This window comes from Actinoplanes sp. CA-142083 (genome assembly GCF_050942195.1).
In the GTDB taxonomy this organism is placed as follows: Bacteria; Actinomycetota; Actinomycetes; order Mycobacteriales; family Micromonosporaceae; genus Actinoplanes.
Genome location: NZ_CP192076.1, coordinates 9,412,717 through 9,862,757, shown reverse-complemented (window position 1 = coordinate 9,862,757; position 450,041 = coordinate 9,412,717). Strand labels below are relative to the sequence as shown.

The window sequence follows — 450,041 nt, the reverse complement described above, 5'->3', positions numbered from 1 at the left end:
GTGTCCCGCGGGACCAGGATCATGCTCTGTTGCAGGTGCCGTTCGGCCGACGGGTCGGTCTTGCCCATGACGATGAAGACCTTGCAGTTCGGGTTCATCGCGCCGGTGATGAAGAACTTGTGGCCGTTGATGACGTAGTCGTCGCCGTCGCGCGCGATGCGGGTGCCGATGTTCGTGGCATCCGACGAGGCCACGCCCGGCTCGGTCATCGCGAACGCGGAACGGATCTCACCGCTAAGCAGCGGCTCGAGCCACTCCTGCTGCTGGGCGGGCGAGCCGAACTCGGCGAGCACCTCCATGTTGCCCGTGTCGGGGGCGGCGCAGTTGAGCGCGCCCGGCGCGAGCTGCGGGCTGCGGCCGGTGATCTCGGCCAGCGGCGCGTACTGGAGGTTGGTCAGGCCGGCGCCGTGCTCGCCGGGCAGGAAGAGGTTCCACAGGCCCTCACTTTTCGCGCGCGCCTGCAGGTCGGCGAGCACCGGCGGCGGCTCCCAGCCCTCGTGGTGGCCCAGGAGCGCCTCGGCCGGGTAGACGTGCTCGTCCATGAAGGACTGAAGCCGCTTGCGGTAGTCCTCGGTCTTCGCGTCGAAGCCGAACTCCATCAGTTCCCCTCCAGCGCCTCGTGGCCGCGCATCACCAGCGGGCCGACCAGGTTGCCGATCGAATCGAAGCCCTCACCGACCGTCTGGCCCTGAACGTAGCGGTAGTGCACGCCCTCGAGAATCACCGCGAGCTTGAATGCGGCGAAGGCCACGTACCAGTGCAGGTCGCTCACATCACGGCCGCTCCGCCCGGCGTAGCGGTCGCTCATCTCGCGCAGCGACGGATGCCCGGCGACCTTGAGCGGCACGGTCGCGCGGCCCCCGCTGACCTGCAGCGGCAGGCCGGCGTAGACGAGCATGAGCGCCACGTCGCTGAGCGGGTCGCCGAGCGTGGACATCTCCCAGTCCAGCACCGCGTTGATCTCCAGTGCCGGGCCGATCAGCACGTTGTCGAGCCGGTAGTCGCCGTGCACGACGGCGCCGGGGCCGCCGGCCGGGATGTCGACGGCCAGCCGGGCGTGCAGCTCGTCGATGCCGGCCACCTCGCGGCTGCGGGAGGCGTCCAGCTGCTTCTTCCAGCGGCCGACCTGGCGCTGGTTGAAGCCCTCGGGCCGGCCGAAGTCGGCGAGGCCGATCGCGGCCGGGTCGAGCGCGTGCAGGTCGGCGAGTGTGTCCACCAAGCGAAGCACCAGGTCGTGCAGGGGCTCGTCGCCTATACCCGACAAATCAGATTCGTCGCGGTAGATCCGGCCCTCGACATGTTCCATCATGTAGAACGGCGCGCCGATGACCGCCACGTCGGTGCAGAGCAGCACCGGCGTCGGCGCGGGGAAACCGGCCTTGGACAGCGCCTCGAGAACCTTGTGCTCCCGGACCATGTCGTGGGCGGTCGGCAGCACGTGCCCGAGCGGCGGGCGGCGCAACACCCACCGCTGCTCACCGTCGGTCACGGCGTACGTGAGATTGGATCGTCCCCCGGCGAACATCTGACCGCTGAGCGGACGGGACCCGAGAAACGCCTGCAGCTTGTCGAGATCGAGGCCCTTCACGCGCGATCACCCTCGAACGCCCGCTGGATCTTGTTCATCCCGCCGAGCCAGCGGTCGGTGTCGGTGGCCCGCAGCTTGTAGTAGTCGGCCACCTCGGGGTGCGGGAGGACCAGGAAGCTCTCGCCCTCGATCGCCTTGGCGGCGACCTCGGCCACCTCGGCCGGTTCGAGCGCGCCCTCGGCCAGCAGCCGGGCACTCGCGCTGTCGCGCTCGTTGCCGCGGGTGAGCATGTCGGTGCGCACGCCCTGCGGGCAGAGCGCCTGCACGATCAAACCCCGATGGGCGTACGTGGCGCGCAGCCACTCGGCGTACGCCAGCGCCCCGTGCTTGGTCACCGCGTAGGTGGCGCTGCCCAGGATCGAGAGCAGCCCGGCCGCGCTGACCGTGACCAGCAGCCTCTTCGGCTCGCCCTGGTCGAGCCAGCGGGGGAGCAGGTGGCGGGTGACGTAAACATGGGACATCACGTTGACCGAGAAGTCCCGCTGCCACGCCTCGTCGGGCGTGTTCTCGTCGCCGGCGGTCAGCACGCCCGCGTTCGAGCAGAAGAGGTCGACGCCGCCGAGCTCGGCCCAGGCCGTCTCGATCAGGCGCCGGGTGTCGTCCTCGTTCGCCGCGTCGGCGGGCACGGCCAGCCCGCCGATCTCGCTCGCGACCGCTTCCGCCGCCGGGGCGTTGAGGTCGCTGACCATCACCCGGGCGCCGTCGGCGGCGAAGCGGCGGGCCAGCGCCGCGCCGATGCCGCCGCCGGCGCCGGTGACCACGACCCGCCTCACTGCACCGACCCGGTCAGCGTGACGCCGCCGTCGATGACGACGGTCTGGCCGGTGATCCAGGCGGCGTCCGGCCCGCAGAGGAACGCGACGGTGCCGGCCACGTCCTCCGGCACGCCGAGGCGGCCCAGCGGGTACGTCGCCGCGACCTGTTCCTCGCGGCCCTCGTAGAGCGCCGTCGCGAACCTGGTCTTGACCACGGCCGGGGCGACCGCGTTGACCCGCACCTTCGGCGCCAGCTCGACGGCCAGCTCCTCGGTGAGGTGGATCAGCGCGGCCTTGGTCACCCCGTAGAACGCGATCCCCGGCGCCGGGCGCACGCCGGAGACCGAGGAGATGTTGACGATGGCGCCGCCCTCGGACAGACCGCCGCGCAGCGCCTCCTGCACCCAGCCGAGGGTGCCGAGCACGTTCACGTCGATCATCTTGCGGGCGGCGCCCAGGTCGAGCGAGCCGAGCGGGCCGTACGCCGGGTTGATGCCGATGTTGTTCACCAGGGTGGTGATCGGGCCGAACTGGCCGAGCACCGTGTCGATCACGGCGGCCCGGTGGTCGGTGTCATCGCCCTTGCCGGGGATGCCGATCGCCACCTCCGGGCCGCCGAGGTCGAGCGCGGCCTGCGCGAGCGCCTCCGCGTTGCGCCCGGTGATGGCGACCTTGTAACCCTCGGCAACGAAGCGTTGCGCGATGGCGAAGCCGATTCCCCTGCTGGCTCCGGTCACGATCGCCACTTGGTCCGCCATCGCCGCTCCTTCGCTTGAAAAGATTTACCCCGACGCTACTGCGCCGCGGGAATGCCGTTCTGGGGAGGCGTGGATGCCGCCCCGGAGTACGCGGTGACCGCGCCGTCGCCGTCGTCGGTCTGGAACGGCGTGCCGAAGTACACCGCCTTGCCGCCGGTGAGCTTGGTCAGCTGCTCACCCGCGTACCCCGAATGATCTTGCGCCGAGTAGCGCACCGGCACCAGCCCGGGCCCGGTGAATCCGCCCTTCTGCACGGCTTCGGTCAGCTTGTCCCTGGTCAGATCCTTCCCGGCGCCCTGCAGAGCCTGGACGAACAGGTAGCCGACGGACATGCCGTACACGACGTTGTTGTCGAATTCGGCGTTCCCGTTGTATTGGCTGTTGACCTTCTTGTAAAGCTGGATCCACGGGTTGGCATCGTCGGTCGCCAGCGGCAGGTAGTTCGCCGCCACGACGCCCTCGAGCAGCGGCGCCGCGGCGCCCAGCGTCTTGCTGACCGTGGTCGGGTCGGAGCCGACATTGCTGACCACGAACTGCGGCTTGAAGCCGATCTTCGCGGCCGTGCCGATCGAGAGAGCGGTGAAGCCCGGGATCGTGGCGAGCATGACGACGTCGCAGGCCGCGGCCTTGAGCGCGCCCATCTGCGGGCCGACGTTGGGGCTGCTGGTCACGTAGTTCTGCTTGGCCGTGACCGGTCCGAGGATCTTCTCGATGCCGGCCAGGCTGTCGCGGCCGAAGTCGTCGTCCTGGCCGAGGAAGCAGACCTTCTTGCCCGGGTAGGTCTGTTTGACGTACGAGGCCAGGATCTTGCCCTCGACGGTGTAGTCGGGGTTGAAGCCGAACGTGCCCGGATACTTGTCCGGCTGGTTCCAGCTGCGGCTGCCGCTGGCCACGAAGAGATCGGGCACCCGGTTGGTCTTGAGGAAGTCGAGCACGCCGGTGTGCGTCGGCGTGCCCAGCCCGTTGAGGATCGCGAACACCTTGTCCTGCAGCACGAGCTGGCGGACGACGGTCTGGGTGTTGGCCGGGTTGTAGCCGTCGTCCATGATCTTGTAATTGATCTTGCGGCCGTGCACGCCGCCGTTCGCGTTGACGTAGTCGAAGTAGGCCTTGGTGGCCGGGGCGATCGACGAGTAGCCGGCCGCGGCCGGGCCGGTGAGCGGTTGGTGCGTGCCGACCAGGATCTCCGTGTCGGTCACGCCGGGGGTATCGCTGCTGCCACCACTGCTATTGCCGTTTCCGTTGCTGCAGCCTGCGGCCAGCAGCAGCGCGGCGAGGACGGTCGCGGTCGCTGTGCGTTTCATTCTTGGCCTTTCTGCTTACGGTTCATTCGGGGAATTCGAAGGGAAGCCAGACCGCCGGGTGCGGCGAGCATGACGAGGACGAGGACGACGCCGAAGACGGTGAGCGCGAGGTTGCCCTCGAGATGCTGCGAGCCCGCGTCCTCGGCGATCGACTGGGCCGCCGACGGCAGCGCCACCAGCAGGAACGCGCCGATCAGCGCCCCCGAGATCCGGCCCAGCCCGCCGATCACGATCGCCATCACCAGGAACAGCGAGAGCGTGAGCGGAAAGGCGCCGGGAGAAACGCTTTGGGCGAGCACGGCGAAAAGGGCGCCGGCCAGGCCGGCACAGGCCGAGGAGATGACAAAAGCAATGACTTGGGTACGGGCGACGCCGACTCCCGCGAGTTTGGCGGCGGTCTCGTCGTCGCGCACCGCGCGCATGTCACGGCCGAATCGACCCCTGATGACGTACGCGAGAAGCAGCACCGTCAAAAGGGCGGCGGCCCAGCAGATCCAGGCCTGCCACTGCTCCACCGGAATCACGCCGGGTGGCGGATCGAGGGCCACGGAGAGTCCCTGATCGCTGTTGAACGTCTCGTCGAACGTGCTGGTGATGCTCGGGACCACCACGGCCACGGCGAGGGTGAGGCCGGCCAGGTAGGGACCGCGCAGGCGGGCCGCCGCCAGCCCGATCACCGCGCCGACCAGCGTCGTCACCGCGATCGCCACGACGATGCCGGGCAGCAACAGGTTGAACTTGTCCTGCCAGAGCGCCAGCGTGTACGCCCCGGTCGCCATCAGGGCGCCGTGGCCGAGGCTGAGCTGGCCGTTGAGTCCGGTGAGGACGGTCAGGCCCGCGGTCACGCAGAGGTACGCGCCGATCGTCGCCAGCTGGTAGTTCCGGAACGGCGGCAGTACGTAAGTCAGGGCCAGGATCAAGGCGGCGCTCGCTATCACCACCGCCAGCGGAATGAGCTTGTTCCGCTCCGATTTCTGGCTATTTCCCGTCTTCGCCGCGCGCTGCGCCAACGTCGTCATGCGGTCCTCGCCTTCGCCCTCGAGAACAGGCCGTCCGGCCGGCCCAGCAGCACCACCACGAGCAGGATCAGCACGGCCATCGGCGCCACGGTCGCGCCGAGATAACCGCTCACGTACGCGAGCAGCAGGCCCACCACGAGGCCGCCGACCACCGCGCCGACCGGGCTGTCCAGGCCGCCCAGCACCGCCGCGGTGAACGCCGAGATGAACAGGAGGTCCATCGCGTTCGGGTGCAGGCCCAGCTCGGTGGGGATGACGAGCATTCCGGCCAGCGAGCCGACGGCGGCGGCCAGCGCCCATCCGAGCGTCAGCATGCCGCCGACCGGCACACCGAGCAGCCGGGAGACATCCGGGGCGAAGGCCGCTGCCCGCATGCGCAGGCCCGTGGACGTACGCGTGAAAAGAAGCGTGAGAAGGACGACCACCGCGCCCACCGCCGCGAAAACGAACAGGTCGTAGCGCGAGAGGAGCGCGACCCCGCCGACCTGGAAGGCGTCGCGGCTGAACGGAGCCTCGGCCGGGCGGAAGTTGTTGCCGTAGATCATGCCGAGCACGCCCTGGATGATCAGCACCAGGCCGAGCGCCACGACCACGCCGTTGAGCGGCGACGAATGGTCGACGAAGCGCATCACCACCCGCTCGACCACGGCGCCGATGACGAGGCCGCCGACGATCGCGACGGCAAAGCCGATCCAGTACGAGCCGGTCGCGCTCGCCACCGAATAGCCGGCGTAGGCGGTCGCGACGGCCATCGCGCCCTGGGCGAAGTTCACGATCCGGGCGGCCCGCCAGATCAGCACCAGGGCCAGCGCGAACGCCGAGTAGACAGCGCCGCGGCTGAGCCCGTCGAAGGTCAGATAAAGGAATCGATCCATGTCAGAACCCCAGGTAGGCGTGCCGGAGATCGGCGTCGTCGGCGAGGGTGTCGGCCTTCTGCCTGGTCACGACCCGGCCCAGGTTCAGCACCACGCCCTCGTCGGCGACGGAGAGCGCGCTGCGCACGTTCTGCTCGACCAGCAGGACGGCCAGGCCGGTGCGGTCGCGCAGGTCGCGCAGCAGGCCCATGATCTGCGCGGTGATCTTGGGCGCCAGGCCCAGCGACGGCTCGTCGAGCAGCAGCAGGCGCGGCTTCGCGACCAGCGCCCGGCCGATCGCCAGCATCTGCCGCTCCCCGCCGGAAAGCTGATGTCCCAGGTGGTTGCGCCGGTTGGCAATCGCCGGGAACAGGTCGTAGACCTCGTCCAGATCGGGCTTTCCCTTACGCCAGAGGCCGCCCAGCCGGAGGTTCTCCTCGACGGTCAGCTCGGTGACCACGCCGCGGCCCTCGGGGACGTGCGCGATGCCGTGCCGGACCATGCGCTCGACCTTCACGGGTTTCAGGTCGATGCCGTCGAACTTCGCCGTGCCGGCCGTGATGGGCAGCATGTTGGAGATCGCGCGGAGCAGGGTCGTCTTGCCGGCGCCGTTGGCGCCGAGGACGGCCACGATCTGGCCCTCGCCGATGGTCAGGTCGACCTCGTGCAGGACCGGGGCGGCGCCGTAGCCGACGGTCAGCTGCTTGACTTCCAGGAGGGCCGTGCTCATGCGGCCGCCCCCAGATAGGCCTCGGCGACCTTGGGATCGGTGCGGATCTCGCCGGGGGAGCCGAGCGCGATCGGCTTGCCGAAGTCGAGCACCAGGATCTCGTCGCAGACCGACATGACCAGGTCCATGTGGTGCTCGACCAGCAGGACGGTGGTGTCGGCCTCGCGGATCAGGTCGGCCAGCCAGTCGATCTCGTCGGCGTCGAGGCCGCCGGCCGGCTCGTCGAGCATGAGGATCCGGGGCTTGCCGGCCAGGGCGCGGGCCAGCTCGACCCGCTTGCGCTTGGCGTAGGGGAGCATTCCCGGGTACGCCTTCGCGTACTCGGCCACTCCGCAGCGCTCGAGTGCTTCGTACGCGTCCTGCCGGGTTTTGAGGTTTTTGAGACCAACCTGAACGTTCTCCAGGACGGTCATGCCGCCGAACTGGCCGACCCCCTGGAGGGTGCGGGCGATGCCGTGCCGGCGCAGGTGGTGCGGCCGGGGTCGCCAGGGGCGTCCGTCGAGGGTGATCGCCCCCGACTGCGGCGCGACGAACCCCGAGATCACATTGAAGAGCGTCGTCTTGCCGGCGCCGTTGGGGCCTATGACGCCGATCACCTTCTGTGGCGGGACGCGCAGCGAGACATCGTCGAGGGCGAGTAGACCGCCGAAGCGGACGGTTATGTGATGAAGGGAAAGTCCCTGTTCATCGCGTGTTGACATGGTCACCTCGGGCTCGGACCGGCAGATGTCCTGTGTGGAGCGAGAAGGCTGGGGAAGGTCAACTTTTTACACTTGGAGTGTAACTTTCTCGGCCGCCGCGTCAATGGCTCTGTTTGACTGCTGTTCAGCAACGTGTTGGTCTCTTTTTGGCCTGGTGGGAAATCGGCTGCGGTTGCCGGCCCGCCGACGGGATCATCGTGCGATGGGCGCCGACGCCGAGATCCACGTGTTCGACTACGACCGCTACCGCGACGAGGTCGTCCCCGGCCTGGTCGAGCTGCTGCGCACGGGCACGCCGGCCCCGTGGCTCGACGAGGTGCTGAAGGCCCCGTCCGAGTACGGCGACTACTGGCAGGAGCTGGCCGCCGCGTTACGCGAGAGCCCGACCGATCTGGCCCAGCACTGCACGTGGCTGGGCGACGACTTGCGCTACATCGGGGATCGTCCCGTCGACCGTCTGACCGGCAACCAGATGACGTGCAACGAGTTGAGCTGCCCCGAGCGGGAACGGTGCCGCTACTTCCAGGACCAGGACCGGCACGGCGTGGAGACGCTGAACGCCTTGCACGAGGCGGCGGTGGCGACCCGGTGCTTAGGCCCGTCAAGGTTCCTGGGCCGCACAATTACGCCGGATTACTACCGTCCCGTCCTGGAACGCCAGGGCGTCCCCGCGACCGCTCCCGTCCGCGGCCTCCTGGAGGCGCTGGCCACCCGGGGCGCGGCGTGGGGTTACCAGTTCGGAAGGACGGAAGGCATCCACGGCTGGCTGACCGTGCCCGAGACCGCTTTGCTGGCCGCGGCCTTGGACGAGCTGGACTTGCCGCGCTACGAGCCAACCTTCGCCGCGATGTCGACAGTGGCCTCCGACGGCAGACTGGCAGGCGGCGACTGGCACGTGGCAAGCCTGTCCTTCGTGAGAACGATGGCCACCATTGCCGCGGCGTCGGGCCAGGGCGTGCTGTGGGGCAACGACGTCAGCCCCACCCTCTGGACCGAAACCTGGGCCGTCCCTGCAGCCGGCCGTCCCTCGTAGTTCGCGCCGCGCCGCCCCTGCCCGCCGCGCCGCCCCTGCCCGCCGCGCCGCCCCTGCCCGCCGCGCCGCCCCTGCCCGCCGCGCCGCCCCTGCCCGCCGCGCCGCTCCTGCCCGCCGCGCCGCTCCTGCCCGCCGCGCCGCTCCTGCCCGCCGCGCCGCTCCTGCCCGCCGCGCCGCTCCTGCCCGCCGCGCCGCTCCTGCCCGCCGCGCCGCCCCTGCCCGCCGCGCCGCCCGCGCCGCGCACGCTGGCGCCAGCGCCGCGCACTCCTGCGCTGCGCCGCGCGCCCGCGCCGCGCAGCCGTGGTGCGCGCCGCCGCGCGCCCGTGCCGCGCACTCCGGCGCCGCGACGCGCCGCCGAGCCGCGACGCGCCGCCGAGCCGCGACGCGCGCCGCCGCGCGCCCGTGCCGCGCCGCCTCCGTTTCGCGGTGCCTCTCCGCCTTTGTCAGGCCACGTTGATCGGGCGGAACTGGACGCTGATGCGCGGCCCGACCGGCTTGGCCGTCTTGAGAATGGCGTGCTCCCACGTGCGCTGGCACGAGCCGCCCATGACGATCAGGTCGCCGTGGCCTAGCGGGAAGCGCATCGTGTCGTGGCCGCCGGCCCGCGGGCGGAGCGACAGGTAGCGCGGGGCGCCGAGCGACAGGATTGCGACCATGGTGTCGTGGCGGGCCGAGCGGCCGATGGTGTCGCCGTGCCAGGCGACGCTGTCGCGGCCATCGCGATACAGGCACATGCCGGCGGTCACGAACGGCTCGCCAAGCTCGCCCGCATAGTGCTCGGAGAGCGCGGCACGGGCCTCGGTGAGCGCCGGGTGCGGGAGCGGCTCGTCGCCGCCGAACCATCGCAGCAGGCGGGGGACGTCGACGACGTTGTCATACATCTGGCGGCGATCGGCTCGCCAGTCGATGCCGAGCAGGGTGTCGAAGACCTCGTCGGAGCCCTGAAGCCAGCCGGGCAGCACGTCGACCCAGGCGCCGGCGGTGAGCCGGTGGCGGGTCAGGCGGTCGGCGAGCGGCTCGAGCGCGGGCGATGACCCGGCCACGAGGTCGAGCATCGACGGCTGATAGGTGCTGGTCACTCCGCCATATTAGTACATCCTTGCGAACGGTGGCCACCCGGTTCGGATCGCCCGGCCTTGTTGGTCATTCCTACCCGTGAGTTTCGTCAGGCGCGTCCTCTGCATGGATCTAGCTGCAGAAACGCCTCCGCATCGCGTCTCGGCCCGTTGGGGCGGGGTGAGTTTTGTGCTAACGCCGGTGCAGTTTGGACTAGGTGACCGGCTTCCGGCGGACGCATGATCAGGCGAGTTCATCGGTACGAAACAAATCGGTGACACTCGTTTTCTCCGACGAATCTCCTCTCTCGTTCGCACCCCCGCGAACCCCACATCCGCCGATGTCGGGGTCCGATTAGGAGGCCGGAAAGTGAAACGTTCCAACACTCTTACCCGACGGCGGGTCGGTGTCGCCCTGAGCGTCATCGCCACGCTCGGCACGCTGCTGGCGACCGGTGCGGGCGCACCCGCCGCCGGCCTCGCCCACTCCGGCAAGTACCCGGCCGGATGCCCGTGGATGGATACCCGCAAGAGCGCCGACCAGCGCGCCAAGATCCTGCTGGAGCACAGCACCCTCGGCCAGAAGCTGCGCTGGCTCGACGAGCAGTCCGCGAACTCGCCGGCCCAGACGACATTCAGCGGCGTCACCTATCCCGTCCAGGTCGCCTGCACACCCACCGTCGTCTACGCCGACGGCCCTGACTACGTACGCGGACCGGCCGGAGTGACCGTCTTCCCAGCGCAACTCGCGCTGGCCGGCACGTGGAACGACGACCTCGCGTACACGAAGGGCAAAGCCCAGGCCGACGAGGCCTTCCGGGCCGGCAAGAACGTGCTTCTCGCCCCCGGCATCTCCAGCTCGCGTACACCGCTGGCGGGCCGCACCCCCGAATATCTCGGCGAGGACTCCCTGCTCAGCGGCAACCTCGCGGCGGCGTCGATCGACGGCATCCAGCGCGGCAACAAGGATCAGCCGGTGATGGCCGTGGTGAAGCACTACATCGCCAACGAGCAGGAGCTCGACCGGCAGACCAGCTCGTCCAACATCGACGGACGAACCCTGCGCGAGGTGTACGACCTGCCGTTCGCGATCGCCGTGGACAAGAGCGACCCGGGCGGCGTCATGTGCTCGTTCAACCAGGTCAACGGCGTTTACGCCTGCGAGAACCCGATTCAGAACAACCTGCTCAAGGGCGAGGCCGGCTTCGACGGGTACATCGTCTCCGACTTCGGCTCGGTGCACACGACCGCGGCCTCGCTCAACAACGGCCTCGACCAGGAGCTGAACCGGCCGCGCTTCTACACGCCGGCGAACGTCGAAGCGGCGCTCGACGCCGGTCAGATCTCGATGAAGGAGATCGACGGCGCCGCCTTCCGGGTGGTGCGCGCCTACATCAAGTCCGGGCTCTTCGATCACCCGTTGCCGGCCACGCCGTCGACCACCACTTCGACGCCGGCGAACAAGGCGGTGGCGCAGACGGTTGCCGAGCAGGGGTCGGTGCTGCTCAAGAACGAGGGTGCCGTGCTGCCGCTGGCCGGTGGCTCGAAGACGATCGCGGTGATCGGCCAGACCGCCTCGAACACCCCGACGGACGGGGTCAGCGCGGGCACGATCTGTGCCGAGGGCCGGAACAACTCGGCTGCCTGTCCAAACCCGGTCGCGCCGCTCGACGCGATCACCGCGCGGGCCGCGAAGTTGGGCCAGACGGTGACCTACAGCAACGGCGCCGACCCGGCTGCCGCGGCGGCGGTCGCGCAGAGCGCGGATGTCGCGGTGGTTTTCGGGTACGCGAAGCAGGGCGAGTTCGCCGATCGCACGACGCTGGCGCTGGACGGCAACGGTGACGCGCTGATCGACGCGGTGGCCGCCGCGAACCCGAACACGGTGGTGGTGCTCGAGACCGGCACCGCGACGACGATGCCGTGGCTCGCGAACGTCAAGGGCGTCATGGAGGCGTGGTACCCCGGCGACCAGCAGGGCAACGCGATCGCCAGGCTGCTGTACGGCGACGTCGACTTCACCGGCCGCCTGCCGATGACCTTCCCGAAGTCGCTGGCCGACACCCCGACCAACACCCCCGCGCAGTACCCCGGCGTGTTCGCCGACGGCTCGACGACCCGCCCGGCCGGCAGCACCGCGATCCGGCAGGTCAACTACACCGAGGGCCTCAAGGTCGGCTACAAGTGGTACGACTCGCAGAACATCGAGCCGCTCTTCCCGTTCGGCTACGGCCTGTCGTACACGACCTTCGACTACAAGAACGTGAAGGTCACGCCGCGCCTGCACGGCAACAGGGGAACGGTGACGGTCACCGTCGACGTCCGCAACACCGGCATCCGTACGGGAACGGCCACGCCGCAGCTTTACCTGACGCTGCCCAGCTCCACCGGTGAGCCCGGCAAGCGCCTGGTCGGCTACGACAAGGTCACCCTGAAGCCCGGCCAGTCCACGAAGGTCCAGCTGACGATCGACGCCTCGTCGCCCGACCGCCCGCTGAGCTTCTGGAACACCGCGACCCACGCCTGGGACACCGCGCCCGGCACGTACCAGCTCCAGGTGGGCGCCAGCTCCCGCGACCTCCCGCTGGCCTCTTCTTTCACCATCGCATAACCGCTCCCTGAACCCCGTCCGGCCGGGCCTCCTCCCGGCCGGACGGCCATTTCCGCCGGCCCAGCGCATCGGTCAGGCTTGGTGCTCGGGGACCGGAACCTCCGCGGGAGCGGCAGCCGCCTCCGCAGGTGGCTTGGGCTTGGGCCGGAGGACCGCTACCGCGACGGCCGCCGCCGCGATGCCGCCGAACACCCCGATCAGCGAGGTGGTGGCGACGGCGTCGACGAACGAGTCCTTCGCGACCTGAGCCAGTGCCGCATCGCCGGTCTGGGCCGCGATCCGCAGCGCATCGCCGATCGAGTCGCGGGCCTGGGCGACCACGTCAGCAGGCATCGCCGACCGATAGGCCGCGGTCAGCACGCTGCCCAGCACCGCGATGCTCAGCGCCTGCCCAACCTGCTGCACGGTGTCGTTGACCGCCGAACCGACACCCACCCGCTCGGGCGGCAACGCGCTGAGCAGCGTGCCGTAGGCCGCAGGCCCGGCAATGCCGCTACCCATGCCGATCACGACCAGCGCAGCCGCCAGCTTCAGGTAGCCATCGCCGGGATCGAGCGAAGCGAGCACACCGAACCCGCCCGCCATCAGCAGCAGGCCGATCGCCAGCGCGGCACGGGTGCCGAGCCGCTTGTCGACGACCACACCGACACCGTTGAAGACCATCACGGTCAGGATCATCGGAACGAAGGCGAGCCCGGCCTTGATCGGCGAATAGCCCAGCACGAACTGGATGTACTGCGTCAGCGCGAGCACCACGCCGCCGGCCGAGAACGACAGCAGCACGATGGAGAAGCTCGATCCGGCGAAATTGCGATCGCGGAACAACGCCAGCGGCAGCATCGGCTCGGCGACGTGTCGTTCCCAGAAGACGAAGGCGGCTATGCCGACCGCCGCGACGGCAAACCCGCCGATGGTCTGCGCCGAGCCCCAGCCGTCGCGGGCCGTCGAGATGACGGCCCAGACCAGAGCGGTCATGCCGACCATGGAGAACAGCGCGCCGAGCAGATCGGGCTTGGTGGCCGCGCCGCGCGACTCCGGGATGATCAGCAGCGCCGCGATGATGGCGATCGCGGCGACCGGCACATTCACCAGGAAGACCGAGCCCCACCAGAAGTGCTGCAGGAGCAGGCCGCCGATGACCGGGCTGCCGAGCCCGCCCAGCGCCAGCACGGAGCTCCAGATGGCGATCGCCTTCTTGCGCTCCTGCTCGTCGAAGACCGTGGTGAGGATCGACAGGGTGCCCGGCATCAGGAACGCGCCGCCGACGCCCATCAGGCCGCGCGCGGCGATCAGCTGCTCGGGGGTCTGGCAGAGCGTGGCCAGCCCCGACCCGAAGCCGAAGACGACCAGGCCGATGATCAGGCCACGACGCCGGCCGTGCCGGTCGGAGAGGCTGCCCGCGGTCAGCAGCAGGCCGGCGAAGACCAGGATGTACGAGTCGATGATCCACTGGATCTCGGACGTGCTCGCCCCGAGATCGCGGATCAGGGACGGGATCGCGATGTTGAGCACCATGTTGTCGATGACGACCACGAGCAGGCTCAGGCAGAGCACGCCGAGGATCAACCAGCGGCGGGGATTGCGGTCCGGCATGACGGGCTTCTCTCGTACGGTGTGCGAGGACTCGAACAACGTACCATCGAAGCCGTACGCTGTTCGAGCGACTTATAGGATGGGGGTATGCCTTCGAAGCCGGACTTCATCCGCGGCTCGGTGTGGATGCGTCCGCCCCGTAGCCGCGGCGGCGGCCAGCCCACGCTCAGCCGCGAGCAGATCGTCCGCGCCGCGATCGAGTTGCTCGACGCGGAGGGCGCGGCCGGCCTGAGCATGCGCCGCCTCGGTTCCAGCCTGAGCGCCGGCGCCACCTCGCTGTACTGGCACGTGGCGAACAAGGACGAGCTGCTCGAGCTGGCCCTCGACGAAGTGCTCGGCGAGGTCTACGTGCCCGAGCCCCTCGACGCGCCCTGGCGGGTCAGCGTCTCGGTGTTCGCCAACAGCTTGCGCGCCACCCTGCTGCGACATCCGTGGATGATCGGCCTGCTCGGCGACAAACCCACCCTGGGGCCGAGCGCCATGCGCATGGGCGATCGGCTGGTGGCGTTGCTCACCGAGGCCGGCTTCACCGGGTTCGCGATGTCGCACGTCAGCTCGCTGCTCCACGCGCACGCCATCGGCTCGGCGACCATCGAGGCGGCGATCGCCGCGGGCTTCGGCCGGGGCAACGTCACGGCCTCCCAGGTGCTCAAGGAGATCGAGCCCTACCTCGACAAGATCGCCCCGCAGCACCCGCATTACGACCAGTGGCGCCGGGCAAATCCGGTGGGCGAGCTGGACCCGCAGCAGCTGTGGGACGACGGTTTCGCCTTCGGGCTCGAGCGCATCCTCGACGGCCTCGAGCACTGGCTGACCGCCGGCCGTCCGGCCACCCCCTCTCCGCAGCCGGCGGCAGATCCGACTTGACTCTCCCCTTAGGGGAGGGGTTTAGCTTTCGAAGCATGACGCAGACGCTCGCCGGAGACTTCGACTACGACACCCACGGCCAGGGTTATGCACGGCGCCGCCGGCCAGACCCGCGGATCGCCGCTCTGATCCACACCGCGCTCGGCGATGCCCGCACGGTGCTCAATGTCGGCGCCGGCGCCGGTTCCTACGAGCCCGACGACCGATATGTGCTGGCCGTCGAGCCTTCTGCAGCGATGCGCGCGCAGCGACCACCGGGCGCGCCGCCGGCCCTCGATGCGACGGCCGAGCGGTTGCCGTTCGACGACGACGCCTTCGACGCGGTGATGGCGACCGTGACCGTGCACCAGTGGCGCGACACGGCGGGTGGCCTGGCCGAGATGCGGCGGGTGGCGCGCGGCCCGGTCGTCGTGCTGACGTTCGACGGCGACGAGCTCGAGCGGCTGTGGCTCGCGGCCTACGTTCCGGAGCTGGTCGCCGCCGAGCGCCGTCGCTACCCGGCCATCTCCACCATCGCGGCCGCGATCGGCCGCTCCACCGAGGTGATCGAGGTGCCCATTCCCATTGACTGTGTCGACGGTTTCACCGAGGCCTACTACGCACGTCCCGACGCGTTCCTCGACCCGCGCGTGCGAGCGGCCCAGTCGGCGTGGGGCTTCGTCACGCCGGAGGCGACCCACCGCGCCGTCGAAAACTTGCGCGCCGACTTGGCTTCCGGCGCATGGGAGCACGCGTACGGCCATTTGCGCGCCCAACCACAGTTCCTGGGCTCCCTGCGCCTGCTGATCGGCCGGCCGTGAGCCGCGTCCCGACGGCAGTTGCTCGGCTTCCTGCGCCTGCTGGCCGGCCGTGAGCCGTGTCGCGACGGCAGTTGCTCGGCTTCCTGCGCCTGCTGGCCGGCCGGCCGTGAGCCGTGTCGCGACGGCAGTTGCTCGGCTCCCTGCGCCTGCTGGCCGGCCGGCCGTGAGCCGCGTCGCGACGGCAGTTCGTCGGCCTCCTGCTCCTGCTGGTCGGCCGGCCGTGAGCCGCGTCGCGGTTTGACCTGGACCTGAGGGTTCGGGTTTAGGGTCCTCGGCATGCAGGTCGGAGAGCTGGCGCGGCAGACCGGGACGACGGTGCGGGCGCTGCGGTATTACGAGGCCGCCGGCCTGGTTGTGCCGCGGAGGCTGGGGAACGGGTATCGGGAGTACGAGCCGATTGCCGTGCGGCTCGTGCAGCAGATCCGGGAGCTGATCGCGCTCGGGCTCAGCGTCGAGGAGACCCGGCCGTTCGTGGAGAGCCTGGCCGACGGGCGGGAGGCGGACGTGTGCGCCGCCGCGGTCGCCACCTATCGGAGTGCGATCGACGGGCTCCAGGAGCGGATCGGCCGGCTCACCGCCCAGCGCGACGGGCTGCACGAGCGGCTCGACGCGGCGGCCGGCCGGGTGCGGCCGGCAGCGCCGGGGCGAGGCAGCGCCGACCCGAGCGACCTGGTGGGGATGCGGGTGCCGAGCCTGCCCTTCTACGCCACCGACGGCCGGCCGGTGGATCTCGCCGAGCTCGGGCCGGGGCGCAGCATCGTCTTCGTCTACCCGCTGACCGGCCGGCCGGGCGTCGACCTTACCGACAGCCTGCTCGAGATCCCCGGCGCACGTGGGTCGACCGAGCAGGCGTCCTGGTTCCGCGACCACCACGCCGAGCTGCTCGCGGCCGGGGCGGCGCGGGTGTTCGGGCTGTCTGCCCAGTCGACCGGCTACCAGCGGGAGCTCGTGCACCGGCTGCGACTGCCGTATCCGTTGTTGCCCGACCCGCGCATGACGCTTGCCGCCGCGCTCGGCCTGCCCACGTTCGGGGCCGGTGACATGGTTCTCTATCGCCGCCTGACGCTGGTGATCCGGGACGACGTGATCGAGCATGTGTTCCATCCGATCGCCGCGCCCGCGATGCACGCGTTGGAGGTTCTGGGATGGTTGAGCAAGCATCGGCGGAGCTGACGATCCGCGACGCGAGCGAGTCCGACGCTCCGGCCTGCGCGGCCATCTACCGGCCGTTCGTCCTGGAGACGGCGGTGAGCTTCGAGACCAGCCCACCCACCGACGACGAGATGGCCGCCCGCATCCGCGAGACGTCGAGCTCGCACGCCTGGCTGGTCGCCGAGAGCGGCGGCGAGGTGATCGGCTATGCCTACGCCCGCCCGTTCGCCGCCCGCGAGGCCTACCGCTGGTCCTGCGAGACGAGCATCTATCTATCCGCGACGCACCGCCGCGCCGGCCTGGGCCGAGCCCTGTACCGGGCGTTGCTGTCGCGCCTGACCGAGCGCGGCTTCCGGGTGGCCGTGGCCAAGATGACCTTGCCCAACCCGGCGAGCGAGGCCCTGCACGCCGCCCTCGGCTTCCGTCCGATCGGCGTCCACCCACGGATCGGCTTCAAGAACGGCGCCTGGCACGACATCGCCATCACCCAGCTGGCCCTCGCCACCGGCGAAGACCCACCCACCGAGCCCACCTGAAGCGACCCCGCCCACCCGAGGCGGCCCGCCCACCCGAGGCGGCCTTCCCACCCGAGGCGGCCTTCCCACCCGAGGCGGCCTTCCCACCCGAGGCGGCCTTCCCACCCGAGGCGGCCTTCCCACCGAGCCAATCTGTGCCGCGCGACCTGCCCGGCTGAGCTGAGCCGCCCGGCGCGCCCCCGCTTACCGGCCCCGAGCTCCGCGACGCGACACCGCCCACCCGCCGAGGCGCGACGCGACCCTGCCCAGCAACCGAGCCGCCGATGCGCGACCCGCCGTCGGCCCGTCGCGCCGGGGACGACCTTGTTTGCGGGTGGGGGCGGCCCTCCGCCCGTACAGATGAAAGGAAGGCTGCCGGCCGCGAAGCCGACAGCCTCCTCCTGGGGCGCGTTGCAGTGTGCTGGGGTCAGTGGATCTCGTCGTCGGAGGCCGGCTTGTCGACCACCGGCGCCTCGGACGCCGGCGGGGTGTAGGTGATGTCCTTGAGCGGGAACTCCTGGTCGTCACCGAACGGGGACGGGCCTCCCTGGTGCGGGAGGGCCAGCTCGGCGACGTCCATGCGGCCGTCGTCGCGGATCGGCGGGGCCTCGGCGGGGCGGGCGGTCGTGAACGGGGTGCCCGGGGTGTGGACGTCGGGCACGGCGGAACCGACCGTCGCGGGGGTGCGGGCCGGCTCGTCCAGCTGGTCACGGCGGAAGATCTTGCGACCGAGCCAGACCAGCGGGTCGTAGCGGCGGTCGACGACGCGCTCCTTCATCGGGATGATCGCGTTGTCAGTGATCTTGATGTGCTCGGGGCAGACCTCGGTGCAGCATTTGGTGATGTTGCAGTAGCCGAGACCCTGGTTGGCCTGGGCGTACTCCTTGCGGTCTTCCTTCGCGTCGAGTGGGTGCATGTCGAGCTCGGCCGCGCGGATGAAGTAGCGCGGGCCCGAGAAGGCCGGCTTGTTCTCGTCATGGTCGCGGACGACGTGGCAGGTGTTCTGACACAGGAAGCACTCGATGCACTTGCGGAACTCCTGCGAGCGCTCGACATCCACCTGCTGCATGCGGTACTCGCCGGGCGCCACCCCCTCGGGCGGTGCGAACGCGGGGGTCTCGCGCGCCTTCTCGTAGTTGAAGGAGACGTCGGTGACCAGGTCGCGGATGACCGGGAAGGTCCGCAGCGGCGTGATCGTGACGGTCTCGGTCTCCTCGAAGGTGGACATCCGCGTCATGCAGCCGAGGCGCGGCATGCCGTTGATCTCCATCGAGCAGGAGCCGCACTTGCCGGCCTTGCAGTTCCACCGGCAGGCCAGATCGGGCGTCTGGGTCGCCTGCAGGCGGTGGATGATGTCGAGCACGACCTCGCCGTCGTTGACCTCGACGTCGAAGTCCTGGATCTCGCCGCCGGACGAGTCCCCGCGCCAGACGCGGAAGTGGCGCTTGGTGCCCATTACTTCGCCTCCGTCTTGCCCGCGCCGGCCAGCGCATCGAACTCGGTCAGCTCTTCGTCGGTGAGGTATTTCGACAGCTCGGCGCGGTCGAACAGGGTGATCAGCTCCTCGCGCATCTTGGGCAGAGGCTTGCGCTCGAGATGCACGTCGCCGGTCTTGTCGATCGAGCAGACCAGGTTGACCCGGCGCCACTCGGGGCTCATCGCCGGGAAGTCCTCGCGGGTGTGACCGCCGCGCGACTCCTCCCGCTCGAGCGCCGCCTTGGCCGTGCACTCCGAGACGACCATCATGTTGCGCAGGTCGAGCGCGAGGTGCCAGCCGGGGTTGTACTGCCGGCCGCCGGTGGCGCCGACGTTGGCGACCCGCTGCTTGAGCTCCTGGAGCCGCTTGAGCGCGTCGGACAGCTCGCCCGCCCGGCGGATGATGCCGACCAGGTCGCCCATCACCGCCTGCAGATCCTGCTGCAGCGTGTACGGGTTCTCGCCGCTCTGCCTGTTCAGCGGGGCGAGCGCCACGTCGACCGCGGCCTCGACGTCGGAGGTCGCGACCTTGGGCCGCTTGGTGAGCGCGTCGACGTACGCCGTGGCGTGCTCGCCGGCTCGCTTGCCGAAGACCAGCAGGTCGGACAGCGAGTTGCCGCCGAGCCGGTTGGAGCCGTGCATGCCGCCGGACACCTCACCGGCCGCGAACAGGCCCGTCACCGTGCCGAACGCCGCCGCGGTGTCGGGGTCGACCTCCACGCCACCCATCACGTAGTGGCAGGTCGGTCCGACCTCCATCGGCTCCTTGGTGATGTCGACGTCGGCCAGCTCCTTGAACTGGTGGTGCATCGACGGCAGCCGCTTGATGATGGTCTCGGCCGGCATCCGGGTGGAGACGTCGAGGTAGACGCCGCCGGCCGGGGTGCCACGACCCGCCTTGACCTCGTTGTTGATCGCCCGGGCCACCTCGTCGCGGGGCAGCAGCTCCGGTGGGCGGCGGTTGTTGTCGGGGTCGGTGTACCAGCGGTCGGCCTCCTCCTCGGTGTCCGCGTACTGCTTGCGGAACACGTCGGGGACGTAGTCGAACATGAACCGCTTGCCCTCGGAGTTGCGCAGCACGCCGCCGTCGCCCCGGACCGACTCGGTGACCAGGATGCCCTTGACGCTGGGCGGCCAGACCATGCCGGTCGGGTGGAACTGGAGGAACTCCATGTTGATCAGCGTCGCGCCGGCGCGCAGGGCCAGCGCGTGGCCGTCGCCGGTGTACTCCCACGAATTCGACGTGACCTTGTAGCTGCGGCCGACGCCGCCGGTCGCGAGGACCACGGCCGGCGCCTCGAGCAGCAGGAACTCGCCGGTCTCGCGGTAGTAGCCGAAGGCGCCGGCGACCTTGTCACCGTCGAGCATCAGCTCGGTGATCGTGGTCTCGGCGAAGACACGGATCTTGGACTCGTAGTTGCCGGTGGCCGCGAAGTCCTCCTGCTGGAGGGACACGATCTTCTGCTGCAGCGTGCGGATCAGCTCGAGGCCGGTGCGGTCGCCGACGTGGGCGAGGCGCGGGTACTCGTGGCCGCCGAAGTTGCGCTGCGAGATCTTGCCGTCCTTGGTGCGGTCGAAGAGCGCGCCGTACGTCTCCAGCTCCCAGATCCGCTCCGGCGCCTCCTTGGCGTGCAGCTCGGCCATCCGGAAGTTGTTCAGGAACTTGCCGCCGCGCATGGTGTCGCGGTAGTGCACCATCCAGTTGTCGCGCGAATTCACGTTGCCCATGGCGGCGGCCGCGCCGCCCTCGGCCATGACCGTGTGCGCCTTGCCGAACAGTGACTTCGAGATGATCGCGGTCTTCTTCCCGGCGAGCCGGGCCTCGATCGCCGCGCGCAGTCCGGCGCCGCCGGCGCCGATCACGACGACGTCGTAGTGGTGCCGTTCGATTCGGGTGGTCATCGTCGTCGCTCCTCTCAGCCGATGAATCGCAGGTCGGAGAACCAGCCGGCGGAGACGGCCATGACGTAGAAGTCGGTCAGTGCCAGCGTGCCCAGGGTGATCCACGCGAGCTGCATGTGCTGGGTGTTCAGCTTGGACACGAAAGTCCAGAAGCGATATCGCATTGGATGCTTCGAGAAGTGTTTGAGGCGGCCGCCCGCGATGTGCCGGCAGGAATGGCAGGAAAGCGTGTAGAGCCAGAGCATCACCACGTTGCCCACCAGGATGATGTTGCCCAGGCCGAAGCCGAACCCGCTGGGGCTCTGGAAGGCGCGGATCGCATCCCACGTGTTGATGAGCGAGATGATCCCGGCGGCGTAGAACGCGTACCGGTGGATGTTCTGGAAGATCAGCGGGAACCGCGTCTCACCGGTGTATTTCGCGTGGGCGTCGGGCACCGCGCAGGCCGGTGGGGAAAGCCAGAACGCGCGATAGTACGCCTTGCGGTAGTAGTAGCACGTCAGGCGGAACAGCAGCAGGAACGGCAGAGTGAAGGCCGCCTCGGGGATGAGCCAGAAGCTGGGCAGCGGCGTGCCGAATTCTGCTGAACCCTCGACGCACCGGTCGGTGAGACATGGTGAGTAGAACGGCGTGAGGTAGTGGTAGTCCTCGACGTAATACCACTTGTGCATGAAGACGCGGACGGTCGCGTAGAGGACCCATGCCGCTAGACCCACGAAGGTGACGAGTGGGGGGAACCACCATCGGTCAGTACGCAACGTCTTCGCCGCGATCGCGGCGCGTGTGCGACCGCCACGATTGTCGGCTGGCCCGCTCGGCCTCGTTGCCGTCGTCGTCATTCGTTCTCCCTGACGTGCCTGTCATATGACCCGGCTGTTAACGGGCGGGGAAGCCCCACAGCCGCCATGCGTCCGTGATGTGTGGCACACGTTACGCCGGGGCTCAGACAGTTTGCGGCTCAGGGATGATGTCTATGTCACAAAATCAGAGCCCTGCTCACATTGACATGGGCAAACGAGGTAGTCGATCTTGGTGGGCGGCCCGCTCTCAGAGCTCCGGCGCCGCCAGCCGCCGGATCGATCCGGCGCATTGCGCCGGCGACCATTGGTTCAGCTCGTCGGTGACGGCAAGGCCGTCGGTGGTCCGGGGAGCGACATAAAACGCTGGCGTACGGGATTTCGCCTGCCGATCCAAGGCGTCGGCGTAGACGGTGCGCGCGTCGAGCAGTTGCCGCCAGGCGTCCTCGTCCCGCTGCGAGTCCAACTGGTCGACGTAGATGCGGACCGCCGAGTTCTCGTCGCGGATCGCGGTCGCCCGCGCGGCCGGCCCGGCGGTGGCGCCCGGCGGGATCAGGCTGTTGAGCCGGCGCTCGAGGTCGAGGCAGTCGGTCTCGCGCACGGCCCGCGCCTCCCGGGCTTCGGCGGCCCGGTCGCGCACGCCGTCGATCGCCGAGATGACCGAGAGCGCACCCGCGCAGATGGCAAGCACGACGACCGCCGCCGCAACCGAGATCCCCACCACGAACCAGCGCCGTCGGCGCCGCTGCCGCTCATCACCGGGATCGCCCGCCGCGGGCCCGAACCCCAGCATCCGCCGCCGCGAAGGCCGACTCCCCGCCGCCCCGGCGCCACCACCCGGCGACGAGCCATCAGCCCGGCCGCCGGTGCCGGCCCGGGAGCTCGAGCCCGCGCTTGAGCCCGCGCCAGTGCCTGAGCCCGCACGTGCGCCGACGGCTGAGCCCGCGCCCGCGCTTGTGCCTTCGCCTGCGTCGGAGGCTGAGCCCGCGCCTGACGCCGAACCCGTGCCTCGGCCCGCGCTTGAGCCCTGGTCAGAGGTCGAGTCGTAGCCGGAGGTCGAGTCTTCGCCCGAGTCCGGCTCGTCGTGCCCGGAATCCGATCCCGCGCCGGACGTCGACCCCCAACCGAAGCCGCCCGAAGCCGAGCCCGTGTCGAGCGGCCCCGAAGTCGACCTAGTGCCGAAGTCACCGGAGCCCGACCCGGTGCCGCCCGCCCCCGGCGCCCCGCCGAACGTCCAAGCGGACTGCGCGCCGAGATCGGAGGCCTCCGAGGCGCCGGCCGGCGGCCCGGTCACCGGTTCGTCGGCGTGCTCGTGGCGCTCCCGGCCGAGTGAGAAGCGGCTGGTCGGGGCGTCGTCCTGGCTCGGTTCGCGCGGCGTTTCGCTCACCGGCCCAGTCAAACACGCCGGTCAATGCCCGCCGACCAAGTCAACACGCCGTCGATGCCCGCCGGAAGCGATGAGCCACGCGCCGTCGATGAGCCGCGCGTCCGCGATGAGGCGCGCCCGCGAGGAGTCACGGACCCGGCGATGAGCCGGGCGCCGGCCATAAGACGCGAGCCGGTGATGAGATGCGCGGCTGCGGTAAGGCGGGGCTGCGGTAAGGCGGGGCTGCGGTGAGGCGCGGGACCCGCGATCAGCGGCCGGCCCCGAGCGGGCCGCGGTCACCCCGAAGCGTTGCCGGTGAGGTTCCAGCTGGACAAGTGCAGGGCGGGCGCCGCGAAGCGGACACCCGACCAGCGGTCGGGCAGCAGGATCGACTCGGCGCCTATGCCGCGAACCATGCCGATGCCGAGCGCCTGCGGGTAGGACTGGGTGAATCGCATGTTGCCCACCGCCGCGGTGACCTCGCCGTCCTCCACCAGCCACACGCCGTTGCGGGTCAGGCCGGTGATGACCAGGCTTTTCGGGTCGAGGACCCGGGTGTACCAGAAGTCGGTGATCAGCAGGCCTCGCTCCATGTGCGCGACCAGCGGCCGGGCCGACTCGGCCGTCGGGCCCGGGTCGGCCGGCGGCATGACCGGCTCGGTCGCGGGCGCGGCCGCCTCGAGCCGCATGCTCGTCGGCATCGGGCCCCACGTCCGCGAAGCGGGTGAGGCGTGCCCGGTCGACTCGGCGTCCACCTCGGCCGCCGAGTGGCGGTCGTGCGCCACCGCCTTGGTCACCCCGTCGCGCACCAGCACCAGCGTCGCGCGCGGCGTGCCCTCGGTGTCGAACGGCAGGCCCGGCGCGGGCTCGCCGCGGCTGCCCAGCGGATCGTCCACAATGGTCACCGACGGGTCGAACTGCTCGGCGCCGAGCTCGGCGAACGATTGTCGCTGCGCGAACGCCTTGCCGTTGAACCCGAACATCGCCAGGTTGCCCAGCACGTCGGCGACCGCCTCGGGCTCGAGCACCACCTCGTAGCGCCCGGGCGGCAGCTCGACCGGCCTCTCCGCGGCCCGCGCCTTGGCCGCCGCCCGCGCGCCCAGCACCGCGCCGTCGATGTCGGCGAGGCGGCCGCTGGCGAGACGGGCCACGCCGTCGGAGCCGTTGACGCGGGCGATGCCGTCCAGGGCGGCCTCGGCCGCGCGGCCCTCGACAGCCTGGCCCGCGCTGTTGGCGAAAGCGGCGGACGTGTAGATCGTGCGGCAGAACCCGGCCGTCTCGAGGCCGTCCGCGGCCCGGACGAAGTCGCGCACCCGCGCGGCCCGCTCGGCCGGGTCGGCTCGCGCGGTCGCCTCGTCGAAGCCGAAGTCGAGCCCCGAATGCTCGCCCGAGCCGGGATGACCGGCCGAGACGTGCAGCGGCGTGGGCGCCGTCAGGCCGGGCCACGTCGGGTCGGCCGGGCTGAGCCGGACCGCGTCGACCGTGCGCTCGACCAGCGCCCGCAGCCCGTCGGCGGAGGTGATCGTGGTGGAGCCGCCGGCCGTGCGGCCGTCGAGGTGCATCCGCAGGCGGACCGTGGTGGTCGCATCCGCGACGTTCTGATGGATGGCCGAATTCGCGAAGCGGGTCAGCGCCTCGGCGTTGTGCCACACCACGACCTCGGTCTGCGCGGCCGGGCCGACGACGGCGCGAACCAGCTCCACCACGCGGGCGGCCAGCTCCAGCTCGGCGCCGGCGCGGCTGAGGTCGGCGGTCATCCGTGCACTCCCACCCGCACGTTGGTGAACCGGGCCGGCGCCGCCGGATGACCGGTGTGCCCGACCTGGCCGGGCTGGCCCTTGCCGCAGTTGGGTGTGCCCCAGGGGATGATCTCGGAGGAGAGCATGTCCATCGACTGCCAGAACTTGGGGCCGATGCCGGTGTAGGTCGGGTTGCGCAGCATGCGGCCGCGTTTACCGTTCTTCACCTCGTACCCGATCTCGCATCCGAATTGGAAGTTGAGCCGCCGGTCGTCGATCGACCAGGACCGGTTGGTCTCCATGTAGACGCCGTCGTCGGTGGCCTCGATGATCTCGTCGAGGGTGTGCGGCCCCGGCTCGAGGCCCACGTTGGTCATGCGGACCATCGGCAGCCGCGCCCAGCCGTCGGAGCGGACGCTGCCCGCGTAGTCGAGCCCGGCCACCGCGGCCGAGTCGCGCCCGGCGAGCACTCCCACCCAGATGCCGTCGCGGACCGCGTCGCGCTTGGTGGCGGGGGTGCCCTCGTCGTCGTAGCCGAAGCTGCCGAGCGCGCCGGGGATGCGCGGGTCGATCGTGATGTTCATCAGGTCGGAGCCGTAGCGCAGCGAGCCCAGCTTTTCCAGGTCGAGCCAGCTCGTGCCGGCGAACGCCGCCTCCCACCCGAGGATGCGGTCGAGCTCGATGGCGTGCCCGACCGACTCGTGGATCTGCAGGGCCAGCTGCTCGCCGCCGAGGATCAGGGTGGTCTCGCCGGCCGGGCAGAGCGGCGCGGTGATCAGGGCGCGCGCCTCCTCGGCCATGCGCGGCGCGTGGCCGATCAGGTCGAGCTCGTCGACCAGCTCCCAGCCGCGGGTGCCGTGCTGGCCGCCCCACGAGGGCCAGGAGCGGCGCTGGATCTCGCCGTCACCGATGACGCTGGCGGACACGCCCGCGCCGCACTCGCGGATGTGCTGGTCGATGCGGTGACCGTCGCTGGAGACGAACCACTTGCGCGTGTCCCAGATCTGGTAGAGGCCCTCGGCGATGTCGGCGCCCGCCTCGCGCGCCGCGGCGGTCGCCCGGACCAGCAGGTCGCCCTTGGCGGACAGCGGCACGCCGAGCGGGTCGACCACGCAGTCGCTGGCCCAGCTGGCCTCGCCGGCGCCGGCGGGCACGAGATCGATCGGCGGGCCCGGCACGGTCGCGCTGGCCGCGGCGATCTGCGCGGCCCGGCGCCCGGCCGCGCGGGCGGCCGCGTCGGAGAGATCGGGAACGGCATAGAAACCCCAGCTGGAACCCACCAGGGCACGCACGCCGAGACCGGCGCTCTCGTCGGAGCTCAGATCCTCGACGTCCCCGTCGCGGGCGGTCATCGCCTCCGTGCGGCGCACCATGATCCGTGCGTCCGCGTAACGCGCCCCGGCGTCCAAGGCGGCCTGAACCGCCGAATACGCCTCATCGAAGTGGCTCATGCACCGACCCTAGGCGACCGGTACGACAAAACTCAGAGCGCCGGAAACAACTCCGTGAGGTCGATGGTGGCGACCACGGGATCGGTCAGCCTGAGGGATCCGCCGTTCTCGCAGGCGGCCTGCTCCAGGTACCTGTTGCCGTCGAGGCGGTAAAGGCGAAGGGCGCGGGCCTTGGTGTCAACCACGAGGTACCAAGGGATCCCGGCCTCCGCGTAGTAGTGCATCTTGAGCACTTTGTCGGTGGACGCATTGGACGGTGAGGTGATCTCGCAGACGAATCGGACGTCGGAGGCGTCGACGACCAGCTCGTCCAAGTCGATATCGGTCGAGATGACCAGGTCGGGAATGGGAATTCTGGCCGTCCCGACCCGGAGGTTGATGGCCTCGAGGACCTGCAAGCCGGCGGCATCCGCGCCGGGGATCAACGTCGTGGCCAGGAGAAGAGAGATTCGTTGACGGCTAGTCTCATGACAACTCTCCCAGCGACTACTGGTCGGGGTGGCCTCGCAGGAAGGCTAACTCCTCGTCGAGGGTGGCGGCCGGGACGGACTCGAGCCCGGGCAGGTCGGCGCCGACGAGCAGCAGGGGCCGGGAGCGGTCCGACTGCGCCGCCGCCTCGGCCAGGCTGTGGTGGGCATAGACGTCGGCCGCGTCCGAGCGGTCGCCCAGATAGCGCTCGGCGAACGGCGCCGGCAGCCGGTACCAGTCGGTCACCGGATCGCGGGCCACCGCCCGGTGGAAGACGTCCGGACGCCGCAGCACCGCCATCGCCGCCAGCCAGCCGCCGAGGCCGGTTCCGCGCACCGACACCGCGGTCAGGTCGAGGTCGGGATGCTTGCCGACCAGCGCGTGCAGCGCGTCGACCTGGTCGGAGAGGGCCACGTCGCCGAGGCGCCGGTGCACCACCTTCTCGAAGCTGGGCGCCACCCCCGGCGTACCGCGGCTGTCGACACTGACCACCGCGAAGCCGGCGTCGGCCCACCACTGCCGCTCCTGCCAGGCCGCCGGGTCGGTCACGACCTGCTGGTGGCCGGTGCCGTCGCCCAGCGTGACCAGCACCGGGATCTTCCCGCCGCCGACGAAGCCGGCGGGGTACAGGACGGCGGCCGGCAGGCGCCGGTCGGTGACGCGCTCGAGGATCGGGCGGGGGTGGTAGGGGAGCGGCGCCGCGAAGTTGCGCAGGGTGGCGACGCGGGCCTCGCCGCGCCACACGGTGTCGTCGAGGACGAGGACGTCGCCGTTGGCCTCGGCGCGATGCCAGCCGGGGGTCATGCTGATCTTGCGCGCTTCCGCGCCGCCTCCCCCCAATGACGTACGGACGCGGAACACCGACTGCGCCGACGGGTCGCCGTCGGTCCCCTCCACCACGAGGTCGGGCGCGCCGCTCGGGGCGCCGGCCCGGGGCAGCGTGCCGACCACCCGCCGGACGTAGAGGCCGGGCGGGGTGAGCAGGCTGCCGTCGGCGAACAGGCAGCGCGCGTCGAAGCCGTCGTGCGCCAGCTCGCCGCCGACCAGCACCCGCCCGTCGGGCAGGTGCCGCGGCGTGCCGGCCACCGGCTCCACCCAGCGGGCGTCGGCCAGCTCGGCGTGCACCTGCGTCTCCCCGGTCCGCGGGTCGATCGCCAGCACCAGCCCGTGCTGCTGCATCCGGCGCAGGACGGTCATCAGCGGGCCGCCGCCGTCGGCCCAGCGCACGTTCACCACGTACGGATAAGTCTCTCGATCCCAATGCACGTCGACCCAGCCCTCGTCGAGGTCGAGCAGGTGCAGGCTGGTCGCGCCGGCCGTGCGGGTGGCCAGGATCTGGCCGCCGTCGGGCGACCACCACCAGCCGCGTTGCCGGCCGAACTGCACGGCGGCCGGATCGGGCACGCCCCACGAGATCAATCCGCCGTGTTCGCGCCACGCGTTGCCGGGCTCGCCGGCCAGCAGCCGGTCGCCGCTCGGCCCGACGACCCGCAGCGACGCCGAGCCGCCGCCGGACGTCACATACCCGATGAAGCGGCCGGTCGGGTCGGGCCGTGGGTCCTCGGCGGCGCCGTCGGTCGGCACCTCGGCGACATCGCCTCCGACCAGGTCGGCGCGGTAAAGCCGGCCGTCGCGGGCGAACGCCGCCGTGCGGGCGTCGCGGTCCACCGCGTACGCGTCAATATGCCCTTGCGCGACCATGGTCTCCACGCCGGTTGCCACGGTCAGCGTCCAGAGCGCCGCGGCCGGGTCCTCGGGCCCGGCCGAGCGCAGGAAGGCCACCCGGCCGCCGTCGGCCCCGATCGTCACCGCGCGCGGGGCGCCGTAGCTGAAGTGACCGGTGCGACCGGCGAGTCCGGGGTAGTCCACGCCGTCCAGCATCGCTGATCAAGCCCCCCTTCCGCCGTGCAAACCCGCAGCCGGCTCCGCGTAAAGTTGCGCGCGTGACTGACGCCCTGCCCGCGCGCCGCCTCCTGCTCGTGCACGCCCATCCCGACGACGAGGTCACCGGCACCGGCGCCACCATGGCCCACTACGTCGCCGCCGGCGCCCACGTGACGCTCGTGACCTGCACACTCGGCGAGGAGGGCGAGATCCACGTCCCCGAGCTGGCGCAGCTCGAGGCCAAGCAGGCCGACCAGCTCGGCGGTTACCGCCTGACCGAGCTGAGCCGGGCGTGCGCCGCGCTCGGCGTGACCGATCACCGCGTCCTGGGCGGCCCGGGTCACTACCGCGACTCCGGCATGATGGGCCTGCCGACCAACGATCATCCCCGCGCGTTCTGGGGCGCCGACCTCGACGAGGCCGCCGGACTCCTTTTGGAGATCATCAAGGAGATCCGGCCGCAGGTCATGATCACGTACGACGAGAACGGCTTCTACGGTCATCCCGACCACATCCAGGCGCACCGGGTGGCGATGCGCGCGGCCGAGCTGGCCGGTCCCGACGGCCCGCAGAAGATCTACTGGACGGCGATGCCGCTGAGCGTGCTCCGCGAGGGCATGGAGGCGTTCCGCGAGCTCGACGACAACCCGTTCGCCGAGGTGGAAAAGGTGGAGGACCTGCCGTTCGGCCACACCGACGACGAGATCGCGGCCCGGATGGACGGCACCGACCACTACCAGCAGAAGGTCGCGGCGATGCGGGCGCACGCCACCCAGATCCCCGACAACTCCTGGCTGTACGGCATCGCCGGCGACTTCGGCGGCGAGTTCATGGGCGTGGAGTACTTCCTGCTCGCCAAGGGCAGCCGCGGTCCCGGCGAGGGTCCGAACAACTGGGAGAGCGACCTGTTCAGCGGCCTCAAGATAGAGCAGCCGGCGACGGCGTCACGATGATCCAGCCGGAGCCGCCCGCCGCCCCCAGCAAATGGGAGCCCGTCATCCGGGTCAGCGGCCTTCTCGTCGCGATCGTCGCGGCCCTCGTCACCGGCGTGCTCGAGTTGCTGCTCACCACGCTGCGCTGGGGTGACCTGGCCACGATCTGGCGGGGCGATCCGATCGGCTCGGGCAGCGGCCCGGTGCTCGGCGTGTCGATCTTGTTCGCGGTGGTGGCCAACTGGGCGATCGCCTGGTTCGCGGTCTCCACCACCGGCCGCCGCTGGGCGCTCGGCCCGCCCTGGGCGCTCTGGACGCTGATGATGCTGTTCGCGGCCGGTGTGCGCACCCACGAGGGCGACTATCTGCTCGGCGGCGAGGACTGGATAGCGCTCGTGATGATCCTGGCCGGCAGCCTGACCTTCGCCGTCTTCACCTACCGCCAGATCCTCAAGGGCATCCCGCGCCGATAACTCGCAGCGGACTCCCAGCTTTCCCCAAGCGCTCGTGCGCGCGTCATCCGCAAAGATGACCGGCGGGTCGAGCGCCGGAAGTTCACCTGGCGTTACGATCCCGTGCCACAGACAGGGGTTTCCCGGGGGAGGACGCATGAGGCAGCAGCGCTGGTTTCCGCCCGTGGCGCTGGCGGTCGGGTTGTTCGCGATCAACGTGGCGGCCCGCCTGATCATCCGCCTCGGTTTCGACGGCGATGACTCGGCCACGAGCAGCGCCACGCTGATCATGTTCGGTGTGCTGGGCCTGACCCTCGCGGTCTGGACCTTCCTCGCCTGCCAGCGCAAGCGCCCGAGCGACTGGCTGCTGCCCGACCTGGTGTTCGGCGCGGTCGGTGGCATGCTGCTGACCGTCCTCGTCGGACCGTTCATCAGCGGCGGCCAGCCGTTCGCCGGTGGCGCCGGCGACTTCTTCTCGCAGATCTGGCTCTACGCCGGCTTCGCGATCGTGGGCACGCTGCTCGGCTACTGGCTCGCCGTGATGCTCGGCCGCGACTACCGGTCGCGCTCGCTCAAGGCGTTCACCGCGACCCGCGCCGCCAAGCCGCGCAAGGCCGTCCGCCGCTAAGGCCGGGGCGCTTCCCTGGTCAGATAGGTGTGGTGGGTGCTGAAACCCACCCGGCCGTACAGCGTGACCGCCGCCGTGTTGCGCTCCTCCACCTGCAGGTAGGCGCGGGTGCTGCCGCGCTGCGTCGCCCATTGCGCCAGGCCGCCCAGCACCTGCTGGGCGATGCCGCGGCGTCGCGTCGGGGCCGCGGTCTGCAGCAGCGAGATGCCGAGCCATCGGTCCGGGCCCGTGACGGTGCCGCGGGCCACGGCGATCAGGTCACCGTCCGCGTCGTGGACGCGAGCAAAGACCACGTCGCGTACGCCGGTGAGAATGCGCTCCGCGGCCGGTGGCAACGTGCCCTTGTGCTCGGCGACCATGGCGAACCAGTCGTCGCCGGGGGAATCAGCCAGCTCGACCGGAGGCAGATCGCCCCGCGCCGGGATCGCCGCGAGCAGCGCTGGGATCGGAGCGGTCTGCACCAGGGTGAGCGGGCGTGCCGTCCACCCGCGCGCGTCCAATGCCGCGTTGACCGGGGCGGCCAGCGGCATCGGCGCGTTGATCAGCGGCTGCTGCCCGTGTGCTTCGTACCACTCCTCGACCGCGTCGATCGCGGCCTCCAGCGTGCGGTCGGGGTCGCCGGCGGCCAACGCCGAGTTCGCCCGGCCGGTCCAGTTGCCGGCGGCCCGCAGGATCCAGCCGCCCAGCCGGGACTGGATCGGCGCCGGCCACGCGTCGTTGGCCGCCAGCTCGAGAGCGATCACATCGGCCGCTGGTGGGCGGCGTGCGGCCGGGACCCGTTTGGCCCGGTGCACCTCGTGCAGGGGGACCCGCAGAGTGCCCTTCTCGGTGGCGATTGTGAGATCGGTCTCGGTGAGGTCGACCAGCTCTCCGAGAGCATCGGAATACAGTGTTCGCTCCTGCGATACGCCTACAATCCGGCGTACCACCACCCGGTGTCCCACATCCTGCCGACGGAGCACGTGTCACCTCCTCCGGCGGAGATACTAGGCTCTGCATCTGTCGCCGTTCGTTCCGCGGCGTGGCAATGGAGGAGAAAGACCCGTGACCTACATCATCGCTGAGCCGTGCGTCGATGTGCTCGACAAGGCATGCATCGAGGAATGCCCGGTCGACTGCATCTACGAGGGCAACCGGATGCTCTACATCCACCCCGATGAGTGTGTGGACTGCGGGGCGTGTGAGCCGGTGTGCCCGGTCGAGGCGATCTTCTACGAGGATGACGTCCCCGACCAGTGGAAGGACTACACGAACGCGAACTACGAGTTCTTCGAGGACCTCGGTTCGCCCGGCGGCGCCGCCAAGAAGGGCAAGATCGACAAGGACACGCCGTTCGTGGCCGCGCAGCCGCCCCGGGGCGACAACTGAGCGCTCTCGCGTCGGCCCTGCCGGACTTCCCCTGGGACCTGCTGGAGCCGGCGAAGGCCAAGGCCGCCGCGCATCCCGGCGGCATCGTCGACCTGTCGGTCGGCACCCCCGTCGACCCGGTTCCGGCGCTCATCCGCCGTGCTCTCGCCGACGCCTCGGACGCGCCGGGATACCCGCTGACCGCGGGCACCCCGGCGCTCCGGGCGGCGATCGCGAGTTGGATCGCACGGGCCTGCGGCGCCTCGGGTGAGCTCGGCGTGCTGCCCACGATCGGCTCGAAGGAGCTGGTCGCCTGGCTGCCCACGCTGCTCGGCGTACGCCCCGGCGACGTCGTCGCCATCCCGTCGGTGTGCTACCCGACGTACGAGGTGGGCGCCCTGCTCGCCGGCGCGACGGTGGTCCGCAGCGACTCGCTCACCGCGCTCGGCCCCGACCGCCGCATCAAGCTGCTCTGGATCAACTCGCCGTCCAACCCGACCGGCAAGGTGCTCCCCGTCGAGCACCTGCGCAAGGTCGTGTCCTGGGCCCGCGAGCGCGGCGTCACGGTCGTCAGCGACGAGTGCTACCTGGCGCTGGGTTGGGAGACCCGCCCGGTCTCCGTGCTCGACGACCGGGTGACCGAGGGCGACTACACCGGCGTCATCGCCGTGCACTCGCTCTCCAAGCGGTCCAACCTGGCGGGTTATCGCGCCGGCTTCCTCGGCGGCGACCCGGCGCTGATCGCGGGCCTGCTCGAGGTCCGCAAGCACGCCGGCATGATCGTGCCCGCGCCCGTGCAGGCCGCGATGATCGCCGCCCTCGGCGACGAGGAGCACGTCGACCAGCAGCGGGAGCGGTATTCCGCCCGCCGTGACGCGCTGCGCACGGCCCTGGCCAAGGCGGGCTTCGAGATCAGCCACTCCGAGGCCGGCCTCTACCTGTGGGCGACCCGGGGAGAGGACTGCTGGAAGACCGTGGGAGACCTCGCCGAGCGGGGCATCCTCGCAGCGCCCGGCGCTTTCTACGGCCCGGCCGCCGCCCAGCACGTACGCGTCGCGTTGACCGCCACCGATGAACGGGTGGCCGCGGCGGTGGCCCGCCTCACCTGACGCAACGTGATCTGCTCGTAGCAGATGAACTTTCCTGACGTCGACAACCGTCGCTACTCTCGGGGCGTAATCAGACGACGACGCTGCGGGGAGGCGATCGTGGCTGACGGGGTGCGCGTCGAGACCGACGGGCTGACCAAGTTCTCCAACCAGGTCCAGAACGACACCACCGAGACACTGGGGTCGGGGTATTCACGCGCCAGCGTGGACCTGTCCTCCGGGGTCGAGTTCGGGGCGAACAGCGCCAGTGGCGGCGTGCACGCGGCCAAGGAGCGCTACACACAGAGCCTGAAGGCGTCGACCGACAACGTCGTGGCCTACATGGAGGCCGCCCAGGTGCTGGCCGCCGCCGCCGGCAAGGTCGCCGCGGCCCTCGACGCCACCGACGGCCGGGCCGCCCGGCGCGCCTCGGATGTGCGCGGCCTCATGGCCGAGGCGGTGCTCGAGTCCCAGCAGCGCCGGGCCGAGGTCGACGGCCATCCCACGACCCGCCGAGCGGGAGGGGCCGAGCCGATATGAGCGACCCGGTGCTGACCAGCAGCTGGTGCACGAATTGGGGGGCCTACAACACGCCCCGCCTCTGGTCGATGGTGATGAACGAGGACGACGCCCCCGGCCGCCAGCAGGTGAGCGCGTGGCGCACCCTGGCCGGCTCGGTACGCAGCCAGCGCACGGCGCTGCTGACCGCCCGAGCCGAGCTGGTCGCGGCCTGGCCCCCAGAGGAGAACGAGTCGTCGGCCGCCTTCGTGGCCGAACTCGACATCCTGATCGCACGGTTGGATTCGGCCTCGGCGGATGCCGACTCCACTGCTAGCGGTCTCGACAACATCCTCACCGCGATCCAGACGGCAAAAACGACAATCCAGCCGCTCTGGGAGAAATACAAGGACAAGAGCACCGACCTCGTGCCGCACTGGTGGGACAAGGCGGAAGACGAGATCGACGACCAGGCCCGCCAGGCGATGATCAGTGCCGAGCGCGCAGTCGAGGACTCGGTCGCCTTGCTTAAGGTCCCCGACGCCTACAAGCCGTTCGCGGACCGAATCGACGAGCCGGGTTCCGGCGAGGACAACGGGAGTCTGTCACAGACGACCTCAACCTCAAGTTCCAGAGGGATCAGTGCCTCGGTGAGGCACGACCCGGTCCCGCCCCTACCCGGGCAGAATCCCACGATTCCTGACGGCGGCGGTCAAGCGAGCAGTGACATTGGTGGATCGGGCGGCGTCGGTGGTGTTGGCGGCGGTGCCGCCGGCGCCGGCACGGTAGTCGGTGGTGGTGGACCCGACTTAGCCGGTGTGATTACCCCTCCCGGCGGCACACCGATCGTGCCGGGTGGCGATGCGACAGGCATTCCGGGCGGCGGTGGCGTCGGCACGCCTTTGCCGCCGGTCGGCGGCGTTGGTGGTGGCGGTGCCGTCGGCCCGGCAGTGCCCGGCTTGCTCCCCACCGGCGGAGGCGTCCCGATCGGGCAGACGGGCCGCGCCCCTCGCGGTAGTAGCGGACGGTTGACCCGGCCAGCCAAATCGGGCGGTGTCATCGGTGAGCCGCCGGCGGGAGGTGCCGGTCGCTCAGGTGCCGGCCCGATCGGCGCAGCCGGCGGGATCGGCGCAGTCGGCGGCCGTGGCGGTGCCGGGAGCCGGGCAGGCCGGACGGGCCGCGTCGGAGCTGGCGGCAGCAGCCTGGAGGAGCCCGGCCGCGGTGTCCGCGGCGGCGTAGGCATATCGTCCGAAGGCTTGGGCGGTGTCAGAGGCGGCCGGGGTAGCGCGGCCGGTAGAGGCGCGAATCGCCAGCCGCGCCCGTCGTGGCTTCCTGACGACCCGGTCGGCCCGAACCGCAACACCGGTGTCGTGGCAGGCGCCCCGGGTCGTGCGGGTCGACACCGTTCCGGTGAGGACGACGGCTACGGCTTCGACCCTGACAATCCGTGGGAGGTGGCGGAGGGCGTCGACCCGGTGATCGCCCCGTCTACCGATAACCCGCGGCACGACCCTGGTCCCAACGTGATCGGCTGGCGCTAGTGACCCGTTTTCTCCGCAACGGCGGTGCCGCCGTTGGCGCTGCCCTCCTCACTGTCCTGCTTACCAGCGCTCCCGCGCGCGCAGACGCCATGCGGGATAGCCAGTGGTACTTCGCCCCCATGCGGCTGGCCGAGGCTCAGAAGCTGGGTAAGGGCGGCGAGGGCGTGACCGTCGCTGTGGTCGACTCCGGCGTCGACGGCACTCACCAAGATCTGCGTGGCGCGATGATCTCCGGCCGCAACATCGCCCGCGACGTTGAGGACGACAATCTCGACAGTGGCCCGCACGGCACCGGCATGGCCGTGCTGATCGCCGGCCGAGGCCACGGCGACGGCGACGGCTTGCTCGGTGTGGCACCCCGTAGCAAGGTCATGTCGGTGACACCGACCCAGGACCAGCCTCTGATCGCCGAGGGCATCCGCTGGGCCGTCGAGCACGGCGCCAAGGTGATCAACATGTCGTTCGCGCAGTACGAGGCCGGCGACGCGATGCGGGAGGCGATCGAGGAGGCCGTGGCCGCCGACGTGGTCCTTGTCGCCGGGTCGGGTAACGACCACAAGCAGGTCGCGTTCCCGGCCGCTCTGCCGGGTGTGATCGCTGTTGGCTCCGTGGATCGGAAGAACAAGGCGGCGTCGTTCTCCAACTACGGCGACCAACTCGACATCGTCGCCTACGGGACCGCGATGACTGTGGCCCGGCCGCATGACCGCTACGAGGTCGTGCACGGCACCAGTGACTCGACCGCTCTGGTCTCCGGCATCGCAGCCCTGATGCGGGCCCGCTATCCCGAGATGTCCGCCGCCGAGGTCGCGGACCGTCTGACGAGCACGGCGATCGACCGCGGGGCCAAAGGGCGAGACGACTATTACGGGTACGGGCAAGTGGATGCGGTCGCAGCGTTGACCGCGCCGCGCGGCGCAACCGCAACCGTCTCACGGGCGCCTGCGCTCGACGACAATCCGGTTGCCTATGTGCCGGTCGAAAAGAGCAAAGGGCTTCCTCCGTTGCTTTTCGTGGCGATTGGTGTGCTTCTGCTGGTGGTCTGCGGTGCCCTGTTCATGATCGTGCGGGCTCGTCGAAATAGCTGATCAATAGCGCGATTGGCACGAACGCACGCATTCGGGGGGTCGAATGCGTGTCCCCCTGTGCGTTACTCTCGGTGCGCTCAGATCTGGGGGGATCTACGTTGTTTCCATCCGTTCAAGCGGAACGGGACGACGACGCGCGCGTGGGGGACGCACGCCGGTTCGTGACCGAAGTAGAGAATATGGCGATTCGTGCGCGTGCCGGTGGTGCGCCGCCTCGGCTTGATCGGATCGGGGGGCCGGACCGCACCGGGTCGGCGTTTGCCGTGGTCGACGCGTTGGGGCGGTTCGTCGACATCGGACTGCGCCCGTCCTGGTGGTCGGCGCTGGGGCCTGAGGGGGTTGCGGCGGGGCTGCTCGAGGCGCTCGCTAGCGCGCGGATGAAGGCCGCGCTCGTTCCGATGATTCTGCGGCGTAGCGGTTACGCTCCGTTACCCGTACGGGAGCCTGCCCATGCGCGACCGGAAGGGGAGAGTGACCTTCGCGCCCAGATCGCCGACGCCGACCGCCTGATCGACGACGGCGGTAAGGGTGAGCGCGAGACGACCCGGATCATCGACGGGCCTCGCGGCCTCTTCCGCCTGCACGTGCGCGGCGGCCGGGTCGAGCGGGCCGAGCTCCTCGCCCGGCCGGTCCCCGGCGACACCGACCGCCTGCTGGCCGACGCTCGCGAGGCGCTCGCCAAAGTGGGTAGGCAGTAAGAATGACCAGCATGCAGCCGACGATTGTGGTGCGTGGCGAGGCCCTTCGCGAGGTCCCGCCCGAGATTGCCGTCTTCAACGTCTCCGTGACCGCCCGCGGCAAGAACAAGGACGCCGTGCTGGCCCGCCTCACCGAGCAGTCCGCGGTCCTCCGCGCCGAGCTTGACGCGTACGGCGAGGCGATCGAGCGCCGCGAGACCGGCGGCGTGCAGGTGTACCCGGATCTCAAGAAAGGCGCGTTCACCGGCAACCTCGACACGACGGTGACCGTGGCCGACTTCGGCGCCCTCGGCGAGATGCTGCCGCGCCTGGCCGGCATGGAGCTGGTCTCGATCTTCGGGCCGTGGTGGCAGCTGCGGCGCGGCAGCAAGGCCGGCGCCGACGTCCGCGCCGCCGCGATCACCGCCGCCCTCGACCGGGCCCGGGAGTACGCCGCGGCGGTCGGCGCCCAGATCGACAAGCTGGTGGAGATCTCGGACGAGATCGCCGGCGGCGGCGGGATCATGCCGATCGCCGCCCGCGGCATGGCCTTCGACGCCCAGCGCGAGGCGGCCCCGGCCCTGGAGCTCGATCCGCAGCGGCAGACGGTCCAGGCCTCGGTGCTCGTCCGGGTCACGATCACCGAACCAGATCTTTCCCGAGAAACGAGGATAAACCGGGAATGATCGGTAAGACTCGGCATCATGCCCAAGGGTCGCCGAGACGCCCTGCTGAGGGTGGCGAACGTCAACCCGGACAGCGTGATGACCCACACCGACCGGGTGCTCTACTCCGCGATCGGTGTCTTCATCCTGCTGTACTTCGTGTACGCCACGGTCGGCGGCGCGGCCTTCATCGACGCCAGCTCCAACTACCAGCAGCCGTGGTACCGCTGGCTGGTCGGCCCGCTGGTCGCCGCGGGCGTGGTGGCCTTCGACCGCGCCGTCGTGGGCCGGGTCTCGATCAGCTACGACAAGCTGGAGTCCACCGACCCGCGCGAGTTCCTGCGTAAGCCCACTTTCGGCCTGTACGCCGGACGCCTCGGCCTGGCGGTCCTCTTCGCGGTGATCATCACCGAGCCGCTGATGCTCGCCCGCTACCAGGGCGAGATCGACGCCCGGCTCAACGAGGTGCACAACCAGCAGCTCAGCCGGATCGACACGAGCGGCGCGATCGGCACCTGGACGGCCCGGCTCGACCGGCTCAAGCGGGAGTCCGCGGCCGACGACGCGATGGTGCGCGGCCTCACCGACCGGGCCGCCCAGAAGCGGCAGGACGCGCGCCTTCTCTATCAGCAGGCGGTCAACGACGCGGCCGGCGAGGGCGTGACACGTTCGACCGGCTGCCCGAGCGGGGGTTACTGCGACCAGCTCGTGCGCCGCTCCCGCGGGCTCGACGCCGAGGCCGCCCAGCTCGACCGGCAGGCCGGTGATCTGCTCGCCACGCAGCGGGCCGCCCGCGATGCCCGGGGCACCGAGCAGGCCCAGCTCACCCGGCAGATCGGCGAGCAGCGGCTGGCGAACAGCCGGGCGGTGAAGGACGACTCCGGCTTCGGGGCGCGCACCGCCGCCATGTGGCACCTGGTGACCGGCGACTTCTGGGGCGTCGGCGTCTTCTACCTGGGCATCACGCTGCTGCTGGTCTCGCTGGACTGCGCGGCGGTCGGCCTCAAGTTCGTCTCCCGCGGCAACGCCTACGAGCGCAACGAGGCCCGCATCGCCCGGCGCCGCGAGCACGAGGCGGCGCTGCTGCACGAGCGCGAGATCCACGACGCGCGCAGCTACGGCGCGGCGATGGCCAAGGTGGTGTCCGACGGCATCGAGGCCGCGGTCAACGACGAGCGGGTGGCCCAGGAATCGGCCGAGCGGGCCAGCGCGGTGCTGCGCAACTCGGTGGTCGTGCCCGAAGAGGTGCGCAAGCTGACCCACCACGGCCGGCACCACCGCCCGCTGCGAGGCGAGCTGGTGACCGGCGGCCGCCACCGCCGCCCACCGGTGGTCTTCACCGGAGACGAGATCAGGGCACTGCCGTCAAAAAACGAGGACTAGCTGCGACCGTACGCCTGAATGGGCACCGTGAAGACGGCGCCGTGACAGACGGCGGGGGAGTCCGCCGGCATCGACAACGCACCGGGGATGGTGAAGGCGCCGATCGTGTTCCGCGGCACCTCCCAGGACACGGCGAAGTGATCCCTGGTCAGCCGCACACCGGGGTCCGTGCACCCGCGTTCGCGGTGCTCCGCGTCCGACAGGACCTTGCCGACGCCCGGGGAGACCGAGGTGATCTTGATGGGGACGTCGTCGTCGTTGGTCACCGTCACGGTGAGGTTGCCGGTCTGCCCCGCCAGTAACGGACGGTTGAGGTCGGAGCGAGCACGCAGCGCGAGCTCCACGGTGGCCGCGGCGCCCCAGTGACCGGTCTCCGAGCCGGTGATCCGCCAGTACAGCCAGGCCGCGCCGGCGTTCACCACCACCGCGGCCGCCGCCGCCACCGCGAGGATCGTCCGGGTGCGGCCGTCCAGCCGGCGCCGGCGCTGGTCACCGGGCTGGCGGACCTCCCACGTCGGCTCCTCGTGATCGGACGGTCGCAGCTCGATGTGACCGGTCCGCTCGCCGCCGGACGCGGCGCGCCGCCGGCTCAGCGCGTCGAGCCGGATCACGAGAATGCCTGCTTTCGCATGAGGCGAGTTCCTCCTCAGGGACCCGATAGAACTGCCTGTTCAACGGTCCCCGAAGAGCCAAGGTCATGTGATCGGTTTTTGGTCCGCCGTTGCACGCGGATATATCGCACAGGTGGGCCTGTCCGGCTTAACCCCAACGGGGGACGGCAGATCGCAGCGGCAGCGGCGAATCCCGAATGGTCAGACCGGGCGCGCGGGCCGCGGGAAGGACAACGCGCGACGCGGCGCGGCCCGGGCGGAAGGTGCACCCGGTCGGCCTAATCCGTACGCGCCTAAGGAATTGACCGAATCGCCGCGATTGCCTCGATCTCGACCCGGAAGGCGGGGTGGACCAGCCCGCTGACCTGCACGAGCGAGCTCGCCGGCGGCCGCTGCGTGTCCACGAACTCGTCCCGCACCTCGCGGAACGCCGCCAGGTCGGACATGTTGGTGAGGAAGACGGTCAGCTTTACCACGTCGCCCATCGTGGACCCGACCGCTTCGAGCGCGACCTCGATGTTCCGGAACACCTGGCGCGTCTGCTCGGCCGCGTCGTCGTACCCGACGAGCCGCCCCTCGGCGTCGAGCGGCACCTGCCCGGAGATCATCAGCATCGGCCCGGCGAACGAGACGGCATGGCTGTATCCGTTGGCCGGCGGCGACCCCTCGGGCCGGATGTGGTGCTGCATGCGGGGCACCCTACCGCTACGTTGAGGCCCGTGACGCGGGTGTTCGGCGAAGTGGCATCGATGTATGACGACGCCCGGCCGGGCTATCCCGACGACGTACGCGAATCGATCCTCGATCGTCTCGGCGGCCCGCCCGCCGAGGTCGTGGAGCTCGGCGCCGGCACCGGCAAGGCCACCGGCCTGCTGCTGGGCCTCGGCGCGCCGCTCACCGCGATCGAGCCCGACCCGCGGATGGCGGCCGTTCTCCGGGCCAACTTCCCGGGCGCGCGGGTGGAGAACACGACCTTCGAGGAGTGGGCCGCCCCGCCCGGCGGCGTCGGCCTGATCGCGTGCGCGACCGCCTGGCACTGGATGGACCCGGCGACCCGCCACCAGCGCGCCCGCGACGCCCTGCGGCCGGGCGGAGTCTTGGCGATCTTCTATCACCGGTACAACTACGCGGTCCCCGCCCAGTCGGCCGCGATCGACGAGCTCCTGATGCGGATCGACCCGAGCGTGCCCGAGAAGGACGAGCACTGGGCGCTCGACGACGCGGTCACCTCCGGCGTCTGGCGGGACGTCGCCGAGCACCGCTTCCACGACCACCCGGTCTTCGGCAAGGCGCAATACCTGGCGCTGATGCAGACCTTCTCGCCGTTCCGCCGCCACGCCCCCGAGATCCGGAAGGAGATCCTCGACGGCCTGAGCGCCATCCTCGACGACTTCGGCGGCTCGGTGGCCCTCGACCTCCGCACCTCCCTGGTACTCGCGACGCTGTAAGCCCGCGGCGGGCCTACGATGAGGCCCGTGGACCGCGAAGACAAGCTCGCCGGCCGCGAACGTCGCGCCGAGGATCGGGAGAAGCTCCTGGGCGAACGCGAGCTGTCCGCCGACGACCGGGACGCGACGGCCGACCAGCGGGACGTCGACCTGGAGCAGCGGTGCAGCGAGGCCGACATCCGCGACATCCGGGCGGGCGATCGCGAGCGGATCGTCGAGCTGCGTCATCGCGCGGCCGATGCCCGGGATCGGCGAGTCGCCGTCCGGGAGGTCGCGGCCGCGGAACGTGACGCGGTCGCCGACGAGCGGGACCGTCTCGCCGACCTGCGTGACTCGGCGGCCGACCGGCGGGACCGCACCGCCGATCAGCGTGAGATCGATCTGGAGCTGCGCGGCTGGGAAGAGCCGAGCTCCTAGAGACGGGCCGCCCGCCTAGAGGCGGGCCAGGGACGAGGCCACCATCGTGGCCCGCGCGATCTCGCCCGGCGACCGGCCGGCCCGCGCCTCCACCCGGCCGTCCGGCGCCCAGATGCCCGACCGCCCGGCCGTCTCGGCGTACCCGCCGCCGGTCGGCCCGGCGAACGAGGACACCGCCACCCACACGCCGTACTCCTGGTTGACCCGCCGCGCCCGCTCGGCGGCGACGGCCTCCCCGGCCGGCGGGTCGACGACGCCGGCCACGTACGCGTCGATGCCCAGCGCCGCCGTCTCGGCCACGTGCTCGGCGATCCCCGTGTCGCGGCAGATCGCCAGGCCCAGCCGCCAGCCGTCCACCTCGAGCACCTCCGGCGAGGGGCCGGGCAGGAACCGCTCCTCGCTCGAGTGCGGATGCTGCTTGCGGTAGGCCACCCGGGCGCCGTCGCCGTCGATCGCCAGCATCCCGATGTACGGCCCCTCGACCGGCGCGCCCACCAGCGCCACCGTGTCGGTCGCCGCGCACGCCTCGACCAGCGGCGCGAGCCGCGGATCGTCGGGCGCGACCGTCGGCGCCTCCAGCTCATAGCCGGTCAGCGACATCTCGGGGAAGACCACGACCCGGGCCGAGGCCGCGCGCACCGAGGCGGCGTGCCGGGTGGCGTTGGTGGCGACGTCGAGGGCGGTTACTCGGGGCTGACAGACGGCGATGATCAGGGAGCGCATGGGCCGATCATTCCTTCGGGGGGTAGGGGCGGACCGCTTGGACGAGGAAGCGATGGGCGGTCACGACGAGCCCGCCGTGCAACCGGATGAACGAGTCGACGCGGCCGAGCGCGTCCGCGTACTTCTCGGGGCTGAAATCGCGGATCTGCCACGGCAGGTCGCGCAGCCGGCGCACGACCGACTCGACGTCGTCGAAGTGGAGCGTGGGGTGCTCCTCGCGCACGTCGGTCACCTCGAGGCCGGCCGCCTCGAGCCGGGCGGCCGCGATCTCGGCGTTCCACGTCCGCGGGTAGGGCGCGGGCGCGCCGAGCGCGGTGTTGAGCTCGGCGAGATCGTCGCTGCCGACCTGCTGGCTGAGCAGCGACCCCCCAGGGCGCAGCAGCCGGTAGATGTCGGCGGCGGGCAGCCGGCCGTGCCGGCTGAGCACCACGTCGAACTCGTCCTCGCCGCCCGGCAACTCGGTGAGCACCGGCACGCCGAAGGGGCCGAGCCGGTCGCGGGCGACGGGGGTGTTGCGGGCCCAGCTCTCGACGGCGACGGTGTGCGACGGCAGCGGGGCGAGCTCGGCGAGGAGCTCGCCGCTGCCGGTGTCGAGGTCGAGCAGGGAGCCGGTGTGGCGGAGCAGGGCGCGGGCGAGGTCCGGGTACGACCACGACGGCTCCCCGGGACGGCCGTCCAGCCAGGCGAATTCGAGGCCGGTGGCACGCTCGCCGAGGGCGGTCATGGCCGAGTCGACCGGCTCGCCGTACTGCTGCCCGCTGCGCACATGCCGACGTTAGCCACGGCACCTAGGTGTCGGCCTCGGTTGTGACGCGACTCAAGCTCGAAACATGGTTACGGTATGACAACGGCCAGGTGAGCGAGGATGCCCGGCCATCCGTTGCCCATCCCCTCGAGCGCCTGCGAGCCCGGCGCGAAGCCGTCGTGCACCAGGAAGAGCCGGGTGCCGGCGCCCTCCGGCTCGAGCCGCCAGGTGATCGTCGTGTTCAGCACGCCCTCGGCGAAGGTGTAGCTGAGCAGCCGCTCGGGCTCGACCTCGAGCACCTCGCAGGACTGCCGGCCCCACTCGCCCATGTCCATGGTGAAGCGGTGCCCGACGATCGGCTTGATGTCGCCGGGCGCCCACCAGGAGGCGAGCAGGTCGGGCTCGGTGAGCGCCCGCCACACCGCGGCCGGCGGACGGGCGATGAACTGATCGCACTCGATCTTGGTAGAAGCGAAGCTCACGGAGTATCTCCCTCGACGAGGTCGCGCAGCGCGGTGAGGCGCTGCCGCCAGTAGCGCTCGAACGGATGCAGCCAGTCCTGCACGTCGGCCAGCGGCTCGGCGGCCAGGTGGTAGTACCGGTGGCGGCCGCGAGGCTCCTCGGTGACGAGCCGCGCCTGGCGTAGGACGGCCAGATGCTCGGAGATCGAGGGCCGGCTCAGCGAGAAGCGCGCGGCGAGCTCACCCGCGGGGAGCGGCCCGCCGCGCAGGGCCTCGAGCAGTTGACGGCGCACCGGGTTGGCCAGCGCGCCGAAGACGTCCATCTCCGGCATGCCGTCGATAATGCGTCGGAAATCTCCGACACGTCAAGGGCGAACCGGCATCAGGATCGAGAAGCGGGACTCGCCGGGCACGCGCATCGCGAGCGGGTGGATCGGGCCGTCGAGCTCCAGCACGAGCTGCCCGGCCGCGCCCGCGTCCAGCGCCTCCAGCAGGAACTCCCGGTTCACCGCCACGTGCTCCTCCGACCACTCGCTCTCGGTGGCGAGCCGCACGCTTCCATCAAGATCAAGACCAAGGATCACGATCTCGTACGGCGTACCGTCGTGTTCCCGCGGCGTCCCCGGGGCGGCCGCCACCAGTTCGCGAAGGGCCGCGGTGTCGACCGTGGCCCGGACGGTCGGCTCGCGTCCGTGATCCATCAGGCGTCGATAGTCGGGGAAGTCGACCGGCAACGGCTTGCACCCGATCACCGTTCCGCCGGCCTCGGCTCGCACGTCCTGAGCCAGGTCGAGAGTGACGACCCCGTCGAGCGCCAGCAGCTCCTCGACGAACTCCAGCGGCAGCGACAACCGGGCCGGCGGCCCCTCGACGACGGCGGCCACGTCGGCCAGCGCCATCCGGTACCGATCGGTCGCCACCAGCGTGAGCAGGCCGTCGCCGGTCTCGAACAGCACGCCGGGCAGCAGCCCGGCCGGGTCGGCGGCGGCGAAGCGCACCGCGTCGAGGCTCGCGGCGAGAGCAGCGGCGGGCAGCGTGATCCGGGTCATGAGACTTTCCTCCAGGTCGAGCAGGGCGTGGATGCGGAGGAGCTCACGCTTGGCGTCGGCCAGACCGTCCTCGAGTCGTCGGCGATGGCGGTCGAGCCGGTCGCGCACCAGGCCGGGGTCGCCCAGCTCACGGACGGCCGCCGCGATCTCGGCGACCGGCAGGCCGACCCGGCGCAGCCCGGCGATCAGCCGCGCGGCGCGCACCTGCTCGTCGGAATATCGCCGGTAGCCGTTGGCCGGATCCACCTCGGCCGGGACCAGCACGCCCTGGTTGTCGTAGAACCGCAGCGCGCTGACCGCCAGGCCACTGGCCCGGGCCACCTCGCCGATGCCGCGCATTTCTCCTCGCACCCCACTGACCCTGGTGTCTCCACTTGCTGGAGAGTCAAGAGCCGGAACCTAACTCGTCACAAGATTTACTGCCACACCCAGCATGACCAGGGCGATCAGGCCGTCGAGGACGCGCCAGGCGGCGGGCCGGGCCAGCAGCGGGCCGAGCTTGTGCGCGCCGGCGCCGAGCGCGGTGAACCAGACCAGGCTGGCCGCCGCCGCTCCGATGCCGAACAGCCAGCGGTGCGGGTGCTGCTGGGCGATCGAGCCGAGCAGCAGCACGGTGTCGAGGTAGACGTGCGGGTTCAGGTAGGTGAGGGCCAGGCAGGTGAGCAGGGTCGCGCCGAGCGTCGCGGGCGCGCGCTCGGCGGGGTTCAGCTTCGAGGGGCGCATCGCGCGCCGGGCCGCCATGATCGCGTACGCCACCAGGAAGGCCGCCCCGATCCAGCGGATCGCCGTCACCGCGTCGGGACGGGCCGAGACCACCGCGCCCAGGCCGCCGATCCCGGCCAGGATCAACGCCAGGTCGGAGACCGCGCAGACCGCGACGACCGCGAGCACGTGCTCCCGGCGCAGCCCCTGGCGCAGGACGAAGGCGTTCTGCGCCCCGATGGCGACGATCAGGACGGCGGACGCGGCGAAACCGGCGAGCACGGAGGTGAGCACATCATCGAAGCTAAGCGGTGCTCAACCCGTACTCAAACTAAAGATTTTGACGTTGGTTTAGATTCTCTTACGTGGACATGGTGCAGTTGGCGACGTTCCAGGCGGTCGTGGACACCGGAAGCTTCGAGGCGGCGGCGCGGCAGCTGCACGTGACGCCCTCGGCGGTGAGCCAGCGGATCAAGGCGCTGGAGAGCGCGGTCGGGCAGGTGCTGGTGCGCCGGGCGAAACCGTGCGTGGCCACCCCCGCCGGCGAGGCCCTGGTCCGCTTCGCCGGGCAGGTCGAGCTGCTGGAGCGCGAGGCCCTCGCCCAGGCCCGCGACGGCACCCGCGTGTCGATCGTGGTGAACGCGGACTCGCTGGACACGTGGTTCCTGCCGGCGCTGGCGGCCGTGCCCGGGCCCACTTACGAGCTGCACACCGACGACCAGGACTACACGGCCGACCTGCTGCGCTCGGGGACGGCGATGGCCGCGGTGACCGCCGAGCACGTGGCGGTCCAGGGCTGCCGGCTGGAGCGGCTCGGGTCGATGCGCTACCTGCCGGTCGGCCGCGGCGACCTGGACTCGCCGATGATCGTCTACAACCGCAAGGACCGGCTGCAGCACCGATTTCTGGCCTCGCTGCGGCGCCGGACCGAGCCGCCGATCCACTACGTGCCGGCCGCGGCCGCCTTCGTCGAGGCGATCCGGCTGGGCTTGGGCTGGGGGATGGTGCCCTCGCAAACGGCGCTGCCGGGCATCGCCGCCGGGCATTACCGCCAGCTGATTCCGGACAAATACCTCGACGTGCCGCTGTACTGGCAGTACTGGAAGATCGAGTCGACGGTGCTGAAGGACATCACGGCGGCGGTCAAAGCGGCCGCCGCCGCGAATCTCACCTAGTCGTTGGCGTGCAGGGCCGAGTTCAGCTCGATGCCCGTGCCGGTGCGCGGGCGCGCCTCGAGCGTGCCGGTCACCGAGTTCTGCCAGTACAGCAAGTTGTCCTGCCCGCTGAGCTCGCGGGCCTTGACCACGCGGCCGTCCGGCAGGGTGAGCTTCGACCCGGCGGTGATGTAGACGCCGGCCGCGACCACGCAGTCGTCGCCGAGCGAGATGCCGATGCCCGAGTTGGCCCCGATCAGGCTGCGCTCGCCGACGCTGACCCGGTCTTTTCCGCCACCGGAGAGCGTGCCCATGATGGACGAGCCGCCGCCGATGTCCGAGCCGTCGCCCACCACGACACCCTGCGTGATGCGGCCCTCGACCATCGAGACGCCCAGCGTGCCGGCGTTGAAGTTGACGAAGCCCTCGTGCATGACCGTCGTGCCGGTGGCCAGGTGGGCGCCGAGGCGCACCCGGTCGGCGTCGGCGATCCGCACTCCCGCGGGGGTGACGTAGTCGGTCATCCGCGGGAACTTGTCGAGGCCATAGACCTGCAGGTGACGGCCGGCGGCCCGCTCCACCAGGCGAAGCTCGTCGACCTGGTCGGGCAGGCAGGGGCCGGCCGAGGTCCAGGCGACGTTGGCCAGCGCGCCGAAGATGCCGTCGAGGTTGAGGGTGTTGGGTCGCGCCAGGCGGTGGGAGAGCAGGTGGAGCCGCAGGTACGCGTCGGAGGCGTCCTTGATCGGGTCAGCCAGCGACTCGATGACGACGCTCACCTCGACCACCGACAGCCCGGACAGCACGCGCGGACCGGTCAGCCCGGCCGGCAGCACCGGGGGCTCGGCCGGCGCGTCGCCGAGCCCGAGGAAGCCGGTCGGATACCAGGTGTCGAGGACCTGTCCGTCGGCTGTGACGGTGGCGAGGCCGATGCCCCAGGCAGCGGAGGTCAAGAGCGCGGTTTCCACGGCTCGACCCTACTAAACGTGATGAGGATCTTAAGTCCGAGGGTGATTCACCCTAGGCCGGTATGGTGCGGCTTATGGCCAACCCGCTTACCCCGGACGTGCTGGTCGACCCCGTCGTGCTGACCCGCGCTCTGGTCGACATCGAGTCCGTCTCCCGCAACGAGAAGGTGATCGCCGACTGTGTCGAGGAGGTCCTGCGGAAGGCGCCGCATCTGAGTGTGGACCGGCTCGGCAACACGGTGATGGCCCGCACGGATCTGGGACGGGAACAGCGGGTGGTGCTGGCCGGTCACCTCGACACGGTGCCGATCAACAACAACTTCCCCTCGACAGTCGTCGATGACCTCATCTACGGCTGCGGAACGTCCGACATGAAGTCCGGCACCGCGCTCGCCCTGCACCTGGCGGCGACGCTGCCCGACCCGGGCTACGACATCACCTACCTCTTCTATGAGGCGGAGGAGATCGAGTCGCAGTACAACGGGCTCGCGCTGGTCGCCGAGGCGCACCCCGAGTGGCTGCTCGCCGACTTCGCGGTGCTGCTCGAGCCGACGTACGGCGTCGTGGAGGCCGGCTGTCAGGGCACGTTGCGCGCGCTGGTGCGCACCCATGGCCGGCGGGCGCACACCGCCCGCGCCTGGCGCGGGGTCAACGCGATCCACGCGGCCGGCGAGGTGCTGCGGCGACTTCAGGATTATCGTCCCCGCACGGTCACGATCGACGGGTGTACGTATCGGGAAGGGCTCAACGCCGTACGCATCGCCGGTGGTGTCGCCGGCAACGTGGTGCCGGACGAGTGCGTGGTCGAGGTCAACATGCGCTTCGCCCCCGACCGCACCGAGAAGCAGGCGCTGGAGCACGTGCACGAGGTGTTCGAGGGCTTCGAGATCGAGCTCACCGACTCGGCGCCGGGCGCGCTGCCCGGGCTCACCGCGGCGCCGGCCCGCGAGTTCCTGGCCGCGGTCGGCTCGGAGCCGGCGGCCAAGCTGGGCTGGACCGACGTGGCGCGCTTCGCGGCGCTGGGCATCCCGGCGCTCAACTACGGTCCCGGCGATCCCCTGCTCGCCCACGCCCCGGACGAGCACGTCGAGATCGGCAAGATCAGGGACGGTGCGGCGACGCTGCATCGCTGGCTGGCGGCGCCTTCTTTCTAGCCTTGCAAAGCGTGGACCGGGAACCGGCCGATCGCGCGTAGCGCCTGCGGCGGGATCTCCACCGTCTGTTCGGGGTCGCTCGGTGGCCTGGGGGTCTCGGCGCGGGCGATCCGCCGCTCCTCGACCACCAGCCGGATGCGCCGCTGCATGCGGCGCTGTGCCTTCAAACGCTCGTACCTGTTCGTCACGGTGGCTCCCTAAGCCAGGAGCCCGGCCGGGGCCGGGCGCCGTGCTGCCGTGGATTCGTAACTGTACAGACGCTTCAGAGCTACCGTCCGTTGCTTCAACCTGCCAAAAAGGTTCGCCGGTCGCAATCCTCTTACCGAAACCCAACCGGTTATTCACCGGCTACTGACCGTCCGCACTACCTTTGTGGCATGACGGACAGCACCAACGGGCGACGGCGCACGGAGCCGGAGCGTCATCGCGGAGCGGTCACGCTGCGCCGCGAATCCCTCCCCACGAGCACCGCCGACGAGAAACTGCTCGACTCGAGCAACCGGCGGGAGTGGAAGACCAAGGACGCCTGGCGATCGCTGCGCATCCTGTCCGAGTTCGTCGAGGGCTTCGACACGCTCGCCGACCTGCCACCCGCCGTGAGCGTCTTCGGCTCGGCGCGCAGCAAGCCCGACAGCGTCGAGTGCGAGATGGCCGCCGACCTCGGCGCCGCGCTGGCCGAGGCCGGCTACGCGGTGATCACCGGGGGCGGGCCGGGCGTGATGGAGGCGGCCAACCGCGGCGCCACCGAGGCCGGCGGCATGTCCGTCGGGCTCGGCATCGAGCTCCCGTTCGAGCAGGGCCTCAACGACTGGGTCGACGTCGGCATCGACTTCCGCTACTTCTTCGTCCGCAAGACCATGTTCGTCAAGTACGCGCAGGCCTTCGTGGTGCTGCCCGGCGGGTTCGGCACGCTCGACGAGCTGTTTGAGGCGATCACGCTGGTGCAGACGAAGAAGGTCACCCGCTTCCCGGTGATCCTGATGGGCGCGGACTACTGGTCGGGCCTGCTCGACTGGATCAAGCAGACGCTGCTCAAGGACGGCAAGGTGAGCGAGTCCGACCTCGATCTCATCCAGGTCACCGACGACGTGGAAGAGGCCGTGCAGATCATCGTGGACGCCGACGCGGCCCTCGCCGCCACCGACGGGAAGCGGTGACGTGGCGGCCATCTGCGTCTTCTGCGCCTCCTCCAGCACCCTCGAACAGAAGTGGCTCGACCTCGCCACCCACACGGGCGCCGAGCTCGCCGCCCGTGGCCACACGCTCGTCTCCGGCGGCGGCTGCGTCGGCATGATGGGGGCGGTGGCCGCCGGCGCCCGCGCCGGCGGGGCGCACACCCTCGGCGTCATCCCGCAGTCCCTGGTGGACCTCGAGGTCGCCGACCTCAACTCGGACGAGCTGATCGTCACCGACGACATGGGCGCCCGGAAGAACATCATGATCGAGCGATCGGACGCGTTCATCACGCTGCCCGGCGGCCTCGGCACCCTCGACGAGCTCTTCGAGGTGTGGACGACCGCGACGCTCGACCTGCACGCCAAGCCGATCGTGCTGCTCGACCCGGAAGGCTTCTACGACGGGCTGCTGGCCTGGCTCGACCGGCTCGCCGGCACGGCCTTCGTGCGCCCGGCGGCGCTGGCCCGGGTCTCGGTGGCCAAGTCGATCGGCGAGGCCCTCGACCAGATCGAGTCCGCGTCCTGAGGTTCCTGAAGGTGCCACGCCGGGATGAGTGTCACCACACCCATCCCGGCGTGGCCTCGGCCCCGGTAAGCCCGCGGGGTGAAGCCGGGGGCGCGCCAGCAGCACGCTCTCACCGGACGCGCTCGGTGCGCTCGCGCCGGATTCACCCGACGGGGTCGCAACTCGCCGGGGCACGTTTGGTGTCGTTCGGCTGCTCAATCGGTCTAAATCGACCCTGGCCCCCGTTCGGGTGACCGTCAAGACATGTCGATCGGTAATCGCCTGATTACTCGCGCGACTCGATATGGGACACTGCGTCTCATGCCGCCGCAACGGGCGACCCTTCTTCAGGTCGCACAGCGGGCCGGCGTGTCCCGCAGCACGGCTTCCTTCGTCCTGGCCGGACGCCACCAGGACATGAGGATCTCCGAAGACGCGCGCCTTCGGGTCCTCCGGGCGGCCCAGGAGCTGGACTACCGGCCCAACCTGATGGCGCGCAGCCTGCGGACGAAGGTCACCAGGACGATCGCGCTGGTCTCCGACACGATCGCGTCCGACCCGTACGCGGGCCGCGCCATCCACGGGAGCCTGGCCGCCGCCGTCGCCCGGGGGAACCTGCTGTTCATCGGCGAGACCGAGGGCGACCCGGTCGTCGAGGAGAAGCTGATCGCCGACTTCCTCGACCGCCAGGTCGACGCGTTCATCTACGCCAGCATGTTCACCCGGTACGTGACGGTGCCCAAGCAGCTGCGCGGCCGCCCGGTCGTCCTGCTCAACTGCCTGACCCGGGCCGCGCGGCCGGTCCACCACTCGGTCATTCCCGACGAGCTGACCGCCGGTCTGGCCGCGGCCCAGGTGCTGCTCGAGGCCGGCCATCAGCGGGGCATCTACGTGGTCGGCCACCCCGGCCGGGGCGTCTTCGCCTCGCGCGAGCGGCTGGCCGGCATCAAGGAGGGGCTCGGCGAGGCCGGGGCGCGCCTCGCCGGCACGATCGACTGCAGCTGGTGGCCCGACTCGGCGTACGAGGCGGTCAGCCGCGCCCTCGCCGACGGCCTCGACCCGCGGGCGCTGATCTGCCTCAACGACCGGGTGGCGCTGGGGGCGTACCAGGCGCTGCGCGAGGCCGGCGCGGGGATCCCCGACGACGTCTCGGTCATCTCCTTCGACGACTCCGAGCTCGCGGCCTGGCTGCGGCCCCAGCTGACCAGCATCGCGCTGCCGCACTACGAGCTCGGCTGGCAGGCGGTCGAGACGCTGCTCGGCCCGCAGGCGCCGCCCGGCGTGACGCGCCTGCCGATGCCGATCCGCCGCCGGCGCTCGGTCGGCAAGCCGCCCGTCGAATAACGTCGTACCTCCATGGTTTCCTTTATGCCGTGAGCACGCCGGCCTCATCCGCCTCGGTGCGCCGGCCCGTCTACCGTCTGGTCCGGCGCCGCCCCGCCGTGCTGCCCGTCCTGCGCGACGACGAGGTCCAGCGTTACGTGGCCGATCACGTCGACGGCCCGCTGCTGGTGGTCGGCGGCCCCGGCACCGGCAAGACGACGATGCTGGTCGAGTCGGTCGCGGTCCGCATCGCCGAGGGCGTCGACCCCGAGCGCGTCCTGGTCCTGACCTTCGGCCGCCGCGGCGCCGCGGCCCTGCGCGACCGCATCGAGGCGAGGATCGCCGGCGATCGCGGCCGCATCATGCACGAGCCCCTGGTGCGCACCTTCCATGCGTATTCGTATGCGTTGCTGCGCCGCTCGGCCGCCGAGCGCGGCGAGCCGTCCCCGCGCCTGCTCACCGGCCCCGAGCAAGACCTGATCATCCGAGAGCTCCTCGCGGTGGTCAGCGACCCCGACGAGCCCGACGAGATCGGCTGGCCCGAGGCGCTGCGCTCGGCCATCCCCACGAGGGCCTTCGCCCAGCAGCTGCGCGACCTGATGCAGCGGGCCGCCGAGCGCGGCGTCGGCCCCGCCGAGCTGGCCCGCCTGGGCGAGCGCCTGGGCCGCGACGACTGGCCGGCCGCCGCCCGCTTCCTCCGGGAGTACGTCGCGGTCCTGGCCCTCCGCGACGTGACCACCCGCGGCTCCACCGCCTACGACCCCGCCGAGCTGGTCCGCGCCGCGTCCGGCCTGCTGGCCGACGATCCGGCGTTGCTGGCCACCGAGCGCGACCGTTTGGCGTTCGTCTACGTCGACGAGCTGGCCGACACCGACCCCGCCCAGATAGACCTGCTCCACCAGGTCGCCGGCGGCGGCAAGCCGTTGGTCGCCTTCGCCGACCCCGACTCGTCCATCTACGGCTTCCGCGGCGCCGACCCCGGCGCGGTGCCCGCTTTCACGTCGAAGTTCCGCACCGCCTCGGGCGCGGTAGCCGAGACGATCACCCTCCACACCAACTACCGCGCCGCGTCACCCCTGCTGACGGCGACCTCGCGGGTGGCTCGGCACATGCGAGGCCCGATCACGCACCGCCCGATGCACCCACCACCCGACCCGCCCAGCGCCCTTGAGCCGTCACCTCCCGCCGCGCCGACCTCTCGGCCCGACACCGCTGCGAGCGCGCCTGGCCCCGCCGTGCCTGGCCCCGCCGTGCCTGGCGCTGCCGAGCCCGGACCTCCGCCAAGCGCGAGTGGCCCCGCTCAGCCCAGCCCCGCGCCTGTCTCGGCCGGGCTCCCCGAGGGTGCGGTGGTGCGCACCTTCCGGGCATCGACCGCCGAGAGTGCATATGTCGCCCATGCGCTGCGTGAGGCTCATCTGCTGCACGGCGTTCCGTGGTCGCGAATGGCGGTCCTGCTTCGCTCGACGTCGCTGCAACTGCCCTCCTACCAGCGGGCCCTCGCGGCTGCCGGCGTTCCGACCGTGACCCACGCCGAGGACATGCCGCTGCACCTGCAGCCGGCCGTGGCGCCCTTCCTGCTGTTGCTGCGCTGCGCCCTCGACCCGGATTCGCTCAACGAGGAAGCGGCCGTCGCCCTCCTGCACTCCCCGCTCGGCGGGGCCGACCCGCTGGCCGAGCGGCGACTCCGTCAAGGGCTGCGCGCCCTGGCTCTGGCCGCCGGCGACCGCCGGCCCTCCGGCGAGTTGCTGGTCGACGCCGTCCGGGACCCGGCCGGCCTCGATATGGTCGAGCGCCGCTGGGCGGCTCCCGCGCAGCAGGTCGCGCGCCTGATCGCCACCGCCCGTGAGGCCGCCGCCGAGCCCGGTGCGAACGCCGAGCAGGTCCTGTGGACCGTCTGGCGAGCGAGTGGTCTCTCCGACCGTTGGTATGGGATGAGCACCCGCGTCGGGCTCGCCGACGACGCCGACGTGGCCCGGGCCCGGCAGTGGCGCGCCGAGGCTGCCGACCGCGACCTCGACTCGATGGTGGTTCTCTTCGACGCGGCCGCCCGCTTCGTCGACCGGCTGCCTGGCGCCCGCACCGAAGTCTTCCTCGACCACGTCCTGGGCCAGGACCTCCCGGCCGACTCGATCGCGCCCAGCGCCGATCGCGGCGAGGCCGTTCGCCTGCTCACCGCGCACGCCGCCAAGGGCCTGGAGTGGGACGTCGTGGTGCTGGCCGGCGTCCAGGAGGGCATCTGGCCCGACCTGCGCCTGCGCGGCAGCCTCCTCGGCTCCGAACGTCTGGTCGACATCCTGGCCGGCCGCGCCGCCACCGGCGTGGCCGCGGTCGTCGGCGAGACCTCGGCTCTGCTCGACGAGGAGCGCCGCCTCTTCTACGTGGCCGCCACCCGCGCCCGCCGTAAGCTGATCGTCACCGCCGTGGCCTCGGCCGGCGTGGGCGGCGCCGAGGGTGAGGAGCAGCCCAGCCGCTTCCTCACCGAGCTTTCGTTCCCGCTGCCCGGCGACCCCGGCTCCCCGCCGCCACCTCCAGATGTGCCGCCCGACCCCGACGTCCCGCCCGAACCAGACCCATGGGATACCGGCCCGCCCGGCCCAGACGCGGGCACGTCAGACCCGGACAGCGGCGCGGTCGATCGCGATGCCTCGGCCGCGCCGGATAAGTCGAATATGTCCGCTGGTTCGGATGGGTCCGGTTTGTCGGCGGTGCCAGCTGGGGGTGAGCGGGCCGACGAGGGTGGGCCTGACGAGGTCAGACCCGACGCGCTGGTCAGGCGCGATCCGGCCGGACCCGACGGCGGCGTGGCGGCCGGCGGTGCGGAGCCGCGGGCGTTCCCCGAGACGGAGATTCCGGTCGGGCGGGCACCGCGCGCCTTGACGCTGGCGGGCCTGGTGGCCGAGTTGCGTACCGTCGTCGTTGGGCGTGACCAGACGCCGGCCCGGCGGTTTGCCGCCGCCAAGGAGTTGGCCCGGCTTGCCGCCGCGGGGGTTCCGGGGGCTCACCCGGACGAGTGGTGGGGGCTGCGTCCGCTTTCCGACGACCGGCCGCTGGTCGACGAAGGGCAGCCGGTCAAGGTCACCCCGTCCTCGATGGAGAGCGCCCTCCGCTGCAGCCTTCGCTGGCTTCTCGAGCGCCACGGCGGCGCCGCGCCGCCGGGGCCCGCCCAGGGTGTCGGCAACCTTGTGCACGCCGCGGCCATGCTCGCCGAGGACGCCAACGCCGACCGGGAGAAGCTGGTCGAGTATGTGTCGGCCCGGTTCGATGCGATCGAGCTGGCCGCCCGCTGGCTGGCCGGCCCGGAGCAGGAGCGCGCCGAAGGCATGGTCGACAAGCTGTTGCGCTGGCTCGCCGCCAACCCGCGGCGGCTGCTGGCGATCGAGCACGAGTTCACCGTGCGGCTCGAGGACGAGCGGCGGCCCATCCAGCTCACCGGGCGTGTCGACCGGCTCGAGGTGGATGAGGAGGGGCGGCTTGTCGTGATCGATCTGAAGACCGGTAAGACGACTGCCGTCTCCAATGCCGATCTCGAAGAGCATGCGCAGCTGGCCGGCTATCAGGCCGCCGTCGAGGCCGGCGCCTTTGCCGATCACGGCATCGAGAGTGGCGGCGCCGCCCTGGTGCAGCTCGGTCCGGGCAAGGACGCCCGCGAGCAGATGCAGGTTCCGCTGACCGACGCGACCGACCCGCGATGGGCGTACGAGATGGTCCGCCGCACCGCCGAGACCATGGCCGCTGCTACCTTCTCCGCCATTGCCAACAGCCGGTGCCGGGTCTGCCCGGTCCGCACCAGCTGCCCGATCTCCGGCAAGGGACGTCAGGTAGTAGAAGATACGCAGTGACCCAGCCCAGCCTCTTCGCCGACGAACCGGCGGCGCCGCGCCGCCGTGCCGACTCGGGACCGCGCTACACGCCGTCCGAGCTGGCCAGATTGTTGCGCCTGCCGCGGCCGACCGACGAGCAGGAAACGATCATCTCGGCGCCGGTGCAGCCGCTGCTCGTGGTGGCGGGGGCCGGCTCGGGCAAGACCGAGACGATGGCTTCGCGGGTGGTGTGGCTGGTCGCCAACGGGTATGCGCATCCCGACCAGATCCTCGGCCTCACCTTCACCCGGAAGGCGGCCGGCGAGCTCGCCCATCGGGTCCGCACCCGGCTCGGCCAGTTGGTGCGCCGGCTGGGCCGCGACGACGCGCTGGTCGGCGAGGCAACGATTTCGACCTATCACTCGTACGCCGCCCGCGTCGTCACCGAGCACGGCCTGCGCGCCGGCTTCGAGCCGTCCGCCCGTCTGCTCACCGAGGCGGCCCGCTGGCAGATCGTCGATTCGCTCGTCCGGGCGTACACGGGAGAAATGACCGGCCTGAACCGCGCCCCCGGCACGGTGACCGACGATGTGCTCGCGCTCGCCGCCGAGCTGGCCGAGCATCTAGTGACGCCGGACGACCTGGCCGCCTGGACCGGGCGCTTCTTCGCCGAGGTGCAGGAGATGCCGGGCCGGGTCTACAAGGATGTGGCCGACGTGCTGCAGCGGCAGCGGCACCGGCTCACCCTGCTGCCCCTGGTGCGGCTCTACGAGCAGCGCAAGCTCGACCTGGAGGCGATGGACTTCGGGGACCAGATGGCCCGCGCGGCGCTGGTGGCCCGCGACCATCCGGAGGTCGGCGAGATCGAGCGCGGGCGGTTCCGGATCGTCCTGCTCGACGAGTACCAGGACACCAGCCACGCCCAGGTGACGATGCTGAACGCGCTGTTCGGCGGCGGTCACCCGGTGACCGCGGTCGGCGACCCGTGCCAGTCGATCTACGGCTGGCGTGGCGCCTCGGCCGGCACGCTCGACCGCTTCCCGCGCGAGTTCGTCACCCCCGAGGGCGCCGACGCCCCGGTCCGGAGCCTCACCAAGAGCTGGCGCAACCGCCCCGAGATCCTCGAGGTCGCCAACGAGCTGTCCCGCCCGTTGCGCGACTTCGGCGCCCAGGTCGCCACGTTGCAGGCGGCGCCGCGGGTGGCGGCGAGCGTCGGCGGCCGCACGGTTGCTTGTGCGCTGCTCGACACGTACGCGGAAGAGGCCGATTGGATCGCCGACCAGATGCTCGCCGCCTGGCGGATCACGGCCGGCATGCTCGACGCGGCGCCCGAGCAGATCCCGGTGGAGAAGCGCCCGACCAGCGCCGTGCTGGTGCGGGTGCGCAGCCAGATCGCGGTGATCGAGCAGGCGTTGCGCGCCCGGGGGCTGCCGGTCGAGGTGGTCGGCCTGGGCGGCCTGCTGGACACCCCCGAGGTGCGCGACGTGGTGTCGACGCTGCGGGTGCTGGCCGACCCGACCGACGGTGCTTCGCTGCTGCGGCTGCTGACCGGCGCCCGCTGGCGGATCGGCCCGCGTGACCTGGTGGCGCTGCACCGCCGCGCCCGCGGGCTGGCCGCCGCCCGGGCCGAGGTGGTCAGCCGGGCCGACCCGGAGGAGTTCCTGAGCGACCGGCTCGACGACGCCACGCTGATCGAGGCGATGGCCGACCTGGGCGCCCCGCAGCAGTATTCGGCCGAGGGTTACGCCCGGCTACGCGCGTACAGCCGGGAGCTGAGCGCCCTGCGGCAGCGCCTGGACCAGCCGTTGCCCGATCTGGTCGCCGACATCGAGCGCACCACCGGCCTGGATGTCGAGGTCGCCGTGCGCGGCTGGCGGGCCGGGGACGCGGGCCTGGCGCGCGGCCACCTGGACGCGCTGGGCGACGTGGCGGCCCGCTATGCGGCCGAGACCGACGGCGGCACGCTGGCCGGCTTCCTGGCTTTCCTGGCCGCTGCCGAGGAGGAGGAACGGGGGCTCGAGCCGGGCCAGGTCGACGTCGTGGAGGGCGCGGTGCAGATCCTGACCGCGCACGCCGCCAAGGGCCTGGAGTGGGACGTCGTGTCGGTGGCCGGGCTGAGCCGGGGCGTCTGGCCGGGCCAGGTGCGCGCCACCGACCACTATCTGATGGGCATCGGCGTGCTGCCGTTCCCGCTGCGTGGCGACGCCGAGGGGCTGCCCCGGCTCGACCTTTCCGAGGCGGTCGACCAGAAGGGCGTGCTGGCGGCGGTCACCGCCTTCGGCCGGGCCTGGCGGGAGCATGACGAGAGAGAAGAGCGGCGTCTCGCGTACGTGGCGGTGACGCGTCCCCGCCGCTTGCTGCTGTGTTCCGGTTACTGGTGGGGCGACGGCGTGAAGCGGCCGCGGGGCCCGTCGGTCTTCCTCGACGAGATCCGCGCGACCTGTGCGACCGGCTCGGGCGTGGTGGACCGCTGGGCGCCGGAGCCGGCCGCCGACGCGTCCAACCCGTCCGGCGAGGAAGTGCAGTCGCTGGAGTGGCCGCTCGACCCGCTGGGCCGCCGCCGCCCGGCGATGACCGCCGCGGCCGACCTGATCCGCCGCATGATCGCCCGTCCGGAGGCGTCGGCCGCCGAGGCGTTCGCCGAGCTGGCGGCCCACGAGCCGGAGATCGCCGCGCGGGCGGGCTTCGCGGCCGACCTGGTCGGCCTGCCGACCCTGGACGAGGCGGCGGTGGCCGAGGCGGCCGGCGTCGAGGCGGCGGCCGCCTCCGACGCCGACATCGCCCGGTGGCGGCGCGAGGCCGATCTGCTGCTGGCCGAGCGCGAGGAGCGCTCCCGCCGGGACGGCCCGATCGAGGTGGCGCTGCCCGGCCACCTCTCCGTATCGCAGCTGGTCGTGTTGCGCCGCGACCCGCAGGGGCTGGCCCGCTCGCTGCGCCGGCCGCTGCCGCAGCGCCCCGCGCCGTACGCCCGTCGCGGCACCGCCTTCCACGCCTGGCTGGAGCAGCGCTTCGGCTCGGCGCGCCTGATCGACATCGACGAGCTGCCGGGCGCGGCCGACGACGACGCGGCCGCCGACGAGGAGCTGGCGGCCCTGCAGGAGGCGTTCCTGACCGGCGAGTGGGCCGAGCGCACCCCGATCGAGGTGGAGGTGCCGTTCGCGACCCCCGTGGCCGGTGTGGTGGTGCGGGGCCGGATGGACGCCGTCTTCGCCGAGTCGGGCAACCGCTACGACGTGATCGACTGGAAGACCGGCCGCCGCCCGTCCGGCCCCGAGGCGGAGGCGGCGGCGGTCCAGCTGGCCGCCTACCGGGTCGCCTGGGCCTCGCTGGCGGGTGTGCCGGTGAACCGGGTGCGCGCCGGCTTCCACTACGTGCGGGAGCAGGTCACGGTCCGGCCCGCCGACCTGCTGGACGCCGACGCTCTCGCGGCTCTCGTGGCCGAGGTGCCCGAATCGGGGGATTAGGCCGTGGCCGCCGCCAGCAGGTGGAGCAGCGCGGAGGCGTACGCGTGCTCGGCGCTCTGTCCCTCGAACTGCCGTTCCTCGCCCAGCAGAGCGATGGTCACCTCGAAGCCCGCGGTATCGCGGCGAAGGCCGCGGAAGGTTCCGCCGAGCAGTTCCCGCAGCTGGTCCTCGCGGGGCAGCCAGACGGTCTCCTCGATCTCCACGTCGTCCAGTGCCCACTCGGTGGTGCCGTTGAAGCCGATCACGCGCCCCTCGGGCACCGTGTGCACCTCGATGGTCATGTTGCTGAGGACGAACACTTCATCGTCGAGATCGCGGTCGGGAATGGCGAATCGATCGCCGAGCGCGGGCTTCCATACCAGCCCCGCCTCCCTGAGCTGCCGTGCCAGTTGTACGCCGATCACCGCTGAGCCTCCATACCCGTGCTACGCTCCGACCGTTGTTCGTTTGGTTCCCAAGTACTTAGGAGCGCCTGTGGGGAAGTCTGCCCCAGGCGCTCTTTGTCGTAACCCGGGTTTCTCCGGTTCGGGCGATCAGTACGGCGACACGAGACTCGGGGAATCCGGGTCTTACCACCTCGTTCCCGTCCATAATGGTCGGGAGCGATCGACCGTCGAGGAGACGATCATGGTTACCGGCGTTGTGAAGTGGTTCAACGCGGACAAGGGCTTCGGGTTCATCACCCCCGACGACGGCGGTGCCGACGTCTTCGCCCACTTCTCCGCGATCCAGATGTCGGGCTACCGCAGCCTGGAAGAGAACCAGCGGGTCGAGTTCGAGGTCACGCAGGGCCAGAAGGGCCCGCAGGCCGCGAACATCCGCGCTGTCTGATCTTCCAGTAGTCAGCGGTTTCAACAAAGGCGGCGCCGCACTCCTCGCCCGAGGGGTGCGGCGCCGTTCGCCTTCGTTTCGAAGATCAGACGGCTGCTGCCTCCGGCAGCGGCGCCGTGCCGCCGAGGTGAGCGGGAAGCCACCAGCGGTCGGCGTCGCCTGCGGGCTTTTCCGGGTACGCCTTCTGCACGGCGTCCAGCAGGCCGCTGAGCCGCTCCTTCAGCAGTGTGGTCAGCGCGTCCGGTGAGACGCCCTTGGGCATCTCGATCGCCTCGCCCACCTTGATCAGCACCGGCACGTGCCGCTTGGTCAGCTCTTTCTTGTGACCCTTGGTCCACAGCCGGTGCGGGCCCCAGACGACCATCGGGATCAGCGGCACCTTGGCCGTGCGGGCCAGCCGGACCGCGCCCGATTTCAGCTCCTTCACCGTGAACGACTCGCTGATCGTCGCCTCCGGGAACACGCCGACCACCTCGCCGCCCTTGAGCGCGTTGGTGGCCTCGCGGAACGACGCGGCGCCCGCGTCCCGATCGACCGGAATGTGCCGCATGCCGCGCATCAGCGGGCCGCTGACCTTGTGGTCGAAGACCGACTTTTTCGCCATGAACCGGACCAGCCGCTTGGCCGGCTGGGCGGCCAGGCCGCAGAAGATGAAGTCGAGATAGCTCACATGGTTGCTCGCGAGGACCGCACCGCCCTCGGCGGGGATGTGCTCGGCGCCGTCGACCTGGATCTTCAGGTCGAGCGCGCGGAACATCGTCTTGGCGAAGGCGATGACCGGGGGATACACGAGTTCCATGGAGAGACGGTAGCCGACCTTTCTGAAGATCGGCTGGATCGGGGTGCAACCGTTGGGCCTCCGGCTGCGTCTTACCCTGTGACGCTTCTGTTCGCCGGCCCGGGAGGAATCGCATGCGCAGCACGCCCGCCCGCCGTGAGCTGGCGTTCGTGCTCGCCGTGGCCGGCGCCGGCCTGGCCCTCGTGCTGGTGGTCGTGTTCGCGCCGTGGTACCCGGCCGCCCCACCCGTCGGCACCGCCGAGGTCACGTCGGTCGGCGATCACATCGCACGCCTGGTCGGCGCCGAGCGGGACGGTGGCGCCGCCCTGACGCCGTGACGCGCTCTCAGGTGCGTGGTGTTCACTGGGATTCATGTCTGAGCCGACCCCGGAGACGTTCGCCTGGCAGCGCCCGGGCGACCGGTTCGCGTCGGGCATGGTGACCGCGCCGGGAGCGCCCCCGGTCGCGCCGCCACCCGCCCCGCCTCCGCGGCCCGACGGCCCGCAGCGCCGCCGCCGGCAGCTTCAGATCTTCGGTGGCATCGCCGGCGGGATCGTCGCGATCGGCCTGGTGATCATCCTGGCGCTGGCCTTCTCGGGCGAGTCCAACCCCTTTCGCGACAAAGCCTCCGCGCCGACCGACGTCCGGCCCCCTTTGGCCCAGGCCTGTCCCGCCCCGACCGAGTCGCCGAGCGCCGCGCCCACCCAGAAGCCGAGCGCCCCGCCACCGGCCACCGGCGCCCGCACGACCGACGAGGAGGCCGGCATCTCGTACAAGGCGTACGGCGCTCCGTGGGTGCCGTGGGGGGAGGTGTGGCGGGCCGGGACGCTCGAGGTGCCGTACAAGGTAGGCCAGCACTTCGTCACCGAGAACTACAACGGCGGCCAGTACCACGCCTCGATCCTGTCGGCCGCCGTCCCCGCCGCCGACAACGACGCCGTGTCCCTCAACCTCGAGTGCGTCGGCCGCCAGGTGGCCGCCGACGTCCGAGCCGAGTACTACCCGCAGCCCAACACGCTGGAGACCATCAGCGACGGCCTCACGACCTTGGGCGGCCGTCCCGCCTACCTGAGCGAGTTCCGCCTCCACTTCAAGGCCCAGGGCCTGACCGCCACCGAGGAGCTCTCCGCCGTCGCAGTAATCGACGTCGGCAAACCCACGGCAGCGGTCCTGTACGTATCCATCCCAGGAACCCACAAACAGTGGGACTACGTAGTAGAGGACGTCATGAAGTCGGTCCGCGTCCTCTGACCCGACCCCCGCCCTTCTGGGGCCGCCCCCGCATCGGTAACGGTCCGCGATCGCCCCGCAAATGAGGAGGCAGCCGGCTTTTCGTCGCCGCGGGGTTTGCGGCGCCGGAAAGTCGCCTGCCTCCTCATTTGCCCCGAAGGGGCGATCGCCCGCGGAGCGAAGCGGAGCCAGCCAGCTCAGGAGTTTGCCCTGAGTGGGGACAACCCAACCTTGCGCTGATCAGCTACCCGTCAAGCCCCAGCGCTTGCGCAGCGCGTTGTCTGCCGCGTTGAAGAGCACGTCGATCAGGATGCCGATCACCAGGACGACGATGATGTAGCAGATCACCAGGCTGGAGTCGGACAAATCACGAGCCTGCTGCATCCGTACGCCGATGGAAAGCGCACCCGGCACGATCACCAGCAACTCGCCCGCCATCAGGCTGCGCCACGAGAACGCCCAGCCCTGCTTGAGCCCGGAGATGAACGACGGCAGCGACGCCGGCAGGATCAGGTGCCGGTATTTCGCCAGGCCCTTCATGCCCAGCACCTGACCCACCCGCAGCCAGGTGCGCGGCACGTAGTCGATGCCGCTGATCAGGCCGTTCGCCACCGAGGGCGCGGCGCCGATGATGACCACGAACATGATCGCGCTCTCGCTGATCTGGAAGAGCAGGATGGCCAGCGGGAACCACATGATCGACGGCATCGTCTGGAGGCCGGTGATCAGCGAGCCGATCGCGGCCCGCAGCGGTGCGAAGCGGGAGACCGCCGCGCCGACGATCGTGCCGATCAGCACGGCCAGGGCGAATCCGGTCAGCGCCCGGGTCAGCGTGAGGCGCACGCCGTCCCAGAAGTCGCCGGTGGTGATCACGTCTTTCAGGTCGGTGAAGACCGTCTGCGGGCCCGGCAGCACGTACTCGGGCTTCCACCCGGACCAGACCACGACCTGCCAGATGAGCAGCACGATCGCGATGGCCAGCAGCTTGGGCCAGGCGCTCTTCCAGACCCGTACGCCGATCGTGCCTTTGTCGCTCTTGGCCGCGAGCTCGAGGTTGTCGAGGCCGCTGACCTCGGCGGACTCGGCGGTACCGGTCTCGACAGGGGCAGTGTCAGTTGGCATGGCGGGCCACCTCCGCGCGGAGCCGGTCGGTGATCTCGGCGGCCTGGCCGGACACCTCGGGGGAGTCGATGCGCCGGGGCCGGGGGTGGGTGACCGGGAAGTCCTCGATCACCCGGCCGGGCCGGCTGCTGAGCAGGACCACGCGGTCGCCGAGTCGTACCGCCTCGCGCACGTTGTGGGTCACGAACAGGACAGTGAGCTCCTGCTCGCGCCAGATACGTTCGAGCTCGTCGTGCAGGATGTCGCGGGTCATCGCGTCGAGCGCGCCGAACGGCTCGTCCATCAGCAGGATGTCGGCGTTCTGCGCCAGCGCGCGGGCGAGTGCCACCCGCTGGCGCATGCCGCCGGAGAGCTCGTGCGGCCGCTTGGCGCCGAAGCCGCGGAGCCGCACGATCTCGAGCAGCTCCTCGGCGCGCTTGCGGCGCTCGGCCCGGCCCACGCCCTGCAGTCGCAGCGCCAGCTCGACGTTGCCGGCGACCGAGAGCCAGGGGAAGAGGGCGGCCTCCTGGAACATCAGCGACACTTTCCGCCCGCCGATGTCCAGGGTGCCGCCGCTGATCTTGTCGAGGCCGGCGACCAGCGAGAGCAGCGTGCTCTTGCCGCAGCCGGAGGCGCCCAGCAGGCAGACGAACTCGCCCTGCCGGACCGTCAGCGAGACGCGGTCGAGCGCCAGCAGCGCGTTGGCGCCCGACCCGTACTGCTTGGAGACGTTCTCGAGCTGGACGACCGCATCGGTACGGACGTCAGTGTGTTCCAGGAGGCTCATCTTCTCGCCTTTCAGGCAGCCGCGGCGTCGCTTACCTCGGGCTGACCGGCCGCCTTGAGCAGCTCGTTCAGCGGGCCGAGGTCGTAGATGCCCTTGAGGTCGACCGGCTTGAGCAGGCCGACGTCCTGGGCGTGCTGAGCGCTGGTGAACAGGGAGGAGGCGATCGGGTCGGCGGTGAAGCTGAGGTTCTTGAAGGCCGCGGCGAGGATGTTGTCCTTGAGCGGCTTGCCGGAGAGCGCCTCGAGCTGGGCGTTGGCCGCCTTCTCGGCGCCGGGCTCGTCGGTCTTGATGTAGTCGAGCGCCTTGAGGTGGCCCTGGATCAGCTTCTTGAGCGTGCCCGGGTACTTCTTCAGGAACTCCTGCGAGACGATCAGGTGGGTGGTGACGAACTGGCCGCCCGGCCACAGGTCCTTCTCGTTGACCAGCACCTTGCCGCCCGACTCGAGCTGCAGCCGGCTGTAGTAGGGCTCGGGCACCCAGGCGCCGTCGATCGCGCCCTGGGTGAAGGCCTGCAGCGCGGTGGCGTTGTCCTGCGGGAGGATCGACACGTCGCCGCCGCCCTGGGCGTCGGCGTTGAGGCCGTTCTGCTTGAGGTACGCGCGTAGCGCGACGTCCTGCGTGTTGCCCAGCTGCGGGGTGGCGATCTTCTTGCCCTTGAGGTCGGCCGCGGTGTTGATGCCGGGCTTGACCACCAGGCCGGCGCCGGCCGAGGTGCTGCCCGCGACGATCTTCAGGGCGCTGCCCTTGGACTGCGACCAGCCGTTGATCGCCGGGTTCGGGCCGATGTAGGTGGCGTCGATCGCGCCGGAGAGCAGCGCCTCGATCGCGGCCGGGCCGGCGTTGAAGGTCTTGGAGTCGAGCTTGGTGCTGCCCAGGGATTCCTGGAAGAAGCCCTTGTTCACCCCGATCAACGCGGGCGCGTGGGTGATGTTGGGGAAGTACCCGAGCCGGATCGCCGACGCCTCGGCGGTGCCGCCGGAGGCCGAGGCGGCGTCCTTGTCGTCGTCACCGCAGGCGGTGAGGGCGGTCGCGGTGAGAAGGGCGGTGGCGGCGAGGGCAAGCGCACGTACGGTGCGGGAGCTCATGCTCACTCCTAGTTCTTGGTGATCGGGGAGAGTTCGGCAAGGGTCTTGTGGTCGACGACGCCCTCGATGGCCTCCTCGACGGCGACCCACACGTCGCGCAGCCCGGTGGCGGCGCCGTGGTAGGTCGTGGTGGCGGTGGGGAGTCCCCGGACCGTGGTCAGCGCGCCGCCGACGGCCCGCACGACGTCGCCCACGGTGATCTCCCCGGCGGGGCGGGCGAGGGCGTACCCGCCGTCGACGCCGCGGTGGCTGTGCAGGAGCCCGGCGCGGCGCAGGTCGAGCAGGATGCCCTGCAGAAAGCTGAGCGGGATGTCCTGGGCCGCCGCCAATCCGGCTGCCTTGACCAGGCGAGGGTGCTCCGCCGTGATGGCGAGCATGGCTCGTACGGCGTAGTCGGTGCGCGCCGAGACGTACACGATCCGGCCCTCCTCCCGATCCCAAACTCTGCTTTCCCTATCTGATGCATGGGAATAATGGACGAGGTGGGAAAGGTACGTCAAGTGGTGACCTGCCGTGGGGACGGCGAACACGGAGCGCGCTAATGTCAAGCCGTGGCGCGCAGAGGCAAGATTCCGGCAACGAAGTACCCGGTGGAGCGGTTCACGCTGGACAACGGTCTGCGGGTGGTCCTCACGCCCGACCGCAGCGCTCCGGTGGTGGGCGTGGCCGTCGTGTACGACGTGGGCATCCGCTCCGAGCCGGAGGGGCGCACGGGCTTCGCCCACCTCTTCGAGCACCTGATGTTCCAGGGCTCGGAAAACCTGGAGAAGCTCGCCCACTTCCGGCACGTGCAGGGCGCCGGCGGCACCTTCAACGGCTCCACCCACCTGGACTACACCGATTACTTCGAGGTGCTGCCGTCCGGCGCCCTCGAGCGGGCGCTGTTCCTCGAGGCCGACCGCATGCGCGGTCCCCGCCTGACCGAGGAAAATCTGCTCAACCAGATCGACGTGGTCAAGGAGGAGATCCGCGTCAACGTGCTGAACCGGCCGTACGGCGGCTTTCCCTGGCTCAAGCTGCCGCCGGTCATGTTCTCCACGTTCGCCAACAGCCACGATGGGTACGGCTCGTTCGGCGACCTCGACAGCGCCACGGTCGAGGACGCGAAGGCGTTCTTCGACCGCTACTACGCGAGCGGCAACGCGACCCTCGCGGTGGCCGGCGACTTCGACGTGGCCGAGGCCACCGTCATGATCGAGCGGCACTTCGGCGACGTGCCGGCCCGCCCGGCGCCCGCGCTGCCCGACTTCGACGAGCCCGGCCTCACCGCCGAGCGGCGCGACGTCTACACCGACCGGCTCGCCCCGCTGCCCGGCGTGGCCGCCGCCTGGCGGGTGCCCGACCCGATCGCCGGCTTCGCCGACTACCTGCCGTTCGTCGTGCTCGCCGAGGTGCTCACCGATGGCGAGGCCTCCCGGCTGGTCGACCGGCTCGTCCAGCGCGACCGCTCGGTCACCAGCATCGGCGGCTACATCGGCTTCATGGGCGACGAGTTCCAGGTGCGCAACCCGACCGCGCTGCTCCTGCAGGCGCACATGCCGCCCGGCGGCGACGCCGAAAAGGTGCTGCGCACGGTCGACGAGGAGCTCGACCGCCTGGTGCACGACGGCCTCGCCGCCGGCGAGCTCGAGCGCACCCAGGCCCGCATCGCCACCCACCTGCTGCGCGACACCGACGCCGTGCTCGGCCGGGCGCTGCCGATGGCCGTGCTGGAGCTCCAGCGCGGCCGCCCCGAACTGCTCAACGATCTGCCCAAGCTCGTGGGCGAGGTCACCGAGGCTCAGATCGTCGCCGCCGCGAGCGCCCTGCGCCCCGATTCCCGCGCCGTCGTCGAGGTCCTTCCGGGAGCCGTCCAATGACCAGCAAGACCCTGCCCGACCTCGTGCCCGACGCCAAGCTCAAGCTGCCCAAGCAGGCCGAGCGCACGCTCCCCGGCGGCCTCACCGTGATCGCCATCCGCCGCCCCGCGGTGCCGCTCGTCGAGCTGCGGCTGCGCGTCCCGTTCGGCCGGGCGCCGCTGCCCCGGGCCACCCTGCTCTCCCAGACGCTGTTCACCGGCACGGGCGCGATGTCGAGCGTCGACATCGCGGCCGAGCTGCAGGCGGTCGGTGGCGGCCTCTCGGCCGGGCTCGACCCCGACCGGCTGCTGGTCACCGGCAACGCGCTGGCGAGCGGGCTCGACCGCATGCTCGAGATCCTGGCGGCGGTCCTGACCGACCCGGCGTACCCGAACGCCGAGGTGGCCACCGAGCGCGACCGCCTGGTCGACCACATCAACGTGGCGCTGAGCCAGCCCGCCCACCTGGCCCGCACGGCGTTGCTGAAGCGGATCTACGGCAAGCACCACTACGCGATCCAGACGCCCGAGCCCGAGCAGGTGCGCGCCGTCCGCCCGGCCCAGCTGCGCACCCTGCACGCCGAGCGGCTCCGGCCGGAGGGCGCGGTGCTGGTGCTGGTCGGCGACATCAACCCCGACCGGGCCATCGACGCCGCCGAGAAGGCGCTGGGCAGCTGGACCGGCCCCGGCAAGGACGAGACGACGCCCGCCACGCCGCCGCTCGAGCCCGGTCCGCTGACGCTGGTCGACCGGCCCGGCTCGGTGCAGTCCTCGCTGCGGATGGCGCTGCCCGCGGTGCCTCGCACCGACCCGCGGTACGCGTCCCTTCAGTTGGCCAACATGGTCTTCGGCGGGTACTTCTCGTCGCGCTGGGTGGAGAACATCCGCGAGGACAAGGGCTACACGTACGGCCCGCACACCGCGATCGAGCACTACCTGGCCGGCTCGGCGCTGATGGTCGCGGCCGAGGTCGCCACCGAGGTGACCGGCCCGTCGCTGCTGGAGACCCTCTACGAGCTGGGCCGCATCGCGAGCCTGCCACCCGGCGAGGAGGAGCTCGAGCAGGCCCGGCGCTATTCCCTCGGCACGCTGCGGCTCGGCATGTCGACCCAGGCGGGCCTGGCCGGCCTGGCCAGCATGTACGCGAGCTTCGGCCTGCGCCTCGAGCACCTGCAGACCCACTCGGCCGCCCTGGCCACCGCGACCCGGGAGGATGTGGCCGCGGCGGCCGCCGAGTTCCTGGCGCCCTCGCGGGCGGTGACCGTGGTGCTGGGCGACGCGGCGAAGGTCGAGGCTCCGCTGGCCGCGCTCACCCAGGTAGTGCGCGGCACCGCGTGAGCACCCCCGAGTTCCCGGCGACCCCGCCGGCCCGCGGCGTCCCCGAGTTCCCCGGGACCCCGCCGCTGGCCCGCAGCACGCTCGACCGCTCGGGGCTGCGCCGACGGGACGAGACCTGGCTCGCCGAGGCCTGGTCCCGCGGCCTGGTGCTGGTGGTCGACCCGCGCGGCGGCCGCGCCCTCGCCGAGGACCGGCCGGACGGCGGCGTCGGGCTGGTGCTGCTGCCCGCGGCCGACGCGCCGGAGGCCGAGCGCCGGTTCCTCGGCGTCGACACCGACGGCACCGCGCTCTGGAGCGTCAGCGCGCCCCTGCCCGAGATCGAGGGCACGCGGGCGGTGACCCTGCGCGACGTCGGTCACCTGCTCGACGCCCGCGACGCCGGGCTGCTCACCACCGCCGTCGCGCTGAGCAACTGGCACGCGAGCCACGGCTTCTCACCGCGTACCGGCCTGGCCACCACGGCGGTGGAGGCCGGCTGGGTGCGGCGCGACGCCGACGGCAACGACATGTGGCCGCGCACCGACCCGGCGATGATCGTGCTGGTGCACGACGGCGTGGCCGGGCCGGACGGCCGCTGCCTGCTCGGGCACAACGCCACCTGGCCGGTCGGCCCGGACGGCGTGACCCGCTTCTCGTGCCTGGCTGGGTACGTCGAGCCCGGCGAGTCCGCCGAGGCCGCGGTGCTGCGCGAGGTGGGCGAGGAGGTGGGCATCCCGCTGACCGGCCTCACCTACGCGGGCAGTCAGTCGTGGCCGTTCCCGGGCTCGCTGATGCTCGGCTTCCACGCCACCGCCGACCCGGCCGAGCCGATCCGCCTCGACCCGGAGGAGATCGACGAGGCGCACTGGTTCACCCGCGAGGACATCGCCAAGATGATCGCCGGCGACTACGTGCACCCCGATTCCGGTGTCCGGATGAGCCTCCCGATGCGGTCCTCCATCGCGTTCTACCTCATCGAGACCTGGTTGGGCGGTTTCACCCGATAACGTATTGATGTTCCTCTAAACAGAAAAGTTTTCTTCTTCCCGAGTAACCAAAACGAGCCTCTGCTGCGTCTCGAAGTACAAAGACCGAGAGGCGGATTCTTCGATGACGCAGGTGGAAGCGCCCGCATGGGTGCCCATGACGGACGACGAGCGGGCCCAGTTCGACCGGGACGGGATCCTCGTGGTGCCCGGGGTGCTCAGCGCGAGTGAGATCGAGGTCGGGCGCAACGCGATCCAGACCGCGTACGAGCGGGCCCAGCAGCCCGGCGGCCACGGGCTGAACGCGACCGGCGCCCTGCACCAGCTGTCCGCGGTGACGTCCGTCCCCGAGCTGGCATACCTGATCGACCACCCGGTGGCGTTCAAGTACATCTGGTCGCTGCTGGGGTGGAACATCCACATCTACCACTCCCACGTGGACGTGCACCCGCAGATCCACGAGCAGCAGAAGGAATGGTGGCACTGGCATCAGGACGGCGGCCGCCAGAACCGGGAGATCGAGACCGACCCCCGGCCGATGTTCTCGGTGAAGCTCGCGTACTGGTTCTCCGACGTGAGCGAGACGGGCCGCGGCAACTTTACCGTGATCCCCGGCAGCCACAAGACCAACTGGCTGCCCGGCCCGCCGAGCCGCGGCGTTCCGTGGCCGCAGCCCGAGGGCGCGACCCAGATCACCGCGAACCCGGGTGACCTGGTCGTCTTCGACCGGCGTATCTGGCACGCGCGCAGCGACAACTACTCGACGTTCACCCGCATGGGCGCGTTCTTCGGGTACACGTACCGCTGGATCGCGGGCCGTGACGACGTCGCCGGCCTGCCGCAGCAGCCGTGGTTCGACGACCTCAACCCGGTGCAGAAGCAGCTGCTCGGCCACGCCGGCGACGGCTCGGGCGACCACGCCTGGGGCCACTTCCCCGAGTCCACGCCGCTCTACGGCGCGCTCAAGGAGCGGGGCCTGCTCGACTCCAGCATTCCGGCTCTGATCCCGTAAGACCCCCGTTAGAGTCCCCTATGTGGGGCAAACCGGGACATTAGACAAAGCGGCGACCGCGGCGGGCCGGCTCATCCTCGAGGCCATGGGGGAGGAGCGCCCGGCGCGGTCGCTGTCGCGTCTCAGCGACTCGCCGCGGGCCGTACGCCTGCTGCGCGAGCTGTTCATCGTGGCGGTTCGCCGCAGCTTCGTCGGGCGCGACCCGCGCGACATCACCCGCTACGTGCGCGACCTGCTCGAGTACCAGTCGCTGCCGGCGAGCGGCGAGCTCGCCCGCGAGACCGAGGCGATGATCCGGGCGGCGATCGGCGAGCCGGAGCTCGCGCACGGCGTGGCGGAGCTGCGTCGCTTCGAGCTGATCTGCCACGTGGTCGGCGACCTGAACCGCCCGCCGGGCGTGGCGGAGTCGGAGCTGTCGGCGCTGGTCGATCAGGCCGAGAAGCGGGTGGCGCGCTTCGACCGGCCGCGCAACCGGGTCGTCGGCCGGAGGACGATGTGAAGAAGAACAGGCGCCGGTCCCTGCGGGGGGCCGCGCCGGAGTCGGCCGCGCCCGTTTCGACCCCGCCGGCTTCGGCCGACGGCCGGGAGCGTCCCGCCCACGCCAAGAGTCGCCGGCGCTCGCTCCGCCTCGGCGAGGGAGACGCCCCACGAGCCGGCGAGGCGAACGAGCCCAGGCCCGGCGAGGCGAACGGGTCCCGGCCCGGCGAGCCGGACGCGGCGGACGAAAAGGCCGGTGCGAGCCGGCGCCGATCGCGTCGCTCCGGCACGACGGACGCGCGGGCGGAAGACACGGCGCAGTCCCCGGCTCAGCCGGCTGTCGGCGCGCTCTCCGGGCAGCTGCCGCCGGGCACGCTTCGGGAGATCGGGGTGATCGGGACCGAGGCCGGGCGCTATCTGCGGCAGGCCGCGCGGGACGAGGCGCCGTCGCGGTTCGGCTCGCCGGCCGGGGAGATCGACGACTCGGCGCGCCGGGTGTGGGAGATCGCATTCGGTCTCGTGGTGCGGCGGCGGTTCGAGCCCGGCACCGCGCTCGCCGAGATCAGCCGCACGGTCGCGACGGCCGTGCACGATCACGCGGCCGCGGGGTTGCCGATCTTGGACGCCGAGATGCTGGTGCGCGCGGCGCTGGACGAGATCGTCCCGGTCGGCGACATCGACGGGGGCGTGCTCGTCGCCGTACACCTGCTGCTGTTTGCTTCTCTCGCCGACGAGCTGGCGCTCGGCGATGCTGAGTTGGATCAGATCATCGCCGAGGCCGAGGAGAAAGCAGCTGCTCTGGTCGGTGTCTGACCTCAGGCGGCGATGGCCGCGAGGTGGTCCTTGACCTGGATGATCGACGGGTTGGTCAGCGCGGACCCGTCGTCGAAGCGGAGGGTCGGCACGGTGCGGTTGCCACCGTTGACGCTCTGCACGAACTCGGCGGCCGCCTCGTCCTGCTCGATGTCGACGACGTCGTAGGCGATTCCCTCGCGGTCGAGCTGCGACTTGAGTCGGTGGCAATAGCCGCACCAGGACGTCGAATACATGGTCAACATCGGTCAAGGATCCCTTCGGCTGGGTCACATGGCACTCCGCCTTGCCGCATAACGTCAGACCGGGGTGCCATGATTCCCAGGGTGCGTACTGATGCGGTGCTGGCCGGTCTCGACCCCGAGCAACGGACGGCGGTGACCGCGCCCGCCGGCCCGGTCTGCATCCTGGCCGGCGCCGGCACCGGCAAGACCCGCGCGATCACCCACCGCATCGCCTATCGCACGCTCACCGGCGAGGTCAGCCCCCGGCACGTGCTCGCGGTCACCTTCACCGCCCGCGCCGCCGCCGAGATGCGCGCCCGGCTCGGCGCGCTGGGCGCCACCGGCGTGCAGGCCCGCACGTTCCACGCCGCCGCCCTGCGCCAGGTGCGCTATTTCGCGCCCCGCCTGCTCGAGGGCCGGCAGATGCCCGAGCTGCTCGAGTCGAAAGCACGCATGGTCGGCCTCGCGGCCGCCCGGGCCGGGGTGCGCTCCGACCGCACCGGCGCCCGCGACCTGGCCTCCGAGATCGAGTGGGCGAAATCATCGCTGGTCGAGCCGAGTGAGTACGCGGTGGCCGCCACCAAGGCCCTGCGCGAGCCGCCGCACGAGCCGGCCAAGGTCGCCGAGGTCTTCGCGGCCTACGAGACGCTCAAGCGCCGCCAGGGCGTGATCGACTTCGAGGACATGTTGCGCGCCGCGGTGTGGGGCATCGAGGAGCACGCCGACGTCGCCGAGGAGATCCGCAACCAGTACCGGCACTTCGTGGTGGACGAGTATCAGGACGTCAACCCGCTGCAGCAGCGCCTGCTCGACGCCTGGCTGGGCGGCCGCGACGACCTGACCGTGGTGGGCGACGCCAGCCAGACCATCTACTCGTTCACCGGCGCGACCTCGGCGTACCTGATCGATTTCCCGCGGCTGCGGCGTGACGCGGTCGTCGTCCGGCTGGTCCGCGACTACCGCTCGACCCCGCAGGTGGTCGGTCTGGCCAACGCGGTGATCCGGCAGGCCCGGGGCAGCGAGGCCCGGCTGCGGCTCGAGCTGATCGGCCAGCGTCCGCCCGGCGCCGAGCCCGAGCTCAAGATCTTTCCGGACGAGGCGGGCGAGGCGACCGCGGTGGCCCGGCGCTGCCGCGAGCTGATCGCCACCGGCATCCCGGCCAGCGAGATCGCCATCCTGTTCCGCACCAACGCCCAATCGGAGACCTACGAAGAGGCCCTCGCCGAGGCCGAGGTGCCGTACGTGGTGCGGGGCGCGGAGCGGTTCTTCGAGCGGCCCGAGATCCGGCAGGCGATGATCGCGCTGCGGGCCGCCGTGCGCTCGACGCCCGGCGAGACGCCGCTCGTGCAGGCGGTCGTCGATGGGCTGGCGGCCACCGGCTGGTCGCGCGAGCAGCCCCCGGCCGGCGGCGCCGCCCGCGAGCAGTGGGAGGCGCTGGCCGCGCTGGTCGCTCTCGCCGAGGAGTACGCGAAGACGCCCGCCCTCGTCCCGATCGGGGTGGCCGGGGCCGTGCAGCGCGACGTCTCGCTCACGGCGTTCAACGACGAGCTGGCTCGCCGGGCCGAGCAGCAGCACGCGCCGACCGTCGAGGGTGTGACGCTCGCCTCACTGCATTCGGCCAAGGGCCTCGAGTGGGACGCGGTGTTCCTCGTGGGCCTCTCCGACGGGACGCTGCCGACGACGTACGCGAAGACCCCCGACCAGCTCGAGGAGGAGCGCCGCCTGCTCTACGTCGGGGTGACCCGCGCCCGGCAGTGGCTGTGGCTTTCCTATGGTCAGGCCCGTTCGGCGGGCGGCCGGCCGCGGCGGCCGTGCCGCTTCCTGCCGCAGCTCGAGCGCAACTCGCCGACCGAGCGGGCGAGCGACCGGAGTCGGAAACCCGACCGACGGCGCCCGCAGGTCTCCTCGTGCCGCATCTGCGGCGCCACGCTGCTGGCCGGCGCCGACCGGAAACTGGGCCGCTGCCCCACCTGTCCGTCCGATTTGGACGAAAACCTTCTGGAACGCTTCCAGACTTGGCGCAAGACCACCGCCGAGGGGCTCAAAGTCCCTGCGTACGTGGTGTTCACCGACGCCACGCTGGTGGCCATCGCCGAGCGGCGCCCGAGCACGCCCGCGGAGCTGCTGGCGATCGCCGGGATCGGGCCGCGCAAGCTGAGCCAGTACGGGCAACAGGTATTCGCTCTGGTGGGCGGCGCGAGCCCCGACGCGGCCTCGGCCGAGACCTCGTCAAAAAACTTTGGAAACTAGTCCGTTAATTCGTTTGCCCTCGCCTCTACGTGAGGCATAGCCTCAGAGCACACCTCGGCGAGCAAGCCTGCTTGCCAGGGCAAACCGGGGATTCCGATCCCCACCGAGCGCAACGTTTATGGAGGAGGTGGCAACGATGGAGATCTACACGATGACGCAGCGACCGTCGATGCCGCTGACCCGTGCCTGCGCTCCGTCGGCCATCCCGGCTGTCCGGGTGGCCGAGTGGAAGACCGCTCTCCTGACCGCACCAGTGCCCACTCCGGTGGCTGTGCTGGCGGCCGAGCGGGCTCCGGTTTCGCGGGTGCACCAGGTCCAGGTCCAGGCCGAGCTGGCCCAGGCTCTGACGCTTACCAGCGGGATCAATGGCTCCACTGGCACCACCAGCACCACTGGGTTCAAGGGCATCGATGGCTCCAAGAAGCGCTACACGGATGGCGCCAACGGTGTCCCGCCTCGAGGAAGGCCGGTCTGATAGACCAGACCTCCGGCTCACCTCGAGGCCGCGGAACCCGTACAGGGTCCGCGGCCTAATTTTTTGCCGGCCAACCGGCCGGTGCACCAGCACTGCGATCCAGAAGATCGAAGAAGAAGAGAGAGGTGACCGGGCTTTATGAGTCTGGCGCTGGCCCCGATCGACGTGAGCGTCGACATCGAGGCAAACCTGCCCTGTCGGAAGTTCGACCCGGACCTTTGGTTCTCGGACTCCCCGGCCCAGCTGGAGCTGGCCAAGTCGCTCTGCGGGGACTGCCCGCTGCGCGTCGAGTGCCTCGCCGGCGCGGTCGAGCGGAACGAGCCCTGGGGTGTCTGGGGCGGCGAGATCTTCGAGCGTGGCGCCGTCGTTCCGCGCAAGCGGCCCCGTGGCCGTCCGCGTAAGGCGGATGTGGCGCGCGACGCCGAGCTGGCAGTCGAGGTCGAGGAGCGGCTCGCCGCTAACGGTCTCGAGTCCCGCAACCAGGTCCGCCTCGCGGCCTGACCCCGATTCCCCCAACACGACACCGAAAGCAGAGACCGAAGATGAGCACGAATGGAGCTTCCAAGATGAGACTTCTCCACGAAGCGTTGTCCCGGGCCCGAATGCCAAGGCCTCAGCGTGAATACACACCTGAGGCTCACCGTCCCGCTCGCCTTGTAGCCATGCAGGCCCACCACCGGGCCTCGCGCGAACTCGGCGGTGGGCGTTACTGAGACCCGCTGACGCGATGAGATGAAGTGATGGGCCCGTCCGCGATCGCGGACGGGCCCTTCGTCATGCCGAGAAGAACGTGGCGGCGGCCGCGGCGAGGTACGCCGGGTCGTCGACGTGACAAAGCTCACGGGCCGAGTGCATCGAGAGCAGCGGCGTGCCGACGTCCAGCGTCGGGATGCCGATCCGGGTCGCGGTGAGCGGACCGATCGTCGAGCCGCACGGCACCGCGTTGTTGGACACGAACGGCTGCCACGGCACGCCGGCCGCCTCACAGACACGGGCCCAGAGCGCCGACCCGAGCGCGTCGGTCGTGTACCGCTGGTTGGCGTTGATCTTCAGGAGCGGGCCGCCGCCGGCGATCGGCCGGTGCGTCGGGTCGTGCTTCTCGGGCCGGTTCGGGTGTACGGCGTGACCGGCGTCGGCCGAGAGGCACCACGACGCCGGGATCGACCGGTGCAGGTCGACGCCGAGCGCCGAGGCGACTCGCTCGAGCACGTCGGCGAGCATCGGGCCGGACGCGCCCGAGCGGCTCTCCGAACCCAGCTCCTCGTGATCGAAGGCGGCGAGCACGGCGATGGCGTCGCCACCCTCGAAGCCCAGCAACGCGGTCAGTCCGGCGTGCACCGAGGAGAGGTTGTCGAGGCGGGGCGCGGCGAACAGCGAGCCGTCGGCGCCGAAGCGGGCCGGCGCGGCCGTGTCCATCGCCACCACGTCATGCCCGGTGATCTCGGCGGCCTCGATCCCGGCGGCCCGGGCCAGATGGGCGAGCACCTCCGGGCCGTCGACGGCGAAGACCGGCTGCACGTCGCGCTGGCGGTCGGGGGCGAACGACGTGTTCACCTCCCGGTCCAGGTGGATGGCGAGGTGCGGGATGCGGGCGAACGGGCCGGTGCGGACCAGGTGGGTCGTGCCGTCGCGGGTCACGAGCCGGCCGGCCAGCTCCAGCTCGCGGTCGAACCAGGAGGCGATGATCGGTCCGCCGTACACCTCGACGGCGACCTGGAGCCAGCCGTTCGAGGCGAGCGCCGGCCGCGGCTTGAGCTTGAACGTCGGCGAGTCGGTGTGCGCGCCGAGGATGCGGAACGGGGTGGCCGGCGCCACCCGCTCGGGCAGGGCCAGGGCGATCACCGCGCCGTCGCGGACGATCACGAGCCGGGCGCCGGGGCGGACCGTCTCCCGCCAGTCGGCGGTCTCGTCGAGCGCCGCGTAGCCGGCCCCGGTCAGACGCCGGGCCACCTCGGCCGCCGCATGATATGAGCTGGGCGAGGCCGTGATGAAGCTGCCGAGATCGTCAATGTGGGCCGATGTGTCCATGCCCACATCCCATCAGATCATGGGACCGGCGCGAATCCGGGCAGCCACTTCTCGACGATCGACCGGTACGGCGCCTCGGCCTCCAGCTGGCACAGCACGCCGATCGAGCCCAGCGTCACGCGGTGGATCAGAAGGTAGGACGGTGGCAGGTTGAGCTTGCGGCTCAGCTGGTAGGCCGGGCTGCGCGGGCTGCCCAGCCGGGCCGCCTCGCCGCGCAGCCAGGAGCGGGTGAACCGGAACTCGTCGACCGCGAGCGGCTCGATCATCGGCCGCAGGAACTTGAGCACCGCGTCGGCGTCGAGCTCGTCGTCGGGCTTGATGAACCCCTCGTCGCGGAGTCCTTCGGCGACCGCCTCGGCGTCGCCGTCGAGCGCGAACCGCACGAGCCGCCCGATCGGCTCGGGGTGGCCGCCGGGCAGCCGGGCCACCGCCCCGAAGTCGATCACGCCGAGCCGGCCGTCCGGCAGGATGCGGAAGTTGCCGGGGTGCGGGTCGGCGTGCAGCAGCCCGGCCCGGGCCGGGGCCGAGAAGTGCAGGGTGGCCATGAGCCGGCCGGCCTCGTCGCGCTCCTCGGGCGTGCCGTCGCTGATCACCTTGGACAGCGGGGTGCCCTCGACCCACTCGGTGACCAGCACCCGCGGCGCGGCAGCGATCACCCGGGGGACGTAGATCTCCTCGTCGCCCTCGAAGGCCGTCGCGAAGGCCGTCTGGGTCTCGGCCTCCATCGCGTAGTCGAGCTCCTCGGTGATCCGGGCGCGGAGCTCGGCGAGCAGCGGCTTGATGTCCATCCCGGGCTGGATGATCTTGAACATGCCGGCCAGCAGGGACAGCTGCTTGAGGTCGGCGAGCAGCGCCTCGCCGGCCCCGGGGTACTGCACCTTGACGGCGACCTCGACGGTCTTCTGCCGCGCGTTCTTGCGAGCCTTGGGCAGCTTCCACTGCGCGCGGTGCACCTGACCGATGCTGGCCGCGGCGGCCGGGCTGTCGTCGAACTCGGTGAACTTCTCGCGCCAGTCCTCGCCCAGCTGCTCGGCGAGCGCCTTGTGCAGGCTGGCGACCGGCATCGGGGGCGCGGCCTCCTGGAGCTTGGTCAGCGCCTGTCTGTACGGCCCCGCCATCTCCTCGGGCAGCGCGGCCTCGAACACCGAGAGCGCCTGTCCGAACTTCATGGCGCCGCCCTTGAGCTGTCCCAGAACACTAAACAGCTGCTCGGCGGTGCGCTGCTGGATGTCGGCCGAGATGACGTCGGTCGCTATCCCGACGGCGCGCTTGCCGAGGCCGAGCGCGGTGCGCCCGGCGAAGCCCAACGGCAGCGCGGCCAGTCTCGCGGTACGGGACGCGGCACGACGCGGTATGTCGCTCACCAGATCATTGTGACCGACGGATCGCCGAGCATCCGCCCGGCCGATTCCGCTTCGCCCTTTATTGGCGGAAAGTTCGGTCAACGAGCACACGGGCACTCCGGATGCGGCAGCCAGCTGCGGCGCCGGACCCGCCCGGGCGCGGTGATCTCGGCGGTCGCGCCGGCCGTTTCCGGGGTGCCGCCGTCGAGGAAGGTCAGCGCCTCGGCGACCGCGTACGCCGTCGTGGCCAGCAGTGTGCTGACCGCGCACGGCTCGGCGGCGGCCGGGACCGGGCCGGGCCAGGTCGCGTCCCGCTCGCGGCGGTGGAGGTCGAGGCAGTGCAGGCAGGGCCGGCCGCGGGCGTCGACGAGCGGGCCGACGACCGCGGACCCCTCCCGGATCGTCACGGCCAGGTGCGGCTGCCGCCTGATCGCCAGCGCATGCGCGAGCACGGCGACCGGCTCGTCGTGGTCCAGCTGAATCCGCAGGGACGGCGCCATGCGGCGTACCCCCTGGGTTGTCCCTGGCACCAGGAGCGACAAGACCTCGTTGATCGCGTCGCGCCGCCGCCGGCCTATGTCGGCGGCGCGCAGCGGCCCGCCCGGCAGATCGCCCGGCCGCACCTCGCCGGTGACCTCGGGCCGCACATGCCCCACGCCGGCCTGGGCGAGCGCCACCGCGATCGGAGCGGCGAGCCGGCCGCGACCGGCGAGCACCACGTGCGCCGCGAACCGGCGCCGCAACGCCTGAGCGGGCAGGGGCACGCCGCGCAGGGCCAGCGCCGCGGCCTCGCCGGTGAGCCGGCGCTGGGCGGTGGCCCCGAAACTGGGCGGGACCAGCGACGACGCCGGAAGTGTGAGACCGGCCGTGCGCAGGGTGTCGAGGAGGGCGCGGCAGTCCGGCTCGGGGATGCCGAGCTCGGCGGCGCCCTGCAGGACGACCTGCTCGGAACGGCTGCCGTCGAGCAGGTCGAGAACGCGTTCGCAGCGTTCGTCAGGGAGGTGTAGCAGCAGCGCACGGGCCGGATCGGAGCCGATCTGGAGCTCGCCGGGGCCGCGCCAGACGCGGGGGAGGCCGGGAATCAGGGTGGGGCGGTTCACCGTGACAGGTTGTCACTCCGGCAGTGCGGAGCGAGTTGGTTGTCCACAGGTCCGTCTACCGCTTGAGGCTTGTTATCCACAGCTGAACGCGAGTTATCCACAGGCGTTCGCCGTTATCCACAACTCACTCAACGTGTCTGTTTCGACACGGTTATGGGTAGAGCGACGCGGTGTGCGCCGCTCTACCCGCAAGCGTGAATCAGGCCTTGGCCTTGCCGAGGATCCGGTTCACGGTGGTGCCACAGACCGGGCACTTGCCCTTCGCCATGTTCATGCCGGTCTTCGAGACCTCCACGGTTCCCTGGAAGTCGCGCTTCTCCTTGCACTTCACGCAGTAGCCGTTGTACGTGTTGTCGGCCACGGTTCCTCCTCGTCATGTTCGTCGGCCGGGTCGGCCCGATGCCCTTGGTTCGCAGGTGGCGCTGAGCCGCTCCGCGGCCACGTGGATGTGGCCTCCCGCAAGGGCGGTCACTACCCAGGTCCGGCCATTTCCATGTCACTTCAGCGCCGCCGTCGTGAGTGTGCCGGGAGAAATGCCCCTTTTCGCGAAGTTGCGCCCGAACACGCCGGAAATACACGCCAAAAAGGACGATTTGAGGGCTGGAGGCATCTTCATGGCGTGCGCTAGGTTGGCCGGTCTGCACAGATGTTGCGACTGTGGAAAATTTTTTCGGTTATACGGGGAGGAAGCGCGCATATCCGGCGGGTGTCATCGGCCGTACTCTTGCGGTGACATGGGTCTCACGGATTAGCGTCTCAACGTGAACCCGAATCTGGGCCGCGCGAGCCGGTAATGGCCCGGACGCGTAAGCCTGTCGTCGAAGTGCGGCGCAGCCAGCGCCGGCGCCGGACGGTGTCCGCGTACCGCGACGGTGAGCGCGTGGTCGTGCTCATCCCGGACCGTTTCTCCCGCGCCGAGGAAACCGAGTGGGTCGAGCGCATGCTGGCCCGGCTGGCGGCCCGCGAGGAACGGATCAGGCGCACCGACGACGAGCTGCTGGCCCGGGCGCACCGCTTGACCACGCGCTACCTGCCCGATCACGCCCACCAGGTGACCCCGGCGAGCGTGCGCTGGGTGACCAACCAGAACGGCCGCTGGGGCTCCTGCACTCCCGACGACGGCACGATCCGCATCTCCCACCGGATCCAGGAGATGCCCGACTGGGTGATCGACTACGTGCTGCTGCACGAGCTCGCCCACCTCGTGGTCCCGTCGCACAGCACCCGGTTCTGGGATCTGGTGGCCCGCTACCCCAAGTCGGAGCGCGCCCGCGGCTACCTCGAGGGCATCTCCGCGGCCACCGGGCTGGTCCTCGGCGACGACTAGAGTTGCCACGTGACGCGACGGGTGGTGGCTGCTCTGCTGGTGCCGGTGCAGTGGAGTCCGCCCGGCGTCGATCTCGAGGCCTGGCGCACGGCCCTGGCCGAGGACGTGGTCGACCTGCTCGCCCGGCTCGCCCAGGCCGAGGCGGCCATCGCCGCCACGCCCGGCGACCGCAAGCTGGCCGAGGAGATCGCCTGGCCCGGCATGCGCGTCTACGAGATCCCGACCGCGACCTATTTGCCGGTTCTTGCGGCCGCGGCGGCCGACGGCTTCGACCAAGCGGCTGTCATCGCGGCCGACGCGCCCGACGTCCCCGGCATGATCCTCGGCAAGCTGCTCCAACCCCTGGACAACAAGGCCGTGGCCGTCGCCTCCGGGGGATCCGGCCTTCTGGGCGTGGCCACCAGCCTGCCGGTGCCCGACTGGCTGGCCGACCACGACCTCGACAGCGCGTCGGCTCAGCTGTTGCGCAAAAAGGCGCCGCGCCCCGGGGATGTGACTTCCACCCCCGAGTGGCGGCGCCTGCGCGGGCCGGCCGAGCTTGCCTCGCTCGATCCGGCCCTGGAGGGCTGGGAGAACACCCGGGCCCTCCTCGGCGGCTAGGACTCCTCCTCGGGGCCTTTGCCCAGGTCGTCCAGCTCGCTGAGGTCCCAGTCCAGCGAGGTCTGGGCGAACGCCTGCGGGTTGGCGAAGTCGTCGTCGGTGGGCAGCAGGTCGGGGTGACCCCACAGCGCGTCGCGGCCCTGGATGCCGCGGTGCTCGGTGACGGCCGTCCACAGCGCGCCGGCCTCGCGCAACCGGCGCGGACGCAGCTCGAGACCGACCAGCGCGGCGAAGGTCTGCTCGGCCGGCCCGCCCGCGGCCCGGCGGCGGCGGAACGCCTCACCGAGGGCCGCCACGCTGGGCAGGCGATCCCCGGCGGCGGTGTCGACCACGTGGCCGACCCAGCCCTCGATCAGCGCGAGCGCCGTCTCGAGACGAGCCAGCGAAGCCTTCTGCTGCGGGGTGTCCTCGGGCGTGAAGATGCCCTCGAGCGCCATGGCCTGCATCGACTCGGGGTCGCTGGGGTCGACGCGGCTCATCGCCTCCTCGATCGCCTCGCGATTCACGGTGATGCCGTTCGCGTACGTCTCGACGGCGCTCAGCACGTGGGCGCGCAGCCACGGGACGTGCCCGAAGAGGCGCTGGTGCGCCGCCTCGCGCAGGGCCACGTACAGCCGGACCTGGTCCTCCGGGAGCTCGAGGCCCTCGCCGTACGCCTTGATGTTGGCCGGCACCAGCGCGGCCGTGCCGGTCGGACCGAGCGGAAGGCCGATGTCGCCGGCCGAGAGCACCTCGGCCGCGAGCTGGCCGAGCGCCTGCCCGAGCTGGCCGCCGAAGAGCGCGCCGCCAAGGGTGGCGACCATCGACTGCATGGGGCCGAGCTGGGCCTTGGCCTCGTCGGGGACGAGATCGCCCATGGCGCCGACCATGCGGCCCGCGATCGGGTCGCACAGTTTCTTCCACACCTCGAGGGTGTTGTAGATCCACTCGTTGCGGTTCCACGCGGCGGCCACGCGGATGCCGCTGGGCAGCGCCGAGACGGGGTCGAGCCACAGGTCGGCGAGGCGGAGGCTCTCCTCGACCTGGTGGCGCTCGAACATGTTGACCGCGGGGTCGCCGGACGCGGCGAGCTGGCTGGCCGCGACCTGCCGGGCCAGGTCCCAGTTCACCGGGCCGCTGCCGGGGCCGCCGGCGAACATCTGCTGCAGCTGCGCCATGAACTGCTGCATCTGCTGCGGGTCGGAGGGGTCGGGCGGCTGGGCGCCCGGCAGGGAGAAGCCGAACGGGATATCAGGCACGTAGTCAACCGTACGCGCGAAACGCACCCCGCGGACCGATGGCCGTGTCAGCTCAGAGAGAACGCGCTGCCAGCTCAGAGTTCGCTCAGGTGGGGACGATAGTCTCACGCGCATGAGACGTCGCGGTGTCACAGTCATCCTCGGCGCCCTGCTCACCGCGCTCTTCGCCGTCGGTGTCATGGCGGCGCCGCTGCCGTACGTCGTGCTGAAGCCGGGCCCGACGGTGAACACACTCGGTACCAGCAACGGCACCGAGGTGATCCAGGTGACGAACGGGAAGACGACGGAGTCGGCCGGGCAGCTTCGCCTGACCACCGTGAACGTGCAGTCCCAGGTCGAGCTGGTGTGGGCGATCAGCAGCTGGTTCAGCAAGAAGGACGCGGTCGTGCCGCGCGCGCTGATCTATCCGCCCGGCCAGACCGAGAAGCAGGTCGAGCAGCAGAACGCGCAGGAGTGGACCAAGTCGCAGGACAGCGCGGTCACGGTCGCGCTGTCCAAGCTGGGGTACCCCGTCCAGACGTACGTGAAGGACGTGACCGCGGGCGGCGCCGCGACCGGCCTGCTGCAGGCCAACGACGTGATCACCGCTGTGGACGGCACCAAGGTCGTCAGCCCGGCGACGCTCACCGACGTCGTCCGGGCCAAGCCGGCCGGCACGACCTTCACGATCGCCTACACGCGGGCCGGCAAGGCGGGCACTGCCAAGATCACGACGAAGGCCGACCCCGAGGACGGCAAGACGCCGCGCCTGGGTATCGGGATCGACACCAAGCAGGACTCGCCGTACAAGGTCGAGATCGATCTCGACAAGATCGGCGGCCCGAGCGCCGGACTCATGTTCACGCTCGGGATCATGGACAAACTCGAGCCGGAGGACCTCACCGGCGGCAAGATCATTGCGGGAACCGGCACGATCGACGACGACGGCAACGTCGGACCGATCGGCGGCATCCCCCAGAAGCTGGTCGGCGCCAAGGGCGCCGGCGCTCAAATCTTCCTGGTGCCCAAGGACAACTGCGCCGAAGCGCTCAAGAACGCCGTGGACGGACTTCCGATGGCCGAGGTGGCCACGGTGGACGACGCCCTGACGGCGCTCAAGACCTTCACCAGCGGTGGCACCCCGAAGCCGTGCTCGGCGTCGTGACAGATGTCGTAATGTGAGACACCGGTTGCCCCAAATGATGTGTGGAGCCCACGTTGGTCATGCGTAACAGCCCTCTACCGAGGATGAGCCGGCGCGGTCGCGTCACGGTCGGCGTCCTGGTCGGGGTCTTCCTCTTATTCACGCTGCTCGGCTGGGGCATCGACGCGTACACCGACTACCTCTGGTTCCACGAGGTCGACTTCGTCAACGTCTTCTCCGGCGTGCTGCTGACCCGGCTGCTTCTTTTCGTGATCATCGGCCTCGCGGTCGCGTTGATCATCGGCGCAAACCTCTACCTCGCCTACCGGCTGCGTCCGCTCCTGCGCCCGCACTCGGCCGAGCAGGCCACGCTCGAGCGTTACCGGATGGTGATCGCCCCGCGCCTGGGCACCTGGATCGCCGTACTCTGCGTGATCATCGGCTTCTTCGCCGGCCTGTCCGCCCAAGGCCAGTGGAAGGAGTGGATGCTCTTCCGCAACTCGCAGCCGTTCAACGTCGACGACCCGCAGTTCAAGGTGGACATCGGGTTCTACATCTTCGAGTACCCGTTCTGGCGCTACCTTCTCGGCGTCGCGTTCACCGCGGTGGTCCTCTCGGTGCTCGGCGCGCTCGCCGTCCACTACGTCTTCGGCGGCGTGCGCCTGCAGGGGGTCGGCGACCGCATGACAACCGCCGCGCGGGCGCACCTGACCACGCTGGTCGCCGTCTTCGTGCTGCTCAAGGCCGTCGCGTACGTGTTGGACAGGCGTGCCCTGCTGCTCGAGCAGCACGTGTCGCCGGGCCTCTACGGCGCCGGCTACACCGACGTCAACGCGCTGTTGCCGGCCAAGGAGATCCTCGCCTACATCTCCATCGTGGTGGCGATCGCGATCATCGTGTTCTCCAACGCGGGCATGCGCAACCTCGTCTGGCCGGGCGTATCGCTGGCGCTGCTGGCCATCTCGGCGGTCGCGATCGGCGGCATCTACCCGCTCGCCGTGCAGAATTTCTCGGTGAAGCCCAGCCTCGCCGACAAGGAAGCGCCGTACATCCAACGGTCGATCAACGCGACCCGGGCCGCCTTCGGCCTGGAAACCACCGAACAAGATCGATATCAGGCCAACAACGTGGTGCCACCGGCCACCCTGGCCAGCGACACCAGCGCGCAGAACGCCCGGCTGGTCGACCCGCAGTTGGTCTCCCAGGCGTTCACGCAGTCGCAGCAGTCCCGCGGCTTCTACGATTTCGGCAAGAAGCTCGACGTCGACCGGTACACGATCAACAGCAAGACCGCCGACTACGTCGTGGGCGCCCGCGAGATCAACGACGACAAGCTGACCCCGCAGCAGCGCAACTGGCTCAACCGGCACACCGTCTACACCCACGGCTACGGCCTGGTGGCGGCGCCGGCCAACGAGGTCGTCTGTGGTGGCCTGCCGTTCTTCGTCTCCGGCTTCCTCGGCGACGACCGCCCGCCCGGCTGCTCGGCGAAAACCGACGAGATCAAGGTCCAGCAGCCGCGCATCTACTACGGCGAGCAGTCCACCGAGTACGCCATCGTCGGTCAGGCCGACAAGAACAAGAACGTCGAGTTCGACCGGCCGCAGGAAGAGAACAACAACGCCGAAGAGCTTTACACGTACGACGGGAAGGGCGGCGTGCCGATCGGCTCGTTCTTCCGCAAGCTGGTCTTCTCGATCAAGCTGACCGAGAGCAACTTCCTGCTCTCCGACGCGGTCAACGACAACTCGAAGCTCATGTACATCCGCGACCCGCGCTCCCGCGTGGAAAAGGTCGCGCCGTTCCTGACCATCGACGGCGACCCGTACCCGGCGGCGGTCGACGGCCGGATCGTCTGGATCCTCGACGGGTACACGACGTCCAACAGCTACCCGTACTCGCAGAAGATCAACCTGGCGAACGAGACGCGCGACGAGCTCACCGGCCAGGGGCAGTTCGCCCTCGCCCGCGACGACGTCAACTACATGCGCAACTCGGTCAAGGCCACGGTCGACGCGTACGACGGCACGGTGAAGCTGTACCAGTTCGACGACAAGGACCCGATCCTCAAGGCGTGGAACAAGGCCTTCGGGGGGCACCTGATCGTCCCCAAGGCGGACACGCCGGCCTCCCTCGAGGCCCACTTCCGCTACCCGCAGGACCTGTTCAAGGTGCAGCGCAACCTGCTCACCAAGTTCCACGTCACCGACCCGCGGGCGTTCTTCAGCGGCCAGGACTTCTGGCAGGTCCCGAACGCGCCCGACGCGCCGTCGAGCAACGTGAAACAGCCGCCGTTCTACCTCAACGTGCAGCTGCCCGAACAAAAAGAGACCAGGTTCCAGCTCACCGCCGGCGTCACACCCGCCAACCGGGAAAACCTCGCGGCGTTGATAAGCGGTTCGTACGTCGACAACCAACCCAAACTCGAGGTCCTCGAGCTACCCGACCAGACGGTCATCCCCGGACCGGTACAGGTCCATCAGAAGATGACCAACAACGCCGCGGTCAGACAGCAGCTCAGCCTGCTCTCCACCAACAACAACCAGGCACAGGTCCTCTACGGAAACCTGATCTCGCTGCCGGTGGAGAGCGGCATCCTGTACGTCGAGCCCGTCTACGTGAAAACCGGCAACCAGGAAAGCGCGGCCCCGCTGCTGCAGAAAGTCCTGATGTCGTACGGCGACGGCGGCACCTACGTGGTCCTGGCCAACAACCTCAAGGAAGGCCTCGACGCCCTGGTAACCCAGGGTAAACAGGCCAACGCCGGCCAGCCGCCGCAGAGCGGCAACCAGGGCCAGACCGGCAATAACAACAACAGTGGCAACGCGCCGCCCGCCAACCTGAACTCGGAACTGGCCGCGGCCGCGGCCGAGGTCGACCAGGCCATCGACAACGTGCGGACGGCCCAGCAGTCCGGCGACTTCGCGAAGTACGGCGAGGCGCTCCAGCAGCTCGAAACCGCCATGGCCAAGTTCCAGGCCGCCCAGCAGGCCGCCGCGTCCGGGACGGCGACACCGACACCATCGGGCTCGGCCAGCCCATCCGGATCCGCCAGCCCGTCGGCGACGCCGGGCGGCTGAGGTGACGAGCGCAACCCGGGGGCCGTTTTGCAGGCGGCCTCCGGGTTGCGCTAGTGTTAACAAGCCGACGCGGGGTGGAGCAGCTCGGTAGCTCGCTGGGCTCATAACCCAGAGGTCGCAGGTTCAAATCCTGTCCCCGCTACGAGTCCTAGGGGCCCTCTGTCCGCGGAAAGCGCGGGCCGGGGGCCTCTTCGCATGTCTGCCGGGGGGCCGAGCCCCCCGAACCCCCCACGGTGCGGAAGGTTGCGCTTGGTGGGGGCTGGGCCTAGGCGCCCCGAACCCCCCACGGTGCGGAAGGTTGCGCTTGGTGGGGGCTGGGCCTAGGCGGCCCGAACCCCCCACGGTGCGGAAGGTTGCGCTGGGTGGGGGGCTGCGCTGGGGTGGGGGGCCTGCCTCGCTTCGCGTCGTTAGCGGGCTGCGAGGATTTTTCTGGCCTCTTCGGCGTCTTGGGTGGCTACCAGGACCTGTACGCCCTGTAGTTGTAGGGCCGGTTCCTGGGCTCCGGCGTCGTCTGCGTTTACCCCTGTTTTGATGCCGTTGCTTCTTAAGAGGCCGGCTATCAGCTCTGCCTCTATTCGGCTGTCTACTACTGCCACTGTTACCAGCTCTGTGAAGTCCATGGGGTCAGCTTTCCGTGTTTGGGGATGTCTGACACCAGGGAGCGACCCTGGCCACATACCGGGGGTGTCGATCGAGCGGACTGGGTGTGTAGCGGACTGGGTGTGCGGCGCGGGTGGGGTGGGGTGCCTGACGTTGCAGGTGGGGCGTTTCGAACGGGCTGCTGGTGTCGTCGTGCGGTGGAGGCGTTCTGGGGTTGGGGGTGCTTGTCGGTTGTAGGTGGGGGAGGGGTGTTAAGCGGGGGTTTGGGTGGTCGAAAGGGGGCGGTGCCAGTGGTGGGTTACTGAGGGGGCATCGGGTGGTCGGGTGGGGTCGGGGCAAGCGCGCCTGGGGAGTGGTGGCTGCTGTGCTGGCGGGAGGGCTTGTTGCTTCCTGTGGTGTTCCGGAGAGTGGGCAGGCGGCTGCGGCTGTTGGTCGGCAGAGCTCGGGGGCAGCCTGGGTTGGTGGCGGGCAAGCTGCGGCGTTGACTGACTACAGCGGTATCGGTCCCGTGTCGCGCTTGGTGCGTCGGGAAGAAGCTGTGGCCAGCGTGAGCGGCGACGAGGAATGTGCGGCTGGGCGCAGCATGAATGTTGTTGCGCATCAGGATGATGACTTGTTGTTTATCAATCCTGTGGTCAGCGCGGATCTGGCTGCCGGCAAGTGTGTGGTGACCGTTTACGTGACTGCGGGGGACGCTGGGCGGGCGCGTAGCTACTGGCTGGGGCGGGAGAAAGGCGCCCGGCGGGCCTACTCGGCCATGACGGGGTCCTCGGAGTGGTGGGCTGAGGACAAAGTCGTGATCGGCGGGCGGTCTGCGGCTCGGTTCACGCTGGGTGGGGGGCGCGTGTCGCTGGTGTTCTTGCGACTGCCTGATGCCAGCACGTCGCCGGGGCGGCCGGTGGATGGGCTGCGGCGGCTGTGGCGGGGGGAACTGTTCAATCTGCGGACTGTGGACGACGGGGATCGGTACACCCGGTCGGCGCTGCTGGGGACGTTGACGGCGTTGATGAACAAGTACCAGCCCGACGAGATCCGGACGCTTGACTACGAAGGGCGCTACGGGGACGGGGACCACGCCGATCACCACACGGTTGGCTACTTCACGTTCGCGGCGCAGCGTAACTACTCGTGGCCGCACGAGATCAGCGGGTTCATGGGATATCCGGTGGAGAACGCGCCGGCCAACCTGGGCGATGACGCGCGGGACGCGAAGCTGGGGTACTTCCTCGCGTATGCGCCGTTCGATTCGAAGGTCTGCCAGACGGCGCGGGCCTGTCTGGGGAACTTCTACGCGCCTCGGTTCTCGCGGAGCATCCGTACCGGTGACTAAGGCCGGCGCAACAGGAAGTTGATGGCCGTGAGGGTCAGGACCGGCTGGTCGTGCTGATTGAGTAACGCCACGCTGGTGGTCACCACCCCGCGGTCGGGCTTGGAGCGGGACGGGCGCGCATCGTCGATGGGGGTGCGGAATGGCGCCATGCTCGGAAGCCTCGCATGAGGATCGGCGGCGGGCACTGCCCAACAGGCAGTGACCTGTGTCAATATGGCGGGGAATATGGAGGTGATCACTGTGCGCAGTCTTCGTCGCCGGTCGATCGTCGGCCTGATCCTCGGGTTGTGCGCCGCCGCGCTGTTCGGCTATTCCGGTCCGTCCGCGAGCGCGGGCGGGTCGCCGCCGGTCCTCGGTGCCGCGGGCATCTGGTCGGCTTCCCTGGAAGGTGTGCACGGCGTCGCGCCGGATGCGACCGTGCGCCAGATCGCTCGCGTCTCGGTCTCCGGCAGCGGGATCCGGGTGCGCTTCGGAAACCCGTTCGGCGCGTCTCCGGTGGTCATCAAGGAGGCCTGGGCGGGGCGGACGGTGGCGCCGGGTTCGGCACGGCTGGTGCCGGGGTCCAACAAGCGCATCACGTTCCGTGGCGGGCGGTCGGTCACGATCCCGCCGGGGCAGGAAGTGGTCAGCGACGCGGTGTCGATGACCGTGGCCGCGCAGCAGGACGTGGCGGTCAGTGTCTACGCGCCGGGCGGCCCGGTCAACGACCACACGTTCCCGCCGTTCGCATACGACCCGCCGGCGTCCTACATCGGAACGGGTGGCAACACGGCGTCGGCGGTGTCCGATGACGCTTTCCCCGGCTACCCGGTCATTCCCGGCAACACCGGCAGCACCGCGACGGGGTACCACCCGGGCCAGACATGGTGGATGGATCTAGTCACCGCCGATCGACCGGCGGCGCGTGGGACTCTGGTCACCCTGGGCGATTCGATCACCGACGGCTACAACGCGTACGGGCCTCCGGGCCAACGGTGGACCGACGTGCTCGCCGAGCGGCTCGACGCGCTGCCCGCCGAGTCCCGGCTCGCCGTGGCGAACGCCGGCATCTCCGGCAACACGGTCAGCGTGCAGCCCAACCCGTACGATCCCACCAATCAGTGCTGTGGCCCGCCGGCGCCGCAGCGCCTCGACCGCGACGTGCTCTCGGTCCCCGGCCTGCGCTCGGTGCTGCTGCTCGAGGGCACCAACGACATCGGCGGCGGCGACTACGCGCCCCCGGCCTCGGCGGCGCAGGTGATCGACGCGATGCGCTCGATCGCGGCGCGGGTGCACGCCCGGGGGGTTCGCATCGTGGCGTCCACGATCCTGCCGATGTGCAACGCCGCGGGCAGCGCCAAGGAGAACACCCGCCTCGAGGTCAACCAGTGGATCCGCACGTCGAACGTCTTCGACGACGTCCTCGACTTCGACGCGGTGCTGCGCGACCCCGCCGATCCGACGGTGATGATCGCCGACCTGCGCAACGACTGCTACCACCCCAACGCGGCCGGCGATCAGCTGATCGGCCGCTACATCCCGCTGCACTCGATCCTCGGCTGACTCCGGCGCCGGGCCGCTCACGGGCGGCCCGGCCGTCGGCAATGCGGACAGAAAGTGGCCTGAACGCGACCTACCTTGGGCGCAAGCCGTTCCGAGCCAAGGAGATTCGCGTGGAAAGCACCGCACCCGCCGGGTACACGACCGTCGCGCCGTGGATCGTCACGCCGGACACCGGGAAGCTGCTGGACTTCGTCACCGCCGTGTTCGAGGGGGTGGAACTGGCCCGGGTGCCGTTGCAGGACGGCAGCATCGGCCACGCCGAGATCCGAGTGGGTGACACGATCCTGCTCGCGTTCGATCGGCGGGCGGACTGGCCGGCCATGCCGTCGCTGCTGCGAGTCTTCGTCGCCGATGCCGACGCCGCGATCGAGCGCGCGGTCGCCGCCGGGGCGCGGGTGGTGACCGCGTCGGCCACCCACGCGTTCGGGCAGCGGGGCGGCCGCGTACGGGACCCGTTCGGCAACATCTGGTGGATCAGCGCGGTGGTCGAGGAGGTCGCGCCCGAGGAGGGCATGCGCCGCCTGAGCGAGGCGCCGTACGCCGCGGCCATGCGGGACGCGCAGGAGACGCTCGACAAAGAGCTGAGCGGCCGCGACCACAGCGACGTCAGTCGAGTCGTGACGGGCGAAAATCGTTCTTGAAGTGTGTCGAGTGACGCGGGCGCCGTTCGTCAGGTGGGGTGAGAACGGACGACGAGAGGAGCGGGTGTGCGTTACGTGATGATCCTGACCGGGGACGAGTCGCATTGGTTCGACTCGGCCGAGGCCGCGGGGCTGATGGATGAGGTCAATGCCTGGTGGGAGAAGTGGCATAAGGCCGGCAAAATCGAGCAGGGCGGGGCCGAGCTGCAGCATTCGAGCACGGCCAAGACGGTCGGCCCGGGCCCGGACGGGCAGCCCACGGTGACCGACGGGCCCTATCTGGAAATCAAGGAAGTGGTCGGCGGATTCATCATGCTCGTGGCCGACGACATAGACGAGGCGATCGCGGTGGCGGCGGGCTGGCCGGGCATTCGGCTGGGCGACCGGGTCGAGGTGCGGCCCGTCATGGAGCGCTGAGCTTCGCCAATCGACGGGTGAGAAGCTCGCGTTCGGCATCGTTGGTGGCGAGCGCGAGCGCCCGGCGAAGGGCGTCAATGCCTTCTTCGCGGCGGCCGAGGCGGGAAAGCAGATCCGCCCTCGTCGCGTGGAAGAGGCGGTAGTTCTCCAGGCGCTCGGCGAGAGCATCCACTTCGGACAATGCGACTGCCGGGCCGTCGACGAAGCTGGTCGCGACGGCCCGGCTCAGCCGCACGATCGGGGACGGGCGCAGAATCGCCAGATCGTCATAGCGACGGCGGACCGATCGCCAATCCGTTTCGGCATAGGAAGGCGCCAGCGCGTGCAGCGCGGCAATCGCGGCTTCCAGTTGATAGGGGCCGGGGCTGTCCTGCGCGGCCGCCTTGGCCAGGCGATTCAGCGCGCTGCGGATGAGCGGGCGATCCCACCGGCGACGGTCCTGATCCTCGAGCAGAATCAGGCGTCCGTGCGAATCCACGCGGGCGGCGGCGCGTGACTCGTGCAATTCCAGCAGGGCGGCCAGGCCCGCGGCCTCGGCGGAATCCGGCAGCAGGGCGGCCAATTGCCGGGCCAGATCGAGCGCCTCCCGCGCCAGCGAGCGCTCGCCGAGATGGCCCTCGTTATAAATCAGATAAACGATCCCGAGTACGGCGGGCAGGCGCGCCGCCGGATCGTCGATCTCGAAGCTCACGCCGCGCAGCCGTCGCTTGGCCCGGACAAGGCGCTGCGCCATGGTCGCGGGTGGCAGCAGGAACGCGGCGGCGATGGTCTCGGCGGGCAGGCCGGCGACCGCGTTGAGGGTCAGCGCCATCTGAGCCGGCTCGGCCAACGACGGATGACAGCACGCGAAGATCAGCGTCAGCCGGTCGTCGCCGGTGGGCGCGGGCGGCGGCGAGGCGGCCAGAAGCGCCAGCTTCTCGCGCCCGGCGGCCTCCCGGCGCAGGCGGTCGACGGCCCGGTGCCACGCGGTCGTGACCAGCCAACCGGCCACATTGTCCGGAACGCCCTCGCCGGGCCAGCGGCGCAGCGCCTCGGCGACCGCGTCCTGCAGCGACTCCTCGGCGCGGTCGAGATCGCCCAGCCGGCGGGCCAGCACCCCCAGCATGCCGGGCGAATCGGACCGCCACGCCTCGTCGAGGACCGCGCGGACATCGATCATGCTGGGAGTTTGCCAGACTGGACCCCATGCCGCTGTTGGAGCGCGACGCCGCGCTGGCCTCCCTCGCCGAGTACGCGGCGCAGGCCCGGGCCGGCGACGGCCGTCTCGTGCTGGTGCCGGGCGAGGCCGGGATCGGCAAGTCGAGCCTGGTCGAGGCGCTCGCCGAGCGGGTGCCGGAGGCCCGCTGGTCGTGGGGGCTGTGCGACGGGCTGTTCACGCCCCGGCCACTGGGACCGCTCTTCGACATCGCCGCGTCGCTGGGCCTGGAGGTGGCGGGCATGGCCCGCGACGACCTCTTCGACGCGCTGCTGCGGGCGGTCGGTGGGGCGGGCCTCGACGTGCTGGTGATCGAGGATCTGCACTGGGCCGACGAGGCGACCATCGACCTGGTCCGGTTCCTGGCGCGGCGGCTGCGCAACCTCGCGGTGCTACTCATCGTGACCTACCGGGACGACGGGCTCGCGCCGGGTGACCCCGTGCGGGTTGCGGTGGGTGAGCTCGGCACATTGCGCTCGACGCGCCGGGTCGGGCTCGATCCACTCTCGCCGGAGGCGGTCCGCGCGCTCGCCGGCGATCTGGCGGCCGCGGGGCTCTACGAGCTGACCGGCGGCAACCCGTTCTTCGTGACCGAGGTGGTGCGGTCGGGCTCGTCGTCGGTGCCGGTCTCGGCGCGCGACGCGGTGCTGGCCCGGGTGGCGGGCCTCTCCGAGGCGGCGCGCGGGGTGCTCGAGACGAGCGCGCTGATCGGCGGCCGGATCGATCCGAGACTGCTCGACGCGGGAGTCCCCGCGCCGGGTGCCGCCGTGCCGGGTGCCGCCGCGCTGGGGGCCGCCGTGCCGGGGCTTGCCGTGCCGGGTGCCACTGTGCCGGGTGCCGCCGTGCCGGGTGCCGCCGCGCTGGGGGCCGCCGTGCCGGGGCTCGCCGTGCCGGGTGCCGCCGCGCTGGGGGCCGCCGTGCCGGGGCTCGCCGTGCCGGGTGCCGCCGCGCCGAGGGCCGCCTTGTCGGGCGACGCTGCGCCGGTCGACGAGGTGGTGACGTCGGGGCTGCTGGTCGGGGACGGGCCGTGGCTGCGGTTCCGGCACGAGCTGGCGCGGCTCGCGGTCGAACAGTCGATCCCGGCGCATCGCACCGGCCGCATCCACGCGTCGATCCTGGCCGGGCTACGCGCGCTGGGCAGCGACGACGACGCGGGGATGGCCTTCCACGCCGAGGGCGCGCGGGACACCGCGGCGGTGCTGCACTACGCGGTCCGGGCCGCGCGCCGGGCCTCCGAGCTGGCGTCGCGCCGGGAGGCGGCGGCGCAGTACGAGCGGGCGCTGCGCTTCGCCGGGGCGCTGCCGCCGGCGGAACAGGCGGAGCTCCACGACCGGCTGGGCGACGAGCTTTCACTCGTCGACCGGGGCGAGGACATGGTCACGGCGGCCGAGCGGGCGCGAGCTCTGTGGCGTGCGGCAGATCATCCCGTACGGGAAGGGGACGCGCTCCGCCGTTTGTCGGTGGCCATGGTCAGTCTGTGCCGGGGCGTCGAGGGCATGGCATCCGCGGAGGAGGCCGTGGCACTGCTGTCCCCGCTGGGTGACACGCCCGAGCTGGCCCGGGCCTATGCGCGCCTCGCCAGCCAGATGGCCCTGGTGAACCGGCTGGGCGACGCGGCGCGGCTGGCCACCCGGGCCCGCGAGGTGGCGTCGTCGCTGGGGATGCACGAGGTCGTGAGCGACGCGCTGAACACCCGGGCCTGCGCCTCGGCGACGGCCGGGGAGCCCTGGGTCGACGGGATGCGCGAGGCGCTGGAGGTGGCGCTGTCGCACCGGCTCGACTCGCAGGTGGGGCGGGCCTACCACAACCTGTACGGGCTGCTGGTCTGCGAGCGGCGATACGCGGAGGCCGAGCCGTTCTACCGCGACGGGCTGGCCTACTGCGACGAGCGCGACGTGTCGGCCTTCGGCACGAGCATGCGCGGCGAGCACTCGGTGACGCTGGCCCGCACCGATCGGTGGGACGAGTCGGCGGCGCTGGCGAGCCGGCTGCTGACCCGGTACGACGCGTCGCCGATCAACCGGATCAGCCCGCTGCTGGCGCTGGCGACCGTGCGCGGGCGGCGCGGCGACGACGGGGTCTGGGAGCTGCTCGACGAGGCCACGGCGGCGGCCGACGGGTCGGGGGAGCCACAGTGGATCGTCTGCGCGCGGCAGAGCCGGGCCGAGATGTACTGGCTGTCCGGGGACACCGTCGCGGCGCAGAGGGAGGCGCTGCTGTCGGCCGATGCGGCTGTCGAGGGCAACGGGTGGTTGCGTGGCTCGGTGGCGTCGTGGCTCCGGAGGCTCTCGCTGGTGACGGTGCCCGGGTCGTACGCGAAGCCGCATGAATTGTTCTTGAAGGACGATCTCGTCGGGGCCGCGGCGGAGTGGGAGCGGATCGGCTGCCGGTACGAGGCGGGGCTGGTGCTGTTGTCCGGGAACGAGCCGGAACTCCGTACGGCATTGGGGATTTTCAATGATCTTGGGGCTTTGCCGGCGGCACGGATGGCGCGATTGCGGTTGCGGGCGCTGGGCGTGCGATCGATCCCGGCCGGGCCACGTGGCGCGACCCGGGCGCATCCGATCGGGTTGACGCGGCGGGAGCACGAGGTGCTGGACCTGCTGGTCGCCGGGCGGACGAACGCCGAGATAGCGGCGCAACTCGTCATCGCGCGGAAGACGGTCGATCATCACGTTTCGGCGGTGCTGGCCAAGCTCGGAGCTTCGAATCGGTCGGCTGCGGCGTCGCAGGCTAGGTCGTTGGGCCTGGTCTCGCCGATAGATGGGTAGCCCGCGGCGCGAAGGTGGGTAGTCGATCCCGATCCCCTCGCTGTCGCCCGGCCGTACGTTCTTCTCGTAGCCAGCGACAAGGAGCGAGAAATGCCGATTTATCTGGATGTTCACTCCGTGAGCGGCGGGGTGACGATCGACGACGTGGCGAAGGCGCACCTGGCCGATCTGCAGACTCAGGGGCGGCACGACGTGACCTACCTGCGGTACTGGGTGGACGAGGCGCAGGGCAAGATCTTCTGCCTGGTGGAGGCGCCGTCGGCGGACGCCGCGGAGGCGGTGCACCGGGAGGCGCACGGGCTGGTCGCGGACGAGATCTACCAGGTGCAGGAAGGGTCGTAAACCCTTCTAGCTCACCGCCGCCGTCAGGTGCTCGTTGAGGACGGCCAGCTGGGTCTTGCGGGCCTCGGCGTGCCGGTCGAAGCCGGCGGCGGTGAGCTCGACGAAGACGCCGCGCCGATCGTCCACGCAGTGGGTGCGCTCGACCAGCCCGCTCTTCTCCAGGCGCGCGACCGTGCGGGACAGGGCGCTCTGGCTGAGGTACATGGCGGCGGCGAGATCTTGCATGCGTCGCTTGTCACAGTCTCTGGTGGTGAGACGGTCGAGGGTCTCGAAGTCGCTCAGGGTGAGGCCGTGCGCCTCCTGCAGGGCGCGCTCGAGCTGCGCGGCGACCATGTTGTAGCTGGACAGCAGCGACCGCCACCGGTCGACAAGCTCGGTTTCGGCCTCCATGCCGCGCATCCTACTCGCGCTAGCCCTTCGATGCACCAGCATTTGTTGCGCAGGACTCTAATGCGTTGTCATTCTATGCGTACGCATATAACGTCGCCGCCGTGACTATCACGGAACCCCTGCCAGTCGTCGCGGAGCCGGTCTCGCTCCGCTGGACACCTCGGCTCTGGGGAGTGCTCGCAGTCCTCTGCGCCGTCCTCTTCCTGGACGGACTCGACGTCTCCATGGTCGGCGTGGCCCTGCCGTCCATCGGCTCCGAACTGGGCCTGTCCACCACCTCGTTGCAGTGGATCGTCAACGGCTACGTGCTCGGCTACGGCGGCCTGCTGCTGCTCGGCGGCCGCACCGCCGACCTGCTCGGCCGGCGCCGCGTCTTCCTGATCGCGCTCGCCGTCTTCACCGTCGCGTCCCTGGTCGGCGGCCTCGTCGACGACGGCGGCCTGCTCATCGCCACCCGGTTCGTCAAGGGCCTCGCCGCCGCGTTCACCGCGCCGACCGCCATGTCGATCCTCACCACGACGTTCCCCGAGGGCCCCGCTCGCAACCGGGCGCTGTCGATCTTCACCGTCTTCGGCGCGAGCGGCTACTCGTCCGGCCTGATCCTCGGCGGCCTGCTCACCAGCCTCGGCTGGCGGTGGAACTTCCTGGTGCCGGTCCCGCTGGCCCTGGCCGCGCTGGTCGCCGGCATGGCGCTGATCCCCCGCGACAAGCCCGCCGCGCACGGCGGACACGACCTCGTGGGCGCGGCGACGCTCATCTCGGGCATGCTGCTGGCCGTCTACACGGTGGTCTCGGCGCCCACCCGCGGCTGGCTCGACCCGCTGACCATCGGCATGTTCGTGCTGGCGGTCGTCCTGCTGGCCGGCTTCGTGGTCACCGAGAACCGGGTGCGCCACCCGCTCGTGCGCCTGGGCATCCTGCGCATCGGCTCGATCGTCCGGGCCAACGCCAGCATGATCGCGCTGATGGGCTCGTACGTGAGCTTCCAGTTCATGATGACCCTGTACCTGCAGGACGTCCTCGGATGGCCGCCGCTGCGGATGGCGTTCGCGCTGCTGCCCGCCGGCCTGATCGTGGCCTTCGGCTCCCCGTTCGTCGGCAAGCTCATCGATCGCTACGGCACCGGGCCGCTGATCGTGACCGCGATGGTGTCGCTCAGCCTCGGCTACATCTGGTTCCTGGCCACCGCCGGTAACCAGCCGCACTACCTGGTCACGGTCCTGCCCACGATGATCCTGCTGGGCGGCGGCTTCGGCTTCGGCTTCAGCTCGATCATGGCCCAGGCCACCGACGGCATCGCCGACTCGGAGCAGGGGCTGGCGTCCGGGCTGGTGCAGTCTTCGGGTCAGGTGGGCACCGCGCTGGTGCTGGCCGTGGTCACGGCGCTGGTGTCGTCCGGGGCGGGGGCCGCGACTGACTTCGGGGAGTTCCACCCGGGGCTCAACCTGGTGACGGGTGTGGCCGTGGCCGGGCTGCTGCTGAACGTGATTCCGCTGGTGGGGCGGGTGATGCGGACCCGGGCGGCATAGCGATTGCCCCGCGAGGTAGGCTTGTCCTACCGACGCGGGGTGGAGCAGCTCGGTAGCTCGCTGGGCTCATAACCCAGAGGTCGCAGGTTCAAATCCTGTCCCCGCTACGAGTCCTAGGGGCCCTCTGTCCGCGGAAAGCGCGGGCCGGGGGCCTCTTCGCATATCTGCCGGGGGGCCGAGCCCCCCGAACCCCCACGGTGCGGAGGGTTGCGCTGGGTGGGGGGTGCGCTGGGTGGGGGGTGCGCTGGGTGGGGGGTGCGCTGGGTGGGGGGTGCGGTGTCGGGGCGGTGCTAGTTGCTTACGTGGCGTAGGACGGCCAGGACTCGGCGGTTGTCGGTGTCTGAGGGTGGCAGGCCTAGTTTCGCGAAGATGTTGGCCACGTGCTTCTCCACGACACCGGGGGTGATGACCAGGGCCGCTGCGATACCGGCGTTGGATCGGCCCTCGGCCATCAGCTCGAGGACCTCACGCTCTCTCGGGGTCAGCGAAGTCAGGCCGGTGGTGTTCTGGCCGGCTCGCATCAGGTGGCCTACTACCTCCGGGTCGAGGGCGGTGCCGCCGTTGGCCACGCGGGTCAGGGCGTCCACGAAGTCGGCTACGTCGGCTACCCGGTCCTTCAGGAGGTAGCCGACTCCGGTGGGGCGATCGGCCAGGAGGCGGGTCGCGTAGCGGGTCTCTACGTATTGGGAGAACACCAGCACGCCTACGCCGGGGTGGTCGCGGCGGATGTCGATCGCGGCGCGCAGGCCCTCGTCGGTGTGGGTCGGTGGCATTCGGATGTCGATGATGGCCACGTCCGGTGTGTCGGCGGCGATCGCAGACCGCAGCGCATCGGCGTCGGCTACCGCGGCGCACACCTCGAAACCGCGGTCGGTCAGCAGGCGGACCAGACCCTCGCGCATCATCGCGGCGTCCTCCGCGATCACCACCCGCATGCTCTCGTCTCCGTTCACACGTGTGTGGGCAGTTCGATCTCGACCCGGGTCGGGCCGCCGGCCGGACTGTGCACGCGCATCTTGCCGTCCACCACGGCGATGCGGCGGGACAGGCCGAACAGGCCCGGGCCGTCCGGGTTGGCTCCGCCGGCGCCGTCGTCCTCGACGGTGAGGGTCAGAAGGTCGCCGGAACGGACCACGCCGAGGCCGATGCGGGTCGCCCGGCTGTGCTTGGCCGCGTTCGCGAGCAGCTCGGAGGCGCAGAAGTAGGCGATGGTCTCGATCGCGGGCACCGGGCGGTCGGGCAGCTCGACGCTCACCGTGACCGGGATGGCGCTGCCCGTCGCGAGCGTCGCCAGCGCGTCGCCGAGACCGTTGTCGAGAACCGGCGGGTGGATGCCGCGCACCAGGTCGCGCAGGTCGGCGAGGGCGTCCTTCGCGCCGCGGTGGGCGAGCGCGACCAGCTCGCGGGCCTGCGCGAGGTCGGGTGGCGGGCCGTCGGCGCCGAGCTTCTCGGTCGCCATGCCGAGGTTCATCGCCAGCGTGGCCAGCCGGATCTGGGCGCCGTCGTGCAGATCGCGTTCCAGCCGGCGCATCATCGCGGCCGCGTCGTCGATCGCCTGGGCCCGGCTGACCTGCAGTTCGCGGACGCGCTCGGCGAGCCCGCGCGGACCGAGCAGCCGCCGCATCGCGGCCACATCCGGTGCCGTGCCGGCCCGCATCAGCCACGGTGCGACGAACAGCATGGCGAGGCCGGCCGCGGCGATGAGGAACGTTCCGGCGAACGTCCGGGTGCCGATGGTGCCGAACGGGGTCAGCGCCCACACCGGCCCGAGCGTCGTTCCGGGCGGGTGGTTGCGAAACAGCGGCCACCACACCGGGTAGCTGAGGTTGACCAGGCCGAAGACGTAGCAGAACGCGCCGTAGCCCTGTGGGATGGCCAGCGGGACCTTGAGCAGGCAGTACCCGACGGCGCGCCAGCCCGGCCGGGTCGGCGAGGCTTCCACGCGCTCGCCGAGCAGGCGCTCCGCGAGGTGGCGCTGCAGGGCGCCCATCGCGCGGGCGAGCGGGGCGGCCAACACGACGACGAGCACGACGGTGAGCGGAATCAGGACCAGAAACACCGGTGCGACGACGGGCGCGGGCTCCTGGGACATGGCGCCGGTCGCCCAGAGGACGAGGCCGCCCAGGGCGGGGAGGATCATCGGTACGGCCAGGATCGCGGCCGCGCTGACCACGCCGGCGACGCAGAACACCGTCTGGCGCAGGGCCGGCATGGTGAACGGGGCGCGCAGCGCGGTCATCAGCCCATTGTCGCCGGTCATGCGTTGCTTCTCTTCACGCGTCGCGGTGTTTGAGCAGCACACCGCCGCCGAGGATCACTATCGCGGCGTAGCCGCACATCAGCAGCACGCTGACCCAGCCGGCGAACAGCCCGGGAATCGGCGAGGTCACCGCGACCGAGTTGAGCAGCATCAGCACCGGGATGAAGCGGCCGACCGCGATGCCGCTCTCGCCGAACAGGCCGGCCACGATCATCGGGACGAACATCAGGCCGAACAGCGTGCCGATCGCGGCGCCCGAATGCCGCACGATCGTCCCGATGCCGACCCCGATCAGCGCGGTGGCGCCCAGATACGCGCCGGTCAGCAGGACCGCGCGCAGGATCGGCGGATCCGCGAGGGAAGCGGCCGGGATGGCGGTGCCGCGGATCGCGAGCTGTCCGCTCAGATAACCGGCGAAGCTCGCGAACAGGCCGACGGCGAGCGCCGCGCCGCCGCACACGGCGGCCTTCGCGGCCAGGACGATCCGGCGCCGCGGTACGGCCGCGAACGTCGAGCGAATCGTCCCGGTGCCGTACTCGCCGGTCACCACCAGGACGCCGAGCGCTCCGAGGAGCAACTGAGCCATGATGGCGCCGCCGAGGCTGTTGTTCAGGATCTGGGCGGCGGTGGCGACGGGGGTGTGCGACCGGTACCCGAGTCCCACCCCGGCCCCGGTCGCGGCCATCGAGACCACGGCGGCGATCGCCAGCCACCATGTCGACCGGACGCTGCGCAGCTTGATCCACTCCATGCGGGCTACGTTTTTCATGGCGCTCCTACTCCGCGATAGTCGGTGACCTGGGAGGTGAGCCGGAAGAAGGCGTCCTCCAGGCTTTCGTCGCCGGCGGTGAGCTCGTCGACGGTCATCTCGGCCAGCAGCCGGCCACGGCCGATGACCACGAGACGGTCGGCGGTCAGCGCCATCTCGGCGATCAGGTGGCTGGACACGAACACCGTCCGCCCCTCGGCGGCGAGCCCGCGCAGCAGGCCCCGGATCCAGCGGATGCCCTCCGGGTCCAGCCCGTTGACCGGCTCGTCGAGAAGAAGGACGCCCGGATCGCCGAGCAACGCCACCGCGACGCCGAGCCGCTGGCGCATGCCGAGCGAGTACGTGCCGGCGCGCCGCGTCGCCGCGTCGGTCAGACCCACGATGCGCAGCACCTGCTCGACCCGGGAACCGGGGATGTCGTTGCTCGCCGCCAGGGCGGCCAGGTGCGCTCGGCCGCTGCGGCCGGGATGGAAAGCGCCGGCATCGAGGAGCGCGCCGACCGCCTTCAACGGCCAATGCAGGTCCGCGTACGGGACACCGTCGATCAGGGCCTCGCCCCGGTCCGGGGCGTCCAGGCCGAGAATCATCCGCATCGTCGTCGACTTGCCGGACCCGTTCGGGCCGAGGAAGCCGGTCACCACACCCGGCTGGACTTGGACGCTGAGCCCGTCGACGGCGACCCGGTCGCCGTAGCGTTTGGTCAACTCGCGTAGTTCAATCACACGATCGACGCTAGGCAGCGCCACCGGCCGCGAGAAGCCGGAAACCATCCGACTCCGCCTGGGGGTTTTCCCACCCCACTGGTGGTCGGCGAGCTGTTGCGGCGAAGCGACAAGGCGGTGACGGTCGCCGGATGGTGGCACGGTCACGAGGTGGTCGCCAAGCGGCTCACCACCAACCGGCCGTATTGGCGCAAACGGTTCGCGCACGAGGTTTCGGCGTATCGCGTTTTCGCTTCCTGCCCGCCGACCTGGCGCGTGCCTGAGCCGTATCACGCCGGGGAGACGGTTCTGGTGGTCGAGCGCCTTCCGGGTGCGACGCCGCACGCCGAGCGCTATCCGCCGCTGCTGCCCGCGGCAACTGTGGCCGGCATGATCGAGGCTCTCACGTTGTTCGCTGCCTGGCGGCCGCCTCCCGGGCCGTTGGGCCTTCCGGCCACCGACTGGGCGGCCCGGGCGCGTCGCTATGTCGCGAGCGGCGACCTGCCCGCCGAAGACCGGGACGGCTTGCTGGCGGCGATCGCGGCCGCGCCCGCGGAGTTCGGCCATGGCGATCCGCTGCCGAGCAACGCCCTGTGCGCGGCGGGGCGGCCCGTGACGTTCATCGATTACGAGTTCGCCGGCCTCTACCCGGCCGGCGCCGATCTGGCGCTGCTTGGGGTCTGGCTGGGCCGCCACGACCCGGCCGCCGAGCAGCGGTGCGCCGAAGCCGCGACGGCGGCGGGCCACCGGCCCGCCTACCGGGCGATGCGGGTGCTGTGGCTGGCCCGCGAACAGCGCCTCCACCCCGACGTGTTCACCGGCGCCGGCGCCGATGACGTCCGTGGGTGGCTCTCCGCCCAGGTCACCGTGGCGATGTCGAGGGGCCGCGGGCGACAAAAGGGGAGGGGTAGCGGGGGTGGGGGCGCCACAGGAGGGGAGGGGTCCGGGCAGGTTCGGTGAGATCGGCAAAAGTGTCGTGGGGTGTTGTTAGGGTCTCGGCCGTGACGATCAACTCGAACCTGACTACGTTCGCAGGCCTGCCGATCGTGGCGTGGAACGACGAGGACAACGCGCCCGACGATCCGGGCGCGGTGGCGTGGCGGCTTGAGGTCGAGGACTTCGACGCGGATGCGGCGGAGATCGAGCGGGCCTTCGAAGAGCTGCTGAAACGCGTGGGGGACGGCGGTCCGGTCGCGCTGGTCGTCGGGGAGTGGGGCGGGGCGTACGAGCGGGAGTTCCCGATCGATCTGCTGGTGCGCAACGCGTCGCGGCTGAGCCGGCTTCGGGCGCTGTTCGTGGCCGAGCTGACCTACGAGCAGTGTGAGATCTCCTGGCTCAAGCTCGGCGACATCACCCCGCTGCTCGAGGCCTTCCCACGGCTTGAGCGGCTCTGGGTGCGCGGCGCCGACGGGCTGGCGCTGACGCCGGTGCGCCACGAGGGGCTGCGCGAGCTGGTTCTGCAGTCGGGTGGCCTGCCGGTCGAGGTGGTGCGCGCGGTCGCCGCCTGCGATTTTCCGAGTCTCACGCATCTGGAGCTGTGGCTCGGCGTGTCCAACTACGGCGGTGACGCCCGCGCCGACGACCTCGCGCCGATCCTGGCCGGCCAGCGGCTGCCCGCGCTGACCTCGCTGGGCGTGCGCAACGCCGAGATCGCCGACGAGGTGGCCGCGGCCGTCGCCGCCGCGCCGGTGGTCGCGCGGCTCACCGAGCTCGACCTGTCGATGGGCGCGATGAGCGACGCGGGTGGCGAGGCGCTGCTCACCGGGCAGCCACTCACCCACCTGACCTCGCTCAGCCTGAGCCACCACTTCATGACCGAGGAGCTGGCGCAGCGGCTGGTCGAGGAGCTTCCGGGAGTGCGGGTCGACGTCTCCGACCGGCAGCAGGAAGAGGAGTGGGGCCGGTACACCGCGGTGGCGGAATGATGCGTCTGGCCGTCGTGGGCAATCCGGCCAACCGGCGGGTCAAGCTCTTCACGGCGGCTGCCGGCCGGGCGGGATTCAAAGAGCCTGACGTGTACGCCTGGCGCGACGTGCTCACCGGTGGGCCCGTGCCCGGTCCGGGTGCGACCGTGCGGATCGACTCGCCGGGTGAGGATGCCGAGGTCGAGCGGCTGCTGCGGGGCGCCGGCGAAACCGCGTTGCCGGGCGAGATCGTGGGCGGCGCGGACGCGTACGATGGCCTGGAAAAGATCTTGGATCGCATCGCCGCAGGCGGCGGTCGTCTGCTGAACCCACCCGCCGATGTTCTGGTCATGAATGACAAGCGCCGGTGTCACGCGCGGCTGGCCGATGCGGGGATTCCGGTGCCGGCGGCGCTGCCCCCGGTCGGCGATTACGCCGGGCTGCGCGCGGCGATGCGCGCGGCGGGATGGCAGCGGGTGTTCGTGAAGCCGGCGCACGGCTCGTCGGCCTCAGGTGTGCTGGCGCTCGCCGTCGCGAGGTCGCGGATCATGGCGATGACCTCGGTCGAGATCGGTGACGACGGGCGGCTTTACAACAACTTGCGGGTACGGCGTTACGAAGGCGAGCGGCAGATCGCGGAGATCGTCGATCGGCTCGGGCCGGACGGTCTCCACGTCGAGCGGTGGTTTCCCAAGGCCGGGCTCGGCGATCGCGCGCTCGACCTGCGCGTGGTGGTGATCGCGGGCGAGCCTAGGCATGTCGTCGTGCGGACGAGCCGGACGCCGCTGACCAATCTGCATCTTGGTAACGCTCGCGGCGACGTGGCGACGGTCCGCGCGGCGGCCGGCGAGAAGGCGTGGGAGGCGGCGATGCGCACCTGCTCCGATGTGGCCCGATGCTTCCCGCGCAGCCTGCACGTCGGCGTCGACCTGATGTTCCGGGCCGGGTGGCGGGCGCACGCGGTGGCCGAGGTGAACGCGTTCGGCGACCTGCTGACCGGCATCGACACCTACGGCGACGAGATCGCGGCGCTGGCCGACGGGCGGTACGACGCGTGCGCGCGATGATCGGCAGCCACGACCTGCTCTTCGTCACGCTCGATACGCTGCGCTACGACGTGGCGGCGACGGCGCTCGCGGAGGGGCGCACGCCGACGCTGGCCGCGGTCCTGCCGGGCGGGGTGTGGGAGCGGCGGCACACGCCGGCGAGCTTCACGTACGCGGCTCATCAGGCGTTCTTCGCCGGGTTCCTGCCGACGCCGACGACGCCGGGGCCACACGAGCGGCTCTTCGCGGCCCGCTTCGCCGGGAGCGAGTCGAGCGGGGAGTCGACGTACGTCTTCGACGCGGCCGATCTGCCGGGAGCCTTGGCGGCGGAGGGCTATCACACGGTGTGCCTGGGTGGGGTCGGGTTCTTCAATCCAGGGGCGCCGCTGGGGCGGGTTCTGCCGGGGCTGTTCGCCGAGGCGCATTGGGAGCCGGCTTTCGGGGTGACCGCGCCCGACTGTTTCGGCGCGCAGATCGATCGCCTGGCGACCGTCATCTCGTCGCTGGAGAAAGACCAGCCGCTCTTCTCCTTCGTCAATGTCGCGGCTCTGCACCAGCCGAACAAGCACTATCTGCCGGGGGCCGACGTCGATTCGCCGGCGAGCCACGCGGCCGCGCTGGCCTATGTGGACGGTCGGCTCGGGCGGCTGTTCGAGCTGGTAACCGGTCGTGGACGGCCGTGCCAGGTGATCATTTGCTCGGATCACGGGACGCTCTACGGGGAGGACGGGCACGTGGGACATCGGGTGGCGCATCCGGCGGTGTGGACGGTGCCGTACGCGGAATTCGTCCTGCGATGAAGGTCGACGACTCGCCCTATCAGGGCTACCTCTACGCCTATCCGCACAAGACCGCCTATCGGCGGCTGGAACCGCGCCGCGCATTGAGCGAGGTGTGGCGCGACGAGCCCCGGGACGCGCTTTTCGGGTACGTGCACGTGCCGTTCTGCGAGATGCGATGCGGCTTCTGCAATCTCTTCACCCGGGCCAACCCGGCCGCCGATCAGGTGACCGCGTATCTCGCGCAGTTGCGGCGGCAGGCGGCGGCGGTGCGCGAGAGCCTCGGCGAGGATGTCACCTTCGCGCAGTTGGCCATCGGTGGCGGGACGCCGACCTATCTGACGGCGAGCGAGCTGTCGTCGCTGTTCGAGATTTTGTCGGCGGGGTTCGGGGCGGGCTCGCTGCCGCTTTCCGTCGAGACGTCGCCGGCCACCGCGACTCCGGATCGGCTGGCCGTGCTGGCCGCCTTCGGCGCGACGCGGGTCAGCATGGGCGTGCAGAGCTTCATCGACGCGGAGGCGCGTGCGGCCGGGCGACCGCAGCGGATCGGGGAGGTGATGCGGGCGCTGGAGGTCATTCGAGCGGCTGCGATACCCGTACTCAATGTGGATTTGATTTATGGAATTGACGGGCAGACCCCGGCGAGCTGGCAGAGGTCGTTGGAGGCGGCGCTGGAATGGCGGCCCGAGGAGCTCTATCTCTATCCGCTCTATGTGCGGCCGCTGACCGGGCTGGGACGGCGGGAGCACGGGCGGGACGGCTGGGATCGGCAGCGGCAGGAGCTTTATTGGCAAGCGGTTTCGGTGCTGTCGGGGGCCGGATATTCGCAGTTGTCCATGCGGCAGTTCCGGCGCCTTGCTCCGGACAAATCGGACTACTGCTGCCAAGACGACGGCATGGTCGGGCTCGGGTGCGGAGCACGGTCCTATACGTCCGCCTTGCACTACTCGTTCGACTACGCGGTCGGCATATCCGAGGTGCGGGCGGTGATCGACGACTATCTGGCTCGGCCCGCCGACGACTTCCGCTATGCCGAGATCGGCTTCGAGTTGTCTGCCGCGGAACAGCGGCGGCGATGGCTGCTCAAATCGCTCCTGCGGGCGGAGGGCGTCGATGCTTTCGCCTATCGTGATCGCTTCGGCAGCGCGCACGTCGACGACTTTCCGCAGCTCGGCGAGCTGGTCTCGCGCGGCTGGCTGAGCGATGACCGGTGCGTGCTGACCGCGGCCGGGCTGGCGCGCTCGGACGCGATCGGGCCGTGGCTGGTCTCCGGGCCGGTCCGCGAGGCGATGGGCGCGTACGTGCCGCGATGAACGACGACCTCTATGTCCTCTATCGGGGGCCGCTCGCGAGCTGCAACTACGACTGTCCCTACTGCCCGTTCGCGAAGCGGGTCGATCCGCCCGCGCTGCTCCGCGCTGACAAGGCCGATCTGCTGCGCTTCTCGTCGTGGGTCGCGGGCACCGACGACCGGCGGCTCTCGGTGCTGTTCACGCCGTGGGGCGAAGGGCTGACCCGCAGCTGGTACCGCGAGACGATCGTGCGCCTCTCCCACCTGCCGCACGTGGCGCGGGTGGCGATCCAGACAAATCTCGCGGCTCGGGTCGACTGGCTCTCGTCGGCCAACCCCGAGGTGGCCGCGCTCTGGGCCACCTATCACCCCGGACAGGTGTCGCTGTCGCGCTTCCTCGCCCGGTGCCGGCAGCTCGATGCGCTGGGCGTGCGCTACTCGGTCGGGGTGGTCGGGCTCCCGGAGCACTACGACGCGGCGGTCGAGCTGCGATCGGCGCTGCCGCCGTCGGTCTACCTGTGGGTCAACGCCGCCGAGGGCCACCTTTACACCGCGGCCGAGGAGAGTCGTTGGACCGGGCTCGATCCGCGCTTCGGCGATAGCGTCCGTCCACATCGCTCGCTGGGGCTGCCCTGCCACGCCGGGGAGACCGCGATCTCGGTCCTCGGCGACGGCACGGTGCGCCGCTGCCACTTCATCCCGGCGCCGATCGGCAACCTCTACGACGGATCCTGGCGCGCGGCCTTACGGCCACGACCCTGCGGCAACGACATCTGCGACTGCCACATCGGCTACGTGCATCTCAAGCATTTACAACTGCGTGACGTGTACGCCGACGGCCTGCTCGAACGGATCCCGGCGCTCTGGCCGCCCCCGGAAAATGTCGTACCCCGACGATACGGTTCTGCCTAAGTCGTCGACCTCCTGGAGGCTTGATGTATCGGCAGGGTGATGTGCTGATCGTCCCGGTGGCGCCCACCGAGGTGCCCGGGTGCGCGCCGGTCCCGCGCGACCGCCGCGGCCGCATGGTCCTGGCCCGCGGCGAGGCCACCGGTCACGCCCACGTGATCGGCGGCCCGGGTCTGCAGCTGCTGGCCGACCTCGACGATCCCGAGCGCATGTTCGTCGACATCCCGAGCTATGGCCGGGTGACCCACGAGGAGCACGGCCCGATCTCGCTGCCGGCCGGGCGCTATCGCGTGGTGCGCCAGCGGGAGTATGTGCCTGGTTCCTTCCGCCCGGTCGCGGATTGAGGGGCGGCGCGATGCGACTCAGTTCCTTTGCCCGGTTGCGGATTGAGGGCGGGCTCGATGCGACTCAGTTCCTTTTGCCCGGTAGCGGATTGAAGGGCGACGCGATGCGACTCACCGACGAGCAGGAGACGATGGCCGCTGCCATCGAGGATCAGTGGCTGGCCGCGGCGCTGGAGGCGGCGCCCGCCGATCGGGGCGCCGCCGAGGCGGGCGTGCGCGAGGCGTATCGCGTGGCGGGTCTGCCCGAGCCCGAGCGCGTGTTCTGGGTGGGGTCGCCACGAGCGGGGGCGGTGGCGGCCGCTCTGCTGTCGCCGGGCGCCTCGCGCGATTCGGTGCCGTGGGTCGCCGGCGTCTGGTCGGCGCTGGTCTGCCAGGGGTGGCAGCCCGGCGAGACCGATGGCGGGCCGGTTCGGCGCCGGGTCCGCACCGAGCCGTGGGCGGCCGCCCGTGACCGGGCGTCCCGCGTGCTCGGCACCGAGGGCTGGGCACAGCTGAGCGTCGCCGCCGGCCGCCGCGGCTGGGGCCTCGCGATGGACAGGGTCGCCGCCCGCCTGCGCCAGCGCCTCGGCGACGACCTCACCGCCGATCTCCCCGGCGACCTGGGCCGGGCCGCGCGCTCCCGGCTGCTCGACGCCATCTACGGCCAGCACGACGGCGCGTGGCTGGCAACCTTCGACGCCGCCGACCGCGTGCGCCCCGGCGCCGGCCTGATGGAGGGCCTCACCGGTCTCGCCGCCGTGGCCCGCAGCGCCGGCTGGTGGTGGGCGGGTTCCCGGTTCGCCGTCCTCACCGAGCGCCCCACCCTGCTGGCCCGCGACAACGTCGGCCGTCTGCATCGGGGCGAGGGTCCCGCGCTGGAGTTCCCCGACGGCTACGCCCTGTGGGCGTGGCGCGGCATGCCGATCCCCGCCGCCCTGGCAGCCCAGCTGCCCACGCTGACCGCCGACCGGATAGGCGCCGAGACCAACGCCGAGTTGCGCCGCGTCATGCTGGAGCACTACGGCTACGACCGCTATCTGCGCGAGTCCGGCGCCCGCTCCCTGCACACCGACGAGACCGGCACGTTGTGGTACCTGGATCTTCCCGGCGACGAGCCCTTGGTGATGGTCGAGGTGGTCAACGCGACTCCCGAGCCCGACGGCACCAGCCGCATCTACTGGTTGCGCGTCCCGCCGACCACTCGCACCGCCCGCGAGGGCGTGGCATGGACGTTCGGCCTCACCGTCGACGAGTACCAGCCCCTGCTCCAGACGTAACCCGCACAGGCCCGCCGACACCCACGGACCGCGCCGGCCCGGCTGGCGCACGGCGCTCCGGGCTGGGCTCCCGGGCCGCGCGCCGCCACCTCGGGCCCGCGCGCCGCCACCTCGGGCCCGCGCGCCGCCACCTCGGGCCCGCGCGCCGCCACCTCGGGCCCGCGCGCCGCCACCTCGGGCCCGCGCGCCAGCCACGCCAGGCCGGGAGCCATCCCTGGCCCGCGCGCCGCCACCCCGGCCACGCGGCAGGCGCTGCCGCCCGGGCGCGCTGCCGCCGTCCAGCCGGGCTGGATGTGGCCGGCCGGCCGGGCTGCCTTGGCCGTCAGCGCCGGGCGGCCGGGCGGAGTATCGCTTCGGTTTCGGGGTCGGGGAGGAGCTCGCGCACCTCCTGCGCGCAGCGGCAACCGACGGCAATCTTGGCGGCCCACGCCACCGCCTCGTCGCGCGAGGGCACGTCGACGACCACGAAGCCGCCGATGACCTCCTTGGTCTCGGGATACGGGCCGTCGGTGACCAGCCCGTCCGTGGCCACAACGCTCGCCTGCTGGCGCTCCAGCCCGGCGCCGAAGACGAACACGCCGGCGTTCACGGCCTCCCAGATCACCGCGTGCGAAGCCTTGCCCACGTCGGCCATGTCCTCGGCGGGGATGTGATCCATCGCGCCGTCGTTGAACGAGATCAAGTACCGGGGCATCCGATGACTCCCTTGTTCCGGCGGCCTCCGACGGCCGCCTGTCACCTTGTTCTACGAACGACTCGACCCGGATCCGACGCTATTACAAAGATTCGAACGAGGCGCTCACACCGAGCGCCAGCAACACCCGGCAAAGCACCGCATATCCGGACCCATCTCGGTAGTTCTCGTACTTGCGGGCCTTGCCGCCGATCGGCCGCACCTTCACCCGGCCGGGCGTGAGCTCGACCCGCTCGATCGCGCCCCACGGCGTGACGGCCGCGTCCTTGGGGCCCGCAATCCCGTCGCGATTCACCCGGATGTCGCCGCGCACGATGGTGGCGCCGTCGCGGATGGCCGACGCCAGCCGGGCCACCACGAGGGCGGCAGCCTGGCCGGTGATCAGGTCGGCGATCGACGGGAAGCGGGGAATCGCGTCGCCGACCCGGGCCGGCGCCAGCGCGCGGATCATGCCGCCGACCGGGCCGTACGGGTCGAGCGCGTTCGCGTACTTCGCCGTGATCGGGACGGTCCGGCCGTCGGCGGTGGTGAGGCGGAAGCCTTCGTAGTCCCACGCGGACTGCGACTCCGAGCCGGCCGAGCTCCACTCGTCGACCACGTCGGTGACCTCGTCCCACCGGACCACGCGCGGCGGCCCGCCGGGGTCGATCTCGGCCAGGCCGCCCGCGTAGCCGTACAGCCATCGGGTGAAGCGGCCGCGCCGCGAGATCACGAAGAAGACCAGGACGTAGCCGCCGGCGAGGAAAGGCGAGACGCCGAGGATCGGCACCGCCGCCTCCGGCGCCCACACCAGGAGCAGAACGACGACGAGCAGGAAGACGGGGATCGGCGCGAGCAGGCGCATCACCCGGCGCGCGCCCAGCGGAGGGGTTATCTCGGTGTGGTAGATGCCCAGCGGCTCGCCCAGGCCGAGCGAGCCGCCGATCTGGACAGCGTGCTGCCAGGTGGCGGCGTTTGGCGCCGGCCGGTCGGTCATACGTCACTGGGTAGCACCGCGCGGCAAGTGCGCGGATCAGCCGGGCAGGGCCGTTCTCAGGTCCCGTCGGCTGGTGATGCCGAGCTTGCCGAAGACCTTGCGCAGGTGCCATTCGACCGTGCGGGCGCTGAGGAACAGCTCGGCGGCGATCTCGGGGTTGGACTGGCCGTCGCGGGCCCGGCGGGCGATCTGGCGTTCCTGCGGGGTCAGGTCCACGGCCGCGGGCGCCTCGCTGCGGACGATCTCGCCGCAGGCGGCCAGCTCCCGGCGGGCGCGGTCGGCGAAGGCATCGGTGCCGAACGAAACAAACATCTCGTACGCGGTGCGAAGCTGCGAACGCGCGTCGACGCGCCGATTCTCGCGACGCAGCCACTCGCCGTACACGAGATGTGCCCTCGCCAAGGGAAAGGCGCCGCGGCACTTGCTCAATCGATCGATGGCCTCGCGATAGAGCGGCTCCGCCGCTCCGCCCTCGACCAGCAGCGCTCGCGATCGCGCCTCCACGCCCAGCGCCCAATCCGTGCCGCAGGCGGTGGTGCGCTCGGCGAGCCGCGCAAGTCCACGAGAAGCGCCGTCCAGGTCTCCGGCGCGGGCCGCGGCCTCGACCAGCTCGACCAGCGCCCAGTTGGCGAAACCGGTCTCCAGCTCGTAGGAAGCCGCCTGCGACGCCGCCGCGTAAGCCTCGGCGTAACGGCCCAGCCCGTTGTAGAGCACGGCCAGCACCACCTGCACGATGGTGAAGACCGTCCCTTCTCGACGGTCGGTCGCGCCGTCCGCCGTCGCCTGCCGCAGCCGCAGCACCTCCTGCTCGTCGCCGCGCCAGCCGGCCACCACCAGCGGCGCGAAGCCGTGCGACGGCCGGCCGGTGGCCGCGATCACCGCGTCGATCTCGTCGGCGAGCACGGCCGCCTGGGCGACCTCGCCCTGGTGCAGGTGCAGGCCGATCCGCATGTGCAGGATGTACGACAGGCCGGTCAGCTCGCCGTTGCCCCGGGCCAGCCGCAGGTACGCCGAGGTGATCGCGTGCCAGGCCGCGTCGTCGAAGACCGAGTTGGCCGCGGCGCAGACCGTGTGCGGCCAGTGGATCGACTCCTCGACGGCCAGATCGTCCACATCGAACTGTGCCAGCGCGCGGCGCACCGGCGGCGCCCCGGCCGGGAAGCCGTCGGTGAACAGCGTCGCCAGCCCGTCCAGCAGCAGGTCGGGCAGGCGCGGCTCGCGGGCGGCCGGCGGCGCGGCCCGCACGGCGGCGGCGACCTCGGGAAGGCCGGCGTCCTCGGCGAAACGGCCCACGAAGTTCGCCGCGGCGAACGCCTCGAGGTAGATGTCCCGCGCCCGGCCCGGATCCAGCCGTTCGAACCGCCGCGCGGCGTCGACCAGGAGCCCGGGCGCCCGCACGCTGTCGGCCGACGCGAAGGCCATCTGCCCGCGCAGCAGGTCGATCCGAGCGTCCCGCACCTCGTCGTCCGGCCCGGCCGAGGCCCGCGCGAGCAGCCGGGTCGCCACCTCCGGCGAGCCGGCCCTGTACGTCTCGCGGGCCGCCGCCAGCTCCCGCTCGGCGCGCCGGCCGGGGTCCTCGGTCAGGTCGGCCGCCCGTTCCAGGAAAGCCGCCGCTGCCGCGAGCCCGCCGCGCGCGCGAGCCCGGTCGGCCGACGCCTCCAGCTCGGTGGCGACCGCCTCATCGGGGCCGGAGGTGGCCTGCGCCCGGTGCCACGCGCGCCGGTCGGGGTCGGCGACCGGATCGGTCGCCTCGGCGAGGGCCGCGTGCGCCCGCCGCCGCTCCTCCGGCTCGGCCGTGCGATAGGCCGCCGACCGCACCAGCGGATGCCGGAAGGCTGCCCGCAACCCCAGGTGCAGCAGCCCGGCCTCCTCGAGCTCGTCACCGGCGTCGCGAGAGACCCCCAGCCGCTCGGCGGCCTGCCACAGGATGGCCGGGTCGCCGACCGGGTCGGCCGCGGCGAGCAGCAGCAACAACCGGGCCGGGGCGGTCAGGTCGCCGATGCGGCGGCGGAAGCTCTCCTCGATCCGGACCGGCAGCGGCAGCGCCTCGGGCAGCGCGAACCCGCCGGCCAGGTCGACCGGCGACACCCGGGCCGGCAGCTCCAGCAGCGCCAGCGGGTTGCCGCGGGCCTCGGCCAGGATCGCGTCGCGGACGTCCGAGTCCAGCGGCCAGGGCGCCACCGACGCGAGCAGGGCGCGCGCGTCCCTCTCGCCCAGGCCCTCGACCGGCAGCGCCGGCAGGTCGCCCAGCACCGGGGCGGCCGGGCCGGGCTGCTCGCGGACCGCGAAGACCATCAGCACCGACTCGGTGACCAGCCGCCGGGCCACGAAGCCGAGGGTCTGCGCCGACGCCCGGTCCAGCCACTGGGCGTCGTCGACCACGCACAGCAGCGGCCGGTCGGCGGCGACCTCGGACACCAGGGTCAGCACGGCGAGGCCGACGAAGAGCGGGTTGGGGGCGGCGCCGGCGCGCAGGCCGAAGGTGGTGCCGAGCGCCTCCTGCTGGGGTTCCGGCAACCGGTCGAGCCGGTCCAGCAGCGGGCCGCAGAGCTGGTGCAACGCGGCGAAGGGCAGCTCACGCTCGGATTCGACACCGGCGACGCGTACGACCCGGATGTCGCTCGCCGCGGCGACCAGATCGTCCAGCAGCGCGGTCTTGCCGACGCCGGCCTCGCCGCGCAACACGGTGGCGCCGCTGCGGCCCTGACGGGCGGCGTCGAGCAGGTTTGCCAGAGCCGCCTGCTGCTGGGCGCGGCCGAGCAACATCGTCACGTCACAGGAGTTTAGGCCGTTCTCGCGATGTGGTTCTGAGCAGGGCTTACATTGATCGATTCCGGCTGGCGGGGGATGATTCGCGGCGGGGGTTCGACAGCCGGGGGGCGTGGCGGTGTTGCGGGGGCGCGATGACGAGCGCGCGGAGTTGCAGCAGCTGGTGCGGGCGGCACGGGACGGGCGCAGCGGCGTCCTGGTCGTGCTGGGCGAGGCCGGCGTGGGCAAGACGGCGCTGCTCGACGACGTGGTGTCGGGCGCGAGCGACCTGCGGGTCGTACGCGTCGCTGCCGTGGAATCGGAGATGGAGCTGCCCTTCGCGGCGTTGCACCAGCTCTGCGGCCCGCTGCTGGACCGGCTCGACCGGTTGCCGGCGCCGCAGCGCGACGCCCTCGCGACCGTGTTCGGGCTGGCCGCCGGGCCGCCGCCCACCCCGTTCCTGGTCGGGCTGGCGGTGCTGACGCTGCTCTCCGAGGTCGCCGCGGCACGCCCGCTGGCCTGCGTGGTCGACGACGCGCAATGGCTGGACGGCGCGTCCGCGCAGGCGCTCGCGTTCGTGGCCCGGCGGCTGGGCGCCGAGTCGGTGCTGATGCTGTTCGCGGCGCGCGAGCCGATGCCGATGCTGAGCGGCCTGCCCGAACTTGTGCTGCGCGGGTTGCCCGACCACAGCGCGCGGGAGCTGCTCGCCTCGGTGGTGCGCTGGCCGCTCGACGAACGGGTCCGGGCCGCGGTGCTGGCCGAGGCGCGCGGCAACCCGCTCGCGCTGCTGGAGCTCCCGCTCGCGCCGGACGACATGGCCGGCGGGTACCGGCTGCCGCTGGCCGGGCGGATCGAGACGAGCTTTCTGCGCCGCCTGGACGGCCTGTCCGAGCGGACCCGGCTGCTGATGCTGGTCGCGGCGGCCGACCCGGTGGGCGACTCGGCGCTGCTGTGGCGGGCCGCCGGCCGGCTCGGGCTGGGCCGGGAGCTGGCCGACGAGGCCGAGGCCGCGGGCCTGCTGCGAATCGGGGTGCGGGTGGTGTTCCGGCATCCGCTGGTGCGCTCGGCGATCTACCGGGCCGCGACCGCGGCCGACCGGCGGCGGGCGCATCGGGCCTTGGCCGAGGCGACGTCCGCCCGCTCCGACCCGGACCGGCACGCCTGGCACCGCGCCTACGCGACTGCCGACCCGGACGAGTCGGTGGCGGCCGAGCTGGAGGCGGCCGCGGGCCGGGCGCAGTCGTTCGGCGGCTCGGCGGCGGCCGCGGCGTTCCTGGAACGCGCGGCCGAGCTCACTCCCGACCCGGCGGCCCGGGCCGACCGCCAGCTCGCGGCGGCGTGGGCGAAGTCGCAGGCGGGCGCGAACGACGCGGCGCGGCTTCTGCTTGCTCGCGCAGGCACGGGTCCGCCGGACGCGCTGCGCGGCGCCCGGATCGCGGCGCTGCGCGGTCAGCTCACCGTTCTCTCCGACGACAAGGCCGAGGGACCCGCCCTTCAGGTCGAGACGGCCCGCAAGTTCGAGCACCTCGACGCGCGCCAGTCCCGGGCCGCCTACCTGGACGCGTTCGCCGGCTCGTTCTACGTAGGACGGTTCGCGGGCTCGGTGGGCGTGCGCGAGGTGGCCGCGGCGGCGCGTCAGGCGCCGCCGGCGTCGGCTCCGCCGACAACCGCCGACCTTCTCCTCGACGGTTTGGCCCTGCTGCTGACCGACGGCTATGCGGTGGGTGTTTTTCCCGTACGGCGAGCGCTGGTCGCTTTTCTCGAGGACGAGCCGCCTCTGGGGGATGCCCTGCGGTTCTTCTTCGTCGTCTGCGAAGCAGCCCAGAACGTCTGGGACGACCACCTGCTGTTCCGCCTGACCGCCCGGTACCTGCAGCTGGCGCGCGAGGCCGGGGCGCTGACCGTGCTGCCGATCGCGCTGCACCTGCGGATCAGCGTGCTGCTGCACAACGGCGAGATCGCCGGGGCGGCCACGCTGGTGGAAGAGCTCGACGCCATCTCCCGGGCCGCCGGCTACGGAGTGACGAGCTACGCCGCGGCCACGGTGGCCGCATGGCGCGGCGACGAAGCGACGGCGGTCCCGCTGGTCGCCGAGTTCGCCGGCACGCTGGCCGCGCGCGGCGAAGGCCTGGGGCTGAGCCGGCTCCAGCACGCCAACGCGATGATGCTCAACGGACTCGGCCGCCACCGGGAGGCGCTCGAGGCCGCCGAGCTGGCGACTTTCGCGCCGCGCGTGACCGACGCCGCGAACCGCGGACTGGTCGAGCTGGTCGAGGCGGCGGTGCACTGCGGCGAACGGGAGATCGCCCTGCGGGCGCTGGAGCGACTGACGCGGACGGCCGAGCCGAGCGGCACGCCGTGGGCGCTGGGCGCGTGCGCGTACACCCGGGCCTTGATCTTCGAAGACGAGGACCAGTACCGCGAGGCGATCGAACGGTTGGGGGAGAGCCGCGGCGTCGTCGCTCTGGGGCGCGCGCATCTCGCGTACGGTGAATGGCTGCGCCGCAAGGATCGCCGGGCCGACGCCCTCCCGCACGTGCGCAAAGCCCACGAGATCTTCACCAGCACCGGCGCGGAAGCTTTCGCCGACCGCACCCGCCGCGAACTGACCGCCGCCGGCGAGCGGATCGCCCGGCCGGCGCCCGCGCAGGCGGTCGAGCTGACCGACCAGGAGCGGCAGATAGCCCGCCGCGCCCGCGACGGCCAGTCCAACCCCGAGATCGGCGCCGAGCTGTTCCTCAGCACCCGCACGGTGGAGTGGCACTTGCGCAAGGTCTTCGCCAAGCTGGGCATCTCCAGCCGCCGCGAACTGCGCGACGCCCTGACCGACATACGATGACCGGTTCAACGCTTCCGTCGGGCAGCCGAAGCCTTCTTCGAATGTCGGCCGACCGTCCAGTCGGCAGCCGGGCCGTGCACGTCCAATTCGTATCGGTCGCCACTGTCACCGGAATCGGTGTCCGGTCCTCGGCCCACCACCCAGTTCTCCGATCGACCGTGGACGCGTATCACATACTCGTCACCCCGAGGTGGAGCCGGTGGCGCGGAGCGGAACCGCCAACCGGTGACGGCAAGAATCAGCCCGAGGATGGCGATGAACAACTGCATGACACTGGACCATTTGTCGGCCCTGTCGAGTCCTTGAGTCACCAGAAAGGCCACGGCCGCCGCGGAGATCAGAACGGCGCCCGTGCCGACAGTCAACCGGTAGAGATGGCGTCGATTCATGTGTCGCCCCTAAAGTCCGAAACTGTGATCGGCAACGCTCGTACTTGTGTGCGGCGTGCCGTTCCGGTCGGCAACAAATGGACCGGGGAGCCTGATTTCGTCGAACCCGGAAAACTCGGCCTTACTGGCTTCCACCTGCACCAGGGCCGACACGCTCACGCGGCTACCCACCACTGAGCCGTCGGCGTCGGCCACCTCTATCGCGCCGCGCCGCACGGACGTCATGGATGGCGTGACGCCTTGTGCTTCCACGTCGCCCAGAGATTCGGTGCCGAGGTTTTCGGTAACATGCCGCGCGAGTTCGCGTGTCGCCAGTGAATAGCGAAGGAAAAGGGCCATCTGCCGCACGGCTTCTTTGTTGTCGCGAAGTACCTCTCTGACATCCAAGCTATGATCCCGTACGCGGTAGTTGTGCCGCACCACGACGCGATGACCCGGTCCGACCCTTGCATTCGAGCAATCTCGCGTGCTGATCTGCACGCGACGCTCGGTCGGGAATCGAATCAGGCAGTCTTTCCTGGGGATGCGCTTCCGCTGGGGCAGGGCCCGGCGGAAACGCGCGTTCGCCGCCGCGTTGTTCGGGTCGCGCAGTACGTCGAGAAACGCGCGTCGGGCGGAGCGGGCAAGCCTGCTGAGTGGCTTGGCCGAAAGTCTCAGCCGCTTGAAGCGATAGGACACCCGGTGTTCAACGTGGCTGCGTGGGCCGATGACCAGACGATTCGACTTCACGAAAGTGACATCGCCGATCACACCGACCACGCGACGGCGGAGCGTGCCGGCGGCATGTGGCGGCACGAAGACCACGACCGTCATCCGGTCGCTGGGGCTTGCCGGATCCGGGGCGGGAGGTGCGGATCTCTGTTTCGGAGGGCGCACGGCTTTGCTGGCCGGCCGCCCGGCTGCCGGTGTCCGCGGGCGTGGGCTTGTGTCAGGGGCCGTATCGATGCGAATCCTTGCGACAGGCGCTGGATCGATGGCGGTGGACTCTGGTCGTTCGCCTTGCCTCGTCGTTGTTTCGATGACGACTTGAGTCGGCGGCACCCGGTCCACCGGCTCGAGACCGGATCGTCCTGCCGGCGCGGCTCGCCGGGATGGGGCGATCCGCACGATCCGCAACACCAGACGGCGGGCGGAGTCGTCGCTGCGATTCGCCAGCAGCAGGGGGACACTCGCGGCGACGACAACAATGAGGAGCGAGACGGCCAGTGCCACGGCTGTGCCCTCCTTCTTGGACCCCAAGCGATGTGACTAGATGCTATCCCGCGACTTCGTACAGTATTCAAATCATCGCGGGGGATGAGTAACCGGTCTGGACTCGTACGCCATCCAGCCACGCGGTGAGCTTGACGGCCTCGCTCTCCAAGGCCCGGCGCTCGGCCGGCGTGATGTCTTCGAGCAGGCGGACCTCGACCGCGCCGGTCTCGTCCTGCACCCAGCAGCCGACCACCCGGCCGTTCACCCAGGCGGTGGTGCCGGCGTTGCCGGTGCGGTCGAAGAGATGTTGGCGGTGCGGGCCCAGGTAGAAGTCGCGGCCCTTCCAGCCCATCACGGTGGGGTCCAGCACCGGCAGCAACGCCACCCACGGGCCGGGGTCGGGGACCTCGTCCAGGTCGTCGGGCAGGAGCCAGCCCGTCTCGCCGTGGTCCAGGGTGACCGCGACGGCGTCGAGCTCGGCCAGCGCCGAGCGCACGACCGCCTTGGTCGAGCCGAGCCACCAGACCAGGTCGTCCTCGGTGCCGGGGCCGAACGAGCGCAGCCAGCGGGCGATCAGCTCGCGGTAGCCGGCGGCGGGATCCCACGGCGGCGGCGCCTCGCCCAGCCAGTCGGCCATCCGGGTCCAGCGCGGGCGGGAGGTCGGCCACCGGCCGGTGTTGACGCCGCGGACGACGTCGGCGGTCAGCCCCAGGTGGTTGAGAACCCGGTACGCCGACCACAGCTCGCCGGGCGCGGCGCGGCGGATTTCTCCGGCGGGGAGGCCGCCAGGCTCGCCGGACAGGACCGCCAGCACCTCGGCGCGGGCATTGTCGAGCCAGGCGTCGCCGTCCGTCGTGAGGCCGGCCCTGACCACGTCGCGGGCTATGTGGGCGCGCTCGGTGGCGGCGACCCGGGCGGAGGCGCTGGGCCAGACGGCGGGCAGCAGATCGCGCGGGAAGACGAACAGCGTGCGCCGCATGGCCAGCTGCTTCACCAGAGTGCGGTCGGTATAGAGCGCCCGGTCGACGTCCGCGATCGCGAGCGACTCGGCGCGGGCGCGGCAGGTGAGATAGACGGTGGCGGGCTCGGTGGCGTGCAGGACGGTCAGGGCCCGCGTCACGGCCTCGGGGGTGGGCGCGCGGAAGGCGGGCGCCAGCGCGTGCCGCACGGCCAGGCGGGCGCGCCGCTCGTCGTCGGTCACGTGCCGCATCGCGCCATCCTGACACGGCACGTCCTACCCTGGGGCCGTGCCCGTCGAGCCTGCCGAACGCCTGAACCGCGTCGCCGTGCTCGTGCTCGAAGGGGCCAAACCGCTCGACGTCGGCATCCCGGCGCAGGTCTTCACAACCAGGGCGAGCATGCCGTACGAGGTGCGGGTGTGCGGCCCGGCGCCCGGCCTGGTCACCGGCGGCGACGGGTTGTCCTACCACGTGGCGGACGGGCTCGACGCGCTGAGCTGGGCCGACATCGTGTTCATCCCGGGGTACCGCTTCCCGGACCGGGAGGACCCGCCGCCGGTGGTCGTCGACAGGCTGCTGCGGGAGCACGCCCGGGGTGCCCGGCTCGCGGCGATCTCCACCGGCGCGTTCGCGCTGGCCGCCACCGGGTTGCTTGACGGCAAGCGGGCCACGACGCACTGGCACTACACGCGGGCGCTCGCCGCGAAGCATCCGCGCATCCGGGTGGACGAGAACGTGCTCTTCGTCGACGAGGGCAGCGTGCTCACCTCGGCGGGCGCGGCGTCGGGCATCGACCTGTGTCTGCACATCCTGCGCGGCGACCTCGGGGTGGCCGCGTCCAACCACGCGGCCCGGCGCCTGGTCGCGGCGCCGTATCGCAGCGGTGGCCAGGCCCAGTACGTGCCGCGCAGCGTCCCGGAGCCGCTCGGCGAACGGTTCGCCGCCACCCGGGAGTGGGCGCTGCGCCGGCTCGACAAGCCGCTCACGCTCGACGTGCTGGCCCGGCACGCCGCGGTGTCGCCGCGCACGTTCTCGCGCCGTTTCCTCGAGGACACCGGTTACACGCCGATGCAGTGGGTGCTGCGCGCCCGCATCGACCTGGCCCGCGAACTGCTGGAGCTCTCCGAGCGCGGCGTCGAGCAGATCGCCGGCGACGTGGGCCTGGGTACCGGATCCAACCTGCGGCTGCACTTCCAGCGCGTCCTGGGCACGACGCCGAGCCAGTACCGCCGCACCTTCGCGAGCGGTGGCTAGATCCTTGCGAACCGTGGCGTGCGTGCCGCTTTTTTGAAGAAAGGCGACAAGCGAGGCTGATGCCATGACTCGCATCGCCATCAACGGATTCGGTCGCATCGGGCGCAACGTCCTGCGCGCGCTGCTCGAACGCGACAGCAAACTCGACGTCGTCGCGGTCAACGATCTCACCGAGCCCGCCGCCTTGGCGCGGCTGCTCGCCTTCGACTCCACCGCGGGGCGGCTCGGCCGTCCGGTCACGGTCGACGGCGACACCATCGTCGTCGACGGCCGGCGCATCAAGGTGCTCGCCGAGCGCGATCCGGCAAACCTGCCGTGGGCTTCGCTCGAGGTGGACGTGGCGCTGGAGGCCACCGGCAAGTTCACCTCGGCCAAGGCGGCGCGCGCCCACCTCGACGCGGGCGCGAAGAAAGTCCTGGTGGGCGCGCCATCGGATGGCGCGGACGTCACCGTCGCCTACGGCGTCAACACCGGCGCGTACGACGCGAGCCGGCACACGATCATTTCCAACGCATCGTGTACGACCAACGCGCTCGCGCCGCTGGCCGCCGTCCTGGACGAGCTGGCCGGGATCGAGCACGGATTCATGACCACGGTGCACGCGTACACGCAGGAGCAGAACCTGCAGGACGGCCCGCACCGTGACGCCCGGCGCGCCCGCGCCGCGGCCGTGAACATCGTGCCCACCACGACCGGCGCGGCCAAGGCGATCGGCAAGGTGCTGCCCGGCCTCGACGGCAAGCTCGCCGGCGACTCGATCCGGGTGCCGGTGCCGGTCGGCTCGATCGTCGAGCTCAACACCACGGTGAGCCGCGAGGTCACCCGCGACGAGGTGCTGACCGCGTACCGGGTCGCGGCGGACGGGCCGCTGCGCGGCATCCTCGAATACTCGGAGGACGCGCTCGTGTCGTCGGACATCGTCGGCAACCCGGCGTCGTCCATCTTCGACTCGGCCCTCACCCGCGTCGACGGCCGGCACGTGAAGGTGGTCGCCTGGTACGACAACGAGTGGGGCTTCTCGCACCGCGTGATCGACACCCTGGAGCTGCTCGCCGGCCTGCGCTAGCCGCTCGTCACCGCGAAGACGTCCTTCCCGGGGATTCCGCATTCCCGCTGGGCCGTACGGCCGTGGTCGTTGATCGACGCGACCACGGCCAGCATGTCGGTGACCTCGGAGCCCGAACTGAGGCGCCCCAGTGCGGCGATGTCGGCGGCCAAGCCGCGCCCGGCATCCTTCAGGCCGGCATGGAACAGCAGCCGGCCGGTCCGGTTGTTCAACGCCGATGCCGCCTTCTTCAGGTCGGCGGAGGCCGGTCCACCACTCTCCGTGGAGGTGGAGACCAGCGCCTGCACGACACCGCAGGTCTGGCTCTTGGCCTGGTGGTCGATGGCCCACACGCCCGCGCCGGCGACCCCGGCCAGCGACGTTGCCGCGAGGAGGGCGACCCACAGGCCGGACCGCCGTTTCGGCGCCACCGGAGCCGGCTCGGGCTCCGTTGTCGGGGGCGGGGGCGGAGGCGCGGTCCGCCGGGCCCGCGCGGGCGGGCTCGCCCGGTGGGCCGGCCGTCGAGCGGGCGCGACCGGGTGCGGCGGGGCCGGCTCATCGCGGCCTGCCCTGGCGGGCTCCTGTCCGGGTGCCGGTGCGGGCGCCTGTTCGTAGACATGGGCGACGACTTTCACCGGGGCCGGCGGCGGGGGTGGCGGCTTGAGCCCGTACGTCTGCGTCAGGTCTTGCCTTCGGTTGTAGGCCGGAACGACCGCCTGCCCCATCGGGTGGCTCGGCGATGACGCGATGGCCTGCTGGCCGTTCTCGTACGCGGGCATCGGTCGTTGCGCTCCTGCGGGTCGATCGTCCGGGCCCACATCATCGGCAATCGCGGCCCCGGCGTGACAAGAATCAGGCAGCGGGTTCGGCCTGCACCTTGTCCCGGCGCCGGCGGCCCCAGGTGCGGGTCTCGTCGAGCACCAGCGCGTCGATGGCCGTGACCAGCGCGCGCTGACGTTCCGGGGTTCGCTCGGTCACCGGCAGCAGCCGGTATTGCGCCACCTCGGCGGAGGCCTTGGCCCGCGCTTCGGAGGCGGCCACCCAGTCGTCGTGCCAGGAGACGATCCGCCGCAGGCCCGCGAGAAAGGCGACCAGCGCCGCGGTGGTCGCGGTGATCCAGGCCGGCGCGCTCAGGGCGGCGAGCACGGTAGCGGCTCCGGCGAGGAACAGCGCCGCCGATTCGGACAGGACATATTTCGTACGGGTAGCGCGCATCTGCGACCGGTACCACTCCAGTTGCACCATGGCGTGCACGAGGGCCCGATCCGCGAGATCCTCCTCGGAGAGCCGGCTGTCAATCTCGATGAGCTGCTTGCGCTGCGCCTGCGTCACCGCCACAGTCTGCCGGGACGGTCAAGAAACCTGCGACGAGGACGACGCTTTCCGCCGATGCGAGCCGGCCCCGTTGGGCCGATTGATCAGCTCAACGTTCTGCAGGGTGGGCTCGTCCAACGGCACCCGGTAGCGATACGTGATCCCTTCGTCCCGCACCACGAAGTCGTCGGCGTCCGGCCGCCGCCACGTGAGGATCATTTGCCCGTACTTCTCGGCCAGCTTGACCAGCGCCGGAAAGTTGTCGACGTTCACCACCGGCTTCCCGGGCGGGCTCGGCATCGGCTCGACGTGCACGAGAAGCTGCGGATAGCGGTTCTCGATCTCGGCCCGGGTCCGCATCGGCATGCGCCGGCGGGCGGCCAGCAGCACCACGACCGCGATCGCGACCGCCCCGATCAGGGCAAGGATCGCGTTGGAGCGAGCCTGCGACGCGCTCATCAGCGAGACGCCGAAGATTCGCAGCTCACGTGGGACGACGGTTTGCGACACAGTGCCGCCGGCCTTGGTCTCCAGCTGAGTGTTTCCGGTCAGGGCCATCTGGAAGGGTGTGATGGCGATCTGCAGGGGAGCGCTCAAGCTCGACAGGCCTTTGGACTCCACCGTTGCGCCCAACGCGATGTTCACCGAGCCGTTCGGCGCTACACCGATGGCACGCGCCGCGTCGTCGGCCCGCCGCGCCAGGGCGGCGAAATCGAGGGTGATCGTCGAGTCGTAGGTGGGACCGGGAAAGGACTTCTTCTGCACCCACGTCTGGGTGGTGTGCCAGCCGGTCCCGTTGGTCAGCGTCGCCTGGAGGTTGAGAGTGCCGGCCGGGCCCTTGTACCGGGTGTGCAGGACCGCGCTGCTCGCGAGTTTCCGGAAGATCGGTTCGGGCGCGGTCACCGTGGTGCTGTCATAGGCCGCGGACTTCGGGACCTTCGTGGTGTAGGAGAAGGCGAGGGACTGCTCGGGCGTCGTCTCGCCGGCCTGCTTCTCGACGATCGGCTTCATCCACCCGAGGATTCCCAGGACCAGCGCGCAGACGGTCAGGGCGGTGGCGACCGCCGCGGCCACGCGGAGCACGGGCGGCAGACGTTCTACCGCCTTCAGAACCGCCGCGGCGGCTGCCCATGGACCTCCCTGGCGCGACATGGCCTTCACCTTTTTCTTGCGGCGGCCCCGGGGGATGTCCCGGCGCGTCCGCGCCGTGACTTCACCGCCGACGACGAGAAAGCTGAGCATTCCCAGCCCGCTCGGACCCAGCAGGGGCTTCAGCCAGATGCCGCCGTGGGGAACATGCAGAACGGCACGACCGATCATCTCCTCGGTCGTGGGGGTCAGCGGGTCGATCGACTCGTTGTTGTCCCCCTTGATGACGAATCCCGCGGCGCCGTCCCCGCTGATGATGCGATGCAGGACCCGCTGCCCGGGAACGTCTCCATGGTAGGCGACAATCTGTCCGACATGGTACGAATCGGCCTTCACGACGAAGACCAGGTCGCCCTCGTAGTAGACCGGGTTCATGCTGGTGCCGTGGGTCGCTACGTAGCTGATCCGCTCGGTCATGATCGCCCAAGCACCGATGGCCGCCATCCCGAGGATGGCGGCCACGATGTAGGTACGGATGGATCTCTGGATCGGTTCCCCCGGATACGCGCTGCTCTCTCGCTAGCGTCGCATTCCGAGTCGCCGGACGGAGCTGATTAGCTGTTGGTGACGTTCAGCTGGACGCCGGTGAGCCCGGTGTAGTAACCGATCGTCGAGTGCGGGCCGCTGGCCAGCGAGGGGACACAGTTGATCGTGGCCGGGTCGGCGTTCAGGAGGATCTTCGGCGCGGTAGCGCTGTAGGCCGGGGCGGCGCCGCCGGTGCACTTCCACTCGTCCGCGGTGCCCTGAAGGCCGCCACCGGACTGGCTCGGCGTCACCGTCAGGTAGGCCCCGTTGGCGTTGGCCACGACGACCTGGATCTGGGTCACCTGGTCGCCGGCGGTGTTGGTCGTGTAGTTGACGCCGGTGATGCTCGCGCCACCCGACACCGTCTGGGTCACCTGGCCGCCGACGTACTGGGCGGACGTGCCCGTGCCGCTGCCGGCGAACGAGACACCGGTACCGGTGAGGGCGGTCGTGCCGGCGGCGACGACGCCGGCGGCGGCGACGCCGCCGAGGAGCTGAAGCATGCTCATGCTGCGCATAGGATCTTTCCCCCTGTTTCCGTAGCCATCGGCCGGTCGGCCTGCGGCTGAGACCCGGCTCCGCCGGGCTCTTGCACTTGTTTCGGCGGGCTTCCCTGCCCGCCGCGGACAACTGATGAATCGGCCGTGGGGGTGGAACCGGTGAAGGTTTCCGGCGGCTTTTCTGGCAAATTCCTGTGGAGTCGCCACATGGGTTGCCCGGGGAGTGCTAGGGCACCGCGAGTCCCGGGTGGCCCACCCCGGACATCGGTGTACAGGGCGTCTGAGAGAGTTGCTCGGGTGGGCGAACGGGTACTCGAAGCGGACTGCGCGAGCTGTGTGGGGCTCTGTTGCGTGGCTCCGGCGTTCTCCAAATCGTCAGACTTTGCCATTGATAAAGCCGCGGGGAAGCCGTGTCCGAATTTGGGCGGTGACTTTCGTTGCACCATCCACCAGAAGCTCGAGGAGAAGGGCTTCCACGGGTGCGTGGTCTTCGACTGCTTCGGGGCGGGGCAGCGGATCACGCAGGAGACGTACGGCGGGAGCAAGGACTGGCACAGCGCGCCGGAGATGATGGGGCTGCTGCCGGTCGTGCGGCAACTGCACGAACTGATGTGGCTGGTCACCGAGGCGCTCAAGCTCGACCGTGCGCAACGCGTACGGGAAAAGCTGCTGGAGGCTCTCGCGGAGCTGGACCACCTCGCGGGCGGAACGCCCGATGAGTTGCGAGGCCTGGACGTGGACGCGGTGCGGAGGCGGGTCAACCCGCAGCTGCAGAAGGCCAGCCAGCTGGCGCGGGCGGGCACGAAAAGAGCCGACTACCGGGGTGCGAACCTGATCGGGCGGAAGATGCGCGGGGCCGACCTGCGTGGGGCGAGCTTTCGCGGTGCGCTGCTGATCGGGGCGGACCTGCGGGAGGCGGATCTCCGGCTGGCGGATCTCACCGGGGCGGACCTGCGCGGGACGGACCTGCGTGGGGCGAAGCTCACGGGTGTCCTCTTCCTCACCGCTTCACAACTGCGCGCAGCCGTCACCGATCTCTAGGATGTGGGCCATGCAGAGCGTGTCCGGCTGGGTGTGGCTGCTGACCGTGCTCGGGATCGTCGGTCTGCTGCTGTTCGACTTCTTCTTCCACGTCCGCAAGGCGCACATCCCGACCCTCGGCGAGGCCGCCCGGTGGACGGCGATCTACGTGTCGATCGCGCTGCTCTTCGGGCTGGGCGTGACGATCTTCGCGGGCGGGCAGACCGGGGCGGAGTTCTTCGCCGGCTACGTCACCGAGGAGGCGTTGTCGGTCGACAACCTCTTCGTGTTCCTCCTGCTGCTCGGCAGCTTCAAGGTGCCCCGCGCCGACCAGCAGAAGGTGCTGCTCGTGGGCATCGCCGTGTCGCTGGTGGCGCGGACGGCGTTCATCTTCCTCGGCGCCGCGCTGATCAACTCGTTCGCCTGGGTGTTCTACATCTTCGGGCTGATCCTGCTGGTCACGGCGGGGAACCTGCTCCGGCAGGAGGGCAACGACGAAGAGGCGCCCGACAACATCATCATCCGGCTGGCCCGGCGCGTGCTGAGGACATCTGACACGTACGACGGGGACAAGCTGGTCACCTACCAGAACGGCAAACGGGTCCTGACTCCGATGCTGCTGGTCATGGTGGCGATCGGCGGCACCGACATCCTGTTCGCGCTGGACAGCATCCCGGCCATCTTCGGACTCACCCAGAACGTGTACATCGTGTTCACGGCGACCGCGTTCTCGCTGCTGGGGCTGCGCCAGCTGTACTTCCTCATCGACGGGCTGCTGGACCGGCTGGTGTACCTGTCGTACGGGCTGGCGGCGATCCTCGCGCTGATCGGCGTGAAGCTGATCCTGCACGCCATGCACGAGAACAACGTGCCGTTCATCAACGACGGCGAGCCGATCCACGCCGCCGAGATCTCCACCGGGCTGTCGCTCGCGATCATCGTGAGCATCCTGCTGATCACGGTGGTGGTGTCGCTGCTGAGCCCGAAGGGGCGGGCGCAGACGTACGTGGCGACGGCGCGGCGGCACGCGACGGAGTTCCTCGACATCGAGACCGACCCCGCCTACTGCGACGAGATCTTCCACAAGCTGCTGGTCGAGGAGGCGCGGCTCAAGGGCTTGCCGGAGAAGTACCGGGCGCGGATCCGGGCCGAGGAGGAGCTGATGGGGCTGCTCCGGCGGGCGCACGAGCTGCATGACGAGCGGGTGGCGCTGGGGCGGTGCTACCAGCCGGCGGGCGCGGGCGCGTCGCCGTCGGGGGCCCCTGGGGAGTAAGGCCGCCGGCCTTGCGGTGCGGCGGGCGGCCGGGGCTGCCAGGCCGAGGCCGGCACACGGGGTCAGAGCTGGCGGGTTGCCGAGCCCATCTCGTCGTCGGCGGGGCGGCGTGGGGCCACGCCATGGGATCGGCCCGAGTTGCCGCTGAAGCGGGCCGCGCGGCGGGACTGCTCGGCGCGGTCGGCCGGGTTGTCGGGGCCGCCCAGCAGGGACGAGAGGTTGGTCATCTCGGTGTGCTGGGGGTCGAAGCTGGTTCCGCCGGCCATCAGGCTGGCTACCCGGGCGGCCAGGTCGGCGGCGCGGGCCTCCAGGTCGGGGGTGCCGCGCAGGGTGGCCTCGTCGGCGGGGCGGGCCGGGCGGGAGCGGGCGAGCTCGTCGAAGCCGGGGCGCAGCACCTGCGGCGGAGTGACCCCGAACTCGGCGCGACCGGCCATCGGCCAGCTCGGCGAGGGCGACTGGTCGGCGGCTTGGTGCTGCGGTCCCTGAGGCGGAGCCGACTGGTGCAGGCCGGGCTGGTGCTGCGCTGACTGGTGCTGGGCCTGCTGATGCTGGCCAGGCTCCTGGTGCTGGCTGGATGGGTGCTGACGCTGCGATTCGGCCGGCTGGGGTGCGGCGTAGGCGGTGCTCGACGGCCACTCCTGCTGCGGGGCGTAGCCGTAGGCGGGTGCGCCGGACTGTGGCGCGTAGGCGGCCAGGTCGGGCTGCGCCATGTAGGCGGGCGGGCCGGACTGCGGTGCGTAAGCGGGTGCGCCCGACTGCGGGGCGTAGGCCGATGCCTCAGGCTGCGGGGCGTAGGCCGACCCCTCGGGCTGCGGCGAATAGGCCGACGCGCCCGACGGCGGGGCGTACCCCGACACCGCCGAAGCGGGGACCGAGCCCGACGCGGGCGCGGACGGGAAGTAGGGCTGCAGGAAAGGCTCTTCCTCGTACGGCTGCGGCTCGACGACCGGGGCCGCGCCGAGCAGGGAGACGGTCTGGCCCTCGCCGCCCTGGTAGTTGTTGAACTCGGGGCCGATCACCAGGCGGGACAGCATGCGGGCCTGAGGCGCGGGGATGCCGAGGCCGGCGGCGTGCTCGACGCGGTAGCGCGCGATCGCCTGCCGTAACACGTTGGCCATGCGGTCGGCGTCACCGACGGTGGCCAGGTCGCCACCGGCGAAGACCAGCGCGGGAAACGTGCCGCCGGGGCCGGCGCAGACCAGCTGGATCTGCGTGACCGTGGCCGAGCGGCCGGTGTCGCGGTTGCCGGGCTGCACGCGCAGGTGCTGCGGGAACGGCCAGAGCAGCTCGCCGGTGGCGCCGGTGGTGACGTCGCGGTAGACGACCCGGTCCTCGGTGACGACGACCTCGGTCTCCTCGGGCAGGGTCCAGCGGGGGAGGGAGCTGGGCTCCTCGAACGCGTACTCGGCGACGGCGCAGCGGCCCGTCCAGAGCACACGCGAACCGGCCGCGTCGCCGGCGGATGCGCCGGGCGCGGCCAGGAAGTACTTCTCGGTCATGCGCCTTCCCCCCAGTCGGCGGCCACGCGTCGGACGCGGCTGACACTGATTACAACCGGGCGACATGGGGCCGGACAAGTCACCGGCCATGAATCACACCGGATTTCCTGACGGCAACACGACAGGGCCGGTTCAGGTCAACCTTTGGCTGATCCGTCGATACTTACGGTTACCAAACAGGCCGGCCGGGGGAGGTGGTGACGCCACGGCAACACTGTCCGTGACGGGCGCTACGCCGCCGGAAAAGCGGTCGAGGTCGGTCTCGACCCGGCCGGGGAACCAGTCGCCGGCCGCCCGCCGGGTCAGCTCGGCCACCGGCGGCGGGGTGCGGCCGGCGATCACGACGAGGTTGCCGAAGCGGCGGCCGCGCAGCACGGCGGCGTCGGCCACGAGGCAGGCCTCGGGCAGCGCGGCCCGGATCGTGGCGACCTGGGCGCGGGCGAAGCGCAGCGGCGGGCCGTCCGCGACGTTGGCGATCAGCCATCCGGCGGGGGCGAGGACCCGGGCCGCCTCCCGGGCGAACTCGACCGAGGCGAGGTGGGCGGGGGTGCGGGCGCCGGCGAAGACGTCGAGGATCACCACGTCGTACCCGCCGTCGCGCATGCCCTCCAGCGCGGCGCGCGCATCCGCCACCCGTACGCGGACATTGGCCTTGGACCCTAATGGCAGCTCGCGGCGAACCATCTCGACGAGGAGACCGTCGATCTCCACCACGCGCTGCGGCGACTCGGGGCGGGTCGCGGCGATGTAGCGCGGCAGAGTGAGCCCGCCGCCGCCCAGGTGCAGCACGCGCAACGGCGCGCCGGCCGGCGCGATCAGGTCGATCGCCGCGGCCATCCGCCGGATGTACTCGAACTCGAGGTGGGTGGGGTCGTCGAGATCGACGTAGGACTGCGGCGCGCCGTCGAGCATCAGGCTGTACGCGGCGGACCGGTCGGGATCGGGGATGAGCTCGGCGACCCCGGAGGCGACCGTCTCGACCAGTCGTCCCTGCCCTCTGCGCTGTGCCACCCGACAACTATCCCAGGTCGGGTACAAAGTCCCTGTCTCGGACGTCCGTTGGCCCGGGATGCTGGCGACATGGAGACGACGAGGGCGGAAGGACACCGCGGCGCCGGGCTGATGCTCGCCCTGGCGACCGCGGGCTTCGCTGTCAACTTCTGGGCGTGGGCGCTGCTCAGCCCGCTTGCGGCCCGGTTCGCCACCGCGCTGCACCTGAGCTCGTTCCAGCAGGCGCTGCTGGTGGCGGTCCCGGTGGTGGTGGGCTCGGTGGGCCGCATCCCGGTGGGTGCGCTGACCGACAAGTACGGCGGCCGCATCATGTTCCCGCTGGTCTCGCTGGTGACCATCATCCCGGTGCTCTACCTGGGACTGTTCGGTCACGACTCGCTCACCGGCCTGCTGATCGGCGGCTTCTTCCTGGGCATCGGCGGCACCACCTTCGCGATCGGCGTGCCGTACGTGAACGCCTGGTTCCCGCCCGAGCGCCGGGGCACCGCGGTCGGCCTGTTCGGCGCCGGCATGGGCGGCACGGCGATCAGCGCCCTCACCACGGTGAGGCTGGTCGACGCGGGCAGCCTCGCGACCCCGTTCGTGATCACGGCGATCGTCCTGGCCGTCTACGCCGTCGTCTCATACCTGGTGATGCGGGACGCGCCGAACCGCCCGGTCCCGACCGCCCCGCTCGCCTCCCGGCTGGCCGCCACGCTCAAGCTGCGGATCACCTGGCAGGCGTCGGCCCTGTACGCGGTCGCGTTCGGCGGCTACGTGGCGTTCTCGGTCTACCTGCCGTCCTACCTCAAGACCGCGTACGGGCTGACCCAGGCCGACGCCGCGAACCGGATGGCCGGCTTCGTGCTGCTCGCCGTCGTGATGCGCCCGGTCGGCGGCTGGCTGTCCGACAAGGTCGCCCCGGCCCGGGTGCTCGCCGTCGCGCTGTCGGTGGTGATCGCCGGCGCGCTGGTGCAGGCGTTCACCCCGCCGCTGGCCCCGCTCGGCACGATCGCGTTCCTCGCCATGGCGGCCGCTCTGGGCGCCGGAAGCGGCGCCACCTTCGCCCTGGTGGCGACCCTCGCTCCGGCCAACCAGGTGGGGTCGGTGACCGGCGTGGTCGGCGCCGCCGGCGGCCTCGGGGGCTTTGTGCCGCCCTTGGTGATGGGCGTGATCTACGGCCAATTCGCCAACTATGCACTGGGACTGGTCCTGCTGGCCGTCGTCGCTCTCGCGGCGCTGCTGCTGGACGTCTTCTCCGTGTCCCGATCCAGAGTCGCTGCTGTCTGAGGAGGACCCCTGGTGGCCGAACTCGATGATCCATTGACCCAGGCGCTCGTGGGGACGCGGCGCTTCCTCACCCGGGGAGAAGTCTCGCCCGACCGGCGGACGCTGTACGAGATCGGTGGGCGTCAGGCCGACGCGTTCTACCGCGATCGCTGGTCGCACGACAAGGTGGTGCGCTCGACCCACGGCGTGAACTGCACCGGGTCCTGCTCCTGGAAGGTCTACGTCAAGGACGGGATCATCACCTGGGAGGCGCAGCAGACCGACTACCCGACTGTGGGGCCGGACCGGCCGGAGTACGAGCCGCGCGGCTGCCCGCGCGGGGCGGCGTTCTCCTGGTACACGTACTCGCCGACCCGGGTGCGGTACCCGTACATCCGGGGCGTGCTGCTGGAGATGTACCGGGAGGCGCGGGCCCGGCTGGGCGACCCGGTGGCGGCCTGGGCCGAGATCACCGGCGATCCGGAGAAGGCCCGGCGCTACAAGTCCGTGCGCGGCAAGGGCGGTCTGGTGCGGGCGACCTGGGACGAGGCGGTCGAGCTCGTCGCGGCCGCGCATGTGCACACCATCAAGACGTACGGGCCGGACCGGCTTGCCGGATTCTCCCCGATTCCGGCGATGTCGATGGTGTCGCACGCGGCCGGCGCCCGGTTCTACAACCTGGTCGGCGGGGCGATGCTGTCGTTCTACGACTGGTATGCCGACCTGCCGGTGGCCTCACCGCAGATGTTCGGCGACCAGACCGATGTGCCGGAGTCGGGGGACTGGTGGGACGCCGGCTATCTGATCATGTGGGGCTCCAACCTCCCGGTGACCCGCACGCCGGACGCGCACTGGATGGCGGAGGCGCGGTACCGCGGGCAGAAGGTGATCGCGGTGTCGCCGGACTACGCGGACAACGTGAAGTTCGCCGACGAATGGCTTGCGCCCGCGCCCGGCACCGATGGGGCCCTCGCGATGGCGATGGGCCACGTCGTGCTCAGGGAGTTCTTCGTCGACCGGCCTCGGCAGTACTTCACCGACTACGTCGCGAAATACACGGACTTGCCGTTCCTGGTCCGGCTGGAGGACGCGGGCGACGGCGCCTATCGGCCGGGCAAGATGCTGACCGCCGCGCAATTGCCGGGCGCCCTGGCCGGCGCCGAGAACGCGGCCTTCAAGACGGTGCTGCTCGACAGCGACGGCATGCCCGTGGTGCCCAACGGCTCGCTCGGCCATCGCTACGGCGCGCCCGGCTCCTGGAACCTGGACCTGGGCCAGACAAAGCCGCTGCTCTCGGCGGAGGGCGCGCAGGAGCCGGCGGTAACGGTTCTTCTTCCACGCTTCGACAACGCCGAACCGAGCTTGATGCGACGCGGCGTCCCGGTCAGGCGCATCGGCGACCACCTCGTCACCACCGTCTACGACCTGCTGCTCGCTCAATACGGGGTGCAGAGGCCGGGCCTGCCCGGCGCCTGGCCCTGCGGATACGACGACGCGGCCGAGCCGTACACCCCGGCCTGGCAGGAGACGATCACCGGCGTGCCGGGGCCGGTGGCCGCGCGCATAGCCCGCGAGTTCGCGGCCAATGCCGAGGAGTCCCGCGGCCGTTCGATGATCATCATGGGGGCCGGGACCAACCACTGGTTCCACTCCGACACGATCTACCGGGCGTTCCTCACGCTGACCACGCTCACCGGCTGCCAGGGGGTTAACGGCGGCGGCTGGGCGCACTACGTCGGCCAGGAGAAGGTCCGCCCGATCACCGGCTACAGCGTGCTCGGCACCGCCTCGGACTGGTCGCGCCCGGGCCGGCAGATGATCCAGACCGCGTACTGGTATCTCCACACCGACCAGTACCGCTACGACCCGTTCTCGGCGGCGACCCTCAGCACCACCGCGCAAAAGGGACAATTTGCGGGCCGGACCACCGCCGACCTCATCGCCTCCTCGGCCCGGATGGGCTGGATGCCGTCGGTCCCGCACTTCAACCGCAACCCGCTCGACCTGGCCGACGAGGCGGCCGCCGCCGGCGTACCCGTAGGTGATCATGTTGTAGAAAACCTGAAAAATGGCGATTTGCGGTTCGCGTGCGAGGACCCGGACGCCCCCGAGAACTTCCCGAGGGTGCTGACCATCTGGCGCGCCAACCTCCTGGGCTCGTCGGCCAAGGGCAACGAGTACTTCCTCCGTCACCTCCTGGGCACCGACCACGCCGTGCGGGCGACCGAGGCGCCGACCGGCAAGAGGCCGACCGACCTGGTCTGGCACGACACCGCGCCCACCGGAAAGCTGGATCTGCTGCTCACGCTGGACTTCCGGATGACCTCCACGACGATCTACTCGGACGTCGTGCTGCCGGCCGCCACCTGGTACGAGAAGCACGACCTGAACACCACGGACATGCACCCGTTCGTGCACTCGTTCAACCCGGCGATCGCGCCGCCCTGGCAGACCCGCACCGACTGGGACGCGTTCATGACGATCGCCCAGGTGTTCAGCCGGCTCGCCGAGAAGCACCTCGGCACCCGCACCGACGTGGTGGCCGCGCCCCTGCTGCACGACACGCCCGACGAGATGGCCAACCCGTACGGCCAGGTCAAGGACTGGAAGCGCGGCGAATGCGAGCCGATCCCCGGCCGGACCATGCCGAAGCTGGTGCCGGTCGAGCGGGACTACACCGCGATCGCCGACAAGATGGCCTCGCTGGGCCCGCTGCTCGACACGCTCGGCGCCACCACCAAGGGCGTCACGTTCCAGGTCGGCAAGGAGCTCGACTATCTCAGGCAGAAGAACGGCGTGGCCCGCAACGGCCGCCCCTCGATCGCCCGCGACGTGCACGCCTGCGAGGCGATCCTCGCGCTCTCCGGCACCACCAACGGCCACCTCGCCACCCAGGGCTTCCACACCCTCGAAGCGCTCACCGGGGTGAAGCTCGCGGATCTCGCCGCCGAGCGGGAGGGCGACCGGATCACGTTCGCCGACACCCAGGCCCGGCCGATGCCGGTGATCACCTCGCCCGAGTGGTCGGGCTCCGAGGCCGGTGGCCGCCGGTACTCGGCGTTCGTGATCAATGTGGAGCGGCTCAAGCCGTGGCACACGCTGAGCGGCCGGCAGACCTTCTACCTCGACCACGACTGGATGGCCGAGCTGGGCGAGTGGATGCCGACGTACCGGCCACCGCTCAACATGCACGAATTGTTCAATGAGCCGAAAAATCCGGAGGTCGGGGTATCTGTTCGTTACCTCACTCCGCACAACAAGTGGTCGATCCACTCCGAGTACCAAGACAACCTTTTCATGCTCTCGCTCTCCCGCGGCGGCCAACTGATCTGGATGTCCAAGGAGGACGCCGCCAAGATCGGCGTGCACGACAACGACTGGATCGAGGCGGTCAACCGCAACGGCGTGGTGGTGGCCCGGGCGGTCGTCTCGCACCGGATGCCCGAGGGCACGGTCTACATGCACCACGCCCAGGACCGGCTGATCGACGTGCCGCGCACCGAGACCAACGGGCGGCGCGGCGGCATCCACAACTCGCTGACCCGGCTGCTGATCAAGCCCACGCACCTGATCGGCGGCTACGCCCAGCTGTCGTTCGCGTTCAACTACCTCGGACCCACCGGCAACCAGCGCGACGAAGTGACCGTCATCCGCCGCCGCTCCCAGGAGGTCGAGTACTGATGCGCGTCATGGCCCAGATGGCGATGGTGATGAACCTCGACAAGTGCATCGGCTGCCACACCTGCTCGGTCACGTGCAAGCAGGCGTGGACCAACCGGGCCGGCACTGAGTACGTCTGGTTCAACAATGTCGAGACCCGGCCCGGTCAGGGCTATCCGCGACGCTACGAGGACCAGGAGGAGTGGCGCGGCGGCTGGACGCTCAACCGGCGCGGCCGGCTCACGCTCAAGGGCGGCGGCCGCTTCAAGAAGCTGCTCAACATCTTCTCCAACCCCAAGCTGCCGTCGATCCAGGACTATTACGAGCCTTGGACGTACGACTATGAGACGCTCACCAACGCGCCGCTGCAGGAGCATACTCCCGTCGCCCGGCCCAAGTCGCTGCTCACCGGCAAGGACATGAAGATCTCCTGGTCGGCGAACTGGGACGACGACCTCGGCGGGCCGCCCGACCGCGACGTTCTCCTGGCCGCGGTCGGGGACAAGGTGAAGTTCGAGTTCAAGCAGACCTTCATGTTCTACCTGCCGCGCATCTGCGAGCACTGCCTCAACCCGTCCTGCGCCGCCTCCTGCCCGTCGGGAGCGATCTACAAGCGGGTCGAGGACGGCATCGTGCTGGTCGACCAGGACAAATGCCGCGGATGGCGGATGTGCGTCTCGGGTTGCCCGTACAAGAAGATCTACTTCAACCACCGCACCGGCAAGGCCGAGAAATGCACGTTCTGCTTCCCGCGGATCGAGGTGGGCATCCCGACCGTGTGCAGTGAGACGTGCGTGGGTCGCTTGCGCTATATAGGCCTGCTTCTGTACGACGCCGACAGAGTGCTCGAGGCGGCTTCCGTTCCTTCCGCGGATGATCTTTATGAGGCCCAGCGCAACGTCTTCCTCGATCCCCACGACCCTGGTGTGGTGGCCGAGGCGGAACGAGCCGGGATCCCGCGCGACTGGATCGAGGGCGCCCAGCGCTCGCCGGTCTACGCGCTGATCAACAAGTACAAGGTGGCGCTGCCCCTGCATCCGGAGTACCGGACCATGCCGATGGTCTGGTACATCCCGCCGCTGTCACCGGTCGTCGACGCGGTCCGCGACACCGGCTACGACGCCGAGGACCGGGCCAACCTGTTCGCCGCGATCGAGGCGCTGCGCATCCCGGTCGACTACCTGGCCCAGCTGTTCACCGCCGGCGATCCGGCGCCGGTCGACGCGGTGCTGCGCCGGCTGGCCGCGATGCGCTCGTACATGCGCGACATCAACATGGGCCGCGACCCGGACGAGTCGATCCCGGCCGCCGTCGGGATGAGCGGCGAGCAGACGTACGAGATGTACCGGCTGCTCGCCCTGGCCAAGTACGACGAGCGCTACGTCATCCCGCCCGCGCACGCCGAGCAGGCCCACGGCCTCGAGGAGCTGGCCACCGAGTGCAGCCTGAACTACGAGGGCGGGCCGGGGATGGGCGGCGGCTCCGGGCCGTTCGGCGAGTCGTCGGGCGGGCCGCTGCCGATCGCGGTGGAGAACTTCCACATGCTCGTCGAGCGGCAGACCAGCGACACCCTGGTCGATCCCGGCGACAAGGAGCTGCGGGTCAACCTGCTCAACTGGGACGGCAAGGGCCGGCCCGAGGGCCTCTTCCCACCCAAGCGGGATTCATGAACACCCGCGCCTGGCAATGCCAGTCCCTGATGATCGGATATCCCGACGAGGCCCTGCTCGACCGCCTGGACCTCCTGGCCCGGGCCGCGTCGTCCTTGGCCACACCCGTCGGCGAGCCGCTGCTGCGCTTCCTCGACCACGTGCGGGCCACGCCGCCCGGCAAGCTCGCCGAGGACTACGTCGCCACCTTCGACCACCGCAAGCGGTGCTGCCTGTTCCTGACGTACTACACGCACGGCGACACCCGCAATCGCGGGATGGCGCTGCTGGAGCTCAAGCAGACGTACGCGGCGGCCGGCCTGACCCTCAGCTCCTCGGAACTCCCGGATCACCTCTGTGTCGTGCTCGAGTTCGCGTCGGCCATGGATGATCCCGGCCTTCTCGTCCAGCACCACTCGGGCCTGGAACTGCTGCGCCTCGCCCTGCACGACGCCGGCTCGCCGTGGGCCGGGGTTCTCGACTCGGTGGCCGCGACGCTGCCGCCGCTCGCCGGTCACCAGCGCACGGCCGTGACCCGGCTGGCCGCGGGCGGGCCACCCGCCGAACGCGTCGGACTCGAGCCCTTCGGAGTGAAGCGATGACCGCCACCCTGCTGTTCGTCGTCCTCCCGTACGTGTCGCTTGCGATCTTCATCGGCGGCCACATCTGGCGGTACCGCTACGACAAGTTCGGCTGGACGACCCGCTCCTCCCAGCTGTACGAGCGCAAGCTGCTGCGGATCGGCAGCCCGCTGTTCCACTTCGGCATCCTGCTGGTCGCCGTCGGCCACATCGGCGGCCTGCTGATCCCGGAGTCGTGGACAGACGCGGTCGGGATCAGCGAGACGGCCTATCACGCGGTCGCGGTGGCGCTGGGTGGCGTGGCCGGCTTCATGACGCTGGGCGGCGCGGCGATCCTCATCTACCGGCGGCGGACGGTCGGGCCGGTCTTCTCGGCGACGACCCGCAACGACAAGATCATGTACGTGCTGTTGATCGGCACGATCCTGCTCGGCCTCGGCACCACCGTGCTGGGCAACCTCACCGGGCATCCGCACGACTACCGGCTGACTGTGTCGCCGTGGTTCCGGTCGATCTTCTACTTCCAGCCGGACAGCGATCTGATCATGGCGGCGCCGCTCGGGTTCCGGCTGCACGTGATCGCGGCGTGGGTGCTCTTCGCGTTCTGGCCGTTCAGTCGGCTCGTGCACGTGTTCTCGGCGCCGATCGGGTACCTCACCCGGCCGTACATCGTCTATCGCAGCCGCGACGAGATCACCGGCAGCCGAGCGCCGCGCCGCGGGTGGGAAATTCCCGCAAAAGCCCCAATCGACCGATAAATCCGGTTTTACTGGCCTCCGGCTCAACCGAGTACGGAGGTGCACCGTGTCGACCAGTAACGTGCTCGCGCAGATCATCGGCGGGCCGCCGTCCGCCGGCCAGATGCCCGCGATCCTGGCCGCGGCCCAGCAGGAGGCGGGCCCGCCGCTGCGGATCCGCCGGCACTTCTCCGAGGAGGGCTTGCCCTTCTGGCGCTGGGACTGCGAGACGTGCGGCGAGTACGGCGGCGGCCGGCACCACGAGGACGCGGTGTCCCGGGCGATGCGCCACTGCGCCGAACACCCGGAACACCGCTCTTCTCTGCTACCGCCGGCCTTGTGCCGCCAGCGCGACGCTTATCTGCCGCTCCACCCCATGCTGTTCGCCGTCGACGACGACCCGCCCCCAGTCCCGTTGTAGGACGAACGTTCGCGATCGCCCCGCAGATGAGGAGGCAGTCGGGTTTTCGCCGCCGCGGGGTTTGCGGCGCCGGAAACCCGCCTGCCTCCTCATCTGCCCCGAAGGGGCGATCGCCCGCGGAGCGAAGCGGAGCCAGCTACACAGTGTCGCCCTCGCCGGTGCGCTTCTGGGCCTCGTCCACGCCCTTGTCGATCTGGGACGTGTACTTGTGGTCGGTGCGCTTGTCGACCTCGTCGCCGATCTTCTCCAGGGCCTGGTCGACCTGCTCGTCGTGCTTGTCCAGGAAGTCCTTGGCCTTGTCCAGGAAGCCCATCGGCGTGCCCCTCTCACTCAGGATCCCGGCGATCCGCGCGATGCGGGGGTCGCCGGCGATTTGCTCAAGGCTAAGGCCGAGCCGCATCCGCCAGTTCGGGTACTCGTCGACCGTACCCGGCAGGTTGGGCTGGTCGAGCTCGCCCAGCACGTCGTAGAGCGACGCCGTCACGAACCGGCACGGCGTGCGCGCCAGGAACTCGTGCATCGCCACCACGACCTCGTCGTCGGTGCTCGCCTCGGTGATCAGCCCCTCCGCGCGGAGCAGCTTCTTGAGCTCCTCGCGGTCCTTCTCGGCCGCCTTGCGCTCGTCCTCGACCGTGCCGGCCAGCTGGCCCAGCTCGGCCCGCACCTTGACCTGCTCGCCGGCGAGGAAGCCGGCCGCCGTCGGCAGGTCGTGGGTGGAGATCGACGCGAGCGCGTTGCGCGGGTACTTCGCGGCCGGGTAGAAGACGCCGTCCGGGTCCTCCCAGTCGCGGGTGAACCACAGCACCGCCGAGCCCAGCATGTTCATCCGCTCGAGGCCGGCGGTGACCGCCTTCTGCACCGTGCCCAGGTCCTCGCCGATCACCACGGCGCCGGCCCGGGTGGCCTCCAGCGCCAGGATGCCGAGCATCGCCTCCGGGTCGTAGTGCACGTACGTCCCGCCGGCCGCGCCCATGCCCGGCGGCACCCACCAGAGGCGCCACAGCCCGGCCACGTGGTCGACCCGCAGGCCGCCCGCGCTCGCGAAGATCCGCCGCAGCATGTCGCGGTACGCCGCATACCCGGTCTCGATCAGCCGGTCGGGCCGCCACGCCGCCGCGCCCCAGTCCTGCCCGAGCTGGTTGAACGCGTCCGGCGGCGCGCCGATGTGCACGCCCTTGGCCAGCACGTCCTGCAGCAGCCAGCCGTCGGCGCCGCTCGGGTCGGTGCCGACCGCGAGGTCGAGCACGATGCCCACGGACATGTCGCCGGCCGCCTGTTTCACGGCGTCCAGCTGCTCCCTGACCAGCCGCTGGAGCCAGGCGTGGAAGGCGATCCGGTCGCTGTGGAACGCCTGGACGGCGGGGGAGTCGGGGCGGCGGAACTCCGCCGGCCACTCCTGCCAGTTCGCGCCGTGCAGCTCGGCGAGCGCGCAGAACCGGGCGAAGTCCAGCAGGCCCGGGTCGGCGGTCAGGTCGACCTCGCCGGCCAGCGGCCAGAGCAGCTCCAGCGCGGCCCGCTTGGCCTGCCAGACCGCGGTGTAATCGATCAGCTCGCCGGTGGCCGGCTTGAGGGCGTCGACCTGGGCGCGCAGCGGCGGGTCGGCCCGGCGGTACTCGGCCGTGTCGGCGACCCGCAGGTAGAGCGGGTTGGCGAAGCGGCGGCTGGACGGCGCGTACGGCGACGGCGGCACCGGCAGCGTCGGCGTGATCGCGTGCAGCGGGTTGAGCAGGATCAACCCGGGCGAGCCGGCCTGCCCCACGAACGTGCGGAGGTCGCCGAGGTCGCCCATGCCCCAGGACTGCGCCGAGTGCAGGGCGTAGAGCTGCAGCATCCAGCCCCAGGTCTGCGGCGGCTCGGGCAACGCTTCCGGCACCACGACCACCGTGATCTCCTGCTCGCCGACGACCAGCCGATGCCAGCCCAGCGGCAGATCTGCCGATATTTCGGATAAATCGGTCAGGACTCGGCCGTCCTCGAGCGTGATTTGCGCCATCGCCGGCAGCTTCCGGCGCAGGCCCCGGCGCACCACGATCGTGCCGGGCAGACGTCCCAAGCCGTCCCGCTCGCGCACCTCGACCAGGGCAGAGGCGATGGCAGAGGGAGTCGAGGCGTCGACCCCGAGCAGCCCGAGCACCCCGACGACCGACTCGGCGGAGACGTCCTTCCGCTTGCGGTGCCAGTCCTCGTACCAGGTGGCCACCCCGTGAGCCTCGGCCAATGCCACCAGATCGGCGTCCATCCGCTCCCCTTCCCCTGATTCTTCCCCCATTTAACCTGCCTGCTTTCGCCGTCACTTGCGGAGATCGGTCAGGATGGGACGCATGTCTGCAGTGGTGAAGTGGTGGTCGCGGGCGGCCGCGGCGGTGACCGGCGTGGTGCTCACGCTGGTCGTGCCGGTGCACGCCTGGGCCGCCGGCAATGGTGTGGCCGATGTCGCGATCGAGGCGGCGAAATATCGCCGGCGTCGCTCCGGCTTCGGTTTCTTCGGATTTCTCGGCGGCCTCTGCTGCCTGATCGTGGTCGCCGGGATCGTGCTGGCCATCGTCTTGATCAGCCGCGGCCGGCGCAAGAAGCAGCCCTAGCCCGGCGGCCCGGCCCGGGGTGGTTTTCCGGCAATCGGCAGCGGGTCCCGCGCGAGCCGACCTAGCGTTGAAGGATGCGGATACGCACGATCGCGCTCGGCGCCGGCATCACCGTGGTGCTCTGTGTGCCGCTGGCCATCTCGGTCGCCGCGAGCGCGAACTCCGACGTGCTGATCTCCCGGGGCCGCCCGGCCATCGCCTCCTCGGAGCGCGGCGGCTCGTGGCGGGCCGGGGAGGCGACCGACTCCAACCCGTCGAGCCGGTGGGAGAGCGCCGCCGGCCCGGGCACGCAATGGGTGCGCATCGACCTCGGCGCGGTCCGTGACGTCGACCGGGTGCTGCTGCGCTGGGACAAGGCCTACGCGCGGGCGTACCGCGTGCAGACCTCGGTGGACGGTGCCAACTGGACAAGCGTCTACGCGACGAGGACAGGCAACGGTGGCGCCGACGACCTCAAGCGGCTCGGCGGCCGCGGGCGTTTTATCCGGGTCCTGGCCACTGTGCCGGCCAGGGACTCGGGCGGTTACGCGTTGGCGGAGGTCAAGGCCTATGGGCCGGCCGCCGCACCGCTCCGCGCATCAAAAACGGCCGTCGGGTCGCTCGCCGCCGGGCTGGACGACGGGCGCAAGAAGGAGACCGCGTTGGAGCTGGTCTCCAGCGCCGAGAACTCCACGCTGTCCTGGCGGCACAGCTTCGGCTACATCGAGGACCTCGGCGACGGCCGCGGCTACACGGCCGGAATAGTCGGCTTCTGCTCAGGCACCTCGGACATGCTCGAGGTGGTCACCGAGTACGTCCGCCGCAAGCCGGTCAACGTGCTCACGCCGTACGTGATGGCCTTGAAGACCGTCGACGGCTCGGACTCGCACGCCGGCCTCGACCCCGGCTTCGTCGCGGCCTGGAAGGCCGCCGCCCGCGACCCCGTCTTCCAGAAGGTGCAGGAGGACCAGCGCGACCGGATGTACTTCCAGCCGGCCCTGCGCCTGGCCCGGGACGACGGCCTGCGCGCGCTCGGACAGTTCGCCTATTTCGACGCCGCGGTGATGCACGGCGTATCGGGTCTCAAGGGGATCCGCCGGCAGGCGCTGGCGGCGGCGAGATCACCGGCGCAGGGTGGCGACGAGATCGCCTATCTGGACGCCTTCCTCGACGCGCGGGTCAGGGAGATGCGCACCGAGGAGGCGCACAGCGACACCACGCGGGTCGACACGGCGCAGCGCCAATTCCTGCGGCGCAGCAACCTCGACCTGACCGGGCCCCTGACCTGGCAGGTCTACGGGGATCGCTACCGGATCGGCTGAACGCTCACACCTTGGCGAAGAGATTGGGCAGCTTGGTGGGCTCCCAGCCGGGCAGCGAGGTGTGGGCCTCGAGCACGCGGTAGGTCGCACCCCCGAAGGTGACCAGATCGCCGGCCTGGTATTTGGTGAACGCCGCCCAGGCCGCGGGGGCCGGGGCCTCCGACTCGGAAGGAGTGGGCTCAGGAGAATCAGACGGACTGGGCTCAGGAGAAGCGGACGGCTCTTCCGAGGGCTCCCCGGACGGGGGCTCCGACGAGTTCGTGAACACCTGGACGAAGTCGACCAGCATCCGCGACGCCGACCGCCCGTCCGTGGCCAGGTTGAGCACCAGGCTGAGCGACCCGCCCTCGTCCTCGCGGACCAGCCGCAGGCTCGGCTTGCCGTCGACCGACCAGGTCACGGTCTCCGGCGACCAGTCGATCGCGTACGTGTGGAAGTTGCGCCCCGAGGTCGGGTCGATGCCGCCGTCGATGGTCTCGAGCGTGCCCTTCGGCACCCGCCCGTTCTCGTCGAGCACGGCGAACGCCCGCCACACGCCGTTCTCCCGCCGGACCTTGATGCGGGCCTCGGCGTGCCCGAACGCGTCGGTGAACCGCTGCTTGCTGCGCAGCAGCCGGTCGACCTGGAGCTCGCCGTCCTCGACCCGGGCGCCGCCGTCGGTCGGAGCGCCGTCGTCGCGCAGCAGCGTCCACTTCGAGAAGTCGAGCGGGGCGTCGGCGAAGTTGTCCTCGAAGACGCTGCGGCCGAACTGGGCAGGCCGGCCACGCTGCACGTCGGCCGACGCCACATCGCCGCGGCCCGGCAGCCAGATCGCCACCGAGAGCCCGGCCGTGGCCACCGCGAGGGCCGCCACGGCCCGCGGACGAACCCGCCACGTCGACGTGCCGCTGCGATGACGTGCCACCACGACCCCCTCAGATAACAGCAGGCACGACTTTCTCGATCGGGCACGCCAAAGGCAAGATCGGGCAGCCGGACTTAAGGCTCACTTAAGGAAACGTGGCTGGAGACCCGAACCGTCGTTCCCCCATTGCCGGTGAAGAGCTCGAACGAGTCGGTCAACTCCTCGGCGAGCCACAGCCCCCAGCCGCCCGGCTGATCGGTCGCCGGACGCACCTGCGGGGCCGGCCGCGGCACGGCGAGCCCCGCCCCCGAGTCGCTCACCTCGCACACCACGTCGCCGTCCTGCCGCCACAGCGCCACCCGGCCCAGGCCCCCGCCGTGCCGCACCGCGTTGGTCAGCAACTCGTTGACCGCGACCACGAAGTCGTCGAGGCGATCCCCGGCCAGCCCGGCGTCGCGCGACCGGGACGCGACGGCGTGCCGCAGCGCGGTGATCGAGCTGTGGTCGAACGTCTCGGTGAGCAGAACTTCGGTGCCGATGACTCCGACGGTAGGCGACGTCTGATCTTCCCGCAGGGCGGGCACCGCGCTGTCGCTGTGATGTGGGATGGTCGGCGCATGCGTCAGGGGCGGGACACCGGGTTCCAGGCGCCGCTGTGGCGGGCGATCGCGCTGTACCGGATCGCCGCGCTGACGTACGCCACGATCCTGGTGATCCGGAACTTCGCGCACTACGAGCGGCCCATGCTGGCCTGGCCCGTGCTGGCGGTCATGGCGGGCTGGACGTTCTACACGACGTACGCGTATGCGAATCCCGCCCGCCGCTTGCGCCCGCTGCTCGTCGCCGATCTCGTGCTCACCGCGGCGGTCCTGGCCGCCAGCGTGCCGATCGTCGGCCGCGCCGCCCTCGAGAAGGGCACGCCCACCCTCGCCGTCGCCTGGCACGTCGCGCCCGTGCTCGCCTGGGCCGTCGCCGGTGGACGCCGGGGCGGCATCGCGGCCGCGCTCATCATGGGCGCCACCGACCTGATCGTCCGCGCGCACTACGACCAGGCCGCCTTCACCGGCTCGGTGCTCATGCTGCTCGCCGCGATCGCCGTCGGCTATCTGGTGCGGGTCGTCGAGGTCTCCCAGGAACGACTTCAGCGGGCCGTCGAGATCGAGGCCGCCGCCCGGGAGCGGGAGCGGCTGGCCCGCGACATCCACGACTCGGTGCTGCAGGTGCTGGCCCTGGTCAAGCGGCGCGGGGAGGGGCTCGACGGGGAGGCGGGCGAGCTGGCCCGGCTGGCCGGCGAGCAGGAGGCGGCGCTGCGCAACCTCGTGGCCGGGCACGCGGCGCGGGCCGTGGACGACGGGTCCGAGCTCGACCTGAGGATGCTGCTGGGGCCGTACGCGTCATCCGTCGTGACCATCTCGGCGCCCGCCGGACCGGTCCGCCTGCCCGCCGCGACCGCAAGGGAGCTGGCGGCGGCCGTCGTCGCCGCCCTCGACAACGTCGACCGGCACTGCCCGGCCGGCACCAAGACCTACATCCTTCTCGAGGACGATCCCGATGAGGTGATCGTGACCGTGCGGGACGACGGCACCGGCTTCGCGGCCGACCGGCTCGCCGAGGCCGAGGCGCAGGGCCGGCTCGGTGTCGCCCAGTCGATCCGCGGGCGCATCGCCGAGCTGGGCGGCGACACCGCCATCGTGTCGGCACCGGGAGAGGGCACCGAGGTGGAGATTAGGCTGGCCAAATGGTCCGGGTGATGGTGGTCGACGACCACCCGATGTGGCGCGAGGGAGTGAGCCGCGATCTCGCCGCGGCGGGGTACGAGGTGGTCGCCACCACCGGTGAGGGCCGCCAGGCGGTGCGCATCGCCTCGGCCGCGCACCCCGATGTGGTCGTCCTCGACCTGCAACTACCCGACGTGTCCGGGGTCGAGGTGATCAACGGGCTGCGCGCCGAGCTGCCGGAGGTGCGCATCCTCATGCTGTCGGCCAGCGGCGAGCAGCAGGACGTGCTGGACGCCGTGAAGGCGGGCGCGGCCGGCTATCTGCTCAAGTCGGCCGGCCTGCCGGAGTTCCTGGACGCGGTGAGCCGCACCGCGGCCGGCGACACGGTGTTCACCCCCGGGCTGGCCGGGCTGGTGCTCGGCGAGTTCCGCCGGCTGGCGGTCTCGCCCTCTTCCGAAATACCCGCGCCGAAGCTCACCGAACGGGAGACCGAGGTGCTGCGGCTGGTGGCGAAGGGCCTGTCCTACCGGCAGATCGCCGAGCGGCTCGTGCTGAGCCACCGCACGGTGCAGAACCACGTCCAGAACACGCTCGGCAAGCTTCAGCTGCACAACCGGGTCGAGCTCACCAGGTATGCGATAGAGCAGGGCCTCGACTAGGCCTCAGTCGTAGTCGGGGGCGTTGGTCTCGTGCATGGCCAGCTCCTCCGCGCTCGCGCCGCCGCCGGCCGCGCCCGCGTCGTACGCCACGCTGTCGGCCTCGTCGTCGAAGCCGTAGCCCTCGTCGGGCGCGACCAGCCGGCCCACCGGCTCGGGGTCGTCGTCGTCCAGCTGGCCGTCGTCGTAGAGGGAGATCTGCGATTTCGGGTCGGACGTCGGGCTCGCGCCCCACACGTCGGCGTCGAAGTCGCGCTGCTCGGAGCTGTCGACCGTCTCGTCGATCGGGTCGCGCCGCTGCGGGATCGGGTCTTCCGCCCCGACATCCGGGCTCTCCTGACGCAGCCGGTAGTCGAGGGACTCGCCCTCCCGCGCCTCCTCGGCGGTGTCGCCGAAGCGGTTGGAGCCCCCCGGCCCGGTGCCGGCCAGCGCGGCCGGGTCGGCGCCGTCGGCCCAGCGGGTGCTCTCCACCGAGTCGTAGGCGTTGGAATCGTCATCCGCGGTGCCGGGCAGCCCGGACGACTCCGGGTCGGACACCTCGGTCGGGTAGTCGTTGTCTCGCATGCGTCGCAATCTACCCGCGCAGTCAGCTCAGTAACGCCCACACCACTTTGCCGTCTGCCAGCAGCAGACTTCCCCACCGAGACGCCACCGAGTCGATCAGCAGCATGCCCCGCCCGCCATAGGCCGTGGGCGAGACCGGCGCCCCCGCATATGCGGGCAAATGCGCCGACCCGTCACGCACCGCAACGCTAAGCCCGTCACTGCGTGTGGCGATCAACACGATCATCGGCGTCCGCGCGTGCGCCACCACGTTGTTGACCAATTCGGTCGCCACGATGCAGGCGCTGCCCGCCAGATCAGCCCGTTCCCACCGCTCGCAGGTCTCCGTGATCACCTCACGGCAGTGCCGCGCCACGCTGACATGCGGTTCCAGCTCCAGACTCAGCCGCTTGTCGTCGTCCGGCTCTTTCGGCGGATCCTTCTGAAGCTCCCAGCCCAGCCCTTGCCAGACGTCCGCTCGCGAGTTACAGAGCGTGAGATGCGCCCCCGGCCACCACTGCGTCGCCTCGGCCACCTCACGCAGCACGCCGACCGCTTGCGCTTCCCCGATCGCCAGCTCACCGACGTCGACCACGACGGACGGAGGCTGCCCCGCGAGCACGTCGAGCAGCACGTCACGCACCGTCCCGGTGGTCGTCCCATCGAGCACCCCGCTCAGCCGAACCACCGGAAACGGCCGCGCGCTGTCTACCAGGTGTCGCACCTCGCTCGACATGATCGCTCCATTGTGCATAACGCGTCCCCTCTTCGCATTTCGGAGGACCGTCATTCGGTACATAACCGCCTGTACCCTCACGCACCGAACCCATGCCTAACCCCGCGTCGCTAACTCTGCGTGAGATCGTCACGCTCCTTTTCCGATACGCGGTCAGTAAGGAACCCGCCGCTCCGACGCGACATGGCTGCCGTCCCGACGTCCCTCCCGCGACAACCGGGCAGTGCTGCGGCGAGACCTTTCTCCTACGCCCGTTCCCGGATCCGCCCCACTCACACCCGCCCGCCCGCGCCTTCGTGCCTCAGGGGCGGAAGCCGGTCTTGTCGGCGTCGGTGATCTCGCGCAGCACCCGAGCCGGATTCCCCACCGCGATCACCCCCGCCGGCACCGACCGCGTGACCACGCTCCCCGACCCGATGATCGAGTCGTCCCCGACGGTCACCCCTTGGTTGATCGTGACCCCGCCCCCGACCCACACGCGGCTCCCGATGGTCACCGGCTTGGCGTAGCACCCACCCGCGACCCGCTCCCCGGCGTCGATCGCATGGTTGGACGTGTAGATCCCCACCCGGGGCCCGAACAGCACGTGATCCCCGATCGTGATCTCCGCGCCGTCCAGCATCACGCAGTCGAAGTTCGCGTAGAACTGGTCCCCGATCCGGATGTTGAACCCGAACTCACACCGGAACGTCGGCTCGAAGTAGCACCCGTCGCCGACGCTCCCCAGCAGCCGCCGGAGAACCTCGTCGCGCACCCCCTGGGCCTGCCCGAACGTCGCGTTGTACTCCCCGCTGAGCAGGACGGCCCGCTCCCGGGCCCCGATCAGCTCCGCCGTGAGGTCGTTGTACATCCGCCCCGACAAGATGAGTGCCCGTTGCTCCTCGAGATTCACTCGCCCATCCTCGCAGCGAACGCTCAGTGACCCGTGGTGGCCGCTCGCAATCCCGCGGGGGCGTCCGGGCGCCGGGCCGGTGTGGTGGCGTGGTGATGCTGGGGTTCCGCGTAGCGGGTCAGGCCTATCACCGCCGCCAGCGTGGCCACGAAGCCGAGCACGCACAGCCACTCGCGGCCCTCGTGGATGCGGTCGCCCAGCAGCAACAGGCCCACGATCGCGGCCGGCACGGCGCCGGCGGCGTCCATCGCGGCGACCGCGGCCGTGGTGGAGCCGCGCTGCATCGCGAGGCCGAGCAGCAGCTGGCCGACCAGGGAGTGGATGACGAGGAGGTAGAGCAGGGGGTTGGTGAAGAAACCGCTCACCGAGTGTTCGTTGGCGAGCGGCCGGGCGGCGATCGCGGCGGCCGAGAAGTCCACCCCGGCCAGCGAGCCGAGGACCACCGATCCGACGGCGCCGTGCAGGCGTACGGCGAAAAAGCCCAGCACTCCCATCACCAGGACCGACACGGCCAGCAGCGCCACGACGACCGGCCCCAGCCGGCGCGAATGCGCCGGTTCCGCCGCCAGGACCAGGGCGGTGATCCCGGCCAGGAGCAGCGTGAGCAGGAAGATCTCGGCGGGTGGCAGGCTCCACTTGAGGATCAGCACCCCGAGCAGCGCGGTCACGCCCAGGCCGGCGGCGACGCTCGCCTGGACCAGGAAGAGCGGCAGGTCGCGCCGGGCCAGGAAGGCCAGGATGAAGCCGAGCGTCTGGCAGCCGATGCCGAGCAGGTAGGTGCGCTGGCCGGCCAGCCGCACCAGCAGCCCGGGGTCGAAGGTGTGGTGCACCGTCGTGCGGGCCGCGGCCGCGGACTGCAGCAGGTTGGCGACCCCGTACGCCAGGATCATGGCGGCGAGGAAGAACCAGCCGGGTGTCACCACTTGACGCACGATAGACCAGGATCCTTGGCGTCAAGACCGTTTCAGCGCTTGGGGCCGGCCAGAGCGGTGAGGATCGTCTCGTGCAGCGCGCCGTTCGTGGCGATCGCGGCCGTTTTGTCGCCCGGCGAGCGGCCGGTCAGGTCGCTGATCGTGCCGCCGGCCTCGGTGACGATGGGTATCAGCGCGGCCACGTCCCAGAGCGAGAGCTCGGGCTCGACCATGATGTCCAGCGCGCCCTCCGCCAGCAGCATGTACCCGTAGAAGTCGCCGTAGGCCCGGCTCCGCCAGGCGCTCAGGCTCAGGTCGACGATCGCCTCGAGGCGCCCGGTCTCGGCCCATCCGTCGAGGCTGGCGAAGCAGAAGCTGGCATCCGCCAGCCGCTGCACCCCGGAGACCTTGATGCGGGTCGCGGCGTGCTGATGTTTTCCCGCGTACGCCCCGTGGCCGCGCGCCGCCCACCAGCGGCGACCCAGCGCGGGGGCGGAGACGAGCCCCGCCACCGGCGTGTCCCCCTCGAGGAGCGCGATCAGCGTGCCCCAGATGGGCACGCCGCGGACGAAGTTCTTGGTGCCGTCGATCGGGTCGATCACCCAGCGGCGGCTCCCGGGGCCGGCGGCCGCCGCGGTGTGCCCGAACTCCTCGCCGAGCACCCCGTCGCGCGGCCGGGCGCGCTGGAGCGTGGACCGGATGGCCTGCTCGACGGCGGTGTCGGCGTCCGACACCGGGGTCAGGTCGGGCTTCGACTCCACCCGCAGGTCCAGCGCGCGGAACCGGCCCATCGAGATCGAGTCGGCGGTGTCGGCGAGCAAATGAGCGAGCGAGAGGTCATCCGCGTATCCGGCCATGCGTGGCACGCTAGCCGATCCGCACCCGGCCGCCCACCGCCCCGAGGGCTGTCAGGCGGCGGGGTCGGACTCGGGGTGGTCGCGCGGGTCGAGGTCGCCGGCACGGGAGGCCAGCAGCCGGCGGTACGAGGCCAGGCGGCGCGGGTCGGCCTTGCCCTCGGCGACCCAGGCGTCGAGGCGGCACTCGGCGTCCTGCGGTGTGTGACCGCAGTTCGGCTGGTCCTCGAGGGTGCCCTCGACCAGGTCGGGGAAGCCGTGCAGCAGGCTCTCGGCGCTGACGTGGGCGAGCCCGAAGCTGCGGATGCCGGGGGTGTCGATGATCCAGCCGGGATCTTTGCGGGAGCGCCCGACCGGGGGTAGCCGGAGGGCGACGGCGCTGGTCGACGTGTGCCGGCCCTTGCCGATCGCGCTCACCGCGCCAACCGCCCGCAGCGCGTCCGGTACCAGGCGGTTGACCAGGGTGGACTTGCCGACCCCGGAGTGGCCGACCATGACCGAGATCTGTCCGCCGAGGCGCTTGCGCAACTCGGCCAGGTCGCTGTCGGGCTGCACCAGCACGTACGGGAGGTCGAGCTCGGCGTAATAGTCGAGCACCTCCGCCGGGCCGGCCAGGTCGGCCTTGGTCAGGCACAGCAGCGGCTCGATGTCGGCGTCGTACGCCGCGACCAGGCAACGGTCGATGAAGCCCGTGCGCGGCGGCGGATCGGCGAGCGCGCTCACGATCACCAGCTGGTCGGCGTTCGCCACCACCACCCGTTCGAGCCGGCCCTCGGGGGTGGTGTCGTCGTCGTCAGCGGTGCGGCGCAGCACGGACGTGCGCTCGGCGATGCGCACGATGCGGGCCAGCGCGCCGGGCGCCCCGGACACGTCGCCGACCAGCGCCACCCGGTCGCCCACCACCACCGATTTGCGGCCCAGCTCGCGGGCGCGCATCGCGGTGATCACCGGGCTGTCGGCGGAACCGTCCTCGACGACGCAGCCGTAGCGGCCACGGTCGACAGTGATCACCAGCGCGTCGACGGCGTCGTCGTGCTTGGGCCGGGTGCGGGTGCGCGGGCGCGACGATCGGGCCGGCCGGATCCGGACGTCGTCCTCGTCGTACTCCCGCTTGCGTGCTGGCAGACCTAGCTCCTCGCCACGAGTCCCGCCCAGAGTTCGGGGAACTCGGGCAACGTCTTCGACGTACACGCTACGTCGGTCAGCGTTATGCCCGGGACGGCGAGGCCGATAACCGCGGCGGCGTGCGCCATCCGGTGATCCGCGTACGTCTCGAAGGCCGACTCGTGCAGCGGCCGCGGCTCGATGCGCAGGCCGTCGGGGAACTCCGTGACCCCGGCGCCCACCTTGCCCAGCTCGGTGGCCAGCGCCGCGAGCCGGTCGGTCTCGTGGCCGCGGATGTGCGCCACTCCGCGCAGCTCGCTCGGCCCGTCGGCCAGCGCGGCCAGCGCCGAGATCACCGGGGTCAGCTCGCTCACCTCGGACAGGTCGGCGGTGATGCCGTGCAGCGTGCCGGTGCCCCGCACGGTCAGCCCGGCGTCGTCCACCTCGACCGCGGCGCCGAGCGCGCGCAGCAGCTCGATCACCTGGCCGACCGGCTGCCAGCTCTCGGTCGGCCACCCGGCGAGCGTGACCGTGCCGCCGGTGACCATGGCCGCCGCGAAGAACGGCGCGGCCCCCGAGAGGTCGGGCTCGATCACCCAGGTGCGGCCGCGCAGCGCGCCCGGCTCGACGACCCAGACGTCGGGCACGCTCTCGTCGACCGTGGCGCCGGCGGCGCGCAGCATGTGGGTGGTCATGCGCAGGTGGGGCGCGGACGGCACCGGCGGCCCCTCGTGGCGCAGCGTCAGCCCCTTGGTGAAGCGCGGCGCGGACAGCAGCAGCCCGGAGACGAACTGGCTGGACGCCGACGCGTCGATCACCGTCTCGCCGCCCTCGACCAGGCCCGACCCGCGCACGGTCAGCGGCAGGCCGCCGGTCGCGGAGGCGTCGATCGCGACCCCGAGCGAGCGCAGCGCCGCGACGATCGGGCCCATCGGCCGCTTGCGCGCGTGGGGGTCGCCGTCGAACTCGACGGTGCCCTCGGCCAGCGCCGCGACCGGCGGCAGGAACCGCATGATCGTGCCGGCCAGCCCGACGTCGACCCGGGCGGGACCGCGCAGCGCGCCCGGCTCGACCCGCCACCGCTGTTCGTCGCTCGTGTCGACCGCGACGCCGATCGCGCGCAGGCCGGCCGACATCAGCTCGGTATCTCGGGCGCGCAGCGGCCGCTCGATGACCGAGGGGCCGTCGGCGAGAGCGGAGAGGATCAGCGCGCGGGCGCTCATCGACTTGGAGCCGGGCAGCCGCACGGAGGCGGTGACGGGCGCGGACGCGGTGGGAGCGAGCCAGGGGCGAGGTTCAGCGGTCACGGTGGCCATTCTGCCTTCGGAGTACGACATTTCCCCGGAGGATTCCCGCCCGGCGGGACAGCGCCGCGAACGGCGGGAGGCGTACCGTTGCGCACCATGTGCGGGCGGTACGCGACGACGCGGAGCGAGGCCGACCTCAGCGATCTCTTCGAGGCGGTCGACGTCACCGAGGGCCTGGGGCCGAGCTGGAACGTCGCGCCCACCGACCCGGTGCCGGTCGTGCGGTTGTCGCTGAGCCACGACGCCCGCGTGCTCGACAAGGCCCGCTGGGGCCTGGTGCCGCCGTGGGCGAAGGACACCCGCGGCGCGGCCCGCATGATCAACGCCCGTTCCGAGACCGTCGCCACGTCCCCGGCGTTCGCCCCCTCGTTCGCCCGGCGCCGCTGCCTGGTGCCGGCCGACGGCTGGTTCGAGTGGCTCCGCGACGGCAAGCAGAAGCAGGCGTACTACATGACTCCGGCCGACGGCTCGCCGCTCGCGTTCGCCGGCATCTGGGCGCCGTGGGGTCCCGAGTCGCTGCTCACCTGCAGCGTGCTGACCACCGCCGCGACCGGCCACCTCAAGCGCGTGCACGACCGCATGCCGCTGATCCTCCCGCGCGACCGCTGGTCCGCCTGGCTGGGCGGCGACAACGACGGCGACGGCGGCGACGCGGAGGGGTTGCTACGCCCGATGACCGAGCGTGAGTTGGAGGCCATCGAGCTGCGCCCGGTGGGCCCCGCGGTGGGCAACGTGCGCAACAACGGCCCCCACCTGCTGGAGCCGCCCGCGGAGGCAAAGCTTTTCTGAGAGTTGTATGAAAAGCGGGGGTTTTTGTCAGCATATGTAGGCTTTTTCAAAGGCGAACTTTGTTTCGAGATAGATAAGCCCCTTGTTCTGATCTTCTACCGTGCGATACAAACCAGCGCCGGAGTGGTGCCGGTTCGCACGGTGCGGACGGGTTACCACGCGCAACACCGGTCCCACGGGGGAGGTGGGCTGATGACACGGGCACGTATGCCGCGTCCGCACGAGGTAGCCATCGCACGACGCGACCCACGACTGCTCGCAGCAATCCAGGAACGACGCTCGGACGAAGCCTGGCGCACACGAGGCGCCTGCAACAGCGTCGACCCGGAAACGTTCTTCCCGGCTCCGAACGAGCCGTCGGAGAGCGCGGTCGCTCTATGCGGGACCTGCGCGGTGCAAGGGCCCTGTTTGGCCTGGGCACTGCAGGTCGGCGACTGTCACGGGGTCTGGGGCGGCACCACGCCGCGCGAGAGGCGGGCGATGTTGGTCGCCTGGCGGGAGCGGGTCCGGCCCGACGGCGAAGCCGTCGACGACGGCCCCGACGAGGAAGACCGTCGTTTGCTCACCCTTATTCCTATCTCACGCTGACCTTCGGGTACGCCGCTCTGCTTGTATAGGGCGGTGACCAGCACCGAGATCGACACGCCGCGCGGCCCGGCCGGGATTCGCATCGTGGATCCCGACGGGCCGCCCGTCAGCATGCTCTTTCTCGGGCACGGCGCCGGCGGTGGCGTCGACGCGCCCGATCTCGCCGCGGTGCGCGATGCCGCCTGCGCCGCGGGCGTGCGCGTCGTGCTCGTCACCCAGCCGTACCGGATGGCCGGGAGGCGGGCGCCGGCTCCGGCCGGGCAACTGGACGAGGCGTGGACCGCGGTGATCGAGCGCATCGCCGTACGCGAAATGCCCTTGATCTTCGGCGGGCGGTCGAGCGGTGCGCGAGTCGCCTGCCGCACCTCGACCACCCTCGGCGCCGCGGGTGTTCTCGCGCTGGCGTTCCCGCTGCATCCGCCGGGCAAGCCGGACAAGAGCCGGGCCGGCGAGCTGCCCGCGAGCCTGCCCACGCTGGTGCTCAACGGCGACCGGGACCCGTTCGGCGTGCCCGAGCCGGCCGGCGAGGTCGAGGTGATCGTGCGCCCCGGCGCCACCCACGACCTCAGGAAGGACGTCAGGACCACGGCGACGCTCGCGGTCGACTGGCTCCGCGCCCACGGCTGGGCAAGGTAACGGGAATGCAACTTGCGCGTCCGCGGTTGTACAGCCCGCGAGCTTGTACGTCGAAAGGGGTTTCCAGAGGTGCGAGCCGGAACCGAGTTTGTCGAGCGTGGCACTGGTGAGGTTGCCCGGGTGCGTGGGCTTTTGTCCGCCCCGGAGTGGCCCGCGGCCGAGCGTTCGCCCTCCAGCCCATCGGTGAGTGTCAGCACACCGCCGGTTTTTGAAGCTTCCAGTGGGGCACTACCCGTATCCTCGACCCGGTCGAGGGGGGAGATGCGGGTGGCCCAGACAGAACGGACGGAGGAGCGCCGGGCGCGCTTCGAGCGTGACGCGCTGCCGTTCGTGGACCAGCTGTACGCGGCGGGTCTGCGGATGACGCGCAATCCGGCGGACGCCGAAGACCTGGTGCAGGAGACGTTCTTGAAGGCGTTCTCCGCGTTCCACCAGTTCGAAGAGGGTACGAACCTCAAGGCGTGGCTCTACCGGATCCTCACGAACACGTACATCAACTCCTATCGGCGCAAGCAGCGTCAGCCCGTGCAGGCGCCGACCGAGGAGATCACCGACTGGCAGCTCGCCTCGTCGGAGTCGCACACGTCGGTGGGTCTGCGCTCGGCCGAGACCGAGGCGCTGGACCGCCTGCCCGACAGCGACATCAAGGACGCGCTGCAGGCGCTGCCGGAGGATTTCCGGCTCGCCGTGTACCTCGCCGATGTCGAGGGCTTCTCGTACAAGGAGATCGCCGACATCATGGGTACTCCCATCGGCACCGTCATGTCCCGGTTGCACCGCGGTCGGCGCAACCTGCGCAAGCTGCTCGAGCAGTACGCCGCAGACCGGGGCATCACCCGGACCGCTTCGGAACCGCAGGAGGCGTGACGCGAGATGAGCGGCGTGAACGGCGAGGAGCACGAGCCCGATTGCGGTGAGGTACTCGAAGAGGTGTACCTCTACCTCGATCTGGAGTGCAGCGAGGATCGGCGCACGCTGATCCAGAAGCACCTGGACGACTGCACTCATTGCCTGCGCGAGTACGGCATCGAGCACGAGGTGAAGGCGCTGGTCGCCCGCTGCTGCGGCGACGAGACGGCGCCCAAGGAGCTGCGCGAGCGCCTGCGCGTCAAGCTCGACCAGCTCGAGGTCCAGGTCGAGACCCGGGAGTACCTCCCATAAGTCAGACATAGAGAAAGCCCCGGCGGCGCCGGGGCTTTCTCGCGTCCAAGGCCCAACCTCAGCTGTTGGGGCGCTTGCCGTGGTTCGCGGCGCTCTTCTTCCGAGCCTTCTTCTTGCGCGACTTCTTAGCCATGGTTGGACTCCTGTTCGTGGCTTGTTTCCCGCGCCGATGGTAATCGGCGCGTCCCGTGGCCCGGGACTCGCCCGGCACAGATCCGTGATTTGATGACGCTGTTGACCGCTCGACGAAGAGGAGCTCCCCGATGGCCGACGAGATCCGCGCCGAGATGGTGGCCAATGTCTGGAAGGTCGTCGCGCACCAGGGCGACACCGTCGCCGAGGGCGACACGCTGGTGATCCTCGAGTCGATGAAGATGGAGATCCCGGTGGTGGCCGAGACCGACGGCACCCTCGCCGAGCTCGCCGTCAACGAGGGCGACGTCGTGCAGGAGGGCGACCTGATCGCCGTGATCGGTTAGTCCCGTCTCCACCTGAGCAGGAGGCGGCTGCGGGCGCGTGAGCGCTGCCGTGGGATGACGGCCGTGCGTGCCATGCCGGTGGCGGTCTCGCGTGCGGATTGCGGCAGGTCGGGAGTGGCGAGCGCGAGCTCGGCCACCGAGCGCGCGCCCGGACGACCCGCGACCTCGGCGAGCCGGCCGGCCACGATCGCGGCCACGTCGGCGCGCGCCGACGGGTCGATCCAGGCCGAGACGATCAGGGCGAACAGCGCGGCCTCGGTGACCCGGTCGAGCCCGCCGTCGAGCAGCTCGAGCAGCCGCCGGCGGCGCTCCGAGTCGAGCCAGGGCTCGTCGGTGCCGTGGTGCAGCAGGCCGAGGCAGGCCCAGATCTCCGGGGCGGCCACGTCGGCCGGCGGGCGGGTGAGCAGCGCCAGCAGGTCCGCCGGGCGCACCATGATCAGCTGGACGGCGGCGTCGTAGGCGGCCGGAGGATGGGCCCAGGAGAGCGAGGCGACCTGGCGCAGCCGGCGGACGGCCTCGGCCGACGGCGAAGGCGTCGGCGAGGGCGAAGGCGCGGGCTTGGCCGCGGGGCCGGGCCGGCTGTGCGACCAGATGCCGGTGGCGGCCGATCCCCGGGGCAGCGGCGCCGCCGCGGGCACACCGCTCAGCCACGGGACCTCGCGGCAGCAGTCGGCGAGGTCGGTGTGCTCGTGCGACTCGTCGGGGTGGTCGCGGATGAAGTCGGCGAGCCGGACCAGATGGGCGAGGTCGCCGTCGGCGCGGTGACGCAGCCGGTGCGCGGTGTGCACGGCGCAGTCGTACTCGGGGTCGCGCTCGAGGGCGCGGTCGACCCAGTTCAGCGCGTCCTCGAGGCGGCCGTGGTCGGCCAGCGTGCCGGCGATGTCGGCGTAGACGGAGAGGTCATCGGGGTCGTGGGCGACGGCCCGGCGCAGGGCGGCGAGGGCCTCGGGGACCCGGCCGGCGCTGCGGTACGCGTACCCCAGCCAGATCTCGGCGAGCTTGGACGGGCGGGACCGGGCGCCGCGCGCGGCCCAGTCGACGGCCAGCGTCGTCTCGCCGATGCGGCGGGCGAGCGCGGACCCGGCGCCGAGCAGCATGGCGTGCTCGGGGTGGGCGGCGATCGCGTGCCGGGCGACGGCCAGATAGGGCTTCAGGGTGGTGCGGGTGGGCGCCGGGGCCGGATCGCCCACCGCGGTGCACAGCCGCATGAGAAGTTGGACGAGCAGGCCGGGCTCGATGCGCACGCCGAGGGCGGGGTCGCCGACCCAGGGCACGCCGGCCCAGTCGGCGGCGGGGGCGCGCCCGCTCGCGGCGGCCAGCAGCGGCAGGCCGTCCTCGGGGCGGCCGGCGGCGGCGAGCAGGTGGGCGCGGGCGGCCAGGCCACCGGCCGACACGTGCGGCGCCAGGGGGAAGAGATCGAGGCCTCCGCCGGGCTGCGCGGCGAGGCGTCCGAGCAGCTCATGCGCCTCGGGCAGGGTGGGCGCGTGGGTCAGCGCTCCGGCGAGGTGGTCGGCAGCCCGTTCCGGCTCGTCGCTCGCCAAAGCGGATCTTGCCTGCTCAAGAGCGCGGTCGGCGGCACGGCGAACATCCACGAACGAGAACAGTAAGGGAAGACAGCCCTGAATGTCAGTACCGGGGCATGCTCATTGGTGCGCGAAACATTGACTCTATAAGCTCTTTCTTGCAAGACTGCGCAGGATCTGCGCGAGAAGCGCTCAACAGGGGAGGAACACGTGGTGCAGCGGGGCCAGGGAATGGCGGCGGACATCGCGGAACAACCGGGTGGATTCGCCCGTCTGCTCGACGGTCCGCACTCCGGCGCGATCGCCGGGATCGCGGCCGAGGTGGCCCGGCGCAAGCCGCGCAGTGTGATGTTCGTGGCCCGGGGGACCTCCGACCACGCGGCCCTCTACGGGGCGTACCTCACCGAGATCCGGCTCGGCCTGCCGGTCGCCAGCGCCTCGCCGAGCGCGATCACGCTGTACGGCGCCCGGCCCGACTTCCGCGACACGCTCGTGATCGGGGTCAGCCAGAGCGGCGGCTCGCCCGACCTCACCGGCGTGCTCAGCGCGGCCCGGGAGACCGGTGGCCTGACCCTCGCGGTCACCAACAACCCCGAGTCGCCGCTCGCCCGGGCGGCCGAGCTCTCCATCGACGTGGCCGCCGGGCACGAGCGGGCGGTCGCGGCGACCAAGACCTACACGGCCGAGCTGCTGGCCCTCCTGCTCCTGATCGAGGGGATCCGGGCCGGCGACGGCCGGCTGCCCGACGACGAGCGGGCGGCGCTGGACAAGCTGCCGCAGCTCGCCGAGGACGCGCTGAGCGACCCGGCCGCCGACGCGCTGGCCCAGCGCTATCGGTTCGCCTCCCGCATGGTGACCACCGGCCGGGGGTACGCCTACCCGACCGCTCGCGAGGCAGCGCTGAAGCTCATGGAGACCTCCTATCTGCCGGCGCTCGCCTTCTCGGGCGCCGACCTGCTGCACGGCCCGCTCGCGATGACCGACCCGGACGTGCCGGTGCTGGCCGTGGTCGGCGACGGCCCGGGCGGGAAGTCGATGCGGGACGTGGTGGGCCGCCTGGCCGAGCGCCGCGCGGACGTCGTGACGATCGGCGCCGAGGATGTCGAGGGCGCCTCCGGCCGGCTGGCGGTGCCCGCGGTCGCCGACGAGCGGTACAGCGCCCTGCTCGACATCCTGCCGCTGCAGAAGCTGGCCCTGGCGCTCGCGCTGGCCCGGGGCGAGGACCCCGACTCGCCGCGCGGACTCAAGAAGGTAACGACAACCCTGTAGAACTGAAGGCGTGTCCACCCTGCGTGATCTGGCCGAGGAGCACACCGGCCTCGGCCCGGCCGACATCGACCACCTGCACCGGCTCGCCGGCGATTGGCAGCTGCTGTCCGACCTCTCCTTCGCCGACCTGTTGATGTGGGTGCCGGTCAAGGCCGAGCCGGGCCGGCCGCGCGACTTCCTCTGCGTGGCCCAGGTGCGGCCGACGACGGCCCCGACGGCGTACCAGGACGACCAGGTCGGCAAGATCGTCGGCGGGCCCGAGGTGGCGCATCTCGACATCGCCTTCACGCAGGAGCGCATCTGGCGGGAGGGCGACCCGGTCTGGTACGGCGACACCCCCGCCCGGCACGAGGCGATCCCGGTGCGGCTGCGCGGCCAGCACGACCGGGAGGAGGGCTGGAGCGAGGTCATCGCGGTGATCGGCCGGGACACCAACCTGTCCACCGCCCGCACCCCGAGCCAGCTCGAGCTCAACTACCTGACCACCGCCGACGACCTGGCCCAGATGGTCGCCGACGGGACGTTCCCGCCGCCGCGGCACCCGGGCGAGACGACTTCGGCGCCGCGGGTGGGCGACGGGCTGATCCGGCTCGACGCGAGCGGCAAGGTGACCTACGCGAGTCCGAACGCGCAGTCCGCCTACCGCCGCCTCGGCTTCAACGCGCACCTGGTCGGCGAGGAGCTGTCGACGCTGACCAGCCGGCTGGCCGCCGACCCGCTGGAGGGTAACGACACCGCGGAGAAGATCCTCGCCGCGCTGCGCGGCGAGTTCCCGCCCCGGCAGGAGGTCGAGGCCCGCGGCGCGACGGTGCTCACCCGGGCGCTGCCGCTGCTGCCGGCCGGGGTGCCGATCGGCGCGCTGGTGCTGGTCCGCGACGTCACCGAGGTACGCCGCCGGGACCGCGCGCTGATGACCAAGGACGCCACCATCCGTGAGATCCACCACCGGGTGAAGAACAACCTGCAGACCGTGGCCGCGCTGCTGCGCCTGCAGGCCCGCCGGGTGGACGCGCCCGAGGCCCGGATGGCGCTGCAGGAGTCGGTGCGCCGGGTCGCTTCGATCGCGCTGGTGCACGAGACGCTGTCGATGTCGAGCGACGAGGCGGTCGAGTTCGACGGCATCGTCGACCGGGTGGCCAGCGCCGCCACCGAGGTCGCGGCGACCAGCACCGCGGTCAAGATGCGGCGCGAGGGCACCTTCGGGGTGCTGCCCGCCGAGATCGCCACCTCGCTGGTGATGGTGCTCAACGAGCTGCTGATCAACGCGGTCGAGCACGGCTTCCCGGCGTCCGAGGACGACGACATCGAGGAGCCCGATCCCCAGCGGGAGGCCGCCGAGGTGATCGTCTCGGCGCACCGCTTCCGCAAGCAGCTGCACGTCACGGTCGCCGACAACGGCCAGGGCCTGCCGAACGAGTTCCAGGCCGACTCGAGCGGCCGGCTGGGGCTGCAGATCGTGCGCGCGCTGGCCACCGGCGAGCTGCGCGGCAGCATCGAGCTGCGCAACCGGTCCGGCGGCGGCACCGAGGCGGTCCTGGTCGTGCCCCTCGGAAAGCGCTAGACCACCGGCGGCCGGACGAAGAGCGCGATCGTGAAGCCGCCCACGCGGTAGGTCACGATCGGGACGAAGTACGCCTTGAGCAGCGCCTTCGTCGCGTAGCCGAGCTGGTTCGTCGGGGTCGCGCGGAAGGGCGGGTCGAGGTTGTCGGCCGCCACCACCCAGATCCGGTTCGTGTTCCCGATGCACTTGATCTCGTCTTGGCACTCGGTCGCCCACAGCGACGCGTTGTCCACCTCGTCCGAGGCGAGCAGCAGGTCGCGCGGCGCCCGGTCGCGCAGGTAGTAGCCGAGCCCGAGGTCGACCGACTGCCAGTCGTCGCGGGGCTCGTAGATGGCCCCGTCGCCGGGCCGCTGCGCGTCGAGGATCACCTGCGCGGCGGCCGGGTAGTCGTAGCTCGAGTGGTCCCGGCGGATGGCGGCCTGCGTCGGCAGGCCGATGGCGGCGAGCGCCACCACGGCCACCGCCGCGACCGGCAGGCGGAGGATAGAGAGCGCGGCGCCGGCCAGGGCACACAGCAGCGGTACGCAGAACAGCAGGTATCGCCCGACGAAGATGGGCGCCACCAGTTGGTCGTACGCGTAAAGCAGCCCCACCGGAATCAGCACCGACATCCAGAGCAGCACCGCCGCCGCGGCCCTCTCCCGCCACAGCGCCGCCACCGCGAGCCCGGCCACCATCCCGCCGGTCAGCGGCGCGATGAAGACCGCCGTGCCGAGGTTGGCGAGCGATTCCGGCGTGGCCGCGTCGAGCCAGCTGAGCTGTTCGGCCTGCTGACCGAGCCCGCGAAAGGTCAGCGGCAGCACCGTGGCCACCCCGGCCGCCGCCGCGATCAGCCACCACAGCAGCCGCCACCGGCCGAACCACCAGGCCAGCACGATCGCCATGACCAGATGCCCGCCGAGGATCAGCACGGCGACGAGGTGGGACAGGCCGATCAGCGCGACGCACACGCCGTACAGCACCCAGCGCCACCACCGGGACTTCTCCAGCGCCGAGGCGAGGGCGAGGGTGGCGAGGGTGGCGAAGAGGGCGGCGAACGCGTACCCCCGAATCTCCTGGCCGTAGCGGGTGACCACCGGCAGCACCGCGAACACCAGCCCGGCGAGCAGGCCCGCCTGGTTGCCCCAGAACCGGCGGGCGAGCAGCGCCACCGCGGCCGCCGTGGCGACCATCGCGAGCAGCGACGGGATCCGCATCGCCGCCACCGCGTCGCCGTGCCGGCCGATCCACCAGTGCAGGAACAGGTAGTACGGCACCAGGACGCCGTCGATGTGGCGGCCGAGCGCGAAGATCTCCGGCACGGTCCGGGTGGCGGCGCTCCAGCTGGCGATCTCGTCCCGCCACGGCTGCGGCCGGCCCAGCTCGTAGCCCACCACCAGCCAGGTCACCACGGCCGGGACGAGCCAGCAGACCTGGGCCCGCACCCACGCCGGGACGAGCTTCGCTGTTGCCACGGGGATAGAGGGTGACAGGTGCGCTCCAGCGAGCGGCGACCAGGACCCGATGTGCTGCTGCGCACACTCCCGGAATCTGGACCGCACTGGCCGAGAATGCCCGCGCGTGAGAGGCTGTTCGACATGACCGCTGCAGTTGACCGCCGCTTCGTGGCCCGCCGCCACGTGGACTACGGCCGTGTCCGCAGCGCGATGTGTCCGGCTTACTGACGCCGCCCGATCTGAGTTCGGGCGCGAGACGCGGCCGGCACTCTCCTGACACAGATGTCACGAGCCTCCACAGGTGCCGTGAGCGTCCAACGCGCCCACTAATCCCGGAGGACCGCCGACATGGCGCCCAGCAGCACCCCAGGTACGCCGACCGCCCGCCCCCGTAAGGCGCGCGGCGAGGGCCAGTGGGCGCTCGGACACCGCGAGCCGCTCAACCCCAATGAGCGCAGCAAGAAGGACGACAACCCGCTCAACGTCCGCGCGCGTATCGAGAACATCTACGCGCATGGGGGCTTCGACTCGATCGACCCGGCCGACCTGCGTGGCCGCTTCCGCTGGTGGGGTCTCTACACCCAGCGCAAGGAAGGCATCGACGGCGGTCGCACCGCCGTTCTCGAGCCCGAGGAGCTCGAGGACAAGTTCTTCATGCTCCGGGTCCGTATCGACGGCGGGGCGCTGAGCCTCGATCAGCTTCGCACCATCGCCGGGATCTCGCAGGAGTTCGCCCGCGATTCCGCCGACATCACCGACCGGCAGAACATCCAGCTGCATTGGGTACGCGTCGAGGACGTCCCGGAGATCTGGCGGCGGCTCGAGGCGGTCGGCCTGCAGACCACCGAGGCCTGCGGCGACTGCCCCCGTGTGGTGCTCGGCAGCCCGGTCGCCGGCATCTCGGTCGACGAGGTGGTCGACGCCACCCCGGCCATCGACGAGATCCTGAAGCGCTACATCGGCGACCCGAAGTACTCGAACCTGCCGCGCAAGTTCAAGACGACGATCGGCTGGCTGGTCGACACGCCGTACCAGGCCAACGACGTCTCCTTCGTCGGCGTCGAGCACCCCGAGTACGGCCCCGGCTTCGACCTCTGGGTCGGCGGCGGCCTCTCCACCAACCCGCGCCTGGCCGAGCGGCTCGGCGCCTGGGTGCCGCTCGAGGAGATCCCGGACGTCTGGGAGGGCGTCGTCAGCATCTTCCGCGACTACGGCTACCGCCGGCTGCGGCACCGCGCCCGCCTGAAGTTCCTGCTCGCCGACTGGGGTGTCACGAAGTTCCGCGAGGTGCTGGAAAAGGAGTACCTCGGTCGCGCCCTCATCGACGGCCCCTCGCCCGACCTGCCCGAGAAGCCGATCGACCACATCGGCGTGTACAAGCAGCGCGACGGGCTCAACTACGTCGGGGCGACCCCGGTCGTGGGCCGTTCCTCGGGCACCCAGCTGGCTCGGCTCGCCGACATCGCGGAACAACACGGCTCGGCGCGGGTGCGGCTCACCCCGTACCAGAAACTCCTGGTCCTGGATGTCGCCGACGATCGGGTGGAGTCGCTGATCGGTGGACTGCGCGAGATCGGTCTCGAGGCGCGGCCCTCGGCCTGGCGGCGCGGCACGATGGCCTGCACCGGCATCGAGTACTGCAAGCTCGCGATCGTCGAGACCAAGGCCCGCGGCGAGGAGCTGGTGTCGCGGCTCGAGCAGCGGCTGGGCGACTTCGACGCCGACATCTCGATCAACATCAACGGCTGCCCCAATGCCTGCGCACGCACGCAGGTCGCCGACATCGGCCTCAAGGGCCAGCTGGTGATGGACGCCGACGGGCAGCAGGTCGAGGGCTTCCAGGTGCACCTGGGCGGCGCGCTCGGCATGGCCAAGGGCGAGACCGCCGGATTCGGGCGCAAGGTCCGGGGTCTCAAGACCACGGCCGAGGAGCTTCCCGGGTACGTGGAGCGCCTGGCCACCAATTACCTCGCCGACCGGTCGTCGGCTCAGGAGACGTTCGCCAACTGGGTGGTCCGCGCCGACGAGGAGCTCGTCAAATGAGCGACGCCCGGTCGACACCCCTGTACTGCCCCTACTGCGGGGAGGAGAACCTCTTCCCCAACGAGGCATCGCACGGCGCGTGGGAGTGCCATTCCTGCGCGCGGGTTTTCACGGTCAAGTTCAACGGGTTGCTGTCCAAGGGAGCTAACCGATGACCATCGTGGCCGCCACCTCTCTCAACCTCGTCTCTCTCGGTTTTCAAAGTTCGGAGCCGGGCCGCCATACGCGGGACGAGCTGGAAGCCCTCGCCCGCGACGCCGCTGTCGCGCTCGAGGGCGCCCCCGCCGAGCAGATCGCCAAGTGGGCGACCGACACGTTCGGCGCGCGTTTCTGCGTGACGAGCTCGATGGCCGACGCCGTTGTCGCCCACCTGTTCTCCCGCGTCTCGCCGGGCGTCGACGTGGTGTTCCTCGACACCGGCCTGCACTTCCCCGAGACGCTCAAGGTGCGCGACATCGTCGCCGCCACCATGGACGTCAACGTCCGCTCGATCCGGCCGCGGATGACGGTGGGCCAGCAGGACGGCGAGTTCGGGCCCCGGCTGTTCGCCCGCAACCCCGACGAGTGCTGCTTCCTGCGCAAGGTCGAGCCGCTCGAGCGCGCCCTGGCCGATTACGACTCGTGGGCCACCGGCCTGCGCCGCGACGAGTCGCCGACCCGCGCCAACACGCCGGTCGTCGCCTTCGACGCCAAGAAGGGCAAGGTCAAGGTCAACCCGATCGCGGCGTGGACCCAGGCCGACGTCGACCGCTACATCAGCCGGTGGAACGTGCCGGTCAACGAGCTGTTCAAGAAGGGGTACGGCTCGATCGGCTGCTGGCCGTGCACCCGGCGCACGAAGGCCGGCGAGGACCCGCGCGCGGGCCGCTGGGCGATGTTCGAGAAGACCGAATGCGGCCTCCACGTCTGAGCGTCGTACTGGTCGCGCACGGCAGCCGTGACCCGCGGGCCGCGGCTGCCACCGCGGCGCTGGCGCGGGCCGTCCGCCGGTTGCGGCCGGACTGGGACGTCCACGCGGCCTATCTCGACCACGCCGGGCCGCGCCCGCTGGAGGTGCTGGCCTCGTTGCGCGGGCGGGCCGTCGTGGTCCCCCTGCTGCTGACCAAGGCGTTTCACGGCCGGGTCGACATTCCCGCCGTGCTCTCCTCGGCTGTGGACCTTCCGGTGAGCGTGACGCTGGCCGAGGTCCTCGGCCCGGCCGCGTCCTTCCCCGCACCCGCGTTCCCGTCGCTGCTTCTCGACGGTCTGGTGCGGCGGCTGCCTTCTGATCATCTTGACGCCGTGGTGCTCGCCGCTGCCGGTACCCGGGACGCCGCCGCGCGGGCGACCATCGAGTGGGCCGCGGACGCTCTCAGCGCCCGTCTGAGCCTTCCGTGCGCCGTCGCCTACGCCTCGGCCGCCCCGCCGCTCCCCGGCGCCGCTGTGGATCTCCTGAGGGCCTCCGGCGCCCGCCGGATCGGCGTCGCGTCCTACTTCCTGGCGCCCGGCTATCTCTACGACCTCGCGGCGCGGTCGGCGCTCGAGGCCGGCGCGGTCGCGGTGGCCGAGCCACTGTCCGATGCGCCGGAATTGGCGCGTCTGGTGGCCGCCCGCGTCGAGGACAGCCTCCTCGACGTCCCCGCCGCCGCCTGACCGTCCACTTGCGTAGCGGAGCGTGACCGCCCGATGTCCACAGCGGAGGGTAAGGCCGTGGAGACTATTCGTTTGCGGTCGAACGCAATTTCGAGATCATTTCGCCAATCTCGATGAAACCCACGGTGATCGAATTCGCGCTCTCCGGAACCTCTCAGCTTTCTGCGCTCTCCGTAATCGCGTCAGAACAGCAAGACGCCCCGGTGCCGATCGGCCCGGGGCGCAAATGCTTCGAGGGGATTGTGTCAGGCGGTAGGAGCGCCGACCCGCAGGCCGCCACGACGCTTGACGGCGCGTCGCTCGTCTTCGCTCATCCCACCCCAGACGCCGGCGTCCTGACCCGACTCGAGTGCCCACTGGAGGCAATCGGAGGTCACGGGGCACCGCCGGCACACGGCCTTGGCCTGCTCGACCTGCAGGAGCGCGGGGCCGGACGTCCCGATCGGGAAGAACAGCTCCGGGTCCTCGTCGCGGCAGATCGCATCGTGACGCCAGTCCATGGCGGCAACACTCCTTGTTTCGGATTGGGGTTGATAAAACGCGTACTGGGTTTACCTATGCGTGCGCGGTGGCGACCGTCGGGCACAGGGCCCGTCTGATCGCCGTGGCGTCAGCAAGCTTTTGGTGTTACTGGGAGCCGTTCGGCGCTTCTGGATTAGGAACGCGCGCAAGCAGCAACCGGTTACTTCTTATCGCTTGTGAATGCTTTCACGAACTCTCGCGATGTCAAGGGTAGCGGCGGAATTTTCTCCCCGCGGGTGAGCTGGCTCACGACCCCTTTGTCCGGTTCTGAGCGTACTGCCAGAGCCGGATGACCTCCGCTCCCATCAATGTAGTACGGTCCAGGCCCTCTTGCCGACCTTTTGCCCGTCTTTCTGTAACGGATCGTGATGGGGATACCCATCCAACCGCCCCACCCGCCGCCCACGACCGGACTGAAGACCAATCTGGCTAGCAGATCACACGCAAAGCCTCGGGGACGGACACGAAGTGCACCTTCTGCCGTTCCCCTAAGTAATCGCCGTCGAGCTGGAAGGCCTGCGGCCGGTTGGCCACCACAGTGAACTCGTCCTGGTCATGCAGCTGCAGCACCTGCTTGCCGTGCGGATCGCCCTTGCGGGTGGCGAGCTGCGCGAGGGTGCGTGTGGTGGAGGTCACGGCCAGACGCCGCAAAGCGAGCACGTCGAGGCCGCGGTCGAAGGAGGCGCCCGGGTTCGGGTTGATCGGACGGTCGCCCAGATAGGTCCACGGTGCCGTGTTCTGCACGATGACCGTGCCGAGGTCGGTCTCGCCCGGCTCGCCGGGGCGCTCGATGGACAGTGGCGGGGACTTGCGGTCGTCCCCGACGACGAACTGCCCGACGATCGAGCGGAAGTAGAGCGAGGGCGTCGACTTGCGACCGCGCAGGCGGGCCTGCTCGACCCGGCGCACCACGGCGGCGTCCAGCCCGACCCCGGCGGCGAAGGTGAAGTAGCGGTCGTCGGCGCGGCCCAGCCCGATCACCCGGTGCCGGCCGTCGCGCAACGCCTCGAGGATCACACTGGTGCCGTCGACCCAGTCGCGGGGCAGGCCGAGCGCGCGGGCGAAGACGTTCGTCGATCCGCCCGGGACCACGGCCAGGGCGGGCAGGGCGTTGGCCATCGGACCCGAGATGCCCTCGAGCGCGACCCGGGCGGTCATCAGGCCGTTGACCGCCTCGTTGATCGTGCCGTCGCCGCCCAGGGTCACGACCACATCGACGCCGCTCTCCGCGGCGGCGCGCGCCAGCGTCGCCGCGTGGCCGCGGCGGGTGGTGTACTCCACGGTCAGATTGACCGCGCTGCGCAGGGCCCGGACCAGCACGTCGCGGCTGCGCTCGCTCGTGGTGGTGGCTTTGGGATTAACCACCAGTAACGCTCGCATGCGCGGCACTGTACCTGCTGGGAGGCCTGCGGACTGTCGGTATGGTGCTCGAGTGACCGGTGAGAATGCAGTCGTTGACAAACCCGCCAGCCTGGTGTGGGCGGTGAGGCTGCTCTATCTCCAGGCCGCCGGGCTGGCCGCGCTCACCGTCTGGCTGGTCGTCCTCGACATCACCCGCAACGTTCCCGAGATCGCGGTGGCCATCGCGCTGACCGTGCTGGCCGCGCTCGGCGCCGCCGGCGTCTTCTTCGTGGGCCGGGCGCTCGACCGCCGCTCGCTGCACGCCCGCGGGCCGGCGATCGTCGTGCAGCTGTTCGTCATCGCCGCCGGGGGCTTCCTGATCCAGGTGCATCCGGTCTGGCTCGGCGTGGTGCTGATGGCGCTGGGCGTACTCGTCGGGGTCCTGATCGTTCTTCCGTCGACAACGCGAGCGCTCGGCGTCGATTAATCACCCTCGCGCGGCGACCTAGGGCCTACCCTGTGTAGGTGACCGGATCAACGGTGCGACCGCCCGCCTATCAAGTACTGGCGGACGAGCTACGCGCGGACATCACGTCGGGACGGCTTCAGCCGGGCGAACGGCTCCCACCCGAGCCCGAGCTGTGTGTGAAGACCGGGGTGAGCCGCAGCACGGTGCGGGAGGCGCTGCGGTTGCTGGCCAGCCAGCACCTCATCGTGACCACGCGTGGCGTGACCGGCGGCAGCTTCGTCTCCCACCCCGACGCCGAGCAGCTCGCCGACGGCCTGGCCGCCGGCTTCACGCTGCTCTCCAACTCGGCCGACGTGGGCCTCGCCGACATGCTCGAGCTGCGGCGGGCCCTCGAGATCCCGGCGGCTGAGCTCGCCGCGGCGCGGCGCACCGACGACCACCTCATCGAGATCCGCAGCGCGCTGTTCGACCCGGCGGTCGACGACTTCGACACGATGCTGGCCGCGCACGCGGCGTTCCACATGGCGGTGGCCAAGGCGACCGGCAACCCGCTGTTCGAGCTGGTGGTGCGCCCGCTGTACCACGCCTCGTTCGGCGAGGACGTCACCGGCGTGCTGCCGGCCGATTACTGGACGCACATCGACGCCGACCATCGGGAGCTGCTCGACGCGCTGGCGGCGGGCGATCCGATCGGGGCGGCGCGGGCCGCCAACAGGCACCTCGACTACATCTCGTCGAGCACTGAGCCGGCTGGCCTCGCTCCGCTCGGCGGGCGATCGCCCCTTCGGGGCTTGTGAGGAGGCAGGCGATTTTCCGCCGCAGCACACCCCGCTGCGTCGAAAAACCGACTGCCTCCTCACAAGCGGGGCGATCGCGGGGTGGCAGTTACCGCGCGGTGTGGGCGCACTCAGTTTTCTGTTCGCCGGGTGAGCAGGCGGATCGTCGCGCGCTGGCCGCTCGCCTCGGCGGACGCCGAGGTGGTCAGCGCGGTCAGCACCTTCCACGCGAAGGACGACTCGGCGGGCAGCCGTGCGCCTCGCACGGTGGTCACGCTCACCTCGACGGTCAGCGCGTCATCGGTCACCGCGAAGCGGCACTCGAGCTCGGCGCCGCGGGTCGCGATCGCGAGCAGCATCGCGCACGCCTCGTCGACGGCGATGCGCAGATCCTCGATCTCGTCGAGCGCGAAGTGCAGCCGGGCCGCGAGACCGGCCGTGGCGGTGCGGAGCACGCCGAGATAACCGCCGTCGGCGGGCACGGTCAGCAGGACGACGTCGTCGCCGAGCACCGGCTCGGGGTGTGTCAGAGTCACCTTGGCCATCCTCCCCACGTGAGGAGAGCCTAGCGGTTGACCGGGGTGGCGCGCTCGGCCAGTCGGCGCAGCGCGTCGCCGGTGAGCCGGTAGGGCAGCCAGTCGTCGGTGACCGTCGCCCCGATCGCGGCGTAGAACTGGGCGGCCGGGTTCCAGTCCAGCATCACCCATTCGAGGCGCTGGTATCCGCGGCGGACGCAGATCTCGGCCAGCGCGGCCAGCAGGGCGCCCCCGGCGCCGGTGCCGCGCGCTCCCGGCCGTACGTACAGGTCCTCGAGGTGGATGCCGGAGGTGCCGGTCCACGTCGAGAAGTTCAGGAACCACAGAGCGAAGCCGACCGGCACGTCGTCCTCGTCGACGGCGACGTGGCCGAAGACGGTGGGCTCGTCGAAGAGGACACCGGAAAGCTGCCCGGCCGTCAGGTGGCACTGGTCGGCGGCGCGCTCGTAGTCGGCCAGCTCGTGGACCATCGCGACAACGGCCGGCACGTCGATGGGACGCACCGGCCGTACGGTGGCGGCGAAGCTCACGCCTGCTTGGTCTCCCAGAAGATCTTGGAGATCTCCTCGATCTTGGCCAGCAGCTGGTCGCCGACGGCCGGGTCGAGCGAGCCCTTGGCGCCCGCGGCGCCGGCCAGCTTGGTGGCCTCGTTGAACAGCTGGTGCAGGTTCGGGTACTTCTCGAAGTGCGGCGGCTTGAAGTAGTCCGTCCACAGCACCCAGAGGTGGTGCTTGACGAGCTCGGCGCGCTGCTCCTTGATGAGGATGGCGCGGGTGCGGAACTCCGGGTCGGTGTTCGCCTGGTACTTCTCCTGGATGGCCTTCACCGACTCGGCCTCGATCCGGGCCTGCGCGGGGTCGTAGACGCCACAGGGCAGGTCGCAGTGGGCGCTGACCACGGTTCGCGGCGTGAGGAAACGCGGAAGTCGCATCAGGACTCCTCCGTATGAGTTTGCGATGATCCGCGGTTGACACTACCCCTTACATCTCGGCCGTAACGTGACGGAGGACTGATGCCTTGAGGTGGCAATTACCACTGTTCGCCGTCTTGGTGAACGGGCCCTCGATGGCGCCTCTTCTCAAGAGCGGAGACGCCCTTCTGGTACGCCGTGGCGGGCGCGTACGGGCCGGCGACGTCGTGGTGGCGCGCTTCCGTGCCCGTCCTGACCTGCTGGTTGTCAAACGGGCCGTACGCCGGCAGGACGGTGGCTGGTGGATTCAGGGCGACAACCAGCTGATCGAGGACGACTCCCGCCGATACGGGGTGGCGGATGTCATTGGCCGGGTGTTAATTCGGTACTATCCGCGCCCTGGTCGGCTAGGTTAGGGTCCTACAACCGCAGCGCGTACCCGTGCAGCGGTTCGCTACCCGGGTGATCCCCGCATCGCACCGCCGCTCGGCGCTCATTCGCGACCGAGGACCGCGCCGGTGCACCGTGTCAACGTCGATGCCGTGTGGAGTCACCGTGTCTTTCTTCAGTTTCGAGCTCGATCCCGCCCTCGCCGCCGATCCGGTCTTCGACCTGCACAAGCAGGGGAAGATGTCGATCAGTCCGACCGTTTCGCTGTCCAGTCGCGACGACCTCTCCCTCGCGTACACCCCCGGCGTCGCCCGGGTCTGCGAGGCCATCGCCGAGGACCCCGACCTCTACCCCGACTACACCTGGACGGCCAACACGGTCGCCGTCGTCACCGACGGATCCGCGGTGCTCGGGCTCGGCAACATCGGCCCCAAGGCCGCGATGCCGGTCATGGAGGGCAAGGCCATCCTCTTCAAGCAGTTCGGCGGGGTCGACTCGATCCCGATCTGCCTGGACACCCAGGAGGTCGAGGGCATCATCGCCGCGGTGAAGGCGATGGCGCCGTCGTTCGGCGGGATCAACCTCGAGGACATCAGCGCCCCCCGCTGCTTCGAGATCGAGCGCCGGCTCGACGCCGAGCTGGACATCCCCGTCTTCCACGACGACCAGCACGGCACCGCGGTCGTCACGCTCGCCGCGCTGACCAACGCGGCCAAGCTGCTCGGCCGCCGCTTCGCCGACCTGCGCGTGGTGATCAGCGGGGCCGGCGCGGCCGGGGTCGCCATCACGCAGACCCTGATCGCCGCGGGCGTCGAGGGCGCCAACGTGATCATCTGCGACTCGCGCGGCATCATCCACGCCGAGCGGAGCGACCTCACGCCGATCAAGGCGGAACTGGCCGCCACCACCAACATGTCCGGCCGTACCGGCGGGATCGGCGAGGCCCTGATCGGCGCCGACGTGCTGATCGGCGTCTCGGGCGGCGCGATCGAGGAGACGGCGCTGGCCGGCATGGCGCCGGGCGCCATCATCTTCGCGCTGGCCAACCCGACGCCCGAGGTGCCGCCGCACATCGCCCACAAGTACGCGGCGATCGTGGCCACCGGGCGCAGCGACTTCCCGAACCAGATCAACAACGTGCTGGCCTTCCCGGGGATCTTCCGCGGCGCGCTCGACTCCCGGGCCACCACGATCACCGACGCGATGAAGGTGGCGGCGGCCGCGGCGATCGCCGACGTGGTCTCCGACGACCTGCGCGCCGAGGCGATCGTGCCCTCGCCGCTCGACCCGCGGGTCGCGCCCGCGGTCGCCGAGGCGGTGGCCGAGGCGGCGGCCCGCGACGGGGTGGCGCGGCGGCAGGTCCCGGCCAAGCCGGCGCCGGCGCGGCCGTCGACGCTCTCGCTGCTGACCGAGTCCGACATCAACTGACCTGGTGATTTCCGGCGGAGCCCGGTGGCCTCGGCCGCCGGGCTCCGCGTTATCCACAGGCGCGATTTTGCCCCGCTAAAAGATCTTGTCCCTTCGATAAGGTCTTCGCATGCGAGCCGCCACAGCCACCACCGCCGACCCCGACCAGCCGCTGCGCGCTCTGACCGTGGGCGACGCGCCCGAGCCGGCCGCGCCGGATGGGTGGGTCGTCGTCGAGGTCCGCGCGGCATCGCTCAACCACCACGACATCTGGTCGCTGCGCGGCGTCGGCCTGCCGCCCGACCGGCTGCCGATGATCCTCGGGTGCGACGCGGCCGGCGTCGACCCCGACGGCAACGAGGTCGTGATCTACCCGGTCGTGCCCGACAAGGGCGACCCGAGGGGCTATTCGCTGCTCTCCGAGCGCTTCCCCGGCACGCTCGCCGAGCGCGTCGCCGTCCCGCGGGAAAACCTGATCCCCAAGCCGGCCGGGGTGTCCTTCCTGGAGGCGGCGTGCCTGCCGACGGCCTGGCTCACGGCGTTCCACATGCTGACCACGCGCGGGCGGGTCGCCGAGGGCTCGTCGGTCCTGGTGCAGGGCGCCGGCGGCGGGGTGGCCACCGCGGCCGTCGCGCTCGCGCTGGCGTTGGGCAAGAGGGTGTATGCGACGAGTCGCGACCCCGGCAAGCGCGAGCGGATCGCCGCGCTGGGCGCCACGGCGGTCGAGCCCGGCGCCCGCCTCCCCGAGCGGGTCGACGTGGTGATCGAGTCGGTCGGCGCACCCACCTTCGACCACTCGATGAAGTGCGCGGCCCCCGGCGCCCGCATCGTGGTGTGCGGCGCGACCGGCGGCCATCTGGCCACGGTCGACTTGCGGCGCCTCTTCGCGATGCAGCTGGAGCTGCTCGGCAGCACCATGGGCACCCGCGACGAGCTCGCGGCCCTGCTCGACCTCTGCGTCGAGCGCGACGTGCGCCCGGCGATCGACTCGACCTACGGATTCTCGGCGGTGGCCGACGCCTTCGCCCACCTGGAGTCGGGGGAGGTGTTCGGCAAGGTAGCGCTCGACTTCCTGCACTAGGGGCGCCGCGCAGGGCACATGGCACGCACGGCGCACGCGGCGCGCGGCCCGTACGGCACGCACGGCGCGCGCCCGTACGGCACGCACGGCGCGCGCCCGTACGGCACGCACGGCGCGCGGCCCGTACGGCACGCACGGCGCGCGGCCCGTACGGCGGGCGGCACGCACGGGGGGCGGCACGCACGGCGGGCGGCACGCACGGCGCGCGGCACGCACGGCACGCACGGCGCGCGGCACGGTGGCGCGTCGGGCTGGGCGTGGCCAGGGCGGGTGCCTCAGAGGTGGTTGGCCAGGGTGCCCAGGCTGCCGCGGGTGGCGTCTTTCGGGATGCGGGACTTGGCGGCTTCGTCGCCGTAGAGGGTCCAGCGCCAGAAGTCGGTGCTTGCCTCGGTGATGACGTCGAGTTCGGCGCCTACGGCTACGTGGCCGCCGTCGGGGAAGGTCAGGAACGCCTTGGGCCAGGTCACCGCGTCGTAGACGGTGTGGCCGTCGGCGTAGGCCACCGTTCGGTCGCGTTTGCCGTGCACGAAGAGCAGCGGGGCGGCCGGGCCGGTCAAGGGCGTCTTGATGAGCTGGCGGCCGGCCAGGATGACGCCCGCTTTGAGCCGGGTGTCCCGCCGGCCGGAGAACATGCCCAGCGTTGTCACTCCGCCCGCCGAGTGGCCGGCGGCGGCGATCCGCTGGGTGTCGATGCCGCCGCGCCCGACCAGCTCGGTGATCACGTGACTGGCGTCGAGGGGCTGATTGAGCACGTCGATCGGGTTGTAGTTGCTCGCTGTGCCGGCCGTGAAGGGATAGGCGGGGGCGGCGACCACGAAACCCGCGCCGGCCCAGGCGGTGAGCAGGGATGCGTAGTTCTTGGGGGCGGCCTGGAGCCCGTGGCTGAAAAGGATCAGCGGGTAAGGACCGCCGGTGGTCGGCCGCCAGACCGTCGTAGGCAGGGGGCGGTTGGTGCCGCGGGCGAGGGAGAGCTCCTGCGTCCGCACGGAGAAGGGACGGGTCGGGGCCTTACCCGAGTGGCCCGTGTCGGGCTGAGCCGCGCCCGAAGGGCCGGGGGTCGCGCCCGAGGCGGCAGGTCCCGCGCCCGAGGCGGCAGGTCCCGCGCCCGAGGCGGCAGGCCCCGCGCCCGAGGCGACAGGCCCCGCGCCCGAGGCGGCAGGTCCCGCGCCCGAGGCGCCGGTAGCCCGCGGCGAAGGCGTAGGTGCACGCGTGCCGCTGCAACCACCAACCGCCGCCGTCGCGGCCGTTGCCAGCAGACCCTTGATCACCGTACGCCGATGCACCCGCCCCATTGTGCCGCCGGCCGCGGGGGAGGCCCAACGGCTCAGTTCACGGTGGCGGCGGGAAGCACGGCGCTGGGAAGGCGGTGGCGGCCGGATTCGTCGCCCTCGAGGGTCCAGCGCAGGAAGGCGATCACCGTGGAGTCCATCAGGGAGTAGCCGCTGTCGCCGGGGCGCAGGTAGGTGGAGTGCGAGTTGTGCTGCATCAGCAGGTACGACTTGGGCCACGGCACCCGGGCGAACAACCGGCGACTGGCCGCGACCCGTACGATCGGGTCGGAGGTCCCCTGCAGGAACAGCATGGTCGCGGGCGGCCCGGCGAAGGCGCCCTTAGCCGCCCAGCCGGCCATGATGACGGCGGCCCGCAGGCGCGGGTCGTGCCCGGCGGTGAGCAGGCCGGTGGTCGTGTATCCGCCGGCCGAGTGCCCGATCACGGCCATGTGGTCGGTGTCGATGCGATGCCACAGCGGATCGCCGGGTGTGAGGTTGAGCGCCTGCACCCGGGCGAGCACGTAGCGCGCGTCGGCGGGCTGGTTGACGATGTCGGGCCGGCGGAAGTCGTCGGTGAACTCGCTCGTGTGCGGGAACGTCGGCGCCGCCACCACGAACCCGGCGGCCGCCCACGAGGCCAGCGCGTCGGCGTAGCGCTCGGGAGAGCCGCTCAGCCCGTGGCAGAAGAGCACCAGCGGGAACTTTCCGGCGGCCGGCGGCCGGGCCTTCCACGCCAGCTTCCCCTGTACGACCTTCACGCGCTTCTTCCCGGCGGGCTTCGGACGCTCGCGGGAAACGGACGCCCCGACGTCCAGAACGCGCCCCACCGGATAGAAGACCAGCGTCGGAAGGGGCCGGTCACCACCACGTTCCAGGTGCAGGATCCGGGCACCCACCGCATAGGCCGCGTGCTTCACCGGCGGGGGCGGCGGGGCCTCCAGCAAAGGCGACGAGGACGGCGAAGAGATGGGTGGTGGGGAAGCCGGACCGAAGCAACCGGCCGCCGTGAGCGTGATGGCGAGAGCAACCGCCAGACCGCCCGCCCGCCCCCGCATCCCCATGATCCGAAGTTACGGCCCAACGCGCCCACGAAGGGGTGAAATCCCCAGACCGGGCGTATTCGTCCTGGTAGGCGAAATGACAGGGCGGTGCGGTGCTCAACGGACGGGCGTGTTTTCGCTATGGTCTTGCCCATGTCTGACAACAGCGTCGATCCGAGCGGCAACACCGAGGCCTTCCGCGCCTTTCAGAGCACCCCGCCGGAGCCCGCACCCACCGCCTCCAAGACCCCGCTGATCGTCACCGGCGTGGTCGTCGCCCTGGTCCTCATCGGCGTCATCGTGTGGCTGGCGTCCTGAACGCGACGCCCTGAACGCGACCGCTCAGAGATCCAGCGCGGCCCGCGACTGGTTAGCTATCTCCAACTCCTCATCGGTCGGCACGACGCAGACCGCCACCGGCGAGCCCTCGGGCGAGATGAAGGTGTCGCCCGAGGCGTTGCGCGCCGGGTCGACCGCGATCCCCAGCGCCTCCAGACCCGACAGCGATTCGCCGCGGACGTCGGGGGAGTTCTCCCCTACGCCCGCGGTGAAGGTGATCGCGTCCACCCGCCCGAGGACGGCCAGGTAGGCGCCCACGTACTCGCGGATGCGCCGGGTGTAGACGTCGAAGGCCAGCTCCGCCACCGGGTCGCCGTGGCCGCGTCGCCGCAGCACCGCCCGCAGGTCGTTCTCGCCGGTCAGCCCGAGCAGCCCGGCCTGGCGGGTGAGCGACCGCTCGATCTCCTCGATCGGCATGCCGGCCACCCGGTGCAGGTGGAACACGACCGTCGGATCGATCTCGCCGCTGCGGGTGCCCATCACCAGGCCGCCCTGCGGCGACATCCCCATCGACGTGGCCACGCTCCGGCCGCCCTGGACCGCGCAGGCGCTGGCGCCGTTGCCCAGGTGCAAAGTGATCACGTTGGTCTCGGCCACCGGGCGCCCCAGCAGCGATGCGGTGCGCCGCGCCACGTACGCGTGCGACGTGCCGTGGAACCCGTATCGCCGGATCTGCCAGCGTGCGGCCAGCTCGGCGTCGATCGCCCAGGTCACGCCGGCCGGCGGGATCGTCGCGTGGAACGCCGTGTCGAAGACGGCGACCTGCGGCACGTCGGGCAGCAGCTTGCGGGCCACCTCGATGCCACTGACCGCGGCCGGGTTGTGCAGCGGCGCGAGCGGGACCAGCGCCTCGATCCGGGCGAGCACCGCGTCGTCGATCACCGTCGGCTCGGTGAAGTCGGGACCGCCGTGCACGACCCGGTGGCCCACCGCGGCGATGCCGTCCGAGGGGATGGACTCCAGGATGTGCTGCAGCGCGGCCCGATGGTCGGCCGCGTCGCCGCCGGCCTCGCCGATCCGCTCGACCAGCCCTTTCGCCACCGTCTCGGCGCCGTCGAAGAGCCGGTACTTCACCGACGAGGATCCGCTGTTGAGCACCAGCACCCGGGTCATCGCACCGCCGCCTGAATCGCCGTGATCGCCACCGTGTTGACGATGTCCTTGACCGTCGCGCCGCGGGACAGGTCGTTGACCGGCCGCCGCAGCCCCTGCATGACCGGCCCGACCGCGACCGCCCCGGCCGAGCGCTGGACCGCCTTGTACGTGTTGTTCCCCGTGTTCAGGTCGGGGAACACGAACACCGTCGCCTTGCCCGCCACCTCGCTCGACGGCAGCTTCGTCGCCGCCACCGCGGGATCGACCGCCGCGTCGTACTGGATGGGCCCCTCCACCGGCAGGTCGGGCCGCCGCGAGCGCACCAGCGCGGTGGCCGCCGCGACCTTCTCCACGTCCGCGCCCGCGCCGGAGCTGCCGGTCGAATACGACAGCATGGCCACCCGCGGCTCCACGCCGAAGGCCGCCGCCGTATGCGCCGAGGAGAGCGCGATGTCGGCGAGCTGTTCGGCGTCCGGGTCAGGGTTGACCGCGCAGTCGCCGTAGACCAGCACCCGGTCGGCGAGCAGCATGAAGAACACGCTGGACGCCACCGACACCTCGGGCACCGTCTTGATGATCTCGAAGGCCGGCCGGATCGTGGCCGCGGTCGTGTGGTTGGCCCCCGAGACCATCCCGTCGGCGAGCCCCTCGGCCACCATCATCGTGCCGAAGTAGTTCACGTCCCGGACCACGTCGTACGCGAGATCGAGGGTGACGCCCCGCTTCTTGCGCAGCTCGGCGTATCGTGCGGCGAACCGGTCACGCCACTCGGATGACGAGGGGTCGACCAGCCGCGCGTCGCCGATCGAGACGCCGAGCTCGCGGGCCCGGCGGGTGATCTCGGCCGGGTCGCCGAGCAGGGTGAGGTCGGCGACGCCGCGGCGCAGCAGTGTCTCGGTGGCTCGCAGGATGCGCTCGTCGGCGCCCTCGGGCAGCACGAGGTGGCGCCGCTCGGCGCGGGCGCGATCGATCAGGTCGTTCTCGAACATCAGCGGGGTGACCCGGGCCGAGCGGGCGACGTCGAGCAGGCGGGCCAACTCGGCGGTGTCCACGCTCTCCTCGAACGCGCCGATCGCGGCCTCGACCTTGCGCGGGGTACGCGTGCTCAGCCGGGCCTCGATGCGGTCGGCCGAGGCGATCGTGTGGTAGCTGTCGGTCGGCACGACCAGCATCGCCAGGCCCGTGTTGAGCTTCTCGATCACCGCGACCGCGCGCGGGTCGGGGAACTCGCCGAGGGTCAGCACCAGCCCGGACAGCGTGACGTTGCCGGCGGCGTGCGCGGCACTGGCCGCCACCAGCAGGTCGGCCCGGTCGCCGGGGGTGATCAGGAGCGCGCCGTCGGTCAGGTGCTCGAGCAGCGTCGGCACGTGCGCGGCGCCGACCACGTAGTCGAGCACGTCGCGGTCGAGCGCGCTGTCGCCGCCCGTGACCACGGTGCCGCCGAGCGCGGCGGCCACCTCGGCCACGGTCGGCGCGGCCACCGCCGCGACCTCGGGAATCGACCACGTCGGCACCGGCATGCCGGGAGAAAGGAAGGAAACCTCATCGGGTACGCGGTTGGCGATCACGGCGAGCACGGTGGCCCCGAGGTCGGTGAGCGAGTGGTACGCGCTGCGGGCGGCGGCGCCCAGAGTCTCGTCGGTCCGCCCCTCGCCGCTGATCACCGGGATGACGACGCTGCCGAACTCGGTCGCGAGCCGCGTGTTGAAGGCGAGCTCGCGCGGCATGGTGTCGTCGGAGGAGGAAGGCCCGCCCGCGAAGTCGCTCCCGATCACCACGACCGAGGCGCAGCGCCGCTCCACCTCGCGGTAGCGCTCGACGATCCGCCCGATCAGCTCCTCCCACTTGCCGTCGGCGATCAGCGAGCCGGCCTCGGCCGCGGTCACGCCGTAGGAGTCGGCGTACGGCGCCATCACCGGATATCGCTCGGTCAGGAGCGTGAGCAGCGGGTCCTCAGCGGGGCCGGACAGCAGCGGCCGGAACACGCCGATGCGCGCCACCTGCCGGGAGAGGAGCTCGACCAGACCGAGCGCGACGGTGCCCTTGCCGACACCCGGGCCCAGCCCGGCCACATAGACGCTTCGTGCCACGCCTTCAACCTACCGGCCGCACGGTGAACGTCGCCGGGTACAAAGTCCCTACAGCATGTGTCTCAGATAGCTTTCCGGCGCCGTGAGGAAGAGCCGCCACCGAGCCGTCAATTCAAGATCATCCCATTCCGTACGCCTGATGCCGTGCTCCCCGAGCTCCAGGATCGTCGCCCCCGGTAGGGCGGTGAGCAGCGGCGAATGCGTCGCGACCACGACCTGGGCCCCCGCGAGGCGCAGCGTGTCCAGATGGGCCACCAGCCGCAGCGTCGACGTGAACGACAGCGGCGCTTCCGGCTCGTCCATGAGGTAGAACCCGTACCCCCGGAACTTGCGCTCCAGCAGGGTGAGGAAGCCCTCGCCGTGGCTGCGCTCGTGCAGGTCGCCGTCGGGGGAGTCGGGCAGGCTCTCGAGGTACGTGTACAGCCCGTGCATGGTCTCGGCCCGCAGGAAGTACGAGTTGACCCGCTTCCCCGGCGTCCGGACCACCCGCAGGACCTCGGCAAGGGAGGCCTCGGTGACCCGGGTGGAGTGCATCGCGCCCCGCGAGCCGCCCTCGGCATTGAGCCCGACGACGCCCGCCAGCGCCTCGATCAGCGTCGACTTGCCGGAGCCGTTCTCACCGACCAGGAACGTCACCCCGGCCGGGATGTTCAGGCCATGGTCCAGGAGCGCTCGGACCGCGGGAATGCGGGCCCACCAGGCCGAAGAGGGGACCGAAGCGCCCGGCGCCCGCTCTATCCGGCGGAGGGGGCGCGGCGAGTCACTCCTCGTCATCCTCGTCGGCACGGGCCAGCCAGGTGGCGAACCGCTCGATCGGGGTCTCGAACTCCGGGTTGAGGTCGACGAACGTGCGTAGCTGCTCGCCCAGCCACTCGAGCGTCACGGACTCCTCGCCGCGCCGCTCGACCAGCTCCTCGATGCCCCGATCGGTGAAGTACATGCCCGGATAGTAAAAGGGGGCGCCTCGACAAGCCGAAGCGCCCCCCCGTCACGTCACGTCACGGGCGCGGAAGAGCGGCCTCGATCAGCGCCGACTGCTCGGCGTCGTGCATCTTGGCCGACCCGACCGCCGGAGCGGCCGCCGCCGGGCGCGAGATGCGCCGCAGCCGCACGCCCTCCAGGTGCTCGAGCAGGTTGAGCGCCACGAACGACCAGGCGCCCTGGTTGGCCGGTTCCTCCTGGACCCAGGCGAAGTCCTCGGCGTTCGGGAACTGCGCCAGGATCGCCTTGAGCTCGGCCACCGGCAGCGGGTAGATCTGCTCCATCCGGATGATCGCCGTGTCGGTGATGCCGCGCTCGGCCCGGGCCTGGAACAGGTCGTAGTAGACCTTGCCGGAGCAGAGCAGCACCCGCTTGACCGCCTTCGCGTCGAGCGGCGTGCCGTTGACCCCGGCGTCGCCCATCACCGGCTGGAAGGTGCCCTCGGTGAAGTCGGCCACCGAGGAGGTCGCCAGCTTGTGCCGCAGCAGCGACTTGGGCGAGAACACCACGAGCGGCTTGCGCTTGGTCGACAGGGCCTGACGGCGCAGCAGATGGAAGTAGTTGCCCGGGGTGGTCACGTTCGCCACCCGCATATTGTCCTGCGCGCAGAGCTGCAGGAACCGCTCGGGCCGGCCGGACGAGTGGTCGGGGCCCTGGCCCTCCTGGCCGTGCGGGAGCAGCAGCACCAGCGACGACTGCTGGCCCCACTTCACCTCGCCGGAGGAGATGAACTCGTCCACGATCGACTGGGCGCCGTTGGCGAAGTCGCCGAACTGGGCCTCCCAGAGGACCAGCGCGTCCGGGTTCTCCACCGAGTAGCCGTACTCGAAGCCCATCGCCGCGTACTCGGAGAGCAGCGAGTCGTGGATGAAGAACCGGGCGTTGCCGGTGGCCAGCGAGGTGAGCGGCAGGAAGTCCTTGCCGGTCTGCGAGTCGACGATCGACGCGTGCCGGGAGACGAACGTGCCGCGGCGCGAGTCCTGCCCGGCCAGCCGGACGGTGGTGCCCTGGGCCAGCAGCGAGCCGAAGGCGATCAGCTCGCCGAACGCCCAGTCGATGCCGCCTTCGTTGGCCATCTTGGCCCGCCGCTCGAGCAGCTGCTGGACCCGCTTGTGCGGGGTGAAGCCCTCGGGCAGCTCGACGTGCGCCTGGCCGACCGAGCCCAGGACCGTGGCGTCGATCGCGGTGTCGACCTGCGGCTCGGGCTCCTCGGAGATGACCCGCGGCCGCGGCGGGGTGCCGGCCGCGTCGCGGGTGGCCTTGAAGACCTGCTCGAGCTGGGACTGGTAGTCGCGCAGCTGCTCCTGGGCGTCGTCCACGGTGATGTCGCCGCGGCCGATCAGCTCCTCGGTGTACAGCTTCCGCACCGAGCGCTTGGTGTCGATGATCTGGTACATCCGCGGGTTGGTCATCGACGGGTCGTCGCCCTCGTTGTGGCCGCGGCGGCGGTAGCAGACCATGTCGATGACGACGTCCTTGTTGAACGCCTGGCGGTACTCGAAGGCCAGCTTGGCGACCCGCACGACGGCCTCGGGGTCGTCGCCGTTCACGTGGAAGATCGGTGCCTGGATCATCCGGGCCACGTCGGTCGAGTACATCGACGAGCGGCTGTACTCCGGCGCGGTGGTGAAGCCCACCTGGTTGTTGACGATCACGTGGACCGTGCCGCCGGTGCGGTACCCGCGCAGCTGGGAGAGGTTGAGCGTCTCGGCGACCACGCCCTGGCCGGCGAACGCGGCGTCGCCGTGCACCAGCAGCGGCAGCACCGTGTAGCCGTGCAGGCCCAGGTCGAGGCGGTCCTGCTTGGCCCGGACGATGCCTTCCAGCACCGGGTCGACGGCCTCGAGGTGCGACGGGTTGGCCACCACGCTGATCGTGGTCGCGTGCTCGCCGTCGGGCGTCGTGTACTTGCCGGTCTGTCCGAGGTGGTACTTGACGTCGCCGGAGCCGTGGGCCGACTTCGGGTCCATCTGACCCTCGAACTCGTTGAAGATCTTCTCGTACGGCTTGCCGACGATGTTGGCCAGCACGTTCAGCCGGCCGCGGTGGGCCATGCCGATGACCATCTCGTCGAGCCCGGCCTCGGCCGAGGACTGCAGCACCGCGTCGAGCAGCGGGATCAGCGACTCGCCGCCCTCCAGCGAGAACCGCTTCTGCCCGACGAACTTGGTCTGCAGGAAGGTCTCGAAGGCCTCGGCGGCGTTGAGCCGGTTGAGGATGTGCTTCTGCTCGTCCTGGTCGGGCTTCGCGTACTTGATCTCGATGCGGTCCTGGATCCAGCGCCGCTCCTCGGGGCCCTGGATGTGCATGTACTCGATGCCGACCCGGCGGCAGTAGGTGTCGCGCAGGACGCCCAGCACGTCGCGCAGCTTCATCCGCTGCTTGCCGGCGAAGCCGCCGACCGGGAACGTGCGGTCGAGGTCCCACAGCGTCAGGCCGTGCTGGAGCACGTCGAGGTCGGGGTGGCGGCGGATCTCGAACTCGAGCGGGTCGGTGTCGGCCATCAGGTGGCCGCGCACCCGGTACGCGTGGATCAGCTCGACGACCCGCGCGGCCTTGTCGATCTGGCCCTCGGAGGTGCGGGCGACGTCGCGCACCCAGCGAACGGGCTCGTACGGGATCCGCAACGAGGTGAAGATGTCGTCGTAGAAGCCGTGCTCGCCGAGCAGCAGCTCGTTCATCACCTTGAGGAACTCGCCGGACTGCGCGCCCTGGATCACCCGGTGGTCGTAGGTGCTGGTCAGCGTGGTGACCTTGCTGACGCCGATCTCGGCGAGGGTGTCGTCGCTCATCCCGGCGTTCTGCGCGGGGTACTCCATCGCGCCGACGCCGATGATCGCGCTCTGCCCGGTCATCAGGCGCGGGATGGAGTGGACCGTGCCGATGCCGCCGGGGTTCGTCAGCGAGATCGTGGTGCCGGCGTAGTCGTCCATGGTCAGCTCGTTGCGGCGGGCGCGCCGGACGACGTCCTCGTACGCCTGCCAGAACTTGCGGAAGTCCATCGTCTCGCAGTTCTTGATGGACGGGACCACCAGCGTGCGGGAGCCGTCCTTCTTGGCCAGGTCGATGGCGATGCCGAGGTTGACGTGCTCGGGCGCGACCAGCGTGGGCTTGCCGTCGACCTCGGCGAACGAGTTGTTCATCTCGGGGTGGGCGACCACGGCGCGGACCAGGGCCCAGCCGATGAGGTGGGTGAAGCTGACCTTCCCGCCGCGCCCGCGGGCGAGGTGGTTGTTGATCACGATGCGGTTGTCGACCATCAGCTTGGCCGGGACGGCGCGCACCGAGGTCGCGGTGGGCACCTCGAGCGAGGCGTCCATGTTCTGCACGATCTTGGCGGCGACGCCGCGCAGCGTGGTGACCTTGGCGCCCTCGGGGGCCTTGCCGTTGGCGGCGACCGGGGCCGGGGCCGGCTTGGTGGCCGGCGCGGGCTTCGGAGCAGGCTTCGCAGTTTCCGGAACGGTCGGCTTCACCGGCGCCACCGTCGTGGCGGCCGGGGCATCCGTGCCGGCGCGGGCCGCGGAGGCGGTCGCGTTGGCGGCCTTGGCCTCGTCGGGTGTGACGATCGAACCCGTGGCCATCGCCGGCTTGTAGTCGGCGAAGAAATCGTGCCAGGCGGGGTCGACGCTGGAGGGGTCGGCCAGGTAGCGCTGGTACATCTCGTCGACGATCCACTCGTTGGGACCGAAGTCCGCGAGTGGGTTGTCATGCGAAGTCTGCTGCTGGGTCGACACTTTCGTGTTCGCCTCTTTCACCGTGTTTGTCAGCACGCGACTGTTTCGTCACATGGGACGGGAAGAATTCGGTGTCCAGGCTACGCCGTCCCGGGGCATGGTTCGTCGCCGCGTCGGGTGGTCCAACGCGGAAAGATAGGTTGAGCCTTCAGTCATCTCGTGGGGTGGCGGGTGGGGGTGGTTGGACGGGGTTAGGAGATGTCGCGACGCTTTGTGATCAGCGTACCGACCACTCCGGCGACCGCCGCGTAACCGATCAACACGACGGCGCCGACCCAGCGCGGAGGGTTACCGGGGAGGTCGGTGCCGGAGAGCATCAGCTGGGAGGCGGTGGTCGGCACCAGGACCTGAAGCTTCCCGATCCACTCGGCCACCTGGCTGGCGAGCAGCTCGAAGATCCCGCCGATCACCGCGGCGCCGACCGTGTAGACGATCGCGAGGGTCAGCGTCGCCGCCAGCTGACTGCGAATGAGCACACCGAGGCCGACGCCGAGCACCGCCCACAGCCCGAAGGCCAGCGCGTTCAGCCCGATGGCCCGCCAGACCGCCGGCTCGCCGAGCTGGACCGGAAGGTTCAGCGCGTCCAGGATGATCGGGACCAGGATCAGGTCGAGCAGCGTGGTGACGGCCCAGACCACCAGCCCCACGATGACCCCGGCGCCGAGCTTGGCCAGGATGACCGCCTCCCGCCGCGGCGTCACCAGGAACGTGGTGGTCGCGGTGAGGTGGAAGAACTCGCTGGTCACGATGATCGCGCAGAGCAGTAGGACGATGAGCACGCCCATGTACTGCCCGGTGGTGTACAGGTTGGTGGCGATGTTGATCGGCTGCGCGGCCGCGTCGACCTGCGCCTGCGCGTCCGCGCTGCCGCCGTCGGCCTGGCCGCTGACGTACGCGTACGAGGTCAGCCAGTTGAGGCCGAGGCTGGCCGCGTAGAGCGGGATCAGGATGATCCCCATGATCCACCAGATGGCGGTGGTGCGGAGCTTGAAGAGCTCGGCGTTGAGCAGTCTCATCGGATGCCCGCCATTCCGGCCGTGAGCTGAAGGAAGACCTGTTCGAGATCGCCGCGCTCGGGGGTGAGCTCGTGCAGCTCGACGGAGGCGGTGAAGGCGGCGTGCCCGATCGCGGCCGCCTCGACGCCGCTGACCAGCAGCACGCCGTCGGGCTGGGGCGAGACCGTCGCGCCCAGCGCGGTCAGCGCGTCGCCCAGCTCGGCCGCCTGCGGCGTGCGCACCCGCACCTGGGCCGCGCCCATCGAGCCGAGCACGTCGTCGACCGGGCCCTGCCGGATCAGCTTGCCGGCCGCCACGATCACCACGTCGTCGGCGAGCAGCTGCATCTCGCCGAGCAGGTGGCTGGAGACCAGCACCGTGCGGCCCTCGGCAGCGAGCGCCTTGAGCAGGTCGCGCATCCAGCGGATGCCCTCGGGGTCGAGACCGTTGGCCGGCTCGTCCAGCACCAGCACCCGCGGGTCGCCGAGCATGGCTGCGGCGATGCCCAGCCGCTGCTTCATGCCGAGCGAGTACCCCTTGAACTTGCGCTTGGCGGCCGGGGTGAGCCCGGTCAGCTCGAGCACCTCGTCGGCGCGCGTGTCGGGCAGGCCGGCGGCCTTGCAGATCATCCGCAGGTGGTTGCGGCCGGTGCGGCCGCGGTGCGCGCTGGACGCCTCGAGGACGGCGCCCACGTGCCTGATCGGGTCGTGCAGCTCGGTGTACCGCCGGCCGCCGATGGTGGCCGTGCCGGCGGTCGGCGTGACCAGGCCGAGCAGCATGCGCAGCGTGGTGGTCTTGCCGGCCCCGTTGGGCCCGAGGAACCCGGTGACCCGGCCGGCGCGGACGGTGAAGCTGAGGTCGTCCACCGCGCGCAGCTTCTTGTACTGCTTGCTGAGGTGATCGACGACGATGTCGTCGGTCGCTGGCCCGCTCATCGCGGCTGCTCCCTTCCGCCCAGGCTGGAAGGATCAACGTACTAGGCCACCGCTATCCATGTGGCCCGTGCCGCCGCAAAGGGGACACCGGTCTCGTCGTACAGGATGGAATCGACCATGGCCTTGCGGCCGGAACTCGCGGTCGGCCGCCCGGCCACGACGCACCTCGCGCCGGGTTTGGGCAGCTCATCGACGGTGACCGCGATGCGGCCGAGCACGTAGGTGCGCCCGCCGGCCATCGCCGACCAGCCGCCGGGGCAGTCGAGGGCCGCCCAGATCGTCGCCAACTCGACATCCGCCGGCACCGTCCAGGGCGCCGCCATCCGCCCGTCGCCGAGCGGTCCGGGAAAGATCCGCAGGCCGTCCGGGTGCTCGGGCCCGCAGACGTAACAGGTGGGAAAGGGGTGCTCGGCGAAGCCTGGGTAGCCGCGCGAGGCCTCGACGGCCTCGTCAAACGGCACAAATGCGGGAAATTCCGAGAATTCAGCACGATCGGTAGGCGCAAGCTCCGCGACCAGAGTTCCCGACCCATCCCGTACGTCTTCGTGAGTGACCGAAAGCTCGGTGTCCAGCGGCGGCGGGAGCCGCAGCGTCACCTGCAGCGAGGACTCGCCGACCTCGGTGGCGAACGCGCCGGCCGACCATCCGCCGTTACCGCTCCCGGGTGGGCCGTTGAAGCGTGCCGGAATTCTCATGCATCGAAGGCTCGCACAAGGCGTTCATTTTTCGGCCACTAATACCCACCAAGGCCGACATTCCATCGGCAGGTGTCGCCCTTACACAGATCACATGGCCGTTCTCTTGACCGCCCCCGCATCCACCGGGACCAGCGGCTACACCCTGCTGATCGCCGACGACTCCAGCCAGGTAGCCGCCGCGCAGCGGCTGCGCCACGACGTGTTCGCCGGCGAGCTCGGCGCCCGCCTCCCCGCTACCGCGGACGGACGGGACGTCGACGAGTTCGACGAGTACTGCGACCACCTGATCGTCCGGGACGACGAGACGGGCCAGGTGGTCGGCACCTACCGGATGCTTCCCCCCAAGGCAGCCGAGCGGGCTGGACGTCGCTATGGCGACGGCGAGTTCGACCTGAGCGGGCTGCGTCCGCTGCGCGACCAGCTGGTCGAGACCGGGCGCTCCTGCGTGCACCCCGACCACCGCACCGGCGCCGTGGTCAACCTGATGTGGGCCGGCATCGCCCGCTACCTGCACCTGAAGAACCTGCGCTGGCTCGGCGGCTGCGCCTCGGTGCCGCTGGCCGACGGCGGCGCGACGGCCGCCGGCGTGTGGGCCCGCGTGCAGTCCAAGCACCTCTCGCCGCCGGCGCTGAGGGTCACCCCCCGCCGCAACTGGCTGGCCGAGAACGAGAACCTGGTCGGCGACCCCAAGATCCAGCCGCCTGCGCTGCTCAAGGGCTATTTGCGGATCGGCAGCTGGGTCTGCGGCCAGCCCGCTTTCGATGCCGACTTCAACGTTGCCGACTTCTACGTGCTGTTCTCCATGGACCGGCTGGACCCGCGGTACCGGCGGCACTTCCTGGGGGCGGCGCGATGATGTGGCAGCCCGTCTCCGGTTGCGGCGACCAGTGCCGCGACGGCGCCGACCCGCACGCCGCCCGCGGCGTCGCCCTGCTGCGGATGGTGACGCTCGGCGCCGTACTCATCGGCGGTTTTCTGCTCGTGCCGCTCCTGCGCGGCACCGCGCTGCGGACCCTGGCCCGCACGATGCTCGCGGTCCTCGGCATCAAGCTGATCCGGCAGGGACCGGCGCTGCGCCCGGGCAGCCTGCTCGCCGCCAACCACGTCTCCTGGCTGGACATCCTGGTCCTGCTCGCGGTGGCGCCGGTCAAGCTGGTGGCGAAGGGCGAGGTCGGCGCCTGGCCGGGCATCGGCGCCCTGGCCGGTCTCTCCGGCGCGATCTTCATCGACCGGTCGCGGCCGAAGGCGCTGCCGACGACGGTGGCCGAGGTGACCGCCGCGCTGCGGGCCGGGCGTTCGGTCGCGGCGTTTCCCGAGGGTACGACGTTCTGCGGCGCCAACCAGGGCCGGTTCCGCCCGGCGCTGTTCCAGGCGGCGATCGACGCCAAGGCCCCGGTCGTGCCCGCCTCGATCCGGTACGACACCAGCGCGGCGGCGTTCATCGGCGACGACACCCTGCTCGACTCGATCCGCCGGGTGGCCGCGCTACGGTCGCTCACGGTGACCCTGGTGACCGCCCCGGCCCTGCGTCCCACCCCCGACGCCGACCGCCGCACCCTCGCCCGCGCCGTACAGTCCTCGCTCGGCCCCTCGGGCTACCGCTTGGCAGCGTAGCTGAATACTTTCACAGACAACTTTCAGCCGCTGTGCAGCGGGAGTGCAGCGGATTGATAAACAATGGGTGACATGGCAGCTCAGACCCAGCCCAAGCAGAGTGAGGCGAAGCTCCTCGTCGTCGAGGACGACGCCAACATCCTGGAGCTCCTTTCCGCCAGCCTGCGCTTCGCCGGGTTCGACGTCAGCACCGCCACCAGCGGCAGCGCTGCCGTCAGCGCGGCGAAGAACGCGACCCCCGACCTGGTCGTCCTCGACGTCATGCTGCCCGACCTCGACGGTTTCGAGGTCATCCGGCTCATGCGCGAGGGCGGGCAGCGCACGCCCGTGGTCTTCCTGACCGCCCGCGACGGCACCGACGACAAGATCCGCGGCCTCACGCTGGGCGGCGACGACTACGTGACCAAGCCGTTCAGCCTGGAGGAGCTCACCGCCCGCATCCGGGCCGTGCTCCGCCGCACCACGGCGGGCGACGAGGAGCCGTCCCGCCTGGTCTTCGCCGACCTCGAGCTCGACGAGGAGACGCACGAGGTCTACCGGGCCGGCAACCGCGTGCAGCTCTCGCCGACCGAGTTCAAGCTCCTGCGCTACCTGATGCTCAACGCCAACCGCGTGCTGTCGAAGGCGCAGATCCTGGACCACGTGTGGAAGTACGACTTCCGCGGTGACGACAACATCGTCGAGTCGTACATCTCCTACCTCCGGCGCAAGGTCGACAACGTTCAGCCGCGCCTGATCCACACCCTGCGCGGCGTCGGATACGTGCTGCGCAAACCCGCCGTCTGAGCCTGCGGTGACGTTGACCGAGCGGGTGCGCACCTCCCTCCCGCCGCAGCCCAACCTGCGCCGCGTGTCGCTGCGCACCAAGCTCGTCGCGTCCGTGCTGATCCTGGTCTTCGCGGCGCTCACGCTGATCAGCCTGGCCAGCACGTACGCGCTGCACAGCTATCTGATCTCGCGGATGGACGCGCAGCTGCACTCGTTCGCGAACACCTCGGTGGTGGCCCAGCGCGCCCAAGAGCTGACGATGACCGAGAAGATCACGGTGGTGGGCCCGCCCGACTTCCTGGCCGCGGTGAAGTCGACGAGCGGCGTCGGCCCGGTCTATCCGGTGAGCCTCGCCAACTCCCCGGCGGACCAGCCGCCGTTCCTGACCGACGTCGCCGCGATCAACGCGCACGTGGACACGCCGTACACGGTTCGCTCGACCAACGGCAAGTCCCTGTGGCGGGTCCTGGTCGTCCCGTTCGACAACGGCACCTGGCTCTACGTCGGGCAGCGGATGACCGGCATCGACGAGGCGATCGCCCGGCTGGTCCGCGCCGACGTGCTGGTCGGCGTCGGCGTGCTGATCGCGCTGGCCTCGGTCGGCGCGGCGCTGGTGCGGCAGAGCCTGATCCCGCTGCTGCAGATCGAGCGCACCGCCGCCGCCATCGGCGCCGGCGACCTCACCCAGCGCGTGCCCGACCCCGAGGACCACGACGGCGTCGAGCCCACCACCGAGCTGGGCCGGCTCTCCCGGGCGCTGAACGCGATGCTCGCCCAGATCGAGGCGGCGTTCATCGCGCGGGCCGAGTCCGAGCAGGCGGCCCGGCACGCGGCCGAGGCCGCCCAGCTCTCCGAGTCGCGGGCACTGGCCTCCGAGGCCAAGATGCGGCAGTTCGTGGCGGACGCGTCGCACGAGCTGCGCACCCCGCTCACCACCATCCGCGGCTTCGCCGAGCTTTACCGCCAGGGCGCCGTCACCGACGCCGAGGACGTGGCCAAGCTGGTCCGCCGGATCGAGGACGAGGCCGCCCGGATGGGCCTGCTCGTGGAGGACCTGCTGCTGCTCGCCCGGCTCGACCGCGAGCGGCCGCTCAACCTCGGCCCGGTCGAGCTGCCCGTGCTCGCGCTCGACGCGGTGCAGGCCGCCGAGGCGATGGCGCCCGACCGCAAGATCGCTCTCGAGGTGCGCGACGAGCCGGACAAGCTCGTGGCGTACGGGGACGACGCGCGCCTGCGGCAGGTGATCGGCAACCTGATGACCAACGCCCTGGTGCACACCCCGCCGGACGCCAAGGTGACGCTGCGGCTGTTCGCCGAGCCGGGCAACCGGGCGATCGTGGAGATCAGCGACACCGGTCCGGGCCTTTCCGAGGAGCAGAAGGCGCACGTCTTCGAGCGGTTCTATCGCGTGGACGAGGCGCGCACCCGGCGCACCGACCGGGCGAAGACCGGCACCGGCCTGGGGCTGGCCATCGTCGCGGCGATCGTGCGCGCCCACCAGGGCACCGTCGAGGTGGTCAGTGAGCGCGGCAAGGGTGCCACGTTCCGGGTCACTCTGCCCACCGTAGGGCCTGTGTCGAAGTAGGAGACGGGCTGCGGCTGGACCTCGCCTCGCTCCGGCCCCTACTTCGACACAGGCCCTAAATCCCGATAAAAGCTTCACAGAAAACATCCAGGCGTAACACAGTCTGATACGAGCACGGCGGGGCAAGGTGGGTGTCATGAACGAGAACGAGACCGACCCGCGCACCGCGGACGCCTCCTCCGCTGAGAGCAGCAGCGTCTCCTCGGAGAGCAGCAGCCCGGAGCGGGGCGCGTCTGAGCACCCGACCGTCGCCGTGCAGCCGCACGCCGGCCAGCCCGGCGGCGCCACGCAGTCGCAGTGGAGCGCCCCGGTTTCGGGTGCACCTCAGTCCGGCACGCCGTGGCAGCAGCCGCCGGCGCCCCAGCCGCCGCAGGCACCGCCGTCGCCGTGGCAGCAGCCGGGCTATCAGCAGCAGCCGTACGGGCAGCAGCACGCCTACCCGCAGCAGGGCGGCTACCCGCAGTACGGTCAGCAGTCCCCCTACGCGGCCGGGTGGAACAACGGCGCCCAGACCCAGACCCAGACCCAGGCGCAGCCGGCGATCGAGGGCCAGCCGATCTGGCAGCCCACCGAGGGCCAGCCGGCCTGGCAGCCCACCGAGGGCCAGCCGGCCTGGCAGCCCACCGAGGGCCAGCCGGCCTGGGCCGCCCCGGTCGGCGGCGACCAGCAGCCGGCGCGCCCCGGCCGAGGCCGCAAGATCTTCGTGGCCGGCGCCGCGGCCGTGCTGATCGCGCTCGCCGCCGGCGGCGTGGGCGCCGCCACCGCCCTGGCCTTCGACGACGACGGGTCCAACCCGACGGCGCAGACCAGCAACTCCTCGGTCACCCGCGTGGTCGACCGCTCGTCGCTCTCCCAGATCGCCTCGTCGGTCCAGGACAGCGTCGTGTCGATCACCACCGGGACGGGCGAGGGCTCCGGCGTGATCCTCACCGCCGACGGCTACATCGTCACCAACAACCACGTGGTCGCGACAGCTCAGGGCGACACCGTGACGGTGATCTTCGCCGACGGTAAGAAGGTGCAGGCCAGCATCGTCGGCACCGACCCGCGCACCGACCTGGCCGTGGTCAAGGCCAGCGGCGTCTCGGGCCTGCACGCGGCGAAATTCGGCAGCAGCGCCAGCATGCAGGTGGGCGACACCGTGCTGGCGATCGGCAGCCCGCTCGGCCTCGAGGGCTCGGTCACGGCCGGCATCATCAGCGCCAAGGACCGCACCATCCAGTCCTCCAGCGAGGACGACCAGCAGCAGAGCCCGTTCGGGGGCAACCAGCAGCAACAGCAGCAGCAGTCGGGCAGCACCACGATGTCCGGGCTCCTGCAGACCGACGCGCCGATCAACCCCGGCAACTCCGGCGGCGCCCTGGTCAACGTCAACGGCGAGGTCATCGGCATCAACTCGGCGATCGCCACCCAGGGCCAGAGCTCCGGCAACATCGGCCTCGGCTTCGCGATCCCCAGCGACAAGGCCAGCAAGGTGGCCAACGACCTGATGGCCGGTAAGAAGGTGAGCCACCCGGCGCTCGGCGTCAGCGTCGCCGACGCGGAGAACGGCGGCGCCCTGGTCTCCAACGTCACGGCCAACAGCGCGGCCGCCAAGGCCGGTCTCCAGCAGGGCGACGTGGTCACCGCGGTCGACGGCAAGGCGATCGACGACTCCAACGACCTGGTCGCCGCGGTGCAGGCCGGCACCGTCGGTCAGAAGATGACCATCGACTTCACCCGGGACGGGGCGAAGAAGCAGGTCACGGTCACCCTGGCCGAGGCCGAGTAGGACCATTCCCTCCCCGCTGCGGCGGGCGGTGTGACAAGGGGGTTGTCACGCCGCCCGCCGCACGCATGTGTATGCCGTTATTCAGGGACTTTTTGGTCTGAACGACGCGATTCGCCGCCGGGGACTCGCCTTCGGGATAGCCGACCGCCTACTCTCCATTCCGCATCGGCGGCGACCAGTGAGAGGCCCTTTCAGGTGACCTACGTCGAGACCCGGATGAACGTCTGGGAAGCCCTGGCCGGCAGGGCTCCCGGCGAGCCCGGCGGGCCGGTTGACCCCGGGCTGTGGGGCGCCGTCGTCGATCGGCTCAACCCGGCCCGGGCCCGGCCCGTGCTGCGGGCCGGCATCGAGGCGGTCCAGCTGACCTCCGCGCGCGGCGACGAGTACATCATGCTGCGCTCGCCCGACGACGGCGCCCGCGCCGGATACCTGCGGCTCACCCCCGAGGAGTGGCAGCTCGCCCTGCTGATGGACGGGCAGAGCACGGTGGCCCGGCTGGTCGCCGAGTTCGCCCGCATCGCCGGACGGCTCGCCCCCGACGAGGTCCGCCGGGTCGTGGCCGACCTGGCCGGCAACCGCATGCTCGACGAGCTGCCCACCGACGCGTTCCGCCCGGTGCAGGAGACGCGCCGCAAGGCGCTGCCCGAGCGGGTCGGCAACTCGATGGTCGCCGCCGCGCGCGGCCGCCGGATGCTCGTTTTCGATGTCGACGCCCTGATGACCGGGCTCTACCGGGCCGGCGGCCGGTTCTTCTTCGGCACCGGCGCGTTCGTTGCCACCGCCGTGCTGGCCGTGCTCGGGATCGGCCTGTTCGTCGCGACCTGGGTCCGCGGCAGCCGCTCGCTGTTCCTGACCGGCGACTCCTACCTGCTGGGCGCGATCGTGCTGGTCGTGCTCAACGCGATCGTGCTGGTCACCCACGAGCTCGCCCGCGGGCTCGCCACCAAGGCGGCCGGGCGCGAGGTGCCCGCCGCCGGACTGCTCGTCTACTTCGGCATCCCGTCGTTCTTCGTCGACACCACCGACGTCTGGATGGCCGGCCGCCGCGCCCGCATCCTGGTGGCCGCCGCCGGCCCCGGCAGCGCGCTGTTCCTGGCCGGGCTGGCGCAGCTCGGCGGCCTGGCGATCCCGGCCCTGTCCGGGCTCGCGTTCAAGATCGCCTTCCTCTGGTACCTGAACGCCTTCTTCCAGCTCAGCCCGTTCCTCCCGCTCGACGGGCACTACCTGCTGATGGACTGGCTGGAGATCCCGCAGCTGCGCGCACGCGCCCTCGCCTGGGTCGGCGGCCGGCTGCGCGGGCGCCCGCCGCGCTGGTCGGCGCTCGACCGCGAGGGCCGCCTCATCGCCATGTACGGCGTGCTCTCGATGGCCTGGCTCGCGCTCGCCGCGGTGCTCACCTACCGGGTCTTCGCCGACCGCGTCTCGGGCCTGGCCACCGGTCTCACGGGGCTGCTCGGCTTCCTGCTGCTGATTCTGATCGTCCTCGGGCTCGGCGCGCCCGCGGTCTTCTTCGTGCTGGCCCGCCTCACCCGCTGGTGGCGCCGCTCCCGCCGGCAGCGCGCCGAGAACGACCGCGAGGCCGACAGCCCGCACCGGATCGCCGCGCTGCGCGCCTCCGACCTGGGTGGCCTGCCCGAGCCGGCGCTGGCCGGCCTCGCCGCCCGGGCCCGCTGGGTGCACCCGCCGACCGGCCGCCAGGTGGTGCAGGCCGGCGGCCCGCAGTCGGCCGTCTACGTGGTCGTCGAGGGCGCGCTGCAGGGCCGCAAGCCCGGCGACCCGCCCGGCACGGTCCGCCACCACGTCGGCCCCGGCGGCGTGGTCGGGCTGGTCAACGCGATCACCGGCCGCTCCACCCAGCTCGACTGGCACACGGCCGGCACCGCCCTGCTCTACATCCCGAGCGCCACGGTGGCGAGCGTGGTCGGGCCGCTGCCCGGGCCGCCCCCGCAGGACCGGGCCGAGGCCGAGGCGCTGTTCGCGGACACCCCGGCGCTGGCCGGGCTCGCCGTCGACCAGCGGATGGCGCTGATCGCCTCGGCGCACGCCGTCGACCTCGAGCCGGGCGCGCCGGTGGTCCTGCCCGGGCCCACCCACGCGGTCGTCGTCGAGTCCGGCGTGATCGCCATGCCCGACGGCGTCGAGCTGCGGCGCGGCACGCTGGTCGGCCCGGTCGGCGACGGCGAGCCGGGCATGGTGGCGCAGAGCCTCACACCCGTACGCCTCTGGGTCCTGCCCGACGCCTCCGACCTCCCGCCACTGGTCGGGGCCGCCCACCGCCCCGGATCCCCGATGCCGGTGGGCGCCCTGCGCCCCGGCTCGCCGGCGCCGGACGCCTACCCGCCGCTCAAGGTGCCGCCCGGCCCGCCCGAGGGCATCGACAATCAGTCGATCGACCGCCGGTTCGAGAGCCGGCTCTGGTGGCTCACGGTGATCCTGCTGGTGGTGGCGCTGGTGCTGGTCGGGCTGAGCTTCCGGCCCGGGCCGGCGTGGGCCGAGATGCCCCGCGACCAGGTCCTGCTCGCCGTCGACCGGGGGCGGGCCAACGCGACCGTCGACGGGTCGGCGGACACCTTCGAGTCCGGCTCGTCGCGCTATGTCGGGCAGGGCGCGACGGTCGAGGTGCCCACCGAGTCGAAGGCCCGGCTGACCTTCCCGGGCGGCGGGGTGGCCGTGCTCTGCGCGGGGTCGCGACTGCAGCTCGGCAGCCTCGCCGTCGGGGGCGGACGGCACCAGTCGCCCACCGGCACGCTGAAGCTGCAGGCCGGGCGGGTGCTCGCCGACACGACCGGCACCAGCGGGGCCTTCAACCCGCTGCGGCTCACGGTCGACCGCGCGCAGGGCGCCGTGGTCAACTCCGGCGCCGCCTGGTATTCGATCGAGGCGGACACGGTGACCGTGTCGACCGGCAACGTCTCGGTGGGCGGCGCCGCGAGCAAGGCCACCGGGGGCGACCTGAGCTGCGGTGACGGGGTGGCGGTGACGCCGCCGTCCGAGGAGGCCACGCCGTCCGAGGAGCCGACGCCGTCGGAGGAGGCCACCGAGGAGCCGAGCGTCGAGCCCTCGGTGAGCGCGACCAGCGATCCGGCGGCGACCACCGAGCCGGCCGAGACGACCGAACCGACCGACGAGCCGACCACGACGGAGCCGACCCAGGAGGCCACCACCACGCGGCCGCCCACGACCCGGCCGACGACGACCCGGCCGCCGGCGCCCACGACCACCCCAGCGACCACCCCGCCGACCACCCCAGCGACCACGCCGCCGACGACCCCGGCGACGACCCCGGCCACGACGCCGGAGAGTTCGTCTATAGAGGGGAGTCCTTCGGCCTAGGTAACGTCGGGGCGTGCTCTGCTGGTTCTGTACCGAGTCCGCCCGGGCCACCTGCCGCTTCTGCGGGCGGGCGGTCTGCCCCGATCACGCCCGGTTCGGGCCCTACATCCTCCAGGTGAGCCGCTCCGACTCGCGACGGCGGGTCGAGGCGCTCGTCGTCGAGGACGCCGTGCAATGTGGCACGTGCCGGCCACGTCCATCCCCCGTGGCGATGCCGGAACTGGACTGACGGCCCTATCGTCTAGGGATGACCCAACAGGACGGCGACGACCTCGGTGTCTGGTCGGAATTCGGCACCGCGGCGGGCATGACGATGCGCGGGCTGGCCGGTGGCGGCGACGCGCCCGGCGAGCCGCATGTGGGCCTGGGCGATCGGCCCGATCTGGACGGTTTGCCGCCCGTGTCCGGTCTGGGCGACGCGCCGTCGAGCCTGCATGACTCGAGTCTGGGCGAGGCGGTCCGCGAGGTCGGCGAGCGCCTGCACGCGACGGCCCCGCCCAAGGGCTATCACAACCGGGTGGACGCCGACGGCGACGGCCACCTCGACAAGGCGACCTACCGGGGCGACGGCCACGGTGGCGCCGAGATCGTGGTCGATCTCGACAACGACGGTCGCGCCGACTTCATCGGGCACGACACCGACCTCGACAACCGGGTCGACTTCGCCGACTACGACAAGGACCACGACGGCTTCTTCGAGAAGCGCATGTACGACGACAGCGGCGACGGCATCCTCGACCGCACCGAGTGGACACACGACAGCTGATCAGGCTTCATCTATTTACATTTACAGTTAACAGTCCTAATAATTGGCCATGCCCATCCAACCGCCCCACCCGCCACCCCTGACCGGACTGAAGGCCATCCGGGCTATGATCTTCGCCACGGTCGTATCCCTCGCTGTCGCCGGAGGCATGGTCTACCTAGCCTCCTCCGCCAGCGCCGCGACCGCCTGCGCCCCCGCGTGGAGCGCCACCGCCGTCTACGTCGGTGGCAACTCCGCTTCGCAGAACGGCCACAACTACACCGCCAAGTGGTGGACCCAGAACGAATCCCCCGCCACCCACTCCGGCCAGTGGGACGTCTGGGCCGACAACGGCGTCTGCGGCGGCACCACGCCACCCACGACGCCGCCCACCACGCCCCCGACGACGCCGCCCACCACGCCGCCGACCACCCCACCGACGACCGCGCCGACTACGCCGCCCACCTCGCAGCCGCCGGTCACCGGGCTTCCCAAGCACGCCCTGATCGGCTACCTGCACGCGAGCTTCGCCAACGGCTCCGGCTACCTGCGCATGGCCGACGTCCCCAGCAACTGGGACATCATCAATCTGGCGTTCGGCGAGCCCACGTCGGCCACCTCGGGCGACATCCGGTTCAGCCTGTGCCCCGCCACCGAGTGCCCCGGCGTCGAGTCGGAGGCCGACTTCACCGCCGCCATCCGGGCCAAGCGGGCCGCGGGCAAGAAGGTCCTGCTGTCGATCGGCGGCGCGAACGGCCAGGTGCAGCTCACCACCACGGCGGCTCGCGACAAGTTCGTGAGCTCGGTGAGCGCGATCATCGACAAGTACGGCCTCGACGGCGTGGACGTCGACTTCGAGGGCCACTCGCTGTCGCTGAACACCGGCGACACCGACTTCAAGAACCCCACCACGCCGGTGATCGTCAACCTGATCAGCGCCCTCAAGACCCTGAAGGCCCGCTACGGCGCCGGCTTCGTCCTGACGATGGCGCCGGAGACCTTCTTCGTCCAGCTCGGCTACCAGTACTACGGCTCGGGCCCGTGGGGCGGCCAGGATCCGCGCGCCGGGTCGTACCTGCCGGTCATCTACGCCGTGCGGGACTTCCTGACCATCCTGCACGTCCAGGACTACAACTCCGGCTCGATCATGGGCCTGGACAACCAGTACCACTCGATGGGCGGCGCGGACTTCCACATCGCCATGACCGACATGCTGATGGCCGGCTTCCCGGTCGCCGGCAACACCGCGAACGTCTTCCCGGCCCTGCGCGAGGACCAGGTGGCCTTCGGCGCACCCAGCTCGGTCAGCGCCGGCAATGGATACGTGGCCCCGGCGGCCGTACAGCAGGCGGTCGGCTGCCTTGTCAACGGCTCCAACTGCGGCGGCTACTCGCTGCGCAGCGGCGCCAACCCCAACTTCCGGGGCCTGATGACGTGGAGCATCAACTGGGACAAGTTCTACGGCTGGGAGTTCCAGAACCAGAACGGCAAGTACGTGAAGTCGCTGCCCTGATCTAACCCGCGATCGCGTTGTGCACGGCCACCCGATGCACATCCGGATTGGACCACGACCAGTTCGGATGTGCTCGGTTGGTCAGCAGCACGATCACCTGCCGGCGGGCCGGGACCACCAGCAACGACGTACCCGTGAAGCCGGTGTGGCCGAAGGCCGTCGCCGAGGCCAGCTTGCCCATGAACCACGGCTGGTTCATCTCGACGCCGAGCCCGTGATCCGCCGACCGGCCCGGCCGCTCGGCGTCGATGGCCGGCTTGCCCTTGTTGACGTTGGTCAGCATCTTCTTGACGGTCGCCGCCGACAGGATGCGCTTGCCGTTGTAGGCGCCGCCGTCGAGCAGCATCTGCCCGATCACCGCCACGTCCCGCGCGGTGCCGAACACGCCCGCGTGGCCCGCGACCCCGCCCAGGATGTTGCAGACGTCGTCGTGGACCGTGCCGCGCAGCAGCCCGCGCGACGTCCGGGCGTCGGTGGCCACCAGGCGCTGCTTGTCCGACACCCACTTCAGCGGCTGGAACCCGGTGTCCTTCAGCCCGAGCGGCGTCGTGAGGTTGTCCCGCAGGGCCTTGTCCAGCGACTTGCCGGTGAGCTTCTCCACGAGCCGGCCCAGCACCATGAGCCCCACGCTCGAGTAGCGGAACGTCGTGCCGGGGACGCCGCCGCTGACCAGGGGAGTCCGCATGACCGCCGGCCACTGCGAGGATCGGGTCACCTTGGCGCCCACCGGCAGCGCGCTGGTGTGCGCGAGCAGCATGGCGACGGTGATCTTTTCCTTGCCCGCCCCGGTGAAGTCGGGCAGATACCGCTGCACGGGCGCGTCCAGCGCGACCTTGCCCTGGTCGACCAGCTGCAGGACGAGGATCGCGGTGTAGACCTTCGTGAGCGAAGCCAGGTCGAAGATCGAGTCCGGGCGCATGGCCACCCGCTTCGACGCCGGAAGCTCGACCGGGCCGGCGCCGTAGCGGAGCGCGTGTCCCACTGCCTTGGTGAGCTGCGTCTTTCCGTCCTGTGACAGGAGAGCGACTGCTCCGGCGTACCCCGGATGCTTTGGATTGTCTTTTGTGGGTTTGAGGTATTTAGTCAAGATCGGCTGCACCTTGCCCGCGTAGGGCGGCGGCTCAGCGGCTTTCGGTGTCAGAACTGAGGGCGTGGGCAGCGGCTCGGACCACGCCGCGCGGGAAGCGGATGACCGCCCGCAGCCCGTGAGCGCGGCGGCGGTGGCGGCGAGCCCGGCGCCCAGCACGGCGCGGCGCGGAAGAGTCACGGCGCCGATGATGACATGCCGGGGTGCTTCTGTCGTCCCGTGCCAGGATGACTGCATGGTCAACAGTCCGGTGGCGTTCGTGCTGGGAGGCGGCGGTGTCCTCGGCGCCGTCGAGGTGGGCATGCTGCGCGCCCTGTTCCGGGCCGGCTTCCGCCCCGACGTCGTCGTCGGCACCTCGATCGGCGCGGTGAACGGCGCCCTGGTCGCCGCCGACCCCAGCGAGGCCGTCACCGACCGCCTGGTCCGCCTCTGGACCTCGCCGGAGGCCGCCGCCGTCTACGGCGACTCGATCGGCCGCCAGATGCGCCGCTTCGCCGCCCGCACCCACCTGCATTCCCCGCGCCCGCTACGCCGCCTGCTCGAGGGCGAGCTGGGCGAGCACACCACCTTCGCCGACCTGAAGATCCCGTTCCGCTGCTGCGCGGCCAGCATCGAGCGCGCCGCCGAGCACTGGTTCGACAGCGGCCCGCTGGTGGATGCGGTGGTGGCCTCCTCGGCGGTGCCCGGCCTGCTGCCGCCGATGGAGATCGGGGGAGAGCACTATGTGGACGGTGGCATCGTCAATTCGATCCCGATCGGCGAGGCCGTGCGGGTCGGTGCGAAACTGATCTTCGTGCTCCAGGTGGGGCGGGTCGAGCGCCCGCTCAGCGTGCCCCGCCGGCCGTGGGAGGTGGCTCAGGTGGCGTTCGAGATCGCCCGCCGGCACCGCTTCGCCCGCGAGCTTGCATCGCTGCCCGACGATGTACGTGTGCACGTCCTTCCCAGTGGCGGCGGCGAGGGTCGCGACGACAGCCCGTGGGCGTACCGGGACATGGCCGCCGTGGGTCGGCGGATCAGCCGCGCCTACACCGCCTCCCGCCGATATCTGCACGCGAACGTGCTCCCGCTGCCGGGCGGGCACTGATGCCGCTGCCGCCGGTCTGGGTCCGCCGGCTGCTGATCGCGCCGGCGGTCGTGCTGCTCGCGTTCGGCCTGCTTTCCACCCTCCCGGTCTGGCTGCTGCTGGCCCTGGCGGCGTCGCCGCTGGTCCCCGGGCATCTGCGGGTGCCCCGCCTGGTCTTTCTGGCGGTCGTGTACGTGGTCTGGGACGCCGCCGCCCTCGTCGCGCTGGCCGCCCTCTGGGTCGCCTCCGGCTGTGGCTGGAAGATCCGCTCCCCGGCCTTCCAGCGCGCGCACTACGTGCTGACCGGCAAGTTCCTGGGCGTCCTGTTCTGGCTGGCCCGCTGGTCGCTGCACCTGACCGTGGAGGTGGTCGGCACCGACCCCGACACGGCGATCCCCGGCCGCCCCGAGATCGTGGTGAGCCGGCACGCCGGGCCGGGCGACTCGTTCATCCTGATCCACGGGCTGGTCAACTGGTTCGACCGCGAGCCGCGGATCGTGCTGAAGGCGACCCTGCAGTGGGATCCGGCCATCGACGTGCTGCTCAACCGCCTGCCGAGCCGGTTCATCTCGCCGGGCCGGTCACAGGCGAAAAACCTGGAGCAGGAGGTCGGCGAGCTGGCCGACGGCCTGGACGACAACGACGCTTTCGTGATTTTTCCGGAAGGCGGCAACTTCACGCCGCGTCGCCGGGTCAAGGCGATCGCCTGGCTGCGCGCCCGCGGCCTGGCCGACATGGCCGAGCGCGCCGAGAACCTGCGCAACCTGCTGCCGCCCAAGCCGGGCGGCCTCTCGGCGGCGATCGACGCCGCGCCCGACGCCGGGGTGATCTTCGTGGCGCACACCGGGCTCGACCGGCTGCTGACGGTCGCCGACGTGTGGCGCGAGCTGCCGATGGACAAGCAGCTGATCATGCGGTTCTGGAGCGTGCCGCCCGAGGAGGTGCCGGTCGGCGAGGAAGAACGCGTGGTCTGGCTCTACGACTGGTGGGCCCGGATCGACGCGTGGATCGAGGAGAACCGGCCGGCGGCCCGCCCGCTGAGCACGGACTGGACCGCCCGCCGCCGTTCTCAGGAGCCGAGCGAGCTGTAGAAGCTGTCCGGGGCCTCGGTGACCTCGGACGCGGCCGGGGCGGTCACATTGACCGGCTGGCCGTAGTTCTCGTACTTCACCTGCAGCGGATCCGCCTGGGGCAGATCGACGGTGAGCGTGGAGAGCCGCCCCTGCGCGTCGAGCGTGGCGGTGAACGGCACGTTCTGCACGGGCGCGCCCGACGCCGCGACGGTGACCTGACCCAGCCCGGCGACCCCGGCCGCCTTCGACAGGTCCAGCGAGCCGGTGTAGCTGTTGTCGCTGGTCGCCTTCACGTCGGTGGTGGCCTTGAGCAGGTTCGCCGTGTTCACCGGGTCGATCTGGCCGGGACGCAGGCCGATGTTGGCGCCGGCGGGCAGCCGCGAGCCGTCCACGTGGGTCCACGTGCCGGCCTTGGTGATCCCGGGCACCTGGGCGTACAGATCCTGCCCGATCAGCAGGGTCTTGACGTTGATCTCGGCGTTCGGGCCGCTCGCCGTGAGCTGCGCGGTCGCCTTGCCGCCGGGCGCGTCGATCTCGGCGGTCGTCTTGAAACCGGACCCCGACGTCGCGGTGAGCGTGAAGCTGGTGCTGTCGAGCTGATCGACCGCCGCGGAGAGCTTCGAGACCGCCGCGGGGTCGGCGGAGCTCGTCGCGGCGGGCGTGCCGGCCGGGGCGCTCGGTGAGGTGGTCGTGGGGGTGTTATCTCCGCAGCCGGCCATCGCGAAGGCAACCGTGGCCATGGTCGCGAGACCCAGCCCGGCGAGCCGTGGTGTCCGCATGTCCGTCCTTCCTGTCCTTTTTCAGGTGACAGACATCAATTCCCGACGGCCCCGGTGGGCAAACGGTTCCGGGCGACGCGGCATTATGGCGGGAGGCAAACACCTGGAGGACTCGTGAGATTCGAGGTCAGCAAGGTCCTCGACGCCATCGAGGCGCGGCTGTCCACCGACCCCGCGCTGGCCCGTGCGGTGGTCGACCTGTCCGAGATCGTGCGCTACGCCGACCTCGACGGTGGCCGGCCGGCCAGCTCGGTGCGCCTCGGCCTGGTCGTCGACGCCCTGAGCCGCTACCTGGCCGAGGAGAACGTGCCGGTCTACGTGATCTCGCCGCGCGGCCTGCTCTCCGACACCGACCTGACCTCCAACGAGCGGATGGTGATCCGCCGCTGGGCCGACGACGGCAAGGTCGAGGTCGTGCCGGTGCTCGAGGACCGCGTCTTCGAGGTGGCCGAGCTGCTGGGCCTGCCGGTGCTCACCCGCACCCGGGGCGAGCAGTTCCGCGGCCGGCGGCAGTGGATCGACGAGCCGGGCCGGCTGCTCGCCGCCGTCGCCGGCGAGGGCGGCACGCCGGTGCTGGTGTCCCGGGTCGGGCGCGGTGACCCGGCGCGGCAGCCGGAGCGCTCGCCGATGGGCGAGCGGCTGCTGGCACGCGTGTGGAGCTGCCCCGAGTCCAACTGCACGACCTTCGGGACGGGCGCCGACGCGGACAGCCCGTTCGCCGACATGCGCACGTTCACCAGCCCGGTGGCGCAGCCGCCGCCGGCGATCCGCGCCGGGGCGCCGAGCTGCCCGCGGCACGGCGGGAAGCTCAAGGACGCGGGTCCTCGCCCCGCCGTCGAGGTTCTTTCCGTACGCATCGACGGGGTCGTCCGGCAGCGCTTCGTGGTCTCCACCGAGGCGCCGGTGGTGGTCGGGCGGGCCCCCGAGGGCGGCAAGGGCGTGATGCTCGGCCAGTGGCTCACCGAGGACGCCCGGAAGTGGATCAGCCGCGGGCACGTCCAGTTCACGCTGCGCACCGACGGCACGCTGCTGGCCCAGGACGTGAGCACCAACGGCACCGGCATCCGCCCCGGCGGCTCGGTCGACGACGACCGGCTCACGCTGAACCGCAACGAGTCCCGGCCGCTGGCCGCGACCGACGTGGTCGAGCTCTACGCCGGCGTCAACGTGGGCCGGTCGAAGCTGTGGGCCACCGGCGGCGTCGTCCAACCCCAGTCGGTGATGGGCGAGGCGCCGACGATGGCCCTCAGGAAGTTCGAGCGCTAGCTCTTCTCGTGCAAGATCGCGGCCAGCTGGGCCACCGCGTGGTCCAGCTCCTCGGCCGTCACCACCAGCGGCGGCGCGAGGCGGATCGTCGACCCGTGCGTGTCCTTGGCCAGCACGCCCTTCTCGGCCAGGCGCTCGCACGCCTCGCGGCCGGTCATCAGCGCCGGGTCGATGTCGACGCCGGCCCACAGGCCGCGCCCGCGCACCGCGACCAGGCCCTTGCCGATCAGCGCGTTCAGCCCCGCGTGCAGCCGCTCGCCCAGCTCCGCCGAGCGCCGCTGGAACTCGCCGGTCTCCAGCAGGCGGACCACCTCGACGCCGACCGCGCAGGCCAGCGGGTTGCCGCCGAAGGTCGAGCCGTGCTCGCCGGGCTTGAGCACACCGAGCACGTCCCGGTTGGCCGCGACCGCCGAGACCGGCACGATGCCGCCGCCGAGGGCCTTGCCCAGCACGTACATGTCGGGCACGACCTCTTCGTGCTCGATCGCGAACGTCTTGCCGGTGCGGCCGAGACCCGACTGGATCTCGTCGGCCACGAACAGCACGTTGTGGTCGTCGCAGAGCGCCCGCACGCCGGCGAAGTAGCCCTCCGACGGCACCAGCACGCCCGCCTCGCCCTGGATCGGCTCCATCAGCACGGCCACCGTGTTCGGCGTGATCGCGTCGGCCAGCGCCGCCAGGTTGCCGTAAGGGACGATCACAAAGCCCGGGGTGTACGGGCCGAAGTCGTCCCGCGCGTCCGGATCGGTGGAGAAGCTCACGATCGTCGTCGTGCGGCCGTGGAAGTTGTCGGCGGCCACGATGATCTCGGCCCGCTCGGCCTCGACGCCCTTGACCCGGTAGCCCCACTTGCGGGCCACCTTGATCGCCGTTTCGACCGCCTCGGCGCCGGTGTTCATCGGCAGCACCAGGTCTTTGCCGCACAGGGCGGCCAGCGAGTGGCAGAAGTCGGCGAACTGGTCGTGCACGAACGCCCGGCTGGTCAGCGTGACCCGGTCGAGCTGGGCGTGCGCCGCCGCGATCAGCCCCGGGTGCCGGTGGCCGAAGTTCAGCGCCGAGTACCCGGCCAGGAAGTCCAGGTAGCGGCGGCCGTCGACGTCGGTGACCCAGGCGCCCTCGGCCTCGGCGATGACCACCGGCAGCGGGTGGTAGTTGTGCGCGGTCCAGCGCTCGGCGTCGGCCAGCGCCTCCGGCGTACGCATGTCAACACTGGTCATACTGTGCCTCCTTAGGCATGCCCTTCTGGCCCTCGCCTGCAGCCTGGGAGGGCAACTCACCCCAGTGCCGCTCGGTGCAGGCGGTCATGCGGCCCGCACCTCCAACGTGCAGCACTTCGGTCCGCCGCCGGCCTTACGGAGCTCGGAGACGTCGACCGTGACGGTCTGGTAGCCGGCCGCGCGCAGCTCGGCCCCCAGGTGAGCGGCCTGCACCGGCAGCACCACGGTACGGCCGTCGCTGACCGCGTTGAGGCCCAATACCGCGGCATCCTCCGCATTCGCGATGATCGCGTGCGGGTACAGCTGGCGGAGAACGGCCTGGGAGCCGGGGGAGAAGGCCGGCGGGTAGTACGCGACGTTGGTGTCGTCGAGCACGCACAGCGCCGTGTCGAGGTGGTAGTAGGCCGGGTCGACCAGCTGCAGCGTGATCACCGGCCGCTGCAGGACCTCCTGCGTCTCCGCGTGCGACGCGTGCGAGGTGCGGAAGCCGGTGCCGGCGAGCAGGACGTCCCCGGCGAGCAGGATGTCGCCCTCGCCCTCGTTGGTGTGCTTGGGCTCGGTCACCGCGAAGCCGCGCTCGCGGAACCAGGCGGCGTACGCCGGGGCCTCGTCGGCCCGCTCGGCGTCGCGGAACTGCACGGCGAGCACCCGGCCGTCGACCACGGTGGCGCCGTTGGCGGCGAAGACCATGTCGGGCAGGCCGGGCAGCGGGTCGATCAGCTCGACGGTGTGGCCGAGCTCGAGATATGTCTGCCGGAGCGCTTCCCACTGCGCGACGGCGAGCGCGTTGTCGTAGGGCGCCGTGGGGTCCATCCACGGGTTGATCCGGTACGTGACCGCGAAGTGAGTAGGGCGGCACATGAGGTATCGGCGCATGACTGCAACGCTAGGTCGCGCCCGTGGTAGCAACCCAGGGCTCAACCGTGCGTGCCGCGTTCGATTCTTGCGTGCTCAAGCTGTCTGACGGCGAAACGTTAATGGGCGGCCCGAACCGGACCGCCCATTCGCTCAACGAAGATCAGAAGCGGTTGACGGTGTGCGTGTCGAGCCAGTCGCGCAGCGACGGGACCGAGTTGGTGTCGGTGCCCAGCCAGGTGAGCGAGCCGGTCATCGCCAGCACGCCGAGCACGATCGCCGCCAGCGCGAGGACCATGCCGATCAGCGCGTCGGTCTTGCCGGCGACGTGCCGCTTGCCGGTGGCGTGGATGCCGCTCAGCGACAGGACCAGCGCCACGCCGGCCACGCCGATGCCCCAGCCGAGCAGCGGCCCGGACAGGACCAGCAGCACCGAGGCCACACCGAGGATCAGGCCGAGCGTGGCGAGCAGGCTCGCGCGGGGCTTCGGCCCGGACACCACTGGGGTCTTCTCGGTTTCCGCGTCGTCCTTCGGGAAGACCGGCCGCGAGACGGTCGACGGCGGGGGAGGCGGCGGCATCGTGCGACCGTGGGCGGGCGCGGGCGGCAGCTCCGCCGTCTTGGGCTCGTCCTCGTGCCGCTCGTCGCGACGCGGCTGGACGGGCGTGGTGCGGGTGTCGGTTGCGGTGGTGCCCGACGGGATCGGGCGCTCCGCCTCGGGGGTCTCGTTCTCGGTCTGGCGGGAGAACGTCGGGATCCTCACGTCAGCACCTCCTTGGACGATTTCGGGGATGAAACGTCCTTACCCCGATCGCCCGCCCGGCACACCAAAGGGCGCGGACCCGCAGGTCACGCGCCCTTCAGAGGGTTTGGATCAGGCCGGCAACGACACGACGTCGCTGGCCTTGCTGATCACGTGGTCGACGATGCCGTAGTCCTTGGCCTCGCGGGCGGTGAACCAGCGGTCGCGGTCGGCGTCGCGCTCGATCTCCTCCGCGCTGTGCCCGGTGTGGAAGGCGATCCGCTCGTTCATCACGTTCTTGATGTGCAGCATGCTCTCGGCCTGGATGGCGATGTCGGCCGCGGTGCCGCCGATGCCGCCGGACAGCTGGTGCATCATGATCCGTGCGTGGGGCAACGCGTACCGCTTGCCGGGCGTGCCCGCGCAGAGCAGGAACTGGCCCATCGAGGCGGCCATGCCCATCGCGATCGTGGCCACGTCGTTCTTGATGTACTGCATCGTGTCGTACACCGCCATGCCGGCGCTGATCGAGCCGCCGGGCGAGTTGATGTACAGCGCGATGTCCTTCTCGCTGTCGTTCGACGCGAGCAGCAGCATCTGGGCACAGATGCGGTTGGTGACCTCATCGTTCACCTCGCTGCCCAGGAAGATGATGCGCTCCCGCAGGAGCCGCTCGAAGACCTGGTCATCGAAGGATGCGCCCCCGCGCATCGTCAGCTCGTCAACACTCATGGACACCAGCTTTCCGCAGCACAGCCGTCAACACCCAGCAATTCCCCTGTGGGCATAACCGCGATTCGCCCAACCGGATACCGTTGCTCCCCGTGCCAGAGGGACACACCATTCATCGGCTCGCCGTGCGGCATCGGGAGCTCTTCGCCGGGCAGGCGCCGGCGGTCAGCAGCCCGCAGGGACGCTTCGCGGCCGGGGCCAAGCTGGTCGGCGGGCGCACGCTGCGCGACACCGAGGCGTACGGGAAGCATCTGCTGCACCACTACGACGGCGACCTGACCGTGCACGTCCACCTGGGACTCTACGGAAAGTTCAGCGACGGCGAGCTGCCCGTGCCGTCGCCGGTCGGGCAGATCCGCATGCGGGTGATCGGCGACACGCACTGGCTCGACCTGCGCGGGCCGACCGCGTGCGAGGTGCTCGACCCGGTGCAGGCGCAGGCGCTGCGCGACCGGCTGGGCGCCGACCCGCTGCGCGACGACGCCGACCCGGTCCCGGCCGGCCGGAAGGTGCGCGCCAGCACGAAGCCGGTATTCGCGCTGCTGCTGGACCAGTCGATCGTGGCCGGGTGCGGGCTGATCTACGCGAACGAGGTGCTGTTCCGGGCCGGGCTCGCGCCGACCACGCCGGGGCGGTTGATCGGCGCCGAGCAGTGGGACGAGATCTGGACCGACTTGCGGGCACTCATGAAAGAAGGTGTGGCCCGCGGGCGCATCGACACGGTGCACACTCAGCACACGCCCGAGGCCATGCAGCGGGCGCCGCGCGTCGACCGGCACGGCGGCGAGGTGTACGTCTACCGCCGTCCCGGCCAGCCGTGCCTGGTGTGCGGCACGGCGGTGGCCCGGGGACCCCTGGCCGGCCGCAACCTGTACTGGTGCCCGAAATGCCAGCCGGCCGCCTGAGCCGGGGCCGACCGCCTGAGGCCGGGCGCCTGAGGCCGGCGCCCACGTTGTCGGGCGAGCGCCCGACGCCGGCGCTCGATCCGTCAGCCGTCTCCTTGCGCGTCCTCAGCGGCGCCGCCCGCGCCGGCTGCCCCGACGGCTGCGTCGGGCGGGGTGGCCGGCGAGGCCGGGGCCGAGGGGTCCGGCGTCGCCGGGGTCTCGGTGGGCGTCGGTGAAGCGGTCGGCGGGGTCGTCGCGGCCGGGGCCGGGCCGCCCGGGATGCCGAGGGTGAAGTTCGCCTTCAGCCAGGGCAGCAGCTTCTGGTAGGCCGCGATCGTGTCCGGCTGGTTGAAGTCGTGCGAGAGCACGATCGACCCGGGCCGGACATGCTTCTTGATCTCGGCGACCACCCGGTCGGTGTGCGCGGCGTCGGTCTCGCCGGCCTTGTGGTCCCAGTCGGCCGGGTCGACCTGCCAGTAGAGCGACGTCATCCCCGCCTCCCCGGCCACGCCGACGAGCCGGTCGGTGAAGTTGCCGCCGGGGGCCCGGAAGAACGGGATCTTCGCGTCCGGCACGGCCGCCCGGATCGCGGCGTTGGTCTGCGCGAGGTCGGCCTGGATCTGCTCGGGCTTGTCCTTACCGATAGTGAGGCTGTGACTCCAGGTGTGGTTGCAGAGCGTGTGTCCCGCCGCCACGATCTGTCGCACGATCTCGGGGTGTTTCTCGGCCTGCTTGCCGACCAGGCAGAAGGTCGCCTTCACGTCGTACTGGGCCAGCAACGCCAGGATCCGCGGGGTCTGCGCCGGGTCGGGACCGTCGTCGAAGGTCAGCGCCACCAGGCTCGAGCCGGTGGTGCGCAGCGAGTTGCCCGGCCCGGTGTTCTTGGCGCCGGGGCGGGCGGTGCTGGTCGCCTCGGGGGTGTGCCCGTCGCCGGCCGGCGCGGTGGCGGCCGGGACGACCTTCGACGCGTCGGCGTCGTCGCCCTGCTTGTCGCTGCTGCCGTTCGAGCTGTTGCCCTTGGCCTTCTGCGCCGCGTGGTTACCGGCGCCGCGAGCCGCCGCCGCGGCGTTGACCGCGTCGATGCTGCTGTTGCCGCCGCCGCGGGCGCCGGGGACGGCGATCAGCAGCAGGCCGACCGCGACCAGCGAGGCGAGCAGTAGCTGCTGCCGCGTCTTACCCATGAGCAGCCAGGACTCGATCGGCAGGGTGCCGGGCGCACGGTGGCTGCCGGTGACCGGCGGTCGCACGGGAGCGGCCCGATGCGAAGCCGACCGGTGAGCGGCCGCTCGCCGCGCCTCCGAGCGCGTGAGCCCGCCGCTGAGGGTGTCGGCCGCCGACCGGGTGGAACTGCCGCTGGAAGAGCCGGCCGCCCGCCGCGCCTCCGAACGGGTGAGCCCGCCGCGGGAAGAGCGAGTCGAGGCGCCACCGGAAGAACGAGCCGAAGAGTCAGCCGAGGAATGAGCCGCCGAGTGCGCGGAGGGCCGCTGGTGGCGTGCCGAACGCGGCCCCGGAACCCAGGTGTCGTCCTCGAGAAGCGTGCTCACCCGGAACGGCGCCGCGGAGGTCTCCGCCAGCGACTCGGGGCGCCGATGCCGGCCGCCCGCCTCGGCGACGTCGCCTGACGCCGGGCTCGGGTAACGGAGGGATTGCGGCGACATGCTGCATCTCTACCGTGCGGCATGATCTGACGCGATACCGATTCGGTGATCTCCTCCTTACGAGGAGTAGTAACGGCTGCTGGCGCTCCGTGACCACCGATTCACAAATTCGGCCGGATCCTCCAAACCGTCCCCATCACATAGCATTGTGGACAGCATCGGTCGCTTTGCGCGCCGCGATCAGCACCGGATCCCACACGGGGGCGAACGGCGGGGCATAGCTGAGGTCGAGCGCCGTCATCTCCTCGACCGTCATCCGGTTCCACACCGCCACGGCCAGCGCGTCGATCCGTTTCGCCGCCTCGGTGCGGCCCACGATCTGCGCCCCGAGCAGCGTTCCCGTGCGCTTCTCGGCGATCAGCTTGATCGTCATCAGCTCGGCGCCCGGGTAGTAGCCGGCCCGGCTGGTCGACTCGACGGTGGCGGTCACGAAGGCGAACCCGGCCTTGCGCGCCTCCTTTTCGGTGAGGCCGGTGCGGGCCACCTCGAGGTTGCAGACCTTCGTCACCGCGGTGCCGATCACCCCGGGGAAGGTCGCGTAGCCGCCGCCGATGTTGATGCCCGCGACCCGGCCCTGCTTGTTGGCGTGGGTGCCGAGCGGGATGTGCACGGGATCGCCGGTCAGCAGGTGCCGCGTCTCGACGCAGTCACCGGCCGCCCACACGCCCTCGATCCCCTCGACTCGCATCCGCCGGTCGGTGCGCACGCCGCCGGTGACGCCGACCGGGATCCCCGCCTCTTCGGCGAGCGCGCTGTTCGCCCGTACGCCCAAACCCAGGACCACGATGTCGGCCGCGAGCGCGCCGGTCGGGGTGACCACTTCCCGGACCCGGCCGCCGCTCGTCTCGATGCCCGAGACATGCGCGTTGGTGACGACCTCGATGCCCTCCTCGCCGATCGCCTTGCGCACCAGCGCGCCCACGTCGGGGTCGACGGTCTTGCCCATCGGCTCCGGCGACTTCTCCAGCAGCGTCACGTCGAGCCCGCGTTTCACCATCGCCTCGGCCATCTCGACCCCGATGTAGCCACCGCCGATCACGACGGCCTTGCGGGGCTGCTCGCGGTCGAGCCAGTCGTGGATCGCCGAGCCGTCGTCGAGGGTCTGCACACCGAAGATGCCGGCCGCCGGGGTCCGGGCCCATTCCGGCGTCACTGGGGACGCTCCCGTCGCGTACATGAGGTGGTCGAAGCTCTCGCGCACCTCGCCGCCGCCGAGCAGATCGTGGGCGACCACCTCGCGCCTGTTCAGGTCTATCGCCACCACCTCGTGCCGCAGCCGCACGTCGATCCCGGCCTTGCGGTGCTGCTCGGGCGTGCGCGCGACGAGCGCTTCGCGCTCACCGACAGACCCGCCGATCCAGTACGGGATGCCGCAGGCCGAATACGACGTGAAGTGCCCACGCTCGAACGCCACGATCTCGAGCCGATCCGGTCCGAGCCTCTTACGCGCCTGCGAGGCGGCCGACATGCCGGCCGCGTCCCCGCCGATCACTACCAGCTTCACAAGCCCAGATTAGTCACGCGGGACGTCGCCCCGGGTGGCCTTCGCGAGCCAGTCGACCACGTCGGCGACCGAGCCGCGCTGGGACAGGATGGCGCGCTGGCGTGCGGCGCCCGTGCCGTGCGAGCGCAGGCGTCCCATCAGGACGGTGGCGGTCTCCAGGTCGCCGTGGCGCTCCAGCTCCGGGCGTACGTGATCGAAGAGCTGCCGCATCAGCCGCCACGCGGGCCGCGGCTCGCGGGTGGCCAGGTCGACCGCCACGCCCTCCAGCCCGTCGTGGGCGGCCCGCCAGTGCGCCGCCATCAGCAGCGGGTGTGGGACCCGCGGCGCCGGGATGCCCTCGCGCACGTCCCGCAGCAGGGTCGCGACCAGCGCGCGGGCCAGGGCGGCCAGCAGCATCGCGTCGTCGAGCGTGGGGGTGACGTCGCCCATCCGGATCTCGACGGTCGGGTAGTTCGCCGACAGCCGGGCATACCAGTAGAGCATCCCCTCGTCGAGCATCGCCCCGGTCTGCTCGAGGTCGGCGACCAGCGTCTCGTACTCGTCGGCCGACTCCAGGTAGGGCGTCGGCCCGACACTGGGCCAGCGCTCCCACATCATCGAGCGCCAGCTCGCATAGCCGGTGTCGCGGCCGCCGAACAGCGGCGAGTTGGTGGTCGCGGCGTGCAGGACCGGAAGCCAGGGCCGCAGGTGGTTCAGCACGGCGACGCCGGTTTCGGCATCGGGGATGCTGACGTGTACGTGTGTGCCGCACATCCCCTGCCCGGGGGAGAGGTCGCCGTAGTGCTCGCGCATGCGGTGATAGCGCGGATCGTCGACGATCCGGGTCACCGGCCCGGCGCCCGGCCCGGCGCCCACGGCCAGCAGCCGCGCGCCGGCCCGCTCGGCCGCGGCGGCCAGTTCGCGGCGCAGCCGGCCCATCGCCTCGTAGAGTCCGCCGAGCTCGAGCTGCGGCGGGCTGGCCACCTCGATCTGGCTGCGCAGGTACTCGCGCTGCACCGAGCCCCGCAGCTCCTCGGGCACCAGAGCGACGACTTCGTCGACCGCCTCCACGCCGCGCGTCTCAGCCGCGTCGACCAGGATGTACTCCTCCTCGATCCCGAGCGTGAGGAGATCCTGTGACTCGGCCTCCTCGGCCATCTCTTCGGAGATCGTGGTCCCACTGGAAGCCGCGTCCATGCGTCCGGATTACCCGTTTGGCGGACGGCGCTAACGTTGACCCATGCTGCTTGAGGGTTTCTGGGCGCTCGCCGCCCTCCTCGACCCGACCCGCGCTGGTGCGCCGGGGCAGCTCGTGCTCGGCTTGGCCCTCGTCGCCGCGGCCGTTCTCCTGATCGCCGCGGCCACCGCTCTGCCGCTGCCCTCCCTGCTCGCCGCGCCCGCGGTGCGCGCGTTCGCCCGCCGGGCCCGCGTCGCCACCCGCTCCCGCCTGGCCGACCCCGATGCGGCCGGCCGCCCCCGCTCCCGAGCACCGGCGCTCGCCCCCGCGGCGGTCTGACGCGGCGTCGGCCGGGGTTCTGGGGTAGCCGCAACCACTCACGCACGTCGCCCGGGTGGGTCGAGCGTTCTTGGCGCGCCAGCGCCTGCTCGGCCCGGCCGGGTCCCGGCGGGAGCGACGGTCTGTACCCACCACCCACGCACGACCTGGTGAATTGCGTCAAGAACCGCCTCGCGTCCTTTTCCCACGGATCGCAAGGGGTGCTTCGCCATGTCCATCTTCGAAATTCCCGGCGCCATTGTCGGGGTCGCTCACGCTGCCATCGAATCGCTCGCCGACCTCTTCAGCCCGCTCGCCGGAACGGCCGCGGCGGCGCTGGCCATCGTCGTCTTCACCGTGCTCATCCGGCTGTTGATCAGTCCGCTCACCTATCAGCAGATTCGCGCTCAGCGCCGCCAGGCCGCGCTCGCGCCCGAAATCGCCAAACTGCGCGAGAAACACGGCAAGGATCAGATGGTCCTGGCCACCAAGACGCTGGAACTGCAACGCGCCAACGGGATCAGCCCGTTCGCGGCCTTTCTGCCGGCGCTGGCTCAGGCGCCGTTCTTCATGGTGATGTATCACGTCGCGCTGCGGGCGCCGGAAGGTGCGCTGATGGGGGTGCCGCTGACCGCGCATCTGGCCGCCGGCCTGCCGGTCTTCGCCGTGCTGCTGGTGCTGGCCGGCGCCCTGGCCTGGTGGTCGTCGCGCCGGATGAGCGTCTCGATGCAGCCGGTCATGCCGGCCGCGCCCGGGACGCCGTCGCTCGGCTTCCTGCGCTACCTGCCCTATCTCTCCGTTCTGGCGGTGGCGTGGATGCCGCTCGCGGGCGGCATCTATCTCGTCACCTCGACCGCCTGGACGGCGCTGGAGCAGGCTTTCCTGCGCCGGCCGGTAACAACGGGCAATCGTTGACCGCCAATATTGACACGCTTCCGTAACGGGCCTGCAATGAGGCGTGAGAGCGCTCTCACGCCTCCTCACCCCCCTACGGAAAGGCGTTCCTCCGATGGCATCTCGTCCGAGAAGACGGCTTCGAACCCTCCTCGCGGTATCGACCGCGGCCATTGCGGTCGCGGCCACCGCGGTCTTCACGATGGACGCGAACGCGGCCGTCCCGTCGGCCCCGGCCGGCATGACGACCGTGTTCAGCGACGACTTCACCGGCGCGGCCGGCACCGGCCTCAACCGCAGCAACTGGCTCTACGACATCGGCACCGGTTATCCGGGCGGGGCGGCCAACTGGGGCACCGGCGAGGTCGAGACGATGACCGACTCGACGGCCAACGTGTACCAGGACGGCGGCGGCAACCTGGTGATCAAGCCGATCCGCAGTTCGTCCGGGCAGTGGACGAGTGGCCGGGTCGAGACGCAGCGCACCGACTTCGCGGCGCCGGCCGGCGGCAAGGTGCGCATCGAGGCGCGCCTGCAGCAGCCCAACGTGAGCGGCGCGGCGGCGGCCGGCTACTGGCCCGCCTTCTGGGCGCTCGGCGCGGCGGCCCGCCCGGTCGGCGCGACGAACTGGCCGAGCATCGGCGAGTGGGACATCATGGAGGACATCAACGGCCGGTCCTCGGTCTTCGGGGCGCTGCACTGCGGCTCCAACCCGGGCGGCCCGTGCAACGAGACGACCGGCCTCGGCAGCGGCGAGCGGACCTGCTCCGGCTGCCAGACCGGCTTCCACACGTACGCGATCGAGTACGACCGCAGCACCTCGCCCGAGCAACTGCGGTGGTATCTGGACGGCAACAACTACTTCACGCTGAACTCGAACGTGGTCGACGCGACCACCTGGAACAACGCGACCCACCACGGCATGTTCGTGATCCTCAACGTGGCGATCGGCGGCGGCTTCCCGGCCGCGTTCGGCGGCGGCCCCACCTCGGCGACCCAGTCTGGCGTGCCGATGCTGGTCGACTACGTGGCGGTCTACCAGTCGTCGGGCGGCACCACCACGACGCCGCCCACCACCACGCCGACGACCCCGCCGACCACCCCGCCGACCGGCGGCACCCGCGACGCGTTCTCGCGGATCGAGGCGGAGTCGGCCAACTCGCAGTCCGGCACCCAGACCGAGACGTGCTCCGAGGGCGGCCAGGACGTCGGCTACATCGCCAACGGTGACTGGCTGCAGTTCAACAACGTCAACTTCGGTACGGGCGGCGTGCGCGACTTCGTGGCGCGGGTGGCCTCGGGAGCCGGCGGCGGAGTGAGCGGCCTGATCGAGGTGCGGGTCGACAGCCGGAGCAACGCGCCGATCGGCAGCTTCGCGCTCGCGAACACCGGCGGCTGGCAGACCTGGACGTCGATCCCGGGCAATGTGTCGAACGTGTCCGGCACGCACACGGTGTACCTGACCTTCAGCAGCGGCCAGCCCGCCGACTTCGTGAACGTCAACTGGATCCAGTTCCGGCGGTAATAAGTTTTATCGATGCCCCGAAGGCCTGACCTGCGCCTTCGGGGCATCGCATCATCCGAAAGATTTAAGGATGTTTAAGTTCCGCCCCTCTGGACTTTTATTGTTAACAGTCCTAAAGATTGATGCATCTCAACGTGATGCATGGAGGGACGGCGATGCGGCGCACCAGATCCGTGATCCTCGCGACCGTGACGGCGCTCGTCGCCGGCGGCGCGGCGGTGTATTTCGGCGGCAACGCGAGCGCGGCGGCGGCGTGCGCCCCGGGCTGGAGTGCGAGCGCCGTCTACGTGGGTGGCAACTCGGCCTCGCAGAACGGCCACAACTACACCGCGAAGTGGTGGACCCAGAACGAGTCGCCGGCCACCCACTCCGGTCAGTGGGACGTCTGGGCTGACAACGGCGCATGCGGCGGCACCACGCCGACCACACCGCCGACCACGCAGCCGACGACCCCGCCGACCACTCAGCCGACGACCCCGCCGACCACGGTGCCGCCCTCCAACGGGACGCTGCCCAAGCACTTCCTGACCGGCTACTGGCAGAACTTCTACAACGGCGCCGCGGCCCTCAAGCTGGCGGCGGTCCCGAACAACTACGACCTGATCGCGGTCGCCTTCGCCGACGCGACCTCGACGCCCGGCGCGGTGAGCTTCACCCTCGACTCCGGCCTCGCGGCCCAGGTCGGCGGCTACACCGATGCCCAGTTCAAGGCCGACATCGCCACCCTGCACTCGCGCGGCAAGAAGGTCATCATCTCGGTCGGCGGCGAGAAGGGCACGGTCAGCGTCGCGAACGCCACGGCGGCCACCAACTTCGCCAGCACCGTCTACTCGCTGATGACGACGTACGGCTTCGACGGCGTCGACATCGACCTCGAGAACGGCCTGAACGCGACCTACATGGCGCAGGCGCTGCGCAGCCTCCGCACCAAGGCCGGCGCCAACCTGATCATCACGATGGCCCCGCAGACCATCGACATGCAGAGCACCGGCTCCTCGTACTTCGCGCTGGCGCTGTCCATCAAGGACATCCTCACCGTCGTGCACACCCAGTACTACAACTCCGGCTCGATGCTCGGCTGCGACCAGATGCAGGCGTACTCGCAGGGCACGGTGAACTTCCTGACCGCGCTGGCCTGCATCCAGACCCAGAACGGCCTGCGGCCCGACCAGGTCGCGCTCGGCCTGCCGGCCAGCGGCAGCGCGGCCGGCGGCGGCTACCAGGCGCCGGCGAACGTCAACGCCGCGCTCGACTGCCTGGCCCGCGGCACCAACTGCGGGTCCTTCAAGCCCCCGGCGACGTACCCGGGCATCCGCGGCGCGATGACCTGGTCCATCAACTGGGACGTCACCAACGGCAACTCCTTCGGCAACACCGTCAAGCCCCACCTCGCCACGCTCCCCTAAATCCCCAGGAGTCCCCGTGAAACTCGGCAGGAAACTGCTCATCGTCGGCGCCGTGGCGGCCGCCGGCCTGGGCACCGCGATCATCCCCATGACCAGCTCGAACGCGGCGGTCGCCTGTGTGGCCGCCTGGTCCTCGAGCGCCGTCTACGTCGGTGGCAACCAGGCCTCCCAGAACGGCCACAACTACACCGCGAAATGGTGGACCCAGAACGAGTCCCCGGCCACCCACTCCGGCCAGTGGGACGTGTGGGCCGACAACGGCGCCTGCGGCGGCGGCACCACCCCGACCACGCCGCCCACCACCGGCCCGACCACGAACCCGCCGACCTCCGGCACCAAGATGGCGTCGTCGCCGTACGTCTACCCGGGCTGGGGCAACCCGCCGGCGCCGTCGACGGTGATGAACGCGACCGGCATCAAGGCCTTCACGATGGCGTTCGTGCTCGCCAGTAACGGCTGCAACCCGGCGTGGGACGGCGAGAGCGGCCTGACCGGCGGCGTGCACGCCAGCTACATCCAGCAGATCAAGGCGGCCGGTGGCGACATCGTCCCGTCGGTCGGCGGCTACAGCGGCAACAAGCTGGGCCCGAACTGCTCGACCACGGCCGCGCTGGCCGGGGCGTACCAGAAGATCATTGACGCTTTTGGTCTCAAGGCCATCGACATCGACATCGAGAACACCGATGAGTTCGAGAACACGGCCGTGCAGGACCGGGTGCTCGGCGCGCTGAAGATCATCAAGCAGAACAACCCGTCGGTGAAGACGATCCTGACCTTCGGCACCGCGACCACCGGCCCGACCTACTACGGCACCCGGCTGGTGCAGCAGGCCAAGGCGCTGGGCGCGAACATCGACATCTTCACCCAGATGCCGTTCGACTTCGGCGGCGGCAACGACATGTACGGCAACACGGTGAACGCGTCCGAGGCGCTCAAGAACCTGCTCAAGACCACGTTCGGCTACACCGACGCGCAGGCGTACTCGCACATGGGCATCTCCGGCATGAACGGTCTCTCCGACCAGCAGGAGCTGACCTCGACCGACACCTGGACCCGGATCCGCGACTACGCCAAGAGCAAGGGCCTCTCGCGGTTCACCTTCTGGGCGGTCAACCGGGACCGCGGCTGCGCCGGCGGCGGCGTGGTCTCCAACTGCTCCGGCATCGCGCAGGCCGACTGGGCCTTCACGAAGATCAGCGCCGGCTTCTAGTAGAGCCTTCTTCCCCAACGGGAGACGCGCGGTTGCCTCGGCGGCCGCGCGTCTTCTTTATCACCCACCACGCGACAGCCACGACGAAGAACGCTCCCACCGCGTAGTCGAACCAGTGGCTGTACTTCTCGACGTCGCGCCAGCGCTCGCCGAGCAGGTAGCCGCCCATCACGAACAACGCGTTCCAGACGCCGCTGCCGATCGTCGTGAAGGCCACGAATTGGCCGAGCGGCATGCGATTGGCTCCGGCCGGGATCGAGATCAGAGATCGTACGACCGGAGCACAGCGCCCGAAGAGCACGGCGCTTTTCTCGTGCTTCTCGAACCACCGGTCGGCCTTGTCCAGGTCGGTCGCGTCGACCAGCGGGATCCGGTCGAGCCAGCGCCGCAGCCGCTCCTCGCCCAGCGCGTAGCCGAGCCAGTACAGCGCCAGCGCGCCGACGACGGACCCGGCCGTGGCCGCGATCAGCACCAGCACCAGCCCCACCTGGCCCTGGGCGGCCAGGTAGCCGGCCAGCGACAGGACGATCTCGCTGGGGATCGGGGGAACCAGATTTTCCAGCGCGACGAGCAGACCCACGCCCACCTCGCCCAGCGCCTCGATGACGGACGCCACCCATCCGGCCAGTCCCTGCAGCTCGCCCATCGTCAACACTTACCCGGAAGAATCGCGGTTTCACGTGCCGCCGTCGGTGGCAATTACCTGAGACATGAGTGACCGGTGGTACAAGAAAGCCGTCGTCTACTGCCTCGACATCGATACCTTCGCCGACAGCAACGGCGACGGGGTCGGCGACATCCGTGGCCTCATCGGCCGGCTGGACTACCTGGCCCGGCTCGGGGTCACCTGCCTGTGGCTGAACCCGATCCACCCCTCGCCGGACCGGGACGACGGCTACGACGTGGCCGACTTCTACAACGTCGATCCCCGCTTCGGGAACCTGGGCGACTTCGCCGAGCTGTTGCACCAGGCGGGCAACCTCGGGATCAAGGTGATCATCGACCTGGTCGTGAACCACACCTCGGACCAGCACCCGTGGTTCCAGTCGGCTCGTTCGTCGCCTGATTCGCCGTACCGGGACTGGTATGTCTGGAGCGAAAGCGCGCCGGACGACCGTCACCAAGGCATGGTCTTCCCCGGCGAACAGGGTGAGACCTGGAGCTACGACCGCACCGCGAAATCCTGGTACTACCACCGGTTCTACAAGTTCCAGCCGGACCTCAACATCAAGAACCCCGAGGTCCGGGAGGAGATCAAGAAGATCTGCGCCTTCTGGATCGAGCTGGGCGTCGCCGGGTTCCGGATGGACGCGGTGCCGTTCATCATCGAGGAGACCGAGCCGGGCAATCCGGACTCACCCAAGGATCTGGATTTCCTCACCGAGCTGCGGCAGTACCTGCAGTGGCGGCGCGGCGACGTGGTGCTGCTGGCCGAGGCCAACGTCGAGCCCGACCAGTTGGTGAAGTTCTTCGGAGACTCCGGCGGCTCGAACAACCGGATCCACATGCTGTTCGACTTCATGCTCAACGGCCAGCTGATCCTTGCGCTGGCCCGGCAGGATCCGGAGCCGGTGATCCAGGCGCTGCGTGAGACGCCGAAGCTGCCGGCGGGCGGCCAGTGGGCCACGTTCCTGCGCAACCACGACGAGATCGACCTCTCCCGGCTCACCGCCGACCAGCGCGACCAGGTCTTCGCCGAGTTCGGCCCGGATCCGGAGATGCAGCTGTACGGGCGCGGCATCCGTCGCCGGCTCGCGCCGATGCTGGGCGGCAACCGGCGGCGGCTGGAGCTCGCCTACTCGCTGCAGTTCACACTGCGCGGCACCCCGGTGTTGCGCTACGGCGAGGAGATCGGCATGGGCGACGATCTTGCGCTCGAGGGCCGCGATGCCATCCGTACGCCGATGCAGTGGTCCGACCTTCCGTACGGCGGCTTCACGTCGGGAGACCCGGTGCGCCCGGTGATCTCCGAGGGGGAGTTCGGCTACGACAAGGTCAACGTCACCCTGCAGCGGCACGACCCGACCTCGCTGCTGTCCTGGTTCGAGCGCATGATCCGCACGCTGCGCGAGGCTCCCGAGATCGGCGCCGGCTCGTGCACCCACGTCGATGTCCCGGCGCCCGAGGGCGTGCTCGTCCATCGCGCCGACGACCACACCGGTACTATGCTGTTTTTGCACAACCTGTGCACAAAGGATGCGGTCGTCGATCTCAGCTCCGTCTATCCCGACGCCGAGTTCCCGAACGACGTGCTTGCCGACCGGGAGTACCCCGACCTGGGCAAATTCGCCGAGGTCCCGGTCGCCGGCCATGGCTATCGGTGGATCCGGCTGCGGCGTTGCTCGTGAGCCGGGTTACAGTCGGCCGTCGGTGTTGAGATCAACCGGAGGTCTTCGATGTCGCAGTCCGTTCCCACCCGCGTCGCCATCGTCACCGGTGCCGCCCGCGGCATCGGGGAAGCCACCGCCCGCAAGCTCGCCGCGGACGGCATGGCCGTCGCCGTGGTCGACCTCGACGAGGGAGCGTGCGCCAGCACCGTCACCGCGATCCACGACGCCGGCGGCACCGCGCTGGCCGTCGGCGCCGACGTCTCCGACCCGGCCCAGGTCACGGCGGCCACCGAGCGGATCGTCGCCGAGCTGGGCGCGCCCACCGTCCTGGTCAACAACGCCGGCGTGCTGCGCGACAACCTGCTGTTCAAGATGACCGACGACGACTGGGAGACCGTGATGGCGGTCCACCTGCGCGGCTCGTTCCTGTTCAGCCGGGCCGTGCAGAAGCACATGGTCGACGCGGGCTGGGGCCGGATCGTCAGCCTCTCCAGCACCTCGGCGCTCGGCAACCGCGGCCAGGCCAACTACGCGGCGGCCAAGGCGGGCCTGCAGGGCTTCACCAAGACCCTCGCGATCGAGCTCGGCCGCTTCGGCATCACCGCCAACGCGGTCGCCCCCGGATTCATCGTCACCGACATGACCGCCGCCACCGCCGCCCGAGTCGGTATGGAATTTGCCGATTTCGAGAAGGCCGCGGTGAGTCAGATTCCCGTCGGGCGCGCGGGACGTCCCGAAGACGTCGCGAACACCGTATCCTTCCTCGTCAGCGAGGGTGCGGGCTTCGTGTCCGGCCAGGTCATCTATGTGGCGGGCGGCCCTCGCGACTAGGGTTGACCTTGTCGAGAGGCGCTACAAAGAAATGATGAACAGACGCATGAGCTCGCGTAGCGTCTCGCTCACCGGCACCTTCCTGTTGCTGGCCGCCGGTGGCGCGGCGGCCTGCGACAGCGGCAATCAATATCAGGACGAGGGCTTCTACTGCGCCGACGCCAACGGCGTCATCGTCGACGAGGACTTCTGCGACGACGACCGCCACTACTCGTCGGGTATCATCCCCTACTACATCTGGCACTCCTCGGGGTACGGCCGGGGCTACGCGGTCGGCAGCAAACTTCCGGCCGGGGGCAGCAAGTTCGCGTACAACGACGCGAAGTCGCGCTCCTCCTTCGGCCTGCCCACCACCGGCAAGATCGGCAACGGCACGGTCAAGACCAGCGTGGTCGGCAAGGGCGGCGGCGGCTCTTCATCGGGCAAATCCGGCAAATCCGGGGGAAGCTGATCCCGTGCGCCGAGTTCCGTACGGTCCGGTCCGCGACGGGTGGAAGCTCACCAACTTCAGTCTCGGGCTGACCTACAACGACACCGAGCTGCCCGACGGGACGATGATCTCGTACTGGCAGGAGGGTCCGTACTACGACTTCACGGCGGCCGAGATCGAGGAGCTCGAGGCGGCCACCGCGACGCTGCACGCGATGTGCCTCGAGGCCGGCGACTGGATGGTCAGGAACTGCCCGAGGCACACCGTCGAGGGCCGCAAGCAGGGCTACTTCGGGTCGATCTGCAACCCGCAGTCCTGCTTCCTAGCCAAGATCGGCATCCCCGAGTTCGCGCACGAGCAGATCATCCGCACCTGGTTCGACGGCGACGCCGAGACCTGGACGCACTACGACAAAGACCCCGACATGCGGCTGCCGATGCAGACGCCGGACTACTCGCCGAGCGTCTACGGCCGCTTCGACCTGTGGTACAACGGCGCCGGCACCACGCCCAAGCTGCTCGAGTTCAACGCGCAGACGCCCACGGCGCTGGTGGAGAGCGCGGTCATCCAGTGGCACTGGGTCGACCAGACCGGCGTGACCCAGCACCCGTGGCGCCAGTGGAACTCGATCCACGACCGCCTGGTCGGCTGGGAGGCCGCCGACGGCGAGCCCGCCAACCCCGGCGCCTGGCGGCGCAACATCGACAAGCTGCGCGAGGCCCGCACCTGGCTCCCGTCCAAACCAAAGATCTTTTTCGCGTACGAGACGAGCGAGCGCTCCGGCGAGGACCGGATGAACGTGGCCTACCTGATGTCCACCGCCGAGGAGGCGGGGTACCCGGTAGAGCTGATCGCGATGAGCCAGATCGGCTGGGACGTGGCCGGCGACCGCGTCGTCTTCGTGCCTTCACCGGGCGAGGAGCACAAGGCCGAGCCGATCGACATCATCTTCATGCTCTACCCCTGGGAGTGGTTCTGGCACGAGGAGGGCGGCAAGGCCTTCTTCCGCAACATGGCCGACCCTTCCAAGCACGGAACGGTCTGGATGGAGCCGCCCTACAAGGCCGCCTTGCTGGGCAACAAGGCCCTGCTGCCGGTCCTGTGGAAGCTCTTCGGCGACGACCCCGAGCGCTCCCGCTACCTCCTGCCGGCCCACTTCGCCGGCTCCTCCGGCGCCGCGTCGATGAAAAGCTACGCGAAGAAGCCGGTCTGGGGCCGGGAGGGCGGTTCGGTCACGCTGGTGCGAGACGGCGAGACCATCACCGACAACCCCACGGAGTACGGGTCGGACGGGCTCTTCATCGTGCAGGAGCTGTGCGAGCTGCCGTCCTTCGACGGCCTCGAGGGAACCGTGCATCCGGTCCTGGGCGCCTGGCTCATCGACGGCGAGCCGGCCGGCATGGGCATCCGCGAGGGCGTGGGAGTCGACGGGCTGGTCACCAAGGACCGCTGCAACTTCGTCCCCCACGCGGTCGAGTCCAACGCCTGACCGTCTTCCCCCTGTGGACAGACCCCCCAATTTTGTCGTACCCACCTGCTCTACTCGGCCCCACCCAGTGCCGGGGCGGGGGAGGTTCGTGGGCCGCCGCGGAGATCAACAAGCTTGTCGGCGCGTTGCCCTTGCCGGTCGCTGACCTGGGGTTTTCCGTCCCGGGGCTTGCTTGGCCGCGGTGAGTGCGGCCGGTCGTGCCGGCGGCGTTGGGGTGATGTCTGTTATACCGGTTACGTCAGGATTTCGAGAGGTGGAGGCGCTGCGGTCGGCGAGATCTTGAGGAAATGCGGTTCGGCGCGCGCAGGAACTCATCAACCTTCGTCGAGCAGCACGAGCCATGACCTGAAGAATGCGGATATTTCCGGCGCGGCGGCGAACTGTGTCGCGCGGGCGAACCGCACGCCTAGCGACCGCGGCGGGCCGCACGCCTAGCGACCGCGGCGGGCCGCACGCCTAGCGACCGCGGCGGGCCGCACGCCTAGCGACCGCGGCGGACCGCGCGCCTTGTGACCGGGGCGGCGGGCTGGCATACGGTCCCGCAGGCTGGCGGCGGCCGCCGCATTTGGTGGCGGCCACCCGCAGTGTGGGCCTCCGGCGACGGAACTGCCGGCGCGCCTGCTGCGGGTCGCCGCGGCGCAGCGCTTCGCCCCGGTGCGGGACCGGGGCGAAGCCTCCCCCTAGTGGGTGGCGCGGCGGCGGGCTCGGATGGCGAGCACCAAACCGACGATGGAGATCAGGGCGGCGATGGTCTCGGCCACGGCGGAGAAGGGCTTGCCGGGCTGGTGCCAAGTGTTCTCGTACAGGTTGGGGATCGGGCCGAGCTGGCCCACGTTCACGTATGTGTACAGGGTCACCGCCACGGCCGCGCTGCCGGAGACCAGCAGCGAGATGATCCAGGTGATCACGCCGGGCCAGATGAGGACCGCGAGCGCCACGACGATGGCGACGATGCCCTGGATTCGGAAGAGCGTTCCCTCGCTCATGACGGAGGAGCGGAACTGGTCGTACTGCGCGGCGTCGTGCAGGTGGACGTAGGCGTCCACGCCGAGCAGCACCGCCGTCACCACCGCGAGCACACGCTGCACCATGGTGGTTTCGCGCAGGGCCACTCGGGAGCCCGCGTGCATCACATGATCGGTCATCGGTCCGGTTCCTTTCGGAGCAGTTCTCAGCTCGATGCTCATCCGAAAGGGCCCGGCCGGCATTGATGCCAACGGGAGAAACGCTTTACCGGCCAGCAGGTATGGGACGGTGGCGCCACAGCCACCACAGGCCGATGAAGGGCAGGAGCAGCGGGACGTAGCCGTAGCCGCTGCCGTAGTGGGACCAGACGGTGTCGTCGGGGAAGGCGACCGCGTCGGTGATGCTCAGGGTGCCGACCACCAGGACGCCGACCAGCTCGATGGTGCAGCTGACCAGCGCGATGCGGCGGCCGCGCTCGCCGCCGATGGCCAGGCCGACCGTGGCGACCAGGTAGACCAGGCCGGCGAAGGCCGACAACAGGTACGCCAGCGGGGCCTCGTCGAAGTGGGTGAAGACCTGCACCAGGCCGCGGGCGCTGGCGGAGAGGGCGCCCAGCGCGTAGATGAACAGCAGCACACGGCCGAAGCCGGTGTTCAGCGCGGAGTCGGCGGGACGGGTGCGCGCGGGGGTCGGGGAATCAGGCAACGGTCACCGACGCAATCTGCTGCAGGCGCAGCACGAGGACCGGCAGCACCAGGCAGGCGACGCCGAGGATCAGGTTGCCCCAGCGGGTCGGCTCCATCTTGGCGAGGTAGAGCGCGACGGGGGCGAACGCGATCGTGGTGATCAGGTAGCCGGCGAAGGTGGCCGTCTCCGAGGGGCGGGAGCCGTCGAAGAGGCCGATGACCGCGACGATGACGAGCACGGCGACCAGCACGCTCAGCACGGCGGTGGCGATGAGCTCGGCGCGGCCGGGGGCGCGGTTGAGCGCGGCGCGCAGCAGGAACCACGCGGCCAGGACGAGGGCGACGACGATCGTCGCGACCGACAGGGGACCGTTCACCCGGCACAGCGTACTGATCGCCTTGTGCCTGATAGCTTGCGGACCATGCGCTTCGGATTGTTCGGCACGGGACCATGGGCTCATCTGGCGCACGCGCCGGCACTGACCGACCACAAGGACGTCGAGTTCGTGGGGGTCTGGGGGCGCGATCCGGAGAAGGCGGCCGCTCTCGCGACCGAGCACGGCGCGAAGCCGTACGGGAAGATCGAGGACCTCATCGGGGACGTCGATGCCGTCGCGATCGCCCTCCCGCCGGACGTGCAGGCGCCGATCGCCCTGCGGGCGGCGCGGGCCGGCCGGCATCTGCTGCTCGACAAGCCGGTCGCGTTCGAGCCCGCGGTGGCCGAGGAGATCGCCGCGGCGGTCGAGGAGCGCGGGCTGGCGTCGGTGGTCTTCTTCACCCGCCGGCTGGTGCCGGTGACCGGCGAGTTCCTCGCCGAGACCGTCGAGCTCGGCGGCTGGCGGGAGGCACGTGTCGAGCATCTCGGCTCGATCTTCACGACCGGCAGCCCGTTCGGCGAGTCACCGTGGCGCAAGGAGAAGGGCGGCCTCTGGGACGTCGGCCCGCACGCGCTCGCGCTGGTGCTGCCGGTGCTCGGCCCCGTCACCGAGGTGACCGCGATGGCCGGGCCGCACGACATGGTCCACGCGCTGCTGCGTCACGCGAGCGGCGCGATCACCACGCTCACCCTGAGCGTGGACGGCGCTTCCGGATCCGTACGGCAGGAGGCGATGTTCTTCGGTGAGGCGGAGCCTCGGCGGGTTCCGGAGGCGCAGTGGCGGGCCGATCAGGCCCTCGGGCGGGCCATCGACCAGCTGATCGCGGCCGCGTCGGGCGGGCCGGGATCCGACGTCGACGTGCGGTTCGGCGCGGCGGTGACCACCGTCCTGGCGGCCTGCCAGGAGGCGATCACCACCGGCCGCGTCGTCGCTATCGGCAGCGGTAGATGACCGGAGCGAAGGGCTTGCTCGTGTCCGCGATCGGGCTGATCGCGGTGCCGCCGATCACGTGCGCGTCGTCGCTGACCGCGTTGATGCTCACCGAGCCCAGCCCGGCCTTGCCGAGCTCGGCGTCGGTCGGCAGCTTGAGCACCGCGCGGCCCACGTAGACGGTGGGTTCGTCCTGGGCGATGGACATGATTCCGGTACGCCCGCCCGGGTCGAGCTGCGCATGGAAGTTGTCCCTCGTCACCAGCTGCCACGTGTCGCTCATCGGCTCGTACCGGTAGGTGCCGCCCGGGCTCGCGTTGACCACGGTGCCGTACACCCAGCCGAAAGCGAACCCGTTCGGCATGAAGAACGCCGGCATGGGGGCCCGCGACGCCGACTTCCCGCTCGAGCCGGCGGGCGGAGTGATCGGGCGGCCGCTGCCGTCGGGGAACCAGAGGTACCCGCCGTAGCCGAGCTCGCCCACGATCGTGCCGTCCTGGCTGATGCCCCAGATCCGCATGGAGTCCTGGCCGGCCGGCGCGGGCAGTATCTCGGGCTCGGCGTCGATCGACCGCCAGCGGACGGCGACCGCCCGGTTGCCGACCTTGATCGTGCCGGCGATGACCCCGTCGTCGTTGATGCCGACCGCTTCGGCGCCGTTCCCGCCTTTGAGCGAGACAAGCTTTCCGTCCGCGTACGCGTACGCGGGGTCCCGCGCCGAGTTGGCCGCTCCCACCGCGACGCCGGACGCGTTGACGTCGACCAACGCGAACTCGCGTGCCGTCTTCGAAGGCGCCGCGATCTCGTCGACCAGCTTGCCGTCGTGCCAGACGAGGACCCCGTTGGCTTTGTCGGGCCCCGGGTCCGAGGTGCCGACGTGCCAATGACCGGTGTGGTCGCCGGCCATCATCTCGCCGCTGCGGTGGCCGCCCAGGTCGAGCCGGGAGACCGTGCAGGCGGCCGGCACCGGCGGGTCGGGGGGCAGCACCACCGGCGGCTTGCCCTTGTCCTGCGCCGGGGCCAGCAGCAGGCCGCCGGTGAGCAGGGCCGCGCCGGCCGCGGCGAAGAAACCGCCGCCGAGCCACCAGCGGCGCCGGCGCATCCGTCCGCCCTTGATCATGGCGCGGCCCACGTCGATCGCGGGCGGGCCCGAGGGCTCGAACCGGAGCGGCTCCAGCAGGAGCGCGCCGTACTCGTCGTTCATGGCCGCCTCCCTGCCGTCCTGGTTGTCGTTCATCGCGCACCTCCTTGGCGGGGTGCGGGAACCCGCTCGCCGAGGATCTTGCGCAGCGCGGTCAGGCCGTGCGAGGTCTGGCTCTTGACCGTGCCCTCGGAGCAGCCGAGGATCTCGGCCACCTCGGACACCGCGAGGTCGCAGAGGAAGCGCAGCACCAGGACGGCCTGCTGGCGTGGGGGCACTTTGGCGAGGGCGGCGCGCAGGACCGTGCGGTCCTCGGCGGCGCCGGCGACGGGCGCCGCGCGGTCGGGTGGCGAGCCGAGCAACACTCGCCACCAGCCGCGGCGTTTCTCGTCCAGGAAGGCGCGCACCATCATGGTGTGCACGTACGCGTCGACGTTCTCCACCGCCGAGATGCGCGGCCACCGCGCGTACAGCTTGGTGATCGTTTCTTGCACGAGGTCGTCGGCCTGATGCTCGTCGCCGCTCAGCAGGAAAGCCATCCGCCGCAGCGCCGGTATCCGGCCGTTCACGTACGCGAGGTACGCCTCATCGGTTCCGCTCTCCATCCCCCGCCTCCGTCAGTGGTCTTCCCAGTAGACGGCGTCCGGGCGGAACGGGTTGTAGACGAATTTCTACGGAACGATCCGCTCGATGGTCGCGGCGCCGTCGCGCTCGATCTCCTTGCGGGCACGCTCGATGTTTTCCGGGGTCGGGTCGCGGCCCTCGGCGACGGCCACGTCCTCGGGGTCCCACTGCTGGTCGGCCCCGGTACGCCAAGTGGGCTCCTCGCCCGGCTGCAGGAACTCGGGGTTGTCCCGGTCGGCGCCGCCCCCGGTGATGAAGGCGTCCACGGCCACGTCGTCCTCGATCGCGTCCGCCACCTCCTCGGTCTCCTCGAGCGGGGGGCGAATCTCGTCGGTCATCTCATCCTCCACGGTAGGCCTCATACATCTCATACCCCGTCGTGTCCGCCGTGACCATGGGACGGAATCGGACGATCAAGTAGTCGCCGGGTCAAACTGAGCGCTAACTGGACAGGACTCGCGCGTTACGGATGGACGCTTAGTAGTGGGACGAATACATTTTCGCTGGCACGTTTGAGGACGGTCCGGCGGGGTACCCGCCCCGGCCGCGGTCGCCCGGGTCGTGTTGGTGAGGGGGAGACGCGTGACGAGCCTGTCCGACGCGGAACGGGACGCATGTGACGTGATGCAGGCGCTGGCCGGGCTGGCCGCGCTGCTGCGCCGGCCGGCCGGCGAGGTGCCCGGCCTGGATCCGTGCGATCCGGCGGCCGAGGAGGCGCGCCGGCTGCTGATGGCCATCGCCGAGGACGCGGGTCTCGCGTCCTCCCGGGTGCTGGCCTATCTGCGCGAGCAGCGCGGCGCCGGGGACGGCGAGCTGGTCGCGGTGCCGCGCCGGCTCGGGCCGTGGCGCGAGTGGGCGCCGCCGCGGGGTCACCTGTTCGGGGTGACGCCCAGCGCGCCGCGGGCGAACGGCGTGCCCCAGCCGCGCCGCAGCGACCCCGGCGAGTAAAGCCCCTGGCCGGCGCTGGCGGGCTCAGCCGCAGCGTCGCAGGGTGTCCGACGGTGGCTCGCCGAAGCGGGTGCGGTAGGCGGAGGCGAAGCGGCCGAGGTGCGCGAAGCCCCAGCGGTGCGCCACCGCGGCCACCGTCATGCGCAGCGGGTCGGCGCGGCGCAGCGTCTCGTGCGCCCGCAACAGCCGTTCCCGCTGGAGGTACGCCATCGGCGTGCACCCGATGTGCCGCCGGAAGCCCTCCTGCAGCGACCGCACGCTCATCCCGGCGATGGCGGCCAGGTCGGCCACCGTGAACGGCCGCTCGGGCTCGTCGTGGATGGCGTCCACCACCCGCCGGATGGCCCGTGGCGGCCCCGCGGTGGCCGGGCCGGTCAGCTCGTCGTGGTACCGGTGCGGGATGCTCAGCAGCAGGCCGCTCAGCACGCTGCTGCGCAGCTGTTCGGCGATCAACGGCTGGTAGATCAGGCTTTCCGGGTACTCGAGCTCGTCGCGCAGCAGCCGGACGAGCCGGCTCCAGCTGTGCCCGGGCCCGCCGGACAGGTCGATGGCCGGTGGCAGGTCGATGGGTCCCTGCACCGGCCGGCCCAGCAGGCCGGCCAGCTCCTGCTCGAGCGCGTCCCGTTCGATCTTCACGGCGAGCTCGGCCGAGTTGGCGTCGTGCATGGTGTAGACCGGGTTGCCCGGCCCGAAGACGACGCCGGTGGACGGGCCCGCCACCACCTCGTGCCCGGCGTGCCGGGCCTGCATGCGCCCGGTGGTGGGCATGCTGACGTGGTAGGCGTCCAGCTCGGCCACGACCAGGCTGACCGGGCCCGCGAAGCTGATTTGTCCGACCGTCAATGGTCCGAGTTGGATCACTTCGACGCCCAGCCCGAAACCGTCGGCGCCTTCCGGCGTGCTGACTGCCACCGGATAGTAGAAACGATTTAGCACAGACCGGGCTTGATCGATGTCTGCGCTGCTGAAGTGGACGATGTCAGGCACTTCGGAGTACGCCGGGCCGGACCTCGCGTAGAAGTCACCCATGCCGAAGCGGGCTCCATCGCATACCGTGAGTATTCGGCCCCGATACGCGGAACGTCAACGTTCCCGCCACGCGCTGACCGTTCCAGCACATTCAGGCCATATGAACTACTCTGGCGTTCCGCGCCTACGTGGCGTAACTTGCAGACCAGCGGATTGTTGTAGGGACGCGGTGGAAGAAGCGGCGCCCGGGCGGTGGCTCCGGCGTCCGGCCAAGGCATTTCAGGCCGGTGCGCGCCTCCACACGCGGTAGGGTTCGGCGTCGGCCCGCTCGACGCCAGGAAGAGGGCAGCCGTGTATCTGCCGATCACCACCCGCCAGTTGGCCGATGGCACCGTCGAGATCGCGCCCAGCGGAGAGATCGACTTGGACAATGCTCACGTGATGCGGGACGCGGTGAACGACGTCCTGACCAGCAGCACACCGGGCAAGATCTGCCTCGACCTGCAACGGGTGATGCTGATCGACAGCATCGGGATCGGCATACTCGTCGCCTGCTTCCACACCGCGGCCGCCAGCGGCGTCAAGCTGGTGGTCAGCCACCCCAGCCCGACGGTCTACCGCCAGCTGTGGGTCTCCGGCCTGGTCGGCCTTCTCGGCTGCGCCGAGCCCCCGCAGCCGCGCACGTCGGTGGGCCTGCGCCCCTCCTGACCCGGCTTGGTGCTTGAATGCGGCACGTGACCGTGCTGCGTTCCATCGGGCTGTTCGTGCTGGCCGCGCTTGCCGAGATCGGCGGGGCCTGGCTGGTCTGGCAGGGTGTCCGGGAGCATCGTGGGCTGCTGTTCGTGGGCGCGGGGGTGCTCGCGCTCGGTGCTTACGGCTTCGTCGCGACGCTGCAGCCCGACCCGCACTTCGGCCGGATCCTTGCCGCGTACGGCGGGATCTTCGTGGCGGGTTCACTCGTCTGGGGGATGGTCGTCGACCGATTCCGGCCGGACCGCTATGACCTGATCGGGGCGGTTCTGTGCCTCGTCGGGGTGGCCGTCATCATGTACGCGCCGCGAGGCGCGTGACCAGGTCTCCCCGCGCCGACTTCAGCGGCGGGGAGGACCTGGACGCCCGCAGGGCCCGGAGGACCGGCGCGCGGCCCGGTCCCCGTACCCCCTAATGCATTGCTTCCTGAGCGCGACGTTCCTCGCCGGAGAGGGTCGACAGCGGCTTTTCCCTGATGAACAGCACCGCGATGATCGCCAGGAACGCGATGGGCGCGCCGACCAGGAAAAGGTCCGACGTGGCCTCGCCGTAGATGTCCTTGATCACAGACAGGACCTGGGGCGGCAACGTGGACAGATCGGGCACCTTGCCGTCTCCGGCCGAGGCCGCCGCGGCGCCGAACTTCTCGGCGAACAGCGAGGTCACCCGGTTGGAGAGGACCGCGCCGAGGGCGCTGACGCCGATCGCGCCGCCCATGCTGCGGAAGAACGTCAGGGCCGAGGTGGCCGCGCCGAGCTCGGCCGCCGGCACGTCGTTCTGGGCGGCGAGCACGAGGTTCTGCATCAGCATGCCGACGCCGATGCCGAGCACCAGCATGTACGCCGAGAGGGTCAGCACGCTGGTGTGCGCGTCGATCATGCTCAGCAGCAGCATGCCGCCGGTCATCACGATCGCGCCCGCGACCAGGTACATCTTCCACTTGCCGAATTTCGTGATGAGTTGGCCGGCAATTGTCGAGGACAGCAGCAGACCGAAAATCATCGGCAGGCTCATGAGGCCCGCGACCGTCGGAGACTTACCGAGAGCGACCTGGAAGTACTGCGACAGGAACACCGTGCCGCCGAACAGCGCCACGCCGACGAGCACGCTGGCCACGATCGTGAGGGTCACCGTGCGGCTGCGGAAGATCCGCAGCGGGATGATCGGCTCGGTGGCCCTGGACTCGGCCCAGACCGCCAGACCGAGCAGCGCCAGGCCGCCGATCACGAACGCCGCGCTCTGCCAGCTCGCCCAGGCGAAGTGCTGGCCGGCCAGCGTCGACCAGATCAGCAGCGCGCAGACGCCCGCGGTGATCAGCCCGGCGCCCAGCCAGTCGATCTTCACCGCGCGGCGGACGGTCGGCAGGTGCAGCGTCTTCTGCAGCAGGGCGATCGCGGCCACCGAGAACGGCACGCCGATGAAGAAGCACCAGCGCCAGCCGAGCCAGTCGGTGTCCACCAGGACGCCGCCGATCAGCGGGCCGGCGATCGTCGCCACGCCGAAGACCGCGCCGAACATGCCGGAGTAGCGGCCCAGCTCACGCGGCGGGATCATCGCGGCCATCACGATCATGGCGAGGGCGCTCATGCCGCCCGCGCCGATGCCCTGCGCGACCCGGCTGACGATAAGGATCTCCACGTTCGGGGCGAAGCCGGCGATCAGCGAGCCGGCCACGAACAGCAGCAGCGAGAGCTGGATGAGCAGCTTCTTGCTGTAGAGGTCGGCGAGCTTGCCCCAGAGCGGGACGGTCGCGGTCATCGCGAGCAACTCGGTCGTGACGATCCACGTGTAGACGGACTGGCTGCCGCCGAGGTCGGCGATGATCCGGGGCAGGGCGTTGGAGACGATGGTGGAGGCGAGGATCGACACGAACATGCCGAGCATCAGGCCGGAGAGGGCCTGGATGACCTCGCGGTGGGTCATCCGTACGGGTTCTTTTTGGACCAGGGTGGCGGTCAACTCTTCAGTCCGTTTCGCAGTAGATCAAACGACTCACGCACATACTTGGATAAATGCTCATTTGTTCCGACAGTTGCCCAGCGCATCATCGCCGTCCGGAACGCGGCGCCGGTGAGGGCGGCGGTCAGCAGCGGGAGCGCGTGATCTTTCGGGACGCCGGCCCGCTCGGCCACCGCGGCCACGAAGCGCTCCTCCTCGACCGCGCCCCGGGTGAACAGCACCGGCAGCAGCGCCGGATTGTTCTTGATCACGCGCATCCGGAGCAGCCAGAGCTCGCGGTCGGCCTGGATCTGCTCGATCGCCGGGTCGAAGACGTGCAGCACGGCATCCACGATCGGCACCCCGGGCGGCTGCTCGAGGAGCCGCGCGCAGACCACGTCGCCCTCCATCACGGGATCGCCGAGGATCGCGTCGTCCTTGGTCGCGAAGTAGTTGAAGAACGTCCGCGACGAGACGTCCACCTCGGCGCTGATCTCCTCGACCGTGACCCGGTCGAGGCCGCGCTCGTCCACCAGACGCAACGCGGCGCTCATCAGCGCGGAACGGGTCTGTTGTTTCTTGCGGTCCCGGCGTCCGGGCTCCGGCTGGGTCTCGATACCCACGGCCGCGAGGCTACGTGCGATCTTGCAGACACTGCAAACTTTTATTGTGTGCAGTGACCCGCGTTACTGCGGCCCTCGTTAAGTTGGAGGTCGTGCGGCGCTTCGCGACACCCCTGTTCCTGGTGTACGTCCTGGGTGTCCTCGCCCTGACGATCGCGCCCGATTTCAAGCCCGATCCCACGGATTACTGGGGCCACGAGATCTGGGTGCCGCTGCAGCTGACCCCGTTCGCGGTGGACGCGCCGAGCTTCCTGCTCAACGTGGTCATGTTCGTGCCGTTCGGGATGCTGCTGCCGCTCTGCCTGCCACGGGTCGGCTCGTTCTGGCGGATTCTGGCCTGCTCGTTCGCCGCCAGCCTCGGCATCGAGGTCGCCCAGCTGACCATCGACCTCATGGTCCACGGCCACCGCACCGCCGACGTCAACGACCTGGTCGCCAACGTCGTGGGCGGGGTGCTCGGGCTCGGGCTGCTGCGGCTGGTGCGGCCGGGCCGCCCGCACAGCCGGCCCTGATCAGTCGTTGGAGCTGATCAGTCGTTGAGCTGGGCCCGCTGGATTTCGGTGAAGGTGGCGGTGAGTAGCGGCGGGACCGGACGCGGGCCGAGCAGGTCGGCGGCCACCAGCGCGGCGTGGCGCGCCAGCACTTCGGGCTTGGGCGTCTCAGCCTCGTCCTCGTCGGCGACGCCGAGCGCGCCCGCCAGCAGCAGCAACATCACGTGCGGATCGACCTCGGGCTGCCACTGCGCGGCCTCCCGGACGGCATGCTCGAGCACGCCGCGGACGGCCTCGCCGTCGAGGCCGTCGGGATGGGTCTGCTCGAGCAGCAGCCGGATCAGCGTGCCCAGCACCAGCCCGGTCTGCGCCGGATCGAGCCCGGCGAGGTCGCCGGCGGCGGCGGTCAGTGCCTCGTCGTCGCGGCGCTGGGCCGCCTCGACGGCGGCGGTCGCGGCGGACGCGATGGGCCGGGCCGGGGGCGGGAGATGCCGCCAGTTCTGATCCATGCCGGTGACCCTAGGCCCCGCCCTCGCCGGCGGAAAATGTCGGAGGGTGCTGGCAGGCTGTCCCCATGAGCTCACCTCTCCGCGATGCCATCGCCGCCCGGGTCGACCGCGGCGAGTTCCCCGGCGTGGTCGCGCTGGTCGCCCGCGACGACGACGTCACCGTCCACACCGTCGGCGTCACCCGGTTCGGCGGCGACGTGCCGATGCGGCGCGACACGCCGTTCCGCATCACGTCGATGACCAAGCCGGTGATGGCGGCCGCCGCGCTCATGCTCGCCGAGGACGACCGGCTCGACCTCGAGGAGCCGGTCGCCAAGCTGCTGCCCGAGCTCGCCGGCCAGCGCGTGCTGCGCCGCCCCGACGGCCCGCTCGACGACACGGTCGAGCTCGCTCGCCCGGTCACCGTGGAAGATCTGCTCACCTTCACGCTCGGCTTCGGCTTCATCCTCGACGGCGACGCCATCGACCCGCCCGTTCCGATCGTCGAGGCGGCGCGCGAGCTCGGCCTGGCGCTCGCCGAGCCCGAGCCGCGCACCCCGCACGACGCCGACGAGTGGGTCCGCCGCTTCGGCTCGCTCCCGCTGATCCACCAGCCAGGCGAGAAATGGATGTACAACGTCGGCACCCTCGTCCTCGGCGCGTTGCTGGCCCGGGCCGACGACCGGCCGCTCGCCGAGATCCTGCACGACCGGGTGTTCGCGCCGCTCGGCATGACGCAGACCGGCTTCTGGTTGCCGGCCGACCGCGCGGCTGCGCTCCCGGCTCAGTACATGACCGACCCGGCGACCGGCGTGCTGACCGAGCGCACCAACACCGGCCCCGAGGTCTGGAGCCGGCCGCCGGCGTTCCCGTCCGGGTCGGGCGGGCTGGTGTCGACCGCCGACGACTTCCTGGCCTTCGCCCGCATGCTGCTCGACGGCGGGGTGCACGGCGGCACCCGGCTGCTGTCCGCGCAGTCGGTGGCGTCGATGACCCGCAACCATCTGACGCCCGCCCAGATCGAGAGCGCCGGCTTCATGCTCAGTGGCAGCGGCTGGGGGTACGGCTTGGCGGTCACGGTCGCCGACGACGAGGTGTCCGCGGCCGGGCGGTACGGGTGGTCCGGCGGCTACGGGACGAGCTGGTTCAACGACCCGCAGGAGCGGATCGTCTCGATTGTCATGAGCCAGGTGAGCGATCTGCTGTGGAGCGGGGCGCTGACGGAATTCAACCGCCTGGCATATTCGTGATCCAGACCCTGGGGAGGGCGCGCGATGAGCAGTCTCGACGCGGTGACGGCGTGGATGGACAACTATCGCAAGGCGTGGGAGTCAAATGATCCGCACGACATAGCCGACCTTTTCGCCGAGGACGCCGCGTATTTCACCGAGCCGTTCGCGAAACCGTGGATGGGGCGCGACGCGATTGTCGAGGGTTGGCGGGCGCACGGCGACAAACCGGGCAGCACGACCTTCGAGTGGCATCCGCTGATCATCACCGAGGACCTGGCGATCATCGAGGCAACGACGAAATATCCGAAAAAGACGTTCAGCAACCTGTGGGTGCTGCGGTTGGACAATCTCGGCCAGGCCCGGCAATTCACGGAATGGTGGATGCAGCACCCCTAGGCGGGCTGCGGCGTTGGTGGGGCTGCGGCGTTGGTGGGGCTGCGGCGTTGGTGGGGCTGCGGCGTTGGTCGGGCTGCGGCTTTGGTCGGGCGCGGCGATCGGCCGGCCGGGTGGTGGCTCCTAGTCGGCCGCGGCGATCGGCAGGGTCAGGGTGGTCGCCGGGCAGTGGATGACATGGTTTGACGGGCGCAGGACGTGGCCCTCGCCGGGGGCGCCGGGTATGCCGAGGTTGCGGGCGAAACGGGGGAAGGCGCCGCCCGAGACCTGCAGGCGCAGGCGGTGGCCGGCCCGGAGGCGGTGGAAGCACGGGTCGAGCGTGAGGGTGAGGTGCTGGAGCTCGCCGGCGGGGACCTCGGGGTCGAGGCGGCGCATGGCGTCGGCGAAGTTGTGGGAGCGGCCGCGGTCGTCCACGTCGCAGAGGCGGACGAAGACGTCGGCGTGGGCTGGGTCGACGGCGATGGCCAGGGAGAGGGCCGGGCGGCCGGCTACGTCTACCGCGGTGGGCAGCGGGTCGGTCGTGAAGGTGACCACGTCGGGGCGGGCCTCGAGCGGGCGGTTGTCCTTGACGCCCATGGTGCCGGTCAGGGTGCGGCCGCCGAGCGCCGGCGTGGGATCGGCCGGGTTGTAACGGAAGCTGACGGTGTCGCTGGTCTGCGCCTTGGCGGGGGCGGCGTCGGGGGCGGAGGCGGCGCCGGGGGCGGAGGCGGCGCCGGGAGCGGAGACGGCGCCAGGAGCGGAGACGGCGCCGGGAGCGGAGACGGCGCCGGGAGCGGAGACGGCGCCGGGAGTGGAGGCGGCGGCGCTCTGGGCGGGTTCAGCGGGGGCGGGATCAGCAGCGGCGCTCTGGGCGGCAGGGCCGGCGACCGCGGCCGTGGTCAGCGTTCGGTTGGCGTGGGGCTGGAAAGCCACCGGCGTCGTGGTGGGTGGCCAGGACGCGAGGCTGTGCCACCTCGACTCGCCCGTCCGGTGCAGTCGCACGGGCGACTTGCGGGCGGCCGCCCCGCCGGCCATGTGCTCGTCCAGCCAGGCCAGGGTCTCGCGGACCACGATGCCAGTGCCGCGCGTGCCCACGTCCAGGTGGGTCCACGGGCCGACCGTCAGACCGACCTCGACACCGCGGCGCTGCAAGGCCTCGTACTGCTGGAGGGTCTGATCGAGGAACAGGTCCTGCCAGCCGCTGATCAGCAGGACCGGCGCGGTGACCTGTTCCAGCGCCTCGCCGGCCCGGTACGGCTCCCACCACGGATCGTCCTCCCGCGGATGCGACAGCCACTCCCGATACCAGGGCGCCCGGCCGCGCAGCACCGGATCGGCGGCCGCGGGCAGGGGCAGGCCGTCCAGGGCGGGCCGCAGCCGGCGCGGGGCGGTGGCCGCGTTCAGCACCCGGCGCAGGTAGCCGCCGTCCTCCTGATGGGCGACCTGGTCGCTCCAGCCGAGGAAGTCGCCGAGCGTGAACGAACCGGTTCCGTACACGGCCGTCCGGAAGTCGTGCGGGCCGACGATCACGACGGCGGCGCGCAGCTCCGGGGGTGGGGAGGTCAGCGCGCTCCACTGTGTCCAGCCGACGTACGACGCGCCCAGGGTGGCCAGGCGACCGTCGAACCAGGGCTGCTCGCGCAGCCAGGCGACGGTGTCGGGGCCGTCGAGAGTCTCCTGCGCCATGGGGCGGAAGGTCCCGCCCGACCCGAACGTCCCCCGAACGCTCTGGATCACCACGTGGTAGCCGCGCGCCGCGAAGACCCGGCCGTTGAGCAACGACATCGGCAGGCCGCGGCCGTAGGGCGTGCGGACGAGGATCGTGCCCCGAGGCGTACGCGTCATGGGCTGGAAGTGATCGCCTTGCAGGACCACACCGTCGCGCATCGGGGTGCGCACCGGCGTGACGGTGTAATCGTTGCGCTCCCGTGGCAGGCCCAGCAACCGACTGAGGAAAGCCATACTCACCCCTTGATCAATTCCGGGAAGCGCCGGAAACGGTAAGTGGATCACGTCCGGAAATGAATGTGAATGGCATTCGAGTGGTGTGGATGTGCGATTTCGCGGCCGGACGGGCACACTGCCACGGTGGAGGTTCGGCAGACGCTCGGCGGCCGCTACAAATTGCTCGATGAACTCGGCAGTGGTGGCATGGCGGTGGTGTGGCGCGCCCGGGACGAAGTGCTCGGGCGGCCGGTTGCTGTCAAACTTCTCGCCGGACGCTACTCCGACGATCCGCAGTCGCGTGCCCGCATCCGCGACGAGGCCCGCGCGGCCGCGACGCTGTCGCATCCGAACATCGCGCAGGTCTACGACTACGGCGAGGCCACCGGCACGGGCACGCCCTATGTGGTCATGGAGCTGGTCAACGGCCCGACCCTCCAGCAGCGCGTCGCGGCCGGCAAGCTGCCGCCGCGCACGGTCTTCCGCATCTGTGGCGAGGTGGCTGCCGCGCTGGCCGCCGCGCACGCGCACGGCCTGGTGCATCGCGACATCAAGATGGCCAACATCATGGTCACGCCGGCCGGGGCAAAGGTGGTGGACTTCGGCATCGCGGCCGCGGCGGGCCCGGCGTCCCCCGAGGAGATGCTGGTCGGAACCCCGGCGTACCTGGCCCCCGAGCGCCTGACCGGCGATCTGATCGTGCCGGCGTCCGACGTGTACGCGCTTGGCGTGCTGCTCTACCGCCTGCTCGCCGACGAGTCGCCGTGGTCGGTGGAGAGCACGACGCAGATGCTGCGCGCCCACGTCTATCAGGATCCGGCGCCGTTGCCGCCGGTGCCGGGCGTGCCGCAGTCGGTGCGCGATCTGATCGACCGCTGTCTCGGCAAGGATCCCGATTCCCGCCCGAGCGCGACCGAGGTTTCGTCGACGCTGGCAGACGCGGCCGAGGCCGCGATTTTTTCCGATCCCGTACGAGGGGGAGCAGGCACTCCGCCGCCGCGAATCCCTTCCCCCGCCGATCGCCGAGCGGAGGACCTCGACGCCGAGACGTCGGTGCGGTCCCGCCAGGGCAAGAGCACCGACGCCGGGGCTGCGGGCGGCCCAGCTGCGGGCGGCCCAGCTGCGGGCGGCCCAGCTGCGGGCGGCCCAGCTGCGGGCGGCCCAGCTGCGGGCGGCGCGGCGGCGGGCGGCGCGGCGGCGGGCGGCCTTGGGAGGGCGGCCTCGGGTCGGCGGGGTGTCAACGCCGGGCCGGAGCACTCGGAGGCTGCGGGGAGCGCCCGCGAGATCGAGCGCGGCGCCAACGAGGGCCCGGGTGCCCGAGGTGGCGCGGGATCGGTGGGTCCCGCCGGCGGTGCGGGGTCGGCGGTGGCCGGCGGTTCGGGTGAGCTCGGCGGGCGGCGGAATGCCGGGCAACAGGTCGGGCCGGCGCGTGCCACCGGGAACCTGCGAGTTGGGGCGCTCGGCGAGACGGTGCCGGGGGCGCACTGGGATTCCCCGGGGAAGTGGGGACGCGGGGGCGATGCTCTCGGCGTACCGGATGAGACGTCTGACGATCCCGGGTTTTTCGAGGATCGGAGGCGGGTGCTGCTGATCGCGGCGATCCTGGCGATCGTGATCGCGGCGTTGGTCGGGATGGCGCTGGGGGGACCGTCCAACCGGGACGGTTCGACGCCTACGGCGGCCGAGACCGCGTCGGCGGCACCCAGCGTGAGCAGTGGTCTGGGGGCGCCTGCGGTGAGTGACGGCAGCGGCGTCACCAAGCCGGCCGCCACCGGGGTGCCCGCGCACCCGTCGGTGGCCTCCGAGCCGAGCGCGTCGGTGAGCCCGGGCGGCTCGCCGGCCGGAACGGCGCCGGGCGCGGGCGGCAACCCGAGCGCGGAGCCCAGCCCGTCCCTCGCCGGCTCGGCCGCTCCCGCGGGCAAGCGGCTCGACTCGCCGGGCGGCTTCGCGCTGGCGACCTGCGGCGGGGGCAAGGCGACGCTGACCCATTGGGAGGCGAAGCCGGGCTTCACGGCCGAGAACGTCGAGCCGGGGCCGGCGCTCACCGCCTCGGTCGCCTTCCAGGGCACGCCGACCCGGTACCGCATGACCGTCACCTGCGTGGCCGGCACGCCCACGCCGGTGGTCCTGCCCCTATGAGGCTGCCGACAGGAGGGCCTCGGCGACCGCGGTGCGTGTGTTCAGCAGCGAGCGGCCCTGACGGTGGGTCACCACCAGGCCGGCCGCTCGCAGCGTCGTCAGATGCTGCGAGACACCACCCGGAGTGATGCCGGTGCGGCGCGACAGCTCCGTTGTGGACAATGGCGTCGTCAGCTCGGCCAGCAGGCGGGCCCGGCCCCGGCCCAGCAACGCGGTCAGCGCGTCCGACTCGCGGGACGAGCGCTCCCACAACGTGGCCACGCCGCGCGCGGGATAGGCGAGCTGCGGGATCTCGCCGGCCGTGACGGTGAGCACCGAGGGCCAGACGAAGACCGACGGGATCAGGATCAGGCCGGCGCCGTCGGGGACGTCGGCGGCCGTGCAGTGCGGCTGGTCGATGGTCAGCTCGCCGTTGCGCCACGTCACGCAGGGATGCAGGTCGTCGAGGATCGCTGCGCTGCCGGTCTCGGCCAGGCGGCGCGCCCGGCGCTGGACCTCGGCGTCCAGCAGGGCGCGCATGCGGGACCAGTCGGGCGCGATCGCCACCTGCCAGTAGGCGGCGATCTCGTCGCACAGGCGGGACAGGCCCGACGCGGGATCGTCGCGCAGCGGGCTCCTGATCCCGGCCGCCTCGAGCTGGCCCCGGACCACGGACGGCGGCGTGGCGCGCAGGCCCGCCAGCTCACGCTCGAGGTCGCCGGCCAGCCCGCTCGGCGGCGGGGTCAGGAAGTCGGGCGTGTAGCCGCCGCTCGGCGCCACCAGGCTCCACAGCAGGCCGCCCTCGTCGACGCCGCCGCGGGCCCGCGCGGCCCAGCGCCGATGCACCTCGGGCACGCCCGGGTCGCGCAGGATGCGGACGCTGGCCAGCACCTCCCACAGGCAGCTCACGGCGAAGCGGATGCGCGTCGCGGCCGTCGCCGACAGGCCGATCGTGGCCAATTGCGCCTCCGCGGATTTAGCCGGAGCTGAAACCTTACGCTTCCGGGCGCCGATCGCGAAGACTGGTGCCGTGACCGAACAAGCTGCACTTCTCCGTTCCCTGCACGTCCCGGGCTCGCCGCTGGTGCTCGTCAACGCCTGGGATGTGGCCAGCGCCCGCGTCGCCGAGGCGGCCGGCGCCCCGGTCGTCGCCACCACCAGCGCCGGCGTCGCGTGGAGCCTGGGCGCTCCCGACGGCGACGCCCTCGACCGCGACGCGGCGGTCGACGCCGTCCGGCGCGTGGTCGCCGCCGTGTCGGTGCCGGTGACCGCCGACATCGAGTCGGGCTTCGGCGACGACCCGGCAGCCGTAGCCGACACGATCCGCGGCGTGGTCGCCGCCGGCGCCGCCGGCGTCAACCTCGAGGACTCCGTGCGCCCCGTAGACGAGATGGTCGCGCGCCTGACTGCGGCCCGCGAGGCGGCGCCGCGCGAAGACCTCTTCATCAACGCCCGTATTGACAACTACCTCCGAGGCAACCCCGACTTCGCCGACACGGTGTCCCGCGCCGAGGCCTACTTGGCAGCAGGCGCCGACGGCATCTTCGTCCCAGGCGCGGTAGACCCCGAGGTAATAGGAGCCTTGGTTGCCAAGATCCCCGCCCCGGTGAACATCCTCGTCTGGCCCGGCGCCCCCACCGTCCCAGAGCTGGCAGCACTGGGCGTGGCCCGCGTAAGCCTGGGCTCAGGCGTAGCCGAGGCCGCCTACGCCGTGATGCAGCGAGCCGTGCAGGAAACGCTGGCCTCCGGCACCTACACCTCAATCGCCGACTCAATCGACTACGGCAGCCTCAACAAACTGCTCGGCGCCTGACCCCCCGCGCGCCACCACCAAGACTCCCGGGCCTCAGGTGCGCCCCAAAGCAGGGGACTCCCGCGATCGCCCCGCAAGTGAGGAGGCAGTCGGCCTTTCGTCGCCGCGGGGTTTGCGGCGCCGGAAGGTCGCCTGCCTCCTCACTTGCCCCGAAGGGGCGATCGCCCGCGGCGCCGGAGGCGACGCCAGCCAGCTCAGGAGCTTGCGCTCCGCGGGTTCATCCCGGAGCTTGCGCTCCGCGGGGACACCCCGGAGCTTGCGCTCCGCGGGCACGCCCGAGAGTTTGCGCTACTCCGCGTACCGCGTAGGCGGGAACGGATTGTCGGGAGTCAAAGGCGTCGTCTCGCCCTCCGCCTCCTGACGCGCCGCCACGCTCTCGATGTCCTGCTCGACCGAGTCATAGGCGGGGTCGAACGGCACCGGGTCGTCGGTGGCGGGCGGCACCTCGTTGGGGTCGTAGTCGGCGGCGCCGGTGTCGGCGCGCTCGGCGTCGGTGCGGCGGGCCAGCTCGTCGTCGTCCAAGTGGGCGGGCGAGCCGCCGTGGAAGCGGCGGTCGCGGCTGCCCTCGGCCGCTTCGGTGGTGAGATCGTCTCTAGCCATGTCGCTGTCCTTTCGCGTCGGACGCTGCGATACCCCGCCCGTCCCGGTCTACCACGATGACGTCGATCACGCCTCGACCGGAAAGTGTGAGGAGAGGAACCTCAGCAGGGCCTCGTTGACCTCGGCGGGGGATTCCAGGCCGGGCAGGTGGCCGGCGTCCTTGACGATCAGGAGCTCGCTGCCGGGCACGAGGTCCCGGATCAGCTCGGCGTCGGCGATCGGCGTGTAGGCGTCGGAGGCGCCGACCAGGATCAGCGTCGGTACCCGTACGCGAGAAAGGTCATTTTGATAATCGGGACGCTCGGCCCGGCCGCGCAACGCCGCCGCGGCACCACGGGGCGAGGTGGCGAGCATCATCCGGCGGACGTGGGCGGCGACTTCCGGCAGCTCCGACACGTGGGCCGGCGTGATCATCTTGTCGAGCACCTCGTCGGCGTAGCCCGTCATGCCCTCGGCCAGGAGCCGGTCGGCGAGGTCGTTGCGGTATTTGCGGCCTTCTTCGGTCTCGCCGACCGGTGACGTGTCGGAGAGGATCAGGGCGGCGACGCGGTCGGGGTATTGGCGGTAGAACTCCATGGCGATCTGCCCGCCCATCGAGACGCCCCCGACCACCAGTTTCGGCGCGTCCGTCGCCGCCGCGAGGTCGGCGGCGAAATCCGACAAGTACGTTATTTCGCCGAGTGGCGGAGCGCCAAGACCGTAGCCGCGCAGGTCGGGCGCGATCACATGGTGGCCGGCCGCGCGAAGGGCCGCTGCCTGCGGATCCCACAGGGTGTGGTCGAACGGGTGGCCGTGGATGAGCAGGATCTCCATGCCCTCGACGCTGCCCGACGGCGGCGCGCCGGGCAAAGGCCAGTTGCGACCTCATGGCCCGCGCGGCGCGGCCACCCACTGCCGCGCCGCCCGGGCGAATCCCATTGTTGGTACAGGCCGTGAACGAAGTCAACGGTAAGTTCCGACGAGTCTCCGATAGTTTCGGAATCAGACCTCGTCGAGCCAGATCACGATCCCGGTCAGGTTGTGCAGCACGGCCGCAACCCCCGCCCGGATCGCCGCGGCACATCTTTCCTCGGTGAACGACGCCGCGTCATAGGTGGACGCCGCGCCCAGCCCCTCTCCCCGGAACGAAGCGCCCGACCAGTCGGCGGCCGTGACGTTGCCGGTGGGCTCGGCGACTTCCGCGCCCACCACCAGGAACTGCTGCGCCAGGTGGCTCGCGGTGACCACGGCGAGCGGGTCGACCAGGTCGTTGCCGGCGCTGACGATGAGGTCGGGCTTCAGGTCGATCGCCCGCGTGATGCCCGCGACGTGGTCCTGGTCGGCCGTGACCGTCCGGAGGCTGACGTCCTCCGCCTTCGCCCAGTCCTTGACTGCTTTGACCAGCGCGTTCGTCGGCGCGTCGTGCCCCGCCGTGAGCAGCACGACCCGGTAGCCCTTCGATGGGTGGACGTCGTTCCACGAGCCGGGCTTCGGCGTGACCGTGCTCTCCGGCGTCGGTGCGGCTGAGGGGTCGACGAACCCCGCGCCGAGCGCGCCGACGGCGGTCGGCATCGGGTGCGGCTGGGTCCAGTCGTCCGATGGGGAGCCGCAGCCGGCGGTCACCGCGGCGACGGCGGCGAGGGTGGCGGCGAGCCGCGTCAGCGAGCGCAAGGCGAACGTCCTCCGGGATGGCGGGGTGGTGCGCGCTCCTTCTTATCCCAGTTCAGGCCCGCGAAGAGCCGTCCTTTCCTGATCTTGGCCGCCAGTTTTCAGCGGTTCGCTCGCGAGCCGACTTCCGTTAACCCGGGGCGTGCAGCGTGCACTGGCTTACGTAAGGAGCTCCATGTCACGCCCTGTTCGCACGGCCGTCCTGCTCGCGTCCTTCCTGGGGATGGTTCTTCTCGGCGCGGCGCCGGCCTCCGCGCACGGCTTCAGTTCGGTTGTCTACGCGGATGTCACCAGCGGTGACGACGGGCACGTGACGACCAAGCTGGAGCTCGAGTACGACCTGTACATCGTCTCCACCGCCGACGCGTTGAAGGACGACCCGCTCTTCCGCGCCGGCACCGCGGCCTTCGACGACCGCGACGACCAGGAGATGGCCGCGGCGCTGAATTCGCATGCCGGCAACGCGGTCAAATACGTCACCGATCGGTTCACGGTCTCCGTGGACGGCCAGGCCTGCACGGCCACGCGGACCGGCGACTTCACGATGGGTGTGCGCGAGGGCGTCCCGTACACGACGCTTCTCCTGGATTGGGCGTGTCCCCGCGCCGACGCGCACGAGGCGAGCGCCCGCCTTTTCCCCGATTCCGAGGGCTACGTCAAAGGCACCAAAACCATTGTCACGTACGAGATGGACGCCCATTCCGGGAGCGCCGCGCTCGACGCCGGCACGCCGTCCTTCTCCACCGCGCAGACCTGGTACGAGCGCTTCTGGGAGTTTTTCAGACTCGGCGCCGAGCACCTGCTGACCGGGATCGATCACATCCTGTTCCTGCTCGCGCTGATCGCGGGCTCCCGGCGGCCGCGCGAGATCGTGCTCGCCGCCACCAGCTTCACGCTCGCCCACTCGATCACGTTCATGCTGGCCGCGCTGGGCCTGGTCGACGTGCCGGCCCGGGTCGTCGAGCCGGTCATCGCGCTCTCCATCGCGGTGGTCGCGGGCTGGTACCTGTTCCGCCTCTGGCGGCGCGGCGACCACGTGACCGACCTGGAAACCGCCGGTCACAGCCATTTCAGCCTCGACCGCGCCGGGTGGTCGCGGCTCGGCGTGGTGTTCCTGTTCGGACTCGTGCACGGCCTCGGCTTCGCCGGCGCGCTCGGCATCGACGCGGCGTGGTCGTGGACGCTGCTCTGGTCGCTGCTCGTCTTCAACGTCGGCATCGAGGTCGTTCAGCTGGCCATCATCGCGGCCGTCTTCCCGCTCCTGCTCGTGCTGCGGCGGCGCTCGCCCCGGGCGGGACTCTGGGCCACCGGCGTGATTTCCGCGGGCGTGTCCGTTATGGGTCTCATCTGGTTCGTGCAGCGCGTCTTCGGCCTGTGAGCTTCCTGGAAGAGCCATTCATAAGCACATGATCATTCACGTTCGGTTCACCGGGCGCCGACAGCTTGATCATGCTTCATCCCTCATCTCATCTGGAAAAGAGGAACTGAAACCGATGAGAACGAGCCTTGTACGTCGTCGGATGGTCGCCACGGCCACCGCGGCGTTCCTGGGCCTGGGCGTCGCGCTCGGTAGTGGACTGGCCTCCCCGGCCAGCGCCGCCGACACGGCCGCCCTGTCCGGCATCATCCTCGGCGTCGGCGCCAACGAGTCCCAGCGGATCGTGACCTGGTACTCCTCGGCGGACAACGCCCAGCAGGTCCAGGTCGCCCCGACCGCGGAGATCGCGAACGGCGAGTTCCCGGCCACGGCGGTCACCTTCGCCGCGACCGGCGCCGCCAACATCGCCACGAGCGGTGGCTTCAACCGGCACGCCACCGTCACCGGCCTGAAGGAGCACACGGCGTACTCGTACCGTGTCGGCTCCGAGGGCAACTGGTCGCCGGCGTACGCCTTCAAGACGCAGGACTTCGAGGGCGACTACGACTTCCTGTTCTACGGCGACCCGCAAATCGGCTCCTCCGGCAACGTGGCCAAGGACCAGGCCGGCTGGCAGGACACCATGAACGTCTCGCTCGCCGCCAACCCGGACGCCGAGCTCCTGGTCTCCGGTGGCGACCAGGTCGAGACCGCCAACACCGAGTCGCAGTGGGACGCGTTCCTCGCGCCCGACCAGCTGCGCCAGACCCCGTGGGTCGCCACCATCGGCAACCACGACGTCGGCGGCAAGGCGTACGAGCAGCACCTGTACACGCCGAACACGGACCGGTCGAACGCGTACTACTCGAACGGCAACGCGGCCGGCGCCCAGTCCGGCGGCGACTACTGGTTCATCTACAAGGACACGCTGTTCATCGACCTGAACAGCAACAGCTACACGACCACCAGCGGTGGCGGCGGCGACGCGGCCCACGTCGCGTACGTCACCGACGTGGTCAAGCAGCACGGCGGCGAGGCGAAGTGGACGGTGCTCGTCTACCACCACTCGATCTACTCGGCGGCCGCGCACGCCAAGGACAGCGACAACAAGGTCCGTCGTACCGACTTCCCGACCGCGTTCTCGAACCTCGGCGTCGACCTGGTCCTGCAGGGCCACGACCACGTCTACACCCGTAGCTACGAGATCAAGAACGGCGTGAAGGCCAACTCGGACGAGAAGCCGGGCCAGGACGAGGTCTTCGCGGGCCCCGGCGGCGTGATCTACGTGACCGCCAACTCGGCGTCGGGCTCGAAGTACTACGACATCACCACCCCGGACGCCAGCGGCACCAACGGCCCGGACCCGCTCAACCCGGGCAGCTACTGGTACAACTCGGTCCAGAACCAGGAGCACGTCCGCTCCTACGTGAAGGTCCAGGTTCGCAACGACAAGCTGGTCATCCAGAACCTCCGCAGCGGCACCTGCGCGGCGCCGAACGCGGCGGTCGAGGTCGGCAACGTCGGCTGCACCAACACCGCGGACGGCCAGCCGGTCGGCTCGGTCGTCGACAAGGTGACGGTGCACCCGTACCACGCCGACGGCCAGGACATCCAGGTGAACGTCCCGACCGCCGCGCCGGGTGAGTTCGGCTGGACGATCGACGGCAACAACGGCCTCGTGGACCTCGGCACCGCCGCGGAGCACAACGGCGACTACTTCGCCGCAACCGGCAAGATCAACCCGATCGCGGTGTCGGACAGCCGGCGCTCCCTCGCGCCGTGGTCGATCTCGGCCAGCGTGGGCGACTTCAAGGACGCGAGCAAGACGTTCTCCGGCGCCTACCTCGGCTGGAGCCCGTACGTGCTCACGGCCGGCGCCGGCGCGCAGGCCAGCGGCGCGGTTCCGTCCGCGTACGACGACCACGGCCAGGGCCTCTCGGTCTCCCGTGGTCTCGCCTGGGCCAACCAGGGCCACGCCCGCGGCACGGCCAAGCTCGGCGCCGACCTGGATCTGAAGATCCCGGGCGAGGTCGACAAGGGCTCGTACCGGGCCACCCTCACGATCACTGCGCTGAGCAGCTGATCTCGGATTTGTAAGTCGGGGCAGGCGCTTTCCCGGGCGCCTGCCCCACACCTCTTGAGGACTCCCATGAAGATCGCCCTCGTCTCCGCCCTGCTCGCCGCCGTGGCGGCCTTCTCCTCGGCTCCGCCGGCCCTCGCCGACGAGGGCGACGTCACCTGGACGGTCCGCACCGCGTCCAACAGCTACGGCAACGACCGCTCCAGCTACAGCTACTCGGTGAACCCCGGTGGCACGCTGCGCGACGAGCTGGTCGTGGCCAACCGCGGCAAGACCCCGCTGAACCTCAACGTCTACACCGCCGACGGCTTCACCACCGGCGCCGGCCGGCTCGACCTGCGCAACCGCGACGACAAGCAGCTCGGCGTCGGCGCGTGGGTGCGCGGCGGGCAGGCGACCGTCGCCGTGCCGCCCGGCAAGACCGCCCAGGTGCCGTTCACCGTGTCCATCCCGCCGAACGCCACCCCCGGCGACTACGTCGGCGGCATCGTCACCACCCTGACCCAGCCCGACGCCACCGCTCAGATCAACGTCGAGCGCCGCCTCGGCATCCGCATCAAGCTGCGGGTGAGCGGCGAGCTCAAGCCCCTGCTCTCGGTGGAGAACCTGCACGTCGACTACCAGGGCACGCTCAACCCGTTCGGCCAGGGGCACGCCACGGTGTCGTACACGATCCACAACACCGGCAACGCCACCCTCTCGGCGCAGCAGGCGGTCTCGGCCGAGGGCGTCTTCGGCTGGTTCCGCACCGGCGCGGCGTCGATCGCCGCCCCGCCGGAGCTCCTCCCGGGCGAGTCGTGGAAGGTCTCGGTTCCGCTGAAGAACGTGACGCCCGCCTTCGACCTGGCGGTGACGGCGTCGCTGACGCCGCTGCTGACCGACGCCTCCGGGTCCACATCGTCGCTCCCGCCGGTGACCGCGTCGGTGCACGCCATGACCGTCCCGTGGACCCTGGTCGTCCTGCTCGTGATCGTGATCGCCCTGGTCGTGGGTGCGGTGTTCCTGTCGCGGCGTAACCGGGCCCGCCGCAGGACGCGCGAGGACGCCCGCGTGAAGGAAGCCGTCGAGCAGGCCCTTCGCGAGAAGGAGACGCAGGCGAGCTGACCGGCCGGGCGTCACCCGCCGGACGCATGACCCGGACCCGTCGCGGCCGCCAGGCGGGCCGCGAGCGCCCGCATGTGCTCGACGAGCTCCGGCGGCTCGTGGACCTGGAAGTCGAACCCCTTGCCCGCCACGTAGATGGCCAGCTCGTCCAGCGAGTTGGACCCGGCCCGCAGGGTGCAGCTGTGCTCGTCGATCGGCTCCAGGGCCGCGGTCGTGGGGGCGATCCGCTCGGCCGCGGTCGCCATGCTGACGTGCAGGGTGAAGCGGGCCTGGTAGCGGTAGGCCGAGGTGGAGACCGCGCGCGAGGTGTAGCCGCTGAGATCGGGGTCCGGGGGAGTGCGCGGGGCGAACCGGGGGCCGGTGGGCGTGCGCGGCTCCAGGCGGTCCACGCGGTAGGTGCGCCAGTCCTGGCGATCGACGTCCCAGCCGATGAGGTACCAGCGGCGGCCGGTGTGCACGAGGCGGTGCGGCTCGGTCGTACGGATGCTGCTGGCGCCGTCGTGGGTGCGGTAGTCGAAGCGTAAGCGCAACGAGTCGCGGCAGGCGGCGGCGATGGCGGTGAGGGTGCTCGGGTCGACCGTCGGGCCCGCCCCCAGCATGGGAACCGTCACCGATCGCAGGGCGTTGATCCGATGGCGCAGCCGGGACGGCAGCACCTGTTCGAGCTTGGCCAGGGCCCGCACCGAGGTCTCCTCGATGCCGGTGATCGAACCGCCGGCGGCCGTGCGCAGGCCCATCGCGACCGCGACCGCTTCGTCGTCGTCGAGCAGCAGCGGCGGCACGTCGGCGCCGGCGCCCAGCCGGTAGCCCGCGGTGCCGGCCGTGGCCAGCACCGGATAGCCGAGAGCGCGCAGCCGGTCGATGTCGCGGCGGACGGTGCGCGGCGTGATCTCCAGCCGCTCCGCCAGCTCGGCGCCGGACCAGTCCCGCCGGGTTTGCAGAAGCGAGAGCAGTCGCAGCAGCCGCGCCGAGGTTTCCCACATGCGCCGAAGTCTGCCAGGCAGCTAGGACCGAACCTGACCTAACCGGCGCCTAGCGTTGTCGGCATGCGGAACAACAGCGAGATTCGGCCCTTCACCATCGACATTCCCCAGGCCGACCTGGACGATCTGCGCGACCGTCTGGGCCGGACCCGCTGGACCACCGACCTGCCCGGCGTCGGCTGGAGCCGCGGGGTGCCGGCGAGCTACCTCAAGGGCCTGGCCGAGTACTGGCGCGACGGCTACGACTGGCGGGCCCAGGAGCGGGAGCTCAACAAGTACCCGCAGTTCACCACCGAGATCGACGGGCAGAACATCCACTTCATGCACGTGCGCTCGCCGGAACCGGAGGCACTCCCGCTGATCCTGACCCACGGCTGGCCCGGCTCGATCGTCGAGTTCCTCGACGTCATCGGCCCGCTGACCGACCCCAGGGCCCACGGCGGCGATCCGGCGGACGCGTTCCACCTGGTGATCCCATCGATCCCCGGCAGCGGTTTCTCTGGCCCGACCCGCGAGGCCGGCTGGGACACCACCAGGGTGACCAGGGCGTTCGCCGAACTGATGAGCCGCCTCGGCTACGAGCGCTACGGCGCGCAGGGCGGCGACACCGGCGCGGTCGTCTCCCCGGGCCTCGGCCGGCTCAACCCCGGCAAGGTCGTCGGCGTGCACGTCAACGGCGTCTCCGCGTTCGCCGAGGTCAGCCCCGAAGGAGCGGGCGAGTTGACCGAGGCCGAGCAGGAGCGGCTGAGGCACCTGGCGTACATGAAGTTCGAGCAGTCCGGCTACGCCATGATCCAGGTCACCCGCCCGCAGACACTCGCGCACGGCCTGCACGACTCCCCGGCCGGCCAGCTGGCCTGGATCGTCGAGAAGTTCAAGGAGTGGACCGACCCGGCCGCCGAGCTGCCCGAGGACGCGGTCGACCGCGACCGGCTGCTGACCAACGTGATGCTGTACTGGCTGACCGGAACGGCGGGCTCCTCGGCCAACTGCTACTACGAGACCGCGCACGCCGGCGCGTGGGGCGCGAGCCCGCGTTCCACCGTGCCGACCGGCGTGGCCGTGTTCCCGCTCGACGTGTCGATCCGGCGGACGCTCGAGCTCGAACACACCATCGTGCACTGGTCCGAGTTCCCGCGGGGCGGCCACTTCGCCGCGATGGAGGCGCCCGACCTGCTGGTCGGCGACATCCGGGAGTTCTTCGCCAAGCTCCGCCTCACAGTCGCGCGGCACGGCGGGTGAGGTAGCGCTGCTCGGGGAGGCTGGCGGTCATCCGGGCGGCGCGCAGATACGACTCGCGGGCGGCGTCGCGGTCACCGGCCCGTTCGAGGAGGTGGGCGCGGACCGCCTCGAGGCGGTGACCGTGGGCCGGGCGGTCCCCGCGGCCGAGGGTGCCGAGCGCGGCGAGGGCGGCCGTGGGGCCGTGGACCATGGCGATGGCGACGGCACGGCTCAGCGTGACGGCCGGACCCGGCGCGATCTGGGCGAGCACGTCGTAGAGGGCGAGGATCTGTGGCCAGTCCGTGCCGGCGTCGGAGGGCGCCTCGTCGTGCAGCGCGGCGATGGCCGCCTGGACCTGGTACGGCCCGACCGGACCGGCGCCCAGGACCCCGGCCAGCAGCCGCTGTCCCTCGGCGACGGCGGCCCGGTCCCAGAGCTCGCGGTTCTGAGCGTCCAGCGGAACGAGGTATCCGTCCTGGCCGATGCGCGCGGCGCGGCGGGCGTCGGTGAGCAGCATCAGGGCGAGCAGGCCGGCGACCTCGCCCTCGCGGGGGAGAAGCCCGTGCAGGAGGCGGGCGAGCCGGATCGCCTCGCCGGTGAGGTCCACCCGGGTCAGATCCGTGTAGCCCTCGTTGAAGATCAGGTATAGGACGTGCAGCACCACACCGAGCCGGTCGGCCTGCTCGCCGGGGGTGGGCAGCTTGAATCGGCTGCCGGACTCGCGGATGCGTTGTTTGGCGCGGCCGATGCGCCGCTCCATCGTCTCCGCCGGCACCTGGAACGCCGCGGCGATCTGCGCGGTGGTCAGGCCGCCGACCGCGCGCAGGGTGAGGGCGAGCTGCGACGGCGGAGACAGATCCGGATGGCAGCACAGGAACATCAGGACGAGCGTGTCGTCTCCGCCGTCGTCCGCGGCCGGACGCTGGGTCGGGTCGAGCGCTGCCGCGGACTCCCGGCGGCGCCGGGCATGGTCGCTTCGCCAATGGTCGGCGAGCGTACGGGCGGCGACGGTGGCCAGCCAGGCCCGGGGCCGGTCGGGGACGCCGTCGACGGGCCATCGCACGGCGGCGGCGAGCAGGGCCTCCTGGACAGCGTCCTCGCAGGCGTCGAACTGGCCGTGGCGCCGAACGAGGGTGCCGAGGACCTGCGGCGCCAGCTCGCGCAGCAGGTCCTCGATCGGCTCGGCCACTCCGTCGCCCGCCCTACTCCTGCGGGGGTGTCTCGTCCATGACCCGCCGCACCTCCATCGGGTATCTGGTGACCGCGACGACCTGCGACACGATCTCGACCGCCCGCTCGTGACTGCCTTCGATGACCCAGTATCCGGCGAGAGACTCCTTGATCTCGGCGAACGGCCCGTCGGTCGGGATCGGCACGCCGCCGGTGAACCGCACGGTGGTCGCCCGGGCCGGATCGGTCAGGTGCCGGCTTTCGATCACCTCGCCGGATTCGTGCAGCTCGCGGTCCATGCGCATCATCGTCGCCTGCATCTCGGCGATCCACTCCGGACTGCGGTCCGCGAGCGAGGCCCCGAGGCCCCCGAACATCATGATCATGTACTTCATCGGCGCCCTTCCCTTCCTGAAAACACATGGTCGGAGCCGGCTACCCGGATCCGGACATCGCGCACTCGGCAAAGTTTGGGGTGCAGGATGTGGACATGGCCGTCGACGTGCTCACCGAGATCGTGATCGACCGTCCGTGCGCGCAGGTAGCGGCGTACGCGGGCGACCCGTCGCACGCTCCGCGGTGGTACGTGAACATCGAGTCGGTCGAGTGGCGCACCCCCGAACCGGTGACGGTCGGCTCGCGGATGGACTTCGTGGCACGGTTTCTCGGCCGCCGGCTCGCCTACACGTACGAGGTTGTCGAGCTCGTGCCGGGCGAGCGGCTGGTGATGCGGACGGCGCAGGGGCCGTTTCCGATGGAGACCACGTACACCTGGCAGCCCGTCGATCCGGCGCGCACCCGGATGACCTTGCGAAACCGGGGCGAGCCGGCCGGGTTCGCCAAGATGACGGCGCCGATCATGGCCGGGTCGATCCGCCGCGCCAACCAGAAGGACCTCGCGAACCTCAAACGCCTCCTCGAAAGCCAGGGCTGAGCGGCGCTCAGCGGGCGAGGGGCAGGCCGAAGACCGGGAACAGGCCGGCGTCGGGGAAGCCGGTGATCGCGGCGATCCGGTCGCCGTCGAGGGCGAGGACCATGATGCCGTAACCGCGGCAGTCGCCCTGCTCGCCGGGCAGGTAGGCGGCCACCGCGGGCAGGCCGTTGGCCCGGATCTCGACCAGGCGGATCAGGTCGAGCCGGCCGCCGGCCGGGACGGTGGCGAAGAACTCGACGACCGCGTCGCGGCCGGCGATCTCGATGGCCTGCGGCGGCATGGTCAGAATGGCGTCGTCGCGCAGCAGGGCGGCCAGGGCGGGGAGATCGCGGTCGTGCCAGGCCCGGACGAACTCGGCGACGACCCGGCGTTCCCGCTCGCTGCCGGCGCGGGGCGGCGCCGGTGCGCCCTGCGCCTGGGCGGTGGTGGCGCGGGCACGCTGCAGCGCGCTGTTGACCGCGGCCACACTGGTGTCCAGCAGGTCGGCGACCTGCTGAGCGGGCCAGCCGAGCACCTCGCGCAGGATGAGCACCGCCCGCTGGGTGCCGGGCAGCAGCTGCATCGCGGCGATGAACGCCAGGGCCACCGTCTCCCGCCGGTCGACGATCGCGGCGGGGTCGGCGTCGGCGTCGCCGAGCCGGTCGAGCAGCACGTCCGGGTACGGCTGCAGCCAGGCCGCGTCGAGCGTGTTCGTGATCGGGTCGCGGGCCCTCCTGTTGATCATCTTGAGGCAGGTCGTGGTGGTGATCCGGTACAGCCAGTGCCGCAGCGGCGCCCGGGTCTCGTACCGTGCCAGGCCCTGCCAGGCGCGCAGCAGCGTTTCCTGAAGCGCCTCCTCGGCGTCGTGATAGGAGCCGAGCATGCGGTAGCTGTGCAGGTGAAGCGCGCGCAGATGCGGGGCGACCAGCTCGCGGAACGCGATCTCGTCACCGCCACGGGCCGCCTCCAGCAGCGTCTCGGTGCTCGTCTGCGCTGTCACCGGGCCACCGTAACGCCCGGGTACGACAACACCGATGAGTTCTGCTCGCCCACGGGATTGAACAGGGTGGCGGCCGATCCCGGCCGCCGGCTTCGAGGCGAAAGAGGACGCTGATGAACGCACCATTCGTGTGGTTCGACCTGACCGGCGGCGAGGGTGGGACGGCCGCCGAGTTCTACCAGGGCCTGTTCGGCTGGCAGACGGCGCCGGGCGCCGGTGGGTACGCCGCCTGGTTCGCCGATGAAGGGCAGCCGTGGGGCGGCGTGATTTCCGGCGGCGGGCTACCGCCCGGCCGGTGGCTGCCGTACGTGCTGGTCCCGGACCTGGACACCGCGACGAAGCAGGCGGTCGAGCTGGGCGGCCGGGTCGTGCGGGACAAGACGACCGGCCCGGCGGGCACCTCGGTGGTGATCGCCGATCCCGGTGACGGGCTGGTCGCGCTCTTCGTTCCCGCCGGCTGACGACGGTCCGGGGCCGCGCCGGCGGGCCCGGCCCCGGACCCCGCACCGCGGGCTCAGCCGGTGCGGGCGTCGATGTTCGCGAAGGAGACCTCGGCGCCGGCGGCCGCGCCGGTGTTGGTGACGCCGAGCTGGATGCGGCCGCTGGTGAGGTCGGGGTCGGTCACGGCGCCCTCCACGACGCCGTTGCCGTCGATGGTGACGACGGCGTGCTGGTTGGAGATCACGATGTCGAGCTCGTGCGCGGTGCCCGGCGCCAGGACGCTCGACGAGGTCCGGCCCAGCGAGTTCAGCAGGGCCCCGTTCAGCTCCTCCAGCTCCACGTGGTCGGCGCAGGCGGTCAGCTGATACCCGCGGTCCCCGTGATAGCGGAACCAGACCATCCCGCAGGCGTCGGCGGTGGCCAGCTCCATGCGTACGGAGATCGACTGGTTCCCGCTGAACGCGTCCTCCGGCCCCGGGCACTGGAACGTCGACTTGCCCTTGACCTGGGCCCGCAGCTGACCGTCGCGATAGGTGCAGCTGCCGGACTCGGCGACGCTCTCCCGGAACCGGCCGGGCCCGCTCAGCGGGTCGGCGAAGGACGGCCCGCGCAGGGTCGAGGTCGTCGCCGTGGCGATCTTCGTCTCCGGGCCGGGATCCTCGACCTTCGGGTCGCCGGTCGTCCGGGCGTAGGCGACGGTCGCGGCGGCCACCGAGGCCAGCATCAGGGCGCCTACCGCGTACGTCAGTCGCCGGCCCACCACGCGGGAGGGGGACGGCGCACGCCGGCGGTCTGCCCGGCGGCGGCCGGGCCCGGCGTCGCTGACCGGCGCGCGGCCGTTGACGGGCGGCGAGCTGTCGACCGGGAGGTCGACCCAGCGCGGGCTGTCGACCCGTGGGCTGTCGACCGGGCGCGGGTTGGTTGCCGGCGCCGGTCGCGGGCCCTCGGCGATCACCTGCTCGAGCAGGTCGCGCGAGTCGAACCGGCCGCCCGTCCGCCTCGGCCTCGCCTCGCCGTGCGGCACGTTCACCGCGAGCAGTTGCTGCAGCAACTCGTTGGCGGTCGGCCGGTCGCCCGGGTCTTTCGCGAACGCGCGACTGACCAGCTCGACCAGGGACTGGGGCACGCCGCGCAGCTCGGGCGCCTTGGTGAGGATCTGGGCGGCGGTCGCGACCGGCGTGTCGCCGTAGAACGGGTTCCGCCCGGTGCCGGCGAAGACGATCACGCCGCCCCAGGCGAAGATGTCGGCCGCGGGCGTGATGGGGCCGACGTCGGGATCGAGCCGCTCGGGCGCCATGTAGTCGACGGTGCCCACCCAGCGGCCGGGCCGGGTGTGCTTGGTGGTCGCCTCCAGCGCCCGGGCGATGCCGAAGTCGATCACCTTGGGCAGGCCCAGCGACAGCAGCACGTTGCTCGGCTTCAGGTCGCGGTGGATGACACCGGCGCCGTGGATGGCGGTCAACGCCGCCGCCACGCCGACCGCGATGCTGTGCAGGTCGCCGGGCGACATCGGGCCGCGCTCCTCGACGACCTCCTGCAGGCTGGGGCCTTCCACGTACTCCACGACCAGGTACGGCGTGTCGTCGTCGGGGTCGGCGTCCAGGACCGCGGCGGTGCAGAACGACGGCACCTGGCGGGCCCGCTGCACCTCGCTGCGGAACCGGGCCCGGAACTCGTCGCTGTTCGCGTGCTCCGGCCGGATCGCCTTCACCGCGACGGGCCGGCCCTCCCGGTCACGCCCGAGGAACACGGTGCCCATCCCGCCCTCGCCGAGGCGGCCGAGCAGGCGGTAGTCGCCGAGCCGTCGTGGGTCGCCCGGCCGCAGGGGCCTAGTCGTCATGGGATGCGCGCTCTCGGGACGTTTGGGTCATGGTGGACAGTCACTCAATGTGACGGCTTCTGATCGGGACGGTCCCCGATCTTACGACCGGAAATCACGCATGAGCCCACGTGACAGCCACCATTTTGCACACTCTTCTTGTTACTGATGGGTTTTGGCATGTTCCCGACCGAGGCCACAGAGCGTAATCGCGGGGTTCGGTGGGGTATGGGGCATTTGACGGCTTGTGACAAGCCGCTCGTCTCCGGGAGCGGCCCTACGGCCGGCAGACGCGCTCGACGAGGTTCTGCCAGGCGGCGCCGAGCTCGCGCTCGGCGTCGTCGCGGCCGGCGGTCAGGGTGCCGGCGGAGAGGTAGAGCAGGAGCGGGCCGTCCAGGGCCGCGGTCAGCTGAACGGCGAGCAGGCCGAGGTTCACGCCGGGGAGGCTCATCTCGCGGAGCAGCACCTGGATGTGGATCTGCGAGGCCGGCGCCTGGGCGGGACCGGGAATCGGCTGGCGCCCATCGAGCGTGAAGCGAGCGACGTCGCGGTTCCGGAACAGCCAGGCGACTCTGGCCCGCCCGTACGCGATCAAACGCTCGATGGGCGGCGCGCCAGGACCCAGTGGGGGAGGCCCGGAAAGCACATGTTGTTGGAGTTCGCGCTCGCTGTCGTCGAGCAGGGCCTGAAAGATGCCGGCCCGGGTACGGAATCGGCGGAACACCGTGCCCTTGCCGAGGCCGGAGCGTTCGGCGAGGGCGTCCATCGTCAGGTTGTCCGGACCCGCCTCCGCCAGCATCAGGCGTGCTGTGTCGAGCAGTTGCCGCCGGTTGCGCGCGGCGTCGGCCCTCTCCGGCCGCGGTGGCTCCCAGCTCAGCGGCACCTCGGTCACCCGGTGATCCTAACCACGTCTTGGCTAAGCGGGGTAAAGTCCGCTTATGCTTGCGACGCGAAGCAACATCACATGGTGAGGAGACTCCGATGACGCAGTTCACGACGCTGCCCGACGAAGACCTGCTGGCGACGACGGTCGTCGCGCTCGAGGAGCACGGCTTCAGCGTGGAGGTGGTCGACGACTTCGAGGCCGCGCGCAAGGCCGTGCTGACGCGCATCCCGCACGGTTCGTCGGTGATGACCAACACCTCGGTCACGCTGCAGGAGACCGGCATCCAGGACGCCGTCAACGACACCGACGGACCGTACGAGTCGGCGCGCAACCGCATGCTCGCGCTGGATTTCCAGACCCAGATGGCGGAGATGAAGGCCATCGCCGGCGGCGCCGACTACGCGCTGGGCAGCGTGCATGCGATCACCGCCGGCGGGGCCGTGGTCATCGCCTCGGCGTCCGGCAGCCAGCTGGCCGCGTACGCGTGGGGCGCCCCCAACGTGATCTTCGTGGCCGGCGCCCAGAAGATCGTCCCCGACCTCGAAGTGGCCCACGACCGGGTGGTCAACCACAGCCTCAAGCTCGAGGACGTCCGGGCGCAGGCCACGTACGGGCAGGGCAGTTACATCGGCAAGGTGCTCGAGATCCGCCAGGAGATGCCCGGCCGCATCCACCTGGTGCTCATCCGCCAGAACGTCGGCTTCTGATCTCGGCCGCGAATCCGCGCAGCCGCAGGCTGTTGCCGACGACGAAGACGCTGGAGAACGCCATCGTCGCGCCGGCGAGCATGGGGTTGAGCAGGCCGAGCGCCGCGATCGGGACCGCCGCGATGTTGTAGGCGAAGGCCCAGAACAGGTTCGTCCTGATCGTGGCGAGGGTCCGGCGGGACAGCCGGATCGCGTCGACCGCGCCGCGCAAGTCGCCGCGGATGAGAGTGATGTCCGCGGCCTCGATCGCGACGTCGGAGCCGGTGCCCATGGCCAGGCCGAGGTCGGCCTGGGCGAGCGCGGGCGCGTCGTTGACACCGTCGCCGACCATCGCGACGGTCCGGCCCTCGGCCTGCAGCCGGCGGATCACGTCGGCCTTGTCGCGGGGCAGGACCTCGGCGATCACCTGCTCGATGCCGACCTCGGCGGCGATCCGCTTCGCCACGGCTTCGTTGTCGCCGGTGAGCAGGATCGGGGTCAGCCCGAGGCGTTTGAGGCCGGCGACCGCCCCGGCGCTGGTCGGCTTGACCGTGTCGGCTACGACCAGCAGCCCGCGGACTTCGCCGTCCCAGCCGGCCACGACGACCGTCCGGCCCTCGCTCTCGGCGCGGGCCTTGGCGGCGGACAGCCCGGCCGGCAGCGGCTGGTCCAGCAACGACTCCCGTCCGACCAGCACCTCGTGCCCGTCGACGGTGCCGCGCACGCCCCTGCCCTCGAGGTTGGTGAAGTCGTGCACGGCCGGGAGAGCGCCGGTGACGGCCTTCGCGATGGCCTGGGCGATCGGGTGCTCGGAGGCGTCCTCCACGGCGCCGGCCAGGCGCAGCAGGTCGTCGCGGCTCGTGCCGGGCGCCGGGATCGCCTCGGTGAGGGCCATCCGGCCGGTGGTGACGGTGCCGGTCTTGTCGAGCACGACCGTGCCGACCTTGCGAGTGGACTCGAGCACCTCCGGTCCCTTGATCAGAATGCCCAGCTGCGCGCCGCGACCGGTGCCGACCAGCAGCGCGGTCGGCGTGGCCAGACCAAGAGCACAAGGGCAGGCGATGACGAGTACGGCCACCGCAGCCGTGAACGCGGCGCTGACCGGGAATCCGGCTCCCAGCCAGGCGCCGAGCGCCGCGAACGCGACCGCGATCACGACCGGGACGAACACGCCGGAGATGCGATCCGCGAGGCGCTGCACCTCGGCCTTGCCGGTCTGGGCATCCTCGACCAGCTTGGCCATCTGCGCGAGCTGGGTGCCTTCGCCGACCCGGGTCGCTTCGACGGTCAGGCGGCCCCCGGCGTTGATGGTCGCGCCGGTGACCGGATCGCCGGGGCCGACCTCGACCGGCACCGACTCGCCGGTCAGCATCGACGCGTCCACCGCCGAGGTGCCGACGACGACGGTCCCGTCGGTGGCGACCTTCTCGCCCGGCCGCACCACGAACCGGTCGCCGACCGCCAGGTCCTCGATCGCGATCTTCGTCTCGGCGCCGTCGCGCAGCACCGACACCTCCTTCGCGCCGAGCTCCAGCAGCGCTCGCAACGCCGCGCCGGCCTGCCGCTTCGACCGCTTCTCGAAGTAGCGCCCGGCGAGGATGAACATCGTCACTCCCGTCGCGACCTCCAGGTAGAGGTTCCCGGCGCCGTCGCTGGGCGCGAGCGTCAGCTCGAACGGGTGCTTCATGCCCGGCTCACCGGCGGTGCCGAGGAACAGCGCGTACACCGACCAGGCGAACGCGCTCAGCGTGCCCATCGAGATCAGCGTGTCCATCGTGGCCGCGCCGTGCCGCAGGTTGGTCCACGCGGCTTTGTGGAACGGCCAGGCCGCCCACACGATCACCGGCGCGGCCAGGGTCAGGGACGCCCACTGCCAGTAGGTGAACTGCAGCGCCGGGATCATGGCCATCGCGATCACCGGAATGCTCAGCACCACCGCCGCGATCAGCCGCTCCCGCAACTCCTTCAGCTCATCGCCCGGCTCGGGGTCCCTTTTCGCCGGCAGCGCGGCGGTGTAGCCGGTCTTCTCCACCGTGGCGATCAGCGCCGCCGGGTCGAAACCGTCCGGCACCGTCACCTTCGCCTTCTCGGTGGCGTAGTTGACCGTCGCGGTGACCCCGTCGAGCCGGTTCAGCTTTTTCTCGATCCGCGCCGCGCACGACGCGCAGGTCATCCCGCCGATCTCCAACTCGACGAACTGAGCCGTTCTCATCGGAAAGTCCCTCCGGCGTCGAGGACGAACTCGGCGGTGCGTACCTGCCCGCCGACCTTGAAGTCCAGATAGAGCAGGTACCGCCCGGCGGTCGGTACCTCCGCGCCGAACCCGAGAGCCGGTCCCGGCGTCGCACCGTCCTGCGCGTGGACGTGCAGGTAGCCCAGGTCGCCCTCGCGCAGCGCGACGAGGTGCCCGAACGAGCCCAGATACGGTTCCAGCGTCGTCACCGGCTTGCCGTCCCGGCTGATCGTCACGGTCAGCTCGCTGGTCGCGCCCGCGGTCAGTTCACCTTCGATCGCCAGGTGGAACCCGTCGACGTCGTCGGTAGCGTGCGGCCGTGGACTGATCGGAGCGTAGGAGCCGGCGACCTGCAGGCTCCGGGTCAGCGTGATGCTGCCGGCGTCTTCCCGTCCCGCCGGCACGAAGTCCGCGAACACCCGGTACGACCCCGCCGCCGTCCACCGCCAAGGCGCCGTCCACGTACCCGATGGGTCCATCTGCGGATGCACGTGCCGGAACTCGGCCCCGTCCGCCCTGACCACGATCAGATGCAGCTGCTTCTCATGCGACGTCGCAAACCCGGTCACCGGCGCGCCGTTCCCATCCACGATCCGGAACGCCAGCCTGCCGTCCACCCCGGTCGCCTGCGGCCCCTCGACCGGCGACAACTCCAGCCCTTCGGCCGCAACCCCGAGCCCACGTACGTCAGATGCCGCCATCGCCATCTCTCCGTGCCCCGCGCCTTCGGTCTTCGCCTGCCGCGACGCGACAGCCCCGTCCGGCACCACCACGGCCCCCACCGCGAACGCCGCCCCGAACACCACCGCGACCCCCGCCCCGAACAGCCCCAGCTTCCCCGCCGCGTTCATGAGACCCGCTCCGCCGAGTACCCCGCCTCGTCCACCGCCGCGAGCACCAGCGCGTCTTCCACCGCGCCGCCTCCCGTAACCACAAGCCGCCCGGTCGCAGCGCTGACCTGAACCGCCTCCACCCCGGGCACCCGCCCCACCTCGTCGCGCACCGAAACCTCACAGTGCGAGCAGCTCATCCCGGCTACCTGAAACTCGACCACGCTCATCCCAGCCTCCTCGTAAATACCCCAACGGGGTACCAGTACCAAGGAAGCTATACCCCCTAGGGGTATAAAGCAATGAAGCGTCGGTCACTGCACGGAGTCCGGCAAATTGGCGTGCGCAAGAGCCCTCGGTTGGGCAGTCTTCATCGCGACACGAGGGAGCGTGCCGGAATGCCCATGCATGACGACCAGATCGACGTGACCGCCGAGACGGTCGCCGCCCTGGTACGCGAGCAGTTCCCTCAGTGGGCCGGCCAAGAGGTCCGGGCCTTGCCGTCAGCCGGGACGGTGAACGCCATCTTCCGCATAGGCGACGGCCTGGCGGCCCGCTTCCCCTTACGCCGAGCCGACCCGGCCGCCGCGCGATCAGACCTGGAGCGGGAGTCGCGCGCCAGCGCAGAACTGGCCCAAATCTCCCCTTTCCCCGTCCCCGAGCCTGTGGCCCTGGGCGAGCCCGGCCCCGGATACCCCCTACCGTGGCTCGTGCAGACGTGGCTCCCAGGAACCATCGCCACCGATGCGGACCCGTCCAGTTCGGAGGCGTTCGCCGATGACCTGGCCACCTTCATTCACGCCTTACGCCAGGCCGACACCGCCGGCCGCCACTTCAACGGCAGTGGCCGAGGCGGCATCCTCACCGACCACGACGAGTGGATGGAAACCTGCTTCCAACGCAGCGAGCCGTTCCTTGACGTGCCCCCGCTCCGCCGCCTCTGGTCCCGCCTGCGCGCCCTCCCGCGCACTTCCCCCGACGTGATGACCCACGGCGACTTGATCCCCGGCAACGTCCTAGTAAGCCAAAACCGCCTGGTAGGCGTCCTGGACACCGGCGGCTTCGCCCCCGCCGACCCAGCCCTCGACCTGGTAGCAGCTTGGCACCTGCTGGAGAGAACCCCACGCCAGCTCCTACGCAAAGCCCTGAACTCCGACGACCTGGAGTGGGAGCGAGGCAGGGCGTGGGCCTTCGAACAGGCCATGGGCCTGGTCTGGTACTACGGCGAGACCAACCCGCCAATGGCCCGACTAGGTCGCCAAACCCTGGCCCGACTGCTGGCCCCAGACGCTTGAGATCCGCTAGCGGGTCGGTGTCAGGAGGCGGGGTGTGGTGTTGCCGTGGTGGGCCAGATAGTCCTGGAACTCGCGATGCCTGAACTGGTAGGCGTTGCCGGCGATGCGCAAGAGTCCGGCCTGGTAACAAGCGTCGAGAAACCGGCCCAGCCGCCAGGGCAGCCAAGTCCCCGGACGCCAACGGGTACAAAGCAGTAACCCCAAGTACCGCAGTCCCGCACGTCCGCCGACGAGCCCCGACGTGAGCCCGAACGTGAGCCCCACCGTGAGCCCGAACGCGAGCCCGAAGGCAAGGCCGACCGCGAGCCCGACCGCGACTCCGACCGCGAGCCCGAAGGCGAGCCCGAACGCGAGCCCGAACGCGAGGTCGTTGCGAATGACTGATCGTGGATCCAGACTCCCGGCGCTAGCTGACTCCGCAAGCCCGACCGCGAGCCCGGACAAGAGCCCGAACGTGAGCATGATCGCGAGCCAAAACGCGAGCCCCAACTCGAACCAGGCCGCGAGCCCGACCGCGAGCCCGACCGCGAGCCCGAAGGCGAGCCCGACCGCGAGGTCGATCGCGAGCGTGCGGCGGCCGCGCTGGGTACGGAACAGGTTGAGATTCATTCGCGATGGTTCAGGCCAGAAAGTGGCCCACGACAGGCAAACCAGGGTCGCGATTCCCGCTGCTACTCCCACGCCCGCGAGCAGTTGAGGTACGGAGAAACCGGTGGATACCGGGCTCAGGATGATCGGTAGCGCTACCAGCCACATGGGCGCAAAGAGTGCGACAGCGGCGACGCGGGGGCGGCGGGATCCCGCCAGGGGCCAGAGTTCGTGCAGCACGATGTCGGTGCCGGAGAGTGGCCGGCCGCCGAGGCTGCGCCCGGTGGCCGTGTTGTGGTGCAGGTAGCGGGCCAAAACCGACAGCCAGCGGTGTGCTCGTACCGGGTCGTACGGCTGGTCAGCGTTGCTGGACAGGGCGGCGGGCAGGAACTGGGCGAGCAGGTGGTCGCGAATCGCGTCAGGCGTACTTAGAGCCGGGCTCGTCAGCTCGTGTGGTTCCCGCTCGTACTCGCCGGCCGGGCGGCGTTGTTCGTAGACGACGGTGGCCAACGTCAGCCGCCACGGAGTCGACAGGGCAACGGCGAGCGGGCCTCCTTCGTCATCGCCGATGCGGTCCAGGACGCTTCGCCACCGGTCGATGCCGGTGACCCGGGCGGTGATGAACGCGTGAGCTTGCGCGACGGTCACCGGGCGCAGCTCCACCCGAGCGGCGTCCTCGATCCACAGGTCATCGTCGACCAGCGCCTGAAAGTGGCCGGTCCGGCAGGTCACGATCAGCGGTGCTCTGTCCCGATACCGCTGGTAGGCGTTGAAGACCCGTAACGCCTGTCCAGCCCGTGACGCGTAGCCCGGCTCGTCGGTGGCGTCCAACTCGTCCAACCCATCGACGACCGGCAGAATCAGACCCGCGACTACCAGCGCCTGAGCAGCCCGCTGCGGCAATTGATAGACGTCGACCAGGTGAGCGATCAGCCACTGCTGCATCCGCTGGGGTGCGTCGGGGGGCTCATGCGGCTGGTCGGCGCCGATGTCCCAGGAGGATGTGGACACACGCACTGGCACAGGGTCGCCCTTGTCCCGGTCTTGCAGCAGCATCATCATCAGCTCCACTGCCAGCACGGTCTTGCCGGCGCCGGCCGGACCGGTGATCACCATGCGGGACGGCTGCAATTTCCGGTAATAGCCGGCGACATCTGTCAGCCGCCCTCGGCGGGCTGCGTTGCCGGCGTTGTGCGCCGGCGCCGGCCGGAAGTCGAAACGTACGTCGATGGTCCGGCCGGGCTCGCCCAGCAGCTGCCGCCGCGCCTGCTGTTCCTTGTCCCGCACCGTGGCGGCGAGCTGTTCGACGACCTGAGCGGTCTCGGCCTGTTGGCTGCGCCAGGCCCGCACCGCGACAACAAGCGCAGCGATTCCCGCCAGCAGCGACAGGAACCCGATGGCAGCACTGAGCGGATCGACGTCGCCGAACTTGAGCCGACGCAGGACCCACACCGATACGCCGAACGCGGCCGCAGCCAGCCCGGCGTAGCCCAGGCCTCTCGCTCGATGACCCGTCATGGCCACCCATCCTGGACCAATCAAGACGCAAAACAGCATCCCCAGTTCGGGCGAGCGTGACAGTGAGGTGGCGGAACCCTTCGGCACTGCGAGGCCCCGTCAGCCACACAGAGCACCCCCGCACGGTCTTACGTGGGGTCTGGGGGCTCGGCCCCCAGGTCGGCATGCACCACGACTAGGCGAAGCCGCGAAGCGGCGAGCAGGAAGTGCCCGAGTGGCGCCTGCGCCTGCATCGCGGCCGGCCGACGACCATCGTCGCCGTGGGCGACGCGGATGTCGTGGATGACCGTCGTGGGCTTCGGCACGCTTGCCAGCGTTCCATTGCCGGTTGGGAGTGGCGAGCACCCATTCGAGTGGCGTCAGCTACGGCAATGAGTCTGGCTCCAGTCCCCATCGCAGCGCCGCCCACGACGGGGTGAAGCTGTCTCACTCGTTGGGTTGCTTCTCGTCGGCGAACACCCGCTTCGCCACGGCGATCGCGGACATCGCTCGCGGCCAGCCCGCGTAGAAGGCCAGGTGCACGATCGCCTCGACCAACTCGGCCTCGGTGAGGCCGTTCTGCTTCGCGAGGCGCAGGTGGCCGACGAGTTGTTCGGTGCTGCCGTTGGTCACCAGGGAGGCGACGGTGATCAACGAACGGTCTCGGCGGGCGAGTTCGGGGCGATCCCAGACGTCACCGAACAGCACGTCGTCGGTCAGCTCGGCGAGCTTGGGTGCGATGTCGCCAACGAGACGTTGTGCGGTCGAGGGTTCTCCGGTCGTGCTCACTGTCTCTCCTCCAAGGAATCCGAACTACTGGGCTGGAATCGGCGCGTGCCGCCGCCCGCGAACGCGGACGGCGACTTCGTGCGTTGTGGCGATGTCAGCGTTCGATGAGTTTCATCTGGTCGTCGGTGTGGTGGCCGCCTTCGGCGGGTGGTAGGGAGGTGAGCGCGGTGACCTGCTCGGTGGTGAGCTCGATGTCGTCGGCGGCGGTGTTCTCCTCGACGCGGCTCACCCGCTTGGTGCCGGGGATCGGCACGACGTCGTTGCCTTGGGCGAGCACCCAGGCCAGGGCGACCTGGGCCGAGGTGGCGCCGATCTGGTCGGCGATCTGCTGCACCTGGTCGGCGATGCGCAGGTTGCGCTGGAAGTTCTCGCCGGTGAAGCGCGGGTGGTTCTTGCGGAAGTCCCTGTCGTCGAGCTTTTCCAGATCTGCGGGCGTACGCAGCGTGCCGGTGAGGAATCCCCGGCCGAGCGGGGAGTAGGCGACCAGGCCGATGCCCAGCTCGCGCAGCACGGGCAGGAGTTCGTCCTGGTCCCGCGTCCAGATCGAGTATTCCGACTGCAGTGCGGTGACCGGGTGCACGGCGTGGGCGCGCCGGATGGTGTCGGCCCAGGCCTCGGACAGTCCGATGTAGCGGATCTTGCCGTCCCGTACGAGGTCGGCGAGGGTGCCCATGGTGTCTTCGATCGGGGTGTCCGGGTCGACGCGGTGCTGGTAGTAGAGGTCGATGTGGTCGGTGCCGAGCCGTTTGAGGGAGCCGTCGACGGCGGTGCGGATGCTGTCGGGGCTGCTGTCGGCTCTGCCCGGCCCCCGGCCGGTGTGCGAGATCAGGCCGAACTTGGTGGCCAGCACCACCTGGTCGCGGCGGCCTTGCAGGGCCCGGCCGACCAGTTCCTCGTTGACGTACGGGCCGTAGACCTCGGCAGTGTCGATGAGTGTGACGCCCAGGTCGATCGCGCGGTGGATGGTGCGGATCGACTCGGTGTCGTCGCTGCCGGCGCCGCTGTAGCCGTGGGACATGCCCATCGCGCCGAGGCCGATCCGGCCGACTTCGAGCTTGCCGAGTTTCGCAGTACGCATGATGGTTCTCCGGGTTTGATCAGGCTTCGGGGATCGGGCGGCCGAAGGTTTCCGGGGTGATGTCGGCGGGTTCGGGGCCGCCGCGCTTGCCGGTGTCCAGGGCGTCGATCGCGGCGAGTTGCTCGCCGGTGAGTTCGAAGTCGAACACGTCGATGTTCTCGGCGATCCGTGCCGGCTTGGTCGACTTCGGGATGGCCGATCGGCCCTGCTGCACATGCCAGCGCAGCATCACCTGCGCCGGGGACTTGCCGTGCGCCTCGGCGATTTCGCCGATGGTCGGGTCCTGCAGGGTGCTGGTGTGCTCGCCGTCGCGGTAGAAGGTGATCCCGCCGATCGGCGACCACGCCTGGGTGAGGATCCCGTGCTCGCCGCCGAACGCCTGCACCGCGCGCTGCTGGAAGTACGGGTGCACCTCGATCTGGTTGACCGCCGGCACGACCGTCGCGGTGTCGAGCAGCCGGGTGAGGTGCTCGACCATGAAGTTGCTGACCCCGATGGCGCGGACCTTGCCGTCCGCCAGCAGCTTCTCCAGGGCCCGGTAGGCGTCCAGGGTCTTGTCGAACTCCGAGGGCAGCGCCTGGTGCAGGATCAGCAGGTCGATCTGCTCGACGCCCAGCTTGCCGGCGCTCTTGTCGAAGCCGTGCAGGGTCTGGTCGTAGCCGAAGTCGCTGATCCAGATCTTGGTCTCGACGAACACCTCGGAACGCGGGACGCCCGACTTGGCGATAGCCTCGCCGACTTCACGTTCGTTGCCGTACGCGGCGGCGGTGTCGATGTGCCGGTAGCCGGCCGACAGGGCGGCCTCGACGGCCGAGCGGGTCTCATCGGGCGGGGTCTGGAAGACGCCGAAGCCGATAGCCGGGATGTCGACGCCGTTGGTCAATGTGAAGGTTGGGACGGTGGTCATGAAGCGTTCCTTTCAGTTGCGCGGGAGCAGGCGGAGGGTGACCTCGCTCGCCTTGTCCCCGACGACGGGTCCCACGATGGCGGGCCCGTACCGGTCGTATTTGGCGTGGTAGGCCGCGTCGATGCCGGCGTGGACGTCAGGATGAGCGGGCTCGGTGAAAGTCACGTCGCGTTCCAGGCCACCGGCGCGGATGCGGCCGATCCGGCTGGTCACGGCGTGCCGGTACCAGCCGCCGGCCGGGCCGCGCGCCGAGCGGACATACAGCTCGTCGCCGGCGCGGACGACCCAGATCGTCACGTAAGGCCGCAGGGTGCCGTCACCGCGCGGCGACGCGATTCCGATCTCCTCGGCGCCGCTGATCGCGGTCAGTTCGTCGGCCGTCCACGGCGTTGTCCTGGCTTCGTTCGTCACAGCGTCTCCTCCTCCACCTCGGTATGCCCTGACCCGCCCGGGTCATGTTCTCGGGCCCGGGTGGCCCGCATCATCAGTGTTCGTCGTGCGATGTGGATGGTGCTTACGGCGCAGCGTGAGGCTTGCCAATGCGGTGCACAACAGCAGAACGGCGGTGACGGCGAGGCTGATGTGCAGGCCGTTGAGGAACGCGGCAGAGGAGGCGACGACCGCGCCGTAGGCGGCGACGCCGAGGGCGCCACCGAGTTGCCGGGACATGTTGAACACGGCACTGGCCGTGCCGGCCTGGTGCGACGGCACGCTGTCGAGCAGCAGCGCGGCGATCGACGGGACGGTGAACGAGCCACCGACCCCGACCGGGATCATCACCGCGGCGACCAGCAGCAACGGAGCGTCCGCCGGCAGCAGCACCAGCCCGGCCAGCCCGGCCGCCATCAGCAGTTGCCCGAAGATGATCGGCACGCCCGGCCCGAACCGGTTGGCCATCCGGGCCGCGACGGGAGCCAGGATCGGCACCAGGGCGGTCATCGGCAGAAACAGCAGCCCGGTGGTGAAGGCGGATGCACCGCGCACTTGCTGGAAGTAGAGGCCCTGGAGGAACACGACGCCGTAGAAGCCGGCCATGCCCAGGAACGCGACGGTCAGGGCCGTGCCGACGGCGCGGCTGCGGAACAGGTCCAGCGGCAGCATCGGGTGCCTGGCGAGGGCCTGCGCGGTCAGGAACACCGCGAAGGCGAGCCCGGCCACCACGAACGCGACGAGGATTCGCGCACTGCCGTACCCGAGGTGGGCGCCCTCGATGACCCCGTAGGTGAGAGCCGCGAGGGCGAGCACTGCGGTGAGTTGCCCGATCCAGTCGAACGGCGTTGCTGTGCGCGGCGAGTCGGCGGCGCGGCGCAGCGCCAGCCCGGCGACGATCCCGACGGGCACGTTCAGGAAGAAGATCAACCGCCAGTCCAGCTCGGTCAGCGCACCACCGAGCACCGGCCCTGCCGCCGCGGCGATCGAGCCACCCATTCCCCAGTACGCGATGGCCCGGACCCGGGCGCCGCTGTCGTGGTAGGCGGCCCGGATCAGCGCCAGCGAGGTCGGGGTGACCAGCGCCGCGCCGACGCCCTGCACGATGCGCGCGGCGATCAGCCAGCCCAGGCCCGGGGCGAGCCCGCAGGCCACGGACGCCACCACAAAGATCAACATTCCGGTTCCGTACGCCCGGCGTGCGCCGATCCGGTCGGCGAACGTCCCCGCGAACAGCAGCAGCGAGGAGAACATCAGGGTGTAGCCGGTGACGACCCACTGCAGCCCGGACAGGCTCCCGCCGAGGTCGCGGCTGATGTCGGGCAAAGCGACGTTGACGACCTGGGTGTCGAGGGTGACGACGGCGAAGCCGAGCATCGCCACGATCAGCGACGGACCCGCCGACGGCGCCGCACCGGCAACAGCGGATCGAGTGGGGGCGGTGGAGACGCTCGACATGTTCTCAGGTAACCCGGCACGCCCGCCGCGAGGGAGGCACTGCGCTGAGGGGTACCGCCAGGGACCCCCTCAGCCCAGGCCGGATGCCTACCGTGGGGGCATGGACAACCGCAGTGAGGTCCGCGCGTTCCTCAGCTCCCGCCGGGCCAAAGTCAGCCCGGAACAGGCGGGAATCCCCGCCTACGGCAGCCGCCGCGTCGCCGGACTGCGTCGCGGCGAGGTCGCCGCCCTGGCCGGGGTCAGCGTCGAGTACTACACCCGCCTGGAACGCGGAAACCTCGCCGGGGCCTCCGACAGCGTCCTCGAGGCGCTCGCCCGGGCCCTGCAACTGGACGACACCGAGACCGCGCACCTGCACCACCTGGCCCGCGCGGCCGGCTCGGCTCCGGCCCGCACCCGTAAGCCCCGGACCGGCGCCCCGGTGATCCGCCCCGCGATCCGCCAGGTGCTGGACTCCATGGTCGGCGTGCCCGCGATCCTTCGTACCCACCGCTTCGACGTTCTCGCCGCCAACCCGCTGGGCCAGGCCTTGTACTCGCCCATGTTCAGCACCGCGACGCGGCCGGTGAACTCAATGCGCTTCGCGTTTCTCGACCCGCACGCTCCGGCTTTCTACCCGGATTGGCAGACCGTCGCCCGGCAATCCGTCGGTGCCCTGCGGCTGGTCGCCGCCGCGAACCCGTACGACCAGCAACTGATGAATCTCATCGGGGAACTGTCCATGCACAGCGAGCCGTTCCGCAGTTGGTGGGCCGCCCAAGACGTGTTCGTGCACCGCCACGGCGTCAAACGCTTCCACCACCCGGCCATCGGCGAGCTGGAACTGGCTCACGAAGCCCTCGAACTGCCCGGCGACGACGCGCCCCTGACCATCGTCACCTACACCGCCGTGCCCGGCACCCCGTCGGGCGACGGCCTGGAGTTGCTGGCGTCCTGGGCCGCCACCGAGGAAAGCCCCATCCGCACGCCGCACGAGCGGTAACGCTGCGCTCCCGGCCGTCGGCCACCCGCCTATCTCGGCGCGTCCGCCTTGGCCAACGCACGCGGGCTAGCTGGCCGCTGCCGCCCTTCACCTCGAAGCCCGCGAAGGAGGAACCCTGTCATGACCACCTCGAACGCCCGTCGCACCGCCGCCATCACCGGCGCGTCGTCCGGTATCGGCGAAGCCACCGCCCGCGCCCTGCACGCCGTCGGCTACCAGGTCGTGCTGCTCGCCCGCCGTACCGACCGGATCGAAGCCCTCGCCAAGGAACTGGGCGACGGCGCGCTCGCCATCGCCGCCGACGTCACCGACCGCGACGCCTTGACCGCTGCGGCGGCACGCGTGCAGGAGGAACTCGGTGGCGCGGACGTGCTGGTGAACAACGCCGGTGTCATGCTGCTCGGCCCGTTCTCCGCCGAGCAGCGCGACGACTACCGGCAGATGATCGAGGTGAACCTGCTGGGTGCGATCACCACCACCGAGGTGTTCCTCGACCAGATCCGCGATGGTGGCGGCGACATCGTCAACATCTCCTCGGTCGCCGGGCGCACCGCGCGGGCCGGTAACGGCGTCTACGCCGCCACCAAGTGGGGCCTCAACGGCTGGTCCGAGTCGCTGCGCCAGGAGGTGCTGCCCGACGTGCGGGTCCTGGTCATCGAGCCCGGCGTGGTCGCCACGGAGCTGCCCGGCCACATCACCCACGGCCAGACCAAGGCCGCCGTGCAACAGCTCTACAGCCAGGCGCAGGTCACCGCCGGCGACATCGCCGACGTCATCGTCTTCGCCTTGCAGCGGCCCCGGCACCTCGCCATGAACGAGATCCTGCTGCGCCCCGCCAACCAGGCCTGATGCCCGCTCTCACCTTCGATGCCATCGGCACCGGATGGACCATCACCACCGGCTCGGCGTTGAGCGGCCCGGTCCGGGCCGCTATCGACGAACGCATCCAGCTCTTCGACGCGACGTACTCCCGATTCCGCCCGGACTCGTTGGTCACGAAGATCGCCACAGCCGGCGGCGGGAGCACCTTCTCGTTCCCGCCGGACTGCCTGGCCCTGTTCAGCCTGTATGACGACCTGTACGCCGCGACCGGCGGCGCCGTCGACCCGCTGGTCGGCCGCGGCCTGGAGCTGCTCGGCTACGACGCGACCTACACCCTTGTGCCACACGCCGCCGGGCCCATGCCGCACCGTGCACGCTGGCCGGTAGACGTTCTCCGCGAGGGTGTCACGGTCACCACTCGGCAGCCGGTGGTGATCGACGTGGGCGCCGCCGGCAAGGGCTACCTCGTCGACCTGATCACCGCGATCCTGCACGACGCGGCGATCACCGAGCACGTTATCGACGCCGGCGGCGACCTGCGCCACCACGGCGACCAACCGGTCCGCGTAGGACTCGAACACCCGTTCCAGCCCGGCCAGGTGATCGGCGTCGCGAGCCTGCACAACGGCGCGCTGTGCGCCTCGGCCGTCAACCGGCGCGCCTGGGGCGACGGCCTGCACCACATCATCGACGCCCGTACCGGCGTTCCGACTCGGGACGTGGCCGCGACCTGGGTTGTTGCTGACAACGCGGCTCTGGCCGATGGCCTGGCCACCGCGCTGTTCTTCACCGATGCCCGCGGGTTGAGCCAGCGGTTCCGCTTCACCTACGTCCGCATGCTCAGCGACGGCCGAGCCGAAATCTCACCCGACTTCCCCGGCCAGCTGTTCACCTGAGCCCGACACCCGAGGATCAACCATGCCCCCGAAGAAGGTCACCACCCTTGTCCTGACCGGAATCGCCGCTTGCGCCGCGGCAGCCGGATGCTCTGGCGCCTCGTCACCGCCGAGCGGCCTGCCGCCTGCCACCAGCGCCCCCACCGGCACCAGCCGTCCGTCTTCACCCACCGGCACCCGCTACACCGACGGCACCTACAGCGCCACCGGCCAATACGGCAGCGGACCGTCCTTCATCGACGTCACCGTCACGCTCACCGACGGTGTCATCACCGCCGTGACCGTCGGACCGCAGGCGACGAACCCCACCTCGCTGGACTACCAGAACCGCTTCGCCGCAGCCGTCCCCGCCGTCGTCGTCGGCCGACCGATCGACGAGGTGAACGTCTCCCATCTGGCCGGCTCCAGCGGCACCCCCGACGGGTTCAACGCCGCGATCGAGCAGATCAAGACCAAAGCTGCCGCCTGAGACGGGACGGCCGAGGTTCACCAGTCGCGGCCGGCAACGACCGATGATCTTGCTTTCGATGGTTACGGACGCCCGGGGTCAGTTCGGGGGTCAGCGGTGGTCGAGGTGTCCGCCCTGGTGGCGGCGAGGCTGCCGAGCAGCTTGAGGCGTTCCTCGCTGGGCGAGCCGGCCAGCGTGGTGTACGCGTACAGCACATTGCCGGACTCGTCGGGCAGATCCAACCCCTCGATCGACGTGACCGCCGAGACGGTCGCCACCCTGGTCCGCGAGCAGTTCCCTCAGTGGGGCAGCCTCGAGGTCCGGGCCTTGCGGTCGGCCGGGACAGTGAAAGCCATCTTCCGGCTCGGCGACAGCTTCGCGGCCCGTTTCCCGCTGCGCCTCACCGATCCGGCGGCGGCGCGATCAGATCTGGAGCGGGAGTCGAGCGCCGGCGCGGAACTGGCGCGGATCCCCCCTTCCCGGTCCCCGAGCCCGTGGCGCTGGGCGAGCCCGGCGCCGGATACCCCGTACCGTGGCTCGTGCAGACGTGGCTAGCAGGAACGATCGCCACCGACGCGGACCCCGCCAGTTCGGAGTCTTTCGCCCAGGATCTGGCCACCTTCATCCACGCCCTACGCCAGGCCGACACCGCCGGCCGCCAATTCAACGGCAGAGGCCGAGGCGGCATCCTCACCGACCACGACGAGTGGATGGAAACCTGCTTCCACCGCAGCGAGCCCTTCCTTGACGTGCCCCCGCTCCGCCGCCTCTGGGCCCACCTCCGCACCCTCCCGCGCACGTCTCCCGACGTCATGACCCACGGCGACCTGATCCCCGGCAACGTCCTGGTCAGCGACAACCGCCTGGCCGGAATCCTCGACACCGGCGGATTCGCCCCGGCCGACCCCGCCCTGGACCTGGTAGCCGCCTGGCACCTACTGCGGAAGCCCACCCGACAGCTCCTGCGGTCGGCCCTGAACCGCGACGACCTCGAGTGGGAGCGAGGCAGGGCCTGGGCCTTCGAACAGGCCATGGGCCTGCCCTGGTACTACGCCGATTCCAACCCGCCGATGGCCCTCTTGGGACGCCGGACTCTGGCTCGCCTGCTGGACCCGGACGGATAACCTCCGCACGGTGGTCGATCACAGGACGAAGTCGCTGTGCCCGGCCGCGGCGGAGGTCTCCTCGCCGCTCGACGACACGAACCGCACCGGGACGGGGCTGTCGACCCCGACCCGGCCGTTCGCCACCTCGACCCGGACCAGCCCGTGCGGGGTCGGGACGGCGCCCGCCATGCGTTCGATGCCTCCGGGCCGGGGCGCGACCCGGACAGCGGCGTATCCCGGCTCGTCGGGGGTGACGCCCAGCACGTACCAGATGAGGTCTTTGGTTGGGGTGGAGCTCCAGGCGTGGACCGGGGTGCCCCAGCCCCAGCACTCGCCGAAGGTGTCGAAGCCGTCCTGCAGGAAAACACTCCAGCGCCGCAGCAGACCCGGAAGGCGATCCGCTCGGCCGGCGGCGGCAACCGCGTCGTGCACGACGTAGCTGAAGAACGGTTCGGCCAGCACGATCTCGTGGTCGACGTCCCAGTCGATCCGGTAGATGCCTAGCGTCTGCTCGACGATCTTGGTCATGTCGTAGCCGCCGTCCTCGCCGCCGATCCAGGATCGGACGACGAGCCGGGAAGCCTCGGTGATCACGTCAACGATGCCGGCCCGCCGCTCGGGTGGGGCGAGCCCGGACACGATCGCGACAGCTCCGGCGGCTTGGGACAGCGCCGGCATCTGCTTGCCGCCGACGATGTGGTCGACATAGCTGCCGCGGCCGGGGCTCCAGAAGTCCTCGTACCCGACACGCGCGTTCTCCCACAGTGTGCGGGCCCAAGCGGCCGACCCGGTGTTTCCCAGCCAGTCGGCCATTTCGGCGTACTCGGCCAGGCCTCGCGCCCACAAGCCGGTGATCAGCGATGAGCGGCCGCTGGAGAACACGCTCGACCAGTCGATCAGGTTCCATTCCGGCAGGTCGCTGAGCGTGCCGCGGTCGTCGATGTAGGGCTCGTACCAGCGCAGCACCCGCTCGGCCACCGGCAGCAGCTCAAGCGTCGCCGACCGGTCGCCGTCATGACGGAACTGGTTCCACACTCCGTGGATCCAGTGCAGCGCCCAGTCCGGGATGGTGTACCCGCCGCGGTACTCGATCTCCCCGGCGACGCTCATCGGCAACATGCCGTCCGCGCGCGGCGAGGCACCGAGGGTGACGTAGTTGCGGGCCAGCCGCCAGTCCTCGTTGGCGACCAGGTGCACCATCTGATGCACCACCCCATCACCCACCCAGGCCCGCTGTTCCCTCGTCGGACAGTCGGTGAAAGCGTCGAACGAGTTCAGCTCGGTGGTCCGGATCCCGGCCCGATAGAGCCGGTCCAGCTCCGGGTCGCTGGAATGGAACGTGGCCCCACGGGTGAACGGGTAGTGCTGCTCGCTCACGGCGATGTCCCGTACGGTGACCGCGCCCTCGCCCGGGGGGATCATCAGGAAGATCTGCCGTAGCCCGTTGATGTCGACGGCCCGGTAGTGGTCGGCGAACCCGCGGGTGACGTAGCTGGCGCTGCTGCGGGGCGCGGAGTCGACCGGGCCACGGGCGGCGTCGTAGCGCGCGGACTCCTGGTAGAACAGGTCGAGCCGGACGCCGGGCGGGGCGTCGACCTCAAGTTCGACGTGGCCGGCGACGATCCGGCCGAAGTCGACGGTGATCAGGGTTGCCGCATCGGGGCCGCGATCGACGGTGAGCGGCAGCCGGCCGACTTGCTTGGGGCCGCCTTCCCGGAGTTGGCGGATCAGCCGCTCGGCCGGGTGGTCGGGCAGGTCCGCGAGGGCCGGTGCGCCTTGCACGACGATCGACGGCGCGACGACCCGAGGGCCGTCGAGCATCCCGATGCCCCGGGCCAGCATCGCGCCGTACGGGTCGACCGGCGGGCGGGATTCGGCGAGCGCCCCGTCGTGGCCGGCCTTGAGCACCGTGGCCGGCACCCAGGAGGAATCGTCGAAGTCCGGCTGTACCCACGCGGGGTCGAGCTCGCGCGCGTCGAGCAACTCGATCGGCACACCGTCCAGCGCCTTCCCGGCCTCCAGAGCGCGCCATGCCCGGGACCGAAGTGCCCGCCATCGCTCGTCGGTGACCAGCCACTCGTCGCCGAGCCGGGCTTCCAGAACCAGTTGCGCGTCGCGGCCCATCACCGAGCTGGAGGCGGCCGGCTGCCAGAACGAGTTCGGGTGACCGTAGTAGGTCACCAGCACCGCCACGACGTTGCGGCCCGGCCGCAGACGGGCTGCGATGTCGTACTCGTCGTAGCGCAGCCGCCGGGGCTGTGACCGGATCGGGCCCTGCCCGATCTCGGCGCCGTTGATCCACAACACGTACCGGGAGTCGGCCGAGATGCGCAGCGGGACTCGTGCGGGCACGTCAGGGAGATCGAAGATCCGCCGGAAGAGAACCCGCGAGAAACCGGCAGGCGCAAGATCCGAACCCACACTGGTCGGGTCGATCGTGAACGACGGAACGTCCGGGGCCACCCAGTGGCCGTGCCACCGCACGCCGGGAAAATCCGTGGAGGACATGGCGACGATTCTCCTGTCCTATGGCCGGCGTGCCGGATCGGCGAGCTCGATGCGAACCGCGGCCCGTCGGCCGCTGTTGCCAAGGTCGTCCAGGCCGGTGTCGAGAGCGCCTAGGCGAACGAGACCTGGGTCGGGCACGGCCTGGCCCAGGTCGGCGTAGTAGATCGCGAGCACGTCAGTCGTCGGCCAGAAGTAGATGTCGCCCGGAACGGGGTCGTGCACGGGCGTGCTTCCCTCGATGGTGATCGAGCGAGGCAGCCGGCCCGACTTGGCCTGAGCCCACACATCGCGCAGATCCACCGTTGCCGGCAGCATGGCCGCGAACTGCCGGGACTCCGGCGTATCGGTCAGGGTCGCCGTGGCGACGTGGTCACCGAACCGCAGCAGCACGCCGGTCCCGGTGTCCGGCCCGGCCGCCGATGGGTCGAGCCGCGCGATACCGGAGGCTGACGCGGTGCCGCATCCGGCCAGGACAGCGACGAGGGCGACGGTCATGAGGGCGGCTCTCCCGCGGGCCAGAACGGTCATACCCGCAGCACACTCGCCTGATCGCGGCCGAGGAAGTCACTGTCGATGGGTGTACCGACAGTGCATCGCAGGAGGACGGCCCGCGCCGTACCGTCGAGGTCATGGACAACCATGTCGAGGTGCGTGAGTTCCTGACCTCGCGCCGCGCCCGGATCAGCCCGGAGCAGGCCGGTCTGCCCACGACCGGCCAGCGCCGCGTCCCGGGGCTTCGGCGCGCCGAGGTGGCCGGGCTGGCCGGCATGAGCGTGGAGTACTACGCCAAGCTGGAGCGTGGCTCGCTGGCCGGCGTCTCCGCGGGCGTGCTCGACGCGATCGCCCGCGCCCTCCGGCTCGACGACGCCGAACGGGCGCATCTGCTGCGGCTCGCCCACGAGGCGGACGGCAGTAACGCGATCCTGCGCCGCCGGCGCCCGAGGCAATGGACGGTGCGCCCGAGCCTGCAGTGGTCGCTCGACGCGATCGCGGCCCCGGCGATCCTCGGCAACGATCGCAGCGACCTGCTGGCCGCGAACCACCTCGGCCGGGCCATGTACAGCGACATGTACGGCGGTGACTCAGCCGGTCCGCCGAACTTTGCCCGGTTCGCCTTCCTGGACAGCGGCGCGCACCGTTTCTATCCCGACTGGGAGCTCGCCGCGGACATGACGGTCGCGAACCTGCGCACCGCGGCGGGCAAAGATCCGCACGACAAGGACCTGCACGATCTGGTAGGTGAGCTGAGCACCCGTAGCGACGAGTTCCGCCGGCGGTGGGGTGCCCACAACGTGCGCACCCACGGCACCGGTGTAAAGCAGTTCCGCCACCACATCGTCGGCGACCTCACCCTCGCGTACGAGAGCATGGATCTGCGGGCCGACCCGGGGCTGACCATGACGATCTACACCGCCGAACCAGGCTCGTCCACCGCGGACGCCGTGCGGCTGCTCGCCTCGTGGGCCGCCACGCAGCAGCCGGACGCCGCGGCCCGGTAGGGCATCGGCGACCGGGCGATCACAGGCCGACGGTCTGGCCGCCGTCAATGACCATCGCGTGCCCCACGACAAAGCCGGCCGCGTCCGAACAGAGCCAGGTCACGGCCGCGGCGATCTCCTCCGCCGTGCCCATCCGGCCGACCGGCTCCTGCGCGATCACCCGGTCCCGGCCCTCGGCGGTGCCGCCGGTGAACCCGGTCCATCATCGCGGTGGCGATGATCCCCGGGCAGACCGCGTTGATGCGGATTCCCATCGGGGCGTAGTCGAGGGCGGCAGACTTGGTCAAACCGATCACGCCATGCTTGGCGGCGACATAGGCGGCCTGCCCGGCGATCCCGACCACGCCGGCGCCGGACGAGGTGTTCACGATCGCGCCGCCGCCGTGGGCCACCATGAGCGGTATCTCCTGCTGAAGGCAGAGGAAGACGCTCCGCAGGTTCACCGCGATGATGCGGTCCCAGTCATTCTCGGTCAGCTCCGCGGTCGCGGTGACCGGTTGCTCGATGCCGGCGTTGTTGAAAGCGATGTCGAGCCGCCCGAAAGCGTCGACGGTGCGGCCGAGGGCGGCCGCGACGTCCTCGCCGCGGGTAACGTCGCATCGGACCGCGAGAGCCCGCCCGCCGCTGGCCTCGATCATCCGGGCCGTCTCCTGATTACCGGCCTCGGCCACATCAGCGACCGTCACGAGGGCGCCCTCACGCGCAAAAGCCAGCGCGGCGGCGCGCCCGATCCCACTAGCCGCCCCGGTAACAAAGGCAACCTTCCCGCCGAAGCGATCGTGACCGGCGCCCATTCCGCCGCCGTCGATGCCGATCGTGGTCATGACACTCCTTGCTGTGGCAACGGGCGCAGCAGCCCCCAGAAATGCTCAGCCCCAGCAAACCGCTCCGGCGCCCTTCCAGGAAGTTCCCGCTGATACGTGTACCAACAGCCCACCCCAGAAGCAGCCCCGCACGCCGCGAGCAGGAAACCCGAGCTACCGCAACTACGCCAGCTGTCTCGACGGGGGAGAGGCGGGCCTTCGCCGACGGCTGGAGGCGGGCTACCGCCCCACGGCGGGCAGCCACGGCTTCGGCACGTATTCGGCACAGTTCACCGCCACGGACCGGTGACCGCCGGGCGCACCCAGACAACTGTCCGATTGCGGCGAGACTGTTCGCGCAGAGCGCTCCCGCACGGTGTTACGTGGGGGTCTGGGGGCTCGGCCCCCAGGTCAACATGCACCACGACTCGGCGAAGCCAGCGAAGCGGCGAGCAGGGAAACCCCGAGTGGTGCCCCCGGCAGGATTCGAACCTGCGCTTTCGCCTCCGGAGGGCGACGCTCTATCCCCTGAGCTACGGGGGCTCAGTGGTTCCAGAGCCTAGCAGGCTTGCCGGAACCACCGCCAACGGGGTTATGGCGTGGCCTGGAGCTTCTTGAGGAGATCGTCGATCAGGGTGATCTCGCTCTGCTGGGAGGCCACCATCGTGCCGGCCAGCCAGGTCACGTCTTTGTTCTTCGAGAGCTTCACGGCCTCCTGGGCCATGTGGATGCCGCCCAGGTGGTGCTGGCGCATCAGGGTCAGGTACTGGATTTCCAGGTCCTTGCCCGTCGCCTTGCGTAGGGCGGCCATCTGCTCGGGGGTGGCCATGCCGGGCATGAGGCCGTTGACTACCGAGCCGGCGGAGTCGGGCATCCATGCCATGGCGGGCTCGGAGCCGGTGGGGCTCAGGTTCCAGTCGCGTAGCCAGGCCTGCATGTAGCCGATCTGGCCGTGCTGGGTGAGGGCGATGTCGGACGCCAGGTAGACGATCGTGGGGTCGTCCGCTTTTTCGTGGACGATCATCGACATTTCGACGGCCTGGGCGTGGTGGGTCGACATGTCGCGCAGGAAGCCTGCTTCCACCGAAGTGTCGCCGGGGGTTCGCAGGTGCGGGACCAGGATGCCGATGCCGAGGCCGAGGAGGGCGCCGACCAGCAGCGCCGAGATCACCAGGATCCAGGTGCGGCGGTCGCGGCCGGCGGCCGGGACGTCCTCGGGGGCGGCGGGCTCCGCCGCCGCCTCCGAGTCGGTCGAGACTGTCATCAGCTACCCGTCATGCTGGCGCCGTTGGCGGCCGCGGTGACCGGGCCGGTGGTGGTGTTGCCGCCGGAGCAGGAGATGCCGGGCTCGAGGGCGGCGACGCGGCGCGTGTCCTTGATGAACTCGTCGATGCGCGCGTCGTTGACGTCGTCGGTCTTGAGCTGGTAGCCCCAGACCTGCACCGACACGTTCTTGTCCAGCCCAGCGTACGGCGACATGAACGTGTAGTCCTGGCCCTGGACCTTCTTGGTCAGCGCGGCGACCTGGTCGGCGGCGAGACCCTGCTTGTACGTGATCCAGACGGCGCCGTGCTCGAGGCTGTGCACGGCGTGCTCGTTGGCGATCGGCGCGTCGTACACGTCACCCGAGCAGTTCTGCGGGGTCGCGTTGTGCGCGCCGCCGACGGGCGGGCTCGTCGCGTACGTCAGCGTGCCGTCCTTGTGGTCGCGCGCGTCGATCTGCGGGTTCTTCTGGGAGCGGTAGTCGACCACACCCTTGATGTCGGCGACCTTGTCCTCCCAGCTGCGGGAGCCCTTGACGACGCTGTACACGCCGAAGCCGATGATGCCCAGGGCAATGACCGCGACCAGGCCGATCACCATGATCGGGCCCCAGCTGCGACCGCCGGAGACCTTGACCGGGGTGACGGGCTTGCGGCCCTTGCCCCCGCCGGTCTTCTTCGCCGGGCCGGACCCCGCCTTCTTCGGCGAGGACTTGCTCGGTGGCTTGCCCTGGCCGGTGGTCTTGCCGACCTTGACGGTGGACGGAACCCGCTCGGGTCCCGGCGTACTCATGCTCATCGTGCCTCGTCGATTCGTAAGAAGCGGAAGGGCGGGGCTCGGGTGGCCGCCGAGTGCGAAAGTCTACCCCCGATAGCATGGTTGAGTGACTCCCGCCAACCTTGCTGCCACCGTTCTCTCAGCTGCTCGTGCCGTCTTCGAGACCCGCGGTCTCGACGTCACGGCGCTGCCGGAGACGACTTCCATGGAGCGACCCCGCAATCCCGAGCACGGCGACTACGCCTCGACGCTGGCTCTCCAGCTGGGTAAGAAGGCGGGCGTGGCGCCGCGTGAGCTGGCCGCGGCCCTCGCCGAGGAGCTGGGCCGGCAGCCGGGGATCAAGTCGGTGGAGGTGGCCGGCCCCGGCTTCCTGAACATCCGGGTGGACGCCGCGTCGGTGGGCGTGCTGGCCCGGGACATCGTGCTCGCCGGTGCTGATTACGGACATACGGACACGTTGAGCGGCGAGCGGATCAACCTGGAGTTCGTCTCGGCCAACCCGACCGGCCCGGTGCACATCGGCGGCGTGCGCTGGGCCGCGGTGGGCGACGCCCTGTCGCGGCTGCTGCGCGCGGCCGGCGCCACGGTCGGCACGGAGTACTACTTCAACGACGCCGGGTCGCAGATCGACAGGTTCGCCAAGTCGCTGCTGGCGAGCGCCAAGGGCGAGCCGGCCCCCGAGGACGGCTACGGCGGCGCCTACATCGCGGAGATCGCCACGGCGGTGCGCGCGGAGGCCCCTGACGTGCTGGCGCTGGGCGAGCCGGCGGCGCTCGAGGTGTTCCGCCGGGTGGGCGTCCAGCTGATGTTCGCCGAGATCAAGCAGTCGCTGACCGAGTTCGGCGTGCACTTCGACACGTACTTCAACGAGAAGGACCTGCACAACCGGGGCGAGCTGCAGGAGGCGCTGGACCGGCTGCGCGAGCAGGGCCACATCTTCGAGGCCGACGGCGCGACCTGGCTGCGGACGACCGAGTTCGGCGACGACAAGGACCGGGTGCTGCGCAAGTCGGACGGCGACTGGACGTATTTCGCCGCCGACTGCGCCTATTACCTGGACAAGCGCAAGCGGGGCTTCGACCGGGTCGTGATCATGCTGGGCGCCGACCACCACGGCTACATCGGCCGGATGAAGGCGATGGCCGCGTGCTTCGGCGACGACCCGGCGCGCAATCTCGAGATCCTCATCGGCCAGCTGGTCAATCTCGTACGCGACGGCGAGCCGGTCCGGATGAGCAAGCGCGCCGGCACCGTCATCACGCTGGAAGACTTCGTGGACGCGCTGGGTGTCGACGCCACCCGGTACGCGCTGGCCCGCTACTCCTCCGACTCGCCGATCAACCTCGACATCGCGGTCTGGACCAGGGCGAGCAACGACAACCCGGTCTACTACGTGCAGTACGTGGCGGCCCGCACGGCGAGCGTGGCCCGCAACGCGGCCGAGGTCGGCCTGACCCGGGGCGAGGCGGCCGGCTTCCACCCCGAGCTGCTCAAGCATGAGAAGGAAAATGAGCTGCTCAAGGCCCTGGGGGAGTATCCGGAGACGGTCGCCCGGGCCGCGGGGTTGCGCGAGCCGCACCACGTCGCGCGATACCTGGAGGAGGTCGCGGGGGCGTACCACCGCTTCTACGACAAGTGCCGGGTGCTGCCGCTGAGCGACGAGGAGATCACGGATCTGCACCGGGCGCGGCTCTGGCTCAACGACGCCACCCGTACGGTGATCGCTAACGGTTTGGGCCTGCTCGGGGTCTCGGCCCCCGAAAGGATGTAGGGCATGCGAGCTCATGAGGCCGGGGCGCTGCACGGCGACCTGGGACAGCGGGGGCCCGCCTGGCTGCGTACGCCCGAGGATGTCAACGCCCTCGTGCCGCAACTCTGGCCACGGACAGTGAGTCGCGCCGCGGCCGGGGTCTTGGAGATCGGCGGCGTGAGCGTCGCCGACCTGGCGGCCGAGCACGGCACGCCGGCCTATCTGCTCGACGAGGTCGACCTGCGCGCCCGGTGCCGGGAGTTCGCGTCGGCCTTCGGCGACGCCGACGTCTATTACGCGGGCAAGTCGTTCCTGTGCAAGGCGGTCGTCAAGATCATCAACGAGGAGGGCCTCTTCCTCGACGTCTGCTCGGGCGGCGAGCTGGCGGTGGCGCTCGCAGCCGGCTTCCCCGCGGAGCGCATCGGCTTCCACGGCAACAACAAGTCGATGTCGGAATTGTCCCGCGCGCTGGAAGCAGGTGTCGGACGCATCGTCGTCGACTCATTCGACGAAATAACCCGCCTAACCGATTTGTCCGAAAAATCGAGCAAAAGGCCAAGCGTTCTCGTACGCGTCACCGTAGGTGTCGAGGCTCACACTCACGAGTTCATCGCCACCGCCCATGAAGACCAGAAATTCGGCTTCTCGCTGGCCGGGGGCGCGGCGTTCGCGGCGGCCGTCCGGATCCTCGACGAGGGCGTCCTGAACCTGAAGGGCCTGCACTCCCACATCGGCTCGCAGATCTTCGACACCAGCGGCTTCGAGGTGGCGGCCCGCCGGGTGCTCGAGCTGCAGGCCCAGATCCGCGACGCCCGCGGCGTGGAGCTCGAGGAGCTCGACCTCGGCGGCGGCTTCGGCATCGCGTACACCACCCAGGACGACCCCTCCACCGCCGGTGACCTGGCCAAACGGATCAACAAGATCGTCGAGGGCGAGTGCGACCTGGCCAACCTGCGCAAGCCGCGGCTCTCGATCGAGCCCGGCCGCGCGATCGTCGGGCCGGCCGTGCTCACGCTCTACGAGGTCGGCACGGTCAAGGACGTCGACGGCATCCGCACGTACGTGAGCGTCGACGGCGGCATGAGCGACAACATCCGCACCGCGCTCTACGACGCCTCCTACTCCGCCACGGTGGCGAGCCGCGAGAGCGCCGCCGAGCCGATGCTGGCCCGCGTCGTGGGAAAGCATTGTGAAAGCGGGGACATCGTCGTGAAGGATGAATTCCTGCCCGCGGACGTGCGGCCCGGAGATCTTCTTGCCGTGCCGGGCACCGGCGCGTATTGCCGGAGCATGGCCAGCAACTACAACCACGTGCCTCGGCCGCCGGTGGTGGCGGTGCGCGACGGCGCTTCGCGCGTGATCGTGCGCCGCGAGACCGAGGACGACCTGCTCGCATTGGATGTTGGATGAGCGTGAGTAAACCGATCCGCCTGGCCCTCCTCGGCTGCGGCACCGTCGGCTCGGAAGTGGTCCGCCTGCTGCACGACCAGGCCGACGACCTGACGGCCCGCATCGGCGCCCCCCTGGAGATCGTCGGGATCGCGGTTCGGCGGCTCGGCCGCGAGCGCGGTGATCTCCCGGTTGACGAGAAGTTGTTCACCGCCGACGCGCTCGGCCTGGTCAAGCGCGACGACGTCGACGTGGTCATCGAGGTGGTCGGCGGCATCGAGCCGGCCCGCAGCTGGCTGGTCGAGGCGCTGCGCGGCGGCAAGAGCGTCGTCACGGCCAACAAGGCGCTGCTCGCCGAGGACGGCCCGTCGCTGCACGACGCGGCCGCCGAGGGCAACGCCGACCTTTACTACGAGGCGTCGGTGGCCGGCGCGATCCCGTTGCTGCGCCCGCTGCGGGAGTCGCTGCACGGCGACCGCGTCACCCGGGTCACCGGCATCGTCAACGGCACCACCAACTTCATCCTCTCGTCGATGGACGCGACCGGGGCCGGCTTCAGCGAGGCCCTCGACGAGGCCACCGAGCTGGGGTATGCGGAGGCCGACCCCACCGCCGACGTGGAGGGCTTCGACGCCGCGGCCAAGGCGGCCATCCTCGCCTCGCTGGCGTTCCACACCCGGGTCACCGCCGCCGACGTGTTCCGCGAGGGCATGACGGGGGTGACCGCGGCCGACATGGCCAGCGCCCGCGAGATGGGCTGCACGATCAAGCTGCTCTGCATCGCGGAAAGAAACGAAGAGTCCGTCAGCGTGCGCGTGCACCCGGCGATGATCCCGCGGACGCACCCGCTGGCCAGCGTCGGCGACGCGTTCAACGCGGTGTTCGTCGAGGCCGTGGCGGCCGGGCAGCTCATGTTCTACGGCCGGGGCGCGGGTGGCACGCCGACCGCGAGCGCGGTGCTCGGCGACATCGTGGCGGCCGCCCGCAACCGGCTCTCCGGCACCCGGGCGCCGAGCGAGAGCAACTACGCCCACTTGCCGGTCCGCCCGATCGGCGCGGCCGTCACGCGCTATCACATCAATCTCGACGTCGACGACAAGCCGGGCGTGCTGGCCGCGGTGGCCGGCGTCTTCGCCCGGCACGAGGTGTCGATCGCGACGGTCCGCCAGTCCGGCCGTGAGGAGGACGCCAAGCTGGTCATCGTGACCCACGGCGCCCCCGACGCCAATCTCGCGGCGACCGTCGACTCACTGTCGCAACTGGACATCGTCCGATCCATCGCCAGCGTGCTGCGCGTCGAGGGAGGGGTCTGAGCCGTGCTCGACCACGTGGGGTTCCAATGCGCCGATCTCGCCGCCAGCGCCACGTTCTACGACGCCGTCCTCGCGCCGCTGGGCGGCAGCCGGATGATGGACGTCAAGGTCGCGATCGGGTACGGCACGGGCGGCCACGCCAACTTCTGGATCAGTGAGCTGAGTGAGGGCGACGGCTTCCGCGAGTCGCACATCGCGTTCGTGGCCCGATCCCGCGCCGAGGTCGACGCCTTCTTCGAGGCGGCCGTGGCCGGCGGCGCCGAGGTGCTGCACGAGCCGCGGATCCACGAGGAGTACCACGAGAACTACTACGGAGCCTTCGTCCGCGATCCGGACGGCAACAACGTCGAAGCCGTAAGCCACCGACCTGAGTAAGGGAGAACGACCAATGTATCGGGGACTGATCGAGCGCTATCGGGACCGCCTTCCGGTCACCGACGCCACCCCGGTGGTCACGCTGCACGAGGGCAACACGCCGCTCGTGCCGGCGCCGGTGCTGTCCCAGCGGGTCGGCGCCGACGTCTACCTCAAGGTCGAGGGCGCCAACCCGACCGGCTCGTTCAAGGACCGCGGCATGACCATGGCCGTGTCCAAGGCGGTCGAGGACGGCTCGAAGGCGATCATCTGCGCCTCCACCGGCAACACCAGCGCGTCGGCCGCGGCGTACGCGGCCCGTGCCGGCCTCACCTGCGCGGTGCTCGTGCCGCAGGGCAAGATCGCGCTGGGCAAGCTGGCCCAGGCGCTCGTGCACGGCGCTAAGCTGCTGCAGGTCAACGGCAACTTCGACGACTGTCTCGCGCTGGCCGCGAAGCTGTCGCAGGACTTCCGGGTCTCGCTGGTCAACTCGGTCAACATCTTCCGCCTGCACGGGCAGAAGACGGCCTCCTTCGAGATCGTCGAGGCGCTCGGCGACGCCCCCGACATCCACTGCCTCCCGGTCGGCAACGCCGGCAACATCTCGGCGTACTGGATGGGCTACCTCGAGGACAACGAGGCGGGCAACGCGAGCAAGCTGCCCCGGATGTACGGCTTCCAGGCCTCCGGCGCCGCCCCGATCGTGAACGGCAAGGTCGTCCCCGAGCCGTCGACGATCGCCACCGCCATCCGGATCGGCAACCCGGCCAGCTGGACCAAGGCGCTCGACGCCCGGGACGCGTCCGGCGGCCTGATCGAGGCGGTGACCGACCGCGAGATCCTCTCGGCGTACCGCCTGCTCGCCCGCGAGGTCGGCGTGTTCGTCGAGCTGGCCAGCGCGGCCAGCGTGGCGGGCCTGTTGCAGCAGGCGCAGGCGGGCAAGGTGCCGGCCGGCTCGACCATCGTCTGCACGGTGACCGGTCACGGCCTCAAGGACCCGGAATGGGCGATCTCGACCGCGCCGTCCCCGACGACCATCCAGAACGATGTGCTGATCGCCGCCCGCGAGCTAGGCCTCGCCTGACGAGGATTCCTCCGCCGCCTTCGCCAGCAGCAGGGATGCCCGTGCCACCAGGTCGAGCTCCTCATCTGAGAGGTGGCTGAGGAGCGTACGCATCTTCGCCTCCCCGGCGTTGAAGATGCTCCCGATGAGCTCGGCGCCCTTTCTCGAGAGCCCGATCCGGCGTACCCGCCGGTCGTGCAGGTCCTCGCTGCGTACGACCAGGTCCTGCTGCACGAGCCGGTCGACCATGCCGCTGAGCGCGGCCAGGCCGACGCCGAGCAGCCGGGCCAGCTCGCCGCCCGATACATTGCCGTTCCGGGAGAGCAGCATGAGGATCTTGAATTGCGACAGCGTCAGGTGCGAGGAGAAGAGTGGGTCCGACCGGTCGTACCCGAACACCTGCTGGAGCCGTTCCTGGGCGCCCATAATGTCCGCGATGAGCTGTTCGTTCCCGGCCAACGCCAACCCTTCTTCGTAACGCGCTGATGGCCGGACGGTATCAAAACACCCCGGCGGAAAACCATTTGTTCGCGTCAGGCAAACTATTCATGCAGGCCGAACTTTTACGGGGGGAGCGCCCATGTCATTCCTGACCCGGCTCAGTCTTGCCAACCGCGGGCTCGTGGCCCTGATCGCGATCGTGATCACCGGCTTCGGGCTGTTCGCCATCCCATCGCTGAAACAACAGCTGTTCCCGTCGATCGAGTTCCCCGCCGCCTTCGTCGGCGCGTCGCTCCCCGGGGCCGGCCCCGAGATCATCCAGGACCAGGTCACCGAGCCGATCGAGAACGCGGTCAAGGGCGTCGACGGGATCGAGAGCGTCACCTCGACCACGTCCGAGGGCTCGGCCACGGTCACCGTGCTGTTCGTCTACGGCACCGACCTCGACCAGGCGGTCAACCAGCTGACCACCGCGGTCAACCGGATCCAGCCGACCCTGCCCGACAACGTCGAGCCGCAGATCTTCGCCGGCAGCACCGACGACATCCCGGCGATCGTGCTGGCGGCGTCCGGTGGCTCCGACGAGAGCGACCTGCTCGCCAAGCTCAACCAGACCGTGGTGCCCGAGCTCAACTCGATCGAGGGGGTCCGCGACACCACGGTCACCGGCGCCCGGTCGAAGCAGGTCGTGGTCACGCCCGACTTCGCGAAGCTGACCGCCGCCGGGGTCAACCCGCAGTCGATCAGCACGGTGCTGCAGGCCAACGGCGCATCGATCCCGGCCGGCTCGGTCATCGAGGGCGACAAGTCGCTCAACGTGCAGGTCGGCAACCCGATCACGTCGGTCGACGACCTCAAGGGCCTCTACCTCAGCGGCAGCCGTGGCCCGGTCAAGCTCGGCGACGTCGCGTCGGTCGAGAGCAAGCTGCCGGCCGCGACGTCGTACACCCGCACCGACGGCGTCGACAGCCTCGGCGTGCAGGTCACGGCGAAGCCGAACGGCAACCCCGTGCAGATCTCCACGGAGGTCCGCGCCAAGCTCGACCAGCTGCAGAAGGACACCGGCGCCAAGCTGACCGTCGTGGTCGACCAGGCGCCCTACGTCCAGAGCTCGATCAAGAGCCTGACCACCGAGGGCCTGCTCGGCCTCGTGATGGCCGTGATCGTCATCCTGATCTTCCTGATGTCGGTGCGCTCGACGCTGGTCACCGCTGTGTCCATCCCGCTGTCGGTGCTGATCGCGCTGATCGCCCTGTGGACCGGCGACTACACGCTCAACCTGCTCACCCTCGGGGCTCTGACGATCGCGGTCGGCCGTGTGGTCGACGACTCGATCGTGGTCCTGGAAAACATCAAGAGACATCTCGAGTACGGCGAGGAGAAGAGTCACGCGATCATCGGGGCCGTCCGGGAGGTCGCCGGCGCGGTGACCGCCTCGACGCTCACGACGGTCGCCGTGTTCCTCCCGATCGCCCTGGTCGGCGGCCTCGTCGGCCAGATCTTCTCGTCGTTCGCCATCACCGTCACGGTCGCCCTGCTGGCGTCGCTGTTCGTGGCGCTGACGGTCGTCCCGGTGCTGGCGTACTGGTTCCTCAAGCCGCCGCCGGCCGGCTCCGACACCGAGGCGGTCCGCCGCGCGGCGGAGGAGAAGGAGCTGCGCAACCCGCTGCAGCGCGCCTACCTTCCGGTGATCCGGTTTGCCACCAAGCGGCGCTGGACGACGCTGGCCATCGGCGTCCTCGTGCTGATCTTCACGCTGGGTCTGGGCAGCCAGCTCAAGACCAACTTCCTGGACCAGTCCGGGCAGGACTCGCTGAGCATCACCCAGGAGCTGCCGGTCGGCACCAGCCTCGCGGCCACCAACGACGCGGCCAAGCAGGTCGAGACCGTGCTCTCCGGCAACAAGGACGTAAAGACGTACCAGGTCACGGTCGGCAACGGCGAGTTCAATCCGTTCGCCGGCTCGTCCGGGGCCAGCACGGCCAGCTTCCAGGTCGGCCTCAACGACGACGCGGACGCCGAAGTGGTCACCGACGACCTGCGCGCCCAGCTCGACAAGATGAGCGGCATCGGCGACATCACGGTCGGCGCCGACAGCTCCGGCCTCGGCGGCAGCGAGCTCTCGGTGCAGGTGCAGGCGGCCGACCAGGACGTGCTGGAGTCGGCCACCAAGCAGGTGCAGGAGGCGATGACGGCGACCAAGGGCGTCACCGACGTGACGACCACGCTCGCCGCCAGCGTCCCGCGCCTCGACGTCTCGGTGAAGCGCGACGTCGCCGCCCAGTACGGCCTCACCGAGGCCCAGATCGGGCAGACCGTGGCCGCCGCCTTCCGGGACGCCCCGGCCGGGCAGATCACGGTCGACGGCGCCACGGAGAGCGTGGTGGTGTCGTACGGCGACGCCCCCGCCGACCCGAACGCGCTCAAGGCCCTGCCGGTCACCACGCCGAAGGGTGTGGTCCGGCTCGACCAGGTCGCCGACGTCAACCAGGTGGCCGGCCCCGAGCAGGTCACCCGGGTCGACGGCAACCGCAGCGCCTCGGTCAAGGGCACCGCCACCGGCTCCGACGTCGGCGCCGCGACCACCGAGCTGACGAAGAAGCTGGACGCGCTCACGCTGCCGGCCGGCGCGTCGTACTCGCTCGGCGGCGTCAGCCAGGACCAGGCGGACGCGTTCAAGCAGCTCGGCCTGGCCGTGCTGGCCGCGATCGCGATCGTCTTCATCATCATGGTGGCGACGTTCCGCAGCCTGATCCAGCCGGTGATCCTGCTGGTCTCGATCCCGTTCGCGGCGACCGGCGCGATCGTGCTGCTGCTGGTCACCGGTACCGCGCTGGGCGTGCCCGCGCTGATCGGCGTGCTGATGCTCGTCGGCATCGTGGTCACCAACGCGATCGTGCTGATGGATCTGATCAACCACTACCGGGCGCAGGGCATGGGCGTGCAGGAGGCGGTGATCGAGGGTGGCCGGCACCGGCTGCGGCCGATCCTGATGACCGCGATCGCGACCATCTTCGCGCTGCTGCCGATGGCGCTCGGCCTCACCGGCGAGGGCGGCTTCATCTCGCAGCCACTGGCCATTGTGGTCATCGGCGGTCTGGTGAGCTCGACGCTGCTCACCCTGGTGCTGGTGCCGACGCTCTACACCATGGTGGAGAACCGCAAGGAGAAGCGGCGGGCCAAGCGGGCCGCGAAGCGGGCCGCCAAGGGCCTGCCGGAAGACATGCCCAAGCACGCCGCCGACGAGCCGGCCGCCGATGAGGTCCCGGCCGGGGTGGCGCCCGACTCCAGCGGCGGCGCGCACGAGGCGCCCAGCGGGGCGCTGCGCGGCTACACCGACCAGTTCGAGGTGCTGAAGGTGCCGCGGCGCCCGGGCGAAGCGAAGTGATGTGAGACGAGGCCGGTCCGGCGACGGGCCGGCCTCGCCCGTCCGGCGGCCGGGCTAGATTCCTTACGTGCCATCGTTCTCGGTCATCACCCGTAACCGGGACTTCCGCCGCCTCCTCGGGGCCGAGCTCGTGGTCTTCGGGGCCGACTGGTTCGTCATGGTGCCGTTGCTGGTGCTGCTGCCCAAGCTCACCGGCAGCGGCGTCTGGGGCGGCCTGGTGCTGGCCGCCGACACCGGCATCAACGCGCTGCTGCTGCCGTTCACCGGCACGATCGCCGACCGCTTCGACCGGCGCCGGATCCTGGTGATCGCCAACGTCTGCGCGTTCCTGGCCGCCCTGCTGCTGTTCGCCGTCCGCTCGGCGGCGACCGCGCCGCTGGCCCTGGTCGCGATCGGCGCCATGTCGGTGGCCAAGGCCTTCTACACCCCGGCCGCCTCGGCCGCCCTGCCCAACGTCGTCGACGCCGATGACCTGCCCGCGGCCAACGCGATCTCGGGCTCGGCGTGGGGCACGATGACGATCGTCGGCGCGTCGCTCGGCGGCGTGGTGGGCGCGGTCGCCGGGGCGTACTGGAGCTTCGCGGTCACCGCCGCCCTGCTGCTGGTCGCGGCCGTGCTGAACTTCTCGGTGCGCCGCCCGCTGCAGGCCGCCCGAGCCGACGGCGAGAGCCCACCCACCTGGCATGCGCTGGTCGAGGCGCTGCGCTACATCGGCGCCCGCCCGCGCATCCGGGCGCTGGTCACCGTCAAGTCGGCGGCCGGGCTCGGCAACGGCGTGCTGATCGTCTTTCCGCTCATCGCCACGCTGCACGGCGTGGGGACGCTCGGCGCCGGCCTTCTCTTCGCGGTGCGCGGCTTCGGCGCGCTGGTCGGCCCGTTCGCGCTCAGCCCGGTGCTGCACCGCCGCGGCTGGCTGCTGCCATGCCTGGCGTTGTCGATGGCGCTCTACGGCGCCGGCTATCTCGCCGTGTCGGTGACACCCTGGTTTCCCCTGGTGCTGGTGTTCGTCTTCGTGGCGCATTTCGCCGGCGGCGCCAACTGGACCCTGTCGAACTACGCGCTGCAGGGCGAGGTGCCCGACCAGCTTCGCGGCCGTGTCTTCGCCACCGACCTGATGCTGGCGACGCTGGCCATCACCGTGAGCCAGCTGATCGCCACCTCTGTCGTCGACCGGGTGGACGAGCGCTGGATCCTGGCCGGTTGCGGGGCGCTGACCCTCACCTACGCGATCGGCTGGCGCATCGCCACCCGCAAGCTGACCCTGACCGAGGAGCCGTCAACGCTCGGGCGGCGCGAATGACGGCTGCCGCGCCGCCAGCAGCGCCGCGATCAGCAGCGCGATCCCGGCCGCGAACAACAGCGCCAGCACCAGGCCCACGCCCGCGTTGATCAGGCCGTAGGTGCGCGTCCACCCGACCTCGAAGTCCAGCGACGAGATGATCTGGGGCAGCAGGGCCGACCAGACCATCGAGGCGAGGCCCTCGGCGAGCATCACCGCGAGCCCGGCCCGGCCCAGCTGCAGGGTGCGCCGCGGCAGCCGGGCGCCCTGGGCGGTGAGCAGGATGAGCCCCACCACGAGCACCGCGAACACCGGCAGCTGCACCACGAAGCTCCCGAGAAACACCCCTAGCGAGATCACGCCGCCGACCGTACAAGCCGGGTGCGACATTCTCGTGAATCTTGAGCGCTTAGCATGTGCCGATGGGCCTCACCTTCGCGACCGACCCGGTCACCGTGCGCACGCCGGCCACCAGCGCCAACCTCGGTCCCGGATTCGACGCCCTGGGTCTCGCGCTGACCCTGTACGACGACCTGGAGGCCCGCGTCACCGACGGCGGCTTCACCGTGACCGTCGAGGGCAAGGGCGCCGGCGAGCTGCCCGGCGACGAGGAGCACCTGGTGGTGCGCGCGATGCTGGCGACCTTCGACGCGATGGGCGAGCGGCCGGACGGACTGGCCGTGACCTGCGTGAACCAGATCCCGCAGGCGCGCGGCCTCGGCTCCTCGTCGGCGGCCATCGTCGGCGGCGTGCAGCTGGCGCGCGGGCTGGTGAAGGACGGGATGAACCTGATCGGCGACGAGGACGCCCTGCGGATCGCGGCGCGGCTCGAGGGGCATCCCGACAACGTCGCGCCGTGCCTGTTCGGCGGCTTCACGATCGCCTGGACCGAGGGCGCGGGGGCGCGCGCCGTGCGGTTGGGTGCTCACGAAGGCGTACGTCCGAAGGTTTTCGTTCCCGCGGAGCGCGGGTATACCGCCTCGGCTCGCGCCGCGCTGCCTCCGGATGTTCCGCATGCGGACGCGTCCTTCAACGCCGGACGGGCGGCGCTGCTGACCCACGCGATCACCGCGGATCCCCGTCTGCTGTTCGCGGCCACCGAGGATCGGCTGCATCAGGGGTACCGCGCCGAGGCGATGCCCGGCACCGCGTCGCTCGTGGCGTCGCTGCGGTCCGTCGGCGTGGCGGCCGTGGTGAGTGGCGCGGGTCCGACAGTTCTCGCGTTGTCCGAGGTCCCGGCCGACTTCCATCCGGGAACAGAATGGCGCGCGCAGACGTTGGGCGTGGATGCGCACGGTGCTCTTGTCAAAGGGAGTATGGTGGAACTCGCCTAGCGGGGCCCTGTTGCCGCAGGTCGTGCGAGTTGACTACGCTCAAGACCAAGCACAGCCGCGAAGCAAGCGATCACTGCGGTTCGGCGCGCACCCCCAGAGATTTTCAGGCCGCTCAGGCCGACTCATTCTCAGCAAGGCACACGCCGAGCAGCAGATCTCCCAAATCGCTGCACTCGCCGAGACCTACTCGTCAACGTAGGACGGGCAGGGACACCGTCGAGCTGCCGTGCTGCACAAACTCCCGCGTCGCCATGGCGAAGCGGGTTCCGAGCCACCCGGCCACCAGGCTGCAGATCGGGCGTCTCGGGCTTTTTCCGACGGAAGGAATCCATTGAGCGACACCACCGACGTGACGTCGGGTGTTTCTGACGTCGCTGACGGCGCCGGCACCACCGCGACCGCCACGAAGCGCCGCCGAGGCGGCACCGGGCTGTCCGCGATGCTGCTGCCCGAGCTGCAGAGCCTCGCCGCATCCCTGGGCATCTCGGGCACGGCCCGGATGCGCAAGGGTGAGCTGATCACCGCGATCTCTGAGCGGCAGAGCGGTGGCGCGCCCGCCGCGGAGTCGACGCCGCGCCCGCGTGCCAGTGAGGTAAAGGCCGCCGCGTCGAAGCCGGCGCCGGTCGAGACCGTCGCCGCTCCGCTCGAGGCCCCGCAGACCGCACCGGCCCAGCCGCAGACCGCGCAGGTCACCGTGCAGCCGGAGGCCGCACCGGCCACCGAGGGTGGCAGCCGGCCGCGCCGCGAGCGCGCGCCGCGCGAGCGTGACCGCGACCGTGACCGCGAGCGCGACGCCGCCCCGGTCGCCGAGCAGACGCCCGCCCCGGCCCAGGTCGCCCAGCCCGATACGGCCGAGCGCACCGACCGGCCCGAGCGCGGCGACCGCAACCGCGACCGCGGCGACCGCCAGCGCAACAACCAGCGCGACGACCGTGGCCCGCGCGACGACCGTGGCCCGCGCGACGACCGTGGCCCGCGCGACGACCGTGGCCCGCGCGACGACCGTGGCCCCCGCGAGGACCGTCAGCGCGACGACCGCGGCCCGCGCAACAGCGGTGATCAAGGTCACGATGACGACGACAACGACTCGGGCGATGGCGGCCGGCGTAGCCGCCGCAGCCGCTTCCGTGACCGCCGTCGCGGCCGCGACCGCGACGGCGACCAGCGTGACGGCGGTCAGCGTGACGGCGGCCGCGAGCCGCACGTCACCGAGGACGACGTGCTGGTCCCGGTGGCCGGCATCCTCGACGTGCTGGACAACTACGCCTTCGTGCGCACGACCGGCTACCTCTCCGGGCCCAACGACGTGTACGTGTCGATGTCCCAGGTGAAGAAGTACGGCCTGCGCCGCGGCGACGCGGTGACCGGCGCCGTGCGGGCGACCCCGCGCGACAGCAACAGCGACAACCGGCGCGACAAGTACAACCCGCTGGTCCGGCTGGACACCATCAACGGGATGGAGCCCGAGGAGGCCCGGCGCCGCCCCGAGTTCTACAAGCTCACCCCGCTCTACCCGCAGGAGCGCCTGCGGCTGGAGACCGAGCCGCACATCCTCACCACCCGGGTCATCGACCTGGTCATGCCGATCGGCAAGGGCCAGCGCGCGCTGATCGTCTCGCCGCCGAAGGCCGGTAAGACGATGGTGTTGCAGGCGATCGCCAACGCGATCACCCACAACAACCCCGAGTGCCACCTGATGGTCGTGCTGGTCGACGAGCGGCCCGAAGAGGTCACCGACATGCAGCGCTCGGTCAAGGGCGAGGTCGTCGCGGCCACGTTCGACCGCCCGCCGCAGGACCACACCACGGTCGCCGAGCTCGCCATCGAGCGGGCCAAGCGGCTGGTCGAGCTGGGCCACGACGTGGTCGTGCTGCTCGACTCGGTGACCCGTCTCGGCCGGTCCTACAACCTGGCCGCGCCGGCCTCCGGCCGGATCATGTCGGGTGGTATCGACTCGACCGCGCTCTACCCGCCCAAGCGGTTCCTGGGCGCGGCGCGCAACATCGAGAACGGTGGCTCGCTCACCATTCTCGCGACCGCGCTGGTCGAGACCGGCTCGATGATGGACACGGTCATCTTCGAGGAGTTCAAGGGCACGGGTAACGCCGAGCTCAAGCTCGACCGCAAGATCGCGGACAAGCGCGTCTTCCCGGCGATCGACATCGACCCGTCCGGCACGCGTAAGGAAGAGATCCTGCTCGGCAAGGAAGAGCTGGCGATCATCCACAAGCTCCGCAAGGTGCTGCACTCGCTGGACTCGTCGGCCGCGCTCGACCTGCTGCTCGACCGGCTCAAGCAGACCCGCACGAACGTCGAGTTCCTGATGCAGATCGCGAAGTCGACTCCGGGCGAATAATTCATTTCGGACGCAGCCCCGCCGGACCGGCGGGGCTGCGTCCTTTTTGTCGCACACGGTGTGTGATCTTTTTTCCGCCGGGTCGGGCAACCTCCGAGGACACGTCAGCTCTCCGTGGAGGCGTCCATGATCGTGCCTGGGTATCGGGACAATCCGACCGAGCGATGGGATCCGGTCGCGCCGGTCGACCCTGCCGAGGCCGAGGATTTCCTCCGTCGCTGCTATGTCGAGAACCCGCGCCTGGGCCCGGTCGAGCCCCGCCTGGCCATCGTGCGCGCGCAGATCGCCGCGACCGGCACCTACGTGCACACCACCGAGGAGCTCGGCCACGGCGCGAAGATGGCCTGGCGCAACTCCTCGCGCTGCATCGGCCGCCTCTACTGGAAGAGCCTGCTGGTCCTCGACCGCCGGCGAGCCCGCACCGCCGACGAGATCTTCTCGCTGCTCGTCCACCACCTGCAGGCCGCCGGCGACGGCCAGCTCCGCCCGGTGATCAGCATCTTCGCCGCCGCGCAACCCGGCCAGCCCTTCGCCCGGGTCTGGAACGAGCAGCTCATCCGCTACGCCGGTTACCGCGACGAGCAGGGCCGCACGGTCGGCGACACCCGGCAGGCCGACTTCACCGCGGCGATGCGCGGCTTCGGATGGCGGGGCAAGGGCGAGCACTTCGACGTGCTGCCCTTGGCCATCGAGACACCGTCCGAGGGGGTGCGGCTCTACGAGCTGCCCGAGCGGGCCGTCCGCGAGGTGCCGATCACCCATCCCGAGTTCGACTGGTTCACCGAGCTGGGACTGCGCTGGCACGCGGTGCCCGCCATCTCCAACATGCGCCTGACCATCGGCGGCGTGCACTACCCCCTGGCGCCCTTCAACGGCTGGTACATGGGCACCGAGATCGGCGCCCGCAACTTCGCCGACGCCGACCGCTACAACATGCTGCCCACCGTCGCCGCCCGCATGGGCCTCGACACCAGCCGCGAGTCCACTTTGTGGCGCGACCGGGCGCTGCTGGAGCTCAACCGCGCGGTGCTGTGGAGCTTCGAACAGGCCGGCGTGAAGATGAGCGACCACCACACCGAGTCGGCGCGCTTCATGGCCCACCTGCGCAACGAGGAGAAGGCCGGCCGCCCCGTCCCCGCCGACTGGAGCTGGATCGTCCCTCCGATGTCCGGCTCCCTGACGCCGGTCTTCCACCGCTACTACGAGGAGCTCGACCAGCGCCCCGCCTTCTACCTCGACGACGAGGCCGCCGCGATCGCCCGCACCGGCACGAAGTGCCCGTTTCCCCACTGACGGAAGATAAAGATCAAGTTCATGTCGTATCTGGGTGGTGGGTACGGACCGTCGCTCCCGCCGAGGCCGCGCCGGGGCCCAGCTGCGCCGGCCCTGGCGCTTCATTCTGCGTGAGTGGTCACCCAAACCCGCACCCCTGATGACTTCCCGCGCGCACCAAGATGTTGTGATGACTTGCCGCGCGCTCCGAACCCGTACTCATCAAGATCTCGAACCGAGCGGGCGGGCGCGACACCCCGCGCAAAATGCGTGGCCTCCGCGTGGGTGGCTTGGGAGCATGCGCGCATGACTTCGTATATCTCGCACACCACGGTGGACTGTGCTGACGCCTATGCGCTCTCCAAGTGGTGGGAGGGCGTGCTCGACTACACCGAGCTGCCCGAGGATCCCAACCTTCCCGGGCACGAGGAATGCATGATCATGTCGCGGGACCGGACGCACAAGGTGCTGTTCATCGAGGTGCCCGACGCCAAGCAGGGGAAGAACCGGATCCACTTCGACCTGCGGCCCGCCGCGGGGACCCGGGACGAGGAGCTGGCGCGGCTGGTCGACCACGGCGCCAAGCCGATCGACGACCTGCGCCGGCCCGACGGCACCGGCTGGGTGGTGCTCGCCGATCCCGAGGGCAACGAGTTCTGCATGCTGCGCAGCGAGGCCGAGGTGGCCGTTACGGCCTGACGGCGGTCACCAGCGCGGTGGGGAGCCACGGGCCGCCCCACCACATGCGCCAGCCGAGCGGGCGGACGGTGGCGGAGATGCCGACGCTGTCCAGATGCGCCGCGTACGCCTTCGTCGCGCTGATGTCGGCGATCACCAGCCGGCCGCCGGGCCGCAGCACGCGCAGCGCCTCGTCGATCGCGGTGAGGCGGCCCGCCGCGGGGTGGATGTTGTGGATCGCCATGCTGCTGACGACCAGGTCGAAAGACTCGTCGGGGTAGGGGAGCGACGTCATGTCCCCGGTGTCGAGCGATACGCGTACGCCCTCGGCGGTCGCGTTTGCCTCCGTCACCGCGGGGGAGTTACCCGACTGGTCGACCGAGCGCCAAAGGTCGACGCCGGTCGCGTGCCCGGCGGGGAGGCGGCGGGCCACGGCGATCAGCACCGCGCCGCGGCCGCAACCCAGGTCGAGGGCCCGCTCGTCGCCGCGCAGGGACAGGCCGTCGAGGACCTCGCGCCACACCGCGAACTTCCCGCGCGTGGTGGTGTGCAGGTAGAGCGACGCGCTCGCCGCGAAGTAGAGGCCGATCAGGGCGGGCCAGATCGCGGCCCAGCCGGCCAGCGCGGCCGTGACGATGGTGGCGGCGAGCAGGAAGACGACCGCCGACGTCAGGCCGAACAGCACCGGCGGCGCGTCGATGCCGTACCGGGCACGGGCGGTCATCAGGCGAACTCGTTCACGGCGAAGTCGTCGCGGTGGCGCCACGCGGCATCGGTGCGCACGTGCTCCGCTCGTACCCACTTGAGGACCTTGTGGGAGAACTCGGCCGCGGGAATCCGCCCGGCCGCACGCACCACGAAGCCCTCGGAATCTTCCGGCGTGCGCCGCGCCGCCCAGGCGGTGCGCGCCTCGGAGAGACTGCCGCCCCGATAGAGCACCGGCACCACCGGCAGCTCGAGCCGCCGCGCCCAGTCGACCGTGTCGTCCCACCCGAGCAGCGTGTCGGTCTCGTCCCAGATGCCGAAGACGATGAAGACGCCGGGCAGGTCCGAGTACGCGATGCTGCGCCGCGCCCACATCGACTCGCCGCACACCCGCCAGTCGTCGGGGATCCGGTACGCCGTCATCGCCCACAACGCCTTGGCCGGCCGGTCCCACGGCTGCGTGCCGGAGTCGACCGACCGGCCGAACATCGTGTCGCGCGTGAAGGTGAGGTTGCCGCCGTCGAGCTTCTCGGTCACCACCAGCTCACCGTCCAACCAGGACAGATCGTGCTGAACCTTGTCGTCGGCGGTCGCTCCGGGCGAGTCCGGCAGGTGGAAGGTGCGCGGGTACTTCAACGTCAGAAGTCTCCCTCCGCGACCTGGAAAACAGTGAGGCCGAGTGCCCGCCACATACGTACCACCTGTTGGCGGTCGTCGAAAACCCCGACGATCCGCCAGGTGTACCGGATTTCGGAATCGAAGATCTCGCGCTTGACCACGGCGTCCTTGCGGCCGTCGTCCTCGGGCCGCATGAAGAGCGCCTCGTACGGGACGCCGACGAACAAATCGAGCCACGCCTCCGTCTCGGGGCGGCACACGGCGTCCCGGCCCGAGCAGAAGATGATGGCGTTGCCGGCCGCGTGCATGGCCTGGACGGCCGTGATGACGGCCTGGTTCGGCAGGTCCTCGCCGACCCGGTGCCAGTCGTAGGGGCTGCGGTCGCCCATCAGTGCCACGGTCCCGTCGATGTCGACGAGCATCGCGGGCGGCAGGTCGGGGTCCGGCTCGTAAACCTTTACCGAAATATCCGAAATGTACGGTACGGGCAGCGGGAGGTTGCGGCCCGCCAGGTAGCGCGAGTGCATCCGGCGGATTGCTTCCTCGCCTACCTGATCGGGGGCGCCGCGTTCAAGATCGCGCCGGATGCACTCTTCCAGCGGCACGTCGGTGAAATCGTGCACCTCGAAGGAAGCCCCGAGCCGCGCGGCCATCTCGGCCCACTCCCGCACCGTCTTGTTCCGCAGGTTCGTGTCGTCGACGATCACGTCGGCGTGCGCCCGCAGCAAGGCCTCGACCGCGGCCCGCTGCGCGTGCGTCACCTGCGACTCGGACCACTGGGTGTAGAGCCGCTCACCGTGCAGCATGCGCCGCAGGTCGTCGCGGTTGACCCGGACCACCCGCGGCTGCAGCTTCCGCGCGAACGTCGTCTTGCCGGACGCCGGCAGCCCACGGGTGATCAGCAGTCTCGTCATTCCTCGGCCACCTTGGTCATCGCCGCGTCCGCCGCCGGCCGGGCGTGCTGCCACAGCACCGGACGGTAGTCCTTGCTGTCGAGCCGTAGGAACAGCGCGAACTTGTGCTCGCTCCGCACCGCCCGGGCCGCGAACTCCTTGCGCCCCCAGCCGTCCGGCAGCTCCGCGACGATCGTCGCGTAGGCCGTCTCGATCGCGGCGGCCTGGGCCTCGACGGTCGCGGTGAGCTCCGCGGCGACGCCGCGGACCCACGGGTGGAACTCGTCGGGGAGGGGCGCGGTGAGCGCGTCCAGGTCGCCGCCGTTGGCCATGACGTCCCATACCGTACGCGCCGTGAGCCCCGTGACCAGCCGATGCAGCCGTACGTAATCGGCGTACTTGATCTTCACCCGCTGGTCGGCCGCGGTGAAGTGGACGACCAGCCCTTCCCGGCCGTCGCGCGGCGGCGCGGCGAGGGCCTCGGCGAACGTCGCGTACCCGAACGTCTCCACCACCGGCCCCGGCCAGTTCGGCACCGCCTCGGGCCCATAGGTGCGCCCGGTTGCGATGTCCACCGCCCCGAGCAGGACGAGATCGTCGAACCCCTGGTAGTCCACGACGATCCGGTTCCCGGGGTAGATGATCTCGACCAGCACGGTGAGACCTTCCGGCAGGATAAATCCGGCATATCGGGTACGAAGCAGCGCCGTCGCGTGCAACGCCTGGCCGGACGCGAAGGAACCCCGGGTAGCGACCGCGAGGCCATCGCCATCGTGGAAGATGATCCCGAGCGATCCGTCCGCTTTGTCCGTTACGACCACTGCCGCATCGGGCTCGAGGCGCGGGGCGTGCGCCTCCGAGTGGTTGAAGAATTTGGCGAGCGGCCGCGCGACGATCCGGCCGGCGGCGTCGGTAATGAGGCCGCGGCAGGCGAGCGTCACCGGCGTCCAGGCGCCGGAGTACTGGCATACCTCGGTGTAGTTGTAGATCGTCAGCGGACGCGACGGATGACGCTGCAGCCGGACATGTCCGGTTTCGACCGCGGCGGCCAGTTCGGCCGTGTCGAAAACGTCGGTGAGCAGCGTCATGGCACGTTCCTTTCCTGATCCGGGGGAATGCCGCGAGGGCGGCTCACGTTATCGACACCGGACCAGCAAAGTCGCCTCGATTTCTCGCGAGGCCATGTCGCATGGCAGACTGGTCCATCGGCCAGCAAAAGGTTCCGGTTCACGCCCGAGCCCACCGCCCTGGCGGGGCGGCGCGGTGCTGACAGCGACCCGGCGACCACGTGATCGAGAGGGACCGAGAGACATGAAGAGCGGCATCCACCCGGAGTACAAGACCACCGAGGTCATCTGCTCCTGCGGCAGCACCTTCACCACCCGGAGCACCGCCAAGGGCGGCGAGATCCGCGTCGAGACCTGCAGCGCCTGCCACCCGTTCTACACCGGCAAGCAGCGCGTTCTGGACACCGCCGGCCGGGTTGCGAAGTTCCAGGCCAAGTACGCGAAGGTGAACGCGGCCAAGAAGAAGTAACTGCTTCAACGGCGCCCGCACCCGGAAACGGGGGCGGGCGCCGTTCGCGTGTGGGGAGACCACTGTGAGTAACGACAGGTTGACCACGCTTCTCGAGGAGTACGCGGAACTGGAGAAGCGCATGGAGGACCCCTCCATCCATGCCGACCAGGCTCTCGTACGCCGGGTCGGCCGTCGCTTCGCCGAGCTGGCCCCGATCTACGCGGCTCACGCCGAGCTGGAGGCCGCCCGCGCCGACCTGGTCGCGGCGAAGGAGCTCGCGGCCGAGGACCCGGCGTTCGGCGCCGAGGCCGAGGCGGTCGCCGCCACGCTGCCGCCGCTCGAGGAGAAGCTCGGCGAGATGCTGATCCCCCGCGACCCGAACGACGCCAAGGACGTGATCGTCGAGATCAAGGCGGGCGAGGGCGGCCAGGAGTCGGCCCTGTTCGCCGGGGATCTGCTGCGCATGTACACGCGGTACGCGGAGCGCCACGGCTGGATCGTCGAGGTGATCGACTCACAGGAGTCGGACCTGGGCGGCGTCAAGGACATCTCGGTCGCGGTGAAGACGAAGGGCGTGCCCGAGGGCGGCCACGGCGTCTGGTCGCGGCTGAAGTGGGAGGGCGGCGTGCACCGGGTGCAGCGCGTGCCGGTGACCGAGTCGCAGGGCCGTATCCACACCTCGGCGGCGGGCGTGCTGGTGCTCGCCGAGGCCGAGGAGGTCGACGTGCAGATCGACCCGAACGACCTGCGGATCGACGTGTTCCGCTCGTCGGGCCCGGGCGGCCAGTCGGTCAACACCACCGACTCGGCCGTGCGGATCACGCACCTGCCCACCGGCACCGTGGTGAGCTGCCAGAACGAGAAGAGCCAGCTGCAGAACAAGGAGTCGGCGCTGCGCATCCTGCGGTCCCGGCTGCTGGCGATCGCGCAGGAGGAGGCGGACGCCGCGGCGGCCGACTCCCGCAAGGCGCAGGTGCGCACGGTGGACCGCTCGGAGCGGATCCGCACGTACAACTTCCCGCAGAACCGGATCACCGACCACCGGATCGGCTACACCGCGTACAACCTCGACCTGGTGCTCGGCGGCGAGCTGGACGCGGTGCTGGACGCGCTGGCCGAGGCGGACCGGCAGGCCCGCCTTTCCGGCGAGACCGAGCTGAGCCGGCGAGTTTAGGGCCCGCATCAAGGTGGGGGCCCTAAGGGTCGACGCCCATGACGTGCAGCCCGTCGTAGCGGGGGCATGCCAGGTAACCCGGTGAGCTGAGGCAGACGGTCTGGTCGCCGCTCGGCCCGAACCGGCCCAGCGGCGTCTGCCGGCCGTCGGCGAGGTCGACCCGGGTGACGACGAGCTGGCCGACCGGGTCGAGGCTGGGCCGGGTGACCAGCACGCTGTCCGCCTCGCCCGAGCCGGGCGCGGCCATGCCGGTGACGGGCCGGCCGAGCAGCTTGCCGGTGCGGCTGTCGACCAGCTGGAGCTGGTTGTTGTTCCGATCGGCGCCGACCAGCGTGCGGTCGGCGCCGACCTGCCAGCCGTCGTGGGTGGCAGGCAGGTTCCAGACCACCCGGCCGGTGGCCGGGTCGCGCGCGGACAGGCCGTCGAAGTAGCTCGAGCAGGCCAGGGCGCCGCAGGGAGCCACGTAGTCGGCGAACCAGAGCGCCTTGAACGTGCCGGAGTCGTAGACGGTGGTCATCGTCCCGCTCGCGATCTGGTCGTGGCTCACCGCGAAGTTGGGGCCGGTCGGCGCGATGCTGGTCACGACGCCCTCGCCGTCCCAGGGCAGCCGGCCGGTCTTGCGGAGCTTGCCGTCGGCGAATCCGTAGACGGAGGCCGTGCCGTTCTGGGTGACCGTGGCGATCGCCTCGGGATGGTCGAAGTCGGGCAGCGGAGTCCAGTCGGCCAGCGGAGGCAGCGCCAGGTGCCAGAGCTCGGCGCCGTCGCGGAGCTTGACCGCGCGCAAGCCGACGACGCGGTTCTGCCTGTCGTGCTCGGCGACCAGCGCCGTCCCGGTGGGCACCGACGGGTGGGCGTCGCCGTTGACGCGCCACAGCTCGTCGCCGGTGGCCGCGTCCAGGGCGATCGTGGTCCGTACGGTGATGTAGAAGTACCGGTCGCCGTTCTCCTCGTTGTGGCTGACCGTGACCGGGTCGACGGGCGCGAGCACGACGTCGCCGGCCGGTCGGGGCGAATATCCGGCCAGCTGGTCGCCGGTCGGCGTGGACCAGCGCATCTCGCCGGTCGCCAGGTTGTACGCGGCGAGGGTGGGCGTGTCGCCGACCCCGACGCCGGTTCGAGCCAGGTACGCGGTGTCGCCGTCGAGCGCGACCGCGTCGTTCTCCATGTTGAGCGGCGTGATCCACAGCGGGCGCAGTCCGGGCGGGGTGCCGTGCGCCGAGCCCGCGACCGCGAGCACGCCGGCGACGGTGAGGACCGCGAGCAGCACCCGGAGCAGGCGCCGGTGGTTGAGCGGAACGGCCGGTCCCGCGTCCTCGTGGGTGACCTCGCCGAGGTCGATCACCGTCATCGGCCGACCGCCGTGACCGAGTACGCGTCGTTCTGGTAGCACCCGAGATAGTGCGCGACGGCCTGGCAGCGGTTGACCGTGATCCGGTCGATCGAGCCGAGCACCTCGCGCCGGCCGGTGACCAGGTCCCACCGGGCGATCGAGGTGCGCCCGCTCGGCGTCTCGGTCGGCTTGAGCACGAGCAGCGCCTCGTCGGGCTCGGTGTTCCAGACCGTCTCGCCGGGGCTGTTCTCGCCGACCCGCGCGCCCGTGCCGGCATCGATCAGGTACTGCTCGCCCACCTCGCCGGGCTCGTCGACCACCACCCGGTCGTCGCCGGCGGCCCAGCCGTTGCCGCTGCCGGGGACGTGCCAGCGCTGTCGGCCGGTGTCGGCGTCGTACGCGGTCAGGCCCTGCTGGTTGTTGAGGCAGATCCCGCTGCCACAGGGAAACGCGTACCCGTCGGTGCCGTCGGCCCGCCACAGGAAGGCCAGCGTGTCGAGGCGGTACACGCTGAGCTCGGCGTGGCCCTGTTCGTTGCGGTTCACCACCAGATGGTTGCCGCTCGCCGCAAGGTCGTTGTACTGGCCCTGTTCCGGTTTGGCCCGGGCCCAGGGGAGTCGGGCGCGGGCGAGCCGGCCGCCGTCGGCGAAGCGCAGCACCTCGGCGAGCCCGTCGTCGGTGACCGTGACGACCCGGGTCGGCCCGTCGGGGCCGATGGCGAACGCGAAGCTGATGACCCCGGTGGCGTCGTGCTGCCAGACCGTGCCGCGGTCGCCGAGCCGGATCAGCCGGAGCCGGGCGAACGCTCCCGTCCCGGTGTAGTCGGCCATCAGCACCGTGTCGTCGGAGAGGGCCATCGGCTCGCCCGGCGCGGTCCACAGCCATTCGCCGGTCGCGGCCGAGAGCGCGACCGTCGAGCGGATGAACTGGCCGTACAGGCCGTCCTGGCGTCCCATCTGCGGATCGGCGGGCAGCAGCAGGAGAGAGCCGGCCAGCTGGGCGTACCCGAGCGTGTCCTTGGCTTCGGTCCGCCATCGCACCGCGCCGGTGGCCAGGTCGTACGCGGTCAGCTCGCCGCCGTGGTGCAGGTAGAGCGTCTCCGGGCCGAGCGTGGTGCTGTCGGCGTCGGAGGTCGGGACGCTCCACAGCGGACGGACCGCGTTCGGCATCGGCCGCGTCGAGGCGGCGCAGATCAGGCAGAACAGCAGCGACGCGGCCAGCCCGAGCCGGCGCCAGGGAACGTGGTCGAGCTCGCCGCCGGGCTCCGGGGAGATCTCGCCGAGCTCGATCGTGCTCATCTCGTGGGCGAGCGATTGGCGGCCGCTGCCGCGAGGGCGGCGCTGAGCGTACGCCCGTTGGTGCCCACTTCGGACCAGCCCGCCGCCAGGCCGATCGGCGTGCCCGGCACCAGAACCTGCCAATTCTCCGAATTCGTCGCCGCGGTGATGCGGCGGGACACCTCGGCCGCCTGGGCCTGCCCGGCGCCGGGCAGCACCACGACGAACTCGTCGCCGGCGAACCGGGCCACGAAGTCGCCGCGCCGCATCACCCGGTTGAGCACGCCGGCTATCCGCTGGAGCACGAGGTCGCCGCAGTGCCGGCCGTGCCGCACGTTGACCGCGGTGAACCCGATCAGGTCGCAGACGCCGATCGCGGCGCGCTCGCCGCGCTCCAGCATCGAGTGCACGTAACGCTCGAGCTGGCGGCGGTTGGGCAGCCCGGTCAGCGGGTCGGTGAGCGTCTCGTCGCCGTACCGGTCGGCGTCGCGCTGGGTCTCCTGCGCGTCCAGCCGGGCCGCCACGCCGTCGAGGTAGCCGTCCCGCAGGCGGTCGATGCGCTGGGCGGCGAGGCGGAACGCGTACCGGTCGGCGGTGTGCGCGGCCGCGTGGTCGCCGGCCGCGGCGCAGGCGATGCTGCGCAGCCGGGCCGGCTCGGCCGCGCCGAGGATCTCGGGGGAGACCGGCACGGAGTCCAGCATGGTCAGTGCCCGTTCCGGCTTGCCGGCCGCGATGGTCAGGCAGACGTGGCCGAGGTGGTGCAGGTCGCGGGTGCGCACGCTGTCGCCGCCGCCGGTCAGCCACTCGGCCGCGTTCGCCTCGGTCTCCTCGCCCAGCGCGGCCCGGCGGGCCAGGGCGTAGCCGTACGCGGCGCGGCTGCCGGGCCGCATCTGGTCGGCGCCGATCGCGATGTAGCGGGTTAGCTCGGCGTCGATGTCGCGCAGCACCCGCAGGCAGCCGTCGGTGTCGCCCTGGTGGTCGAGGGAGACCGCGTTGCGCAGCCGGATGCCGGGGGCCGCGAAGATCTCGGGGGCGAGCCCGACCGCGGCGCCGACCTGCCGGGCCTGCTCGATCGAGGTCAGCGCGTGGCCGTGAAAACCGAGATATGAATACGCCATCGCGAGGTCGTGCCAGCCCCACGCGGTCTCGTAGTCGTTCTCCTGCACGGCGGCCAGCGCCCGGGAGGCCTGCACCAGGTGCGTCACGCCGCGGTCGATGTTGCTCTGCAGATGCGAGCCGAGCGCCGCGAACGCGTGCATCTGGCCGCGCAGATAGGGGTCCGGGATCTCGCGTACGGCGTTCGCGGTCGCCGTCATCGCGGTGGACAACTCGGCGATGCGACCGAGGTTGATCAGCGCGCCGAAGCGCTGGACCAGCGCGTACGCCCGGGTTGTCGGGTCGGTCGCGGTCGCGAGCACCGCGTCGAGGATGGGCAGCGCCTCCGCGGAGCGGCCGTTCTGCTGCAGCCGCCCGGCCCGCTTCAGCTCCTCGATGTTTTCAGGGAGCTGGTCCAACCAACTCACCGGGCGCCTCCCACGCGTGCCACGCATCGATCCGCCGACCCGGCCGGCCGGCGACGCACGTGACGTTTGATGATTATGCCGTGGACCCGGACGACGAACACCCCTCCCGACCTTTGGTACGGACGCCCATCTCTCCGGCGCTGGCCACGGCGGTCGCCGAGCTCGCCGCCGCGGGCGTGGCGTCGCCCCGGGTCGACGCCGAGTTGCTCGCCGCGCACGTTCTTCAGATCCCGCGAGGACGGCTGCTGCTGGTCGACTCGATGCGCGAGGACGAGCTGCGCCGCTTCCGGGTCCTGGTGGCCGAGCGGGCCCGCCGGATCCCGTTGCAGCACCTGCTGGGCACGGCCGCGTTCCGCCATCTGGAGCTTTCGGTCGGCGACGGTGTCTTCGTCCCCCGTCCCGAGACCGAGCTGTTGGCCGGTTGGGGCATCGCTCATGCGCGAAGGGGCGACATCGCGGTGGATCTCTGCAGCGGCACCGGCGCGATAGCCCTGTCGCTGGCCGACGAGATCAAGGACATCGACGTGTACGCCGTGGAGCGGTCCCCGGTCGCGTTGTCCTTTTTGCGCCGTAACGCCGCCGCGTTCGACATCCACGTCGTCGAGGGCGACGTCACTGACCCCGGTTTGCTTCCCGAGCTGACCGGACGGGTCGCCGTCGTGCTGTGCAACCCGCCCTACGTCCCCGACGGCACCGCCGTTCCGCCCGAGGTCGCCGACCACGACCCGGCCGAGGCGGTCTTCGGCGGCGCCGACGGCCTCGACGTGATCCGCCCGGTGATCGCCCTGGCCGCGCGGCTGCTGCGCCCCGGGGGATATATCGGAATTGAGCATGATGACGTGCACGGCGAGGCCGTGCCCGCGCTGCTCCGGGCGGACGGCCGGTTCACCGAGGTGACGGCCCATGACGACCTGACCGGCCGGCCGCGGTTCGCGACGGGACGCCGCACCTGATCGGTGTGCCGCGCCACATGGCAGACTGCACGGTGTGATGCTCTACGACTGCCGTACCACCGCGGACCGGGATCGCGGCATCGCCGCCGCCGTCGAGGCGGTCAAGAGCGGCGAGCTGGCCGTGATGCCCACCGACACCGTGTACGGCATCGGCGCGGACGCGTTCACCCCGCACGCCATCACGGCGCTGCACCACGCCCGCAGCGTCACCAACCAGGTGCCGCCGCCGGTGCTGATCGGCTCGCGGCACACGCTCGACGGGCTGACCTACTCGCTGTCCAAGGCGACCCGCGAGCTGGCCGACGCGTTCTGGCCGGGCGCCCTGACGCTCTACGTCGAGCACACCCCCAGCCTGCAGTGGGACCTCGGCGAGACCGGGGGCAAGGTGGCCGTGCGGATGCCGCTGCATCCCGTGGCGCTCGAGGTGCTGCGCGAGGTCGGCCCGATGGCGGTCACCACGGCCAACAAGGTCGGGCAGCCCGCGCCGACCACCGCCGAGGAGGCCCGCGACCAGCTGGAGTACTCGGTGCGCGTCTACCTCGAGGCGGGCCCCGCCCACGATCCCGCGCCCAGCACGATCGTCGACGTCTCCGGCGAGGTGCCGCGGGTGCTGCGAGCCGGGGCCATCCCGTTGGAGAAGCTGCGCGACGTCGTACCCGAAATCCTGGGCCCGGAGGCCTGAGGTGGCGCCGTTCACGATTCTGCACGTCTGCATGGGCAACATCTGCCGCTCGCCGATGGCCGAGCGGTTGCTCGCCCGGGCCGTCCGCGATCGGGTCGGCGACGCCGGCGACCAGCTGATCCGCAGCGTCAGCGCCGGCACCGGCGGCTGGCACGAGGGCGAACAGATGAACCCGCCCGCCGCCCGCCAGGTCCGCTCCCGCGGCGGCTCCACCACCGGCTTCGAGGCCCGCAAGCTGCGCGGCGACTTCATCGACGAGGCCGACCTGATCTTCACGGCGACCGCCGACCAGTACGACTACGTCGTCGCCCTGCGCCCCGACGCCGCCGACCGCACCTTCGTGATGGGTGAGTTCGGCCGGCTCCTCGGCGCCGTCGACACCTCCGAGTTGCCACCCGCCGCCGGCAACGCCGACGAGGTGCACGCCCGCGGCGCCGCCATCGTCGAGGCGGTGCACCGGTTGCGCGGGCCCGAGGGCCCGATGCCCGGCGACGACCTCGACGACCCGTGGGGCCGCGGCGACCAGACGTTCCAGCGCATCGGCGACGAGATCGAGGACACCACGGTCCCGTTCGCCAAGCTCCTCCTCTCGTGACCGGCCGCATCGTCCGGCCCGACGACGCGGGCATCGCCGAGGCCGTCGCGCTGCTGCGCGCCGAGTCGGTGGTCGCCTTCCCCACCGAGACCGTCTACGGCCTGGGCGCCGACGCGTTCTCCCCGAAGGCGATCGGCGAGGTCTACCGCCTCAAGAACCGCCCGTCCTGGAACCCGCTGATCGTGCACGTGGCCGACGTGGCTGCCGCCCGATCGCTGGCCGCCGAGTGGCCGGTCACCGCCGACCGCCTCGCCGCGGCTTTCTGGCCCGGCCCGCTCACGATGGTCGTGCGCCGAGCCGCCCATCTGAGTGGGGTGGGCGCCGACAACGACACGATCGCCATCCGGATCCCGGCCCACGACGTGGCCCTGCGCCTGCTCGCCGCGTGCGGATTGCCGTTGGCCGCACCCAGCGCGAACCGTTCGGAGAGCATCTCGCCCACCACCGCCGAGCACGTGCTGCGCAGCCTTCCCGACGTGCCCCTGGTCCTGGACGGCGGCCCCAGCTCATGGGGCATCGAGTCCACCGTCCTCGACCTGACCACGCCGGCGCCGACGCTGCTGCGCCCCGGCGCCCTGGGTTTGCGTGCCCTGCGCGACGTGACCGGCGCGATCGCCGTGCGCGACACCGAGACCACCGATGGCGTCGCGCGCCCGTCCCCCGGGATGAGCCGCCGCCACTACGCCCCGAGGGCCACCCTGCACCTGGTCCCCGACGTGCGCTCGGCCGAGATTCCCGAGAAGACCGGCATTCTCACGTACGAGGGCGCCGAGGTCCCGGACGCCGAGGTCCTTTCCGCCGACCCGCGTGAGTACGCCGCGGACCTCTACGCCGCCCTGCACCGCCTCGACGACTCCGGCGTCGAGACGATCCTGGTCCAGGCCCCGCCGGACGCCGAGGACTGGCTGGCCATCCGCGACCGCCTGGGCCGCGCCGCCGCTAAGTAGCCGACGCCCGGTCGGCGATGTTGCGGGCCATCCCACTGAAGACGATGCCGTGGAACGGCAGCACCGACGCCCAGTACGCGTGCCCCGCCAGCCCCCGCGGCAGGAACACCGCCCGCTGCCGATAGACACTGCGCCCGTCCCCATCGGGGGAAGGGGACGCGCTCATCTCCAGCCAGGCCCGGCCCGGCACCCGCATCTCGGCCCGCAGCCGCAGCAGCGATCCCGGCACGATCTCCTCGACCCGCCACCAGTCGAGGGCCTCGCCCACCCGCAACCGGTCGCGATCGCGTCTTCCCCGGCGCAGCCCGACACCGCCCGCCAGCCGGTCCAGCCAGCCGCGCACCGACCAGGCCAGCGGGAACGAGTACCAGCCGTTCTCGCCGCCCACTCCCTCGATCACCCGCCACAGAGCGTCGACCGGCGCGTTCACCGGACGGCTGCGCTCGTCCACGTAGACGCTGCCGCCCGACCAGTCGGGGTCGCTGGGTAGCGGCTCGGCGGCAGCATCCCGGCCGGCGGCTCCGGACCAGCGGGTTTCCACGTCGGCGTTGCGGATCCTGCCGAGTGCCAGCCGGGCGGCGTTGTCGAAGCCGATCGGCTCCACCTCGGGCACGAGCCGGCGGATGTCGCGCTCGCGGGCCACCGCCTCGTGCACGAGGCTGGCCACCAGCGGCCGGGCGATCGCGTTCGGCACGGGCGTGACAAGCCCGACCCAGAACGCGGACAGCCACGGGCTGAGCACCCGCGTCGGGACGATCACCCGGCGGCGCAGGCCGGCCGCCCGCGCGTACCGCTGCATCATCTCGGCGTAGGTGAGGACGTCCGCGCCACCGATGTCGAAGCCCCGGCTCTCGGCCAGCGGCATGGTGGCGGCGGCGATCAGATATGACAGCACATCCCGTACGGCGATCGGCTGGATCCGGTTGCTCACCCATCGCGGCGTGACCATGGCCGGCAGGCGCTCGGTGAGATAGCGCAGCATCTCGAAGGACGCCGAGCCGGAGCCGATGATCACCGGCGCGCGCAGCACGACGGTCGGGACCCCGCTGTCGAGCAGGATGCGAGCGACCTCGGCGCGGGAGCGCAGGTGGGCGGAGGCCCGCTCGGACGGGGGCGGCTCGGGCCCGCCCAGGTAGATGATGCGTTCGACCCCGGCGGAACGGCACGCGGCGGCGAAGTTGGCCGCGGCCCGGCGGTCGACCTCCTCGAAGTCGCGCCGGCCCAGCGAGTGGACCAGGAAGTACGCGACGTCGACGCCGTCCAGCGCCGCCTCGAGCGACGAGAGGTCGGTCAGATCCCCCTCGGCGATCTCGACCCGGCCGTGCCAGGGCACGTCCCGCAGCCGGGCCGCACTGCGCGACAGGCAGCGCACCTGATGGCCGGCCGCGAGCAGCCGGGGCGCGAGCCGGCCGCCGATGTATCCGGTCGCGCCGGTCACCAGAAACCGCATAACCGCAGAGTGTTCCCTTTCGCGAGCCTTTCAAGCCATATGCTGGATTTTGGCGGCGCCTATGCGGGGAGGGCACGTGGAGAGCTTCTGGGGGCCGGACTTCGCGTATCTCCAGCGCGACGATCCGGAGATCGCCGATGTCCTCCTCGACGAGCTCGCCCGGCAGCGCGGCGGGCTGCAGCTCATCGCGAGCGAGAACTTCACCTCCCCGGCCGTGCTCGCCGCGCTCGGGTCCACGCTGCACGACAAGTACGCCGAGGGATACCCGGGCGCGCGCTACTACGGCGGGTGCGCCGAGGCCGACCGGGCCGAGACGCTGGCGATCGAGCGGGCGCGGACGCTGTTCGGGGCCGAGCACGCCAACGTGCAGCCGCATTCGGGGGCGTCGGCCAACCTGGCGGCGTACGCGGCCCTGGCCGAGCCGGGCGACACCGTGCTGGCCATGGAGCTGCCGCACGGCGGGCACCTCACGCACGGCAGCCGGGTCAACTTCTCCGGGAAGTGGTTCCATCCGATCGGCTACCGGGTCACCCCGAACACCGAGGAGATCGACTACGACGAGGTGCGCGACCTGGCGCTCGCCCACCAGCCCAAGCTGATCATCTGTGGCGCGACCGCCTACCCGCGCCAGATCGACTTCGCGCTGTTCCGCGAGATCGCCGACGAGGTGGGCGCGTACCTGCTGGTCGACGCCGCGCATTTCATCGGGCTGGTGGCCGGCCGGGCCATCTCGTCGCCGGTGCCGTACGCCGACGTGGTCACCTGCACCACCCACAAGGTGCTGCGCGGGCCGCGCGGCGGGATGATCCTGTGCCGGGCCGAGCTGGCCCAGCGCGTCGACAAGGCCGTCTTCCCGTTCAGCCAGGGCGGTCCGATGATGCACGCGATCGCGGCCAAGGCGGTGGCGTTGCGCGAGGCGTCGGGCGAGGCTTTCCAGTCGTACGCCCGGCAGGTCGTCGACAATGCCCGGGCGCTGGCCGTGGCGCTGGCCACCGAGGGGATGCGGCCGGTGAGCGGCGGGACCGACACCCATCTGGTGCTGGCCGACCTGCGCGATCTCGGGGTCAGCGGGCGCGACGCCGAGGCCCGCTGCGAGCTCGCCCGGATCACGCTGAACAAGAACGCGATACCGTTCGACCCGCGGCGGCCGTCGGTGGCGTCCGGCATCCGGGTGGGCACGCCGGGCGTGACCACGCAGGGCATGCGCGAGGGCGAGATGCGGCGGATCGGCGCGCTGGTCGGGACCGCGGTGCGCTGCGACCCGGGCACATCGGCGGGAGCCGCCCGCCTGGCCGAGGTCGCAGACGAAGTGCTGGCGCTGGTGGGACAATTTCCCGCCTACGCCCAGCAGGAAGTGATGGCATGACCGAAGTAGAAGTGAAAGACGCTCCTGCCAACCCTGGATGGCGGGTGGCGCATCTGCCGTTCCTGACGGCGGTCTCGTTCGCGCTGCTGCTCTGCGCCGCCTCGGCCGGGTTCCTCTCCGGCGGCGCGCCCTCCGCGCTCGGCGCGGCGCTCGGCGTGCTGATCGTGACCATCAGCTACACGATGTCCACGCTGGTCGTCGCGTGGGCCGACACCGTGCGGCCGGCCCTGCTCATGCCGCTGGCGCTGTTTACATACGTGTTGAAGTACAGCGTTCTCGGCCTGGTCCTCGCCTACGGTGTGTCCACAAGCTGGGCCGGCAAGAACGCACTGGGCTGGGGCATCGTCGCCGGGGTCGTGGTGTGGACCGGCGTGCAGGCCTGGTGGTTCACCGTGGTGCGTCGCCCAAAGTGATCTTCTGCACCCCGTTTTGCCACCTCAGGCGTCCCTTTCGTGGTTTGTTGACCACGAAACGGTGATGTGAACGCAGGTGGCGCGTCAGGTTATGGCAAAGGGGGAGTACCGTGTCGTTCCAGTTGCGAGACCCCTGACGCCTGGACAACTGCGGTTGTGCGGGGGGTCCCGCTTAGCCTCGTGTTTCCTGCTGATATCGTTCGGGCCGTCATGACCGGTCAGGAACCTCCCAAGAATCCCCATGGGGATGACGGTCAACAGCCGCCCGACACGGGCATGGGCATGACGGCCGTCTCCTACCTCATTGCGGGCATGTTGGTGTGGGGCGGGATCGGTTGGCTGGTCGACCACTGGGTCGGGACCAGGGGCATCTTCGCCGGTCTCGGCGCGGTCGTTGGCATGGCCGGCGGTGTCTACCTCATCGTGCGCCGTCTGGGCGCCTGACAGGAAAGGGCTACGGTGACCGGTCAGTCGATCGTCCTCGCAGCGGATATTCCGTTCCCGCCGAGTGTCGAGGACTTCTACCTGCCCAGCATCCTGCCGTGGGGCGAGCACGACAACTACTGGTTCACGAAGATCACCGCGCTCGTCTGGCTGAGCGCTGCTTTGATCATCATTTTCTTCCTGGTGTCCTACCGGAAGCCGCAGCTGGTACCGACCAAGCGGCAGTGGCTCGCCGAGAGCGTCTACGGCTTCGTGCGCAACAACATCGCCGTCGAGATGATCGGCCCCGCCGGTGTGAAGTTCGCTCCCTACCTCACGGTGCTGTTCAGCTTCATCCTGCTGAACAACTTCTGGGGCATCGTGCCGCTCGTGCAGATCTCTCCGAACTCGCACATCGCCTTCCCGGCGTTCCTGGCGATCATCAGCTACCTGCTGTTCATCATCGTGGGCATCCGGCACCACGGCTTCGTGAAGTACTTCAAGACGGCGCTCATCCCGCCGGCGCCGTGGTTCATCCTGCCGCTGCTGATCCCGATCGAGTTCTTCTCGAACTTCCTGGTCCGGCCGTTCTCGCTCGCCGTCCGACTCTTTGCCAACATGTTCGCCGGCCACATGCTGCTGCTGGTGTTCACGCTCGGCGGCTTCGCGATGCTGAACGCCAATGCCTGGTTCCTGCCGTTCTCGCTGTTGTCGTGGGCGCTGACGATCGCGCTGACCTTCCTCGAGTTCCTGGTGATCTGCCTCCAGGCCTACGTCTTCACGGTGCTTACCGCGAGCTACGTCCAGGGCGCGCTCGCCGACGAGCACTGAGCACCACCCTAGAACCGCCAGTTACACCCCGTTGTCGTCCCGCGTGAAACCGATTCACGCGAGATACCTGGAGGAACTGAAAAAATGGACATCGCTGCTTTCACCGGTAGCACCGCCGCCATCGGCTACGGCCTCGCCGCGATCGGCCCCGGCATCGGCGTCGGCCTGGTCTTCTCGGCCTACATCCAGTCGACCGCGCGTCAGCCCGAGTCCTCGCGCCTGACCCTGCCGTACGTCTGGATCGGCTTCGCCGTCATCGAGGCGCTCGCGCTCCTCGGCATCGCCTTCGGCTTCATCTGGCAGGGCCAGGGCCTCTGAGCCTCCGCCTCGACAGGAGGTAAGTAATGATCAAATCTCTCGTGGTTCTGGCCGCGGAGGAAACTGCCGAGACTTCGAAGCACAACCCGATCTTCCCGATCTGGCAAGAGGTCCTTCTCGGCGCCATCGCCTTCGGGCTGCTCTGCTGGGTGCTGATGAAGTACGTCTTCCCGCAGATGGAGAAGACGTTCGCGGCCCGGGTGGACGCGATCGAGGGCGGCATCAAGCGTGCCGAGGCCGCGCAGGCCGAGGCCAACCAGCTGCTCGAGCAGTACCGCACGCAGCTCGCCGAGGCCCGGACCGAGGCCGCGCGCATCCGCGACGAGGCCCGCGCCGACGCCGAGGGCATCCGGCAGGACGTGCTGGCGAAGGCTCGCGAGGAGTCCGACCGGATCATCTCGGCCGGACGCGAGCAGCTCGCCGCGCAGCGCGAGAGCATCGTGCGTGACCTGCGTGCCGAGGTCGGCACGCTGGCGGTCGACCTGGCCGGCAAGATCGTCGGAGAGTCCCTCGCCGACGAGGCGCGCAGCCGCGGCACGGTCGAGCGGTTCATCGCGGAGCTCGACGCGGCCGGATCGACGGGCGGGCGGCGCTGATGGCGTCGAGCGTCAGTCAGCAGGCCTACAACTCGGCGGTGGAGAAGCTCGCCGCCGAGACCGGCTCGGCCACGGCCGCGCAGCTGGCCACGATCGCCGACGAGGTTCTGTCGGTGGCCGGCCTGCTGCGGGCCCAGCCCGGACTGCGCCGGGCGCTGACCGACCCGTCGCGGCCGGGGGCCGAGCGGGCCGGGCTGCTCCGCTCGCTGCTGGCCGGCAAGCTGGCCGAGGTCACCGTCGACACGCTGACCACGCTGGTGGACGGCCGGTTCTCGAAGCCGACCGAGCTGCTGGATGTCACCGAGCGTCTCGGCGCCGACATCCTGCTCCGCTCGGCGGAGAAGGCCGGCACCCTGGCGGACGTCGAGGACGAGCTGTTCCGGTTCGCACAGATCGTCTCGGGCAACGCCCGGCTGGCGGTCACGCTGGGTGACCCGAGTGCGCCGACGCCGCTGCGGGTTAAGCTGGTGGAGGACTTGCTCAAGGGCAAGGCCCAGCCGGCCACGGTTCGCCTCGTCGAGGTGGGGCTCGAGGGCTTCGGGGGCCGCAGTTTCGAGTCCTCGCTGACCAGGCTGGTCGAGCTGACCGCCGCGAAACGCGATCGCGAGGTCGCGTACGTGACGGTGGCCCGGCCGCTCAGCGACGACGACGAGCAGGCGCTGGCTGCCAAGTTGTCCGACATCTACGACCGCCCGGTCTCGCTGAAGGTCGTTGTCGACCCCGCGATCATCGGCGGGGTGAGCGTCCGAGTCGGCGCCGACCTCTACGACGGCACGATCCTGCGGCGGCTCAACACGGCCAGGCAGGCGTTCGCTAAATAGGTTTCTTCCCCTTGGTCCGCGGCGACGCAGGATCGAGCAGGCCCCTCGGCGGCGGCGACGTCCCGAGCTAGACAGAGAAGGCAGAGGATGGCCGAGCTGACCATCTCCTCGGACGAGATCCGGGGGGCGCTAGAGCGCTACGTCTCGTCCTACGACAATACGGTCTCCCGCGAGGAGGTCGGTGTGGTCTCCGATGCGGGCGACGGCATCGCGCACGTCGAGGGCCTGCCCTCGACGATGGCGAACGAACTGCTCGAGTTCGAGGACGGCACCCTGGGTGTCGCCCTGAACCTGGACGTCCGCGAGATCGGCGTCGTGGTCCTGGGCGAGTTCGAAGGCATCGATGAAGGCCAGCAGGTCAAGCGCACCGGCCGGGTCCTCTCGGTGCCGGTCGGCGACGGCTTCCTCGGTCGCGTGGTCGACCCGCTGGGCCGGGCGATCGACGACCGCGGCGACATCGAGAACGAGGGCTTCCGCGAGCTCGAGCTGCAGGCGCCCAACGTCATGGCCCGCCAGCCGGTGAAGCAGCCGTTGCAGACCGGCATCAAGGCGATCGACGCCATGACGCCGATCGGCCGCGGCCAGCGCCAGCTGATCATCGGCGACCGCAAGACCGGCAAGACCACGGTCGCGATCGACACGATCATCAACCAGAAGGCCAACTGGGAGTCCGGCGACCCGGACAAGCAGGTCCGCTGCATCTACGTGGCGATCGGCCAGAAGGCGACCACCATCGCGTCCATCAAGGGCACGCTGGAGGAGCAGGGCGCGATGGCGTACACGACCATCGTGGCCGCCCCCGCCTCCGACCCGGCCGGCTTCAAGTACATCGCGCCGTACACCGGCTCGGCCATCGGCCAGCACTGGATGTACGCCGGCAAGCACGTCCTGATCGTCTTCGACGACCTGACCAAGCAGGCCGAGGCGTACCGCGCGGTGTCGCTGCTGCTGCGCCGCCCGCCGGGTCGCGAGGCCTACCCGGGCGACGTCTTCTACCTGCACTCCCGGCTGCTCGAGCGCTGCGCCAAGCTCTCCGACGAGCTGGGCGGCGGCTCGATGACCGGCCTGCCGATCGTCGAGACCAAGGCCAACGACATCTCGGCCTACATCCCGACCAACGTCATCTCGATCACCGACGGCCAGATCTTCCTGGAGACCGACCTGTTCGCCTCGGGTGTCCGCCCGGCGATCAACGTCGGCACCTCGGTGTCGCGGGTCGGCGGTTCGGCGCAGGTCAAGGCGATGCGCTCGGTCTCCGGCCGGCTGCGCCTCGACCTGGCCCAGTTCCGTGAGCTGGAGGCGTTCTCGGCGTTCGCGTCCGACCTGGACCGCGCCTCCCGCGCCCAGCTGGACAAGGGCGTACGCCTGGTCGAGCTGCTCAAGCAGCCGCAGTACTCGCCGTACTCGGTGGTCGACGAGGTCATCGTGATCTGGGCCGGCACCACCGGCCAGCTCGACGACATCGCGGTCGGCGACGTGCGCCGCTTCGAGGGCGAGATGCTGCAGTGGCTGCACCGCCACCGCGGCGACCTGCTCACCTCGATCGAGTCGACCGGCCAGCTGTCCGACGACAACATCGAGAGCCTGAAGTCCGGCCTGGACGAGTTCAAGGAGCTCTTCAAGCAGGGCGACACCGGCATCAAGCTCAACGAGGCCGACGCCGAGGCGCTCGGTGAGGGCCGCGAGACCCGGGAGACGGTGACCCGCGAGGTTCCCCGTCCCGCGGCGAACGAGAGTTAGTCATGGCCGGTCAGGTACAGGCCCTCCGGCGGCGCATCCGCACCGTCCGGTCGACCAAGAAGATCGCCAAGGCGCAGGAGCTGGTCGCCACCAGCCGGATCGCCAAGGCCCAGGAGCGGGTGGCCGCCTCCAAGCCGTACGCGGAGGCGATCACCCAGGTCCTGACCGCCCTGGCGTCCAACGCGACGATCGACAACCCGCTGCTGGTCCCGCGTGAGCGGGTCCGGCGCGCGGGCGTCCTGCTGATCACCAGTGACCGTGGTCTGGCCGGCGCCTACAACGCCAACGCCCTCCGCACCGCCGAGCAGCTGATCCAGCGGCTCAAGGCGGACGGCAAGGACACGGTGCTGTACGTGGTCGGCCGCAAGGGCGTCGGCTACTACCGGTTCCGCAACCGGCCGATCGAGGCCAGCTGGACCGGGTTCTCCGAGCGTCCGTCCTTCTCGGACGCGAAGACGATCGGCGACGCCCTGCTGGAGGCCTTCGTGGCCGGCGCGGACGACACGGACGCGCACTACGGTCCCGACGGCATCCAGGGCGTCGACGAGCTGCACATCGTCAGCACCCAGTTCAAGTCGCTCATGACCCAGAGCGCCGAGGCGCACTTCCTGGCCCCGATGCAGGTCGAGGAGCGCGAGGTCGAGCCGGGTCTGCGGCCGGCGTACGAGTTCGAGCCGGACGCCGACGAGCTGCTGGACGCGCTGCTGCCGAAGTACCTCAACACGCGGATCTACGCGGCGTTGCTGGACTCGGCGGCCAGCGAGTCGGCCTCCCGGCGGCGGGCGATGAAGAGCGCGTCGGACAACGCGGACGACCTGCTCAAGCGGTACACGCGCGAGATGAACTCCGCGCGGCAGGCTGCGATCACCCAGGAAATCAGTGAGATTGTCGGCGGCGCCAACGCGCTGGCCGCGGCGGGAAGTGATGTGTGATGACTGCTGTTGCTGAGCCCACCAAGGCGGAGACCGGCACCGGCCGCGTCGTCCGGGTCATCGGCCCGGTCGTCGACGCCGAGTTCCCGCGTGACGCCATGCCCGGCATCTTCAACGCGCTGCACGTGGAGGTGACCCTCTCCGAGGGCACCAAGAAGCTGACCCTGGAGGTCGCCCAGCACCTGGGTGACAACCTGGTCCGCGCGATCTCCATGCAGCCGACCGACGGCCTGGTCCGGGGCGCCGAGGTCATCGACACCGGCGCGGGCATCTCGGTGCCGGTCGGCGACGTGACCAAGGGCCACGTGTTCAACGCCCTCGGCGACGTGCTCAACGCCGACCCGGCCAGCCTGGACATCCAGGAGCGCTGGGAGATCCACCGTCAGCCGCCGGCGTTCGCCGACCTCGAGCCCAAGACCGAGATGCTGGAGACCGGCATCAAGGTGCTCGACCTGCTCGCGCCGTACGTGCGCGGCGGAAAGATCGGCCTGTTCGGCGGCGCGGGCGTGGGCAAGACGGTGCTCATCCAGGAGATGATCATCCGGGTCGCCCGCAACTTCGGTGGCACCTCGGTGTTCGCCGGCGTCGGCGAGCGCACCCGTGAGGGCAACGACCTCATCCTGGAGATGGAGGAGGGTGGCGTTCTCGACAAGACCGCCCTCGTCTTCGGCCAGATGGACGAGCCGCCGGGCACCCGCCTGCGGGTCGCCCTGACCGCCCTGACCATGGCGGAGTACTTCCGGGACGTCCAGAACCAGGAGGTGCTGCTCTTCATCGACAACATCTTCCGGTTCACCCAGGCCGGCTCCGAGGTTTCCACCCTGCTCGGCCGCATGCCGTCGGCCGTGGGTTACCAGCCCACGCTGGCCGACGAGATGGGCCAGCTCCAGGAGCGGATCACCTCGGTCCGGGGCAAGGCGATCACCTCGATGCAGGCGATCTACGTGCCCGCCGACGACTACACCGACCCGGCGCCGGCCACCACGTTCGCCCACCTGGACGCGACGACCAACCTCGAGCGGTCGATCTCGGACAAGGGCATCTACCCCGCCGTGGACCCGCTGGCCTCCAGCTCGCGGATCCTCGCGCCGGAATTCGTGGGCGCCGAGCACTACACGGTCGCCCGCGAGGTGCAGCGGATCCTGCAGAAGTACAAGGACCTGCAGGACATCATCGCCATCCTCGGCATGGACGAGCTCTCCGAGGAGGACAAGGTCACGGTGCAGCGGGCTCGCCGCATCGAGCGTTTCCTCTCGCAGAACACGTACGCGGCCGAGCAGTTCACCGGCGTTCCCGGCTCGACGGTCCCGCTGAAGGAGACCATCGAGGCGTTCAAGAAGATCAGCGAGGGCGAGTACGACCAGTTCCCCGAGCAGGCCTTCTTCATGTGCGGCGGCCTGGAGGACCTCGAGCGCAACGCGCACGAGCTCATGAAGGGCTGACGTCCGGCGTTTTCGGGGCCGCGCTCACCGCATCGGTGGGCGCGGCTTCCGCGTTTTCTCCTTCAGGTTGGTCTTTGCCCGGCTGGGTAACCTGTGTAACGGCTATGACGATGGGAGCGGATGTGGCCAAGGAAGGCAAACGCCGGGCGCCGCTGTGGGCCCGGCTCTGTGCGATCTTCGGCTGCGTCCTCATGGTCCTCAGCGGCGGCGCGCTCATCACCGGCCAGGTCGTCATGGCGCGTTACGCCGGCGCCGTGGAGAACAAGGACCTGTTCGGCAACGAGGCGGGCGAAACCAAGGTCTCCGACATCAAGGGGCCGCTCAACATCCTGCTCGCCGGCATCGACCCGCGCACCGACGAGCAGACCCCGCTGTCCGACTCGATCATCGTGGCGCACGTCCCGGCGAGCATGGACCAGGTGTACCTGTTCTCCATCCCGCGCGACCTGGTGGTGGACATCCCGCCGTTCGACAAGACCGGCTTCCGCGGCGGCCGCTCCAAGATCAACGCGGCCATGGGCTTCGGCAGCGCGCTCGGCAACGGCAAGCACGACCCGGCCCAGGGCTTCGACCTGCTCGCCAAGACCGTGCAGCGGCTCACCGGCATCGCCGACTTCGACGCCGGCGCGATCATCAACTTCGGCGGCTTCAAGCAGATCGTCGACGCCATGGGCGGCGTCACCATGAAGGTCGACCAGAACGTGAAGTCGGAGCACCTGCAGCCGAACGGCAAGCCCCGCCCGCGGTACGCCCGGTGCGCCGACAACACCTGCGCCCACCCGTACTACGGGCCGCAGGCGGAGTACAAGGTCGGCACGTACCACCTCAAGGGCTGGCAGGCGCTCGACTACGTCCGCCAGCGGTACGGCCTGCCCAAGGGCGACTACGACCGCCAGCGCCACCAGCAGCAGTTCATCAAGGCCATGGCCGAGCAGGCGCTCAGCAAGGACGTCGTCACCAACCCGGTCAAGCTCGACCGCGTGCTCAAGGCGGCCGGCAAGGCGCTGATCTTCGACGGCAACGGCCACAACGTGGTCGACTGGGGCTTCGCCCTCAAGAACATCCGGGCCAACAGCATGACCTCGATCAAGCTGCCCGGAAAGTCGCTTTTCGACGGCGGCAAGTACGTGGGCGAGGGCCTCGACCCGAGCGCCGCCGACTTCTTCTCCGCCGTGAGCCAGGACCGGCTGCCCGCCTTCCTGCTCCAGCACCCTGAGTACATCAACAAAAACTCGTAGCGAAGGCCTGTGTCGTGGTGGGGGCCGGAGCGAGGCGAGGTCCAGGTGTCGTCTGGGCGTGCGACGCGGGCGCCCGAATACCGGGGTTGTATTCGGGTGTTCGCGGCGTGCGGTCAGACGGCGGCTGGACCACGCCGCAGCCCGTCTCCCACCACGACACAGGCCTTACAGTGTGGCGGTCACCACCCCCTGCCACGGGGCGCAAGTAGGCCGTTTAGACTTCACCCCATCGGTAACGAGCCTGAACAGGAGACTCCGTGGCCAACCAACTGCCCGTCAAGGTTGTCGCCGTCGAGCAGCGAGTGTGGTCCGGCGAGGCCGAGATGCTCGTCGCACGCACCACTGAGGGTGAGATCGGCGTGCTGCCCGGTCACTCCCCGTTGCTCGGGCTGCTGAAGGAGCCGTCCCAGGTGCGGGTCAAGCTCGCCGGCGGCGAGCAGCTGACGTACGACGTGGCCGGCGGCTTCCTCTCCATCGACGAGGACGGCGTGACCGTTCTCGCCGAGAGCGCGACGCCCGCCACTCCCGAGTCGCACTGACGCCCGGCGATGCGGATTCTCGAATTCCTCGGGATCTGCGTCGTCGCGCTGCTCGCGCTCCTCTTTGTGATCTTCTTCCGCCGCCGGCTGCTCATGGCCGGCGGCGGAACCATTCGCCTGCAGGTGCGGGTCAGCACGATCGTCCCCGGCCGGGGCTGGTCCACCGGCATCGGCCAGTTCGTGGGCGACGAGTTGCGGTTCCACCGCATGTTCAGCCTCGCGTTCCGGCCCAAGCGGGTGCTCGACCGCATGGTCCTCGTGGTCGAGGAGCGGCGGGCGCCGGACGGTCCGGAGCGGCTGACCATGCCGTCGCACTGGTCGGTCCTGCGATGTAGCAACGGGGACGCCGGCGAGATCGAGATAGCGATGGCCGAGTCCACCGTGACCGGCTTCCTCTCCTGGCTCGAGGCGGGCCCGCCCGGCCAGCCCGGCAGCATCGCCCCGCGCCCCACGATCCGCCCCCGCCCCGCCGACCACTGACCGGACCGGACCGGATCGGATCGGCCGGGATTTGGCGGGAATCCGCTCGTCTCCGCGTCGCCCGGCGTTCTAGCTTCGGTGCATGCGCATCCAGATCGTCGACGCCTTCACCGCCAAGCCGTTCAGCGGCAACCCCGCCGGCGTGGTCGTGCTCTCCGAGTTTCCCGACGCCGAGTGGATGCAGCGGGTCGCCGCCGAGGTCAACCTCTCCGAGACGGCCTTCCTCCATCCGCTGGCGGAAGAGGCCGATTTCGCGCTCCGCTGGTTCACCCCGGCCGTCGAGGTCGCGCTCTGCGGGCACGCCACCCTCGCCACCGCGCACGTCCTGGGCCGCGACAAGACCAGCTTCGCCACCCGCAGCGGCATCCTCACCGCCACGTCGGCCGGGGAAGGGTGGTACACGCTCGACTTCCCGACCGCCCCGCTCACCCCGGTCGAGGCCCCGCCCTGGCTGGCCGGCGTCCTCGGCGCCGAGATCGTCTCGGTGCACCACACCGGCCCCGACACCGACGACCTGCTGGTCGAGCTGCGCGACGAGGCCACCGTGCGCGGCCTGCGCCCCGACCTCGGCGCGCTCGCGAAGAAGGAGAATCGCGGCGTCGTGGTGACCGCCCAGGCGGCCGGCGGCGAGGGCGGCTACGACTTCGTCTCGCGCTTCTTCGGCGCGGCGGCCGGGGTCGGGGAGGACCCGGTCACCGGCAGCGCCCACACCGCCCTCACGCCGTTCTGGTCGGCCCGCCTCGGCGGCCGCACCGAGCTGACCGGCTACCAGGCGTCCCCGCGCGGCGGCTACGTCCGCGTCACGCTGGCCGGCGACCGCACGCTGTTGACCGGCCAGGCCGTCACGGTGATCGACGGCGAGCTGACCGCCTAGCCGGTTTGGAGCTCGACCTCGTAGCCCCAGTTGTCCTCGAGGTAGGCCGCGTAGGACTCCGGGCCGCCCGCGTTGGGGTGCCTGTCCGGGAACAGCAGCGACCAGCCGTTCTGCTGCGCCGCGAGGGTCAGCCGGTCGACGTCGTCGCGCCCGCCGACCGTGAAGGCCAGATGGTTGAGCCCGGGCGCCAGGCGGTCGTGCACGCCGCCGGAGAGGGCCGGCGACTGCTCCAGCACGATGTACACGTCGCCGAGCCGCCACGAACGGCCGGCCGGCCACTCCTGGAACGGCTCCCAGCCGAGCGCGCCCAGCAGCCAGCCCCAAGGCCCGCACGACCCGGCCAGATCGGGGACCCAGAGCTCGACGTGATGCAGCCCGCCTATCGCGCCCCGCCCGGGACCCACTTGACGTCACCGCCCGGGTTCGCCACACGGCACAGGATGAACAGCAGGTCGGAGAGCCGGTTCAGGTATTTCGCCGGCAGCTCGCCCGTACGATCGGGATCGTCCTGCAAAAGAGCCCAAGCCGCACGCTCCGCACGTCGCGCCACGGTGCGTGCCACATGCAGCAAGGCCGCGCCCGGGGTCCCACCCGGCAGGATGAAGCTGTCGAGCGGCTTCAGCCGCTCGTTGAACTCGTCACACCAGCCCTCGAGACGGGTGACGTAGTCGTCGGTGATCCGCAGCGGCGGATAGGGCGGATCCTCCGCGATCGGATTGCAGAGATCAGCACCAAGATCAAAGAGATCATTCTGTACGGCGGTGAGCACCGCGCGCACGTCCTCGGGCAGGTTGCCCAGCGCCAACGCGACGCCCAGCGCGGCGTTGCACTCATCGGTGTCCGCGTACGCGGCCAGGCGTGGATCCGTTTTCGCCACGACCTCGTTGTTGCCCAGACGGGTCTCGCCGGCGTCGCCGGTACGGGTGTAGATGCGGGTGAGGTGAACGGCCATAGGGACACCCTACGGAGGCGCGGTTGGGCGGCGGCCCATACCATGGCCCGCGTGGATGTGATCAGGGTGCAGGGCGGGGCGCAACTCGCCGGTGACGTCACCGTCGGTGGCGCCAAGAATTCCGCGCTCAAGCTCATGGCGGTGTCGCTGCTCGCCGAGGGCCGCAGCGTCGTGGAGAACGTCCCCCGGATCACCGACATCGCGATCATGGCCGAGGTGCTGCGCCGGCTGGGCTGCCAGGTGACCCTCGAGGGTGGCCAGGCGACCATCGACGTGCCCGCCGAGCCCGGCAGCGAGGCCGACTACGACCTGGTCCGCCGCCTGCGCGCGTCGATCTGCGTGCTCGGGCCGCTGCTGGCCCGCCGCGGCTACGTGCGGGTCGCCCTCCCCGGCGGCGACATGATCGGGTCGCGCGGCCTCGACATGCACTTCTCCGGCCTGACCCGGATGGGCGCCGAGATCTCCGGCGAGCACGGCTTCGTGATCGCCTCGGCGCCGCACGGCCTGCGCGGCGCCAAGATCTGGCTGGACTTCCCGAGCGTCGGCGCCACGGAGAACATCCTGATGGCCGCCGTCATGGCCAAGGGCGTCACCGAGATCGACAACGTGGCCCGCGAGCCCGAGATCGTCGACATCTGCGAGATGCTGGTCGCGATGGGCGCCCGCATCGACGGCGCCGGCACGTCGACGCTGACCATCGAGGGCGTCAGCGAGCTCTCCCCGGTCGTCCACCGCACGGTCGGCGACCGCATCGTGGGCGGCACCTGGGCGTTCGCCACCGCGATGACCCGCGGCGACGTGACGGTCCACGGCGTCCGGCCGGAGTTCCTGGACATCGCGCTGGACAAGTTGGTCACGGCGGGTGCGCAGGTCACGCCGGGCGACAACCAGTTCCGCGTACGGATGGAGGACCGTCCCCGCGCGGTCGACATCGTCACCCTGCCGTACCCCGGTTTCGCCACCGACCTGCTGCCGATGGCGATCGGGCTGGCGGCGGTGGCCGAGGGCTCGTCGCTGATCACCGAGAACATCTTCGACGGCCGCTTCATGTTCGTGAACGAGATGGTTCGCCTCGGCGCCGACATCCGAACGGACGGCCACCACGCGGTGGTGAACGGCCGGGAGAGGCTCTCGGGCGCGCCGGTGCGGGCGACCGACATCCGGGCGGGCGCGGGGTTGGTGATCGGCGGTCTCTGTGCCGACGGCATCACCGAGGTCGGCGAGGTGCACCACATCGACCGCGGCTACCCCGACTTTGTAACCGATTTGGCCAAGCTGGGCGTCGAAGTCGAGCGGGCGGACGTGCCCGAGCCGACTTTCGACTTCTAGAGCGCGGGGCTGCCGCCGACCAGGCGGCGGGCCTCCTCGACCTCCTCGGCGAAGACCAGCACCGCCGTCCGGCCATCGCGGTCGACGGCCTGGGTGGTCCGGATGCCGGCGTCGCCGAGAAGCCGCCTGATCTCGTCGGCCACCTCCGCATCGTCGGTGACCGCGGCCGGGCAGAGCAGGCCGTAGTCGTCCGGCTCGCCGAAGATCGCGAGTCCGGCGGCATACCGGTCGCCACCGTCCTCGCGGGCGAACGTCCAATGCAGTCCCATGCGCCAGAAGATGGCGCCGAGCAAGCCGACCAGACCGACGGCAACCAGCGGGCCGATGAGGTACCAGCCGTTGCCTGAGGCCATGGGCATAGTCTGGCACCGCCGCGCGGCCGTTTCGCGGGAATTGCCCCGATCGGGAAGACCACCTGAATCCCCGTTAAGTAGCCCCGGTAATGTGACCCCGAGGCTCACGTATCGGCAGAAGGGGAACGCACATGGCGGGTCGACTCGCGGTCATCGGCTCCGGGTTGATGGGTTCCGGCATCGCGCAGGTCTCGGCGCAGGCCGGCTGGCAGGTCACCATGCGGGACGTCGACGACGCCGCGACCAACCGGGGCATGGCGGCGATCCGGAGCTCCCTGGACCGCTTCGTGAACAAGGAGAAGATCACCGCCGAGGAGGCGGAGGCCACCCTCGCCCGGATCACTCCCACCACCGACCTCGACGCCGCCGCCGACGCGGACGTGGTGGTCGAGGCGATCTACGAGAAGGTCGAAGCCAAGCACGAGGTGTTCCGCGCGCTCGACAAGATCTGCAAGTCCGGCGCGGTCCTCGGCACCAACACGTCGGCCATCCCGATCACCCAGATCGCCACGGTGACCGAGCGCCCCGAGTCGGTGGTGGGCATCCACTTCTTCTCGCCGGTGCCGATGATGAAGCTGGTGGAGCTGGTCCGGGGCTACCAGACCTCGGACGACACGCTGGCCGCGGCCCGCAACTTCGCCGAGGAGGTCGGCAAGACCTGCGTCGAGGTCAAGCGCGACGTGGCCGGCTTCGTCTCGAACCGGCTGTTCTCCGCCCTGCTGGTGGAGGCGATCAAGCTGGTCGAGTCGGGCGTGGTCAGCCCGGCCGACCTCGACACGGTCATGAAGCTCGGCTTCGGCCACGCGATGGGCCCGCTGGCCACGGTGGACCTCACCGGCCTGGACGTGATGCTGAACGCCGCCGGCAACATCTACCGCGACACCGCCGACGAGAAGTTCTTCCCGCCCGAGCTCCTGCAGCGCATGGTCACCGCCGGCGACCTGGGCCGCAAGACCGGTAAGGGCTTCTACACCTACTGACCGGTGACGCCGGGCCCGGATTCGGCTGTTCGGCCACGGGCCCGGCGCTTCCCCCTTTAGGGTCTTCTCGAAATGGGGGAGGGGACGACATGCGAGTGGCACCGTCTCCGGAGGAGACGCAATGGGCCCTCGCCGAGGCGAGCGCCCAGGCGCTGACGGTGGCGCCGGGCTGGTTCCGCGCTTGGCAGAGCGGCAGCGAGAAGTGGTCGGCGGTGAACATCCGCTCGGCCACCCAGGTGATCGTCAAACAGAGCCGCGAGGACGACCGGCACCCCGACAGCTGGGCGGTGCGGGCCCTGTTCGGCGCCCACTCGGTCGAGCTGCACGTCGGCCCGTACGAGAACAAGGCGGACGCGATCCTGGTCGCCCACGCGGTGCTGACCCTCGCCTACCGCGACACCCTGCACTAACCGTCGCGCTTGGTGGTCCACCGGAACGTCGTCAGGCACAGCGCGAGCGCCAGCACGCACCACAAACCCAGCACCAGGGCCACCATCGGCAGGTTGAACGAGCCGCCCGGCTCGCGCGCGCCGAACGACGCCGGCAGGAACACCGAGCGCAGGCCCTGGCACATCCACTTCAGCGGGAACAGCGACGCGACGTTCTGCATCCACGTCGGCAGGCTGGTGAAGACGAAGAACACGCCCGAGATGAACTGGAGGATCAACGCCACCGGGGTCACCACCGCGGGCGCGCTGCGTCCGGTGCGGGCGACCGACGAGAACGCTATCCCGCACAGCGTGCACGCGGTGATGCCGAGCAGCGAGACCCACAGGAACGTCAGCCACTTCTGCGGGGTGTCGGGCAGGTGCAGGTCGAACAGCAGCGACGCCACCGCCAGCAGGATCACCGTCTCCAGCAGCGCGATGACGCCGACCATCAGCACCTTGCCGGCGAAGTAGACCCATTTCGGCATCGGCGTGCCGAGGAAGCGTTTCAGCACCCCACGGTCGCGTTCCATCGGGATCTGGATGGCCAGCGCCTGGAAGCCGGCCGTCATCAGGCCGGTGGCGATCATGCCGGTCACGAAATACTGCGTGAACTTCACGCCCTCGCCGATCTCGCCCTTGAAGATCGACCCGAACACCAGGATCAGGATCGCCGGGAAGGCCAGCGTGAACATGACCTGCTCCCGGCTGCGCAGGAACTGCCGGACCTCCAGCCCGCCCTGCGCGGCCGCCAACTCGAGCGCGCCGGCCCGTTGCGAAGCCTCAGTGGTCACCGATCATCTCCAGGTAGACGTCTTCGAGGGTCGGGCGTGTAACGGTCAGGCCGGGCACCTCGCCCGAGAAACGCGCGGCCAGGTCGGTGACTACGGCCGTCGGCGTCGCGCTGTGCGTGCGTTCCCAGCCACCATCCGGCGTACGCCAGGAGACCGTCGCCAGGGCCGAGTCGCGCCGCCCGAGCGACCGCGGCGTGTCGACCGCGATGAGCCGCCCGCGGGCGATCACCCCGACCCGGTCGGCCAGCGCCTCGGCCTCCTCCAGGTAGTGCGTGGTCAGCACGATCGTCGTGCCGCCCGCCTGCAGGTCGCGGATCAACTGCCAGAACTCCCGGCGCGCCTCCGGGTCGAAGCCGGTGGTCGGCTCGTCGAGGAACAGCAGCTCGGGACGCCCGACGATGCCGAGCGCCACGTCGAGCCGCCGCTTCTGCCCGCCGGAGAGGGTGTGGGTGCGGGCCCGCACCTTGTCGGCCAGCCCGACCCGCTCGATCACCTCGCCGGGATCGTCCGGCGCCGGGTAGAAGCGCGCGAAATGCCGCACGACCTCGCCCACGGTCAGCTCGTCGAACTCTCCGGTGCCCTGCAGGACGATGCCGACCCGCTCCCGCAGGCCGCCGGCGCCCGGCTCGGCGCCGAGCACGCTGACCTCGCCGGCGTCGCGCCGCCGATAGCCCTCGAGAATCTCCACTGTGGTCGTCTTGCCGGCCCCATTGGGCCCGAGCAGCGCGAAGACCTCGCCGTGCGCCACGTCGAGGTCGACGCCGTCCACCGCGACGTTGTCCCCGTAGGCCTTACGCAGTCCCCGCACCCGGATCGCGTCCATGCGAAGACACACTAGGGCCTCAGTGGGTGGCGGCGAAGGCCAGAGACATCAGGGTCGCGGCGACCATCCCGCCCAGCAGGGTCAGGCCGATCCCGCCGATGTCCAGCTTGGCCTGCAGCCATCGGTGCGCCGACATGGCCGCCACCGGTACCCCGGCCGACGGCGCCACCAGGAATGCGAGCCACCCGAGGACCCGCAGCACCGGGCCGCCCCAGATACCCGTACTCCCGAATGTCACCAGGCCGGAGGCGACCAGACCCGCCAGCGCCGCGACCAGCGCGCCCACCATCGGAAGCAGCGGCAGCGCCCAGCGCGGCATCGCCCGCCGCCCGGCGGGCGAGACGGTCACGTCGATCCGCGACGCCGCCCGGGCCAGCAGCACCCGCGGCGAATCCGACGCCGGCGTCGAAACCGTGGCATCGGCCGGCGTGGGGGTGCGGGGCAACGCCACCCGGGGCAGGGCGTCCACCGGCACCGGCTCCGGCACCTCGCCCAGCGACCGCATCCGGATCCCGCGCGCCCTGCGCAGCTGGTCCCAGAGCCGGGCGGCTTCCCGGTCCACGTCGAGCACCTGCGCCGCCGCCGCGCCCGCCCACCGATCGGCCGACAGCGCGTCCCCCTCGGCGCGGGCCAGCTCGCCCGCGGCCTGCGACGCGTTGTCCTGATAGGCCTGCTCGGCGCCGCTCAGCTCGGCCTCCCGCCGCCGGGACGCCTCGGCGAGGGCACCGACCATCAGCTGGTAGTCGCGGCCGATGGGCTGGCGGTCACGTGTGGTCACTGTTCACCTCGTACGGGATGATCACTTCGGGCGTGCGGTGCACCGACCGGTCGAAGAACAGCGCCCGGCGGCTGCGGGGATACCAGGCCGGCCCGCCGGGCTGGGGGTACAGCGGCGCCAGGTCGGCGCCCTGCACGTCGAGCGCCACCCACGCGCCGATCGGGTCGAGCCGGCTGGCCGGCCCGCCGAGGCTGTCGCGCAGCCGCGACACCGACCGCCACCAGCCGAGAACGTGCGTGCGCTGCTCCGGACCGTCGGCGAGCAGCCGCCGCAGGGTTCCCGCGTCTACCCCGGCGTCCAGCGCGTAGCCGATCACGTAGTGCGGGATCCCGAGGTCGGGCATGTCCGGAAGGGAGTCGAACCAGTCGGCCGACGGCAGCTCCGCGATCAGCCGGGCGGCCGGCCCGGTCGCGTCCGGATCCAGGCAGACGATGCTGAAATGGGCCGGCCCCTGCGCCGCCAGCGACAGCGCCGCCGCCGCGAGCACGTCGCATGCCTCGTCGGTACGGGTGCCGAGCACTGCCAGGTTCCGTCCCGGCATCCGGCCGAGGCGCAGCCGCGCGGGCCGGGCCGCCACGTCGATCCGCTCGCCCAGCACCGCGCCCGGCGAGGAGCCCACCGGCGTCGCGGCGTCCGGCACCAGCCCGGCCGGGCGGCAGGACGCCGGCAAGCGCGGCACGGCGTCGCCGTCGAAGAGGCGTGGCTCCTCGCACCCGTCCGGGCGCAGGCGCCATAGCCGGCGCTGAAGAGTCCGCCAGATCAGCCGGTCGCCGGCGTCCGGCAGCCGGACGACGACGTTGGCCCCGGCCGTGCCCGACTCGCTGTTGACCACCGCGTGGTGCCGCGGGATGACCGCCGCCGCCAGGTTGTTGTCGGCGAGGATGCGGCGGGCCTTGGGCAGGGCGATCCGCAGGGTGAACTGGCCGACCAGACCGGAGCGGCCCCACAGCGCCTCGATGCCGGAGACGTCCTGCGAGGCGAGGATCAGGTGGATGCCCTGCGAGCGGCCGCGCCGGGCCAGGTCCTCGAGCAGGGTGACGGCCTCGTCGGCGACCGCGTCCCGGCCGCCGAGCAGCACCTGGAACTCGTCGATGACGGCGACGATGCGCGGCCACACGCCGGTGGGGTCCTCGGCGCGCAGCTCGGCGAGCTTGGTGGCGTCGTGCCGCTTGGCGGCCTGGGCCCGGGTGCGCAGCTCCTCGCCGAGGTGGCGGAGCATGGCGAGGCCGAACTCGCGGTCGCCGTTGACGTTGATCCCGGCCAGCCGCACCTGCGGCAGCCAGCTCGGATCGCGGGGCCCCTGCACGAACCGGGCGAACGACACACCCTCCTTGAAGTCGAGCAGGTAGAGGGCGAGCTCGGAGGGGCCGTACCGGGTGGCAAGCGACGCCAGCCAGGCGTAGATGAGGTTGGTCTTGCCGGAGCCGGACGGGCCGCCGATCAGCGCGTGCGGCGGGTCGTCGCCGAGCGGCACGTCGATGAGGGAACCGTCGGTGCTGTCGCCGATCGGGGCGGTCAGGCCGTGCGCCGACGACTCGGCCCAGAACGTCGCCGGGGAGAGATCGGCGAGCTGGGCCGGTGGCGGTCCGGCCCGCATCCGCTCGGCGGTCTCCTTGCAGTACGAGACAACCCGGTCGGTGGGCGGCGGCGGGTCGAAAGAGATCTCCAATTCGCCCGTGACATCGCATTTTCTCGCGTCGTAGTCGATCCGGACGACGGTCTCGTGGTCGGTCAGTCGCACCCCGCGCGCGATCAGATGCACCCCGCAGGCCACGCCGGTCCGGGTGATCCGATCGAGTTGGGCCCGGTGATCCGCGGACAGCTCGGGCGTGTCGCACAGCAGCACGATCACCCGCCAGGGCTGCGCCAGAACGCTGCCGGCCAGCACGGTCTCGTTCACCCGGCAGATGTGCTCGACGAGCTCGTCGAGCATCGCCCCGAGCCCGCCCGGCCCGACGAAGCTGATCCCGAGCGGCGCGAACGCGGCGAGCGTCCCGCCGAGGTGCTCGGGGTCGTAGACGGTGAGTTGCACGTCGCCCGGCCGGGTCGTGCCCAGCGCCCGCAGCAACAGCCCGGTGATGATGCCGTCGGCCACCGCGGCCGGCCCGGCGAGGTCGAGGTGGGCCGCGTCGAGCAGGGGGATCAGCGCGGGCAGCGGCGAGGCGTCGTCGAGGGCGAGCGTGCCGATCCGCAGCAGGCCGGGGCGTCCGCCGCGCTCGGGCTCGCTGGGCGCCCAGAGCCGCCACGGCGCCGCGGCCGCGCCGGTGGCGCTGAGCGCGGCCACCCGGCGGACGTTCCCGGCCAGCTTGGCGGTCTCGTACTGGAAGCGGCGCTGGATGTCGCGGCGCGCGGTGTCGCGCGCCTCGGCGAGCTGGTTCAGGCAGGTGCCGTACGCGTCGCGCACCAGCTGCCGCCGCGTCTGCGCCTCGCCGCGCGCCGTCTCGGCCGCGGCCAGCACCGCCCGGGCAGCACCGCGCGCTTCGGCCAGCTCCTGCCGGACGGCGGCGACCAGCGCGTTGCGGTGACTCACGATGGGGGATTTTACCTATTTTGCCCCGAGCGTGGCGATTATGTGCTGCGTGTCGTGACCCGGGTCAGCCAACGCGGATCCGTGTGGGTCAGCTCGTCCCACAGCCGGCGGGCCACGATCGCGGCGGCCTCCTCCTGCCAGCGCCGCAGCGAACTGCGCGGCACATAGCGGCGCATCCAGTCCAGCGCCCTGCGCGACTCCCGGTCGAGGCCGTCGGTGCGCTGCCGCCGCGCGTACGGGTCGAGCCCCAGCACTACGCAGAAATGCAGCGCGTTGTAGTGCCGCCACTCGTCGGTGGTCGCGAAATCCCCGGCCGGCCGCAGCCGGTCCACGCTCTCCTGCAGAACCGCCCGCAGCTCCATCGCCCGCGCCAGCGGTTGCTCGATGGTCAGGCCGGACAGCCGCCGCTCAACCGCCGGGAGGCTGGTCAGCGGGCTGCGCATGAGCCGGCCCAGCCGCCCGTAGTTGTCCAGCGCCTGCCGGGTGAAGCGGAGGAAATCGGGCCGCCGGGTGTCGACCAGCCGATGCCGGGACCGCCGCCGCGGCAGCGCCTCGGTGAGCGACAGCAGCGCCGCCCGGTCCTGCCGCAGCCGCTTGTCGTGCCGGAACGCCACCGAGTCCAGCCACCAGCGCAGCTGCCCGATCAGCCCGATCCCGGTCATCACGGCGGCGACCAGCACGAACTGCAAGACCGTCACGGTCCGGCCGGGAGAGGACAGCATGGTGAGCGCGGCCGGCGCGCCGACCGCCACCAGCCCGAGCAGCGCCGCGGCCAGCGAACGGATCAGGTCGGGCCGCAGCCGCTCGCCCACGTCCAGCGCGTCGGCGATCGCGACCAGGAAAGCGAGCATCAGCAGGTCGAGCCCGATCGCCGCGATCACCAGCTCGGGCGCGCCCACATCGAGCAGCAGCAGCGCCGCCAGCCCCGCCGAGTACAGGGCCGCCACCACCGCGAGCGCCGACGGCAGGATGGTCGGCTGCACCTGGTCGCGGAACCGCCAGAGCAGCACCACGCCGCCGGCCAGCGGCGCGATCACCACCAGCCGCCCGGCCGGCGGCAGCACCACCAGCATCAGCAGGAACGGCACCGTCAGGATCAGCCAGCCCAGGTCGATCTGGCGGCGCTCCGGCACCAGCTTCGGCAGCAGCGCGACCGCCGTGCCCGCCCAGAACAGCGCCGGCACGCAGAGCAGAATCTCGGCGACGGCCGAGCCGGGAGCGAGGGTCCAGGTCAAGACCCCGATCGCGTACGCCAGGAGCGCCGCGGCCGCGCGGGAGGACGGACCGCGCGCCGGATCGCGGCCGATCAGGTAGCAGGCCGCCCACCACGAGAGGGCGAACGCGGGCACGGCGACGGCGGGCACCGGAGAAGTCAACCAAACAGTCGGGCAGTGCCGGAAGCCGCGATCTCCCGCTTACGTCGCCGCCGGCGCATGATCAGGACCACCGCCCAGACCAGCAATCCGAGTCCTACCAGGACCAATATCGGCATCAGGATCGCCAGAACCGACATCAGAACACTGCCGATATCTTCCACGGTCGACGCGACCGGCGCCCCGAATCCGGCCGTGCTCACGTTGACCACCGGCCGGGCCGCGGCCTTGACCCCGTGCACGCCGAGCGCGATCAGCACGCCCGCCACCACCGGCACCCACTGATGCGAGGTGAAGAACGAGCCCGGGTCGCTCACCGTCACCGTCTGCGCCCCCGACCCGGCCCCGAAGGCGAGCCCGCCCGCCGTCGGCCGGACCACGGTCTGCACCACGTCGTTGACGTGGTCGACCACCGGCACCTTGTCGGCCACGACCTCGACGGCCAGCAGCAGCCCGAGGATCGTCAGGACCCAGCCGTTGCCCAGCCACGCCCAGCCGCTCGGCAGGTCGATGAGCTCGGTGTAGCGGGCCAGCAGGCCCATGACCATGAGGGGGATGTAGGCATTGAGTCCCGCCGATGCGGCCAGACCGGTGCCGGTCAATGCTTCGAGCACAAACCCAGCATGTCATCCCCGGGCGAGTGCTCCGGTACTGTCTCCGGGTGCGTCTGGTTATCGCGAAGTGCTCCGTCGACTACGTCGGCAAGCTGTCCGCCCACCTGCCTCCCGCCACCCGCCTGCTGATGGTCAAGGCCGACGGCTCGGTCTCGATCCACGCCGACGACCGCGCCTACAAGCCGCTGAACTGGATGAGTCCCCCCTGCAAGCTGCAGGAGGCCCCCGGCGTCTGGAAGGTCGTCAACAAGGCCGGCGAGGAGCTCCGGATCACCCTCGAGGAGATCCTCCACGACACCTCACACGACCTGGGCGTCGACCCCGGCCTGGTGAAGGACGGTGTGGAAGCCCACCTCCAGGAGCTGCTGGCCGCACACCCGGAGACCTTCGGCGAGGGCTGGACCCTGGTGCGCCGCGAGTTCATGACCGCCATCGGCCCGGTCGACCTGCTCTGCAAGGACGCCAACGGCGGCTCGGTAGCGGTAGAGATCAAGCGCAGAGGCGAAATCGACGGCGTCGAGCAGCTGACGCGATACCTCGAGCTGATGAACCGGGACCCGCTGCTCGCCCCGGTCCAGGGGATCTTCGCGGCCCAGGAGATCAAACCTCAGGCCCGCGTCCTCGCCACCGACCGGGGCATCCGCTGCGTTGTCGTCGACTACGACAAGCTGCGGGGTATGGCCAAGGACGAGCTCACGCTCTTCTGAGCTTTCCTTCCACCCTCTGTGGACAACGCCGTCGAATTTGTCGTACCCACCTGCTTCAGTTGGGCCCCACCCAGTGCCCCGGATTCCAGGGGTCGTCGCAGCACCTCGTTCTGAGGGGTTTGTGTGATGGAGCAGGTGGTCCGGGATGGGTCGGTCGACTACGCCGGTCGGTCGTTGTTGCGGCGGGAGGCCTACCTTGCTCTGGTGGATCAAGGCATGGGGTTCCGGCGGGCGGCTCGGATTGTCGGGGTTTCCTATCGGCTGACTAAACGCTGGCGTAACGGGCCGAAGCCGATCAGGTCGGCCGCTGAGCGTTCGGTGCGGGGCCGGTATCTGAACGCTGACGAGCGTATCCATATCGCTGACCGCCGCCGGGAGCAGGCGTCGGTCCGGCAGATCGCCGCGGAGCTCGGCCGGGATCCGTCCACGGTCAGCCGGGAACTGCGCCGCAACGCCCATCCGGACAGCGGGAGCTACCGGCCGTATGCGGCGCAGCGGCGGGCCGAGGCCCGCCGACCCCGCCCGAAACCCCGCAAGATCGACGCTAGCCCGCAACTGCGGGCGCTGATTCAGGACGGCCTGGACCTGCGGTGGAGTCCGGAGCAGATCGTGCGACGCTTGCGCCGCGACCATCCTGACCGGCCGGAGCTGTCCGTGTGTCCTGAGACGATCTACCAGGCCCTCTACCTGCAAGGCCGCGGCGGTTTACGCCGCGAGGTCGCGGCCGCGCTGCGCACCGGGCGGGTGATGCGCCGCCCCCACCGCAGCGCAGGGCAGCGCACCCCGCGGATGGCCACCGACATGATCATGATCAGTGAGCGGCCGGCCGAGATCGAGGATCGGGCGGTGCCCGGGCACTGGGAAGGTGATCTGATCATCGGCAAGGGCAACAAGTCCGCGATCGGCACCCTGGTCGAACGGCACACCCGCTACCTCATGCTGGTGCACCTGCCGGACGGGCGACGGACCCCGGACGTGTTCCGCGACGCCTTGATCACCACGATCACCACTCTGCCCGCGCATCTGCGCCGGTCGTTGACCTGGGACCAGGGCAGCGAGATGCACCTGCACCACCAGTTCAGCCTGGCCACCGACATGAGCGTCTACTTCTGCGACCCGCATTCACCCTGGCAACGCGGCACCAACGAGAACACCAACGGCCTGCTGCGGCAGTACTTCCCGAAATCCACCGACCTAGCCGTGCACAGCCGTGAACACCTCGACGCGGTCGCGGTCCAACTCAACGGCCGGCCCCGCAAAACCCTCGGCTGGGACACCCCCGCCGAACGCTTCGCTAAACTCCTCACCCAAGCCAACTGACCAGCAGTGTTGCAACGACCCCCAGAAACCGCCTGCCGGGGCGGGGGAGGCGTGTGGGCGCCGCGGAGATCAAAAACTTGGGGTTCTGTGGCGCATCGAGGTGGGTGCGCAGGGTTGCGGAAGTCGGTGGCTGGGCGGGGCTTGCCATGGCCCGGGGGGTGCGTGGGTGTGGTGAGCGCGGCCGGTTGCGGCGCGTCGTTGGATCTGGTCATGCCGGTGAAGTTCCGTTATGTGGGTCATGTCGGGCGCTTCGGCTGCGGCGCAGGCGGCGGCCAGTGCGATCTTGAGGAAATGCGGTTCGAGGGGCGCAGCAACTCATCATCCTTGGCCGCGCGGCCAGACCCGCGCCCGAAATACCGCGATATTTCCGCCAAGGGTCGGCGCCGTGTCCCGTGATGTGGGCGCAAAGAACCGGCTAGCGGGACTAGGGGCCAGCATGCGGGACGCGGTCCCGTCATTCGGTGGCTTCCGCCACATAGCGGGACAGCGTCAGCGGGCGCTCAGCTCGACGCGGTCGGGTGACGTGGTGCCGGAAATGTAGGCGCGGGCGCCGATCCCGCCCACCACGGCCTGGACCAGGACCGTTGTCCAGGACAGGGGGTGGCCCTGGGCGATCTCCACCAGCGCCGGCAGGCCGAGCAGCAGGGCGTCGGGGCCGATCGCCGCGTTCACCAGCGGGCCCGTCGAGACCGTCCCCATCGGGGTGTCGAGGGGGAGCAGCTCGTTGCGGACGAAGCCGACACGTGCCCGGCGGACCGCGGCGACCGCGCCGACCGGGCCGAGTGTCAGGCCCAGCGCCCACCACGGGCCGGACGGCAGGTCGCCCAGGGCGGTGAGCAGGCCCAGCGCCAAGGCCGACCACAGCGCGGCCAGCACGCCGGGGACCCACATGCGCTGGAGGATCGCCTGGCGGGAGTTCAGGCCGAGCAGGCGCAGGAGGACGGGGTTGCCGGCGTCGGTCTTGACGTTGCCGCCGGCGGTGGAGGCGGACAGCAGGGCGCCGATCAGGACGGCCACGCCGATCAGCCAGTGCGGGGCGTGGCCCAGCAGCACCGGCAGCGCGGCCAGGAGCGCCAGCCAGAGCAGGCGCTTGCGACGGCGCACCACCAGCAGCAGGTCCTGGGTGACCAGCACGGGCAGGCGGGTGGGGAAGCGTACCGAGCGCAGGTGGCGGTGGGCCCAGTAGCGGCGCTCGATCATGTCGGTGAGGAACGACGGCTCCATGCCGAAGGCCGTGTCGAAGAGGGTGCCCGCGGTCTTGGCCGCCTCGAGGATGCGCTCGTTGGGGGTGCGTGCGAGTCCCCGTACGGAATGGGCGAAAAGCAACCCGACGACCAGCGCAAGCGCGCCCACCAGCGGAAGCAGAGTCGACGCGGACGGCCACCCGGCGGCCGTGACGGAATCGCCGGAGGTCGAGTCGGCGATCAGGCCGGCGAGGCCGGCGGCCAGCAGCAGCGAGACGAGCGCGTCGACGCGGTCGCCCCAGCGGCCGCCGGCCTGCGCGGCCAGCGCGACCAGCAGCAACGCTATGCCGATCAGGGCGGCGCCGGAGGCCAGCAGCGCGACCGACTGGCCGGCCAGCGTGCGCGGCGCGGCGTGACCGACGATCGCGGTGCCGGCCAGGGCGCCCACGATGGCCGCGACGATCGCGGTGAGTCGCAGCGACGGCAGTAACAGGCGGCGACGGCTGACCGGCGCCGGCAGCAGCCAAGATGCCGCGGGACGGCTCAGCGCCAGCGGGCCGAAGCGGCGAAGGGCCAGGTAGAGCAGGCCGAACAGGACCGGAACCAGGGATGCGGCGGCCAGGCGCGAGGCGTTGGGCGCGGTCGGCCAGAAGACCACGGCGAGTTGCTTGTGCACCATGCCGCCGACCACGGCCACGAACAGCAACGCGAAGTAGATGTTACCGGCGGTCGCGCCGCGCTCGCGGTGGGCGGACTGGCGGCGGCTGATCCAGCGGCGGACCGGAGCCAGCGGAACGGTTGCCGAGGTCATGCGCTCAGCGACTCCATGGTGGTGACCTCGGCGCCCGACGCCGCCGCGAACTCCTCGTCGTGGCTGGCCATCAGCAGCGAGCCGCCGTCGGCCACGTACTCGGTCAGGAGGGCGGCCACCTCCTTGCGGCCGTCGGGGTCGAGGCGCTGCTCGGGCTCGTCGAGGATCAGCAGCGAGCTGGGGCGGATCAGCGCGACCGCCAGCGTGAGTCGCTGCTTCTGACCTGAGGAGAGCGAGGGCGGGATCGCGTCGGCGTGGCCGGCCAGGCCGAAGCGCTCGAGCGCCTCATCGATGCCGGCCTCGTCGGGGTCCTGGCCGTTGGCGCGGCAGACCAGCTCGGCGTGCTCGCGGACGGTGAGACCGGGATACCAGGTCGGGGGCTCGACGGTGGTGACCACGGCCCGCCAGAACTCGGGGGTCGCGCCGGGCGGCGCGCCGAAGACCCGGATCTCGCCGGAGTCGGGCTGCTGGAGGCTGCTGACGCAGCGCAGCAGCGTGGACTTGCCGATGCCGTTCTCGCCGGTCACGCAAACGCCGCCGCCGGCCGGGACGATGAGCGCGACGCCGGTCAGCACCGGCGTGGAGCCGTAGCTGACGTGCAGGTCCTCGACCTCGACCGCGGGGTGATCTACCACCCCGTCAGCTTAGGACCGGCGACCGTAGAGCAGTTTCACGGCCTTGACGATTTGGCGGATCTGGCCGGGCGTGCGGTCGAACGTCGTCGACGGGAGCAGCGACTTGGCCCGCCGGACGGTGATGGACTTGGGGCGGGCGAACTCGCGCAGGCCGTCCTCACCGTGGATGCGGCCGAAGCCGGAGTCGCCGACGCCGCCGAACGGCAGGTTGCCCATGCCGACGAAGGTGAGCGTCGAGTTGACCGAGACCATGCCGGAGCGCAGCCGGCGGGCGATGCGGATCGCGTTGCGCTTGCCGAAGACGGCGCCGCCGAGACCGTACGCGGTGTCGTTGGCCAGCCGGATCGCCTCGTCGGCGTCGGCGACCTTGGTGATCGTCAGCGTCGGGCCGAACGTCTCGTCGCGGATCTCGGAGGAGTCGGCGGGCACGTCGACCAGCACGGTCGGCGCCACGAACGGGGGTTGCACGGCCCCGGCGCCGCCGAGCACCGCCGTGCCGCCCTTGGCCAGGGCGTCGTCGATGTGCTCGCGAATGATGTCGATCTGCTTGGGCATGGTGATCGGGCCGATCTCCTCGCCCGTGCGCAACTTGCCGGCCCGGGCGACGATCTCCTTGACCAGGCTGTCGTAGACCGGCGCGACCGCGTACACCCGCTCGATGCCGATGCAGGTCTGCCCGGCGTTGGTCATGCCGCCCCAGACGGCGGCGTCGGCGGCCGCCGGGATGTCGGCGTCGGCGTCGACGATCAGCGCGTCCTTGCCGCCGGCCTCGATCACCACCGGGACCAGGTTTTTGGCGCAGGCGGCCATGACCTTCTTGCCGGTGGCGGTCGAGCCGGTGAAGGCGACCTTGCCGACGCCGGAGCGGCACAGCGCGGCGCCGACGTCGCCCAGGCCGTGCACCGCCTGCAGCACCGGCTGCTCGGGCACCACCTCGGCGAACGTGTCGACCAGCCATTGGCCCACGATCGGGGTGTACTCGCTGGGCTTGAAGACGACCGCGTTGCCGGCCGCGAGCGCGCCGCTGATCGGCCCGATCGGGGTGACGATGGGGTAGTTCCACGGGCCGATCACGCCGACCACGCCGTACGGCTGGTACTCCAGGTGGCCGGTGTGCTCGGCGAGCAGCACCCGGGTGCGGGTGCGCCGGGGGCCGAGCACCTTCTTGGCGTGGCGGGGCGCCCAGTCGAGGTGCTCCACCGCGGCGACGATCTCCATGATCGCGTCGGCGTTCGGCTTGCCGGTCTCGAGGCTGGTGAGCTGGGCCAGCTCGTCGATCCGCTGGACGAGCAGCGAGCGCCAGCGCAGCATGCGGTCCTTGCGCCCGTCGTACCCGAGGGCCTGCCACCAGGCGCCGGCCTCCCGTGCTTTCCGCACGGCCGCGACGGTGGCCTCCGCGGAAGCGACCGGCACGCGGCCGGCTTCCTCGCCGGTGGCGGGGTTCGTGGAGATGAGCACGCCGTCTTCGATCGCCGGCACGCCGGGAACGCGAGTAGCCGTCATGGCCGGAGTCTACGGCGCTTGTTACTGCCCAGTCACTACGTACTCTTGAACCGTGCCGCGCCGAAACCATCCCCGCCGCCGAGACATGCCGACGCCTGTTGAGGAGGAGCACGTCCGCAGGGGCATCGGCGGTGTCCAGCAGTGGCAGGACGGCGACTGGATGGTCCGGTCGATCTTCGGCGGGGCCGCCGTGAAGGCGTACCGATGCCCGGGTTGCATGCAGGAGATCCGGCCCGGTGTGGCGCACGTGGTGGCCTGGCCGGCCGACGAGCAGGGTGACCTCACCGACCGGCGGCACTGGCACACGGGTTGCTGGAAGGCGCGTGACCGGCGCAGCCCCGGGGTGGAGCGCTCGCGCAACGCTCCACGCTATGGGTAAGCCCTCCGACCGCCCCGCCCACCGCCCAAAACCGGACTAAGGCTTTCCATGACGACCAATCAGATCCGTGCGAACTCGATCCTGCCCGCCCATCGGGAGGACATCGAGCTGCACACCGCCGACGGCCTCACGCTGGTCGGTGAGCTGGCGCGCCCGGTCGACCGCGATCCGGTCGCCACGCTGGTGTGCCTGCATCCGCTGCCCACGCACGGCGGCATGATGGACAGTCACGTCTTCCGCAAGGCGGCGTGGCGGCTGCCGGCGCTCGCCGGCGTCGCGGTGCTGCGTTTCAACACGCGCGGGACGAGCAGCGTGCGCGGGACTTCGGAGGGCTCGTTCGACGGCGCGGTCGGCGAGAAGTACGACGTCGCCGCCGCCATCGAGTTCGCCGAGTTCGAGGAGCTGCCCGACATCTGGCTGCTCGGCTGGTCGTTCGGGACCGATCTGACCCTCATGCACGGCCTCGACCCCGCCGTCGTCGGCGCGATCCTGCTGTCGCCGCCGCTACGCTTTTCCGACAAATCGGATTTGTCGGCCTGGCAGGCGAGCGGCAAGCCGCTGACCGCCCTGATCCCCGAGTTCGACGACTACTTGCGCCCGGCCGAGGCTGCTGAGCGTTTCACCTACGGCGAGGTGGTGCCGATGCCGGGCGCCAAGCATCTCTGGGTCGGGGACGCCGAGACCGTCCTCGACGAGATCGTGCGCCGGGTCGCGCCGGGCGTCCAGGTCCCGCTGCCGCGGACCTGGGACGGGCCGATCAAGAGCGGAGACATGCACGCGTACGCCGACCGCACGGTCGCCGCGTTCGCCGACGTCCCGGTCCCCGGCCCGCTCAGCGGCTCTCCTGACTCGGCACCACGACCTCGCGAATGATCAGCTGAATGCCGGCCACCATCGGGATCGCCACCAGCGCCCCGATCACACCGAACAGCGCCACCCCGAGCAGGGCCGCCACCACCGCCGCCACATCGCTCACCTTCACCGACCGGCGCATCACGTTCGGATAGATCAGGTAGTTCTCCACCTGCTGGTAGATGATGAAGAAGATGACGCAGACGATGCCGGCGGTCAGCGAGGACGCGAAGCCCACCAGGCTCACGATGATCGCGCCGAGGGTGGCGCCGATCTGCGGGATCAGGTCGCAGACGGCGACCACCACGGCCAGCGCGAACGGGTACGCCAGGCCGAGGATCATCGCGAGCACGAACGAGCTGGCGCCGGCCACCACGGCGATCGCGAGCGCGCCCACCATGTAGGCGCCGACCTTGGTGAGGATCTCGTCGGTCAGCAGCCGCACGCGGGTCCGCCGCGAGGCCGGCACCAGCGAGTACGCCCCCTCGCGCATCCGGTCGAAGGCCGCCATGAAGTAGATCGTCAGCACCAGCACGGTGAGCGTGTTGAAGATCGTGCCGAACAGCAGCTTGGCGCCGCCGACCACGCCGCCCACCGCGCCGCCGACCGTGCCCGGGTTGACCGCGCTGGTGACCTTCTCCATGATGTCGTAGCGCTCGACCAGGTCGTTGACCGTCTCGTTGCGCTGCAGCTGCTGGAGGTAGTCGGGCACGTTCTTGATCAACTCGTTGGTCTGGGTGACCAGCGGCGGTATCAGCGCGATCAGGCCGCCGACCAGCAGGCCCAGCACGGCCAGCGCCACGATCGCGACCGCGACGCCGCGCGGGATGCCCCGGCGCCGCAGCCAGCTCACCGCCGGGTTGAGCCCGATGGCGAGGAAGGCCGCGATGAAGATCAGCACGAGGATCGACGCCGCGTTGCGGACGCCCAGGAAGATCGCGTACGCGACGATGATGCCGAGCCCGCCCAGCAGGCCGATCATGAACGGGTTGCGCCGGTCGACCGGCGGCCCGGGGCGCCCGAAGCGGCCCTCGTCCTCAGCCTGCTCGACGGCGTCCTCGGCGGGCGGCTCTATCTCGGTCTGGTCGTCTGCGGACACCGGGTGCATTCCTCCCCGCCGATCTGGTCGGCGGGAGATTAACGCCGTCGGCGCCGCACATATTAATCGGCGTCCGCACCCACCCGGGTCGCGGGCGGCACCGTGACCTTGGCCGATGCGGTGACCTTGGCCGCGTGCTGGCCGGTGGGCTCGGCGGCCGCGTGCGCGCCGACCGGTCCGCCCGCCTCCGGCTTCTCCGCCGGCTCGGGGGTGTCGTCGGCGTCGTCCTTGTCGTCGGGGGAGGCGGCGGCCGCGAGCACCGCGGCGGCGGCCAGCTCGGCCACCCGCTTCGCCTCCTTTTGCACCTGGCGGCGCACGTCGGTGGCGTGCCGCTCGGCGGCCTCGCCGGCCCGCTTGGCCTCGGACACCCGCTCGAGCTCGGACTCCAGCTCCTTGCGCACCTCGGCGAGGCGCTTGGCGACCTGCGTGGCCTCCTCCTCGCCGGTGCGCGCGCGGTCCTGCGCCACCGCGAGCTGACGCTCGGCGTCGGCGACCTTGGCCTGAGCGGCCTCGAGGTCGGTGGCGGCCTGAGCGATCTTCTCCTGCTGGGAGGCGATTTCCTTCCGTACGGCGGTGGCCTGCTCGTCGGAGCGGCGCAGCACGTCCTCGGCGTACTTGTCGGCCTCGCTGCGCAGGTCGGCGCACTGCTTCTCGACGGCGGCCCGCTGCTGGGCGAGCTCCTGCGCGGCGGCCTGGCGGCGCTGCCCGAGCTCCTGCTCCACGCCGGCCCGCAGCTCGGTGTGCTCCCGTTCGGCCGCGGCCCGCTGGGCGTTGATCTCCTGCTGGTTGCGGTCGCGGAGCGCCTTGATCTCCTGGTCGGCCTGCATCCGGGTGGACTGGGCGTAACCGTCGGCCTCCGCGCGCACCCGCTGCGCGTCGCGGGCTGTCCGCTCGGTGAGCTGCTGGGCCTCGGCGCGGGCCCGGCCCAGCGTGTTTTCCGCCTCGGAGCGCATCTGGTCGACCGACTGGCGGGTGGCGGCCAGCGCCTTTTCCGCGGCGGCGCGCTTGACGGCGTCGGCGCGCTCCTCGTCGGCGCGGCGGGCGGCCAGGGCGATCTCGAAGTCGCGGATGCCCTCGTGGGCGTGCTTCTCGGACTCGGCGCGGATCCGCTCGGCCTCGCCCAGGCGGGCGGCGATGTCGTCGGTGGCGGAGGACTTGATCGCCTCGGCCTGCTCCTCGGCCAGCGTGAGGATCTGCTCGACCCGCGAGCCCAGGTGGCGGAAGGAGACCTCGGGGCCGATGCCACCGTTGCGGCGGGCCTGGGTGATCTCCTGCTGCAGGCGCTCGATCTGCGTGGCCATGCCCTGGATCTGGGCGTACGCCTGTTCTCGCTCGGCGGCCAGCGCGGCTATCTCGTTCTCGGCCCGCGCCACGTACCGCTCGACCTGCTTCCTCTCGTAACCCCGCAGGGCGGTCTCGAAGCTGGGCTCGGTGGCCGCGTCCCCGCCGAGACCGAAGATTTCACCGCCGTGCGACATGCTGTCCATCCTCACATACGCATAGTCCCGTCACGGACCGATACACACCGTCCTGGGCGGAGTATGCGTCTAGTTGTGATTTGTCTGAGCCGGCCTTCGCCAGAGCAACGCTACGCGCGCAGAACGAGCCAGGCCGCACCGGAGAAACTCCGATACGGCCCTGATCGATATGTAGCGGCCGACCAATCAACCGTGGCGTACCCGCGAGAAGTACGCAACCGCAGAGGTCAGTGGCGAAGGACTCAGGAGTTGGTCTTGGCTGCTACCGGCTTGTCCGCTGCGCCGTTCTTGTCGGCGTCGGGGGTGCGCTGGGCCGGCGTCTCGGCCGCCTTGGCCGCCTCGGCCGGTTTCGCCGGGGCGCCGGGCACCAGACCCGACAGGCCGGACAACATCTGCCCGAGCTGGTTGGTGACGGCGTCCTTCTGCCGAGTGAGATCTTCCACCTCGCGGCGGGCGGCCTGGGTGGTGAGCTCGGCCTCGGAACGGGCGTCGCTCACCAGGCGCTGCGCCTCCGCGCGGGCCTCGGACACCGTCTTCTCCGCGAGGGCGCGGGACTTCTCGGTGGTCTCGGCCGCGTTGCGCTCGGACTCGACGCGGCGCTGCTCGGCGCGCTGCTCGATCTCCTTGGACCGGTCCTCGGCGGCGCTGGCGCGCTGCTCGGCCTCGGCCACCATCTTCTGCGTGGCGCTCACCTGGGCGGCGTGCCGCTGGGACTCCTCGCGCTCGGCCTTCTCCCGCCGCTCGGCGATCTCGAGGGCCAGCGCCTGCAGGTCCTTGTCGCGCTTGTCCCGCGCGTCGGTCAGCAGCTTGGTCGCCTCGGCCCGCTTCTCCTCGGCCTCGCGGGAGGCCTTGGCCCGCAGCTGGGTGATCTCCCGCTCGGCGGTGGCCCGCAGCGACGCGACCTCACGCTCCACGGTCGACTTGAGCTCGGCGACCTCGTGCGCGGTGACGGTGCGCAGCTGCTTGGTCTCGCGGTCGGCGTCGGACCGGAGGGTGTCGGCCTCGCGCCGGGCCTGAACGCGGGCCTCGGCCGCCTCCCGCTCGGCGTGCGTGCGCACCTGGCCGGCCTCGCGCTCGGCGGTCGCCTTCATGGCGGCGGCCTCGGCGCGCGCCTTGTCGGTGATCTCGCGTGCCTCGAGCCGGGCCGCCGAGAGGATGCCCTCGGACTCCCGCTTCGCCTCGCTGCGGTGATCGTTCGCCTGTTCCTCGGCCAGCCGCAGGATCTGCTCGACCCGGGTGCCCAGCCCGGAGAGCGTCGGCCGGTTGTTCTCCTCCAGCAGCTTGTTGCTGTCGGCGAGCTTCTGTTCGACGGCGTTGAGCCGCTGCTCGGCCTGGCGCAGACGGCGCTGCGCGTCGTTCATCCGCTGCTCGGCCTCGCCCTGGGCCTGCTGCGCCTGGTTGAGCGCGGCGATGAGCCGGCCCAGGTGTGCGTCAACCTGCCCGCGGTCGTAACCGCGGAGGACGACGGTGAAGTCGGTCTGGGAGTTCGCACCGTCGAAAAATGCCAAGTTCTGATCCTGCTGCTGAGGCATTGGGCCATCCTGGCGAAGACGCACCAGCCACGCAAGAGCGGACCGGCATCAGAAAGGACACGTAGATCAGCTTTGAGCTGCCTCTTAACGGCGGCGTCCGCCGTTCGGGCAGTGCGGGCAAGCCGCCCGTCACCTGCTGTATCCGGGGTTCGGGCAGCCCGCCGGGCTCGATGTCACTGATCCTGCCAGGCCACCGGGCCGTCCGTCAGGATGATTCACCCGGAAGGCGGACCAATCACGCAGGCTCCACCAATTCCACCAGAACCCCTCCGGCGTCCTTGGGATGCACGAAGTTGATCCGCGAGCCGGCCGTGCCCCGCCGCGGGGTGTCGTAGAGCAGTCGCAGCCCGCGCGCCCGCAGAGCCGCGGCGGCCGCCTCGACGTCCGCCACCGTGTAGGCCAGTTGCTGAAGGCCCGGCCCGCTCCGGTCGAGGAACTTGGCGATCGCCGAGTCGGGCCGGGCCGGGGCGAGCAGCTGGATGCGCGGGCCGGCGTCGTCGCCGACCGCGAGCATGGCCTCGCGGACGCCTTGCTCCTCGTTCGTCTCTTCGTGCACCACCCGCATCCCGAAGGTGGCGGCGTAGAACCTCTTCGCCTCGTCGAGATCGGCGACCGCGATCCCGACGTGGTCGACGCGCAACAGCTCGACGTCAGCCGATGTGACATTTGTGGGGGCGCTGGATGGTGCCTCAGTCATGCCACTAGTCTTACTTGAACCACCGTTCAGGACGAAAGCGATCAGCCGTGACCTCCTCGGTAATCGTCAGCGGCGCCCGCACTCCCATGGGCCGCCTGCTCGGCAACCTGAAGTCCCTCACCGGCACCGCCCTCGGCGGCCACGCGATCCAGGCCGCGCTCGAGCGCGGCGGCGTGCGCCCCGACCAGGTGGACTACGTCATCATGGGCCAGGTCCTGCAGGCCGGGGCCGGCCAGATCACCGCCCGCCAGGCCGCGGTCGCCGCCGGCATCCCGATGACCACGCCGGCCCTCACGGTCAACAAGGTGTGCCTCTCCGGCCTCGACGCCATCGCCCTGGCCGACCAGCTGATCCGGGCGGGCGAGTTCGAGATCGTCGTGGCCGGCGGCATGGAGTCGATGACCAACGCGCCGCACCTGATCAACCAGCGCCAGGGCACCAAGTTCGGCGACGTGACGGTGCGCGACCACATGGCGCTCGACGGGCTCACCGACCCGTGGGAGGGCATCGCGATGGGCGAGGCCACCGAGCGCAGCGGCGCCAAGCTCGGCATCACCCGCGAGGAGCAGGACGAGTTCGCGGCGCTGAGCCACCAGCGCGCCGCCGCCGCGCAGAAGAACGGCCACTTCGCCGAGGAGATCGCGCCGATCACCATCGCGCAGCGCGGCGGTGACGTGGTCGTCGACACCGACGAGGGCGTGCGTCCCGACACGACCGCCGCCTCGCTGGCCAAGCTGCGCCCGGCCTTCGCCAAGGACGGGACGATCACCGCCGGCAGCGCCTCCCCGATCTCCGACGGCGCCGCCGCGGTCGTCGTGATGAGCCGGGCGAAAGCCGAGGAGCTGGGCCTGACCTGGCTCGCCGAGATCGTCTCGCACGGCAACGTGGCCGGCCCGGACAGCTCGCTGCAGTCCCAGCCGTCCAACGCGATCAAGCACGCGCTGCGCAAGGCCGGCAAGGCCGTGACCGATCTCGACCTGATCGAGATCAACGAGGCGTTCGCCCAGGTGGGCATCCAGTCGATGCGCGAGCTCGGAGTCTCGTCCGACGTCGTCAACGTGAACGGCGGGGCGATCGCCCTCGGCCACCCGATCGGCATGTCCGGGGCCCGGCTGGTGCTGACCCTGGCGCTCGAGCTGCAGCGCCGCGGCGGCGGCCTCGGCGCGGCCGGCCTGTGCGGGGGCGGCGGTCAGGGCGACGCGCTGATCATCGAGGTGCCCACCGCGATCACCGAGGTGCCCACCGCGATCACCGAGGCGCCTGCCGCGATCACCGAGGCGCCTGCCGCGATCAGCGAGGTGCCCACCGCGTGAGGCCCGGGCGCGATGTGCCCACCCTGGTCGCGCGGGCGCGCGAGGGCGACGCCCGCTCGGTGGCCCGGCTGATCAGCCTGGTCGAGAACGGCGATCCGGCGCTGCCCGAGGTCGCCGCGGCCCTCGCGCCGTACGCCGGGCACGCCCAGGTGGTCGGCCTCACCGGCTCGCCCGGGGTGGGCAAGTCCACCACGACCAACGAGCTGGTGCGTGCGCTGCGGGCCGAGGGCCGCCGGGTCGGGGTGCTCGCCGTCGACCCGTCCAGCCCGTTCACCGGCGGCGCGATCCTCGGCGACCGGGTGCGCATGCAGGAGCACACCGTCGACCGCGGCGTCTACATCCGGTCGATGTCCAGCCGGGGCCAGCTCGGCGGCCTCTCCGCCGCCACGCCCCAGGCGGTCCGCGTGCTCGAGGGCGCGGGCTGCGAGGTAATCCTGGTCGAGACGGTCGGCGTCGGCCAGGCCGAGGTCGAGATCGCCTCGCTCGCCGACACGACGCTGGTCCTGCTCGCGCCCGGGATGGGCGACGCGATCCAGGCGGTCAAGGCGGGCGTCCTCGAGATCGCCGACGTCTTCGTCATCAACAAGGCCGACCGCCCCGGCGCGGACGCGACCTACCGCGACATCCAGGGCATGCTCGGCCTGGCCGAGCGGGCGGCCGGCGAGTGGCGGCCCCAGGTGGTGCGGGCGACGGCGGTGCGCGGCGAGGGCATCGACGACGTGGTGACGGCGATCGGGAAACACCGCGCGTGGCTGGAGTCGAGCGGCAATCTCACGGCCCGTCGCGAGCGACGGGCGGCGGTGGAGGTCGAGGCCATCGCCTTGGGCACGCTGCGTGCACGCATAGGCAACCTCCGCGAGGGTACGGCGCTGAGCACGCTCGCCGCGGCGGTAGCGGCCGGCGAGCTGGACCCCTACGCGGCCGCCGAAGAACTGATCAAGGGCCTTTAGCCGTACGCCTCCAAGGTCTTCTGAATCATCTCGCGGTCCCAGGTGAAGGTGCCGTTCTCCAGGTCGGCCACGACCGACCGCAGCCAGGCGATCTCGGCGGTCAGCACGGCCGCGCGGTACTCGTCCTCGATCAGGAAGAGTCGCGGTAGGCCCGGTGGCGCCTGCTCGTGGATCGTGGCCAGCTTTTCCTCCTGCGTCTCGATCCGGATGACCAGCAGGTCGCGCACCAGCGCCGGCGCCAGTACCGGCAGGAACGCCAGCGCCGCCGGGAACTCGGGGAACTCGCGCGCCGGGACCGGGAGCATCTCGGTGAGCCAGCGGCGCATGGTCGCGTCGCCGTCCTCGGTGATCTCGTAGACGGTGCGCTCGGGCCGGCCCGCCTCCCGGCTGACGCTCGCCGGGCGGGCCAGGCCGTCCCGCACCAGCCGCTCCAGCGCCTGGTAGACGCTGTTGCGCTGGGCCACGTTGACCAGTTGGTCCTGCCCGCGCTCCTTGAGCACCTGCTGCATCCGGTACGGGTGCATGGGCGCCTCGATCAGCAGCGCCAGCAGCACCAATCCCAGCGTCGAACGACGCGGCTCCGGCCGGGGTGGGTCTCCCTGCATTTGATCAGTTTAAAGGCCTTGCGATTCATAGTCATAGTATGCATAGTCAGAGTATGACTAAACAAGCCCTCGTGGCCGGCGGCGGGGTCGCCGGCACCGTCGCCGCCATCGCCCTGCACCGCGCCGGCTGGCAGCCCCGCCTGCTCGAGTCCCGTCCCGAGGGGGTCGCCGACGAGCGTGGCGCCTTCCTCACCGTCGCGGTCAACGGCCTGACCGCCCTGCGCGCCCTCGACCTCGACCCGGTTCGCCTGCTCGCGGCCGGCTTCGCCACCCCGACCTTGGCGATGGTCAACGGCGCCGGCCGCCGCCTCGCTCTACTCCCGCTGGGCGGCCCGACTCCCGACGGCACGGTCACCACGACCATCCGCCGTGCCGACCTCTATGCGGCGCTGCGCGCCGAGGCCGCCGCCCGGGGCATCCCGATCGAGTACGACCGCAGGCTCACCCGGCTACACCGAGCGCCCCGACGGCGTCACCGCGACCTTCGCCGACGGCTCGACCGCGTCGGGCGACCTGCTGGTCGGCGCGGACGGCCTGCGATCGCGTACTCGCGAGGTCCTGAATCCGGACGGCCCGGCGCCGACCTACCTGGGTCTGCTCAACGCCGGCGGCTTCACCGACCGCCCGGTCGAGGCCGACCTCGACCGCACCCCCGGCCTCACCCAGATGGCGTTCGGCCGCCGCGCGTTCTTCGGCTGGTCCGTGGCTCCCGACGGCCGGGTGTGGTGGTTCGCCAACCCGCCGAGCAAGCGCCCGGTGAGCCCCGGCGACTACACCCCCGAGTCCTGGCGCGCCCATCTGATCGACCTGTTCGCCGGCGAGGAGTTCCCCGCGGCCGCCATCATCCGCGCGACCGACGTGGCGATCGGCCCGTGGAACACCGACGATCTGCGCCGCGTCCCGGTGTGGCACTCCGGCCGCGTGGTCCTGGCCGGCGACGCCGCCCACGCCGTGGCGCCCTCTTCCGGCCAGGGCGCCTCCATGGCCATCGAGGACGCCGTGGTCCTGGGCCGCTGCCTGGCCGACCGTCCCGGCGACCTGCGCGCCGCGCTGGCCGCCTACGAGCAGACCCGCCGCACCCGGGTGGAAAGGGTGGTCGCCGTCGGCCGCCGCAACGGCAGCGGCAAGACCGCCGGCCCGGTCGGCGCCGCCATCCGCGACGCGATGCTTCCCCTGGTCATGAAGATGCTGTACCGCCGCGGCAACCCCCAGGCATGGATCCTCGACCACCGCGTGTGACAAGCCGGGCGCGGTTCGCCTTAGGGATCGTTCAGGTTTGCCTCTACGATGGCTGCATGGATGCTGCCGACATCGCCGCCGGCCGGGAGCGCTGGCAACGCCGCTATGACGCCTCCCGCAAGCGGGACGCCGATTTCACCACGCTTTCGGGGTCGCCGGTCGACCCCGTCTACGGGCCGCCCGAGGGTGCGGGTTACCCGGGTTTCGAGCGCATCGGGTGGCCGGGCGAGTTCCCGTACACCAGGGGTCTTTATCCGACCGGATATCGCGGACGCACCTGGACCATCCGCCAGTTCGCGGGTTTCGGCAACGCGCAGCAGACCAACGAGCGCTACAAGATGATCCTCGCGGCCGGCGGCGGCGGCCTCAGCGTCGCCTTCGACATGCCCACGCTGATGGGTCGCGACTCCGACGACCCGCAGTCGCTCGGCGAGGTGGGGCACTGCGGCGTGGCGATCGACTCGGCCGCCGACATGGACGTGCTCTTCGACGGCATCAACCTGCAGGACGTCACCACCAGCATGACCATCTCGGGGCCGGCCGTCCCGATCTTCGTGATGTACCTGGTGGCCGCCGAGCGGCAGGGCGCCGACCTCGGCAAGCTCGACGGCACGCTGCAGACCGACATCTTCAAGGAGTACATCGCGCAGAAGGAGTGGCTGTTCGAGCCCGAGCCGCACCTGCGCCTGATCGGCGACCTCATGGAGTACTGCGCCCGCGAGATCCCGCGGTACAAGCCGCTGTCGGTGAGCGGCTACCACATCCGCGAGGCCGGCTCGACCGCCGCGCAGGAGCTGGCCTACACGCTGGCCGACGGCTTCGGCTACGTCGAGCTCGGACTGTCCCGCGGTCTCGACGTCAACCAGTTCGCGCCCGGCCTCAGTTTCTTCTTCGACGCGCACATCGACTTCTTCGAGGAGATCGCCAAGTTCCGCGCGGCCCGCCGCATCTGGGCCCGGCACCTGCGCGACGACTACGGCGCCACCAGCGAAAAGGCGCTGTGGCTCAAGTTCCACACGCAGACCGCGGGGGTCAGCCTCACCGCGCAGCAGCCGGTCAACAACGTGGTGCGCACCGCCGTCGAGGCGCTGGCCGCGGTCCTCGGCGGGACAAACTCGCTCCACACCAACGCCCTCGACGAGACGCTCGCGCTGCCCACCGACGAGTCCGCCGAGATCGCCCTGCGCACCCAGCAGGTGCTGATGGAGGAGACCGGCGTGGTCAACGTGGCCGACCCGCTCGGCGGCTCGTGGTACCTCGAGGCGCTCACCGACCGGATCGAGGCCGAGGCGGAGGAGATCTTCGCCCGCATCCGCGAGCTGGGCACCGACGGCAGCGTCACCGAGGGCATCCTGCGCGGCATCGAGGACGGCTGGTTCACCGCCAACATCGCCGAGGCGGCGTTCGTCTACCAGCAGGCGTTGGAAAAGAACGACAAGCGCATCGTCGGTGTCAACGCGCACACCGGCACGGTGGCGAAGGATCTGGAGATCCTCCGCGTCTCGCACGAGGTCGAGGTGGTGCAGCGGCGCGAGCTGGGTGAGCGCCGGGCCTCCCGCGATTCCGTACGGGTGAAGGCGGCGCTCGACCACCTCGTGGCCGTCGCGCGCACCTCGGAGAACATGATTCCCGCCATGCTCGAGGCGGCGCGGGCGGAGGCGACCCTCGGCGAGATCTGCGGGGCGCTCAAGGGGGAGTGGGGCATCTATCGGGAGCCGGCCCGCTTCTAGAGGCTTTTGGATCGGCATAAAACGGACGACGGGGTGCCAGTTGACGATCTGGCACTCCCGTGGTTGTCGTGGGATCTTGCGCAAGCGCGCGGCGGCGTCAAGTATCTGGGTGACGTGCGGTTGTGACGTCCGATATCGGCCGCCCCGCGGCACGGCGAACCGCCTTGTCAGCGTGCGAGACTAGGTAACCATGAGCGACCCACGGACCACTCCGTCGATCTTCACCCGCGGCGCGGTCGATCTCAGCGCGCTGCGCACCCCGGCCTCCACCCCGGCGGCGGCTCCGAGCCGCCCGGCCGCGCCCGCCGGCGACACGCCGGCCGCGCCCGCGGCCCCCGCCGGCCCGGCCGCGGGTTTCCCGGGCGGAAGCCCCGAGACGATCATCGACGTCACCGAGGCCAACTTCCAGACCACCGTCCTCGAGCGTTCCCTGAGCACCCCGGTCATCCTCGACTTCTGGGCCGACTGGTGCGAGCCGTGCAAGCAGCTCTCGCCGGTGCTCGAGCGGCTCGCCCAGGCCGGCGGCGGCTCCTGGGTGCTCGGCAAGGTCGATGTGGACGCCAATCCGCGGCTCGCTCAGGCGCTGCGCGTGCAGGGCATCCCGATGGTGGTCGCGGTCGTGGGCGGCCAGCTCGTCGAGGGCTTCACCGGCGTCCTCCCCGAGCACCAGGTCAAGCAGTACGTCGACGCCGTCCTCAAGGCCGGCGGCGTGTCGGTCGAGCCGGCCGCCGACCCCCGGCTCGACGCGGCCGACGACGCCCTGATGGTCGGCGACCTCGAGGCGGCCGAGGCGGCGTACAAGAAGATCCTCGCCGAGTCGCCGGCCGACGCGGCGGCCGAGTCCGGGCTCGCCCAGGTCGCCCTCTACCGGCGGGTCGGCACCAACGACCCGGCGGCCGCGCTGACCGCCGCGCAGGCCGACCCCGACAACATCGACGCCCAGCTGCTCGCGGCCGACGTCGAGGTGCTCTCGGGCCAGGCCGACAAGGCGTACGAGCGGCTGGTCGCGCTGATCAAGCGCACCTCCGGGGACGACCGGGACGCCGTACGCAAGCACCTGCTCTCGCTGTTCAGCGTGGCCGGACCGGACGACCCAGCGGTCGCCGGCGCCCGGCGGGCGCTGGCCAGCGCGCTCTTCTAGGCGGGAGGCTCCGTGCGCCGGATCGCAGTCCTCGACGCACCGTCCAATCTCGGTCTGCGACCGCCGACCGCGACCTCGGTGCCGGGCTGCGCCAAGGCGCCCGGAGCCCTCCGCGACCACGGACTGCTCACCAAGCTCGGCGCCCGCGACGCCGGCTGCCTGACCCCGCCGAGGTACGACCCGGGCGACTGGCGCCCCGGCGACGGCGTGGCCCAGGCCGCGCAGATCGCGGAGTACTCACGTCGCCTGGCCGACCGGATCGGCGGCATCCTCGACGCCGGCGAGTTCCCGGTGATCCTCGGCGGCGACTGCTCGATCCTGCTCGGCTCCGGCCTGGCCATGCACCGTCTGGGCGAGGCGGTCGGCGGCCGCATCGGCCTGGTCTTCGTGGACGGTCACTCCGACTTCCGCCACCCCGGCAACGCGTCCTATGTGGGCGCCGCCGCCGGGGAAGATCTGGCGCTGGTCACCGGCCGCGGCCAGGCCGACCTGGCGTCGATCGAGGGCAGGAGGCCATACTTCCGCGACGTCGACGTGGTGGTCATGGGTCTGCGAGCCCAGGACGAGTACCGCCTGGACCTGCAGGCCGCCGGCATCGTGACCCGTCCCGTTCCCGCCCTGCGCGCCGAGGGCGCCGCCCGCAGCGCCCAGTGGGCCCGAGAGCAGCTGGTCGACTGCGCCGGTTACTGGCTGCACGTCGACGTCGACGTCCTCGACCCCGCCGTGATGCCCGCGGTCGACGCCCCTTCGCCGGGTGGCATCGCCTTCCCCGAGCTCGAGATCCTGCTGGCCGGCCTGGTGGAGTCCCCACACTGCCTGGGCGTCGAGATCACCGTCTTCGACCCCGACTACGACCCCGACGGCCTCTACGCCGCCGAGATAGCCGGCACGGTCGCGGCGGGTTTGGCGGCCGCCCGCACGGTGACCCCACGCCCCGACCTGATAGCGGCCCGAGCCGATTTGGCACGGCCCGCTTCTCTCCGCCCCGCTTCTCTCCGCCCCGAAGCCACCCCGGCCGAGGACACCAACCTCCAGGCCGAAGCCGCCCCGGCAGCGTCCCGGCCCGAAGCCGCCCCGGCAGCGCTCCGAGCCGTGATTGCGCCGGCGGCGCCGCAGGCTGAAGCTGTCGCGGACACCGCGCCCCAGGCCGAAGCCGCAGCAGTGCCCGTGGCCGAAGCTACCGCGGCACTGCCCTTGGCCGAAGCTGTCACGGACGCGGGCACAATGCCCCTGGCGCGTCCCGCCGCCGATGCCGCGCCGACGGCCGATCTGGCCGATGCCCCGCCGGCCGGCGACGTCGCGCCGCCGGAGCGGGCGGCCGCAGAGGCGTCCAGCGACACCGCTTCCCCTCAGGCGACGGACCTAACCGAAATTTCGGATTTGTCCGGAGTAGACACGGCGGCTGGCGACGGCGTGGATGGCGACGGCGCGCCAAGCCCCGAGGCGGCAGGCGACGATGCGCCGAGCCTGGGCGCGGCGGGCGACGATGCGTCGAGCCTCAGCGCGGTGGGTGACGATGCGCCGAGCCTTGACGCAGCGGGTGACGATGCGCCGAGCCTTGACGCGGTGCGCGATGACGGGCTGAGCCTTGACGCAGCGGGTGACGATGCGCCGAGCACTGAGGCGGCGGGTGACGATGCGTCGAGCCTTGGCGCGGTGGGCGACGTCGCCGTGGGGGATGCCGACGGCGAGTTGCGGGCGGGCGCTGATGCCGGTGACAACCACGCGGGCGACAACGGCGTGGTGGCCCCGGAACGCTTGGAGGCCGAGGCGGACGGCGAGCCGGTCCCGTTCGTCACTCGGCCGCTCGGCCAGGCTCCGTTGCTCGACTCCAAGCCCCTGCCGGCCACCCGGCCCGGCATGCTCCGGCCCCGCGCGGCTGACGACCACCCGGCCGACGACGGCTTTTCGCTGCCGGCTCAGCGCCCGGCCTTCGACCTGGGCTCCGGCTCCCCGGCGGACATCGCCTGAGCCTGGCCGCCGCCGTCGCGCAAGGCGGCAACCGGGCTGGGCCTGGCCGTCGTCGCGGAAGGCGGCAACCGGACTGAGCCTCTGGCCGCCGTCGGGCATGGCGGCAACCGGGCTGAGTATGGTCGCCGCCGCGCATGGCGGCCGCCGAAGTAGCGTGGCGGCCGCCGCGGTGGGGCTAGCGGTTCAGGGTGTTCAGGAAGCTCTCGACGATCGGGACTGCGGCCTCGGAACCTGCGCCGCCCTTCTGCACCATCACCGCGAAGGCTACGTCGCCCTGGTAGCCGATGAACCAGGAGTGCGTGTCCTTCGACTTGTCGTCGAACTCGGCGGTGCCCGTCTTGCCGAAGACCGGCTTGCCCTTGACGTCCTTCAGCGCGGTACCCGTACCCCCGGTGACGACCTCTCGCATCATCGACCGCAACGAGCTCACCGCGCCTTCGTCCAACGGCGGCCCGTCTTCCGCCGGCTTGGCCGGCGCCGGGTCCAGCAGGAGCTTCGGCTGCTTGAACTGGCCTCGCGCCACCGACGCCGCCACCGAGGCCATCGCGAGCGGGCTCACCGCCGTCGCGCCCTGGCCGAACGTCGCCGCGGCCAGTTCGGTCGGGCTTCCGGCGGCCGAGACCTTGCCGCTGAACGCCTCGACGCCCAGGTCCCACTGCTGGCCCAGGCCCAGGGCCGTGGACGCCTCCTGGAGGCCCTCGGCGCCCAGCTTCGGGGCCAGGCCGACGAACGCCGTGTTGCACGACTTCGCGTAGTCGACGTGGAACTGGACGTTGCCCAGCACCTCGCCGCCCGAGTTCTTGAACTCCCGGCCGTCGACCGTCGCGTTCTTGGGGCAGGCGACGACCGACGTGGCCGTGACCGCCTTCTTCGACAGCAGGCCGTACGCCGAGACGGTCTTGAACGTCGAGCCGGGCGGGACCTGGCCGGTGAGCGCGGTGTCGACCGTGCCGCCGTCGGGGCCGTTGGCGACCGCCAGCACCGAGCCGTCGCTGACCTTGATGGCGACCAGGGAGCTGGGCTGCTTCTGGGTGGCGAGCGCCGCGTCGGCCGCGTTCTGCGTCTTCTCGTCGATCGTGACCTTGACCGGTTTGCCGTCGACGGGCTTGGTGCTGAACAGCTGGGTGTCGCTGACCGTGCCGTCCGCCGCCTCGCGGGCGATCACCACGGACACCCCGGGCGTGCCGCGCAGCGCCGTGTCGTACCGCTGCTGCAGCCCACCGTGACCCACCACGTCGCCCTGCGCGACCGCCTGGGGGTTGGCGTCGATGTCCTCGCGGGTCGCCTGGTCGGCCGTGCCGAGCAGCGCCCGCGCGAAGGCCCGGGTCGGCGCGAGGTCGCGGGTCTCCTCCCGGAAGACCGTCCCGGGCAGCGGGCGCACCGCTTCCCGGATCTTGTTGTAGTCGGGCCGGCGGAGCGTGACCAGCTCGATGAAGGCGCCCTCGTCGGCGTTCTTGACCCGATCGGCAAGGTTGGACATGTCGACCGCGACGTTGATCTTCTTGAAGGCCGCGCCCAGGTCCTTCTGCAACTGTGCCAAGTTTGTGATCTTCTGCGGGCTGACCCCGACGGTGACCACCTCGCGGGGCGTCACGATCGGCTTGCCGGCCGCGTCCTGGATGGCGGCCCGCTTCGACTTCACCCGGCGGACGCCCAGCTTGTCGCCGCTCTGCAGCTCGCTCTGCACGATCGCCGGCTCCCAGACCACCCGCCAGCCGTCGCTGTTCTGCTTGGTCAGGCGGACCGTGCTGTTGTACGACCACGGCGCGCCGCCGGGCAGCGTCCAGTCCAGCTTGATCGTGCTGGAGGAGATGTCCCCGGTGGTCTTGGGATCGCCGACGGGGGTCAGCACCAGCGACTGTTTGACCAGGTCGCCCGCGAGGGCGTGCAGCTGGTCGACCACGTCGTTGGCGCTGATCTTGCTGCCGTCGGCGGACACGAAGCCCACCGAGCTGAGGTTGCCGCTGCGCCAGCCCTCGAGGAAGTCCTTGACCGTGCTGTCGGGGCCGTCCTTGGAACAGGCCGCCAACCCGCCCGTGAGCAGGGTGAGCGAGGCCGCGAGGGCCACCACGCGGCGGCGGCTCGGGTCACGGCGGTCGGGCATGAGGTCCCCTTTCCTGGGTAACGCCGGGAGCGATGCTACGGAACGGTAATAAAGATGCGCTCGTCCTGCCGACCCGGAATGAGTGACCTACGGCAAATTTAAGAGATCTCGGCGCGCCGTTCTAGGCTGTTGTTCGACACGTTCGAACCCACAGAGTCGTGGGTGAGGGGAGCACCAAGCCATGGCTGTCGCCGACGAGGCAGCGCCGGATTCCGACCCGACAACCGACCCTGAGCTGGACCTTTCCGCAGGTCCCGGGCTTGCCCTCACGGGGCGCCTCGACACCTCCGCGGACGACGGTGAGCTCGACGAGCCGCTGCCCAACGGCGAGCGCCTGGTGGCGCAGGCGGTCGAAGTGGCCGGCGACGACCACGCGACGGCGTCGCTGGTCGGCCGGTACTGGCGATTCGCGCCGGACGAGGAATTGGTCGGTTTCACCGCGCAGGAGATGTACGACGCGGCGGTCGCGCACCGCGAGCTGGCCGCGGTCCGGCTCCCCGGCGAGCTGAAGCTGGCGATCACGGAGCCGAGCGGCTCCCAGTGCCACACCGTCCTGCAGATCGTCACCGACGACATGCCGTTCCTGGTCGACTCGGTGATCGCCCTGCTCACCGCCCACCAGCTGCAGGTGCACCTGCTGGTTCACCCGCTGATCGTGGTGCGGCGCGAGCCGCTGGGCGCGATGGCCGAGCTCGCCGCCGACGTCGAGCCCGACGACGCGATCGACGGCGACCTGGTGGAGAGCTGGATCCGGATCGAGATCGACCCGATCCGCCGTGAGGAGGCCCGCGACCAGCTGCACAACGAGGTGCGCCGGGTGCTCACCGACGTGCGCGACGCGGTCGAGGACTGGCCGCGGATGCGGCAGCGGGCCCTGGTGATCGCCGACGAGCTGGCCGCCGCGCGCGGCTCCGACGCCAAGCTGCCGGTGCCCGACAAGGACGTCACCGACTCGATCGAGCTGCTCAAGTGGCTCGCCCACGATCACTTCACGTTCCTCGGGTACCGCGAGTACCGCCTGCACGGCGACGTGCTGAAGGCGATGGAGGGCACCGGCCTGGGCATCCTCCGCGGCGACTCGACCCCGCGCCAGCTCTCCTCGATGACGACGGAGGCCTATCAGCGCGCCCTCGAGAAGCGCCTGCTGGTGATCACCAAGGCCAACTCGCGGGCGACCGTGCACCGATCGGCGTATTTGGACTACATCGGCGTCAAGGTCTTCGACGACCGCGGCGAGGTGATCGGCGAGCGCCGCTTCCTGGGCCTGTTCTCGTCGTCGGCCTATCGCACAAGCGTGCGCGAGCTGCCGGTGGTCAAGCGCAAGGTCATGGAGGTGCTCGACCGCTCGGGCCTGTCCCCGCGGGGCCACTCCGGCAAGGACCTGCTCCAGATCCTCGAGACCTACCCGCGCGACGAGCTTTTCCAGATCAAGACCGATGATCTGTACGAGGCGGTGATCGGTGTCCTCCGCATGGCGGGCCGCCGGCAGCTCCGCCTGTTCCTGCGGCGCGACGGGTACGGCCGTTTCATCTCGTGCCTCATCTACATGCCACGCGACCGCTTCACCACCGGCAACCGCCTGCGCATGCAGGAGATCCTGCTCCGCGAGCTGAACGGCATCGGTGTCGACTACACGACCCGGGTCACCGAGCGGATGCTGGCCCGCATCCACTTCATCGTGCGCACCGACCCGACCGACCCGCCCGGCGCGGTCGACCCCAACGCGCTGGCCGAGCTGCTGGCCGACGCGACCCGCATGTGGGACGACGACTTCTCGCTGGTGCTCGAGCGCAAGCTGGGCGAGGAGCCGGCCCGCGAGCTGTTCAACCGCTATGCGAACGCGTACCCGGACAGCTACAAGGACGGCCACACGCCGTACGAGGGGATGCAGGACCTGGCGAAACTCGAGCTCCTCGAGGAGGAGGGCCAGCTCGAGATGCACCTGTACCGCAAGCGGCGGCCGGGCAAGGGCGGCGAGCCCGAGCCCGACGACCACGACGTGCGGTTCAAGGTCTACCGGTACGGCGAGCCGATGATGCTCTCCGCGGTGCTGCCCGTGCTGCACTCGCTCGGCGTGCAGGTCGTCGACGAGCGGCCGTACGAGATCCGCCGCGACGACGGCACGATCTACCTGTACGACTTCGGCCTGCGCCCGCCGACCGAGCACCGCGAGCTGTCCGAGGTCCGGCCGCAGGTGGAGAACGCGTTCGCGGCCGCCTGGCGGGGCGAGGCCGAGGTCGACGGGTTCAACGAGCTGGTGCTGCGGGCCGGGCTGACGTGGCGTCAGGTGGTGGTGCTCCGGGCGTACGCGAAATATCAGCGACAGGCCGGAAGCGTCTTCTCCCAGCGCTACATCGAATCGACCTTCATCGCCTATCCGGAGCTCGCCCGCCTGCTGGTCACGCTCTTCGAGACCCGTTTCTCGCCGGCCCTCGAGGTCGGCGGCGACGAGCGCTCGCGGATGGCCGACGAGATCGTCGAGCGGGTCACCGAGCTGCTCGACGGCGTCGAGAGCCTCGACCAGGACCGGATCCTGCGCTCCTACCTGAGGCTCGTGCAGGCCACGCTGCGCACCAGCTTCTTCCAGCGCGGCCCCGACGGCCGCCCGAAGAACTATGTCGCGTTCAAGCTCGACCCCAAGGCGATCCCCGACCTGCCCGAGCCCCGGCCGAAGTACGAGATCTTCGTGTACTCGCCGCGGTTCGAGGGCGTGCACCTGCGCTTCGGCGCGGTCGCCCGGGGCGGCCTGCGCTGGTCCGACCGCCGCGAGGACTTCCGCACCGAGGTGCTGGGCCTGGTCAAGGCGCAGATGGTGAAGAACGCGGTGATCGTCCCGGTGGGCGCGAAGGGCGGGTTCGTCCTCAAGCAGAAGCCGGGCGACCGCGACGAGGCGGTCGAGTGCTACAAGCGCTTCATCACGGCGCTGCTCGACGTCACCGACAACATCCACGCCGGCAAGATCATCCCGCCGCGCGACGTGGTGCGGCACGACGGCGACGACCCGTACCTGGTGGTCGCGGCCGACAAGGGCACCGCCACGTTCTCCGACATCGCCAACGAGATCTCGGTGGGCAAGGACTTCTGGCTGGGCGACGCGTTCGCCAGCGGCGGCTCCGCCGGGTACGACCACAAGAAGATGGGCATCACCGCGCGCGGCGCCTGGGAATCGGTGAAGAAGCATTTCCGCGATCTGGGCGTCGACACCCAGACCGAGGACTTCACGGTGGTCGGCGTCGGCGACATGTCCGGCGACGTCTTCGGCAACGGGATGCTGCTCTCGGAGCACATCCGGCTGGTGGCGGCGTTCGACCACCGGCACATCTTCCTCGACCCCAGCCCCGACGCCGCGACCTCGTTCGCCGAGCGCCGGCGGCTGTTCGATCTGCCGCGCTCGTCGTGGGCCGACTACTCCCGGGAGCTGATCAGCCAGGGCGGCGGCATCTACCCGCGGACGGCCAAGTCGATCCCGGTGACCCCCGAGGTGCGCGCCGCCCTCGACCTCGGCGACGAGACCGCGATCAGCCCGGTCGAGCTGATGCGGGCGATCCTGCGGGCGCCGGTCGACCTGCTGTTCAACGGCGGCATCGGCACGTACGTGAAGTCGGCGTCGGAGACCCACCTCGACGTCGGCGACAAGGCCAACGACGCGATCCGGATCAACGGGTCGCAGCTGCGGGTCAAGGTGGTCGGCGAGGGCGGCAACCTCGGCCTCACCCAGCGCGGGCGTATCGAGTTCGCCCGTTCCGGCGGCCGGATCTACACCGACTTCATCGACAACACGGCCGGCGTCGACTGCTCCGACCACGAGGTCAACATCAAGATCCTGCTGGGCGGGGCGGTCACCGAGGGGGAGCTCAGCGTCCCCGACCGCGACGCGCTGCTGGCCCAGATGACCGACGAGGTCGCGGCCCTGGTGCTGCGCGACAACTACGAGCAGGCGTTCGCGCTCGGCAACGCCCGGGCGCAGGCCCACTCGCTGCTCCCGGTGCACCGGCGGATGCTGACCTCGCTGGAGGAGAGCGGGCAGCTCAACCGGGAGCTCGAGGCGCTGCCCTCGGACGCCGAGCTGGCCGCGCGCTCGGAGGCGGGCGAGGGCTTGACCGCGCCCGAGTTCGCCGTGCTCCTGGCGTACGTGAAGATCTCGCTCGAGCGGGAGGTGCTCGCCGACGAGCTGGTCGACGAGGCCTGGACCAACGACGTGCTCGCGCGCTATTTCCCGACGCCGTTGCGCGAGCGCTTCGCCGGCCGGATGGCCGGCCACCGCCTGCGCCGCGAGATCATCTCGACCGCGCTGGTCAACGAGGTGGTCAACCGCGGCGGCACGTCGTTCGTCTTCCGCGCCATGGAGGAGAGCGGCGCGTCGGCGGCGGACGTGATGCGCGCCTGCATCGTCGTGAGCCAGGCGTACGGGCTGGCCGACATCTGGAAGGCGGCCGAGGCGCTCGACAACAAGGTGCCCACCTCGGCGCAGACGCTGGTCTTCCTGGAGTCGCGGCGGCTGCTCGACCGGGCCGTGCGCTGGCTGGTCAGCACCCGGCGCTCGCCGATCGACGTGACCGGCGAGATCACCAGGCTCGGCACCGGGGTCCGCGACCTGTTGCCGCAGCTGCCGTCGGTGCTGGTCGGCATCGAACGGCGGTCGATGGACGAGCACGTGGCCACGCTGGTCGACAAGGGCGTGCCGATCGACCTGGCCGAGCGGGTGACCTGGGCCAACTACGGTTTCGGGCTGCTCGACGTGCTCACCGCGAGCGCGGCGACCGGGCGCGACGCGACCGAGGTGGCGCGGGTCTACTTCGTGCTGTCCGAGCGGTTCCAGATCGATCAGCTGCTCTCGCACATCTCGAAGCTGCCGCGCGGCGACCGGTGGCAGACGCTGGCCCGGATGGCGCTGCGCTACGACCTGTACGCGGCGCTGGCCGCGCTCACCGTCGAGGTCCTGGAGTCGACGCCGGCCACCGAGACGGCCGAGGAGCGGGTGTCGCAGTGGGAGAGGGTCAACGCGGCGTCGATCGCCCGCGCGTCCAACGCGATGGGCAAGGTCGACGACACGCCCGCCGAGCTGGCCGCTTTGTCCGTTTTGCTGAGGCAGATCCGTACCCTGGTCAAAACCTCCTCCGCCAACTCCTGAAAAGTTGGGGTACCCCAAGGGGGTATAGGGTAGGAACGTGGAACGCGTCATCGAGCTGGAGATCGGCGGCATGACCTGTGCGTCATGCGCCGGCCGTATCGAGAAGAAGCTGAACCGGCTCGATGGCGTGACCGCGACGGTCAACTACGCCACCGAGAAGGCCCGCGCGACGGTGCCTTCCTCGCTGAGCGCGCAAGACCTGATCGCCGTGGTGCAGAAAACCGGCTACACGGCCGCCGAGAAGATCGCCCCGGTCGCGCAGACGTCGGATCCGCTGCGTGACCGGCTGCTGATCTCCGTCGCGCTCAGTGTTCCCGTCATCGTGCTCGCCATGGTGCCCGCCCTGCAGTTCGACTACTGGCAGTGGCTGTCGCTCGTGCTGGCCGCGCCGGTGGTCGTCTACGGCGGCTGGCCGTTCCACCGGGCCGCCTTCGTCAACCTGCGGCACGGCGCGGCCAGCATGGACACGCTGGTCTCGGTCGGCACCCTCGCCGCCTTCGGCTGGTCGGTGTGGGCGCTGTTCCTCGGCGACGCCGGCATGCCCGGCATGACCCACCCGTTCTCGCTCACCGCCCGCGACGGCGACGCCATCTACCTCGAGGCCGCGGCCGGCGTGACCACGTTCCTGCTCGCGGGCCGTTACCTCGAGGCGCGGGCGAAGCGGCGAGCCGGTGACGCGCTGCGCTCACTGCTCGAGCTGGGCGCCAAGACGGTCACCGTGCTGCGGGAGGGCCACGAGCAGCAGATCTCCGCGTCCGGCCTGCGGGTGGGCGATCTTTTCCTGGTACGCCCCGGCGAGAAGGTCGCCACCGACGGCGTGGTGGTCGACGGCGTCTCGGCGCTGGACCTGAGCCTGCTTACCGGCGAGTCCGTCCCCGCCGAGGTGCGGCCCGGCGACCCGGTGACCGGCGCGACCGTGAACACCGGCGGCCGTCTCACGGTCCGTGCCACCAAGGTCGGGGCCGATACCCAGCTCGCCCAGATGGCCAAGCTGGTCGAGGAGGCGCAGACCGGCAAGGCCGCCGTCCAGCGCCTGGCCGACCGCATCTCCGCCGTCTTCGTCCCGGTCGTGATCGCGCTCGCGATCGGCACGCTCGGCTTCTGGCTGGGCACCGGCCACGACACGACCGAGGCCTTCACCGCCGCGGTGGCCGTCCTGATCATCGCCTGTCCCTGTGCGCTCGGCCTGGCCACGCCCACGGCCCTGCTGGTCGGCACCGGCCGCGGCGCCCAGCTCGGCATCCTGATCCGCGGCGTCGAGGCCCTTGAGTCCACCCGCCGGGCCGACACGATCGTCCTCGACAAGACCGGCACCGTGACCACCGGCCGCATGTCCGTGATCGCCGCCGTGGCCCGCGACCCCGATGCCGTCCTCCGGCTGGCGGGCGCGGTCGAGGCCGCCTCCGAGCACCCGCTGGGCCGCGCGATCACCGAGGCGGCCCGTGCCAACGGGGCCGTGCCGCCGGTGACCGACTTCCACGCGACGGCGGGCGTCGGCGTCCGGGGCCGGGTCGAGGGCGTTCTCGTTGAGATCGCGGGCGGCACTCCCGCCGAGCTGTCGCCGCTCTTCCACGTCGGCGACACCGACATCTCGGTCGAGGCAGCGACGTGGGTCGAGGTCCGTGTCGACGGCACGGCATCGGGGTGGCTTGCGCTGGCCGATGCCGTACGTCCGACGAGCGCTGCCGCGATAGCCGCGCTGCGGCGTCTGGGTCTCGAGCCGATGCTGGTGACCGGGGATGCCCCCGAGGTGGCGTCGGCGGTCGCGTCCGAGGTGGGCATCTCGTCGGTCTTCGCGGGGGTCCTGCCGGCCGGCAAGGTGGATGTCGTCAAGCGCCTCCAGTCGGAGGGGCGCGCGGTGGCGATGGTCGGCGACGGGGTGAACGACGCCGCCGCCCTGGTCCAGTCCGACCTGGGGCTGGCGATGGGGGCCGGCACCGACGTGGCGATCCAGGCGTCCGACCTGACCCTGATCCGCAACGACCTGACCGCGGCGGTGGACGCGGTGCGGTTGTCACGCCGCACTCTGGCGATCATCAGGGGAAATCTGTTCTGGGCCTTCGCCTACAACCTGGCCGCCCTGCCGCTGGCCGCGGCCGGCCTGCTGAACCCGATGATCGCGGGAGCGGCGATGGCGTTGAGCTCGATCTTCGTGGTTCTCAACAGCCTGCGGTTGCGCAACTTCCGTCCTGCGGCGGCGTGAGCCGGGCGGCGGGGGAATGCTCCCGTAGACCCGCGTCACCCGGCTCACCGATCTTGTTGCGAGGGCTCGGACCGGTCCCGAAGTCCGAGACCCCGCAACATCCCCAGACCCACCTTCGGGCATAACGCTACGTGCCGGCTTGCTCGGCCCGGAAGCTCCGCGTGAGCAAATTGGCCGTTCGGTCAGGCCAATTTAAACGACAGATACCGAAATTTCCGGGCACTGTGGTATTTGGAGCGCCATATGACGCTCACTCAGGGTGATCAGTCGTCCCGGCGGACGCTGTCGATCAGCGCCAGGATCTGCCGCAGGGCGGGCCGCAGCACGCGCAGCCGCGACAGCGACACCAGCCGGTCGATCAGCGGCACAGCCCCGTCGATCAGGCGCCGGGTGCGCCGCTGATCGGGTGACTTGTCGTAGACCCAGAACAGGATGACGCCCATCCAGCCGAGCCACAGCAGCTCGGGCAGCTCCTTGCGCAGCTCCGGGTCGATCTTGGCGGACGACCCCTCGACGACATCGCGGAAGATCTCGATCGACGCGTCCCGGGCCGGCGACGACTCCCGCGAGAACGGGCTCAACGGCGACGACGGCTCGGCCGCGCTCTTGAAGAACGTCGCCGCGAACGAGTGGTACGGCGCGTTCACGTCGATCCCCGCGTGCAGCACCCCGCGCAGGCGCTCCGCGAAGTCCTGCGATCCGGTCAGCACCGACTCGGAGGCGGCCCGGTGCGCGGCCTGGTTCCGGTCGTAGAACCCCTGGATCAGGTGTTCCTTGGAGTCGAAGTAGTAATACGCGTTTCCGACCGCGACCCCCGCCTCCTTGGCGATCGCCCGCATGGTCGTCTCCGCATATCCCCTCTCCCGGAACAGCCGGAGCGCCGTCTCGAGGATCAGCTGCCGCGTCTGCTCGCCGCGGGCCCGCCGCGCGGGCGGCGTCGGCTCGTCGCCGGATTCAGTGGCAGCGGTCGTCACATTGGTCACCGTAGTCGCCGTCCATCGGTTCGGGGACGCGCACTGCCTCCCGCACCGCCGATGCCGCTGCGATGAATGTCCGCGCCGCCGGCAGCATCCGTGGCGTCGACAACCGGAGTGCCGCCGCCCGATAGTCCACGAGCGCCCACAGGCACGCCAGCCAGGCCCCGTCGCCCATGTAGTAGGCGCCGTCGTCCGCGATCACGGTGAGGTCCTTCAAGGTGGCCGCGTGGTCGAGCCCGGGAAACAGCGACCGCGCCTCGGCCGACCCCGCCGGCACGAAGGCCAGCGGCACCAGTTGCGCCCGCCCGGCCAGCCACTTCCGCGCGGCGCGGCACACCGGGCACCGCGCGTCGAACAGAACCGTGAAGGACCCGACTCGGCCGCCCTCGTGAGCGGCCGAGCCGGCGTACTCCCTCATGCCTGCGCCGGCGGCGGCATCGGCGGCCGCTGCGGGTGCATCGGCAGCCGCCCGGTCGGCGGCAGCGGCGGCTGTCCCTGCTGGCCGCGGATCCGGGTCCGGCGGTAGCGGCCGAGGAAGTAGACGTTGCAGAAGTGCAGGACGCCCAGCACCAGCAGCACCAGCCCGATCTTCATGGAGAAGACCTCGAGCGCCTCGCCGGTGTCGGCCACCGTCGCGCTCGATCGCATGGCGAACGCCACGTAACCGAGGTTCAGCAGGTAGAAGCCCATCACCAGCAGCTGGTTGACGGCGCGGGCGAGCCGCTCGTCCTCGAAGACGTCGGCGAGGAAGACCAGGCCGTTGCGGGCGAGCGTGGTCGCCACCCACACGGTCAGTCCCACGCTGACGGCCAGGTAGAGCAGGTACATCCAGACCTTCGGGTCCATGAGGACCGCCCTTCTCGAACATGTTCAACTTGTGGCCCCAGCCTAGGGCACAAGTTTGAACACGTTCAAGTAGAACGGAGAGTGACTCAGGACGCAGTCAGCCCGAGCGCCTCGGCCGCCGCCCGCCCGTTGGCCAGACTCGCGCCGTGCGTGGTGACGAAGGCCCGGGACCCGGCCGGCCGCCACGACGACGGCCAGCCCATCTCCACCACCCCGACGGTGTGCGCCGCGGCCAGCTTCTCCACCAGCGAGCGCGTCTCCGGCGCCCGGTGCAGGTGCCGGCCCACCACCACGATCGGGCGCCCGGCGGCCTGTTCGATCAGCGCCGACGCCGAGGTCGAGAAGGCCGCCACTTCGACCTGCTCGGTCCCGTTCAGGTGTGGCCGCAGGCCCCAAGGCACCCGGCCCTCGGCGATCGAGTACCCCGAGCTCACCTGCACCACCAGCGGCGATTCGAGGCCGGCCAGCGACCCTTCCACCCGCACCGCGCGCCGGGCGGCCGCTACTCCCAGGCCCGCGTCGTGGTCACCCCGGGCGTGGGGCGTCGCGCTCCACCGAGCCATTTCCGCCGTACGGGACACCGCGGCCTCCAACCTGCTCGGGGCCAGCCGCCCGTCCCCGACCGCGGCGATGATCTCGTCGACGATCGCCGACACCAGCTCCGCGTCCACCTGCGCGCCGACGCACAGCAGATCGGCTCCCGCCGCGAGTGCCCGCACCGCCGCCTGCGGAATCCCGCCGGCCGCCAGCGCCGCGCCCTTCATCTCCAGCGCGTCCGTGACGATCACGCCCCGGAAGCCGTACTCGCCGCGCAGCACGTCGGTGAGCGCGAACCGGCTGAACGTCGCCGGATCGTCCCCGGTCAGCGCCGGCACCCGGATGTGGGCCGTCATGATCGCCCGCGCCGACAAAGCGGCGGCGAACGGCGGCAGGTCCCGCTCGCGCAGCACCGACAGCGGCGCGTCCACGGTCGGGAGCTCGAGATGCGAGTCGGCGAGCGTCGCGCCGTGCCCGGGGAAGTGCTTCGCGCAGGCCGCCACCCCGGCCGACTGCAGGCCCTCGACCGCGGCCCGCGCGTGCCGGGCCACCAGCAGCGGCGACGCCCCGAACGACCGGGTTCCGATGATCGGGTTGTCGTCCGCCGTGTTCACGTCGACGGTCGGCGCCAGGTCGAGGTTGACGCCCGCGTCGGCGAGGTCGGCCCCGATCGCCGCGTACACCCGGGCGGTCAGCTCGACGTCGTCCACCACGCCGAGGGCCGCGTTGCCGGGGTACGGGCTGCCGGTCCGATGCCCGAGCCGGGTGACGTCCCCGCCTTCCTCGTCGATGGCGATCAGCGCGTCAGCCCGTGCGGACCGCAGCGCGGCGGTGAGCGCTGCCACCTGCGTACGGGAATCGATGTTGTATCCGAAGAGCGTGTGTCCCGCGAGCCCGTCGCCCAGCAGGTCGAGGGCCCAGCCGGGCGCCTCGAAGCCGGGAAACGCGGCCAGCAGGGTGCCGAGGGCGAGACGGCGCAGGCCCTGGTCGATCGCCATGGTTGTCCTTCCGATGACGCAACTCTGGCTCAGCGTGCCCGCGAGCTGCCATGATCGCTCCGAGTCGATGGCGTGTGCTGCGGACGGCGACGATGCCGACCGTTACGCTGCGGTCACGACTTCGGGGGCTCGGTAACCTAACTGGAAACAATCCTAAATACTAGGGGTAGTAGACATGGCCGCCACCCGCCTTCCGGGCACACCTCGGCTGCTGCGCGCACTCAACGACCGCGCGGCCCTCGAGCTGCTGCTCGCGCGAGGTCCGCTGACCCGCGCGCAGCTCGGCGAGATGACCGGCCTCAGCAAGGTCACCGCGTCCCAGCTCGTCGAGCGCCTCGAGCAGCGCGGCCTCGTGCGCCGCGTCGGCGAGCAGGCCGGCGGCCGCGGGCCCAACGCCCAGCTCTACGCCGTCACTCCGGGTAGCGCGCACGTGATCGGCGTCGACGTCGGGCCCGAGCGGGTCGTCGCCGCCTGCGCCGACATCACCGGCGCGATCGTCAGCCGAGTCGAGCAGTCCACCAAGGACACCGACGACCCGGTCGGCGTCGTGCACAACGCGGTGGTCCAGGCCGCCGCCGAGGCCGGCACCGACATGAGCTCGGTGCGCCGGGTCGTGCTCGGCACCCCCGGCCTGGTCGACCCGGAGAGCGGCGAGATCTCCTTCGCGTGGGACCTGCCCCGCTGGCACCGCGGCCTGCTCGACGACCTGCGCCGCGACCTGAGCACCCCGGTCGTCTTCGGCAACGACGTCAACCTGGCCGCGCTCGCCGAGCAGAGCACCGGCGCGGCCAAGGGCGCCACCGACTTCGTACTGATCTGGATCGGCCGCGGCGTCGGCCTGGCCAGCGTCATCGGCGGCAAGCTCCACCAGGGTGCGACCGGCGCGGCCGGCGAGATCGGCTACCTGCCGGTGTCCGGCGCCGAGGTGCCCCGCCACCAGGGCAAGCGCTCGCAGAAGGGCGGCGTGCGCGGCGGCTTCCAGACGGTGGCCGGCGCCGACGCGGTCAAGGCGATCGGCAAGAAGTACGGCTTCCGCGGCAACGAGGCGTCCGACGTGATCCGGTCGGCGGTCGCCGCCGGGGCGGCCGGCGACCAGGTCCTCGACGAGCTGGCCGAGCGGCTGGCCGTCGGCGTGGCCGCGACCTGCGTGGTCCTCGACCCGCCGCTGGTGGTGCTGGCCGGCGAGGTGAGCCAGGCCGGCGGCCCCGGTCTGGCCGAGCGTGTCGAGCGCGAGGTGGCGGCCATCACCCTGGTGTCCCCCAAGGTGGTGATCACCGGAGTCGAGTCCGAGCCGGTGCTGCACGGCGCCCTGCACACGGCCCTCGACGCGGTACGCGACGAGGTGTTCGGGTCGACCACCGGGTGACCCCGTCCGAGCGCCCCGCCCGCCACCCAAAGCCGGACTGAAGGCCATCCCAGCCGCGTGATTTGATGGTCCCGTGCTGGAACCTGCCGTGCGAATCCCGCCCCACGACGACACCGTCATCGCCTTCGACCGCGTCAGCGTGATCCGGAGTGGCAACTTTCTGGTCCGCGGCCTCTCCTGGCAGGTGGAGCTGGACGAGCGGTGGGTGGTCCTCGGCCCCAACGGCGCCGGCAAGACGACCTTGCTCAACCTGGCCGCGGGCCGGTTGCACCCGTCCCGCGGCACGGCCTACGTGCTCGGCGAGCGCTTGGGCCGCACCGATGTCAACGAGCTGCGCACCCGCATCGGCCTGTCCACCGGCCAGTTCGGCGAGCGGGTGCCGCCCACCGAGCGCGTGATCGACGTGGTGGTCACGGCGGCCTGGTCGGTGGTGGGCCGCTGGCGCGAGTCGTACGACCCGATGGACGAGGCCCGGGCCCGGCAGCTGCTCACGCAGCTCGGCATGGGCGCGCTGCTCGAGCGCGAGTTCGGCACGCTCTCCGAGGGCGAGCGCAAGCGGACGCTGATCGCCCGCGCGCTGATGACCGACCCCGAGCTGATGCTGCTCGACGAGCCCAGCGCCGGCCTCGACCTCGGCGGCCGGGAGGACCTGATCGGCCGCCTCACCGAGCTGGCGCTCGACCCCGACTCGCCGGCCATGGTGCTGGTCACCCACCACGTCGAGGAGATCCCGCCCGGCTTCACCCACGGCATGCTGCTGCGCGAGGGCACGATCGTCGCCGCCGGCCCGCTCGGCGAGGTGATGACCGCCGGCAACCTCACCAAGACCTTCGGCATGCCGCTGACCGTCGACCGCTTCGGCGACCGCTACACCGCCCGGGCCGCGTGATGGCGCCGCGCATCGTGGTGGCCGGCAGCGCCAACATGGATCTGGTCGGCATCGCCGAGCGGCTGCCGCTGCCCGGCGAGACCGTGCTCGGCGACGACTTCGTGATGATGCCCGGCGGCAAGGGCGCCAACCAGGCGATCGCCGCCTCCCGGGCCGGCGGCCACGCGGTCTTCCTCGGCGCGATCGGCTCCGACTCGTTCGGCGTCACGCTCAACGCGCGCCTCAACGCGGCCGGCGTCGACACCGGCCACCTCCGCACCGCCTACGGCGCCTCCGGCGTGGCCGTGATCATGGTGGATCGGGCGGCGGAGAATTCGATCCTCGTCGCCCCCGGCGCCAACAGCATGTTCACCGACCTGACCGGCGACGAGGAGCGGGTCATCGCCGGCGGCGACGTGCTGCTCTGCCAGCTCGAGATCCCGATCGACACGGTCGCCGCCGCCTGCAAGGCCGCCCGCGCCGGCGGCACCCGCACGATCCTCAACGCCGCGCCGGCCCGCGAGCTGCCGTCCGACCTGCTCGCCGACGTCGACCTGCTGGTGGTCAACGAGGTCGAGGCCCAAACCATCACCGGCTCGGAACGCCCCGACATGGCCGCCCTGCTGGCCCTCGTGCCGCGGGTCGTGCTCACCCTGGGCGGCGCCGGATCCCGCTACGCCGAGCGCGACGGCCGCGACGAGACCGTGCCCGCGTTCCCGGTCGAGGCGACCGACACCACTGCGGCCGGCGACGCCTTCACCGCCGCGCTCGCGGTGGCCTGGGGCGAGGGCCGCGACCTGATGGAGGCGGTGCGCTGGGCGAACGCGGCGGGCGCCGCCTGCGTCCGCAAGCTCGGCGCCTCGAACGCCCTGCCCACCCGCGACGAGATCGACGAGCTCTACACGAGCTAGTCAGTTCTGCCGGGCGGTCTCCACGAATCGGCTGACCTCGCCGCGCAGCACCTCGGCCAGCTGGGACAGGCCGTCCATGCCGTGCCCGCCGTCGACCGCGGCGGCGATGCCGTTGGTCAGCCCGCTCATCTCCCGGATGCTCTCGGTGACCTTCTCCAGCACCGCGATCGCGTCGGCGGCCACCTCCTGCACCTTGTTGACGTGTCCCATGATCTCGCCGCTCGAGCCGCTGGTCTCGTCGGCCAGCGACTTGACCTCGCCGGCCACCACCCCGAAGCCGAGCCCGGCCTCGCCGGCCCGGGCCGCCTCGATGGTCGCGTTCAGCGCCAGCAGCCGGGTCTGCTTGGCCACCTGGTTGATCAGGTCGACCGCGCTGAGGATCTGGTCGGCCGCCGTGCGCAGCGAGGTCACGGTCTCGAGCCCGCGCTCGGCCTCGGTGACCGCGGCCCGGGCGAAGTCGGCGAGCCCGTTGGCCGAGGCGCCCATCTCGGTGGCGGCCGTGGCCACCTGCTCCGAAACGTGCAGCACCGCGTTCTCCAGCTCGTCGGCGAGCCGCAACCGGGCCGCGTTGGCCTCGTCGAGGCGGTCGGCGCTGGCGCTCATCGCCGCGATCGAGGCGGAGATCTGCTCGGCCGCGCCGCGGTAGGCGCCGTGCAGGCCGCGCGTGAGGATGCGCCGGTGGAACCGTCCCTCGGCGGCCGCGGACGAGGCGGCGCCGGCCTCCCGGACGAACGCGTCGGCGATGTCGAGCACACCGTTCAGCGCGGTGCGGCACTCGGCCGCGGCGGCCGTGTCGCCCAGCGGTGGCAGCCGGGCCTCCAGGTCGCCGGCCGCCGCCCGCTTGCACACCTCGGCGATGACCAGCAGCGTCGGCTCATCCATTGGTGACCGCCCAGACGAACTCGTCGTAGGTGCGCCCGTCCAGCTCGTCCTGCAGCGCCTGCCAGCCCGCCTCGACCGCGGCCGGCGTGGATGCCTGCCGGCCCTCGACCGCGCGCACCCGGTCGTAGACCTGCTTGACCGCCGTGACCGACGACGGGTCCGGCCGCCGCCGGTTGGAGTGGTAGCCGACGTGCCGGCCGTTCGCGTCGTGCGAGGGCGTGACGTGCGCGAACACCCAGTAGTGCGCGCCGTCGGCGGCGAGGTTCAGCACGTACGCGAAGATCTCCTGCCCCTGGCCGACGGTGTCCCAGAGCAGCTTGAACACGGCGCGCGGCATCTCCGGATGCCGGATGATGTTGTGCGGCTGCCCGAGCGCCTGCTCCTCGGTCAGCGCCGAGACACGCAGAAAGACCTCGTTCGCGTACGTGAGGATGCCGCGGGGGTCGGTCTTGGTCACGATGATCTCGTCCAGGCCGAACGTGCGCTCTACCCCGGTCGGCCGGATGTGGGTCGCTCGCATGATGGATAGATCGTCCCGAACCGGCCGACTCCGCGCGGCCGGAACGGCGGAAATCAGCGGGCGACGCGGCGCGCCCAGAGCACGAGCGGCACCTGCAGCGGCAGCCGGCCGAAGGCGATGGCCCGCTTGACCGGCGAAGCGTGCCGCCAGTCCGCCGCCATCTTGACGTTGGCCGGGAAGACCGCGACGAACAGCGCCGCGGCGGCCGTGGCGCCGAGCTTGCGGGTGCGCGGGCAGGCGACCGCCGCGGCCACGGCGAGCTCGGCCGCGCCACTCAGATAGGTCCACGTGCGCGGCGACCCCGGCAGCGAGCGCGGCACGATCGAGTCGTACGGCTTGGGCGTCAGGAAGTGCAGCGTTCCCGAGGCGGCCAGCAGCCCCGCGAGCCCGGCGGCGTCCTTCTTCATGGGCCGTGATGCTACTAGCGGGTAACCCGGCTTGGCTCCAGGGCTCGCTGAAGCGCCCGGTAGATGCGGCCGAAGCGGGCGGCGTCCGCCGTGCTCAGCAGCAGCACGTCGCCCTGCCGGGTGCGGACCCAGATCTCCCGCCGCCGGCTGCCCCGGTCGTAGGACCGGTCCACGTGCTCGAGCAGCACGTCGGCCAGCGGCGCGGCGGCCAGCCCGATCAGGATCCCGCCGCCGATCAGCCCGGCCGTGACCGCGACCGACGCGTGCGCCACCAGGGCGATCCCCACGCCGAGCGCGCCGACCATCAACGGCAGCAGCATCGCCACGCCGAGAGCGCCTCGCCCGGCAATCGTTCCCCATGACCTGCGCCCGCGTGTGTGCCACACCTGGCGCAGCTCGACCAGGGCGTATTCACGGCCGTTCATCCGGACCCCGGCGGAGGTGACCTCGACGTCACTATCCCGGTAGTAGGTGGTCATTTACTCTCCGTACCCGTCGTAGGCTTCCGCTTAACCAACACTCAGGGAGGCGTGTTTCGTGGGCGAGTTCGTGACGCTGGAGACCACCGACGGCATCGGCACCATCCGGATCGATCGGCCCCCGATGAACCCTCTCAACACCCTGGTACAGGAAGAGCTTAGAGAGGCCGCGCATTCCGCCGCCGGATCCGCCGAGGTCAAGGCGGTCATCGTGTACGGCGGGGAGAAGGTCTTCGCGGCCGGCGCCGACATCACCGAGTTCACCGAGCTCAGCTACCAGGACATGGCCCTTCGGGCGGGCGCGCTCTCCGGCGCCTTCGACTCGATCGCCAAGATCCCCAAGCCGACTGTGGCGGCAATCACCGGTTACGCCCTCGGTGGTGGCTGCGAGCTGGCGCTGGCCTGCGACTGGCGGGTGGTGGCCGACGACGCCAAGCTCGGCCAGCCCGAGATCCGGCTGGGCCTGATCCCCGGCGCCGGCGGCACCCAGCGGCTGGCCCGGCTGGTCGGCCCGGCCCGCGCCAAGGATCTGATCTTCTCGGGCCGCATGGTCGACGCCGAGGAGGCGCTGCGCATCGGCCTGGCCGACCGGGTCGCCCCCGCCGCCGAGGTCTACGCCACCGCCCAGGCTCTGGTCCGCCCGTTCGTGACCGGCCCGTCGATGGCTCTGCGCGCCGCCAAGCAGGCGATCGACGCCGGCCTGAGCATGGATCTCGCCGCCGGGCTGGCGCTGGAGTCGCAGTTGTTCGCGTCGCTGTTCGCCACCGACGACCGGGTCGAGGGCACCACCGCCTTCGTCGCGAAGCGTAAACCCACGTTTACGGGCCGCTGATCTCGCTTCCATCGATCACGTGCCATAAAGTCCGTCGTTGTGGAGTCGTTACCCGCTGCGGGCACGATGCGCCGCACCGTGCGCGTGGCGGTCGCTCTCGTCGTCGGCCAGGCGCTGCTCTGCGCGCTGATCGGCTGGCTCACCCTCGGTCGCGGTGACGGCTCGCCGGCCACGGTCGACCAGATGGCCGCGCCGCCGGTCGCGCCGCCCACCGCCACCAGTCGCTACGCCGTGCCCACCGGGGTGGCGACCACGTCCGCGTCCCCGCCGGCGACGCCCGGCCGCAAGACCGCGGATCGCAAGGCCGCCGCGACGCCCGCCCGCACCGCCGCGCCCGCCCCGGAGCCACCGCCCGCCCGCGGCACCGGGACCGGCACGGGGACCGGGGTCGCCGTGCCGCCCGGCGCGAGCAGCAGCGTGGTCCCGCCGGCGCCCGCCGAGCCGGACCCGACGATCGTGGTCACCACGACCACTCCTCCCGGCCGGGCGCTCTTCCCGCCGATGCCGTCGCCGACCGTCACCGTGGTGCCCGGCCCGGTCACCGTCGGCGACCGCTGCCTGCCCGAAGGGGCGTTCGCCCGCACCGCCGACGGTGACCTGGTTCGCTGTGTGCGCACGTGGCGTCACCGCCCGCGCTGGAAGATCGTCTAGGCGACGGCACCCCCTAGACTCTCCGTCATGGCCACTGACCCTGGGGGCCCGAAGCGGCACGCCCTCGGCGTGGACTTCGGGACGTCCAACACCGTCGCGGTGGCGCGCTGGCCCGACGGCCGCGCGCGCCCGATCCTGGTCGACGGCTCGCCCCTGCTGCCCTCGGCCGTGTTCGCCGAGGCCGGCGGCACTTTGGCGGTCGGCCGCGACGCCGTGCACAGCGCCCGCCTCGACCCGGCCCGCTTCGAGCCCAACCCCAAGCGGCGCATCGACGACGGCCTGGTTCTGCTGGGCGAGCAGGAATTCCCGATCGTCGATCTGATCGCGGCCGTCCTGGCCCGGGTCGCCGAGGAGTGGCACCGCGCGGTCGGCCCGGTGCGCCCCGAAGTCACCCTCACCTGCCCGGCCACCTGGGGCGCGGCCCGCCGCACGCTTCTCGCCGAGGCGGCGGCCCGGGCCGGGCTCGAGGGCGCCCGCCTGGTCGCCGAGCCGGTCGCCGCCGCCACCTACTTCGCTGAGATCCTCGGCCGCGACGTGCCGATCGGCTCGGTCGTCGTCGTGCACGACTTCGGCGCCGGCACGTTCGACGCCAGCGTGGTCGCCCGCAACGCCGGCGGCTTCGAGGTGATGGCGGTCGACGGCCGCGACGACATCGGCGGCCTCGACGTGGACGCGGCGATCGTCGAGCACCTGCGCACCGACGAGTGGCAGCGCATCCTCGAGCCCACCACGGTCGAGGAGAGGCGCGCCCGCCGCCAGCTCTGGGACGACGTGCGCATCGCCAAGGAGCGGCTGTCACGCGCCCAGTCCGCCGACTTCGTGGTGCCGCTGCTCGACACCGAGGTCCACCTGACCCGCGACGAGCTGGAGAAGCTGGCCCGGCCGGTGCTCGACCAGACCGTGCGGGTCACGAAGAAGCTGATCGAGTGGGCCGATCTGCCCGAGGGCCGGCTGGCCGGGGTTTTCCTGGTCGGCGGCGCGAGCCGGATCCCGCTGGTCGCGACCCTGCTGCACCGTGAGCTCGGCGAGGCGCCGGTGGCGATCGAGCAGCCCGAGCTGGTGGTCGCCGAGGGCAGCATCCTGGCCGACGCCGCCCTGCTGACCACCGGCGCGGCCGCGCCCGGCCCCACGGCCGAGCTGAGGCTGGTGTCGCACGGCCGTCCCGAGGCGGAGACCGTGCGGGTGGCGAAGGCGACGCTCCAGGTGCCGGGCACGACCGGGTTGCAGCCTGCCGTCGACCCGTGGCCGGATGCCGATCACGGGCACTGGGTGCCGGACCCGCAGGCCACGGTCGCGACCGCAAAACCGCGTTTCGACGGTGCTCCGCCCGTACGGAATAAGCCGGAGAAACCACCGCTGAGCGACACCCGGGCGATGTCGCCGGTGAAGGCAGTGAGCCGGCCCGTCTCCCCGCCGCCGCAAGTGACGCCGCTGCCTCGCACCCGTCAGGTCACGCAGCGGCCGCCGGCGCCCCCGAAGCGCAAGCCACGACGGCGTCGCGGAGGTTTCCTGCGCTTCCTTCAGATCATGCTGAGCGTCGTCGTGATGATCGTGGTGCCGCTGATCGCGCTGGTGGTGGCGTATGGGTACGGCAACGCGGATCCGCTGACGACCGACGCGGAAAACCTCGTGAAGGACATCGCCCACCTCCTCGGGATCCGAGACTGATTCACCTTTCTTGTACTGGCCGGTAACGTGCAGGCCGACGGCACGGCGACGGAGGCGGGCGGCATGGCAGAAGTGATCGAAGGGCACGGCGGAGACCTGGCTTTGGCCGCGCTGCGGTCGTTCGGGGTGCGTGAGATGTTCACGCTGTCCGGGGGCCACGTGTTCCCGCTCTACGACGCCGCCCACAAGGAAAACTTCCCGATCTTCGACGTACGCCACGAGCAGAGCGCCGTGTTCGCGGCCGAGGCCGTGGCCAAGCTCCAGCGTCGGCCCGGCCTCGCCGTCCTCACCGCCGGCCCCGGGGTGACGAACGGCATCTCCGGCTTGACCAGCGCGTTCTTCAACGCCTCGCCGGTGCTCGTGCTCGGCGGGCGGGCGCCGCAGTTCCGCTGGGGCTCGGGCAGCCTGCAGGAGTTCGACCACGTGCCGCTGGTCGCCCCGATCACGAAGTACGCCGGCACGGTCACCGACACCAACGCGATCGCCGGCGAGATCCGGGCGGCGCTCACCTCTGCCCTGACGCCGCACCGCGGGCCGGCCTTCCTCGACCTGCCGCTCGAGGTCGTCTTCTCCAGCGGCGAGGCTTCCGCTCCGGGGGAGCCGTCGGTGCCGGTGCTCGAGGCGGACCCCGACGAGGTCGCCCGGGCCGCCGCGCTGCTGGCGGGCGCGGCCCGGCCGGTGATCATCGCGGGGTCGGACGTGTGGGGCGGTTCTGCGGTTGACGCGCTGCGTGCGGTGGCCGAGGCGCTTCAGGTTCCGGTCTTCACCAACGGGATGGGGCGGGGGGCGTTGCCGCCTTCGCATCCGCTGGCCTTTGCCAAGGCTCGGCGGCCCGCTCTCAACGAGGCCGATGTGGTGTGCGTGATCGGGACGCCGCTCGACTTCCGCTTGGGGTTCGGGGATTTCGGCGAGGCTTCGGTGGTGCACATTGTGGACGCCCCTTCGCAGCGGGCTTCGCACGTGTCGGCGGCGGTTTCACCGGCCGGGGATTTGCAGCGTATTTTGACCGAAATTTCGGGATATCGTGGCTCGGTTGCCTCCCATGCTGAGTGGATCTCGGGGTTGCGGTCGGCAGAGGACGCCGGCAAGGCCCGCGACGCCGAGGCGATGGCCGCCGACACCGACCCGATCAAGCCGGCCCGCATCTACGGCGAGCTGCGCAAGGTCCTGGCCGCCGACGCGGTGACCATCGGCGACGGCGGCGACTTCGTCTCGTACGCCGGTCGCTATCTGGAGCCCAGTCAGCCCGGCACCTGGCTCGACCCCGGCCCGTACGGCTGCCTCGGCACCGGCATGGGCTACGCCATGGGGGCCCGGGTCACCTATCCCGACCGGCAGATCTGTGTGCTGCTCGGCGACGGGGCGGCCGGCTTCTCGCTGATGGACGTGGAGTCGCTGGTCCGGCAGAAGCTGCCGGTCGTCATGGTGGTCGGCAACAACGGCATCTGGGGCCTCGAGAAGCACCCGATGAACGCCATGTACGGCTACGACGTGGCCGCCGACCTGCAGCCCGGCCTGCGCTACGACGACGTGGTGCGCGCGCTCGGCGGCGCCGGCGAAACTGTCGAGAAGGCGTCGGAGATCGGCCCGGCCCTGGCACGCGCCTTCGACTCGGGCGTCCCGTACCTGGTCAACGTGCTGACCGACCCGGCCGACGCCTACCCCCGGAGCTCGAACCTGGCTTAGCTCTCCTCTTCCCGCTTCTTGAACTCCTTTTCCCACTGGGCGAGCGTCTCGCGGTCCTTGCGGGACTGCTCGGTGTCCATCGAGCGCAGGAAGTCGGGATCGTCGTCCGGTGAGGAGGGGCGCGCCTTGGTCCGGCGGATCGGCGAGCCCTCCCTCGGCGCGGCCAGGGGCCGGCCCCACAGGAAGTAGGCCAGGGGCCCGAGCAGCGGGATCAGAAGGATCACCAGAACCCAGACGAAACGGGGCGCGTTGCGGACCCGCTCGGCCGACAACACGCTGATCAAAGCCAGCACGAAGAGGACCAGCTGCACGGCAGCCAGAAAGATGAACAACCGGACCATAGGGCAATGATGACTCGGTCCGGCCGTCCCGGCGACGATCAGAGCATGACAACCAGCCCGCCGAGGGTCGCAAGAGCGAATGTGAGCACCGCGTAGGCGGGAATCGCGCGGCGGGCGGGCTCGGGCGGGAGGTGGCGTAGGCCCCGGGAGCGGCGGTAGGCGAGGGCGATCAGGGCGACCCAGCCGGCCATGGCGGCCGAGGCGGCCAGCCAGGCGAGGACGCCGGCGTCGGGGTGGAAGGCGGGTCGTGCGGCGAGCAGGGCGACGGCGGTGGCTGACAATCCCGTACGCCGCCAGGCGAGCCTCGTCCGCTCGGCGGACGCCCCGGGGTCGCTCATCGGATGGCTTTTACGATCACGGCGATGGCCAGTAGTAGGGCGCCGGCCGCGACCGCCAGCGCCAGGATCGCCGGGAACTTCGAGCCCGGCAGCTCCTGGCCCAGCCGCATGGCCCGCTCGGTGCGCGCCCAGTGGTCGACCGCGCGCAGCGCCACGACGCCGCCGAGCAGGATCAGCGCGATCGCGATGACCTCGCGCAGGTGCGCGACCCCCAGCGGCGGCAGGAACTGCGCGCAGGCCAGGCCGCCGGCCACCAGCGCGAGGCCGGTGCGGATCCAGGCGAGAAAGGTGCGCTCGTTGGCGAGCGAGAAGCGATAGTCGGGCGTACGGCCGACGGTCGGCTGCTTCTCGGGGTCGAACCACTGCCGCAGCGCACCGAACACCGGTTGATTATCGACCTGATGGGTCAAGAAGGCGTGCCCAGATCATGCGGACTTCGTCACTGACGCACGCCTCCCGAAGGTGACCGCATGTGCACCACGGCGAGTCCCGATCCCGGCGGCGATGGGACTCCGGCGCGGGCGCGGACATTCGTGGTGGAGTATGGGTGACGGGCAGCTTGAGCCCGTCGAGCAGCGTGGTTGATTGGCCGGACATATGCGACACCTCCTCAGCCCATCATGGTGAGGTGTGTCACTCTGGGTGGCTGTCCCGCCTAAGCTACTGACGGGTAACCTTCGGGGTGGCGGTCCGACCGCAACGGTGCGTTCACAACAGGAGGGTCGAAGTAGCGCGATGAACATCGTCGTTTTGGTGAAGCAGGTGCCCGACTCCGGTGCGTCGCGTTCGCTCGGCGCCGACTTTTCGGTGGACCGCGCGTCGGCGAGCAATGTGATCAATGAGATGGATGAGTACGCCATCGAGGAGGCCTTGAAGATCAAGGAGGCTCATGGTGGTGAGGTGACGGTGCTGACGATGGGCCCGGCGTCGGCGACCGAGTCGATCCGTAAGGCGCTGTCGATGGGTCCGGACAAGGCGGTCCATGTGCAGGATGACGCGTTGCACGGCTCGTGCGCTGTTGCTACTTCGAAGGTGTTGGCCGAGGCGCTGAAGACGCTGAACGCGGATCTGATTCTGGCGGGTTCGGAGTCCACGGATGGCCGGGTGCAGGTGATGCCGCACATGCTGGCCGAGCGGCTCGGGATCGCGGCTTTGACCGGTGCTCGCAAGCTGACGGTGGATGGTTCGCAGTTGACCGTGGAGCGGCAGACTGATGAGGGGTATGAGGTGGTTACCGCGGCCACGCCGGCGGTGGTGAGTGTGTGGGACACGATCAACGAGCCGCGGTATCCGTCGTTCAAGGGGATCATGGCGGCGAAGAAGAAGCCGGTGCAGACCCTCTCGCTGGCCGATCTGGGCGTGGCCGCCGACGAGGTGGGTGCGGCGGGCGCGACCAGCGAGGTGCTCTCGTTCACGCCGCGTCCTTCACGGTCCGCCGGCACGAAGATCACTGATGAGGGCGACGGCGGCACGCAGCTGGTCGCTTACTTGGCCACCGAGAAGTTCGTCTGAGGGGGAGGCTGTCATGGCAGAAGTTCTGGTTGTGGTGGAGGCCTCCGCGTCGGCTGGGGTCAAGAAGGTCACGCTCGAGATGCTGACGATCGCCCGCACCCTGGGGACGGTTTCGGCGGTGGCGTTCGGTGAGGTCGATACCGCGAAGCTCGGCGAGTACGGCGCTGAGAAGGTCTACGTGGCCGCTGGTGACGATATCGACGGCTATCTGGTGGCGCCGAAGGCGAGCGTGGTGGCCGAGCTGGTCAAGCGGGTGCAGCCGGCGGCGGTGCTGCTGGCCTCGACGCAGGAGGGTAAGGAGATCGCCGGTCGGCTGGCGGTGAAGCTGGACAACGGCCTGCTCACCGACGCCGTCGCGGTCGACGCCGACGGCACCGCGACCCAGGGCATCTTCGCCGGTTCGGCCACGGTGAAGGCGAAGGTCACCAAGGGTCTGCCGATCATCACGATTCGCCCCAACTCGATCACGCCCGAGGCCGCTTCCGGGTCGGCTGCGGTGGAGCAGCTCACGGTGGCGGTCTCCGACGCCGACAAGCTGACCAAGGTTGTCGAGCGGGTGGCCGAGAAGAAGGGCTCGCGCCCGGAGCTGACCGAGGCCTCGATCGTGGTCTCCGGCGGCCGCGGGGTGGGCAACGCCGACAACTTCAAGCTGGTCGAGGAGCTCGCCGACCTACTCGGCGGCGCGGTCGGTGCATCTCGCGCGGCGGTCGACTCCGGGTTCTACCCGCACCAGTTCCAGGTCGGTCAGACCGGCAAGACCGTCTCCCCGCAGCTCTATGTCGCGCTCGGCATCTCCGGCGCGATCCAGCACCGCGCGGGCATGCAAACGAGCAAGACGATCGTGGCGGTGAACAAGGACCCCGAGGCCCCGATCTTCGAGCTCGCCGACTACGGCGTGGTGGGCGACCTGTTCAAGGTCGTACCCCAGGCCGCCGACGAGATCCGCAAGCGCAAGTAACCGAACCTCGCCGGCTCGGGTGGTCTCCTCGCCAGGAGACCACCCGAGCGCATAGGCATAAGCTTGTCGACTGATGGCCTACCTGGATCACGCGGCAACCACGCCGATGCTTGCGGAAGCGCTGGATGCCTACATCTCCGCCGCCCGCGATGTCGGCAACCCCTCCTCGCTCCATGCCGCCGGCCGCTGCGCTCGCCGCATCGTCGAGGAGTCCCGCGAGCGCATCGCCGCCGCTCTGAACGCCCGCCCGTCGGAAGTCGTCTTCACGAGCGGCGGCACCGAAAGCGACAACCTCGCCACGAAGGGCATCTTCTGGGCGCGGCGCTCGCTGTCGCTGAACCGCACCCGGGTGATCGCCTCCGCGGTCGAGCACCACGCCGTCCTGGACGCGGTCGACTGGCTGGCCACCCACGAGGGCGCGACGGTCGACCTGCTGCCGGTGGATTCGCGCGGCCGGGTCGACCCGGCGAGTCTCCATGACCTCCTCGATCGCTACCGCGACGAGATCGCCGTGGTGAGCGTCCAGTGGGCCAACAACGAGGTCGGCACCATCCAGCCGGTCCAGGAGCTGGCCCGGCTGTCCGCCGCGGCGGGCATCCCGTTCCACACCGACGCGGTCCAGGCCGTCGGCGCCATCCCCGTCGACTTCGCCGCCAGCGGCGCCGCCGCGATGACCGTCGCCGGTCACAAGGTCGGCGGCCCGGTCGGCGTGGGCGCGCTTCTCCTCGGCCGCGACGTACCCTGCATGCCGCTGCTGCACGGCGGCGGCCAGGAGCGCGACGTCCGCTCGGGCACCCTCGACACCCCCGGCGTGGCGGCCTTCGCGGTCGCCGTCGAGATGTCGGTCAAGGCCCAGCAGGACCACGCGACCCGCGTCGGCGCCCTCCGCGACGACCTGATCGCCCGGGTCCTCGAGATCGTCCCCGACGCCGTGTACAACGGCGCCACCGACGAGCGGCTCCCCGGCAACGCGCACTTCAGCTTCCCCGGCTGCGAGGGCGACGCCCTCCTGCTGCTCCTCGACGCCCAGGGGATCGCCTGCTCCACCGGCTCGGCCTGCTCGGCCGGCGTGGCCCAGCCCAGCCACGTTCTGCTGGCCATGGGCGCCGACGACGACCGGGCCCGCTCGTCGCTGCGCTTCACGCTCGGCCACACCAGCACAGCCGAAGACGTCGACGCCCTGCTGGCCGCACTGCCCGCCGCGGTCGAAAGGGCCCGCCGGGCAACGGCCTGGAAGACGCCCCGTTAGGCGCCGGATAGGCTTGCCGGCATGCGAGTTCTAGCGGCCATGTCAGGCGGGGTCGATTCCGCCGTTGCCGCCGCGCGCGCCCACGACGCCGGCCACGACGTCACCGGGGTGCATCTGGCGCTGGCGCGCAACCCCCAGACGTACCGGACGGGTGCCCGAGGCTGCTGCACGCTGGAAGACTCCCGCGACGCCCGGCGCGCCGCCGACGTGATCGGCATCCCCTTCTACGTGTGGGACATGGCCGACCAGTTCCACGAGAGCGTCGTCGACGACTTCGTCGCGGAGTACGCGGCCGGCCGCACGCCCAACCCCTGCCTGCGCTGCAACGAGAAGATCAAGTTCGCGGCCGTGCTCGACCGGGCGGTCGCCCTCGGCTTCGACGCGGTCGTCACCGGCCATCACGCCCGCCTCGGCGACGACGGCCAGTTGCGCCGCAGCGTCGACGACGGCAAGGACCAGTCCTATGTGCTGGCCGTGCTGACCCGCGCCCAGCTCGACCGGGCCGTCTTCCCGCTGGGCGACTCGACCAAGGCGCAGGTGCGGGCCGAGGCCGCCGAGCGCGGCCTGGCCGTCGCCGACAAGCCCGACTCGCACGACATCTGCTTCATCGCCGACGGCGACACCAAGGGCTTCCTCGAGCGCAGCCTGGGCTCGGCGCCGGGCGACATCGTCGATTCGCGTACGGGCGAGGCGATCGGCACCCACAACGGGGCGTACGCGTACACGATCGGCCAGCGCAAGGGCCTCGACCTGCGCGTGCCGGCCCCCGACGGCCGCCCGCGCTACGTCCTGTCCATCACCCCCAAGACCAACACGGTCACCGTCGGCCCGCGCGAGGCCCTGTCGGTCGACGTGGTCACCGCCCGCAAGGTGATCTGGCACGGCACCCCCACGCCGGTCGAGTGCGACGTGCAGCTGCGCGCCCACGGCGAGGTAGTGCCAGCCGAGGTCACGGTCGAGGGCGACACCTTGACCGCCCGCCTGCGCGAGCCCGCCCGGGGAGTGGCAGCCGGCCAGGCAATCGTGGCATACCAGCGCTCCGAGGCCGGCGACATCGTCCTCGGCTCCGCGACCATCACCGCCGGCGTGTCCTCGGCGTCCACGACGGCGGCGCCCAGCTCTGCGGGGGCCGCCGGCGAGTCTGGCGGGCCGGCTGACGGTTCCGCGTTGCCCGAGCCGGTGGGTGGGGTGGCGCGTGCCTGAGTTTCCCTGGCCGGCCGGCGCGGCCACCGGGATCGGTTCGCTGCCCGGCACCGAGGTGGCCGAGGCGCAGCGCATCGTCTTCGGCGAGCTGCCCGACCTGCCGCATCTGCCGGAGCTGCCCGCCCGCGGCCCCGGCGCCGACATCATCGGCCGCAGCGCCGGTTTTCTGGTCGAGCTGCCCGTGCAGCTCTACGCCGGTCGCTGGCAGATGGCCCCGCGCCCCGGCAAAGACCTGCGCCGCACCGCCGACCTGCTGGAGCGCGACCTCGACCAGATGACCGAGCAGGGCGACGGGTTCGCCGGCACGTTCAAGGTGCAGGCGGCCGGCCCGTGGACCCTGGCCGCCTCGCTCGACCTGCAGATCGGCGGCCGGGTGCTGCGCGATCCCGGCGCCGTGCGCGACCTCACCGACTCGCTGGCCGAGGGCCTGCGCCGGCACGTCGACGACGTGCGCAAGCGGCTGCCGCGGGCCACCATCCTGCTCCAGCTCGACGAGCCGTCGCTGCCCGCCGTGCTGGCCGGCGAGGTGCCCACCGAGAGCGGCCTGAGCGCCCACCGCGCCGTCGACGCGCCCGACGCCGCTACCGCGCTGCGCACGATCGTCGAGGTCGTCGGGGTGCCCGTGGTCGCGCATTGCTGTGCACCGGCCGTGCCCCTGCAGGTTTTCCGCGACTCGCAGGCCGCGGCCGTCGCTCTCGACCTCTCGCTGCTGAAAGATCTCGACCCCGTGGGCGAGGCCATCGAGGCCGGCATCGGCCTCTTCGCCGGCGCCGCCCCCACCCGCGCACCCGCCGGCGGCCAGGCCCTCACCGGCAAGCAGGTGGCCGAGCGCGTGACCAAGCTGTGGACGAGATTGGGCTTCCCCGCCGCACGCCTCCCCGAGCAGGTAGTCGTGACGCCCGCTTGCGGCCTGGCCGGCGCGACCGAGCCCTACGCCCGAGCCGTGCTCGCCGCCTGCCGCGAAGCCGGCCAACGCCTCGCCGAGGCCTGACCCCCGCCGACGCCGGGACGCCGCCTGCCGCGTGGCCCACGCCAGGGCGCCGCCTGCCGCGTGGCCCACGCTGGGACGCCGCCCGCCGCGTGGCCCAAGCCGGGACGCATCCGGCCCACGGCCGCAGCGGCTCGCCCTGGTGCTCACGGCTAGGGCTCGCCCGTCACGCCTGGCCGCAACCCGCCGACGCTCGGCTGCGGCTCACGCCCGCCCACGCCCCGCTGCGGCTCACGGCCACCCACGCGCGGGCGCGGCCTTACCCGGCCGTGGCGTGATGGCCGGCCCACGCGGCTGCGGCTTCGAGGGTGCGGCGGCTTTCCGGCCGCCTCGGCGTGCCGTCTTGCGGCGCGGAGCGGGTGGTGCGGGACGGCGAGCGGTGTCCGTGCCTGGTCGGTGTTTGGCGGCCGCGTAGCGGGCGCTCTCGTGGCAGCACCGCCCGGCGGCTGAGCGAGGGACGGTGAGTGGCTACGGCCCGAGTCTCCCGCGGCGGGTTCGGGCGTTGTGCGGTTGTGGGAGTCGCTGCCGCGTACCCGTCAAATTTTGATTTTGAGGGCCGGTGAGCGCGACGAAAATGTCAGGGGTCCGGACTAGCGTGCCTCTTAGCTCAAGCGAGACGGAAGGCGGATGCGATGCGTGACGGGGAGATCGCCGAGGAGATCGCCGAGGGCCGGCCGACCGCCGCGCAGGAGGCGGCCGCCGGCAAGGATCCGACGTCCGAGGTGAGCGCGCGGCATGCGGAGCTGAGCGACGAGATCCGTGGCCATCAGTATCGGTATTACGTGCTCGACTCGCCGACGATCGCCGACGCCGACTTCGATCGGCTGTTGCGTGAGCTCGAGGCGATCGAGGAGGAGTTTCCGGCGCTCCGCACGCCCGACTCGCCCACGCAAAATGTGGGGGGCACGTTCTCCACCACCTTCACGCCGGTGGAGCACGCCGAGCGCATGCTCTCGCTCGACAACGTCTTCGACGAGGACGAGCTGGCCGGCTGGGCCGAGCGCACGATCCGCGACGCGGGCGGGCCGACCCAGTTCATTTGCGAGCTCAAGGTGGACGGGCTCGCCATCAACCTCACGTATGAGAAGGGCCGCCTGGTCCGGGGCGCCACCCGCGGCGACGGCCGCACCGGCGAGGACGTGACGTCCAACGTGCGGACGATCCGTGAGATCCCCGAGCGGCTGGCCGGCGACAATCCGCCCGACCTGCTCGAGGTGCGTGGCGAGATCTACTTCCCGGTCTCGGCCTTCGCCGACCTCAACGCGTCGCTGGTCGAGCAGGGCAAGGCGCCGTTCGCCAATCCGCGTAACGCCGCGGCCGGCAGCCTCCGGCAGAAGGATCCGCGCATCACCGCCTCGCGCGGCCTGCGCATGGTGGTGCACGGCATCGGCGCCCGGGTCGGCTTCACGCCGACGTCGCAGTCCCACGCGTACGAGGCTTTGCAGGCGTGGGGCCTGCCCACGAGCGAGCGGTGGAAACTCGTGGACGACCTGGCCGGCGTCCGGGAGTACATCGCGTATTACGGCGAGCACCGGCACGACGTCGAGCACGAGATCGACGGGGTCGTGGTCAAGGTCGACTCGGTGTCGATCCAGGGGCGGCTCGGCTCGACCAGCCGGGCGCCGCGCTGGGCGATCGCGTTCAAGTATCCGCCCGAGGAGGTCACCACCAAGCTGCTCGACATCGCGGTGAATGTGGGTCGCACCGGCCGCGTGACGCCGTACGCGATTCTCGAGCCGGTCAAGGTGGCGGGCTCCACGGTCGCGCAGGCGACGCTGCACAACGCGCGCGAGGTCGAGCGCAAGGGCGTGCTCATCGGCGACACCATCGTGCTGCGCAAGGCCGGCGACGTGATCCCCGAGGTGCTCGGCCCCGTCGTCGACCTGCGGCCGGAGGACGCGCGGGCGTTCGTGATGCCGACCGAGTGCCCGGCCTGCGGCACCAAGCTGGCGCCGGCCAAGGAGAGCGACATCGACATCCGCTGTCCCAACACGCGTTCCTGCCCCGCGCAGTTGCGCGAGCGGGTGTTCCACCTGGCCGGGCGGGGCGCGTTCGACATCGAGGTGCTGGGCTACAAGGCGGGTCAGGCCCTGCTCGACTCGGGTGTGATCAGCGACGAAGGCGAGCTGTTCGCGCTCACCGCCGACCAGCTGCGGGAGTCGCCGTTCTTCGTCAACCAGGACGGCAGCCTCGGGAGCAACGCGGTGCGCCTGCTCGACAACCTTGAGAAGGCCAAGGAGCAGCCGCTGTGGCGGGTGCTGGTGGCGCTCTCGATCCGGCACGTGGGCCCGACCGCCGCGCAGGCGCTGGCCCGGGAGTTCGGCTCGATGGAGGCGATCGAAGAGGTGGTGGCCACGCCGCCGCCGCTCCCCGAGCCGGTCGAGGAGGAGGGCGAGGGCGCGGCCAAGCGCAAACCCAAGGCCGAGCCCGACCCGCTGTCGTCGGTGGAGGGCGTCGGGCCGACGATCGCCGAGAGCCTGCGCGAGTGGTTCACGGTCGACTGGCACCGCGAGATCGTGCGCAAGTGGCGCGAGGCCGGCGTGCGCATGGCCGACGAGCGGGTCGATGAGGGACCGCGTCCGCTGGAGGGCATGACGTTGGTGGTCACCGGCACCCTTTCCACCCATTCGCGCGATCAGGCCACCGAGGCGGTCACGTCGCGGGGCGGCAAGGTCAGCGGCTCGGTTTCGAAGAAGACGTCCTTCGTGGTGGTCGGCGACAATCCGGGCAGCAAATACGACAAGGCGTTGTCGCTCAAGGTGCCGGTTCTGGATGAGGCGGGCTTCGCCGTTCTGCTCGCCGATGGCCCCGATGCGGCACGTGCCGTTGCCGAGATGGCGCCGGAGGCCCCGGCCGAGAGCTGAGGAACGCGAGGAAAGCCACGCTCGATTCACGTGGCGTGGCCGCCTCGCCGTCACCCTAAAGAAGTAATTTGTGGATAACGAGCGTTTGGGGGCTTATGCCGATTTGATAACGCCGAAGCTGTTTCGCGGCCAACGGACAATGCGGATCTATGGTGAAAACCATTGGTAGATCCCCGCCGTTGTGGAGGTCGCATGGATGCCGCACGCCCTCGCAAACGCGTGGTGAATACGCACGCGACCAGCGACGGCGCGGCCTCGAGCCACGCGGGCATTCAGTGGCGGCGGGCCCTGGTGGTCACCGCGGGGGTCGCTCTTCTGGCCGACGGGCTGTTGTGGGCGCTGGGATGGCGGACGTTCGCGGTGCTGCCTGGGGCCTACTGGCTGATGGCGGTCCTCGCCGTCGTGGTGGACGCGCGGCCCTACGTGCTTGCCGATCGGCGGGCCAGCTCGGTGATCCTGCCGTCGATCTGCTTCACCTTCGCGATCGCGCTGGCGTGGGGAGTGGTGCCGGCGCTGGCGGTGCAGGTGGCCGCGGTGGCGGTCGCCGGGGTGCGGATGCGGCAGGCGGTGCGGCGCACGTTCCACCTTGCCGTGCAGCACGCGGTGGCGATCGGCGCGGCGGCGGCAGTGGCGGCGGTCGTCTCGTTGCGGATCGGGCCGCAGCCCGACTGGGATGACGCGGCGCTGACCGTGGCGGCGGCCGCGGCCTGGATTCTTGCCCGCTACGGGCTGGCCGCGGGCGTCGCCCGGGTGGGCTCGCCCCGGCGGCGCCGGCCACGAGGGCGGCGGCGCGGGGTGGAGGTGCTGGCCACGGCGGCGCTGCTGCTTCTCGGGCCGGTCGTGCTGGCCACCGCGCAGGTGGGGCTGGCGTTCGTGCCGCTGGTGCTGCTCGCCCTGCACGCGGTGCACCGGATGGTGCGGTCGGCGGGGGAGTCCGAGCGGGCGGAGCGGGTCGACGCGCTGACCGGGCTGCCCAACCGGCGGGCGCTGCAGGCGTCGGTGGCCGACAAGACAGGGCGGCAGCGGGCGTTGCTGCTTCTGGACCTCGACCGATTCCGTACGGTGAACGACGCTCTCGGGCATCGGGTGGGGGACCGGCTGCTCGTGGAGGTGGCACGGCGGCTCGCGGATGTGGTTCCGGCCCACGACCTCGTGGTGCGGCTGGGCGGCGACGAGTTCGCGGTGCTCGCCAACCGGGTCGAGGGTGCGCCCGAGGCCCGGCGGATCGCGTACCACCTGGCCGAGGCGCTGAACCGGCCGTTCGCGCTGGACGGGCTGCCGGTGGACGTCAGCGCGTCGATCGGGATCGCGTTGCAGGGCGACTCGGCCGACGACTGCGCGACCCTGCTGCGCGAGGCCGAGGCCGCGATGTACGACGCGAAGCAGCGCGGCGACCAGGTCGCGGTCTACGGCCCGGATGCGGCCCACCACTCGCCGGACCGGCTGACGCTGCTGGCGGACCTGCGGCGGGCGCTGCGGGAAGACGCGCCCGACGACGGGATCGTGCTGTTCTACCAACCGCAGATCGCCATCGCGACCGGCGAGGTGGTGGGAGTCGAGGCGCTGCTGCGGTGGCAGCACCCGGAACGAGGGCTGGTCGGGCCCGAGGAGCTGATCCGGGTGGCCGAGCCGACGCCGGTGATGCGGCTGCTCACCCAGCGGGTGCTGCACGACGTGGTGGCGCAGGTGGCGGCCTGGCGGGACGCGGGACGGCCGCTGCGGGCGGCGGTCAACGTGAGCGCCCGCGACCTGCACGCGGGAGGCATCGCCGATCGGGTCGAAGAGCTACTTGACGAGTACGGCGTGCCGGCCGACCTGATTCAGCTGGAGATCACCGAGAGCGCGCTGATGGCCGATCCGCACCGGGTGCTCAACACGATCACCCGGCTCGACCGGATGGGCGTGGCGATCTCGCTCGACGACTTCGGCACCGGTTACTCGTCGCTGCAGCACCTGCGCCGGCTGCCGCTGGCCGAGGTGAAGATCGACCGCTCGTTCGTGCTGGGCATGGCCGCCGACCGGGGCGACGCCGCGATCGTCCGTTCGGTGATCGACCTGGCCGAGGCGCTGGGCCTGCGCGCGGTGGCCGAGGGCGTCGAGGACGAGCGCACATGGCGCCTGCTCGCCGCGGCCGGCTGCCACGCGGCCCAGGGCTGGTTCCACGCCCGGCCGATGCCCGCGGAGGAGCTGGCCACGTGGCTGTCCCGCTACCGCCCGCTGCGGCCGGGCCCCACGCCGCTCGCCACCACGAGGCAATCGATATAGTTGGATATACGGGGCTTGGCATTATTCCCCACCTGCGGAAACGGCTGCCTCGGGCCGGTCCCGCCTGCGGTTGGAGACACCCGCGGGGGGCCTTGAGCGCAACCACTTACGCAGGTCGCCCGGGTGGGTCGAGTGCGTTGGGCGCGTCAGCGCCCTGCTCGGCCCGCCCGGGTCCCGCCGCGAGGGCGTGTCCCGCCGGGAAAGCCGTCGGGGGGTCGAAATAGACTCGTCCCGTCAGCGTCGGATTCGAGAAAGTAGGGGCTATGGCCATCTCCCGCGAAGAGGTCGCGCATCTGGCGCGCCTGTCGCGGCTCGCCGTGACCGAACAGGAACTGGATCAGTTCGCGGGGCAGCTCGACGTGATCCTCCAGTCGGTCGCGCGGGTCGGCGAGGTGGCCGCGGACGACATTCCGCCCACTTCGCACTCCGTGCCGCTGACGAATGTCTACCGCGACGACGTCCCGCAGCCGTGCCTCACGCAGGAGGAGGCGCTCTCCGGCGCCCCCGACGCGTTCGAGGGCCGGTTCCGGGTGCCGCGGATCCTGGACGAGGAGGCCTGAGATGACCGACCTGATCAAGATGTCGGCGGCCGAGCTCGCCAGCAAGATCAAGAGCAAGGAGGTCTCGGCCGTCGAGGTGGCGCAGGCGCATCTCGACCGGATCGAGGCCGTCGATGCTCGCGTCCACGCCTTCCTGCACGTCGACCGGGCCGGGGCCCTGGCGGCGGCGGAGCGCGTCGACAAGGGCGAGGTCACCGGCCCGCTCGCGGGCGTGCCGGTCGCGGTCAAGGACGTGATCGCCACCAAGGGCGTGCCCACCACCGCGGCGTCGAAGATCCTCGAGGGCTGGCGCCCGCCCTACAACGCGACGATCGTGGAGCGGCTGCAGGCGGCCGGCACGGTCATGCTCGGCAAGACCAACATGGACGAGTTCGCGATGGGCTCCTCCACGGAGTACAGCGCTTACGGCCCCACCAACAACCCGTGGGACCTCGGGCGCATCCCCGGCGGCTCGGGTGGCGGGTCGGCGGCGGCGATCGCGGCCTACGAGGCGCCGCTGGCCATCGGTACCGACACGGGCGGCTCGATCCGGCAGCCCGGCGCGGTGACCGGGACCGTGGGCGCCAAGCCGACCTACGGCGGCACCTCCCGCTACGGCCTGATCGCGTTCTCGTCTTCCCTGGACACTCCGGGCCCGTGCGCGCGAAACGTGGAAGACGCGGCGCTGCTGCACGCGGTGATCGCCGGCCACGACGTGCGTGACTCCACCTCGATCCCGCAGCCGGTGCCCGACGTGGTCGGCGCGGCCCGGCTGGGCGCGAGCGGCGACCTGAGCGGCGTCAAGCTCGGCCTGGTCAAGGAGTTCGCCGGCGACGGCTCCGAGCCGGGTGTGTCAGCGGCCTTCCGGGAGTCGCTGGAGGCGCTGGTCAAGCTGGGCGCCGAGGTGGTCGAGGTGTCCTGCCCGCACTTCCAGTACGCGTTGCCCGCCTACTACCTGATCGCGCCGAGCGAGTGCTCCTCCAACCTGGCCCGCTTCGACGGCGTCCGCTACGGCCTGCGGGTCGGCGACGACGGCAACCGGTCGCTGGAGGAGGTCATGTCGCTGACCCGCGACGCCGGCTTCGGCCCCGAGGTCAAACGGCGGATCATCCTGGGGACGTACGCGTTGTCCAGCGGCTACTACGACGCCTACTACGGCCAGGCGCAAAAGGTCCGCACGCTGATCACGCGCGACTTCGAGAAGGCGTTCGAGCAGGTCGACGTGCTGGTCTCGCCGACCACGCCGTTCGTGGCCTTCCCGTTCGGGTCGCGCACGTCGGATCCGTACCAGATGTATCTGGCCGACCTGTTCACCATCCCGACGAACCTGTACGGCGGACCGGCCATCTCGGTGCCGTGCGGGCTCTCCGAGGGGCTGCCGGTCGGCTTCCAGATCATGGCGCCGACCATGGCCGACGACCGGATGTACCGGGTGGCGGCGGCGCTCGAGTCCGCGGTGGGGACCCTGACGCCGCCGGCACTCTGAGACACAGCGGGAATCAGCGGGGCGTCGTCTTCGAGTCGAGCCACGAGTTGATCAGCTTGGTGAAGTCCTTGCCGGTCTGCTTGTTGACGAACGCGATGAACGACGCCCTGTCCTGCTGACTGCCCTTCTGCGTCTGCACCCAGGCCTTGGCCAGCGCGAAGAACTTCGCGTCGCCCAGCGCGTCGTTGAGCTCCTTGAGCATCGCCGCCGGGCAGATGTAGACGTTGTCCTCGGCGAAGTTGGCCGGGTTGGGGTGCCCGGGCGGCCCGATCTTCTTGCGGTCGAGGGCGTCGTACTTGCGCAGGTAGTCCTCGAGCTCCTTGTCGCTGAACTTGTAGAGCTCCTGCTCCCAGAGGAACTGCGCGTACATCGCCCAGCCCTCGTTGAGCCACAAGTCGTTCCAGTTCGACGTGGTCACGGCGTCGCCGAACCACTGGTGCGCGTACTCGTGGAGCAGGTCCTCCTCGAAGGCCGCGGCGTCGAACTTCTTGACCTCGCGGCCCATGGTGATCATCTGCTGGGTCTCCATGCCCGAGGGCGAGTCGACCAGCACGATGCCGCCGCTGGCGAACGGGTACGGCCCGAAGCGCTTCTCCAGGAACGTCAGGAACGTCGGCGACTTCTTGAGCGAGGGCAGCATCCGGTCGTCGGCGCCGGCGCGATACCAGTACGTCAGCGGGATGCCACGCGGGCCCTTGCCGGTGGCCTTCTTGTACTTGCCGACCGCCAGCGTCTGCAGGTAGGTCGCCATCGGCTGGTCGCTCTTGTAGGTGAACGTGGTGCCCTCGATCCCGGCCGGCGTGCCCGCCGCGATCGCCGAGTAACCCGGCGGCACGGTCACCGCGATGTCGTAGAGCGCCTTGTCCGAGGGCTGGTCGTTGGCCGGATACCAGGTGTACGCCCCGAACGGCTCCTGCATCGTGTAGAGGCCGCCCTCCTTGGTGACGGTCAGGCCGAGCGGCTCGGCGTCGCCGCGGTGCGACGGCATCGGGGTGGTGGCGGGCGTGCCGTGGTACGCGACGGCCAGCGTGACCGGCTTGTCCTTGGTGACCGCGACCGGCACCGTCAGCCGCTCGGCGGCCACCTTGGCGCCGTCCACCGCCTGGTCGTCGACGGTCACCTTGTCCAGCTTGTACGGCTTGAAGTCGAGCTCGATGGAGGCGGCGTCGGCGGCCGGGCGGATCTGCAGGGTGGCCAGGCCGGTGAGCGTCTTGCTCGGGGGCGCCCAGTTCAGGTCGAGGCCGTAGTGCAGGACGTCGAGGCTCGCGTTGCCGTGCTTGGGGTAGACCGGATCGGCGACCGGGACGGATTTGCCCCTTTCCCAGGCCGAATAGTCTCTTTCTTCCACGGCGGGCGCGGCCGACGCGCCGGCAGCGGGCTTCTCGGCCGCCGGCTTGTCGTCGCAGCCGGCGATCAGGACGGTCGCGGCCAGGGCCACGGCCAGGAGCGGGGAGCGGTGCATGGCCGGGACGCTACCGAATTGATCACTCCCGGTGGGGGCACCGCGAGGTCGGCGAAAATTCTGTCGGCGGGGGCCACTAGGCTGGAGGCCGAAAGTCACCGGATCCAGTCTGGGAGCTCACCGCATGACCACCATCGCCCTGCCGACGTACGAGGACGCCGTCGCCCGCTACGAGCCGGTCATCGGCCTCGAGACGCACGTCGAGCTGGGCACGCAGACCAAGATGTTCTGCGGCTGCCGCACCGAGTTCGGCGCGGAGCCCAACACCCAGGTCTGCCCGGTCTGCCTGGGCCTGCCCGGCGCCCTCCCGGTGGCCAACCGGGCCGGCATCGAGGCGACGATCCGCATCGGCCTCGCGCTGAATTGCGACATCGCCACCTGGTGCCGCATGGCCCGGAAGAACTACTTCTACCCCGACATGCCCAAAAACTTCCAGACCTCGCAGTACGACGAGCCTTTGTGCGTCGACGGCTTCGTCGACGTCGAGGTGGACGGCAAGGCGTACCGGATCGGCATCGAGCGGGTGCACCTCGAGGAGGACACCGGCAAGACGCTGCACGTGGGCGGCGCCACCGGGCGCATCCACGGCGCGACCGAGTCCCTGGTCGACTACAACCGGGCCGGCATCCCGCTGGTCGAGATCGTGACCAAGCCGGTGCCGGGCCTCGGCGAGCTCGCCCCCGAGGTGGCGCGGGCCTACGTGACCGAGCTGCGCGACATCATCCGGTCGCTCGGCGTCTCCGACGTGCGCATGGAGCAGGGCTCGTTGCGCTGCGACGTCAACACCTCTCTCAACAAGCCCGGCGCCGAGTGGGGCACCCGCACCGAGACGAAGAACGTGAACTCGTTGCGTTCGGTCGAGCGGGCCGTCCGCTCCGAGATCATCCGGCAGGCCGGGGTGCTCGACGACGGCGGCCGCATCATCCAGGAGACCCGCCACTTCCACGAGGACCGCGGCGACACCAGCTCCGGCCGGTCCAAGGAGGAGGCGACCGACTACCGGTACTTCCCCGAGCCCGACCTGGTGCCGATCGCGCCCGACCCGGCGTGGGTGGCTTCGCTGAAGGCGGCGCTGCCCGAGAAGCCGAGCGTGAAGCGGGCACGGCTGCGCGAGGAGTGGGGCATCAGCGCGCTCGACATGCAGTCGGTGGCCAACGCGGGCGCGGTCGAGCTGATCGAGGAGACGATCGCGGCCGGCGCGTCGCCCGCCGGCGCCCGCAAGTGGTGGATGGGCGAGCTGGCCCGCCGCGCCAACGAGGCGGGCATCGAGCTGTCGGCGGTGGGCGCGACCCCCGCGCAGGTCGCCGCCCTGCAAAAGCTGGTGGACGAGGGCAAGCTCAACGACAAGCTCGCCCGCACCGTGCTCGAGGGCGTCGTGGCCGGCGAGGGCGACCCGGCGGCGGTCATGGCCGCGCGTGGCCTCGAGGTGGTCAACGACGAGGGCGCGCTGACGGCGGCGGTCGACGAGGCGATCGCGGCCAACCCCGACATCGCGGCGAAGATCCGCGACGGCAAGGTGGCGGCGGCGGGCGCGCTGGTGGGCGCGGTCATGAAGACCACGCGCGGCCAGGCGGACGCCAAGACGGTGCGCGAGCTGATCCTGGCCCGCCTGTCCTGAGCCGCGCCGGGCGTGGCTGACGCGCGGCCGGGTTGACCGCGCGGCCGGGTTGACCGCGCGGCCGGGTTGACCGCGCGGCACCCGGCGGGGCCGACGAGCGCGCGGATCAGGCTTGGGTCAGCTCGGCCAAGCGGGTCCAGGCGGGGGAGAAGGCGCTGACCGACGCCGCCGCCAGGCGGGTGATGGTGGCGTCCGGTGGCGGTGCGGCGACGGCCTCGGGGCCGCGAGCGGCGAACCACTCGCGGGTGCGGGCGGCCAGGTCGTGCAGGCGCGGGTCGTCGGGCTGCCAGTCGAAGGCGGCGTCGTAGTCCCGGTAGAGGGACTGGAACGCGGGGTCGTCGATCGCGGCCAGCTTGTCGGCGGCCCACTCCGCGGCCCGGTCCGGCGAGACCGCCTGGAGCAGGATCCAGATCTCCCGCTCCAGGCCGACGGTGCGGTCGCTGATGCCCAGCTCGCGCAGCCGCGCGAGGTAGTCGGCCACCTCCGGCGACACGAACAGGCGGTCGCCGGCCCGGAGCTGGGCGATCCGTCGCCGGGTGCGGCGGATCTCCTCGGCCCGCCGGCGCAGGGCGTCGTCGATCTCGGTGATCGCCGCCGCGAACTCGTCGTCGCCCGCCGCCAGCAGCTCCCGGATGCGGGCGAGTGGCACCCCGGCGTCGGCCAGCGTCTTCACCTTGACCAGCTGGATCGCGTGGCCGGCGTCGTAGCGGCGATACCCCGACTCGTCCCGCGGCGGCTCCGGCAGCAGGCCACGGTCGTGGTAGACCCGGACCGCCTTGATCGTCACGCCGGCGTAGGCGGCGAGCTGACCGATCGTGATCAGCCGGCGGGGCGAGTCGCTCATGGCGTCCATCGTGTCATCCGGCCACCGGCGCAGCGGTGCGTCGGGTGGCCGTCCTCGCCGCCCAGGTAGGAGATGAGGTACTCCCGGGCATGCCCGTCGAGGGTCATGCCGGCCGGGGCGAAGAGGTTCTCGCCGACCGGGATGTAGCGCATCGGTGGCGCGCTGATCGGCCCGCCCGCGAACCGGGTGAAGATCTGCTCCTGCGAGGGGTCGGCCGGCTCGTACGTCACCTGCTCCTCCAGCCCGTCGTCCACCACTCGGACGTCGACCCGGAGCTGATTCGAGCGGTACGTGCCGGCGTACCTGTCGAGGTCGGTCTCTTTGAAAACAAGAGGCGGGAATGAAACCGGGACGTGCGAGCGGATCAAGGACAGCAGCAGCTCGTCGTGCAGGGCTAGGGACTGCGGCGCGTTGCCGAAAGCCGCGAAGACCATGTCGAGCGCGGGGACGACCGCCAGCACGGCCACCCCGCCGGGCGACGCGCCCGACATCGACAGCACCGTCGTCTCGCCGAACGGGACCAGCAGCAGCCCCAGGCCGACGGGCGGCACGTTCGCCACGCCCATGTCGTGCGAGACCGTGTGCATCAACTCGATCAGCTCTTTCGGCAGCACCCCGCCCTCGGCCGACGGCAGATGCAGCCGGCCCAGCGTGATCAGGTCGCGGACGGTGCCGATCGGCGTTCCCCCGGCCGGTCCCCACGAGTCGGGCAGCATGAACATCTCGGTGGGCCGCGGGCCGTCGGCCGACGGGAAGTGGCCGATGGCGGTGCTCCGCAGCATGGCCTCCTTCGCCGAAACCGATGAGTCCGTCATTCCCGCCGGGCCGTACAGATCCCGTTGGAGAAGGTCGGGAAAGGAAAGCCCGGTCACCACTTCGAGCAGCCGGCCCGCGACGATCATGCCGCCGTTGGAGTAGCTGATGTACTCGCCGGGCTCGAAGAGGGTGTCGGAGCCCAGCCCGTCCAGGTAGAACTCGAGCGCGTCCGGTCCGTCGGCGGCCGGGAAATACAGGTCGGCGTCGATCCCATTGGTGTGCGAGAGCAGATGCCGGACCAGAATCTTCGAGCCGGCGCGGAATTCAGGGAGATATCGGACGACCGGCGCGTCCAGCGAGATCGTGCCGAGCGAGACCTGCCGCAGCACCAGCATCGCCGTCATGACCTTGGTGATGGATCCGTAGAGGAAGCCGGTGTCGGGCCGCATCGGCGCGCCGGAGGCCACGTTCGCCGTCCCGTGCGCCACGATGTCGAGCTCGCCGCCGCGGTACACGCCGGCCACGTAGCCGGGAACCATGTTCGCGTCGCAGAAGGTCGTGATCCGTTCGGTCAAATCAGTCATGACGCCATCGTCAAACCCTGCCCCTGGGGCAAGGTCAAGACGTGCTGGGCGTGGGAGTGGGCGGGGACTCCTGCCCGATCACGTTTCGCTGCATCTCCACGTTGGACTGGCCGGTGCCGCCGAGCTGGATGTCGTCGAACGCCTTGAGCTGGTGATTCTCGTCGAAGTACAGCACCGACAGGCTCAGCGGCGTCGGCTCCTCCTTTTCCAGCCCGCGCAGCCCGGCGCCGCCGGTGGACCCCTCGACCATGAGCCGCGTCTGGGTGGGGGCGCCGGTGGACGACGGCGACGTCGTCGGCTCGGCGGAGGCGGCGGAGGGCGCGGGCGTCGGCGCCGCCATCAGGCTGACCTCGCGGTGGTGCAGGTGACCCGCGAGCACGAGCGGCACCACCCCGGACAGCGGCGGCGCCATCGCCGGGTCGTGCACCATGGCGATGTCGACCGGCTTGCCGCTCTGCTGGATGGTCTGGGTGAGCCGCTCGCCGGACTGCAGCAGCGGGCTGGTGGCCGGGTCGTCGGCGTTGGCCGCCGCCGGGGTCTCGCTCTTGTCGGGCGTGAACTCGGGGTCGCCGATGCCGGCGATGGTGAGCCCGTCCACCGTCGTGATGCTGTTGTCGAGCACCACCGCGTTGCGCTGGCGGGCCACCGCGGCCTGGATCGCGCCGGAGTCGTGGTTGCCGCGCACGTAGATGTACGGCACGCCGATCGACGGGATCGAGCTGGCGTACCCGGTCTCGGCGCTCGAACCCCAGTCGACCATGTCGCCGGTGTCGACCACCGCGTCGATGTCGAAGGTCTGCACCACGGTGCGGATCAGCCCCCACGACGACGGGTTCAGGTGCAGGTCGGAGACGTGCAGGATGCGCGTGGTGTTGCCCTCCGGCTCGTACACCGGCAGCGTCGAGACCGTCGTGTAGAGGCGGCTCACGTTGCTGACGATCTGCTGGAGCTGGTCGGCGTACCGGCCGTAGTTGTCGGCGATGCGGCGGGCGTCGCCGACCACGGCGGGGGCGTTGACCAGCAGGCCCTCGTACCGCGGCTCGGCGATCGAGTCGGGGCGCAGGGTGAAGGCGGCCAGGCCCAGGCTGCCCAGCGTCACCACCAGCGCGGTCACGCCGGCCGCGGCGACCCGCCGGACGTTCCGGAAGATCAGCGCCGCGAGGATCATGGCGGAGAGCACGGCGATGCCCAGCGCGCGCACGCCCAGCCGGATCACGCCCATGCGGACGTCGTCGACCGCGTTCTCACCGGCGTTGCTGATCGCCGACGGGTCGTCGATCAGGGCCTCGGTGCGGTTCTGGTCGAGCGACGCCAGGTTGACCTTGAGATGGATCGGGCCGTCGTGGCTGTCCAGGTGCAGCGAGCCGAGCGGCGGGATGTCGACCTCGGTGCCGCCCTGGATCGACGGGCTGATCGACATCTCGGCCCGGAACGGGCCCACGTTGATGTTCGCGTGGGCGAACAGCATCGTGCCGATCACGACGCCGCCGATGCTGATCAGCGCGACCGCGGCACCGATGCGGGCCCGGCGGGCCCAGGGGCGGCGGAAGAAACTCGCGGCCGCCGCCGCATAGCGGCGGGCGGTGGACAGATGGCGGATCCAGGTGGGAGCGGTCATAAGTGATCAGGTGATTCCCGCACCGCCGCCGGAGAAAACGAGCCGGATGATCCGGTCGTCGTCGGGCGCCGGGTCGCCGGCGTCCTCCTGGTTCGACGTGCTCACCCACAGCGAGCCGTCGGGCGCCGCCACCAGGCCGCGCAACCGGCCGTACTCCCCGGTCAGCAGCGCCTGCGGGGTGCCCAGCACGGTGCCGTTGTCGGTGATGTCGAGCAGCCAGACCCGCTTGCCGAGCAGGCAGGCGGTGGCCACGGTCTGCTCGACGACGCCGACGCCCGAGCAGTACGAGTCGGCGATCGGCCAGATGTAGATCGGGCTCGCCAGCGTGGCGTCGCCGCTCGCGCCGTCGGCCTTGGCCCAGCCGTAGTTCTTCCCCTTGACGATCACGTTGAGCTCACCGCTCTTGGGCTGGCCGCTCTCCGTCGCGTACATCCTCTTGGTCTTGTCCCAGGCCAGGCCCTGCACGTTGCGGTGGCCCAGCGACCAGACCAGCGAGTCCTTGGTGGGATTGCCGGGGGCGGGCTTGCCCGCCGTGGTCATCCGCAGGATCTTGCCGCCCAGGCTCTTGGGGTTCTGCGCCTGCGTGCCGTTGGTCGCGTCGCCGGTGCCGGCGTAGAGGTAGCCGTCCGGGCCGAAGGCCAGCGCCCCGCCGTTGTCGTCGGGCGAGCGCGGGATGCCGGTCAGGATCGGCTGCACCTTTCCCTTCAGCACCAGCTTGCCGATCCGGTTGTCCTTGGCCGTGGAGTAGTAGACGAAGATCGTCTTGTCCGCCGAATATTTCGGGGAGACGGCGATGCCGAGCAGGCCGCCGTCGCCGGACGCTTGCACCTCGGGGAGCCGCTGCACCTCGGTGACGGTCAGCCCGTTCGCATCCGACTGCGGGCCGACCTGCAGGATGCGGGCGGTGTCGCGCTCCGTGACCAGGGCGGAGCCGTCGGGCAGGAAGGCCATGCCCCACGGGATCTCCAGGCCCTTGGCGAGGACGGTGACCGCCACCTCGGAATCGCCCTCGGGCGCGCCGCTCGCGGACGCCTCACCCGACGGTTTCGGCAGGTTGGGCGGGGTGCCCTGCTGATCGGCGTCGGGCGGGCCGAAGCTGCAGGCCGCGGCCAGCGCCAGCACGGCGCCGAGCGACGCGGCCGCTAGTGCACGGCGGCGGAAACGCACGGTCAACGCGACCTCCTCGACTCGACGCAACCAGGGTAGCGGCGCTGCCTGTAAAGGCCCTGGCGATCAGTCGGGGTGGCTGATCTCTTGCTGGCCGGCCGCCAGCACCCGCTGGAGGTTGCCCTGGGTGACGCCGGTCAGACGAATCACGTTGCCGTTGTCGAGCAGGGCCGAGATGTGGCCGCGCTCGTCGGGCGCGAGCTCGGTGATCCGGGCCCAGGGGACCCGGGTGCTGCCGGCCAGCGCCCGGACCCGCAGCTCGTCGGCGTAGACGTCGGTGCCGGCCCGCCACGCCCACACGAAGATCGCGGCCGGGATGAGCAGGACGGGCGCCAGCCCCCAGGAGGCCCCGGCGAGCGGGACCGTGCCGACGAACGCGATGACGGCGGCGACCATGAGCGCGCCGGTCTTGCGGACGCGAAGGAGGGGCTTTCGACTCACCCGCCCATTGTCCCACCTCGCGTTTTCAGAAAGGGACGCGGCAAGGGTTGTCCACAGGCGACGGCCCGGCCGTAACCTGTCGGAGGGACAATCGTTGATCCCAGGCAGCCGCTACCCCCTTGTCAGACCGGCATCGCAGAGGATCCGTCGACGTGGCAGTGCAACCCCCCGTGCACGCCCGGCTCACCGACCGGGTGTCGCTGCTCGGCGTCCCGGTGGTGGCCGTCGTCGTGCTGCTGGCCGGGTTCGCGGGCCTCATGCCGCCCGAGGTCGCGCTGGCCATCGGGGTGGGCGGCACGGGTCTGTGGGCCTGCACGCATCTGATCCGGGCCGCCCTTGAGATCCATCATGCCGACGGCACGTTCGTGGCCTGCCGCGGCGCCGGCTTCATCGGCCTGGCCGCGCTGGCGGCCGGTCTCATCGCGTTCATACCGCTTTTGTCCGGGTTTTCCGCGCCGTCAGGCGTCGGCGGCGGCCCAGCTCCGCTCTGGGGTCCGCCGGCGGCGGGCGTCTGGGCGACCATCGGGTACGGGCTGGCAGCGGCGCTCTATTCGACGGGCGTGCTGTTCCTCCCCGGCGGCGCCACGAACTGGGTGATGCGCATCCGGCGTGCCTTCGACGGCGCCGGGCTGGGGATCAGCCTCGCCTTCGCGGGCTATCTGATCCCCCCGGTCAAGGACGAGCACGTCGCCACCCTGCCGGTCACCCTGCTCGGCGCCCTCGGCATCTCGATCACGGTGATCGCGGTGCTGCGCAGCCGCCCGCGCGGCGGCCCCTCGGTGCGCTGCGGCGCCGGCGCGGTCGCCTCCCTGGTGACGCTCGGCATCCTCACCACGATGATCGTGCTCGGCGCCGGCGGCCGGCTGCTGCCGCTGCTCGGCCTGCCGATCGTGGCCGGGCTCGCGCTCTCGGCCGACGGCGGCTCCCGGCGCGACCTGCCGGCGCCTCCGCTCGAGCCGCGCAGCCCGGATCAATACCTCGCGAGCTACCCCCTGCTGGCCGTGCCGGCCGCGGTCGGAGTGGTCGCCGCCCTCTGGCACCTGATCACCGTGCGCGACTTCGACACCGTCGGGATCTGCCTCGGCATCGGCATGGTCGCCGTGCTGGTGATGCGCGAGCTGCTCGTGGTCCGCGACATCCGGCAGTACGCGGCCCAGCTCCAGACCGCCGAGGCGCATTTCCGCTCGCTGGTGGCCGGCGCCACCGACCTCACCCTGGTCCTGGACGAGCGGCTGCGGATCAGGTGGCAGTCGCCGGCCGCGTCCCGGCTGTTCGGCCTCTCCGACGACGAGGTGGTCGGCCGCGCGTTCCGCGACCTGATCCACCCCGACGACGTGCCCGGCGCCCAGGCGGTGATCGACTCGGTGCTGGCCGGCGAGCACGCCGACGGCCCGCCCGCGCTGGTCAGCGCCCGGCTGCGGGACGGCGCCGAGATGTGGCGCGACACCGAGTCGACGATCTCCGACCAGCGCGCGGTGCCCGAGGTGGCCGCCCTGGTGGTGCACGTGCGCGACGTCGGCGAGCGCAAGCACCTCGAGCGCGCGCTGCACAAGCTTTCGTATGCGGACCAGCTCACCGGCCTGGCCAACCGGCGGGCGCTGATGCGCGACCTGCTGACCTACCGCCGACGCGCCGGGCAGCAGGGCACGCTGCTGGTGATCGACCTGCACGGGCTCGCCGAGATCAACGACAGCCGCGGCCGCGAGACCGGCGACGCCGTGCTCATCGAGGTCGGCCGCCGCGTCAAGATGCTCCTGGCCGACGACGACGTGCCGGCCCGGCTCGGCGGCGACGAGTTCGCGGTGCTGACCGGGGACGGCGCGGTGCTGGCGTACGCGCTGGCCACCCGGATCGCGACGGTCCTGGCCGAGCCGCACATGCTGCCCGGCTCGGTGGTCGAGCTGCACACCAGCATCGGCCTGGCCGAGCTGGCCGGCGGCGCCGACTCCGACGAGGTGCTGCGCCACGCCGACCTGGCCCGCAAGCGCGCCCGCCAGCTGGGCCTGGACCGGGTCGAGTGGTACGACCCGGACGTCGAGATGAAGCTCAACCGGCGGATGGAGCTCGAGCAGCAACTCCTCGGCGCGGCCGAGCGGGGCGAGCTCGACCTGGTCTTCCAGCCGGTGGTCGACCTGCGCGGCAACCAGCCGGTCGGCGTCGAGGCGCTGCTGCGCTGGCGGCACCCCGAGCTGGGCACGATCCTGCCCGGCGAGCTCCTGCCGATCGCCCGCGCGGTGGGCATCATGGCCGAGATCGACGAGTGGGTGCTCGACGCCGCCTGCAAGCACCTGACCGCCTGGTCGACCGGCGACAACGCGTTCTGGCTGTCGATCAACGTGTCGCCCCGCGAGCTGCTCACCGCTCGCTTCCCGGATCGGGTCGCGGCAACCCTGAGCCGGTATGGGCTGCCGCCGGAGCGGCTGGTGGTCGAGGTCGCCGAGGACTGGATCGCCGAGGACGTGCCGACGATCGTGGCGTCGCTGGCGGGGCTGCGCAAGCTGGGGGTGCGCGCGGCGCTCGACGACTTCGGGGCGGGGCAGGCTTCGCTGTCTCATTTGCGGCGGTTGCCGGTCGACATGCTGAAGCTGAGTACCTCGTTGGTCAATAGCTCATCTGAGGTGACCGCTGGTACTGGTCCTGCGGTGATTGATGTGGTGGTGAGTTTGGGGCGGCGGCTTGGGCTGGAGATCGTGGCCAAGGGGTTGGAAACGCCTGAGCAGATCGAGAAGGCCGCCAAGGCCGGGTGTCCGTTGGGGCAAGGGTTTGCGTTGGGTCGGCCGGCCCCGGCCGAGCGGATCGAGGCCTATTTGGAGAGTCACCGGGCCTAGCGCGGTGGTGCGGTGCTGCCGCGCGGGGTCAGGTGGGCGGTGCCTGCCTCTACGTTGCCTACCTGTTTGCCGTCTATCGAGGCGAGCAGCTCGCGGGCGGCGTGGGCGCCGTACTCGGCGATGTCTCGGGTCAGCGCGGTCAGTGGCGGGTGCACCAGGCTGCACAGGGGAGAGTCGTCCCAGGCCACTATGGACAAGTCGCCGGGAACGGCCAGGCCCATCTCCTGTGCTACCGCGAGGCCGGCCACGGCCATCACGTCGTTGTCGTAGATGATCGCGGTGGGGCGCTCGGTGTCGATCAGCAGGCGCCGGGTGGCGCGGCTGCCCTCTTCGCCCGTGTAGTCGGAAGGCACGGTGATCGCCGACAGGCCCAGTGACCCACAAATATCGTCGAAAGCACGCGTACGCGTCTGCGTGTGCAGCAATCCGGGGAGGCCGCTGACCCGGGCGATCCGCCGGTGCCCGAGCGCCACCAGGTAGCGCACCGCCTCGGTGATCGCGCCGGCGTCGTCCGACCAGATCTGGGCGATCGTGCCGGTCTCGCCGGGGCCGCCGATCACCACGGCCGGCAGCTGGAGCTGCTGGAGCACCGGGATGCGGATGTCGTTCTCCCGCAGGTCGGTGACGATCACGCCGTCGATCCGGCGCTCGCCCCACCACCGCCGGTACACCTCGACCTCGAGCTCGGGCGTCGCCACGACCTGAAGGGTCAAAGCGTACGACCTTGCCGAGAGCTCGGCCTCGAAACCACTGATCAGGCCCATGAACCACGGCTCGATGCCGAGGATGCGGGCCGGCCGGCACAGGGTGAGGCCGACGGCGCGTGCCGACGCGCCCGACAGCGCACGGGCAGCACTGTTCGGGTTGAACCCGATCTCCTGGGCGATGGCAACGATCCGCTGCCGCGTCGCTTCGGAGACTCCGGGCTGTCCGTTGAGCGCGTACGAGACGGCGCCCTTGGACACGCCCGCCCGCCGCGCGATGTCGGCGATCGTGGGCCGCTTCACTCGGTCTCCCTCTACTTTCCGGCTGAAGCTTACCGGCACGCGTTTCGGTAGAGCGCTCTCACGGCGCAGCACGGCGACATGAACAAGCGTTGGCGGCAGGGCTTGATCGGTTAAGTGTTACGGGACACAGGGCCGTTTGTAAACGCCGATCGTCATAGAAGTCCGTTTCGTCCTACTTAACCGTCACTGACAACGTTGGGAAATCAACGCGGTAACACGCTATTGACAGTCATCGAGGCGAGGCTTAGCGTCTCCACAACTTACCCGGTTCAGTAAATTCTCTCCTCTGTGGAGGCGCAATGAAACGACTTGGCAAGGCGACGGCTGCGGCCGGTATCGCGGCAACCCTGGCCCTGACCGGCTGCAGCGGACAGAGCCTGGAGGGCAACGGCGACAAGGCCGAGGGCACGGTCACGCTCAAGGTCGCGTTCTGGGGCGACATGGGCCTCGACAAGCTCAAAGCCACATACGAGGCGGCCCATCCCAACGTCAAGATCGTGCTGAACTCCGGCGAGTACAACGCCCAGCACGAGGACCTGCAGAAGAAGCTGGTCGCCGGCACCGGCGCCCCGGACATCTCGGCCATCGACGAGGGCTTCATCGTCCAGTTCCGCAGCCAGGCCGACAAGTTCGTCAACTTCATGGACAAGGGCGGCGCCGACTACGAGTCGAAGTACCTGCCGTGGAAGTGGCAGGCGTCCATGTCGACCGACGGCAAGCAGATCGGCCTCGGCACCGACGTCGGCGGCCTGGCCATGTGTTACCGCTCCGACCTGTTCAAGGCGGCCGGCCTGCCCACCGACCGGGACGCGGTCAGCAAGCTCTGGACGAACTGGGACGACTTCATCAACGTCGGCAAGCAGTACACCGCGAAGACCCACAAGAAGTTCATCGACTCCGGCACGAACATGTTCAACCCGGTGCTCTCCCAGCAGCCGGTCGGATTCTTCGACACCAGCGAGAAGCTGCAGATGGAGGGCGGCCCCAAGGTCGCGTTCGACGTCAGCATGAAGGCGCTCGACGCCGGCATCTCGGCGAACCTCGCCAGCTTCCAGCCCAACTGGGACCAGGGCTTCAAGAAGGACCAGTTCGCCGTCCTGGCCTGCCCGGCGTGGATGCTCGGCCACATCCAGGACACGGCCCCCGAGCAGAAGGGCAAGTGGGACATCGCGGCGATTCCCGGCGGCGGCGGCAACTGGGGTGGCTCGTGGTGGACCATCCCGTCGCAGGGTAAGAACGTCGACGCCGCGGCCGACTTCGTGAAGTGGCTGGTCGCGCCGGAGCAGCAGATCGAGGTCTTCAAGACCGTCGGCAACCTGCCCTCGCAGCCCGCGCTCTACAAGGACCCGGCGGTGCTTGACTACAAGAAGGAGTTCATGAGCAACGCCCCGACCGGTCAGATCTTCGCGGCCACCGCGGAGAACCTGAAGCCGCAGTACCTGGGCAAGAAGGCCGGCCCCACCCGCGTCGCGGTGGAGAACGTGATCACCCAGGTGCAGCAGGGCAAGCTCAAGTCGGCCGACGCCTGGGCGGTAGCGGTCAAGGAAGCCGAGAAGGCCGCCAACTCCTGACCCTTGTTCGTAACTGAGGCGGGGCGGCGTTTGCCGCCCCGCCCTTAGCTAGGAGTGGCGCCGTGTCCCTCACCCAGCTCAGGCCGTCGCCGCAGCACGCGGCGCCGCCGGTCCGGCCGAGCAAGTTCAAGATCTGGCTCTACCGGTTCGACACCAAGACCATCCCGTACGTCTTCATCGCGCCGTTCTTCATCCTGTTCGCGATCTTCGGGCTGTTCCCGATCATCTACAACGCGATCGTGTCGCTGCGCACCTGGCGGCTCGACGAACCGGACAAGGACGGCTGGGCCGGCTTCGCCAACTACACGAAGCTGCTCAGCGACTCCGACTTCTGGAACGCGCTGGTCAACACGTTCGGCATCTTCATCCTGTCGACCGTGCCGCAGCTGCTGCTCGCGCTGATCGTCGCCAACCTGCTCAACCGCAAGCTGCGGGCGCAGAGCTGGTGGCGGATCGGCATCCTGCTGCCGTACCTCACGCCGGTGGTCGCCTCGACGCTGGTCTTCTCGGTCTTCTTCGCCCGCGACAACGGCATGGCGAACTGGTTCCTCTCGCTGGTCGGCTTCGGTCAGGAGGCGCCGCTCGACTGGCGGGCCGAGAAGTGGAGCAGCTGGATCGCGATCGCCACGATGGTCAACTGGAAGTGGATCGGCTACAACGCGTTGCTGTACCTCTCCGCCATGCAGGCGATCCCCAAGGACGTGTACGAGGCGGCCGCCGTCGACGGCGCCGGCCCGTGGCGGCAGCTGTGGCGGATCACGGTGCCCATGATCCAGCCGGTCGTGGTGTTCACGGTGATCCTTTCGACCATCGGGGGGCTGCAGCTGTTCAACGAGCCGATGATGTTCGACCAGAACCCGCAGTCGGCGACCGGCGGCTCGGCGCACCAGTTCCAGACCATCGCCCAGCTGATCTACAAGGTCGGCTGGAAGGACCTCAATCTCGGGTACGCGGCCGCGATGTCCTGGGCGCTCTTCCTGATCATCCTGATCGTCGCCGGCATCAACGCCCTGCTCACCAAGCGCATCGGAGGGGACCGGTGACCACCTTCGTGAACCGGGCGCCGCAGGACACCCGCGGCAGCTGGAAGACGTACCTCGGGCTGACCGCGGTCCTGCTGCTCTCCGCCTTCCCCGTGTACTGGATGTTCGTCATCGCGACGAGCACCGACGCGGCCGTCTCGCAGATCCCGCCTTCGGTGATCCCGGGCAGCCAGCTCTTCAAGAACCTCAACGAGGTCTTCACGATGCAGGAGGTCTACTTCACGGCCTCCCTGATCAACAGCGTGATCGTGTCCAGCGTCATCACCGCGGCGACGCTGTTCTTCTGCTCGCTGGCCGGGTTCGCCTTCGCGAAGCTGCGCTTCCCGGCCCGCAACGCGCTGATGTTCGTGGTGATCCTCACGCTGACCGTGCCCAACCAGCTCGGCGTCGTGGCGCTGTACATCCTGATGGGCAAGCTCGGCTGGAACGGCACCCTGCTCGCGGTCATCGCTCCCGGCCTGGTCAGCGCGTTCGGCGTCTTCTACATGAGGCAGTTCATCGCGCACGCCGTACCGGATGAGCTTGTTGAATCCGCTCGCATCGACGGTGCGATGACCATGCGCGTGTACTGGAGCATCGTGCTGCCCGCGATCCGGCCGGCGCTCGCCGTGCTCGGGCTGCTGACCTTCGTGATGGCCTGGAACGACTTCCAGTGGCCGCTGATCACGCTGAACGGCACCGACTTCCCCACGTCCATGGTCGCCCTCAGCGACCTGGCAAGCGGCAACTATGTGATCTACCGCCGTGTGCTGGCGGGTGCCTTCGCGGCTACCGTTCCGTTGATCATTCTGTTGTTGATCGGCGGCCGGCAGATCGTCCGGGGAATCATGGAAGGTGCTGTAAAGAGCTGATGAGTTACCGACCTCTGCACGACGGCTGGACCCTTTCCGGCGGCGATGTGAGCGAGCTGCCGGCGAGCGTGCCCGGGTGCGTGCACACCGATCTGCTCGCGGCCGGCCGCATCGAGGACCCGTACCTGGACGAGAACGAATCGAAGCTTTCCTGGATCGGGCGCACGGAGTGGACGTACTCCAGCTCCTTCACGCACGTCCCCGGGGCTCCGCGGATCGATCTCGTCTGTGCCGGCCTCGACACGGTCGCGTCGATCGAGCTGAACGGCGAGCAGGTCGGTCAGACCGCCAACATGCACCGAAGCTACCGCTTCGACGTGCGGCCGCTCCTCCGCGACGGCGACAACACCCTGAAGATCAAATTCAACAGTCCCTACGCGTACGCCGAAGAGCAGCAACGTCGTCTGGGGCACCGGCCCAACGCGTACGACGAGCCGTTCAACTTCATCCGCAAGCAGGCCTGCAACTTCGGCTGGGACTGGGGACCCATCCTGGTCACGTCGGGCATCTGGCAGCCGATCGGCCTGCACAGCTGGTCGGTCGCCCGGCTCGCCGAGGTCCGGCCGCAGGTGACGGTTTCGAACGGGACGGGCCGGGTCGAAGTGCGGGTGCGGCTCGAGCGGGCGGCTGTCGAGCCGGTGACCATCACCGCCTCGGTAGCCGGCCGCCGCGCCCAGGCCACCGTCGACGGCATCGAGGCGCTGCTGATCCTCACCGTCGACGACCCGGCGCTCTGGTGGCCGCGCGGCTACGGATCGCCGTCGCTGTACTCGCTGGACGTCGCCGTCATGTCCGCTTCCGGCGACACCCTCGACTCCTGGTCGCGCATGATCGGCTTCCGCGACGTGCGGGTCGACCACACCGACGACGCGTTCACCGTGATCGTCAACGACGTGCCCGTCTTCGTGAAGGGCGTCAACTGGATCCCCGACGACGTCTTCGACAACCGCGTCACCCGCGACCGGCTCGAGCAGCGCTTCCGGCAGGCGGCCGACGCCAACGTCAACTACTTGCGCGTCTGGGGCGGCGGCCGTTACGAGTCCGAGGACTTCTACGACCTGGCCGACGAGATGGGCTTCATGGTCGGGCAGGACTTCCTGTTCGCATGCGCCGCGTACCCCGAGGAGGAGCCCTTCGCCTCCGAGATCGAGGCCGAGGCCCGCGAGAACGTGGTGCGCCTCAGCTCGCACCCGAGCCTGGTCATGTGGACCGGCAACAACGAGAACCTGTGGGGCCACGAGGACTGGGACTGGAAACCGGTCCTGGCCGGCCGCACCTGGGGTCTGGCCTACTACCTGGAGCTGCTGCCGCGCATCGTGGCCGAGCTCGACCCGGGCCGCCCGTACTGGCCCGGCAGCCCGTACTCCGGCACCACCTCGCGGCACCCCAACGACCCCTCGTTCGGCACGACCCACATCTGGGACGTGTGGAACACCGACGACTACACCAAGTACGCCGCCTACCGCCCGCGCTTCGTCGCCGAGTTCGGCTTCCAGGCCCCACCCGCGTACGCGACGATTCGCCGCGCCCTCTCCGACAGCCCGCTGGCTCCCGACTCGCCCGGCATGGCGGCCCACCAGAAGGCCGCCGGCGGCGACCAGAAGTTGTCCCGCGGCCTCGACAACCACATGCCTCCCCCGCGCGACTTCGACGACTGGCACTACCTGACCCAGCTCAACCAGGCCCGGGCGGTCGCCTTCGGCATCAGCCACTTCCGCTCGCTGCGCCCGCTGTGCATGGGCAGCATCATGTGGCAGCTCAACGACTGCTGGCCCGTGACCTCCTGGGCCGCGGTCGACGGCGACGGCCGCAAGAAGCCGCTCTGGTACGCGATGCGCGACGCCTACGCCGACCGCCTGCTCACCTTGCAGCCCCGCACCGGCGCCCCGTTGACCCCCGGCGGCCCGGTGTCACCCGTCCCGCAGGGCACGGTCTTCACCTCCGACGGCGCCCCAGCACTCGTGGCGGTCAACGACAGCCGTACGCCATGGTCGGTCGAAACCACGGTGACCCGCCGCAACCTCGCCGGTGAGATCCTGGCCGCGACCGTCCTGGAAGCGACGGTCGCGCCGGGCTCGGCCACCACGATCCCGCTCCCCGCCGACATCACCACCCCCGGCGACCCCACCACCGAGCTGATCGCCGTCGACTCCGGCCTCACGTGGTTCTTCGCCCTGGACAAGGACATCCCTTGGCCATCGCCGTCCTTCACGACCTCGGTAGCCAAGGAAGGGACGTCCACAAAGGTCACCGTTACGGCGGACTCGCTCCTGCGCTCACTCACTCTCTACCCCGACCGCCTCGATCCGGCAGCCGAGACCGACAAGGCGGGCGTGACCCTGCTCCCCGGCGAGTCGGTGACCTTCACCGTCCACTCCGGTCAGTCGCTGGACGCCGTCGCCCTGACCTCGCGGCCGGTCCTGCGCTGCCTCAACGACATCGGATAGATCTCCAGCGCGGCCGCGGCGGCTCGCTGAACGGACTTGGCCCGGTCCGATTCGGCGAGCTGCCGCAGGATCGGCAGGGTGTCGGGGTGATCGCGCCAGCCGATCGCCAGGCATCGCAGGCCAACCGCACGAACGGCATTTCGGTTGCTGCGCACCAGGGCATGCACGATCGGCAGGGTGCCGGGTTCGTCCCGCCAGACATCCGCGACGACGGCCACCGCGACCCGGAGAGGACGTATGTCGCTCTCGCCTGTCGCGGCCCGGCGGAAGAGGTCGGCCACTGTGTCGTCGGCCAGCCAGGTCGGCGCCAACGCCGCCAGCGCGGCCGCCCGGACCCGGCCGCTCGAGTCGTTCTCGGCCACGGTCCGCAGCCACCGGCCGATGTCGGGCACGTCCGGCAGCCCTTCGGCCACGGCGCGCACGGCCGCGGCACGAACGTCCGACACCGGGTCCGTCAGGGCACACCGCCGCAGCAGCTCGAAGACATCGGGGTGCCGCTCCGGCCAGCCGGTCGCGAGCTCGGCCACGGCCACCTGCCGGGTCTTCCGGTGCGCATCGGTGAGGCTCCGGCGCAGCAGGTCGAGGATGTCGGGATCGTCGGGGCAGGCCATGGCCAGCCCGCTCAGCGCTCTGGCTCGAACCTGATCGTTCTCCTCCGTGGCGAGCCGTCCCAGCAGCGTGCGGTTGCCCGGCCGATGGATCAACGCGCGCGCCAGATGCCCGGCCCCGAGCGACCGTACGTGCGCGCGATCGTCCAGGCGTACCCGCTTCTCGAAGGCGTCGAGCGCTCGGGGGTCTCCGGGCCACCGGTTGACGAGGAACTGCATCGCCTGCGGCGCGACCTCTGGGTCGTCGGTCGCGTCCACGAGCGTCGGCACGGTTGACGGGTCATCGGGCCAGTGGTCCACAAGAAGGGTGAACGCGGTCAGCCGAACGCCGGAGTCGGGGTCGGTGGCGGCACGCTTGCGCAGGAGCGACCGGATGCCGGGCGCATCCGACCCGCTACGAGCCAGAGCCGTCAACCCGATGACACGCTCGCTGCCGTCGGACGAGTCGGCCAACGCGTCGATCATCGGCCGGATCTCCGGATGGCCGGGCCACGTGCGGGTCAGATCCCGCTTCGCCGATCGACGGACACCGGGATCGCTGTCGTCGACCGCGCGCTCGCTCACCAGCCGGCGAACCTCGTCATCGTCCGGCCAGCACCGCGCCAGCTGGCTGAGCGCGAGGCCACGAATCTCCCCGTCCGGATCGGTGCGAGCGAGATCGACGAACAAGGGACGAGTGACCGGAGCATCGCGCGCGAAGTTTGCCAGAGCCTGAATCACGGCGAAGCGATAGGGCTTGCTCGCATCGAGTTTCGCCCGGTCCCGGATCAGGCCGACCGTGACCTGGTTATCGGACCTGCTCCTCAGGAGCGACATGGCCGCGGCTCGCCGGACTCGAGGGCTCGGATCCCGGACGGCCTGCTCGTGAACCAGGCGCAGCACGTCGGCATCGTCCGGCCAAGTGGCGACCAGGGTATTGACGGCCGCGACCCGGGCGTGCGCCTGTTGTGCGGTCAGCGCCTGACTCAGGAGCACGCCGCGGAAGTCGGCGTCGTCCGCGAGCACCGTGGCGCCGATACGGGCGGCGACCGGCACGACGGAGTTGCCGTAGTCGCTCTCGCTGATCTCGCCGAGGAAACGCCCCCGGGCCAGATACCAGTCGCGGTAGCGGTGCCGCCCCGGCCAGTTCGCGCCGAGAGCGGTGAGCACCGGCGAAGCGGTCCTCTCCACCACGGAGTCGAGACCCTCCCTCCGATGCTGCGTCTGCCGGACGGCAGCCTCCAGGAGGCGCGCGATGACGCCGGCGATCCTCTCGCTCTGCGCGGTCAGCCGTCCGATTCTGCGGATCTCGCCGAGGCAGCGGATCGCGAGCAAGAGGTGGTGCGGGATCCCGTCCCGGCGGTGGAACCAGTCCGACTCCTGGTCCAGCAGATAGTCGATGATCCGGTCGGCGAAGCTCTCCTTCATGCCGGTCACCAGCAACAGGACTTCGTGCCAGGCCGGATCACGCCAGTGGGCTCCGAACACGCCGAGAAAGTCCTCCTCCGACAGGACGCGGTCGTCGAAGCGGGCCACGATGTCGGCGGCGGCGAGGTACTCGAGGAAGGCCCGATGGACGAAGCCGTACACCTCTCCGCCGAAATGGCTGAGGATGAAGTTCCTCGTCCGCAGCTGGTCGAGGAGGTTCCGCGCGGCCTTCCGGGCCTCGGCGACTGGCAGACCGAGCGTGTCGGACAGATAGGCGCGTACGTGGTCGGTCAGGGCGCGACCGGCGATGTGGTTGCCGGCCGGGCCCGATGTCGCGGACAGCATCGAACGGGCGATGAGCCGGAGCAGCTCCAGCTTCTCCTCCCGTCCCGGCACGGCGTCGGCCGCGACGAGCGACTTGTCCACCTCCCAGTGCTCGACCAGCACCGTCACGGCGTGCTCGTAGGCCGTGCGGCGGTCGCGGGGCAGCTCGGTCCGCCGTGCGATGACGGCAAGGATGGTGAGCAGCAGCGGGTTGCCCGCCAATTCTCGGACCGGACGTGCGGCATGGACGCCGCGGCGGAGGCGGTCGGCCAGGCGCGCCGCCTCGGCGCGATCGTGCGGGCAGGCCATCTCGTACCAGCGTCGCGCGAAGTCCTCCACCTGGCGGTCGTCGAAGTCTTGCAGCATGAGGTGCTGGAACCCGGCGGCGTCGAACGCCGTCCGCCGATAGCCGATCACCCGGGAGGTCACCAGGACGCGGATCTGCGGGTAGCGGGCCGCGAAGCCGGTGATCCGGTCGGTGACCTCCCGTCGTAGCGCCAGGTCGAAGATCTCGTCGAGGCCGTCGAAGACGACCAGAGCCGGCCCGCCGCCTCGGAGGTACTTCTCCAGCAGCGTTCCGGGCAGGCCGAGCCCGTCCTGGTGGTGTCGGCGATCGATCAGGTCGAGGAACGTCTCGGCGGTGTCGGCGGCGTAGGCGCGCAACTCGATGAGGATCGGCAGAGCGCCGTCGACCTCGGCCGCAGCCAGCGCCACATAGCGGGCGAGCGTCGACTTGCCCGCCCCGGGATCGCCCAGCACGACCGTGCGGCGGCCCGCCGGTCCGTCGAGTGCCTTCAGCACCGGACGGGCGGGGCGCTCGCGGTAGGCCGCCCGGGTCCGCCTGAGGCGCTCCTGGTCGAAATCCGCGGGAAGTTCCTCCGGGTCGATCTCATGAGAGTCAAGAAGCTGGCGCAGGAGGCCGCGCGGCAGTTCCAGCGGCGGGGGATCGGCGCGGACGTATTGCGGGACGAAGAGCTCCCGCAGCCGGATCGGCGGTGGCAACTCCTGCTCGGTCAGCGGAAGCAGCGTCTCGGTGTCGACTCGGCCGAAACGTTCGTGAAGCCGGCCGAGATAGGCGGCGCGCGCCTCGGCGAAGCCGCCCTCCGCGGATGCGGCTGGTGAGGTGCCCTCGAACAGCGCTATCCAGCGCAACCGGTCGCGGTCCTCATCCGACAGCCAGTGGCCGTGCCTCGCCGCGTAGCGGAGGCAGGCGTCGACGAAGGCTTCCACGGTCGCCCGCCGCGGATGCCCCTTCGCGGTCGAAGAGATCAGCCCGATCAGGGTCGACTCGGCCACGTGATGGCCCGCGGCGTCGGCGTGCGCCTTGAGCGCGCTCTTCGAGGGCGCGCCGGCGGCTCGATGGAGGCGTCGTAGCTCGTCACGCATCGGGTTGTCCGGTTGTCCGGCGGGTCTGGATCCCGACGATCCAGACGGTGTCCTGTCCCAGATTCGAGCACATCGGAACGGACAGCGGAAGGAGCGCTCCGATGTGGGTGGAGACGGTGGAAGTGCTGACGGCGGTGGTCAGGCTGGGGCTGGCTGTATACGAGGTTCTAGGTCGGCGATCCGGTCGGAACGGGGGACGCGCCGAGCAGGATGTCGTGACCGATGTGCTCGCCCGAGAGAGTGACTCGGCTGGCGACCGGGGCGTGGCCGCTCGCCGCGACCGTGTAAACGCCCGGCGGGAGGTCGCGTAGCTCGTAGCGGCCCTCGTGGTCGGTGGTGGTCGAGCCGGCGACCTCGCCGGTTTGGTCGACCGCCATCACCGAGGCCTCGGGGATCGGCCGGCCGGAGCGGGCGGCGCGGACCACGCCGGTCAGCGTCGTGCCGATCGTGAGGACCAGGTCGGCCTGCCGGGAACGGCCGGGCGAGATGATGCGGGTCGCGGGCCGGGCGTGCTCGGCGGTGGCGGTCAGCATGTAGTCGGCCTGGTCGAGGCCGGACAGCCGGTAGCGCCCGTCGGCGGTGGTGGTCGCGGTGGCCACGACTGTGCCGGCGAGGTCGGTGAGGGTGACGGCAGCGTTCGGGACCGGGCGGGACTGGCGGTCGGTGATGCGCCCTTCGATGCGGCCGGCGCCGGCCAAGGAGAGCACCCTGCGGATCTCACCGACGCCGGCGTTGACCAGGACGGCGGCGGGCTGGTGGTCGTCGGCGGCGCAGATCAGCATGAAGGCGCCTCCGGTCGGCAGCGACAGCCGGAACTCGCCGTCGCGGGCCGTCGTGGCGTGGGCGATCTGGCCACCGGCGAACTCGGCGACCGTGACGGTGGCGCCGCTCAGCGGGTTGCCGTCGGGCCCGTCGACGCGCCCGCTGATCACCGGCCCGGCGGTCGTCGCGATCGCCGGGCCGGCGGTCGCCGCGGTCGTCGGCCCGGTCGCCGTCCCGGCTGGCGTTGCGGGTGCCGGCCCGGCGGGTGTGGGGCTGGGCTTGTGGTCTGCTGGCACGTTGCTCGCTCCTGCTGCGAAGGCGGCGGGCTCCGCCGCGGGAAGTCTGGGCTCGGCGTGGGTGTGCTCGAATCCGCCTGTGGACGACGGCGAAGAAATGTCGTACCCGGGTGCTTCACTTGCCCCACCCAAACGGGCGGGGGTGGCCGTGGCGTCGGCCGATCCAGGCGCGTTGGCCGAGCTGGCGGCAGCCGAGCCAGGCGTGCCGCCCGAGCCAGGCGTGCCGCCCGAGCCAGGCGTGCCGCCCGAGCCAGGCGTGCCGCCCGAGCCAGGCGCGGCGGCGGGTGGTTCCGGGGCGGCGGCGGGCGGTTCCGGGGCCGCCGACTCGCGGGCCGCCATGCCTGACTGGGCGCGCAGCGGGACCTGCGGCAAAAACAGGAACAGCACGAACGCGACGACCAGGACGGCGGCGGCGATCAGGAAGATGTGGTCCATCGCCGTCGAGAAGCCTGCCTGGAACGGGCGTGCCACGGCCGGCGATACGTGGCTGAGGAAAGACGTGTCGTCCAATGAGGATGGTCTGACGGTCGGCACGGAAGAGGCGCGGTAGGCGTCGGCTATTCGGTCGCCGACGGTGGCGAACAGGATGGACAGGAAGATCGCGGTGCCGGCCGTCGCGCCCATCTGGCGGAAGAACGTCGCGGACGCGGTGGCGACGCCGATTTCCGAAGGGGCCATGGCGTTCTGCACGGCCAGCGTGATCGGCTGGAGCACAAAACCAAGACCAAGACCAAAAACGGCCATAAATAATCCCGTACGCCAGAAGGGGGTGTCGACGCCGAGGAAGGACAGCATCGCCAGGCCCACGACCATCAGGGACGCCCCGGCGATGGGGTACGGCTTGTACTGGCCGGTTCGGCTGATGAGCTGGCCGGAGACGAGCGAGCCGAGCATGATGCCGGCGGTCAGGGGCAGGAGCTGCAAGCCCGACTCGGTGGGGGTCGCGCCGCGGACGATCTGGAGGTAGAGGGGAAGTAGCGCGAGGCCGCCGAACATGCCCATGCCGATGACGAAGCCGCCGGCCGAGGTCAGGGCGAAGGTCGGGTTGCGGAAGAACCGCAGCGGGATCAGCGCCTCCTCGCCCATCACGGCCTCGGTGAGCAGGAACATGACCAGGCCGAAAGCGCCGACGGCGTAGCAGATCAGCGAACCGGCGGACGCCCAGCCCCAGCTGCGGCCCTGCTCGGCGACGGTGAGCAGGGGCACCAGGCAGACGCAGATGGTGACCGCGCCCCACCAGTCGATGCGGTGGTCGCGGCGGTGGTGCGGCAGGCGCAGGACCCTGGCCACCACGAGCAGGGCGACCGCGCCGATCGGCACGTTCACCAGGAAGACCCAGCGCCAGCCGGCGATGCCGAGGATCTCGTCGGTGCCGGCGAAGAAGCCGCCGATCACCGGGCCGAGCACGCTGGACATGCCGAAGACGGCCAGGAAGTAGCCCTGGTAGCGCGGTCGGTCGCGGGCCGGCACGACGTCCGCGATGATGGCCAGGGCCAGCGAGAACAGGCCGCCCGCGCCCAGGCCCTGCACGGCCCGGCAGCCCGCCAGCAGGTACATCGAGGTGGCGAACGAGCAGGCTGCCGAGCCGAGCACGAAGATGGTGATGGCGGCCAGGAAGAACCGCTTACGGCCGTAGATGTCGGAGAGCTTGCCGTACAGCGGGGTCGAGATGGTCGCGGTGATCAGGTACGCGGTGGTGACCCACGCCTGCATCGACAGGCCGTGCAGGTCGTCGCCGATAGTGCGGATCGCCGACGCCACGATCGTCTGGTCGAGCGCCGCGAGGAACATGCCGAGCATCAGGCCGGCGAGCACCTCGAGGATCTGGCGGTGACTGAGCTGCGATGACTCGGTTGATCCCACCTATTCGCAACGATGCATCGTGCCGCCAGGTTGCCGGGTGGCCTTTCTAGGCCGGGTACGCGCCGGCGTCGAGGTCCTCGATGAGGCCGGGGTGGGTAGGTTCCCAGCCGAGGGTCTGCCGGGTGATCTCGCTGGTGATCGGGAGATCCATCGCGAAGAAGCCGGACAGCCACTCGAACTGCTCGGCGGGGACGGGCTTCACCGGGAGGTCGGTCGCGCGGCCGATGGCCTCGGCGATCTCCCGGGTGGTGACGCCCTCCTCGGCGATCGCGTGCCAGATCGAGCCGGGGGTCGCCTGCTCGACGACGAGCCGGAGCAGGGCGGCGGCGTCGAGCACGTGGACGGCCGGCCAGCGGTTGCTGCCGTCGCCCGGGTAGCCGCTCACGCCGGCGCGCCGGGCGATGCCGACCAGCGCGGACATGAAGCCGTAGTCGCCGTGGCCGTGCACGGTGGGGGCGAACCGGACCACCGCCGACCGCACGCCGCGGTCGGCGAGGGCCAGCGTGGCGGCCGCGTTGGCGACCCGGGGGTGGATGCCGGCGTCGGGGCGGTCGTTCTCGGTGGCGGCGCGTCCGTCGACGACGCCGATCACGCCCGAGGCGATCAGGAACGGCTTGCCGGTGCCCTCGAGGGCGTCGCCGACGGTGTCGATGACGGCCCGGTCGGTCTCGGCCGCCGCCGCCATGCCCGCGGGGGAGAAATCGCCGTGCTTGTAGCCCAGGTGGATGACGCCGTCGGAGTCGGCCGCGGCGGCGCGCAGGCCGTCGAGGTCGTCCAGGTCGCCGCGGCGGACCTCGGCGCCGAGCGCGGCCACCTTGGCGGCGGACGCGTCGGAGCGGGCCAGGCCGACGACCTGGTGGCCGGCCTTGAGCAGCTCGGCGACGGTGGGTGAGCCGATCCAGCCGGATGCGCCGGTGACGAAGACGCGCATGTCGAACCTCCAGTGATGTCACTTGCTGACATCACCCACGCTAGCACGATGATGTCATGGTGTGACATGACTAGAATCATGGTGGTGGGAAGGTGGGAGGGTGACGCGGCGGGCCGCCTGCGGGAGGCCGCGATGAGGCTGTACGGCGAGCGTGGCTACGAGCAGACGACGGTGGCCGACATCGCGGCGGAGGCGGGGCTGACCGCGCGCACGTTCTTCCGGCACTACGCGGACAAGCGCGAGGTGCTCTTCGCGGGGTCGGAGATGCTGCTGGCGCACATGGTGGAGGCGCTGGACGCGGCGCCGGCGAGCGAGGGGCCGATGCGCGCGGTGGCGGCGGCGCTGGACGCGGCGGCGGTCGTGCTGAGCCGCGATCCGGCGTTCTCGCGGCGGCGTCAGGCGCTCATCGAGGCGAACGCGGAGCTGCGCGAACGCGAGCTCATCAAGATGGCGACGATCGCCACGGCGCTGAGTGAGGGCCTCCGCCGGCGCGGGGTTCCGGCGGAGGACGCCAGCCTGGGCGCGGAGGCGGGGATCGCGGTGTTCAAGGTCGCCTGGGAGCAGTGGATCACCAGCCCGGAGGGCCTCGACCTGGGGGGCGTCATGACCGCGACGCTGGAACGTCTGACGATGATGACCGACTCGGCCGGAAGCGGCCGACGGTCTGGGCCACGCACCTAGCTGGTGCGTGGCCCAGGGAACCCTTCGCTAAGACGTACGATATGGGGTTATTCGGGAACGCGGCGGTAGGCGCCGTCGCTAGCGCTCGTGGCCATGGACGCGTAGGCCCGCAGGGCCGCTGAAATCGGGCGGGTGCGGTCGGTGGGCGTGTAGGGCTTCGGGCGGCGCTCCTGCTCGTGGCGTCGCTGGGCCAGGGTCTCGTCGTCGACGTTGAGGGTGATGCTGCGGCCGGGGATGTCGATGGTGATCTCGTCGCCGGTCTCGACCAGGGCGATGAGGCCGCCGGACGCCGCCTCGGGGGAGACGTGGCCGATCGAGAGGCCGCTCGTGCCGCCGGAGAAGCGGCCGTCGGTGATCAGCGCGCACGCCTTGCCGAGGCCGCGGCCCTTCAGGAAGCTCGTGGGGTAGAGCATCTCCTGCATGCCGGGGCCGCCGCGCGGGCCCTCGTAGCGGATCACCACGACGTCGCCCTCGACCACCTGCTTGCCGAGGATGCCCTCGACGGCGGCGTCCTGCGACTCGAAGACGCGAGCGGGGCCGGTGAACTTCCACAGGCTCTCGTCGACGCCGGCGGTCTTGACCACGCAGCCGTCGGGGGCGAGGTTGCCGAAGAGGATCGCGAGGCCGCCGTCGACCGTGTACGCGTGGTCGACCGACCGGATGCAGCCGTTCTCGCCGTCGGTGTCGAGGGTCGCCCAGCGATTTTCGGTGCTGAACGGCTGGGTGGTGCGGACGCCGCCGGGGGCCGCGTGGAAGAGCTCGAGCGCCTCTGCCGAGGGTTGGCCGCCCCGGATGTCCCATTTGTCGAGCCAGCCGGACAGGTCGGGCGAGTGGACCGCGCGCACGTCGTCGCGCAACGCGCCGCCGCGGTGGAGCTCGCCGAGGAGGGCGGGGATGCCGCCGGCGCGGTGCACGTCCTCCATGTGGTACTTCACGCTGTTCGGTGCGACCTTGGACAAACACGGCACCCGGCGGGAGATCGCGTCGATGTCGGCCACGCTGAAGTCGAGCTCGGCCTCGCGGGCCGCGGCCAGCAGGTGCAGCACCGTGTTGGTCGAGCCGCCCATGGCCACGTCGAGGGCCACCGCGTTCTCGAAAGCGGAGCGGCTGGCGATGCTGCGCGGCAGGACCGACTCGTCGTTCTTCTCGTAGTAGTCCTTGGCGATCTCGACGATCAGCTTTCCGGCCTGCTCGAACAGGGCGCGGCGGGAGGCGTGCGTCGCCAGCGTCGAGCCGTTGCCGGGCAGGGCCAGGCCGATCGCCTCGGTCAGGCAGTTCATCGAGTTGGCGGTGAACATGCCGGAGCAGGAACCGCAGGTCGGGCAGGCCGAGCGCTCGATGGCGCCGAGCTGCTCGTCGGTGACCGCCTCGTTGGCGCTCGCGCTCATCGCGTCGATCAGGTCGAGTTTCTCGTGCACGATGCCCTCGATGGCGACCGTCTTGCCGGCCTCCATCGGGCCGCCGGAGACGAAGACCGTCGGGATGTTGAGCCGCAGGGCGGCGATCAGCATGCCGGGGGTGATCTTGTCGCAGTTCGAGATGCAGACCAGGGCGTCGGCGCAGTGCGCGTTCACCATGTACTCCACCGCGTCGGCGATCAACTCGCGGCTGGGCAGCGAATAGAGCATGCCGCCGTGGCCCATCGCGATGCCGTCGTCCACGGCGATGGTGTTGAACTCGCGCCCGACGCCCCCGGCCTCGGCGATCGCGTCGGCGACGATCCCGCCGAGGTCCTTGAGGTGTACGTGACCTGGGACGAACTGGGTGTAGCTGTTGGCAATCGCCACGATGGGCTTGCCGAAGTCGTCGTCGGTCATCCCGGTGGCGCGCCAGAGGGCACGCGCGCCGGCCATGGTCCGCCCGTGGGTCGAGGTCCGGGAACGCAGGTCAGGCATCCCCTCATAGTGCCACCGTGGTCCGACGAAAATGCCAGTGGCGTCCACGACTCGGGATTTTGAGGGGTGCCCAAACACATCGAGATCCGGCACAGTGTTTCCGTGCAATCACCGTCCGGCGTGGAGCTTGCCGGGGTCGTGGGCCTTCTGGTCACCGTCCCGGCGGTGGCCGTGCTGGGCAATTCGGGCCGCAAGCACACCGGCGCGGCCCGCCGGGCCCACCTCATGCTCGCCCTCGGTGGCGCGGTCGTCACCGCGGCGGCGCTGGCCGGTGCCCTGAGCGCCCTGATCAGCGACGCGTCGCCGCCGCGGATCGGCCTCGGCTCGGCCGTGGGCATCGGCACCGGGCTCGGCACGCTCGCCCTGCTGGTCGGCACCGCCATGCTGCCGGGCGCGGCCGAGAGCCCGGGCGCGGCCGTACGCCATCTGCTCGACGGCCTGGTGATGGCGGCCGCCGTCTGGTTCGTCGGCTGGGTGCTGCTGACCGAGCCGACCAGCCTCCTCGGCGATTCCGCCCCGATGGCGTGCGCGTCGCTGCTGATCCCGACGGCGCTGTTGTGCATCTCGCTGGGGCTGACCATCGTGCTCGCCCTGCACGCCCATCGGCCGCGGCTGACCACAGTCCGGGTGGCCGCCGGGGTGACGGTCGTGGCCACCGCCGCGATCGCCATCGGCGGCGGCATCTGCCAGGGCCACGACAGCTGGGTGCTGAGCGGCTCGCTGCTGCTGCCGGTCGGGCTGTTCCTGATCGCCCACGCGGTGAGGGCCGCCGACCAGCCGGTCGAGGTGATCGGCGATCTGAGCGAGCGCGGCACGGCGTACGCGGTGGTCCCGATGGTGGCGATGGTCCTCGCGCTGGGCATGCACCTGTCCCGCGGCGGCGTCTTCGGCTTCTACGCGTTCCTCGGCGCCAGCGTCGAGGGCTTCGCGCTGGTCGGCCGGCAATATCTGGCGCTCGGCGACGTCCGGCGGTTCACCCTCAAGCTGCGGCAGAGCGAGGCGCACTTCCGCGAGCTCGCGCACACCGACCCGCTCACCCGGCTGGCCAACCGGCGCGGCCTGCAGCGGGCGCTGCGCGACTGCAAGTGCCCCGACGAGCCGCTCGTGCTGGTCGGCATCGACCTCGACGGCTTCAAGACGGTCAACGACATGCGCGGCCACGACGTCGGCGACGCGGTGCTGGCCGAGGTCGGCGAGCGGCTGCGGCGCAACCTGCTCGACGGGGACGTGGCGGCGCGGCTGGGCGGCGACGAGTTCGCGGTGCTCATGCACGGCACGGCCGACGAGGCGATGCTCACCGCGCACCGGCTGCTGGCGGTGCTGGGCGAGCCGTACGAGGTCGACGGCGGCTCGGTGTTCCTCTCCGCCAGCCTCGGCGTGGCCGACACCGGCGAGCTCATCCGCGACGCCGACCTGGCGTTGCGCTACGCCAAGCAGCGCGGCAAGAACCGGGTCGAGCGCTATCAGGCCCGTTACGACGAGCTGCTGCGCCGCCGCGGCACGCTGGAGAGCGAACTGCGCCACGCGATCGACCGCGAGCAGTTCCGGCTGGTCTTCCAGCCGGTGGTGGCGCTGCCCTCGATGCGGCTGGTCGGCGCCGAGGCGCTGCTGCGCTGGCACCACCCGACGCTCGGCGCGGTCCGGCCGGACGAGTTCATCCCGGTCGCCGAGGAGTCCGGCCTGATCACCCGGATCGGGTCGTGGGTGCTCGCCCAGGCCTGCAAGCAGCTCGCCGACTGGCTGGCCAAGGGGCACGACGTCTGGGTCTCGGTCAACCTGTCGCCCAAGGAGCTGCACGCCGCCGACTACGCCGGCCAGGTGGCTGACGTGCTGGCCGAGCACGGGGTGCCGGCCCAGCGGCTGGTGCTCGAGGTGACCGAGCACGCGGTGGCCACCGACATGGAGGAGCTGGTCAGCCGGCTCGCGGAGCTGAGGGCCACCGGCGTACGGATCGCGCTCGACGACTTCGGCGCCGGGTATTCGTCGCTGGGGCAGCTGCGGACGATGCCGGTCGACATCCTCAAGATCGACCACGCGCTGGTGGCGGAGCCGGAATCGCGTACGGGCACGGCCGCCCCGCTCGTCGACGTCGTTGTGCGCCTGGGACACCGGCTGGGTCTGGAGGTGCTCGCCGAGGGCATCGGCACCCCGGGGCAGCGGGCCGTGGTCGAGGAGGCCGGCTGCCGGCTCGGCCAGGGGTCGCTGTTCGGCTGGGGCGTGCCGGCCGAGCACCTCGAGGCGCAACTCGACAGCCTCCGGACGGGCTCACCGCGCCCGATGCCGGTGCCGCGCAACGACCCGCCGGTGAGTGGCGCGCCGCGCAGCCAGGTGGTGACGCTCGGGCCCGGAATGAAGCAGCTCAGGGCCGTTCTGCCGACCGATCCCGCGTTCGGGGCACTCGTGGGTGATCAAAATGTGGGATCAGTTGACTCGCCGAGTGAGATGGGGCAACCTTAGGCGCATGTGCTTCGCGTCCCGAGTACTTATGTGAGCGCACTCCTCGACTATCGGAGAGTGCGCTAGGTCCCGTGCTTCAGGCACGAGGGCCTTTTTTGTTGCTCAAGTACCGGAACGACCATCCCGAGAAGGTTCGATAAGCCATGACGAGACCCACTCCCGAGACTCTCGCTAACCGAGCCAACCCGGCCACCGTCGCGGCGGCCACCGCTACGCCGGCCGTAGCCTCCCCGGTGCCCACCTCCGGGGCCGGCGCTCTCGTTCGGTCGCTCGAGGCGCTCGGGGTCGAGGTCGCGTTCGGCATTCCCGGCGGGGCGATCCTGCCGGCGTACGACCCGCTGTACGACTCGAAGGTGCGGCACATCCTGGTGCGTCACGAGCAGGGCGCGGGCCACGCGGCGACGGGCTACGCGCAGGCCACCGGCAAGGTCGGCGTCTGCATCGCGACCAGCGGCCCGGGGGCGACCAACCTGGTCACGCCGATCGCGGACGCGTACATGGACTCGGTGCCGATCGTCGCGATCACCGGCCAGGTGGCCCGGCCCGCGATCGGCACGGACGCCTTCCAGGAGGCGGACATCCAGGGCATCACGCTGCCGATCACCAAGCACAACTTCCTGGTGCAGAACGCCGAGGAACTGCCGCGGATCCTGGCCGAGGCGTTCCACCTCGCGCTCACCGGCCGGCCCGGCCCGGTCCTGGTCGACGTCCCCAAGGACGTGCTGCAGGCGCAGACCACGTTCTCCTGGCCGCCGACGCTCGACCTGCCCGGCTACCGGCCCACCCTGCACCCGCACGGCAAGCAGATCCGCGAGGCGGCCCGGCTGATCGCCCAGGCCCGGCGCCCGGTTCTGTACGTCGGCGGCGGCGTGCTCAAGGCCGGCGCCACCGACGGGCTGCGCAAGCTGGCCGAGCTCACCGGCATCCCGGTCATCACCACGCTGATGGCGCTCGGCTCGTTCCCCGACTCGCACCCGCAGCACCTGGGCATGCCCGGCATGCACGGCACGGTTCCGGCGGTCTACGCGCTCCAGAAGTCCGACCTGCTGATCACCCTGGGCGCCCGCTTCGACGACCGGGTCACCGGCAAGCTGGACTCGTTCGCCCCGGACGCCAAGGTCGTGCACGCCGACATCGACCCGGCCGAGATCGGCAAGAACCGGCACGCCGACGTCCCGATCGTGGGCGACGCGCGGCACGTCATCGACGAGCTGATCGCGGCGGTCTCGGCCACGGCCGGCGGCGCCGCCCAGTACGAGTCGTGGTGGGCCACGCTGAACGAGCTGCGCGAGCGCTACCCGCTGGGCTACGAGGAGCCGGAGGACGGCTCGCTCGCCCCGCAGTACGTGATCGAGCGGATCGGCGAGCTGGTCGGCCCGGACGCGATCTACGTGGCCGGCGTCGGGCAGCACCAGATGTGGGCGTCGCAGTTCATCAAGTACGAGAAGCCCGGCACCTGGCTGAACTCGGGCGGCGCCGGCACGATGGGCTACGCCGTGCCGGCCGCGATGGGCGCCAAGGTGGGCCAGCCCGACACGGCGGTCTGGGCGATCGACGGCGACGGCTGCTTCCAGATGACCAACCAGGAGCTCGCGACCTGCGCGCTCGAGGGCATCCCGGTCAAGATCGCGATCATCAACAACGGCAACCTCGGCATGGTCCGGCAGTGGCAGACGCTGTTCTACGACGGCCGCTACTCCAACACCGAGCTGGGCACCCACAAGCACCGCATCCCCGACTTCGTGAAGCTGGCCGAGGCGCTGGGGTGCGTGGGCCTGCGCTGCGAATCCAAGGCCGATGTCGACAAGATCATCAAGCAGGCCATGGAGATCAACGATGCGCCGGTGGTCATCGACTTCACGGTCGGCAAGGACGCCATGGTGTGGCCCATGGTCGCGGCCGGCACCAGCAACGACGAGATCATGTTCGCCCGGGACGTGCGCCCCAACTTCGACGAGGACGACCTGTAATGAACAAGCACACGCTGTCCGTGCTGGTCGAGAACAAGCCCGGCGTGCTCGCCCGGGTGAGTGGGCTCTTCTCCCGGCGCAGCTTCAACATCGACTCCCTGGCGGTGGGCGAGACGGAGAACCCGGACGTCAGCCGCATCACGATCGTGGTCAACGCCGACTCCTCACCCCTGGAGCAGGTGACCAAGCAGCTCAACAAGCTGGTGAACGTCCTGAAGATCGTGGAGCTGGACCCGCAGCAGTCGGTCCAGCGGGAGCTTCTGCTGGTCAAGGTGCGTGCCGATCGCGCGCAGCGAAGCCAGGTCCTCGAGACGGTCGAGCTGTTCCGGGCGAAGGTGATCGACGTCGCTCCGGACACCCTCACCATCGAGGCGACGGGTAACCCCGACAAACTGGACGCGTTGCTGCGCGACCTCGAGCCGTACGGCATCAAAGAGATGGTGCAGTCGGGCCTGGTGGCCATCGGCCGCGGGTCCCGCTCCATCACGACCGGCCCGGCGCTCCGCGCCGCCTAACAGAAGCCCGTCCAACCACCCCGCCGCCACCCTTAACCGGACTAAAGGCATTTCGAGAGGTAAGTAATGACCGCGGAAGTTTTCTACGACGACGACGCCGACCTGTCGATCATCCAGGGCAAGAAGGTCGCCGTGATCGGCTACGGCAGCCAGGGCCACGCGCACTCGCTGTCGCTGCGTGACTCGGGCGTCGAGGTGGTCGTCGGTCTGCAGGAGGGCTCGAAGAGCCGGGCCAAGGCGGAGGAGCAGGGCCTCGAGGTCAAGACCCCGGCCGAGGCGTCCGCCTGGGCCGACGTGATCATGGTGCTCGCGCCGGACACCGCGCAGCGCAAGATCTACGCCGAGTCGATCGCCCCGAACCTGAGCGCCGGCAAGGCCCTCTTCTTCGGCCACGGCCTCAACATCCGGTTCGAGCTCATCAAGCCCCCGGCCGACGTGACCGTCGCCATGGTGGCGCCCAAGGGCCCCGGGCACCTCGTCCGCCGCCAGTACGTGGACGGCAAGGGCGTGCCGTGCCTGGTGGCCGTCGAGCAGGACCCGACCGGCGAGGGCCTCGCGCTCGCGCTCTCCTACGCGAAGGCGATCGGCGGCGCGCGCGCCGGCGTCATCAAGACCACCTTCAAGGAGGAGACCGAGACCGACCTGTTCGGCGAGCAGGCCGTGCTCTGCGGCGGCACCGCGGCGCTGGTGCAGACCGGCTTCGAGGTGCTCACCGAGGCGGGCTACGCTCCCGAGATCGCGTACTTCGAGTGCCTGCACGAGCTCAAGCTGATCGTCGACCTGATGTACGAGGGCGGCATCTCCCGGATGCGGTACAGCGTCTCGGACACCGCCGAGTTCGGCGACTACGTCAGCGGTCCGCGGGTGATCAACGCGGAGACCAAGGCGGAGATGAAGCGGATCCTCGCCGACATCCAGTCCGGGGAGTTCACCCGCCAGCTGATCGAGGACGACGACAACGGCCGCCCGCTGCTGACCAAGTACCGCGAGCAGGGCGCCAACCACCCCATCGAGGTCACCGGCCGCAAGCTGCGCGGCATGATGAGCTGGGTCGACCGCCCGATCACCGAAACGGCCTGATCTCGGCTAGGGGCTGCGCCACGCGATCGCCCCGCCAATGAGGAGGCAGTCGATTTTCCGTCGCCGCGGGGTTTGCGGCGCCGGGGAATTGCCTGCCTCCTCATTGGCCCGAAGGGGCGATCGCCCGCGGCGCCGGAGGCGACGCCAGCCGGCTCTGTCGCATTTTTGAAACGTCCACGTTACGTGCTTCTAACCTGGATGGCGCCGAAATAGAATTGTGCGTCGTTCGGGCACTTGAAGATGGTCTTCGGCGGGTATCTTCGCCGCATGCGACTGGCTGATTCTTTTCGGAGCGAGCGCTTCGGCGCGGTCCGGATTCATGAGCTGCAGCGGGTCATCGAGCTGGACTCGGGCACGTCGGGCGGGGCCGGTAGTCGTATTGTGGCCCCCGACGAGTTACGCGCTGTCGAATCGCAAATGGTAATCGTCGTGCCGTGCATGAATGAGGCACGCGGCGTCATCGAGGGAGTGCTCTCCGGCATTCCGCACGACTGCCTCATTGTGCTGGTGTCCAACAGTGACCGGGCGCCGGTCGACCGGTATGAGATCGAGGCGCAGACCGTCGAGCAGTTCTGCCGGCTGGCCGGTCGATCCGCGATCACCGTCCACCAGCGCGACGCGGGGGTGGCCGGCGCGTTCAAGGCGGCCGGGATGCCCGATCTGATCGACGACGGGGGACTCGTCCGGGCCGGCAAGGGCGAGGCCATGCTGATCGGGATGGCGCTGGCCGCGATGACCGGCCGCCGTTACCTGGGTTACGTGGACGCCGACAACTACGTGCCCGGCTCGGTCCACGAGTACTGCAAGGTCTACGCGGCCGGGCTGCACCTGGCCGACTCGCCGTACTCGATGGTGCGGATCTCCTGGCACTCGAAGCCCAAGCTGCGCGACAACCGGCTGTTCTTCAGCCGCAAGGGCCGCAGCTCACAGATCACCAACGAGTGGCTCAACCGCTTCCTGGCCGAGTACTCGGGCTTCGGCACCGAGGTGATCGCCACCGGCAACGCCGGCGAGCACGCCATGACCCTCGACCTCGGGCTCAAGCTGCGCCTGGCCGGGGGCTTCGCGGTCGAGCCGTACGAGTACCTCGACCTGTTCGAGCAGTTCGGCGGGGTGCTGGAGAGCACCAACGCGGACGTCATGGCCAGCTCGGTTCCGGTCATGCAGATCGAGACCCGCAACCCGCACTTCCACGACAACAAGGGCGAGGAACACGTGCAGGGGATGCGGATGCAGGCCCTCAACGTCCTCTACCACTCGCCGGTGACGCTGCCGGCGGTGCGCCAGGCGATCGTGGACTTCATGGTCGAGCAGGGCGCGCTCGGCATCGGCCAGGAGCCGCCGAAGGAGCGGGTGTATCCGCCGGTCGGCACGCTCGACCTCGACCTCCTCTATGACGCGCTGGACGCCGAGGCGCTCAGCTTCCGCCAGCCGGACGGGCGGGCCGCGTCGGGTCTGTCGGCGGCGCCGCCGATCGACCGGGCCGCGATCCCGCGCCGGATCGCATAAGTGTGACGCCGGTCACATAGGTATGACATGACGGCGGGGGTCGGCGGCACGATACGTGTGCCGCGACCCGGATGGAGGCGCATTGACTCCCGTCGTTCTTATCGCCGAGGAACTCGCCCCATCCGCCATCGATGTCCTCGCGTACGACTTCGACGTGCGCCACGTCGACGGCACCGATCGCAAGGCCCTGCTGGAGGCCGTCGCCGAGGCCGACGCGCTGATCGTGCGCAGCGCCACCCGGGTCGACGCCGAGGTGATCGCGGCCGGCGGCGTGCTCAAGGTGATCGCCCGGGCCGGCGTGGGTCTCGACAATGTCGAGGTGCCGGCCGCGACCGCCCGCGGCGTCATGGTGGTCAACGCGCCGACCAGCAACATCGTGTCGGCCGCCGAGCAGGCGATCGCGCTGCTGCTCTCGGTCGCCCGGCACACCTCCAGCGCCAGCGCCACGCTCAAGCGCGGCGAGTGGAAGAGGTCGCGGTACACGGGCGTCGAGGTGCAGGGCAAGACCGTGGGCGTGGTCGGGCTCGGGCGGATCGGGGTGCTGTTCGCGCAGCGGATGGCGTCCTTCGGAACCCGGCTGATCGCCTACGACCCCTACATCCAGCCGGCCCGGGCCGCGCAATTGGGCGTACGGCTGGTGGGGCTCGAGGAATTGCTGCGGGAGAGCGATTTCATCTCCGTGCACCTGCCGCGGACCCCCGAGACGTTCGGCCTGATCGGCGAGAAGGAGCTCGCCATGGTCAAGCCGGGGGTGCGGATCGTGAACGCGGCCCGCGGCGGGCTGATCGACGAGCCGGCGCTGATCGCCGCGCTGCGCGAGGGCCGGGTGGCGGGGGCCGGTCTCGACGTCTTCGTGACCGAGCCGACCACCGATTCGCCGCTGTTCGGCTTCGACAACGTCGTGGTCACCCCGCACCTGGGCGCCTCGACCGTCGAGGCGCAGGACAAGGCCGGGCTCTCGGTGGCGCGCAGCGTGAAGCTGGCGCTGCAGGGCGAGTTCGTGCCCGACGCGGTGAACGTGCAGGCCGGCGGGGTGGTGGACGAGGACGTACGCCCGCTGCTGGCGCTGGCCGAGAAGCTGGGCCGGGTCTTCACCGCGGTGGCCGGCGGGGTGGCCGCGAGCGTGACCGTCGAGGTCCGCGGCGAGATCGTCTCGCACGACGTGGGGGTGCTGCGGCTGGCCGCCACCAAGGGCCTGTTCGCCTCGGTGGTCGACGAGCGCGTCACCTACGTCAACGCGCCGCAGCTCGCCGCGGATCGCGGCGTCGAGGTGGAACTGCTGGCCAGCGACGAGCCGGCGGAACATCAAAACCTGGTTACCGTACGCGGTGCCCTGCCCGACGGCCGCACGGTGAGCGTCGCCGGCACCCTGACCCTGACCAGCACGCGTGAGATCAGCAAGCTCACCGGCGTCGACGACTTCGACCTCGACCTCACCGCCGACGGGGTGCTGCTGTTCTTCCGCTACAGCGACCGGCCCGGCGTGATCGGGGCGATCGGCACGATCCTCGGCGAGGCCGGGGTCAACATCGCCGCCATGCAGGTGGCGCGCCGCGAGGCCGGGGGCGAGGCGCTGATGACGCTGACCCTGGACTGCTCGGTCGACGCCGACCTGCTCTCCGACGTGGCGGCCGCGATCGGCTCGGCCCGGGGCAGCCTGGTCGACCTGCGCGCGTACTAACGAACGCGGGCCGGCGGCGGATAGACGGTGCCGTCCTGCAGGTCGAGCAGGTCGAGGTTGAGCTCGGCGGCCAGCCGCTCGATCGTCTCGAGCACCTGGTCCGGGCAGTTCTCGTCGAGCCGCATCTCGATGTGGTCGGCCGCGGCGTGCAGCGGCGCCTGCGCCCACGGCGAGCCGGCCGCCGAGGCGCGCGGGCCACGGTCGGGATAATCGCTGGTCAGGGCGTCGTAGAAGGCGACGACGCGGGGGTCGGCCGGGCGTTGCGGGTGCTCTCCGCGCGCGCACCGCGCGTTGGCGGCCCGCACCGCTTCCGGCGGGTCCGTCCGGTCCATCGCCCACACCACTAGGTCGAAACTCACCGGCGCATGGTGCCATCACCGAGCGCGACTCGCCGGAACTATGCCGCCGACACGCGGGGGATGCGTCTTGCGCGTCTTTAGTCCGCATCGCTAGCGTTGTCCCTGCCACACGGTGCCTGTCGGGCTCGTCTTCGGGTGACGCTGCCCGCCCACGTGCGCCATGTGTATCGGCGGGACCGAGCCACGCGTACTCGTCGCAACAGCCCTCGCACCGAATTGCCGCGGTGCGGGGGCTGTTCCTTACGCGGGCGACCATTTGCTGGGACCGGCTTACCGAAGATCGGGACGCGGAGCTAGCCTGGTCGGGTCTTCGAGTCATAGGGAGCAGTGACGTGAGCGTGGCGCGGATCGCGGTGGTGGCCGGCGACGGCATCGGGACCGAGGTGACCGCGCAGGCGCGGAAGGTCATCGAGACCGTGCTCCCCGGCACCGAGTTCCAGGACTACGACCTCGGCGCGCGCTTCTACAACCGTACGGGTGAGGTCCTGCCCCAGTCCGTCGAGGACGAGCTGGCCGGCCACGACGCCATCCTGCTCGGCGCGATCGGCGACCCGAGCGTCCCGCCGGGCGTCCTCGAGCGCGGCCTTCTGCTCAAGCTGCGGTTCGACTTCGACCAGTACGTGAACTTGCGCCCCTCCAAGCTCTGGCCCGGCACGGTCAGCCCGCTGGCCGGCTTGAAGCCCGGCGAGATCGACATGGTCGTGGTCCGCGAGGGCACCGAGGGCCTCTACGTCGGCGCCGGCGGCGTCCTGCACAAGGACACCCCCGCCGAGATCGCGACGGAGGAGAGCCTCAACACCCGGCACGGCGTCGAGCGGGTCATCCGCGACGCGTTCGCCCGCGCCCAGCGCCGCGAGCGCCGCCACCTCACGCTCGTGCACAAGACCAACGTCCTCACCAAGGCCGGCAGCCTCTGGTCGCGCACGTTCGCGGTCGTCGCCGCCGAGTTCCCCGAGGTCACCACGGAGTACCAGCACGTCGACGCGGCCAGCATGTTCATGGTCAGCAACCCGCAGCGGTACGACGTGATCGTGACCGACAACCTCTTCGGTGACATCATCACCGACATCGCCGCGGCCGTGACCGGCGGCATCGGCATGGCGGCCAGCGGCTCCGTCAACCCGGAGCGCAAGTACCCGTCGACGTTCGAGCCCGTGCACGGCTCCGCGCCCGACATCGCCGGCCAGGGCATCGCCGACCCGGCCGCCGCGATCCTCTCCGCCTCGCTGCTGCTCGAGCACCTGGGCCACCACGACGAGGCCCGCCGAGTATCCGAGGCGGTCGCGGCCGAGGTCGCGTCCCGCTCCGCGGGCGCGCCGCTGCGTACCGCCGAGGTCGGCGACCGGGTCGCGTCCGCGCTCTGACCCTACTGTCGGGTCACTTCGGCCCCGTTGTCTTAACGGACGTTCGGGGTATCTTCGTGGTGCGTTGCGGGGTACCAGCACGCCCATTTCTCTTTCTTGGCAGAAAGCAGGTCTCCATACCATGAGTGGTGGTGACAACCTCGACTTCGAGATCCGTCCGAACCCGGCTCCCGTAAGCGTCGCTGAACGTGACGCGATGCTGGTCAACCCCGGTTTCGGCCGCATCTTCACCGACCACATGGTCACGGTGCGGTACGCCGACGGCAAGGGTTGGTACGACGCCCGTGTCGAGGCCCGCGCGCCGATCTCGATCGACCCCGCCTCCGCGGTGCTGCATTACGCGCAGGAGATCTTCGAGGGGCTGAAGGCGTACAAGATGGCCGACGGCGGCGTGGCCATGTTCCGCCCCGACGCCAACGCGGCCCGGTTCGCCCAGTCCGCGCAGCGGATGGCCATGCCGGCGCTGCCCGAGGCGACGTTCCTGCAGTCGCTGCGCGAGATCATCCGCATCGACCAGAGCTGGATCCCGCAGAGCGAGGAGGGCAGCCTCTACCTGCGCCCCTTCGCCTACGCGAGCGAGGTCTTCCTCGGCGTGCGCCCCGCTTTGGAATATCTGTACCTGGTCATCGCCTCCCCGGTCGGCGCGTACTTCTCGGGCGGCGTCAAGCCGGTCTCGGTGTGGGTCAGCCCCGAGTACACGCGGGCGGCCCCCGGCGGCACCGGCGCGGCCAAGTGCGGCGGCAACTACGCGGCCAGCCTCTCCGCCCAGGCCGAGGCCATGGAGCACGGCTGCGACCAGGTCGTCTACCTCGACGCGGTGGAGCGGAAGTACATCGACGAGCTAGGCGGCATGAACGTCTTCTTCGTCCTGGACGACGGCAACCTGGTCACCCCGCCGCTGACCGGCACGATCCTGCCCGGCATCACCCGCGACTCGGTGATCCAGCTGGCCGGCCGCGCCGGCCGCAGCGTCGAGGAGCGCCCGGTCAGCATCGACGAGTGGCGCGAGGGCACGGCCTCCGGCCGGATCCGTGAGGCCTTCGCCTGCGGCACCGCGGCCGTGATCACCCCGATCGGCACCGTCAAGTCCCCCGACTTCGAGTTCACCGTCGCCGACGGCGGCTCGGGCGAGGTCACCATGGGCCTGCGCAAGGAGCTGGTCGACATCCAGCGCGGCCGGGCGGCCGACCCGTTCGGCTGGGTCCACCGCGTGCTCTGATTTGCCGCGCGGCCGGGGCTTTGCTCCGGCCGCGCTGTGCATCATGCGAGCGCTCGAGGTGCTGCGGCAGCTGCCATAGTGTCGCGGTGAGCCAGTATGAAGTCGCCCTCGTGCTCCTCGTCGATCCCTCCGGCGCCGTGCTCATGCAGCACCGCGACGACCACGCGCCGGTCTCGCCGAACCAGTGGGGGTTTCCCGGCGGGCGCATCGAGCCGGGTGAGACGCCCGAGCAAGCCGCCCGCCGGGAGCTGCTGGAGGAGACGGGGCTGACGGCGGGGGAGCTGCGACTGCTGTGGAGCGGGCCCCGGCCGTACGAGAAAGGCTTCTCCCACACGGTGACCGTCCACGTCTTCCATGGCGCGACCACCGCCCGTCAGGAGGACGTGGTGCTCGGCGAGGGTCGCGCCATGGTGTTCGTGCCGCGGGACGAGCTGCTCGACCGTGACCTGGCGGTCACGACCGCCGCGATCCTGCCGCGCTACCTGGAGGTTTCAGAAGGTGTAGGGCGTGGCGTACTCGGGGCGCAGGACCCGGGCGTGCGGTGAGGCGGCGCGGACCGCGTCGATGAAGGCGTTCAGCCGGGCCTCGTCGGCGGGCGCGACGGTCGGCGGGTTGCGCAGCGGCGTCTCGAAGTTGTCCCAGTGCACCGGGACCACGACCGACGGGTGGTCCAGCGCGGCGAGCAGCCGCGGCACGTAGTCGTGGGTCACGGCGGTGGACGGGACCGCGACCATCGCGACGTCCGGGCGCAGGCCGCGCAGGTTGCGCTCGACGAAGTCGCTGGCGCCCATGAAGAAGACCGAGGCGCCGCCGGCGATGGTGACCTGGTAGTTGAGGGTGTCGCCCTCGGGCAGGTCGCCGATGGTCGCCGGCTTGGGCGGGACGCTCACGCGGACGCCGGGGAAGGCCATCGAGTACGCGGCGTTGCGGCTGTGCAGCGACGGGATCACTTCCACGGTGTAGGCGCCGAAGTCCAGGACCTCACCGCCCTTGACCGGGCTCACCGCGATGCCTTCGGCAACGCCCAGGTGGTACGCCGTGAGCGTGCCGAACACCCGGGCGCCGGTGGTCCGGGCCAGGTGGGGCACGTCGTTGAAGTGATCCCAGTGGGTGTGCGTCACCAGGATGGTCTCCGGCTTGCCGGCGTGGGCGGCGATGGCCTGCTCGTCCACGGTCAGCGGGGTCGCCGGGTTGAATCCGCCGGTGTCGTAGCGGCTCACATAGGGGTCGACCAGGACTGTGCGGCCGGCGATGTCGATGCGCCATCCGGCCGTGCCGAGCCACCGGAACGCCGCCCGTTTTTTTCGGATCTTTGGCGCTTCAGCGGCGCCGGTCGCGGGCAGTGCGGCCAGGGCCGTTCCCGCGGCGGCCGTGCGTAGGAAACCTCGGCGTGTTGACATGTCGGATTCCTCCCGTGGGTTGATGCCGGACCACGGCAGACAAGCAGCCCCGCGTCGCGGGCGTCCAAGATCCAAGACCGGACCAGGCCATATGCGTACGGATATCGGCCCTGGTCAGCCAGGCGGGGTCGCCGGCATTGCGTGGGCCAGGTCACTCCCCGCGTAGCTCGGCCACCGCGGCCCGGGCGGCCCGGCCCAGCACCAGATCCACGTCCAGCCGGGTCGCGACCAGGTCCCGGGTGCGGGCGAACACCGCCAGCGCGTACCGGCCGCCGTCGGGGAACTCGGCCACGCCCGCCTCCATGTGCAGGCCCGGCAGCGTGCCGGTCTTGCCGGTGACCCGCACGCCGGGCGGGAAGGCGGCGGCCAGCCTGGTCCACGCCATCTGCCGGCTCATCAGCGCGCGGACCATCGCGCAGGCCGCGGGCGGTCCCGCCGCGTCCCGCCAGATCAGCTGCAGCAGCCGGGTGATCTCGGCGGGCGTGCTCGACGTGGTCCGCTCCGGATCGAAGACCCGCAGCGTCGCGACCTGCTCGCCGGTGAGCGCCGGGAAGATCCGGGCGAACTCGGCGTCGTCGCGGGCCCCGACGTCGGCGAACATGGACTCGAGCATCTCGCGCGGCCCGCCGAGCACCCGGGTACGTGTGAGGCCCAGCTCGGCCGCGAGCATCGGCACCAGATCCGGCCCGATCCGCCGCATCAGCACGTCGGCGGCGGTGTTGTCGCTGACCGACATGGTGAAGTAGGCGAGATCCCGCAGCGACAGCTCGACGTCGTCGGCGCAGCCGCCGGTGCCCCAGCCGCCGAGGCGGTCGCCGGCCCGCAACCGGATCCGCTCGGCCGGGTCGAGCACGCCCGCCGTCACCTGGCGGGCGAACTCCAGCACCAGGAGGATCTTGAAGATGGAGCTGATCACCACCGCTTCGTCCGGCCGCACCCCGGCCGTACGATCGCTGTCGATGTCTCTTGCATGCAGCCAGCCCTCGACGCCGCCGTTTGCGAACACTTCGATGATCGACATCGGTCCAGCCTAAAGTGGATCTCTTTCGACACCTGCGCTACTTCCTCGTCGTCGCCGAGGAACTGCACGTCAGCCGGGCCGCGGAGGTGCTCGGCATGGCGCAGCCGCCGCTGAGCCAGGCCATCCGGCGGCTCGAGCGCGAGCTGGCGGTCGAGCTCTTCGCGCGGCAGCCGCGCGGCATCGCCCTCACCCCGGCCGGCCAGGCGCTGCGCGACGAGGCGGTCACCCTGCTCGCTGCCGAGCAGCGCATGCGCACGCTCCTGCACACCATCCGCGACGGTGGCTTGGGGGTACTGCGGGCCGGGGTGCCCGCCGACACGCCCGCGCCCGTCCTCGGCGCTCTGCTGGACCGCCTGGCAGCGGAGGCGCCCGGCCTCGACATCGACCTGCAGGAGCTGACCACCGCCGAGCAGCTCGACGCTCTCCAGGGCGCCCGGCTCGACGTCGGCCTCGTGCACCATCCCGTCGACCTGACCGAGCTGTGCTCCGGCCCGGCCACCCACACCCCGCTCGGTGTCGTGTTGCCCCGGACATCGCCGCTGGCCCGCGCCGCCGAGCTCTCTTTCGGTGACCTTGCCGGGCAGGCTTTGGTGCTCTTCCCCCGGTCCGGCGCCCCCGACTGGTACGACCAGATCTTGGCGATCGCGGCCGGCCGGGGCTTCCGTCCCACCCGGGTGCGTCACGCCCGCAGCCCCGAGTTGCTCTTCGGCATGCTGCTGGCCGGTCACGGGGCCGGGCTGGAACGGGCTTCCGTGGCGCGCCGCGAACCCCGGGTGGTGTGGCGCCCCATCGAGGGTGAGCCGCTCACCCAGCGGATCTCGGCGGTGTGGCCCCGGCGCGGCCCCCACCCGGCGGCGTCACGGTTTGCCGAGCTGGCCACCGAGGTCCTGACGGCCACGGACCCGGCTCGATCGCCGCTGCCGGGCCCGGCTCAGGCGCCGTCCCCGTGGTCCGTCGTCTTCGACACGGCACGGGATCACGGTTGACGCAGCCGGTTCTTGGGGCGGTGGACCAGGATCCAGGCCTCGACGTCCTCGGCCCGCCAGACCTTGCCCTGCTCCAGGTCGGCGACGGGCTTGGGGAAGTGGCTGTAGTGGGTGATCTGGTGGACGCGCTGGCGGCTCACGCCCCCGAGGCGGATGCGGATCTCGTGGGCCCCGACCAGGCCGGATGACGATGACGACATACCCATGACAATAGGCAAGTGACTATAGTCGTGCAACCACTTGTCGAATGCTGAACATCAGTCGTTCGGGTAGGAGCGGCGGTTTCGCTTAGTCTCGCCCCGGCGCTTCTTGTCGGCTATGCGGCGCTCGACCGAGCCCTTCGACGGGCGGGTGGCGCGGCGGGCCCGCGGGGGCGGGGCGATCGCGGAAGCGACCAGGGCGGACAGGCGGTCGGCGGCGGCCTCGCGGTTGCGCAGCTGGGAGCGGAACTCCGACGCGGTGATGGTCAGCACGCCGTGCACCAGGCGGGAGCCGAGGTGCGACACCGCCCGCTCCTTGAGAAACGGGGGCAGGACAGTGGAGCCCTCCAGGTCCCAGGAGAGCTCGACCCGCGAATCGGTCGTGTTGACGCCCTGGCCTCCGGGGCCGCTGGAGCGTGAGAAGCGCCAGGCGAGCTCGGCCGCCGGGATGGTCAGGCGGTCGTTGACCCGGACATCTTCCAGCACACCGGCAAGCATGGCACCGGAGCCCTGGCGCCGCCACGCGATATCGATCATGCACAGCGGAACGGAGAACAGGGCAGTATGGGTGAGGTGACGTCCCCAAGCGCGCCGGTTGTCACGACCGGCTATCCGTGGCCCATCGAAACCACGCGACTGAGCAACGGCCTGCGGGTCGTGGTCAGTGAGGACCGGTCAGCGCCGGTCGTCTGCGTCAACCTCTGGTACGACGTGGGATCCCGGCACGAACCGGCGGGGCAGACCGGGTTCGCGCATCTCTTCGAGCACCTCATGTTCGAGGGCTCGGTGCACGTCAAGAAGACCGAGCACATGCGGCTGGTGCAGGGCAACGGCGGCTCGCTGAACGCGACCACCAACCCCGACCGGACGAACTATTTCGAGACCATGCCGTCGGAGCACCTGGAGCTGGCGCTCTGGCTGGAGGCCGACCGGATGGGCGCTCTGGTGCCGGCGCTCACCCAGGAGACGCTGGACAACCAGCGCGAGGTGGTGAAGAACGAGCGCCGCCAGCGGTACGAGAACGTGCCGTACGGCGATGCCTGGCTGCGCCTGCTGGCGCTGCTCTACCCGGAGGGCCACCCGTACCACCACCCGACGATCGGGTCGATGGAGGACCTGAACGCGGCGAGCCTGGACACGTTCAAGGCGTTCCACCAGCAGTACTACGCGCCGAACAACTGCGTGCTGACCGTCGTGGGCGACGCCTCGGCGGAGGAGGTCAAAGCCCTGGCCGAGAAGTATTTCGGCGCGCTCGAGGTGGTGCCGGACATCCCGCCCGCGCCCAGCGGGCACATCGTGGCGCCGGCCACGACGCCGGTGCGCGAGACGGTGACGGCCGCGGTGCCGGCGCCGCGGATCTACGTGTCGCACCGCACGCATCCGTTCGGCACCAAGGGGTACGACGCGATCACCGTGCTGGCCACGATCCTGGGCAACGGCCGGGGCAGCCGGCTCTACCAGCGCCTGGCGGACGGCAAGCGGATCGCCCAGCCCGACTACATCGGCTCGTACGGCGTCGACCTCGCGCACGCCCCGGCGCCGCTGATCATCACGGCCACGGCGAAGGACGGCGTGGACGTGGCGACCCTCGAGGAGGGGCTGGCCGAGGTCGTCGGCAGCCTGGTCACCGAGCCGGTCACCGAGGAGGAGCTCAACCGCGCGAAGGCGATGCTCACCACCGCGTGGTGGCGCTCGCTGTCCACGGTGGGCGGCCGCGCCGACACCCTCGGCCGGTACACCACCCAGTTCGGCGACCCGGAGACGGTGGCCTACCGCCTCCCGCAGTGGCTGGCGATCACCGCCGACGACGTCACCGAGGCCGCCGCGTACGCGTGCAAGCCCGAGTCCCGGGTGACCCTGACCTACCTGCCCGAGACCAAGGAGGACAAGGCGTGACGCTCGTCGCCAACCGCCCGGAGGCCGGCGAGGCCCGCCCCTACCGCTTCCCGGAGATCCGCCGGGTGGAGGTGGCCGGCGGCACCGTCGTCGGCGCGCACCTGCCCGGCCAGCTGCTGGCCAGCTCGCTGCTGATGCTCGACGCCGGCGCGACCCACGAGACCGCGGGCCGTGAGGGCGCCGCGACCGTGCTCGCGAAGTCCCTCGAAGAGGGCACCAGGACCCGCGACTCGGCCGCCTACGCGCTCGCGCTCGAGGGCCTCGGCGCCGAGCTGAGCGCGTCGGTCGACTGGGACTCGTTCCGGGTGGGCGTCTCGGCGCCCGTGCCGGTGCTGCTGGACGCGGTGCGCCTGGCCGCCGAGGCCACCCGCACGCCGCGGCTCGACCCGGCGGACGTGAACAGGGTGCGCGACGACGAGGCGACCGCGCTGCGGATGGACTGGGCACAGCCCGGCCCGCGGGCGGACGCCACGCTGCGCAAGGAACTGTTCGGGGCGGGCGACCGCTTCGGCCGGCCGCTGCACGGCGATCCCACCTCGACCGCCGCGGTGACCGTCGACGACGTGGTCGCCTTCCACGAGGCCTGGCTGCGCACGCCGGGCGTGCTGCTGGTCGCGGGCGACCTCGACACGCTCGACCTGGCGGCGCTGGGCGAGGCCGCGTTCGCCGGGACGAGCGGCGGCGGGCAGGACCGCAAAGACCCCCTGACGTACGAAATTGCGGACCGTCGGCGGGTGTTGCTGGTCGACCGGCCCGGCAGCGTGCAGTCCACGCTGCGGATCGGCCACCGCTCGCCCGAGCGCAAAACCCCCGACTACGTGCCGATGACGCTGGCGGCCACGGTGCTGGGCGGCGCGTTCACCTCGCGGCTCAACCACCTCATCCGCGAGGTGCGCGGCTACACGTACGGTATCCGCGGCAGTTACGCGATGACGCGGCGCTTCGGCCGGTTCGAGGTCGCGGCGGGCGTGCAGACCGCGGTGACCGTTCCGGCGATCACCGACACGATCGGCGAGATCGCGCGCACCCAGCTGGACGGGGTGACCGAGGAGGAGCTGGCGGTGGCCCGCTCGTGGCGCGCCGGTCAGCTGTCGGTGGAGATGCAGACGCCAGGGGCGATCGTGGGTGCGCTGAGCACGCTGGTGCTGCACGGCCTGCCCGACGACTACTACCCGACGCTGCGCCGCGAATACCTCGAGGCGACCGTCGAGCAGGTGTCGGCGGCCGCGGCGAAGTACCTGCACCCGAAGGGCCTGACCCTGGTGGTCGAGGGCGACGCCGCGACGATCCGCGACGAGCTGACGGCCGCGAACATCGGCGAGCTGGCCGACGCCGAGCTCTGACGACGAGGCGGGAGCCGCCGAAGAAAGCACACATGACGATCACAAGCACGCCGCCCGAGTTCCGGCCGGCCCGGCGGGTGGTGCGGACCGTCCTGCTCGCGCTGCTGGTGCTGCCGGTTCTCGGGTGGGCGCTGCTGCGGCTCTTCGGCGCCGAGCGGGGCTATCTGGTGCAGCTGTTCGCGTTCACGCCGTACGTCGCGGCGTGGGCGTGGGCGCCGCTGATCCTCGCGCTGGCGGCCAGGAAATGGCTGGTGGCGGCGGTGGCCGCGATCGCCGCGGTGCTGCTGGCGGCGTGTGTGCTGCCGCGGGCGCTGCCGGACGCCGACCGGGGACCGTCGGGCGGCGCGCGGCTCACCGTCATGACGATCAACATGTACATCGGGCAGGCCGACCCGGCGGCGGTCGTCGAGCTGGTGCGCGAGCACGACGTGGCGGTCCTCGCGGTGCAGGAGTTCACGAAGACCGCCGAGCGCGGGCTCACCGCCGCCGGGCTCGACGTGCTGTTGCCCTATCGCTCGCTCGCCGACGACGAGCCGCTCGGCACGACCGGCTCGGGGCTCTACTCGCGCTACCCGATCTCGGAGGCAGGTTCGGCGCGCGGGGCCGGTGGCAACCTTCAGGCGTACGCGACGGTCCATGCCCCCGGCGCGGCGCCGCTGGCCGTCGAGTCGGCGCACCCGCTGGCCCCGTACGCGAAATCGGTCCTTGATCTTTGGAAAGAGGACCTCGCCGACGAGCCCCGGAAGAGCGTCCTGCTGGGTGACTTCAACTCGACCCTGGACCATGCGCCGGTGCGCAAGCTGATCCGCCGCGGCTATCGGGACGCCGCCGACGCGGTGGGAAAGGGCCTGCTCGCGACGTGGGGACCCTATGCCGGGCGCCGGATTCCGCCGGTCACGCTCGATCACGTTCTCGTGGACAAGCGCATCGGCGTACGGGAGGTGGACGTTGAACCGGTGCGGCTCAGCGACCATCGCGCGGTGATAGCGGAGTTGTCCGTGCCGAGGTCGTGAAGATGTTGTGCGCGCCGGGGTGAGGGTGGCCGCGCGTCGTTAGCCTCGCGATCATGACGATCACGAGCGCCCCGGCCGAGACGCCGCCGACCGCACCCGGCCGGCGGCCAGGAAGGGTGGCCCTGACCGTGCTTATCTGGCTCCTCATCGCGCCCGCGCTGCTGTGGGTGATCGTCCGGGCGACCGGCTGGGATCGCGGACCGCTCGTGCAGCTGCTCGCCTACACGCCGTACGTCGCGGCGTGGTCGGTGCTGCCGGCCCTGCTCGCGCTGGTCACCCGCCGATGGACGGCCGCGTCGGTGGCGCTCGCCGTGGTGCTGCTCTTCGCGCTGCTGGTCGTGCCGAGGGCGATCCCGGGCGGTCGCGGGCCCTCGACCGGCGTGCGCCTCAACGTGATGACCTCGAACATGCTGTTCGGCGGCGCGGACGCGGAGCAGATCGTCGGCCTGGTCCGCGAGCACGACATCGCGGTGCTGGCCGTCCAGGAGTTCACGACCGACGGCAAACAGGCCCTGGCCAAGGCCGGTCTCGAGGAGCTGTTGCCGTACACGTCCTTCGCCGACGAACCGGGCGCGTCCGGCTCCGGGGTCTACTCGCGCTATCCGATCGCCGGGGCCGGGCATCACCGCGTCGGCGGCGGCTTCCTTCAGGCGTACGGGACAGTGCAGCCCCCGCACGCCGCGCCGATCCTCGTGGAGTCGGCGCATCCGCGGGCGCCCTCCGATCTCAGCCTCAACCGGGTGTGGCGCAGCGACCTGGCCGCCGAACCCGGGACCGGGCCGGACGGCACTCCGCGGATTCTGCTGGGCGACTTCAACGCGACGCTCGATCACGCGCCGCTGCGCCGGCTGATCGCGCGCGGCTACCGGGACGCCGGCGCCGCCACCGGGCGGGGACTGACCGCGACCTGGCCGTACTTCGCGCACCGCGGCATTCCGTGGGTGACGCTGGACCACGTTCTCGTGGACAAGCGCATCGGCGTACGGGATATGAGCGTGCACCGGATCACCGACAGCGACCACCGCGCCGTCATCGCCGGGCTCACCGTGCCTGCGGCATGATGGCCGGCGTGACCACCCGCCTCGTCGCCACGAGCGACGCACCCGAGCTGGCCGCGCTGTTCGCCGCCAACCGTGAGTTCCTCGCACCCTGGGAGCCGTTCCGGCCCGAGGAGTTCTACACCGCCGAGGGGCAGCGCTCGTATCTCGAGGATGTGCTGCGGCAGACCGCGGCCGGCGCGACGGTGCCGCACGTGATCGTCGACGACGGCCGGATCGTCGGGCGGATCACCCTCAGCGGCATCATCCGCGGCCCGTTCCTCTCGGCCAGCCTCGGCTACTGGGTCGCGGAATCGGCCAACGGGCGCGGGGTGGCGTCGGCGGCGGTGGCCCGGATGACCAAGCTCGCCTTCGACGAGCTGGGCCTGCACCGGGTGGACGCGAGCACGCTGGTGCACAACGCGGCGTCGCAGCGGGTGCTGCAACGCAACGGGTTCCAGCGGTACGGGCTCGCGCCCCGCTACCTGAAGATCAACGGCGAGTGGCGCGACCACGTCCTGTTCCAGTTGCTGGCCGATTAATCGGATGCCGCGCCGCCGCGGCCGAGCTATCGTCGGCCGCATGATGCGCAGGTTCATGACGACGACGCCGGATTGTCCCGGCGCTGGTTTCTGCTGACCTGCTGAAACGTCCCGGGCGAGAGCCCGGGCCGTGGGATCTCGCCCCCATGTGTGAGGAGATCCCGATGAACATCGACCACCGCAAGCTCGGCCGTGAGCTCGACCTCTTCGACTCCGATCCGCTGATCGGCGCCGGCCTGCCGTTCTGGTTGCCGGACGGCGCGGCGGCCCGCCACGAGGTGGAGTCCTACCTCCACGAGTTGGAGCGGCGCGCCGGCTACAAGCACGTGTATTCGCCCGCGCTCGGCAAGAAGCAGATGTACGAGCTGTCCGGGCACTGGAAGAACTTCGCCGACGACATGTTCCCGCCGATGGTGCTCGGCGGAGACGAGCTGGTGCTGCGGCCCAGCCTCTGCCCGCACCACGCGCTGATCTTCAAGGCGCGGCAGCGCTCCTACCGCGAGCTGCCGCTGCGCATCGCCGAGATCGGGCCGATGTACCGGGCCGAGCGGTCGGGGGTGCTGGGCGGGCTGTCGCGGGTGCGGTCGATCCAGCTCAACGACTCGCACATCTTCTGCTCGCTCGATCAGGTCGGGTCCGAGGTGGCCGAGGTTCTGCGGCTGATGGATGTGGCGCATCGAGCGCTCGGGCTGCGGCCGTCGTCGTTCCAGTTGTCGCTGCGCGGCGACTCGGGGAAGTACGCGGGGAACGACGAGATGTGGGAGCGGGCGTCGGACCTGTTGCGGCAGGCCCTCGACCACTCGGGCGTCTCGTACCAGGAGGTGCCGGGGGAGGCCGCGTTCTACGGGCCGAAGATCGACGTTCAGATCGAGGACGCGGCCGGGCGGGAGTGGAGCCTGTCGACCATTCAGGTGGACTTCCACATGCCGGCGCAGTTCGGTCTGGAATACGTCGCGGCGGATGGCGGCCGGGAGCGCCCGGTGATGATCCACCGCAGCCTGGCCGGGTCGATGGAGCGGCTCTTCGGCTATCTGATCGAGGCGCATCAGGGTGCGTTCCCGGTCTGGTACGCGCCCGTACAGATCGCGGTGCTGCCGGTCTCGGAGGATCAGTCGGCCGAGGCGTCGGCGTTCGCTCGGGCCGCCGTGGAGAGCGGTCTGCGGGCCGAGGTGCTGTTCGACGGCTCGATCGGGGGGAGGATCCGGGCTGCGGCGGAGCGCAAGATCCCGTACGCGGCAATCGTCGGCAAGCGGGAGGCGGCGGACAACCTGGTCGCACTCCGTCTGCGCGACGGACGTCAGTTGCCGGCCATGCCGGCGGCGGAGGCGATCGCGCTGATCTCCTCCGCCGCGGCCGATTCTCAGGCGGGGGTTGACGTCCTGGCCAGGCCGTAGGTGAGCGCGTCCACCAGAGCGACCCAGCTGGCCTCGACGATGTTCTCGTGCACGCCCACGGTGGTCCACTCGCGGTTGCCGTTGCCGCTCTCCAGCAGCACCCGGGTGATCGCGTTGGTGCCGTGCGTGCCCTCCAGGATGCGGACCTTGAAGTCGGTGAGCTCGACGGTCTTGAGCTGCGGGTAGTGCTGCGACAGCGCCACCCGCAGCGCCTCGTCGAGCGCGTTGACCGGGCCGACGCCCTCGGCGGTGGCGATGACCCGCTCGCCGCGGACCCGGACCTTCACGGTCGCCTCGGAGATCACCGAGCCGTCCTCGCGGTGCTCGACGAGCACCCGGTACGACTCCAGCGCGAACGGGCGGGCGAAGCCCTCGCCCGGCAGCTCGCCCCGCACCAGCAGCTCGAAGGAGGCGTCCGCCGCCTCGAACGACCAGCCGCCGGCCTCCAGCTCCTTGACCTTCCGGGTGATCGTCGACAGCGCGTCCGGGTGGCCGGCCAGATCCAGCCCGAGCTCCCTGCTCTTGAGCTCGATGCTGGCCCGGCCGGCCATCTCCGTCACCAGGATCCGCATGTCGTTGCCCACAACCGACGGGTCGACGTGGTTGTAGAGCAGCGGATCCACTTTGATCGCGCTCGCGTGCAACCCCGCCTTGTGGGCGAAGGCAGCGGCCCCGACATAGGCCTGGTGGGTGTCGGGGGCGATGTTGGCGATCTCGGCGAGCGCGGTGGAAACCCGCGTCGCCTGTTCCAGGCAGCCGTCCGGTAGGACCTGCAGCCCGAGCTTGAGCTGGACGTTGCTGACGGTGGCGAACAGGTCGGCGTTGCCGGGGCGCTCGCCGTAGCCGTTCGCGGTGCACTGGAAATGCTTCACGCCCGCCTCGACCGCGGCGATCGTGTTCGCGACCGCGCAGGAGGTGTCGTTCTGGCAGTGGATGCCGAGCTGGTCGGCGTTCTTGCCGGTGCGCGCCACGACTTCCTCGATCGCCTTGGTGATCATCGAGGGGAGCATGCCGCCGTTGGTGTCGCACATCACGACCCGCTCGGCGCCGGCCTCGAAGGCGGCGCTCACGACGCTGGCCGTGTATTCCGGGTCGTAGCGGAAGCCGTCGAAGAAGTGCTCGCAGTCGACGAACACTCTTTTTCCCTGGCTTTTCAGATGCCGGACCGTGTCGCGCACCATGTTGAGGTTCTCGTCGCCGGTGGTGCGCAAGGCGCGCTCGACGTGCCGGATGTCGGACTTGGCAACCACGCAGACCACCGGGGTCTCGGCGTCGAGGAGGGCCTTGACCTGGGGGTCGCTTTCGACCGCCACGCCGGCCTTGCGGGTCGCGCCGAACGCCACGAGCAGCGCGTTCTTGAGGTCGAGCTCGGTCTTCGCGCGTTCGAAGAACTCGGTGTCCTTGGGCATGGCGCCGGGCCAGCCGCCCTCGATGAAGCCCACGCCGAACTCGTCCAGCAGCCGCGCGACCGCCAGCTTGTCGGCGACCGAGTAGCTGATCCCCTCCCGCTGGCCGCCGTCTCGCAGCGTCGTATCGAACACCTGGTAGTCCATGGGGAGCGTTCCCTTCTTTCTGACCCCAACAAAAAGACCCCCCGCGGATGCGGGAGGTCTGCGCGTCGGCGAGAAGTCAGCCGGCGCGCTAGGTGCCAATAATGAGCACGAGACGGGTCACGGAATGAAGCATGCCACTAACGCGCCTCGTGGGAAGCGTTGTTCCACCCTTCGAGACTAAGTTGGGGGTGTGGTGACGGACTCATACCCCCGGAATCTTGGTTTCTCCGCTACCTACAACTTCCGCGACGTCGGCGGTTATCAAGCTCTCGACGGGCGCACCGTGCGCTGGCGGCGGCTCTTCCGCTCGGACGCGCTGCACCGGATCGGTGAGGCGGACGCGGAAGCGTTCGCGCAGCTGGGCGTGCGTACCGTGATCGACTTGCGGCGGTCCGACGAGGTGGAGAAGTTCGGCCGGGTGCCCGAGCGGTACGGCCTCGACTACCGGAATCTCGTGCTCGAGCACGTCGACTGGGAGACGATTTCCCGCCCTTCAGACATTCTTCACGAAAGATGGCTGGCCGACCGGTACCTGAACTTCGCCGAGGACGGTCGCGAGGCTCTGCTGGCGTCCCTGCGGATCATCGCGGAGCCGTCGCGGGCACCGGTGATCGTGCATTGCATGGCGGGCAAGGATCGTACGGGGACGGTGTGCGCTCTGGCGCTGTCGCTGCTGGGGGTGTCCGACGAGGACATCGCGGCCGACTACGCGCTGACCACCGAGGCGATGACGTCGCTGACGGCGTACCTGATGGAGAAACACCCGTCGGCGGTGCTCGGGAACGAGCACATGTTCGACTCGCCGCCCGGGGCGATGCTGAGCTTCCTGGCCGACCTGCGGGCGCTGCACGGCTCGATCGAAGATTACGTGCGGGAGATCGGCCTCCTCGACTCGGAGATCGAGTCGATGCGGTCGCACCTGCTCACATCTGCTTGAGCATGTCCAGCGCCTGGTTGTAGAGCGCGCTGTAGGCGGATTCGTCGGCGCCGGCATCGGAGTGGAAGGTGCCGGTCATGAGCAGGTCGTCGATGCCCCAGGAGACCACGTAGTAGCCGTCGCTGCCGCCGGTCCCGACGTAGTTGCAGGCGATCCGGCCGGTGCGGATCGTGGTGGGCAGGCGCTCGGCGGCCGGGCGGTTGGCGGTGGGCGGGGTGGTGCAGGCGCCGGCCAGGTCGGCGCCCTGGTCCTGGTCCATGGCGTCCTTGGTTTGCCACAGCTCGTAGGCGCCCGGTTCGCAGGAGGCGGCGGCGGTGCTGTTGCGGTCGGGGTTCTCGGAGTGGCAGGTGTCCCGGAGCGCGGCGGGGAGCATCGAGAGCAGGCCGTTGTAGTCGCGGGCGGTGGTTGTCGGGTTGGTGGCGTTGGTGCGGTTGCCTGCCCAGATGATGACTATGCCGGCGGCGGCCAGCAGGGCGATGATGCCGACGACTACGAAGGCTTGGCGTAGGCGGGCGGGACGATCCGGCGCTCCCGCGCCGGATTTATCCGGCGGCGGCGGAAATTTCGGACCGGCCGGGGAGGCCGCGGTCTCGGCCGCCGCTGTCGCGGCTGCCGTCGCGCGCCCACGCTCAGCCGCTGCGGTCGCGGGTGCGCGCTCAGCCGCCGCCTTCGTCGAGACCTCCGCCGCGGGTGCGGGTGTCGCCTCAGCTGCGGGTGCGGGCGCCGCTTCGGATGTGGGCGCGAGTATGGGCTGCGCCTCGGCTGCGGGCGCCGGCGCCGGCTCAGGCGCGGGTTCGGGGGCGAGGGCGGCGGCCTCGGGTGCGGGTGCGGGGGCGGGCTCGGTTGTGGGTGGTGGTTCGGGGTCTGACAGGGCTTCGAGGGCAGCGGCGCTCACCTGGCGGCTGTCGTCGTCGGCCAGCCGGTGCAGGGCCAGCCGCGCCGCCGCGGACCGCGGGGACTCGGAGTCGGACTCGGACAGGATTGCGGCCAGCTCGTGGACCGCCGCTCGGCGCACCGCGGCCATGGGGTGCCGGGTCAGCTCGAGCAACTCCGGCGCCAGCACCCCCGAAGGTGGGCGGCGGTGCGGATTGCGGGCCACGTACAGGTCGCCGCGCAGGCCGAACTCCCACTTGCTCGGGGTCTGGTTCGGTGTGTGCTCGCGCACCCGGTCGTACACGTAGTCGTACAGCTCGCCCAGCGAGACGTGCCCGTCCTGGTCGCGGTCCGCGTCGCCGGTCCGGATGCCCTCGACCAGCGCGCCCGTGAACACCGACGGCTGGCTCGCGGAGCCCTCGGCCAGGCGTGCGCCCTCGAAGGCGTACTCCATCGCCGTCGACGCCGTGATCACCACGCGCCCGCGGCCCTCGCCCAGCTGCCGCTGCCGGAACTGATCGCCCACGTCGACCCCGCCCGCGGCCCGCGCGATCACCCCTCGCTCGAACGCCCCGCCGTAGCAGCAGTCGAGCAGCAGCACCACCCGCTGCGCCCGGCTGCGCTGCATGACCCGGTTGACCCAGGCCGCGTCGATCGCCGTCGAGCCGAGCAGGTCCGGCCGGGTGTTGGTCGCCGCCAGGAACAGCTCGCCCGACTCGTCCTTGAGCCCGTGGCACGAGAAATGCAGCAACACCAGGTCGGTCGAATGCCGGTCGGAGAGCACCTGCTCCACCCGCTCGGCCGCCGCCCACGACGTCGGGTTGTGCAGGGTTTCCACTTCGAAGTCGCCGAGCGCGGCGTCCCCGAGCACCTCGGCCAGCGCGTCCGCGTCGGCGGCCGGCGAGGCGAGCCGGTGCAGGGCGGCATGGTCGTAACGGTCGACCGCCACGACCAGGGCCAAGCGCCGCTCGCCCCCCATGCCCCGAGCATCCCGCCGGCGGTGGGCCGTGTCCCTCCCCCGAACCGGCACACGAAGGAACCGGCACACGAAGAGGGTCGCCGGCCTACCGGTGGTTGAAGGGCGCGACCGCCTCGCGACTGCGCGCCGTCCCCTCCGGCCCCAACAACTCCTCGCACACGCGAATCAGCCGCGCCCGCAACGCCGCCGCCCGCCGGGCGAACTCCCGCTGCCGTGACACGTACTCCGCCTTGCCCTCGGGCGTCTCGATCTTCACCGGCTCGTAGCCGTACGACGTCAAGTCGTACGGGCTGGCCTGCATGTCGAGAAGCCGGATGTCGGCCGCCAGCGCGAAGCAGTCCAGCGCCAGCGCCCCGGGCACCGCCGGCCCCAGCTTCTGCGCCCACTTGTGCACGTCCATCGCCGCGTGCAGGCAGCCGGGCTGGTCCAGATCGACCTGGGTCGCGCGGGTGGGCTGCAACCTGTTCAGCCCGACCGACTCGGGCGTGAAGAAGCGGAACGCATCGTAGTGCGTGCACCGGATCGGGTGCTGCTCGACGACCCGGTCGGTCGCGGCCTGGCCGAGGCGCAGCGGCAGCGGGTGGCGGTGCTCGGGCGAGCGGTACACCATCGCCCACTCGTGCAGGCCGAAGCAGCCGGAGAACACCGGCCTCGACGCCGTCGCGGTGAGCAGGCCGTGGATGTAGCGCACGCTCTCGCCGCGGGCGTGCAGGAAGGCGTCCTGGTCGAGGGTGACGACGCCGTCGGGGTAGGTCATGTAGAACTTCCACGACGCGTGCTCGGCCACACCGGACGGCGCGGGGGACAGGCCCGTCCCGATGCCGGGGTGCCATCGGCGCAGCTGGGCGGGCCTGGTGCCGTAGTAGTCGTAGAGGAAATCCTCGATCGCGTGCTTCTCACCGCTGGCGCGGCGGGCACGGTGGCCGGCGGTCATCTCGTCGGCGCGCTCGGCGTGGGCGCGAGCGAGGGGAATCCAGGTGACCGAGGGCAGCGTCGTGGTGAGCGCCCTCACCTGCTTGATCCCCATCGCATCAGCGTATCCAGCCGACGCGATCAACACGATCACCGTTAGGCGCGAATGAGGTCCGCCACCGCTTTCGGTGCGCCCAGATCCGGGGCATTGTGGTCGAATTCGGGTGTCACCACGAGACGAGAACCCGGGATCGTCTCCAAGAGCACATGCAAAACCGATTGGATGTACGCCGGGGAGCGTCCCCCGCCGAGCAACAGGGTCGGCGCGGTCACCGCCGAGTAGCGCCCGCCGTTCGAGTCGAGCTCGTGGGCGACGTGGAACTCCGCGGGAACCGTCCGCAGCACCTGCCGGGTGGCGCGCCCCTCGGCCGTGAGGTGCTGCATCGCCCAGGCGACGCCGACCATCGCCGGGCCGCCGGGCATCAGGTCGAGCGCGTGCAGAAAGTGGACCATCGCCCGCGCGTCGTGCCCGTCGGCGAGCAGTTTCTCGTAGTGCGGCAGCCACGAGTACGGAAGCGAGCCGTCGATGCTGGTCGCCGGCTCGTACACGATCACGCGGTCGAGCGCCGTCCAGAGCGCCGCGTGCAGCGCCACCAGCCCGCCGTAGCTGTGCCCGAAGACCTGCCGGGACTTGGTCTCCTCGAGCACCTCGAGCGTGTCGGCGATCTCGACGTCGAGCCCGTAGCCGTCGCCCTGGCCCGGACTCTTGCCCCGCCCGCGCCGCTCGATTACGTGCACGGTGTAGGTGTCGGCCAGCGCGTCCGCCAGCGCCTGGTAGTGGCGGGCCCGCCGCGTGGTGCCGGGGATGACGACGAGCCCGGGCCCGGATCCGGTGGTCAGAACATCGACAGAAGCCATGCTCACGAATGTAGTACACCTACTACAACTTTGATACTGTGCTGGACATGGGAGGAATGACTTTGACGGGGGCGCTCGACCTCGGCACCGGCGTGCCGGCCGATGAGCGGGTCATCGACGTCCGTGACTTGCGGATGCGTTACGGGACAAAGGACGTGCTCTCCGGCGTCAGCTTCAGCGCCCGGCGCGGCGAGGTGCTCGCGCTGCTCGGTCCCAACGGGGCGGGCAAGACCACCACGATCGAGATCCTCGAGGGCTTCCGCATGCGGTCGGCCGGCGAGGTGAGCGTGCTCGGCATCGACCCGGCGTCCGCCGGCGAGCGCTGGCGCGCCCGCATCGGCGTGGTGCTGCAATCCTGGCGCGATCACGGCAAGTGGCGGGTGCGGGAGCTGCTCAAGCACCTGGGTACGTATTTCGCGCCCTACTCCACCGACCGGATCCGCCGCCCGTGGCCGGTCGACGACCTGCTCGACGTGGTCGGCCTGACCGAGCACGCCAACCAGCGGGTCATGCGCCTCTCCGGCGGCCAGCGCCGCCGGCTCGACGTGGCGATCGGCATCGTCGGCCGGCCCGAGCTGCTCTTCCTCGACGAGCCGACGGTCGGCTTCGACCCGGCCGCCCGCCGCGAGTTCCACGATCTGGTGCACCGGCTGACCGATGTGGACGACACCACGATCCTGCTCACCACCCACGACCTCGACGAGGCGGAGAAGCTCGCCGACCGCATCGTGATCCTGGCCGCCGGCCGGATCATCGCGGACGGCTCGGCCGACCAGCTCTCCCGTCAGGTGACCGGCGAGACCGAGATCCGCTGGACGCGCGACGGCCAGCGCTTCGTGCATTCCGCGGTCGACGCGACGCCGTTCGTCCGCGAGCTCTTCCTGCAGTACGGCGAACAGATCGCCGACCTCGAGGTTCGCCGCAACAACCTGGAGGACACGTACATGAAGCTGGTCCTCGACGCCGAGGGAGGCTCCCGATGATCTCGACGTCGATTCTCCGGGCCGGGGTGGCCCGCGGCGGCATCGAGCTGCGCCAGACGCTGACCACGCCGAACGATCTGTTCGCCTACTTCTTCCCGGTGGTCATCCTGCTCGGGACGATCTTCTTCATGCGGGACGCGCACGTGCCGGGCACCTCGTTCTCGCTCGGCGCGAGCACCCTGCCCAGCGTGCTCGGCATGGGCCTGGCCTTCGGCGGCCTGCTCACCGTCTCCCAGCAGCTCGTGGTCGAGCGCGAGGACGGCACGCTGCTGCGCGCCAAGGCCACGCCCAACGGCATGACGGCGTACCTGATCGGCAAGGCCGTGGTGGTCGGCGGCATGACGGTGCTCAGCATGCTGCTGCAGCTGGTGCCGGGGCTGTTCCTGGTGAGCGGCCTGCATGTGAGCGCGACCGGCTGGCTGACCCTGGCCTGGCTGATCCCGCTGGCGTTCCTGGCCACCATGCCGATCGGCGCGGTGATCGGCTCGCTCTTCGAGAACCCGCGCAACATGGGGCTCGTCGTGCTGCCGATCTTCGGGCTGGTCGCGATCTCCGGCATCTTCTATCCGATCAGCTCGATGCCAGGCTGGGTGCAGGGCATCGGGCAGGTCTTCCCGATGTACTGGCTAGGGTTGGGCATGCGCTCGGCCTTCCTGCCCGATTCGCTGGCGGCCGTCGAGCTCACCCACTCCTGGCGGCATCTCGAGACGTTCGGCGTGCTCGCGATCTGGGTCGTGCTGGGGCTGACGCTGGCGCCGGCGATCCTGCGGCGGATGGCGCGCCGCGAGTCCGGCTCGGCGGTCGCGGCCCGGCGCGAGCGGGCGCTGACGACTATTGGTCGTTGAGGGAGAGATGGGCAACAGCGAGGTCACGTACAACCGGATCGCGATGCTGCGCGCGGAGCGCGGCATCTCGCGGCGGCAGCTCGCCGACGCCCTGGGTGTCCACTACCAGACGGTGGGCTATCTGGAGCGCGGCGAGTTCAGCCCGAGCCTGCACCTGGCGCTGCGGATCTGCGCGTACTTCGAGGTCCCGGTTGAGGTCATCTTCTCGCTCGAGCCGTTCCCCCGGCTGGGCGCGGAGTCGAACGGGGCTTCCCGACCGGCGTAGATTTTCGGGTGACCTCTAGAGATGGGATTCACCCGTGCGTTTCGCCCGCTTTGTCCATGCCGGTGGCGTGTCGTTCGGCGTCGTCGAGGGCAATGAGAAAGACGGCCTGACCATCGCCGAGATCGGCTCGCTGCCGTTCGAGAAGGTGCAGTTCACCGGGCAGCGCTGGGCGCTCGCCGACGTGCGCCTGCTCGCCCCGATCTTCTCCAGCAAGGTCATCGGCGTCGGCCGCAACTACGCCGACCACGCCGCCGAGTTCGGCAACGAGGTGCCCAAGGAGCCGCTGATCTTCATCAAGCCCTCCACCTCGGTGATCGGGCCGAACGACGCGATCCGGCTGCCGCCGCAGTCCCAGCGGGTCGAGGAGGAGGCCGAGCTCGCCGTCGTGATCGGCGCGACCGGCGCCCGCCGGGTCGACCGGGCCGGCGCCGAGAAGGCGATCTTCGGCTACACCATCGGCAACGATGTCACCGCGCGCGACCTGCAGCGCAGCGACCCGCAGTGGACCCGGGCCAAGGGCTTCGACTCGTTCTGCCCGATCGGCCCGTGGATCGTCACCGACCTCGACGTGAGCGACCTCGAGATCCGCTGCGAGGTCGGCCGCAACCCCGACAACCTGGAGGTGCGCCAGATCGGCCGCACCAAGGACATGGTCTTCGACATCCCCACCCTGGTGTCGTACGTGTCGCATGTGATGACGCTGCTGCCCGGCGACATCATCCTCACCGGCACGCCCGCCGGCGTCAGCGAGCTGACCGCCGGCGACATCTGCTCGATCACGGTGCAGGGCATCGGCGAGCTGCGCAACACGGTGGTGTCGCTGGAGTGACGAAGATCCTGGTCACCGGCGCCACCGGCAACATCGGGCGGATGGTGGTCGACGAGCTGCTGGCGGCGGGCGCCGACGACGTACGCGCGCTGACCGTCGACCCGGTCCGGGCCGCCCTGCCGGACGGGGTCGACGTCGCGCGCGGCTTCCTCGGCCGCCCGTCGACGCTGCCCGCCGCGTACGCCGGGGTGGATGTGCTGTATCTCGCACCGCACCTCCCGACGGTGACCGAGGCGTGCCGGATGGCCGCCGAGGCCGGGATCGGCCGGATCGTCGACCTGGCCGGCCCCAAGGGCGAGCACTGGCAGGCCGTCGAGGACGCGGTCGAGGCGTGCGGCCTGCCCTTCACCCACCTGGAGCCGGGCGAGTTCATGGCGAACGCCACGCTGTGGTCCCGCCAGATCCGGGCCGGCGACGTGGTGCTCGACACGTGCGGCGACGCGGTCAACGCCCCGATCGCCCAGGAAGACGTTGCCGCCGTGGCTGCCCGGGTGCTGCTCGAGGACGGCCACGAGGGCAGGTCCTACGAGCTGACCGGCCCCGAGGCGCTCTCCCGGCGGCAGAAGGTCACCTTGATCGGCGAGGCGCTCGGACGTGAGCTTCGCTACGTCGATCTCCCGCGCGACGAGGCGGTCGAGGAGCTCGCCAAGGACATGGGCGAGCACGCCGGCTGGTACGTCGACGGCCTCGCGATGCTGGCCCAGTACCCGCATCAGGCCGTGCCGGCCGTGGCCGAATTGACGGGCCGACCTGCGACAACGTTCCTCGAGTGGGCCCGGCGGAACGCGGATCTCTTCCAAAGGTCGTAACCCGATTTGGTGGGCCCGGGGTGGTCAGGTAAAGTTCATCCTCGGCGCGGCAAGCCGGGCCAAATGGGGTATGGGGTAATTGGCAGCCCGACTGATTCTGGTTCAGTTAGTCTAGGTTCGAGTCCTGGTACCCCAGCGCTACCAATCCTGCGAAGGATGGGTGGAGCTGGACATCTGATAGAGTTCGGCCCGCCCGCTGAAGCAGAGCGGAAGCAAAGCGAGTCCATGGCCCCGTCGTCTAGCGGCCTAGGACGCCGCCCTCTCAAGGCGGTAGCGAGGGTTCGAATCCCTTCGGGGCTACGTTCTGAGTGACCCCCGTCAGCAGAAAGCGCTGACGGGGGTCACTTCGTATATCTGCCTGGGGGCCGAGCCCCCAGACCCCCACGTCGCGATGGACGTGCGCATCGATGAGGCGAAATGTCGTGGGCGAGGACCGGCATAATCGATCGATGGCAGACATCGCGGTCCGCCGAGTCGATCTCGGCTACTTCATCCGCCCGGCGGAGGAGACTGGCACCGGCCACTGCAGGGTCGAGCCCGTGCTCGGATATCTGATCGATCATCCCCATGGCGGGCGGGTGCTGGTCGACACCGGCATGGGACGGCATCCCGAGGTCGACGCGCACTACCGGCCGCGGCGGATCCCGCTGGCGGCGGCGCTGACGACCGCGGGCGCCAAGCTCGACGACATCGACTACGTCGTCAACTGCCATCTCCACTTCGACCACTGCGGCGGCAACCCGCAGCTGGCCGGCCGGCCCGTCTTCACCCAGCGCGCCGAGCTGGCGCTGGCCCGCACCACCGACCACACCCTGCCCGAGCTGATCGACCACCCCGGCGCCCGCTACGAGGAACTGGACGGCGAGGCCGAGATCCTGCCGGGCGTGGTGATCCTGGCGACGCCCGGCCACACCGCGGGCCACCAGTCGGTGGTGGTGGCCCGCGGCGACGGCACGATCGTCGTGGCCGGGCAGAGCCACGACAACGCCTCGCTGTTCACCGGCGACGTGCTGGCCCAGCACTCGGGTGTCGGCCACTACCCGGTCTGGCTGCACCGGATCCTGGCCTTCGACCCGAGGCAGGTCGTCTTCGCTCACGACAACGCGGTCTGGACTCCAGGAACCAGCCAGGTCAGCGCGTCCTGAGGGAAGGCCGCGGAGATCTCGGCCCGCCCCTCGTGGAAGTGCGACCAGCCCTCGTAGTGCACCGGCACGATCTTCCGCGGCTTGATCGCGGAGCACAGCCGCACCGCGTCCCGCCCGGTCATGGTGAACCGGGCCGGACCGGTGAGGCCGAACTGCACCTTGCCCAGATGCAGGACCGCGATGTCCACGTCGAACCGGTCAGCCACCTCCAGCACCCCCGGGAACACCACGGTGTCCCCGGAGATCCAGACGACTCCGGACGAGCCCCGCAGTGCGAAGCCCGTCGTCGGCCCGACGATCGGCACGGCCCAAGCCGGCCCGTGCCGGGACGGCGTCGCGGTGATCTCCAGCGAGTCGACCTTGGTGGATTCCCACAGGCGAAGGCCGGAGGCTCCGAGCCGGCGCGCGCCGGCCGGCGTCGTGATCACAAGCGGGACACGCGCGAGCAATGCTCTGCCCGAAGTATCCAAATTGTCCGCGTGTTGATCATGCGTGAGCAGGACGGCGTCGATCCTGCCCAGATCGTCGATGGACAGGGCCGGCCCGGCGGTCTTGCGCGACGACGTCCCCCAGCCGAACGAGTACCGCCGGCCGGGGGCGTCGAACGTCGGATCCACCAGCAGCCGCACCCCGTCCAGCTCCAGGAGCGTGGTCGGCCCGCCGATATGGGTGATGTTCATTTCGCGTGGGTGAGAGCCCAGTCGAGGACCTCGTCGGCGATCTGCTCCCAGCCCTTCTGGGCCGGCAGCAGGTGGGCGTAGCCCTCGTACTCACGCCGC

422 protein-coding genes, 5 tRNA genes and 4 pseudogenes (2 of these 431 only partly in view) are annotated in these 450,041 nt (G+C 70.9%); 232 read left to right on the top strand and 199 right to left on the bottom strand.

Translation table 11 applies throughout. From position 1 onward, the window contains the following. The 9 genes in view from ACQPZX_RS45460 to ACQPZX_RS45420 are tightly spaced (at most 35 nt apart) and all read right to left on the bottom strand, a layout consistent with a single transcriptional unit that may run on beyond the window. Window positions 1-599, bottom strand: partial view of an acyl-CoA dehydrogenase family protein gene (locus tag ACQPZX_RS45460; protein WP_433370406.1) — the start only. 604 nt of this gene lie to the left of the window's left edge; only the first 599 of its 1,203 coding nucleotides appear in the window; its start codon is at window positions 597-599; the stop codon falls past the left edge of the window. Next, window positions 599-1,588: a phosphotransferase family protein gene (locus tag ACQPZX_RS45455; protein ID WP_433370403.1), complete on the bottom strand. Its 990-nt coding sequence runs from the start codon at window positions 1,586-1,588 to the stop codon at window positions 599-601. Before ACQPZX_RS45455 ends, ACQPZX_RS45460 begins: the two co-directional genes overlap by 1 nt. Then, a complete protein-coding gene (locus ACQPZX_RS45450) occupies window positions 1,585-2,361 on the bottom strand; it encodes an SDR family oxidoreductase (protein WP_433370400.1) in 777 nt (258 codons plus the stop codon). Before ACQPZX_RS45450 ends, ACQPZX_RS45455 begins: the two co-directional genes overlap by 4 nt. After that, the gene (locus tag ACQPZX_RS45445; protein WP_433370397.1) at window positions 2,358-3,101 is read right to left on the bottom strand and encodes an SDR family oxidoreductase; all 744 of its coding nucleotides are present in this window, start codon (window positions 3,099-3,101) and stop codon (window positions 2,358-2,360) included. Before ACQPZX_RS45445 ends, ACQPZX_RS45450 begins: the two co-directional genes overlap by 4 nt. A 35-nt stretch (window positions 3,102-3,136) precedes the next feature. Beyond that, window positions 3,137-4,405 (bottom strand): ABC transporter substrate-binding protein, encoded by a 1,269-nt coding sequence (locus ACQPZX_RS45440; RefSeq protein WP_433370394.1) that lies wholly within the window; start codon window positions 4,403-4,405, stop codon window positions 3,137-3,139. Beyond that, window positions 4,402-5,424 carry a branched-chain amino acid ABC transporter permease gene (locus ACQPZX_RS45435; protein ID WP_433370391.1) on the bottom strand — a complete coding sequence of 341 codons (1,023 nt, stop codon included), beginning with the start codon at window positions 5,422-5,424 and terminating at the stop codon, window positions 4,402-4,404. Before ACQPZX_RS45435 ends, ACQPZX_RS45440 begins: the two co-directional genes overlap by 4 nt. Continuing rightward, complete coding sequence (locus ACQPZX_RS45430; protein ID WP_433370388.1) at window positions 5,421-6,299, bottom strand: branched-chain amino acid ABC transporter permease; 879 nt, start codon at window positions 6,297-6,299, stop codon at window positions 5,421-5,423. Before ACQPZX_RS45430 ends, ACQPZX_RS45435 begins: the two co-directional genes overlap by 4 nt. Before the next feature lies 1 nt (window position 6,300). Beyond that, the gene (locus ACQPZX_RS45425) at window positions 6,301-7,008 is read right to left on the bottom strand and encodes an ABC transporter ATP-binding protein (RefSeq protein ID WP_433370385.1); all 708 of its coding nucleotides are present in this window, start codon (window positions 7,006-7,008) and stop codon (window positions 6,301-6,303) included. Continuing rightward, the gene (locus tag ACQPZX_RS45420; RefSeq protein ID WP_433370382.1) at window positions 7,005-7,709 is read right to left on the bottom strand and encodes an ABC transporter ATP-binding protein; all 705 of its coding nucleotides are present in this window, start codon (window positions 7,707-7,709) and stop codon (window positions 7,005-7,007) included. Before ACQPZX_RS45420 ends, ACQPZX_RS45425 begins: the two co-directional genes overlap by 4 nt. A gap of 202 nt (window positions 7,710-7,911) precedes the next feature. Between ACQPZX_RS45420 and ACQPZX_RS45415 the strand changes: the two genes are divergently transcribed. Further along, window positions 7,912-8,742, top strand: a complete 831-nt coding sequence (locus tag ACQPZX_RS45415) for a hypothetical protein (RefSeq protein ID WP_433370379.1) — start codon at window positions 7,912-7,914, stop codon at window positions 8,740-8,742. A gap of 443 nt (window positions 8,743-9,185) precedes the next feature. On the opposite strand, the gene ACQPZX_RS45410 is transcribed toward ACQPZX_RS45415, so the two are convergent. Then, on the bottom strand, window positions 9,186-9,821 hold the full coding sequence (locus ACQPZX_RS45410; protein ID WP_433370376.1) for an alpha-ketoglutarate-dependent dioxygenase AlkB: 636 nt from the start codon (window positions 9,819-9,821) through the stop codon (window positions 9,186-9,188). 346 nt (window positions 9,822-10,167) lie between these two features. Here ACQPZX_RS45410 and ACQPZX_RS45405 point away from each other — a divergent pair, with 346 nt between their 5' ends. Continuing rightward, on the top strand, window positions 10,168-12,408 hold the full coding sequence (locus ACQPZX_RS45405) for a beta-glucosidase family protein (RefSeq protein ID WP_433370373.1): 2,241 nt from the start codon (window positions 10,168-10,170) through the stop codon (window positions 12,406-12,408). Between the two features lie 72 nt (window positions 12,409-12,480). On the opposite strand, the gene ACQPZX_RS45400 is transcribed toward ACQPZX_RS45405, so the two are convergent. After that, window positions 12,481-14,001 carry an MFS transporter gene (locus ACQPZX_RS45400; protein ID WP_433370370.1) on the bottom strand — a complete coding sequence of 507 codons (1,521 nt, stop codon included), beginning with the start codon at window positions 13,999-14,001 and terminating at the stop codon, window positions 12,481-12,483. Between the two features lie 87 nt (window positions 14,002-14,088). Between ACQPZX_RS45400 and ACQPZX_RS45395 the strand changes: the two genes are divergently transcribed. The 4 genes from ACQPZX_RS45395 to ACQPZX_RS45380 all read left to right on the top strand — a co-directional run bounded on the left by ACQPZX_RS45395 (window position 14,089) and on the right by ACQPZX_RS45380 (window position 17,356). Further along, on the top strand, window positions 14,089-14,868 hold the full coding sequence (locus tag ACQPZX_RS45395) for a TetR/AcrR family transcriptional regulator (RefSeq protein WP_433370367.1): 780 nt from the start codon (window positions 14,089-14,091) through the stop codon (window positions 14,866-14,868). A gap of 35 nt (window positions 14,869-14,903) precedes the next feature. Next, window positions 14,904-15,668, top strand: a complete 765-nt coding sequence (locus tag ACQPZX_RS45390) for a class I SAM-dependent methyltransferase (protein ID WP_433370364.1) — start codon at window positions 14,904-14,906, stop codon at window positions 15,666-15,668. Between the two features lie 276 nt (window positions 15,669-15,944). Further along, window positions 15,945-16,841, top strand: coding sequence for a MerR family transcriptional regulator (locus ACQPZX_RS45385; protein WP_433370361.1), 897 nt, complete (start codon window positions 15,945-15,947; stop codon window positions 16,839-16,841). Continuing rightward, the gene (locus tag ACQPZX_RS45380) at window positions 16,814-17,356 is read left to right on the top strand and encodes an N-acetyltransferase family protein (RefSeq protein ID WP_433370358.1); all 543 of its coding nucleotides are present in this window, start codon (window positions 16,814-16,816) and stop codon (window positions 17,354-17,356) included. The genes ACQPZX_RS45385 and ACQPZX_RS45380 overlap by 28 nt, the downstream gene beginning before the upstream one ends. 406 nt (window positions 17,357-17,762) lie before the next feature. Here the strand turns inward: ACQPZX_RS45380 and ACQPZX_RS45375 are convergent, their stop codons facing one another. The 8 genes from ACQPZX_RS45375 to ACQPZX_RS45340 all read right to left on the bottom strand — a co-directional run bounded on the left by ACQPZX_RS45375 (window position 17,763) and on the right by ACQPZX_RS45340 (window position 28,415). Further along, window positions 17,763-18,791 (bottom strand): succinate dehydrogenase/fumarate reductase iron-sulfur subunit, encoded by a 1,029-nt coding sequence (locus ACQPZX_RS45375; RefSeq protein ID WP_433370355.1) that lies wholly within the window; start codon window positions 18,789-18,791, stop codon window positions 17,763-17,765. Then, window positions 18,791-20,713, bottom strand: a complete 1,923-nt coding sequence (locus ACQPZX_RS45370) for a fumarate reductase/succinate dehydrogenase flavoprotein subunit (protein ID WP_433370352.1) — start codon at window positions 20,711-20,713, stop codon at window positions 18,791-18,793. Before ACQPZX_RS45370 ends, ACQPZX_RS45375 begins: the two co-directional genes overlap by 1 nt. 14 nt (window positions 20,714-20,727) lie before the next feature. Continuing rightward, window positions 20,728-21,552, bottom strand: coding sequence for a hypothetical protein (locus ACQPZX_RS45365; RefSeq protein WP_433370349.1), 825 nt, complete (start codon window positions 21,550-21,552; stop codon window positions 20,728-20,730). Between the two features lie 208 nt (window positions 21,553-21,760). After that, the gene (locus tag ACQPZX_RS45360) at window positions 21,761-22,231 is read right to left on the bottom strand and encodes a hypothetical protein (protein ID WP_433370346.1); all 471 of its coding nucleotides are present in this window, start codon (window positions 22,229-22,231) and stop codon (window positions 21,761-21,763) included. Window positions 22,232-23,172: 941 nt separating this feature from the next. Beyond that, the gene (locus tag ACQPZX_RS45355) at window positions 23,173-24,633 is read right to left on the bottom strand and encodes a TldD/PmbA family protein (RefSeq protein ID WP_433370343.1); all 1,461 of its coding nucleotides are present in this window, start codon (window positions 24,631-24,633) and stop codon (window positions 23,173-23,175) included. Continuing rightward, complete coding sequence (locus tag ACQPZX_RS45350) at window positions 24,630-26,066, bottom strand: TldD/PmbA family protein (RefSeq protein WP_433370340.1); 1,437 nt, start codon at window positions 26,064-26,066, stop codon at window positions 24,630-24,632. Before ACQPZX_RS45350 ends, ACQPZX_RS45355 begins: the two co-directional genes overlap by 4 nt. 32 nt (window positions 26,067-26,098) lie before the next feature. Beyond that, window positions 26,099-26,464 carry a Uma2 family endonuclease gene (locus tag ACQPZX_RS45345; protein ID WP_433370337.1) on the bottom strand — a complete coding sequence of 122 codons (366 nt, stop codon included), beginning with the start codon at window positions 26,462-26,464 and terminating at the stop codon, window positions 26,099-26,101. Window positions 26,465-26,552: 88 nt separating this feature from the next. Then, complete coding sequence (locus ACQPZX_RS45340) at window positions 26,553-28,415, bottom strand: prolyl oligopeptidase family serine peptidase (RefSeq protein WP_433370334.1); 1,863 nt, start codon at window positions 28,413-28,415, stop codon at window positions 26,553-26,555. A gap of 62 nt (window positions 28,416-28,477) precedes the next feature. Here ACQPZX_RS45340 and mshB point away from each other — a divergent pair, with 62 nt between their 5' ends. The 3 genes from mshB (at window position 28,478) to ACQPZX_RS45325 (ending at window position 30,430) form a co-directional block, all read left to right on the top strand. Continuing rightward, window positions 28,478-29,371, top strand: coding sequence for an N-acetyl-1-D-myo-inositol-2-amino-2-deoxy-alpha-D-glucopyranoside deacetylase (gene mshB, locus ACQPZX_RS45335; protein ID WP_433370331.1), 894 nt, complete (start codon window positions 28,478-28,480; stop codon window positions 29,369-29,371). Further along, window positions 29,368-29,823, top strand: a complete 456-nt coding sequence (locus ACQPZX_RS45330) for a hypothetical protein (protein WP_433370328.1) — start codon at window positions 29,368-29,370, stop codon at window positions 29,821-29,823. Before mshB ends, ACQPZX_RS45330 begins: the two co-directional genes overlap by 4 nt. Before the next feature lie 136 nt (window positions 29,824-29,959). Beyond that, on the top strand, window positions 29,960-30,430 hold the full coding sequence (locus tag ACQPZX_RS45325; protein WP_433370326.1) for a hypothetical protein: 471 nt from the start codon (window positions 29,960-29,962) through the stop codon (window positions 30,428-30,430). On the opposite strand, the gene ACQPZX_RS45320 is transcribed toward ACQPZX_RS45325, so the two are convergent. Beyond that, window positions 30,427-31,392: a GNAT family N-acetyltransferase gene (locus ACQPZX_RS45320; RefSeq protein WP_433370323.1), complete on the bottom strand. Its 966-nt coding sequence runs from the start codon at window positions 31,390-31,392 to the stop codon at window positions 30,427-30,429. The genes ACQPZX_RS45325 and ACQPZX_RS45320 overlap by 4 nt on opposite strands. 82 nt (window positions 31,393-31,474) lie before the next feature. On the opposite strand from ACQPZX_RS45320, the gene fdxA reads away from it, so the two are divergent. The 8 genes from fdxA to ACQPZX_RS45280 all read left to right on the top strand — a co-directional run bounded on the left by fdxA (window position 31,475) and on the right by ACQPZX_RS45280 (window position 38,717). After that, window positions 31,475-31,798: a ferredoxin gene (gene fdxA, locus ACQPZX_RS45315; RefSeq protein WP_433370320.1), complete on the top strand. Its 324-nt coding sequence runs from the start codon at window positions 31,475-31,477 to the stop codon at window positions 31,796-31,798. After that, the gene (gene dapC, locus ACQPZX_RS45310; RefSeq protein ID WP_433385892.1) at window positions 31,795-32,886 is read left to right on the top strand and encodes a succinyldiaminopimelate transaminase; all 1,092 of its coding nucleotides are present in this window, start codon (window positions 31,795-31,797) and stop codon (window positions 32,884-32,886) included. The genes fdxA and dapC overlap by 4 nt, the downstream gene beginning before the upstream one ends. A 99-nt stretch (window positions 32,887-32,985) precedes the next feature. Continuing rightward, the gene (locus ACQPZX_RS45305) at window positions 32,986-33,405 is read left to right on the top strand and encodes a hypothetical protein (RefSeq protein WP_433370317.1); all 420 of its coding nucleotides are present in this window, start codon (window positions 32,986-32,988) and stop codon (window positions 33,403-33,405) included. Then, window positions 33,402-34,904 (top strand): hypothetical protein, encoded by a 1,503-nt coding sequence (locus ACQPZX_RS45300; protein WP_433370314.1) that lies wholly within the window; start codon window positions 33,402-33,404, stop codon window positions 34,902-34,904. The genes ACQPZX_RS45305 and ACQPZX_RS45300 overlap by 4 nt, the downstream gene beginning before the upstream one ends. Next, window positions 34,904-35,992: a S8 family serine peptidase gene (locus ACQPZX_RS45295; protein ID WP_433370311.1), complete on the top strand. Its 1,089-nt coding sequence runs from the start codon at window positions 34,904-34,906 to the stop codon at window positions 35,990-35,992. Before ACQPZX_RS45300 ends, ACQPZX_RS45295 begins: the two co-directional genes overlap by 1 nt. Before the next feature lie 263 nt (window positions 35,993-36,255). Beyond that, window positions 36,256-36,690 (top strand): hypothetical protein, encoded by a 435-nt coding sequence (locus tag ACQPZX_RS45290; protein ID WP_433370308.1) that lies wholly within the window; start codon window positions 36,256-36,258, stop codon window positions 36,688-36,690. A gap of 11 nt (window positions 36,691-36,701) precedes the next feature. Then, window positions 36,702-37,355, top strand: coding sequence for an SIMPL domain-containing protein (locus tag ACQPZX_RS45285; protein WP_433385889.1), 654 nt, complete (start codon window positions 36,702-36,704; stop codon window positions 37,353-37,355). An 18-nt stretch (window positions 37,356-37,373) separates the two neighbouring features. Further along, window positions 37,374-38,717, top strand: a complete 1,344-nt coding sequence (locus ACQPZX_RS45280; RefSeq protein WP_433370305.1) for a DUF4407 domain-containing protein — start codon at window positions 37,374-37,376, stop codon at window positions 38,715-38,717. On the opposite strand, the gene ACQPZX_RS45275 is transcribed toward ACQPZX_RS45280, so the two are convergent. Further along, a complete protein-coding gene (locus ACQPZX_RS45275; RefSeq protein WP_433370302.1) occupies window positions 38,714-39,328 on the bottom strand; it encodes a hypothetical protein in 615 nt (204 codons plus the stop codon). The genes ACQPZX_RS45280 and ACQPZX_RS45275 overlap by 4 nt on opposite strands. A gap of 293 nt (window positions 39,329-39,621) precedes the next feature. Further along, window positions 39,622-40,017 (bottom strand): RidA family protein, encoded by a 396-nt coding sequence (locus ACQPZX_RS45270; protein WP_433370299.1) that lies wholly within the window; start codon window positions 40,015-40,017, stop codon window positions 39,622-39,624. A 30-nt stretch (window positions 40,018-40,047) separates the two neighbouring features. On the opposite strand from ACQPZX_RS45270, the gene ACQPZX_RS45265 reads away from it, so the two are divergent. After that, on the top strand, window positions 40,048-40,776 hold the full coding sequence (locus ACQPZX_RS45265; RefSeq protein ID WP_433370296.1) for a class I SAM-dependent methyltransferase: 729 nt from the start codon (window positions 40,048-40,050) through the stop codon (window positions 40,774-40,776). 27 nt (window positions 40,777-40,803) lie between these two features. Next, complete coding sequence (locus tag ACQPZX_RS45260; RefSeq protein ID WP_433370293.1) at window positions 40,804-41,193, top strand: hypothetical protein; 390 nt, start codon at window positions 40,804-40,806, stop codon at window positions 41,191-41,193. 15 nt (window positions 41,194-41,208) lie between these two features. Here ACQPZX_RS45260 and ACQPZX_RS45255 read toward each other — a convergent pair whose 3' ends face one another. The 6 genes from ACQPZX_RS45255 to ACQPZX_RS45230 form a co-directional block, all read right to left on the bottom strand. Further along, window positions 41,209-41,916, bottom strand: coding sequence for a carbon-nitrogen hydrolase family protein (locus ACQPZX_RS45255; protein ID WP_433370290.1), 708 nt, complete (start codon window positions 41,914-41,916; stop codon window positions 41,209-41,211). Window positions 41,917-41,923: 7 nt separating this feature from the next. Beyond that, a complete protein-coding gene (locus ACQPZX_RS45250) occupies window positions 41,924-42,682 on the bottom strand; it encodes a class I SAM-dependent methyltransferase (RefSeq protein ID WP_433370287.1) in 759 nt (252 codons plus the stop codon). A gap of 68 nt (window positions 42,683-42,750) precedes the next feature. Further along, a complete protein-coding gene (locus ACQPZX_RS45245) occupies window positions 42,751-43,143 on the bottom strand; it encodes an SRPBCC family protein (protein ID WP_433370284.1) in 393 nt (130 codons plus the stop codon). Continuing rightward, window positions 43,140-43,454 carry a metalloregulator ArsR/SmtB family transcription factor gene (locus ACQPZX_RS45240; RefSeq protein ID WP_433370281.1) on the bottom strand — a complete coding sequence of 105 codons (315 nt, stop codon included), beginning with the start codon at window positions 43,452-43,454 and terminating at the stop codon, window positions 43,140-43,142. Before ACQPZX_RS45240 ends, ACQPZX_RS45245 begins: the two co-directional genes overlap by 4 nt. Window positions 43,455-43,487: 33 nt before the next feature. Further along, window positions 43,488-44,510: a MerR family transcriptional regulator gene (locus tag ACQPZX_RS45235; protein WP_433385886.1), complete on the bottom strand. Its 1,023-nt coding sequence runs from the start codon at window positions 44,508-44,510 to the stop codon at window positions 43,488-43,490. Window positions 44,511-44,570: 60 nt separating this feature from the next. Beyond that, window positions 44,571-45,167 (bottom strand): LysE/ArgO family amino acid transporter, encoded by a 597-nt coding sequence (locus ACQPZX_RS45230; protein ID WP_433370278.1) that lies wholly within the window; start codon window positions 45,165-45,167, stop codon window positions 44,571-44,573. Between the two features lie 77 nt (window positions 45,168-45,244). Between ACQPZX_RS45230 and ACQPZX_RS45225 the strand changes: the two genes are divergently transcribed. Next, window positions 45,245-46,048 carry a LysR family transcriptional regulator ArgP gene (locus tag ACQPZX_RS45225; protein WP_433385883.1) on the top strand — a complete coding sequence of 268 codons (804 nt, stop codon included), beginning with the start codon at window positions 45,245-45,247 and terminating at the stop codon, window positions 46,046-46,048. Here ACQPZX_RS45225 and dapD read toward each other — a convergent pair. Beyond that, the gene (gene dapD, locus ACQPZX_RS45220; protein ID WP_433385880.1) at window positions 46,045-46,977 is read right to left on the bottom strand and encodes a 2,3,4,5-tetrahydropyridine-2,6-dicarboxylate N-succinyltransferase; all 933 of its coding nucleotides are present in this window, start codon (window positions 46,975-46,977) and stop codon (window positions 46,045-46,047) included. The two genes, ACQPZX_RS45225 and dapD, sit on opposite strands and share 4 nt — an antisense overlap. 89 nt (window positions 46,978-47,066) lie before the next feature. On the opposite strand from dapD, the gene dapE reads away from it, so the two are divergent. Beyond that, window positions 47,067-48,146, top strand: coding sequence for a succinyl-diaminopimelate desuccinylase (gene dapE, locus ACQPZX_RS45215; protein ID WP_433370276.1), 1,080 nt, complete (start codon window positions 47,067-47,069; stop codon window positions 48,144-48,146). Here dapE and ACQPZX_RS45210 read toward each other — a convergent pair. Continuing rightward, window positions 48,143-48,334: a hypothetical protein gene (locus ACQPZX_RS45210; protein WP_433370273.1), complete on the bottom strand. Its 192-nt coding sequence runs from the start codon at window positions 48,332-48,334 to the stop codon at window positions 48,143-48,145. The two genes, dapE and ACQPZX_RS45210, sit on opposite strands and share 4 nt — an antisense overlap. A 189-nt stretch (window positions 48,335-48,523) precedes the next feature. On the opposite strand from ACQPZX_RS45210, the gene ACQPZX_RS45205 reads away from it, so the two are divergent. From ACQPZX_RS45205 to ACQPZX_RS45185, 5 genes are all read left to right on the top strand, one after another. Continuing rightward, window positions 48,524-49,303 carry a TIGR00730 family Rossman fold protein gene (locus tag ACQPZX_RS45205; RefSeq protein WP_433370270.1) on the top strand — a complete coding sequence of 260 codons (780 nt, stop codon included), beginning with the start codon at window positions 48,524-48,526 and terminating at the stop codon, window positions 49,301-49,303. A gap of 1 nt (window position 49,304) precedes the next feature. After that, complete coding sequence (locus ACQPZX_RS45200) at window positions 49,305-49,847, top strand: TIGR00730 family Rossman fold protein (protein WP_433370267.1); 543 nt, start codon at window positions 49,305-49,307, stop codon at window positions 49,845-49,847. Between the two features lie 300 nt (window positions 49,848-50,147). Next, window positions 50,148-51,170: a LacI family DNA-binding transcriptional regulator gene (locus tag ACQPZX_RS45195; protein WP_433370264.1), complete on the top strand. Its 1,023-nt coding sequence runs from the start codon at window positions 50,148-50,150 to the stop codon at window positions 51,168-51,170. 56 nt (window positions 51,171-51,226) lie between these two features. After that, a complete protein-coding gene (locus ACQPZX_RS45190; RefSeq protein ID WP_433385877.1) occupies window positions 51,227-54,988 on the top strand; it encodes an ATP-dependent helicase in 3,762 nt (1,253 codons plus the stop codon). Then, entirely contained in the window at window positions 54,985-58,413 is a 3,429-nt protein-coding gene (locus tag ACQPZX_RS45185; RefSeq protein WP_433370261.1) for a UvrD-helicase domain-containing protein, read from the top strand. Before ACQPZX_RS45190 ends, ACQPZX_RS45185 begins: the two co-directional genes overlap by 4 nt. Here ACQPZX_RS45185 and ACQPZX_RS45180 read toward each other — a convergent pair. Next, window positions 58,410-58,817 carry a pilus assembly protein CpaE gene (locus ACQPZX_RS45180; RefSeq protein ID WP_433370258.1) on the bottom strand — a complete coding sequence of 136 codons (408 nt, stop codon included), beginning with the start codon at window positions 58,815-58,817 and terminating at the stop codon, window positions 58,410-58,412. The genes ACQPZX_RS45185 and ACQPZX_RS45180 overlap by 4 nt on opposite strands. Before the next feature lie 223 nt (window positions 58,818-59,040). On the opposite strand from ACQPZX_RS45180, the gene cspE reads away from it, so the two are divergent. Then, window positions 59,041-59,244 (top strand): transcription antiterminator/RNA stability regulator CspE, encoded by a 204-nt coding sequence (gene cspE, locus ACQPZX_RS45175; RefSeq protein WP_030442529.1) that lies wholly within the window; start codon window positions 59,041-59,043, stop codon window positions 59,242-59,244. A gap of 85 nt (window positions 59,245-59,329) precedes the next feature. On the opposite strand, the gene ACQPZX_RS45170 is transcribed toward cspE, so the two are convergent. Next, window positions 59,330-60,043 (bottom strand): lysophospholipid acyltransferase family protein, encoded by a 714-nt coding sequence (locus tag ACQPZX_RS45170; RefSeq protein WP_433370255.1) that lies wholly within the window; start codon window positions 60,041-60,043, stop codon window positions 59,330-59,332. 113 nt (window positions 60,044-60,156) lie between these two features. On the opposite strand from ACQPZX_RS45170, the gene ACQPZX_RS45165 reads away from it, so the two are divergent. After that, window positions 60,157-60,360 (top strand): hypothetical protein, encoded by a 204-nt coding sequence (locus ACQPZX_RS45165; protein ID WP_433370252.1) that lies wholly within the window; start codon window positions 60,157-60,159, stop codon window positions 60,358-60,360. 34 nt (window positions 60,361-60,394) lie between these two features. Further along, window positions 60,395-61,273, top strand: a complete 879-nt coding sequence (locus tag ACQPZX_RS45160) for a hypothetical protein (RefSeq protein ID WP_433370250.1) — start codon at window positions 60,395-60,397, stop codon at window positions 61,271-61,273. Window positions 61,274-61,492: 219 nt separating this feature from the next. Here the strand turns inward: ACQPZX_RS45160 and ACQPZX_RS45155 are convergent, their stop codons facing one another. Genes ACQPZX_RS45155 through ACQPZX_RS45140 form a run of 4 tightly spaced genes read right to left on the bottom strand, consistent with a single transcriptional unit; the run spans window position 61,493 to window position 64,641 of the window. After that, the gene (locus ACQPZX_RS45155) at window positions 61,493-62,374 is read right to left on the bottom strand and encodes an ABC transporter permease (RefSeq protein ID WP_433370247.1); all 882 of its coding nucleotides are present in this window, start codon (window positions 62,372-62,374) and stop codon (window positions 61,493-61,495) included. Continuing rightward, window positions 62,364-63,140 (bottom strand): ABC transporter ATP-binding protein, encoded by a 777-nt coding sequence (locus ACQPZX_RS45150; protein WP_433370244.1) that lies wholly within the window; start codon window positions 63,138-63,140, stop codon window positions 62,364-62,366. The genes ACQPZX_RS45155 and ACQPZX_RS45150 overlap by 11 nt, the downstream gene beginning before the upstream one ends. Before the next feature lie 11 nt (window positions 63,141-63,151). Continuing rightward, window positions 63,152-64,225, bottom strand: a complete 1,074-nt coding sequence (locus tag ACQPZX_RS45145) for an ABC transporter substrate-binding protein (RefSeq protein ID WP_433370241.1) — start codon at window positions 64,223-64,225, stop codon at window positions 63,152-63,154. 8 nt (window positions 64,226-64,233) lie between these two features. Further along, window positions 64,234-64,641 (bottom strand): RrF2 family transcriptional regulator, encoded by a 408-nt coding sequence (locus ACQPZX_RS45140; protein ID WP_433370238.1) that lies wholly within the window; start codon window positions 64,639-64,641, stop codon window positions 64,234-64,236. Window positions 64,642-64,776: 135 nt separating this feature from the next. Here ACQPZX_RS45140 and ACQPZX_RS45135 point away from each other — a divergent pair, with 135 nt between their 5' ends. From ACQPZX_RS45135 to ACQPZX_RS45110, 6 genes are all read left to right on the top strand, one after another. Continuing rightward, window positions 64,777-66,084 (top strand): M16 family metallopeptidase, encoded by a 1,308-nt coding sequence (locus ACQPZX_RS45135; RefSeq protein ID WP_433370236.1) that lies wholly within the window; start codon window positions 64,777-64,779, stop codon window positions 66,082-66,084. Continuing rightward, window positions 66,081-67,400 (top strand): M16 family metallopeptidase, encoded by a 1,320-nt coding sequence (locus tag ACQPZX_RS45130; protein WP_433370233.1) that lies wholly within the window; start codon window positions 66,081-66,083, stop codon window positions 67,398-67,400. Before ACQPZX_RS45135 ends, ACQPZX_RS45130 begins: the two co-directional genes overlap by 4 nt. A gap of 65 nt (window positions 67,401-67,465) precedes the next feature. Next, the gene (nudC, locus tag ACQPZX_RS45125) at window positions 67,466-68,386 is read left to right on the top strand and encodes an NAD(+) diphosphatase (RefSeq protein ID WP_433385874.1); all 921 of its coding nucleotides are present in this window, start codon (window positions 67,466-67,468) and stop codon (window positions 68,384-68,386) included. A gap of 103 nt (window positions 68,387-68,489) precedes the next feature. Then, a complete protein-coding gene (locus ACQPZX_RS45120; RefSeq protein WP_433370230.1) occupies window positions 68,490-69,377 on the top strand; it encodes a phytanoyl-CoA dioxygenase family protein in 888 nt (295 codons plus the stop codon). An 85-nt stretch (window positions 69,378-69,462) separates the two neighbouring features. Further along, the gene (locus ACQPZX_RS45115; RefSeq protein WP_433370227.1) at window positions 69,463-69,876 is read left to right on the top strand and encodes a hypothetical protein; all 414 of its coding nucleotides are present in this window, start codon (window positions 69,463-69,465) and stop codon (window positions 69,874-69,876) included. After that, window positions 69,873-70,667, top strand: coding sequence for a hypothetical protein (locus ACQPZX_RS45110; protein WP_433370224.1), 795 nt, complete (start codon window positions 69,873-69,875; stop codon window positions 70,665-70,667). The genes ACQPZX_RS45115 and ACQPZX_RS45110 overlap by 4 nt, the downstream gene beginning before the upstream one ends. A gap of 2 nt (window positions 70,668-70,669) precedes the next feature. Here the strand turns inward: ACQPZX_RS45110 and ACQPZX_RS45105 are convergent, their stop codons facing one another. After that, on the bottom strand, window positions 70,670-70,912 hold the full coding sequence (locus ACQPZX_RS45105) for a mycoredoxin (protein WP_378968824.1): 243 nt from the start codon (window positions 70,910-70,912) through the stop codon (window positions 70,670-70,672). An 81-nt stretch (window positions 70,913-70,993) separates the two neighbouring features. Here ACQPZX_RS45105 and ACQPZX_RS45100 point away from each other — a divergent pair, with 81 nt between their 5' ends. From ACQPZX_RS45100 to ACQPZX_RS45090, 3 genes are all read left to right on the top strand, one after another. Then, the gene (locus ACQPZX_RS45100) at window positions 70,994-73,141 is read left to right on the top strand and encodes an ATP-dependent DNA helicase UvrD2 (RefSeq protein ID WP_433370221.1); all 2,148 of its coding nucleotides are present in this window, start codon (window positions 70,994-70,996) and stop codon (window positions 73,139-73,141) included. A 136-nt stretch (window positions 73,142-73,277) separates the two neighbouring features. After that, window positions 73,278-73,616, top strand: a complete 339-nt coding sequence (locus ACQPZX_RS45095) for a hypothetical protein (RefSeq protein ID WP_433370218.1) — start codon at window positions 73,278-73,280, stop codon at window positions 73,614-73,616. A gap of 138 nt (window positions 73,617-73,754) precedes the next feature. After that, the gene (locus ACQPZX_RS45090) at window positions 73,755-74,117 is read left to right on the top strand and encodes a WhiB family transcriptional regulator (RefSeq protein ID WP_020513791.1); all 363 of its coding nucleotides are present in this window, start codon (window positions 73,755-73,757) and stop codon (window positions 74,115-74,117) included. Window positions 74,118-74,390: 273 nt separating this feature from the next. Here ACQPZX_RS45090 and ACQPZX_RS45085 read toward each other — a convergent pair whose 3' ends face one another. The 4 genes from ACQPZX_RS45085 to ACQPZX_RS45070 all read right to left on the bottom strand — a co-directional run bounded on the left by ACQPZX_RS45085 (window position 74,391) and on the right by ACQPZX_RS45070 (window position 78,448). Then, on the bottom strand, window positions 74,391-75,644 hold the full coding sequence (locus tag ACQPZX_RS45085; RefSeq protein WP_433370215.1) for a M18 family aminopeptidase: 1,254 nt from the start codon (window positions 75,642-75,644) through the stop codon (window positions 74,391-74,393). Between the two features lie 17 nt (window positions 75,645-75,661). Further along, on the bottom strand, window positions 75,662-77,008 hold the full coding sequence (locus ACQPZX_RS45080) for an ABC1 kinase family protein (RefSeq protein WP_433370212.1): 1,347 nt from the start codon (window positions 77,006-77,008) through the stop codon (window positions 75,662-75,664). A gap of 77 nt (window positions 77,009-77,085) precedes the next feature. Further along, window positions 77,086-78,087: a hypothetical protein gene (locus tag ACQPZX_RS45075; protein ID WP_433370209.1), complete on the bottom strand. Its 1,002-nt coding sequence runs from the start codon at window positions 78,085-78,087 to the stop codon at window positions 77,086-77,088. A 199-nt stretch (window positions 78,088-78,286) separates the two neighbouring features. After that, complete coding sequence (locus ACQPZX_RS45070) at window positions 78,287-78,448, bottom strand: DUF5679 domain-containing protein (RefSeq protein WP_015625326.1); 162 nt, start codon at window positions 78,446-78,448, stop codon at window positions 78,287-78,289. 432 nt (window positions 78,449-78,880) lie between these two features. Between ACQPZX_RS45070 and ACQPZX_RS45065 the strand changes: the two genes are divergently transcribed. Both ACQPZX_RS45065 and ACQPZX_RS45060 read left to right on the top strand, forming a co-directional pair. Continuing rightward, a complete protein-coding gene (locus ACQPZX_RS45065; protein WP_433370206.1) occupies window positions 78,881-79,414 on the top strand; it encodes a M48 metallopeptidase family protein in 534 nt (177 codons plus the stop codon). A gap of 9 nt (window positions 79,415-79,423) precedes the next feature. Continuing rightward, window positions 79,424-80,014 (top strand): hypothetical protein, encoded by a 591-nt coding sequence (locus tag ACQPZX_RS45060; RefSeq protein WP_433370203.1) that lies wholly within the window; start codon window positions 79,424-79,426, stop codon window positions 80,012-80,014. Here the strand turns inward: ACQPZX_RS45060 and ACQPZX_RS45055 are convergent. Continuing rightward, window positions 80,011-81,252 carry a zinc-dependent metalloprotease gene (locus tag ACQPZX_RS45055; protein ID WP_433370200.1) on the bottom strand — a complete coding sequence of 414 codons (1,242 nt, stop codon included), beginning with the start codon at window positions 81,250-81,252 and terminating at the stop codon, window positions 80,011-80,013. The genes ACQPZX_RS45060 and ACQPZX_RS45055 overlap by 4 nt on opposite strands. Window positions 81,253-81,364: 112 nt before the next feature. On the opposite strand from ACQPZX_RS45055, the gene ACQPZX_RS45050 reads away from it, so the two are divergent. The 3 genes from ACQPZX_RS45050 to ACQPZX_RS45040 all read left to right on the top strand — a co-directional run bounded on the left by ACQPZX_RS45050 (window position 81,365) and on the right by ACQPZX_RS45040 (window position 85,597). Further along, on the top strand, window positions 81,365-82,396 hold the full coding sequence (locus ACQPZX_RS45050) for a YlbL family protein (RefSeq protein ID WP_433370197.1): 1,032 nt from the start codon (window positions 81,365-81,367) through the stop codon (window positions 82,394-82,396). Between the two features lie 83 nt (window positions 82,397-82,479). After that, window positions 82,480-85,455, top strand: a complete 2,976-nt coding sequence (locus ACQPZX_RS45045) for a UPF0182 family membrane protein (protein ID WP_433370194.1) — start codon at window positions 82,480-82,482, stop codon at window positions 85,453-85,455. A gap of 68 nt (window positions 85,456-85,523) precedes the next feature. Next, window positions 85,524-85,597: transfer RNA gene (locus tag ACQPZX_RS45040), tRNA-Met, on the top strand. 265 nt (window positions 85,598-85,862) lie between these two features. Here the strand turns inward: ACQPZX_RS45040 and ACQPZX_RS45035 are convergent. Beyond that, a complete protein-coding gene (locus ACQPZX_RS45035) occupies window positions 85,863-86,075 on the bottom strand; it encodes a putative signal transducing protein (protein WP_433370191.1) in 213 nt (70 codons plus the stop codon). A gap of 461 nt (window positions 86,076-86,536) precedes the next feature. Between ACQPZX_RS45035 and ACQPZX_RS45030 the strand changes: the two genes are divergently transcribed. Next, window positions 86,537-87,385 carry a PIG-L family deacetylase gene (locus tag ACQPZX_RS45030; RefSeq protein ID WP_433370188.1) on the top strand — a complete coding sequence of 283 codons (849 nt, stop codon included), beginning with the start codon at window positions 86,537-86,539 and terminating at the stop codon, window positions 87,383-87,385. On the opposite strand, the gene ACQPZX_RS45025 is transcribed toward ACQPZX_RS45030, so the two are convergent. Further along, window positions 87,382-87,534 carry a hypothetical protein gene (locus tag ACQPZX_RS45025; RefSeq protein WP_433370186.1) on the bottom strand — a complete coding sequence of 51 codons (153 nt, stop codon included), beginning with the start codon at window positions 87,532-87,534 and terminating at the stop codon, window positions 87,382-87,384. The two genes, ACQPZX_RS45030 and ACQPZX_RS45025, sit on opposite strands and share 4 nt — an antisense overlap. Before the next feature lie 91 nt (window positions 87,535-87,625). Between ACQPZX_RS45025 and ACQPZX_RS45020 the strand changes: the two genes are divergently transcribed. From ACQPZX_RS45020 to ACQPZX_RS45010, 3 genes are all read left to right on the top strand, one after another. After that, complete coding sequence (locus ACQPZX_RS45020; protein WP_433370184.1) at window positions 87,626-88,927, top strand: GDSL-type esterase/lipase family protein; 1,302 nt, start codon at window positions 87,626-87,628, stop codon at window positions 88,925-88,927. 110 nt (window positions 88,928-89,037) lie between these two features. Further along, a complete protein-coding gene (locus ACQPZX_RS45015) occupies window positions 89,038-89,568 on the top strand; it encodes a VOC family protein (RefSeq protein ID WP_433370181.1) in 531 nt (176 codons plus the stop codon). Between the two features lie 78 nt (window positions 89,569-89,646). After that, window positions 89,647-89,985 carry a YciI family protein gene (locus ACQPZX_RS45010; RefSeq protein WP_433385872.1) on the top strand — a complete coding sequence of 113 codons (339 nt, stop codon included), beginning with the start codon at window positions 89,647-89,649 and terminating at the stop codon, window positions 89,983-89,985. Here the strand turns inward: ACQPZX_RS45010 and ACQPZX_RS45005 are convergent. After that, the gene (locus ACQPZX_RS45005; protein WP_433370178.1) at window positions 89,972-91,090 is read right to left on the bottom strand and encodes an RNA polymerase sigma factor; all 1,119 of its coding nucleotides are present in this window, start codon (window positions 91,088-91,090) and stop codon (window positions 89,972-89,974) included. The two genes, ACQPZX_RS45010 and ACQPZX_RS45005, sit on opposite strands and share 14 nt — an antisense overlap. 80 nt (window positions 91,091-91,170) lie before the next feature. Between ACQPZX_RS45005 and ACQPZX_RS45000 the strand changes: the two genes are divergently transcribed. Together ACQPZX_RS45000 and ACQPZX_RS44995 are read left to right on the top strand one after the other, a co-directional pair. Further along, the gene (locus ACQPZX_RS45000) at window positions 91,171-93,951 is read left to right on the top strand and encodes an ATP-binding protein (RefSeq protein WP_433370175.1); all 2,781 of its coding nucleotides are present in this window, start codon (window positions 91,171-91,173) and stop codon (window positions 93,949-93,951) included. Between the two features lie 90 nt (window positions 93,952-94,041). Next, complete coding sequence (locus tag ACQPZX_RS44995; protein ID WP_433370172.1) at window positions 94,042-94,293, top strand: DUF4242 domain-containing protein; 252 nt, start codon at window positions 94,042-94,044, stop codon at window positions 94,291-94,293. A gap of 6 nt (window positions 94,294-94,299) precedes the next feature. Here the strand turns inward: ACQPZX_RS44995 and ACQPZX_RS44990 are convergent, their stop codons facing one another. Then, entirely contained in the window at window positions 94,300-94,683 is a 384-nt protein-coding gene (locus ACQPZX_RS44990) for a MarR family winged helix-turn-helix transcriptional regulator (protein ID WP_433370169.1), read from the bottom strand. Between the two features lie 101 nt (window positions 94,684-94,784). Between ACQPZX_RS44990 and ACQPZX_RS44985 the strand changes: the two genes are divergently transcribed. Further along, complete coding sequence (locus ACQPZX_RS44985) at window positions 94,785-96,212, top strand: MFS transporter (protein WP_433370166.1); 1,428 nt, start codon at window positions 94,785-94,787, stop codon at window positions 96,210-96,212. 33 nt (window positions 96,213-96,245) lie between these two features. Next, window positions 96,246-96,319 (top strand) — tRNA-Met (locus tag ACQPZX_RS44980). 183 nt (window positions 96,320-96,502) lie between these two features. Here the strand turns inward: ACQPZX_RS44980 and ACQPZX_RS44975 are convergent. From ACQPZX_RS44975 to ACQPZX_RS44960, 4 genes are read right to left on the bottom strand one after another with little or no spacing between them, the layout of a single operon-like run. Continuing rightward, window positions 96,503-97,147: a LuxR C-terminal-related transcriptional regulator gene (locus tag ACQPZX_RS44975; RefSeq protein ID WP_433370163.1), complete on the bottom strand. Its 645-nt coding sequence runs from the start codon at window positions 97,145-97,147 to the stop codon at window positions 96,503-96,505. A 14-nt stretch (window positions 97,148-97,161) separates the two neighbouring features. Next, window positions 97,162-98,472 carry a histidine kinase gene (locus ACQPZX_RS44970; RefSeq protein WP_433370160.1) on the bottom strand — a complete coding sequence of 437 codons (1,311 nt, stop codon included), beginning with the start codon at window positions 98,470-98,472 and terminating at the stop codon, window positions 97,162-97,164. A gap of 13 nt (window positions 98,473-98,485) precedes the next feature. Continuing rightward, the gene (locus tag ACQPZX_RS44965; RefSeq protein WP_433370157.1) at window positions 98,486-99,241 is read right to left on the bottom strand and encodes an ABC transporter permease subunit; all 756 of its coding nucleotides are present in this window, start codon (window positions 99,239-99,241) and stop codon (window positions 98,486-98,488) included. Continuing rightward, window positions 99,238-99,963: an ABC transporter ATP-binding protein gene (locus ACQPZX_RS44960; RefSeq protein ID WP_433370154.1), complete on the bottom strand. Its 726-nt coding sequence runs from the start codon at window positions 99,961-99,963 to the stop codon at window positions 99,238-99,240. Before ACQPZX_RS44960 ends, ACQPZX_RS44965 begins: the two co-directional genes overlap by 4 nt. Before the next feature lie 117 nt (window positions 99,964-100,080). On the opposite strand from ACQPZX_RS44960, the gene ACQPZX_RS44955 reads away from it, so the two are divergent. The 8 genes from ACQPZX_RS44955 (at window position 100,081) to ACQPZX_RS44920 (ending at window position 107,471) form a co-directional block, all read left to right on the top strand. Then, window positions 100,081-100,902, top strand: coding sequence for a phosphotransferase (locus ACQPZX_RS44955; RefSeq protein WP_433370151.1), 822 nt, complete (start codon window positions 100,081-100,083; stop codon window positions 100,900-100,902). Window positions 100,903-100,943: 41 nt separating this feature from the next. After that, window positions 100,944-101,867 (top strand): STM4015 family protein, encoded by a 924-nt coding sequence (locus ACQPZX_RS44950; protein ID WP_433370148.1) that lies wholly within the window; start codon window positions 100,944-100,946, stop codon window positions 101,865-101,867. Next, window positions 101,864-102,913, top strand: coding sequence for an STM4014 family protein (locus tag ACQPZX_RS44945; protein WP_433370145.1), 1,050 nt, complete (start codon window positions 101,864-101,866; stop codon window positions 102,911-102,913). Before ACQPZX_RS44950 ends, ACQPZX_RS44945 begins: the two co-directional genes overlap by 4 nt. Continuing rightward, complete coding sequence (locus tag ACQPZX_RS44940) at window positions 102,910-103,692, top strand: STM4013/SEN3800 family hydrolase (RefSeq protein ID WP_433385869.1); 783 nt, start codon at window positions 102,910-102,912, stop codon at window positions 103,690-103,692. The genes ACQPZX_RS44945 and ACQPZX_RS44940 overlap by 4 nt, the downstream gene beginning before the upstream one ends. Further along, on the top strand, window positions 103,689-104,984 hold the full coding sequence (locus ACQPZX_RS44935; RefSeq protein WP_433370142.1) for an STM4012 family radical SAM protein: 1,296 nt from the start codon (window positions 103,689-103,691) through the stop codon (window positions 104,982-104,984). Before ACQPZX_RS44940 ends, ACQPZX_RS44935 begins: the two co-directional genes overlap by 4 nt. Continuing rightward, window positions 104,981-105,874, top strand: a complete 894-nt coding sequence (locus ACQPZX_RS44930; RefSeq protein ID WP_433370139.1) for an STM4011 family radical SAM protein — start codon at window positions 104,981-104,983, stop codon at window positions 105,872-105,874. Before ACQPZX_RS44935 ends, ACQPZX_RS44930 begins: the two co-directional genes overlap by 4 nt. 23 nt (window positions 105,875-105,897) lie before the next feature. Then, window positions 105,898-106,215 (top strand): hypothetical protein, encoded by a 318-nt coding sequence (locus ACQPZX_RS44925; RefSeq protein WP_433370136.1) that lies wholly within the window; start codon window positions 105,898-105,900, stop codon window positions 106,213-106,215. Window positions 106,216-106,319: 104 nt separating this feature from the next. Beyond that, entirely contained in the window at window positions 106,320-107,471 is a 1,152-nt protein-coding gene (locus ACQPZX_RS44920; RefSeq protein WP_433370133.1) for a DUF6745 domain-containing protein, read from the top strand. Window positions 107,472-107,793: 322 nt separating this feature from the next. Here the strand turns inward: ACQPZX_RS44920 and ACQPZX_RS44915 are convergent, their stop codons facing one another. The 3 genes from ACQPZX_RS44915 to ACQPZX_RS44905 all read right to left on the bottom strand — a co-directional run bounded on the left by ACQPZX_RS44915 (window position 107,794) and on the right by ACQPZX_RS44905 (window position 111,907). Next, on the bottom strand, window positions 107,794-108,165 hold the full coding sequence (locus ACQPZX_RS44915; protein WP_433370130.1) for a YciI family protein: 372 nt from the start codon (window positions 108,163-108,165) through the stop codon (window positions 107,794-107,796). Window positions 108,166-108,247: 82 nt separating this feature from the next. Further along, window positions 108,248-109,141 (bottom strand): hypothetical protein, encoded by an 894-nt coding sequence (locus ACQPZX_RS44910; protein WP_433370128.1) that lies wholly within the window; start codon window positions 109,139-109,141, stop codon window positions 108,248-108,250. A gap of 36 nt (window positions 109,142-109,177) precedes the next feature. Then, entirely contained in the window at window positions 109,178-111,907 is a 2,730-nt protein-coding gene (locus tag ACQPZX_RS44905; protein ID WP_433385866.1) for an AAA family ATPase, read from the bottom strand. Between the two features lie 115 nt (window positions 111,908-112,022). Here ACQPZX_RS44905 and ACQPZX_RS44900 point away from each other — a divergent pair, with 115 nt between their 5' ends. Continuing rightward, the gene (locus ACQPZX_RS44900; RefSeq protein WP_433370125.1) at window positions 112,023-114,728 is read left to right on the top strand and encodes an AAA family ATPase; all 2,706 of its coding nucleotides are present in this window, start codon (window positions 112,023-112,025) and stop codon (window positions 114,726-114,728) included. Window positions 114,729-114,733: 5 nt separating this feature from the next. On the opposite strand, the gene ACQPZX_RS44895 is transcribed toward ACQPZX_RS44900, so the two are convergent. The 3 genes from ACQPZX_RS44895 to ACQPZX_RS44885 form a co-directional block, all read right to left on the bottom strand. Then, window positions 114,734-115,117, bottom strand: coding sequence for a hypothetical protein (locus tag ACQPZX_RS44895; protein ID WP_433370122.1), 384 nt, complete (start codon window positions 115,115-115,117; stop codon window positions 114,734-114,736). A 9-nt stretch (window positions 115,118-115,126) separates the two neighbouring features. Further along, window positions 115,127-116,329, bottom strand: a complete 1,203-nt coding sequence (locus tag ACQPZX_RS44890; protein ID WP_433370119.1) for a hypothetical protein — start codon at window positions 116,327-116,329, stop codon at window positions 115,127-115,129. A gap of 67 nt (window positions 116,330-116,396) precedes the next feature. Next, entirely contained in the window at window positions 116,397-117,521 is a 1,125-nt protein-coding gene (locus ACQPZX_RS44885) for a winged helix DNA-binding domain-containing protein (RefSeq protein ID WP_433370116.1), read from the bottom strand. 37 nt (window positions 117,522-117,558) lie between these two features. Between ACQPZX_RS44885 and ACQPZX_RS44880 the strand changes: the two genes are divergently transcribed. Both ACQPZX_RS44880 and gap read left to right on the top strand, forming a co-directional pair. Then, on the top strand, window positions 117,559-118,524 hold the full coding sequence (locus tag ACQPZX_RS44880; protein WP_433370113.1) for a GlxA family transcriptional regulator: 966 nt from the start codon (window positions 117,559-117,561) through the stop codon (window positions 118,522-118,524). 64 nt (window positions 118,525-118,588) lie between these two features. Continuing rightward, the gene (gap, locus tag ACQPZX_RS44875; RefSeq protein ID WP_433370110.1) at window positions 118,589-119,590 is read left to right on the top strand and encodes a type I glyceraldehyde-3-phosphate dehydrogenase; all 1,002 of its coding nucleotides are present in this window, start codon (window positions 118,589-118,591) and stop codon (window positions 119,588-119,590) included. On the opposite strand, the gene ACQPZX_RS44870 is transcribed toward gap, so the two are convergent. The 4 genes from ACQPZX_RS44870 to ACQPZX_RS44855 form a co-directional block, all read right to left on the bottom strand. Then, the gene (locus ACQPZX_RS44870) at window positions 119,587-120,000 is read right to left on the bottom strand and encodes a hypothetical protein (RefSeq protein WP_433370107.1); all 414 of its coding nucleotides are present in this window, start codon (window positions 119,998-120,000) and stop codon (window positions 119,587-119,589) included. The genes gap and ACQPZX_RS44870 overlap by 4 nt on opposite strands. A gap of 421 nt (window positions 120,001-120,421) precedes the next feature. Further along, window positions 120,422-120,901: an SLATT domain-containing protein gene (locus ACQPZX_RS44865; protein WP_433370104.1), complete on the bottom strand. Its 480-nt coding sequence runs from the start codon at window positions 120,899-120,901 to the stop codon at window positions 120,422-120,424. 21 nt (window positions 120,902-120,922) lie between these two features. Next, window positions 120,923-122,449 carry a DUF5305 family protein gene (locus tag ACQPZX_RS44860; RefSeq protein ID WP_433370102.1) on the bottom strand — a complete coding sequence of 509 codons (1,527 nt, stop codon included), beginning with the start codon at window positions 122,447-122,449 and terminating at the stop codon, window positions 120,923-120,925. A 137-nt stretch (window positions 122,450-122,586) separates the two neighbouring features. Next, complete coding sequence (locus ACQPZX_RS44855) at window positions 122,587-123,066, bottom strand: hypothetical protein (protein WP_433370099.1); 480 nt, start codon at window positions 123,064-123,066, stop codon at window positions 122,587-122,589. A gap of 411 nt (window positions 123,067-123,477) precedes the next feature. On the opposite strand from ACQPZX_RS44855, the gene ACQPZX_RS44850 reads away from it, so the two are divergent. Together ACQPZX_RS44850 and ACQPZX_RS44845 are read left to right on the top strand one after the other, a co-directional pair. Next, window positions 123,478-124,098, top strand: a complete 621-nt coding sequence (locus tag ACQPZX_RS44850; RefSeq protein WP_433370096.1) for a pentapeptide repeat-containing protein — start codon at window positions 123,478-123,480, stop codon at window positions 124,096-124,098. Between the two features lie 10 nt (window positions 124,099-124,108). Then, entirely contained in the window at window positions 124,109-125,350 is a 1,242-nt protein-coding gene (locus tag ACQPZX_RS44845) for a TerC family protein (RefSeq protein WP_433370093.1), read from the top strand. A gap of 62 nt (window positions 125,351-125,412) precedes the next feature. Here ACQPZX_RS44845 and ACQPZX_RS44840 read toward each other — a convergent pair whose 3' ends face one another. Together ACQPZX_RS44840 and ACQPZX_RS44835 are read right to left on the bottom strand one after the other, a co-directional pair. After that, window positions 125,413-126,849 carry a hypothetical protein gene (locus tag ACQPZX_RS44840; RefSeq protein WP_433370090.1) on the bottom strand — a complete coding sequence of 479 codons (1,437 nt, stop codon included), beginning with the start codon at window positions 126,847-126,849 and terminating at the stop codon, window positions 125,413-125,415. Window positions 126,850-126,981: 132 nt separating this feature from the next. Continuing rightward, window positions 126,982-127,860: a spermidine synthase gene (locus ACQPZX_RS44835; protein ID WP_433370087.1), complete on the bottom strand. Its 879-nt coding sequence runs from the start codon at window positions 127,858-127,860 to the stop codon at window positions 126,982-126,984. A 69-nt stretch (window positions 127,861-127,929) separates the two neighbouring features. On the opposite strand from ACQPZX_RS44835, the gene ACQPZX_RS44830 reads away from it, so the two are divergent. The 6 genes from ACQPZX_RS44830 to ACQPZX_RS44805 are packed head-to-tail and all read left to right on the top strand — an operon-like array spanning window position 127,930 to window position 136,156. Next, complete coding sequence (locus ACQPZX_RS44830; RefSeq protein ID WP_433370085.1) at window positions 127,930-129,129, top strand: MFS transporter; 1,200 nt, start codon at window positions 127,930-127,932, stop codon at window positions 129,127-129,129. Between the two features lie 12 nt (window positions 129,130-129,141). Then, window positions 129,142-132,789, top strand: coding sequence for a nitrate reductase subunit alpha (locus ACQPZX_RS44825; protein ID WP_433370082.1), 3,648 nt, complete (start codon window positions 129,142-129,144; stop codon window positions 132,787-132,789). After that, the gene (narH, locus tag ACQPZX_RS44820) at window positions 132,789-134,438 is read left to right on the top strand and encodes a nitrate reductase subunit beta (RefSeq protein ID WP_433370079.1); all 1,650 of its coding nucleotides are present in this window, start codon (window positions 132,789-132,791) and stop codon (window positions 134,436-134,438) included. Before ACQPZX_RS44825 ends, narH begins: the two co-directional genes overlap by 1 nt. Beyond that, complete coding sequence (gene narJ / locus ACQPZX_RS44815; protein ID WP_433370076.1) at window positions 134,435-135,019, top strand: nitrate reductase molybdenum cofactor assembly chaperone; 585 nt, start codon at window positions 134,435-134,437, stop codon at window positions 135,017-135,019. Before narH ends, narJ begins: the two co-directional genes overlap by 4 nt. Continuing rightward, a complete protein-coding gene (narI, locus tag ACQPZX_RS44810) occupies window positions 135,016-135,756 on the top strand; it encodes a respiratory nitrate reductase subunit gamma (protein ID WP_433370073.1) in 741 nt (246 codons plus the stop codon). The genes narJ and narI overlap by 4 nt, the downstream gene beginning before the upstream one ends. A gap of 46 nt (window positions 135,757-135,802) precedes the next feature. Further along, window positions 135,803-136,156: a hypothetical protein gene (locus tag ACQPZX_RS44805; RefSeq protein ID WP_433370071.1), complete on the top strand. Its 354-nt coding sequence runs from the start codon at window positions 135,803-135,805 to the stop codon at window positions 136,154-136,156. A 136-nt stretch (window positions 136,157-136,292) separates the two neighbouring features. Here ACQPZX_RS44805 and malQ read toward each other — a convergent pair whose 3' ends face one another. Further along, window positions 136,293-138,395 carry a 4-alpha-glucanotransferase gene (malQ, locus tag ACQPZX_RS44800; RefSeq protein ID WP_433370068.1) on the bottom strand — a complete coding sequence of 701 codons (2,103 nt, stop codon included), beginning with the start codon at window positions 138,393-138,395 and terminating at the stop codon, window positions 136,293-136,295. A gap of 82 nt (window positions 138,396-138,477) precedes the next feature. Between malQ and ACQPZX_RS44795 the strand changes: the two genes are divergently transcribed. Further along, window positions 138,478-138,738 carry a hypothetical protein gene (locus ACQPZX_RS44795; RefSeq protein ID WP_433370065.1) on the top strand — a complete coding sequence of 87 codons (261 nt, stop codon included), beginning with the start codon at window positions 138,478-138,480 and terminating at the stop codon, window positions 138,736-138,738. A 74-nt stretch (window positions 138,739-138,812) separates the two neighbouring features. Next, complete coding sequence (locus ACQPZX_RS44790) at window positions 138,813-140,039, top strand: chitosanase (protein ID WP_433370062.1); 1,227 nt, start codon at window positions 138,813-138,815, stop codon at window positions 140,037-140,039. Between the two features lie 4 nt (window positions 140,040-140,043). Here ACQPZX_RS44790 and ACQPZX_RS44785 read toward each other — a convergent pair whose 3' ends face one another. Next, a complete protein-coding gene (locus ACQPZX_RS44785; protein WP_433370059.1) occupies window positions 140,044-140,943 on the bottom strand; it encodes a carbohydrate-binding protein in 900 nt (299 codons plus the stop codon). 74 nt (window positions 140,944-141,017) lie between these two features. After that, window positions 141,018-141,458 (bottom strand): ATP-binding protein, encoded by a 441-nt coding sequence (locus ACQPZX_RS44780; protein ID WP_433385863.1) that lies wholly within the window; start codon window positions 141,456-141,458, stop codon window positions 141,018-141,020. Window positions 141,459-141,500: 42 nt separating this feature from the next. On the opposite strand from ACQPZX_RS44780, the gene macS reads away from it, so the two are divergent. Continuing rightward, window positions 141,501-142,634: a MacS family sensor histidine kinase gene (gene macS, locus ACQPZX_RS44775; protein ID WP_433370056.1), complete on the top strand. Its 1,134-nt coding sequence runs from the start codon at window positions 141,501-141,503 to the stop codon at window positions 142,632-142,634. After that, window positions 142,622-143,260 carry a response regulator gene (locus tag ACQPZX_RS44770; RefSeq protein ID WP_433370053.1) on the top strand — a complete coding sequence of 213 codons (639 nt, stop codon included), beginning with the start codon at window positions 142,622-142,624 and terminating at the stop codon, window positions 143,258-143,260. Before macS ends, ACQPZX_RS44770 begins: the two co-directional genes overlap by 13 nt. Window positions 143,261-143,263: 3 nt before the next feature. Here ACQPZX_RS44770 and ACQPZX_RS44765 read toward each other — a convergent pair whose 3' ends face one another. The 7 genes from ACQPZX_RS44765 to aroA all read right to left on the bottom strand — a co-directional run bounded on the left by ACQPZX_RS44765 (window position 143,264) and on the right by aroA (window position 149,613). Further along, complete coding sequence (locus ACQPZX_RS44765; RefSeq protein WP_396028221.1) at window positions 143,264-143,821, bottom strand: DUF5709 domain-containing protein; 558 nt, start codon at window positions 143,819-143,821, stop codon at window positions 143,264-143,266. A gap of 22 nt (window positions 143,822-143,843) precedes the next feature. Next, window positions 143,844-144,536 (bottom strand): anti-anti-sigma factor, encoded by a 693-nt coding sequence (locus tag ACQPZX_RS44760; protein ID WP_433370050.1) that lies wholly within the window; start codon window positions 144,534-144,536, stop codon window positions 143,844-143,846. Between the two features lie 301 nt (window positions 144,537-144,837). Beyond that, a complete protein-coding gene (locus ACQPZX_RS44755) occupies window positions 144,838-145,428 on the bottom strand; it encodes a sugar O-acetyltransferase (protein ID WP_433370047.1) in 591 nt (196 codons plus the stop codon). Window positions 145,429-145,451: 23 nt separating this feature from the next. After that, window positions 145,452-146,318 (bottom strand): hypothetical protein, encoded by an 867-nt coding sequence (locus tag ACQPZX_RS44750; protein WP_433385860.1) that lies wholly within the window; start codon window positions 146,316-146,318, stop codon window positions 145,452-145,454. 74 nt (window positions 146,319-146,392) lie between these two features. Further along, window positions 146,393-147,196, bottom strand: a complete 804-nt coding sequence (hisN, locus tag ACQPZX_RS44745) for a histidinol-phosphatase (RefSeq protein WP_433370044.1) — start codon at window positions 147,194-147,196, stop codon at window positions 146,393-146,395. A 51-nt stretch (window positions 147,197-147,247) separates the two neighbouring features. Beyond that, window positions 147,248-148,384 (bottom strand): ribosome small subunit-dependent GTPase A, encoded by a 1,137-nt coding sequence (gene rsgA / locus ACQPZX_RS44740; protein ID WP_433370041.1) that lies wholly within the window; start codon window positions 148,382-148,384, stop codon window positions 147,248-147,250. After that, window positions 148,321-149,613 carry a 3-phosphoshikimate 1-carboxyvinyltransferase gene (gene aroA, locus ACQPZX_RS44735; protein ID WP_433370038.1) on the bottom strand — a complete coding sequence of 431 codons (1,293 nt, stop codon included), beginning with the start codon at window positions 149,611-149,613 and terminating at the stop codon, window positions 148,321-148,323. The genes rsgA and aroA overlap by 64 nt, the downstream gene beginning before the upstream one ends. A gap of 87 nt (window positions 149,614-149,700) precedes the next feature. On the opposite strand from aroA, the gene ACQPZX_RS44730 reads away from it, so the two are divergent. The 5 genes from ACQPZX_RS44730 to rsrA all read left to right on the top strand — a co-directional run bounded on the left by ACQPZX_RS44730 (window position 149,701) and on the right by rsrA (window position 152,778). Then, on the top strand, window positions 149,701-150,393 hold the full coding sequence (locus tag ACQPZX_RS44730) for an SOS response-associated peptidase (protein ID WP_433370035.1): 693 nt from the start codon (window positions 149,701-149,703) through the stop codon (window positions 150,391-150,393). A gap of 192 nt (window positions 150,394-150,585) precedes the next feature. After that, entirely contained in the window at window positions 150,586-150,981 is a 396-nt protein-coding gene (locus ACQPZX_RS44725; protein WP_433370032.1) for a WhiB family transcriptional regulator, read from the top strand. 33 nt (window positions 150,982-151,014) lie between these two features. After that, window positions 151,015-151,617 (top strand): alpha/beta hydrolase family protein, encoded by a 603-nt coding sequence (locus tag ACQPZX_RS44720; protein ID WP_433370029.1) that lies wholly within the window; start codon window positions 151,015-151,017, stop codon window positions 151,615-151,617. A 69-nt stretch (window positions 151,618-151,686) separates the two neighbouring features. Beyond that, on the top strand, window positions 151,687-152,484 hold the full coding sequence (locus tag ACQPZX_RS44715) for a sigma-70 family RNA polymerase sigma factor (RefSeq protein ID WP_433370026.1): 798 nt from the start codon (window positions 151,687-151,689) through the stop codon (window positions 152,482-152,484). Window positions 152,485-152,490: 6 nt separating this feature from the next. After that, entirely contained in the window at window positions 152,491-152,778 is a 288-nt protein-coding gene (rsrA, locus tag ACQPZX_RS44710; protein WP_433370023.1) for a mycothiol system anti-sigma-R factor, read from the top strand. 58 nt (window positions 152,779-152,836) lie between these two features. Here the strand turns inward: rsrA and ACQPZX_RS44705 are convergent, their stop codons facing one another. Continuing rightward, the gene (locus ACQPZX_RS44705) at window positions 152,837-152,911 is read right to left on the bottom strand and encodes a 50S ribosomal protein bL37 (RefSeq protein WP_369814844.1); all 75 of its coding nucleotides are present in this window, start codon (window positions 152,909-152,911) and stop codon (window positions 152,837-152,839) included. A gap of 130 nt (window positions 152,912-153,041) precedes the next feature. Here ACQPZX_RS44705 and ACQPZX_RS44700 point away from each other — a divergent pair, with 130 nt between their 5' ends. Further along, window positions 153,042-153,257, top strand: coding sequence for a biotin/lipoyl-binding carrier protein (locus ACQPZX_RS44700; protein ID WP_433370020.1), 216 nt, complete (start codon window positions 153,042-153,044; stop codon window positions 153,255-153,257). Here the strand turns inward: ACQPZX_RS44700 and ACQPZX_RS44695 are convergent. Then, window positions 153,254-154,849 carry a tetratricopeptide repeat protein gene (locus tag ACQPZX_RS44695; RefSeq protein WP_433370017.1) on the bottom strand — a complete coding sequence of 532 codons (1,596 nt, stop codon included), beginning with the start codon at window positions 154,847-154,849 and terminating at the stop codon, window positions 153,254-153,256. The two genes, ACQPZX_RS44700 and ACQPZX_RS44695, sit on opposite strands and share 4 nt — an antisense overlap. Window positions 154,850-155,011: 162 nt before the next feature. Here ACQPZX_RS44695 and ACQPZX_RS44690 point away from each other — a divergent pair, with 162 nt between their 5' ends. Both ACQPZX_RS44690 and ACQPZX_RS44685 read left to right on the top strand, forming a co-directional pair. Then, window positions 155,012-156,049 (top strand): SIS domain-containing protein, encoded by a 1,038-nt coding sequence (locus ACQPZX_RS44690; protein WP_433385857.1) that lies wholly within the window; start codon window positions 155,012-155,014, stop codon window positions 156,047-156,049. A 10-nt stretch (window positions 156,050-156,059) separates the two neighbouring features. Further along, the gene (locus ACQPZX_RS44685) at window positions 156,060-157,610 is read left to right on the top strand and encodes a sensor histidine kinase (RefSeq protein ID WP_433370014.1); all 1,551 of its coding nucleotides are present in this window, start codon (window positions 156,060-156,062) and stop codon (window positions 157,608-157,610) included. Here the strand turns inward: ACQPZX_RS44685 and ACQPZX_RS44680 are convergent. Then, window positions 157,607-159,064 carry a glycosyltransferase family 39 protein gene (locus tag ACQPZX_RS44680; RefSeq protein WP_433370011.1) on the bottom strand — a complete coding sequence of 486 codons (1,458 nt, stop codon included), beginning with the start codon at window positions 159,062-159,064 and terminating at the stop codon, window positions 157,607-157,609. The genes ACQPZX_RS44685 and ACQPZX_RS44680 overlap by 4 nt on opposite strands. Before the next feature lie 330 nt (window positions 159,065-159,394). Here ACQPZX_RS44680 and ACQPZX_RS44675 point away from each other — a divergent pair, with 330 nt between their 5' ends. From ACQPZX_RS44675 to ACQPZX_RS44665, 3 genes are all read left to right on the top strand, one after another. Next, the gene (locus tag ACQPZX_RS44675; protein ID WP_433370008.1) at window positions 159,395-161,089 is read left to right on the top strand and encodes a nitrite/sulfite reductase; all 1,695 of its coding nucleotides are present in this window, start codon (window positions 159,395-159,397) and stop codon (window positions 161,087-161,089) included. Window positions 161,090-161,240: 151 nt separating this feature from the next. Next, window positions 161,241-161,999 carry a phosphoadenylyl-sulfate reductase gene (locus tag ACQPZX_RS44670; RefSeq protein WP_433370005.1) on the top strand — a complete coding sequence of 253 codons (759 nt, stop codon included), beginning with the start codon at window positions 161,241-161,243 and terminating at the stop codon, window positions 161,997-161,999. Beyond that, on the top strand, window positions 161,981-162,721 hold the full coding sequence (locus tag ACQPZX_RS44665; RefSeq protein WP_433370002.1) for a sirohydrochlorin chelatase: 741 nt from the start codon (window positions 161,981-161,983) through the stop codon (window positions 162,719-162,721). Before ACQPZX_RS44670 ends, ACQPZX_RS44665 begins: the two co-directional genes overlap by 19 nt. Window positions 162,722-162,966: 245 nt before the next feature. On the opposite strand, the gene ACQPZX_RS44660 is transcribed toward ACQPZX_RS44665, so the two are convergent. Next, window positions 162,967-163,221 (bottom strand): WhiB family transcriptional regulator, encoded by a 255-nt coding sequence (locus ACQPZX_RS44660; protein ID WP_433369999.1) that lies wholly within the window; start codon window positions 163,219-163,221, stop codon window positions 162,967-162,969. 451 nt (window positions 163,222-163,672) lie between these two features. After that, window positions 163,673-164,623, bottom strand: a complete 951-nt coding sequence (locus ACQPZX_RS44655; protein ID WP_433369996.1) for a diacylglycerol/lipid kinase family protein — start codon at window positions 164,621-164,623, stop codon at window positions 163,673-163,675. Window positions 164,624-164,675: 52 nt separating this feature from the next. On the opposite strand from ACQPZX_RS44655, the gene ACQPZX_RS44650 reads away from it, so the two are divergent. Next, on the top strand, window positions 164,676-165,071 hold the full coding sequence (locus tag ACQPZX_RS44650; RefSeq protein WP_433369994.1) for a hypothetical protein: 396 nt from the start codon (window positions 164,676-164,678) through the stop codon (window positions 165,069-165,071). Window positions 165,072-165,109: 38 nt separating this feature from the next. Continuing rightward, window positions 165,110-165,850, top strand: coding sequence for a FadR/GntR family transcriptional regulator (locus ACQPZX_RS44645; RefSeq protein ID WP_433369991.1), 741 nt, complete (start codon window positions 165,110-165,112; stop codon window positions 165,848-165,850). 110 nt (window positions 165,851-165,960) lie between these two features. On the opposite strand, the gene ACQPZX_RS44640 is transcribed toward ACQPZX_RS44645, so the two are convergent. The 3 genes from ACQPZX_RS44640 to sodN are packed head-to-tail and all read right to left on the bottom strand — an operon-like array spanning window position 165,961 to window position 167,296. Next, on the bottom strand, window positions 165,961-166,374 hold the full coding sequence (locus tag ACQPZX_RS44640; protein WP_433369988.1) for an ATP-binding protein: 414 nt from the start codon (window positions 166,372-166,374) through the stop codon (window positions 165,961-165,963). Window positions 166,375-166,394: 20 nt separating this feature from the next. Further along, window positions 166,395-166,835 (bottom strand): GNAT family N-acetyltransferase, encoded by a 441-nt coding sequence (locus ACQPZX_RS44635; RefSeq protein WP_433385854.1) that lies wholly within the window; start codon window positions 166,833-166,835, stop codon window positions 166,395-166,397. A gap of 56 nt (window positions 166,836-166,891) precedes the next feature. After that, window positions 166,892-167,296 carry a superoxide dismutase, Ni gene (gene sodN, locus ACQPZX_RS44630; RefSeq protein WP_378973027.1) on the bottom strand — a complete coding sequence of 135 codons (405 nt, stop codon included), beginning with the start codon at window positions 167,294-167,296 and terminating at the stop codon, window positions 166,892-166,894. Window positions 167,297-167,430: 134 nt separating this feature from the next. Here sodN and ACQPZX_RS44625 point away from each other — a divergent pair, with 134 nt between their 5' ends. From ACQPZX_RS44625 to ACQPZX_RS44615, 3 genes are all read left to right on the top strand, one after another. Further along, window positions 167,431-167,691, top strand: coding sequence for a S24 family peptidase (locus ACQPZX_RS44625; RefSeq protein ID WP_433369985.1), 261 nt, complete (start codon window positions 167,431-167,433; stop codon window positions 167,689-167,691). Between the two features lie 121 nt (window positions 167,692-167,812). Beyond that, window positions 167,813-169,093, top strand: coding sequence for an NAD(P)-dependent malic enzyme (locus ACQPZX_RS44620; RefSeq protein ID WP_433369982.1), 1,281 nt, complete (start codon window positions 167,813-167,815; stop codon window positions 169,091-169,093). A 109-nt stretch (window positions 169,094-169,202) separates the two neighbouring features. Next, a complete protein-coding gene (locus ACQPZX_RS44615) occupies window positions 169,203-170,153 on the top strand; it encodes a zinc-binding dehydrogenase (protein WP_433369979.1) in 951 nt (316 codons plus the stop codon). Between the two features lie 275 nt (window positions 170,154-170,428). On the opposite strand, the gene ACQPZX_RS44610 is transcribed toward ACQPZX_RS44615, so the two are convergent. Further along, the gene (locus ACQPZX_RS44610) at window positions 170,429-171,139 is read right to left on the bottom strand and encodes an alpha/beta hydrolase family protein (protein WP_433369976.1); all 711 of its coding nucleotides are present in this window, start codon (window positions 171,137-171,139) and stop codon (window positions 170,429-170,431) included. 338 nt (window positions 171,140-171,477) lie between these two features. Continuing rightward, on the bottom strand, window positions 171,478-172,485 hold the full coding sequence (locus ACQPZX_RS44605; RefSeq protein ID WP_433369973.1) for an alpha/beta hydrolase family protein: 1,008 nt from the start codon (window positions 172,483-172,485) through the stop codon (window positions 171,478-171,480). A 132-nt stretch (window positions 172,486-172,617) separates the two neighbouring features. Between ACQPZX_RS44605 and ACQPZX_RS44600 the strand changes: the two genes are divergently transcribed. Then, entirely contained in the window at window positions 172,618-172,782 is a 165-nt protein-coding gene (locus tag ACQPZX_RS44600) for a hypothetical protein (RefSeq protein ID WP_433369971.1), read from the top strand. A gap of 24 nt (window positions 172,783-172,806) precedes the next feature. Here the strand turns inward: ACQPZX_RS44600 and ACQPZX_RS44595 are convergent, their stop codons facing one another. The 8 genes from ACQPZX_RS44595 to ACQPZX_RS44560 form a co-directional block, all read right to left on the bottom strand. Then, the gene (locus tag ACQPZX_RS44595) at window positions 172,807-173,916 is read right to left on the bottom strand and encodes an acetate/propionate family kinase (protein WP_433369968.1); all 1,110 of its coding nucleotides are present in this window, start codon (window positions 173,914-173,916) and stop codon (window positions 172,807-172,809) included. Beyond that, window positions 173,913-175,988 carry a phosphate acetyltransferase gene (gene pta / locus ACQPZX_RS44590; RefSeq protein ID WP_433369965.1) on the bottom strand — a complete coding sequence of 692 codons (2,076 nt, stop codon included), beginning with the start codon at window positions 175,986-175,988 and terminating at the stop codon, window positions 173,913-173,915. Before pta ends, ACQPZX_RS44595 begins: the two co-directional genes overlap by 4 nt. 48 nt (window positions 175,989-176,036) lie before the next feature. Beyond that, window positions 176,037-176,624 (bottom strand): ABC transporter, encoded by a 588-nt coding sequence (locus ACQPZX_RS44585; protein ID WP_433369962.1) that lies wholly within the window; start codon window positions 176,622-176,624, stop codon window positions 176,037-176,039. Between the two features lie 124 nt (window positions 176,625-176,748). Further along, window positions 176,749-176,928: a DUF6104 family protein gene (locus tag ACQPZX_RS44580; protein WP_378025876.1), complete on the bottom strand. Its 180-nt coding sequence runs from the start codon at window positions 176,926-176,928 to the stop codon at window positions 176,749-176,751. Between the two features lie 58 nt (window positions 176,929-176,986). Beyond that, window positions 176,987-180,703 carry a multifunctional oxoglutarate decarboxylase/oxoglutarate dehydrogenase thiamine pyrophosphate-binding subunit/dihydrolipoyllysine-residue succinyltransferase subunit gene (locus ACQPZX_RS44575; protein WP_433385851.1) on the bottom strand — a complete coding sequence of 1,239 codons (3,717 nt, stop codon included), beginning with the start codon at window positions 180,701-180,703 and terminating at the stop codon, window positions 176,987-176,989. 191 nt (window positions 180,704-180,894) lie between these two features. Continuing rightward, window positions 180,895-181,719, bottom strand: coding sequence for an ABC transporter permease (locus tag ACQPZX_RS44570; protein ID WP_433369959.1), 825 nt, complete (start codon window positions 181,717-181,719; stop codon window positions 180,895-180,897). After that, window positions 181,716-182,633: an ABC transporter ATP-binding protein gene (locus ACQPZX_RS44565; protein WP_433369957.1), complete on the bottom strand. Its 918-nt coding sequence runs from the start codon at window positions 182,631-182,633 to the stop codon at window positions 181,716-181,718. The genes ACQPZX_RS44570 and ACQPZX_RS44565 overlap by 4 nt, the downstream gene beginning before the upstream one ends. A 41-nt stretch (window positions 182,634-182,674) precedes the next feature. Next, complete coding sequence (locus ACQPZX_RS44560; protein ID WP_433369954.1) at window positions 182,675-183,328, bottom strand: hypothetical protein; 654 nt, start codon at window positions 183,326-183,328, stop codon at window positions 182,675-182,677. Window positions 183,329-183,422: 94 nt separating this feature from the next. Here ACQPZX_RS44560 and ACQPZX_RS44555 point away from each other — a divergent pair, with 94 nt between their 5' ends. From ACQPZX_RS44555 to ACQPZX_RS44520, 8 genes are all read left to right on the top strand, one after another. Next, window positions 183,423-184,187, top strand: a complete 765-nt coding sequence (locus ACQPZX_RS44555; protein WP_433369951.1) for a GNAT family N-acetyltransferase — start codon at window positions 183,423-183,425, stop codon at window positions 184,185-184,187. Continuing rightward, entirely contained in the window at window positions 184,184-184,945 is a 762-nt protein-coding gene (locus tag ACQPZX_RS44550) for a lysophospholipid acyltransferase family protein (RefSeq protein WP_433369949.1), read from the top strand. Before ACQPZX_RS44555 ends, ACQPZX_RS44550 begins: the two co-directional genes overlap by 4 nt. Window positions 184,946-185,017: 72 nt before the next feature. Further along, a complete protein-coding gene (locus ACQPZX_RS44545; RefSeq protein ID WP_378972997.1) occupies window positions 185,018-185,731 on the top strand; it encodes a response regulator transcription factor in 714 nt (237 codons plus the stop codon). A 7-nt stretch (window positions 185,732-185,738) separates the two neighbouring features. Further along, window positions 185,739-187,298: a sensor histidine kinase gene (locus ACQPZX_RS44540; protein ID WP_433369945.1), complete on the top strand. Its 1,560-nt coding sequence runs from the start codon at window positions 185,739-185,741 to the stop codon at window positions 187,296-187,298. 136 nt (window positions 187,299-187,434) lie between these two features. Continuing rightward, window positions 187,435-189,069 carry a S1C family serine protease gene (locus tag ACQPZX_RS44535; RefSeq protein ID WP_433369942.1) on the top strand — a complete coding sequence of 545 codons (1,635 nt, stop codon included), beginning with the start codon at window positions 187,435-187,437 and terminating at the stop codon, window positions 189,067-189,069. Window positions 189,070-189,264: 195 nt separating this feature from the next. Further along, a complete protein-coding gene (locus ACQPZX_RS44530; protein WP_433369939.1) occupies window positions 189,265-192,402 on the top strand; it encodes a cyclic nucleotide-binding protein in 3,138 nt (1,045 codons plus the stop codon). A gap of 247 nt (window positions 192,403-192,649) precedes the next feature. After that, window positions 192,650-193,168: a hypothetical protein gene (locus tag ACQPZX_RS44525; protein ID WP_433369936.1), complete on the top strand. Its 519-nt coding sequence runs from the start codon at window positions 192,650-192,652 to the stop codon at window positions 193,166-193,168. Between the two features lie 148 nt (window positions 193,169-193,316). Then, window positions 193,317-194,660: a chitinase gene (locus ACQPZX_RS44520; protein ID WP_433369933.1), complete on the top strand. Its 1,344-nt coding sequence runs from the start codon at window positions 193,317-193,319 to the stop codon at window positions 194,658-194,660. Window position 194,661: 1 nt separating this feature from the next. Here ACQPZX_RS44520 and ACQPZX_RS44515 read toward each other — a convergent pair whose 3' ends face one another. Next, window positions 194,662-195,927, bottom strand: coding sequence for a serine hydrolase domain-containing protein (locus ACQPZX_RS44515; protein WP_433369931.1), 1,266 nt, complete (start codon window positions 195,925-195,927; stop codon window positions 194,662-194,664). 55 nt (window positions 195,928-195,982) lie between these two features. Between ACQPZX_RS44515 and ACQPZX_RS44510 the strand changes: the two genes are divergently transcribed. Together ACQPZX_RS44510 and ACQPZX_RS44505 are read left to right on the top strand one after the other, a co-directional pair. Further along, a complete protein-coding gene (locus ACQPZX_RS44510; RefSeq protein WP_433369928.1) occupies window positions 195,983-196,831 on the top strand; it encodes a patatin-like phospholipase family protein in 849 nt (282 codons plus the stop codon). Continuing rightward, complete coding sequence (locus ACQPZX_RS44505) at window positions 196,831-197,901, top strand: 1-acyl-sn-glycerol-3-phosphate acyltransferase (protein ID WP_433369925.1); 1,071 nt, start codon at window positions 196,831-196,833, stop codon at window positions 197,899-197,901. The genes ACQPZX_RS44510 and ACQPZX_RS44505 overlap by 1 nt, the downstream gene beginning before the upstream one ends. Here the strand turns inward: ACQPZX_RS44505 and ACQPZX_RS44500 are convergent. Next, entirely contained in the window at window positions 197,880-198,662 is a 783-nt protein-coding gene (locus ACQPZX_RS44500; RefSeq protein ID WP_433369922.1) for a hypothetical protein, read from the bottom strand. The two genes, ACQPZX_RS44505 and ACQPZX_RS44500, sit on opposite strands and share 22 nt — an antisense overlap. 114 nt (window positions 198,663-198,776) lie before the next feature. Here ACQPZX_RS44500 and ACQPZX_RS44495 point away from each other — a divergent pair, with 114 nt between their 5' ends. Beyond that, window positions 198,777-199,928 (top strand): FHA domain-containing protein, encoded by a 1,152-nt coding sequence (locus ACQPZX_RS44495; protein WP_433369919.1) that lies wholly within the window; start codon window positions 198,777-198,779, stop codon window positions 199,926-199,928. Here ACQPZX_RS44495 and rocD read toward each other — a convergent pair. The 4 genes from rocD to ACQPZX_RS44475 form a co-directional block, all read right to left on the bottom strand. Further along, window positions 199,925-201,145 (bottom strand): ornithine--oxo-acid transaminase, encoded by a 1,221-nt coding sequence (rocD, locus tag ACQPZX_RS44490; RefSeq protein ID WP_433369916.1) that lies wholly within the window; start codon window positions 201,143-201,145, stop codon window positions 199,925-199,927. The two genes, ACQPZX_RS44495 and rocD, sit on opposite strands and share 4 nt — an antisense overlap. An 84-nt stretch (window positions 201,146-201,229) precedes the next feature. Then, a complete protein-coding gene (gene ddaH / locus ACQPZX_RS44485) occupies window positions 201,230-202,021 on the bottom strand; it encodes a dimethylargininase (RefSeq protein ID WP_433369913.1) in 792 nt (263 codons plus the stop codon). A 142-nt stretch (window positions 202,022-202,163) separates the two neighbouring features. Then, window positions 202,164-202,763: a hypothetical protein gene (locus tag ACQPZX_RS44480; RefSeq protein WP_433369911.1), complete on the bottom strand. Its 600-nt coding sequence runs from the start codon at window positions 202,761-202,763 to the stop codon at window positions 202,164-202,166. Window positions 202,764-202,874: 111 nt separating this feature from the next. Then, window positions 202,875-203,474 carry an ATP-dependent Clp protease proteolytic subunit gene (locus ACQPZX_RS44475; RefSeq protein ID WP_433369908.1) on the bottom strand — a complete coding sequence of 200 codons (600 nt, stop codon included), beginning with the start codon at window positions 203,472-203,474 and terminating at the stop codon, window positions 202,875-202,877. A 92-nt stretch (window positions 203,475-203,566) separates the two neighbouring features. On the opposite strand from ACQPZX_RS44475, the gene ACQPZX_RS44470 reads away from it, so the two are divergent. Beyond that, on the top strand, window positions 203,567-204,379 hold the full coding sequence (locus ACQPZX_RS44470) for an Fpg/Nei family DNA glycosylase (RefSeq protein WP_433369905.1): 813 nt from the start codon (window positions 203,567-203,569) through the stop codon (window positions 204,377-204,379). Window positions 204,380-204,462: 83 nt separating this feature from the next. Here the strand turns inward: ACQPZX_RS44470 and ACQPZX_RS44465 are convergent, their stop codons facing one another. The 3 genes from ACQPZX_RS44465 to ACQPZX_RS44455 form a co-directional block, all read right to left on the bottom strand. Next, a complete protein-coding gene (locus ACQPZX_RS44465) occupies window positions 204,463-205,605 on the bottom strand; it encodes a polysaccharide deacetylase family protein (RefSeq protein WP_433369903.1) in 1,143 nt (380 codons plus the stop codon). A 547-nt stretch (window positions 205,606-206,152) separates the two neighbouring features. Further along, the gene (locus ACQPZX_RS44460; RefSeq protein WP_433385848.1) at window positions 206,153-207,484 is read right to left on the bottom strand and encodes an FAD-dependent oxidoreductase; all 1,332 of its coding nucleotides are present in this window, start codon (window positions 207,482-207,484) and stop codon (window positions 206,153-206,155) included. Between the two features lie 45 nt (window positions 207,485-207,529). Next, window positions 207,530-208,696 carry a carboxylate-amine ligase gene (locus ACQPZX_RS44455; protein WP_433369900.1) on the bottom strand — a complete coding sequence of 389 codons (1,167 nt, stop codon included), beginning with the start codon at window positions 208,694-208,696 and terminating at the stop codon, window positions 207,530-207,532. Window positions 208,697-208,739: 43 nt separating this feature from the next. On the opposite strand from ACQPZX_RS44455, the gene ACQPZX_RS44450 reads away from it, so the two are divergent. From ACQPZX_RS44450 to ACQPZX_RS44430, 5 genes are all read left to right on the top strand, one after another. Next, on the top strand, window positions 208,740-209,015 hold the full coding sequence (locus ACQPZX_RS44450; protein WP_433369897.1) for a DUF6412 domain-containing protein: 276 nt from the start codon (window positions 208,740-208,742) through the stop codon (window positions 209,013-209,015). A gap of 210 nt (window positions 209,016-209,225) precedes the next feature. Continuing rightward, a complete protein-coding gene (locus tag ACQPZX_RS44445; RefSeq protein ID WP_433369894.1) occupies window positions 209,226-209,909 on the top strand; it encodes a YidC/Oxa1 family membrane protein insertase in 684 nt (227 codons plus the stop codon). A 94-nt stretch (window positions 209,910-210,003) separates the two neighbouring features. After that, window positions 210,004-211,413: a carbohydrate-binding protein gene (locus ACQPZX_RS44440; RefSeq protein WP_433369891.1), complete on the top strand. Its 1,410-nt coding sequence runs from the start codon at window positions 210,004-210,006 to the stop codon at window positions 211,411-211,413. A 155-nt stretch (window positions 211,414-211,568) separates the two neighbouring features. Then, on the top strand, window positions 211,569-212,819 hold the full coding sequence (locus ACQPZX_RS44435; RefSeq protein ID WP_433369888.1) for a chitinase: 1,251 nt from the start codon (window positions 211,569-211,571) through the stop codon (window positions 212,817-212,819). A gap of 16 nt (window positions 212,820-212,835) precedes the next feature. Next, window positions 212,836-214,029, top strand: coding sequence for a carbohydrate-binding protein (locus ACQPZX_RS44430; protein WP_433369885.1), 1,194 nt, complete (start codon window positions 212,836-212,838; stop codon window positions 214,027-214,029). Here the strand turns inward: ACQPZX_RS44430 and ACQPZX_RS44425 are convergent. After that, window positions 214,013-214,675 (bottom strand): DedA family protein, encoded by a 663-nt coding sequence (locus ACQPZX_RS44425; protein ID WP_433369883.1) that lies wholly within the window; start codon window positions 214,673-214,675, stop codon window positions 214,013-214,015. The two genes, ACQPZX_RS44430 and ACQPZX_RS44425, sit on opposite strands and share 17 nt — an antisense overlap. Before the next feature lie 64 nt (window positions 214,676-214,739). On the opposite strand from ACQPZX_RS44425, the gene ACQPZX_RS44420 reads away from it, so the two are divergent. From ACQPZX_RS44420 to ACQPZX_RS44405, 4 genes are read left to right on the top strand one after another with little or no spacing between them, the layout of a single operon-like run. Further along, window positions 214,740-216,377 (top strand): alpha-amylase family protein, encoded by a 1,638-nt coding sequence (locus ACQPZX_RS44420; RefSeq protein WP_433369880.1) that lies wholly within the window; start codon window positions 214,740-214,742, stop codon window positions 216,375-216,377. Window positions 216,378-216,425: 48 nt separating this feature from the next. After that, window positions 216,426-217,190 carry a 3-oxoacyl-ACP reductase FabG gene (gene fabG / locus ACQPZX_RS44415; protein ID WP_433369877.1) on the top strand — a complete coding sequence of 255 codons (765 nt, stop codon included), beginning with the start codon at window positions 216,426-216,428 and terminating at the stop codon, window positions 217,188-217,190. A 46-nt stretch (window positions 217,191-217,236) separates the two neighbouring features. Next, window positions 217,237-217,641, top strand: coding sequence for a hypothetical protein (locus ACQPZX_RS44410; RefSeq protein ID WP_433369874.1), 405 nt, complete (start codon window positions 217,237-217,239; stop codon window positions 217,639-217,641). A 4-nt stretch (window positions 217,642-217,645) separates the two neighbouring features. Then, the gene (locus ACQPZX_RS44405; protein WP_433369872.1) at window positions 217,646-219,109 is read left to right on the top strand and encodes a glutathionylspermidine synthase family protein; all 1,464 of its coding nucleotides are present in this window, start codon (window positions 217,646-217,648) and stop codon (window positions 219,107-219,109) included. Window positions 219,110-219,789: 680 nt separating this feature from the next. On the opposite strand, the gene ACQPZX_RS44400 is transcribed toward ACQPZX_RS44405, so the two are convergent. The 3 genes from ACQPZX_RS44400 to ACQPZX_RS44390 all read right to left on the bottom strand — a co-directional run bounded on the left by ACQPZX_RS44400 (window position 219,790) and on the right by ACQPZX_RS44390 (window position 221,138). After that, window positions 219,790-220,254: a hypothetical protein gene (locus tag ACQPZX_RS44400; protein ID WP_433369870.1), complete on the bottom strand. Its 465-nt coding sequence runs from the start codon at window positions 220,252-220,254 to the stop codon at window positions 219,790-219,792. An 85-nt stretch (window positions 220,255-220,339) separates the two neighbouring features. Next, a complete protein-coding gene (locus tag ACQPZX_RS44395; RefSeq protein WP_433369867.1) occupies window positions 220,340-220,780 on the bottom strand; it encodes a hypothetical protein in 441 nt (146 codons plus the stop codon). Continuing rightward, window positions 220,773-221,138, bottom strand: a complete 366-nt coding sequence (locus ACQPZX_RS44390) for a hypothetical protein (RefSeq protein WP_433369865.1) — start codon at window positions 221,136-221,138, stop codon at window positions 220,773-220,775. Before ACQPZX_RS44390 ends, ACQPZX_RS44395 begins: the two co-directional genes overlap by 8 nt. A gap of 45 nt (window positions 221,139-221,183) precedes the next feature. Between ACQPZX_RS44390 and ACQPZX_RS44385 the strand changes: the two genes are divergently transcribed. Then, entirely contained in the window at window positions 221,184-222,089 is a 906-nt protein-coding gene (locus ACQPZX_RS44385; protein ID WP_433369862.1) for a Gfo/Idh/MocA family protein, read from the top strand. On the opposite strand, the gene ACQPZX_RS44380 is transcribed toward ACQPZX_RS44385, so the two are convergent. From ACQPZX_RS44380 to ACQPZX_RS44370, 3 genes are all read right to left on the bottom strand, one after another. Next, window positions 222,070-223,305: a hypothetical protein gene (locus ACQPZX_RS44380; RefSeq protein ID WP_433369859.1), complete on the bottom strand. Its 1,236-nt coding sequence runs from the start codon at window positions 223,303-223,305 to the stop codon at window positions 222,070-222,072. The two genes, ACQPZX_RS44385 and ACQPZX_RS44380, sit on opposite strands and share 20 nt — an antisense overlap. Further along, the gene (locus ACQPZX_RS44375; RefSeq protein WP_433369856.1) at window positions 223,302-223,814 is read right to left on the bottom strand and encodes a SigE family RNA polymerase sigma factor; all 513 of its coding nucleotides are present in this window, start codon (window positions 223,812-223,814) and stop codon (window positions 223,302-223,304) included. The genes ACQPZX_RS44380 and ACQPZX_RS44375 overlap by 4 nt, the downstream gene beginning before the upstream one ends. Before the next feature lie 66 nt (window positions 223,815-223,880). Next, a complete protein-coding gene (locus ACQPZX_RS44370) occupies window positions 223,881-224,171 on the bottom strand; it encodes a hypothetical protein (protein WP_433369854.1) in 291 nt (96 codons plus the stop codon). A 244-nt stretch (window positions 224,172-224,415) separates the two neighbouring features. Between ACQPZX_RS44370 and ACQPZX_RS44365 the strand changes: the two genes are divergently transcribed. Then, window positions 224,416-224,781, top strand: coding sequence for a hypothetical protein (locus tag ACQPZX_RS44365; protein WP_433369851.1), 366 nt, complete (start codon window positions 224,416-224,418; stop codon window positions 224,779-224,781). 24 nt (window positions 224,782-224,805) lie between these two features. Here ACQPZX_RS44365 and ACQPZX_RS44360 read toward each other — a convergent pair whose 3' ends face one another. Then, a complete protein-coding gene (locus tag ACQPZX_RS44360; RefSeq protein WP_433369849.1) occupies window positions 224,806-225,693 on the bottom strand; it encodes an AraC family transcriptional regulator in 888 nt (295 codons plus the stop codon). A gap of 408 nt (window positions 225,694-226,101) precedes the next feature. On the opposite strand from ACQPZX_RS44360, the gene ACQPZX_RS44355 reads away from it, so the two are divergent. After that, a complete protein-coding gene (locus ACQPZX_RS44355) occupies window positions 226,102-226,458 on the top strand; it encodes an STAS domain-containing protein (RefSeq protein ID WP_396028146.1) in 357 nt (118 codons plus the stop codon). A gap of 26 nt (window positions 226,459-226,484) precedes the next feature. Further along, on the top strand, window positions 226,485-226,820 hold the full coding sequence (locus tag ACQPZX_RS44350; RefSeq protein ID WP_433369846.1) for a YnfA family protein: 336 nt from the start codon (window positions 226,485-226,487) through the stop codon (window positions 226,818-226,820). Between the two features lie 91 nt (window positions 226,821-226,911). On the opposite strand, the gene ACQPZX_RS44345 is transcribed toward ACQPZX_RS44350, so the two are convergent. Both ACQPZX_RS44345 and ACQPZX_RS44340 read right to left on the bottom strand, forming a co-directional pair. Beyond that, the gene (locus ACQPZX_RS44345; protein ID WP_433385845.1) at window positions 226,912-228,423 is read right to left on the bottom strand and encodes an MDR family MFS transporter; all 1,512 of its coding nucleotides are present in this window, start codon (window positions 228,421-228,423) and stop codon (window positions 226,912-226,914) included. A gap of 32 nt (window positions 228,424-228,455) precedes the next feature. Next, window positions 228,456-229,061, bottom strand: coding sequence for a TetR/AcrR family transcriptional regulator (locus ACQPZX_RS44340; protein WP_433369844.1), 606 nt, complete (start codon window positions 229,059-229,061; stop codon window positions 228,456-228,458). A 92-nt stretch (window positions 229,062-229,153) separates the two neighbouring features. Here ACQPZX_RS44340 and ACQPZX_RS44335 point away from each other — a divergent pair, with 92 nt between their 5' ends. Next, window positions 229,154-229,573, top strand: a complete 420-nt coding sequence (locus tag ACQPZX_RS44335) for a VanZ family protein (RefSeq protein ID WP_433369841.1) — start codon at window positions 229,154-229,156, stop codon at window positions 229,571-229,573. 17 nt (window positions 229,574-229,590) lie between these two features. Here ACQPZX_RS44335 and ACQPZX_RS44330 read toward each other — a convergent pair whose 3' ends face one another. Next, window positions 229,591-230,061 carry a hypothetical protein gene (locus tag ACQPZX_RS44330; protein ID WP_433369838.1) on the bottom strand — a complete coding sequence of 157 codons (471 nt, stop codon included), beginning with the start codon at window positions 230,059-230,061 and terminating at the stop codon, window positions 229,591-229,593. Window positions 230,062-230,126: 65 nt separating this feature from the next. On the opposite strand from ACQPZX_RS44330, the gene ACQPZX_RS44325 reads away from it, so the two are divergent. Together ACQPZX_RS44325 and ACQPZX_RS44320 are read left to right on the top strand one after the other, a co-directional pair. Next, window positions 230,127-231,290 (top strand): serine hydrolase domain-containing protein, encoded by a 1,164-nt coding sequence (locus tag ACQPZX_RS44325; protein WP_433369836.1) that lies wholly within the window; start codon window positions 230,127-230,129, stop codon window positions 231,288-231,290. A 24-nt stretch (window positions 231,291-231,314) separates the two neighbouring features. Continuing rightward, complete coding sequence (locus tag ACQPZX_RS44320) at window positions 231,315-231,668, top strand: YybH family protein (protein WP_433369833.1); 354 nt, start codon at window positions 231,315-231,317, stop codon at window positions 231,666-231,668. Window positions 231,669-231,788: 120 nt separating this feature from the next. On the opposite strand, the gene ACQPZX_RS44315 is transcribed toward ACQPZX_RS44320, so the two are convergent. Further along, window positions 231,789-233,606 carry a CocE/NonD family hydrolase gene (locus tag ACQPZX_RS44315; protein ID WP_433369830.1) on the bottom strand — a complete coding sequence of 606 codons (1,818 nt, stop codon included), beginning with the start codon at window positions 233,604-233,606 and terminating at the stop codon, window positions 231,789-231,791. A gap of 126 nt (window positions 233,607-233,732) precedes the next feature. On the opposite strand from ACQPZX_RS44315, the gene ACQPZX_RS44310 reads away from it, so the two are divergent. Further along, window positions 233,733-235,727: a protein kinase domain-containing protein gene (locus ACQPZX_RS44310; RefSeq protein ID WP_433369827.1), complete on the top strand. Its 1,995-nt coding sequence runs from the start codon at window positions 233,733-233,735 to the stop codon at window positions 235,725-235,727. Here the strand turns inward: ACQPZX_RS44310 and ACQPZX_RS44305 are convergent. Continuing rightward, on the bottom strand, window positions 235,722-236,666 hold the full coding sequence (locus ACQPZX_RS44305) for a DUF5937 family protein (RefSeq protein WP_433369824.1): 945 nt from the start codon (window positions 236,664-236,666) through the stop codon (window positions 235,722-235,724). The genes ACQPZX_RS44310 and ACQPZX_RS44305 overlap by 6 nt on opposite strands. 70 nt (window positions 236,667-236,736) lie before the next feature. Between ACQPZX_RS44305 and ACQPZX_RS44300 the strand changes: the two genes are divergently transcribed. Next, window positions 236,737-237,519 (top strand): isocitrate lyase/PEP mutase family protein, encoded by a 783-nt coding sequence (locus ACQPZX_RS44300; protein ID WP_433369822.1) that lies wholly within the window; start codon window positions 236,737-236,739, stop codon window positions 237,517-237,519. 288 nt (window positions 237,520-237,807) lie between these two features. Here ACQPZX_RS44300 and ACQPZX_RS44295 read toward each other — a convergent pair whose 3' ends face one another. The 3 genes from ACQPZX_RS44295 to ACQPZX_RS44285 form a co-directional block, all read right to left on the bottom strand. Then, window positions 237,808-238,119: a hypothetical protein gene (locus ACQPZX_RS44295; protein WP_433369819.1), complete on the bottom strand. Its 312-nt coding sequence runs from the start codon at window positions 238,117-238,119 to the stop codon at window positions 237,808-237,810. Window positions 238,120-238,185: 66 nt separating this feature from the next. Then, a complete protein-coding gene (locus ACQPZX_RS44290) occupies window positions 238,186-238,932 on the bottom strand; it encodes an alpha/beta fold hydrolase (protein WP_433369816.1) in 747 nt (248 codons plus the stop codon). 168 nt (window positions 238,933-239,100) lie between these two features. Beyond that, entirely contained in the window at window positions 239,101-239,769 is a 669-nt protein-coding gene (locus tag ACQPZX_RS44285; protein ID WP_433369813.1) for a hypothetical protein, read from the bottom strand. Window positions 239,770-239,941: 172 nt separating this feature from the next. Here ACQPZX_RS44285 and ACQPZX_RS44280 point away from each other — a divergent pair, with 172 nt between their 5' ends. The 3 genes from ACQPZX_RS44280 to ACQPZX_RS44270 all read left to right on the top strand — a co-directional run bounded on the left by ACQPZX_RS44280 (window position 239,942) and on the right by ACQPZX_RS44270 (window position 244,307). Next, window positions 239,942-241,144, top strand: coding sequence for a HupE/UreJ family protein (locus ACQPZX_RS44280; protein ID WP_433369810.1), 1,203 nt, complete (start codon window positions 239,942-239,944; stop codon window positions 241,142-241,144). A gap of 115 nt (window positions 241,145-241,259) precedes the next feature. After that, complete coding sequence (locus ACQPZX_RS44275) at window positions 241,260-243,206, top strand: fibronectin type III domain-containing protein (protein WP_433369807.1); 1,947 nt, start codon at window positions 241,260-241,262, stop codon at window positions 243,204-243,206. A gap of 66 nt (window positions 243,207-243,272) precedes the next feature. Beyond that, entirely contained in the window at window positions 243,273-244,307 is a 1,035-nt protein-coding gene (locus ACQPZX_RS44270; RefSeq protein ID WP_433369805.1) for a WxL protein peptidoglycan domain-containing protein, read from the top strand. 11 nt (window positions 244,308-244,318) lie between these two features. On the opposite strand, the gene ACQPZX_RS44265 is transcribed toward ACQPZX_RS44270, so the two are convergent. Next, entirely contained in the window at window positions 244,319-245,290 is a 972-nt protein-coding gene (locus tag ACQPZX_RS44265; RefSeq protein ID WP_433369802.1) for a helix-turn-helix transcriptional regulator, read from the bottom strand. Window positions 245,291-245,353: 63 nt separating this feature from the next. On the opposite strand from ACQPZX_RS44265, the gene ACQPZX_RS44260 reads away from it, so the two are divergent. Then, a complete protein-coding gene (locus ACQPZX_RS44260) occupies window positions 245,354-246,532 on the top strand; it encodes an epoxide hydrolase family protein (protein ID WP_433369800.1) in 1,179 nt (392 codons plus the stop codon). On the opposite strand, the gene ACQPZX_RS44255 is transcribed toward ACQPZX_RS44260, so the two are convergent. Continuing rightward, on the bottom strand, window positions 246,507-247,700 hold the full coding sequence (locus ACQPZX_RS44255; RefSeq protein WP_433369798.1) for an RNA polymerase sigma factor: 1,194 nt from the start codon (window positions 247,698-247,700) through the stop codon (window positions 246,507-246,509). The two genes, ACQPZX_RS44260 and ACQPZX_RS44255, sit on opposite strands and share 26 nt — an antisense overlap. A 13-nt stretch (window positions 247,701-247,713) precedes the next feature. Beyond that, window positions 247,714-248,076 (bottom strand): YciI family protein, encoded by a 363-nt coding sequence (locus ACQPZX_RS44250; protein ID WP_433369795.1) that lies wholly within the window; start codon window positions 248,074-248,076, stop codon window positions 247,714-247,716. A 95-nt stretch (window positions 248,077-248,171) separates the two neighbouring features. Here ACQPZX_RS44250 and ACQPZX_RS44245 point away from each other — a divergent pair, with 95 nt between their 5' ends. Then, entirely contained in the window at window positions 248,172-248,615 is a 444-nt protein-coding gene (locus ACQPZX_RS44245) for an SRPBCC family protein (RefSeq protein ID WP_433369792.1), read from the top strand. Window positions 248,616-248,622: 7 nt separating this feature from the next. Here ACQPZX_RS44245 and ACQPZX_RS44240 read toward each other — a convergent pair whose 3' ends face one another. Beyond that, complete coding sequence (locus ACQPZX_RS44240; protein WP_433369789.1) at window positions 248,623-249,594, bottom strand: RNA polymerase subunit sigma-70; 972 nt, start codon at window positions 249,592-249,594, stop codon at window positions 248,623-248,625. A 113-nt stretch (window positions 249,595-249,707) separates the two neighbouring features. On the opposite strand from ACQPZX_RS44240, the gene ACQPZX_RS44235 reads away from it, so the two are divergent. Then, window positions 249,708-250,055 (top strand): VOC family protein, encoded by a 348-nt coding sequence (locus ACQPZX_RS44235; RefSeq protein ID WP_433369786.1) that lies wholly within the window; start codon window positions 249,708-249,710, stop codon window positions 250,053-250,055. A gap of 53 nt (window positions 250,056-250,108) precedes the next feature. On the opposite strand, the gene ACQPZX_RS44230 is transcribed toward ACQPZX_RS44235, so the two are convergent. Together ACQPZX_RS44230 and ACQPZX_RS44225 are read right to left on the bottom strand one after the other, a co-directional pair. After that, complete coding sequence (locus ACQPZX_RS44230) at window positions 250,109-251,875, bottom strand: serine/threonine-protein kinase (protein WP_433369783.1); 1,767 nt, start codon at window positions 251,873-251,875, stop codon at window positions 250,109-250,111. A gap of 256 nt (window positions 251,876-252,131) precedes the next feature. After that, on the bottom strand, window positions 252,132-252,746 hold the full coding sequence (locus ACQPZX_RS44225) for a TetR/AcrR family transcriptional regulator (RefSeq protein ID WP_433369780.1): 615 nt from the start codon (window positions 252,744-252,746) through the stop codon (window positions 252,132-252,134). A gap of 89 nt (window positions 252,747-252,835) precedes the next feature. Between ACQPZX_RS44225 and ACQPZX_RS44220 the strand changes: the two genes are divergently transcribed. Continuing rightward, window positions 252,836-253,447 (top strand): LUD domain-containing protein, encoded by a 612-nt coding sequence (locus ACQPZX_RS44220; protein ID WP_433369777.1) that lies wholly within the window; start codon window positions 252,836-252,838, stop codon window positions 253,445-253,447. On the opposite strand, the gene ACQPZX_RS44215 is transcribed toward ACQPZX_RS44220, so the two are convergent. The 3 genes from ACQPZX_RS44215 to ACQPZX_RS44205 are packed head-to-tail and all read right to left on the bottom strand — an operon-like array spanning window position 253,422 to window position 256,719. Further along, window positions 253,422-255,638 (bottom strand): heavy metal translocating P-type ATPase, encoded by a 2,217-nt coding sequence (locus ACQPZX_RS44215; protein ID WP_433369774.1) that lies wholly within the window; start codon window positions 255,636-255,638, stop codon window positions 253,422-253,424. The genes ACQPZX_RS44220 and ACQPZX_RS44215 overlap by 26 nt on opposite strands. Next, the gene (locus ACQPZX_RS44210) at window positions 255,635-256,510 is read right to left on the bottom strand and encodes a hypothetical protein (RefSeq protein ID WP_433369771.1); all 876 of its coding nucleotides are present in this window, start codon (window positions 256,508-256,510) and stop codon (window positions 255,635-255,637) included. The genes ACQPZX_RS44215 and ACQPZX_RS44210 overlap by 4 nt, the downstream gene beginning before the upstream one ends. Then, window positions 256,507-256,719: a heavy-metal-associated domain-containing protein gene (locus ACQPZX_RS44205; RefSeq protein ID WP_433369768.1), complete on the bottom strand. Its 213-nt coding sequence runs from the start codon at window positions 256,717-256,719 to the stop codon at window positions 256,507-256,509. Before ACQPZX_RS44205 ends, ACQPZX_RS44210 begins: the two co-directional genes overlap by 4 nt. Before the next feature lie 168 nt (window positions 256,720-256,887). Between ACQPZX_RS44205 and ACQPZX_RS44200 the strand changes: the two genes are divergently transcribed. Then, the gene (locus ACQPZX_RS44200) at window positions 256,888-257,784 is read left to right on the top strand and encodes an aminoglycoside phosphotransferase family protein (RefSeq protein ID WP_433369765.1); all 897 of its coding nucleotides are present in this window, start codon (window positions 256,888-256,890) and stop codon (window positions 257,782-257,784) included. Window positions 257,785-257,790: 6 nt separating this feature from the next. Here ACQPZX_RS44200 and ACQPZX_RS44195 read toward each other — a convergent pair whose 3' ends face one another. From ACQPZX_RS44195 to ACQPZX_RS44165, 7 genes are all read right to left on the bottom strand, one after another. Next, complete coding sequence (locus ACQPZX_RS44195) at window positions 257,791-259,890, bottom strand: NACHT domain-containing protein (RefSeq protein ID WP_433369762.1); 2,100 nt, start codon at window positions 259,888-259,890, stop codon at window positions 257,791-257,793. Window positions 259,891-260,018: 128 nt separating this feature from the next. Beyond that, a complete protein-coding gene (locus ACQPZX_RS44190; protein ID WP_433369760.1) occupies window positions 260,019-260,195 on the bottom strand; it encodes a hypothetical protein in 177 nt (58 codons plus the stop codon). 121 nt (window positions 260,196-260,316) lie between these two features. Then, on the bottom strand, window positions 260,317-260,658 hold the full coding sequence (locus ACQPZX_RS44185; protein ID WP_433369757.1) for a carboxymuconolactone decarboxylase family protein: 342 nt from the start codon (window positions 260,656-260,658) through the stop codon (window positions 260,317-260,319). Between the two features lie 94 nt (window positions 260,659-260,752). Further along, window positions 260,753-261,736 (bottom strand): aldo/keto reductase, encoded by a 984-nt coding sequence (locus tag ACQPZX_RS44180; protein ID WP_433369754.1) that lies wholly within the window; start codon window positions 261,734-261,736, stop codon window positions 260,753-260,755. 19 nt (window positions 261,737-261,755) lie between these two features. Next, entirely contained in the window at window positions 261,756-262,643 is an 888-nt protein-coding gene (locus ACQPZX_RS44175; RefSeq protein WP_433369751.1) for an aldo/keto reductase, read from the bottom strand. Window positions 262,644-262,655: 12 nt separating this feature from the next. Beyond that, window positions 262,656-263,054, bottom strand: a complete 399-nt coding sequence (locus ACQPZX_RS44170) for a DUF2255 family protein (protein WP_433369748.1) — start codon at window positions 263,052-263,054, stop codon at window positions 262,656-262,658. 42 nt (window positions 263,055-263,096) lie between these two features. Continuing rightward, window positions 263,097-264,530 (bottom strand): MFS transporter, encoded by a 1,434-nt coding sequence (locus tag ACQPZX_RS44165; protein WP_433369746.1) that lies wholly within the window; start codon window positions 264,528-264,530, stop codon window positions 263,097-263,099. Window positions 264,531-264,630: 100 nt separating this feature from the next. Here ACQPZX_RS44165 and ACQPZX_RS44160 point away from each other — a divergent pair, with 100 nt between their 5' ends. The 6 genes from ACQPZX_RS44160 (at window position 264,631) to ACQPZX_RS44135 (ending at window position 268,802) form a co-directional block, all read left to right on the top strand. Continuing rightward, window positions 264,631-265,512, top strand: a complete 882-nt coding sequence (locus tag ACQPZX_RS44160) for a helix-turn-helix transcriptional regulator (protein ID WP_433369743.1) — start codon at window positions 264,631-264,633, stop codon at window positions 265,510-265,512. A gap of 120 nt (window positions 265,513-265,632) precedes the next feature. Further along, window positions 265,633-266,361, top strand: coding sequence for an SDR family oxidoreductase (locus ACQPZX_RS44155; protein WP_433369740.1), 729 nt, complete (start codon window positions 265,633-265,635; stop codon window positions 266,359-266,361). Next, entirely contained in the window at window positions 266,361-267,230 is an 870-nt protein-coding gene (locus ACQPZX_RS44150) for an FAD:protein FMN transferase (RefSeq protein WP_433369737.1), read from the top strand. Before ACQPZX_RS44155 ends, ACQPZX_RS44150 begins: the two co-directional genes overlap by 1 nt. Window positions 267,231-267,252: 22 nt before the next feature. Next, entirely contained in the window at window positions 267,253-267,699 is a 447-nt protein-coding gene (locus ACQPZX_RS44145) for a hypothetical protein (protein ID WP_433369734.1), read from the top strand. Between the two features lie 96 nt (window positions 267,700-267,795). Continuing rightward, a complete protein-coding gene (locus tag ACQPZX_RS44140; protein WP_433369731.1) occupies window positions 267,796-268,233 on the top strand; it encodes a hypothetical protein in 438 nt (145 codons plus the stop codon). Continuing rightward, a complete protein-coding gene (locus ACQPZX_RS44135; protein WP_433369728.1) occupies window positions 268,173-268,802 on the top strand; it encodes a phosphotransferase in 630 nt (209 codons plus the stop codon). Before ACQPZX_RS44140 ends, ACQPZX_RS44135 begins: the two co-directional genes overlap by 61 nt. Window positions 268,803-268,820: 18 nt before the next feature. Here ACQPZX_RS44135 and ACQPZX_RS44130 read toward each other — a convergent pair whose 3' ends face one another. Both ACQPZX_RS44130 and ACQPZX_RS44125 read right to left on the bottom strand, forming a co-directional pair. Continuing rightward, complete coding sequence (locus ACQPZX_RS44130) at window positions 268,821-271,292, bottom strand: alpha-L-rhamnosidase N-terminal domain-containing protein (RefSeq protein ID WP_433369726.1); 2,472 nt, start codon at window positions 271,290-271,292, stop codon at window positions 268,821-268,823. 18 nt (window positions 271,293-271,310) lie between these two features. Continuing rightward, on the bottom strand, window positions 271,311-271,820 hold the full coding sequence (locus tag ACQPZX_RS44125) for a cyclophilin-like fold protein (RefSeq protein ID WP_433369723.1): 510 nt from the start codon (window positions 271,818-271,820) through the stop codon (window positions 271,311-271,313). A gap of 101 nt (window positions 271,821-271,921) precedes the next feature. On the opposite strand from ACQPZX_RS44125, the gene ACQPZX_RS44120 reads away from it, so the two are divergent. After that, window positions 271,922-272,791 carry a helix-turn-helix transcriptional regulator gene (locus tag ACQPZX_RS44120; RefSeq protein ID WP_433369720.1) on the top strand — a complete coding sequence of 290 codons (870 nt, stop codon included), beginning with the start codon at window positions 271,922-271,924 and terminating at the stop codon, window positions 272,789-272,791. Between the two features lie 19 nt (window positions 272,792-272,810). On the opposite strand, the gene ACQPZX_RS44115 is transcribed toward ACQPZX_RS44120, so the two are convergent. The 5 genes and pseudogenes from ACQPZX_RS44115 to ACQPZX_RS44095 all read right to left on the bottom strand — a co-directional run bounded on the left by ACQPZX_RS44115 (window position 272,811) and on the right by ACQPZX_RS44095 (window position 275,655). Then, window positions 272,811-272,924, bottom strand: coding sequence for an SDR family oxidoreductase (locus tag ACQPZX_RS44115; protein ID WP_433369717.1), 114 nt, complete (start codon window positions 272,922-272,924; stop codon window positions 272,811-272,813). Between the two features lie 112 nt (window positions 272,925-273,036). Then, a pseudogene (locus ACQPZX_RS44110) lies at window positions 273,037-273,585 on the bottom strand (SDR family NAD(P)-dependent oxidoreductase); the annotation flags it as partial. A 477-nt stretch (window positions 273,586-274,062) separates the two neighbouring features. Further along, a tRNA-Arg gene (locus ACQPZX_RS44105) sits at window positions 274,063-274,137 on the bottom strand. Window positions 274,138-274,186: 49 nt separating this feature from the next. Beyond that, window positions 274,187-274,858, bottom strand: a complete 672-nt coding sequence (locus ACQPZX_RS44100; RefSeq protein ID WP_433369715.1) for a DUF305 domain-containing protein — start codon at window positions 274,856-274,858, stop codon at window positions 274,187-274,189. After that, window positions 274,858-275,655 carry a DUF3105 domain-containing protein gene (locus ACQPZX_RS44095; RefSeq protein ID WP_433369712.1) on the bottom strand — a complete coding sequence of 266 codons (798 nt, stop codon included), beginning with the start codon at window positions 275,653-275,655 and terminating at the stop codon, window positions 274,858-274,860. Before ACQPZX_RS44095 ends, ACQPZX_RS44100 begins: the two co-directional genes overlap by 1 nt. Before the next feature lie 85 nt (window positions 275,656-275,740). On the opposite strand from ACQPZX_RS44095, the gene argS reads away from it, so the two are divergent. Genes argS through thrC form a run of 5 tightly spaced genes read left to right on the top strand, consistent with a single transcriptional unit; the run spans window position 275,741 to window position 281,524 of the window. Further along, the gene (gene argS, locus ACQPZX_RS44090; RefSeq protein WP_433369709.1) at window positions 275,741-277,405 is read left to right on the top strand and encodes an arginine--tRNA ligase; all 1,665 of its coding nucleotides are present in this window, start codon (window positions 275,741-275,743) and stop codon (window positions 277,403-277,405) included. Between the two features lie 3 nt (window positions 277,406-277,408). After that, window positions 277,409-278,794 carry a diaminopimelate decarboxylase gene (gene lysA, locus ACQPZX_RS44085; RefSeq protein ID WP_433369707.1) on the top strand — a complete coding sequence of 462 codons (1,386 nt, stop codon included), beginning with the start codon at window positions 277,409-277,411 and terminating at the stop codon, window positions 278,792-278,794. 14 nt (window positions 278,795-278,808) lie between these two features. Continuing rightward, complete coding sequence (locus ACQPZX_RS44080; RefSeq protein WP_433385842.1) at window positions 278,809-280,086, top strand: homoserine dehydrogenase; 1,278 nt, start codon at window positions 278,809-278,811, stop codon at window positions 280,084-280,086. Window positions 280,087-280,089: 3 nt separating this feature from the next. Then, on the top strand, window positions 280,090-280,461 hold the full coding sequence (locus ACQPZX_RS44075) for a VOC family protein (RefSeq protein WP_433369704.1): 372 nt from the start codon (window positions 280,090-280,092) through the stop codon (window positions 280,459-280,461). Window positions 280,462-280,474: 13 nt separating this feature from the next. Beyond that, a complete protein-coding gene (gene thrC / locus ACQPZX_RS44070) occupies window positions 280,475-281,524 on the top strand; it encodes a threonine synthase (protein WP_433369701.1) in 1,050 nt (349 codons plus the stop codon). Here the strand turns inward: thrC and ACQPZX_RS44065 are convergent. Beyond that, a complete protein-coding gene (locus ACQPZX_RS44065) occupies window positions 281,510-281,962 on the bottom strand; it encodes a MarR family winged helix-turn-helix transcriptional regulator (RefSeq protein ID WP_433369699.1) in 453 nt (150 codons plus the stop codon). The genes thrC and ACQPZX_RS44065 overlap by 15 nt on opposite strands. Before the next feature lie 121 nt (window positions 281,963-282,083). Here ACQPZX_RS44065 and ACQPZX_RS44060 point away from each other — a divergent pair, with 121 nt between their 5' ends. After that, on the top strand, window positions 282,084-285,332 hold the full coding sequence (locus ACQPZX_RS44060) for an efflux RND transporter permease subunit (protein ID WP_433369697.1): 3,249 nt from the start codon (window positions 282,084-282,086) through the stop codon (window positions 285,330-285,332). Between the two features lie 67 nt (window positions 285,333-285,399). Beyond that, a complete protein-coding gene (locus ACQPZX_RS44055; RefSeq protein WP_433369695.1) occupies window positions 285,400-286,632 on the top strand; it encodes an MFS transporter in 1,233 nt (410 codons plus the stop codon). On the opposite strand, the gene ACQPZX_RS44050 is transcribed toward ACQPZX_RS44055, so the two are convergent. Next, window positions 286,609-286,971, bottom strand: a complete 363-nt coding sequence (locus ACQPZX_RS44050) for a hypothetical protein (protein ID WP_433369692.1) — start codon at window positions 286,969-286,971, stop codon at window positions 286,609-286,611. The two genes, ACQPZX_RS44055 and ACQPZX_RS44050, sit on opposite strands and share 24 nt — an antisense overlap. Before the next feature lie 62 nt (window positions 286,972-287,033). On the opposite strand from ACQPZX_RS44050, the gene thrB reads away from it, so the two are divergent. The 4 genes from thrB to ACQPZX_RS44030 all read left to right on the top strand — a co-directional run bounded on the left by thrB (window position 287,034) and on the right by ACQPZX_RS44030 (window position 292,272). Further along, window positions 287,034-287,945 carry a homoserine kinase gene (thrB, locus tag ACQPZX_RS44045; RefSeq protein ID WP_433369689.1) on the top strand — a complete coding sequence of 304 codons (912 nt, stop codon included), beginning with the start codon at window positions 287,034-287,036 and terminating at the stop codon, window positions 287,943-287,945. A gap of 331 nt (window positions 287,946-288,276) precedes the next feature. Further along, complete coding sequence (gene rho / locus ACQPZX_RS44040) at window positions 288,277-290,301, top strand: transcription termination factor Rho (protein ID WP_433369687.1); 2,025 nt, start codon at window positions 288,277-288,279, stop codon at window positions 290,299-290,301. A gap of 126 nt (window positions 290,302-290,427) precedes the next feature. Next, window positions 290,428-291,594 (top strand): nitric oxide synthase oxygenase, encoded by a 1,167-nt coding sequence (locus ACQPZX_RS44035; RefSeq protein WP_433369684.1) that lies wholly within the window; start codon window positions 290,428-290,430, stop codon window positions 291,592-291,594. A gap of 285 nt (window positions 291,595-291,879) precedes the next feature. After that, window positions 291,880-292,272 (top strand): VOC family protein, encoded by a 393-nt coding sequence (locus ACQPZX_RS44030; RefSeq protein WP_433369681.1) that lies wholly within the window; start codon window positions 291,880-291,882, stop codon window positions 292,270-292,272. On the opposite strand, the gene ACQPZX_RS44025 is transcribed toward ACQPZX_RS44030, so the two are convergent. The 4 genes from ACQPZX_RS44025 to ACQPZX_RS44010 are packed head-to-tail and all read right to left on the bottom strand — an operon-like array spanning window position 292,262 to window position 295,555. Beyond that, the gene (locus ACQPZX_RS44025; protein WP_433369678.1) at window positions 292,262-292,975 is read right to left on the bottom strand and encodes a class I SAM-dependent methyltransferase; all 714 of its coding nucleotides are present in this window, start codon (window positions 292,973-292,975) and stop codon (window positions 292,262-292,264) included. The two genes, ACQPZX_RS44030 and ACQPZX_RS44025, sit on opposite strands and share 11 nt — an antisense overlap. Beyond that, a complete protein-coding gene (locus tag ACQPZX_RS44020) occupies window positions 292,975-293,592 on the bottom strand; it encodes an RNA ligase family protein (protein WP_433369676.1) in 618 nt (205 codons plus the stop codon). The genes ACQPZX_RS44025 and ACQPZX_RS44020 overlap by 1 nt, the downstream gene beginning before the upstream one ends. 2 nt (window positions 293,593-293,594) lie before the next feature. After that, a complete protein-coding gene (locus tag ACQPZX_RS44015) occupies window positions 293,595-294,488 on the bottom strand; it encodes an AAA family ATPase (RefSeq protein WP_433369673.1) in 894 nt (297 codons plus the stop codon). Continuing rightward, complete coding sequence (locus ACQPZX_RS44010; protein ID WP_433369670.1) at window positions 294,485-295,555, bottom strand: RNA ligase; 1,071 nt, start codon at window positions 295,553-295,555, stop codon at window positions 294,485-294,487. The genes ACQPZX_RS44015 and ACQPZX_RS44010 overlap by 4 nt, the downstream gene beginning before the upstream one ends. Window positions 295,556-295,778: 223 nt before the next feature. Between ACQPZX_RS44010 and rpmE the strand changes: the two genes are divergently transcribed. Then, window positions 295,779-296,003, top strand: a complete 225-nt coding sequence (gene rpmE, locus ACQPZX_RS44005; protein ID WP_030436290.1) for a 50S ribosomal protein L31 — start codon at window positions 295,779-295,781, stop codon at window positions 296,001-296,003. Between the two features lie 64 nt (window positions 296,004-296,067). Further along, on the top strand, window positions 296,068-297,159 hold the full coding sequence (prfA, locus tag ACQPZX_RS44000; RefSeq protein ID WP_433369667.1) for a peptide chain release factor 1: 1,092 nt from the start codon (window positions 296,068-296,070) through the stop codon (window positions 297,157-297,159). 22 nt (window positions 297,160-297,181) lie between these two features. On the opposite strand, the gene ACQPZX_RS43995 is transcribed toward prfA, so the two are convergent. Genes ACQPZX_RS43995 through ACQPZX_RS43985 form a run of 3 tightly spaced genes read right to left on the bottom strand, consistent with a single transcriptional unit; the run spans window position 297,182 to window position 301,289 of the window. Beyond that, a complete protein-coding gene (locus tag ACQPZX_RS43995; RefSeq protein ID WP_433369664.1) occupies window positions 297,182-298,507 on the bottom strand; it encodes a PQQ-binding-like beta-propeller repeat protein in 1,326 nt (441 codons plus the stop codon). Further along, window positions 298,504-299,787: a PQQ-binding-like beta-propeller repeat protein gene (locus ACQPZX_RS43990; protein WP_433369661.1), complete on the bottom strand. Its 1,284-nt coding sequence runs from the start codon at window positions 299,785-299,787 to the stop codon at window positions 298,504-298,506. Before ACQPZX_RS43990 ends, ACQPZX_RS43995 begins: the two co-directional genes overlap by 4 nt. Then, the gene (locus tag ACQPZX_RS43985) at window positions 299,784-301,289 is read right to left on the bottom strand and encodes a diguanylate cyclase domain-containing protein (protein ID WP_433369658.1); all 1,506 of its coding nucleotides are present in this window, start codon (window positions 301,287-301,289) and stop codon (window positions 299,784-299,786) included. The genes ACQPZX_RS43990 and ACQPZX_RS43985 overlap by 4 nt, the downstream gene beginning before the upstream one ends. Window positions 301,290-301,369: 80 nt before the next feature. Between ACQPZX_RS43985 and prmC the strand changes: the two genes are divergently transcribed. The 4 genes from prmC to ACQPZX_RS43965 are packed head-to-tail and all read left to right on the top strand — an operon-like array spanning window position 301,370 to window position 304,466. After that, window positions 301,370-302,242 (top strand): peptide chain release factor N(5)-glutamine methyltransferase, encoded by an 873-nt coding sequence (gene prmC / locus ACQPZX_RS43980; protein WP_433369655.1) that lies wholly within the window; start codon window positions 301,370-301,372, stop codon window positions 302,240-302,242. A 37-nt stretch (window positions 302,243-302,279) separates the two neighbouring features. After that, a complete protein-coding gene (locus ACQPZX_RS43975) occupies window positions 302,280-302,924 on the top strand; it encodes an L-threonylcarbamoyladenylate synthase (RefSeq protein ID WP_433385839.1) in 645 nt (214 codons plus the stop codon). A gap of 1 nt (window position 302,925) precedes the next feature. After that, window positions 302,926-303,519 carry a phosphotyrosine protein phosphatase gene (locus ACQPZX_RS43970; RefSeq protein ID WP_433369653.1) on the top strand — a complete coding sequence of 198 codons (594 nt, stop codon included), beginning with the start codon at window positions 302,926-302,928 and terminating at the stop codon, window positions 303,517-303,519. Beyond that, window positions 303,516-304,466: an L-threonylcarbamoyladenylate synthase gene (locus ACQPZX_RS43965; RefSeq protein ID WP_433369651.1), complete on the top strand. Its 951-nt coding sequence runs from the start codon at window positions 303,516-303,518 to the stop codon at window positions 304,464-304,466. Before ACQPZX_RS43970 ends, ACQPZX_RS43965 begins: the two co-directional genes overlap by 4 nt. Here ACQPZX_RS43965 and ACQPZX_RS43960 read toward each other — a convergent pair. After that, window positions 304,459-305,916 (bottom strand): SDR family oxidoreductase, encoded by a 1,458-nt coding sequence (locus tag ACQPZX_RS43960; protein ID WP_433369648.1) that lies wholly within the window; start codon window positions 305,914-305,916, stop codon window positions 304,459-304,461. The two genes, ACQPZX_RS43965 and ACQPZX_RS43960, sit on opposite strands and share 8 nt — an antisense overlap. 76 nt (window positions 305,917-305,992) lie before the next feature. Here ACQPZX_RS43960 and glyA point away from each other — a divergent pair, with 76 nt between their 5' ends. The 14 genes from glyA to ACQPZX_RS43890 all read left to right on the top strand — a co-directional run bounded on the left by glyA (window position 305,993) and on the right by ACQPZX_RS43890 (window position 317,929). Continuing rightward, window positions 305,993-307,282 (top strand): serine hydroxymethyltransferase, encoded by a 1,290-nt coding sequence (glyA, locus tag ACQPZX_RS43955; RefSeq protein ID WP_433369645.1) that lies wholly within the window; start codon window positions 305,993-305,995, stop codon window positions 307,280-307,282. Next, window positions 307,279-307,695, top strand: a complete 417-nt coding sequence (locus tag ACQPZX_RS43950) for a hypothetical protein (RefSeq protein ID WP_433369643.1) — start codon at window positions 307,279-307,281, stop codon at window positions 307,693-307,695. The genes glyA and ACQPZX_RS43950 overlap by 4 nt, the downstream gene beginning before the upstream one ends. A gap of 210 nt (window positions 307,696-307,905) precedes the next feature. Then, window positions 307,906-308,139: an AtpZ/AtpI family protein gene (locus ACQPZX_RS43945; RefSeq protein WP_433369640.1), complete on the top strand. Its 234-nt coding sequence runs from the start codon at window positions 307,906-307,908 to the stop codon at window positions 308,137-308,139. A gap of 15 nt (window positions 308,140-308,154) precedes the next feature. After that, window positions 308,155-308,949 (top strand): F0F1 ATP synthase subunit A, encoded by a 795-nt coding sequence (atpB, locus tag ACQPZX_RS43940; protein ID WP_433369637.1) that lies wholly within the window; start codon window positions 308,155-308,157, stop codon window positions 308,947-308,949. An 84-nt stretch (window positions 308,950-309,033) separates the two neighbouring features. Further along, window positions 309,034-309,267, top strand: coding sequence for a F0F1 ATP synthase subunit C (locus ACQPZX_RS43935; RefSeq protein WP_433369634.1), 234 nt, complete (start codon window positions 309,034-309,036; stop codon window positions 309,265-309,267). A gap of 26 nt (window positions 309,268-309,293) precedes the next feature. Further along, on the top strand, window positions 309,294-309,863 hold the full coding sequence (locus ACQPZX_RS43930) for a F0F1 ATP synthase subunit B (protein WP_433369632.1): 570 nt from the start codon (window positions 309,294-309,296) through the stop codon (window positions 309,861-309,863). Continuing rightward, window positions 309,863-310,684 carry a F0F1 ATP synthase subunit delta gene (locus tag ACQPZX_RS43925; RefSeq protein WP_433369629.1) on the top strand — a complete coding sequence of 274 codons (822 nt, stop codon included), beginning with the start codon at window positions 309,863-309,865 and terminating at the stop codon, window positions 310,682-310,684. The genes ACQPZX_RS43930 and ACQPZX_RS43925 overlap by 1 nt, the downstream gene beginning before the upstream one ends. Window positions 310,685-310,771: 87 nt before the next feature. Beyond that, on the top strand, window positions 310,772-312,424 hold the full coding sequence (gene atpA, locus ACQPZX_RS43920) for a F0F1 ATP synthase subunit alpha (RefSeq protein ID WP_433369626.1): 1,653 nt from the start codon (window positions 310,772-310,774) through the stop codon (window positions 312,422-312,424). Window positions 312,425-312,426: 2 nt separating this feature from the next. Continuing rightward, window positions 312,427-313,356, top strand: a complete 930-nt coding sequence (locus ACQPZX_RS43915) for a F0F1 ATP synthase subunit gamma (RefSeq protein ID WP_433369623.1) — start codon at window positions 312,427-312,429, stop codon at window positions 313,354-313,356. Then, the gene (gene atpD / locus ACQPZX_RS43910) at window positions 313,356-314,798 is read left to right on the top strand and encodes a F0F1 ATP synthase subunit beta (RefSeq protein WP_433369620.1); all 1,443 of its coding nucleotides are present in this window, start codon (window positions 313,356-313,358) and stop codon (window positions 314,796-314,798) included. The genes ACQPZX_RS43915 and atpD overlap by 1 nt, the downstream gene beginning before the upstream one ends. Window positions 314,799-314,902: 104 nt before the next feature. Next, window positions 314,903-316,036 carry an LCP family protein gene (locus ACQPZX_RS43905; RefSeq protein WP_433369617.1) on the top strand — a complete coding sequence of 378 codons (1,134 nt, stop codon included), beginning with the start codon at window positions 314,903-314,905 and terminating at the stop codon, window positions 316,034-316,036. A gap of 257 nt (window positions 316,037-316,293) precedes the next feature. Then, window positions 316,294-316,575, top strand: coding sequence for a F0F1 ATP synthase subunit epsilon (locus tag ACQPZX_RS43900; RefSeq protein ID WP_433369615.1), 282 nt, complete (start codon window positions 316,294-316,296; stop codon window positions 316,573-316,575). Window positions 316,576-316,584: 9 nt separating this feature from the next. After that, window positions 316,585-317,055 carry a DUF2550 domain-containing protein gene (locus ACQPZX_RS43895; RefSeq protein WP_433369612.1) on the top strand — a complete coding sequence of 157 codons (471 nt, stop codon included), beginning with the start codon at window positions 316,585-316,587 and terminating at the stop codon, window positions 317,053-317,055. A gap of 82 nt (window positions 317,056-317,137) precedes the next feature. After that, window positions 317,138-317,929 carry a PhzF family phenazine biosynthesis protein gene (locus ACQPZX_RS43890; RefSeq protein WP_433369610.1) on the top strand — a complete coding sequence of 264 codons (792 nt, stop codon included), beginning with the start codon at window positions 317,138-317,140 and terminating at the stop codon, window positions 317,927-317,929. On the opposite strand, the gene ACQPZX_RS43885 is transcribed toward ACQPZX_RS43890, so the two are convergent. Beyond that, window positions 317,926-318,333 (bottom strand): VOC family protein, encoded by a 408-nt coding sequence (locus ACQPZX_RS43885; protein WP_433369607.1) that lies wholly within the window; start codon window positions 318,331-318,333, stop codon window positions 317,926-317,928. The genes ACQPZX_RS43890 and ACQPZX_RS43885 overlap by 4 nt on opposite strands. Then, the gene (locus tag ACQPZX_RS43880; protein ID WP_433369604.1) at window positions 318,309-318,881 is read right to left on the bottom strand and encodes a cob(I)yrinic acid a,c-diamide adenosyltransferase; all 573 of its coding nucleotides are present in this window, start codon (window positions 318,879-318,881) and stop codon (window positions 318,309-318,311) included. Before ACQPZX_RS43880 ends, ACQPZX_RS43885 begins: the two co-directional genes overlap by 25 nt. A gap of 42 nt (window positions 318,882-318,923) precedes the next feature. Here ACQPZX_RS43880 and murA point away from each other — a divergent pair, with 42 nt between their 5' ends. Continuing rightward, entirely contained in the window at window positions 318,924-320,210 is a 1,287-nt protein-coding gene (gene murA, locus ACQPZX_RS43875; RefSeq protein ID WP_433369601.1) for a UDP-N-acetylglucosamine 1-carboxyvinyltransferase, read from the top strand. Here the strand turns inward: murA and ACQPZX_RS43870 are convergent. Next, window positions 320,207-320,563 (bottom strand): hypothetical protein, encoded by a 357-nt coding sequence (locus ACQPZX_RS43870; protein WP_433369598.1) that lies wholly within the window; start codon window positions 320,561-320,563, stop codon window positions 320,207-320,209. The genes murA and ACQPZX_RS43870 overlap by 4 nt on opposite strands. 131 nt (window positions 320,564-320,694) lie before the next feature. Between ACQPZX_RS43870 and ACQPZX_RS43865 the strand changes: the two genes are divergently transcribed. Continuing rightward, a complete protein-coding gene (locus ACQPZX_RS43865; RefSeq protein ID WP_433369596.1) occupies window positions 320,695-321,543 on the top strand; it encodes a 3-hydroxyacyl-CoA dehydrogenase family protein in 849 nt (282 codons plus the stop codon). An 89-nt stretch (window positions 321,544-321,632) separates the two neighbouring features. Next, window positions 321,633-321,953 (top strand): hypothetical protein, encoded by a 321-nt coding sequence (locus ACQPZX_RS43860; RefSeq protein WP_433369593.1) that lies wholly within the window; start codon window positions 321,633-321,635, stop codon window positions 321,951-321,953. Here ACQPZX_RS43860 and ACQPZX_RS43855 read toward each other — a convergent pair. Genes ACQPZX_RS43855 through ACQPZX_RS43830 form a run of 6 tightly spaced genes read right to left on the bottom strand, consistent with a single transcriptional unit; the run spans window position 321,950 to window position 328,883 of the window. After that, complete coding sequence (locus ACQPZX_RS43855; protein WP_433369590.1) at window positions 321,950-322,765, bottom strand: ABC transporter permease; 816 nt, start codon at window positions 322,763-322,765, stop codon at window positions 321,950-321,952. The genes ACQPZX_RS43860 and ACQPZX_RS43855 overlap by 4 nt on opposite strands. Next, on the bottom strand, window positions 322,755-323,588 hold the full coding sequence (locus ACQPZX_RS43850) for an ABC transporter ATP-binding protein (RefSeq protein ID WP_433369587.1): 834 nt from the start codon (window positions 323,586-323,588) through the stop codon (window positions 322,755-322,757). The genes ACQPZX_RS43855 and ACQPZX_RS43850 overlap by 11 nt, the downstream gene beginning before the upstream one ends. 19 nt (window positions 323,589-323,607) lie before the next feature. Next, on the bottom strand, window positions 323,608-324,366 hold the full coding sequence (locus tag ACQPZX_RS43845) for a hypothetical protein (RefSeq protein WP_433369584.1): 759 nt from the start codon (window positions 324,364-324,366) through the stop codon (window positions 323,608-323,610). Continuing rightward, window positions 324,353-326,899, bottom strand: a complete 2,547-nt coding sequence (locus ACQPZX_RS43840; protein ID WP_433385836.1) for an FtsK/SpoIIIE domain-containing protein — start codon at window positions 326,897-326,899, stop codon at window positions 324,353-324,355. The genes ACQPZX_RS43845 and ACQPZX_RS43840 overlap by 14 nt, the downstream gene beginning before the upstream one ends. A gap of 35 nt (window positions 326,900-326,934) precedes the next feature. After that, window positions 326,935-328,260, bottom strand: coding sequence for a hypothetical protein (locus ACQPZX_RS43835; RefSeq protein ID WP_433369581.1), 1,326 nt, complete (start codon window positions 328,258-328,260; stop codon window positions 326,935-326,937). Between the two features lie 8 nt (window positions 328,261-328,268). Then, a complete protein-coding gene (locus tag ACQPZX_RS43830; RefSeq protein ID WP_433369578.1) occupies window positions 328,269-328,883 on the bottom strand; it encodes a DUF4126 domain-containing protein in 615 nt (204 codons plus the stop codon). A 47-nt stretch (window positions 328,884-328,930) separates the two neighbouring features. On the opposite strand from ACQPZX_RS43830, the gene nucS reads away from it, so the two are divergent. From nucS to ACQPZX_RS43815, 3 genes are all read left to right on the top strand, one after another. After that, entirely contained in the window at window positions 328,931-329,590 is a 660-nt protein-coding gene (nucS, locus tag ACQPZX_RS43825) for an endonuclease NucS (RefSeq protein WP_433369576.1), read from the top strand. 126 nt (window positions 329,591-329,716) lie between these two features. Continuing rightward, complete coding sequence (locus ACQPZX_RS43820) at window positions 329,717-330,910, top strand: IS30 family transposase (RefSeq protein ID WP_433363724.1); 1,194 nt, start codon at window positions 329,717-329,719, stop codon at window positions 330,908-330,910. Between the two features lie 168 nt (window positions 330,911-331,078). Continuing rightward, complete coding sequence (locus ACQPZX_RS43815) at window positions 331,079-331,306, top strand: hypothetical protein (protein ID WP_433369573.1); 228 nt, start codon at window positions 331,079-331,081, stop codon at window positions 331,304-331,306. A gap of 93 nt (window positions 331,307-331,399) precedes the next feature. On the opposite strand, the gene ACQPZX_RS43810 is transcribed toward ACQPZX_RS43815, so the two are convergent. The 3 genes from ACQPZX_RS43810 to ACQPZX_RS43800 are packed head-to-tail and all read right to left on the bottom strand — an operon-like array spanning window position 331,400 to window position 335,043. Further along, the gene (locus ACQPZX_RS43810; protein WP_433369571.1) at window positions 331,400-332,905 is read right to left on the bottom strand and encodes a DUF6297 family protein; all 1,506 of its coding nucleotides are present in this window, start codon (window positions 332,903-332,905) and stop codon (window positions 331,400-331,402) included. Continuing rightward, window positions 332,902-333,540: an ABC transporter ATP-binding protein gene (locus ACQPZX_RS43805; protein WP_433369568.1), complete on the bottom strand. Its 639-nt coding sequence runs from the start codon at window positions 333,538-333,540 to the stop codon at window positions 332,902-332,904. The genes ACQPZX_RS43810 and ACQPZX_RS43805 overlap by 4 nt, the downstream gene beginning before the upstream one ends. A 9-nt stretch (window positions 333,541-333,549) precedes the next feature. Continuing rightward, a complete protein-coding gene (locus ACQPZX_RS43800) occupies window positions 333,550-335,043 on the bottom strand; it encodes an aldehyde dehydrogenase family protein (protein WP_433369565.1) in 1,494 nt (497 codons plus the stop codon). A gap of 85 nt (window positions 335,044-335,128) precedes the next feature. Here ACQPZX_RS43800 and ACQPZX_RS43795 point away from each other — a divergent pair, with 85 nt between their 5' ends. Together ACQPZX_RS43795 and ACQPZX_RS43790 are read left to right on the top strand one after the other, a co-directional pair. Then, window positions 335,129-335,422 carry a hypothetical protein gene (locus ACQPZX_RS43795; protein ID WP_433369563.1) on the top strand — a complete coding sequence of 98 codons (294 nt, stop codon included), beginning with the start codon at window positions 335,129-335,131 and terminating at the stop codon, window positions 335,420-335,422. A gap of 48 nt (window positions 335,423-335,470) precedes the next feature. Beyond that, window positions 335,471-336,295, top strand: a complete 825-nt coding sequence (locus ACQPZX_RS43790) for an alpha/beta hydrolase (protein WP_433369560.1) — start codon at window positions 335,471-335,473, stop codon at window positions 336,293-336,295. Here ACQPZX_RS43790 and ACQPZX_RS43785 read toward each other — a convergent pair. From ACQPZX_RS43785 to mce, 4 genes are all read right to left on the bottom strand, one after another. Continuing rightward, entirely contained in the window at window positions 336,255-337,490 is a 1,236-nt protein-coding gene (locus ACQPZX_RS43785) for an AI-2E family transporter (RefSeq protein ID WP_433385833.1), read from the bottom strand. The two genes, ACQPZX_RS43790 and ACQPZX_RS43785, sit on opposite strands and share 41 nt — an antisense overlap. After that, window positions 337,436-338,851: a Laminin subunit beta-1 gene (locus tag ACQPZX_RS43780; RefSeq protein ID WP_433369557.1), complete on the bottom strand. Its 1,416-nt coding sequence runs from the start codon at window positions 338,849-338,851 to the stop codon at window positions 337,436-337,438. Before ACQPZX_RS43780 ends, ACQPZX_RS43785 begins: the two co-directional genes overlap by 55 nt. 242 nt (window positions 338,852-339,093) lie before the next feature. Continuing rightward, window positions 339,094-340,383, bottom strand: a complete 1,290-nt coding sequence (locus tag ACQPZX_RS43775; protein ID WP_433369554.1) for a DivIVA domain-containing protein — start codon at window positions 340,381-340,383, stop codon at window positions 339,094-339,096. A 235-nt stretch (window positions 340,384-340,618) separates the two neighbouring features. Continuing rightward, entirely contained in the window at window positions 340,619-341,080 is a 462-nt protein-coding gene (gene mce / locus ACQPZX_RS43770; protein WP_433369551.1) for a methylmalonyl-CoA epimerase, read from the bottom strand. 86 nt (window positions 341,081-341,166) lie between these two features. On the opposite strand from mce, the gene ACQPZX_RS43765 reads away from it, so the two are divergent. Then, on the top strand, window positions 341,167-342,393 hold the full coding sequence (locus ACQPZX_RS43765; RefSeq protein ID WP_433385830.1) for an acetyl-CoA C-acetyltransferase: 1,227 nt from the start codon (window positions 341,167-341,169) through the stop codon (window positions 342,391-342,393). Beyond that, the gene (gene meaB / locus ACQPZX_RS43760; RefSeq protein WP_433369548.1) at window positions 342,390-343,343 is read left to right on the top strand and encodes a methylmalonyl Co-A mutase-associated GTPase MeaB; all 954 of its coding nucleotides are present in this window, start codon (window positions 342,390-342,392) and stop codon (window positions 343,341-343,343) included. The genes ACQPZX_RS43765 and meaB overlap by 4 nt, the downstream gene beginning before the upstream one ends. On the opposite strand, the gene ACQPZX_RS43755 is transcribed toward meaB, so the two are convergent. Beyond that, window positions 343,340-343,948, bottom strand: coding sequence for a PadR family transcriptional regulator (locus ACQPZX_RS43755; RefSeq protein ID WP_433369545.1), 609 nt, complete (start codon window positions 343,946-343,948; stop codon window positions 343,340-343,342). The genes meaB and ACQPZX_RS43755 overlap by 4 nt on opposite strands. A gap of 369 nt (window positions 343,949-344,317) precedes the next feature. Between ACQPZX_RS43755 and ACQPZX_RS43750 the strand changes: the two genes are divergently transcribed. From ACQPZX_RS43750 to ACQPZX_RS43735, 4 genes and pseudogenes are all read left to right on the top strand, one after another. Then, entirely contained in the window at window positions 344,318-345,187 is an 870-nt protein-coding gene (locus ACQPZX_RS43750; protein ID WP_433369542.1) for an FAD-dependent oxidoreductase, read from the top strand. Between the two features lie 56 nt (window positions 345,188-345,243). Then, entirely contained in the window at window positions 345,244-346,917 is a 1,674-nt protein-coding gene (locus ACQPZX_RS43745; RefSeq protein ID WP_433369539.1) for an acyl-CoA mutase large subunit family protein, read from the top strand. Window positions 346,918-347,107: 190 nt separating this feature from the next. Then, the gene (locus tag ACQPZX_RS43740) at window positions 347,108-348,058 is read left to right on the top strand and encodes a tetratricopeptide repeat protein (RefSeq protein ID WP_433369536.1); all 951 of its coding nucleotides are present in this window, start codon (window positions 347,108-347,110) and stop codon (window positions 348,056-348,058) included. A 12-nt stretch (window positions 348,059-348,070) separates the two neighbouring features. Then, window positions 348,071-349,067 (top strand): annotated as a pseudogene (locus tag ACQPZX_RS43735) (arginase family protein); the annotation flags it as partial. Between the two features lie 1,137 nt (window positions 349,068-350,204). On the opposite strand, the gene ACQPZX_RS43730 reads toward ACQPZX_RS43735, so the two are convergent. Continuing rightward, window positions 350,205-352,133, bottom strand: coding sequence for a penicillin-binding transpeptidase domain-containing protein (locus ACQPZX_RS43730; protein ID WP_433369533.1), 1,929 nt, complete (start codon window positions 352,131-352,133; stop codon window positions 350,205-350,207). A gap of 235 nt (window positions 352,134-352,368) precedes the next feature. Between ACQPZX_RS43730 and ACQPZX_RS43725 the strand changes: the two are divergent. From ACQPZX_RS43725 to ACQPZX_RS43715, 3 genes and pseudogenes are all read left to right on the top strand, one after another. Further along, window positions 352,369-354,562, top strand: a pseudogene (locus ACQPZX_RS43725) (NAD-glutamate dehydrogenase); the annotation flags it as partial. Window positions 354,563-354,630: 68 nt separating this feature from the next. After that, window positions 354,631-357,264 (top strand): annotated as a pseudogene (locus tag ACQPZX_RS43720) (NAD-glutamate dehydrogenase domain-containing protein); the annotation flags it as partial. A gap of 70 nt (window positions 357,265-357,334) precedes the next feature. Continuing rightward, window positions 357,335-359,467, top strand: coding sequence for a heavy metal translocating P-type ATPase (locus ACQPZX_RS43715; protein WP_433385827.1), 2,133 nt, complete (start codon window positions 357,335-357,337; stop codon window positions 359,465-359,467). Window positions 359,468-359,730: 263 nt separating this feature from the next. Here the strand turns inward: ACQPZX_RS43715 and ACQPZX_RS43710 are convergent, their stop codons facing one another. The 4 genes from ACQPZX_RS43710 to ACQPZX_RS43695 all read right to left on the bottom strand — a co-directional run bounded on the left by ACQPZX_RS43710 (window position 359,731) and on the right by ACQPZX_RS43695 (window position 362,825). Beyond that, window positions 359,731-360,441 (bottom strand): TetR family transcriptional regulator, encoded by a 711-nt coding sequence (locus ACQPZX_RS43710; protein ID WP_433369530.1) that lies wholly within the window; start codon window positions 360,439-360,441, stop codon window positions 359,731-359,733. Further along, window positions 360,422-360,862, bottom strand: a complete 441-nt coding sequence (locus ACQPZX_RS43705; RefSeq protein ID WP_433369528.1) for a thiol-disulfide oxidoreductase DCC family protein — start codon at window positions 360,860-360,862, stop codon at window positions 360,422-360,424. The genes ACQPZX_RS43710 and ACQPZX_RS43705 overlap by 20 nt, the downstream gene beginning before the upstream one ends. Continuing rightward, on the bottom strand, window positions 360,859-361,290 hold the full coding sequence (locus ACQPZX_RS43700) for a hypothetical protein (protein WP_433369525.1): 432 nt from the start codon (window positions 361,288-361,290) through the stop codon (window positions 360,859-360,861). The genes ACQPZX_RS43705 and ACQPZX_RS43700 overlap by 4 nt, the downstream gene beginning before the upstream one ends. 86 nt (window positions 361,291-361,376) lie before the next feature. Further along, complete coding sequence (locus tag ACQPZX_RS43695) at window positions 361,377-362,825, bottom strand: glycoside hydrolase family 3 N-terminal domain-containing protein (protein ID WP_433369522.1); 1,449 nt, start codon at window positions 362,823-362,825, stop codon at window positions 361,377-361,379. A 175-nt stretch (window positions 362,826-363,000) separates the two neighbouring features. Between ACQPZX_RS43695 and ACQPZX_RS43690 the strand changes: the two genes are divergently transcribed. From ACQPZX_RS43690 to ACQPZX_RS43680, 3 genes are all read left to right on the top strand, one after another. Further along, a complete protein-coding gene (locus ACQPZX_RS43690; RefSeq protein ID WP_433369520.1) occupies window positions 363,001-364,191 on the top strand; it encodes an ROK family protein in 1,191 nt (396 codons plus the stop codon). Between the two features lie 73 nt (window positions 364,192-364,264). Continuing rightward, a complete protein-coding gene (locus tag ACQPZX_RS43685; protein ID WP_433369517.1) occupies window positions 364,265-365,080 on the top strand; it encodes an ABC transporter ATP-binding protein in 816 nt (271 codons plus the stop codon). Beyond that, a complete protein-coding gene (locus ACQPZX_RS43680) occupies window positions 365,077-365,970 on the top strand; it encodes a ribokinase (RefSeq protein WP_433369514.1) in 894 nt (297 codons plus the stop codon). Before ACQPZX_RS43685 ends, ACQPZX_RS43680 begins: the two co-directional genes overlap by 4 nt. Here ACQPZX_RS43680 and ACQPZX_RS43675 read toward each other — a convergent pair whose 3' ends face one another. The 4 genes from ACQPZX_RS43675 to ACQPZX_RS43660 are packed head-to-tail and all read right to left on the bottom strand — an operon-like array spanning window position 365,971 to window position 368,258. Further along, entirely contained in the window at window positions 365,971-366,852 is an 882-nt protein-coding gene (locus ACQPZX_RS43675) for a methyl-accepting chemotaxis protein (RefSeq protein ID WP_433369511.1), read from the bottom strand. After that, window positions 366,845-367,372 (bottom strand): PAS domain-containing protein, encoded by a 528-nt coding sequence (locus ACQPZX_RS43670; protein WP_433369508.1) that lies wholly within the window; start codon window positions 367,370-367,372, stop codon window positions 366,845-366,847. Before ACQPZX_RS43670 ends, ACQPZX_RS43675 begins: the two co-directional genes overlap by 8 nt. A 53-nt stretch (window positions 367,373-367,425) precedes the next feature. Continuing rightward, complete coding sequence (locus ACQPZX_RS43665) at window positions 367,426-367,779, bottom strand: DoxX family protein (protein WP_433369505.1); 354 nt, start codon at window positions 367,777-367,779, stop codon at window positions 367,426-367,428. A gap of 14 nt (window positions 367,780-367,793) precedes the next feature. Further along, window positions 367,794-368,258: a DUF6232 family protein gene (locus tag ACQPZX_RS43660; RefSeq protein ID WP_433369502.1), complete on the bottom strand. Its 465-nt coding sequence runs from the start codon at window positions 368,256-368,258 to the stop codon at window positions 367,794-367,796. A gap of 58 nt (window positions 368,259-368,316) precedes the next feature. Between ACQPZX_RS43660 and ACQPZX_RS43655 the strand changes: the two genes are divergently transcribed. The 4 genes from ACQPZX_RS43655 (at window position 368,317) to ACQPZX_RS43640 (ending at window position 373,095) form a co-directional block, all read left to right on the top strand. Further along, window positions 368,317-369,090 (top strand): enoyl-CoA hydratase/isomerase family protein, encoded by a 774-nt coding sequence (locus tag ACQPZX_RS43655; RefSeq protein ID WP_433369500.1) that lies wholly within the window; start codon window positions 368,317-368,319, stop codon window positions 369,088-369,090. A 39-nt stretch (window positions 369,091-369,129) separates the two neighbouring features. Continuing rightward, window positions 369,130-369,741: a hypothetical protein gene (locus ACQPZX_RS43650; RefSeq protein WP_433369497.1), complete on the top strand. Its 612-nt coding sequence runs from the start codon at window positions 369,130-369,132 to the stop codon at window positions 369,739-369,741. A 27-nt stretch (window positions 369,742-369,768) separates the two neighbouring features. Beyond that, on the top strand, window positions 369,769-371,409 hold the full coding sequence (locus tag ACQPZX_RS43645) for an Hsp70 family protein (protein ID WP_433369494.1): 1,641 nt from the start codon (window positions 369,769-369,771) through the stop codon (window positions 371,407-371,409). Window positions 371,410-371,472: 63 nt separating this feature from the next. Continuing rightward, a complete protein-coding gene (locus ACQPZX_RS43640; protein WP_433369491.1) occupies window positions 371,473-373,095 on the top strand; it encodes an acetolactate synthase in 1,623 nt (540 codons plus the stop codon). Here the strand turns inward: ACQPZX_RS43640 and ACQPZX_RS43635 are convergent. From ACQPZX_RS43635 to ACQPZX_RS43625, 3 genes are read right to left on the bottom strand one after another with little or no spacing between them, the layout of a single operon-like run. Further along, complete coding sequence (locus ACQPZX_RS43635) at window positions 373,092-373,436, bottom strand: PLDc N-terminal domain-containing protein (RefSeq protein ID WP_433369489.1); 345 nt, start codon at window positions 373,434-373,436, stop codon at window positions 373,092-373,094. The genes ACQPZX_RS43640 and ACQPZX_RS43635 overlap by 4 nt on opposite strands. A 38-nt stretch (window positions 373,437-373,474) precedes the next feature. Further along, window positions 373,475-373,774 carry a DUF202 domain-containing protein gene (locus ACQPZX_RS43630; RefSeq protein ID WP_433369485.1) on the bottom strand — a complete coding sequence of 100 codons (300 nt, stop codon included), beginning with the start codon at window positions 373,772-373,774 and terminating at the stop codon, window positions 373,475-373,477. After that, entirely contained in the window at window positions 373,771-374,157 is a 387-nt protein-coding gene (locus ACQPZX_RS43625; protein ID WP_433369482.1) for a YidH family protein, read from the bottom strand. Before ACQPZX_RS43625 ends, ACQPZX_RS43630 begins: the two co-directional genes overlap by 4 nt. A 352-nt stretch (window positions 374,158-374,509) precedes the next feature. Here ACQPZX_RS43625 and ACQPZX_RS43620 point away from each other — a divergent pair, with 352 nt between their 5' ends. The 9 genes from ACQPZX_RS43620 to gatA all read left to right on the top strand — a co-directional run bounded on the left by ACQPZX_RS43620 (window position 374,510) and on the right by gatA (window position 386,838). Next, window positions 374,510-375,286, top strand: a complete 777-nt coding sequence (locus ACQPZX_RS43620) for an electron transfer flavoprotein subunit beta/FixA family protein (protein WP_433369479.1) — start codon at window positions 374,510-374,512, stop codon at window positions 375,284-375,286. A gap of 13 nt (window positions 375,287-375,299) precedes the next feature. Continuing rightward, window positions 375,300-376,244, top strand: a complete 945-nt coding sequence (locus tag ACQPZX_RS43615; RefSeq protein WP_433369476.1) for an electron transfer flavoprotein subunit alpha/FixB family protein — start codon at window positions 375,300-375,302, stop codon at window positions 376,242-376,244. A 73-nt stretch (window positions 376,245-376,317) separates the two neighbouring features. Next, the gene (locus tag ACQPZX_RS43610; RefSeq protein ID WP_433369473.1) at window positions 376,318-377,493 is read left to right on the top strand and encodes a cysteine desulfurase family protein; all 1,176 of its coding nucleotides are present in this window, start codon (window positions 376,318-376,320) and stop codon (window positions 377,491-377,493) included. A 21-nt stretch (window positions 377,494-377,514) separates the two neighbouring features. Further along, window positions 377,515-378,696, top strand: a complete 1,182-nt coding sequence (gene mnmA / locus ACQPZX_RS43605) for a tRNA 2-thiouridine(34) synthase MnmA (protein ID WP_433369470.1) — start codon at window positions 377,515-377,517, stop codon at window positions 378,694-378,696. After that, window positions 378,689-379,687 (top strand): methionine synthase, encoded by a 999-nt coding sequence (locus tag ACQPZX_RS43600; RefSeq protein WP_433369468.1) that lies wholly within the window; start codon window positions 378,689-378,691, stop codon window positions 379,685-379,687. Before mnmA ends, ACQPZX_RS43600 begins: the two co-directional genes overlap by 8 nt. A gap of 629 nt (window positions 379,688-380,316) precedes the next feature. Then, window positions 380,317-382,548, top strand: coding sequence for an NAD-dependent DNA ligase LigA (gene ligA, locus ACQPZX_RS43595; protein ID WP_433369465.1), 2,232 nt, complete (start codon window positions 380,317-380,319; stop codon window positions 382,546-382,548). Between the two features lie 192 nt (window positions 382,549-382,740). Next, entirely contained in the window at window positions 382,741-384,813 is a 2,073-nt protein-coding gene (locus tag ACQPZX_RS43590) for a putative bifunctional diguanylate cyclase/phosphodiesterase (RefSeq protein WP_433369462.1), read from the top strand. Window positions 384,814-385,076: 263 nt separating this feature from the next. Continuing rightward, window positions 385,077-385,373 carry an Asp-tRNA(Asn)/Glu-tRNA(Gln) amidotransferase subunit GatC gene (gene gatC, locus ACQPZX_RS43585; protein WP_020518092.1) on the top strand — a complete coding sequence of 99 codons (297 nt, stop codon included), beginning with the start codon at window positions 385,077-385,079 and terminating at the stop codon, window positions 385,371-385,373. 1 nt (window position 385,374) lies between these two features. Next, a complete protein-coding gene (gatA, locus tag ACQPZX_RS43580; RefSeq protein WP_433369460.1) occupies window positions 385,375-386,838 on the top strand; it encodes an Asp-tRNA(Asn)/Glu-tRNA(Gln) amidotransferase subunit GatA in 1,464 nt (487 codons plus the stop codon). Between the two features lie 13 nt (window positions 386,839-386,851). Here gatA and ACQPZX_RS43575 read toward each other — a convergent pair whose 3' ends face one another. Further along, window positions 386,852-388,300: a M1 family metallopeptidase gene (locus ACQPZX_RS43575; protein ID WP_433369457.1), complete on the bottom strand. Its 1,449-nt coding sequence runs from the start codon at window positions 388,298-388,300 to the stop codon at window positions 386,852-386,854. Between the two features lie 124 nt (window positions 388,301-388,424). Here ACQPZX_RS43575 and gatB point away from each other — a divergent pair, with 124 nt between their 5' ends. Then, window positions 388,425-389,918 (top strand): Asp-tRNA(Asn)/Glu-tRNA(Gln) amidotransferase subunit GatB, encoded by a 1,494-nt coding sequence (gene gatB / locus ACQPZX_RS43570; protein ID WP_433369454.1) that lies wholly within the window; start codon window positions 388,425-388,427, stop codon window positions 389,916-389,918. Window positions 389,919-390,024: 106 nt separating this feature from the next. Here gatB and ACQPZX_RS43565 read toward each other — a convergent pair whose 3' ends face one another. The 5 genes from ACQPZX_RS43565 to ACQPZX_RS43545 form a co-directional block, all read right to left on the bottom strand. After that, complete coding sequence (locus ACQPZX_RS43565; RefSeq protein WP_433369451.1) at window positions 390,025-390,762, bottom strand: MerR family transcriptional regulator; 738 nt, start codon at window positions 390,760-390,762, stop codon at window positions 390,025-390,027. Further along, the gene (locus ACQPZX_RS43560; RefSeq protein WP_433369448.1) at window positions 390,759-392,102 is read right to left on the bottom strand and encodes a serine hydrolase domain-containing protein; all 1,344 of its coding nucleotides are present in this window, start codon (window positions 392,100-392,102) and stop codon (window positions 390,759-390,761) included. The genes ACQPZX_RS43565 and ACQPZX_RS43560 overlap by 4 nt, the downstream gene beginning before the upstream one ends. A 34-nt stretch (window positions 392,103-392,136) precedes the next feature. Next, the gene (locus ACQPZX_RS43555; RefSeq protein WP_433369445.1) at window positions 392,137-393,720 is read right to left on the bottom strand and encodes a metallophosphoesterase family protein; all 1,584 of its coding nucleotides are present in this window, start codon (window positions 393,718-393,720) and stop codon (window positions 392,137-392,139) included. A gap of 6 nt (window positions 393,721-393,726) precedes the next feature. Then, window positions 393,727-394,887, bottom strand: coding sequence for a PQQ-dependent sugar dehydrogenase (locus tag ACQPZX_RS43550; protein WP_433385824.1), 1,161 nt, complete (start codon window positions 394,885-394,887; stop codon window positions 393,727-393,729). 66 nt (window positions 394,888-394,953) lie between these two features. Next, complete coding sequence (locus ACQPZX_RS43545) at window positions 394,954-395,328, bottom strand: PH domain-containing protein (protein WP_433369442.1); 375 nt, start codon at window positions 395,326-395,328, stop codon at window positions 394,954-394,956. Between the two features lie 152 nt (window positions 395,329-395,480). Between ACQPZX_RS43545 and ACQPZX_RS43540 the strand changes: the two genes are divergently transcribed. Next, window positions 395,481-398,156, top strand: coding sequence for a putative bifunctional diguanylate cyclase/phosphodiesterase (locus ACQPZX_RS43540; protein ID WP_433369439.1), 2,676 nt, complete (start codon window positions 395,481-395,483; stop codon window positions 398,154-398,156). Here ACQPZX_RS43540 and ACQPZX_RS43535 read toward each other — a convergent pair. Next, the gene (locus tag ACQPZX_RS43535; RefSeq protein ID WP_433369436.1) at window positions 398,153-399,163 is read right to left on the bottom strand and encodes a LacI family DNA-binding transcriptional regulator; all 1,011 of its coding nucleotides are present in this window, start codon (window positions 399,161-399,163) and stop codon (window positions 398,153-398,155) included. The genes ACQPZX_RS43540 and ACQPZX_RS43535 overlap by 4 nt on opposite strands. Before the next feature lie 299 nt (window positions 399,164-399,462). Between ACQPZX_RS43535 and ACQPZX_RS43530 the strand changes: the two genes are divergently transcribed. The 4 genes from ACQPZX_RS43530 (at window position 399,463) to ACQPZX_RS43515 (ending at window position 405,075) form a co-directional block, all read left to right on the top strand. Next, complete coding sequence (locus ACQPZX_RS43530; RefSeq protein WP_433369433.1) at window positions 399,463-400,734, top strand: ABC transporter substrate-binding protein; 1,272 nt, start codon at window positions 399,463-399,465, stop codon at window positions 400,732-400,734. Between the two features lie 62 nt (window positions 400,735-400,796). Next, a complete protein-coding gene (locus ACQPZX_RS43525) occupies window positions 400,797-401,777 on the top strand; it encodes a carbohydrate ABC transporter permease (RefSeq protein ID WP_433369430.1) in 981 nt (326 codons plus the stop codon). Continuing rightward, complete coding sequence (locus ACQPZX_RS43520) at window positions 401,774-402,628, top strand: carbohydrate ABC transporter permease (protein ID WP_433369427.1); 855 nt, start codon at window positions 401,774-401,776, stop codon at window positions 402,626-402,628. Before ACQPZX_RS43525 ends, ACQPZX_RS43520 begins: the two co-directional genes overlap by 4 nt. Then, window positions 402,628-405,075, top strand: coding sequence for a glycoside hydrolase family 2 protein (locus tag ACQPZX_RS43515; protein ID WP_433369424.1), 2,448 nt, complete (start codon window positions 402,628-402,630; stop codon window positions 405,073-405,075). Before ACQPZX_RS43520 ends, ACQPZX_RS43515 begins: the two co-directional genes overlap by 1 nt. On the opposite strand, the gene ACQPZX_RS43510 is transcribed toward ACQPZX_RS43515, so the two are convergent. The 3 genes from ACQPZX_RS43510 to ACQPZX_RS43500 all read right to left on the bottom strand — a co-directional run bounded on the left by ACQPZX_RS43510 (window position 405,009) and on the right by ACQPZX_RS43500 (window position 412,652). Then, window positions 405,009-408,800 (bottom strand): HEAT repeat domain-containing protein, encoded by a 3,792-nt coding sequence (locus tag ACQPZX_RS43510; RefSeq protein ID WP_433369421.1) that lies wholly within the window; start codon window positions 408,798-408,800, stop codon window positions 405,009-405,011. The two genes, ACQPZX_RS43515 and ACQPZX_RS43510, sit on opposite strands and share 67 nt — an antisense overlap. A 167-nt stretch (window positions 408,801-408,967) precedes the next feature. Next, window positions 408,968-411,721 (bottom strand): MFS transporter, encoded by a 2,754-nt coding sequence (locus ACQPZX_RS43505; protein ID WP_433369418.1) that lies wholly within the window; start codon window positions 411,719-411,721, stop codon window positions 408,968-408,970. 46 nt (window positions 411,722-411,767) lie between these two features. Further along, complete coding sequence (locus tag ACQPZX_RS43500) at window positions 411,768-412,652, bottom strand: SDR family oxidoreductase (RefSeq protein ID WP_433369415.1); 885 nt, start codon at window positions 412,650-412,652, stop codon at window positions 411,768-411,770. A 66-nt stretch (window positions 412,653-412,718) separates the two neighbouring features. On the opposite strand from ACQPZX_RS43500, the gene ACQPZX_RS43495 reads away from it, so the two are divergent. Continuing rightward, window positions 412,719-413,333: a TetR/AcrR family transcriptional regulator gene (locus ACQPZX_RS43495; RefSeq protein WP_433369412.1), complete on the top strand. Its 615-nt coding sequence runs from the start codon at window positions 412,719-412,721 to the stop codon at window positions 413,331-413,333. A 47-nt stretch (window positions 413,334-413,380) separates the two neighbouring features. Here ACQPZX_RS43495 and ilvD read toward each other — a convergent pair whose 3' ends face one another. Further along, window positions 413,381-415,228 (bottom strand): dihydroxy-acid dehydratase, encoded by a 1,848-nt coding sequence (gene ilvD, locus ACQPZX_RS43490; RefSeq protein WP_433369409.1) that lies wholly within the window; start codon window positions 415,226-415,228, stop codon window positions 413,381-413,383. Window positions 415,229-415,330: 102 nt separating this feature from the next. On the opposite strand from ilvD, the gene ACQPZX_RS43485 reads away from it, so the two are divergent. From ACQPZX_RS43485 to serA, 6 genes are all read left to right on the top strand, one after another. Continuing rightward, window positions 415,331-417,685, top strand: coding sequence for a putative bifunctional diguanylate cyclase/phosphodiesterase (locus ACQPZX_RS43485; protein WP_433369406.1), 2,355 nt, complete (start codon window positions 415,331-415,333; stop codon window positions 417,683-417,685). A 143-nt stretch (window positions 417,686-417,828) separates the two neighbouring features. Then, entirely contained in the window at window positions 417,829-419,655 is a 1,827-nt protein-coding gene (locus ACQPZX_RS43480; RefSeq protein WP_433369403.1) for an acetolactate synthase large subunit, read from the top strand. After that, the gene (ilvN, locus tag ACQPZX_RS43475; RefSeq protein ID WP_030436185.1) at window positions 419,655-420,170 is read left to right on the top strand and encodes an acetolactate synthase small subunit; all 516 of its coding nucleotides are present in this window, start codon (window positions 419,655-419,657) and stop codon (window positions 420,168-420,170) included. Before ACQPZX_RS43480 ends, ilvN begins: the two co-directional genes overlap by 1 nt. A 66-nt stretch (window positions 420,171-420,236) precedes the next feature. Next, window positions 420,237-421,250 carry a ketol-acid reductoisomerase gene (ilvC, locus tag ACQPZX_RS43470; RefSeq protein ID WP_433369401.1) on the top strand — a complete coding sequence of 338 codons (1,014 nt, stop codon included), beginning with the start codon at window positions 420,237-420,239 and terminating at the stop codon, window positions 421,248-421,250. Window positions 421,251-421,490: 240 nt separating this feature from the next. After that, window positions 421,491-422,759: a mannosyl-3-phosphoglycerate synthase gene (mpgS, locus tag ACQPZX_RS43465; RefSeq protein ID WP_433385821.1), complete on the top strand. Its 1,269-nt coding sequence runs from the start codon at window positions 421,491-421,493 to the stop codon at window positions 422,757-422,759. Window positions 422,760-422,841: 82 nt separating this feature from the next. Then, window positions 422,842-424,440 (top strand): phosphoglycerate dehydrogenase, encoded by a 1,599-nt coding sequence (serA, locus tag ACQPZX_RS43460; RefSeq protein ID WP_433369399.1) that lies wholly within the window; start codon window positions 422,842-422,844, stop codon window positions 424,438-424,440. On the opposite strand, the gene ACQPZX_RS43455 is transcribed toward serA, so the two are convergent. Then, window positions 424,437-424,772 carry a hypothetical protein gene (locus tag ACQPZX_RS43455; RefSeq protein ID WP_433385818.1) on the bottom strand — a complete coding sequence of 112 codons (336 nt, stop codon included), beginning with the start codon at window positions 424,770-424,772 and terminating at the stop codon, window positions 424,437-424,439. The genes serA and ACQPZX_RS43455 overlap by 4 nt on opposite strands. Window positions 424,773-425,131: 359 nt before the next feature. Between ACQPZX_RS43455 and ACQPZX_RS43450 the strand changes: the two genes are divergently transcribed. The 3 genes from ACQPZX_RS43450 (at window position 425,132) to ACQPZX_RS43440 (ending at window position 427,927) form a co-directional block, all read left to right on the top strand. Further along, on the top strand, window positions 425,132-426,163 hold the full coding sequence (locus ACQPZX_RS43450; protein WP_433369396.1) for a 3-isopropylmalate dehydrogenase: 1,032 nt from the start codon (window positions 425,132-425,134) through the stop codon (window positions 426,161-426,163). 121 nt (window positions 426,164-426,284) lie between these two features. Continuing rightward, window positions 426,285-427,382 (top strand): branched-chain amino acid aminotransferase, encoded by a 1,098-nt coding sequence (locus ACQPZX_RS43445; protein ID WP_433369393.1) that lies wholly within the window; start codon window positions 426,285-426,287, stop codon window positions 427,380-427,382. 86 nt (window positions 427,383-427,468) lie between these two features. After that, entirely contained in the window at window positions 427,469-427,927 is a 459-nt protein-coding gene (locus tag ACQPZX_RS43440; RefSeq protein WP_433369391.1) for an NUDIX hydrolase, read from the top strand. Here ACQPZX_RS43440 and ACQPZX_RS43435 read toward each other — a convergent pair. After that, entirely contained in the window at window positions 427,874-428,782 is a 909-nt protein-coding gene (locus ACQPZX_RS43435) for an MBL fold metallo-hydrolase (protein WP_433369388.1), read from the bottom strand. The two genes, ACQPZX_RS43440 and ACQPZX_RS43435, sit on opposite strands and share 54 nt — an antisense overlap. Before the next feature lie 151 nt (window positions 428,783-428,933). Further along, window positions 428,934-429,803 carry a serine hydrolase gene (locus ACQPZX_RS43430; protein ID WP_433369385.1) on the bottom strand — a complete coding sequence of 290 codons (870 nt, stop codon included), beginning with the start codon at window positions 429,801-429,803 and terminating at the stop codon, window positions 428,934-428,936. 14 nt (window positions 429,804-429,817) lie between these two features. On the opposite strand from ACQPZX_RS43430, the gene ACQPZX_RS43425 reads away from it, so the two are divergent. After that, the gene (locus tag ACQPZX_RS43425; RefSeq protein ID WP_433369382.1) at window positions 429,818-430,789 is read left to right on the top strand and encodes a LysR family transcriptional regulator; all 972 of its coding nucleotides are present in this window, start codon (window positions 429,818-429,820) and stop codon (window positions 430,787-430,789) included. Here the strand turns inward: ACQPZX_RS43425 and ACQPZX_RS43420 are convergent. After that, the gene (locus ACQPZX_RS43420) at window positions 430,780-430,989 is read right to left on the bottom strand and encodes a helix-turn-helix transcriptional regulator (RefSeq protein ID WP_433369379.1); all 210 of its coding nucleotides are present in this window, start codon (window positions 430,987-430,989) and stop codon (window positions 430,780-430,782) included. The genes ACQPZX_RS43425 and ACQPZX_RS43420 overlap by 10 nt on opposite strands. Window positions 430,990-431,046: 57 nt before the next feature. Then, complete coding sequence (arfB, locus tag ACQPZX_RS43415) at window positions 431,047-431,487, bottom strand: alternative ribosome rescue aminoacyl-tRNA hydrolase ArfB (protein ID WP_433385815.1); 441 nt, start codon at window positions 431,485-431,487, stop codon at window positions 431,047-431,049. 66 nt (window positions 431,488-431,553) lie between these two features. Here arfB and ACQPZX_RS43410 point away from each other — a divergent pair, with 66 nt between their 5' ends. From ACQPZX_RS43410 to thrS, 6 genes are all read left to right on the top strand, one after another. Then, window positions 431,554-432,885: a M16 family metallopeptidase gene (locus ACQPZX_RS43410; protein ID WP_433369376.1), complete on the top strand. Its 1,332-nt coding sequence runs from the start codon at window positions 431,554-431,556 to the stop codon at window positions 432,883-432,885. Next, entirely contained in the window at window positions 432,882-434,228 is a 1,347-nt protein-coding gene (locus ACQPZX_RS43405) for a M16 family metallopeptidase (RefSeq protein WP_433369373.1), read from the top strand. The genes ACQPZX_RS43410 and ACQPZX_RS43405 overlap by 4 nt, the downstream gene beginning before the upstream one ends. 32 nt (window positions 434,229-434,260) lie before the next feature. Beyond that, entirely contained in the window at window positions 434,261-435,241 is a 981-nt protein-coding gene (locus ACQPZX_RS43400; RefSeq protein ID WP_433369371.1) for an endonuclease/exonuclease/phosphatase family protein, read from the top strand. Window positions 435,242-435,294: 53 nt separating this feature from the next. Then, on the top strand, window positions 435,295-436,302 hold the full coding sequence (locus ACQPZX_RS43395; protein WP_433369368.1) for an endonuclease/exonuclease/phosphatase family protein: 1,008 nt from the start codon (window positions 435,295-435,297) through the stop codon (window positions 436,300-436,302). Continuing rightward, window positions 436,302-436,820, top strand: coding sequence for a GNAT family N-acetyltransferase (locus ACQPZX_RS43390; RefSeq protein ID WP_433385812.1), 519 nt, complete (start codon window positions 436,302-436,304; stop codon window positions 436,818-436,820). The genes ACQPZX_RS43395 and ACQPZX_RS43390 overlap by 1 nt, the downstream gene beginning before the upstream one ends. Before the next feature lie 164 nt (window positions 436,821-436,984). Further along, a complete protein-coding gene (thrS, locus tag ACQPZX_RS43385; protein ID WP_433369366.1) occupies window positions 436,985-438,214 on the top strand; it encodes a threonine--tRNA ligase in 1,230 nt (409 codons plus the stop codon). Here the strand turns inward: thrS and cimA are convergent. Next, a complete protein-coding gene (gene cimA / locus ACQPZX_RS43380; RefSeq protein ID WP_433369363.1) occupies window positions 438,181-439,767 on the bottom strand; it encodes a citramalate synthase in 1,587 nt (528 codons plus the stop codon). The genes thrS and cimA overlap by 34 nt on opposite strands. A 190-nt stretch (window positions 439,768-439,957) precedes the next feature. Here cimA and ACQPZX_RS43375 point away from each other — a divergent pair, with 190 nt between their 5' ends. Beyond that, complete coding sequence (locus ACQPZX_RS43375) at window positions 439,958-440,704, top strand: tyrosine-protein phosphatase (RefSeq protein ID WP_433369360.1); 747 nt, start codon at window positions 439,958-439,960, stop codon at window positions 440,702-440,704. Here the strand turns inward: ACQPZX_RS43375 and ACQPZX_RS43370 are convergent. The 3 genes from ACQPZX_RS43370 to ACQPZX_RS43360 form a co-directional block, all read right to left on the bottom strand. Further along, window positions 440,691-442,556, bottom strand: coding sequence for a caspase family protein (locus ACQPZX_RS43370; protein ID WP_433369357.1), 1,866 nt, complete (start codon window positions 442,554-442,556; stop codon window positions 440,691-440,693). The genes ACQPZX_RS43375 and ACQPZX_RS43370 overlap by 14 nt on opposite strands. 85 nt (window positions 442,557-442,641) lie before the next feature. Next, a complete protein-coding gene (locus ACQPZX_RS43365) occupies window positions 442,642-443,583 on the bottom strand; it encodes a 3-methyladenine DNA glycosylase (protein ID WP_433369354.1) in 942 nt (313 codons plus the stop codon). A gap of 41 nt (window positions 443,584-443,624) precedes the next feature. Continuing rightward, window positions 443,625-444,386, bottom strand: coding sequence for an alpha/beta fold hydrolase (locus tag ACQPZX_RS43360; protein WP_433369351.1), 762 nt, complete (start codon window positions 444,384-444,386; stop codon window positions 443,625-443,627). 56 nt (window positions 444,387-444,442) lie between these two features. On the opposite strand from ACQPZX_RS43360, the gene ACQPZX_RS43355 reads away from it, so the two are divergent. The 8 genes from ACQPZX_RS43355 (at window position 444,443) to ACQPZX_RS43320 (ending at window position 449,262) form a co-directional block, all read left to right on the top strand. After that, the gene (locus ACQPZX_RS43355) at window positions 444,443-445,369 is read left to right on the top strand and encodes an ABC transporter ATP-binding protein (protein WP_433385809.1); all 927 of its coding nucleotides are present in this window, start codon (window positions 444,443-444,445) and stop codon (window positions 445,367-445,369) included. After that, window positions 445,366-446,214: an ABC transporter permease gene (locus tag ACQPZX_RS43350; protein ID WP_433369348.1), complete on the top strand. Its 849-nt coding sequence runs from the start codon at window positions 445,366-445,368 to the stop codon at window positions 446,212-446,214. Before ACQPZX_RS43355 ends, ACQPZX_RS43350 begins: the two co-directional genes overlap by 4 nt. A gap of 7 nt (window positions 446,215-446,221) precedes the next feature. Then, window positions 446,222-446,479, top strand: coding sequence for a helix-turn-helix transcriptional regulator (locus ACQPZX_RS43345; RefSeq protein WP_433369345.1), 258 nt, complete (start codon window positions 446,222-446,224; stop codon window positions 446,477-446,479). 34 nt (window positions 446,480-446,513) lie between these two features. Beyond that, window positions 446,514-447,308: a fumarylacetoacetate hydrolase family protein gene (locus tag ACQPZX_RS43340; RefSeq protein WP_433369342.1), complete on the top strand. Its 795-nt coding sequence runs from the start codon at window positions 446,514-446,516 to the stop codon at window positions 447,306-447,308. After that, window positions 447,305-448,117 carry an NAD(P)H-binding protein gene (locus tag ACQPZX_RS43335; protein WP_433369340.1) on the top strand — a complete coding sequence of 271 codons (813 nt, stop codon included), beginning with the start codon at window positions 447,305-447,307 and terminating at the stop codon, window positions 448,115-448,117. Before ACQPZX_RS43340 ends, ACQPZX_RS43335 begins: the two co-directional genes overlap by 4 nt. A gap of 64 nt (window positions 448,118-448,181) precedes the next feature. Further along, window positions 448,182-448,253, top strand: a tRNA-Gln gene (locus tag ACQPZX_RS43330). A 91-nt stretch (window positions 448,254-448,344) separates the two neighbouring features. Then, window positions 448,345-448,417, top strand: a tRNA-Glu gene (locus ACQPZX_RS43325). 149 nt (window positions 448,418-448,566) lie between these two features. Next, window positions 448,567-449,262, top strand: coding sequence for an MBL fold metallo-hydrolase (locus ACQPZX_RS43320; protein WP_433369337.1), 696 nt, complete (start codon window positions 448,567-448,569; stop codon window positions 449,260-449,262). Here the strand turns inward: ACQPZX_RS43320 and ACQPZX_RS43315 are convergent. After that, the gene (locus tag ACQPZX_RS43315; protein WP_433369335.1) at window positions 449,211-449,942 is read right to left on the bottom strand and encodes an MBL fold metallo-hydrolase; all 732 of its coding nucleotides are present in this window, start codon (window positions 449,940-449,942) and stop codon (window positions 449,211-449,213) included. The genes ACQPZX_RS43320 and ACQPZX_RS43315 overlap by 52 nt on opposite strands. Next, window positions 449,939-450,041 carry the end of an alpha/beta hydrolase gene (locus ACQPZX_RS43310; protein WP_433369332.1) on the bottom strand. It continues 686 nt past the right edge of the window, so only the last 103 of its 789 coding nucleotides appear in the window; its start codon lies off the right edge, out of view; its stop codon occupies window positions 449,939-449,941. The genes ACQPZX_RS43315 and ACQPZX_RS43310 overlap by 4 nt, the downstream gene beginning before the upstream one ends.

What these genes read in the sequence shown, in the direction of transcription:
- ACQPZX_RS43775 (WP_433369554.1), bottom strand. Translation starts at nt 340,383, where the DNA reads ATGCCTCAGCAGCAGGATCAGAACTTGGCATTTTTCGACGGTGCGAAC.
- ACQPZX_RS44970 (WP_433370160.1), bottom strand. Translation starts at nt 98,472, where the DNA reads ATGACCGGCGACAATGGGCTGATGACCGCGCTGCGCGCCCCGTTCACC.
- ilvN (WP_030436185.1), top strand. Translation starts at nt 419,655, where the DNA reads ATGAACAAGCACACGCTGTCCGTGCTGGTCGAGAACAAGCCCGGCGTG.
- ACQPZX_RS43850 (WP_433369587.1), bottom strand. Translation starts at nt 323,588, where the DNA reads ATGGACGCGATCCGGGTGCGGGGACTGCGTAAGGCCTACGGGGACAAC.
- ACQPZX_RS44145 (WP_433369734.1), top strand. Translation starts at nt 267,253, where the DNA reads ATGCCCCCGAAGAAGGTCACCACCCTTGTCCTGACCGGAATCGCCGCT.
- ACQPZX_RS43780 (WP_433369557.1), bottom strand. Translation starts at nt 338,851, where the DNA reads ATGTCGCACGGCGGTGAAATCTTCGGTCTCGGCGGGGACGCGGCCACC.
- ACQPZX_RS45095 (WP_433370218.1), top strand. Translation starts at nt 73,278, where the DNA reads ATGGAGATCTACACGATGACGCAGCGACCGTCGATGCCGCTGACCCGT.
- ilvD (WP_433369409.1), bottom strand. Translation starts at nt 415,228, where the DNA reads ATGCCTGACCTGCGTTCCCGGACCTCGACCCACGGGCGGACCATGGCC.
- ACQPZX_RS44455 (WP_433369900.1), bottom strand. Translation starts at nt 208,696, where the DNA reads ATGGACGCGGCTTCCAGTGGGACCACGATCTCCGAAGAGATGGCCGAG.
- ACQPZX_RS43765 (WP_433385830.1), top strand. Translation starts at nt 341,167, where the DNA reads ATGGGCCGCCTGCTCGGCAACCTGAAGTCCCTCACCGGCACCGCCCTC.
- ACQPZX_RS44315 (WP_433369830.1), bottom strand. Translation starts at nt 233,606, where the DNA reads ATGGCTTTCCTCAGTCGGTTGCTGGGCCTGCCACGGGAGCGCAACGAT.
- ACQPZX_RS44750 (WP_433385860.1), bottom strand. Translation starts at nt 146,318, where the DNA reads ATGATCCTGGCGTACGGGGTCGCCAACCTGCTGCAGTCCGCGGCCGCG.
- ACQPZX_RS44535 (WP_433369942.1), top strand. Translation starts at nt 187,435, where the DNA reads ATGAACGAGAACGAGACCGACCCGCGCACCGCGGACGCCTCCTCCGCT.
- ACQPZX_RS43350 (WP_433369348.1), top strand. Translation starts at nt 445,366, where the DNA reads ATGATCTCGACGTCGATTCTCCGGGCCGGGGTGGCCCGCGGCGGCATC.
- ACQPZX_RS44520 (WP_433369933.1), top strand. Translation starts at nt 193,317, where the DNA reads ATGGTCTACCTAGCCTCCTCCGCCAGCGCCGCGACCGCCTGCGCCCCC.
- ACQPZX_RS43315 (WP_433369335.1), bottom strand. Translation starts at nt 449,942, where the DNA reads ATGAACATCACCCATATCGGCGGGCCGACCACGCTCCTGGAGCTGGAC.
- ACQPZX_RS43445 (WP_433369393.1), top strand. Translation starts at nt 426,285, where the DNA reads ATGAGTGGTGGTGACAACCTCGACTTCGAGATCCGTCCGAACCCGGCT.
- ACQPZX_RS44730 (WP_433370035.1), top strand. Translation starts at nt 149,701, where the DNA reads ATGTGCGGGCGGTACGCGACGACGCGGAGCGAGGCCGACCTCAGCGAT.
- ACQPZX_RS43950 (WP_433369643.1), top strand. Translation starts at nt 307,279, where the DNA reads ATGACCGAAGTAGAAGTGAAAGACGCTCCTGCCAACCCTGGATGGCGG.
- ACQPZX_RS45065 (WP_433370206.1), top strand. Translation starts at nt 78,881, where the DNA reads ATGGCCCGGACGCGTAAGCCTGTCGTCGAAGTGCGGCGCAGCCAGCGC.
- ACQPZX_RS44595 (WP_433369968.1), bottom strand. Translation starts at nt 173,916, where the DNA reads ATGACCCGGGTGCTGGTGCTCAACAGCGGATCCTCGTCGGTGAAGTAC.
- ACQPZX_RS44675 (WP_433370008.1), top strand. Translation starts at nt 159,395, where the DNA reads ATGGCGCCCAGCAGCACCCCAGGTACGCCGACCGCCCGCCCCCGTAAG.
- ACQPZX_RS44200 (WP_433369765.1), top strand. Translation starts at nt 256,888, where the DNA reads ATGCCCATGCATGACGACCAGATCGACGTGACCGCCGAGACGGTCGCC.
- ACQPZX_RS43895 (WP_433369612.1), top strand. Translation starts at nt 316,585, where the DNA reads ATGCGGATTCTCGAATTCCTCGGGATCTGCGTCGTCGCGCTGCTCGCG.
- ACQPZX_RS44385 (WP_433369862.1), top strand. Translation starts at nt 221,184, where the DNA reads ATGCGCTTCGGATTGTTCGGCACGGGACCATGGGCTCATCTGGCGCAC.
- ACQPZX_RS44925 (WP_433370136.1), top strand. Translation starts at nt 105,898, where the DNA reads ATGTATCGGCAGGGTGATGTGCTGATCGTCCCGGTGGCGCCCACCGAG.
- ACQPZX_RS44765 (WP_396028221.1), bottom strand. Translation starts at nt 143,821, where the DNA reads ATGCGAGACAACGACTACCCGACCGAGGTGTCCGACCCGGAGTCGTCC.
- ACQPZX_RS45120 (WP_433370230.1), top strand. Translation starts at nt 68,490, where the DNA reads ATGACGCAGGTGGAAGCGCCCGCATGGGTGCCCATGACGGACGACGAG.
- ACQPZX_RS45105 (WP_378968824.1), bottom strand. Translation starts at nt 70,912, where the DNA reads ATGTTGACCATGTATTCGACGTCCTGGTGCGGCTATTGCCACCGACTC.
- hisN (WP_433370044.1), bottom strand. Translation starts at nt 147,196, where the DNA reads ATGGCCGGATACGCGGATGACCTCTCGCTCGCTCATTTGCTCGCCGAC.
- ACQPZX_RS43500 (WP_433369415.1), bottom strand. Translation starts at nt 412,652, where the DNA reads ATGCGCGTCTTCGTCACCGGCGCATCCGGCTGGATCGGCTCACCCACC.
- ACQPZX_RS44150 (WP_433369737.1), top strand. Translation starts at nt 266,361, where the DNA reads ATGCCCGCTCTCACCTTCGATGCCATCGGCACCGGATGGACCATCACC.
- ACQPZX_RS45355 (WP_433370343.1), bottom strand. Translation starts at nt 24,633, where the DNA reads ATGACCGCCGACCTCAGCCGCGCCGGCGCCGAGCTGGAGCTGGCCGCC.
- ACQPZX_RS43670 (WP_433369508.1), bottom strand. Translation starts at nt 367,372, where the DNA reads ATGCGAGCGACCCACATCCGGCCGACCGGGGTAGAGCGCACGTTCGGC.
- ACQPZX_RS44475 (WP_433369908.1), bottom strand. Translation starts at nt 203,474, where the DNA reads ATGAGTGTTGACGAGCTGACGATGCGCGGGGGCGCATCCTTCGATGAC.
- ACQPZX_RS43630 (WP_433369485.1), bottom strand. Translation starts at nt 373,774, where the DNA reads ATGAGCGACCCCGGGGCGTCCGCCGAGCGGACGAGGCTCGCCTGGCGG.
- ACQPZX_RS44130 (WP_433369726.1), bottom strand. Translation starts at nt 271,292, where the DNA reads ATGTCCTCCACGGATTTTCCCGGCGTGCGGTGGCACGGCCACTGGGTG.
- ACQPZX_RS45005 (WP_433370178.1), bottom strand. Translation starts at nt 91,090, where the DNA reads ATGCTGGGGGTGCTGGCCCGCCGGCTGGGCGATCTCGACCGCGCCGAG.
- ACQPZX_RS43935 (WP_433369634.1), top strand. Translation starts at nt 309,034, where the DNA reads ATGGACATCGCTGCTTTCACCGGTAGCACCGCCGCCATCGGCTACGGC.
- ACQPZX_RS43390 (WP_433385812.1), top strand. Translation starts at nt 436,302, where the DNA reads ATGGCCGGCGTGACCACCCGCCTCGTCGCCACGAGCGACGCACCCGAG.
- ACQPZX_RS43925 (WP_433369629.1), top strand. Translation starts at nt 309,863, where the DNA reads ATGGCGTCGAGCGTCAGTCAGCAGGCCTACAACTCGGCGGTGGAGAAG.
- ACQPZX_RS44120 (WP_433369720.1), top strand. Translation starts at nt 271,922, where the DNA reads ATGGACAACCATGTCGAGGTGCGTGAGTTCCTGACCTCGCGCCGCGCC.
- ACQPZX_RS43675 (WP_433369511.1), bottom strand. Translation starts at nt 366,852, where the DNA reads ATGGATGAGCCGACGCTGCTGGTCATCGCCGAGGTGTGCAAGCGGGCG.
- arfB (WP_433385815.1), bottom strand. Translation starts at nt 431,487, where the DNA reads ATGCTTGCCGGTGTGCTGGAAGATGTCCGGGTCAACGACCGCCTGACC.
- ACQPZX_RS45130 (WP_433370233.1), top strand. Translation starts at nt 66,081, where the DNA reads ATGACCAGCAAGACCCTGCCCGACCTCGTGCCCGACGCCAAGCTCAAG.
- sodN (WP_378973027.1), bottom strand. Translation starts at nt 167,296, where the DNA reads ATGCGACTTCCGCGTTTCCTCACGCCGCGAACCGTGGTCAGCGCCCAC.
- ACQPZX_RS45050 (WP_433370197.1), top strand. Translation starts at nt 81,365, where the DNA reads ATGAGACGTCGCGGTGTCACAGTCATCCTCGGCGCCCTGCTCACCGCG.
- ACQPZX_RS44795 (WP_433370065.1), top strand. Translation starts at nt 138,478, where the DNA reads ATGTCTGCAGTGGTGAAGTGGTGGTCGCGGGCGGCCGCGGCGGTGACC.
- ACQPZX_RS44450 (WP_433369897.1), top strand. Translation starts at nt 208,740, where the DNA reads ATGCTGCTTGAGGGTTTCTGGGCGCTCGCCGCCCTCCTCGACCCGACC.
- ACQPZX_RS45400 (WP_433370370.1), bottom strand. Translation starts at nt 14,001, where the DNA reads ATGCCGGACCGCAATCCCCGCCGCTGGTTGATCCTCGGCGTGCTCTGC.
- ACQPZX_RS43590 (WP_433369462.1), top strand. Translation starts at nt 382,741, where the DNA reads ATGGATGCCGCACGCCCTCGCAAACGCGTGGTGAATACGCACGCGACC.
- ACQPZX_RS44895 (WP_433370122.1), bottom strand. Translation starts at nt 115,117, where the DNA reads ATGAATCGACGCCATCTCTACCGGTTGACTGTCGGCACGGGCGCCGTT.
- ACQPZX_RS44990 (WP_433370169.1), bottom strand. Translation starts at nt 94,683, where the DNA reads ATGGAGGCCGAAACCGAGCTTGTCGACCGGTGGCGGTCGCTGCTGTCC.
- ACQPZX_RS45270 (WP_433370299.1), bottom strand. Translation starts at nt 40,017, where the DNA reads ATGCAGCACCACATCCGGCCCGAGGGGTCGCCGCCGGCCAACGGATAC.
- ACQPZX_RS44995 (WP_433370172.1), top strand. Translation starts at nt 94,042, where the DNA reads ATGCCGATTTATCTGGATGTTCACTCCGTGAGCGGCGGGGTGACGATC.
- ACQPZX_RS44155 (WP_433369740.1), top strand. Translation starts at nt 265,633, where the DNA reads ATGACCACCTCGAACGCCCGTCGCACCGCCGCCATCACCGGCGCGTCG.
- ACQPZX_RS44525 (WP_433369936.1), top strand. Translation starts at nt 192,650, where the DNA reads ATGACCCAACAGGACGGCGACGACCTCGGTGTCTGGTCGGAATTCGGC.
- ACQPZX_RS44245 (WP_433369792.1), top strand. Translation starts at nt 248,172, where the DNA reads ATGGCCGTCGACGTGCTCACCGAGATCGTGATCGACCGTCCGTGCGCG.
- ACQPZX_RS45435 (WP_433370391.1), bottom strand. Translation starts at nt 5,424, where the DNA reads ATGACGACGTTGGCGCAGCGCGCGGCGAAGACGGGAAATAGCCAGAAA.
- mce (WP_433369551.1), bottom strand. Translation starts at nt 341,080, where the DNA reads ATGACTGAGGCACCATCCAGCGCCCCCACAAATGTCACATCGGCTGAC.
- ACQPZX_RS44435 (WP_433369888.1), top strand. Translation starts at nt 211,569, where the DNA reads ATGCGGCGCACCAGATCCGTGATCCTCGCGACCGTGACGGCGCTCGTC.
- ACQPZX_RS44115 (WP_433369717.1), bottom strand. Translation starts at nt 272,924, where the DNA reads ATGGGCACGGCGGAGGAGATCGCCGCGGCCGTGACCTGGCTCTGTTCG.
- ACQPZX_RS44380 (WP_433369859.1), bottom strand. Translation starts at nt 223,305, where the DNA reads ATGAACGACAACCAGGACGGCAGGGAGGCGGCCATGAACGACGAGTAC.
- ACQPZX_RS45025 (WP_433370186.1), bottom strand. Translation starts at nt 87,534, where the DNA reads ATGGCGCCATTCCGCACCCCCATCGACGATGCGCGCCCGTCCCGCTCC.
- ACQPZX_RS43640 (WP_433369491.1), top strand. Translation starts at nt 371,473, where the DNA reads ATGGCAGAAGTGATCGAAGGGCACGGCGGAGACCTGGCTTTGGCCGCG.
- ACQPZX_RS43700 (WP_433369525.1), bottom strand. Translation starts at nt 361,290, where the DNA reads ATGGACCCGAAGGTCTGGATGTACCTGCTCTACCTGGCCGTCAGCGTG.
- ACQPZX_RS44770 (WP_433370053.1), top strand. Translation starts at nt 142,622, where the DNA reads ATGGTCCGGGTGATGGTGGTCGACGACCACCCGATGTGGCGCGAGGGA.
- ACQPZX_RS45225 (WP_433385883.1), top strand. Translation starts at nt 45,245, where the DNA reads ATGGTGCAGTTGGCGACGTTCCAGGCGGTCGTGGACACCGGAAGCTTC.
- macS (WP_433370056.1), top strand. Translation starts at nt 141,501, where the DNA reads ATGCGTCAGGGGCGGGACACCGGGTTCCAGGCGCCGCTGTGGCGGGCG.
- ACQPZX_RS44400 (WP_433369870.1), bottom strand. Translation starts at nt 220,254, where the DNA reads ATGACCGATCATGTGATGCACGCGGGCTCCCGAGTGGCCCTGCGCGAA.
- ACQPZX_RS44790 (WP_433370062.1), top strand. Translation starts at nt 138,813, where the DNA reads ATGCGGATACGCACGATCGCGCTCGGCGCCGGCATCACCGTGGTGCTC.
- narI (WP_433370073.1), top strand. Translation starts at nt 135,016, where the DNA reads ATGACCGCCACCCTGCTGTTCGTCGTCCTCCCGTACGTGTCGCTTGCG.
- ACQPZX_RS44290 (WP_433369816.1), bottom strand. Translation starts at nt 238,932, where the DNA reads ATGGAGATCCTGCTCATCCACGGCCACCCGTTCGACCACACCCTGTGG.
- ACQPZX_RS43860 (WP_433369593.1), top strand. Translation starts at nt 321,633, where the DNA reads ATGCGAGTGGCACCGTCTCCGGAGGAGACGCAATGGGCCCTCGCCGAG.
- ACQPZX_RS44330 (WP_433369838.1), bottom strand. Translation starts at nt 230,061, where the DNA reads ATGGATCAGAACTGGCGGCATCTCCCGCCCCCGGCCCGGCCCATCGCG.
- ACQPZX_RS44550 (WP_433369949.1), top strand. Translation starts at nt 184,184, where the DNA reads ATGATGTGGCAGCCCGTCTCCGGTTGCGGCGACCAGTGCCGCGACGGC.
- ACQPZX_RS44560 (WP_433369954.1), bottom strand. Translation starts at nt 183,328, where the DNA reads ATGAGAATTCCGGCACGCTTCAACGGCCCACCCGGGAGCGGTAACGGC.
- ACQPZX_RS45325 (WP_433370326.1), top strand. Translation starts at nt 29,960, where the DNA reads ATGAGGCAGCAGCGCTGGTTTCCGCCCGTGGCGCTGGCGGTCGGGTTG.
- malQ (WP_433370068.1), bottom strand. Translation starts at nt 138,395, where the DNA reads ATGGACGCCGATCTGGTGGCATTGGCCGAGGCTCACGGGGTGGCCACC.
- ACQPZX_RS43730 (WP_433369533.1), bottom strand. Translation starts at nt 352,133, where the DNA reads ATGCCCGACCGCCGTGACCCGAGCCGCCGCCGCGTGGTGGCCCTCGCG.
- ACQPZX_RS44605 (WP_433369973.1), bottom strand. Translation starts at nt 172,485, where the DNA reads ATGGGGATGCGGGGGCGGGCGGGCGGTCTGGCGGTTGCTCTCGCCATC.
- ACQPZX_RS44855 (WP_433370099.1), bottom strand. Translation starts at nt 123,066, where the DNA reads ATGAGCATGCTTCAGCTCCTCGGCGGCGTCGCCGCCGCCGGCGTCGTC.
- ACQPZX_RS43515 (WP_433369424.1), top strand. Translation starts at nt 402,628, where the DNA reads ATGAGTTACCGACCTCTGCACGACGGCTGGACCCTTTCCGGCGGCGAT.
- ACQPZX_RS43610 (WP_433369473.1), top strand. Translation starts at nt 376,318, where the DNA reads ATGGCCTACCTGGATCACGCGGCAACCACGCCGATGCTTGCGGAAGCG.
- ACQPZX_RS44940 (WP_433385869.1), top strand. Translation starts at nt 102,910, where the DNA reads ATGATCGGCAGCCACGACCTGCTCTTCGTCACGCTCGATACGCTGCGC.
- ACQPZX_RS43530 (WP_433369433.1), top strand. Translation starts at nt 399,463, where the DNA reads ATGAAACGACTTGGCAAGGCGACGGCTGCGGCCGGTATCGCGGCAACC.
- ACQPZX_RS43870 (WP_433369598.1), bottom strand. Translation starts at nt 320,563, where the DNA reads ATGGCCTCAGGCAACGGCTGGTACCTCATCGGCCCGCTGGTTGCCGTC.
- ACQPZX_RS43755 (WP_433369545.1), bottom strand. Translation starts at nt 343,948, where the DNA reads ATGCAGGGAGACCCACCCCGGCCGGAGCCGCGTCGTTCGACGCTGGGA.
- ACQPZX_RS43420 (WP_433369379.1), bottom strand. Translation starts at nt 430,989, where the DNA reads ATGTCGTCATCGTCATCCGGCCTGGTCGGGGCCCACGAGATCCGCATC.
- ACQPZX_RS43495 (WP_433369412.1), top strand. Translation starts at nt 412,719, where the DNA reads ATGACTAGAATCATGGTGGTGGGAAGGTGGGAGGGTGACGCGGCGGGC.
- ACQPZX_RS45375 (WP_433370355.1), bottom strand. Translation starts at nt 18,791, where the DNA reads ATGGGCACCAAGCGCCACTTCCGCGTCTGGCGCGGGGACTCGTCCGGC.
- ACQPZX_RS45370 (WP_433370352.1), bottom strand. Translation starts at nt 20,713, where the DNA reads ATGACCACCCGAATCGAACGGCACCACTACGACGTCGTCGTGATCGGC.
- ACQPZX_RS44920 (WP_433370133.1), top strand. Translation starts at nt 106,320, where the DNA reads ATGCGACTCACCGACGAGCAGGAGACGATGGCCGCTGCCATCGAGGAT.
- ACQPZX_RS43880 (WP_433369604.1), bottom strand. Translation starts at nt 318,881, where the DNA reads ATGGCCGTTCACCTCACCCGCATCTACACCCGTACCGGCGACGCCGGC.
- ACQPZX_RS43915 (WP_433369623.1), top strand. Translation starts at nt 312,427, where the DNA reads ATGGCCGGTCAGGTACAGGCCCTCCGGCGGCGCATCCGCACCGTCCGG.
- ACQPZX_RS44945 (WP_433370145.1), top strand. Translation starts at nt 101,864, where the DNA reads ATGATGCGTCTGGCCGTCGTGGGCAATCCGGCCAACCGGCGGGTCAAG.
- atpA (WP_433369626.1), top strand. Translation starts at nt 310,772, where the DNA reads ATGGCCGAGCTGACCATCTCCTCGGACGAGATCCGGGGGGCGCTAGAG.
- ACQPZX_RS43945 (WP_433369640.1), top strand. Translation starts at nt 307,906, where the DNA reads ATGACCGGTCAGGAACCTCCCAAGAATCCCCATGGGGATGACGGTCAA.
- ACQPZX_RS43565 (WP_433369451.1), bottom strand. Translation starts at nt 390,762, where the DNA reads ATGAGCGACTCGCCCCGCCGGCTGATCACGATCGGTCAGCTCGCCGCC.
- ACQPZX_RS45205 (WP_433370270.1), top strand. Translation starts at nt 48,524, where the DNA reads ATGACGGACAGCACCAACGGGCGACGGCGCACGGAGCCGGAGCGTCAT.
- ACQPZX_RS45255 (WP_433370290.1), bottom strand. Translation starts at nt 41,916, where the DNA reads ATGCGCTCCCTGATCATCGCCGTCTGTCAGCCCCGAGTAACCGCCCTC.
- ACQPZX_RS44215 (WP_433369774.1), bottom strand. Translation starts at nt 255,638, where the DNA reads ATGAGAACGGCTCAGTTCGTCGAGTTGGAGATCGGCGGGATGACCTGC.
- ACQPZX_RS44860 (WP_433370102.1), bottom strand. Translation starts at nt 122,449, where the DNA reads ATGACCGAGCGGATCAGCTACGTAGCGACCCACGGCACCAGCATGAAC.
- ACQPZX_RS43620 (WP_433369479.1), top strand. Translation starts at nt 374,510, where the DNA reads ATGAACATCGTCGTTTTGGTGAAGCAGGTGCCCGACTCCGGTGCGTCG.
- ACQPZX_RS45045 (WP_433370194.1), top strand. Translation starts at nt 82,480, where the DNA reads ATGAGCCGGCGCGGTCGCGTCACGGTCGGCGTCCTGGTCGGGGTCTTC.
- ACQPZX_RS45285 (WP_433385889.1), top strand. Translation starts at nt 36,702, where the DNA reads ATGCAGCCGACGATTGTGGTGCGTGGCGAGGCCCTTCGCGAGGTCCCG.
- ACQPZX_RS44910 (WP_433370128.1), bottom strand. Translation starts at nt 109,141, where the DNA reads ATGACCGACCGGCCGGCGCCAAACGCCGCCACCTGGCAGCACGCTGTC.
- ACQPZX_RS45115 (WP_433370227.1), top strand. Translation starts at nt 69,463, where the DNA reads ATGGGGGAGGAGCGCCCGGCGCGGTCGCTGTCGCGTCTCAGCGACTCG.
- ACQPZX_RS44180 (WP_433369754.1), bottom strand. Translation starts at nt 261,736, where the DNA reads ATGCGTACTGCGAAACTCGGCAAGCTCGAAGTCGGCCGGATCGGCCTC.
- ACQPZX_RS43355 (WP_433385809.1), top strand. Translation starts at nt 444,443, where the DNA reads ATGACTTTGACGGGGGCGCTCGACCTCGGCACCGGCGTGCCGGCCGAT.
- gatB (WP_433369454.1), top strand. Translation starts at nt 388,425, where the DNA reads ATGACCACCATCGCCCTGCCGACGTACGAGGACGCCGTCGCCCGCTAC.
- ACQPZX_RS43400 (WP_433369371.1), top strand. Translation starts at nt 434,261, where the DNA reads ATGACGATCACAAGCACGCCGCCCGAGTTCCGGCCGGCCCGGCGGGTG.
- ACQPZX_RS44095 (WP_433369712.1), bottom strand. Translation starts at nt 275,655, where the DNA reads ATGAGCATGAGTACGCCGGGACCCGAGCGGGTTCCGTCCACCGTCAAG.
- ACQPZX_RS43360 (WP_433369351.1), bottom strand. Translation starts at nt 444,386, where the DNA reads ATGGCTTCTGTCGATGTTCTGACCACCGGATCCGGGCCCGGGCTCGTC.
- ACQPZX_RS45385 (WP_433370361.1), top strand. Translation starts at nt 15,945, where the DNA reads ATGCAGGTCGGAGAGCTGGCGCGGCAGACCGGGACGACGGTGCGGGCG.
- ACQPZX_RS44010 (WP_433369670.1), bottom strand. Translation starts at nt 295,555, where the DNA reads ATGACGCTGCTCACCGACGTTTTCGACACGGCCGAACTGGCCGCCGCG.
- ACQPZX_RS43890 (WP_433369610.1), top strand. Translation starts at nt 317,138, where the DNA reads ATGCGCATCCAGATCGTCGACGCCTTCACCGCCAAGCCGTTCAGCGGC.
- murA (WP_433369601.1), top strand. Translation starts at nt 318,924, where the DNA reads ATGGCCCGCGTGGATGTGATCAGGGTGCAGGGCGGGGCGCAACTCGCC.
- ACQPZX_RS43430 (WP_433369385.1), bottom strand. Translation starts at nt 429,803, where the DNA reads ATGTCGATCATCGAAGTGTTCGCAAACGGCGGCGTCGAGGGCTGGCTG.
- ACQPZX_RS45390 (WP_433370364.1), top strand. Translation starts at nt 14,904, where the DNA reads ATGACGCAGACGCTCGCCGGAGACTTCGACTACGACACCCACGGCCAG.
- ACQPZX_RS43320 (WP_433369337.1), top strand. Translation starts at nt 448,567, where the DNA reads ATGGCAGACATCGCGGTCCGCCGAGTCGATCTCGGCTACTTCATCCGC.
- ACQPZX_RS43690 (WP_433369520.1), top strand. Translation starts at nt 363,001, where the DNA reads ATGGCCGCCACCCGCCTTCCGGGCACACCTCGGCTGCTGCGCGCACTC.
- ACQPZX_RS43795 (WP_433369563.1), top strand. Translation starts at nt 335,129, where the DNA reads ATGCCGACGCCTGTTGAGGAGGAGCACGTCCGCAGGGGCATCGGCGGT.
- ACQPZX_RS43455 (WP_433385818.1), bottom strand. Translation starts at nt 424,772, where the DNA reads ATGGACCGGACGGACCCGCCGGAAGCGGTGCGGGCCGCCAACGCGCGG.
- ACQPZX_RS45195 (WP_433370264.1), top strand. Translation starts at nt 50,148, where the DNA reads ATGCCGCCGCAACGGGCGACCCTTCTTCAGGTCGCACAGCGGGCCGGC.
- ACQPZX_RS44510 (WP_433369928.1), top strand. Translation starts at nt 195,983, where the DNA reads ATGGTCAACAGTCCGGTGGCGTTCGTGCTGGGAGGCGGCGGTGTCCTC.
- ACQPZX_RS44500 (WP_433369922.1), bottom strand. Translation starts at nt 198,662, where the DNA reads ATGCGGACACCACGGCTCGCCGGGCTGGGTCTCGCGACCATGGCCACG.
- ligA (WP_433369465.1), top strand. Translation starts at nt 380,317, where the DNA reads ATGCGTGACGGGGAGATCGCCGAGGAGATCGCCGAGGGCCGGCCGACC.
- ACQPZX_RS44905 (WP_433385866.1), bottom strand. Translation starts at nt 111,907, where the DNA reads ATGTTGCTCGGCCGCGCCCAGCAGCAGGCGGCTCTGGCAAACCTGCTC.
- ACQPZX_RS45000 (WP_433370175.1), top strand. Translation starts at nt 91,171, where the DNA reads ATGCCGCTGTTGGAGCGCGACGCCGCGCTGGCCTCCCTCGCCGAGTAC.
- ACQPZX_RS45350 (WP_433370340.1), bottom strand. Translation starts at nt 26,066, where the DNA reads ATGAGCCACTTCGATGAGGCGTATTCGGCGGTTCAGGCCGCCTTGGAC.
- ACQPZX_RS44275 (WP_433369807.1), top strand. Translation starts at nt 241,260, where the DNA reads ATGAGAACGAGCCTTGTACGTCGTCGGATGGTCGCCACGGCCACCGCG.
- gatA (WP_433369460.1), top strand. Translation starts at nt 385,375, where the DNA reads ATGACCGACCTGATCAAGATGTCGGCGGCCGAGCTCGCCAGCAAGATC.
- ddaH (WP_433369913.1), bottom strand. Translation starts at nt 202,021, where the DNA reads ATGCGCCGATACCTCATGTGCCGCCCTACTCACTTCGCGGTCACGTAC.
- ACQPZX_RS45365 (WP_433370349.1), bottom strand. Translation starts at nt 21,552, where the DNA reads ATGACGACGACGGCAACGAGGCCGAGCGGGCCAGCCGACAATCGTGGC.
- ACQPZX_RS45280 (WP_433370305.1), top strand. Translation starts at nt 37,374, where the DNA reads ATGCCCAAGGGTCGCCGAGACGCCCTGCTGAGGGTGGCGAACGTCAAC.
- ACQPZX_RS44545 (WP_378972997.1), top strand. Translation starts at nt 185,018, where the DNA reads ATGGCAGCTCAGACCCAGCCCAAGCAGAGTGAGGCGAAGCTCCTCGTC.
- ACQPZX_RS43975 (WP_433385839.1), top strand. Translation starts at nt 302,280, where the DNA reads ATGCTCTACGACTGCCGTACCACCGCGGACCGGGATCGCGGCATCGCC.
- ACQPZX_RS44635 (WP_433385854.1), bottom strand. Translation starts at nt 166,835, where the DNA reads ATGGTCCACGAGCTGGCCGACTACGAGCGCGCCGCCGACCAGTGCCAC.
- ACQPZX_RS44420 (WP_433369880.1), top strand. Translation starts at nt 214,740, where the DNA reads ATGAGTGACCGGTGGTACAAGAAAGCCGTCGTCTACTGCCTCGACATC.
- ACQPZX_RS43715 (WP_433385827.1), top strand. Translation starts at nt 357,335, where the DNA reads ATGACCTGTGCGTCATGCGCCGGCCGTATCGAGAAGAAGCTGAACCGG.
- dapE (WP_433370276.1), top strand. Translation starts at nt 47,067, where the DNA reads ATGGCCAACCCGCTTACCCCGGACGTGCTGGTCGACCCCGTCGTGCTG.
- ACQPZX_RS44125 (WP_433369723.1), bottom strand. Translation starts at nt 271,820, where the DNA reads ATGACCGTTCTGGCCCGCGGGAGAGCCGCCCTCATGACCGTCGCCCTC.
- ACQPZX_RS44230 (WP_433369783.1), bottom strand. Translation starts at nt 251,875, where the DNA reads ATGACGACTAGGCCCCTGCGGCCGGGCGACCCACGACGGCTCGGCGAC.
- fabG (WP_433369877.1), top strand. Translation starts at nt 216,426, where the DNA reads ATGTCGCAGTCCGTTCCCACCCGCGTCGCCATCGTCACCGGTGCCGCC.
- ACQPZX_RS43410 (WP_433369376.1), top strand. Translation starts at nt 431,554, where the DNA reads ATGGGTGAGGTGACGTCCCCAAGCGCGCCGGTTGTCACGACCGGCTAT.
- ACQPZX_RS44015 (WP_433369673.1), bottom strand. Translation starts at nt 294,488, where the DNA reads ATGACGAGACTGCTGATCACCCGTGGGCTGCCGGCGTCCGGCAAGACG.
- ACQPZX_RS43560 (WP_433369448.1), bottom strand. Translation starts at nt 392,102, where the DNA reads ATGACTGATTTGACCGAACGGATCACGACCTTCTGCGACGCGAACATG.
- ACQPZX_RS43665 (WP_433369505.1), bottom strand. Translation starts at nt 367,779, where the DNA reads ATGAAGAAGGACGCCGCCGGGCTCGCGGGGCTGCTGGCCGCCTCGGGA.
- ACQPZX_RS44205 (WP_433369768.1), bottom strand. Translation starts at nt 256,719, where the DNA reads ATGAGCGTGGTCGAGTTTCAGGTAGCCGGGATGAGCTGCTCGCACTGT.
- ACQPZX_RS45430 (WP_433370388.1), bottom strand. Translation starts at nt 6,299, where the DNA reads ATGGATCGATTCCTTTATCTGACCTTCGACGGGCTCAGCCGCGGCGCT.
- ACQPZX_RS45240 (WP_433370281.1), bottom strand. Translation starts at nt 43,454, where the DNA reads ATGCCGGAGATGGACGTCTTCGGCGCGCTGGCCAACCCGGTGCGCCGT.
- ACQPZX_RS44665 (WP_433370002.1), top strand. Translation starts at nt 161,981, where the DNA reads ATGCGGCCTCCACGTCTGAGCGTCGTACTGGTCGCGCACGGCAGCCGT.
- ACQPZX_RS45010 (WP_433385872.1), top strand. Translation starts at nt 89,647, where the DNA reads ATGATCCTGACCGGGGACGAGTCGCATTGGTTCGACTCGGCCGAGGCC.
- ACQPZX_RS44885 (WP_433370116.1), bottom strand. Translation starts at nt 117,521, where the DNA reads ATGCGGCACGTGACCGACGACGAGCGGCGCGCCCGCCTGGCCGTGCGG.
- ACQPZX_RS44100 (WP_433369715.1), bottom strand. Translation starts at nt 274,858, where the DNA reads ATGACAGTCTCGACCGACTCGGAGGCGGCGGCGGAGCCCGCCGCCCCC.
- ACQPZX_RS44700 (WP_433370020.1), top strand. Translation starts at nt 153,042, where the DNA reads ATGGCCGACGAGATCCGCGCCGAGATGGTGGCCAATGTCTGGAAGGTC.
- ACQPZX_RS44370 (WP_433369854.1), bottom strand. Translation starts at nt 224,171, where the DNA reads ATGACCGACGAGATTCGCCCCCCGCTCGAGGAGACCGAGGAGGTGGCG.
- ACQPZX_RS43905 (WP_433369617.1), top strand. Translation starts at nt 314,903, where the DNA reads ATGACGATGGGAGCGGATGTGGCCAAGGAAGGCAAACGCCGGGCGCCG.
- ACQPZX_RS44660 (WP_433369999.1), bottom strand. Translation starts at nt 163,221, where the DNA reads ATGGACTGGCGTCACGATGCGATCTGCCGCGACGAGGACCCGGAGCTG.
- ACQPZX_RS44600 (WP_433369971.1), top strand. Translation starts at nt 172,618, where the DNA reads ATGTCTGACAACAGCGTCGATCCGAGCGGCAACACCGAGGCCTTCCGC.
- ACQPZX_RS44830 (WP_433370085.1), top strand. Translation starts at nt 127,930, where the DNA reads ATGGAGACGACGAGGGCGGAAGGACACCGCGGCGCCGGGCTGATGCTC.
- ACQPZX_RS43510 (WP_433369421.1), bottom strand. Translation starts at nt 408,800, where the DNA reads ATGCGTGACGAGCTACGACGCCTCCATCGAGCCGCCGGCGCGCCCTCG.
- ACQPZX_RS45330 (WP_433370328.1), top strand. Translation starts at nt 29,368, where the DNA reads ATGATCCAGCCGGAGCCGCCCGCCGCCCCCAGCAAATGGGAGCCCGTC.
- rpmE (WP_030436290.1), top strand. Translation starts at nt 295,779, where the DNA reads ATGAAGAGCGGCATCCACCCGGAGTACAAGACCACCGAGGTCATCTGC.
- ACQPZX_RS45340 (WP_433370334.1), bottom strand. Translation starts at nt 28,415, where the DNA reads ATGCTGGACGGCGTGGACTACCCCGGACTCGCCGGTCGCACCGGTCAC.
- rocD (WP_433369916.1), bottom strand. Translation starts at nt 201,145, where the DNA reads ATGACCAGTGTTGACATGCGTACGCCGGAGGCGCTGGCCGACGCCGAG.
- ACQPZX_RS43370 (WP_433369357.1), bottom strand. Translation starts at nt 442,556, where the DNA reads ATGGGGGGCGAGCGGCGCTTGGCCCTGGTCGTGGCGGTCGACCGTTAC.
- ACQPZX_RS45035 (WP_433370191.1), bottom strand. Translation starts at nt 86,075, where the DNA reads ATGGACTTCACAGAGCTGGTAACAGTGGCAGTAGTAGACAGCCGAATA.
- ACQPZX_RS43960 (WP_433369648.1), bottom strand. Translation starts at nt 305,916, where the DNA reads ATGCGGTTTCTGGTGACCGGCGCGACCGGATACATCGGCGGCCGGCTC.
- ACQPZX_RS44670 (WP_433370005.1), top strand. Translation starts at nt 161,241, where the DNA reads ATGACCATCGTGGCCGCCACCTCTCTCAACCTCGTCTCTCTCGGTTTT.
- narH (WP_433370079.1), top strand. Translation starts at nt 132,789, where the DNA reads ATGCGCGTCATGGCCCAGATGGCGATGGTGATGAACCTCGACAAGTGC.
- mpgS (WP_433385821.1), top strand. Translation starts at nt 421,491, where the DNA reads ATGGTCTTCGGCGGGTATCTTCGCCGCATGCGACTGGCTGATTCTTTT.
- ACQPZX_RS44175 (WP_433369751.1), bottom strand. Translation starts at nt 262,643, where the DNA reads ATGACCACCGTCCCAACCTTCACATTGACCAACGGCGTCGACATCCCG.
- ACQPZX_RS44195 (WP_433369762.1), bottom strand. Translation starts at nt 259,890, where the DNA reads ATGACGGGTCATCGAGCGAGAGGCCTGGGCTACGCCGGGCTGGCTGCG.
- ACQPZX_RS43345 (WP_433369345.1), top strand. Translation starts at nt 446,222, where the DNA reads ATGGGCAACAGCGAGGTCACGTACAACCGGATCGCGATGCTGCGCGCG.
- ACQPZX_RS44160 (WP_433369743.1), top strand. Translation starts at nt 264,631, where the DNA reads ATGGACAACCGCAGTGAGGTCCGCGCGTTCCTCAGCTCCCGCCGGGCC.
- ACQPZX_RS44265 (WP_433369802.1), bottom strand. Translation starts at nt 245,290, where the DNA reads ATGTGGGAAACCTCGGCGCGGCTGCTGCGACTGCTCTCGCTTCTGCAA.
- ACQPZX_RS43740 (WP_433369536.1), top strand. Translation starts at nt 347,108, where the DNA reads ATGAGCGACCCACGGACCACTCCGTCGATCTTCACCCGCGGCGCGGTC.
- narJ (WP_433370076.1), top strand. Translation starts at nt 134,435, where the DNA reads ATGAACACCCGCGCCTGGCAATGCCAGTCCCTGATGATCGGATATCCC.
- ACQPZX_RS43810 (WP_433369571.1), bottom strand. Translation starts at nt 332,905, where the DNA reads ATGACCTCGGCAACCGTTCCGCTGGCTCCGGTCCGCCGCTGGATCAGC.
- ACQPZX_RS44410 (WP_433369874.1), top strand. Translation starts at nt 217,237, where the DNA reads ATGAGCTCGCGTAGCGTCTCGCTCACCGGCACCTTCCTGTTGCTGGCC.
- ACQPZX_RS44655 (WP_433369996.1), bottom strand. Translation starts at nt 164,623, where the DNA reads ATGCGAGCGTTACTGGTGGTTAATCCCAAAGCCACCACCACGAGCGAG.
- ACQPZX_RS44220 (WP_433369777.1), top strand. Translation starts at nt 252,836, where the DNA reads ATGACGCAGTTCACGACGCTGCCCGACGAAGACCTGCTGGCGACGACG.
- ACQPZX_RS44440 (WP_433369891.1), top strand. Translation starts at nt 210,004, where the DNA reads ATGGCATCTCGTCCGAGAAGACGGCTTCGAACCCTCCTCGCGGTATCG.
- ACQPZX_RS44165 (WP_433369746.1), bottom strand. Translation starts at nt 264,530, where the DNA reads ATGTCGAGCGTCTCCACCGCCCCCACTCGATCCGCTGTTGCCGGTGCG.
- ACQPZX_RS44615 (WP_433369979.1), top strand. Translation starts at nt 169,203, where the DNA reads ATGCGAGCCGCCACAGCCACCACCGCCGACCCCGACCAGCCGCTGCGC.
- ACQPZX_RS45420 (WP_433370382.1), bottom strand. Translation starts at nt 7,709, where the DNA reads ATGTCAACACGCGATGAACAGGGACTTTCCCTTCATCACATAACCGTC.
- ACQPZX_RS45415 (WP_433370379.1), top strand. Translation starts at nt 7,912, where the DNA reads ATGGGCGCCGACGCCGAGATCCACGTGTTCGACTACGACCGCTACCGC.
- ACQPZX_RS44035 (WP_433369684.1), top strand. Translation starts at nt 290,428, where the DNA reads ATGATCGTGCCTGGGTATCGGGACAATCCGACCGAGCGATGGGATCCG.
- ACQPZX_RS45445 (WP_433370397.1), bottom strand. Translation starts at nt 3,101, where the DNA reads ATGGCGGACCAAGTGGCGATCGTGACCGGAGCCAGCAGGGGAATCGGC.
- ACQPZX_RS44060 (WP_433369697.1), top strand. Translation starts at nt 282,084, where the DNA reads ATGTCATTCCTGACCCGGCTCAGTCTTGCCAACCGCGGGCTCGTGGCC.
- ACQPZX_RS45425 (WP_433370385.1), bottom strand. Translation starts at nt 7,008, where the DNA reads ATGAGCACGGCCCTCCTGGAAGTCAAGCAGCTGACCGTCGGCTACGGC.
- ACQPZX_RS44320 (WP_433369833.1), top strand. Translation starts at nt 231,315, where the DNA reads ATGAGCAGTCTCGACGCGGTGACGGCGTGGATGGACAACTATCGCAAG.
- ACQPZX_RS44210 (WP_433369771.1), bottom strand. Translation starts at nt 256,510, where the DNA reads ATGAACGCGGCGGGGAAGCTGGGGCTGTTCGGGGCGGGGGTCGCGGTG.
- ACQPZX_RS43480 (WP_433369403.1), top strand. Translation starts at nt 417,829, where the DNA reads ATGACGAGACCCACTCCCGAGACTCTCGCTAACCGAGCCAACCCGGCC.
- ACQPZX_RS45165 (WP_433370252.1), top strand. Translation starts at nt 60,157, where the DNA reads ATGCGCAGCACGCCCGCCCGCCGTGAGCTGGCGTTCGTGCTCGCCGTG.
- ACQPZX_RS43645 (WP_433369494.1), top strand. Translation starts at nt 369,769, where the DNA reads ATGGCCACTGACCCTGGGGGCCCGAAGCGGCACGCCCTCGGCGTGGAC.
- ACQPZX_RS44565 (WP_433369957.1), bottom strand. Translation starts at nt 182,633, where the DNA reads ATGAGCGGGCCAGCGACCGACGACATCGTCGTCGATCACCTCAGCAAG.
- ACQPZX_RS43365 (WP_433369354.1), bottom strand. Translation starts at nt 443,583, where the DNA reads ATGGGGATCAAGCAGGTGAGGGCGCTCACCACGACGCTGCCCTCGGTC.
- aroA (WP_433370038.1), bottom strand. Translation starts at nt 149,613, where the DNA reads ATGGCCACCGTGACCGCTGAACCTCGCCCCTGGCTCGCTCCCACCGCG.
- ACQPZX_RS43695 (WP_433369522.1), bottom strand. Translation starts at nt 362,825, where the DNA reads ATGGCGATCGACCAGGGCCTGCGCCGTCTCGCCCTCGGCACCCTGCTG.
- ACQPZX_RS44445 (WP_433369894.1), top strand. Translation starts at nt 209,226, where the DNA reads ATGTCCATCTTCGAAATTCCCGGCGCCATTGTCGGGGTCGCTCACGCT.
- ACQPZX_RS44935 (WP_433370142.1), top strand. Translation starts at nt 103,689, where the DNA reads ATGAAGGTCGACGACTCGCCCTATCAGGGCTACCTCTACGCCTATCCG.
- ACQPZX_RS44025 (WP_433369678.1), bottom strand. Translation starts at nt 292,975, where the DNA reads ATGACCGCCCGTGCCCGGTACGGCATCGACGCGCCGCCGGTGCTGTTC.
- ACQPZX_RS43790 (WP_433369560.1), top strand. Translation starts at nt 335,471, where the DNA reads ATGACGACCAATCAGATCCGTGCGAACTCGATCCTGCCCGCCCATCGG.
- lysA (WP_433369707.1), top strand. Translation starts at nt 277,409, where the DNA reads ATGCGAGCTCATGAGGCCGGGGCGCTGCACGGCGACCTGGGACAGCGG.
- ACQPZX_RS44295 (WP_433369819.1), bottom strand. Translation starts at nt 238,119, where the DNA reads ATGGCTAGAGACGATCTCACCACCGAAGCGGCCGAGGGCAGCCGCGAC.
- ACQPZX_RS44570 (WP_433369959.1), bottom strand. Translation starts at nt 181,719, where the DNA reads ATGAGACTGCTCAACGCCGAGCTCTTCAAGCTCCGCACCACCGCCATC.
- ACQPZX_RS44580 (WP_378025876.1), bottom strand. Translation starts at nt 176,928, where the DNA reads ATGTACTTCACCGATCGGGGCATCGAGGAGCTGGTCGAGCGGCGCGGC.
- ACQPZX_RS45440 (WP_433370394.1), bottom strand. Translation starts at nt 4,405, where the DNA reads ATGAAACGCACAGCGACCGCGACCGTCCTCGCCGCGCTGCTGCTGGCC.
- ACQPZX_RS43615 (WP_433369476.1), top strand. Translation starts at nt 375,300, where the DNA reads ATGGCAGAAGTTCTGGTTGTGGTGGAGGCCTCCGCGTCGGCTGGGGTC.
- ACQPZX_RS44505 (WP_433369925.1), top strand. Translation starts at nt 196,831, where the DNA reads ATGCCGCTGCCGCCGGTCTGGGTCCGCCGGCTGCTGATCGCGCCGGCG.
- ACQPZX_RS44625 (WP_433369985.1), top strand. Translation starts at nt 167,431, where the DNA reads ATGGCGCCTCTTCTCAAGAGCGGAGACGCCCTTCTGGTACGCCGTGGC.
- ACQPZX_RS45145 (WP_433370241.1), bottom strand. Translation starts at nt 64,225, where the DNA reads ATGAGCTCCCGCACCGTACGTGCGCTTGCCCTCGCCGCCACCGCCCTT.
- ACQPZX_RS45395 (WP_433370367.1), top strand. Translation starts at nt 14,089, where the DNA reads ATGCCTTCGAAGCCGGACTTCATCCGCGGCTCGGTGTGGATGCGTCCG.
- ACQPZX_RS44425 (WP_433369883.1), bottom strand. Translation starts at nt 214,675, where the DNA reads ATGGGCGAGCTGCAGGGACTGGCCGGATGGGTGGCGTCCGTCATCGAG.
- ACQPZX_RS43395 (WP_433369368.1), top strand. Translation starts at nt 435,295, where the DNA reads ATGACGATCACGAGCGCCCCGGCCGAGACGCCGCCGACCGCACCCGGC.
- ACQPZX_RS43435 (WP_433369388.1), bottom strand. Translation starts at nt 428,782, where the DNA reads ATGTCAACACGCCGAGGTTTCCTACGCACGGCCGCCGCGGGAACGGCC.
- ACQPZX_RS45085 (WP_433370215.1), bottom strand. Translation starts at nt 75,644, where the DNA reads ATGGACACATCGGCCCACATTGACGATCTCGGCAGCTTCATCACGGCC.
- ACQPZX_RS44345 (WP_433385845.1), bottom strand. Translation starts at nt 228,423, where the DNA reads ATGACCCACCGCGAGGTCATCCAGGCCCTCTCCGGCCTGATGCTCGGC.
- ACQPZX_RS45150 (WP_433370244.1), bottom strand. Translation starts at nt 63,140, where the DNA reads ATGAGCCTCCTGGAACACACTGACGTCCGTACCGATGCGGTCGTCCAG.
- ACQPZX_RS43635 (WP_433369489.1), bottom strand. Translation starts at nt 373,436, where the DNA reads ATGGTCCGGTTGTTCATCTTTCTGGCTGCCGTGCAGCTGGTCCTCTTC.
- ACQPZX_RS44965 (WP_433370157.1), bottom strand. Translation starts at nt 99,241, where the DNA reads ATGAAAAACGTAGCCCGCATGGAGTGGATCAAGCTGCGCAGCGTCCGG.
- thrS (WP_433369366.1), top strand. Translation starts at nt 436,985, where the DNA reads ATGAACATCGACCACCGCAAGCTCGGCCGTGAGCTCGACCTCTTCGAC.
- ACQPZX_RS43660 (WP_433369502.1), bottom strand. Translation starts at nt 368,258, where the DNA reads ATGACCACCTACTACCGGGATAGTGACGTCGAGGTCACCTCCGCCGGG.
- ACQPZX_RS43930 (WP_433369632.1), top strand. Translation starts at nt 309,294, where the DNA reads ATGATCAAATCTCTCGTGGTTCTGGCCGCGGAGGAAACTGCCGAGACT.
- ACQPZX_RS44375 (WP_433369856.1), bottom strand. Translation starts at nt 223,814, where the DNA reads ATGGAGAGCGGAACCGATGAGGCGTACCTCGCGTACGTGAACGGCCGG.
- ACQPZX_RS45380 (WP_433370358.1), top strand. Translation starts at nt 16,814, where the DNA reads ATGGTTGAGCAAGCATCGGCGGAGCTGACGATCCGCGACGCGAGCGAG.
- ACQPZX_RS44640 (WP_433369988.1), bottom strand. Translation starts at nt 166,374, where the DNA reads ATGGCCAAGGTGACTCTGACACACCCCGAGCCGGTGCTCGGCGACGAC.
- ACQPZX_RS44620 (WP_433369982.1), top strand. Translation starts at nt 167,813, where the DNA reads ATGCCGTGTGGAGTCACCGTGTCTTTCTTCAGTTTCGAGCTCGATCCC.
- ACQPZX_RS44270 (WP_433369805.1), top strand. Translation starts at nt 243,273, where the DNA reads ATGAAGATCGCCCTCGTCTCCGCCCTGCTCGCCGCCGTGGCGGCCTTC.
- ACQPZX_RS44555 (WP_433369951.1), top strand. Translation starts at nt 183,423, where the DNA reads ATGGCCGTTCTCTTGACCGCCCCCGCATCCACCGGGACCAGCGGCTAC.
- ACQPZX_RS45155 (WP_433370247.1), bottom strand. Translation starts at nt 62,374, where the DNA reads ATGCCAACTGACACTGCCCCTGTCGAGACCGGTACCGCCGAGTCCGCC.
- ACQPZX_RS44975 (WP_433370163.1), bottom strand. Translation starts at nt 97,147, where the DNA reads ATGCGGGTGGTGATCGCGGAGGACGCCGCGATGATGCGCGAGGGTCTG.
- ACQPZX_RS43705 (WP_433369528.1), bottom strand. Translation starts at nt 360,862, where the DNA reads ATGAGGGAGTACGCCGGCTCGGCCGCTCACGAGGGCGGCCGAGTCGGG.
- ACQPZX_RS43990 (WP_433369661.1), bottom strand. Translation starts at nt 299,787, where the DNA reads ATGAGCACGATCGAGCTCGGCGAGATCTCCCCGGAGCCCGGCGGCGAG.
- ACQPZX_RS44690 (WP_433385857.1), top strand. Translation starts at nt 155,012, where the DNA reads ATGGCGGCGGACATCGCGGAACAACCGGGTGGATTCGCCCGTCTGCTC.
- ilvC (WP_433369401.1), top strand. Translation starts at nt 420,237, where the DNA reads ATGACCGCGGAAGTTTTCTACGACGACGACGCCGACCTGTCGATCATC.
- ACQPZX_RS45160 (WP_433370250.1), top strand. Translation starts at nt 60,395, where the DNA reads ATGTCTGAGCCGACCCCGGAGACGTTCGCCTGGCAGCGCCCGGGCGAC.
- ACQPZX_RS44930 (WP_433370139.1), top strand. Translation starts at nt 104,981, where the DNA reads ATGAACGACGACCTCTATGTCCTCTATCGGGGGCCGCTCGCGAGCTGC.
- gatC (WP_020518092.1), top strand. Translation starts at nt 385,077, where the DNA reads ATGGCCATCTCCCGCGAAGAGGTCGCGCATCTGGCGCGCCTGTCGCGG.
- ACQPZX_RS44915 (WP_433370130.1), bottom strand. Translation starts at nt 108,165, where the DNA reads ATGCCCCGGTACTTGATCTCGTTCAACGACGGCGCGATGGATCACATC.
- ACQPZX_RS44260 (WP_433369800.1), top strand. Translation starts at nt 245,354, where the DNA reads ATGCGGAACAACAGCGAGATTCGGCCCTTCACCATCGACATTCCCCAG.
- ACQPZX_RS44840 (WP_433370090.1), bottom strand. Translation starts at nt 126,849, where the DNA reads ATGACCGAGAAGTACTTCCTGGCCGCGCCCGGCGCATCCGCCGGCGAC.
- ACQPZX_RS44250 (WP_433369795.1), bottom strand. Translation starts at nt 248,076, where the DNA reads ATGAAGTACATGATCATGATGTTCGGGGGCCTCGGGGCCTCGCTCGCG.
- ACQPZX_RS43745 (WP_433369539.1), top strand. Translation starts at nt 345,244, where the DNA reads ATGGATGCTGCCGACATCGCCGCCGGCCGGGAGCGCTGGCAACGCCGC.
- ACQPZX_RS43995 (WP_433369664.1), bottom strand. Translation starts at nt 298,507, where the DNA reads ATGACGGTGATCGACCTCGGCGAGGTCACCCACGAGGACGCGGGACCG.
- ACQPZX_RS43555 (WP_433369445.1), bottom strand. Translation starts at nt 393,720, where the DNA reads ATGACCGCTCCCACCTGGATCCGCCATCTGTCCACCGCCCGCCGCTAT.
- ACQPZX_RS44725 (WP_433370032.1), top strand. Translation starts at nt 150,586, where the DNA reads ATGACACGGGCACGTATGCCGCGTCCGCACGAGGTAGCCATCGCACGA.
- ACQPZX_RS43575 (WP_433369457.1), bottom strand. Translation starts at nt 388,300, where the DNA reads ATGCACCGCTCCCCGCTCCTGGCCGTGGCCCTGGCCGCGACCGTCCTG.
- ACQPZX_RS43865 (WP_433369596.1), top strand. Translation starts at nt 320,695, where the DNA reads ATGGCGGGTCGACTCGCGGTCATCGGCTCCGGGTTGATGGGTTCCGGC.
- gap (WP_433370110.1), top strand. Translation starts at nt 118,589, where the DNA reads ATGACTCGCATCGCCATCAACGGATTCGGTCGCATCGGGCGCAACGTC.
- ACQPZX_RS45300 (WP_433370314.1), top strand. Translation starts at nt 33,402, where the DNA reads ATGAGCGACCCGGTGCTGACCAGCAGCTGGTGCACGAATTGGGGGGCC.
- ACQPZX_RS44280 (WP_433369810.1), top strand. Translation starts at nt 239,942, where the DNA reads ATGTCACGCCCTGTTCGCACGGCCGTCCTGCTCGCGTCCTTCCTGGGG.
- cspE (WP_030442529.1), top strand. Translation starts at nt 59,041, where the DNA reads ATGGTTACCGGCGTTGTGAAGTGGTTCAACGCGGACAAGGGCTTCGGG.
- ACQPZX_RS44760 (WP_433370050.1), bottom strand. Translation starts at nt 144,536, where the DNA reads ATGTCGAGCGAGGTGCGACACCTGGTAGACAGCGCGCGGCCGTTTCCG.
- atpD (WP_433369620.1), top strand. Translation starts at nt 313,356, where the DNA reads ATGACTGCTGTTGCTGAGCCCACCAAGGCGGAGACCGGCACCGGCCGC.
- ACQPZX_RS43800 (WP_433369565.1), bottom strand. Translation starts at nt 335,043, where the DNA reads ATGACGGCTACTCGCGTTCCCGGCGTGCCGGCGATCGAAGACGGCGTG.
- ACQPZX_RS44845 (WP_433370093.1), top strand. Translation starts at nt 124,109, where the DNA reads ATGCAGAGCGTGTCCGGCTGGGTGTGGCTGCTGACCGTGCTCGGGATC.
- ACQPZX_RS45235 (WP_433385886.1), bottom strand. Translation starts at nt 44,510, where the DNA reads ATGCGCGGCATCGGCGAGGTGGCCCGGGCCAGTGGCCTGGCGGTCAGC.
- ACQPZX_RS43820 (WP_433363724.1), top strand. Translation starts at nt 329,717, where the DNA reads ATGGAGCAGGTGGTCCGGGATGGGTCGGTCGACTACGCCGGTCGGTCG.
- cimA (WP_433369363.1), bottom strand. Translation starts at nt 439,767, where the DNA reads ATGGACTACCAGGTGTTCGATACGACGCTGCGAGACGGCGGCCAGCGG.
- thrB (WP_433369689.1), top strand. Translation starts at nt 287,034, where the DNA reads ATGGGCCTCACCTTCGCGACCGACCCGGTCACCGTGCGCACGCCGGCC.
- mnmA (WP_433369470.1), top strand. Translation starts at nt 377,515, where the DNA reads ATGCGAGTTCTAGCGGCCATGTCAGGCGGGGTCGATTCCGCCGTTGCC.
- ACQPZX_RS44235 (WP_433369786.1), top strand. Translation starts at nt 249,708, where the DNA reads ATGAACGCACCATTCGTGTGGTTCGACCTGACCGGCGGCGAGGGTGGG.
- ACQPZX_RS44325 (WP_433369836.1), top strand. Translation starts at nt 230,127, where the DNA reads ATGAGCTCACCTCTCCGCGATGCCATCGCCGCCCGGGTCGACCGCGGC.
- ACQPZX_RS45170 (WP_433370255.1), bottom strand. Translation starts at nt 60,043, where the DNA reads ATGGAACTCGTGTATCCCCCGGTCATCGCCTTCGCCAAGACGATGTTC.
- ACQPZX_RS44460 (WP_433385848.1), bottom strand. Translation starts at nt 207,484, where the DNA reads ATGTCGGCCGCCTCGCAGGCGCGTAAGAGGCTCGGACCGGATCGGCTC.
- ACQPZX_RS44030 (WP_433369681.1), top strand. Translation starts at nt 291,880, where the DNA reads ATGACTTCGTATATCTCGCACACCACGGTGGACTGTGCTGACGCCTAT.
- thrC (WP_433369701.1), top strand. Translation starts at nt 280,475, where the DNA reads ATGTATCGGGGACTGATCGAGCGCTATCGGGACCGCCTTCCGGTCACC.
- rsrA (WP_433370023.1), top strand. Translation starts at nt 152,491, where the DNA reads ATGAGCGGCGTGAACGGCGAGGAGCACGAGCCCGATTGCGGTGAGGTA.
- ACQPZX_RS45090 (WP_020513791.1), top strand. Translation starts at nt 73,755, where the DNA reads ATGAGTCTGGCGCTGGCCCCGATCGACGTGAGCGTCGACATCGAGGCA.